Source organism: Actinoplanes sp. M2I2, from assembly GCF_023544445.1.
GTDB lineage: Bacteria > Actinomycetota > Actinomycetes > Mycobacteriales > Micromonosporaceae > Actinoplanes.
This window is the reverse complement of the sequence record NZ_JALPVJ010000005.1, coordinates 112,791-566,466: the sequence shown is the minus strand read 5'-3', so window position 1 is coordinate 566,466 and position 453,676 is coordinate 112,791. Positions and strand designations below refer to the sequence as shown.

The 453,676-nt window shown below is 71.3% G+C and carries 427 protein-coding genes, 4 tRNA genes, 1 other RNA gene, 7 pseudogenes and 1 riboswitch (1 of these 440 running past the window's edge); of the genes and pseudogenes, 256 read left to right on the top strand and 183 right to left on the bottom strand.

Annotation, left to right across the window (positions count from 1 at the left end):
- Positions 1–483: 483 nt before the first annotated feature.
- From HJC40_RS13640 to truA, 42 genes are all read left to right on the top strand, one after another.
- Positions 484–3,924: a DNA-directed RNA polymerase subunit beta gene (locus HJC40_RS13640; RefSeq protein ID WP_250001383.1), complete on the top strand. Its 3,441-nt coding sequence runs from the start codon at positions 484–486 to the stop codon at positions 3,922–3,924.
- A 90-nt stretch (positions 3,925–4,014) separates the two neighbouring features.
- Complete coding sequence (locus tag HJC40_RS13635) at positions 4,015–7,905, top strand: DNA-directed RNA polymerase subunit beta' (RefSeq protein WP_250001381.1); 3,891 nt, start codon at positions 4,015–4,017, stop codon at positions 7,903–7,905.
- Positions 7,906–7,985: 80 nt separating this feature from the next.
- Positions 7,986–8,345 (top strand): hypothetical protein, encoded by a 360-nt coding sequence (locus HJC40_RS13630; protein ID WP_374271725.1) that lies wholly within the window; start codon positions 7,986–7,988, stop codon positions 8,343–8,345.
- Positions 8,346–8,387: 42 nt separating this feature from the next.
- Positions 8,388–8,858 (top strand): hypothetical protein, encoded by a 471-nt coding sequence (locus HJC40_RS13625; protein WP_250001379.1) that lies wholly within the window; start codon positions 8,388–8,390, stop codon positions 8,856–8,858.
- Between the two features lie 396 nt (positions 8,859–9,254).
- Positions 9,255–9,629: a 30S ribosomal protein S12 gene (rpsL, locus tag HJC40_RS13620; RefSeq protein ID WP_014440718.1), complete on the top strand. Its 375-nt coding sequence runs from the start codon at positions 9,255–9,257 to the stop codon at positions 9,627–9,629.
- A gap of 1 nt (position 9,630) precedes the next feature.
- Positions 9,631–10,101, top strand: a complete 471-nt coding sequence (gene rpsG / locus HJC40_RS13615; protein ID WP_125812313.1) for a 30S ribosomal protein S7 — start codon at positions 9,631–9,633, stop codon at positions 10,099–10,101.
- A gap of 90 nt (positions 10,102–10,191) precedes the next feature.
- Positions 10,192–12,288: an elongation factor G gene (gene fusA, locus HJC40_RS13610; RefSeq protein WP_308200895.1), complete on the top strand. Its 2,097-nt coding sequence runs from the start codon at positions 10,192–10,194 to the stop codon at positions 12,286–12,288.
- A 119-nt stretch (positions 12,289–12,407) separates the two neighbouring features.
- The gene (gene tuf, locus HJC40_RS13605; RefSeq protein ID WP_250001377.1) at positions 12,408–13,601 is read left to right on the top strand and encodes an elongation factor Tu; all 1,194 of its coding nucleotides are present in this window, start codon (positions 12,408–12,410) and stop codon (positions 13,599–13,601) included.
- A 411-nt stretch (positions 13,602–14,012) separates the two neighbouring features.
- Entirely contained in the window at positions 14,013–14,321 is a 309-nt protein-coding gene (gene rpsJ / locus HJC40_RS13600; protein ID WP_097322778.1) for a 30S ribosomal protein S10, read from the top strand.
- Between the two features lie 12 nt (positions 14,322–14,333).
- On the top strand, positions 14,334–14,984 hold the full coding sequence (rplC, locus tag HJC40_RS13595; protein ID WP_250001375.1) for a 50S ribosomal protein L3: 651 nt from the start codon (positions 14,334–14,336) through the stop codon (positions 14,982–14,984).
- Positions 14,981–15,628: a 50S ribosomal protein L4 gene (rplD, locus tag HJC40_RS13590; RefSeq protein WP_250001374.1), complete on the top strand. Its 648-nt coding sequence runs from the start codon at positions 14,981–14,983 to the stop codon at positions 15,626–15,628. The genes rplC and rplD overlap by 4 nt, the downstream gene beginning before the upstream one ends.
- A complete protein-coding gene (rplW, locus tag HJC40_RS13585) occupies positions 15,625–15,927 on the top strand; it encodes a 50S ribosomal protein L23 (RefSeq protein WP_250001372.1) in 303 nt (100 codons plus the stop codon). Before rplD ends, rplW begins: the two co-directional genes overlap by 4 nt.
- Before the next feature lie 14 nt (positions 15,928–15,941).
- Positions 15,942–16,781 (top strand): 50S ribosomal protein L2, encoded by an 840-nt coding sequence (rplB, locus tag HJC40_RS13580; RefSeq protein ID WP_250001360.1) that lies wholly within the window; start codon positions 15,942–15,944, stop codon positions 16,779–16,781.
- A gap of 13 nt (positions 16,782–16,794) precedes the next feature.
- Complete coding sequence (gene rpsS / locus HJC40_RS13575) at positions 16,795–17,076, top strand: 30S ribosomal protein S19 (RefSeq protein WP_097322773.1); 282 nt, start codon at positions 16,795–16,797, stop codon at positions 17,074–17,076.
- Between the two features lie 31 nt (positions 17,077–17,107).
- Positions 17,108–17,578: a 50S ribosomal protein L22 gene (gene rplV / locus HJC40_RS13570; RefSeq protein ID WP_250001358.1), complete on the top strand. Its 471-nt coding sequence runs from the start codon at positions 17,108–17,110 to the stop codon at positions 17,576–17,578.
- Entirely contained in the window at positions 17,578–18,438 is an 861-nt protein-coding gene (rpsC, locus tag HJC40_RS13565) for a 30S ribosomal protein S3 (protein WP_250001357.1), read from the top strand. Before rplV ends, rpsC begins: the two co-directional genes overlap by 1 nt.
- A 3-nt stretch (positions 18,439–18,441) precedes the next feature.
- Positions 18,442–18,867, top strand: coding sequence for a 50S ribosomal protein L16 (gene rplP / locus HJC40_RS13560; protein WP_250001355.1), 426 nt, complete (start codon positions 18,442–18,444; stop codon positions 18,865–18,867).
- Positions 18,867–19,100 (top strand): 50S ribosomal protein L29, encoded by a 234-nt coding sequence (rpmC, locus tag HJC40_RS13555; RefSeq protein WP_133873221.1) that lies wholly within the window; start codon positions 18,867–18,869, stop codon positions 19,098–19,100. Before rplP ends, rpmC begins: the two co-directional genes overlap by 1 nt.
- Positions 19,097–19,372 carry a 30S ribosomal protein S17 gene (gene rpsQ, locus HJC40_RS13550; RefSeq protein WP_133873220.1) on the top strand — a complete coding sequence of 92 codons (276 nt, stop codon included), beginning with the start codon at positions 19,097–19,099 and terminating at the stop codon, positions 19,370–19,372. The genes rpmC and rpsQ overlap by 4 nt, the downstream gene beginning before the upstream one ends.
- Positions 19,373–19,462: 90 nt before the next feature.
- A complete protein-coding gene (gene rplN, locus HJC40_RS13545) occupies positions 19,463–19,831 on the top strand; it encodes a 50S ribosomal protein L14 (protein ID WP_023358185.1) in 369 nt (122 codons plus the stop codon).
- Positions 19,832–19,834: 3 nt separating this feature from the next.
- A complete protein-coding gene (rplX, locus tag HJC40_RS13540; protein ID WP_250001353.1) occupies positions 19,835–20,149 on the top strand; it encodes a 50S ribosomal protein L24 in 315 nt (104 codons plus the stop codon).
- A complete protein-coding gene (gene rplE / locus HJC40_RS13535; protein WP_250001351.1) occupies positions 20,149–20,718 on the top strand; it encodes a 50S ribosomal protein L5 in 570 nt (189 codons plus the stop codon). The genes rplX and rplE overlap by 1 nt, the downstream gene beginning before the upstream one ends.
- Before the next feature lie 2 nt (positions 20,719–20,720).
- A complete protein-coding gene (locus HJC40_RS13530; protein ID WP_023358191.1) occupies positions 20,721–20,906 on the top strand; it encodes a type Z 30S ribosomal protein S14 in 186 nt (61 codons plus the stop codon).
- Between the two features lie 117 nt (positions 20,907–21,023).
- Positions 21,024–21,431: a 30S ribosomal protein S8 gene (gene rpsH, locus HJC40_RS13525; RefSeq protein WP_127499781.1), complete on the top strand. Its 408-nt coding sequence runs from the start codon at positions 21,024–21,026 to the stop codon at positions 21,429–21,431.
- A 17-nt stretch (positions 21,432–21,448) separates the two neighbouring features.
- Positions 21,449–21,988 carry a 50S ribosomal protein L6 gene (gene rplF / locus HJC40_RS13520; protein ID WP_250001349.1) on the top strand — a complete coding sequence of 180 codons (540 nt, stop codon included), beginning with the start codon at positions 21,449–21,451 and terminating at the stop codon, positions 21,986–21,988.
- A gap of 8 nt (positions 21,989–21,996) precedes the next feature.
- Entirely contained in the window at positions 21,997–22,380 is a 384-nt protein-coding gene (rplR, locus tag HJC40_RS13515; protein ID WP_250001571.1) for a 50S ribosomal protein L18, read from the top strand.
- 13 nt (positions 22,381–22,393) lie between these two features.
- The gene (gene rpsE / locus HJC40_RS13510; protein WP_221376854.1) at positions 22,394–23,017 is read left to right on the top strand and encodes a 30S ribosomal protein S5; all 624 of its coding nucleotides are present in this window, start codon (positions 22,394–22,396) and stop codon (positions 23,015–23,017) included.
- A complete protein-coding gene (gene rpmD / locus HJC40_RS13505; protein ID WP_250001347.1) occupies positions 23,017–23,199 on the top strand; it encodes a 50S ribosomal protein L30 in 183 nt (60 codons plus the stop codon). Before rpsE ends, rpmD begins: the two co-directional genes overlap by 1 nt.
- Positions 23,199–23,648, top strand: a complete 450-nt coding sequence (rplO, locus tag HJC40_RS13500) for a 50S ribosomal protein L15 (protein ID WP_250001345.1) — start codon at positions 23,199–23,201, stop codon at positions 23,646–23,648. Before rpmD ends, rplO begins: the two co-directional genes overlap by 1 nt.
- Before the next feature lie 241 nt (positions 23,649–23,889).
- Positions 23,890–25,233 (top strand): preprotein translocase subunit SecY, encoded by a 1,344-nt coding sequence (gene secY / locus HJC40_RS13495; protein WP_250001343.1) that lies wholly within the window; start codon positions 23,890–23,892, stop codon positions 25,231–25,233.
- Between the two features lie 74 nt (positions 25,234–25,307).
- Complete coding sequence (locus tag HJC40_RS13490; RefSeq protein WP_020513606.1) at positions 25,308–25,961, top strand: adenylate kinase; 654 nt, start codon at positions 25,308–25,310, stop codon at positions 25,959–25,961.
- A 1-nt stretch (position 25,962) separates the two neighbouring features.
- Positions 25,963–26,796, top strand: a complete 834-nt coding sequence (map, locus tag HJC40_RS13485; RefSeq protein WP_250001341.1) for a type I methionyl aminopeptidase — start codon at positions 25,963–25,965, stop codon at positions 26,794–26,796.
- Positions 26,797–26,869: 73 nt separating this feature from the next.
- Complete coding sequence (locus tag HJC40_RS13480) at positions 26,870–27,286, top strand: DUF1707 domain-containing protein (protein WP_250001339.1); 417 nt, start codon at positions 26,870–26,872, stop codon at positions 27,284–27,286.
- Between the two features lie 29 nt (positions 27,287–27,315).
- Positions 27,316–27,939 (top strand): DUF1707 domain-containing protein, encoded by a 624-nt coding sequence (locus tag HJC40_RS13475; protein ID WP_250001337.1) that lies wholly within the window; start codon positions 27,316–27,318, stop codon positions 27,937–27,939.
- Between the two features lie 229 nt (positions 27,940–28,168).
- The gene (infA, locus tag HJC40_RS13470; protein ID WP_018347787.1) at positions 28,169–28,390 is read left to right on the top strand and encodes a translation initiation factor IF-1; all 222 of its coding nucleotides are present in this window, start codon (positions 28,169–28,171) and stop codon (positions 28,388–28,390) included.
- 55 nt (positions 28,391–28,445) lie between these two features.
- A complete protein-coding gene (gene rpmJ / locus HJC40_RS13465; protein WP_015619018.1) occupies positions 28,446–28,562 on the top strand; it encodes a 50S ribosomal protein L36 in 117 nt (38 codons plus the stop codon).
- A 151-nt stretch (positions 28,563–28,713) separates the two neighbouring features.
- A complete protein-coding gene (gene rpsM / locus HJC40_RS13460; protein ID WP_250001335.1) occupies positions 28,714–29,094 on the top strand; it encodes a 30S ribosomal protein S13 in 381 nt (126 codons plus the stop codon).
- Between the two features lie 17 nt (positions 29,095–29,111).
- Complete coding sequence (gene rpsK, locus HJC40_RS13455) at positions 29,112–29,519, top strand: 30S ribosomal protein S11 (protein WP_014440747.1); 408 nt, start codon at positions 29,112–29,114, stop codon at positions 29,517–29,519.
- Positions 29,520–29,534: 15 nt separating this feature from the next.
- Entirely contained in the window at positions 29,535–30,161 is a 627-nt protein-coding gene (gene rpsD / locus HJC40_RS13450) for a 30S ribosomal protein S4 (protein ID WP_250001333.1), read from the top strand.
- Positions 30,162–30,251: 90 nt separating this feature from the next.
- A complete protein-coding gene (locus HJC40_RS13445; RefSeq protein ID WP_221376847.1) occupies positions 30,252–31,274 on the top strand; it encodes a DNA-directed RNA polymerase subunit alpha in 1,023 nt (340 codons plus the stop codon).
- 39 nt (positions 31,275–31,313) lie between these two features.
- Positions 31,314–31,934, top strand: coding sequence for a 50S ribosomal protein L17 (rplQ, locus tag HJC40_RS13440; protein WP_250001331.1), 621 nt, complete (start codon positions 31,314–31,316; stop codon positions 31,932–31,934).
- Between the two features lie 166 nt (positions 31,935–32,100).
- Positions 32,101–32,913, top strand: coding sequence for a tRNA pseudouridine(38-40) synthase TruA (truA, locus tag HJC40_RS13435; protein WP_250001329.1), 813 nt, complete (start codon positions 32,101–32,103; stop codon positions 32,911–32,913).
- On the opposite strand, the gene HJC40_RS13430 is transcribed toward truA, so the two are convergent.
- Positions 32,910–33,776 carry a hypothetical protein gene (locus HJC40_RS13430; protein ID WP_250001327.1) on the bottom strand — a complete coding sequence of 289 codons (867 nt, stop codon included), beginning with the start codon at positions 33,774–33,776 and terminating at the stop codon, positions 32,910–32,912. The two genes, truA and HJC40_RS13430, sit on opposite strands and share 4 nt — an antisense overlap.
- Before the next feature lie 96 nt (positions 33,777–33,872).
- Here HJC40_RS13430 and HJC40_RS13425 point away from each other — a divergent pair, with 96 nt between their 5' ends.
- The 9 genes and pseudogenes from HJC40_RS13425 (at position 33,873) to thiC (ending at position 41,936) form a co-directional block, all read left to right on the top strand.
- Positions 33,873–34,487 (top strand): methyltransferase, encoded by a 615-nt coding sequence (locus HJC40_RS13425; RefSeq protein WP_250001325.1) that lies wholly within the window; start codon positions 33,873–33,875, stop codon positions 34,485–34,487.
- Between the two features lie 33 nt (positions 34,488–34,520).
- The gene (locus HJC40_RS13420) at positions 34,521–36,167 is read left to right on the top strand and encodes an ABC-F family ATP-binding cassette domain-containing protein (RefSeq protein ID WP_250001323.1); all 1,647 of its coding nucleotides are present in this window, start codon (positions 34,521–34,523) and stop codon (positions 36,165–36,167) included.
- A 33-nt stretch (positions 36,168–36,200) separates the two neighbouring features.
- A riboswitch (TPP riboswitch) is annotated at positions 36,201–36,312 on the top strand.
- Positions 36,306–36,893 carry a thiamine phosphate synthase gene (locus tag HJC40_RS13415; protein WP_374271707.1) on the top strand — a complete coding sequence of 196 codons (588 nt, stop codon included), beginning with the start codon at positions 36,306–36,308 and terminating at the stop codon, positions 36,891–36,893. It overlaps the preceding riboswitch by 7 nt.
- Positions 36,886–37,890, top strand: coding sequence for a glycine oxidase ThiO (thiO, locus tag HJC40_RS13410; RefSeq protein WP_250001321.1), 1,005 nt, complete (start codon positions 36,886–36,888; stop codon positions 37,888–37,890). The genes HJC40_RS13415 and thiO overlap by 8 nt, the downstream gene beginning before the upstream one ends.
- On the top strand, positions 37,890–38,093 hold the full coding sequence (thiS, locus tag HJC40_RS13405) for a sulfur carrier protein ThiS (protein WP_250001317.1): 204 nt from the start codon (positions 37,890–37,892) through the stop codon (positions 38,091–38,093). Before thiO ends, thiS begins: the two co-directional genes overlap by 1 nt.
- Positions 38,094–38,095: 2 nt before the next feature.
- The gene (locus tag HJC40_RS13400) at positions 38,096–38,836 is read left to right on the top strand and encodes a thiazole synthase (protein ID WP_250001315.1); all 741 of its coding nucleotides are present in this window, start codon (positions 38,096–38,098) and stop codon (positions 38,834–38,836) included.
- A pseudogene (locus HJC40_RS13395) lies at positions 38,830–39,405 on the top strand (thiamine phosphate synthase); the annotation flags it as partial. The gene HJC40_RS13400 and the pseudogene HJC40_RS13395, both read left to right, overlap by 7 nt.
- Before the next feature lie 158 nt (positions 39,406–39,563).
- Positions 39,564–40,325: a bifunctional hydroxymethylpyrimidine kinase/phosphomethylpyrimidine kinase gene (thiD, locus tag HJC40_RS13390; RefSeq protein ID WP_250001312.1), complete on the top strand. Its 762-nt coding sequence runs from the start codon at positions 39,564–39,566 to the stop codon at positions 40,323–40,325.
- A gap of 75 nt (positions 40,326–40,400) precedes the next feature.
- Positions 40,401–41,936 (top strand): phosphomethylpyrimidine synthase ThiC, encoded by a 1,536-nt coding sequence (gene thiC, locus HJC40_RS13385; RefSeq protein ID WP_250001310.1) that lies wholly within the window; start codon positions 40,401–40,403, stop codon positions 41,934–41,936.
- Here the strand turns inward: thiC and HJC40_RS13380 are convergent.
- The 3 genes from HJC40_RS13380 to HJC40_RS13370 form a co-directional block, all read right to left on the bottom strand.
- Positions 41,908–43,041 carry a hypothetical protein gene (locus HJC40_RS13380; protein WP_250001309.1) on the bottom strand — a complete coding sequence of 378 codons (1,134 nt, stop codon included), beginning with the start codon at positions 43,039–43,041 and terminating at the stop codon, positions 41,908–41,910. The genes thiC and HJC40_RS13380 overlap by 29 nt on opposite strands.
- 92 nt (positions 43,042–43,133) lie before the next feature.
- Entirely contained in the window at positions 43,134–43,883 is a 750-nt protein-coding gene (locus HJC40_RS13375) for an ABC transporter ATP-binding protein (protein ID WP_250001307.1), read from the bottom strand.
- Entirely contained in the window at positions 43,880–44,995 is a 1,116-nt protein-coding gene (locus tag HJC40_RS13370) for an ABC transporter substrate-binding protein (protein ID WP_284043157.1), read from the bottom strand. The genes HJC40_RS13375 and HJC40_RS13370 overlap by 4 nt, the downstream gene beginning before the upstream one ends.
- A gap of 459 nt (positions 44,996–45,454) precedes the next feature.
- Here HJC40_RS13370 and HJC40_RS13365 point away from each other — a divergent pair, with 459 nt between their 5' ends.
- The 5 genes from HJC40_RS13365 to HJC40_RS13345 all read left to right on the top strand — a co-directional run bounded on the left by HJC40_RS13365 (position 45,455) and on the right by HJC40_RS13345 (position 51,033).
- Complete coding sequence (locus HJC40_RS13365; RefSeq protein WP_250001304.1) at positions 45,455–48,424, top strand: nitrate- and nitrite sensing domain-containing protein; 2,970 nt, start codon at positions 45,455–45,457, stop codon at positions 48,422–48,424.
- Positions 48,421–48,828: a roadblock/LC7 domain-containing protein gene (locus HJC40_RS13360; protein WP_250001302.1), complete on the top strand. Its 408-nt coding sequence runs from the start codon at positions 48,421–48,423 to the stop codon at positions 48,826–48,828. The genes HJC40_RS13365 and HJC40_RS13360 overlap by 4 nt, the downstream gene beginning before the upstream one ends.
- Positions 48,829–48,860: 32 nt before the next feature.
- Entirely contained in the window at positions 48,861–49,223 is a 363-nt protein-coding gene (locus HJC40_RS13355; RefSeq protein WP_250001301.1) for a DUF742 domain-containing protein, read from the top strand.
- A complete protein-coding gene (locus HJC40_RS13350; protein ID WP_250001299.1) occupies positions 49,204–49,824 on the top strand; it encodes an ATP/GTP-binding protein in 621 nt (206 codons plus the stop codon). Before HJC40_RS13355 ends, HJC40_RS13350 begins: the two co-directional genes overlap by 20 nt.
- Positions 49,825–50,121: 297 nt before the next feature.
- A complete protein-coding gene (locus HJC40_RS13345) occupies positions 50,122–51,033 on the top strand; it encodes an aminoglycoside phosphotransferase family protein (RefSeq protein ID WP_250001298.1) in 912 nt (303 codons plus the stop codon).
- Here the strand turns inward: HJC40_RS13345 and HJC40_RS13340 are convergent.
- Positions 51,022–52,167 (bottom strand): uroporphyrinogen-III synthase, encoded by a 1,146-nt coding sequence (locus HJC40_RS13340; protein WP_250001296.1) that lies wholly within the window; start codon positions 52,165–52,167, stop codon positions 51,022–51,024. The two genes, HJC40_RS13345 and HJC40_RS13340, sit on opposite strands and share 12 nt — an antisense overlap.
- Positions 52,168–52,846: 679 nt before the next feature.
- Here HJC40_RS13340 and rplM point away from each other — a divergent pair.
- The 3 genes from rplM (at position 52,847) to glmM (ending at position 55,332) form a co-directional block, all read left to right on the top strand.
- The gene (gene rplM / locus HJC40_RS13335) at positions 52,847–53,290 is read left to right on the top strand and encodes a 50S ribosomal protein L13 (protein ID WP_250001294.1); all 444 of its coding nucleotides are present in this window, start codon (positions 52,847–52,849) and stop codon (positions 53,288–53,290) included.
- 20 nt (positions 53,291–53,310) lie between these two features.
- Positions 53,311–53,838, top strand: a complete 528-nt coding sequence (rpsI, locus tag HJC40_RS13330; protein ID WP_284043051.1) for a 30S ribosomal protein S9 — start codon at positions 53,311–53,313, stop codon at positions 53,836–53,838.
- A gap of 144 nt (positions 53,839–53,982) precedes the next feature.
- Positions 53,983–55,332 carry a phosphoglucosamine mutase gene (gene glmM / locus HJC40_RS13325; RefSeq protein ID WP_250001292.1) on the top strand — a complete coding sequence of 450 codons (1,350 nt, stop codon included), beginning with the start codon at positions 53,983–53,985 and terminating at the stop codon, positions 55,330–55,332.
- A 129-nt stretch (positions 55,333–55,461) separates the two neighbouring features.
- Here glmM and HJC40_RS13320 read toward each other — a convergent pair whose 3' ends face one another.
- Entirely contained in the window at positions 55,462–56,643 is a 1,182-nt protein-coding gene (locus HJC40_RS13320; RefSeq protein WP_284043050.1) for a pyridoxal phosphate-dependent aminotransferase, read from the bottom strand.
- 149 nt (positions 56,644–56,792) lie between these two features.
- Positions 56,793–57,692 carry an MmpS family transport accessory protein gene (locus HJC40_RS13315; RefSeq protein ID WP_250001291.1) on the bottom strand — a complete coding sequence of 300 codons (900 nt, stop codon included), beginning with the start codon at positions 57,690–57,692 and terminating at the stop codon, positions 56,793–56,795.
- A 171-nt stretch (positions 57,693–57,863) separates the two neighbouring features.
- Here HJC40_RS13315 and glmS point away from each other — a divergent pair, with 171 nt between their 5' ends.
- A complete protein-coding gene (glmS, locus tag HJC40_RS13310; protein WP_250001289.1) occupies positions 57,864–59,747 on the top strand; it encodes a glutamine--fructose-6-phosphate transaminase (isomerizing) in 1,884 nt (627 codons plus the stop codon).
- A gap of 62 nt (positions 59,748–59,809) precedes the next feature.
- Here the strand turns inward: glmS and HJC40_RS13305 are convergent, their stop codons facing one another.
- Positions 59,810–61,303, bottom strand: coding sequence for an alpha/beta hydrolase (locus HJC40_RS13305; RefSeq protein ID WP_250001288.1), 1,494 nt, complete (start codon positions 61,301–61,303; stop codon positions 59,810–59,812).
- Positions 61,300–61,587 carry a hypothetical protein gene (locus tag HJC40_RS13300; RefSeq protein WP_250001286.1) on the bottom strand — a complete coding sequence of 96 codons (288 nt, stop codon included), beginning with the start codon at positions 61,585–61,587 and terminating at the stop codon, positions 61,300–61,302. Before HJC40_RS13300 ends, HJC40_RS13305 begins: the two co-directional genes overlap by 4 nt.
- Before the next feature lie 153 nt (positions 61,588–61,740).
- On the opposite strand from HJC40_RS13300, the gene HJC40_RS13295 reads away from it, so the two are divergent.
- The 12 genes and pseudogenes from HJC40_RS13295 (at position 61,741) to HJC40_RS13240 (ending at position 73,667) form a co-directional block, all read left to right on the top strand.
- Positions 61,741–62,109 carry a holo-ACP synthase gene (locus HJC40_RS13295; RefSeq protein ID WP_250001285.1) on the top strand — a complete coding sequence of 123 codons (369 nt, stop codon included), beginning with the start codon at positions 61,741–61,743 and terminating at the stop codon, positions 62,107–62,109.
- A 74-nt stretch (positions 62,110–62,183) separates the two neighbouring features.
- Positions 62,184–63,662 (top strand): NAD(P)H-hydrate dehydratase, encoded by a 1,479-nt coding sequence (locus tag HJC40_RS13290; protein ID WP_250001283.1) that lies wholly within the window; start codon positions 62,184–62,186, stop codon positions 63,660–63,662.
- Between the two features lie 14 nt (positions 63,663–63,676).
- Positions 63,677–64,783: pseudogene (gene alr / locus HJC40_RS13285) on the top strand (alanine racemase); the annotation flags it as partial.
- A gap of 212 nt (positions 64,784–64,995) precedes the next feature.
- On the top strand, positions 64,996–66,075 hold the full coding sequence (locus HJC40_RS13280) for an alpha/beta fold hydrolase (protein ID WP_250001281.1): 1,080 nt from the start codon (positions 64,996–64,998) through the stop codon (positions 66,073–66,075).
- Entirely contained in the window at positions 66,072–66,545 is a 474-nt protein-coding gene (gene tsaE, locus HJC40_RS13275; protein WP_250001279.1) for a tRNA (adenosine(37)-N6)-threonylcarbamoyltransferase complex ATPase subunit type 1 TsaE, read from the top strand. The genes HJC40_RS13280 and tsaE overlap by 4 nt, the downstream gene beginning before the upstream one ends.
- A 164-nt stretch (positions 66,546–66,709) precedes the next feature.
- On the top strand, positions 66,710–67,387 hold the full coding sequence (gene ung / locus HJC40_RS13270; protein WP_250001567.1) for a uracil-DNA glycosylase: 678 nt from the start codon (positions 66,710–66,712) through the stop codon (positions 67,385–67,387).
- Between the two features lie 54 nt (positions 67,388–67,441).
- A complete protein-coding gene (gene tsaB / locus HJC40_RS13265; RefSeq protein ID WP_250001278.1) occupies positions 67,442–68,347 on the top strand; it encodes a tRNA (adenosine(37)-N6)-threonylcarbamoyltransferase complex dimerization subunit type 1 TsaB in 906 nt (301 codons plus the stop codon).
- Positions 68,347–68,781 (top strand): ribosomal protein S18-alanine N-acetyltransferase, encoded by a 435-nt coding sequence (rimI, locus tag HJC40_RS13260; RefSeq protein WP_250001276.1) that lies wholly within the window; start codon positions 68,347–68,349, stop codon positions 68,779–68,781. The genes tsaB and rimI overlap by 1 nt, the downstream gene beginning before the upstream one ends.
- Positions 68,774–69,826 carry a tRNA (adenosine(37)-N6)-threonylcarbamoyltransferase complex transferase subunit TsaD gene (gene tsaD / locus HJC40_RS13255; protein WP_250001273.1) on the top strand — a complete coding sequence of 351 codons (1,053 nt, stop codon included), beginning with the start codon at positions 68,774–68,776 and terminating at the stop codon, positions 69,824–69,826. Before rimI ends, tsaD begins: the two co-directional genes overlap by 8 nt.
- Before the next feature lie 9 nt (positions 69,827–69,835).
- Positions 69,836–70,090, top strand: coding sequence for a hypothetical protein (locus tag HJC40_RS13250; protein ID WP_250001271.1), 255 nt, complete (start codon positions 69,836–69,838; stop codon positions 70,088–70,090).
- 65 nt (positions 70,091–70,155) lie between these two features.
- Positions 70,156–71,847: an ABC transporter ATP-binding protein gene (locus HJC40_RS13245; protein WP_250001269.1), complete on the top strand. Its 1,692-nt coding sequence runs from the start codon at positions 70,156–70,158 to the stop codon at positions 71,845–71,847.
- The gene (locus HJC40_RS13240; RefSeq protein ID WP_250001267.1) at positions 71,844–73,667 is read left to right on the top strand and encodes an ABC transporter ATP-binding protein; all 1,824 of its coding nucleotides are present in this window, start codon (positions 71,844–71,846) and stop codon (positions 73,665–73,667) included. The genes HJC40_RS13245 and HJC40_RS13240 overlap by 4 nt, the downstream gene beginning before the upstream one ends.
- Positions 73,668–73,758: 91 nt before the next feature.
- On the opposite strand, the gene HJC40_RS13235 is transcribed toward HJC40_RS13240, so the two are convergent.
- The 3 genes from HJC40_RS13235 to groES all read right to left on the bottom strand — a co-directional run bounded on the left by HJC40_RS13235 (position 73,759) and on the right by groES (position 76,184).
- The gene (locus HJC40_RS13235; RefSeq protein ID WP_250001265.1) at positions 73,759–74,055 is read right to left on the bottom strand and encodes a DUF1707 domain-containing protein; all 297 of its coding nucleotides are present in this window, start codon (positions 74,053–74,055) and stop codon (positions 73,759–73,761) included.
- A gap of 97 nt (positions 74,056–74,152) precedes the next feature.
- Positions 74,153–75,796: a chaperonin GroEL gene (groL, locus tag HJC40_RS13230; RefSeq protein WP_250001264.1), complete on the bottom strand. Its 1,644-nt coding sequence runs from the start codon at positions 75,794–75,796 to the stop codon at positions 74,153–74,155.
- A gap of 73 nt (positions 75,797–75,869) precedes the next feature.
- Positions 75,870–76,184 (bottom strand): co-chaperone GroES, encoded by a 315-nt coding sequence (gene groES / locus HJC40_RS13225; protein ID WP_106131245.1) that lies wholly within the window; start codon positions 76,182–76,184, stop codon positions 75,870–75,872.
- A 242-nt stretch (positions 76,185–76,426) separates the two neighbouring features.
- On the opposite strand from groES, the gene HJC40_RS13220 reads away from it, so the two are divergent.
- From HJC40_RS13220 to HJC40_RS46600, 8 genes are all read left to right on the top strand, one after another.
- Positions 76,427–77,596: a class I SAM-dependent methyltransferase gene (locus HJC40_RS13220; protein ID WP_250001263.1), complete on the top strand. Its 1,170-nt coding sequence runs from the start codon at positions 76,427–76,429 to the stop codon at positions 77,594–77,596.
- 116 nt (positions 77,597–77,712) lie between these two features.
- A complete protein-coding gene (gene ybaK / locus HJC40_RS13215; protein WP_250001261.1) occupies positions 77,713–78,198 on the top strand; it encodes a Cys-tRNA(Pro) deacylase in 486 nt (161 codons plus the stop codon).
- 391 nt (positions 78,199–78,589) lie between these two features.
- Positions 78,590–79,696 carry a sugar ABC transporter substrate-binding protein gene (locus HJC40_RS13210; protein WP_250001259.1) on the top strand — a complete coding sequence of 369 codons (1,107 nt, stop codon included), beginning with the start codon at positions 78,590–78,592 and terminating at the stop codon, positions 79,694–79,696.
- Between the two features lie 161 nt (positions 79,697–79,857).
- The gene (locus tag HJC40_RS13205; RefSeq protein ID WP_250001257.1) at positions 79,858–80,673 is read left to right on the top strand and encodes an ATP-binding cassette domain-containing protein; all 816 of its coding nucleotides are present in this window, start codon (positions 79,858–79,860) and stop codon (positions 80,671–80,673) included.
- A complete protein-coding gene (locus HJC40_RS13200) occupies positions 80,670–81,929 on the top strand; it encodes an ABC transporter permease (protein ID WP_250001256.1) in 1,260 nt (419 codons plus the stop codon). The genes HJC40_RS13205 and HJC40_RS13200 overlap by 4 nt, the downstream gene beginning before the upstream one ends.
- 34 nt (positions 81,930–81,963) lie before the next feature.
- Positions 81,964–83,142 carry an ROK family transcriptional regulator gene (locus tag HJC40_RS13195; RefSeq protein ID WP_250001255.1) on the top strand — a complete coding sequence of 393 codons (1,179 nt, stop codon included), beginning with the start codon at positions 81,964–81,966 and terminating at the stop codon, positions 83,140–83,142.
- Positions 83,143–83,188: 46 nt separating this feature from the next.
- Positions 83,189–84,133 (top strand): hypothetical protein, encoded by a 945-nt coding sequence (locus HJC40_RS13190; RefSeq protein WP_250001253.1) that lies wholly within the window; start codon positions 83,189–83,191, stop codon positions 84,131–84,133.
- Positions 84,130–87,516, top strand: coding sequence for a molybdopterin-dependent oxidoreductase (locus HJC40_RS46600; protein ID WP_374271692.1), 3,387 nt, complete (start codon positions 84,130–84,132; stop codon positions 87,514–87,516). Before HJC40_RS13190 ends, HJC40_RS46600 begins: the two co-directional genes overlap by 4 nt.
- 197 nt (positions 87,517–87,713) lie before the next feature.
- On the opposite strand, the gene HJC40_RS13180 is transcribed toward HJC40_RS46600, so the two are convergent.
- Positions 87,714–88,100, bottom strand: a complete 387-nt coding sequence (locus HJC40_RS13180) for a WhiB family transcriptional regulator (protein WP_250001252.1) — start codon at positions 88,098–88,100, stop codon at positions 87,714–87,716.
- Between the two features lie 244 nt (positions 88,101–88,344).
- On the opposite strand from HJC40_RS13180, the gene HJC40_RS13175 reads away from it, so the two are divergent.
- Entirely contained in the window at positions 88,345–89,199 is an 855-nt protein-coding gene (locus HJC40_RS13175; RefSeq protein WP_250001251.1) for a response regulator transcription factor, read from the top strand.
- Between the two features lie 36 nt (positions 89,200–89,235).
- Here the strand turns inward: HJC40_RS13175 and HJC40_RS13170 are convergent, their stop codons facing one another.
- A complete protein-coding gene (locus tag HJC40_RS13170; protein ID WP_250001250.1) occupies positions 89,236–89,637 on the bottom strand; it encodes a DUF5319 domain-containing protein in 402 nt (133 codons plus the stop codon).
- Between the two features lie 122 nt (positions 89,638–89,759).
- Here HJC40_RS13170 and guaB point away from each other — a divergent pair, with 122 nt between their 5' ends.
- From guaB to HJC40_RS13155, 3 genes are read left to right on the top strand one after another with little or no spacing between them, the layout of a single operon-like run.
- Positions 89,760–91,247 (top strand): IMP dehydrogenase, encoded by a 1,488-nt coding sequence (gene guaB, locus HJC40_RS13165; protein ID WP_250001248.1) that lies wholly within the window; start codon positions 89,760–89,762, stop codon positions 91,245–91,247.
- Positions 91,248–91,268: 21 nt separating this feature from the next.
- On the top strand, positions 91,269–92,387 hold the full coding sequence (locus HJC40_RS13160; RefSeq protein WP_250001246.1) for a GuaB3 family IMP dehydrogenase-related protein: 1,119 nt from the start codon (positions 91,269–91,271) through the stop codon (positions 92,385–92,387).
- 46 nt (positions 92,388–92,433) lie between these two features.
- On the top strand, positions 92,434–93,858 hold the full coding sequence (locus HJC40_RS13155; RefSeq protein WP_250001244.1) for a M1 family metallopeptidase: 1,425 nt from the start codon (positions 92,434–92,436) through the stop codon (positions 93,856–93,858).
- Positions 93,859–93,880: 22 nt separating this feature from the next.
- Here the strand turns inward: HJC40_RS13155 and HJC40_RS13150 are convergent, their stop codons facing one another.
- Complete coding sequence (locus HJC40_RS13150; protein ID WP_250001242.1) at positions 93,881–94,948, bottom strand: LCP family protein; 1,068 nt, start codon at positions 94,946–94,948, stop codon at positions 93,881–93,883.
- A gap of 131 nt (positions 94,949–95,079) precedes the next feature.
- Between HJC40_RS13150 and HJC40_RS13145 the strand changes: the two genes are divergently transcribed.
- The 3 genes from HJC40_RS13145 (at position 95,080) to guaA (ending at position 99,921) form a co-directional block, all read left to right on the top strand.
- Positions 95,080–96,876 (top strand): S8 family serine peptidase, encoded by a 1,797-nt coding sequence (locus tag HJC40_RS13145; RefSeq protein WP_250001241.1) that lies wholly within the window; start codon positions 95,080–95,082, stop codon positions 96,874–96,876.
- 106 nt (positions 96,877–96,982) lie between these two features.
- On the top strand, positions 96,983–98,377 hold the full coding sequence (locus tag HJC40_RS13140) for a S8 family serine peptidase (protein ID WP_250001239.1): 1,395 nt from the start codon (positions 96,983–96,985) through the stop codon (positions 98,375–98,377).
- Entirely contained in the window at positions 98,374–99,921 is a 1,548-nt protein-coding gene (guaA, locus tag HJC40_RS13135; RefSeq protein ID WP_250001237.1) for a glutamine-hydrolyzing GMP synthase, read from the top strand. The genes HJC40_RS13140 and guaA overlap by 4 nt, the downstream gene beginning before the upstream one ends.
- A 58-nt stretch (positions 99,922–99,979) precedes the next feature.
- Here the strand turns inward: guaA and HJC40_RS13130 are convergent, their stop codons facing one another.
- Complete coding sequence (locus HJC40_RS13130) at positions 99,980–100,258, bottom strand: PspC domain-containing protein (protein ID WP_250001235.1); 279 nt, start codon at positions 100,256–100,258, stop codon at positions 99,980–99,982.
- Positions 100,259–100,463: 205 nt separating this feature from the next.
- Here HJC40_RS13130 and HJC40_RS13125 point away from each other — a divergent pair, with 205 nt between their 5' ends.
- The 5 genes from HJC40_RS13125 to HJC40_RS13100 all read left to right on the top strand — a co-directional run bounded on the left by HJC40_RS13125 (position 100,464) and on the right by HJC40_RS13100 (position 106,226).
- Positions 100,464–101,414, top strand: a complete 951-nt coding sequence (locus tag HJC40_RS13125; protein ID WP_250001233.1) for an NUDIX hydrolase — start codon at positions 100,464–100,466, stop codon at positions 101,412–101,414.
- A gap of 5 nt (positions 101,415–101,419) precedes the next feature.
- Positions 101,420–102,322, top strand: a complete 903-nt coding sequence (locus HJC40_RS45225) for an NUDIX domain-containing protein (RefSeq protein ID WP_308200891.1) — start codon at positions 101,420–101,422, stop codon at positions 102,320–102,322.
- A gap of 237 nt (positions 102,323–102,559) precedes the next feature.
- Complete coding sequence (locus HJC40_RS13110; protein ID WP_374271685.1) at positions 102,560–103,507, top strand: phosphatidylcholine/phosphatidylserine synthase; 948 nt, start codon at positions 102,560–102,562, stop codon at positions 103,505–103,507.
- 281 nt (positions 103,508–103,788) lie between these two features.
- On the top strand, positions 103,789–105,015 hold the full coding sequence (locus HJC40_RS13105; RefSeq protein ID WP_250001229.1) for a HEAT repeat domain-containing protein: 1,227 nt from the start codon (positions 103,789–103,791) through the stop codon (positions 105,013–105,015).
- A gap of 389 nt (positions 105,016–105,404) precedes the next feature.
- A complete protein-coding gene (locus HJC40_RS13100; protein WP_250001227.1) occupies positions 105,405–106,226 on the top strand; it encodes an alpha/beta fold hydrolase in 822 nt (273 codons plus the stop codon).
- 293 nt (positions 106,227–106,519) lie between these two features.
- Here the strand turns inward: HJC40_RS13100 and HJC40_RS13095 are convergent, their stop codons facing one another.
- Genes HJC40_RS13095 through HJC40_RS13085 form a run of 3 tightly spaced genes read right to left on the bottom strand, consistent with a single transcriptional unit; the run spans position 106,520 to position 109,794 of the window.
- A complete protein-coding gene (locus HJC40_RS13095; protein ID WP_250001226.1) occupies positions 106,520–107,764 on the bottom strand; it encodes a phosphatidylserine decarboxylase in 1,245 nt (414 codons plus the stop codon).
- A 27-nt stretch (positions 107,765–107,791) separates the two neighbouring features.
- Complete coding sequence (locus HJC40_RS13090) at positions 107,792–108,148, bottom strand: hypothetical protein (RefSeq protein WP_250001225.1); 357 nt, start codon at positions 108,146–108,148, stop codon at positions 107,792–107,794.
- The gene (locus HJC40_RS13085; RefSeq protein WP_284043047.1) at positions 108,145–109,794 is read right to left on the bottom strand and encodes a PspC domain-containing protein; all 1,650 of its coding nucleotides are present in this window, start codon (positions 109,792–109,794) and stop codon (positions 108,145–108,147) included. The genes HJC40_RS13090 and HJC40_RS13085 overlap by 4 nt, the downstream gene beginning before the upstream one ends.
- Positions 109,795–109,980: 186 nt before the next feature.
- On the opposite strand from HJC40_RS13085, the gene HJC40_RS13080 reads away from it, so the two are divergent.
- The 8 genes from HJC40_RS13080 (at position 109,981) to HJC40_RS13045 (ending at position 120,941) form a co-directional block, all read left to right on the top strand.
- The gene (locus HJC40_RS13080) at positions 109,981–111,249 is read left to right on the top strand and encodes an ATP-binding protein (protein ID WP_284043144.1); all 1,269 of its coding nucleotides are present in this window, start codon (positions 109,981–109,983) and stop codon (positions 111,247–111,249) included.
- Positions 111,246–111,923 carry a response regulator transcription factor gene (locus HJC40_RS13075; RefSeq protein ID WP_250001224.1) on the top strand — a complete coding sequence of 226 codons (678 nt, stop codon included), beginning with the start codon at positions 111,246–111,248 and terminating at the stop codon, positions 111,921–111,923. The genes HJC40_RS13080 and HJC40_RS13075 overlap by 4 nt, the downstream gene beginning before the upstream one ends.
- 204 nt (positions 111,924–112,127) lie before the next feature.
- Positions 112,128–113,762 carry an ABC transporter substrate-binding protein gene (locus tag HJC40_RS13070; RefSeq protein WP_250001223.1) on the top strand — a complete coding sequence of 545 codons (1,635 nt, stop codon included), beginning with the start codon at positions 112,128–112,130 and terminating at the stop codon, positions 113,760–113,762.
- Between the two features lie 89 nt (positions 113,763–113,851).
- Entirely contained in the window at positions 113,852–114,778 is a 927-nt protein-coding gene (locus HJC40_RS13065) for an ABC transporter permease (protein ID WP_250001222.1), read from the top strand.
- Complete coding sequence (locus HJC40_RS13060; RefSeq protein ID WP_250001220.1) at positions 114,771–115,694, top strand: ABC transporter permease; 924 nt, start codon at positions 114,771–114,773, stop codon at positions 115,692–115,694. The genes HJC40_RS13065 and HJC40_RS13060 overlap by 8 nt, the downstream gene beginning before the upstream one ends.
- Positions 115,695–115,701: 7 nt before the next feature.
- Entirely contained in the window at positions 115,702–116,730 is a 1,029-nt protein-coding gene (locus tag HJC40_RS13055) for an ABC transporter ATP-binding protein (protein WP_250001218.1), read from the top strand.
- A complete protein-coding gene (locus tag HJC40_RS13050) occupies positions 116,723–117,706 on the top strand; it encodes a dipeptide ABC transporter ATP-binding protein (protein WP_250001216.1) in 984 nt (327 codons plus the stop codon). Before HJC40_RS13055 ends, HJC40_RS13050 begins: the two co-directional genes overlap by 8 nt.
- A 70-nt stretch (positions 117,707–117,776) precedes the next feature.
- Entirely contained in the window at positions 117,777–120,941 is a 3,165-nt protein-coding gene (locus HJC40_RS13045) for an NACHT domain-containing NTPase (protein ID WP_250001215.1), read from the top strand.
- 88 nt (positions 120,942–121,029) lie between these two features.
- On the opposite strand, the gene HJC40_RS13040 is transcribed toward HJC40_RS13045, so the two are convergent.
- Entirely contained in the window at positions 121,030–121,320 is a 291-nt protein-coding gene (locus HJC40_RS13040; RefSeq protein WP_250001214.1) for a chorismate mutase, read from the bottom strand.
- Between the two features lie 329 nt (positions 121,321–121,649).
- Positions 121,650–123,506, bottom strand: a complete 1,857-nt coding sequence (locus HJC40_RS13035; protein WP_250001212.1) for a bifunctional UDP-sugar hydrolase/5'-nucleotidase — start codon at positions 123,504–123,506, stop codon at positions 121,650–121,652.
- Positions 123,507–123,670: 164 nt separating this feature from the next.
- Here HJC40_RS13035 and pcrA point away from each other — a divergent pair, with 164 nt between their 5' ends.
- Positions 123,671–126,109 carry a DNA helicase PcrA gene (pcrA, locus tag HJC40_RS13030; RefSeq protein ID WP_374271678.1) on the top strand — a complete coding sequence of 813 codons (2,439 nt, stop codon included), beginning with the start codon at positions 123,671–123,673 and terminating at the stop codon, positions 126,107–126,109.
- A gap of 12 nt (positions 126,110–126,121) precedes the next feature.
- On the opposite strand, the gene HJC40_RS13025 is transcribed toward pcrA, so the two are convergent.
- Both HJC40_RS13025 and HJC40_RS13020 read right to left on the bottom strand, forming a co-directional pair.
- Entirely contained in the window at positions 126,122–126,910 is a 789-nt protein-coding gene (locus tag HJC40_RS13025; protein ID WP_250001211.1) for a M23 family metallopeptidase, read from the bottom strand.
- 237 nt (positions 126,911–127,147) lie between these two features.
- Positions 127,148–127,885: a M23 family metallopeptidase gene (locus tag HJC40_RS13020; RefSeq protein WP_250001209.1), complete on the bottom strand. Its 738-nt coding sequence runs from the start codon at positions 127,883–127,885 to the stop codon at positions 127,148–127,150.
- Between the two features lie 389 nt (positions 127,886–128,274).
- Here HJC40_RS13020 and HJC40_RS13015 point away from each other — a divergent pair, with 389 nt between their 5' ends.
- From HJC40_RS13015 to HJC40_RS13000, 4 genes are all read left to right on the top strand, one after another.
- Positions 128,275–128,679, top strand: a complete 405-nt coding sequence (locus HJC40_RS13015) for a cobalamin B12-binding domain-containing protein (protein ID WP_250001207.1) — start codon at positions 128,275–128,277, stop codon at positions 128,677–128,679.
- A 460-nt stretch (positions 128,680–129,139) separates the two neighbouring features.
- On the top strand, positions 129,140–130,318 hold the full coding sequence (sucC, locus tag HJC40_RS13010; protein WP_250001206.1) for an ADP-forming succinate--CoA ligase subunit beta: 1,179 nt from the start codon (positions 129,140–129,142) through the stop codon (positions 130,316–130,318).
- 2 nt (positions 130,319–130,320) lie between these two features.
- Positions 130,321–131,202: a succinate--CoA ligase subunit alpha gene (gene sucD, locus HJC40_RS13005; protein WP_250001205.1), complete on the top strand. Its 882-nt coding sequence runs from the start codon at positions 130,321–130,323 to the stop codon at positions 131,200–131,202.
- A gap of 110 nt (positions 131,203–131,312) precedes the next feature.
- Positions 131,313–132,773 carry a DUF6350 family protein gene (locus HJC40_RS13000; protein ID WP_250001203.1) on the top strand — a complete coding sequence of 487 codons (1,461 nt, stop codon included), beginning with the start codon at positions 131,313–131,315 and terminating at the stop codon, positions 132,771–132,773.
- A 43-nt stretch (positions 132,774–132,816) separates the two neighbouring features.
- On the opposite strand, the gene HJC40_RS12995 is transcribed toward HJC40_RS13000, so the two are convergent.
- Positions 132,817–133,164: a DUF4190 domain-containing protein gene (locus tag HJC40_RS12995; RefSeq protein ID WP_250001202.1), complete on the bottom strand. Its 348-nt coding sequence runs from the start codon at positions 133,162–133,164 to the stop codon at positions 132,817–132,819.
- A gap of 147 nt (positions 133,165–133,311) precedes the next feature.
- Here HJC40_RS12995 and purN point away from each other — a divergent pair, with 147 nt between their 5' ends.
- From purN to mdh, 4 genes are all read left to right on the top strand, one after another.
- Positions 133,312–133,929 carry a phosphoribosylglycinamide formyltransferase gene (gene purN / locus HJC40_RS12990; RefSeq protein WP_250001201.1) on the top strand — a complete coding sequence of 206 codons (618 nt, stop codon included), beginning with the start codon at positions 133,312–133,314 and terminating at the stop codon, positions 133,927–133,929.
- Complete coding sequence (gene purH / locus HJC40_RS12985; protein WP_250001200.1) at positions 133,926–135,491, top strand: bifunctional phosphoribosylaminoimidazolecarboxamide formyltransferase/IMP cyclohydrolase; 1,566 nt, start codon at positions 133,926–133,928, stop codon at positions 135,489–135,491. The genes purN and purH overlap by 4 nt, the downstream gene beginning before the upstream one ends.
- Complete coding sequence (locus HJC40_RS12980; RefSeq protein WP_250001198.1) at positions 135,491–136,084, top strand: pentapeptide repeat-containing protein; 594 nt, start codon at positions 135,491–135,493, stop codon at positions 136,082–136,084. Before purH ends, HJC40_RS12980 begins: the two co-directional genes overlap by 1 nt.
- 139 nt (positions 136,085–136,223) lie before the next feature.
- Positions 136,224–137,174, top strand: a complete 951-nt coding sequence (gene mdh / locus HJC40_RS12975) for a malate dehydrogenase (protein ID WP_250001196.1) — start codon at positions 136,224–136,226, stop codon at positions 137,172–137,174.
- 46 nt (positions 137,175–137,220) lie between these two features.
- Here the strand turns inward: mdh and HJC40_RS12970 are convergent, their stop codons facing one another.
- Both HJC40_RS12970 and HJC40_RS12965 read right to left on the bottom strand, forming a co-directional pair.
- On the bottom strand, positions 137,221–138,894 hold the full coding sequence (locus tag HJC40_RS12970; RefSeq protein ID WP_250001194.1) for a SpoIIE family protein phosphatase: 1,674 nt from the start codon (positions 138,892–138,894) through the stop codon (positions 137,221–137,223).
- Between the two features lie 87 nt (positions 138,895–138,981).
- Complete coding sequence (locus HJC40_RS12965) at positions 138,982–140,622, bottom strand: alkaline phosphatase (RefSeq protein WP_250001192.1); 1,641 nt, start codon at positions 140,620–140,622, stop codon at positions 138,982–138,984.
- Positions 140,623–140,783: 161 nt separating this feature from the next.
- Here HJC40_RS12965 and HJC40_RS12960 point away from each other — a divergent pair, with 161 nt between their 5' ends.
- Positions 140,784–141,998, top strand: a complete 1,215-nt coding sequence (locus tag HJC40_RS12960; RefSeq protein WP_250001190.1) for an NADP-dependent isocitrate dehydrogenase — start codon at positions 140,784–140,786, stop codon at positions 141,996–141,998.
- A 300-nt stretch (positions 141,999–142,298) separates the two neighbouring features.
- Here HJC40_RS12960 and HJC40_RS12955 read toward each other — a convergent pair whose 3' ends face one another.
- The 3 genes from HJC40_RS12955 to HJC40_RS12945 all read right to left on the bottom strand — a co-directional run bounded on the left by HJC40_RS12955 (position 142,299) and on the right by HJC40_RS12945 (position 145,013).
- Positions 142,299–143,072, bottom strand: coding sequence for a DeoR/GlpR family DNA-binding transcription regulator (locus HJC40_RS12955; protein ID WP_250001188.1), 774 nt, complete (start codon positions 143,070–143,072; stop codon positions 142,299–142,301).
- A gap of 82 nt (positions 143,073–143,154) precedes the next feature.
- Positions 143,155–144,069, bottom strand: a complete 915-nt coding sequence (locus HJC40_RS12950) for a glycosyltransferase family A protein (protein ID WP_250001187.1) — start codon at positions 144,067–144,069, stop codon at positions 143,155–143,157.
- Entirely contained in the window at positions 144,066–145,013 is a 948-nt protein-coding gene (locus HJC40_RS12945) for a sulfotransferase (RefSeq protein ID WP_250001185.1), read from the bottom strand. The genes HJC40_RS12950 and HJC40_RS12945 overlap by 4 nt, the downstream gene beginning before the upstream one ends.
- 61 nt (positions 145,014–145,074) lie before the next feature.
- Between HJC40_RS12945 and HJC40_RS12940 the strand changes: the two genes are divergently transcribed.
- Entirely contained in the window at positions 145,075–145,872 is a 798-nt protein-coding gene (locus HJC40_RS12940; protein ID WP_250001183.1) for a WecB/TagA/CpsF family glycosyltransferase, read from the top strand.
- Between the two features lie 9 nt (positions 145,873–145,881).
- Here HJC40_RS12940 and HJC40_RS12935 read toward each other — a convergent pair whose 3' ends face one another.
- Entirely contained in the window at positions 145,882–146,151 is a 270-nt protein-coding gene (locus HJC40_RS12935; RefSeq protein WP_250001181.1) for a type II toxin-antitoxin system Phd/YefM family antitoxin, read from the bottom strand.
- 90 nt (positions 146,152–146,241) lie between these two features.
- On the opposite strand from HJC40_RS12935, the gene HJC40_RS12930 reads away from it, so the two are divergent.
- On the top strand, positions 146,242–146,589 hold the full coding sequence (locus HJC40_RS12930; protein WP_250001179.1) for a TraR/DksA C4-type zinc finger protein: 348 nt from the start codon (positions 146,242–146,244) through the stop codon (positions 146,587–146,589).
- A gap of 29 nt (positions 146,590–146,618) precedes the next feature.
- Entirely contained in the window at positions 146,619–146,984 is a 366-nt protein-coding gene (locus HJC40_RS12925) for a VOC family protein (RefSeq protein WP_250001178.1), read from the top strand.
- Here HJC40_RS12925 and HJC40_RS12920 read toward each other — a convergent pair.
- The 8 genes from HJC40_RS12920 to cysC form a co-directional block, all read right to left on the bottom strand.
- The gene (locus tag HJC40_RS12920) at positions 146,974–147,978 is read right to left on the bottom strand and encodes a glycosyl hydrolase (RefSeq protein WP_250001176.1); all 1,005 of its coding nucleotides are present in this window, start codon (positions 147,976–147,978) and stop codon (positions 146,974–146,976) included. The two genes, HJC40_RS12925 and HJC40_RS12920, sit on opposite strands and share 11 nt — an antisense overlap.
- Positions 147,965–148,699, bottom strand: a complete 735-nt coding sequence (locus HJC40_RS12915; protein ID WP_250001174.1) for a methyltransferase domain-containing protein — start codon at positions 148,697–148,699, stop codon at positions 147,965–147,967. The genes HJC40_RS12920 and HJC40_RS12915 overlap by 14 nt, the downstream gene beginning before the upstream one ends.
- Positions 148,696–150,240 carry an MATE family efflux transporter gene (locus tag HJC40_RS12910; protein ID WP_250001173.1) on the bottom strand — a complete coding sequence of 515 codons (1,545 nt, stop codon included), beginning with the start codon at positions 150,238–150,240 and terminating at the stop codon, positions 148,696–148,698. Before HJC40_RS12910 ends, HJC40_RS12915 begins: the two co-directional genes overlap by 4 nt.
- Positions 150,228–151,103 (bottom strand): sulfotransferase, encoded by an 876-nt coding sequence (locus tag HJC40_RS12905; protein ID WP_250001172.1) that lies wholly within the window; start codon positions 151,101–151,103, stop codon positions 150,228–150,230. Before HJC40_RS12905 ends, HJC40_RS12910 begins: the two co-directional genes overlap by 13 nt.
- 11 nt (positions 151,104–151,114) lie before the next feature.
- A complete protein-coding gene (locus tag HJC40_RS12900) occupies positions 151,115–152,344 on the bottom strand; it encodes a hypothetical protein (protein WP_250001171.1) in 1,230 nt (409 codons plus the stop codon).
- On the bottom strand, positions 152,341–153,699 hold the full coding sequence (locus HJC40_RS12895; protein WP_250001169.1) for a hypothetical protein: 1,359 nt from the start codon (positions 153,697–153,699) through the stop codon (positions 152,341–152,343). The genes HJC40_RS12900 and HJC40_RS12895 overlap by 4 nt, the downstream gene beginning before the upstream one ends.
- A 2-nt stretch (positions 153,700–153,701) precedes the next feature.
- The gene (locus HJC40_RS12890; protein ID WP_250001168.1) at positions 153,702–155,480 is read right to left on the bottom strand and encodes a Wzz/FepE/Etk N-terminal domain-containing protein; all 1,779 of its coding nucleotides are present in this window, start codon (positions 155,478–155,480) and stop codon (positions 153,702–153,704) included.
- A 100-nt stretch (positions 155,481–155,580) separates the two neighbouring features.
- Positions 155,581–157,101, bottom strand: a complete 1,521-nt coding sequence (gene cysC, locus HJC40_RS12885; protein WP_250001167.1) for an adenylyl-sulfate kinase — start codon at positions 157,099–157,101, stop codon at positions 155,581–155,583.
- A 236-nt stretch (positions 157,102–157,337) separates the two neighbouring features.
- Here cysC and HJC40_RS12880 point away from each other — a divergent pair, with 236 nt between their 5' ends.
- The gene (locus tag HJC40_RS12880; RefSeq protein ID WP_250001165.1) at positions 157,338–158,645 is read left to right on the top strand and encodes a glycosyl hydrolase; all 1,308 of its coding nucleotides are present in this window, start codon (positions 157,338–157,340) and stop codon (positions 158,643–158,645) included.
- A gap of 10 nt (positions 158,646–158,655) precedes the next feature.
- On the opposite strand, the gene HJC40_RS12875 is transcribed toward HJC40_RS12880, so the two are convergent.
- The 5 genes from HJC40_RS12875 to HJC40_RS12855 form a co-directional block, all read right to left on the bottom strand.
- A complete protein-coding gene (locus HJC40_RS12875) occupies positions 158,656–159,222 on the bottom strand; it encodes a DUF4352 domain-containing protein (protein WP_250001164.1) in 567 nt (188 codons plus the stop codon).
- Positions 159,223–159,330: 108 nt separating this feature from the next.
- Positions 159,331–160,041 carry an ABC transporter permease gene (locus HJC40_RS12870; RefSeq protein WP_250001163.1) on the bottom strand — a complete coding sequence of 237 codons (711 nt, stop codon included), beginning with the start codon at positions 160,039–160,041 and terminating at the stop codon, positions 159,331–159,333.
- Entirely contained in the window at positions 160,041–160,952 is a 912-nt protein-coding gene (locus tag HJC40_RS12865; RefSeq protein ID WP_250001162.1) for an ABC transporter ATP-binding protein, read from the bottom strand. The genes HJC40_RS12870 and HJC40_RS12865 overlap by 1 nt, the downstream gene beginning before the upstream one ends.
- Positions 160,949–161,812 carry an ABC transporter permease gene (locus HJC40_RS12860; protein ID WP_250001161.1) on the bottom strand — a complete coding sequence of 288 codons (864 nt, stop codon included), beginning with the start codon at positions 161,810–161,812 and terminating at the stop codon, positions 160,949–160,951. The genes HJC40_RS12865 and HJC40_RS12860 overlap by 4 nt, the downstream gene beginning before the upstream one ends.
- On the bottom strand, positions 161,805–162,719 hold the full coding sequence (locus HJC40_RS12855; protein ID WP_250001160.1) for an ABC transporter ATP-binding protein: 915 nt from the start codon (positions 162,717–162,719) through the stop codon (positions 161,805–161,807). The genes HJC40_RS12860 and HJC40_RS12855 overlap by 8 nt, the downstream gene beginning before the upstream one ends.
- Positions 162,720–162,867: 148 nt before the next feature.
- On the opposite strand from HJC40_RS12855, the gene HJC40_RS12850 reads away from it, so the two are divergent.
- The 3 genes from HJC40_RS12850 (at position 162,868) to HJC40_RS12840 (ending at position 164,817) form a co-directional block, all read left to right on the top strand.
- Positions 162,868–163,623, top strand: coding sequence for a hypothetical protein (locus tag HJC40_RS12850; protein ID WP_250001158.1), 756 nt, complete (start codon positions 162,868–162,870; stop codon positions 163,621–163,623).
- A gap of 86 nt (positions 163,624–163,709) precedes the next feature.
- The gene (locus HJC40_RS12845) at positions 163,710–164,285 is read left to right on the top strand and encodes a histidine phosphatase family protein (RefSeq protein ID WP_250001157.1); all 576 of its coding nucleotides are present in this window, start codon (positions 163,710–163,712) and stop codon (positions 164,283–164,285) included.
- On the top strand, positions 164,278–164,817 hold the full coding sequence (locus HJC40_RS12840) for a hypothetical protein (protein WP_250001155.1): 540 nt from the start codon (positions 164,278–164,280) through the stop codon (positions 164,815–164,817). The genes HJC40_RS12845 and HJC40_RS12840 overlap by 8 nt, the downstream gene beginning before the upstream one ends.
- Positions 164,818–164,957: 140 nt before the next feature.
- Here the strand turns inward: HJC40_RS12840 and HJC40_RS12835 are convergent, their stop codons facing one another.
- The 6 genes from HJC40_RS12835 to HJC40_RS12810 form a co-directional block, all read right to left on the bottom strand.
- Complete coding sequence (locus HJC40_RS12835) at positions 164,958–166,373, bottom strand: cellulase family glycosylhydrolase (RefSeq protein ID WP_250001154.1); 1,416 nt, start codon at positions 166,371–166,373, stop codon at positions 164,958–164,960.
- Positions 166,374–166,572: 199 nt separating this feature from the next.
- Positions 166,573–169,368 (bottom strand): phosphoenolpyruvate carboxylase, encoded by a 2,796-nt coding sequence (gene ppc / locus HJC40_RS12830; protein ID WP_250001153.1) that lies wholly within the window; start codon positions 169,366–169,368, stop codon positions 166,573–166,575.
- Between the two features lie 166 nt (positions 169,369–169,534).
- Positions 169,535–170,539 (bottom strand): glycoside hydrolase family 6 protein, encoded by a 1,005-nt coding sequence (locus HJC40_RS12825; protein WP_250001151.1) that lies wholly within the window; start codon positions 170,537–170,539, stop codon positions 169,535–169,537.
- On the bottom strand, positions 170,539–172,452 hold the full coding sequence (locus tag HJC40_RS12820) for a galactose oxidase early set domain-containing protein (protein ID WP_250001149.1): 1,914 nt from the start codon (positions 172,450–172,452) through the stop codon (positions 170,539–170,541). Before HJC40_RS12820 ends, HJC40_RS12825 begins: the two co-directional genes overlap by 1 nt.
- Positions 172,453–172,484: 32 nt before the next feature.
- A complete protein-coding gene (locus HJC40_RS12815; protein ID WP_250001148.1) occupies positions 172,485–174,245 on the bottom strand; it encodes a glycosyltransferase family 2 protein in 1,761 nt (586 codons plus the stop codon).
- Complete coding sequence (locus HJC40_RS12810; RefSeq protein WP_250001147.1) at positions 174,245–175,981, bottom strand: hydrogenase maturation protein; 1,737 nt, start codon at positions 175,979–175,981, stop codon at positions 174,245–174,247. The genes HJC40_RS12815 and HJC40_RS12810 overlap by 1 nt, the downstream gene beginning before the upstream one ends.
- A 225-nt stretch (positions 175,982–176,206) precedes the next feature.
- Between HJC40_RS12810 and mfd the strand changes: the two genes are divergently transcribed.
- The 5 genes from mfd to HJC40_RS12785 all read left to right on the top strand — a co-directional run bounded on the left by mfd (position 176,207) and on the right by HJC40_RS12785 (position 184,548).
- The gene (mfd, locus tag HJC40_RS12805) at positions 176,207–179,818 is read left to right on the top strand and encodes a transcription-repair coupling factor (protein WP_250001146.1); all 3,612 of its coding nucleotides are present in this window, start codon (positions 176,207–176,209) and stop codon (positions 179,816–179,818) included.
- 84 nt (positions 179,819–179,902) lie between these two features.
- Entirely contained in the window at positions 179,903–180,670 is a 768-nt protein-coding gene (locus HJC40_RS12800; RefSeq protein WP_250001145.1) for a hypothetical protein, read from the top strand.
- A gap of 207 nt (positions 180,671–180,877) precedes the next feature.
- A complete protein-coding gene (locus HJC40_RS12795) occupies positions 180,878–181,843 on the top strand; it encodes a nucleoside triphosphate pyrophosphohydrolase (protein ID WP_250001144.1) in 966 nt (321 codons plus the stop codon).
- A gap of 10 nt (positions 181,844–181,853) precedes the next feature.
- A complete protein-coding gene (locus HJC40_RS12790) occupies positions 181,854–183,470 on the top strand; it encodes a DUF885 domain-containing protein (protein ID WP_250001142.1) in 1,617 nt (538 codons plus the stop codon).
- A 151-nt stretch (positions 183,471–183,621) separates the two neighbouring features.
- Positions 183,622–184,548, top strand: coding sequence for a phosphotransferase (locus HJC40_RS12785; protein ID WP_250001140.1), 927 nt, complete (start codon positions 183,622–183,624; stop codon positions 184,546–184,548).
- Between the two features lie 68 nt (positions 184,549–184,616).
- Here HJC40_RS12785 and HJC40_RS12780 read toward each other — a convergent pair whose 3' ends face one another.
- From HJC40_RS12780 to HJC40_RS12765, 4 genes are all read right to left on the bottom strand, one after another.
- The gene (locus HJC40_RS12780) at positions 184,617–185,057 is read right to left on the bottom strand and encodes a hypothetical protein (RefSeq protein WP_250001139.1); all 441 of its coding nucleotides are present in this window, start codon (positions 185,055–185,057) and stop codon (positions 184,617–184,619) included.
- Positions 185,054–185,272: an RNA polymerase sigma factor gene (locus HJC40_RS12775; protein WP_250001138.1), complete on the bottom strand. Its 219-nt coding sequence runs from the start codon at positions 185,270–185,272 to the stop codon at positions 185,054–185,056. The genes HJC40_RS12780 and HJC40_RS12775 overlap by 4 nt, the downstream gene beginning before the upstream one ends.
- Before the next feature lie 139 nt (positions 185,273–185,411).
- A complete protein-coding gene (locus tag HJC40_RS12770; RefSeq protein ID WP_250001137.1) occupies positions 185,412–186,083 on the bottom strand; it encodes a hypothetical protein in 672 nt (223 codons plus the stop codon).
- 42 nt (positions 186,084–186,125) lie between these two features.
- Positions 186,126–186,743 carry a PilZ domain-containing protein gene (locus HJC40_RS12765; protein ID WP_250001135.1) on the bottom strand — a complete coding sequence of 206 codons (618 nt, stop codon included), beginning with the start codon at positions 186,741–186,743 and terminating at the stop codon, positions 186,126–186,128.
- 231 nt (positions 186,744–186,974) lie between these two features.
- On the opposite strand from HJC40_RS12765, the gene eno reads away from it, so the two are divergent.
- The 18 genes from eno (at position 186,975) to HJC40_RS12675 (ending at position 201,038) form a co-directional block, all read left to right on the top strand.
- Positions 186,975–188,258 carry a phosphopyruvate hydratase gene (gene eno / locus HJC40_RS12760; protein WP_250001134.1) on the top strand — a complete coding sequence of 428 codons (1,284 nt, stop codon included), beginning with the start codon at positions 186,975–186,977 and terminating at the stop codon, positions 188,256–188,258.
- A 90-nt stretch (positions 188,259–188,348) separates the two neighbouring features.
- Positions 188,349–188,954 carry a septum formation initiator family protein gene (locus HJC40_RS12755; protein WP_250001133.1) on the top strand — a complete coding sequence of 202 codons (606 nt, stop codon included), beginning with the start codon at positions 188,349–188,351 and terminating at the stop codon, positions 188,952–188,954.
- A gap of 99 nt (positions 188,955–189,053) precedes the next feature.
- Positions 189,054–189,551 carry a DUF501 domain-containing protein gene (locus tag HJC40_RS12750; RefSeq protein ID WP_250001132.1) on the top strand — a complete coding sequence of 166 codons (498 nt, stop codon included), beginning with the start codon at positions 189,054–189,056 and terminating at the stop codon, positions 189,549–189,551.
- Positions 189,551–190,045 (top strand): amino-acid N-acetyltransferase, encoded by a 495-nt coding sequence (locus HJC40_RS12745; RefSeq protein ID WP_250001130.1) that lies wholly within the window; start codon positions 189,551–189,553, stop codon positions 190,043–190,045. The genes HJC40_RS12750 and HJC40_RS12745 overlap by 1 nt, the downstream gene beginning before the upstream one ends.
- 7 nt (positions 190,046–190,052) lie before the next feature.
- Positions 190,053–190,961: a Ppx/GppA phosphatase family protein gene (locus HJC40_RS12740; protein ID WP_250001129.1), complete on the top strand. Its 909-nt coding sequence runs from the start codon at positions 190,053–190,055 to the stop codon at positions 190,959–190,961.
- Positions 190,962–191,047: 86 nt separating this feature from the next.
- Positions 191,048–191,377 carry a PadR family transcriptional regulator gene (locus tag HJC40_RS12735; RefSeq protein WP_221376724.1) on the top strand — a complete coding sequence of 110 codons (330 nt, stop codon included), beginning with the start codon at positions 191,048–191,050 and terminating at the stop codon, positions 191,375–191,377.
- Positions 191,374–192,384 carry a hypothetical protein gene (locus HJC40_RS12730; RefSeq protein ID WP_250001128.1) on the top strand — a complete coding sequence of 337 codons (1,011 nt, stop codon included), beginning with the start codon at positions 191,374–191,376 and terminating at the stop codon, positions 192,382–192,384. The genes HJC40_RS12735 and HJC40_RS12730 overlap by 4 nt, the downstream gene beginning before the upstream one ends.
- Positions 192,385–192,480: 96 nt before the next feature.
- Positions 192,481–192,957: a hypothetical protein gene (locus HJC40_RS12725; protein ID WP_250001127.1), complete on the top strand. Its 477-nt coding sequence runs from the start codon at positions 192,481–192,483 to the stop codon at positions 192,955–192,957.
- Between the two features lie 52 nt (positions 192,958–193,009).
- The gene (locus HJC40_RS12720) at positions 193,010–193,741 is read left to right on the top strand and encodes a uracil-DNA glycosylase (protein ID WP_374271775.1); all 732 of its coding nucleotides are present in this window, start codon (positions 193,010–193,012) and stop codon (positions 193,739–193,741) included.
- 62 nt (positions 193,742–193,803) lie between these two features.
- On the top strand, positions 193,804–194,493 hold the full coding sequence (locus HJC40_RS12715; RefSeq protein ID WP_250001126.1) for a DUF4129 domain-containing protein: 690 nt from the start codon (positions 193,804–193,806) through the stop codon (positions 194,491–194,493).
- A complete protein-coding gene (locus tag HJC40_RS12710; RefSeq protein ID WP_250001125.1) occupies positions 194,490–195,071 on the top strand; it encodes a hypothetical protein in 582 nt (193 codons plus the stop codon). Before HJC40_RS12715 ends, HJC40_RS12710 begins: the two co-directional genes overlap by 4 nt.
- Positions 195,072–195,150: 79 nt before the next feature.
- Positions 195,151–196,164, top strand: coding sequence for a MoxR family ATPase (locus HJC40_RS12705; RefSeq protein WP_250001123.1), 1,014 nt, complete (start codon positions 195,151–195,153; stop codon positions 196,162–196,164).
- A complete protein-coding gene (locus tag HJC40_RS12700) occupies positions 196,161–197,510 on the top strand; it encodes a DUF58 domain-containing protein (RefSeq protein WP_374271654.1) in 1,350 nt (449 codons plus the stop codon). Before HJC40_RS12705 ends, HJC40_RS12700 begins: the two co-directional genes overlap by 4 nt.
- Positions 197,511–197,518: 8 nt before the next feature.
- Entirely contained in the window at positions 197,519–198,070 is a 552-nt protein-coding gene (locus tag HJC40_RS12695; protein WP_250001122.1) for a hypothetical protein, read from the top strand.
- A gap of 99 nt (positions 198,071–198,169) precedes the next feature.
- Positions 198,170–199,528 carry an NAD(P)/FAD-dependent oxidoreductase gene (locus HJC40_RS12690; protein ID WP_250001120.1) on the top strand — a complete coding sequence of 453 codons (1,359 nt, stop codon included), beginning with the start codon at positions 198,170–198,172 and terminating at the stop codon, positions 199,526–199,528.
- A 76-nt stretch (positions 199,529–199,604) separates the two neighbouring features.
- A tRNA-Leu gene (locus tag HJC40_RS12685) sits at positions 199,605–199,691 on the top strand.
- Positions 199,692–199,840: 149 nt separating this feature from the next.
- On the top strand, positions 199,841–200,668 hold the full coding sequence (locus HJC40_RS12680) for a Bax inhibitor-1/YccA family protein (RefSeq protein ID WP_250001119.1): 828 nt from the start codon (positions 199,841–199,843) through the stop codon (positions 200,666–200,668).
- Between the two features lie 67 nt (positions 200,669–200,735).
- Positions 200,736–201,038, top strand: a complete 303-nt coding sequence (locus tag HJC40_RS12675) for a hypothetical protein (protein ID WP_250001118.1) — start codon at positions 200,736–200,738, stop codon at positions 201,036–201,038.
- Positions 201,039–201,472: 434 nt separating this feature from the next.
- On the opposite strand, the gene HJC40_RS12670 is transcribed toward HJC40_RS12675, so the two are convergent.
- From HJC40_RS12670 to HJC40_RS12660, 3 genes are all read right to left on the bottom strand, one after another.
- Complete coding sequence (locus HJC40_RS12670) at positions 201,473–202,717, bottom strand: acetyl-CoA C-acetyltransferase (RefSeq protein ID WP_250001116.1); 1,245 nt, start codon at positions 202,715–202,717, stop codon at positions 201,473–201,475.
- Between the two features lie 255 nt (positions 202,718–202,972).
- Positions 202,973–203,764: an SGNH/GDSL hydrolase family protein gene (locus tag HJC40_RS12665; protein WP_250001115.1), complete on the bottom strand. Its 792-nt coding sequence runs from the start codon at positions 203,762–203,764 to the stop codon at positions 202,973–202,975.
- 18 nt (positions 203,765–203,782) lie between these two features.
- Positions 203,783–204,871, bottom strand: coding sequence for an SGNH/GDSL hydrolase family protein (locus HJC40_RS12660; RefSeq protein ID WP_250001114.1), 1,089 nt, complete (start codon positions 204,869–204,871; stop codon positions 203,783–203,785).
- Between the two features lie 182 nt (positions 204,872–205,053).
- On the opposite strand from HJC40_RS12660, the gene HJC40_RS12655 reads away from it, so the two are divergent.
- Positions 205,054–205,398, top strand: coding sequence for a YkvA family protein (locus HJC40_RS12655; protein WP_250001113.1), 345 nt, complete (start codon positions 205,054–205,056; stop codon positions 205,396–205,398).
- A gap of 3 nt (positions 205,399–205,401) precedes the next feature.
- Positions 205,402–206,760, top strand: a complete 1,359-nt coding sequence (locus tag HJC40_RS12650; RefSeq protein WP_250001112.1) for a cystathionine beta-synthase — start codon at positions 205,402–205,404, stop codon at positions 206,758–206,760.
- Positions 206,761–207,292: 532 nt separating this feature from the next.
- On the opposite strand, the gene HJC40_RS12645 is transcribed toward HJC40_RS12650, so the two are convergent.
- The 3 genes from HJC40_RS12645 to HJC40_RS12635 all read right to left on the bottom strand — a co-directional run bounded on the left by HJC40_RS12645 (position 207,293) and on the right by HJC40_RS12635 (position 210,986).
- Positions 207,293–209,467 carry a TPM domain-containing protein gene (locus HJC40_RS12645; RefSeq protein WP_250001111.1) on the bottom strand — a complete coding sequence of 725 codons (2,175 nt, stop codon included), beginning with the start codon at positions 209,465–209,467 and terminating at the stop codon, positions 207,293–207,295.
- Positions 209,468–209,555: 88 nt separating this feature from the next.
- Positions 209,556–209,849 (bottom strand): hypothetical protein, encoded by a 294-nt coding sequence (locus HJC40_RS12640; protein ID WP_250001110.1) that lies wholly within the window; start codon positions 209,847–209,849, stop codon positions 209,556–209,558.
- A 192-nt stretch (positions 209,850–210,041) separates the two neighbouring features.
- Positions 210,042–210,986: a S1C family serine protease gene (locus HJC40_RS12635; protein WP_250001109.1), complete on the bottom strand. Its 945-nt coding sequence runs from the start codon at positions 210,984–210,986 to the stop codon at positions 210,042–210,044.
- A gap of 193 nt (positions 210,987–211,179) precedes the next feature.
- On the opposite strand from HJC40_RS12635, the gene HJC40_RS12630 reads away from it, so the two are divergent.
- Positions 211,180–211,497 carry a hypothetical protein gene (locus HJC40_RS12630; RefSeq protein ID WP_250001108.1) on the top strand — a complete coding sequence of 106 codons (318 nt, stop codon included), beginning with the start codon at positions 211,180–211,182 and terminating at the stop codon, positions 211,495–211,497.
- 325 nt (positions 211,498–211,822) lie between these two features.
- On the opposite strand, the gene HJC40_RS12625 is transcribed toward HJC40_RS12630, so the two are convergent.
- From HJC40_RS12625 to HJC40_RS12615, 3 genes are all read right to left on the bottom strand, one after another.
- The gene (locus HJC40_RS12625; protein ID WP_250001106.1) at positions 211,823–212,737 is read right to left on the bottom strand and encodes a ribonuclease Z; all 915 of its coding nucleotides are present in this window, start codon (positions 212,735–212,737) and stop codon (positions 211,823–211,825) included.
- Positions 212,738–213,015: 278 nt separating this feature from the next.
- Positions 213,016–214,041, bottom strand: a complete 1,026-nt coding sequence (ppk2, locus tag HJC40_RS12620) for a polyphosphate kinase 2 (protein ID WP_250001105.1) — start codon at positions 214,039–214,041, stop codon at positions 213,016–213,018.
- A gap of 73 nt (positions 214,042–214,114) precedes the next feature.
- Entirely contained in the window at positions 214,115–215,533 is a 1,419-nt protein-coding gene (locus HJC40_RS12615; RefSeq protein ID WP_250001103.1) for a CYTH and CHAD domain-containing protein, read from the bottom strand.
- 127 nt (positions 215,534–215,660) lie between these two features.
- On the opposite strand from HJC40_RS12615, the gene HJC40_RS12610 reads away from it, so the two are divergent.
- Complete coding sequence (locus HJC40_RS12610) at positions 215,661–215,831, top strand: hypothetical protein (RefSeq protein WP_250001101.1); 171 nt, start codon at positions 215,661–215,663, stop codon at positions 215,829–215,831.
- Here HJC40_RS12610 and HJC40_RS12605 read toward each other — a convergent pair.
- The 5 genes from HJC40_RS12605 to HJC40_RS12585 all read right to left on the bottom strand — a co-directional run bounded on the left by HJC40_RS12605 (position 215,828) and on the right by HJC40_RS12585 (position 218,415).
- Complete coding sequence (locus HJC40_RS12605; protein ID WP_250001099.1) at positions 215,828–216,157, bottom strand: hypothetical protein; 330 nt, start codon at positions 216,155–216,157, stop codon at positions 215,828–215,830. The two genes, HJC40_RS12610 and HJC40_RS12605, sit on opposite strands and share 4 nt — an antisense overlap.
- A 119-nt stretch (positions 216,158–216,276) precedes the next feature.
- Positions 216,277–216,927, bottom strand: a complete 651-nt coding sequence (locus HJC40_RS12600; protein WP_308200889.1) for a nucleotidyl transferase AbiEii/AbiGii toxin family protein — start codon at positions 216,925–216,927, stop codon at positions 216,277–216,279.
- A gap of 2 nt (positions 216,928–216,929) precedes the next feature.
- A complete protein-coding gene (locus HJC40_RS12595) occupies positions 216,930–217,268 on the bottom strand; it encodes a hypothetical protein (RefSeq protein ID WP_250001096.1) in 339 nt (112 codons plus the stop codon).
- A 22-nt stretch (positions 217,269–217,290) separates the two neighbouring features.
- Complete coding sequence (gene msrA, locus HJC40_RS12590) at positions 217,291–217,953, bottom strand: peptide-methionine (S)-S-oxide reductase MsrA (protein ID WP_250001559.1); 663 nt, start codon at positions 217,951–217,953, stop codon at positions 217,291–217,293.
- A 48-nt stretch (positions 217,954–218,001) separates the two neighbouring features.
- On the bottom strand, positions 218,002–218,415 hold the full coding sequence (locus HJC40_RS12585) for an HIT family protein (RefSeq protein WP_250001095.1): 414 nt from the start codon (positions 218,413–218,415) through the stop codon (positions 218,002–218,004).
- 24 nt (positions 218,416–218,439) lie between these two features.
- On the opposite strand from HJC40_RS12585, the gene HJC40_RS12580 reads away from it, so the two are divergent.
- From HJC40_RS12580 to ilvA, 3 genes are read left to right on the top strand one after another with little or no spacing between them, the layout of a single operon-like run.
- The gene (locus HJC40_RS12580; protein ID WP_250001094.1) at positions 218,440–219,591 is read left to right on the top strand and encodes a cystathionine gamma-synthase; all 1,152 of its coding nucleotides are present in this window, start codon (positions 218,440–218,442) and stop codon (positions 219,589–219,591) included.
- Between the two features lie 49 nt (positions 219,592–219,640).
- Positions 219,641–220,999: an amidase gene (locus tag HJC40_RS12575; protein ID WP_250001093.1), complete on the top strand. Its 1,359-nt coding sequence runs from the start codon at positions 219,641–219,643 to the stop codon at positions 220,997–220,999.
- A gap of 48 nt (positions 221,000–221,047) precedes the next feature.
- Positions 221,048–222,298 carry a threonine ammonia-lyase gene (gene ilvA / locus HJC40_RS12570; protein ID WP_250001092.1) on the top strand — a complete coding sequence of 417 codons (1,251 nt, stop codon included), beginning with the start codon at positions 221,048–221,050 and terminating at the stop codon, positions 222,296–222,298.
- A gap of 39 nt (positions 222,299–222,337) precedes the next feature.
- On the opposite strand, the gene greA is transcribed toward ilvA, so the two are convergent.
- Entirely contained in the window at positions 222,338–222,832 is a 495-nt protein-coding gene (gene greA, locus HJC40_RS12565) for a transcription elongation factor GreA (protein WP_250001091.1), read from the bottom strand.
- 191 nt (positions 222,833–223,023) lie between these two features.
- The gene (locus tag HJC40_RS12560; protein WP_250001090.1) at positions 223,024–223,443 is read right to left on the bottom strand and encodes a DUF4307 domain-containing protein; all 420 of its coding nucleotides are present in this window, start codon (positions 223,441–223,443) and stop codon (positions 223,024–223,026) included.
- A 129-nt stretch (positions 223,444–223,572) separates the two neighbouring features.
- On the opposite strand from HJC40_RS12560, the gene mca reads away from it, so the two are divergent.
- The 3 genes from mca to HJC40_RS12545 all read left to right on the top strand — a co-directional run bounded on the left by mca (position 223,573) and on the right by HJC40_RS12545 (position 227,650).
- On the top strand, positions 223,573–224,454 hold the full coding sequence (gene mca / locus HJC40_RS12555; RefSeq protein WP_250001089.1) for a mycothiol conjugate amidase Mca: 882 nt from the start codon (positions 223,573–223,575) through the stop codon (positions 224,452–224,454).
- Positions 224,455–224,500: 46 nt separating this feature from the next.
- The gene (locus HJC40_RS12550) at positions 224,501–224,854 is read left to right on the top strand and encodes a hypothetical protein (protein ID WP_250001088.1); all 354 of its coding nucleotides are present in this window, start codon (positions 224,501–224,503) and stop codon (positions 224,852–224,854) included.
- 249 nt (positions 224,855–225,103) lie between these two features.
- Positions 225,104–227,650, top strand: coding sequence for a bifunctional diguanylate cyclase/phosphodiesterase (locus tag HJC40_RS12545; RefSeq protein ID WP_250001086.1), 2,547 nt, complete (start codon positions 225,104–225,106; stop codon positions 227,648–227,650).
- Between the two features lie 94 nt (positions 227,651–227,744).
- On the opposite strand, the gene HJC40_RS12540 is transcribed toward HJC40_RS12545, so the two are convergent.
- Positions 227,745–228,002, bottom strand: a complete 258-nt coding sequence (locus HJC40_RS12540) for a hypothetical protein (RefSeq protein WP_250001084.1) — start codon at positions 228,000–228,002, stop codon at positions 227,745–227,747.
- 232 nt (positions 228,003–228,234) lie between these two features.
- On the bottom strand, positions 228,235–229,242 hold the full coding sequence (locus tag HJC40_RS12535; protein ID WP_250001083.1) for an FAD-dependent oxidoreductase: 1,008 nt from the start codon (positions 229,240–229,242) through the stop codon (positions 228,235–228,237).
- 278 nt (positions 229,243–229,520) lie between these two features.
- On the opposite strand from HJC40_RS12535, the gene HJC40_RS12530 reads away from it, so the two are divergent.
- The 5 genes from HJC40_RS12530 to HJC40_RS12510 all read left to right on the top strand — a co-directional run bounded on the left by HJC40_RS12530 (position 229,521) and on the right by HJC40_RS12510 (position 235,189).
- A complete protein-coding gene (locus tag HJC40_RS12530; RefSeq protein WP_250001082.1) occupies positions 229,521–231,515 on the top strand; it encodes a thioredoxin domain-containing protein in 1,995 nt (664 codons plus the stop codon).
- A 12-nt stretch (positions 231,516–231,527) separates the two neighbouring features.
- A complete protein-coding gene (locus HJC40_RS12525) occupies positions 231,528–232,670 on the top strand; it encodes a 5-(carboxyamino)imidazole ribonucleotide synthase (protein ID WP_250001081.1) in 1,143 nt (380 codons plus the stop codon).
- Complete coding sequence (gene purE, locus HJC40_RS12520) at positions 232,670–233,167, top strand: 5-(carboxyamino)imidazole ribonucleotide mutase (RefSeq protein WP_250001080.1); 498 nt, start codon at positions 232,670–232,672, stop codon at positions 233,165–233,167. Before HJC40_RS12525 ends, purE begins: the two co-directional genes overlap by 1 nt.
- 9 nt (positions 233,168–233,176) lie before the next feature.
- On the top strand, positions 233,177–233,605 hold the full coding sequence (locus HJC40_RS12515; RefSeq protein WP_250001079.1) for a glutaredoxin domain-containing protein: 429 nt from the start codon (positions 233,177–233,179) through the stop codon (positions 233,603–233,605).
- Positions 233,606–233,689: 84 nt separating this feature from the next.
- Entirely contained in the window at positions 233,690–235,189 is a 1,500-nt protein-coding gene (locus tag HJC40_RS12510; protein WP_250001078.1) for a PstS family phosphate ABC transporter substrate-binding protein, read from the top strand.
- Positions 235,190–235,224: 35 nt separating this feature from the next.
- Here the strand turns inward: HJC40_RS12510 and HJC40_RS12505 are convergent, their stop codons facing one another.
- Positions 235,225–235,998 (bottom strand): NADPH-dependent F420 reductase, encoded by a 774-nt coding sequence (locus HJC40_RS12505; protein WP_250001077.1) that lies wholly within the window; start codon positions 235,996–235,998, stop codon positions 235,225–235,227.
- 173 nt (positions 235,999–236,171) lie between these two features.
- Between HJC40_RS12505 and HJC40_RS12500 the strand changes: the two genes are divergently transcribed.
- Positions 236,172–236,840 carry a TetR/AcrR family transcriptional regulator gene (locus HJC40_RS12500; protein ID WP_250001076.1) on the top strand — a complete coding sequence of 223 codons (669 nt, stop codon included), beginning with the start codon at positions 236,172–236,174 and terminating at the stop codon, positions 236,838–236,840.
- 3 nt (positions 236,841–236,843) lie between these two features.
- On the opposite strand, the gene HJC40_RS12495 is transcribed toward HJC40_RS12500, so the two are convergent.
- The 3 genes from HJC40_RS12495 to HJC40_RS12485 are packed head-to-tail and all read right to left on the bottom strand — an operon-like array spanning position 236,844 to position 243,309.
- Entirely contained in the window at positions 236,844–237,491 is a 648-nt protein-coding gene (locus HJC40_RS12495; RefSeq protein WP_250001075.1) for a hypothetical protein, read from the bottom strand.
- A 50-nt stretch (positions 237,492–237,541) separates the two neighbouring features.
- Positions 237,542–238,186 carry a histidine phosphatase family protein gene (locus HJC40_RS12490; RefSeq protein ID WP_250001074.1) on the bottom strand — a complete coding sequence of 215 codons (645 nt, stop codon included), beginning with the start codon at positions 238,184–238,186 and terminating at the stop codon, positions 237,542–237,544.
- Positions 238,186–243,309, bottom strand: a complete 5,124-nt coding sequence (locus tag HJC40_RS12485; RefSeq protein ID WP_250001073.1) for an SCO7613 C-terminal domain-containing membrane protein — start codon at positions 243,307–243,309, stop codon at positions 238,186–238,188. The genes HJC40_RS12490 and HJC40_RS12485 overlap by 1 nt, the downstream gene beginning before the upstream one ends.
- Positions 243,310–243,495: 186 nt before the next feature.
- On the opposite strand from HJC40_RS12485, the gene HJC40_RS12480 reads away from it, so the two are divergent.
- The 7 genes from HJC40_RS12480 to HJC40_RS12450 all read left to right on the top strand — a co-directional run bounded on the left by HJC40_RS12480 (position 243,496) and on the right by HJC40_RS12450 (position 248,802).
- Positions 243,496–244,650, top strand: coding sequence for an acyl-CoA dehydrogenase family protein (locus HJC40_RS12480; protein ID WP_250001070.1), 1,155 nt, complete (start codon positions 243,496–243,498; stop codon positions 244,648–244,650).
- Between the two features lie 111 nt (positions 244,651–244,761).
- The gene (locus HJC40_RS12475; RefSeq protein ID WP_250001069.1) at positions 244,762–245,331 is read left to right on the top strand and encodes a Uma2 family endonuclease; all 570 of its coding nucleotides are present in this window, start codon (positions 244,762–244,764) and stop codon (positions 245,329–245,331) included.
- A gap of 74 nt (positions 245,332–245,405) precedes the next feature.
- Positions 245,406–245,741, top strand: a complete 336-nt coding sequence (locus tag HJC40_RS12470) for a PadR family transcriptional regulator (protein WP_250001061.1) — start codon at positions 245,406–245,408, stop codon at positions 245,739–245,741.
- Positions 245,734–246,546, top strand: a complete 813-nt coding sequence (locus HJC40_RS12465) for an ATP-binding cassette domain-containing protein (protein ID WP_250001060.1) — start codon at positions 245,734–245,736, stop codon at positions 246,544–246,546. The genes HJC40_RS12470 and HJC40_RS12465 overlap by 8 nt, the downstream gene beginning before the upstream one ends.
- Positions 246,543–247,217: a hypothetical protein gene (locus tag HJC40_RS12460; RefSeq protein ID WP_250001059.1), complete on the top strand. Its 675-nt coding sequence runs from the start codon at positions 246,543–246,545 to the stop codon at positions 247,215–247,217. The genes HJC40_RS12465 and HJC40_RS12460 overlap by 4 nt, the downstream gene beginning before the upstream one ends.
- Positions 247,218–247,257: 40 nt before the next feature.
- Positions 247,258–248,160 carry an arginase family protein gene (locus tag HJC40_RS12455; protein ID WP_250001057.1) on the top strand — a complete coding sequence of 301 codons (903 nt, stop codon included), beginning with the start codon at positions 247,258–247,260 and terminating at the stop codon, positions 248,158–248,160.
- 252 nt (positions 248,161–248,412) lie between these two features.
- Positions 248,413–248,802, top strand: coding sequence for a hypothetical protein (locus HJC40_RS12450; RefSeq protein ID WP_250001056.1), 390 nt, complete (start codon positions 248,413–248,415; stop codon positions 248,800–248,802).
- A gap of 377 nt (positions 248,803–249,179) precedes the next feature.
- Here the strand turns inward: HJC40_RS12450 and lexA are convergent, their stop codons facing one another.
- Positions 249,180–249,788 carry a transcriptional repressor LexA gene (gene lexA, locus HJC40_RS12445; protein WP_250001055.1) on the bottom strand — a complete coding sequence of 203 codons (609 nt, stop codon included), beginning with the start codon at positions 249,786–249,788 and terminating at the stop codon, positions 249,180–249,182.
- Positions 249,789–249,887: 99 nt separating this feature from the next.
- Positions 249,888–253,559: a hypothetical protein gene (locus tag HJC40_RS12440; protein ID WP_250001054.1), complete on the bottom strand. Its 3,672-nt coding sequence runs from the start codon at positions 253,557–253,559 to the stop codon at positions 249,888–249,890.
- A gap of 84 nt (positions 253,560–253,643) precedes the next feature.
- Here HJC40_RS12440 and HJC40_RS12435 point away from each other — a divergent pair, with 84 nt between their 5' ends.
- A complete protein-coding gene (locus HJC40_RS12435; protein ID WP_250001052.1) occupies positions 253,644–254,165 on the top strand; it encodes an acyl-CoA thioesterase in 522 nt (173 codons plus the stop codon).
- A gap of 16 nt (positions 254,166–254,181) precedes the next feature.
- Complete coding sequence (locus HJC40_RS12430) at positions 254,182–256,113, top strand: acetoacetate--CoA ligase (RefSeq protein WP_250001051.1); 1,932 nt, start codon at positions 254,182–254,184, stop codon at positions 256,111–256,113.
- A gap of 52 nt (positions 256,114–256,165) precedes the next feature.
- Here HJC40_RS12430 and HJC40_RS12425 read toward each other — a convergent pair whose 3' ends face one another.
- Positions 256,166–256,870 carry a TIGR03089 family protein gene (locus tag HJC40_RS12425; protein WP_250001050.1) on the bottom strand — a complete coding sequence of 235 codons (705 nt, stop codon included), beginning with the start codon at positions 256,868–256,870 and terminating at the stop codon, positions 256,166–256,168.
- Positions 256,871–257,030: 160 nt separating this feature from the next.
- Between HJC40_RS12425 and HJC40_RS12420 the strand changes: the two genes are divergently transcribed.
- Genes HJC40_RS12420 through HJC40_RS12410 form a run of 3 tightly spaced genes read left to right on the top strand, consistent with a single transcriptional unit; the run spans position 257,031 to position 259,907 of the window.
- On the top strand, positions 257,031–258,182 hold the full coding sequence (locus HJC40_RS12420) for a glycosyltransferase family 1 protein (protein ID WP_250001049.1): 1,152 nt from the start codon (positions 257,031–257,033) through the stop codon (positions 258,180–258,182).
- An 18-nt stretch (positions 258,183–258,200) separates the two neighbouring features.
- A complete protein-coding gene (locus tag HJC40_RS12415; protein ID WP_250001048.1) occupies positions 258,201–259,316 on the top strand; it encodes a mannose-1-phosphate guanylyltransferase in 1,116 nt (371 codons plus the stop codon).
- Between the two features lie 18 nt (positions 259,317–259,334).
- Positions 259,335–259,907: an NUDIX hydrolase gene (locus tag HJC40_RS12410; protein WP_250001047.1), complete on the top strand. Its 573-nt coding sequence runs from the start codon at positions 259,335–259,337 to the stop codon at positions 259,905–259,907.
- An 81-nt stretch (positions 259,908–259,988) separates the two neighbouring features.
- Here HJC40_RS12410 and HJC40_RS12405 read toward each other — a convergent pair whose 3' ends face one another.
- Entirely contained in the window at positions 259,989–261,047 is a 1,059-nt protein-coding gene (locus tag HJC40_RS12405) for a coenzyme F420-0:L-glutamate ligase (protein ID WP_250001046.1), read from the bottom strand.
- 98 nt (positions 261,048–261,145) lie between these two features.
- Positions 261,146–262,102: a 2-phospho-L-lactate transferase gene (cofD, locus tag HJC40_RS12400; protein WP_250001044.1), complete on the bottom strand. Its 957-nt coding sequence runs from the start codon at positions 262,100–262,102 to the stop codon at positions 261,146–261,148.
- A 111-nt stretch (positions 262,103–262,213) separates the two neighbouring features.
- Between cofD and HJC40_RS12395 the strand changes: the two genes are divergently transcribed.
- The 3 genes from HJC40_RS12395 (at position 262,214) to HJC40_RS12385 (ending at position 266,355) form a co-directional block, all read left to right on the top strand.
- Positions 262,214–263,209, top strand: coding sequence for a hypothetical protein (locus HJC40_RS12395; protein ID WP_250001043.1), 996 nt, complete (start codon positions 262,214–262,216; stop codon positions 263,207–263,209).
- A gap of 90 nt (positions 263,210–263,299) precedes the next feature.
- Complete coding sequence (locus HJC40_RS12390) at positions 263,300–265,810, top strand: bifunctional FO biosynthesis protein CofGH (RefSeq protein WP_250001041.1); 2,511 nt, start codon at positions 263,300–263,302, stop codon at positions 265,808–265,810.
- A gap of 287 nt (positions 265,811–266,097) precedes the next feature.
- Positions 266,098–266,355, top strand: a complete 258-nt coding sequence (locus HJC40_RS12385; protein ID WP_014688021.1) for a WhiB family transcriptional regulator — start codon at positions 266,098–266,100, stop codon at positions 266,353–266,355.
- Between the two features lie 42 nt (positions 266,356–266,397).
- On the opposite strand, the gene HJC40_RS12380 is transcribed toward HJC40_RS12385, so the two are convergent.
- Positions 266,398–266,877, bottom strand: coding sequence for a metallopeptidase family protein (locus HJC40_RS12380; RefSeq protein WP_374271633.1), 480 nt, complete (start codon positions 266,875–266,877; stop codon positions 266,398–266,400).
- A gap of 207 nt (positions 266,878–267,084) precedes the next feature.
- Between HJC40_RS12380 and HJC40_RS12375 the strand changes: the two genes are divergently transcribed.
- A complete protein-coding gene (locus tag HJC40_RS12375; RefSeq protein WP_250001039.1) occupies positions 267,085–267,453 on the top strand; it encodes a DUF3499 domain-containing protein in 369 nt (122 codons plus the stop codon).
- A gap of 3 nt (positions 267,454–267,456) precedes the next feature.
- Here HJC40_RS12375 and HJC40_RS12370 read toward each other — a convergent pair whose 3' ends face one another.
- The 4 genes from HJC40_RS12370 to HJC40_RS12355 form a co-directional block, all read right to left on the bottom strand.
- The gene (locus HJC40_RS12370) at positions 267,457–268,290 is read right to left on the bottom strand and encodes a polysaccharide deacetylase family protein (RefSeq protein WP_250001038.1); all 834 of its coding nucleotides are present in this window, start codon (positions 268,288–268,290) and stop codon (positions 267,457–267,459) included.
- A gap of 364 nt (positions 268,291–268,654) precedes the next feature.
- Complete coding sequence (locus tag HJC40_RS12365) at positions 268,655–269,026, bottom strand: DUF779 domain-containing protein (protein WP_250001037.1); 372 nt, start codon at positions 269,024–269,026, stop codon at positions 268,655–268,657.
- A 3-nt stretch (positions 269,027–269,029) separates the two neighbouring features.
- The gene (gene adh / locus HJC40_RS12360) at positions 269,030–270,553 is read right to left on the bottom strand and encodes an aldehyde dehydrogenase (RefSeq protein WP_250001035.1); all 1,524 of its coding nucleotides are present in this window, start codon (positions 270,551–270,553) and stop codon (positions 269,030–269,032) included.
- 33 nt (positions 270,554–270,586) lie between these two features.
- A complete protein-coding gene (locus tag HJC40_RS12355; protein ID WP_250001033.1) occupies positions 270,587–271,885 on the bottom strand; it encodes a GAF domain-containing protein in 1,299 nt (432 codons plus the stop codon).
- Between the two features lie 178 nt (positions 271,886–272,063).
- Between HJC40_RS12355 and HJC40_RS12350 the strand changes: the two genes are divergently transcribed.
- The 12 genes from HJC40_RS12350 (at position 272,064) to hpf (ending at position 285,681) form a co-directional block, all read left to right on the top strand.
- Positions 272,064–273,443, top strand: coding sequence for a phosphomannomutase/phosphoglucomutase (locus tag HJC40_RS12350; protein WP_250001031.1), 1,380 nt, complete (start codon positions 272,064–272,066; stop codon positions 273,441–273,443).
- A 43-nt stretch (positions 273,444–273,486) separates the two neighbouring features.
- Entirely contained in the window at positions 273,487–273,675 is a 189-nt protein-coding gene (locus HJC40_RS12345) for a Trm112 family protein (RefSeq protein WP_250001029.1), read from the top strand.
- Positions 273,675–274,898 (top strand): SIS domain-containing protein, encoded by a 1,224-nt coding sequence (locus HJC40_RS12340; protein ID WP_250001027.1) that lies wholly within the window; start codon positions 273,675–273,677, stop codon positions 274,896–274,898. The genes HJC40_RS12345 and HJC40_RS12340 overlap by 1 nt, the downstream gene beginning before the upstream one ends.
- Before the next feature lie 34 nt (positions 274,899–274,932).
- On the top strand, positions 274,933–275,898 hold the full coding sequence (locus tag HJC40_RS12335) for a cation diffusion facilitator family transporter (protein ID WP_250001025.1): 966 nt from the start codon (positions 274,933–274,935) through the stop codon (positions 275,896–275,898).
- A gap of 12 nt (positions 275,899–275,910) precedes the next feature.
- Positions 275,911–277,068 (top strand): mannose-6-phosphate isomerase, class I, encoded by a 1,158-nt coding sequence (manA, locus tag HJC40_RS12330; RefSeq protein ID WP_250001024.1) that lies wholly within the window; start codon positions 275,911–275,913, stop codon positions 277,066–277,068.
- Positions 277,069–278,494: 1,426 nt separating this feature from the next.
- Positions 278,495–279,355, top strand: coding sequence for a helix-turn-helix transcriptional regulator (locus HJC40_RS12325; protein ID WP_250001023.1), 861 nt, complete (start codon positions 278,495–278,497; stop codon positions 279,353–279,355).
- A gap of 41 nt (positions 279,356–279,396) precedes the next feature.
- Complete coding sequence (locus HJC40_RS12320) at positions 279,397–279,600, top strand: DUF397 domain-containing protein (RefSeq protein WP_250001022.1); 204 nt, start codon at positions 279,397–279,399, stop codon at positions 279,598–279,600.
- A gap of 152 nt (positions 279,601–279,752) precedes the next feature.
- Positions 279,753–280,442, top strand: coding sequence for an MtrAB system response regulator MtrA (mtrA, locus tag HJC40_RS12315; protein WP_250001021.1), 690 nt, complete (start codon positions 279,753–279,755; stop codon positions 280,440–280,442).
- Between the two features lie 77 nt (positions 280,443–280,519).
- Complete coding sequence (mtrB, locus tag HJC40_RS12310) at positions 280,520–282,160, top strand: MtrAB system histidine kinase MtrB (protein ID WP_250001558.1); 1,641 nt, start codon at positions 280,520–280,522, stop codon at positions 282,158–282,160.
- Positions 282,160–283,974 carry an LpqB family beta-propeller domain-containing protein gene (locus tag HJC40_RS12305; RefSeq protein WP_250001020.1) on the top strand — a complete coding sequence of 605 codons (1,815 nt, stop codon included), beginning with the start codon at positions 282,160–282,162 and terminating at the stop codon, positions 283,972–283,974. Before mtrB ends, HJC40_RS12305 begins: the two co-directional genes overlap by 1 nt.
- An 8-nt stretch (positions 283,975–283,982) precedes the next feature.
- Positions 283,983–284,816, top strand: a complete 834-nt coding sequence (locus tag HJC40_RS12300; RefSeq protein WP_250001019.1) for a ComF family protein — start codon at positions 283,983–283,985, stop codon at positions 284,814–284,816.
- 244 nt (positions 284,817–285,060) lie between these two features.
- Entirely contained in the window at positions 285,061–285,681 is a 621-nt protein-coding gene (gene hpf / locus HJC40_RS12295) for a ribosome hibernation-promoting factor, HPF/YfiA family (protein WP_250001018.1), read from the top strand.
- 21 nt (positions 285,682–285,702) lie between these two features.
- Here the strand turns inward: hpf and HJC40_RS12290 are convergent, their stop codons facing one another.
- On the bottom strand, positions 285,703–286,815 hold the full coding sequence (locus HJC40_RS12290; protein ID WP_250001016.1) for a GNAT family N-acetyltransferase: 1,113 nt from the start codon (positions 286,813–286,815) through the stop codon (positions 285,703–285,705).
- Between the two features lie 165 nt (positions 286,816–286,980).
- Here HJC40_RS12290 and secA point away from each other — a divergent pair.
- Together secA and HJC40_RS46595 are read left to right on the top strand one after the other, a co-directional pair.
- Positions 286,981–289,501, top strand: a pseudogene (secA, locus tag HJC40_RS12285) (preprotein translocase subunit SecA); the annotation flags it as partial.
- A 92-nt stretch (positions 289,502–289,593) separates the two neighbouring features.
- Positions 289,594–289,914 (top strand): annotated as a pseudogene (locus tag HJC40_RS46595) (SEC-C metal-binding domain-containing protein); the annotation flags it as partial.
- A gap of 294 nt (positions 289,915–290,208) precedes the next feature.
- Here the strand turns inward: HJC40_RS46595 and HJC40_RS46110 are convergent.
- From HJC40_RS46110 to HJC40_RS12270, 3 genes are all read right to left on the bottom strand, one after another.
- Positions 290,209–290,628 (bottom strand): Rv3235 family protein, encoded by a 420-nt coding sequence (locus tag HJC40_RS46110; RefSeq protein ID WP_250001014.1) that lies wholly within the window; start codon positions 290,626–290,628, stop codon positions 290,209–290,211.
- 690 nt (positions 290,629–291,318) lie between these two features.
- Positions 291,319–291,549: an AlpA family transcriptional regulator gene (locus HJC40_RS12275; RefSeq protein ID WP_250001013.1), complete on the bottom strand. Its 231-nt coding sequence runs from the start codon at positions 291,547–291,549 to the stop codon at positions 291,319–291,321.
- A gap of 79 nt (positions 291,550–291,628) precedes the next feature.
- Positions 291,629–292,084, bottom strand: a complete 456-nt coding sequence (locus HJC40_RS12270) for an Lrp/AsnC family transcriptional regulator (protein WP_250001012.1) — start codon at positions 292,082–292,084, stop codon at positions 291,629–291,631.
- 99 nt (positions 292,085–292,183) lie between these two features.
- Between HJC40_RS12270 and HJC40_RS12265 the strand changes: the two genes are divergently transcribed.
- Positions 292,184–292,639, top strand: a complete 456-nt coding sequence (locus HJC40_RS12265) for a rhodanese-like domain-containing protein (RefSeq protein ID WP_374271772.1) — start codon at positions 292,184–292,186, stop codon at positions 292,637–292,639.
- A gap of 260 nt (positions 292,640–292,899) precedes the next feature.
- A complete protein-coding gene (locus HJC40_RS12260; protein WP_250001010.1) occupies positions 292,900–293,430 on the top strand; it encodes a hypothetical protein in 531 nt (176 codons plus the stop codon).
- On the opposite strand, the gene HJC40_RS12255 is transcribed toward HJC40_RS12260, so the two are convergent.
- Positions 293,431–294,363, bottom strand: a complete 933-nt coding sequence (locus HJC40_RS12255; RefSeq protein WP_250001009.1) for a hypothetical protein — start codon at positions 294,361–294,363, stop codon at positions 293,431–293,433.
- Positions 294,364–294,718: 355 nt separating this feature from the next.
- On the opposite strand from HJC40_RS12255, the gene HJC40_RS12250 reads away from it, so the two are divergent.
- The 8 genes from HJC40_RS12250 (at position 294,719) to ssrA (ending at position 301,199) form a co-directional block, all read left to right on the top strand.
- Complete coding sequence (locus HJC40_RS12250) at positions 294,719–295,234, top strand: PadR family transcriptional regulator (protein WP_250001008.1); 516 nt, start codon at positions 294,719–294,721, stop codon at positions 295,232–295,234.
- A gap of 53 nt (positions 295,235–295,287) precedes the next feature.
- The gene (prfB, locus tag HJC40_RS12245) at positions 295,288–296,400 is read left to right on the top strand and encodes a peptide chain release factor 2 (protein ID WP_250001007.1); all 1,113 of its coding nucleotides are present in this window, start codon (positions 295,288–295,290) and stop codon (positions 296,398–296,400) included.
- Positions 296,401–296,554: 154 nt separating this feature from the next.
- Positions 296,555–297,235, top strand: a complete 681-nt coding sequence (gene ftsE, locus HJC40_RS12240) for a cell division ATP-binding protein FtsE (protein ID WP_203378949.1) — start codon at positions 296,555–296,557, stop codon at positions 297,233–297,235.
- 60 nt (positions 297,236–297,295) lie between these two features.
- Positions 297,296–298,171 carry a permease-like cell division protein FtsX gene (gene ftsX / locus HJC40_RS12235; protein WP_250001006.1) on the top strand — a complete coding sequence of 292 codons (876 nt, stop codon included), beginning with the start codon at positions 297,296–297,298 and terminating at the stop codon, positions 298,169–298,171.
- 143 nt (positions 298,172–298,314) lie between these two features.
- Positions 298,315–299,556 (top strand): M23 family metallopeptidase, encoded by a 1,242-nt coding sequence (locus HJC40_RS12230; RefSeq protein ID WP_250001005.1) that lies wholly within the window; start codon positions 298,315–298,317, stop codon positions 299,554–299,556.
- 52 nt (positions 299,557–299,608) lie between these two features.
- Positions 299,609–300,085: an SsrA-binding protein SmpB gene (gene smpB / locus HJC40_RS12225; RefSeq protein ID WP_250001004.1), complete on the top strand. Its 477-nt coding sequence runs from the start codon at positions 299,609–299,611 to the stop codon at positions 300,083–300,085.
- A 66-nt stretch (positions 300,086–300,151) separates the two neighbouring features.
- Positions 300,152–300,790, top strand: a complete 639-nt coding sequence (locus HJC40_RS12220; protein WP_250001003.1) for a cellulose binding domain-containing protein — start codon at positions 300,152–300,154, stop codon at positions 300,788–300,790.
- Positions 300,791–300,822: 32 nt separating this feature from the next.
- Positions 300,823–301,199: a transfer-messenger RNA gene (gene ssrA / locus HJC40_RS12215) on the top strand.
- A 77-nt stretch (positions 301,200–301,276) separates the two neighbouring features.
- Here the strand turns inward: ssrA and HJC40_RS12210 are convergent.
- On the bottom strand, positions 301,277–301,459 hold the full coding sequence (locus tag HJC40_RS12210; RefSeq protein WP_250001002.1) for a hypothetical protein: 183 nt from the start codon (positions 301,457–301,459) through the stop codon (positions 301,277–301,279).
- A 185-nt stretch (positions 301,460–301,644) separates the two neighbouring features.
- Between HJC40_RS12210 and HJC40_RS12205 the strand changes: the two genes are divergently transcribed.
- The gene (locus tag HJC40_RS12205; protein ID WP_308200887.1) at positions 301,645–302,013 is read left to right on the top strand and encodes a type II toxin-antitoxin system prevent-host-death family antitoxin; all 369 of its coding nucleotides are present in this window, start codon (positions 301,645–301,647) and stop codon (positions 302,011–302,013) included.
- Positions 302,010–302,261 (top strand): Txe/YoeB family addiction module toxin, encoded by a 252-nt coding sequence (locus tag HJC40_RS12200; RefSeq protein WP_250001001.1) that lies wholly within the window; start codon positions 302,010–302,012, stop codon positions 302,259–302,261. The genes HJC40_RS12205 and HJC40_RS12200 overlap by 4 nt, the downstream gene beginning before the upstream one ends.
- A gap of 328 nt (positions 302,262–302,589) precedes the next feature.
- Here HJC40_RS12200 and HJC40_RS12195 read toward each other — a convergent pair whose 3' ends face one another.
- Entirely contained in the window at positions 302,590–304,023 is a 1,434-nt protein-coding gene (locus tag HJC40_RS12195; RefSeq protein ID WP_250001000.1) for an amidohydrolase family protein, read from the bottom strand.
- A 226-nt stretch (positions 304,024–304,249) separates the two neighbouring features.
- Here HJC40_RS12195 and HJC40_RS12190 point away from each other — a divergent pair, with 226 nt between their 5' ends.
- Positions 304,250–304,867 (top strand): TetR/AcrR family transcriptional regulator, encoded by a 618-nt coding sequence (locus tag HJC40_RS12190; protein WP_250000999.1) that lies wholly within the window; start codon positions 304,250–304,252, stop codon positions 304,865–304,867.
- A gap of 45 nt (positions 304,868–304,912) precedes the next feature.
- Here HJC40_RS12190 and HJC40_RS12185 read toward each other — a convergent pair whose 3' ends face one another.
- The 5 genes from HJC40_RS12185 to HJC40_RS12165 form a co-directional block, all read right to left on the bottom strand.
- Positions 304,913–306,052 (bottom strand): hypothetical protein, encoded by a 1,140-nt coding sequence (locus HJC40_RS12185; protein ID WP_250001556.1) that lies wholly within the window; start codon positions 306,050–306,052, stop codon positions 304,913–304,915.
- The gene (locus HJC40_RS12180; RefSeq protein WP_250000998.1) at positions 306,049–307,446 is read right to left on the bottom strand and encodes a hypothetical protein; all 1,398 of its coding nucleotides are present in this window, start codon (positions 307,444–307,446) and stop codon (positions 306,049–306,051) included. The genes HJC40_RS12185 and HJC40_RS12180 overlap by 4 nt, the downstream gene beginning before the upstream one ends.
- A gap of 300 nt (positions 307,447–307,746) precedes the next feature.
- Positions 307,747–308,202: a transcriptional regulator gene (locus tag HJC40_RS12175; protein WP_308200886.1), complete on the bottom strand. Its 456-nt coding sequence runs from the start codon at positions 308,200–308,202 to the stop codon at positions 307,747–307,749.
- A complete protein-coding gene (locus HJC40_RS12170; protein WP_250000997.1) occupies positions 308,199–308,942 on the bottom strand; it encodes a hypothetical protein in 744 nt (247 codons plus the stop codon). The genes HJC40_RS12175 and HJC40_RS12170 overlap by 4 nt, the downstream gene beginning before the upstream one ends.
- 88 nt (positions 308,943–309,030) lie before the next feature.
- Positions 309,031–309,717, bottom strand: coding sequence for a lytic transglycosylase domain-containing protein (locus tag HJC40_RS12165; RefSeq protein WP_250000996.1), 687 nt, complete (start codon positions 309,715–309,717; stop codon positions 309,031–309,033).
- 111 nt (positions 309,718–309,828) lie between these two features.
- On the opposite strand from HJC40_RS12165, the gene HJC40_RS12160 reads away from it, so the two are divergent.
- A complete protein-coding gene (locus tag HJC40_RS12160) occupies positions 309,829–310,305 on the top strand; it encodes a glyoxalase/bleomycin resistance/extradiol dioxygenase family protein (protein WP_250000995.1) in 477 nt (158 codons plus the stop codon).
- Here HJC40_RS12160 and HJC40_RS12155 read toward each other — a convergent pair.
- Positions 310,263–310,592, bottom strand: a complete 330-nt coding sequence (locus HJC40_RS12155) for a hypothetical protein (RefSeq protein ID WP_250000994.1) — start codon at positions 310,590–310,592, stop codon at positions 310,263–310,265. The genes HJC40_RS12160 and HJC40_RS12155 overlap by 43 nt on opposite strands.
- A 59-nt stretch (positions 310,593–310,651) precedes the next feature.
- Between HJC40_RS12155 and HJC40_RS46105 the strand changes: the two genes are divergently transcribed.
- On the top strand, positions 310,652–311,218 hold the full coding sequence (locus HJC40_RS46105; protein ID WP_250000993.1) for a TetR/AcrR family transcriptional regulator: 567 nt from the start codon (positions 310,652–310,654) through the stop codon (positions 311,216–311,218).
- Here the strand turns inward: HJC40_RS46105 and HJC40_RS12145 are convergent.
- Positions 311,208–311,945, bottom strand: a complete 738-nt coding sequence (locus HJC40_RS12145; RefSeq protein WP_250000992.1) for a class I SAM-dependent methyltransferase — start codon at positions 311,943–311,945, stop codon at positions 311,208–311,210. The genes HJC40_RS46105 and HJC40_RS12145 overlap by 11 nt on opposite strands.
- A gap of 45 nt (positions 311,946–311,990) precedes the next feature.
- Positions 311,991–312,788, bottom strand: a complete 798-nt coding sequence (locus tag HJC40_RS12140) for an S-methyl-5'-thioadenosine phosphorylase (RefSeq protein ID WP_250000991.1) — start codon at positions 312,786–312,788, stop codon at positions 311,991–311,993.
- A 68-nt stretch (positions 312,789–312,856) separates the two neighbouring features.
- Here HJC40_RS12140 and HJC40_RS12135 point away from each other — a divergent pair, with 68 nt between their 5' ends.
- Together HJC40_RS12135 and HJC40_RS12130 are read left to right on the top strand one after the other, a co-directional pair.
- Entirely contained in the window at positions 312,857–313,450 is a 594-nt protein-coding gene (locus tag HJC40_RS12135) for a YqgE/AlgH family protein (RefSeq protein ID WP_250000990.1), read from the top strand.
- A gap of 71 nt (positions 313,451–313,521) precedes the next feature.
- A tRNA-Ala gene (locus tag HJC40_RS12130) sits at positions 313,522–313,594 on the top strand.
- A 150-nt stretch (positions 313,595–313,744) separates the two neighbouring features.
- Here the strand turns inward: HJC40_RS12130 and HJC40_RS12125 are convergent.
- The 3 genes from HJC40_RS12125 to HJC40_RS12115 form a co-directional block, all read right to left on the bottom strand.
- Entirely contained in the window at positions 313,745–313,951 is a 207-nt protein-coding gene (locus tag HJC40_RS12125) for a hypothetical protein (protein ID WP_250000989.1), read from the bottom strand.
- Complete coding sequence (locus tag HJC40_RS12120) at positions 313,948–314,337, bottom strand: hypothetical protein (protein ID WP_250000988.1); 390 nt, start codon at positions 314,335–314,337, stop codon at positions 313,948–313,950. The genes HJC40_RS12125 and HJC40_RS12120 overlap by 4 nt, the downstream gene beginning before the upstream one ends.
- Positions 314,338–314,472: 135 nt before the next feature.
- A complete protein-coding gene (locus HJC40_RS12115; RefSeq protein WP_250000987.1) occupies positions 314,473–314,697 on the bottom strand; it encodes a hypothetical protein in 225 nt (74 codons plus the stop codon).
- A 58-nt stretch (positions 314,698–314,755) separates the two neighbouring features.
- Here HJC40_RS12115 and HJC40_RS12110 point away from each other — a divergent pair, with 58 nt between their 5' ends.
- On the top strand, positions 314,756–315,640 hold the full coding sequence (locus tag HJC40_RS12110) for a fructose bisphosphate aldolase (protein WP_250000986.1): 885 nt from the start codon (positions 314,756–314,758) through the stop codon (positions 315,638–315,640).
- 20 nt (positions 315,641–315,660) lie between these two features.
- Entirely contained in the window at positions 315,661–316,236 is a 576-nt protein-coding gene (locus HJC40_RS12105; protein WP_250000985.1) for a 3'-5' exonuclease, read from the top strand.
- 52 nt (positions 316,237–316,288) lie between these two features.
- Here the strand turns inward: HJC40_RS12105 and HJC40_RS12100 are convergent, their stop codons facing one another.
- Positions 316,289–316,744 (bottom strand): PleD family two-component system response regulator, encoded by a 456-nt coding sequence (locus tag HJC40_RS12100; protein WP_250000984.1) that lies wholly within the window; start codon positions 316,742–316,744, stop codon positions 316,289–316,291.
- A 48-nt stretch (positions 316,745–316,792) separates the two neighbouring features.
- Positions 316,793–317,182, bottom strand: a complete 390-nt coding sequence (locus HJC40_RS12095; RefSeq protein WP_250000983.1) for a response regulator — start codon at positions 317,180–317,182, stop codon at positions 316,793–316,795.
- Between the two features lie 129 nt (positions 317,183–317,311).
- Between HJC40_RS12095 and HJC40_RS12090 the strand changes: the two genes are divergently transcribed.
- Positions 317,312–318,160, top strand: coding sequence for an LLM class flavin-dependent oxidoreductase (locus tag HJC40_RS12090; RefSeq protein WP_250000982.1), 849 nt, complete (start codon positions 317,312–317,314; stop codon positions 318,158–318,160).
- Here HJC40_RS12090 and HJC40_RS12085 read toward each other — a convergent pair.
- The 10 genes from HJC40_RS12085 to HJC40_RS12040 form a co-directional block, all read right to left on the bottom strand.
- Positions 318,154–318,807: a GntR family transcriptional regulator gene (locus HJC40_RS12085; RefSeq protein WP_250000981.1), complete on the bottom strand. Its 654-nt coding sequence runs from the start codon at positions 318,805–318,807 to the stop codon at positions 318,154–318,156. The genes HJC40_RS12090 and HJC40_RS12085 overlap by 7 nt on opposite strands.
- Positions 318,808–318,858: 51 nt before the next feature.
- Entirely contained in the window at positions 318,859–319,455 is a 597-nt protein-coding gene (gene pilO / locus HJC40_RS12080; protein ID WP_250000980.1) for a type 4a pilus biogenesis protein PilO, read from the bottom strand.
- A complete protein-coding gene (locus HJC40_RS12075) occupies positions 319,455–320,177 on the bottom strand; it encodes a hypothetical protein (RefSeq protein WP_250000979.1) in 723 nt (240 codons plus the stop codon). The genes pilO and HJC40_RS12075 overlap by 1 nt, the downstream gene beginning before the upstream one ends.
- Positions 320,177–321,202, bottom strand: coding sequence for a type IV pilus assembly protein PilM (pilM, locus tag HJC40_RS12070; RefSeq protein WP_250000978.1), 1,026 nt, complete (start codon positions 321,200–321,202; stop codon positions 320,177–320,179). The genes HJC40_RS12075 and pilM overlap by 1 nt, the downstream gene beginning before the upstream one ends.
- Positions 321,203–321,223: 21 nt before the next feature.
- Positions 321,224–322,006, bottom strand: coding sequence for an A24 family peptidase (locus tag HJC40_RS12065; protein WP_250000977.1), 783 nt, complete (start codon positions 322,004–322,006; stop codon positions 321,224–321,226).
- A gap of 68 nt (positions 322,007–322,074) precedes the next feature.
- Complete coding sequence (locus HJC40_RS12060) at positions 322,075–322,599, bottom strand: type II secretion system protein (RefSeq protein ID WP_374271610.1); 525 nt, start codon at positions 322,597–322,599, stop codon at positions 322,075–322,077.
- Positions 322,600–322,679: 80 nt separating this feature from the next.
- Positions 322,680–323,912, bottom strand: coding sequence for a type II secretion system F family protein (locus HJC40_RS12055; protein WP_250000976.1), 1,233 nt, complete (start codon positions 323,910–323,912; stop codon positions 322,680–322,682).
- Positions 323,913–323,916: 4 nt separating this feature from the next.
- Entirely contained in the window at positions 323,917–325,050 is a 1,134-nt protein-coding gene (locus HJC40_RS12050; RefSeq protein WP_250001554.1) for a type IV pilus twitching motility protein PilT, read from the bottom strand.
- A gap of 123 nt (positions 325,051–325,173) precedes the next feature.
- Positions 325,174–326,841, bottom strand: a complete 1,668-nt coding sequence (locus tag HJC40_RS12045; RefSeq protein ID WP_250000975.1) for a GspE/PulE family protein — start codon at positions 326,839–326,841, stop codon at positions 325,174–325,176.
- A gap of 58 nt (positions 326,842–326,899) precedes the next feature.
- A complete protein-coding gene (locus HJC40_RS12040) occupies positions 326,900–327,886 on the bottom strand; it encodes a GlxA family transcriptional regulator (protein ID WP_250000974.1) in 987 nt (328 codons plus the stop codon).
- A gap of 71 nt (positions 327,887–327,957) precedes the next feature.
- Between HJC40_RS12040 and HJC40_RS12035 the strand changes: the two genes are divergently transcribed.
- The gene (locus HJC40_RS12035; protein WP_250000973.1) at positions 327,958–329,247 is read left to right on the top strand and encodes an MFS transporter; all 1,290 of its coding nucleotides are present in this window, start codon (positions 327,958–327,960) and stop codon (positions 329,245–329,247) included.
- Positions 329,248–329,356: 109 nt separating this feature from the next.
- Here HJC40_RS12035 and HJC40_RS12030 read toward each other — a convergent pair whose 3' ends face one another.
- Positions 329,357–330,037: a VanZ family protein gene (locus HJC40_RS12030; protein WP_250000972.1), complete on the bottom strand. Its 681-nt coding sequence runs from the start codon at positions 330,035–330,037 to the stop codon at positions 329,357–329,359.
- A gap of 69 nt (positions 330,038–330,106) precedes the next feature.
- Positions 330,107–331,789, bottom strand: a complete 1,683-nt coding sequence (locus tag HJC40_RS12025; RefSeq protein ID WP_250000971.1) for a bifunctional diguanylate cyclase/phosphodiesterase — start codon at positions 331,787–331,789, stop codon at positions 330,107–330,109.
- Between the two features lie 184 nt (positions 331,790–331,973).
- On the opposite strand from HJC40_RS12025, the gene HJC40_RS12020 reads away from it, so the two are divergent.
- Together HJC40_RS12020 and HJC40_RS12015 are read left to right on the top strand one after the other, a co-directional pair.
- Positions 331,974–332,204 carry a hypothetical protein gene (locus tag HJC40_RS12020; protein WP_250000970.1) on the top strand — a complete coding sequence of 77 codons (231 nt, stop codon included), beginning with the start codon at positions 331,974–331,976 and terminating at the stop codon, positions 332,202–332,204.
- Positions 332,179–332,583: a hypothetical protein gene (locus HJC40_RS12015; RefSeq protein ID WP_250000969.1), complete on the top strand. Its 405-nt coding sequence runs from the start codon at positions 332,179–332,181 to the stop codon at positions 332,581–332,583. The genes HJC40_RS12020 and HJC40_RS12015 overlap by 26 nt, the downstream gene beginning before the upstream one ends.
- Before the next feature lie 23 nt (positions 332,584–332,606).
- On the opposite strand, the gene HJC40_RS12010 is transcribed toward HJC40_RS12015, so the two are convergent.
- On the bottom strand, positions 332,607–332,891 hold the full coding sequence (locus HJC40_RS12010) for a DUF427 domain-containing protein (RefSeq protein ID WP_250000968.1): 285 nt from the start codon (positions 332,889–332,891) through the stop codon (positions 332,607–332,609).
- A 173-nt stretch (positions 332,892–333,064) separates the two neighbouring features.
- Between HJC40_RS12010 and HJC40_RS12005 the strand changes: the two genes are divergently transcribed.
- Genes HJC40_RS12005 through HJC40_RS11995 form a run of 3 tightly spaced genes read left to right on the top strand, consistent with a single transcriptional unit; the run spans position 333,065 to position 336,050 of the window.
- A complete protein-coding gene (locus HJC40_RS12005) occupies positions 333,065–333,613 on the top strand; it encodes a hypothetical protein (RefSeq protein ID WP_250000967.1) in 549 nt (182 codons plus the stop codon).
- On the top strand, positions 333,610–334,635 hold the full coding sequence (locus HJC40_RS12000) for a hypothetical protein (protein ID WP_250000966.1): 1,026 nt from the start codon (positions 333,610–333,612) through the stop codon (positions 334,633–334,635). The genes HJC40_RS12005 and HJC40_RS12000 overlap by 4 nt, the downstream gene beginning before the upstream one ends.
- A complete protein-coding gene (locus HJC40_RS11995; RefSeq protein ID WP_250000965.1) occupies positions 334,632–336,050 on the top strand; it encodes a hypothetical protein in 1,419 nt (472 codons plus the stop codon). Before HJC40_RS12000 ends, HJC40_RS11995 begins: the two co-directional genes overlap by 4 nt.
- 108 nt (positions 336,051–336,158) lie before the next feature.
- On the opposite strand, the gene HJC40_RS11990 is transcribed toward HJC40_RS11995, so the two are convergent.
- The 6 genes from HJC40_RS11990 to HJC40_RS11965 all read right to left on the bottom strand — a co-directional run bounded on the left by HJC40_RS11990 (position 336,159) and on the right by HJC40_RS11965 (position 342,964).
- Complete coding sequence (locus tag HJC40_RS11990; protein WP_250000964.1) at positions 336,159–336,473, bottom strand: MazG nucleotide pyrophosphohydrolase domain-containing protein; 315 nt, start codon at positions 336,471–336,473, stop codon at positions 336,159–336,161.
- Between the two features lie 496 nt (positions 336,474–336,969).
- A complete protein-coding gene (locus HJC40_RS11985; protein WP_250000963.1) occupies positions 336,970–338,763 on the bottom strand; it encodes a SpoIIE family protein phosphatase in 1,794 nt (597 codons plus the stop codon).
- Between the two features lie 116 nt (positions 338,764–338,879).
- The gene (locus HJC40_RS11980) at positions 338,880–339,554 is read right to left on the bottom strand and encodes an activator of HSP90 ATPase (RefSeq protein ID WP_250000962.1); all 675 of its coding nucleotides are present in this window, start codon (positions 339,552–339,554) and stop codon (positions 338,880–338,882) included.
- 145 nt (positions 339,555–339,699) lie between these two features.
- On the bottom strand, positions 339,700–340,548 hold the full coding sequence (locus HJC40_RS11975) for a bifunctional DNA primase/polymerase (protein WP_250000961.1): 849 nt from the start codon (positions 340,546–340,548) through the stop codon (positions 339,700–339,702).
- 23 nt (positions 340,549–340,571) lie between these two features.
- Positions 340,572–341,624, bottom strand: coding sequence for a beta family protein (locus tag HJC40_RS11970; protein WP_250000960.1), 1,053 nt, complete (start codon positions 341,622–341,624; stop codon positions 340,572–340,574).
- A 26-nt stretch (positions 341,625–341,650) separates the two neighbouring features.
- The gene (locus tag HJC40_RS11965) at positions 341,651–342,964 is read right to left on the bottom strand and encodes an AAA family ATPase (RefSeq protein WP_250000959.1); all 1,314 of its coding nucleotides are present in this window, start codon (positions 342,962–342,964) and stop codon (positions 341,651–341,653) included.
- A 629-nt stretch (positions 342,965–343,593) separates the two neighbouring features.
- Between HJC40_RS11965 and HJC40_RS11960 the strand changes: the two genes are divergently transcribed.
- Positions 343,594–344,262: a hypothetical protein gene (locus tag HJC40_RS11960; RefSeq protein ID WP_250000958.1), complete on the top strand. Its 669-nt coding sequence runs from the start codon at positions 343,594–343,596 to the stop codon at positions 344,260–344,262.
- A gap of 209 nt (positions 344,263–344,471) precedes the next feature.
- Here HJC40_RS11960 and HJC40_RS11955 read toward each other — a convergent pair whose 3' ends face one another.
- Positions 344,472–345,581, bottom strand: coding sequence for a hypothetical protein (locus tag HJC40_RS11955; protein ID WP_250000957.1), 1,110 nt, complete (start codon positions 345,579–345,581; stop codon positions 344,472–344,474).
- 52 nt (positions 345,582–345,633) lie between these two features.
- Here HJC40_RS11955 and HJC40_RS11950 point away from each other — a divergent pair, with 52 nt between their 5' ends.
- Positions 345,634–349,890: an AAA domain-containing protein gene (locus tag HJC40_RS11950; protein WP_250000956.1), complete on the top strand. Its 4,257-nt coding sequence runs from the start codon at positions 345,634–345,636 to the stop codon at positions 349,888–349,890.
- Here the strand turns inward: HJC40_RS11950 and HJC40_RS11945 are convergent.
- Together HJC40_RS11945 and HJC40_RS11940 are read right to left on the bottom strand one after the other, a co-directional pair.
- On the bottom strand, positions 349,887–350,543 hold the full coding sequence (locus tag HJC40_RS11945; protein WP_250001553.1) for an alpha/beta fold hydrolase: 657 nt from the start codon (positions 350,541–350,543) through the stop codon (positions 349,887–349,889). The two genes, HJC40_RS11950 and HJC40_RS11945, sit on opposite strands and share 4 nt — an antisense overlap.
- Before the next feature lie 74 nt (positions 350,544–350,617).
- Positions 350,618–350,806 carry a hypothetical protein gene (locus tag HJC40_RS11940; protein WP_250000955.1) on the bottom strand — a complete coding sequence of 63 codons (189 nt, stop codon included), beginning with the start codon at positions 350,804–350,806 and terminating at the stop codon, positions 350,618–350,620.
- Between the two features lie 127 nt (positions 350,807–350,933).
- On the opposite strand from HJC40_RS11940, the gene HJC40_RS11935 reads away from it, so the two are divergent.
- Positions 350,934–351,743: an FkbM family methyltransferase gene (locus tag HJC40_RS11935; protein ID WP_250000954.1), complete on the top strand. Its 810-nt coding sequence runs from the start codon at positions 350,934–350,936 to the stop codon at positions 351,741–351,743.
- Positions 351,744–351,811: 68 nt separating this feature from the next.
- Here HJC40_RS11935 and HJC40_RS11930 read toward each other — a convergent pair whose 3' ends face one another.
- Positions 351,812–353,419, bottom strand: a complete 1,608-nt coding sequence (locus tag HJC40_RS11930; protein ID WP_250000953.1) for a restriction endonuclease — start codon at positions 353,417–353,419, stop codon at positions 351,812–351,814.
- Positions 353,420–353,797: 378 nt separating this feature from the next.
- Between HJC40_RS11930 and HJC40_RS11925 the strand changes: the two genes are divergently transcribed.
- From HJC40_RS11925 to HJC40_RS11910, 4 genes are all read left to right on the top strand, one after another.
- On the top strand, positions 353,798–355,486 hold the full coding sequence (locus HJC40_RS11925; protein ID WP_250000952.1) for an EAL domain-containing protein: 1,689 nt from the start codon (positions 353,798–353,800) through the stop codon (positions 355,484–355,486).
- Positions 355,487–355,504: 18 nt separating this feature from the next.
- Complete coding sequence (locus HJC40_RS11920; protein WP_250000951.1) at positions 355,505–355,894, top strand: cupin domain-containing protein; 390 nt, start codon at positions 355,505–355,507, stop codon at positions 355,892–355,894.
- 225 nt (positions 355,895–356,119) lie between these two features.
- A complete protein-coding gene (locus tag HJC40_RS11915; RefSeq protein WP_250000950.1) occupies positions 356,120–356,611 on the top strand; it encodes a MarR family winged helix-turn-helix transcriptional regulator in 492 nt (163 codons plus the stop codon).
- Positions 356,612–356,615: 4 nt separating this feature from the next.
- Positions 356,616–357,701 carry an S-(hydroxymethyl)mycothiol dehydrogenase gene (locus HJC40_RS11910; protein WP_250000949.1) on the top strand — a complete coding sequence of 362 codons (1,086 nt, stop codon included), beginning with the start codon at positions 356,616–356,618 and terminating at the stop codon, positions 357,699–357,701.
- Here HJC40_RS11910 and HJC40_RS11905 read toward each other — a convergent pair.
- Both HJC40_RS11905 and HJC40_RS11900 read right to left on the bottom strand, forming a co-directional pair.
- The gene (locus tag HJC40_RS11905; protein WP_250000948.1) at positions 357,698–359,050 is read right to left on the bottom strand and encodes a trehalase family glycosidase; all 1,353 of its coding nucleotides are present in this window, start codon (positions 359,048–359,050) and stop codon (positions 357,698–357,700) included. The two genes, HJC40_RS11910 and HJC40_RS11905, sit on opposite strands and share 4 nt — an antisense overlap.
- Before the next feature lie 173 nt (positions 359,051–359,223).
- A complete protein-coding gene (locus HJC40_RS11900; protein WP_250000947.1) occupies positions 359,224–360,300 on the bottom strand; it encodes a DNA polymerase ligase N-terminal domain-containing protein in 1,077 nt (358 codons plus the stop codon).
- Between the two features lie 189 nt (positions 360,301–360,489).
- Here HJC40_RS11900 and HJC40_RS11895 point away from each other — a divergent pair, with 189 nt between their 5' ends.
- Positions 360,490–361,596 (top strand): FAD-dependent monooxygenase, encoded by a 1,107-nt coding sequence (locus HJC40_RS11895; RefSeq protein ID WP_250000946.1) that lies wholly within the window; start codon positions 360,490–360,492, stop codon positions 361,594–361,596.
- 137 nt (positions 361,597–361,733) lie between these two features.
- On the top strand, positions 361,734–363,488 hold the full coding sequence (gene ctaD, locus HJC40_RS11890) for a cytochrome c oxidase subunit I (protein WP_250000945.1): 1,755 nt from the start codon (positions 361,734–361,736) through the stop codon (positions 363,486–363,488).
- A 577-nt stretch (positions 363,489–364,065) separates the two neighbouring features.
- Here the strand turns inward: ctaD and HJC40_RS11885 are convergent.
- The 5 genes and pseudogenes from HJC40_RS11885 to HJC40_RS11865 form a co-directional block, all read right to left on the bottom strand.
- Entirely contained in the window at positions 364,066–364,782 is a 717-nt protein-coding gene (locus HJC40_RS11885) for a TetR family transcriptional regulator (protein WP_250000944.1), read from the bottom strand.
- Between the two features lie 305 nt (positions 364,783–365,087).
- The gene (locus HJC40_RS11880; RefSeq protein WP_250000943.1) at positions 365,088–365,408 is read right to left on the bottom strand and encodes a multidrug efflux SMR transporter; all 321 of its coding nucleotides are present in this window, start codon (positions 365,406–365,408) and stop codon (positions 365,088–365,090) included.
- Positions 365,409–366,762: 1,354 nt separating this feature from the next.
- A pseudogene (locus HJC40_RS11875) lies at positions 366,763–367,956 on the bottom strand (MFS transporter); the annotation flags it as partial.
- 82 nt (positions 367,957–368,038) lie between these two features.
- Entirely contained in the window at positions 368,039–368,617 is a 579-nt protein-coding gene (locus tag HJC40_RS11870; RefSeq protein WP_250000942.1) for an isochorismatase family protein, read from the bottom strand.
- A gap of 10 nt (positions 368,618–368,627) precedes the next feature.
- The gene (locus HJC40_RS11865; protein ID WP_250000941.1) at positions 368,628–369,914 is read right to left on the bottom strand and encodes a nicotinate phosphoribosyltransferase; all 1,287 of its coding nucleotides are present in this window, start codon (positions 369,912–369,914) and stop codon (positions 368,628–368,630) included.
- A gap of 106 nt (positions 369,915–370,020) precedes the next feature.
- On the opposite strand from HJC40_RS11865, the gene clpS reads away from it, so the two are divergent.
- From clpS to HJC40_RS11840, 5 genes and pseudogenes are all read left to right on the top strand, one after another.
- Entirely contained in the window at positions 370,021–370,311 is a 291-nt protein-coding gene (gene clpS, locus HJC40_RS11860; protein WP_250000940.1) for an ATP-dependent Clp protease adapter ClpS, read from the top strand.
- 19 nt (positions 370,312–370,330) lie between these two features.
- The gene (locus tag HJC40_RS11855) at positions 370,331–370,831 is read left to right on the top strand and encodes a DUF2017 domain-containing protein (RefSeq protein ID WP_250000939.1); all 501 of its coding nucleotides are present in this window, start codon (positions 370,331–370,333) and stop codon (positions 370,829–370,831) included.
- Positions 370,832–370,878: 47 nt separating this feature from the next.
- Positions 370,879–371,369 (top strand): annotated as a pseudogene (locus HJC40_RS11850) (Mov34/MPN/PAD-1 family protein).
- Between the two features lie 60 nt (positions 371,370–371,429).
- Entirely contained in the window at positions 371,430–371,783 is a 354-nt protein-coding gene (locus tag HJC40_RS11845; RefSeq protein ID WP_250000938.1) for a MoaD/ThiS family protein, read from the top strand.
- Between the two features lie 7 nt (positions 371,784–371,790).
- Entirely contained in the window at positions 371,791–372,756 is a 966-nt protein-coding gene (locus HJC40_RS11840) for a PLP-dependent cysteine synthase family protein (protein ID WP_250000937.1), read from the top strand.
- An 80-nt stretch (positions 372,757–372,836) separates the two neighbouring features.
- Here the strand turns inward: HJC40_RS11840 and HJC40_RS11835 are convergent, their stop codons facing one another.
- Positions 372,837–373,247, bottom strand: a complete 411-nt coding sequence (locus HJC40_RS11835; protein WP_250000936.1) for a hypothetical protein — start codon at positions 373,245–373,247, stop codon at positions 372,837–372,839.
- 261 nt (positions 373,248–373,508) lie between these two features.
- On the opposite strand from HJC40_RS11835, the gene HJC40_RS11830 reads away from it, so the two are divergent.
- From HJC40_RS11830 to HJC40_RS11810, 5 genes are all read left to right on the top strand, one after another.
- On the top strand, positions 373,509–374,255 hold the full coding sequence (locus tag HJC40_RS11830; RefSeq protein WP_250000935.1) for an MBL fold metallo-hydrolase: 747 nt from the start codon (positions 373,509–373,511) through the stop codon (positions 374,253–374,255).
- 69 nt (positions 374,256–374,324) lie between these two features.
- A complete protein-coding gene (locus HJC40_RS11825) occupies positions 374,325–375,527 on the top strand; it encodes a glycosyltransferase (protein ID WP_250000934.1) in 1,203 nt (400 codons plus the stop codon).
- Between the two features lie 363 nt (positions 375,528–375,890).
- Entirely contained in the window at positions 375,891–376,619 is a 729-nt protein-coding gene (gene rph, locus HJC40_RS11820; protein ID WP_250000933.1) for a ribonuclease PH, read from the top strand.
- Positions 376,616–377,230: an RdgB/HAM1 family non-canonical purine NTP pyrophosphatase gene (gene rdgB, locus HJC40_RS11815; protein ID WP_250000932.1), complete on the top strand. Its 615-nt coding sequence runs from the start codon at positions 376,616–376,618 to the stop codon at positions 377,228–377,230. Before rph ends, rdgB begins: the two co-directional genes overlap by 4 nt.
- A 132-nt stretch (positions 377,231–377,362) precedes the next feature.
- Positions 377,363–377,539, top strand: a complete 177-nt coding sequence (locus HJC40_RS11810; protein WP_250000931.1) for a hypothetical protein — start codon at positions 377,363–377,365, stop codon at positions 377,537–377,539.
- A 111-nt stretch (positions 377,540–377,650) separates the two neighbouring features.
- Here HJC40_RS11810 and HJC40_RS11805 read toward each other — a convergent pair whose 3' ends face one another.
- The 11 genes from HJC40_RS11805 to HJC40_RS11755 all read right to left on the bottom strand — a co-directional run bounded on the left by HJC40_RS11805 (position 377,651) and on the right by HJC40_RS11755 (position 388,775).
- Entirely contained in the window at positions 377,651–378,241 is a 591-nt protein-coding gene (locus tag HJC40_RS11805; protein ID WP_250000930.1) for a DUF6346 domain-containing protein, read from the bottom strand.
- 44 nt (positions 378,242–378,285) lie between these two features.
- Positions 378,286–379,323: a hypothetical protein gene (locus tag HJC40_RS11800; RefSeq protein ID WP_250000929.1), complete on the bottom strand. Its 1,038-nt coding sequence runs from the start codon at positions 379,321–379,323 to the stop codon at positions 378,286–378,288.
- Entirely contained in the window at positions 379,320–379,625 is a 306-nt protein-coding gene (locus tag HJC40_RS11795; protein WP_250000928.1) for a type VII secretion target, read from the bottom strand. The genes HJC40_RS11800 and HJC40_RS11795 overlap by 4 nt, the downstream gene beginning before the upstream one ends.
- A 190-nt stretch (positions 379,626–379,815) precedes the next feature.
- On the bottom strand, positions 379,816–381,360 hold the full coding sequence (gene hutH / locus HJC40_RS11790) for a histidine ammonia-lyase (protein ID WP_250000927.1): 1,545 nt from the start codon (positions 381,358–381,360) through the stop codon (positions 379,816–379,818).
- Positions 381,357–382,508 (bottom strand): imidazolonepropionase, encoded by a 1,152-nt coding sequence (hutI, locus tag HJC40_RS11785; RefSeq protein ID WP_250000926.1) that lies wholly within the window; start codon positions 382,506–382,508, stop codon positions 381,357–381,359. Before hutI ends, hutH begins: the two co-directional genes overlap by 4 nt.
- Positions 382,505–383,866 carry a formimidoylglutamate deiminase gene (locus HJC40_RS11780; RefSeq protein ID WP_250000925.1) on the bottom strand — a complete coding sequence of 454 codons (1,362 nt, stop codon included), beginning with the start codon at positions 383,864–383,866 and terminating at the stop codon, positions 382,505–382,507. The genes hutI and HJC40_RS11780 overlap by 4 nt, the downstream gene beginning before the upstream one ends.
- Entirely contained in the window at positions 383,863–385,038 is a 1,176-nt protein-coding gene (locus HJC40_RS11775; RefSeq protein ID WP_250000924.1) for an allantoate amidohydrolase, read from the bottom strand. Before HJC40_RS11775 ends, HJC40_RS11780 begins: the two co-directional genes overlap by 4 nt.
- Positions 385,035–386,672: a urocanate hydratase gene (gene hutU / locus HJC40_RS11770; RefSeq protein ID WP_250000923.1), complete on the bottom strand. Its 1,638-nt coding sequence runs from the start codon at positions 386,670–386,672 to the stop codon at positions 385,035–385,037. Before hutU ends, HJC40_RS11775 begins: the two co-directional genes overlap by 4 nt.
- Before the next feature lie 35 nt (positions 386,673–386,707).
- Entirely contained in the window at positions 386,708–387,556 is an 849-nt protein-coding gene (locus HJC40_RS11765) for a MurR/RpiR family transcriptional regulator (RefSeq protein ID WP_250000922.1), read from the bottom strand.
- 56 nt (positions 387,557–387,612) lie between these two features.
- Positions 387,613–388,008 (bottom strand): VOC family protein, encoded by a 396-nt coding sequence (locus HJC40_RS11760; protein WP_250000921.1) that lies wholly within the window; start codon positions 388,006–388,008, stop codon positions 387,613–387,615.
- A complete protein-coding gene (locus HJC40_RS11755; RefSeq protein ID WP_250000920.1) occupies positions 388,005–388,775 on the bottom strand; it encodes an ArsR family transcriptional regulator in 771 nt (256 codons plus the stop codon). Before HJC40_RS11755 ends, HJC40_RS11760 begins: the two co-directional genes overlap by 4 nt.
- Before the next feature lie 89 nt (positions 388,776–388,864).
- On the opposite strand from HJC40_RS11755, the gene chrA reads away from it, so the two are divergent.
- Entirely contained in the window at positions 388,865–390,073 is a 1,209-nt protein-coding gene (gene chrA, locus HJC40_RS11750) for a chromate efflux transporter (RefSeq protein WP_250000919.1), read from the top strand.
- Positions 390,074–390,215: 142 nt separating this feature from the next.
- On the opposite strand, the gene HJC40_RS11745 is transcribed toward chrA, so the two are convergent.
- A complete protein-coding gene (locus HJC40_RS11745; RefSeq protein ID WP_250000918.1) occupies positions 390,216–392,399 on the bottom strand; it encodes a heavy metal translocating P-type ATPase in 2,184 nt (727 codons plus the stop codon).
- A 240-nt stretch (positions 392,400–392,639) separates the two neighbouring features.
- On the opposite strand from HJC40_RS11745, the gene HJC40_RS11740 reads away from it, so the two are divergent.
- Both HJC40_RS11740 and HJC40_RS11735 read left to right on the top strand, forming a co-directional pair.
- Complete coding sequence (locus tag HJC40_RS11740; RefSeq protein WP_250000917.1) at positions 392,640–393,437, top strand: MOSC domain-containing protein; 798 nt, start codon at positions 392,640–392,642, stop codon at positions 393,435–393,437.
- Positions 393,438–393,540: 103 nt separating this feature from the next.
- Positions 393,541–394,503: an expansin EXLX1 family cellulose-binding protein gene (locus HJC40_RS11735; protein WP_250000916.1), complete on the top strand. Its 963-nt coding sequence runs from the start codon at positions 393,541–393,543 to the stop codon at positions 394,501–394,503.
- Between the two features lie 159 nt (positions 394,504–394,662).
- Here the strand turns inward: HJC40_RS11735 and HJC40_RS11730 are convergent, their stop codons facing one another.
- The 7 genes from HJC40_RS11730 to HJC40_RS11700 form a co-directional block, all read right to left on the bottom strand.
- Entirely contained in the window at positions 394,663–395,184 is a 522-nt protein-coding gene (locus HJC40_RS11730; protein WP_250000915.1) for a GNAT family N-acetyltransferase, read from the bottom strand.
- A 21-nt stretch (positions 395,185–395,205) separates the two neighbouring features.
- Positions 395,206–395,289 (bottom strand) — tRNA-Leu (locus HJC40_RS11725).
- Positions 395,290–395,460: 171 nt separating this feature from the next.
- On the bottom strand, positions 395,461–395,937 hold the full coding sequence (gene bcp / locus HJC40_RS11720) for a thioredoxin-dependent thiol peroxidase (protein ID WP_250000914.1): 477 nt from the start codon (positions 395,935–395,937) through the stop codon (positions 395,461–395,463).
- A 239-nt stretch (positions 395,938–396,176) separates the two neighbouring features.
- Entirely contained in the window at positions 396,177–397,154 is a 978-nt protein-coding gene (locus HJC40_RS11715; protein WP_250000913.1) for a hypothetical protein, read from the bottom strand.
- Positions 397,151–397,897 carry a thioredoxin domain-containing protein gene (locus HJC40_RS11710; protein WP_250000912.1) on the bottom strand — a complete coding sequence of 249 codons (747 nt, stop codon included), beginning with the start codon at positions 397,895–397,897 and terminating at the stop codon, positions 397,151–397,153. Before HJC40_RS11710 ends, HJC40_RS11715 begins: the two co-directional genes overlap by 4 nt.
- Positions 397,894–398,388: a MauE/DoxX family redox-associated membrane protein gene (locus tag HJC40_RS11705; RefSeq protein ID WP_250001552.1), complete on the bottom strand. Its 495-nt coding sequence runs from the start codon at positions 398,386–398,388 to the stop codon at positions 397,894–397,896. Before HJC40_RS11705 ends, HJC40_RS11710 begins: the two co-directional genes overlap by 4 nt.
- A 77-nt stretch (positions 398,389–398,465) precedes the next feature.
- Positions 398,466–399,002 (bottom strand): sigma-70 family RNA polymerase sigma factor, encoded by a 537-nt coding sequence (locus tag HJC40_RS11700; RefSeq protein ID WP_250000911.1) that lies wholly within the window; start codon positions 399,000–399,002, stop codon positions 398,466–398,468.
- Between the two features lie 166 nt (positions 399,003–399,168).
- On the opposite strand from HJC40_RS11700, the gene HJC40_RS11695 reads away from it, so the two are divergent.
- The 4 genes from HJC40_RS11695 (at position 399,169) to HJC40_RS11680 (ending at position 406,928) form a co-directional block, all read left to right on the top strand.
- Complete coding sequence (locus HJC40_RS11695) at positions 399,169–400,830, top strand: copper resistance CopC/CopD family protein (RefSeq protein WP_250001551.1); 1,662 nt, start codon at positions 399,169–399,171, stop codon at positions 400,828–400,830.
- 123 nt (positions 400,831–400,953) lie between these two features.
- On the top strand, positions 400,954–405,864 hold the full coding sequence (locus tag HJC40_RS11690) for a hypothetical protein (RefSeq protein ID WP_250000910.1): 4,911 nt from the start codon (positions 400,954–400,956) through the stop codon (positions 405,862–405,864).
- A gap of 285 nt (positions 405,865–406,149) precedes the next feature.
- Positions 406,150–406,746 carry an oligoribonuclease gene (gene orn / locus HJC40_RS11685; RefSeq protein WP_250000909.1) on the top strand — a complete coding sequence of 199 codons (597 nt, stop codon included), beginning with the start codon at positions 406,150–406,152 and terminating at the stop codon, positions 406,744–406,746.
- 106 nt (positions 406,747–406,852) lie between these two features.
- Positions 406,853–406,928, top strand: a tRNA-His gene (locus HJC40_RS11680).
- Positions 406,929–406,935: 7 nt separating this feature from the next.
- Here the strand turns inward: HJC40_RS11680 and HJC40_RS11675 are convergent.
- The 12 genes from HJC40_RS11675 to HJC40_RS11620 all read right to left on the bottom strand — a co-directional run bounded on the left by HJC40_RS11675 (position 406,936) and on the right by HJC40_RS11620 (position 419,712).
- Positions 406,936–407,610: a TetR/AcrR family transcriptional regulator gene (locus HJC40_RS11675; RefSeq protein ID WP_250000908.1), complete on the bottom strand. Its 675-nt coding sequence runs from the start codon at positions 407,608–407,610 to the stop codon at positions 406,936–406,938.
- Positions 407,611–407,658: 48 nt separating this feature from the next.
- On the bottom strand, positions 407,659–408,522 hold the full coding sequence (locus HJC40_RS11670) for an SDR family NAD(P)-dependent oxidoreductase (RefSeq protein WP_250000907.1): 864 nt from the start codon (positions 408,520–408,522) through the stop codon (positions 407,659–407,661).
- A gap of 107 nt (positions 408,523–408,629) precedes the next feature.
- Complete coding sequence (locus HJC40_RS11665; protein ID WP_250000906.1) at positions 408,630–409,220, bottom strand: type II CAAX prenyl endopeptidase Rce1 family protein; 591 nt, start codon at positions 409,218–409,220, stop codon at positions 408,630–408,632.
- Between the two features lie 112 nt (positions 409,221–409,332).
- Positions 409,333–410,829: a hybrid sensor histidine kinase/response regulator gene (locus HJC40_RS11660; RefSeq protein ID WP_250000905.1), complete on the bottom strand. Its 1,497-nt coding sequence runs from the start codon at positions 410,827–410,829 to the stop codon at positions 409,333–409,335.
- Positions 410,826–411,629, bottom strand: coding sequence for an ATP-binding protein (locus HJC40_RS11655; RefSeq protein ID WP_250000904.1), 804 nt, complete (start codon positions 411,627–411,629; stop codon positions 410,826–410,828). The genes HJC40_RS11660 and HJC40_RS11655 overlap by 4 nt, the downstream gene beginning before the upstream one ends.
- Positions 411,630–411,738: 109 nt before the next feature.
- Positions 411,739–413,619, bottom strand: coding sequence for a CHAT domain-containing protein (locus HJC40_RS11650; RefSeq protein WP_250000903.1), 1,881 nt, complete (start codon positions 413,617–413,619; stop codon positions 411,739–411,741).
- A gap of 1 nt (position 413,620) precedes the next feature.
- Complete coding sequence (locus HJC40_RS11645) at positions 413,621–414,337, bottom strand: hypothetical protein (protein WP_250000902.1); 717 nt, start codon at positions 414,335–414,337, stop codon at positions 413,621–413,623.
- A 125-nt stretch (positions 414,338–414,462) separates the two neighbouring features.
- Positions 414,463–414,846, bottom strand: coding sequence for a VOC family protein (locus HJC40_RS11640; protein WP_250000901.1), 384 nt, complete (start codon positions 414,844–414,846; stop codon positions 414,463–414,465).
- A gap of 9 nt (positions 414,847–414,855) precedes the next feature.
- Positions 414,856–415,632, bottom strand: a complete 777-nt coding sequence (locus tag HJC40_RS11635) for a hypothetical protein (protein ID WP_250000900.1) — start codon at positions 415,630–415,632, stop codon at positions 414,856–414,858.
- A 232-nt stretch (positions 415,633–415,864) separates the two neighbouring features.
- Positions 415,865–416,167, bottom strand: a complete 303-nt coding sequence (locus HJC40_RS11630) for a hypothetical protein (RefSeq protein WP_250000899.1) — start codon at positions 416,165–416,167, stop codon at positions 415,865–415,867.
- A 172-nt stretch (positions 416,168–416,339) separates the two neighbouring features.
- Positions 416,340–418,310, bottom strand: coding sequence for an endo-1,4-beta-xylanase (locus HJC40_RS11625; RefSeq protein ID WP_308200885.1), 1,971 nt, complete (start codon positions 418,308–418,310; stop codon positions 416,340–416,342).
- 196 nt (positions 418,311–418,506) lie between these two features.
- On the bottom strand, positions 418,507–419,712 hold the full coding sequence (locus HJC40_RS11620; RefSeq protein ID WP_250000898.1) for a hypothetical protein: 1,206 nt from the start codon (positions 419,710–419,712) through the stop codon (positions 418,507–418,509).
- 56 nt (positions 419,713–419,768) lie between these two features.
- On the opposite strand from HJC40_RS11620, the gene HJC40_RS11615 reads away from it, so the two are divergent.
- From HJC40_RS11615 to HJC40_RS11605, 3 genes are all read left to right on the top strand, one after another.
- Positions 419,769–420,377 carry an RNA polymerase sigma factor gene (locus HJC40_RS11615; RefSeq protein WP_250000897.1) on the top strand — a complete coding sequence of 203 codons (609 nt, stop codon included), beginning with the start codon at positions 419,769–419,771 and terminating at the stop codon, positions 420,375–420,377.
- Complete coding sequence (locus tag HJC40_RS11610; protein ID WP_250000896.1) at positions 420,370–421,086, top strand: hypothetical protein; 717 nt, start codon at positions 420,370–420,372, stop codon at positions 421,084–421,086. The genes HJC40_RS11615 and HJC40_RS11610 overlap by 8 nt, the downstream gene beginning before the upstream one ends.
- A gap of 132 nt (positions 421,087–421,218) precedes the next feature.
- Positions 421,219–424,779 (top strand): S8 family serine peptidase, encoded by a 3,561-nt coding sequence (locus HJC40_RS11605; protein WP_250000895.1) that lies wholly within the window; start codon positions 421,219–421,221, stop codon positions 424,777–424,779.
- A 28-nt stretch (positions 424,780–424,807) separates the two neighbouring features.
- Here HJC40_RS11605 and HJC40_RS11600 read toward each other — a convergent pair whose 3' ends face one another.
- Positions 424,808–425,746: a helix-turn-helix domain-containing protein gene (locus HJC40_RS11600; protein ID WP_250000894.1), complete on the bottom strand. Its 939-nt coding sequence runs from the start codon at positions 425,744–425,746 to the stop codon at positions 424,808–424,810.
- Positions 425,747–425,937: 191 nt separating this feature from the next.
- Here HJC40_RS11600 and HJC40_RS11595 point away from each other — a divergent pair, with 191 nt between their 5' ends.
- From HJC40_RS11595 to HJC40_RS11585, 3 genes are all read left to right on the top strand, one after another.
- Entirely contained in the window at positions 425,938–427,011 is a 1,074-nt protein-coding gene (locus HJC40_RS11595) for a type III PLP-dependent enzyme (protein ID WP_250000893.1), read from the top strand.
- Between the two features lie 115 nt (positions 427,012–427,126).
- Positions 427,127–428,536 carry a polyprenol phosphomannose-dependent alpha 1,6 mannosyltransferase MptB gene (gene mptB / locus HJC40_RS11590; protein WP_250000892.1) on the top strand — a complete coding sequence of 470 codons (1,410 nt, stop codon included), beginning with the start codon at positions 427,127–427,129 and terminating at the stop codon, positions 428,534–428,536.
- Entirely contained in the window at positions 428,533–429,720 is a 1,188-nt protein-coding gene (locus HJC40_RS11585) for a glycosyltransferase 87 family protein (RefSeq protein WP_250000891.1), read from the top strand. Before mptB ends, HJC40_RS11585 begins: the two co-directional genes overlap by 4 nt.
- A gap of 155 nt (positions 429,721–429,875) precedes the next feature.
- On the opposite strand, the gene HJC40_RS11580 is transcribed toward HJC40_RS11585, so the two are convergent.
- Positions 429,876–430,640 (bottom strand): SGNH/GDSL hydrolase family protein, encoded by a 765-nt coding sequence (locus HJC40_RS11580; protein ID WP_250000890.1) that lies wholly within the window; start codon positions 430,638–430,640, stop codon positions 429,876–429,878.
- A gap of 303 nt (positions 430,641–430,943) precedes the next feature.
- Between HJC40_RS11580 and HJC40_RS11575 the strand changes: the two genes are divergently transcribed.
- Positions 430,944–431,669, top strand: coding sequence for an ABC transporter ATP-binding protein (locus HJC40_RS11575; RefSeq protein ID WP_250000889.1), 726 nt, complete (start codon positions 430,944–430,946; stop codon positions 431,667–431,669).
- A gap of 1 nt (position 431,670) precedes the next feature.
- Positions 431,671–432,981, top strand: a complete 1,311-nt coding sequence (locus HJC40_RS11570; RefSeq protein ID WP_250000888.1) for an FtsX-like permease family protein — start codon at positions 431,671–431,673, stop codon at positions 432,979–432,981.
- A 73-nt stretch (positions 432,982–433,054) separates the two neighbouring features.
- Here HJC40_RS11570 and HJC40_RS11565 read toward each other — a convergent pair whose 3' ends face one another.
- The 4 genes from HJC40_RS11565 to HJC40_RS11550 form a co-directional block, all read right to left on the bottom strand.
- Positions 433,055–433,660, bottom strand: a complete 606-nt coding sequence (locus tag HJC40_RS11565) for a transposase (RefSeq protein ID WP_250000887.1) — start codon at positions 433,658–433,660, stop codon at positions 433,055–433,057.
- Positions 433,639–434,130, bottom strand: a complete 492-nt coding sequence (locus tag HJC40_RS11560; RefSeq protein WP_250000886.1) for a winged helix-turn-helix domain-containing protein — start codon at positions 434,128–434,130, stop codon at positions 433,639–433,641. Before HJC40_RS11560 ends, HJC40_RS11565 begins: the two co-directional genes overlap by 22 nt.
- Before the next feature lie 60 nt (positions 434,131–434,190).
- Positions 434,191–435,219: an NYN domain-containing protein gene (locus HJC40_RS11555; RefSeq protein ID WP_250000885.1), complete on the bottom strand. Its 1,029-nt coding sequence runs from the start codon at positions 435,217–435,219 to the stop codon at positions 434,191–434,193.
- Positions 435,220–435,310: 91 nt separating this feature from the next.
- On the bottom strand, positions 435,311–435,778 hold the full coding sequence (locus HJC40_RS11550; RefSeq protein WP_250000884.1) for a hypothetical protein: 468 nt from the start codon (positions 435,776–435,778) through the stop codon (positions 435,311–435,313).
- 144 nt (positions 435,779–435,922) lie between these two features.
- On the opposite strand from HJC40_RS11550, the gene HJC40_RS11545 reads away from it, so the two are divergent.
- The 3 genes from HJC40_RS11545 (at position 435,923) to HJC40_RS11535 (ending at position 438,336) form a co-directional block, all read left to right on the top strand.
- A complete protein-coding gene (locus HJC40_RS11545) occupies positions 435,923–436,963 on the top strand; it encodes a sensor histidine kinase (RefSeq protein ID WP_250000883.1) in 1,041 nt (346 codons plus the stop codon).
- The gene (locus HJC40_RS11540; protein ID WP_250000882.1) at positions 436,960–437,604 is read left to right on the top strand and encodes a response regulator transcription factor; all 645 of its coding nucleotides are present in this window, start codon (positions 436,960–436,962) and stop codon (positions 437,602–437,604) included. Before HJC40_RS11545 ends, HJC40_RS11540 begins: the two co-directional genes overlap by 4 nt.
- Before the next feature lie 219 nt (positions 437,605–437,823).
- On the top strand, positions 437,824–438,336 hold the full coding sequence (locus HJC40_RS11535) for an NUDIX hydrolase (protein ID WP_308200882.1): 513 nt from the start codon (positions 437,824–437,826) through the stop codon (positions 438,334–438,336).
- A gap of 43 nt (positions 438,337–438,379) precedes the next feature.
- Here HJC40_RS11535 and HJC40_RS11530 read toward each other — a convergent pair whose 3' ends face one another.
- The 5 genes from HJC40_RS11530 to HJC40_RS11510 are packed head-to-tail and all read right to left on the bottom strand — an operon-like array spanning position 438,380 to position 443,206.
- Positions 438,380–439,438: a VWA domain-containing protein gene (locus HJC40_RS11530; protein ID WP_250000881.1), complete on the bottom strand. Its 1,059-nt coding sequence runs from the start codon at positions 439,436–439,438 to the stop codon at positions 438,380–438,382.
- Positions 439,438–440,406 (bottom strand): VWA domain-containing protein, encoded by a 969-nt coding sequence (locus tag HJC40_RS11525; protein ID WP_250000880.1) that lies wholly within the window; start codon positions 440,404–440,406, stop codon positions 439,438–439,440. Before HJC40_RS11525 ends, HJC40_RS11530 begins: the two co-directional genes overlap by 1 nt.
- On the bottom strand, positions 440,403–441,290 hold the full coding sequence (locus tag HJC40_RS11520; RefSeq protein ID WP_250000879.1) for a DUF58 domain-containing protein: 888 nt from the start codon (positions 441,288–441,290) through the stop codon (positions 440,403–440,405). Before HJC40_RS11520 ends, HJC40_RS11525 begins: the two co-directional genes overlap by 4 nt.
- A 1-nt stretch (position 441,291) precedes the next feature.
- On the bottom strand, positions 441,292–442,308 hold the full coding sequence (locus tag HJC40_RS11515; protein ID WP_250000878.1) for a MoxR family ATPase: 1,017 nt from the start codon (positions 442,306–442,308) through the stop codon (positions 441,292–441,294).
- A 37-nt stretch (positions 442,309–442,345) separates the two neighbouring features.
- Positions 442,346–443,206, bottom strand: a complete 861-nt coding sequence (locus HJC40_RS11510) for a S1C family serine protease (protein WP_250000877.1) — start codon at positions 443,204–443,206, stop codon at positions 442,346–442,348.
- On the opposite strand from HJC40_RS11510, the pseudogene HJC40_RS46590 reads away from it, so the two are divergent.
- The 6 genes and pseudogenes from HJC40_RS46590 to HJC40_RS11480 all read left to right on the top strand — a co-directional run bounded on the left by HJC40_RS46590 (position 443,096) and on the right by HJC40_RS11480 (position 449,520).
- Positions 443,096–443,546 (top strand): annotated as a pseudogene (locus tag HJC40_RS46590) (TspO/MBR family protein). The gene HJC40_RS11510 and the pseudogene HJC40_RS46590 sit on opposite strands and share 111 nt — an antisense overlap.
- Before the next feature lie 69 nt (positions 443,547–443,615).
- Positions 443,616–445,352 (top strand): beta-propeller fold lactonase family protein, encoded by a 1,737-nt coding sequence (locus HJC40_RS11500; RefSeq protein ID WP_250000876.1) that lies wholly within the window; start codon positions 443,616–443,618, stop codon positions 445,350–445,352.
- Entirely contained in the window at positions 445,349–445,795 is a 447-nt protein-coding gene (locus tag HJC40_RS11495) for a sigma factor-like helix-turn-helix DNA-binding protein (protein WP_250000875.1), read from the top strand. Before HJC40_RS11500 ends, HJC40_RS11495 begins: the two co-directional genes overlap by 4 nt.
- Positions 445,792–446,463 (top strand): zf-HC2 domain-containing protein, encoded by a 672-nt coding sequence (locus HJC40_RS11490; RefSeq protein ID WP_250000874.1) that lies wholly within the window; start codon positions 445,792–445,794, stop codon positions 446,461–446,463. The genes HJC40_RS11495 and HJC40_RS11490 overlap by 4 nt, the downstream gene beginning before the upstream one ends.
- 89 nt (positions 446,464–446,552) lie before the next feature.
- Complete coding sequence (locus HJC40_RS11485) at positions 446,553–447,638, top strand: hypothetical protein (protein WP_250000873.1); 1,086 nt, start codon at positions 446,553–446,555, stop codon at positions 447,636–447,638.
- A gap of 451 nt (positions 447,639–448,089) precedes the next feature.
- Entirely contained in the window at positions 448,090–449,520 is a 1,431-nt protein-coding gene (locus HJC40_RS11480; RefSeq protein ID WP_250000872.1) for a hypothetical protein, read from the top strand.
- Between the two features lies 1 nt (position 449,521).
- Here HJC40_RS11480 and HJC40_RS11475 read toward each other — a convergent pair whose 3' ends face one another.
- From HJC40_RS11475 to HJC40_RS11460, 4 genes are all read right to left on the bottom strand, one after another.
- The gene (locus HJC40_RS11475; RefSeq protein WP_250000871.1) at positions 449,522–450,370 is read right to left on the bottom strand and encodes a GDSL-type esterase/lipase family protein; all 849 of its coding nucleotides are present in this window, start codon (positions 450,368–450,370) and stop codon (positions 449,522–449,524) included.
- 82 nt (positions 450,371–450,452) lie between these two features.
- On the bottom strand, positions 450,453–450,767 hold the full coding sequence (locus HJC40_RS11470; protein WP_250000870.1) for a hypothetical protein: 315 nt from the start codon (positions 450,765–450,767) through the stop codon (positions 450,453–450,455).
- The gene (locus HJC40_RS11465; protein ID WP_250000869.1) at positions 450,757–451,515 is read right to left on the bottom strand and encodes a cytochrome c oxidase assembly protein; all 759 of its coding nucleotides are present in this window, start codon (positions 451,513–451,515) and stop codon (positions 450,757–450,759) included. The genes HJC40_RS11470 and HJC40_RS11465 overlap by 11 nt, the downstream gene beginning before the upstream one ends.
- Complete coding sequence (locus HJC40_RS11460) at positions 451,512–451,943, bottom strand: DUF2243 domain-containing protein (protein WP_250000868.1); 432 nt, start codon at positions 451,941–451,943, stop codon at positions 451,512–451,514. Before HJC40_RS11460 ends, HJC40_RS11465 begins: the two co-directional genes overlap by 4 nt.
- A gap of 98 nt (positions 451,944–452,041) precedes the next feature.
- Between HJC40_RS11460 and HJC40_RS11455 the strand changes: the two genes are divergently transcribed.
- Positions 452,042–452,329, top strand: a complete 288-nt coding sequence (locus HJC40_RS11455) for a hypothetical protein (protein ID WP_250000867.1) — start codon at positions 452,042–452,044, stop codon at positions 452,327–452,329.
- An 86-nt stretch (positions 452,330–452,415) separates the two neighbouring features.
- Here HJC40_RS11455 and HJC40_RS11450 read toward each other — a convergent pair whose 3' ends face one another.
- A protein-coding gene (locus tag HJC40_RS11450) for a CARDB domain-containing protein (RefSeq protein ID WP_250000866.1) crosses the window boundary here: on the bottom strand, positions 452,416–453,676 show its end. Its footprint extends 2,078 nt past the window's final position; 1,261 of the gene's 3,339 nt are visible here — the last part of the coding sequence; its start codon lies beyond the right edge, outside the window — the gene reads right to left on this strand; it ends in the stop codon at positions 452,416–452,418.

Here is a 453,676-nt window from a genome sequence, read left to right as displayed (position 1 = left end):
GCCGACGCACAAAGCGGGTCCAACCGGGCAAGCCGTGGAGTATGGTCGCTAGTGCGCGCCGGGTCAGGGGCGGCGCGGGGCCGACCCGCCTCGCAGCCCTTGACTGTGTGTCCGCTGACAGGCACGCTGACAACAGCAAGTTTCCGCGCTTGCGACAGCCGCCCCGTGGGTAACCCGGTTTTGCCGGTCCCCCCGTGGAGGCACCGAGGAGAGTTGCCGCGTTCCGAGCGGCCCCGTGTGACGGCCCTGATCGCTGAGGCGCAGGTCAGAGGCCGCGGGGACACGTTCCGCAGGCACCCTCAGGTGTGGGCTGGACAGCGGTTAGCCGAGCGGCTACACTGCTAGTTTGCGCTGCCTTCTGTCTTGAGCCCTGCCGGGACATCCATCTGGATGACTTCCTGGGGGCTCGTTGGAGTGCACGCAGACAGTTGCATACCGCAGCTGCAGCCGCATCAGCAGCACCGGTCCTCGGAAGGACGCATCTTGGCAGCTTCCCGCCCTGCGAAGACCAGCCGTACGTCGAGCGCTTACGCACCCCGCCGTGTCTCTTTCGGCAGGATCACCGAGCAACTTGAGGTCCCCAATCTTCTTGCCCTCCAGACGGAGTCCTTCGACTGGCTGGTCGGGAACGAAGCTTGGCAGGCCCGGTCGACGGACGACCCGCACGCCCACTCGGGCCTCGCAGAGATCCTCGAAGAGATCAGTCCCATTGAGGACTTCTCCGGCACTATGTCGCTGTCCTTCTCCGCTCCGCGCTTCGACGAGGTCAAAGCCTCGATCGAGGAGTGCAAGGAGAAGGACCTGACTTACTGCGCACCGCTGTTCGTGACCGCGGAGTTCACCAACAACACGACTGGCGAGATCAAGAGCCAGACCGTGTTCATGGGTGACTTCCCGATGATGACCCCCAAGGGGACGTTCGTCATCAACGGCACCGAGCGCGTCGTGGTGAGCCAGCTCGTCCGGTCGCCGGGCGTGTACTTCACCAAGGAGCCGGACAAGACCTCCGACCGCGACCTCTCCAGCGTCAAGGTCATCCCCAGCCGGGGCGCCTGGCTGGAGTTCGACATCGACAAGCGCGACACCGTGGGTGTCCGGATCGACCGTAAGCGCCGGCAGGCCGTCACCGTCCTGCTCAAGGCGATCGGCTGGTCGGCCGACCAGATCCGCGAGCGGTTCGGCTGGTCCGAGCTGCTCATGACCACCCTCGAGAAGGACCACATCGCCGGGCAGGACGAGGCCCTGCTCGACATCTACCGCAAGCTCCGCCCTGGCGAGCCCCCGACCCGGGAGAACGCGCAGACCCTGCTCGACAACCTCTTCTTCAACCCGAAGAGGTACGACGTCGCCAAGGTCGGCCGTTACAAGTTCAACAAGAAGCTCGACATCGACGTCCCGATCGTCCGGGGCACGCTGACCGAGGAAGACATCGTCAAGACCGTGGACTACCTCGCCCGGCTGCACGCCGGTGAGGAGGGCTACGAGGCCGACGACATCGACCACTTCGGCAACCGCCGTCTGCGCACCGTGGGCGAGCTCATCCAGAACCAGGTCCGCGTCGGCCTGTCCCGGATGGAGCGCGTCGTCCGCGAGCGCATGACGACCCAGGACGTCGAGGCGATCACGCCGCAGACCCTGATCAACATCCGTCCCGTCGTGGCGGCGATCAAGGAGTTCTTCGGCACGTCGCAGCTGTCGCAGTTCATGGACCAGACCAACCCGCTGGCGGGCCTGACCCACCGGCGGCGCCTCTCCGCGCTCGGCCCCGGTGGCCTGTCGCGTGAGCGGGCCGGCTTCGAGGTCCGTGACGTGCACCCGTCCCACTACGGCCGGATGTGCCCGATCGAGACGCCGGAAGGCCCGAACATCGGCCTGATCGGCGCGCTCTCCACGTTCGCGCGGGTCAACCCGTTCGGTTTCATCGAGACGCCTTACCGCAAGGTCGAGGCGGGCGTTGTCACCGACGAGGTGCACTACCTGACCGCGGACGAGGAAGACCGGTACATCAAGGCCCAGGCGAACGCCGTGCTGCGAGGCGACGGCACCTTCGCCGAGGATCGGGTCCTGGTCCGCCGTAAGGGCGGTGAGGTCGACTACGTGCCTGGCACCGAGGTCGACTACATGGACGTGTCGCCGCGGCAGATGACCTCGGTCGCGACGGCCATGATCCCGTTCCTCGAGCACGACGACGCGAACCGCGCCCTCATGGGCGCGAACATGCAGCGTCAGGCCGTGCCGCTGGTCAAGGCCGAGGCGCCGCTGGTCGGCACCGGCATGGAGTACCGTGCCGCGGTCGACGCCGGTGACGTCGTCGTCGCCGAGGTCGGCGGCGTGGTCGAGGACCTCTGCGCCGACTACGTGACGGTGCACCAGGACGACGGCCACCGCCGTACGTACCTGCTGCACAAGTTCCGCCGCTCCAACGCCGGCTCCTGCGTCAACCAGAAGCCGGTCGTGTTCGAGGGTGACCGGGTCGAGGCCGGCCAGGTCGTCGCCGACGGCCCGTGCACCGACGAGGGGGAGATGGCCCTCGGCCGCAACCTGCTCGTCGCGTTCATGTGCTGGGAGGGTCACAACTACGAGGACGCGATCATCCTGTCGCAGCGCCTCGTCCAGCAGGACGTCCTCACCTCGATCCACATCGAGGAGCACGAGGTCGACGCCCGGGACACCAAGCTCGGCCCGGAAGAGATCACCCGCGACATCCCGAACGTCAGCGAGGAAATGCTCGCGGACCTCGACGAGCGCGGCATCATCCGGATCGGCGCCGAGGTCGTCCCCGGCGACATCCTGGTCGGCAAGGTCACGCCCAAGGGCGAGACCGAGCTGACCCCGGAGGAGCGCCTGCTCCGCGCGATCTTCGGTGAGAAGGCCCGGGAAGTCCGGGACACCTCGCTGAAGGTGCCGCACGGTGAGACCGGCACGGTCATCGGCGTCCGCACGTTCTCGCGTGAGGACGGCGACGAGCTGCCCCCGGGTGTGAACGAGCTGGTCCGGGTGTACGTGGCCCAGAAGCGCAAGATCCAGGACGGTGACAAGCTCGCCGGCCGCCACGGCAACAAGGGCGTCATCTCCAAGATCCTGCCCATCGAGGACATGCCGTTCCTCGAGGACGGCACCCCCGTCGACATCGTGCTCAACCCGCTCGGTGTGCCCTCGCGTATGAACATCGGCCAGGTTCTGGAGACCCACCTCGGGTGGATCGCCAAGACCGGCTGGTCGGTCGAGGGCGAGGACGAGGAGTGGAAGCGCCAGCTGCGCGCGATCGAGGCGCACGAGTCCATCGCGGACTCGAACGTCGCGACCCCCGTCTTCGACGGTGCGCAGGAGGAGGAGATCAAGGGCCTCCTCGAGTCGACGCTGGTCAACCGTGACGGTAAGCGGCTGGTCAACGGCGACGGCAAGGCGCAGCTGTTCGACGGCCGCTCGGGAGAGCCGCTGCCGGACCCGATCTCGGTCGGCTACGTCTACATCCTGAAGCTGAACCACCTGGTCGACGACAAGATCCACGCTCGCTCGACCGGTCCGTACTCGATGATCACGCAGCAGCCGCTCGGTGGTAAGGCCCAGTTCGGTGGCCAGCGGTTCGGCGAGATGGAGTGCTGGGCGATGCAGGCCTACGGTGCGGCTTACGCGCTGCAGGAGCTGCTCACCATCAAGTCCGACGACGTTCTCGGCCGTGTGAAGGTCTACGAGGCCATCGTCAAGGGCGAGAACATCCCGGAGCCGGGAATCCCGGAGTCGTTCAAGGTGCTGCTCAAGGAGCTGCAGTCGCTGTGCCTCAACGTTGAGGTTCTGTCCAGCGACGGCGTGGCCCTCGAGATGCGCGAGACCGACGACGAGGTCTTCCGGGCCGCGGAGGAACTCGGCATCGACCTGTCCCGACGCCCGAACGAGGGCGTCAGCAGCGTCGAAGAGATCTGACGGAAGCGTCCCCCGGGTGCGTGAGCACCGGGGGACGCCACCGCCGGCCTGGAATATCAACCGAGCAACGAAACACGAGGGATAGACCAAGTGCTCGACGTCAACTTCTTCGACGAGTTGCGCATCGGCCTGGCCACCGCTGACGACATCCGGCAGTGGTCGCACGGCGAGGTCAAGAAGCCCGAGACGATCAACTACCGCACGCTCAAGCCCGAGAAGGACGGACTCTTCTGCGAGAAGATCTTCGGTCCTCAGCGGGACTGGGAGTGCTACTGCGGCAAGTACAAGCGGGTCCGGTTCAAGGGCATCATCTGTGAGCGCTGCGGCGTCGAGGTGACCCGGTCCAAGGTCCGTCGTGAGCGCATGGGCCACATCGAGCTGGCCGCGTCGGTCACGCACATCTGGTACTTCAAGGGTGTGCCGAGCCGGCTGGGCTACCTGCTCGACCTCGCTCCCAAGGACCTCGAGAAGATCATCTACTTCGCCTCGTACGTGATCACGAGCGTGGACGCCGAATCGCGTCACCGTGACCTGTCCACGATCGAGAACGAGATCTTCGCCGAGAAGCGGCAGTCCGAGAACAGCCGTGACTCCGAGATCGAGAAGCGTGCGGCCAAGCTGGAGCAGGATCTCTCGGAGCTCGAGGCCGAGGGCGCCAAGGCCGACGTGCGCCGCAAGGTCAAGGAGGCCGGCGAGCGCGAGATGCGCCAGATCCGGGACAAGGCGCAGCGCGAGATCGACCGCCTCGACGAGGTGCTCGACACCTTCCGCAAGCTCGACTCCAAGCAGCTGGTCACCGACGAGCTGCTCTACCGCGAGCTGCGGGACCGCTTCGGTGAGTACTTCACCGGTGGCATGGGTGCCGAGGCCATCAAGGCGCTGCTCGAGAACATGGACCTGGACGCCGAGGCCGAGAACCTGCGGGAGATCATCCGTACGGGTAAGGGCCAGCGCAAGATCCGTGCGCTCAAGCGGCTCAAGGTCGTCGCCGCGTTCCTGAACACCCGCAACTCGCCGCTGGGCATGGTGCTGGACTGCGTCCCGGTCATCCCGCCGGACCTGCGCCCGATGGTGCAGCTCGACGGTGGCCGCTTCGCGACCAGCGACCTGAACGACCTGTACCGCCGCGTCATCAACCGGAACAACCGTCTCAAGCGGCTCATCGACCTCGGCGCGCCCGAGATCATCGTGAACAACGAGAAGCGGATGCTCCAGGAGGCCGTCGACGCTCTGTTCGACAACGGCCGTCGTGGCCGGCCGGTCACCGGTCCGGGTAACCGCCCGCTCAAGTCGCTGTCCGACATGCTCAAGGGCAAGCAGGGCCGGTTCCGTCAGAACCTGCTCGGCAAGCGCGTCGACTACTCCGGCCGTTCGGTCATCGTCGTCGGCCCGCGCCTCAAGCTGCACCAGTGCGGTCTGCCCAAGCAGATGGCGCTGGAGCTGTTCAAGCCGTTCGTGATGAAGCGCCTGGTCGACCTGAACCACGCGCAGAACATCAAGTCGGCCAAGCGCATGGTCGAGCGTCAGCGGCCGGTCGTGTGGGACGTCCTCGAAGAGGTCATCAGCGAGCACCCGGTGCTGCTGAACCGCGCGCCGACCCTGCACCGCCTGGGCATCCAGGCCTTCGAGCCGCAGCTGGTCGAGGGCAAGGCGATCCAGATCCACCCGCTCGTCTGTACGGCGTTCAACGCCGACTTCGACGGTGACCAGATGGCGGTGCACGTGCCGCTGTCGGCCGAGGCCCAGGCCGAGGCCCGGATCCTGATGCTCTCGTCGAACAACATCCTCAAGCCGGCCGACGGTAAGCCGGTCACCATGCCCACCCAGGACATGGTCATCGGTCTCTACTACCTGACGCACCAGACCGCCGGGGCCAAGGGTGAGGGCCGGGTCTTCAGCTCGGACGCCGAGGCGCGGATGGCGTTCGACAACGGCGAGCTGCACCTGCAGGCGACGGTCAAGATCCGTCTGCGCGAGGTCATCGGGGTCGACAACGGCGCCAAGGGCCCGGCGTGGACCGCTCCCGAGGGGTGGGTCGAGAACGACCCGCTGCTCGTCGAGACCACGCTCGGCCGGGTCCTGTTCAACGAGACGCTGCCCCCGGGCTACCGCTTCGTGAACTACGAGATCCGCAAGGGTCAGCTGTCGGCGATCGTCAACGACCTCGCCGAGCGCTTCCCCAAGGTCGCCCTCGCGGCGACCCTGGACGCGCTCAAGGAGGCCGGCTTCCACTGGGCCACCTGGTCCGGTGTGACGATCGGTATGGGCGACGTCATCGGTCCCCCGCGCAAGCCGGAGATCCTGGCCAAGTACCAGACCGAGGCCGACCGGATCGACAAGCAGTACCAGCGTGGTCTCATGACCGCCGAGGAACGTCGCGGCGAGCTCATCGAGATCTGGACCAAGGCGACGAACGAGATCTCCAAGGAGATGGAGTCCGCGCTGCCGCAGGAGAACCCGCTCTGGGTCATGATCAACTCCGGCGCTCGCGGTAACCTGCTCCAGCTCCGGCAGATCGCCGCGATCCGTGGTCTGGTGGCCAACCCCAAGGGTGAGATCATCCCGCGGCCGATCACCTCGTCGTACCGCGAGGGTCTGACCGTGCTGGAGTACTTCATCTCCACCCACGGTGCCCGTAAGGGTCTGGCCGACACCGCGCTGCGTACCGCCGACTCGGGTTACCTGACCCGTCGTCTGGTGGACGTCTCGCAGGACGTCATCATCCGCGAGGAGGACTGCGGCACCGACCGCGCGATCCCGATGCAGGTGGCGGACCGCGAGGCCGACGGCACGCTGGTCGTGCACGTGCACGCCGAGACCGGCGTCCACGCCCGCACGCTGGCCGACGACATCGACGACGCCCAGGGCAACCGGGTGGTGTCGCGTGGCGACGACCTGAACTCGATCCTGGTCGACAAGCTCGTCGCGGCCGGCGTCGAGAACGTCCGGGTCCGCTCGGTGCTGACCTGTGAGTCGAAGCTCGGCGTGTGCGCGGCCTGCTACGGCCGTTCGCTGCCGACCGGCAAGGCGGTCGACATCGGCGAGGCGGTCGGCATCATCGCCGCCCAGTCCATCGGTGAGCCGGGAACGCAGCTGACGATGCGTACCTTCCACACCGGTGGTGTCGCGGGTGAGGACATCACCCAGGGTCTGCCGCGTGTGCAGGAAATCTTCGAGGCCCGCGTGCCCAAGGGCAAGGCGCCCATCGCCGACACCCCGGGACGCATCCGCATCGAGGACGGCGAGCGCTCGCGCAAGATCATCGTGATCCCGGACGACGGCAGCGAGGAGATCGTGTACGACAAGATCTCCAAGCGCGTCAAGCTGCGGGCCCACGACGGCGACCACGTCGGCGTCGGCGAGAAGCTGACCGAGGGCACCATCGACCCGCACGAGCTCCTGCGCATCATGGGCCCGCGGGCGGTTCAGGTCCACCTGACCGCCGAGGTCCAGCAGGTCTACCGGTCGCAGGGTGTGCTCATCCACGACAAGCACATTGAGATCATCATCCGCCAGATGCTCAAGCGGGTGACGGTCATCGACTCGGGTGCCGCGGAGTTCCTGCCGGGCATCCTGGTCGACCGGGCGCTCTTCGAGTCGGAGAACCGCCGGATCGTGGGCGAGGGTGGCGAGCCCGCCGCCGGTCGCCCGGTGCTGATGGGTATCACCAAGGCCTCGCTGGCCACCGACTCCTGGCTCTCGGCCGCCTCCTTCCAGGAGACGACCCGGGTGCTGACCGACGCGGCGATCAACTCGCGCAGTGACTCGCTGGTCGGCCTCAAGGAGAACGTGATCATCGGTAAGCTCATCCCGGCCGGTACCGGTATCTCCAAGTACCGGAACATCCGGGTCGAGCCGACCGAGGAGGCCAAGGCCAAGGTGTACTCGATGACCGGGTACCCCGAGACCGACTACGGCTTCGGGCCGGCCAGCGGGCAGGCTGTGCCGCTGGACGACTTCGACTTCGGGTCGTACCGCTAAGGGTCTTCTCCCGGTTCGCCGGGGTTGACGTGACCGAAGGGCGACCGCGCACCGCGCGGCCGCCCTTCGGCCTTTCTAGAATGGCTTTCGTGACGTCTCCCGCGGCCGCGCCCGCCCGCCATCCGATGGACCCGGACCCGGCGCCCTCCTCGAAGGCGCGGGCGGTCTTCGCGCTCGGGCTGGTGGGTTTTCTGACCGGCGCGTTCGTCGGGGGTGTGATTCCCGCCACCGTGGCGCTGCTGCTGGCCCGTCAGACGGCGCGGCAGGCGTACGCGTCGCAGGGCTATCTGACCGGCTCGGCCTGGATCCGGCGGGGGCGCCGGCTGGCCTGGGCGGGCATCGTCCTGGCCCTCACCGCGCTGGTGGTCGCGTCGATCGCCGGCCTGCTGCATCTGGCCGGCTCACCCGGGGGCCCCGACTTCGCGCCGGGGACGGACTGAGGTGGGGTGCCGTCCCCCTCGGACGAGTGACATGCTCTTCACATGACCCTCCCACCGCAGCCTTCGGCGCAGTTCCCGGCCGCAGTGCCCCCACCGCCGCCCTCGGGCCGGTGGCGGCCGGAGCGGGTCGACGCCCTGCCCGGCACGGAGTTCGGCCTGGTGCAGCTGCGGGTCGAGCCGATCACGTCGGGCCTGGCCATCGGCTCGCTGATCGCCGGGATCGGGTCGATCCTGGTGTCGCTGCTCGTCCTCTGCTTCGGCCTGGTCGGTTCGTCGGAGGGCTGGGGCGGCTGGGTGTCGGGCGCCTTCACACTGCTCAGCGTTGCGGCCGGCGGGGGAGCGGTCGCGCTCGGCGCCGTGTCGCGCCGGCAGATCCGCCGCTCGGGCCGGACCGGCCAGGTGCGGTTCACCGGGGCCGGCCTCGGCATGGCCGGAATCGTCTGCGGATCGATCGGCGCGGGAATTGCTCTGTTGTCTCTCGCGTTGGCACTGGTGCTGCAATTGTCGGTGTGACGCCGGATCCCGGCACCGCGGCGTTGCCACCGTGAAGCACCCGGTACACTTGTATCGGAGATATCCGTCGCGTGGCCTCAGCGTTCATTTTGACCTGAGTGCTCGGGGTGGGTAGTCTTTCCCCTCGTGCCCGGGCTTGCCCGGGCAACTCGTGCGTGCGCCCGAGTCGCTCGACGCGATGAGGCGGCGATACGCCGAGCCGGCGCCCCGTGATCGGGGCGTCGACAAAGACAAGACCCGGTGCGCGTTGACCAACGCGCGGCGGGACCGTGAGCCGGGCGACACGCCCGACCGCGGGTGCCGGACACATCCCCGAGTGGGGATGTGGCCGACACAGAGAGCCATACAAGACGGTGCGGCCGCCTAGGAAGCGGCCGAAGGGAGCGGAGAAACCCGGTGCCCACGATCCAGCAGCTGGTCCGAAAGGGCCGTCAGGCGAAAACGAGCAAGACCAAGACGCCGGCGCTGAAGGGTAGTCCTCAGCGACGCGGCGTGTGCACGCGCGTGTACACCACCACCCCCAAGAAGCCGAACTCTGCGCTGCGCAAGGTCGCTCGTGTGAAGCTCAGCAGCCAGATCGAGGTGACGGCGTACATCCCCGGTGTCGGCCACAACCTTCAGGAGCACTCGATCGTGCTCGTGCGAGGCGGCCGAGTGAAGGACCTGCCGGGCGTCCGCTACAAGATCGTCCGCGGTTCGCTGGACACCCAGGGTGTCCGCAACCGCAAGCAGGCCCGCAGCCGTTACGGCGCGAAGAAGGAGAAGAGCTGACATGCCCCGTAAAGGCCCAGCGCCGAAACACCCGCTGGTAGCGGACCCGGTCTACAACTCCCCGCTGGTCACCCAGCTGGTGAACAAGATCCTGGTCGGCGGCAAGCGTCAGCTCGCCGAGCGCATCGTCTACGGCGCCCTCGAGGGCTGCCGTGAGAAGAGCGGCACCGACCCCGTGGTGACCCTCAAGCGCGCCATGGACAACGTCAAGCCGACCCTCGAGGTCCGCAGCCGCCGTGTCGGTGGCGCGACCTACCAGGTGCCGGTCGAGGTCCGTACCCCGCGTCAGACCACCCTCGGTCTGCGCTGGCTGGTCCAGTACTCCAAGGCCCGCCGCGAGAAGACCATGATCGAGCGTCTCCAGAACGAGCTGCTCGACGCCAGCAACGGCCTCGGTGCCGCCGTCAAGCGGCGCGAGGACACCCACAAGATGGCGGAGTCCAACAAGGCCTTCGCGCACTACCGCTGGTAAGACCCCGCTGCTGTCGGCCCGGCATCCGCCGGGCCCCGGCACAAGTCGTACCGGTTCACGAGACGACGACGAAGAAAAGTAGGGACTGAAGTGGCTGCCGCAGACGCGCTCGCCAACGTACGCAACATCGGCATCATGGCGCACATCGATGCTGGTAAGACCACGACCACTGAGCGAATCCTGTTCTACACCGGCATCACGTACAAGATCGGTGAGGTCCACGAGGGCGCCGCCGTCATGGACTGGATGGAGCAGGAGCAGGAGCGCGGTATCACGATCACTTCCGCCGCCACCAAGTGCGAGTGGAAGGGCCACACGATCCAGATCATCGACACGCCCGGCCACGTCGACTTCACGGTCGAGGTCGAGCGGTCGTTGCGTGTGCTGGACGGCGCGGTGGCGGTCTACGACGGCGTGGCCGGCGTGGAGCCGCAGACCGAGAACGTCTGGCGTCAGGCGGACAAGTACAACGTCCCCCGGATGTGCTTCGTCAACAAGCTCGACCGGACCGGCGCGGACTTCTTCCGCTGCGTGCAGATGATGATCGACCGGCTCAACGCCACCCCGCTGGTCCTCCAGATCCCGATCGGGCTCGAGGGCGACCACATCGGTGTCGTCGACCTGATCGGCATGCGCGCGCTCACCTGGCGTGGCGAGACCCAGAAGGGCGACGACTACGCCGTCGAGGAGATCCCGGCCGACCTGGTCGACTCCGCGAACGAGTGGCGCGAGAAGCTGATCGAGACGCTGGCCGACGTCGACGACGAGGTCATGCTCAAGTACCTCGAGGGTGAAGAGCTCTCGCAGGACGAGATCAAGGCCGCCATCCGGCGCTCCACGATCGCCAGCAAGGCCAACCCGGTGCTGTGCGGCTCGGCGTTCAAGAACAAGGGCGTTCAGCCCATGCTCGACGCCGTGGTCGACTTCCTGCCGTCGCCGCTGGACATCCCGGCCATCGAGGGCACCGCCCCCGACGGTGAGACCCCGATGCTGCGCAAGCCGTCGAACACCGAGCCGTTCTCCGGCCTGGCGTTCAAGATCCAGACGGACAAGCACCTCGGCAAGCTGACCTACGTCCGGGTCTACTCCGGCACGCTCGACTCCGGTTCCCAGGTGGTCAACTCCACCAAGGACCGCAAGGAGCGGATCGGCAAGATCTACCAGATGCACGCCAACAAGCGTGAAGAGCGGCCCACGGCGCAGGCCGGCGACATCATCGCCGTCCAGGGTCTCAAGCAGACCACCACCGGTGACACGCTCAGCGACCCGGCCAACCCGGTCATCCTCGAGTCGATGACGTTCCCGGAGCCGGTCATCCAGGTCGCCATCGAGCCGAAGACCAAGTCGGACCAGGAGAAGCTGGGCACCGCGATCCAGCGCCTGGCCGAAGAGGACCCGACCTTCCGCGTCTTCAACGACGAGGAGACCGGCCAGACGATCATCGCCGGCATGGGCGAGCTCCACCTGGACATCCTGGTGGACCGCATGCGCCGCGAGTTCAACGTCGAGGCCAACATCGGTAAGCCGCAGGTGGCGTACCGCGAGACGATCCGCGGCACCGTGGAGAAGCTCACGTACGTCCACAAGAAGCAGACCGGTGGTTCCGGCCAGTACGCGAAGGTCGTCATCAGCGTCGAGCCGCTGTCGCTCGAGGCCGACGGCCCCACGTACGAGTTCGTGAACGCCGTCACCGGTGGCCGCATCCCCAAGGAGTTCATCCCCTCGGTGGACGCGGGCGCGCAGGACTCGCTGCAGTACGGCGTCCTCGCCGGCTACCCGCTGGTCGGCGTGAAGTTCACGCTGGTCGACGGTCAGTACCAAGAGGTCGACTCGTCCGAGATGGCGTTCAAGATCGCCGGCTCCATCGCGATGAAGGAGGCGGCCCGCAAGGCCGACCCCGCGCTGCTCGAGCCGATGATGTCCGTCGAGGTCACCACGCCCGAGGACAACATGGGCGACGTGATCGGCGACCTCAACTCCCGCCGTGGCATCATCCAGTCGATGGAGGAGCGCTCCGGCGCCCGGGTCATCAAGGCGCTGGTGCCGCTGTCGGAGATGTTCGGCTACGTCGGCGACCTGCGGTCGAAGACGGCCGGCCGGGCCAGCTACAGCATGCAGTTCGACTCCTACGCCGAGGTTCCGCAGAGCGTCGCGAAGGAGATCATCGCCAAGGCCACCGGCGCCTGACGCGTTGAGGCGCGTGCGGTCCGTCGAGGGCCGCACGCGCACGAGCAGTCGACAGAGTCCCCATCGCCTTATCGGGCGTGCCGGGAAAAAGTAATCCCACAGTCCACAGGAGGACACCAGTGGCGAAGGCTAAGTTCGAGCGGACTAAGCCGCACGTCAACATCGGCACCATTGGTCACATCGACCACGGTAAGACGACGCTGACTGCGGCCATCACCAAGGTCCTGCACGACCAGTACCCGGACCTGAACCCCTACACGCCGTTCGACGAGATCGACAAGGCGCCGGAGGAGAAGGCCCGCGGCATCACGATCTCGATCGCGCACGTCGAGTACCAGACCGCGGCGCGTCACTACGCGCACGTGGACTGCCCCGGCCACGCCGACTACATCAAGAACATGATCACCGGTGCCGCCCAGATGGACGGCGCGATCCTGGTGGTCGCCGCGACCGACGGCCCGATGCCGCAGACCAAGGAGCACGTGCTCCTGGCCCGCCAGGTCGGCGTCCCGTACATCGTCGTCGCCCTGAACAAGAGCGACATGGTGGACGACGAGGAGCTCCTGGAGCTCGTCGAGCTCGAGGTTCGCGAGCTGCTGAGCACCTACGAGTTCCCGGGCGACGACCTGCCGGTCGTGCGCGTCTCGGCGCTGAAGGCGCTCGAGGGCGACGCCGAGTGGACCGAGCGTCTCATGGAGCTCATGAACGCGGTCGACACTGCGATCCCGCAGCCCGAGCGTGACACCGACAAGCCGTTCCTCATGCCCATCGAGGACGTCTTCACGATCACCGGTCGTGGCACCGTGGTCACGGGTCGCGCCGAGCGTGGCATCCTCAAGCCGAACGAGGAGGTCGAGATCGTCGGCATCCGCGAGAAGTCGACGAAGACCGTCTGCACCGGCATCGAGATGTTCCGCAAGCTGCTCGACGAGGCCCGCGCGGGTGAGAACGTCGGTCTGCTGCTCCGCGGTATCAAGCGCGAGGACGTCGAGCGCGGCATGGTGGTTGTGAAGCCGGGCACCTCTACTCCGCACACGGAGTTCGAGGGCCAGGTCTACATCCTCTCAAAGGAAGAGGGCGGCCGGCACACCCCGTTCTTCCAGAACTACCGCCCGCAGTTCTACTTCCGCACCACGGACGTCACCGGCGTCGTCACGCTGCCCGAGGGCACCGAGATGGTCATGCCGGGCGACTCCACCAGCATGTCGGTCAAGCTGATCCAGCCGATCGCCATGGAGCAGGGCCTGAAGTTCGCGATCCGTGAGGGTGGCCGCACCGTCGGCGCCGGAACGGTCACGAAGATCAACGTCTGATTTGGTGATTGTTCACGGCCTCTACCAGGTGCGTTTGCCCACTGTGAGGCCGTGAACAACGCTCATCGGTGACCCCGATTAGCATTGCCGGCCACAATCCGGCATACTAGTCAGGTTGCGTCCGAGCGGGGTGGTTAGCTGCCTTGTGCAGCTGACCACCCTCTCCGGGTGTTTGGGTGTGTTTATCGGCCGCCCACTGGGTGAAGCACTTCCCGAAGTATGGGTGCAGCTCTGCCCAGCGATACCTCAAGATCCCCGCGATCTGGATTGCTGCTGCGCGCAGTTTTCTGAGTGTTATTGCGACACGCCCGACCGCGGGGGTCGGACAACGCAGGATCAACGGTCCTGCGGGCATGCGAGGGCCACCGCTTTCGCACGTAGCGGCATCGAGAAAAGGAAACAGAAGCCACCATGGCGGGACAGAAGATCCGCATCCGGCTCAAGGCCTATGACCACGAGGTCGTCGACTCCTCGGCGCGCAAGATCGTCGAGACGGTCACGCGTACCGGTGCGTCGGTCGCAGGCCCGGTGCCGCTGCCCACGGAGATCAACCGTTTCTGCGTCATCCGTTCGCCGCACAAGTACAAGGACTCGCGCGAGCACTTCGAGATGCGCACGCACAAGCGGCTGATCGACATCATCGACCCGACTCCGAAGACGGTCGACTCGCTCATGCGCCTCGACCTGCCGGCTGGCGTCGACATCGAGATCAAGCTGTAGGGATCCGGACTGATGGACAGGCAAGTTAAGGGGATCCTGGGCGCCAAGCTCGGCATGACCCAGGTCTGGGACAACAACAAGGTCGTCCCGGTGACCGTGGTGCAGGCCGGCCCTTGTGTCGTGACCCAGGTCCGAACTGATGAGAAGGACGGCTACGCAGCCGTCCAGCTGGCGTACGGCGCCATCGACCCGCGCAAGGTGAACAAGCCCGAGGGCGGTCACTTCGCGAAGGCCGGTGTGTCGCCGCGGCGTCACGTCGTCGAGCTGCGCACCACCGACGCCGGTGAGTACGAGCTCGGCCAGGAGGTCACCGTCGAGGCGTTCGCGGTCGGCTCGCCGATCGACGTCACCGGTAAGACCAAGGGCAAGGGCTACGCCGGTGTCATCAAGCGGCACGGCTTCCACGGCCTCAAGGCCAGCCACGGTGTCGAGCGCAAGCACCGTTCGCCCGGTTCCATCGGCGCCTGCGCGACCCCGGGTCGCGTCTTCAGGGGCACGCGGATGGCCGGCCGGATGGGCAACAAGCGCTTCACCGTGCAGAACCTGACCGTGCAGGCGGTGGACACCGACAACAACCTGATCCTGATCAGGGGCGCGGTGCCCGGTCCCAAGGGCGCGCTCATCCTGGTCCGTACGGCGGCGAAGAAGGGCGGTGCCAAGTGAGCTCGGTTGACGTGATCAACATTGAGGGCAACAAGGCCGGCTCGGTCGAGCTGCCCGACTCGGTGTTCGACGTTCAGGCGAACATCCCGCTGATGCACCAGGTCGTCGTGGCCCAGCTTGCGGCTGCCCGTCAGGGCACGCACAAGGCCAAGACGCGCGGTGAGGTCGCCGGCGGCGGCAAGAAGCCGTACAAGCAGAAGGGCACCGGTCGCGCCCGCCAGGGCTCGATCCGCGCGCCTCAGTTCACCGGCGGTGGCGTCGTGCACGGTCCCGTGCCGCGCGACTACAGCCAGCGGACCCCCAAGAAGATGAAGGCCGCCGCTCTGCGTGGCGCCCTCTCCGACCGGGCCCGCGAAGGCCGCGTGCACGTGGTCGAGGCGTTCGTCAGCGGCGACAAGCCGTCGACCAAGGCCGCGATCGCCACGCTGCGCAAGGCCACCGAGTCCACCAAGGTCCTGGTCGTCCTGAGCAGCGCCGACGAGATCAACTGGCTGTCGCTGCGCAACGAGGCGACCGTGCACCTGCTCGAGGCCGGCCAGCTCAACACGTACGACGTGCTGGTCGCCGACGAGGTGGTCTTCACCAAGGAGGCCCTGGACGAGTTCCTGGGCACTCCGGCGACCGCCGAGGGGGAGAACAAGTGAGCACCATCGCCGACCCGCGCGACGTCATTCTCAAGCCGGTCGTGTCCGAGAAGAGCTACAGCGTTCTCGACCAGAACTGGTACACGTTCCTCGTCCACCCGGACGCGAACAAGACCCAGATCAAGATCGCGATCCAGCAGATCTTCAACGTCCGCGTGCTCACGGTCAACACCTCGAACCGCGAGGGCAAGCGCAAGCGCACCCGCACCGGTTTCGGGCAGCGCAAGGCGACCAAGCGCGCGCTGGTGAAGCTGGCTGACGGGGACCGTATCGAGGCCTTCGGCGGCCCGGTCAGCTAAGGGGACTGAAGACAATGGCTATCCGTAAGTACAAGCCGACCACGCCGGGCCGTCGCGGCTCCAGCGTCGCCGACTTCGCCGAGATCACCCGGTCGACGCCGGAGAAGTCTCTGCTGGTTCCGCTGCCCAAGAAGGGTGGTCGCAACGTCCACGGCCGCATCACCACGCGGCACCAGGGCGGCGGCCACAAGCGGCAGTACCGGCTGATCGACTTCAAGCGGGTCGACAAGGACGGCGTGCCGGCCAAGGTCGCGCACATCGAATACGACCCGAACCGCACGTCCCGCATCGCTCTGCTGCACTACGCCGACGGTGAGAAGCGCTACATCCTCGCGCCGAAGGACCTCAAGCAGGGCGACCGGGTCGAGTCCGGCCCGGGCGCGGACATCAAGCCGGGGAACAACCTTCCCCTGCGCAACATCCCGGTCGGTACGACGGTCCACGGTGTGGAGCTTCGTCCCGGCGGTGGCGCCAAGCTGGCCCGTTCGGCCGGTGTCGGTATCCAGCTGCTCGGCCGTGAGGGTGTCTACGCCACGCTGCGTATGCCCTCCGGTGAGATCCGCCGGGTCGACATCCGTTGCCGCGCCACGGTCGGCGAGATCGGTAATGCCGAACAGTCGAACATCAACTGGGGCAAGGCCGGCCGGATGCGCTGGAAGGGCAAGCGCCCGACCGTCCGCGGTGTCGCCATGAACCCGATCGACCACCCGCACGGTGGTGGTGAGGGTAAGACCTCCGGTGGTCGCCACCCGGTCAACCCGGCTGGTAAGCCCGAGGGCCGTACCCGCCGCAAGGGCCAGGAGAGCGACAAGCTGATCGTTCGCCGCCGCTACGCCACCCGCAAGCGCGGGTAACGGGAGTTAAGAGATGCCACGCAGCCTGAAGAAGGGCCCGTTCGTCGACGACCACCTGCTCAAGAAGGTGGAAGTCCAGAACGAGAAGAACTCGAAGAACGTCATCAAGACCTGGTCGCGGCGCTCGATGATCATCCCCGACATGCTCGGGCACACGATCGCGGTGCACGACGGGCGCAAGCATGTCCCGGTGTTCATCACCGAGGCCATGGTCGGTCACAAGCTCGGGGAGTTCGCTCTGACCCGCACGTTCAAGGGTCACGAGAAGGACGACCGCAAGAGCCGTCGTCGCTAGTCAGTCCACGGATAAGAAAGGGGTCACAGCGATGCCAGTAAAGAACGACGCACCGGCGCTTCCGGGCAGTCGTGCGGTTGCGAAGCACGTCCGCATCTCGCCGAACAAGGCACGCCGTGTGGTCAACCTCGTCCGCGGTCTGCCCGCGAAGGAGGCTCTGACCGTCCTGCAGTTCGCGCCGCAGTCGGCCAGCGAGCAGGTCTACAAGGTGCTGGCCAGCGCGATCGCCAACGCCGAGAACAACGAGCGGCTCGACCCGGACGCGCTCCTGGTCAGCGAGGCGTTCGTCGACGAGGGCCCGACGCTGAAGCGGTTCCGGCCGCGGGCGCAGGGCCGGGCGTACCGGATCCGCAAGCGCACCTGTCACATCACCATCGCGGTCGAGGCGGTCCCCACGGCCCGCCCGGCGAAGAAGGCCGCGCCGGCGAAGAAGGCCGCCAAGGCTGCTGAGCCCAAGGCCGAGCCCCAGCGCACCGAAGCCGAGAAGGAAGGCGCCGAGTAATGGGTCAGAAAGTTCACCCCACCGGGTTCCGCCTCGGCATCTCCACCGACTGGAAGAGCCGCTGGTTCGCGGACAAGCTCTACAAGGACTACATCGGCGAGGACGTCAAGATCCGCCGCATGATGTCCAAGGGCCTCGAGCGCGCCGGCATCTCCAAGGTGGACATCGAGCGGACCCGTGACCGGGTACGCGTCGACATCCACACCGCCCGGCCGGGCATCGTCATCGGCCGTAAGGGTGCGGAGGCCGACCGGATCCGCGGTGAGCTCGAGAAGCTCACCGGCAAGCAGGTCCAGCTGAACATCCTCGAGGTGAAGAGCCCGGAGTCGGACGCTCAGCTCGTGGCGCAGGGCGTCGCCGAGCAGCTGTCCTCCCGGGTCAGCTTCCGCCGGGCGATGCGTAAGGCCATGCAGTCGGCCATGAAGAACCCGGTCTGCAAGGGCATCCGGGTGCAGGTCTCCGGCCGCCTGGGCGGCGCGGAGATGAGCCGCACGGAGTTCTACCGTGAGGGTCGCGTTCCGCTGCACACGCTGCGCGCCAACATCGAGTACGGCTTCTTCGAGGCCCGTACGACGTTCGGCCGCATCGGCGTGAAGGTCTGGATCTACAAGGGCGACGCCGTGCCGGGTCGCGAGGTTGCCCCCGAGGCGCCCGCCCGCCCGCGCCGTGACCGTGCCGACCGGGCCGAGCGTCCGCGCCGTGGCCGTTCCGGTTCGTCCGGCACGACCGCCGGCGGCACCGAGGCCGGTCGTGCGGCCGCGCAGGCCCGTGGTGGCGACGCCGCCGGGACCAGCGAGAACGCTAACGACGCCGCGATCGCCGCAGGTCCGGCCGTGGCTGAGACGCAGCAGGAGGGCTGACACATGCTGATGCCGCGTAAGCCCCCGAAGGGCTTCCGCAAGCCGCACCACCCGGACCGCCACGGCGCGTCCAAGGGCGGCAACCGGGTTGTCTTCGGTGAGTTCGGTATCCAGGCGCTGGAGCCCGCGTACGTGACCAACCGGCAGATCGAGTCGGCCCGTATCGCGATGACCCGTCACATCAAGCGTGGCGGCAAGGTTTGGATCTCGGTCTTCCCCGACAACGCTCTGACCAAGAAGCCGGCCGAGACCCGCATGGGTTCCGGTAAGGGTTCTCCCGAGTGGTGGGTGGCCAACGTCAAGCCGGGACGCATTCTCTTCGAGATGTCGTTCCCGAACGAGGCGATCGCGCGTGAGGCAATGCGTCGCGCGATCCACAAGCTCCCGATGAAGTGCCGCATCGTGACACGCGAAGTGGGTGAAAGCTGATGGCAGCGGGCGTTAAGGCATCCGAGCTGCGCGAACTCTCCGGTGAGGAGCTGGTTTCGCGGCTGCGGGAGGCCAAGGCGGAGCTGTTCAACCTTCGCGTGCAGGGCGCGACCGGCCAGCTCGACAATCATCGTCGGCTGCAGGTCGTCCGCAAGGACATCGCGAAGATCTACACGATCATGCGTGAACGTGAGCTCGGGCTCTCGGTTGCGCCGGATGAGGTGACAGCATGAGTGACGAGAGCACGGCCACGGTCCGCGCCAACCGCAAGGTTCGCGAGGGTCTGGTGGTCAGCGACAAGATGGACAAGACCGTCGTCGTCGAGGTCGAGGACCGTGTCAAGCACGCCCTCTACGGCAAAGTTCTGCGTCGCACCCGCAAGCTCAAGGTGCACGACGAGCAGAACGCGTGCGGCGTCGGCGACCGGGTTCTGCTGATGGAGACCCGGCCGCTGTCGGCCACCAAGCGGTGGCGTGTCGTGGAGATCCTCGAAAAGGCCAAGTGAGTGCGCTGGGCCGGCTACGGCCGGCCCGGCACACCATCGTTCCGCCAAGCTTCGGTCTGATCGAAGAACTGGCAGACATAGGAGACAGACGTGATTCAGCAGGAGTCGCGACTGCGCGTCGCTGACAACACGGGTGCCCGGGAGATCCTGTGCATCCGCGTGCTCGGCGGCTCCGGTCGCCGTTACGCGAGCATCGGCGACGTCATCGTGGCCACGGTCAAGGACGCCATCCCCGGCGCCGGTGTGAAGAAGGGTGACGTCGTCAAGGCGGTCATCGTTCGCACCGCCAAGGAGAGGCGCCGTCCCGACGGCTCGTACATCCGCTTCGACGAGAACGCCGCCGTCATCATCAAGGACGGCGGGGACCCCCGCGGTACCCGCATCTTCGGCCCGGTCGGGCGCGAGCTGCGCGACAAGCGGTTCATGAAGATCATCAGCCTTGCGCCGGAGGTGCTGTAAACCGTGAAGATCAAAAAGGGCGACACGGTTATCGTCATCGCCGGCAAGGACAAGGGCGCCAAGGGCAAGGTCATCGCGGCCTTCCCGCGGCGGGACAAGATCCTCGTCGAGGGCGTCAACCGCGTGAAGAAGCACGAACGCATCCGCACCACCCAGCGTGGTTCGAAGACCGGTGGCATCGTCACCCAGGAAGCCGCGATCCACATCTCGAATGTGCAGATCGTCGACGACCAGGGCAAGCCGACCCGCATCGGTTACAAGGTCGACGAGAACGGCAACAAGGTCCGTATCGCGCGTACGACCGGTAAGGAACTCTGATGACTGCCGCTACCGAGACCAAGACGCTGCCCCGCCTGAAGCAGAAGTACCGTAGTGAGGTTCTCTCCGCGCTTCAGGAGCAGTACAAGTACGGCAACCCCATGCAGGTTCCGGGCCTGGTCAAGGTCGTCGTGAACATGGGTGTTGGCGAGGCCGCCCGCGACGCCAAGCTGATCGACGGCGCCGTGCGTGACCTGACCACCATCACCGGTCAGAAGCCGCTCGTGCGGCGGGCGACCAAGTCCATCGCGCAGTTCAAGCTGCGTGAGGGCATGCCGATCGGCGCGAAGGTGACCCTGCGCAACGACCGGATGTGGGAGTTCCTCGACCGGCTGCTGTCGATCGCGCTGCCCCGTATCCGTGACTTCCGCGGGCTCGACGGGCGCAAGCTCGACGGGCACGGGAACTACACCTTCGGTCTGACCGAGCAGTCGGTGTTCCACGAGATCGACCAGGACCGGATCGATCGTCCGCGGGGCATGGACATCACGGTGGTCACGACCGCCAAGACCGACGACGAGGGCCGGGCGCTTCTCAAGCTCCTGGGCTTCCCGTTCAAGGAGAACTGAGCATGGCTAAGAAGGCGCTGATCATCAAGGCAGCCGCGAAGCCGAAGTTCGCCGTGCGTGCGTACACCCGCTGCCAGAAGTGCGGGCGTCCGCACTCGGTCTACCGCAAGTTCGGCCTGTGCCGCGTTTGCCTGCGGGACATGGCCCACCGTGGTGAGCTGCCCGGCGTGTCCAAGGCTTCCTGGTAACCCCATCCAACCGCCCCACTACCGCCTCAGAAGCGGTCCGAAGGCTGGTCTAGAAACACCGCTTCGCCGTAGGCCCGCAGGTGTGGGAACCCCGGCGAGAAAGGTTGACGAACACCCATGACGATGACGGACCCGATCGCAGACATGCTGACGCGTCTGCGTAACGCCAACCAGGCGTACCACGACAAGGTGACCATGCCCTTCTCGAAGATCAAGGCGAACATCGCCGAGGTCCTCAAGGCCGAGGGTTACATCGCCTCCTGGTCGGCCGAGGAGCCCGAGGAAGGCGCTGTCGGCAAGCGTCTGGTCGTTGAGCTCAAGTACGGCCAGAGCCGCGAGCGCAGCCTCGCCGGTATCAAGCGCGTCTCGAAGCCCGGCCTCCGGGTTTACGCCAAGTCCGACGAGCTCCCGCGGGTGCTCGGCGGCCTCGGCGTCGCGATCATTTCGACGTCCCAGGGACTGCTGACCGACCGGCAGGCCCGCAAGCGGAGCGTTGGCGGGGAAGTCCTCGCCTTCGTCTGGTAACTGGAGACTGAGAAACCATGTCGCGAATCGGACGTAAGTCGATCCCGGTCCCGGCCGGCGTCGATGTCACCATCACGGGCCAGACCGTCAAGGTCAAGGGCCCCAAGGGCGAGCTCTCGCACACCGTCTCCGAGCCGATCACGGTCGAGCAGGAGGGTGCCGAGCTGCACGTCAACCGCCCCAACGACGAGCGTCGGGCCAAGGAGCTCCACGGCCTCTCGCGTACCCTGGTCGCCAACATGATCGTCGGCGTCACCGAGGGCTACAAGAAGACGCTGGAGATCAACGGCACCGGTTACCGGGTCACGGCCAAGGGCAAGGACCTCGAGTTCGCCCTCGGCTTCTCGCACCCGGTGAACGTCGTGCCGCCGGCCGGCATCAGCTTCACGGTGGAGCGGCCGACGCAGTTCACGGTCGCGGGCATCGACAAGCAGCTCGTCGGCGAGGTCGCCGCCAACATCCGGAAGATCCGCCCGCCGGAGCCCTACAAGGGCAAGGGCGTCAAGTACCAGGGCGAGGTCATCCGCCGTAAGGCCGGAAAGGCAGGTAAGAAGTGACCGCCACGCTGCTCAAGCGTCGCAACGGCGCGGGTGTCTCCGCCAAGCGGGCTGTCGGAAAGGCGCGTCGGCACTTCCGGGTCCGTCGGAACGTCCGCGGGACCGCCGAACGCCCCCGTCTGGTCGTCACCCGGTCGTCGCGGCACATCACCGCGCAGATCATCGACGACCTCAAGGGCCACACGCTGGCCTCGGCCTCCACGCTCGACGCCTCCCTGCGGGGCGGCGAGGGTGACAAGAGCGCTCTGGCCGGCAAGGTCGGCGCTCTGCTCGCCGAGCGGGCCAAGGCCGCGGGCGTGTCCAAGGTCGTCTTCGACCGCGGTGGCAACAAGTACGCGGGGCGGATCGCCTCGCTGGCGGATGCCGCTCGCGAAGCCGGACTCGAGTTCTAGGAGGAATTGACCAATGCCTGGTCAGCAGCGCCGAGGCGGCGGGTCCGGCGGTAACACCGAGGGTGGCAACCGCCGGGACAACCGCCGTGAGGGCGGCCGCGGGAACGCGCCCGTCGACAAGACCCCGCATCTCGAGCGGGTCGTCGCGATCAACCGTGTCGCCAAGGTTGTCAAGGGTGGTCGTCGCTTCAGCTTCACCGCCCTGGTGATCGTGGGCGACGGCGACGGCACGGTCGGCATCGGCTACGGAAAGGCCAAGGAGGTGCCCGCGGCCATCGCCAAGGGCGTCGAGGAGGCCAAGAAGCACTTCTTCAAGGTTCCGCGGATCGCCGCGACGATCCCGCACCCGATCATCGGCGAAGCTGCCGCGGGTGTCGTGCTCCTCAAGCCGGCCTCCGCCGGTACCGGCGTCATCGCCGGTGGCCCGGTGCGTGCCGTGCTGGAGTGCGCGGGCATCCACGACATCCTGTCGAAGAGCCTGGGTTCGTCGAACCCGATCAACATCGTGCACGCGACTGTGGCCGCTCTGAAGGGCCTCGAGTCGCCGGAGGCGGTCGCGGCTCGCCGTGGCCTGCCGGTCGAGGATGTGGCGCCGGCGGCCATGCTGGCGGCGCGTGCGGAAGCGGCGGTGCGCTGATGGCCCGTTTGAAGGTCACCCAGATCCGGTCCCACATCGGCCGTAAGCAGAACCAGCGGGACTCCCTGCGGTCGCTCGGCCTGAAGCGGATCAACGATGTGGTGGTCAAGGAGGACCGCCCCGAGATTCGGGGCATGATCTTCGCCGTGAACCACCTCGTGACGGTTGAGGAGGTCGAGTAATGGCGATCAAGGTCCACCACCTGCGCCCGGCGCCCGGAGCCAAGACGGCCAAGACCCGCGTGGGTCGTGGTGAGGGCTCCAAGGGCAAGACCGCCGGCCGCGGCACCAAGGGCACCGGCGCCCGCAAGAACACCCCGGCGGCGTTCGAGGGTGGGCAGATGCCCATCCACATGCGTCTGCCGAAGATCAAGGGGCTCAGGAACCGGCCCCGCAACAAGGTCGTCTTCCAGGTCGTGAACCTGGACCGCCTCGCCGAGCTGTTCCCGAACGGCGGCGAGGTCGGCCCGGACGAGCTGTTCGAGGCTGGCGCGGTTCGCAAGAACCAGCCGGTCAAGGTCCTCGGCTCGGGCGAGCTGGGCGGCGTGTCGCTGACGATCAAGGCGCACGCGTTCAGTGAGTCGGCCAAGGAGAAGATCGCTGCTGCCGGTGGTTCCACCACCGAGCTGTGATGCCTGTGGGGGTGTCTGCCCGGGCGCCGCGAACGCGTCGCTCGGGCAGCATCCCCTTTGTGGCGTCTGACCTGGCCTTTTTTCGGCGGGCCGGATGCCTACGCGCGGTGCAGGCTACCGTGACACACCGCGCTGCACTAAGACTGTTAGAGTCCGTTCCCAGCTAGGGATATCGGTCGTCCGGACCGATGCCTTCCCCCACCCGCCGATTGCGGCGGTAACCTCGCGCAGGAGGAAGAAGTTGCTCTCCGCCTTTACCAGTGCGTTCCGGACGCCTGACCTGCGCAAGAAGCTGCTGTTCACGGTCTTCATCATTGCGCTGTACCGGCTCGGTGCCACATTGCCCAGCCCAGGTGTCTCCTACACCAACGTGCGGCGCTGCCTCGACATCGTGAACTCCTCCGACAGCAGCGGCGTCCTCAACCTGTTGAACCTGTTCTCGGGCGGCGCGCTTCTTCAGCTGTCGGTCTTCGCGCTGGGCATCATGCCGTACATCACGGCGTCGATCATCCTCCAGCTGCTGACCGTGGTGATTCCCCGCCTCGAGCAGCTCCGCAAGGAGGGCCAGTCCGGCCAGGCGAAGATCACGCAGTACACGCGCTACCTCACGCTGGGCCTCGCGGTCCTGCAGTCCTCGGCCTTCGTCGCCCTGGCGCGGACCGGGCAGCTGTTCGGCAACGCCTGCGACCAGACCAACCCGCAGTTGCAGATCATCCCCGAGAACACCGGCCTGCCGGTGTGGCTCACGCTCTCGGTCCTGGTGCTCACCATGACCGCCGGCACCGGCATGGTCATGTGGCTCGGCGAGCTGATCACCGACCGCGGCGTCGGCAACGGCATGTCCGTCCTGATCTTCACCTCGATCGCCGCCCGCCTTCCCGGTGAGGGCTGGTCGATCAAGGAGTCCAGCGGCGTCGCCAAGTTCATCCTGGTGATCGTGCTCGTCCTGGTCATCATCGGCCTGGTGGTCTTCATCGAGCAGGCGCAGCGTCGCATCCCCGTGCAGTACGCCAAGCGCATGATCGGCCGCCGGATGTACGGCGGCACGTCGACCTACATCCCGCTGAAGGTCAACCAGGCGGGTGTCGTCCCGGTCATCTTCGCGTCGTCGCTGCTCTACCTTCCGCAGCTCTACTTGCAGTTCTTCGATCCGAACAACCTCAAGGGCTACCAGGTCTGGATCCAGAAGTGGCTGGCCGACCCCACGAGTGAGCTCTACATCGGGGTCTACTTCCTGCTGATCATCTTCTTCACGTACTTCTACGTCTCGATCACGTTCAACCCGACCGAGGTCGCGGACAACATGAAGAAGTACGGTGGTTTCGTTCCGGGTATCCGCCCGGGCAAGCCCACCGCTGATTACCTGGACTTCATCCTCAGCCGGATCACCCTCCCCGGTGCGCTGTACCTTGGTTTGATCTCGGTCCTGCCGAACTTCTTCTTCATCTGGCTGAATGCGCAGCAGTACCAGAACTTCCCGTTCGGTGGTACGGCAGTGCTGATCATGGTGGGTGTGGGTCTGGAGACGGTGAAGCAGATCGAGAGCCAGCTGATGCAGCGTAACTACGAAGGGTTCCTCCGGTAGTGGCAGGCAAGCTCGGCGCTGCTCTTGCGTCGGCGGTCAGCGAGGCTCGTTCTCACCGAAGCGAGGCGATGTAGGTGCGGCTGGTACTGGTGGGCCCTCCGGGGGCCGGCAAGGGGACCCAGGCTGAGTTCATCGCCGCCCATCTCGCCGTACCGAAGATCTCGACCGGAGACATCTTCCGGGCGAACGTCTCGCAAGGGACGCCCCTGGGCGTCGAGGCCAAGCGCTACATGGACGCGGGCCAGCTGGTTCCGGACGAAGTGACCATCAACATGGTCCGGGACCGGCTGGCCGAGCCGGACGCCGGTGACGGCTTCCTGCTCGACGGCTTTCCGCGTACGGTGCCGCAGGCCTCGGCTCTCGACAAGCTGCTCGCCGACCTCGGCACCGCGCTCGACCTCGTGATGGAACTCGTGGTCGACGACGACGAGGTCATCCGCCGGCTGTCGGGCCGGCGCACCTGCCGCGGCTGCGGAAAGATCTGGCACGTCGAGTTCGACCCCACCAGCAAGGAGAACATCTGCGACCGCTGTGGGTCGGAGCTGTTCCAGCGGGACGACGACAAGGCCGAGACGATCGCCAACCGGCTGGTCGAGTACGCCGAGAAGACCGCGCCGCTGGTCGACTTCTTCGGGGCGCAGGGCAAACTGGTCGGGATCGACGCGACCGGACCGGTCGAGGACGTCACGGTGCGCGCCATCGACGCCCTGCGGTCCTACGGGGGCTGACGTGCGCCGCCCCCAGCTGGACATTCAGCTGAAGAGTCCCGAGCAGATCGAGAAGATGCGCGGCGCCGGCCTGGTCGTCGCCGCCGCGCTGCAGGCGATGCGGGAGGCCGTGGCCCCGGGCGTCTCGACGGCCGACCTCGATGCGATCGCCGAGAAGGTCATTCGCGACGCCGGCGCCGTCCCCTCGTTCAAGGGCTACCACGGCTTCCCGGCCTCGATCTGCGCCTCGGTCAACGAGCAGGTCGTCCACGGCATCCCCGGCGCCGAGCAGGTGCTGCGCGAGGGCGACCTGATCTCGCTCGACTGCGGCGCGATCCTCGACGGCTGGCACGGCGACTCGGCAATCACCGTCGGCGTCGGTGAGACCGACCCCGCGCTGCTCAAGCTGGCCGAGGTGGCCGAGGAAGCCATGTGGGCCGGCATCGCGGCCGCGGCCCGAGGCGCGACCAACGGCCGGGGCAGGCTCACCGACATCTCCTTCAACGTGGAGAAGGCGGTTCGTAAGGCGGGCCGCTACGGCATCGTCGACGGCTACGGCGGGCACGGCATCGGCACCGAGATGCATCAGGATCCGCACGTCCTCAACCACGGCAAGCCGGGCAAGGGCCCTCGTCTGGTGCCCGGGCTGTGCCTGGCCATCGAGCCGATGATCACGCTGGGCTCCCCGCGGACGTCCGAGCTGGACGACGGCTGGACCGTGGTGACCCGCGACAACTCGATCGCCGCCCACGTCGAGCACACGATGTGCCTGCTGGAGGACGGCGTGTGGGTGACCACCGCGCCGGACGGCGGCCGGGCCCGGCTCGGCGATCTGGTCACCTCGCGTCAGCCCTGACTACCGGTGGATGGTTCTCTCGGGCATGCTGGGACGCATGGGGCGGGAGTCTGCGGAGCATTCCGATAGAGACATGCGGGCCGGCGACGGCGACCGCAAGGCAGTCGCGGAACAGTTGAAGTCGGCGCTGGACGAGGGCCGCCTCGACCTGCACGAGTACGACGAACGCCTGCAGCGCACCTATGCCGCCAGGACCTATGCCGACCTGGACGGGCTGCTCGACGACCTGCCGGGGACGGTCCCGGTGCAGCACTCGCAGATTCAGCCGGCCGGCTCGCCGCCGGCTCCCACGGCGGTCGGCGGTCCCGGGTCCGCCCCACGCGACTCCGCGCCCTGGCTGGGGCCCTACGCGGGCGTGGTGCTGGTCTGCACGCTGATCTGGCTGGTGACGAGCATCGCCTCCGGGGAGCTGCTCTACTTCTGGCCGGTCTGGACGATGATCCCGCTGATCCTGGGCTTCTTCGGCCGGCGGCACGGCAAGGGCCGCTGAGCGGGTCGCACTGGATCGGGGATGCCACCATGGCTGAGATGAGCCGGGAGCAGATGCGGGCCGCCGACGAGGACCGCCGGCAGGTCGCCGACCAGCTGCGCCTCGCCCTCGAGGAGGGCCGGCTCGACCTCACCGAGTACGACGAGCGCATCCAGGGCGCGTACGCGGCCAAGACGTACGCCGAGCTCGACCGGCTCCTGACCGATCTGCCCAACGCGGCGCCCCTGGTGCCGGCGCAGCCGGTCGCGGTGCCGGTCCCGGCGCCTGAGGGCGTCCGGGCGGCCTGGATGGCCCACGTCTGGGGTTCCTGGGCCAAGGCGGTGGCCTTCTTCACCCTGATCTGGGGAGTCACGTTCCTGGCGAGCACGGACGCTGTCATCTACTGGCCGGTCTGGATCGTCGGCCCCTGGGGTCTGCTGCTCCTGGTGCGCACCGCCGTGGGTCTGGCCAACGGCGAGCCGCGCAAGCACGCCGAGGAGACAGAGCACCGTCGTCGGCTGCGGGAGCACAAGCGCCATCGCAAGGCGTTGCAGGCTCGGGCCGTGGCGGCGGGGGAGCTGCCGGCCAAGCCGACCAAGGAGCAACGGAGGGCGTTCATCGCCGAGGCGGTGGCCCGAGGCGACCTTCCACCGAAGCCTCGACGGCCCGAATAGGCTCTATGTCCGGTTTTCCGGGCTACGACACACCCGACCTCGGGTAGCGGCGACCTCGGTTTGGTGTGCCGGTGGGGCGCGCGTACACTGGCTAGCTGGCGCGCAGCGTCCACTCTCGCATGTCCTCAGCGCTTCGAGGCCGGCGGGAGCCGCGGCTGGTCCGGGTCGGTGACGACCCGGGTAAGACGTTGCAGCTAATCCCGAACCCCAGTGTCAGGTAGCGGAGGACATGCCTAAGAAAGACGGAGCCATCGAGATCGAGGGCCGCGTGATCGAGCCCCTGCCGAACGCTATGTTCCGCGTTGAGCTCGCCAATGGTCACAGAGTTCTTGCACATATCTCAGGCAAGATGCGGCAGCACTACATCCGCATCCTTCCCGAGGACAGAGTCGTCGTCGAGCTTTCGCCGTACGACCTCACCCGTGGGCGAATCGTCTACCGCTACAAGTAACCGGGGGACGGGGCAGGATCACGTGAACCCGTCCGACTGAGAGTTAAGGCAAACCGTGAAGGTCAAGCCGAGCGTCAAGCGGATCTGCAACAACTGCCGGGTCATCCGGCGGCACGGCCGCGTCATGGTCATCTGCAAGACCGACGCGCGCCACAAGCAGCGCCAGGGCTGAGTCCCCGGTAGCTGTCAGATCCGGCATCACGAACAAGCTCGTCCCAGCCACGCAAGTGGCCGTACCCCCGGCGCGGAGGCCGGGGCCCGTCCGGGCAGACGGGACGGGACTGGCACAGACCTCCGAACGATTCTGAGGAGCACGCCCGCTTATGGCACGACTCGTCGGCGTCGATCTGCCCCGCGACAAGCGGATGGAGATCGCGCTCACCTACGTCTACGGGATCGGTCGCACCCGTGCTGTCGAGGCACTGACCGCTACCGCGATTGACCTGAACAAGCGCGCCAAGGACCTCACGGACGAGGAGCTGGTCCAGCTCCGCGACTACATCGAGGGCAATTTCAAGGTTGAAGGTGACCTTCGCCGCGAGGTCGCCGCGGACATTCGCCGCAAGGTTGAGATCGGCTCGTACGCCGGCATCCGCCACCGCCGGGGTCTCCCCGTGCGGGGACAGCGGACCCGTACCAACGCTCGTACCCGCAAGGGCCCGAAGCGCACGGTCGCCGGTAAGAAGAAGCCCGGTCGGAAGTAATAGGAGCGCACTGACTTATGCCACCGAAGGCACGCGCTGGGGCCGCCGTCAAGAAGGTCCGGCGCAAGGAACGCAAGAACGTCGCCCACGGGCAGGCGCACATCAAGAGCACCTTCAACAACACCATCGTGTCGATCACCGACCCGACCGGTGCGGTCATCTCCTGGGCCTCCTCGGGCCAGGTGGGCTTCAAGGGCTCCCGCAAGTCGACTCCGTTCGCCGCTCAGCTGGCCGCCGAGGCCGCCGCGCGCCGGGCCATGGAGCACGGCATGCGCAAGGTCGACGTGTTCGTCAAGGGTCCCGGCTCCGGCCGCGAGACCGCGATCCGTTCCCTCCAGGCCGCCGGCCTCGAGGTCGGGCAGATCAGTGACGTCACGCCGCAGCCGCACAACGGATGCCGTCCGCCGAAGCGCCGCCGGGTCTAAGGGAGAGATCGAAGCATGGCTCGTTACACAGGGGCGGACTGCAAGCGCTGCCGCCGCGAGAAGATGAAGCTGTTCCTCAAGGGCAGCAAGTGCGACGGGCCCAAGTGCCCGTTCGAGTCGCGTCCCTTCCCGCCCGGCCAGCACGGCCGTGGCCGGACCAAGGAGACCGAGTACCTGCTCCAGCACCGCGAGAAGCAGAAGGCCCGCCGCGTCTACGGCGTGCTCGAGAAGCAGTTCCGCGGTTACTACGAGGAGGCTGTCACCAAGCCCGGCAAGACCGGTGAGGTGCTGCTGCAGATCCTCGAGTCGCGTCTCGACAACGTCGTCTACCGGGCCGGCCTGGCCCAGTCCCGGGACATGGCCCGCCAGCTGGTCAAGCACGGCCACTTCCTGGTCAACGGCGTGAAGGTCGACATCCCGTCGTACCGCGTCAAGGAGCACGACATCGTGACCACGCGGGAGAAGTCGAAGGAGATGACCCCCTTCGTCGTCGCCCAGGCCCAGGCCGGTTCCCGGCCCGTGCCGGCGTGGCTCGAGCCCATCCCGAGCGAGATGAAGGTCCTCGTTCACTCGCTCCCGGCCCGGGCTGTCATCGACACCCAGGTCCAGGAGCAGCTGATCGTCGAGCTCTACTCCAAGTAGCGCTTTGCCGGGGGCGTCGATCCGGCGCCCCCGGTGCATCACCACGGACGGCCATCAAATAGTGGGTGGCCCGACAGAAAGAAGAACAGCGTGCTCATCAGCCAGCGACCCTCCCTCTCCGAGGAGTCGATCAGCGAGACCCGCTCCCGGTTCACCATCGAGCCTCTCGAGCCGGGCTTCGGGTACACCCTCGGTAACTCGCTGCGGCGGACCCTGCTGTCGTCCATCCCGGGCGCGGCGGTCACCAGCATCAAGATCGACGGCGTCCTGCACGAGTTCACCACGATCCCCGGTGTCAAGGAGGACGTGGTCGAGCTGGTCATGAACGTCAAGGAGCTGACTGTCAGCTCCGAGCACGACGAGCCGGTCAGCATGTACCTGCGCAAGCAGGGCCCGGGCGACGTCACCGCCGGTGACATCCAGCCTCCGGCCGGCGTGTCCGTGCACAACCCCGACCTCAAGCTGGCCACGCTCAACAGCAAGGGCCGGCTCGACATGGAGCTCACCGTCGAGCGGGGCCGTGGCTACGTCACGGCGGCGCAGAACAAGAGCGCCGGCGCCGAGATCGGCCGCATCCCGGTCGACTCGATCTACTCGCCGGTCATGAAGGTGACCTACCGCGTCGAGGCGACCCGTGTCGAGCAGCGCACCGACTTCGACCGTCTGATCATCGACGTCGAGTCCAAGGCTTCCATCTCGCCGCGCACCGCGCTGGCCTCGGCCGGCTCCACGCTGGTCGAGCTGTTCGGCCTGTGCCGCGAGCTGGACGAGACCGCCGAGGGCATCGACATCGGCCCGTCCCCGCAGGACGCGCAGCTCGCGGCCGACCTGGCCCTGCCGATCGAGGAGCTGGACCTCACCGTCCGGTCGTACAACTGCCTCAAGCGCGAGGGCATCAACGCCGTGGGTGAACTCATCGGGCGGACGGAGGCCGACCTTCTGGATATAAGGAATTTCGGTCAGAAGTCGATCGACGAGGTCAAGATGAAGCTCGCCGGAATGGGGCTGGGCCTCAAGGACAGCGCGCCGTCCTTCGACCCCGCGCACGTCGTGGACTCGTTCGGCGACGTGGATTACGACACCGACGACTACCGCGAGACCGAGCAGCTCTAAGAGTCTTGGCCCGGCCGCTTCAAACAAGGAGCATTTGGAATGCCCACGCCCACCAAGGGAGCCCGCCTCGGCGGCAGCCCGGCGCACGAAAAGCTCATCCTGGCCAACCTGGCCACCGAGCTCTTCCGGCACGGGAAGATCAAGACCACCGAGGCCAAGGCCCGCCGGCTGCGCCCCCTGGCTGAGCAGCTCATCACCAAGGCCAAGCGCGGCGACCTGCACAACCGTCGCCGCGTGCTGGCCACGGTGAAGGACAAGGACGTCGTGTACGCCCTGTTCGAGCAGATCGCTCCGCGTTACGGCAACCGGCCGGGTGGCTACACCCGGATCACCAAGACCGGCCCGCGCAAGGGTGACGCCGCTCCCATGGCCGTCATCGAGCTGGTCGAGGAGCTGCAGATCGCGGCGACCACCGCGCCGGCCAAGAAGGCCGCCCGCAAGGCCACCGCGCAGCAGGACAAGGTCGAGGCGCTCGCCCGCGAGGACGAGACCCCGGCCGCGACCGAGCCCGCCTCGACCGAGCCGGCCGCCGGCACCGCGTCGAAGGCTGACACGGACGCCGACCAGGACGCCGAGCCGCCGGTGAACGCCTCCGGCGACAAGGGCGCCGAGGGCCCCGGCGACCAGGCCGAAGGCGAAGACACCAACGCCAAGGCCTGAGCTGTCCGACAAGGCTTGAGCTGTCTGACAAAGGACCCGGCACCCTCTCGGGGGTGCCGGGTTCTTTCTGTCCGAGGCTCGTTGAGGTACGCGTGACGAGTCCAGTGGTACGCCGGGGTGTTCCCGGCCGCCGTCGTTGGTCAGGACCGAGGAGAGAGCTGCGGTCATGGAATCCATCCGCTTGCGACTGGACGTCTCGTACGACGGCGGCGACTTCTCCGGGTGGGCGGTCCAACCCGGACAGCGCACGGTCGCCGGGGTGCTGGTCGAGGCGCTCGGCCGGCTCGTCGGGGCGGAGACGCCGCTGGGGCTGACGGTCGCCGGGCGTACGGATGCCGGGGTCCATGCCACGGGCCAGGTGTGCCACGTGGATCTTCCCGTCGGCCTCTACGCATCACTCGCCTCGTCGCTCCTGCGCAGACTGGGCGCGCTGATGCCGCCGGACGCGCGGGTTAGGGCGGTCACGCCGGTGCCCCCGACCTTCGACGCGCGCTTCTCGGCCACGTTCCGGCGCTACGAGTACCGGGTGGCCGACACCGTGTGGGGGCCGGAGCCGTTGCGGCGCAACGACACCATCGGATGGCCCCGCCCGCTCGATGTGGGCCGGCTCGACGCCGCCTCGTACGGGCTGACCGGCGAACACGACTACGCGGCGTACTGCAAACGCAAGGAGCACGCCACCACGGTCCGGGCGATCACCCGCCTCGACTGGCGGCGCGACGAGGACGGCGTCGTCGTGGCCACGGTGCAGGCCGACGCCTTCTGCCAGTCGATGGTGCGCAGCCTGGTCGGGGCGTTGCTGGCCGTGGGCGACGGGCGGCGCGACCCGGGCTGGCCGTCCACCCTGCTCACCCTGTCGGAACGCTCCAGCGCGGTCACCGTCGCGCCCGCGCACGGGCTCACCCTGATCGCCGTGGGCTACCCGGACGAGGGAGACTACGCCGCCCGTGCCGAGGCCACCCGGCGCCTGCGAGCCTAGGCAGCCGAGGGCACCGATCCGCTCAGGTGAGTGTCGACGAGGTCGGCCGTGATCCGGGCCGCGTACGGGTCGTCGCTGGGCACCAGCTCGCCGCCCGGCCCGGTGATCACGCAGTAGAGCAGGTGGTTGCCGCGGGCGTGCCAGCCGACCTGCGCGCTGGCCGGGTCGCCGCCGAGGTCCCCCGGGAGCGTGGTGAACCCGCCGTCCCCGGTCTCGACCATCTTGCGCACCACCTCGTCGACCTCCGTGGCCGCCCCCGTGTCGGCCAGGGTGAACACTCCGGCGGTGACCCGGTAGCCGCCCGGGTAGGGGGCGGTCAGGCCGGCCCGCACCACTTCGCTGCAACCGTGGCGCAGCAGCACGGTCCCGAGCGCGCCGGTGGTGGCCGCGCGGCAGTCGGCGCCCCGATCCCGCTGCTCGATCCGGTAGGCCCCCGTGGCGCCGGCCGGTCGTACCTCGTCGCCGGAGAACAGCTCCCCGAGACCGCCGGCCGGCGGCCCGAGTGTGACGGCCGACTGCTGCTGGTGCCGGCTCGAGGCGTGCACGAGGAAACCGATCGTCAGCACCAGGCCGAGCAGGATGACACCGGCGAGGCCCTGCGTGAGCCACAGCACGGCCCGCTGCGGCTCGACCGGCGTCCGGGGCGCGGCCCGGCGCCGGGGAGGGGCATGCCGGGTGGGCCGGCGGGGTGGCGCCGCCGGCGGCCGGTGCTGGCCTCCTGATCCGATGCCGCGGGTCAGGAGGCCGCTTGCTCCGATGCCGCGGGTGAGGAGGCCGCTTGCTCCGATGCCGCGAGCCAGGAGGACCAGGCCGCCGCCGGCGGTCGCGCGGTGGGCTGGACGGGAAGGGGTGCCGAACCGCATGCCGATCAGGCTAGAAGCGCACCGTGATCGATGAACGCACAGGATGTGCGGCACCCCGCCGGACGGTCGCGCGTTATCCGGCGGCAGACTGGTGTGGTGACCGCCGACCATTACTTCAGCGCCGAACCGGCCGCGCCCGAGGTGCGCAACGAGATCGAGTTCAACGTCGCGGGCCGTGACTACCGGCTGACCGCCGCGTCCGGGGTGTTCAGCGCGGGCCGGCTCGACCCCGGCACCGCCGTGCTGCTGCGCAAGGGCGGCCTGCCCACCGCCGACGTCACCGGCACGTTCCTCGACCTCGGCTGCGGCTACGGGCCGATCGCCTGCGTGCTGGCCACCGAGGCGCCGCTGGCCGTGGTGCACGCGGTCGACGTCAACGCCCGGGCCCGCGAGCTCACCGCGCTCAACGCCGGCACGCTGGGCCTGGCCGACCGGGTGCGGGTGGCCGCGCCCGACGACGTGCCGTCCGACGTGACGTTCGACCAGATCTGGAGCAACCCGCCGACCCATGTGGGCAAGGCCGAACTGCGCGCGCTGATGGAGCGGTGGCTCCCGCGGCTGGCCCCGGGCGGCGTGGCCTGGCTGGTGATCAATCGGCATCTCGGCGGTGACTCTCTTCACTCCTGGCTGGCCGAGGGCGGCTGGCCGGTCCAGCGCATGGCCAGCCAGAAGGGCTTCCGCGTGCTGCGGGTGGCCGGAAAAACAGACTGACGCGGGGGCCCTCGCCCGGCGATGATGGCGGCCATGGGTTACGTGGATGTCGCAGGGGCCGGTTTCGTGCTGCCCGACGGGCGCCGGCTCTTCGCCGACGTCGCCTTCCGGGTGGGTGAGGGGGCCAAGGTCGCGCTGGTCGGGCCGAACGGCGCGGGCAAGACCACGTTGCTGCGCCTGGTGGCCGGCGACCTCGCGCTGCCCGAGGGCACGGTCGCGCGCTCCGGCGGCCTCGGCGTGATGCGCCAGTTCATCGGCATGATCGGCGACGACCGTACGCTGGAAGACCTTGCCTTGTCGCTCGTGAAGCCGGAGCTGGCCGCGGCCGGTGACCGGCTGGCCAAGGCGGCGGCCGCGCTGGACGAGACCGAGCGCAGCCAGTTGGCGTACGCCAATGCCCTGGCCCACTGGGGTGAGGCCGGGGGATACGAGGCCGAGGTCCTCTTCGACACCGTGGCCGTGGCCATCCTGGGCAAGCCGTGGGACGAGGTGCGGCACCGTCCGGTGCGGACGCTCTCGGGCGGGCAGCAGAAGCGGTTCGCGCTCGACCTGCTGCTGCGCGGCGACGACGAGGTGCTGCTGCTCGACGAGCCCGACAACTTCCTCGACGTGCCGGGCAAACGCTGGCTCGAGGCGCGGCTGCGCGAGTCGCCGAAATCCGTGCTCTACGTCTCGCACGACCGGGAACTGCTGGCCCAGACGGCCGACCGGGTCGTCACCGTCGAGGGCGGCAGCGCGTGGACCCATCCGGGCGGCTTCACCTCCTGGCACGAGGCCCGTGTGCACCGGCACGAGAAGCTCGAGGAAAATCGCCGTCGCTGGGACGAGGAACACCAGAAGCTGCGCGAGCTGGTGTTCATGTATCGGCAGAAGGCCGCCTACAACTCCGACATGGCCTCGCGCCTGCAGGCGGCGGTGACCCGGCTGCGCAAGTTCGAGGAGGCCGGCCCGCCGCCGCTGCCGCCCAAGGACCAGTCGCTGCGGATGAACTTGCGCGGCGGCCGCACGGCCAAGCGCGCGGTGATCTGTGAGCAGCTCGAGATGGAGAACCTGACGTTCCCGTTCGACCTGGAGATCTGGTACGGCGACCGGGTCGCGGTGCTGGGCGCCAACGGCACCGGCAAGTCGCACTTCCTGCGGCTGCTGGCGGCCGGCGGCACCGACCCCGAAGCCGAGAACAAGCCGGTCGACGGGGCCCCGCTGGCCCACGTGTCGCACAGCGGTGTCGCCCGGCTGGGCGCCCGGGTGCGGCCGGGTCACTTCTCCCAGACCCACGACCGGCCCGAGCTGCTCGAACGCACACCGGTGGAGATCCTCTGGCGCGGCGACGACCACCGGTCCGGAATGGACCGGGCCGGGGCGATGAAGGCGCTCAACCGGTACGAGCTGGCGGCCCAGGGCGACCAGCGGTTCGGCACGCTCTCAGGCGGTCAGCAGGCACGTTTCCTGGTGCTGCTGCTCGAGTTGTCGGGCGCGACCGTGCTGCTGCTCGACGAGCCGACCGACAACCTCGACCTGGCCTCGGCCGAGGCGCTCGAGGAGGGCCTCCGGCTGTTCGAGGGCACGGTGATCGCGGTCACCCACGACCGCTGGTTCACCCGTTCCTTCGACCGCTTCGTGCTGTTCCAAGGCGACGGCGAGGTCGTCGAGACGCCGGAGCCGGTCTGGGACGTGCGCTAGTTTTTCGCCGCGGGCCGGGTTATGGTCCGAGACGAACAACCCCACGGGAGTCCGGTGCACCGGGCTGAGAGGGGGGCTGACGCGGCCCCCGACCGTCGAACCTGATCCGGATCATGCCGGCGCAGGGAGGAGCGTCCGTTGTCGTTTCCGCGTTTGCACATCGTCACCGACTCGCTCGACGTCGTCCGGGGCGTGCTCGGGCACGGCCCGGTCGCCGTCCAGGTGCGGGTCAAGACCAACGACCGCGAGGCGTACGCCCTGACGGTGGCCGCCCTCGAGCTGTGCCGGCCGGCCGGGGCGCTCTGCCTGGTCGACGACCGGGTCGGCGTGGCCCTGGCCGCCGGCGCCGACGGCGTGCACGTGGGCGCCGACGACCTGCCGGTGGCCGCCGCCCGGCGCGTGCTGGGGCCGGACGCGGTGCTCGGCGCGACCTGCCGCGATCCACAGGCGGCCCGGGAGGCCGTCGCCGCCGGCGCGAGTTACCTCGGTGTCGGGCCGGCCTTCGCGACCACGTCGAAGAACGGTCTGCCCAACCCGATCGGACCGGACGGTGTCGCGGCGGTGACCCGGGCCGTGCCGGGCACACCGGTGATCGCGATCGCCGGGATCACGCCCGGGCGGGTGCCGCTGCTCGACTGCTACGGCGTGGCCGCGATCTCGGCCGTCGTGGCCGACCCGGCCGGCGCCACGGCCGCGTTCCTCAAGGAGCTGGCCGCCCATGAGTGACATCGTCGTTGTCGGAGGCGGCATCGTCGGGCTGTCGATCGCCTTCCGGCTGGTCCGCGGCGGCGCCGACGTGACGGTGCTGGACGGTGGCGACGAGGGCGCCTGGCAGGTGGCGGCCGGCATGCTCGCGCCGGGCGGCGAGTCCGCGTACGAACATCCGGCGCTGGCCCGGCTGCTCGAACGCTCGGCCGAGCTGTGGCCGGGCTTCGCCCGGGAGCTGGGCGTGGACGTCGGCTACGACGACACCGGCACGCTGAGCCTCGCGATGACGGCCGACGACATCGCCCAGGCGGCCCGCGTGTGGACCCGGCAGCAGCTGCCCCTGTTGCGGCCCTCGGAGTTGCGCGAGCTGGAGCCGGCGCTGTCCCCGCGCGTACGGGCCGGGGTGCTCGCTCCCCACGAACGTCAGGTCGACCCGCGCAAGGTCGTGGCGGCGCTGCGGGAAAGCCTCGGCTCGCGGATCGTGCCCAAGCGCGTGCAGTCGCTGTCCGACGTGGACGCCCGGACGGTCGTGGTGGCGGCCGGCACCGGCACGGCCGCGCTGACCGGGTTGCCGGTGCGACCGGTCAAGGGCCAGGTGCTGCGGCTGCGCGGGGAACCCGGCCTGCTGCGGCACGTGCTCGACGCCGCCGTCGACGGTCGTGAGGTCTACATCGTGCCGCGGGCCGACGGCGAGATCGTGGTCGGGGCGACCCAGGAGGAACGCACCGACCGGCTGGTCACCGCCGGAGCCGTGCACGATCTGCTGCGCTCGGCCATCGAGCTCGTGCCCGCGCTGGCCGAGCTCGAGCTCACCGAGACCACCGTCGGCCACCGGCCCGGCACGCCCGACAACGCACCGCTGCTGGGCCGGCTCGACGACCGGGTCGTGGTCGCGGCCGGCCACCACCGCAACGGCGTCCTGCTGGCGCCGGTCACCGCCGACCTGATCGCCGGCCTGCTGCTCACCGGCGACACCGATCCGATGCTGGCCGACTTCTCGCCCCGGAGGTTCTGATGCGGCTGACAGTCAACGGGCGCAGTTCCGACGGCTTCGTGCGCGAGCTGTCCGTACGGGAACTGGTCGAGACGATCACCGAGGCCCGGCGTGGCGTGGCGGTCGCGGTCAACGGCGAGGTCGTGCCCCGCTCCACCTGGGACGCCCGGGCGCTGGCCGAGGGCGACTCCGTCGAGGTGCTCACCGCGGCGCAGGGAGGCTGACGATGTTCGAGAAGTCACGGCTGATCCTCGGCACCGGCGGTGCCAACAGCCTGGCCGCGCTGGAGGAGGCGATCGTCGCGTCCGGGACCGACCTGGTCACCGTGGCGCTGCGCCGGGTCGACGCGGCCGGGCCGGGACTGCTGCCGATGCTCGACCGGCTCGGCGTACGGGTGCTGCCCAACACGGCCGGCTGCTACACGGCCGGCGACGCGGTCAAGACCGCCCGGCTGGCCCGCGACGCCTTCGAGACCGACCTGGTCAAGCTCGAGGTGATCGGCGACGAGCGGACCCTGCTGCCCGACGGGATCGAGCTCCTGCGGGCGGCCGAGACGCTGGTCGGCGACGGGTTCACGGTGCTGCCCTACACGAGCGACGACCCGATCCTGGCCCGCCGTCTCGCCGATGTGGGCTGTGCCGCGGTCATGCCGGCCGGGTCGCCCATCGGCTCGGGGCTGGGCATCTCGAACCCGCACCACATCCGGCTGATCCGGCAGAGCGTCGACGTGCCGGTGGTGCTGGACGCGGGCATCGGCACCGCCTCGGACGCGGCGCTCGCGATGGAGCTGGGCTGCGACGCGGTGCTGATCGCGAGCGCGATCACCCGGTCCGACGACCCGGCGGCGATGGCGACGGCGATGCGGCACGCGGTGGTGGCCGGACGGCTCGCGTTCACGGCCGGACGCATCCCGCGGCGCTTCCACGCTCTGGCCTCCACATCGGACGAGGGCCGGGCGCAATGGTGACGCCGGGCGGGCTCGTCGTGCTCACCGATCGGCGGATCGCCGCCGGGCCGCTGCTGCCGGTGGTGCGGGCGGCGGTCGGCGGCGGCGCGTCCTGGGTCGTTCTGCGGGAGAGAGACCTCCCGTACGCCGAGCGGGCCGCGCTCGCGGAGTCACTGCGGGAGGTCGTGCCGCCCGGGCGGTTGATCGTGGCCGGGCCGGACCCGCTCGGCGGCGACGCGGTGCACCTGGCCGCGGCCGACCCGATGCCGGCGGGCGACGTGGGGCTGATCGGGCGGTCCGTTCATGGGGCGCCGGCTCTGTCCGGAGAGGACTATGTGACGTTGTCGCCGATCTGGCCGACCCGAACCAAGCCGGGGTACGGGCCGGCGCTCGGACCGGCGCGGGCGGCCGGGCTGGCCGGTGGGGTGCCGTGGCTCGCGCTCGGCGGGGTCGACTCGGCGGACCGGGCGGCGGAATGTGCGGCGGTGGGGGCGGCCGGGGTTGCTGTGCTCGGCGCGGTCATGCGATCGGCCGACCCGGAACGGACCGCGGCCGAGCTGTCGGAAGCTTTCGCCGCCGCAGTTGCTGCTCCGGATCGGACCGCGGCCGAGTTGTCCGAGGCTTCCGCCGCTGTTGATGTTGTTGCGGTCGCCGCCGCCCCACCCAGGGTGGGGAGCCTATCGGGTCGCGCTGGAAAACAGCCGGAGTTGTCCACAGGCACGGCGGACCGTCGGCCGGGGAGGCCCGGATGACGCCGCCGGTGGTGCTGACGATCGCCGGGTCGGACTCCGGGGGAGGCGCGGGCATTCAGGCCGACCTCAAGACCTTCGCCGCGCTCGGGGCGTACGGCGTCTCGGTCATCACCGCGGTGACGGCGCAGAACACGCTGGGCGTCACCGCGATCCACCCGATCCCGATCGACGTCGTGGCGGCGCAGCTGGACGCCGTGCTCGACGACTTCCCGGTCGCCGCGGTCAAGGTCGGCATGATCGGCGACCCGGCGGTGGCCGAGCTGCTCCGGGACCGGGCCGGCCGGCTGCCCAACCTGGTCGTCGATCCGGTGCTCGTGGCCACTTCGGGGGCCCGGTTGGCCGAGACCGCCTCGGTTGCGCCCCTGGTCGCGTACCCGTGTGTGCTGACCCCGAACCGGGCGGAGGCCGGCGCCCTCGTCGGCCGGCCGGTCGAGACGGCCGAGGAGATGGCCGTCGCGGCGGAGCACCTGACCGGGCAGGGCGCGCGGGCCGTCGTGGTGACCGGCAGCGAGCTGGCGATCGACGTGCTGCGCCATGACGGGGTGACCGAGACGTTGCGGGGCGAGCCGGTGGCGACCGCCAACAATCACGGGTCGGGCTGCACGTTCTCGTCGGCGATCGCGGTGCGGCTGGCCGCCGGTGATCCGGTGCCGCTGGCTGTCCGGAACGCCAAGCGGTATGTGACCGCGGCGCTCGCCGGGGGGCGCGGCTGGCGGCTGGGCGCGGGGCCGGGGCCGTTGAACCACTTCGCTTCTTAGGTAGTCGGCAAGGGTGACATCGGGATTGCGTGCGCCCTTGTGCTGCCTGTTTTGTACCGATAGGGGAGGAAAAGAATGAGGCGCAAGACGTACGTCCAGGGACCGCGGCCCGACATCCGCGTGCCGTTCACTTCGGTCGAGCTCAGCGGCGGCAACGATCCGGTGCGGCTCTACGACACCTCGGGGCCGGGCAGCGACCCGGAGGTCGGGCTGCCCCCGCTGCGCGGGTCGTGGGCGACCGGCCGCACCCAGCTCGCCTCGGCGCGGGCCGGCGTGGTGACGCCCGAGATGGAGTTCGTGGCGGTCCGCGAGAACGTGCCGGTCGAGCTGGTGCGCTCCGAGATCGCGGCCGGACGGGCGGTGCTGCCGGTCAACCGCGCGCATCCGGAGTCCGAGCCGATGATCATCGGCTCGCGGTTCCTGGTGAAGGTCAACGCGAACATCGGCACGTCGGCGGTGACCTCGTCGGTGGCCGAGGAGGTCGAGAAGCTGACCTGGGCCACGCGATGGGGGGCCGACACGGTGATGGACCTGTCGACCGGGCCGCGCATCCACGAGACCCGCGAGGCGATCGTCCGCAACTCACCCGTGCCGATCGGGACCGTACCGATCTATCAGGCGCTGGAGAAGGTCAAGGGCGACCCGGTGAAGCTGACCTGGCCGCTGTTCCGGGAGACGATCCTGGAGCAGGCCGAGCAGGGCGTCGACTACATGACGATCCACGCCGGTGTGCTGCTGCCCCACGTGCCGCTGGCGGCCGACCGGGTCACCGGGATCGTCTCGCGCGGCGGGTCCATCATGGCGGCCTGGTGCCTGGCCCACCACGAGGAGAACTTCCTCTACACGCACTTCGCCGAGCTGTGCGAGATCTTCGCCGAGTACGACATCACCTTCTCGCTCGGGGACGGTCTGCGGCCCGGCTCGATCGCCGATGCCAACGACGAGGCCCAGTTCGCCGAGCTGCGGACGCTGGGGGAGCTGACCCACGTGGCCTGGGAGCACGACGTGCAGGTCATGGTCGAGGGGCCGGGCCACGTGCCCATGCACAAGATCAAGGAGAACGTGGACCTGCAGGTCGAGTTGTGCGGCGGGGCGCCGTTCTACACGCTCGGGCCGCTGACCACCGACATCGCCCCGGCGTACGACCACATCACCTCGGCGATCGGCGCGGCGATGATCGGCATGTTCGGCACCGCGATGCTCTGCTACGTGACCCCGAAGGAGCACCTGGGGCTGCCCGACAAGGACGACGTGAAGGCCGGGATGATCGCCTACAAGATCGCGGCCCACGCGGCCGACCTGGCCAAGGGCCACCCAGGCGCGCAGGCGTGGGACGACGCGCTGTCCAAGGCCCGTTTCGAGTTCCGCTGGGAGGACCAGTTCGAGCTGGCCCTGGACCCGGGGACGGCTCGCGCCTACCACGACCAGACGCTGCCGGCCGAACCCGCGAAGACGGCGCATTTCTGCTCGATGTGCGGGCCGAAGTTCTGCTCCATGAAGATCAGCCACGAGCTCAAGGCGCAGGGCATGGGTCAGAAGTCGGCCGAGTTCCAGGCCGGCGGGGGCAAGGTCTACGTGCCGCTCAGCGCTGGGGGTTCTGCGGCGGACTGAAGCCGTTGAACGGCGGCATCGTGATGACACCGGTGTCCGACGGGCGGAGCTCCTCGTCCGGGCGCTGGGCGGCGACGGCGGCTCGGGCGGCGACGGAGGCCCGGGCCGGCACCGCCGCGCGGCCGGTGATCGCCTGGGCCGCGCCGGCGCCCGGCAGCGGCGCGCCGGAGCGGGTGGCGGCCTGGGCGATCGCCGACTCGGGCTGGGCGTCGCGTTGCGGCAGCGGCGGTCGCTCGGAGGTGGGCCTGGCGGCCGGGCGGGGCCGGTCGGTCGCCGGGCCGCGGCTCAGCACGGCCGCGAGCACCGAGCCGAGCACGCCCGCGCCGACCGCGGTGGTCGCGGCCCAGTACGGCAGCTCCTGCAGGCGACCCGAGCCGGGACCGGCGATCAGGTAGGCGAGCGCCAGCAACGCCGGACCGGGCAGACCGGCCAGCGCGACGGCCACTGTGGACATCTGGTGGCGGCGGGCGGCCAACCCGACCAGCAGGCCGCAGATCAGCGCGAGCGCCGGCATCGTGAACAGCGACCCGCGCTCGACGAGGTCGTCCGGCACGAAACCGGCGTCGAGCACACCCAGCCGTACGGTGGGAAGTTGCTCACCCGACCGCAGCGAAGGCGCCACCGAGACGAGCGCGAGCAGCCAGACCGCGGCGCCCACCGTGACCAGGTTCCACCGGGCGGCGTTGCGGCCGAGGGCGGCCCACGCGGCGAAGATGCCGGCCGACGCGCCCAGCACCGCACACGCCCCGATCACGAACACCGCGTTCACGCCGGCGATCTCGGCGCTGCGGGCGGGGTGCATGGTGAGCGGGACGGTCGTGGCCGCGCCCAGGCCCGCCGCGATCCCGCCGATCAGCCTGCTGCCGGCGCCCGAGCGGGAGGTCAGGTGGGCCCGCCCGGCCAGCCCGCCGGCCGCCGCCGCGGTCATCGCGAACCAGGAGACCCAGGCCAGTTGAGCCGTCCAGACATCACGGTCGGTGACCTCGACGACACGGGAGAAGGTGAGCACGCCCAGCCCGTAGGCCAGGCCCAGCTGACCGGCCCCGACCAGCGCCGCGGCGCCGAATGCGGTCCCCACCAACTTCGCCCAGGTGCGAAATGCCATGCCCGGCACGTTACGGTTTCCTCGCCTACACGCTCAACAGCGGGGGTCCATTCTTAAAAGCCCGCTTAGATAAATATACGAAGAGTAATGGTTCAGGCCATCAAAAGATCGTGCAGCAGCGCGCTGCACCGTGCCACCTCGTCGGAATGCGCCGTACGGCCCAGCGTTCGCGGGCGCGGGATGCGCACGTCGACGATCTCGCGCACCCGGCCCGGCCGCGGGCTGAGCACGACCACCCGGTCGGCCAGCAGGACCGCCTCGTCGATGGAGTGGGTGACGAAGACGGTGGTCGCTTCCTGTTCCATGTGGATGCGCTGCAACTCGCCCGACAGCTCCTCGCGGATCAGCGGGTCGAGCGCCGAGAACGGCTCGTCCATCAGCATCACCTGAGGGCGTCCGATCAGCGCGCGGCACAGGGCCACCCGCTGCTGCATGCCACCGGAGAGCTCGTGCGGCAGCCGCTTCTCGAAGCCGGTCAGGCCGGTCACGGCCAGCAACTCGTGCGCCCGGTCGAGGTACTGCGCCTTGCGCCAGCCGAAGATCTGCACGGGCAGCAGCACGTTGTCGAGCACCGTGCGCCACGGCAGAAGTGCCGGGCGCTGGAACATCATCGACACGTCGCGCCGCGGCTTCACGACCTGTTCGCCGCCCACGTCGACGCGGCCGGCGGTCGGTGGCAGCAGCCCGGCGATCAGCCGCAGCAGCGTCGACTTGCCGCAGCCGGACCGTCCCACCACGGCCACGAACTCGCCGTCGCCGACCTCGAGGCTGACGTCGCGCAGAGCCTCGACCGTGCCCGAGCGCCCGGTGAAGGTCCGGGACAGCTGCTCGACGCGGATCATGACGCGAGCCGCCAGCGGCCGCTGCGCGCGACCAGCAGGGTGAGCGCCTGGGGCATCAGACCCGAGTGGTTGTCGGGGGTGAGCCGGATCGGCCCGGAGAGACCGTCCACCTGGGACGTCTCGATGATCTCGCGGATGGCCGGACGGTCGGCGCCGACCCGGGCCACCGCGTCGGCGATCAGGTCGACGGCGTCGGCGGCGAACGAGGCCACGCCCGAGTAGCTGCCGTAGCGGGACGTGTAGTCACGGAACCACTGCTTGCGCGAGGACTTCGCGGGCGTCGTCGCGATCACGTCGTCGATCGCCAGGATCTGGGTGAACACCATCGTCGCGTTGTCCGTGGCGCGGACGGCGGCGCGCGGGATGAACAGATCGCTCGCGGCGGCCGAGTCGAAGTAGATACTGCCCCGGAAACCCGCCGCCCGGGCGTCGGTGGCGGCCTGCTGGGCCAGGTCGGGCGGGGTCAGGACGACCAGCGCCTGCGGGTCGGTGTCGGTCAGGGCTCCGACCGCCTGGGTGATGTCGCTGGCGGCCGTCTTGACCGCGCGGGTCGCCGTCGCCGTGATGCCGGACCCCCGGGCGTCGGTGAGCGCGGCGTTGGCGCCCCGGCCGTACAGGTCGTTGGTGTGCAGTACCGCGATCTTCTTGATGCCCGTCCGGGTGAACTCGTTGACCAGGGTGGCCGCGCTGTCGGCCGAGTTCGGGCCCAGCTTGAAGATGTACTGCCGTTCGGCCACCGGGTTGACGACCTCGTCCGAGGCGGCCAGCGAGATCGTCGGGAGCCGCTTGTCGTTGATCGTCTTGGCCGCGCCGACCACGCACGAGTCGCAGATGCCGCCGATCACCGCGGCGACAGCCGGGTCGTCGCCGAACGTGCTGATGTTGCGCAGCGACACCGTCGGATCGTTGCGGTTGTCCTGGGTGCGCAGCTCGAGCTTGCGCTCGCCCAGCTGCCCCGAGTTGTTGATCTGCTCGATCCGCAGCTGCAGGGCGCGGGCGTAAGCGAGGTCGACCGCTGAGGCGTTGTTGAGATCGGCCGCGACCACCACGGTGTCGCCGCCGTCGGGAGCGTCGTCGTCCGAACTGCAGCCGGCCGCGCCGGCGAGAAGCATCGATGCCACGGCGGTGGCCGCGGTGATGCGGGGGAGCCGCACTGCGGTGCCTCCTAGAGGGGCGGGGAAGGCGGGGGCGCCGGCAGCATCGTGGTCCGCCGGAGGGCACGACGACACGGACAGCGTGTCCGTTCGATCGCGCCAAACCTTGCCAACGTGAAGGTCCCTGGTCAAGCAGGGCCCTATCGATGGAACGAGACGCTTGTCTCACATACTGGTTGAAATCTTGGAGGTAGGCCGTGACCGGGTCATCACGGAATGTCGCGGTAGGCATATTCGTGCACGTCAAAGCCCGCCGCCTGTCGAAAGTGGAGCTGCCGGAACTGCTTGCAGTCGGACACGAAGTTCGTTTCCGGGTGTTTCCAGACTTCCCAAAGGGATGTCCGCTCTGATGAAATTCCCGGGCCGCGCGACGTTCTGCGGGCGACGAACCATGGGGAAGACCGCGGAGGAGAAGTCGTGAGCACCGGATCCTCGACCCAGGTGACACGCCGTGGTGTCTTTCCCCGCCTGCGCGACGCCCGCATCCGCGCGAAGCTCGCCCTGATCCTGGTCGTCCCGCTCGTCGCCGTCGTCGCGCTGGCCGCCACGCGCCTGGTCGACGTCGGACAGCGCGCCGCCGAGGCCGGCACGGTCGAGGAACTGACCAAGCTGGAGACCGACGTCTCGGGGCTCACCCAGCTGCTGCACATCGAGCGCATGGAAGCCGCCGCCTACCTCGGCAACCCGAAGGTCAAGCCGGCCGCCTACCAGGCCGCCGTGGGCGCCAGCGACGCGCAGATCCAGGTCTACCGGGCCCACCGGGCCGACATCGAGGACCCGCCGGGCGCCGTCCGCGACCGGCTCGTCCGGATCGACGACCACCTGAACACCATGGACGCCACCCGCACCGCGGTCGGCGACCGGAACGGCATCGCCGTCGCCGAGGCCGTGTCCCGCTACAGCGTGGTGATCACCGACCTGGTCGCCTACGGCGAGGCCCTCAGCCAGTACGCGGGCGACAGCGACGTGGCCGACCGGCTCCGCGCGATCGCGGCGTTCGCGCGGGCCAAGGCCGGCACCGCCGAGCAGGAGGCAGTCTCCTACGCCGCCCGGGTCACCGGCGACCTCAGCCCCGAGCAGCGCACCGCCTTCATCGCTACCCAGACCAGCCAGCAGGAGGCGCTGCTCGCCTTCTCCCTGGTCGCCGACCCGGCCCAGCGTTCCCTGGTGGACAACGTGGTCAGCGGCGACGCGGTCAACCTGGCCGACGGCGTGGCCACCCGGCTCGCCCGGGGCGGCGCCGCCGGTGCTGTCCAGCCCACCGAGATCACCGATTCCTTCGGCGCCGTGGTCGACCTGATGCGCTGGGCCGAGGGGGTGCTCGAGTCCGACGTCGTCGAGCAGGCCTCGGCCGACCGCGACGCCGTCGTACGCCAGGCGGCCATCGAGTCGGCGCTGGTCCTGCTCGTGCTGATCGTGGCGATCGTCCTCGCGGTCATCCTGGCCCGCTCGCTCAACCTGTCGCTGCGCCGCCTGCGCGAGGGCGCGCTCGCGGTGGCCAACCGCGACCTGCCCGACGCGGTGGCCCGGCTGCGCGACGCCCGAAACCTGGGCGAGGGCGGCGCCGACGACATCGTCACCCAGCTGCGCGACCCGATCCAGCTGCCCAACCGCGACGAGATCGGCCAGGTCGCCCAGGCGTTCAACGTGGTCCACCGTGAGGCGGTCCGCATCGCGGCCGAACAGGCGGCGCTGCGCACCAGCGTCTCGACGATGTTCCTCAACCTGGCCCGGCGCAGTCAGTCGCTGGTCGACCGGATGATCGGCGAGCTCGACCAGATCGAGCGCACCGAGGAGGACCCCAAGAGGCTCGCCCAGCTCTTCGAGCTCGACCACCTGGCCACCCGGATGCGCCGCAACGACGAGAACCTGCTGGTGCTGGCCGGCGCCGACTCCAGCGCCCCGCGTCGCGAGGACGCGTTGCTGGTCGACGCGCTGCGCGCCGCCCAGTCCGAGGTCGAGCTGTACAACCGCGTCGAGTTCGGCACGGTCGACACCGACATCTCGATCGCCGCGCTCGCCGTCAACGACGTGGTGCGTCTGGTCGCCGAGCTGCTCGACAACGCCACCCGGTTCTCCCCGCCCAACACGATCGTGGTCGCCGACGGCCGGCGCATCCGCGACTACGTGGTGATCCAGGTGGAGGACCGCGGTCTCGGCATGTCCGAGGAGCAGATGGACCAGCTCAACCGCCGCCTGGCCGAGCCGCCGAGCGTCGACGTGGCCGCCTTCCGGCTGATGGGTCTGGCCGTGGTCGGCCGGCTGGCCGCCCGCTACGGCATCCGCGTCGAGCTGCGGGCCAACATCGAGGGCGGCACGGTCGCCCAGGTGACCCTGCCGAGCAGCATCGTCGTGCTGCCCAGCCGCCGCGTGGACCCGCCGGCCCGGCCGCAGGAGCTGGGCACGGCCCCCTACGGCGGAGGCTGGGACGCCCGGGCGGGCCGGTCGGCCACCGCGACGCTGCCGGCCATCGCTCCCGAGCCGTGGCACGAGCCGACCCCGCAGCCGCAGAGCGCGCACCCGCAGCTGCCGGTCTTCCCGTCGCAGCGTCCTCCGTCCGACCCCCAGACGCAGCCGACGCCGAACCGTCCGCCACTGCCGACCCGGGTGTCCAAGACGATCGACGCCACCCAGTCGGCGCCCCCGATGAACGGCTTCAACGCGCCCACGATGAACGGCTTCAACGCGCCGACGATGAACGGCCTGAGTGCCGCGCCCGCGCCGGCGCCGCCCGAGCCCGTGTCGCCGCCGCCGGCCCCGCCGACCGGCAACTCGTGGGGAGCCGCGCTAGCCGCGATGCCACCGGTACCCCCGCCACCGGTCTCCCCGGCGGCCGAGGCGCGCAACGAATCGCCGATCTTCGTGCAGATGCAGCAGGCCTGGTTCCGCGACCATGAGACCGCGGGCCAGGAGGAGTGGGGGATGCCGACGGCCGGCTACGCCCCGCCGCCGAACGGTTCGCCGGGCCAGACCCAGCAGGCGGCGCCGGTCTCGCCGCCGCCCGCTCCGCCCGCGCCGGCCCCGCCGGCCCCGCCGGCCGCGCCCCCGGTGGCCGCGCCCGCTCCGACAGGTCACAATGGACCGTCTCTGCCCAAGCCGCGCACCGCGGCCGAGGACAAGTGGAGGACGACAGCCGACGAGGGGTGGCAGAAGGCAATGGCAGCGGCCGAGCCCGCCGACGCCGGGACCACCCGGTCCGGCCTCCCCAAACGTGTTCCCCAGGCGCAGCTGGTGCCCGGCGGCGTACAGCCCGGGCCGCGCAACCAGAACAGGCGCAGCCCCGACGAGGTCCGCGGCTTGCTTTCCGCGTACCACCGGGGTGTGCAACGTGGACGGACGGACGGCGTTGCCGAGTCCACCACCCAGGCTAAGGAGAACAGACGGTGACCAGGCCCCCCACCATGCAGGACATGGGCTGGCTGCTCAACAACTTCGCCAACAGCGTCGCCGGCATCGCCCACGTCGTGGCCGTGTCCGCCGACGGGCTGCTGCTGGCGTCGTCCCGCGATCTGCCCGCCGACCGGGCCGACCAGTTGGCCGCCATCACGTCCGGCGTGGTCAGCCTGACCGACGGCGCCTCCCGCATGTTCAACGCGGGCGCGGTCAACCAGACGATCATCGAAATGGACAGCGGATACCTATTCCTCATGTCTATCAGCGACGGATCCTCGATGGCCGTGCTGGCCGCCCGCAGCTGCGACGTCGGCCAGGTCGGTTACGAGATGGCGTTGCTGGTCGAGCGGGTCGGCGCCTCGCTGTCGCCGACGGCTCGCGAAGCAGTCAGTCATTAGTCGCCGGCTCGACGGAAGGGGGTGATCGCGCGATGGGCCAGCCACAGGACCCGAGAGGCAACCTGGTACGCCCGTACGCGGTCACCCGCGGACGCACCGAGCCCCGTCGGGACATCCCGATCGAGGCGGTCCTGGTCGCCAGCCAGGCCGGCCTGCAAGAGTCCCGGTTCGCCGGGCACGACAAATACCGCATCGCCGTGCTGTGCGAGGCGAAGGCGCAATCGCTGGCCGAGCTCTCGGCGCTGACCCGGCTTCCGCTGGGTGTGGCCCGGGTGCTGGTCGCGGACATGGTGGCCGATGGGCTGCTGTCGTTGCACAGCGCCGCTCCCAAAACCGGGTTCACGGAGCGGATGGATCTGCTGGAAAGGGTGTTGAGTGGACTTCGCAAGCTCTGAGCGAGCGGGGGCGCAACCCAGAGAGATCACTTCGGCGAAGATTGTCATCGCCGGGGGCTTCGGCGTGGGCAAGACGACGCTGGTCGGAGCGGTCTCCGAGATCGAGCCACTGACCACCGAGGCCGTGATGACCTCGGCCGGGCAGGGGATCGACGACGCCTCCAAGGTGCCCGGCAAGGGCACCACCACGGTGGCGATGGACTTCGGCCGCATCACGATGGCCGACGACCTGATCCTCTACCTCTTCGGCACCCCCGGACAGACCCGCTTCTGGTTCATGTGGGACGAGCTGATCCGCGGCGCGGTCGGTGCGGCCGTGCTGGTCGACACCCGTCGCATCGCGGACGCGTTCGCCCCGCTCGACTACTTCGAGAACCGCCACCTGCCGTACCTGGTCGCCCTGAACTGCTTCGACGGCGCGCCCCGCTACGAGCCGGACGAGGTTCGCGAGGCGCTGGCCATCCCGGCGCACGTCCCGCTGGTCATGTGCGACGCCCGCCACCGAGACTCGGTCAAGCAGGTGCTGGTGGGCGTCGTGGAACACGCGATGGCAACCCTGGTGGCCGAACAAAGCGGCGGCTACCCCACCCCGGTCGGATAGTTTCCGCGGTGGCCGTGCGCAGGGTCATCTTGAAGATCAAGGGCGAGATGTCGTAGCGGGGTGGTGGGTGCGGATCGCTGCTCCCGCCGAGGGCGCGGGCGGGGTGAGCAGGGCGCTGGCGCGCCCAGGGCGCTCACCCCACCCGCGCGACCTGCGTGAGTGGTTGCGCTCGAAAGGCGGCCGGCCCGCGCGGCCCGCGGTCGAACTGCGCGATGTGCGTCGCGGCTGGATTCGGTGTGTGCGTTTCTGGCCGGTGGCCCGTGAGAGCGGGGCGGTGACGTGTGTCAGCGTGGGGCGGTGAGTGCTGTGAGGGCGGGCGTCCGGTGGGTGGAGGACGTCTGGGGGCGGCGGGTCGTCGGTGTGCACAGGCTCGCCGGTGGGTGGACGTCCACTGTGCTGCGGGTGACGGCCGACGATGGTGAGCGGGCCGTGCTTCGGCTGATGACCAAGGAGCCGTGGCGGCGGCACGGTGCCGAACTGGTGAGGCGTGAGGCGACCGTCCAGAAGCGACTGGAGACGACACCGATCCCCGCGCCCCGGAGCATCGCCGTCGATCTGACCGGGGAGGACGCCGGAGCGCCGGCCCACCTGATGTCCTGGCTGCCCGGGCGGTTGTGTCTCACCTCGGCCGCGGACGACGTGCTGGAGCGCCTCGCGCGGCTCCTGGCCGGCATCCACGAGCTGGGGGCGGGGGACGAGCGGCCGCGGGAGTATCAATCGTGGGCGCCGCCGGGCAAGCGCGTGGTTCCGCCGTGGGCGCGGCAGGCCGGCCTGTGGGAGCGGGCGTTCGAGGTGCTCGAGCAGGCGCCGCCGGCGTACGTGGGCACCTTTCTGCACCGGGACTTCCACCTGGGCAATGTGCTCTGGTCCCAGGGGCGGGTCAGTGGTGTGGTCGACTGGGTCGAGACGTCGTGGGGGCCGGCCGACCTGGACGTCGCGCACGCTGCCACCGGCACCGCGATGCTGCACGGGCCGGAAGCGGCGGCCCGGTTCGTCGCCGCCTGTCGCCGACCGGCCGACGAGGGCCGCTACTGGCAGATCATGGACATCGTCGGCTTCCTGCCGGACCCCGCGAAGGTGGTCCAGCCGTGGCGCGATGCCGGGCTGGACATCGGCGACGACCTCGCCCGGCGGCGGCTCGAGGAGCGGCTCGGCCAGGTGCTCGACGGGCGTACGGCGAAGCTGGATCGGCGTACCTCAAACGGGTAGACGATAGCCGCGCTTGACGACGGTCTGAATCACTCCCGGGGCCGAGAGGCCCGCCCGCAGGCGGGCGACGGCCATCTCGACGGCGTGCTCGTCGGCGCCGCGAGGCAGGGCGTGCAGCAGGGCGGCCCGGGAGAGGACGTGGCCGGGGACGGCGGCCAGAGCCCGCAGGACGGCCATCGGCGCGGGGGCCAGAGGCCGCAGCTCGCCGTCGACGATCGCGGCGTGCCCGCGCAGCGTCAGGGAGTGGCCGGCCACCTCGAGCGAGACCGCGCGCTGGGGGAGCTCGTCGACGATCGTGCGGACCAGCGAGCTCAGCCGGGCCCGGGCCGGGGTGACGACCGGAACGTTGTGGCGCCGCAGCGGACCGGCGGTGACCGGGCCCACGCAGGCGGCCAGGACGTCGTGGCGGAGCGCCTCGAGGACCGCCTCGGCGCCCGGGCCGGCGGTGCGCAGCAGGGCCTGCGCGGCCGGGGCGGCGGTGAAGGTCACCGCGTCCACCAGGCGGGCGGTGATCAGATCGACCAGGCGGTGCAGGGGAGCGGGATCGGTGGGCGGGGCCCAGCGGTAGACCGGGACTTCGATCACGCGGGCGCCGGCCTGTTCGAGCGCCTCGGTGTACTCGGGCTGGCTCTCGCCGTGCAGCTGCATCGCCACGGTCAGCCCGGCGACGCCGCGGGCCCGGAGGTGGTCGACGACCTCCTCGTAGCCTTCGCCCTCGGGCGACCACTGGTCGTGCAGCCCGGCCGAGCGGATCGCGGCGCGTGCCTTGGGTCCCCGTCCGATCAGGTATGCCCGGGCCAGCACGGCCCGCAGCGGCTCGGCCAGCCCCCACCCCTCGGCCGCCTCGAGCCAGCCGCGCATGCCGATGCCGGTGTTGACCAGCACGACGTCGGGCGGGGTGTCCAGGCAGGCCCGGGTGGCCGCCCGGAGCTCGGCGTCGTCGGCGATCGGGACGATGCGCAGGGCGGGCGCCAGCACCACCCGCGCGCCGCGGCTCTCGAGCAGGGTGGCCAGCTCATCGCGCCGGCGGTCGGCCGTGACGCCCACCGTGTAGCCGGAGAGGGACGCGGTCGGCTCGGCCAGACCGGCCGCCGTGATGATCGCCCGGCGCGTTCCCCCCGTACGGTCGCTCATCCGGACCGGGTCTCCGTGCTCGGGAGCCGATCGTTTTTCAGAAGTCGTGGCGCGGCCGTCCGGTCCACCGAAGGGCACGCTCGGAGTCCGCCGTCCTCAGCGTCGACCCGCTCCCATGTCACGCCTGCGTACTCCGCCATACCTCCGGCCGGCGCGCGCCACGACTCCTCTTCGCCGTCCCGGGAAGCCGGTCCGGCGGTCACCGTCAGGTCCGTCCTCAACCCTGACGGTGGCCTTTCCATAGTGCGTCGTCCGCGACCGCTCGGACCGCGCCGGGCCCGCGTCGTCGAGGTGTCAGCACCATTGGCCATGTCCGAAGCGTGCCGGTGAGGAATTTCGCCCCTGCGTCCCGTTTGTTTCGAGCCTGCTAAGAGCTATCGACCTGTGACCTTCGTGACGCCGGGTCCCGGTGTCGGGCGCGCCCGCGGCGGCGGGTATGCTTGCAAGCGGTTATTCTTGGAGGTCGCGTCCGCGCGCTGGGCGAGGCCACCGATCGTGTCGCTTTCCGTGTTGGAGTCGCACGTTGGACCAGCACGTTTTGACCACGCGCCGCGCAGCCGGGTATTGTTGCCTGCTGTTGTGCGACAGCTGCGAGCCCACTCCCCGGGGGTAGGCTCGATGTTCGCGTTCGGCGCGACCAGCGCGCGACCCCAGACCGACGACAAGACAAGGTAATTCTGTGCGTACGTACAGCCCGAAGCCGGGTGAGATCGAGCGTCAGTGGCACATTATCGACGCTTCTGACGTCGTTCTGGGTCGGCTGGCCACCCACACCGCGACCCTCCTGCGCGGAAAGCACAAGCCGACCTTCGCCCCGCATGTCGACACCGGCGACTTTGTGGTGATCATCAATGCCGGCAAGGTCGCCCTGACCGGCAACAAGCGGCAGACCAAGGTGGCGTACCGCCACTCGGGTTACCCGGGCGGTCTCAAGCAGGTCGGTTACGAGGAGCTGCTGAGCAAGCGCCCCGAGAAGGCGATCGAGCTGGCCGTCAAGGGCATGCTCCCGCACAACAAGCTCGCGCGGCAGATCATCAAGAAGCTGAAGGTCTACCCGGGCGCTGAGCACCCGCACGCGGCGCAGCAGCCCCAGCCGTTCGTAATCACCCAGATCGCGCAGTGAGCGCGGGAGAAGGCAGCAGCATGTCCGACGTTATCGAGCCCGAGGTCGTCGAGACCGTCGAGGTGCCCGCTGAGACGGCCGTTGTCGTCGAGACGCCCGCTGAGACGGTCGTTGTCGTCGAGACGCCCGCGCCGGCCCCGGTCCGCGCCCCGCGTCCCGGTGACCGTCCCATCCAGACCGTCGGCCGCCGCAAGGAGGCCATCGTCCGGGTGCGTCTCGTCCCCGGCACCGGCAAGATCACCTGCAACGGCCGCGATCTCGAGGCCTACTTCCCGAGCAAGGTGCACCAGCAGCTCATCCGTGAGCCGTTCGTGACCGCCGAGAAGGACGAGCAGTTCGACGTCATCGCCAACCTGCGCGGCGGCGGCATCACCGGTCAGGCCGGCGCGCTGCGCCTCGGCATCGCGCGGGCGCTCATCACCAACGAGCCCGACGACCGTCCCGCCCTCAAGAAGGCCGGCTTCCTCACCCGCGACGCCCGCGTCAAGGAGAGCAAGAAGTACGGTCTCAAGAAGGCCCGCAAGGCTCCGCAGTACTCGAAGCGCTGATTTTGCGCCGAGTCTGACACGGCCGGGTTGCGCCCCCCTGGTTTTCTCGAGGGGGCCGGCCCGGCCGTTTTGCGTTCCCCTCCCTTCTCAACGCACCCGGCTTGGCCTCTCCCTCAGGGGTGATTCCGGGGAAAGGAAGCCTCTATGGGGCGTCTGTTCGGCACCGACGGCGTACGCGGACTCGCGAATGGCGATCTCACCCCGGAACTGGCACTCAGTGTCGCCGTCGCGGCAGCGCGCGTGCTGGTCGAGAGCGACAGCAGCCATCAGCCCCTGGCCATCGTCGGGCGGGACCCGCGGGCCAGCGGCGAAATGCTCGAGGCGGCCGTGGTCGCCGGGCTCACCAGCGCCGGGGCGAACGTGGTGCGGGTCGGCGTGCTGCCCACCCCCGCGGTCGCCTTCCTGGTCGGCCAGACCAACGCCGACCTCGGCGTGATGCTGTCGGCCTCGCACAACCCGATGCCCGACAACGGGATCAAGCTCTTCGCCGCCGGCGGCTCCAAGCTGCCGGACGAGCTCGAGGAACGCATCGAGCAGGCCGTCAAGGACGGGCACGGGCTGGTCGGCCGCCCGACCGGCGCGGCCATCGGGCGGGTGCACGATCTGCTCGACGGGGCTGAGCACTATGTGAAGCACCTGGTCGGGTCCGTCCCGAACCGGCTCGACGGCATCAAGGTCGTGGTCGACTGCGCGAACGGCGCGGCCAGCGAGGTCGCCCCGGTCGCCTACGAGGAGGCCGGAGCCGAGGTCATCGCGATCCACGCCGACCCGGACGGCCTGAACATCAACGAGGAGTGCGGCTCGACCCACCTCGACAAGGTGCGGGACGCCGTGCTGGCCGAGGGGGCCGACCTGGGCCTCGCCCACGACGGCGACGCGGACCGCTGCCTGGCTGTCACGGCCGCGGGCGAGATCGTGGACGGCGACCAGATCATGGCGATCCTGGCCCTGGCGATGCGCGACGCCGGGACGCTGACCGACGACACGCTGGTCGCGACCGTCATGAGCAACCTGGGCCTGCGGATCGCCATGAAGCAGTCCGGCATCAAACTGCTCGAGACCAAGGTCGGCGACCGATACGTGCTGGAGGAGCTGGCCGCGGGTGGGTTCGCGCTGGGCGGCGAGCAGAGCGGGCACATCGTGATGCCGGCGTTCGCCACCACCGGCGACGGCGTGCTGACCGGCCTGCACCTGATGGCTCACCTGGCGTCGACCGGCAAGTCGCTGGCCGACCTGGCGTCCGTGCTGCACACGCTGCCGCAGGTGCTGATCAACGTCCGGGTCGGCGACCGCGCGGCCGGAGCGGCGGCCCCCGCCGTGCAGGCCGCCGTGGCGCTGGCCGAGAACGAGCTGGGCGAGACCGGTCGGGTGCTGCTGCGCCCGTCGGGCACCGAGCCTCTCGTCCGGGTGATGGTCGAGGCGGCCACCGAGGAGCACGCTCGCGAGGTCGCCGAGCGGATCGCCGAAGAGGTCCGGTCGGCCAGCCCGGTCTGACCCTGTTCGCAGCGCGGGCCGGTCCTGTCGGGCCGGCCCGTTCTCCATGCCGGCCGGTCCTGCCGAGCTGGCCCGTTCTCCATGGCGGCCGGTCCCGCGGGGCCGGCCTTTCGCAGCGCGGGCCGTTCGCTAGCCGCGGTCGAGCTTGGCCAGCCGTTGCGCGGCCTCGTCGATCACGGACTCGCGCTTGCAGAAGGCGAAGCGGATGAGGTGGCGCCCCGCGGCCCGGTCGTCGTAGAAGACCTGCGTGGGCACGGCGACCACACCGCAGCGCCCGGGCAGCTCGCGGCAGAACTCGATGCCGTCGGTCCCGCCCAGCGGCGTGATGTCGGCCGTCACGAAGTACGTGCCCTCGGAGGGCTGCACCGCGAACCCGGCCTCGACCAGCCCGGCGGTCAGGTGGTCGCGGCGGGCCTGGAGCTGGTCCCGGAAGCCGGTGAAGTAGTCGTCGCCGAGCCCGAGCGCGACGGCCACGGCCGGCTGCAGCGGGCCGGCGTTCACGAAGGTCAGGAACTGCTTCACCCTCGTCAGCGCGGACACCAGCCGCGCGGGCCCGGTCGCCCAGCCGACCTTCCAGCCCGTGCACGAGAACGTCTTGCCGGCCGACGAGATGCGCAGCGTGCGCTCGCGCATGCCCGGCAGGCTCGCGAGCGGCACGTGCGGCTCGGCGGCGTCGGTGAAGACCAGGTGCTCATAGACCTCGTCGGTCACGGCGTAGGTGTCGTGCTCCCGGCACAGCTCGGCGATCAGGGCCAGCTCGGCCGCCGTGAACACCTTGCCGGTGGGGTTGTGCGGCGAGTTGAGCAGCACCAGACGGGTGCGCGGGCCGAACGCCGCACGCAACCGCTCCTCGTCGAAGCCGTAGCGGCCGTCGGCGCCCGGACGCAGCGTGACCGGCCGGCGGACGGCGCCGGCCAGGGTGATCGAGGCGGCGTACGAGTCGTAGTAGGGCTCGAACGTGACGACCTCGTCGCCGGGCTCGCACAGGGCGAGGATCGCCGCGGCGATCGCCTCGGTCGCCCCGGCGGTGACGACGACCTCGCTGTCCGGGTCGCGCTCGAGCCGCCAGAAGCGCTGTTCGTGCGCGGCGACGGCCGCCCGCAGCGCGGGGATGCCGGGGAGCGGCGGGTACTGGTTGGCGCCCTCCCGCAGGGCCCGCGCGGCGGCGTCCAGCATCTCGGCCGGGCCGTCGGTGTCCGGGAAGCCCTGGCCCAGGTTGATCGAGCCGGTGCGGGTGGCCAGCGCGGACATCTCCGTGAAAATGGTTGTGCCGAACGGGCGCATCCGTTCGACCAGCGGGTCGCTCGTCAAGGTCGGTAGTCCTTCTGCTCGGCCGCTCGTCTGTCGGATCGCCCGCTCGCGCTCATGCCGCTCGCGCTCCCTCGCTGAGGTTCCCTCGCTGGGGTTCCCTCGGTGGGGCTCCCTCGGTGGGGCTCATTCGATGTGCTCATTTGATGCGCTTATTCGATGGCGAAGTGGGTGCAGGTGGCCGTGGCGACGGTGCTCGCGCTCGACGTGCGCTGCTTCACCTCGGCGCCGTCGACCAGAGCCCGGCAACTGATCGTCTCCTCCGACGTGCCGACCCGCATCGCGACGACCGACACCAGCGCCGGCGTCTCCATCTTGGTCGTGAACTTCCACGGCAGATCGACATTCTGCAGGCGCTTGGGCGCGTCGCCGAGCTTCTCCACGTAGAGGATCTGCGAGGCCTGGCCCTCACCGCTCACCTCGTACGTCACCGAGATCGTCCGACCGTCGAGGCCGGGCGCGGCCGGCAGGCTGGGCAGGTCGGTGGGCAGGTCGGGCAGGTCGGTGGGCAGGCCGGGCCCGTCGGTCGGCAGGTCGGGCAGCTGCGGCGCGGCCGACGGCAGGTCGGGGAGCTGGTCGACCGCCCGCTCGGCCCGGTCGGCCACGTTGCGCGCGATGAGCACCCCCGCGGTCGCGACGCCGCCACAGAGCAGGAGCGTGACCGCCACGATCACCGCGATGATCGGCAGTTTGCTCTTGCGCGGCGGCGGGCCCGACGGCCCCGGGTAGGACGGCTGAGGATGCCCGGGAGCACCGAAGGGTGGCGGACCGTATCCCGGCGGGGCGTACTGCGGTGGCGGGGCGTACTGCGCCGGTGGGCCGTACTGCGCCGGTGGGCCGTACTGCGGCGAGGGCGCGTACGTCTCGGGGAATTGATCCGTCGGGGTGGCCGGGAACTCCGCCGTCGGCGGATAGTCCGGGTTCGGCGGCTGGGGCAGCGACGCGTATCCGGGCGCGAAGGTCGGCGGATACGGCGGGCCGGAGGCCGGGTGGCCGGGAACGGTCGGCTCAGAGGTGCCGTCCGGCTGCCGATTGTCGGGCTGTTTGCTCACCATGTCTCCCGGTGCGAGCGCGCTGTCGTCGCGCGGTAGCCGACGGTACGCCAATGACGCCAGTCGTTGGAGGGCGCCGTAGGCCTTTCGGTCCGTTCTGCGCAGACCGAGTGCTCAAAAGGGTGCTTCTCGCGCATGACGGATGAGCGGTCGTGGGCTAGAGTCTCCGCCATGTGTGGCATCGTGGGGTACGTCGGCGGTCGTCCGGCGCTCAGCATCGTTCTTGACGGACTGCGCCGGCTGGAATACCGCGGGTACGACTCCGCCGGTGTCGCTGTCGTCGACGACGGCGTTCTGCTGACCGAGAAGAAGGCCGGCAAGCTCGCCAATCTGGAGAAGGCTCTCGCCGAGGCCGCGGATCCCGCCATCGCCGGTGGGCTCACCGGCATCGGCCACACGCGCTGGGCGACGCACGGCGGTCCGACCGACCGCAATGCGCACCCGCACGTCTCGCGGGACGGCCGGGTCGCGGTCATCCACAACGGCATCATCGAGAACTTCGCCCGCCTGCGGGCCGAGCTCGAGGCGACCGGGGTGGAGTTCGCCAGCGACACCGACACCGAGTGCGCCGCCCACCTGCTCTCCGCCGAGGTGCGGGCGTTGCGCGAGGCGGGCCACGCCGAGGGGCCGGAGCTGCTGGCCGAGGGCATGCGCCGGACGGTGCGCCGGCTCGAGGGCGCCTTCACCCTGCTCGCCATCGACGTCGAGGTGCCCGACGCGGTCGTGGCCGCCCGCCGCAACTCGCCGCTGGTCGTGGGCCGCGGCGACGGTGAGAACTTCCTGGCCAGCGACGTGTCGGCGTTCATCGAGTACACCCGTGAGGCGATCGAGCTGGGCCAGGACCAGGTCGTCCTGATCACGCCGGCCGGCATCGAGATCACCGGTTTCGACGGCTCGGTGCAGAAGGGCACCGAGTTCCACATCGACTGGGACGCCTCGGCCGCCGAGAAGGGCGGCTACGACTACTTCATGCTCAAGGAGATCGCCGAGCAGCCGCAGGCCATCGCCGACACGCTGCTGGGCCGGCTCTCCGACCGGGGCGAGATCATCCTCGACGAGGTGCGGCTCACCGATCAGGACCTGCGCGACGTCGACAAGATCTTCATCATCGCCTGCGGCACGTCCTACAACGCGGGCATGGTCGCCAAGTACGCCATCGAGCACTGGGTGCGCCTCCCGTGCGAGGTCGAGCTGGCCAGCGAGTTCCGTTACCGCGACCCGATCCTCGACCGCTCGACGCTGGTGATCGTGATCAGTCAGTCCGGCGAGACGATGGACACGCTGATGGCGCTGCGCCACGCCAAGGAGCAGAAGGCCCGCGTGCTGGCGATCTGCAACACCAACGGCTCGACGATCCCCCGCGAGTCGGACGCGGTGCTCTACACCCACGGCGGCCCCGAGATCGCGGTGGCGTCGACCAAGGCGTTCCTCACCCAGCTGGTCGCCTGCTATCTCATCGGCCTGCACCTGGCCCAGATCCGCGGCGTCATGTACGCCGACGAGGTCGCGGCCGTGGTCGAGAAGCTGCAGACCACCCCGGACAGCCTGCGCCGGCTGCTCGGCTCGATGGAGGAAGTACGCGCCCTCGGCCGTGACCTGAAGACCGCCTCGACGGTGCTCTTCATCGGCCGGCACGTCGGCTATCCGGTGGCGCTGGAGGGCGCGCTCAAGCTCAAGGAGCTCGCCTACATGCACGCCGAGGGCTTCGCCGCCGGTGAGCTCAAGCACGGTCCGATCGCCCTGATCGACGAGGGCACCCCGGTGGTGTGCGTGGTGCCCTCGCCGGCCGGCCGCGGCGTCATGCGCGACAAGGTCGTCTCGAACATCCAGGAGGTCCGGGCCCGTGGCGCCCGCACCATCGTGATCGCCGAGGAGGGCGATGACAGCGTCGCCGCCTACGCCGACCACCTGATCCCGGTGCCGGCCACGCCGACCCTGCTGGCGCCGCTGATGACCACCGTGCCGCTGCAGATCCTCGCCTGTGAGATCGCCTCGGCCCGGGGCCACGACGTCGACCAGCCCCGCAACCTGGCGAAGTCGGTCACCGTCGAGTAGTTCCCGCCTGTCCGGCCGCCGGCCGTCATCGCACCGGCTCGGTGCGGTGGCGGCCGGTGCCGTCATCGGGCTGCTCCGGTCGTGATGGCGGCCAGGGTGTCGAGGGACGGGCTGCCGTTGTCCCAGTAGCCGACGTGGCCACCACCCGGCGCGCTCGCGAACACCCGGGCCCCGAACGCCGGATCGCTCGGGTTGTGACCGAACCACAGATCGCGCTCGGGCCGCCCGAAGGCGAGCCACGGACCGGCCACCGGCACGCTGCCGGCCGTCACGAGGTCGCGCACGAGCCCGCCCGGCGCGACCGCCGCGTACTGGATGACGTCGCCGCGCGAGGTGCTCGACCACACGTCGCCCGGCGGCACCCGCAACTCCCGCGCCGAGTCGACGCCGACCCCGGGCGAACCCACGAAGACCACGCCGTCGGCCTCGAACCCCGTCGCCGCGGCCTGGCCGACCACCAGCGACCCGTAGCTGTGGCCGAGCACGACCTGCCGTGCGGGCGGACCCTCGTGCCCGGCCCGCAGACCCTCCTGGAACTGGCGCAGCGCGGGCGCCGCGGCCTCGGCCCGGCGGGCGCTCGCCGCCTCGTCGACGAAGTCGGGCGCGTCGTAGTCGAGCCACAGGATCGCGCTGGTGGCCGACCGTGGGGTGAGCTCGGCCGCGCGGACGGCGACCCGCTCGGCCCGGGCCAGCTCACCGCCGAACGAGGCGAGGTCGGCGGTCATCCCGGGCACGTGGGTCAGCACCTTGTCGGACCGGTCGGGGTCGCCCAGGGCCACCACCGCCCGCCCCTCCGCGCCGGTGTCGAGGCTGAGCAGATAGGCGCGCGGGCCGTTCTCGTCGGCCAGCCGGTCGCTCAGCCGGGCGAGCCCGTCGCGGACGTCGCGCAGCCGGTCGCGCTCGCGCCCGGTGGCGCCGGCCACGGCCCGGTCGATCTCGGCGCGCCGATCGTCGAGCAGCAGGCGGTTGGCCACGTCGCGGTCGGCCACCGGCAGCCCGTCGAGCCGGGCCAGCCAGACCGCCTCGGTCGTCAGCAGCCAGGCGCGCTCCTCGGCGGCGAGCCCGTCCCACCACCGGCGCACCCCGGCCGGCGAGGTGGCGCAGTCGGGCCGGCCGGGACCGGGCGGCCGGGCCGGGACCTCGATCGCCCGGGTCAGCCGCTCCAGTCGCACGGTGGCCTCGGCATCGGCCCGGGCCGCCACGAGCAGGGCGGCCGAGAAGTCGCCGTTGTCGTCGCGACCGGGCGCCCCGGCGGCGAGAGCGCGGGTCAGCAGCGCCCGCGCCCGGGTCAGCGTCGCAGCGAACTCACTGGTCACCTGGTCGGCGACCCAGCAGTGCAGCCGGAACAGGGTGAGCCGCCGCCGCGACTCGTCGAGCCGGCGCGCGGCCGCCGTGGCCGCCGCGCCTCGCCAGACCTCGCCCAGGGCGGCGACCCGGAGCCCGACCTCGGCGGCCAGCCGACCGGCCAGCGTGGCCCAGCGGCGCCAGGAGAGGGCGAGCTCGCGCCACCGCGCCGGGTCGGTGACGCGCAGGCGCTCGTGGACGGCGGTGGTCATCGGCTCAGCCGCAGGCGGGTGGCGGCGCGGGCGTCGGCCAGCTCGTAGGCGGCGCCGGCCTCGTCGACGCGGCGGGCCGTCTCGTCGACGTCGGCGCCGATCAGCGCGAGCAGGCCACGGGCGGCGTCACCGGCCAGCTGGGCCGCGTCGGTGGCGGCCCAGCGCGGGGTCCGCGGGACCGGCGGCTCGCCGGCGGCCGCGGCAGTCACCCGGTCACCGGTGGCGGCCATCTCTGAGGCCGCGCGTCGCAGCGCCTCGGCGTCGACTTCGAGCTCGGGGTTCATCGGCAACCTCCTGGGTCCGGCGTGGGATGCGCTGACGTTAGGGCGTGCGGCCCGGCCGTGGCCGGGCCTGTGGACGAGGGGTGAGTGGTCGTCCACAGGCCGGGTCCGCCGCTCGGCCGGATGGTAGGAGGCGTCTACCGATAAAGTTGGGCCGTGATCGTGGCTGTCGGCATCGATGTGGTCCTGGTCGAGCGCTTCGCTCGCGCCCTCGACCGGACACCGTCGCTGGCGGTCCGGCTCTTCACCGAGGGCGAGCGGCTGACCGTCTCCGGAAACCCGCGGTCGGCCGAGTCGCTGGCGGCACGCTTCGCGGCCAAGGAGGCGGTGGCCAAGGCGCTCGGCGCGCCCGCGGGCATGCTCTGGCACGACTGCGAGATCGTCGCCGATCCGGACGGCCGCCCCTGGCTCACGGTCTCCGGTACTGTCGCCGCCGTCGCGACCGAGCGCGGGGTCAACCGATGGCATCTCTCGCTCTCGCACGACGGCGGCATCGCCTCGGCGATGGTGGTCGCGGAGTCCTGACCGGCGCCGCCGCGAAAATGTCGCAGGGGTGCGCTAGAACGGTCGGCATCGTCTCAACAGGAGCTGGAGGACCGATGCGGCAGGCTTGGCGGGTCGCGGACGTGCGCGCGGCCGAACGATCCCTGATGGCCACGCTGCCCGAGGGCACGCTCATGCAGCGGGCGGCCGCCGGGCTGGCCCGGCGATGTGTCCTGCTGCTGGACGACGGCGGCGGCGTCTACGGCGCCCGCGTGCTGCTGCTGGTGGGCAGCGGTGACAACGGGGGCGACACGCTCTATGCCGGCGCGCTCCTGGCCCGGCGCGGCGCTCAGGTGCGGGCGCTGCTGATGAGTCCCGAGCGAGTTCACCTCGCCGGTCTGCGGGCCCTGCGCGCGGCCGGCGGTTTCACCGTGCGCGACCTGCCGGAGCGGGCCGATCTGGTGCTCGACGGCATCGTCGGCATCGGCGCGAGCGGCGGACTGCGCCCGCCCGCCGTGGCCGTGGCCGACCGGCTGAGTGCCCTGCGCGGGCGATCGGGCGCGCGCGCCGTGGTCGTCGCGGTGGACGTGCCCAGCGGCGTGGCCGTCGACACCGGCGATGTGCCGGGCGACGCGGTCGGCGCCGATGTCACCGTCACCTTCGGCTGCCTCAAGCCCGCGCACGTGGTCGGGCCGGCCGCCGTGCGGTGCGGTCACGTCGAGCTGGTCGACATCGGGCTCGGGCCGGTCCTGCGTTCCGGCCCGGCAGCGTCCGTGCCCGACGCCGGCGACGTCGCCGGCTGGTGGCCGCGTCCCGGCCCGGCCTCCGACAAGTACACCCGTGGCGTGGTCGGCATCGCGACCGGCTCGGCCACCTATCCGGGCGCCGCGCTGCTCGGGGTGAGCGGCGCGCTCGCGGGCCCGACGGGCATGGTCCGCTACGCGGGCAGCGCCTACGAGGACGTCGTCCGCGCGCACCCGTCGGTCGTGGCCGTGCCCAGGGTCGCCGACGCCGGCCGGGTGCAGGCCTGGGTGTGCGGCTCGGGGCTCGGCACCGACGACGAGGCCCGCACCACGCTGCGCAGCGTGCTGGCCACGCCGCTGCCGGTGCTCCTCGACGCCGACGCGCTGACCCTGCTGGTCGACGGCAGGCACGCCGACGACCTGCGCCGTGACGCCCCGGTGGTGATCACCCCGCACGACGGCGAGTTCAAGCGCTTGGCCGGCGAGGCGCCCGGCGCCGACCGCGTCGGCGCCGCCCTCAAGCTGGCCTCCTGGACGAACGCGGTGGTGCTGCTCAAGGGCGACCGGACGATCGTGGCCACCCCGGCCGGCGCGGTGTGGGTCAACCCGACCGGCACGTCCGCGCTGGCCACGGCGGGCAGCGGTGATGTGCTGGCCGGTCTGCTCGGGTCGTTGCTGGCCGGCGGGCTGCCGCCCGAGCGGGCCGCCGTCGCCGCGGCGTACGCCCACGGGCTGGCCGGCCGCCGGGCCGCGGAGGACGGCCCGGTCACCGCCCCCGACATCGCCGCCGCGCTCCGAGCGACGGTCCGCGACCTCCACGGAGCTGCCGAAACAGCAGTGTCATACGGGTAAGTAGGCTGGGAATCATGTGGCAGGCCGAGGTCCGGATCGATCTGGACGCCATCCGGGACAACGTCGCGTCGCTGCGCGCGGGCACCACCGCCGAGGTCATGGCCGTGGTCAAGGGCGACGGCTACGGACACGGCATGCTGCCCTCGGCGCGCGCGGCGCTGGCCGGCGGGGCGACCTGGCTCGGGGTGGCGACCCTGGACGAGGGGCTGGCGCTGCGCCGGGCCGGCCTCGACGTGCCGGTGCTGGCCTGGCTGCACTCGCCGGGGCTGCCGCTGCACGACGGCGTCGCCGCCGACCTCGACCTCAACGCGGGCAGCCTCGAGATGCTGGACGAGCTGGTCCGCGCGGGTCGCCGGGCCGAGCGCACGGCCCGGGTCCATCTCAAGATCGATACCGGGCTGTCCCGGGGCGGCGCCACGGCGGCCGAGTGGCCGGCGCTACTCGAGGCCGCGGCCAAGGCCCAGGCCGACGGCGAGATCGACGTGGTCGGCGTCTGGAGTCATTTCGTCTACGCGGACGCGCCGGGCCACGAGACCATCGACCACCAGCTGGCCGCTTTCGCCGACGGGCTGGCGGTCGCCGAGCGCTTCGGCATCGCGCCGCGCTACCGGCACATCGCCAACTCGGCCGCCACGCTGACCCGCCCCGACTCGCACTACGACCTGGTGCGCCCCGGCATCGCGGTCTACGGGCTGTCGCCGGTGCAGGGCGAGACGTTCGGGCTGCGGCCGGCGATGACCGCCCGGGCGCGGGTCGCGCTGACCAAACGCGTGCCCGCCGGCCAGGGCGTGTCCTATGGGCACACCTATGTCACCGAGCGGGAGACGACCCTGGCGCTGGTGCCGCTCGGCTACGCCGACGGGGTGCCCCGCGCCGCGTCCAACGCCGGGCCGGTGCAGCTCGGCGGCAAGCGACGCACGATCGCCGGCCGGGTCTGCATGGATCAGATCGTCCTTGACGTCGGCGACGACCCGGTCGCGGCCGGTGACGTGGCGACGATCTTCGGCCCGGGCGACGACGGCGGCCCCACGGCCGACGACTGGGCCGCCGTGGTCGACACGATCAACTACGAGATCGTGACCCGCTTCGGCAGCACGCGGGTTCCCCGTCTCTACGACGGCGCCGCCGGGACAGAGGGCAGCGCTACGGCCACGGGTGACGGCGGCACCGCGGCCGGCGGGCCGGTCAATGGCGGCGACGGCGGCAGCGCATCGGTGGCTGGGCTCGACCGCGACGCCGGGGACGGCGGCAGCGCATCGGTGGCTGGGCTCGACCGCGACGCCGGGGACGGCCGGGCGGGGCGGACCGGTGAGGTGGACATGGGGGGTGCGTCATGAGTCCGGCCAAGGTGCCGTCCCGGCGGGCCAAGCAGGTCGGCCTGGCCGGAGCCGCCGTGGGGGTGCTCGCGGCCGGCCTGGCGACCGCGTTCGCCGTCGAACGGGTGCTGGTGCGGCGCTCGGTGCAGGCGCCCGGCGATCCGCATGTCGACGAGCCGTTCGGCGATCAGCCGTTCGACCGGGAGCGGACCATCACCGCCGCCGACGGCACCGAGCTGCACGTCGAGATCGTCGAGCCGCGGACCCCGGGCGACAAGCCCACGATCGTCTTCGTACACGGTTTCGCTCTCGACATGGGCACCTTCTACTTCCAGCGCAAGGTGCTGGCCGAGCGCGGTGACCACCGGCTGGTCTTCTACGACCAGCCCGGGCACGGCCGGTCCAGCCGGCTCCAGTCCGGCGAGTACGACATCGCGGCGCTCGGCAAGTCGCTGGCCGCGGTGCTCAACGCGGCGGTGCCCGACGGGCACATCATCCTCGTCGGCCACTCGATGGGTGGCATGACGATCATGGCGTTCGCCGAGCAGTACCCGGAATGGTTCGGCAAGCGGGTCACCGGGGTCGTGCTCATGTCCACGTCGGCCGGTCTGATCGACAAGACCAAGCTGGGCCTGCCCACGCTGGTGGCCCGGGCCAGCGCGCCCTTCTTCCCGCTCTGGGGCCGGGCCGCCCACCTGGGCGGCACCACGATCGACCGGGCCCGGGTGGTGTCGTCCGACCTGGCCTGGCTGCTGACCCGGCGGTACGGCTTCGGTGAGCCCAAGCCCAGTCCGTCGTTGGTCACCTTCGTGGAGACGATGAACTCCAAGACCTCGGTCGAGACGCTGACGAAATACCTGCACACCCTGTACACCCACAATCGCTTCCCGGCGTTGTCGGCGCTGCGCGGGGTGCCGGTGCTGGTGATCGTCGGCACCCGCGACTACCTGACCCCGGTGAACCACTCCGAGGAGATCCTCAAGCACCTGCCCGAGGCCGAGTTGATCAAAGTGGACAACAGCGGCCACGTGGTCATGCTCGAGAAGGCCGACGAGGTCAACGCCGCGCTGCTGCCGTTCCTGGAGAGGATCTCGTGAAGCTGGCCACCGTGGACGACACCCGGGCGTTCGGGCGACGGCTCGCCTCGTTCCTGCGGCCCGGCGACCTGGTGCTGCTGACCGGGCCGCTCGGCGCCGGCAAGACCGCGATGGCGCAGGGCATCGGGGCCGGGCTGGGGGTGACCGACGCGATCACCTCGCCGACGTTCGTGATCGCCCGGGTGCATCGGGGACGCACGCCGCTGGTGCACGCGGACGCGTACCGGCTGGGGGACAGCGCCGACCCGCGCGCCGAGATCGACGACCTCGACCTGGACGCCTCGGCCGACGACGCGGTCACCGTGGTGGAGTGGGGCGCCGGCCTGGTCGAGCAGCTCAACGACGAATACCTGCTGGTGCGGATCGACCGCCTCGACGACGACACCCGCGTGGTCGACCTGGTCCCGCACGGCGGTGACTGGGCCGCGCGGCTCGCGCGCCTGACCGCCGATCAGCAAGGCGACCAGTAAGACGGTCGGCAAGCCGATCAGCAAGGCGATCAGCAGGACGGTCGACAAAGCGACCAGCAAGTCGTTCGACAAGCCGATCAGCAAGTCGGTCGACAAGCCGATCAGCAAGGCGATCGGCAAGGCGATCAGCGAACAGAGAAGGGGAGCACGTGAATCTGGCGGAGATGCTGCCGGCCGACTGGCAGGCCGAGCTTGCCGAGTTTCTCGACGACGACGCGACGGCCGCGCTGAGCGAGTTCGTGACCGCGGAGTACGCGGCGCACACGATCTATCCGCCGGTCGAGGACCTCTTCGCGGCCTACCGGCTCTGCTCACCCCGGCAGATCCGGGTGCTCATCCTGGGGCAGGACCCCTATCACGGGCCGGGGCAGGCGCACGGGCTCAGCTTCAGCGTGCGCGACGGCGTGCGCGTCCCGCCGTCGCTGCGCAACGTCTTCAAGGAGCTGGCCGCGGACGTCGGCGTGGCGCCGCCCCCGGCCGGCGATCTCACCGGGTGGGCCCGGCAGGGCGTGCTGCTGCTCAACGCCGTGCTGACGGTTCGCGCCGGGGCGGCGGCCTCCCACGGCGGCAAGGGCTGGGAAGCGTTCACCGACGCGACGATCCGCGCGCTGAACGCCCGCGACGATCGGGTCGTCTTCCTGCTGTGGGGCGGCTACGCCCGGAAGAAGGCCGTGCTGGTCACCAACCCGGCGCACGTCGTGATCGAGGCGGGCCACCCGAGCCCGCTCAATCCCCGGGGCTTCCTGGGGTCGCGCCCGTTCAGCGCGGCCAACAAGGCCCTCGCCGACGGTGGGCGCGAGCTCATCGACTGGGACCCGCGCGCCGAGCCCATCGGGAGCTGAGTGTCACGGCCCGCCGCGCGGACCGGCCGGTGAGCGCGCAGTAGGGTCGGAGACGTGCTCGTACTGGCTCTGGACACCGCTACGCCCGCGTCGACTGCCGCCCTGGTGGAGGTGACCGCCGACGGGCTGCGGGGGGTGGCCGAGCGGCGCACTGTCGACCCCCGCGCGCACGGCGAGAAACTGGCCCCCGAGATCGCGGCCACGCTGGCCGACGCGGGGGTGCGGCCGGGCGACCTGGGGGCGATCGTCGCCGGGCTGGGGCCGGGGCCGTTCACCGGGCTGCGCGTCGGCCTGGCCACGGCGGCGAGCATGAGCCAGGCTCTGGCCATCCCGGCGTACGGAGTCTGCTCGCTCGATGCCCTGGGCCGTGCCGCCGGACCGGGCCGGGTGCTGGTCGCCACCGACGCCCGGCGTCGTGAGGTCTATTACGCCACCTATCTCGACGGCGTCCGCGTTCTCGGGCCCGATGTGGCCCGCCCGGCCGACGTGGCTGCCCGCCTCCTCCGGGCCGGGGTGGCCACCACCAGCCGCGCCCGCAACCGGGCCGCGACCGAGGCGGCCGCGCTCGCCGAGTCCGAGACTCTGGAAGCGGCCACCGCTCTGGCCGGCGCCGACGCCGCCCGGGTGGCCGCCGCGCTGGCCCGGGCCGAGGCCGACTACCTGATCGGGCAGGCCACCGCCCGCGACGACGGCATCGATCTGACCGGGCGCGAGGTCCCGGGTCGATCGTCGGCGGTGGGCCATCTGGTCGACCGGGCCGTGGGAGAGGGCGCACTCAAGTACGGCGACCTCTTCGGCGTCCCGGTGGAGGAGCACCTGCTCTATCCGCCCGGCGCCGCCCTCGTCGCCCTCGCGGCCGACCGGATCCGTTCGGCCGCGCCGAGCGACCCGCTCACCCCCCTCTACCTGCGCCGGCCCGACGCGGTCGAGCCGTCCGGGCGCAAGCCGGTGCTGACCTGATGCGCATAGAGCGCTTCCGCTGGTGGCACATCGCCGAGGTCCTGCCGCTCGAGGCCGACCTCTTCGGCGACGAGAAGTGGTCGGCCCCGATGTTCTGGAACGAGCTGGCGCAGCGCAACTTCTACGTCGTCGCGCTCGAGGAGGACGACCTTCTCGGGTACGCGGGACTCGCCGCCACACCGGACGAGGCCTGGGTGCAGAACATCGCCGTACGCCGCACCGGGCAGCGTCGCGGCACCGGCCGGGTCCTGCTCGAGGCGCTGCTCGGCGAGGCCGCCCGGCTGGGGATCAAACAGACCCTGCTGGAGGTCGCGGTCGACAACGCCCCGGCCCAGCATCTGTACGCGGCGTACGATTTCGAGCCCGTCGGCATCCGGCGCGGCTACTACCAACCGAGCAACACGGACGCCCTGGTGATGATGCGCAATGGTTGACGAGCCCCTGGTCCTCGGCATCGAAACGTCCTGCGACGAGACCGGCATCGGCATCGTGCGCGGGCACACCCTGCTGGCCGACGCGCTCGCGTCGAGTGTGGAGCAGCACGCGCGGTTCGGCGGTGTCGTGCCCGAGGTGGCCAGCCGGGCGCACCTCGAGGCCCTCGTCCCGACCATGGGGCGCGCCCTCGACGAGGCCGGAGTCACCCTGGCCGACATCGACGCCATCGCGGTGACCAGCGGGCCGGGCCTGGCCGGGGCGCTGCTCGTCGGGGTCGCGGCGGCCAAGGGGTACGCCCTCGCGGCGGAGAAGCCGATCTACGGCGTCAACCACCTCGCGGCCCACGTGGCCGTCGACACCCTGGAACACGGCCCGCTGCCCGAGCCGGCCATCGCGATGCTCGTCTCCGGTGGGCACTCCTCGCTGCTGCTGGTCGACGACCTCACCAACGGGGTGACGCCGCTCGGCGCCACGATCGACGACGCCGCCGGCGAGGCGTTCGACAAGGTCGCCCGGCTGCTGGGGCTCGGCTTCCCGGGTGGACCGATCATCGACCGTACGGCCCGGGAGGGTGACCCGGCGTCGATCGCCTTCCCCCGGGGTCTCACCGCGCCCAAGGATCTGGCCGCGCACCGGTACGACTTCTCCTTCTCGGGGCTCAAGACCGCGGTGGCCCGCTGGGTCGAGGCCCGCGAACGCGCCGGCGAGCCCGTGCCGGTGGCCGACGTCTCGGCCTCGTTCCAGGAGGCGGTGTGCGATGTGCTCACCGCCAAGGCGATCGAGGCCTGCCGGGCCAACGGCGTGCGGACGCTGCTGATCGGCGGGGGCGTCGCGGCGAATTCTCGGCTGCGGGTGCTGGCCGTCGAGCGCGCCGCCCGGCACGGCATCGAGGTACGCGTGCCCCGGCCGCAGCTGTGCACCGACAACGGCGCGATGGTCGCGGCGCTCGGCTCGCGCCTGGTCGCCGCCGGGGTCGCCCCGAGTCGTCTCGATCTGCCGGCCGATTCCGCGCTGCCATTGACCACGGTCAGTGTGGCGGGGTAGGAACCCAGCATGATCGCGCGGATGTGGGAGATAAGGGCCTCGCTCAGTGGCTTCGACGAGCTGCTGTCGTGGGTCTGCGATGTCGCGGTGCCGCACATCGAGGTGCTGCCGCAACACGTGTCGAGCGAGGTCTACTCGTCCACCGACAACCGCATCGTCGTCATCTCGAAGTGGCGTAACACCCCGGAGGACATGCCCGCCCCACCGGCCAAGCTGATCGCTCGCGCGCCGCACATCTGGGACTTCTCGCCGGTCGACCGTTAGACCCGTCACGGTCGGCGAAAAGCCGTCGCAAACTGTCACACCCCGCCCGTAACGTCGGGTCCCTGATGCGAGAACTTCCCGACGCCGACCCCGGCGCCCCCGACAGCCGATCGGCCACCGCCTATCTGCGGTGGCTGGTCCGGCGGGCCTGGCGGCCGGTGTACGCGGCCATCACGTTCGCTGTCCTGTGGATGCTCTGCCAGGCCTTCGTGCCGGCGATCGTGGGCCGGGCGATCGACGCCGCGACCGGCCGCGACCGTCGCGGACTGCTGGTCTGGAGCCTGGTCCTGCTGGCCGCCGGCGCCGGGCAGGCCGTGTTCGGCGTCGTCCGGCATCGGTTCGCGCTGGTCAACTTCATCGGCGGCATGTTCACCACCGTCCAGGTCACGGTTCGTCAGGCCGGGCGGCTCGGTTCGGCGCTCTCCCGCCGTCTCGACACCGGCGAGGTCGTCGCGATCGGCACGTCCGACATCCGCCAGATCGGCTCCGCGATCGACATCACCGCCCGGGGCACCGGCTCGCTCGTCGCGGTGCTCACGGTGTCGATCATCCTGCTCACCACCTCGGTGCCGCTCGGGCTCGTCGTGGTGCTCGGCGTGCCCCTGCTGATGGCCGTCGTCGGCCTGCTCATCCGCCCGCTGCATCGTCGCCAGCAGGCCTCCCGCGAGCAGCAGGGCCTGCTCACCGGCCGGGCCGCCGATCTGGTCGGCGGCCTGCGCGTGCTCCGCGGCGTCGGCGGCGAGGCGGTGATGGGCGAGCGCTACCGCGAGGAGTCGCAGAGGCTGCGCGGCGCCGGGGTGCGCACGGCCCGGGTCGAGTCGCTGCTCGAGGCCGCCCAGGTGCTGCTGCCCGGCATCTTCCTGGTGCTGGTCACCTGGCTCGGCGCCCGGTTCGCGCTGAGCGGCCACATCACGGTCGGTCAGTTGGTGTCCTTCTACGCGTACGCCGCCTTCCTGGTCACGCCCCTGCGGCAGCTCACCGAGGCGATCGACAAGCTGACCCGCGGCCACGTGTCCGCGCGCCGCGTCGTCGGGATGCTGCGGGCGACCACCGACCTGCCCGACCCGGTCGTCCCGGTGCCGGCCGAGCGGTTCGGCGGTGAGCTGTCCGACCCGGCGTCCGGGGTGACGATCCGGCCCGGCGAGATCACCGCGATCGTCGCCTCCGTGCCGGCCGAGGCGGCCGCCATCGCCGACCGGCTGGGCCGCTACGCCGACGGCGGCCTCGTCGACGGCGTGCCGCTGGGCTCGTTCGAGCTGGCCACGGTGCGCGAACGCGTGCTCGTGGCCGACAACGACGCCCGCCTGTTCACCGGTCCGATGCGGGCCGATCTCGACCCGCACGACACCGATCGCTTGCCGGCGGCGCTGCACGCGGCGGCCGCGATCGACATCCTCGAGGCGCTCCCGGACGGCCTCGACAGCGAGGTGGCCGAGCGCGGGCGCACGTTCTCGGGTGGTCAGCAGCAGCGGTTACGGCTGGTGCGGGCTCTGGTGGCCGACCCCGACGTGCTGATCCTGGTCGAGCCGACCAGCGCCGTCGACGCGCACACCGAGGCGCGCATAGCCGACCGCCTGATCGCCGCCCGCACGGGCCGCACGACGGTGCTCTGCACCTCCAGCCCGCTGGTGCTCGACCGGGCCGACCGGGTGCTCTTCGTCGAGCACGGCCGGGCGGTGGCCGACGGCACCCACCACGATCTGCTGGCCGGCGAGCCGGCTTACGCCCGTACGGTGCTGCGCGAGGAGGAGCAGTGAGCAACCTCCTGCCGGTGGCGAGCAGCGCCCAGGTGCGGCGTTATGCCCGCGATCTTTTCCGGCGCTACCCGCGCGCGCTCGGCCTGACCGTCGGCCTGCATGTGCTGGCGGCCGTCGCCGGGCTGGTCGGGCCGCGACTGCTCGGTGACCTTGTCGAGTCCATCCGCGACGGTGGGGGCCTCAGGGTCGTCGACCGGCTGGCCGCGATCATCGCCGGTTTCGTGGTGCTTCAGGCGGTTCTGACGCGTTTCGCCTATCTGTCGTCGGCCCGGCTCGGTGAGCAGGTGCTGGCCCGGCTGCGCGAGGATTTCGTCGATCGGGTGCTCGCCCTGCCGCTCTCCACAGTGGAGCGGGCGGGCTCCGGCGACCTGCTCACCCGCACGACCCGCGACGTCGACGCCTTGTCGCGCTGCGTCCGCCTGGCCGTGCCCGAGACGATGATCGCGCTGATCACGGTGACGCTCGTGGTCGGCGCGCTGGTGCTCACCGGGCCGCTGCTCGCCGTTCCGCTGCTGGTCGCCGTGCCGATCATCACCGTCGGCACGAGGTGGTATCTGCGTCGCGCGCCGGCCGGCTATCTGCGGCAAAATGCGGTCTACTCGACGGTCACGGACGGGCTCGCCGAGACGGTCGAGGGTGCGCGCACGGTCGACGCGCTGCGCCGTCACCGGCAGCGGGTCGAGCGTTCCGACGCCGATTTGCGGCGGTCCTGGGCAGCCGAGAAATACACGCTGTTCCTGCGGACGGTGTGGTTCCCGGTCATCGAGGTGAGCTACGTGCTGCCGGTGGTCGCCACGCTGCTGGTCGGCGGATGGCTCTACCTGCGCGGCTCGGTGTCGCTGGGCCAGCTGACCACCGCGGTGATCTATGTGCAGATGCTGATCGACCCGCTCGACCGGCTGCTCGGCTGGCTCGACGAGGTGCAGGTGGGCGCCGCGTCGCTGGCCCGCCTGCTGGGGGTCGCGGCCGATCCCGACAAGGGGGAGACGCCCGTCGTGGCCGAGCCCGCGGGCGCCCGCATCGAGGTGCGCGACGTCCATTTCTCCTATGTGACCGGTCGCGAGGTGCTGCACGGCCTCGACCTGACTCTCGAGCCCGGCGAGCGGCTGGCCGTCGTCGGTCCGTCCGGCGCGGGCAAATCGACGCTGGGCCGGTTGCTGGCCGGCGTGCACGAACCGACCAGCGGGACGATCACGGTGGGCGGGGTGCCGCTGCACGACCTGCCGCTCGACCGGCTGCGCACCGAGGTGGCGCTGGTGACGCAGGAGCACCACGTCTTCATCGGCACGGTTCGCGACAACCTCGCCATGGTTCGTCCGGGCGCGGGCGACGACGAGGTGCGGGCGGCGCTGGCCGCGGTGCACGCGCTCGAGTGGGCCGAGGCGTTGCCGGGAGCGCTCGAGACCGTCGTCGGCGTGGGCGGTCACCCGTTGTCGGCGGCGCAGGCGCAGCAGCTGGCGCTGGCCCGGCTGGTGCTGGCCGACCCGCACACGCTGGTGCTCGACGAGGCGACGTCGCTGCTCGACCCGCGGGCCGCCCGCGACCTGGAACGCTCGCTGGCCGCCGTGCTGCACGGGCGGACGGTCGTGGCGATCGCCCACCGGTTGTTCTCGGCCCACGACGCCGACCGCGTCGCCGTGGTCGAGGGCGGCCGGATCACCGAGTTGGGCTCCCACGACGAGCTGGTCGCGGCCGGCGGCCCCTACGCGGCCCTGTGGCGCTCCTGGCACGGCGAACGGGTCCCCGACGTGGACGAGCCCGTCTCCGACGTGGACGAGCCGTCACCGGACGATGCCGCGCGTGCCGGAGCCGCCCACTGACCCCGGTGAAGCGGCAAGGCCCGATGGGACCCGGCGGCTCAGCGAACCAGCGGCGCTCGGGCATATGGGCGGCTCAGGCGAGCTGAGCGGCTCAGGCGCGGATCACGGCGAAGAAGACGGCGAGCAGGATCAGCGCTGCGGCGGCCACGGCGAAGAGGACCAGAAGCTCGCGGCTGGGCTCGGCGGCGACCGACGCGGCGGCCGAAGCGCCGGTGTTGTCGGACGGCAGGTCGCCGACGACCGCGGCCAGCTCGGCCAGGGTGCGGGCGCCATGGGCGACCTGGGCCCGCTCGGCGAACTCGTCCAGGGTCAGGCGTCCCGCGCCGGCGTGCTGCTCGAGCGCGGCCACCGTCCGCTCGCGGTCCTCGTCGGATGCCCGGATCTCCACGGGCGCACTCTACCGCCGGAGCGCGAACCGGGGCACGCGCCGGAACGCGAAAGGGCGCGCCCCACTGGGGCGCGCCCTTTCTTGCGGTGCTCGCGGGTCAGAAGCCCGGGCCGTGCTGGTGGCCGTGGCCACCGTGGCTGTGCCCACCGGCCGCGGCCGGCTCCGACTCGGTCGGCTTGTCGACCACGAGGCTTTCCGTGGTCAGCAGCAGACCGGCGATCGACACGGCGTTGGAGACCGCGTTGCGGGTCACCTTCACCGGGTCGATGATGCCGGCGGCGGCCAGGTCGACGTACTCGTCGGTGGCCGCGTTCAGGCCGTGACCCCAGTCGAGGTCGACGACCTTGCCCACCACGACGTAGCCGTCGTGGCCGGCGTTCTGCGCGATCCAGCGCAGCGGCTCCAGCAGCGCCTTGCGGACGATGCTGACGCCGATCGCCTCCTCGCCGGTGAGGCCGAGGCTGCCGTCGAGCTCCTTGGCCACCTGGGCCAGGGCGGCGCCGCCGCCGGGGACGGTGCCCTCCTCGACCGCGGCCTTGGTCGCCGCGATGGCGTCCTCGATGCGGTGCTTGCGCTCCTTCATCTCGACCTCGGTCGCGGCACCGACCTTGATCACCGCGATGCCGCCGCCGAGCTTGGCCAGACGCTCCTGGAGCTTCTCGCGGTCCCAGTCGGAGTCGGAGGCCTCGATCTCCTTGCGGATCTGCGAGACGCGGTCGGTGATGTCGGCGCTCTGGCCGCCACCGTCGACGATCGTGGTGTTCTCCTTGTCGACCACGACGCGCCGGGCGGTGCCCAGCATGTCGAGGGTGACCTGGTCGAGCTTGTAGCCGAGCTCGGGGGCGATCAGCTCGCCACCCGTGGCGATCGCCATGTCCTGCAGCATCGCCTTGCGCCGGTCACCGAAGCCGGGCGCCTTGACGGCGGCCACCTTCAGCGTCTTGCGCAGCGCGTTGACCACCAGGGTGGACAGGGCCTGGCCCTCGACGTCCTCCGCGATGATCAGCAGCGGCTTGCCCGACTGCAGCACCTTCTCCAGCAGCGGGAGCATCTCCTCGATGCTGGAGATCTTCTGGGTCGTGATCAGGATGTGCGCGTCCTCGAGGACGGCCTCCTGCGACTCGGCGTCGGTCACGAAGTTCGGCGAGATGAAGCCCTTGTCGAACTGCAGACCCTCGGTGACCTCGAGCTCGGTCAGCATGGCCGAGCCCTCCTCGACGGTGATGACACCGTCGCGGCCGACCCGGTCCATCGCCTCGGCGATGAGCTCGCCGATCGTGGAGTCCTGGGCCGAGATGGTGGCCACGTTGGCAATCGCCTTGTGGTCGGCGACCTCGACGGCCTTGGCCAGCAGCGACTTGGAGACGGCCTCGGAGGCCTGGTCCATGCCGCGCTTGAGACCGATCGGGTTGGCACCCGCGGTGACGTTGCGCAGGCCCTCGCGCACCAGTGCCTGAGCGAGCACGGTCGCGGTGGTGGTCCCGTCGCCGGCGACGTCGTTGGTCTTGGTCGCCACCTCCTTGACCAGCTGCGCGCCGAGGTTCTCGTACGGGTCGGTGAGCTCGATCTCCTTGGCGATGGTGACGCCGTCGTTGGTGATCGTGGGAGCGCCGAACTTCTTGTCCAGGACGACGTTGCGGCCGCGCGGGCCGAGGGTGACCTTGACCGTGTCGGCGAGCGAGTTGACGCCGTGCTCCAGCAGGTGCCGAGCGTCGTCAGAGAAACTGAGAATCTTCGCCATGTATTGGTCCCTTCACGCACCGACGCCCTGACCCACACGCAGGTGGGTCAGGGCGGTCAGCACTGTCAGTAGGTCACTTCTCGATGACCGCGAGGACGTCGCGGGCGGAGAGCACCAGGTACTCCTCGCCGGCGTACTTGACCTCGGTGCCGCCGTACTTCGAGTACAGGACCGTCTCGCCGACCTGGACGTCAACCGGGATGCGGTTGCCCTTGTCGTCGATGCGGCCGGGGCCGACAGCGAGGACGGTGCCCTCCTGCGGCTTCTCCTTGGCGGTGTCGGGGATCACGATGCCCGACGCCGTGGTCGTCTCAGCCTCGTTCGCCTGGACCACGATGCGGTCCTCGAGCGGCTTGATCGCAACCTTGGTCGCGGTAGTCACGGGCATACCCTCCTGGGTATCGTTTCGCCGGCCAGAGATTGGCCGGCCAGAGCAAACAAGAACTCTGCTGCCTCATGCCACCGGGCGGGGCCGTCGTCGCGGGTGCCGGTCCGCCTGGTGCCCACCGATCGCCCGGGACGGGCGCTCGGCTGGCACCCTCATGTTGAGAGTGCTAATCGGAGATTAGGCCGGAACTAGCACTCCGTCAACCAGAGTGCCAGACATGGCGTGCCGAGGAGAATGCCTGCGTGACCGTCGAGTCGACTGCCCGATTCCGTACGCCCGAAGGGGTGAACGCCCTGGCCCTGGCCGGTGCGGCCACCGGGGACGACCCGTTGGCCGCGGCCTCGGCCCTGCGCGCGGCCGGGGTGCCGCCCGATCTGGCCGCCGCCGCGCTCACGCAGGTCGATCTGCGACGCCGCGCGGCGGCCAAGTTCGGCCCGGACGCGGCGTCGATGTTCTTCACCCGGGCGGGCCTCGAGCAGGCCACCCGGGCCGTGGTGGCTGACCGGCGTGCCGCCCGCCTGGCCGCGGCGGGGGTACGGACCCTGGCCGACCTCGGGTGCGGGCTGGGCTCCGACGCGCTGGCGGCGGCCCGGGCCGGCCTCACCGTCCATGCCGTCGACGCCGATCCGGTCACTGCCGAGATGGCCGCGGCCAACGCCCGGGCCCTCGGTCTGGCCGATCGGATCACGGTCGAGTGCGCCGACGCCACGACCGTGCCGGTGGAGGATTACGACGCCGTGTTCGCCGATCCGGCGCGGCGCCGGGCCGGCCGCGGGCGCGTGTTCGACCCGCGGTCGTACTCCCCGCCCTGGGACTTCATCGCCGGCCTGGCCGAGCGCGTTCCCCGTACGGTGCTGAAACTCGCCCCCGGCATCGACCACGTCCTGCTGCCGCCGGGCGCCGAGGGGGAGTGGGTCAGCGTCGGCGGTGATCTGGTCGAGGCGGCGTTCTGGTGCGGGCCGCTGGCGAGCGCGCCGCGCCGGGCGACGCTGCTGCCGGGTGGTGCCGAGCTGACCGGCAGCGGGATGCGGGCCGCGCCGGTGGGTGGCGTGGGAGCGTACGTCTATGACCCGGACCCGGCCGTGGTCCGATCGCACCTGGTCGCCGAGTTCGCCGAGACGGTGAACGGCCGGCTGGCCGACCCGTCGATCGCGTACGTGCACACCGACGAGCCCGCCGAGACTCCGTTCGCTCGCCGCCTCGAGGTCACCGACGTCCTGCCGTTCTCTTTGAAGCGGCTGCGGACCCTGCTGCGCGAGCGGGGGGTGGGCCGGCTCGAGATCCGCAAGCGTGGCTCGGCCCTGGAGCCGGAGCAGCTGCGCCGGGATCTGCGACTGTCCGGTCCCACGGCGGCCTCGCTGGTGCTGACCCGCGTGGCCGGCGCCCCGACCGTCATCCTCTGCAAGCCCTGACGACACCGACGCGACAGCCCTGGCGACACCGACGCGACAGCCCTGGCGCGGTGTGCGGGGTTAGGGCAGAGGTGATGGGGCATCGGGGCAGACCTGTGCTGCAGTACGGTGCGCGCATGGCTAAGAAGGCCGCGGCCGGCACCCCGGCCACCGCGCTGCTGACCGCTCAGAACGTCGAGCACACCCTGCACCCGTACGAGGTGTCCCCGGACGCGCCGAATTACGGCGCGCTGGTCGCGCAGGCTCTCGGGGTGGCGCCGGAACGCCTGTTCAAGACGTTGATCGCCGAGGTCGACGGCGCGCTCGTCGTCGGCGTGGTGCCGGTGACCGGCGACCTCGATCTCAAGGCGCTCGCGCAGGCCGCGGGCGGTAAGCGGGCCACGCTGGCCGACCGGGGCGCGGCCGAGCGGAGCAGTGGTTATGTGCGGGGCGGGATCAGCCCGCTGGGGCAACGCAAGAAGCTGCCGACCGTGATCGACGACTCGGCCGAGCGGATCGACGTGATGTACGTCTCGGCGGGCCGGCGCGGTCTGCAGGTGAGCCTCTCGCCGGCCGACCTGATCAGGCTCACCGACGCAGTTATCGCCATGATCCGGACATAAGCGGCTATACGACCAGCGGTGCGCGAGCCGTTACGACAACGTTACGCGCCGGGAGGATCTTTCTCCGGAGAACGGTGCGAACCGGTCACGGGCCTGACTTAGCGTCACAAGGTGAGTCACGTCAGCAATCGATCGGGAACGAGGGGCTCAGCTCTGCCGGGACCGTTCGGGCCCTATCACCGCCGTGTTGCCGGATTGTTATGCCCGGTTACGAGATCGACCGCCGACACCGCTTGTGTAACCGGCCGCAACCGGAATACGTTGCCGGACACAACAAACTAGCTCCAGATCACTTGATCTTGATCCTTCGGCGTCTCGCGGAGCGACACTCCCGCAGCGCACACCATCGAATCCGATCGAAGGCCCGGTTTCACCCGAAAGGACATAAGGAATGCGTAAGGGACTGTTCGCCCTTGCCGCCGTCGGCCTGCTGGCGACCAGCAGTGTGGCCGCTTGTGGCGACGACAGTGGCAGCGACTCCGACACCGGCAGTGGCGCCAACGCCTCCGCCGGCAAGGTCGGCGTCATCCTGCCCGACACCAAGAGCTCGCAGCGGTGGGGCACCGACGACCCCAAGTTCCTGAAGGCTGCGTTCGACGCGGCCGGCGTTCCGGTTGAGATCCAGAACGCTCAGGGCGACAAGACGCAGTTCCAGACCATCGCCGACGGCATGATCTCGAGCGGCGTCAAGGTCCTCATGATCGTCAACCTCGACTCCGGCACCGGTAAGGCCGTCCTCGAGAAGGCCAAGAAGGCCGGTATCGCGACGATCGACTACGACCGTCTGACCCTGAGCGGCGGCGCGAACTACTACGTGTCGTTCGACAACGTCAAGGTCGGCGAGCTGCAGGGCCAGGGCCTGGTCGACTGCCTGGCCGAGAAGAAGTACACCAAGCCGGTCGTCGCCGAGCTCAACGGCTCCCCGACCGACAACAACGCGACCCTGTTCGCCCAGGGTTACGACTCGGTTCTGAACCCGAAGTACGCCGACGGCACCTTCGCCAAGGGCCCGAACCAGCCCGTTCCGGACTGGGACAACGCTCAGGCCGGCACGATCTTCGAGCAGATGCTGACGTCGAACAAGAACATCAAGGGTGTTCTCGCGGCGAACGACGGCCTCGGCAACGCGGTCATCTCGGTGCTGAAGAAGAACAAGCTGAACGGCCAGGTCCCGGTGACCGGCCAGGACGCCACCGTTCAGGGCCTGCAGAACATCCTCGCCGGCGACCAGTGCATGACGGTCTACAAGGCGATCAAGAAGGAGGCCGACGCGGCCTCCCAGCTGGCGATCGCGCTGGCCAAGGGTGAGAAGCCGACCACGGCCACCGGCACCACCAAGGACCCGGAGTCGAACGCCGACGTCCCGTCGGTGCTGCTCGACCCCGAGGCCATCACCAAGGACACGGTCAAGAAGGTCATCGAGGACGGCTTCGTGACCAAGGACGCGGTCTGCACCGCCGACTTCGCCAAGGCCTGCACCGACGCGGGAATCAGCTGAGAATCCTCAACTGATGACGGGCTAGACCCGAACTGACGACGGCGCCGCTCACCTCCCGGGAACGGGAGCGTGGGCGGCGCCGGAATTGGGTTTTCCCCCCTCCCGCCGCTCGTGGCCTCGCCGCGGGCGGCAACCCGGTCACTTAGCGAAGGAGAACCACCGTGGCCGCGACACCCCTCTTGGAGCTCAACGGGATCAACAAAGGCTTCGGTCCCGTTCAGGTCCTGCACGACGTCGGCCTGAGTGTTTACCCCGGCGAGGTCACTGCCCTCGTCGGCGACAACGGCGCCGGCAAGTCGACGCTGGTCAAATGCATCAGCGGTATCTACACGATCGACTCGGGCACGGTCACCTACGACGGCAACCAGGTTGCCATCCACAGCCCGCGCGACGCGTCCGCGCTCGGCATCGAGGTCGTCTACCAGGACCTGGCGCTCTGCGACAACCTCGACATCGTCCAGAACATGTTCCTCGGCCGCGAGAAGAAGCGCGGCATCGTGCTCGACGAGCCGACGATGGAACAGATGGCCGGTGACACGCTCGCCAGCCTTTCGGTGCGCACCGTGAAGTCGCTGCGGCAGCTTGTCGCCAGCCTCTCCGGTGGGCAGCGGCAGACCGTGGCGATCGCCAAGGCCGTGCTCTGGAACTCCCGGGTCGTGATCCTGGACGAGCCGACCGCCGCCCTCGGCGTGGCGCAGACCGCCCAGGTGCTCGAGCTCGTGCGCCGCCTGGCCGACAACGGCCTCGGCGTCGTCCTGATCTCGCACAACATGAACGACGTGTTCGCGGTCTCCGACCGCATCGCGGCCCTCTACCTCGGTCGCATGGCGGCCCAGGTCAAGACCACCGACGTGACCCATTCGCAGGTGGTCGAGCTGATCACCGGTGGCCGCAGCGGCAACCTCGGCCTGCCTCCCGAGAAGCCCGCGGACTTCGGCGGAGACGTCGTCGACATCACGCCGGGAGGCGACAAGTGACCACCACCACGACCACCACGGCCGGCGGCGTCAAGGTCGTCAAGCCGACCGTCGGCAGCTACATCAACGACTACTGGGGCCGCGTCCGCGGCGGTGACCTGGGCTCGCTGCCGGCCATTCTCGGCCTCCTGGTGCTCAGCCTGATCTTCGGCATCGCCCGGGACACGTTCTTCAGCTCGCTGAACTTCGCGAACCTGTTCAACCAGGGCGCGCAGGTCGTCTTCATCGCGATGGGCCTGATCTTCGTCCTGTTGCTGGGCGAGATCGACCTCTCCGCCGGTTTCGCCAGCGGCGTGTGCGGCGCGGTCGTGGCCATCCTGCTGACCAACCACGGCTGGGACTGGTACACGGCCATCCCGGTCGCCCTGATCACCGGTCTGGTGATCGGCTTCGTGCTCGGCTTCCTGGTCTCGAAGATCGGCATCCCGTCGTTCGTCGTCACCCTGGCCGCGTTCCTGGGCTTCCAGGGCCTGCTGCTGCTGGTGCTGCTCGGCGGCGGCACCAACATCTCGACCCGCGACGAGTTCTTCAACTCGCTGAACAACGACAACCTGTCGGTGGCCTGGAGCTGGATCCTCGCGATCGCGGCCGTCGTGGGCTACGCCGCGGTGCAGTTCAACCAGGTGCGGAGCCGGGCCAAGCGCAACCTGGTCACCGACCCGCTGGGCATCGTGCTGCTGCGCATCGGCGGCCTGGGCGTGCTGATCCTGGCGGCCACCGCGATCCTGACCCAGGAGCGGGCGATCAACCCGGCGATCAACTCCCTCAAGGGTGTGCCGATCGTCGTCCCGATCATCGCCTTCTTCCTGGTGCTCTGGACGTTCGTGCTGGGCCGGACCAGCTATGGCCGGCACGTCTACGCGGTCGGTGGCAACACCGAGGCGGCCCGTCGCGCCGGTATCCCGGTCGACCGGATCCGTATCTCGGTCTTCGTGATCGCGTCGTTCATGGCCGCGATCGGCGGCATCATGGCCGTCAGCCGGGCCTCGTCGGTCGACCCCAACACCGGTGGCAGCAACATCCTGCTGTACTCGGTGGGCGCGGCCGTCATCGGCGGCACCAGCCTCTTCGGTGGTAAGGGCAAGGTCATCAACGCCGTCATCGGTGGCGCGGTGATCGCCGTCATCGACAACGGCATGGGTCTGCTCGGCTTCAGCGCCGGTCAGAAGTACATCTTCACCGGTGTCATCCTGCTGATCGCCGCGAGCGTCGACGCCCTGGCCCGGCGCAGAGCGGCCGCAACCGGCAACCGATGAACAAGATCCACCTGGTACCGGGGACGGCACGCTGATGCGGGCCGGCCCCAGCCAGGAGGAGGTTCGCCGGCACAATCTCGGGACGTTGCTTCGGTACGTACACGTGCACGGCGCCACCTCCCGGGCGGAGCTCACCAGCCGGCTCGGCCTGAACCGCAGCACCATCGGGGCCCTGACCGCCGATCTGACCACCGCCGGGCTGGTCACCGAGGCGGCACCACGAGAGACCGGCCGGGCCGGGCGACCGTCGCTGGTCGTCCGGCCCGAGTCGTCCCGGGTCTACGCGTACGCGCTCAGCATCGAGGTGGACCGCCTGCGGGCGGCCCGGGTCGGTCTGGGCGGCCGCATCCTGGACCGCCGGGAGACCGACCGGCCCCGCGGCATGCAGGTGATCGACGCGGTCAAGCCGCTGGCCGAGTTCGTCCGGGAGATGCGCGCCGACGTGCCCGGTGACGGCCGGTTCGTCGGCACCGGCGTGGCGGTGGCCGGGATGGTCCGCCGGGCCGACGGTATGGTCCGGCTGGCGCCCACGATCGGCTGGGTCGAGGAGCCGGTCGGCGCCGCGCTCCGCGCCGAGCTCGGTGACGCGGGCAAGCTGACGATGGGCAACCACGCCGACGTCTCCGCGCTGGTCGAGCACAGCCGCGGCGCCGCGGCCGGCTGCGACAACGTGATCTACCTGTACGGCGACGTCGGGGTGGGCGCCGGCATCATCGCCGACGGCCGCCGGGTGGCCGGTCACGGCGGCTACGGCGGCGAGGTCGGTCACATGGTGGTCAACCCCTACGGCCGCGAGTGCAGTTGTGGCTCGCGCGGCTGCTGGGAGACCGAGATCGGCGAGTACGCGCTGCTCAAGCACGCCGGCCGGCCCGAGCTCACCGGGCGCGAGGCCGTGCTGGGCGTGGTCGAGGCGGCGATGCGGGGTGACAGCCAGGCCCAGTTCGCCGTGCGCCAGGTCGGCGAGTGGATCGGTTTCGGCGTCGGCAACCTGGTCAACATCTTCAACCCCGAGGCCGTCATCTTCGGCGGCACCCTCCGCGACGTCTACCTGGTCGCCGCGGCCCAGATCCGCAGCCGGCTGACCGCGATCGCGCTGCCCGCCTGCCGCGAGCACATCCGCCTGCGTACGCCCGAGCTCGGTACCGACGCGGCCCTGATCGGCGCGGGCGAGCTCGCCTTCGAACACCTCCTCGAAGACCCCCTCCTCACCTGAAGATCCCGGCCACGGCGGGCACTCAAGATCGTCTATGCTGCCCGCCGTGACCGGTTCAGATCAGGTACTTCTCGACCCCGCGGACGCGTACCCGGAGGTCCGCGTGGTCCGCGAACGGCTGGCCGCGCGCGACTGGCCCGCGGTGCGTCAGGTGGTCGACGGGCTTCCCCCGGCCGGGCGCACGATGGTGCTCCGGCAGGGCGGCTTCGTGGACGGCGCCGAGCAGCTGCTGCGCGAGGTGCTCGATCGCGATCCGGCCGACGGCGCGGCCGCGGCCATGCTGGGTTTCCGCCTCGTCGACGTCGGGTGGAAGATCCGCACGGGGGCTCGGGCCGAGTACGTGAGCTCGCAGCAGTTCGGCGAGTTCCACGACTGGCTGCGCCGGGCCGAGGCGGTGCTGATCGACGGGGCCGCCCGGAATCCGCGCGACCCGGCGATCTGGTCGGCCCGCCTGGTGTCCGGTCGCGGGCTCGAAGTGGGTCTGGCCGAGATCCGGCGCCGGTACGACAAGGTCAAGGCGCTCGACCCGCACAACCTGACCGCGCAATTCCATCTGTTGCAGTCGCTGTGCCCCAAGTGGAGCGGCAGCTGGGACCAACTGCACCCGTGGTGCCGTGAGGAGATGCTGGCCGCGCCGCCCGGGGCCGTCCAGGGGGTGCTGGTCGCGGAGGCGCACATCGAGCACTGGCTCGAGTTGCCGCCGGGCACCGACACCGCCTACCTGAACGGAGGCCCGGTGCGCGCAGAGCTCCGGGAGGCGGCCGAGCGGTCGGTGCTGCACTCCGACTTCGGCCGCGACCACGGCTGGGTGGAAGCGGCCAGCACGTTCGCCTTCGTCTTCAGCCTGACCGGCGACCGCCGCTCCGCGGCCGCGCTGTTCGCCCTGCTCGGCGACCTGGCCACCAAGCACCCCTGGACCTACCTCGGCGACGACCCGGCCGGGCACATCCGCAACCACCGCCGGCGCGCCCTGGCCGGAGTGGCCCGATGATCAAGCAGATCGAGGTCGACGGGGTTCCCGCTCTGCTCGCGCCGGCCACCGGACCCGCGCAGGCCGGGCTGGCGTTCCGGGTCGGATTCGCCGACGAGCCGCTCGCCCGGCGCGGCATCACCCACCTGGTCGAGCACCTGGCGCTGTTCTCCACGGGCGTCGCCGACTACCACTACAACGGCGCCACCGGTGTCGAGCACACCTACTTCCACATGCACGGTTCCGCCGAGGAGTTGAACGACTTCCTCGCCGCGGTCTGCGCCTCGCTGCGGGATCTGCCGATGCGGCGCCTCGCCACCGAGAAGGAGTTGCTGCGGACCGAGGCGAACGGGCGCAGTCAGGGACCGGCCGATCAGATGGCGCTGTGGCGGCACGGCGCTCGCGGCTACGGCATGGCCGGCTACCCGGAATGGGGGCTCCCCGCGATCACCGAGGACGATCTGCGCGAGTGGGTGGCCCGCTACTTCACCCGGGACAACGCGGTGCTCTGGGTGACCGGTGACGAGGTGCCGCCGGGGCTGCGGCTCGACCTGCCCGGCGGCGTACGGCAGCCGTCACCTCCGCTGACGTCGGCCCTGCCGGTCACCCCGGCCTGGTTCCCCGGCTCGTCGGGAATGCTCGGCTGGGACGCGATCGTGCCCCGGCAGGCCGGTTCGGCGGTCTTCGCCGGGGTGCTCGAACGGGTCCTGTTCCGCGAGTTGCGGCAGGAGGGCGGGCTCTCGTACACGGCTCAGGCCGGCTATCAGCCCCTCGGCAGCGACCACGCGCTGGTCACCGCGGTGGCCGACGCGCTGCCCGAGAAGCAGGCGGCGGTGGTCGGAGCCTTCACCGACGTGCTGGCGGCGCTGCGGGTCGGACGGGTCGACGAGGCCGACGTGGCCGCCGTCGTCAAGAAGCACACCGAGGCGCTGCGGCACGCCGAGGACCAGGGGGCGAGGCTGCCCGGACAGGCACTCAACGTGCTCGCCGGGCTCGAGGTGCGCGACATCGACGACGCAGTCGCCGACGTACGGGTCGTCCGCGCCGCCGACGTCGCCGCGGTGGCCGCCGCGGCCTGCGCCGACGGCCTGCTCATGACGCCCCGGGTGCGGGGCGACTGGACCGGCGCCACCGCCGCCCCCGACCGCTCCGACAGCGTGGTGACCGGCGACGAGCACGCTTCGCTGGAGGACGCCACGGAACGGCTCGTCGTCGGGGCCGAGGGGGTCAGCGTGGTCTCCGAGCGCAACCAGGCCACCGTACGGTTCGACGCGTGCGCGATCGTGCGGGCCTGGCCCGACGGCGGCCGCCAAGTGGTCGGCCACGACGGCATCACGGTGGTGCTCGAGCCGACCCTGTACGCCCGGGGGCACGCGGCCGTCGAGCGCCTGGACTCGCACGTCCCGGCGGCCCTGCGGGTCGCCCAGCCCGACCGGCCGGCCGACCGGATCCCGCAGCCCGAGCCCGAGGCGGCGTCCGCGCCGCAAGCACCCGCGGCTCCGGCGACCACGCCGGGCGGGCGGCGCAGGGTCGTCCTGCTCGTGCTGGCCGTCCTGGTCGGGCTGCCCCTGGTCGGCCGCATCGTCTACGAGCTCGTGACCGGCATCGAGGACCTCGGAACCGGGTCCGTGGGCCTCACGGTGGCGGTCGTTGTGACCTCGGCCTGCGCCGCCGGGGCCGTCAACGCCGTCCGGCGCGGCCCGCGGACGCTGATTCGCGGTGTCATTGCCCACCCGGCTGTCTCAGGCGTCGCCGCACCGGTGACGGGGGAGCAGGATGAACGGGTGAAGCTTTCGGTAGGGGCCGGGCTGGCCGGTGTGGCGGCGGCCGCGGTCGCCCTGGGTGCGGCCGAGGTCGTGGCTGTGGTGACCGGGCCGTTGACCGCGCCGCTGCCCGCGGTGGGCGGCGTGGTCGTCGACAACGTGCCCGGGCCGGTCAAGGACTTCGGCATCAGCGTCTTCGGGGTGCACGACAAGACGGCGCTGATCGTGGGCACGGCCGTGCTGCTGGCGATCTACGCGTACGGCGTGGGCGTGGCCGCCGTACGGTCCTGGCGTCTGGGTCTCGCCGGCATCGGGCTGTTCGCGGTCGTCGGTGTGGTGGCGGCCCAGACGCGGCATGACGCGGGCGTCTTCGCGTGGCTGCCCACGGTGGCCGGGGCGGCTCTCGCGGTCTGGGTGTTGCGACTGCTGCTCGACCGGGCCGGGGCGTACCGGGCCGAACCGGCGGCGGAACCGGTGGCGGTGGGCGCCGCGATCGGCGGGCCCGGGGCACGACCGGCGGACGGGCTCGGCGCGGGCGGCGTGGCCACCGGGTCACCCCCGGTGGTCCGGGGCGCGTCCGTCGAGGACCGTCGCTATTTCCTCAAGATCCTCGGTACCGCCTTCGGCTCGGCCGCCGTCGCCGGGTTCGGCGGGCGGTGGCTCACGTCGCGCCGGGCGGTGACCGCGGCCCGCAAGGACGTCGTGCTGCCCGCGCCCCGGCAGACCGCGCCGCCGGTGCCCGCCGGCGTGCAGGTGCCCGGCGTGACGCCGTACATCTCGCCCAACAAGGACTTCTATCGCATCGACACCGCGCTGATCCCGCCGCAGGTCGACCCGGCGACGTGGCAGCTGCGCATCCACGGCATGGTGCGCAACCCGATCACCCTCACCTGGGAGCAGTTGCTGCAGCGGCCGATGATCGAGCGTTACGTGACGCTGGCCTGCGTGTCCAACGAGGTCGGCGGCGACCTCATCGGCAACGCGCTCTGGCTCGGGACGCCGATCCGCGAGCTGCTCGAGGAGGCCGGCCCACTGCCCGGCGCCGACCAGGTCGTACAGCGGTCGGTGGACGGGTGGACGTGCGGGAGCCCGACGGCGACGCTGATGGATGGGCGGGACGCGCTGCTTGCGGTCGGCATGAACGGCGAGGCGCTGCCGGTCGACCACGGTTTTCCGGCACGGATGGTCGTGCCCGGGCTGTACGGCTACGTGAGCGCCTGCAAGTGGATCACCGAGATCGAACTGACCCGGTTCGCGGACTTCGACGCCTACTGGGTTCCCCGGGGATGGTCGGCGCAAGGCCCGATCAAGACGGAGTCGCGGATCGACACGCCCCGCGACGGCGCTTCCCGCGATCCCGGGACCGTGACCGTCGGTGGTGTGGCGTGGGCCCAGCATCGCGGTGTCACCAAGGTCGAGGTGCAGGTCGACGACGGGGCGTGGGCCGAGGCGACGCTCGCGGCCACCGTTTCCAGCGACACCTGGCGGGAGTGGAGCTTCGCGTGGCCGGCCACCGCGGGGGAGCATCGGCTGCGGGTGCGGGCCACCGACGGAACCGGGGCGACGCAGACGAGCACGCCGGCACCGCCGGCGCCGGACGGCGCGTCGGGATGGCACGCGATCAAGGTGCAGATCGGGTGAGCCGGATCGACGCGACCCCGGTCAACCGACGCAATGCCGATTAGTTGAAGGCCGCACTAGCGGTCCGTTGTGATTACGCAAGTCGCTCATACGGTGGCTTGCATGTCCACCGATGCGGTTGATGAAGAGCCGTCCAGCAACGCGAACCGGCCCCCGGCAGGGGACCGGATCGTCATGGTCGTGCCGGGTCGCCGGCGTCAGGCGGCCGGTGCCTGCCGCTGTGCCGGAACGGCCGACTTGTGGGGGCGGCCCAGCCGCGCCTCGAGCCGGACAAGGTCGACACGTCCGTGACGGTCGGCGAGGTCCTCCCAGCCGACGGCGAGCAGCCGCAGCCGCTCCGCCTCGCTGAAGCCTCCCCAGACCCCGTACGGCTCTCGTACCGCGAGGGCGTGCGCGGCGCACTCGGCTCGCACCGGGCAGGCTCCGCACATGCTCTTGGCCTTGGCCTCCCGGCGGTTGCGGGACGAACCGCGCTCGCCGTCCGGGTGGAAGAACTGCCCGCTGTCCCGGCCCCGGCACAAACCGAGGCGCTGCCAGTCCCAGAGATCGGCGATGGGCCCGGGCAGTCTGCGAACGTTCGACATGGAACACCCTCCTCCCGCGCGGCACCGCGGAGTGTCGTCATGAGGGGCCTTGCTCAGGCCTGTCGCGGTGTTACCCCGGTGATCCCCGGCTCACACGCAACTCGTCGATGTCTTCTGAAGCCGTCTTCCGAAGGCTCCTGGCATCGGTCAGGCAAGTCATACCGATCTTTCCCATTTTTTCCATCTAAAGCGCGTAATGCTGCGGCCCTCGCGTGATCTCCTCTGAGAGAGAAGGAGGATCACTGTGCGTACCGTCCTCGTGTGCGTCCGTACCCCGCTGGCGGCCCAGACCGTCGCGTCCACCGCGGCCCGGCTCGGCATGACCGGCGTCGTCCGGACCGCGGTCAGCGAGACCGAGGCCATGATCCGCCTGGCTGAACGGCCGGCTGAAGTGGTCCTGGCTGACACCGCCGTGACTCGTCCCGACAGCGTCGGCTTCACCCGTCGCGTCCTGGCCCGTGCGCCGCAGGCCCAGCTGGTGCTCTTCGGCGCCGAAGATCCCCGGGTGGCCGCGGCGGCCGTCGCCGCCGGCGCCCGCGGCGTCATCCGTGGCGTCGAACACGACCTGGTCAGTGTCGTCGCCAAGGCGCTGTTGCTCCTGCTGCTCCCGGTGCGCCCCCAGGGCATGCCGATCAACGGCGCCAACGCCCAGCCCGCCACCGTCGCCGGCGGGGCCCGCAACAACAACTCGACCGCGGCCCGGGCCGCCTACCAGAACGGCGGCCTCGGCATGGGCTCGCCCAACGCCGCCGCCGTGCCGGCCATGCTCGGGCCCAACGCCCCGATGGTCCCGGCCCAGCGTGGCGACGCCCCGATCGACCCGGCGACCGGCCGTCCGATGGTGGCCTGGCCGGGCAACGAGACCCAGGTCGGGGTGGCCGACCCGGCGCCCGCCGGACGGCGGCTGACGCTCACCGAGCGCGAGCTGCAGGTGCTGCGGGGGATGGCCGACGGCAAGAGCAACGCCGAGATCGGGCGTGAGCTCTTCGTCTCGGAGGACACCGTCAAGACACATGCCCGGCGGCTCTTCCGGAAGCTGGGGGCCAGAGACCGCGCACACGCGGTGGCCGCGGGCTTCCGAGCCGGGCTGGTCGCTTGATCTGAAGGGGGTCCGAGCCGGCGGCTCGGGCCCCCTTCAGTCTTTCTCGTCCTCGTTGCCCTCGGTCAGCGTGTCGTGGACGCCGTCGGCGTAGCCGCGCGCGTACTCCCACGTGACGTAGTGATCGGGGTCCGGGTCGAAGGCCGGCTCGTGCACCCTCGGGCGCCCGCTGCTGAGCAGATGCCGCAGGTTGCCCCGCAGCAGATCCCAGTCGAAGTAATGTGGCTCGTGGCAGTCCTCGCACTCGATCACGAGGCCACGGATGCCGGTCGGGCTCAGGAGCGCCTGATAGATCTCCAGGTCGGAAAGATCCTCCAGGACGTCCTGCCGTTCGGCGTCGGTCAGCGGTTCAGCCTCGGCGTCCTCGTCGAGGTCGTCGAGTCCCGCGGCCGGGTCGGTGGGATCGCCGTTGAACGGGTCGATCGGCTCATCTTGCACCCCCTTACCGTACTCACCCGTGACGGATGTGTGCTGGCCCGCACGTGCTGTCCGTCGTGCGAGGCGACGGAGAGCGGATGGGTACGATGAACCATTCGTCTTCCAGTTTTGAGGGATGATCCGTGGAATCTGACTCGGCCCGCACGGTACCGCTCGGTCTGACCTTCGACGACGTGCTCCTCCAGCCCGGCGAATCGGACATCGTGCCGAGCCGGGTCAACACCAACACGCGGCTGACCCGAAACATCGACCTGACCATCCCGCTGCTGTCCGCGGCGATGGACACCGTCACCGAGGCGCGCATGGCCATCGCCATGGCCCGCGAGGGCGGCATCGGCGTCCTGCACCGCAACCTCTCGCCCGAGGACCAGGCGGCCCAGGTCGACCTGGTCAAGCGCTCCGAGTCCGGCATGATCACCAACCCGGTGACCTGCAGCCCCGACGACACGCTGCGCCAGGTCGACCAGCTCTGCGGGCGCTACCGCATCTCCGGCGTGCCGGTCACCGACGCCGACGGCACCCTGGTCGGCATCGTGACCAACCGCGACATGCGCTTCGTCACCGACTCCGAGGCCAAGGTCCGCGACGTCATGACCAAGATGCCGCTGGTCACCGCCCCGGTCGGGGTGAGCAAGGAGGACGCCCTCGGCCTCCTCCAGCAGCACAAGATCGAGAAGCTCCCGCTGATCGACGACAGCGGCCGCCTGCGCGGCCTGATCACGGTCAAGGACTTCACCAAGAGCGAGCAGTTCCCCAGCGCCACCAAGGACCCGCAGGGCCGCCTGCGGGTCGCGGCCGCGGTCGGCGTGGGCGACGACTCCTACAAGCGGGCCCGCGGCCTCATCGACGCCGGCGTCGACGTGATCATCGTGGACACCTCGCACGGGCATCAGCGCCAGGTGCTCGACATGATCGCCCGGCTCAAGCGCGACACCACCACCGACATCGTCGGCGGCAACGTGGCGACCTACGCCGGCGCCAAGGCGATGGCCGAGGCCGGAGCCGACGCGGTCAAGGTCGGCGTGGGTCCGGGCGCCATCTGCACGACCCGCATCGTCGCCGGGGTCGGCGTCCCGCAGATCACCGCGGTCATGGAGGCGCAGCGCGCGTGCGCCCCGTTCGGCGTGCCGGTGATCGCCGACGGCGGCATCCAGTACAGCGGCGACATCGCCAAGGCGATCGTGGCCGGCGCCGAGACCGTGATGCTCGGTGGGCTGCTGGCCGGCTCCGAGGAGAGCCCCGGCGACCTGATCTTCGTCAACGGTAAGCAGTACAAGTCGTACCGGGGAATGGGTTCGCTCGGCGCCATGCAGTCGCGCGGTCAGGCCAAGTCGTACTCCAAGGACCGCTACTTCCAGCACGATGTGCCGGAGGAGAAGCTGGTGCCCGAGGGCGTCGAGGGTCAGGTGCCCTACCGCGGCCCGCTGTCGCGGGTGGTGGCCCAGCTGGTCGGCGGCGTCCGGCTCGCGATGGGTTACGCCGGCGCCGAGACGATCCCCGACTTGCAGCAGCGGGGCCAGCTCATCAGGATTACCGCTGCGGGTCTGAAGGAGAGCCACCCGCACGACATCCAGATGACCGTCGAGGCTCCCAACTACCACTCCCGCTAGCCCGGACCGAGAGGCTCAAACATGCGTGACGTCGTGGAGATCGGTCTGGGCAAGACCGCTCAGCGCGGGTACCACCTGGACGACATCGCGATCGTCCCGAGCCGGCGCACCCGCGACGTGGACGACGTGTCCACCGAGTGGCGCGTCGACGCCTACCCCTTCAAGATTCCCTGCGTCGCGCATCCGTCCGACGCGACCATGAGCCCGGACTCGGCGATCGCCCTGGGCCGCCTCGGCGGCCTGGGCGTGCTCAACGCCGAGGGCCTGTGGACGCGGTACGAGGATCCGAGCAAGATCCTGGAGGAGCTGGCCTCGCTCGACGAGGACGCCGACGCGACCCGGCGGCTGCAGGAGGTCTACTCCGAGCCGATCAAGCCCGAGCTGATCGCCGAGCGGGTGCGCGCGATCCGTGAGGGTGGCGTCACCGTCGCCGTCCGAGTCTCGCCGCAGCACACCCTCGCGCTCGCGCCGGTGGTGCTCGACGCGGGCGTCGACCTGCTGGTCATCCAGGGCACGCTGGTCAGCGCCGAGCACGTGTCCACGACGGACGAGCCGCTGAACCTCAAGGAGTTCATCGCCGACCTCGATCTGCCGGTGATCGTCGGTGGCTGCACCGACTACAAGACGGCGCTGCACCTGATGCGCACCGGCGCGGCCGGCGTGATCGTCGGCGTCGGCGCCGACGAGTGGTCGACCACCGACACGGTCCTGGGCATCCGGGTGCCGATGGCCACCGCGATCGCCGACGCCGCGGCCGCGCGTCGCGACTACCTCGACGAGACCGGCGGCCGTTACGTGCACCTGATCGCCGACGGCGGCATCTCCACGTCGGGTGACATCGCCAAGGCGATCGGCTGCGGCGCCGACGCGGTGATGCTGGGTGAGCCGCTGTCGCTGGCCGAGGGCTCCCCGGCCGGTGGCGCCTGGTGGCACTCGGCGGCCAGCCACCCGCAGCTGCCGCGCGGCGGCTTCTGCATTGCCGGCGAGCCCGACGGCACGCTCGAGGAACTGCTCTTCGGGCCGGCCGACCGCCCCGACGGTCAGCTCAACCTGTTCGGCGGCCTGCGGCGCGCGATGGCCAAGTGCGGCTACCGCGACGTCAAGGAGTTCCAGAAGGTCGCCCTCGTTCTCGACCGGTGACCTCATGCCCAGCAGGTCTGCAGCCTCCGGCGCTAATCTCGCGGCTATGAGGCGTGTGGGGATTGCCGGGGTGCTCGGCCTGGCGTTGGTGGCGGCCGGCTGCACCAGTGACGCGCAGCCGGCCCCGGCCCGGAGCTCGTCGGCGCCGCCCCCGTCCTTCGCGGCGGGCGCCGACGGCATCGGCGATCCGTACTTTCCCAAGTACGGCAACGGCGGTTACGACGTGGCCGGCTACGACCTGAAGGTGCGCTACGACCCGCGCAACGATCAGCTCACCGGCACCGCGACGATCACCGCGACGGCCGGGCAGGACCTGTCACGGTTCAACTTCGACCTGTCCAAGCTGGCCGCCCGGAACGTGACGGTCGACGGCGTCCGCGCATCGTCGCGGGCCGAGGGTAACGAGCTGGTCATCACCCCCACCGAGGGCATCGTGGCCGGCCGCCCGTTCACCGTCGTGATCGAGTACGGCGGCGAGCCCAGCCAGTTCGCCAACTCCGTCCTCGGCGACGGCGGCTGGCTGGAGAACCCGGACGGCGCGGTGGCGCTCGGTCAGCCCGAGTCGGCCAGCACCTGGTTCCCGGTCAACGACCACCCGGCCGACAAGGCCACCTTCAAGCTCGAGATGACCGTGCCCGAGGGTGTCGAGGCGATCAGCAACGGCGTGCCCGGCCCGCGCCGCACGACCGGCGGCTGGACGACCTGGAGCTGGTCGGAGAGCTCGCCGCTGGCCAGCTATCTGGCCATGGTCGTGATCGGGCAGTACCGGATCACCACGACCACCCACGGCGGCAAGCCGATGGTGCTGGCGGTGGCCGAGTCGCTGCCCGCCGACGGCCCGGCCGCCCGGTCGCTGGCCCGGACCGGCGAGATCACCGACTTCCTGGCCACCAGGTTCGGGCCGTACCCGTTCGACGCGAACGGCGGCGTCGCGGTCGACGACCGGAACATCGGCTACGCGCTCGAGACGCAGAGCCGGCCGGTCTACGGTCCCGCGTTCTTCAGCGGCGGCCCGAACGAGTCGGTGGTCGCCCACGAGCTCGCCCACCAGTGGTTCGGCGACAGCGTGGCCCTGGAGAAGTGGCAGGACATCTGGCTCAACGAGGGCTTCGCGACCTACGCCGAGTGGCTGTGGGACGAGCACAAGGGCACTCAGACCGTGGAGCAGAGCTTCGACGCCGCCTACAACTCGTACGCGTGGGACCAGCCCGGTGAGGCCGGCAACCCGGGCGCGGGCCGCATCTTCGGCCAGGCCGTCTATCAGCGCGGCGGCATGACGGTCTACGCGTTGCGCAAGACCATCGGCGACGCGGCCTTCGACCAGTTGCTCAAGCGGTGGACCAGCGAGAACAAGGACGGCAACGCGAGCACCGACGACCTCATCGCGATGGCCGAGGAGGTCTCCGGCAAGCAGCTGGACGACCTCTTCCGGACCTGGCTGTTCACCACCGGAAAGCCGGCGAAGCCCTAGGTGTATGTAGTGCCCGCGCCGGTTACTTGTCGACCAGCTTGGGGTGGCTCTTCAGATAGGCGGCCGCCTTGCCCTGCGCGACGGCCTGGACGAAGCCCTTGGCCTCGGGGGTGAGCTGCTCGCCGCGGTAGCCGCTCCCGGTCCCGACCCCGCGTCCGGGCAGGCTGACCCGCGTGATCTTGTCGGGGGCCAGGTTGCGCAGGGCATAGGCATACTCCACCGGTTTGCGGCCGCCGACGTGGACCAGGGTCTCCCCGAGCGCCTTGACCAGCGGGTCCACCCGGGCCGGGTCGGTGGTCAGGCCCTCGTCGAGCGCCTTGGTGAGCAGGGCGGTGACGAGTTGCCGCTGGTGACGCTGCCGGTCGTAGTCGCCGTCGGGCAACCCGTAGCGCTGCCGGGCGTAGTCGATGGCCTGCCAGCCGACCAGGTGCCGCCGGCCGGGCTGGTAGACGGCCTGCGGACCGATGTAGTCGCCACCGCGCAGCGGGCGCAGCGAGCCGTCCGGCTTGCGGTGCCGCGACTCCACCTTCTGGTCGATCACCAGGTCGACGCCGCCGAGCTCGTCGGTCAGCTTGGCCAGCCCGCCGAAGTTGAGGATCGCGCCCGCCTGGAACTGCTTGATCCCGGTGTAGGCGCTGATCGACCTGGCCAGCAGCTGGTAGCCCTTCTCGACGCTCGGCTCCTTGCTGCCCGCGACCCGCGAGCCGCGGCTCATGGCTTCGGTGACCTTGTACGTACCGGAACCCGGCACCTCGACCCGCAGATCACGCGGAAGGGAGTAGAGGTAGGCCGAGTCGAGCCCCGGCTCCACGTGCAGCAGCATGATGGCGTCGGCGTGCGGCTCCCAGCCCGGGATGGACACGCGGGTGTCGACGCCGATCAGGAGCAGGTCGAGCGGCCCGGAGATGTCGGCGCCGGGTGACGGCGGCGGGGTGGGCGGCACGGCCGAGGACGTCGGTGCAGCCGCCGCGGTGGGCGTGACGGTAGGTTTGTCCGAGCCCGAGCGCACAGCCCACGCGATGCCGCCGCCCGCGAGAAGCGCCACGACCACCGCGCCGGCGATCGCCCATCCCGCCCTGTTGTTCCGCATGCCGGAACAGTAAGCGAGCATGATCGGCAGCTCAATGGCGCAAGATCTCGATATGTGAAACCGGTGGTGGCCCCACCGGCGTTCACCCGTACGCTGACCGCCGCGAATCAACGGGGGAGGCGCACGCTTCGATGAAGCTCACCAAACGACGGGTCACCGTCGGTCTCATCTCCACTGCCGTCGTCGTGTCGATGACGAGCGTGACCACCTGGGCTCTGGCCGCCGACGACGCCAAGTCGATGTCCGCCGCCGCCAATACGCCGGTCAGCCTCGTCGTCGGTTACAAGACCGGCATCGACCGCGTCGCCTCGACCCGCAGTCTGTCGTCCGCCGGTCTGCGGACCGCGGACGCCGCCACGGCACAGTCCGCGCTCGCCGAGATCAACGCCTCGCGCGTGACGGTGTCGAGCGGTCGCATCGCGTCGGTGATCGCCTCCCTGCGCAACGACCCCAACGTGGCCTACGTCGAGAAGGACGTCCAGCTCGCCGAGTTCGACACGGTCCCCAACGACCCGTCCTTCAGCAAGCAGAACGAGATGTACGCGGTGAAGGCGCCGAAGGCCTGGGACACCACCAAGGGTTCCGCCGTCACCGTCGCCGTGGTCGACACCGGCGTCAACGCCATCAAGGATCTGGCCGGCGCGACCGTGGCCGGCTACGACTTTGTGAACGACGACTCCTCGCCGGCCGACGACCGTGGTCACGGCACCTCGGTCGCCGCCCTCATCGCCGCTCGGGGCAACAACAAGCAGGGCATGGCCGGGGTCTGCTGGTCCTGCAAGATCATGCCGGTCAAGGTGCTCGACAACAAGGGCAACGGGTCGGGCAGCGACGTCGCCCAGGGCATCATCTGGGCCGTCAAGCACGGCGCCCGCATCATCAACCTCTCCCTCGGCGGTCCCGGCAGCAAGGTCCTGCAGGACGCGGTGGCCTACGCCAACGTCAACAACGCGCTGGTGGTGGCCGCGGCCGGCAATGCCGGCAACACGACGCCGCAGTATCCGGCGGCCTACACCGACGTGCTGACCGTCGCCGCCACCAAGCGCTGCGCGAGCTACGCGACCACGCCGGGCTGCACCGCGGGGCACCAGACGCTGACGTCCTACTCGTCGCGGAACAAGTCCGGTGCGAGCTGGGTCGACGTGGCCGCCGTGGGCGACGTCATGACCATGGACAGGTACGGCAACTACAACACCGGCACGAGCGGCACGTCGTTCTCGGCGCCGATCGTCTCCGGCGTGGCCGCCCTGGTGAAGACCAGGAACCCGAGCTACACCGGCTGGTCGATCGCGAGTTCGATCTACAAGAGCGCCTCGGTCCGCAAGGTCGCCGGGGTCAACTACGGCCTGGTCGACGCCTCGATCGCGCTGAACGTCCCGACCGACCGTACGGCCCCCACCGCCACCGGCATCACGCCGAACGGCGGTTTCGCCAAGGGGAGCATCCCGGTGCGTCCGGTGAACTTTAAGGACGACAAGTCCGGCATCCAGAAGTCGCTGCTGTACGTGAACGGCGTCTACAAGAACTACAGCAAGAACGCCCCGTACGGGATCATCTTCAACACCGCCGGCTACAAGGGCAGGACGACCGTCGAGCTGCGGATCTCCGACAAGGCCGGCAACCAGAAGATCGTCAAGGGCGTGGTGACGGTGGACAACACCGCGCCGGTCACCAAGATCACCTCGGCGCCGAAGAGCGGCACGAAGGTCAAGGGCACCGTGACGATCAAGTTCAGCGGTACGGACGCCACCGCCGGCATGGGCAAGTGGGTGCTGCTCATCAACGGCAAGGCGTCGCAGAGCCGCACCGTGCTGAAGCCGTTCACCTTCGCCGCCTCCTCGGTGCCGAAGAGCTTCACGGTGCAGGTGCGCGGCTACGACAAGGCCGGCAACTCCAGCAACTCGGTCAAGCTGACCTACACCCGCTGAACACCCTGACCGCTCCGGAGAACAACCCGGACGGTCCAGCACCGAACCGAACGTGAGGGAGCCGGCCATCGTGGCCGGCTCCTTTCACGTCTGTGAGGTCGTCCGTATGCGGAAACTGGTCGCCGGTCTGCTCGCGGGCGCGTCGATGCTGATCGCCGCGCCGGCCCAGGGTGCCCCGATCCGTCCCACCGACCCGGCGTTCGCCGGCCAGTGGGGGGTCACCCGCACCGGCGTCGACCAGGCGTGGTCGTCCACCCGCGGCTCCTCCCGGGTGATCGTCGCGGTGGTCGACACCGGGGTGAGCCGGTTGCCCGACCTGGCCGGCCGTCTGCTGCCCGGCCGCGACTTCGCCAACCACGACGACGACCCGTCCGACGACAACGGGCACGGCACGATGGCCGCCACCGTGATCGCCGCGTCCGGCAACAACCGCACCGGGATCGCCGGCATCTGCTGGTACTGCCGGATCCTGCCGGTCAAGGTGCTGAACGCGAAGGGCGGCGGCAGCTACACCGACATCGCCCTGGGCATCCGCTACGCCGCCGACCGCGGCGCGTCGGTCATCAGCCTGTCGCTGGGCGGCTCGGACGACAGCCCGCTGCTGAGCGACGCCGTCGCCTACGCGGAGGGGAAGGGCGCCCTGGTCGTCGCCGCGGCCGGCAACCGCGGAGCCGCGACCCCGCACTACCCGGCCGCGATCCCGTCGGTCCTGGCGGTCGGCGGGGTCACCCCGTCCGGGAGCCGTTACGACTGGTCCAACCACGGCCCCTGGGTCGACGTCACCGCGCCCGGCTGCAACCCGGCCCAGGGCCCGACCGGCCTGGTCGCGCCGTACTGCGGCACCTCGTCGGCCACGCCGTTCGTGGCCGGGGTGGCCGGCCTGCTCGCCGCGACCGACCCCGCGCCCTCGGCCGCGCGGATCCGCGCCGCGCTGGTCGGAACCCGGTCACTTCCCTCCGGCCGCATCGACGTGCCCGCCGCGCTGCGGGCCCTGCCCGTCGACGGCGACGTCACCCGGCCGGCTGTCGCCTTCGGCGCCGTGGGCGCGCTCGTCCGGGGCCGGGTGACGATCACGGCCGCGGCGTCCGACCAGCACGGCGTCTCGCGGGTCCAGCTGTACGCGGGTGGCCGGTTGGTGGCCACGGACACCACCGCGCCGTACTCGTTCGCCTGGCAGTCCGCGCCGGACACGGCCACCGTCCAGCTGGAGCTGCGCGCCTACGACCGCCGCGGCAACCTGACCGTGGTGCGCCGCAGCGTGCGCGCCGACAATGCCGCGCCGGCGGTGCGGCTCGCGAAGTCCGGTCGTACGGTCACCGCCCGGGCCACCGACGCGTCCGGGGTGACCCGGCTGGAACTGGTGGTCGACGGCCGGGTCACGGTGCGCCGGGCCGGGTCGGTGAGCCGGTTCGCTGTGCCGGCGAGGGCGCGGAGCGTACAGGTCCGGGCGTACGACCGGGCCGGGAACCTGCGGGTCGCCAACGGTAAACTCGCCGGGTGAGTACTCCCCGCCCGGTCCTCGTCGTCGATTTCGGCGCCCAATACGCCCAGCTGATCGCCCGCCGTGTGCGGGAGGCGCGGGTCTATTCCGAGATCGTCCCGCACTCGATGCCGGTCGCCGAGATGCTGGCCAAGAACCCGGCCGCGATCATCCTCTCCGGCGGGCCGTCCAGCGTCTACGAGCCGGGCGCGCCCGTGCTCGACGCCGGGCTGTTCGACAACGAGGTCCCGGTCTTCGGCATCTGCTACGGCTTCCAGGCCATGGCCCAGGCGCTCGGCGGCACGGTGGCCCACACCGGCTCGCGGGAGTACGGCCGCACGATGCTGACCGCCCAGGGCGGCACGTTGCTGCGCGAGCTTCCCGACGACCTGCCGGTCTGGATGAGCCACGGCGACAGTGTCGCGGTCGCCCCGCAGGGTTTCGCGGTCACCGCGTCGACCCCGGGCGCCCCCGTGGCCGCCTTCGAAGACCTGACCGCCCGGCGGGCCGGTGTGCAGTTCCACCCCGAGGTGGCGCACACCCAGCAGGGGCAGCAGATGCTCGAGCGCTTCCTCTACGACATCGCGGGCCTCGAGCCCACCTGGACGCCCGACAACATCATCGACGACCAGGTGGCCGCGATCCGCGCCCAGGTCGGCGACAAGCAGGTGATCTGCGGCCTGTCCGGCGGCGTCGACTCGGCCGTCGCCGCGGCGCTCGTGCACAAGGCCATCGGCGACCAGCTGACCTGTGTCTTCGTCGACCACGGCCTGCTCCGGGCCGGCGAGGCCGAGCAGGTGGAGAAGGACTACGTCGCCGCCACCGGCATCCGGCTCAAGGTGGTCGAGGCGTCCGAGGTCTTCCTGGGTCACCTGGCCGGGGTCACCGACCCCGAGCAGAAGCGCAAGATCATCGGACGGGAGTTCATCCGCGCGTTCGAGGGCGCGGCCCGCGAGCTCGACGCCGAGCGGCACATCGAGTTCCTGGTGCAGGGCACGCTCTACCCCGACGTGGTCGAGTCCGGCGGCGGCACCGGCACGGCCAACATCAAGTCGCACCACAACGTGGGCGGCCTCCCCGACGACCTGCAGTTCGCGCTGATCGAGCCGCTGCGCACCCTCTTCAAGGACGAGGTGCGGGCGCTCGGCGCCGAACTGGGCCTGCCCGACGAGATGGTGCACCGCCACCCGTTCCCCGGTCCCGGCCTGGCGATCCGCATCATCGGCGCGGTCGACCGTGAGCGGCTCGACCTGCTGCGCGCGGCCGACCTGATCGCCCGCGAGGAGCTCACCGCGGCCGGTCTCGACCGCGACGTCTGGCAGTTCCCGGTGGTGCTGCTGGCCGACGTGCGCAGCGTCGGCGTCCAGGGTGACGGGCGCACCTACGGTCACCCGGTCGTGCTGCGGCCGGTCTCGAGCGAGGACGCGATGACCGCCGACTGGTCGCGCCTGCCCTACGAGACCATCGCCAAGATCTCGACCCGGATCACCAACGAGGTGCGCGACATCAACCGCGTCGTCCTCGACGTCACCAGCAAGCCGCCGGGCACCATCGAGTGGGAGTGAGCGGGGCGCCCCGTCTCGTCCCTCGTCCGGCCGCCTGAGCCCGTCGGGCGGCCGGTCGTCACGCTGCCGGGCGGCCCCAGGTCGGGTCGCTCGGGTCGCGCCAGACCGGGGCGACCGGCGTCTCCTCGGGCATCAGGAACCACATGAGCGGGTAGGCGATCAGCGCCGTGCCCACGGTGATCACCGCGAGCAGGGCGAAGGCCACCCGGACGAGCACCGGGTCGATGTCGAAGTAGCGGCCTACACCGCTGCACACCCCCGCGGCGAGGCGATCGTCGAGAGGCCGGCGGAGCTGCTTGTACGGCGCCTCTGAGCTGCCGTCGGAGAGCTGATTCATGTCTCCATGGTGGCCACGCAAGGCCCCCGGCGACCTCGGTGAGCCCCCGGATACCAACCCTGAGATAACCATTACCGCGTGTAGTGGATCACGAGCGCTTTGTGCAGGGAAGTGCTCTGATCAGCAATTACACTGCGCTAACCACCTGTCAGGAATCCGACAGACGTTTTCTGGAGTTCACATATTCCGGGCAGAATGCCGCCCTGTGACCCCCGCACTTGAACCGCTCCGCCGGATCGCCGCCTATGCCGTTGCCACCGACGACGACGGCCGCGTGCTGCTCGTCCGCGCCTCCAGCCGGTCCGGCACGCCGGGCGTCTGGTCGCTGCCCGGCGGCGCCGTCGACCACGGCGAAGACCCCAACCACACCGTCGTCCGCGAGACGGCCGCCGAAACCGGCCTCTCCGTCGCCGTCACCGGGCTCCGGGACGTGCTGGCCGACATGCGCTCGCTGCCGCACCGTGGCGTCACCATCCACACCGACCGCCTCATCTACACGGTGTCGCTGCGTGGCGGCACCCTGGTCGACCGGGTCGGGCACCCCACCGACCTGGCCCGCTGGCACACCCTCGAGGAGGCCGAGGGGCTCAAGCTGCGGCAGTTCACGGCGAACGCGCTCGGTCTGGGCAGCGCCTCGGCCGACCTGCGCCCCGAGCCGGCGCCCGAGTTCCCGTCCTTCTACGCCTACCCCGGGCCGGACGGGCTGCACCGCGCGCAGCGCTTCGCCGCGTACGCGATCGCAACCGACCCGCAGGACGCCTCGTTGTTGCTCACCCGCATCGCCCCGGGTTACCCCGGCGAGGGCCGCTGGCACCTGCCCGGCGGCGGCACCGACTACGGCGAGCAGCCCGGCACCGCGCTGATCCGCGAGCTCGTCGAGGAGACCGGTCAGGCCGGCCGGCTCATCGAGCTCCTCGGGGTGGCCAGCCACCGGGACGCGGCGTCGCTGGGCCCCGAGGGATACCCGATCGACTGGCACGGCGTACGGGCCTTCTATCGGGTGGTCGTCGACGACCCGACCGAGGTGGCCGTCAAGGATGTGGGCGGCTCCACCTCCGAGGCCCGGTGGGTCCCGGTCAAGCAGGTCGCCGACCTGTCCGAGGACGAGCTCACCGAGGTCACGGCCGAGGCCCTGCGAAAGGCGAGGCTAATCTAGGCCCGGTGAAGATCAGACGGGTCGGGGCGTACGGGATCTGCCGTGACGAGGCCGGGCGGGTGCTGCTCGCCCGGAACTCCGCGCTGAGCTCCTTCCCGGGCCTGTGGACGCTCCCCGGCGGCGGTGTCGAGCAGGGCGAGCACCCGGACGACGCCGTGGTGCGCGAGTTCGGCGAGGAGACCGGCCTTTCGGTACGCGTCGACGCGCTGCGCACCGTCACCGCCGATGTGTTCCGGCTGCCCACCGGCGAGCTCGAGCACACCGACCGGGCCATCTACGACGTGTCCGTGACCGGGGGAGCCCTCGTCTTCGAGACCGACGGCACCACTGAGCTGGTCGAATGGGTCCCGGACGACCGGCTGAACGAGCTGCCGTTGATGCCGTTCACCGCTGCTGTGCTGGGCCTTCCGGCCACAGAATCGGACAAACCGCATGCGGATGAGGAATTGCTGCGGCCGCGGCGGGTGCAGCGCTTCGGGGCGTACGCGGCGGCGACCGGCCCGGACGGCCGGTTGCTGCTCACCCGCATCGCCCCGGGCTATCCCGGCGCCGGCCGGTGGCACCTGCCCGGCGGCGGCACCGACCACGGCGAGACCCCCGAGGCGGCCCTGGCCCGCGAGCTGGTCGAGGAGACCTCGCAACACGGTCGGGTGACCGGGCTGCTCGGCATGTCCCACCGCCACGACCCGGCCGCGTTCGGCCCGGAGGGCGTGCCGATCGACTGGCATGTGATTCGTGTGCTGTTCAGGGTTTCGATCGACCTGCCGACGGAACCTGTAGTGACGGAGGAAGCGGGCGGATCCACCGCCGAGGCCGGCTGGTTCACGCTCGCCGAGGCCGGGCGGCTGGACCTGACCGAGTTGGCTGCCACCGCCGTAGCACGGGTCGAAGCGGAACAGGCGAGGTAAAATCGCCCGAGGGAGAGGTGAGACAACTGGCCTGTCCCGTCCGCCGTCTCAGACCCAACCAGCTGAGCGACACCGGCGGAGCGAACGGGCCACCGACGGCTGATTCGGCTTCTCGCCAAGGTCGACTCGCTGTGCGATGGTGTAACCCGCACATTTCCCCGGGCCCCGCGTGCGACGGGCTACCGGGCCGCCGCTCACCGTGATCACGGTGAGCCACCTGATCCCTGGAGGAAACACGTGCCGAGAACCCCTTGGCGCCGGCGTCGCTCGACGGATAGTCCCCGTCCCGCCGGTCGTCGTTGGGCAGGCCGGTTGCGCCGCGGCGGAACGATCGCGCGGCAAGCCCTGTTGGTGCGCGTGGGGCGCCGGGCCGATTCCGGCCGCGCCGCCACCGCGACCCGGGCCGAAGTCATCTACACCGGGGCCGAGCACAGCCGGGTCCACGGCCCGGCCGCGCCGCACCTCGCGATCCCCGCGCCGGTCGAGCAGCCCACCGAGGTGTCGCTGCTCCCCGGCGAGCACACCACCGCCCGGCGGCTGAGCTTCGCGCTCGTCCAGGGCTGCACGCTGGCCAGCCTGGCCCTCGGCCTGACCGCGATCTTCCTGGCCATGCACGGCGACGTGCAGCTCGCCGCCGCCTTCCTGGTCGCCTGCGTGGCCTTCGACGGCCTCGACGGCGCGCTCGCCCGCAAGCTGGGCGTGTCGAGCCCGTTCGGCGCCCAGATGGACTCGCTGGCCGACATGTGCTCGTTCGGCCTGGCCGCGCCGGTCGTGGTCTACGCCTCCCTGGCCCACTCGGTTCCCACGCCGGCCGCCGCGGTGGCCTGCATGCTGGTCGCCGCGTGCGCGGCGATCCGCCTGGCCCGCTTCAACGTCTCGCCCAAGGACGGCAAGTTCTTCAGCGGCGTCCCGACCACCCTGGTCGCCGCCGTACTGGCCGTCACCGTGCTGATCGACCTGCCGCTTCCCGGCCCGGTCCTGCTCGGCGGCGTGGCCCTGCTCGCCTTCGCCATGGTCTCGAGCTTCCCGTACGTCAAGATCGCCCGCCTCGTCCGGCTGCCCGCCTGGCTGTGGCTGGTCCCGATCGTCGGCGCCCTGGTCGACGCCCGGCTGACCTTCGTGCTGCTCGTCGCGGCCTACCTGTTCAGCGGCCCAGTCCTGTGGGTCCGCGCCCGGCGCGTCTGAGCCCGACAGCTCCGGCATCATCCGAGAGGCCGTCCCCACCGGGGACGGCCTCTCGCTTTGTCTCCGGCCGGCTGTGGTCCCGGCCGGATACAGGTCTCGGCCGGCTCTGGTCTCGGCCGGGTCTGGTCTCGGCCGGGTCTGGTCCCGGCCGGGTCTGGTCCCGGCCGAGCGTCGCTCCCGGCCGAGTGCTGTTCCTGGCCGAGTGCTGTTCCTGGCCGAGCGCTGTTCCTGGCCGAGCGCTGGTCCCCGCCGGCCTCTGGGTGCCGCTAAGCTTCGTCGCCGTGCGGGATCTGATGCTGCGGTTGTCCACCGACCGGGCGGCGGCGTCGGCCGAGCTGGTCGCCCTCGGCGCCGAGGCGGTGGCGCCGCTGATCGCGGAGCTGCTCGACGAGGCGTCGCCCGTCGACTGGGGCGACGCCGGCTCGGTGCTGCGAACCATCGGCCGGCCCGCCTTCGCGCCCCTGGCCGAGGCCATCGCCACCGCTCCCACCGACGAGACCCGGCGCCGCTGCGGCTGGGCCTTCGTCGGCTTCTCCGAGGAGCTGCTCGACGACTACATCGCCGCGCTGAGTCACCCGAGCGCGTACGTCCGTGAGGACGCCGCCCTGGGCATCCAGTACCGCGGCGAGAAGGGGATGCCGGCCGCGCCCGCGCTCCTCACCCTGCTCGACGATCCCGATGAGGACGTGCGGCAACGGGCCGTGTGGGCCTTCGCCGAGCTGGGCGAAGCCGCGCTCCCGCACCTGCGCCGGGTGCGCGCGCAGGGCCCGGGCCGTCGGCGGGCCGCCGCGCTGCGGGCCCTGGCCGAGGCCGGCGGCTTCGAGGCGCTGTCACCGGCCGACCAGGCGGCGATCGAGCGACTCATCCGGGTGAAGCTCACCGACGAGCCGATCGAGGGCGAGACGCCCTGCGGCCCCTGGCTCGCGCTGCCGACCGGCGATCAGACGGCCGTGCTGGAAGCGCTCGACCTGTCCTCGCCCCGTCCGGCGACCATGCGGCTGGGCCAGGCCGCCGCCGAATCGGCCACCCACCGCTCGGGCTCGCGGAGGCGGACGGTGGCGTTCGTGTCCCCGCGCCTGGACGGCTGGACGCTGGTCTTCGGGCCGTGGTCGCAGAGGTGGGAGAAGGAGCCGGACGCGGTACGCGAGCTCAGCGCCCGGTTCGGCCAGGCCCAGGCCTACTGGTACGACGCGCAGACCGGCGACTCGGGCTGGACCGTCGCCGAGCGTGGAGAGATCATCCGGCACTACAGCGAGTACGAGCCGGTGGTGGGGGAGCGGTTGCCCGTCGAGCAGACGATGCTGCTGCCCAACGAGATCTACGACGTGCCGGCCGAGGAGTGGGAGCGTGACCAGCCGGAGGTCTGCGACGCCCTCGTGGTGGCCGCCGCGCTGTCGGTCTCACCGGCGGCTCTCGGCCCCAGCACGGACGTGCGCGGGCACGGCGTGCTCGCCCTGACCCGGGCCGGCCGGGAATTCGGCCTCCCGACCGGTGCACTGCCCATCTGAGCTGACCTTTCGTGCCGGGCCGGCCAATCGTGCCGGGCCGCCAATCGTGCCGGGCTGAGAACCCGGGTCCAAGGCGAGCCTCGCAGGGCCGGCGAGCGGGAACCATCGCGTGCACCGGATTCCTGTCGCGGGACAGCCCGCCATTTCTTTCGGTGAACCCACCTCTGGTTCGGGTCAGCCCGCCTGTCCCGCGACCGTGATGTCTGCGAGCTTCGAAACAGACCCGGTCACCGAGGAGCCCAGATCCACCCGCTGCTCACGGCGGGCTACCGGGTGATCGCCTACGACCGTCGCGGTTCCGGGCGATCCGCCCGGCCGGCCGGCGCCTTCCTCGACCGATAGCCGTTCCCTCGTACGCGAACGACCGCATCCACCAGAAAGGCAAGCGCATGCCGACAGTCACGACACCGGACGGAACCGAAATCTTCTTCAAGGACTGGGGCAGCGGGCAGCCCGTCGTCTTCAGCCACGGCTGGCCCCTGACCGCGGACGCCTGGGACGGCTCCGCGAACTTCGTCGCCGGCCACGGGTTCCGGGCCGTCGCCCACGACCGGCGCGGTGGGGGACGCTCGAGCCAGCCGTGGGAGGGAAATGACCTCGACCACTACGCCGACGACCTGGCCGCCGTCATCGAGCACCTCGACCTGCACGACATCATCCTGGTCGGGCACTCCACCGGCGGGGGTGAAGTCACCCGCTACGTCGGACGTCACGGAACCTCCCGGGTCGCCAAGATGGTCCTGCTCGGCGCCATCCCGCCGCTGATGCTCAAGACCCCCGCCAACCCGGAAGGGCTACCGATCCAGCCGTTCAACGAGATCCGCGAGGCCGTGCTCGCCGATCGGTCGCAGTACTACCGTGATCTGGCCTTTCCGTTCTATGGAGCCAATCGGCCGGGGTCGACCGTGAGTCAAGGGGCCCATGACGCGTTCTGGCTGATGTCCATGTCGGTCGGTATCAAGAGCGCCTACGACTGCGTCAAGGCATTCTCCGAGACGGACCTCACGGAAGACCTCAAGAAGATCGACGTGCCGACTCTGATCCTGCACGGTGACGACGACCAGATCGTGCCGATCCAGGCGTCGGCGCTGAAGTCCTCGAAGATTGTCGCCAACTCGACACTCAAGATCTACCCGGGTGCTCCGCACGGCCTCACCGGCGCCCACGAGCAGGAGTTCAACAAGGACCTGCTCGGCTTCATCACCAGCTGACACGTCGGCGGCGGGCGACCCACCGATGCTCGCCGGGCTCACGTCCGAGGAAACGAGTCACCGCCGGACCGAAGGCATCCGGCGGTGACGATGCCTTCGACTCGAGGCCACCGGCGTGCATGCGGCGGATCTGTCGTCCTCGTGGTCATGGCCGGCCGAAGAACGCCGACCTGATCCGCATCGACAGATCAAGGGATGGTGGAACATGTCCCGCCCGCGCCCGGCCGTCACCGCGTGTGGCGGCGACGGCCGGACCCGGCGGGCGTCGAGGTCGGGGTCAGCCGCAGCCGGGGTCAGAGCCAGCGGGCGATGACCGACGAGCCGCCGATGACCTTGTCGTTGACGCTGACCAGCGGCTCGGCGCGGTCGGCGGGCAGGTAGACGTCGGTGCGTGAGCCGAAGCGGATCAGGCCCATCCGTTCGCCGCGGGCCACCAGCGTGCCCACCGGGACGCGCTGCACGATGCGGCGGGCGATCAGGCCCGTCCGCTGGGCCACCGCGACGGTGCCGTGCTCGGTGTCGAGCACCGTGTAGGCCGCCACGTTGTGCTCGGCCGCGGCCGTCATCGCGTTCGCGTAGCCGCCGTCCTCGACGAAGTAGTCGGACACGCGGCCGGCCACCGGCACCCGGTTGACGTGCACGTCGAGCACCGACAGGAACACCGCGATGCGCAGGAACTCGCCCGGCCCGAAGCGATCGTCGGTCATCCGCTCGATCGACAGCACCCGCCCGTCGGCCGCGGCCACGACCGCGGCCGGGTCGTCCGGCAGCTCGCGCTCCGGGTCGCGGAAGAACGCCGCGACCGGCGCCGCGGCCAGCGCGGGCAGCAGCCACAGCTTGGATTTCGGCCGGGCCAGGCGGGCCGCGGCGGCCAGGCCGAGGGCGATGCCCGCGGCGGCCACGCCGTTCGAGTCGATGTGCATGCCGCGGGTGACCGGGACGCTGGACGGGCGGTGGACCGGGGCCAGCGTGGCGGCGACGCGGGGGTCGGCCGGCGTGAAGCGCAGTTTGTGCACGCGCAGCGGCGGCTGGTTGCGCACCACCAGGTCGGAGCCGACGCCGAAGAGCGCGCCCTGCCGGAACAGCTCGGCCGCGGCCCCGCCCGTACGGCCCGGCGTGGCCGGAACCGCGACGGTGACGACGGCGCCGTCGGCGAGGTGCTTGCCGAGCCGGTCGAGCAGGTCGCGCACATCGCCGGCGGTGCCGGTCACGGGCTCACCGACGATCACCACGTCGGCCGGCTCGGCCTCGTCGAGCGACTCGACCACGTGCACCCGGTCGGCGATCCAGCTGCCGAGCCCGTCGATGTGGTCGCGCAGCAGGTCGGCTGTGCTGCGCTCGCCGGCCACCAGGGTGAGGCGGTCGCCGGGCAGCAGGGCCTCGACCGCGCTGGCGACCACGGGGGAGGCGTGGTCGGCGCCGAACACGATCGCGGACGTGGCCGCGTTGTGCCGGGCGAACTCGGCGGTCAGGGCGCGGGCAGCCGTGACGCCGACTCCCACGATCGGCGCACGGGACACGACGGGAAAGGCAGTCATGCCGACGAGCATATTGCGCGGCCCGTCCTATTCGCTGCGCGGCCGCTCGGAGTGAGGCACGCCGGGGTGATCCTGGGCGAAGCGGTCGGCCGGGTCGTCCAGCAGTTCGCGGACGATCGAGGCGTGCACCTCGGGCGTGAGGTCACCGGGCAGTTCCGGCTCGGCCGGTTGCTCGGCCGCCGGGGCCGGGGCGGGCGTCCCGCGGGCCGACCGCAGCGCGCCCAGCAGGCCGAGCACGCCGAAGACGATCAGTCCGCCGGCCACCAGCCAGCCCACCGCGGGCAGGTGGACGGTCACCACGCGGGTCACCGCCCACCAGGCGACGACCAGCAGGAACAGCACGCCGAAGCTGAGCGAGACGCCATCGGTGCGATGCGGCCTCATCGGTGTACCTCCAGGTTGCCCTTGTCCAGCTGCAGGTCGAGCTTGAGCGTGCCACCACCGGCGCCGTCCGGCCCGAGGTCGGTCAGGTTCTGCCCGGCGATGTCGCGGCCGTTGAACTCCTGGTCGAAGATCACCGCCCGGCCGTCCTGGAGCTGGACGACCGTGGTCGTGTCCACCCTCTCGGGCAGCAGCACCCGCACCTGTCCGTATTTCATCGTCACGGTGACGTTCTGCTCCTGGTTGGCGAAGTCGACCTGACGCAGGTCGAGCGTGGCGTTGCCGGCCGTGAAGTCGTACCGGTCGGCGACCGCGGCCAGCGTGGCGGGCCGGTAGACGCTGTTGCCGACCTCGCTGCCCCACCGCTCGGCGCCGGTCGAGATCAGCAGGCCGATCGTGGCCAGCAGACCCAGCGCGATCAGGCCGCGGGACCGGCCGAGCCAGGCGCCGACGATCAGACCGAGCCCGATGGTGACCAGCGCGCCGGCGAAGTAGACCGAGACGGCGAGGCCGGCCCCCGCCATGTCGATCGCGGCCAGCACGCCGACCACCATGATCAGGGCGAAGAACGTCAGGCGGCCCAGCTTGGAGCGCTCACGGGGCGGCTTCGGCGGTTTCGGCAGCCGGGGCGCCGGCGGCGCGGGCGGCTGGGCGACCGACGTGGGCCGGGCGTACGGGCCGTGCGGCGCGAACGGCGGGCGGTAGCCGCCGGCCGGTGGCGCGTACGGCGGTGGAGTGGGCGGCATCGGCGAGGCCGGCGGGACGATCGGTTCGGTCAGCGGCTCGGCGGGCGATGCGGTCGCGGCCGCCGGCGCCGTGGTGGCCGGGACGGCGCCGAACGGGGCCGTCGGGTCGAACGCGCCGGGCTCGAACGGCCCGGGCGGCGGCTTGGCCGGCTGGGCCGGAAAAGCCTGGGTGGAAGGCTCAGCCGAGAAGGGCTGGGCCGGCGAAGCCTGGGCCGCGGAGAACGAGGTGGACTGCTCCTGATGCCCCCCGCCGCGCTTGATGAGCAGGACGGCGCCCAGGATGACCGCGCAGGCCAGCAGGCTGGCGCGCATGCCGTCCTGCACGACGAAGGCGAAGGACAGGACGGCTGCGCCGCCGAGCAGCACCACCGAGACCGGCGCCATGCCCGATCGGCCCTTGCCGAGCAGCGACTCGATCGGCGACGCGGTGTCGCCCTCGGCCGGGATGACCAGCCAGGCGATCAGGTAGAGGAGCACGCCGACGCCGCTGATCACGCCGAGCACGGCGAAGAGGACCCGCCAGAGCACGGGGTCGGTGTTCGTCGCGCGGGCCAGGGCGCCGCACACGCCGGCCAGGTAGCGGCCCTGGCGGGAGCGGACGAGCTTGTCGCGCGAGAACGTCGGCCCGGATCCCGGCCCGCCGGCGGCCGGCGCCTGGAACCAGGGCGGCGGGTTGAACCCCGCGCTCGGACCGGGGCCGGGCTCAGTGGCGGGGCCGGGTTCAGTGGCGGGGCCGGGTTCAGTGGCGGGGCCGGGTTCAGTGGCGGGGCCGGGCTCAGTAGCGGGACCGGGTTCGCTCGTCGGCGCGGAAGTCGCCGGCGAGGCGGTGGTGTCGGCGGCGGACGCCGGCACGTCCCCCGACGGACCGGACGGACCCCGCGCTGCGGCAGCTTCGTCGTTCATGACACCGATCCTCGCCCGCTGGGCACCCGAACCGCCTCGGGCGGCGACCCTGAGGCCACCCTGAGATCCGGGGGCCCGATACCTGGGGGAGTTCCCCGTGGCCCGGGCCGCCCGAACGTGTGACGATCGGAGGACACAAGTCGAGGAGGAGCCATCACCGCCGCCGCCACCCCACCCCCGCGCCGCCTGTACCGGCCGCGCGACCACCGCATCATCGCGGGAGTCGCGTCCGGGCTGGCGCAGCACCTGGGTGTGCCCGTGCTGGTCGTGCGCATCGCGCTGGTGGTCCTGCTGGGCTTCAACGGTCTCGGCCTCCTTCTCTACGCCGCGTTCTGGGCCGTGCTGCCCCAGCAGATCGTCACCGCCGATCCGCCCCAGCGCCGTGACCGGGCCATGCTGCTGCCGTTCGCGGCCATCGGCCTCGGCGTGGTGCTGTTGCAGGCCCTGGTCTTCAAGGACAACGTCGCCGGCACGGTCGGCTGGCTCATCGCGGTGGTCGCGGTCGGCGCCGGCATCATCTGGCACCAGTCCGATCCGACCCGCCGCACCCTGGGCGGCGTGGTGCCGCAGCAGCCGTGGCTCGCGGCCGTGGTCGCCGAGAGCGACCGGCGCTTCTTCCTGTTCCGCTTCATCGGCGGCGGGGTCCTGGTCGCCACCGGCATCATCGGTGTCGTCGCCGTCTACGCCCCCGCCGGCAGCCTCAGCGCCGTGGTCAACGGCGTCATCTTCGCGCTGGTCGGCCTGCTCGGGGTCGGGGTGGTGGCCGCGCCGCTGCTGTGGCGCATGTTCAACCAGTTGCGGGCCGAGCGCGAGGGCCGCATCCGCGAGCAGGAGCGGGCCGAGCTGGCCGCCATGATCCACGACCAGGTGCTGCACACGCTGGCCCTCATCCAGCGCAACTCGGCCGACATCAAAGAGGTGCAGCGGCTGGCCCGTGGTCAGGAGCGCAGCCTGCGCAACTGGCTCTACAAGCCGAGCGCCTCGCCGACCGAACGGTTCGCCGCCGCTCTCGAGCAGGCCGCCGCCGAGGTCGAGGACACGTACGCGATCACCGTCGAGACCGTGGTGGTCGGCGACACCGAGTGCGACGACCGGGTCGCCGCCCTGGTCGCGGCCGCCCGGGAGGCGCTGGTCAACGCGGCCCGTCATGCCGGCGTCCAGACGGTGTCGCTCTACGCCGAGGTCGAGCAGGGAGAGTCTTCAGTCGGGTCAGGGGCGGTGGCGGGGCGGTCGGACGGGGAGTTGAGCGTGTTCGTGCGCGACCGCGGCGCCGGTTTCGAGCTGTCCGGCGTGCAGGAGTCGCGGCACGGCGTGCGAGGCTCCATCATCGGGCGCATGCAGCGCCACGGAGGCAAGGCAGAGATCCGCAGCGCTCCCGGCGACGGGACCGAGGTCCGGCTGACGCTCCCCGCGTCGCGGGACAGCGTGGCGGCCCAGAAGGAGGCAGCACGATGACCGAGCCCCAGGAGCAACCGGGCGACGAGGCCGCTCGGCGGCTCACCGTCTTCCTGGTCGACGACCACGCGATGTTCCGGGCCGGCGTCCGCGCCGAGCTCGGCGCCCACGTGGAGGTGGTCGGCGAGGCCAGCTCGGTGGCCGAGGCGGTCAGCCGGATCGCCGCCATCGAGCCCGACGTGGTGCTGCTCGACGTGCACATGCCCGACGGCGGCGGCCGCGCGGTGCTGGACGCGATGCGCCGCACCCACCCGCACGTACGTTTCCTGGCGCTCTCCGTGTCCGACGCCGCCGAGGACGTGATCGGCCTGATCCGGGCCGGCGCCCGCGGCTACGTCACCAAGACGATCTCGCCCGACGAGCTGGCCGCGGCGATCCGGCGGGTGGCCGACGGCGACGCGGTGTTCAGCCCGCGGCTGGCCGGCTTCGTGCTCGACGCCTTCGCCTCGCGGCCCGACGTGCCGGTCGCCGACCCCGAGCTCGACCAGCTCACCAACCGCGAGCGTGAGGTCCTGCGCCTGCTCGCGCGCGGTTATGCGTACAAAGAGATCGCCAAGGAACTTTTCATCTCTATCAAGACTGTGGAGACACACGTCTCGAACGTCTTACGGAAGCTGCAAATGAGCAACCGTTACGAATTGTCACGATGGGCGGCCGATAGACGCCTCGTCTGAACGTTCATAAAGGCGTCGCTGCGGTGGGTCGCCAACCGCGCACCGACCGCCATTGTTCCAGCTCAGGGGTTTGTGCCAGGGCAAAAAAAAGGGGCTTGGCAAATATCGGCTTGATAACGGGGGCTTGGCAGTCGTTGGCTCTGTGTCACAGTTGCTGCGTCTCACACGACCCCCGTGAGCGCCCCTGAAGGAGGCACCCCCCACATGCCTGGGAAAAGCCCGTGGAAGATGGCGGCCTCCCTGGCCGCCATCGCCTTGGTGGCGGCCGGTTGCAGCGGTAGTACCTCGGAAGACACCGAAACTCTGCCGAACAGCATCAGCATCGGCATCATCGAGCCGTCGAGCCTGATCCCGTCGAACTCGACGGAGGCGAACGCCTCGCAGGTGCTCGCGTCGCTCTTCTACCCGCTCGTACGGTTCGACGCCCGGAACACCCCGTACCCGGTCGCCGCGCAGTCGATCACGCACGACAAGGCCAACCGGGTGTGGACCGTCCGGCTCAAGCCGGGCTTCACCTTCAGCAACGGCGAGCCGGTCACGGCCGACAACTACCTGAACGCCTGGAACTACGGCGCCTACGGGCCGAACGCCCAGCTCGCGTCGTACTTCTACGGCCGGATCGACGGCTTCGCCGACCTGCAGTCGGAGGATCCCGACGGCACCGGGCCCGAGAAGGCGCCCGAGCCCAAGGCCAAGAAGCTGCGCGGGCTCAAGAAGGTCAACGACCTGACGTTCACGGTCACCCTCTCCGAGAGCTTCGCCGGGTGGCAGTCCGTCATGGGCTACGACGCCTTCTATCCGCTGCCCAAGGCGGCCTTCTCCGGCGACGGGGTGCTCAACAAGGATTTCGGTGAGGCGCCGATCGGCAACGGCCCCTTCAAGGTCAAGGGCAAGTGGAGCCACGACGAGAAGATCGTCGTCGAGCAGGTCCCCGACTTCAAGGGCACGGTCCCCAAGATCGCGGGCATCACCTGGAAGATCTATCAGGATCTGGGCGCGCAGTACGCCGACCTGATCGCCGGCAACCTCGACGTCGAGACCAAGCTCCCGATCGAGAGCCTGGGCTCGGCCTCCGGTGACCTCGGCGCCCGCCTCGGCAAGACGCCCAGCTCGTCCTTCTCGTTCATGGGCTTCCCGCTGTACGAGGACAAGTGGAAGAACCCGGACGTGCGTCGCGCGCTCTCCATGGCGATCAACCGCGAGGAGATGACCGACCAGGTCTTCCTCGGCTCCGAGACGCCGGCCAAGTCGTTCGTCTCGCCGGTCGTGCAGGGCGCGCGGCCGAACAGCTGCGGCCAGTGGTGCGAATACAACCCGACCAGGGCCCGGCAGCTGTACACCGCCGCGAAGGGTCCCCGGGACATCAAGATCGGGTACAACTCGGACGGCGGCCACAAGGCCTGGATCGACGCCATGTGCAACCAGATCAAGGGGTCCCTGGGCGTCAACTGCACCGGTGCGCCGCAGCCGAAGCTCAAGGTGCTGCTCGACAAGGTGCGCGCGGGGGAGGACGTCGGCCTGATCCGCCTCGGCTGGACGATGGACTACCCGCTCATGGAGAGCTACCTGGGCCCGCTCTACACCACCGACGGCTCGTCGAACTACTACGGCTACAAGAACAGCACGTACGACAGCCTGGTCCGCCAGGGCTCGGCCGCGCCGACCACCGCGCAGTCCGAGAAGCTGTGGCGGGAGGCGGAGGACCTGCTCGTGCGGGACATGCCCGTGCTGCCGCTGCGGTTCGGGCAGAACGTCTTCGGCTACTCCGACCGGGTCACCGACGTGACCATGGACCTGTACCAGAAGGTCGACATCTACTCGATCGACATCGCCAGCTGATCGTCCGCTCGAACGGTGGTGGCGCCCCGGTTTCGATGAAACCGTGGCGCCACCGCTGTCTGCCCGTCCCCTCGCCCAAAAGGCTCTGAATGTTCCGCTACATCGTGCGGCGCCTGCTCCAGATGGTCCTGACCTTCTTCGGGGCCACCTTCGTCGTCTACGCGTTGATGTTCGCCAACGTCGACGACCCGTTCCAGGCCCTCGTCGGCGACCGTCCTCTCACCGACAGCCAGCGGGCCGCGCTCAATGCCCGATACCACCTCGACGACGGCTTCTTCACGCAGTACTGGCACTACGTCAAGGGCCTGCTCACCGGCGACTTCGGGATGTCGCTGACCGGCCGCCCGATCGCCGAGATGCTGGCCCAGGCCTGGCCGGTCACCGTCCGGCTGGCCCTGCTGTCGATCGTCATCGCGGCCGTGCTCGCGGTCGGTGCGGGAGTGCTCTCCGGTCTGCGGCGCGGCGGCGTGTTCGACACCGTCACGCTGGTGCTGACGCTGATCGTGCTGGCCATGCCGATCGTGGTGCTGGCCCCGCTGGCCCAGCTGATCTTCGGCATCCAGCTCGGCTGGTTCCCGCCCACCGCCACCCGCGACGCCAACCTCTACGAACTGCTGTTGCCGGCTCTCGTGCTGGGCAGCCTGGTCGTCGCGACGCAGCTGCGGGTGACCCGGTCGTCGGTCGCCGAGAATCTGCGGGCCGACTACGTCCGTACGGCTCGGGCCAAGGGTCTCGCGCCCCGCCGGGTGATCGGCGTGCACGTGCTGCGCAACTCCCTGATCCCCGTGATCACGCTGATCGGCGTCGACATCGGCGCGCTGATGTCGGGCGCGGTCGTGACCGAGGGCGTCTTCAACATCCCGGGCGTGGGCTTCAACCTGTTCCGCGGCGTCCGGACCGAGGACGGCCCGCTGGTGGTCGGCTTCGTCAGCGTCCTCGTGATCGTCTTCCTGGTGATCAACCTGATCGTCGACCTGCTCTACGCCGCCCTCGACCCCCGGATCCGCTATGAGTGACTTCACCGCCGTGTCCACCGCCGAGGCACCCGGCCCGCGCGCCGGCCGGCCGGACTCCGGCCCGCGCAGCCTGGCCGGGGACGCCTGGCGCGACCTGCGGACGAGCAAGGTCTTCTGGATCGCGGCCGTACTCGTCGTCGTGGTGCTGCTGATGGCCGCCTGGCCGTCGCTGTTCACCTCGGCCGACCCGCGCGACTGCGTGCTGGCCCGTAAGAACGCGGGGGGAAGCGGCGGCGCGCTCTTCGGGTACGACTTCCAGGGCTGCGACGTCTATGCCAAGACCGTGTACGGCGCCCGCGACTCGATCCTCGTCGGCGTCAGCGCCACCCTGATCGCCGGACTCCTCGGACTGGTCGTCGGTCTGCTGGCCGGCTACCTCGGCGGCTGGATCGACGCCCTGCTCTCCCGCCTCGTCGACGTCGTGCTGGCCATCCCGTTCATCCTCGGCGCCATCGTGCTGGCCAAGCGGCTCTCGTCGGACCCGGAGAGCAACGGCGTCCTGGCCGTGATCGTCACGCTCGGGGTGCTCGGCTGGACCACCGCGGCCCGCGTCATGCGCTCGGCCGTGATCTCGGCCAAGAACCAGGACTACGTGACCGCGGCCCGGATGCTCGGGGCCGGACCGGCCCGGCTGATGGTCCGGCACATCCTGCCCAACGCGATCAGCCCGTTCGTCGTGGTGCTGACCGTCCTGCTCGGCATCAACATCGCCGGCGAGGCCACGCTGTCCTACCTCGGCGTGGGCCTCAAGGGCGACGCGGTCAGCTGGGGCCTGGCGATCGCCGAGGCCGGACCGTACGCCCGTACCGTCGCCGCGCCGCTGGTGTGGCCGTCGGTCTTCCTGGCAGCCACCGTGCTCGCCTTCATCATGCTCGGCGACGCCATCCGCGACGCCTTCGACCCGAAACTGCGGTGAGGCGACGATGACCGACATCACGGCCCGGCTCGACGCGCTGCCCGGTCTGGACCCGCGGGCGCCGCTGCTCCAGGTGAACGATCTGCACGTCGAGTTCCGCACCCGCGACGGTGTCGCCCGCGCGGTGAACGGCGTCGACCTGTGGCTCAACCCCGGTGAGACGCTCGCCGTGGTGGGCGAGTCGGGCTGCGGCAAGTCGGTGACCGCCCAGGCGATCATGGGCATCCTCGACACCCCGCCGGCCCACGTGACCGGCGGCGAGGTGCTCTATCGGGGTGTCGACCTGCTGCGCCTGCCCGAGACCGACCGCCGCGGGGTGCGCGCCAACCGCATCGCGATGATCTTCCAGGACGCGCTCAGCGCACTGAACCCCGTCTACACCGTCGGATTCCAGCTCGCCGAGTTGTTCCGGGTCCACCGCGGCACCTCCCGCCGCGAGGCCAAGCGCCGGGCTGTGGAGCTTCTCGACCAGGTACGCATCCCGGACGCGCGCCGCCGCGTCGACGACTACCCGCACCAGTTCTCCGGTGGCATGCGGCAGCGCGTGATGATCGCGATGGCGCTCGCCCTCGACCCCGAGGTGCTGATCGCCGACGAGCCCACGACGGCTCTCGACGTGACCGTGCAGGCCCAGATCATGAGCCTGCTGGCCGAGCTTCAGCGCCAGCGCGACATGGGCCTGATCCTGATCACCCACGACATGGGCGTGGTGGCCGACGTCGCCGATCGCATCGCGGTCATGTACGCCGGCAAGGTCGTCGAGGAGGCGCCGGTCCACGACCTCTACGCCCATCCGGGACACGCGTACACCAAGGCGCTGCTCGAGTCGATTCCGCGGCTCGACTTCAAGGGGCAGCCGCTCAGCGTGATCCGCGGGCTGCCGCCGGCCCTCACCGACCTCCCGAGCGGGTGCGCCTTCCACCCGCGGTGCGCGTACGCCCGGGAGATCTGCCGGCTGGAACCGCCGCCGGCCTACCGGATCGCGCCGCAGCGGATCACCAGCTGTCACTTCGTCCGGGAGGTCCTCGGTGTCTGACGTCGTGCTCGAGACCCGGGGCCTGGTCAAGCACTTCCCGGCCCGCAGGGGCGCCGTCCGGGCGGTCGACGGTGTCGACCTGCACCTGCGCCGGGGCGAGACGCTGGGCGTGGTGGGCGAGTCCGGCTGCGGCAAGTCGACCCTGGCCAGGCTGCTGGTCGCGCTCGAGAAGCCGACCCGCGGCGAGATCCGGGTGCGGGGCGAGGACCTGACGCGGTTGAAGGGCGCGGCCCTGCGGCGCGCGCGCCGCAACATCCAGATGGTGCTGCAGGACCCGTACACGTCGCTCAACCCGCGGATGACGGTGGGCGCCATCATCGGCGAGCCGTACGACATCCATCCCGACGCCGTGCCGCGGACCGGCAAGGCCCGCGCGGTCCAGGAGTTGCTGGACATCGTCGGGCTCAACCCCGACCACCTCAACCGCTATCCCCACCAGTTCTCCGGCGGCCAGCGGCAGCGCATCGGCATCGCCCGCGCGCTGGCCCTGCGCCCCGAGATCATCGTCTGCGACGAGCCGGTGTCCGCTCTGGACGTCTCCATCCAGGCTCAGGTGATCAACTTGCTGGAAGGCCTGCAGCGCGAGCTCGGGCTCTCGTACGTCTTCATCGCGCACGACCTGTCGGTGGTCCGCCACATCTCCGACCGGGTGGCCGTCATGTACCTGGGCAAGATCGTCGAGACCGGCGACCACGCGGCGATCTACGAGCAGCCCACGCACCCGTACACGCAGGCGCTGCTCTCGGCGGTCCCGGTGCCCGACCCCCGCCTGCGGGGCCGGCGCGACCACATCATGCTCGAGGGCGAGGTGCCTTCGCCGGCCGATCCGCCGTCGGGTTGCCGCTTTCGTACGCGGTGCTGGAAGGCCCAGCCGGCCTGTGCCGACCACGAGCCGCTGCTCGAGATCCGGCAGCGCTCGCCACACCCCAGCGCCTGCCACTTCGCCGAGATCCGCGACGTCATGCGCCGCTTCTGACCCTCCACACCTGACTCTCCACACTCGACGGGAAGCGACACGACCCGGCCCGGGTGGGAGACTCGCGGCCATGCTGCGACCGTCGTCCCGCCTCAGTTACGCCGACGCCGTGCACCTGCTGGGCGCGGGGGAGAGCACGTTCCTCGCGTTCCTGGGACGGCTCGCCGGCGCGCCGGCGGCCGTGGCGGCGACGGCCACGCTGAGTTCGGTCGACCTCCTAGCTGTCCGCAACGAGATTGTCGAGTGGGGACAGTCGGTCACCCGGTCCCTGCGGGAACGCCGAGCGGGCCTGAGCCGGTTCGATCGCACCGAGCGGCTCACCGCGGCCCACGCCGTCCTGGTGGTCAGCTCGTTCTTCGAGGCCCTGGGTGACGCGGCCCGCGAGGTCACGCTGGCCGAGCAGGTCGCGATCGCCGCCCGTTCGTGGTCCGAGTCCGATCGATCCGGGGTGATCTCGCTGCTGGCGGGAGCCGCCCTGCCGATGCCGTCGGCGGCCGCGCCGACGGAAGCCCTTCATCAGGACCTGCGGGCCTATTACGTGACGCTCGCGGGTCACACGTCGAGCTTCCTCGCCGGTCTGATCGCGGCCGCGCCGGATCCTCCCGCTCCGCCGGAGGTCGCGGACCTGGCTCTCCGCCGCTATCTCATCGGCTATCGGTCCCTCGCGGCCGAGGTGCCCGAGTTCGCGATCTGGGCGGCCATGACCGAGGCCGCGGCCGGCCGGGCCGAGACCCGCCGGGTCGGCGACGACCTGGCCACCGGCCTGGCCGAGATCCGGTCGATGCTCGGCGGGCTGACCGGCGCCGCGCGGACGTGCCGCACCGACCTGGCCGACCAGTACCGCAAGGAGCTGAGCCGGCCCATCGTGGACGTCGGGGACCTGCCGGACGACCTCCGGCTGCCGCCGACCGCCGACCTCTACATCAATCCGCGGGCCCGGGTACGGCGCGCGGAGCCCGCGGCCGTCATCGCCGCCGAGTCCTGGTGGGACGAAGCGGTCGCGGTCACCGACATCCAGTCGTTGCTGGCCGGCCACCTCACGTCCCCGGACGCGACCCGGGCGCCGTTGATCGTGCTCGGCCAACCGGGCTCCGGCAAGTCGCTGCTGACCCGTGTGCTGGCCGCCGTCCTGCCGCCCGAGGAGTTCCTGGCCGTCCGGGTCGAGTTGCGGACGGTGGCGGCCGACGCCCCGATCCAGGATCAGATCGAGTCGGCCGTCCACGACACGATCGGCGAGCGTCCGGGGTGGCCCGAGCTGGTTCGCTCGGCCGGTGACGCGCTTCCCGTCGTCCTGCTGGACGGCCTCGACGAACTGCTCCAGGCCTCCGGGGCCGACCGGGCCGACTACCTGGAACAGGTCCGCGACTTCCAGCGACGCGAGGCGGACCGGAACCGCCCGGTCGCTGTCCTGGTCACGTCGCGGGTCGTGGTGGCCGATCGGGTCCGGGTGCCGCACGGCAGCGTCGTGCTGCGCCTCGATCCGTTCGACGACGAGCAGATCGGTGCCTGGCTGGGCGTCTGGCGCGCGACCAACACCGCGGGACTCGCCGCCCGGTCGCTGCGGCCGCTCACGGCCGAGGTGGCTCTGCGCTTTCGCGAACTGGCCGAGCAGCCTCTCCTGCTCCTGATGTTGGCCGTCCACGACTCCTGGGACAACGCCCTGCTCGACGCCACCGGTCACCTCGAGCGCACCGACCTGTACGAGCGGCTCTTCACCGACTTCGCCCGGCGCGAACTGTCCCGGCGGGAGCCCGCGGCGCCGATCGACGAGCCCGCCGTCGCCCGCGAGTTGCGCCGTCTGGAGTTCGTGGCGATCGCCCTGTTCGTCCGCGGCGCTCAGGTCGTGACCGAGCACGAGCTGGATGCCGACCTGCGAGACCTGCTCAGCGACGACCGGGTCGACCGGCCCGGCCACGACCGCCCGCTGAGCGCCGCGCAGCTGCTCGTCGGCCGCTTCTTCTTCCTGCACGAGTCCCGGGCCCGGGAAGGCGTCGATCAGCCCCGGCGCAGTTTCGAGTTCCTCCACGCCACGTTCGGCGAGTTCCTGGTGGCCCGGTTGGTGGTGACGACCCTGATCGACCTGGCCGGGGAGCGGGCGCATCAGGCCCGGCGGCCCCGCCCGAGCCCGGTCGACGCGGGCCCGCTCGCCGCCTGGCTGTCGTCCGCCGTTCTCGCCGGGCGTGGTCCGATCATCGAGTTCGGGCGGCGGATGCTCGGACGGCTCCCGGCCGACACCCGGAAACACTGCGACGCGCTGCTCCGCGATCTGGTGCGGGTCGCCGATTCCCCGCCACCGACCTGGTCGCTGGCTTCCTACCAGCCGGTTCCCCGTACGGCGGCCGAGCGCGAAGCGGCCTTCAGCGCCAACCTGGTCACGCTGATCGTGATGCTGGCCGACGGTGGCGTCGACGTCGATTCACTGGGCCTGCGATGGCGTGCGCAGGCCCTCCTGTGGGAGAGCCGCCTGCCTTCGCACGCCTGGAGAAGCCTGTGGGCCGTCCTGCGCATCTCGGTGGATCCCGGGGACGAGCGGGCGACGCTGACGCTGGAGGACCAGCCGACCGTCAGCCTGAGGCACTCGATGCCGTGGGGACTGCCGGCTCCGGACGACGCCCCCTGGGGTTCCCATCGTCTGTTCCGGGACGTCGTCGTGCCCTCGGCCAGTCTCGACGGCGAGTGGCTGCGGGAAGCCGCGTTCCGCCGCGACTCCGGCCTGACGCTGGTGCTGGCCCACAGCGCGGCGCCCTTCTGGCGGGCGATCGGCCCGCCGTACGGGTCGATCGTCGACGCCTCGTCGCTCGGCTCCGACCTCGAGGTGCTGCTCGAGCTGGTGCTCGCGTCGCGCGGCGCCGGCGGCGCCCGGCATCTTTCGATGGTCTACCTCGCCGCTCTGCACACGTTCCGGTTCGCCGATCCGGGGACGGAGGTCGTCCTGCGCATGCTGGAGGACGACGCCCGGCGCATCGATACCCGCACGGTGCTCAACGTGCTGCTCGACGCCGTGCACCAGAGCCAGGCGGAGACTCGTCGCTACCTGACCGAGCACGCCGACAAGCCGGCGCGGATCCTGGCCGTCTGTCACAGCCGCAACGGCGACCCGGAGCTGATCCGTGCCGTCTACGACCGCATCGGCGGGCATCTCCGGGTGCGTCCGGGCGAGCAGGCCTTCCGCGAGTTGCTACGCCAGGAGTTCGAAATCGTGGGCGTGGCCTTCCCCGAGGACCTCTTCACCTGAGACAGCGCCGCGCAGTCCACTCGAGGCGGCGCGGGTCCGCCCGGGCCTGCGCCGCGGGGTCAGGCGCGGGTGCTCGGCGGGGCAGGCCTCAGAGGGGGCCGCGGCCCGCCCGCAGGATCATCAGGGCCACCTGGGCGCCGTCGGGGCCCAGCGCCTCGCGGAAACGCTCGACGATCTCGCGCTCGCGGGAGAGCACCAGGCGCGTACCGCCGCTGGCCATCCGGGTCCGGCCGACCGTCTGGGAGAGGCGGGCCCGCTCCAGCCACAGGTCGATGATCTGCTGGTCGATCTCGTCGATGCGCTCGCGCATCGCCCGGATCTCGTCGGCGGCCAGGGGCTCGCCCGCGCCGGTGTTCTGGTCCATCACGTCGGCGGTCATGTCGTGCTCCTCGGGTGCTTGCGCCCCGGTCGACCCGGCCCGGGCAGCATCAAGCCCCGGGCTGGGAAGCCCGGGGCTTGATGTAGGTCTGTCGTTCAGACGCGGCCTACGGTCGCCGGACTACCGGTGCCGTAGTAAAAAATCGCGCCTGCTGGATCACGTTGCCGAGTATGCCCCCGCTCCGAACGGCTACGCAAGGAAACCGCCCGAAGCGTGGGACACGTTCACCGGCCGGAGCGCTGAGCCAATGTTCCGCACGGAAGGGACCGGGCGCGCCCGGCCCGGCACGCCGGGGTACGGCGGCCCCGGGCCTGGACGCGCGGGGACGGTCAGGCCACGGTGGCGATGCGGTCGGCCGGGCCGGGAGCGACCGGCGCGCCGGCGCCGAGGTAGGCCACCAGGGCGTCGATGTCGAACCCGGGCGCGGTGACGCGACCGGTGCCGGCGGTCAGCGCCGAGAAGCCGTCGCCGCCGTTGGCCAGGAAGTCGTTGGTCGTGACCTGGTATGACGCGGCCGGGTCGATCGGGGCGCCGTTCAGCGCCAGGTTCGAGATCTTGGAGCCGAGCGGGGCCGAGGCGCTCCACGTGTAGGTGAAGCCGGCCGACACCTGCAGGATCTTGGTCGTCGTCTGGCCGTTGTAGCCCCGGAACTGCTGCTCCAGTGCCTCCTTGAGCTGCGCGCCGGTGAACGTCTGCGTGACCACGAGGTTGTTGAACGGCTGCACGGTGAACGCCTCGCCATAGGTGATCTCGCCGCTCGTCTCCCCGCCGCCCGAGGCCTCGGCGTCGAAGTCGGCCCGGATGCCGCCCGGGTTCATCAGCGCGATCTGCGCGCCCGCGCCGGTGGTGCGGGCCAGCTGAGCATCCGCGATCACGTCGCCGAGCGGGCTCTCCCCGGCCGGCGTCGCGGTGCGGGTGATGTCCGCCGTGATGCGGCCGACGACCCGGTTGGCGATGGGGGCGACCGCCGTCCGGTACTTGTCGGCGATCTTCTTGGCGTCGGCGTCGACCGTGGCCGGGTTCTTGAGGTAGACGCCGTTGCCGTCGCGCTGCCAGCCGCCGGCGCCGTCGGGCACGCCGTTCTCGACGATCACGTTCCTGGCCGTGATGTCGGCGAAGCGGCCGGTGCGCCGGTCGACCGACCAGTCGATGTCGGTCACCAGCTGGCCGTTCGTGCCGGCACTGGTGACCACGGACGTGCCCTTCCGGTTGGGCAGCTCGCAGGAGTAGAACCGGTGCGTGTGCCCGGAGACGACCAGCCCGAACTCGGGGTTGAGCCCCGCGACGATCGGCACGATCGGACCGGTGAATCCGTCGCAGTCGCTCACCCCGGGCGTCGGCGTGGCCGTGGCCTGGGAGCCGCCCTCGTGCACGAGCAGCACCTGGGCCTTGACGCCGAGCAGCTTGAGCACGTTGCCCCACTTGTTGGCCGTCTCGACCTCGTCGGCGAAGCGCACGGTCCCGATGCCGGCCGGGTTGACGATGCCGGCCGTGCCCTCGAGCGTCAGGCCGACGAAGCCGACCGGGACGCCGTTGACGAGCTTGATGTCGATCGGCGGCAGGATCGGCAGACCGGTCTTCTTGGTGACCGTGTTGGCCGCGAGGTAGGTGAATTTGGCCCCGCCGAAGCCGTCGCCGTCCTGGCAGCCGTCGGTCGGGTGGCAGCCACCGCGCTGCATGCGGATCAGCTCGTCGACGCCCTCGTCGAACTCGTGGTTGCCGACCGAGCTCACCTGCAGGCCGATCCGGTTCATCAGCTCGATCGTCGGCTCGTCGTGGAACGCGGCGCTGACCAGCGGGGTCGCCCCGATGAGGTCGCCGGCGCCGACGGTGACGGTCGGGCGGCCGTCGGCCCGGCCCTCGGCGCGCAGCCTCTTCAGGTAGGTCGCCAGGTATTCCACACCGCCGGCGGGGGTGGCGGCGCCGGCCGCGTTGACCACCGCGCCGCTGCCGCTGGGCGGGTCGATCGCGCCGTGGAAGTCGTTGTAGCTCAGGAACTGGCCCTTGACGGTCGCGTCCTCGGGCAGCCCGGAGCTGACGCCGGCCGGTCGGAACTCGGGTGGTGCGGCCGCCGCGGGCCGGCTGGAGCCGGTGGCCGGCGACAACGCCGCGATCATGGCCAGGGCCGCGACCGGTGCGGCGAGATGACGCAGCACGGCTCGGCCGCGAGAACGGGGACTGTCCATGGTCGATCTCCCGATCGGGTGATGGTGGGTCGACGACAGACTGCGGCATCGACGTCGATGATCGCCACCGCCTGTGGACAAGATGTGGATATCGACGGGCCGGCTGACGGGCGCTGTGCGGCCGGGGATTCTTGTCGGGGGGTCGGCATAGACTTGCGCCCGCGATGCGACCTACTTCTGAAACCCCCGACGGCGCCCTGTTCGCCATGCCGGCCACGCGGCCGGCCACGATGCCGGCGACGCGCGAGCCCGCCGAGCCGCCGAGGAAGCGGAGACCCGATCCGGAGTCCCTGCTGACCGGCCTCAACGGCCCCCAGCGCGACGCCGTCACCCACGCCGGTTCGCCGCTGCTCATCGTGGCCGGCGCCGGCTCGGGCAAGACGCGGGTCCTCACCCATCGCATCGCCTACCTGCTCGCCGAGCGCGACGTGCACCCCGGTCAGATCATCGCGATCACGTTCACCAACAAGGCCGCCGGCGAGATGAAGGAGCGGGTCGCCCACCTCGTCGGCCCCCGCGCCCGGCTGATGTGGGTGTCGACCTTCCACTCGGCCTGCGTGCGCATCCTGCGGGCCGAGCACGAGCACGCCGGCCTCAAGAGCACCTTCTCGATCTACGACGCCGACGACTCGCGCCGTCTGATGACGCTGGTGATCCGCGAGCTCGACCTCGACCCGAAGCGTTACTCGGCGCGCAGCCTGGCCGCCCAGGTGTCCAACCTGAAGAACGAGCTGGTCGAGCCCGAGGAGTTCAAGGACAAGGCCAAGGGGCCCAACGAGCGGGCCGTCGCCGAGGCGTACGAGCTTTATCAGCGCCGCCTCCGCGAGGCGCACGCGCTCGACTTCGACGACATCATCATGAGCACGGTCCACCTCTTCCAGTCGCATCCGCACGTCGCCGAGGCCTATCGTCGCCGGTTCCGGCACGTCATGGTCGACGAATACCAGGACACCAACCACGCGCAGTACATGCTGGTCAAGGAGCTGGTGGGCACCCGCGGCGGAGAGGTCGAGCCGGCCGAGCTGTGCGTGGTGGGGGACGCCGACCAGTCGATCTACGCCTTCCGCGGCGCCACGATCCGCAACATCCTCGAGTTCGAGCGCGACTACCCCGACGCCCGCACCATCCTGCTCGAGCAGAACTACCGCTCGACCCAGACGATCCTCTCCGCGGCCAACGCGGTGATCGACCGCAACACCTCGCGCAAGCCCAAGCGGCTCTGGAGCGACCAGGGCGCCGGCGAGCAGATCGTCGGCTACGTGGCCGACACCGAGCACGCCGAGGCCGACTGGGTGGCCCGCGAGATCGACCGGCTGGGCGACCGGGAGGGCGTGCGCCCCGGTGACGTGGCTGTCTTCTACCGCACCAACGCGCAGTCCCGCGTATTCGAAGAGGTGTTCATCCGGGTCGGCCTGCCCTACAAGGTGGTCGGCGGCGTCCGGTTCTACGAGCGCAAAGAGGTCCGGGACGCGCTGGCCTACCTGCGCGCCGTGGTCAACGACGACGACACGGTGAGCATCCGCCGCGTGCTCAACACCCCCAAGCGCGGCATCGGCGACCGGGCCGAGGCCTGCGTCGAGGCCCTGTCGAACCGTGACCGCATCTCGTTCGGCCAGGCCCTGCGTCGCGTTCGGGAGGCGCCCGGCATCTCCACCCGGGCGGCCAACAGCATCACCGACTTCGTCCAGCTCCTCGACGACCTGCGCGAGCTGTCCACCACCGCGCCTCCCGAGGAGGTGCTCGAGGTGGCGCTGCAGCGTTCCGGTCTGCTGTCCGAGCTGGAGGAGAGCCTCGACCCGCAGGATCAGGGCCGGGTGGAAAACCTGCAGGAGCTCGTCAGCGTCGCCCGCGAGTACACCGAGCGCGTCGAGGCGCAGGCCGACGAGGACGACGAGGCTCCGGCCGCGACCCTGGCCGGCTTCCTCGAGCAGGTCGCTCTGGTGGCCGACGCCGACCAGCTGCCCAACGACGACCCCGACCATCAGGGCGTGGTCACGTTGATGACCCTGCACACGGCCAAGGGCCTCGAGTTCCCGGTCGTCTTCCTGACCGGTCTGGAGGACGGCGTCTTCCCGCACACCCGCGCGCTCGGCGACAACAACGAGCTCGAGGAGGAACGCCGGCTCGCCTACGTGGGCATCACCCGGGCCCGCCAACGGCTCTATCTCTCCCGCGCGGTGACCCGGGGCGCGTGGGGCCAGCCGCAGTACAACCCACCGTCCCGCTTCACCGACGAGCTCCCGCCCGAGCTGGTCCGCTGGGAGCGGACCGCCGGCTCCTACACCTCCTGGTCGGGCACCGGCGGCGGCGTGGGTGGTCGCGGTGGGGGAGACCGCTCCCGCGGCGGCGGCTTCTCCGGCGGTACGCCCAAGGCGCAGCAGCTGGCCGGCCGGCTCGGCATCGACGCGAGCAAGCTGTCGACCGCCAGCGAGTTGCGTCAGGCACCCAAGGTGTCGGCCGGCGACCGCGTCAACCACCAGCGTTACGGTCTCGGCCGGGTCGTCACCGTCGAGGGCCACGGCCCCGGCGCCCGCGCTCAGATCGACTTCGGCGACCAGGTGATGTGGCTGGTCCTGCGGCACGCCCCGATCGAGAAGATCTGAGCGAGCCGCGGGTCAGCCCGCGACCGCCTCGCAGCCGGCCAGCGCGACGCCGTGCTCGTGCAGCCAGCGCACCGGCTCGATGGGATTCTTGTAGTGACCCTGATGCACCTCGAAGTGCAGGTGCGGGCCGGTCGAGTGCCCGGTCGAGCCCTCGTCGCCGATCTGCTCCCCGGCCTCGACCCGCTGACCGACCTGGACGGCGATCGCAGACATGTGCCCGTAGTGGGTGAGGTAGCCGTTGCCGTGGTCGATCAGCACCGCGTTGCCGTAACCCTGGGCCGCTCCGGCCCGGACGACGACGCCGTCGCCCGCCGACAGGATCGGTGAGCCGTCCGGCCCCGCGATGTCGACGCCCGCGTGCAGCCGCCCCCAGCGCTGGCCGTAACACGAGGTCACGCGTCCGCTCGGGTTCGGGTTGACCCACGCCGTCCCGGTCTTCTTCTCGACCTTGGCCTCGGCCGCCAGCACGACCCGGGTCTTGAGCTTGAGCGGGGCGGCGGAGACTGCTCCGGCGGCGGGAGGCTTCCAGGGGCCGGTCGGCACTGGCACGGCGGCGTCGGGCTCGGGCGCTGGTGCAGCCGTGACGACGGCGACCGGCGCGGCCTGCTTGTCGGCTGCGGCGGCCGCCGTTCCCCCGGCCACGCCGGTCACCAGGGCGGTGCCCAGGGTCGCCGTCAGCAGCACCGTGCGGCCCCGGTCGGACGCGAGGGGCGCCAGCGGGGACGTGCGCGGCGCTCGGTGCCGGCCGGCCTGCTCCCGGCGGTGACGCCCGGCGGAACGGGTCTCGGTTCGAGATGCCAACGCGGTACGACCTCCCCAGCAGAACGAATCACCGACATCTGCCTGTCGGCCCGTCTGTGGAGGTCGTGAAGGAGGTGTGCCGGGATTCACCCGACTTGCAACCGAGCACCGATGTCCGGAACCACTCGATCGGGGGCGATTCGACCGTTTACCCAGGGGTATCCCGCTGCCAGGTCACCGGAAAGCCGCCGCTGAGCGGCCGCGGAGCTGGAGGGAAGTCGTGAACCGGAAGCGGGATCAGGAAGCGGCGGCCATGCCGGCGTAGACCGACTCGACCTGGAGCTTGATGTCGACGCCACGCTGGCGCAGGAACGGGATCGGGTCGGTGGGCGCGCCGTCGACGTGGATCTCGAGGTGCAGGTGGGTGCCGTAGGAGGCGCCCGTGTTGCCGACCTGACCGATGACCTGGCCGGCCTTGACGACGTCGCCCTTCTTGACGAGGACGCGGCGCGAGTGGGCGTAGATGACCTCGTTGCCCTCGTCGTCCTGCACCGTGATCGCGTAGCCGTAGGCGCCGAAGTAGCCCGCCTGGGTGACCTTGCCCGCGTGGATCGACTTGAACGGCAGGCCCTCGGGGGCGGCCAGGTCGATGCCGGCGTGCAGCTTGCCCCAGCGCATGCCGTAGGGCGACGTGTACGTGTATTCCTCGAGGGGGAGCAGCCAGACGTCGGCCTCGGCCTCTTCGGCGCTCACCTTGGTCTTGGCGGCCGACTCGCGGCTCTCGCCACGGGAGGCGGCGCCGGTGTCGGCGTCACGCTCGGCCAGCGCCTGGGCTGCCACCTGGTTGCCGCCCAGGCCTTCGAGGGCCTGGGGGTCGACCTGCTTGGCGTCGGGCATGTTGGAGGCGCCCAGCGCGACGATGCCCGCTCCGACGAAGGCGGACGTGACGGCGACGGCGTAGCGGCTGCGCGGAGGGGTGGGTACGCGGCGGCGACCGCGATAACGATCGGGCTCAGACGACAAGCGCTGGCGCACGAACAACCCTCCGTCGGTGACAAATGTGCGGGGAACCCGAGGCCGAACTATCGGTGAATCGGGAACGGTCCGCGCTGTCAGATCAGTGCTAACCGGTTGACAGCCGGGAGCCACGGTAGCCAAACGGCTGCCGGGTCACAAGTCGCAGCGCCAAATCGCTGACAGTTCCCGGTCCGCATTGCGGAGTTAATGTCCGAATTGGCGGCCTTTAGGGAAGAAGTGTTCGCGCACGCGGAGTAATGGCTCTTAAAACAGATAGTGAGGTGACGCAGAATACATTTTCGGTGACGGCAGGTGATCAGGCGATCGGGGCGGCGGCTACCTCGCGGAGGCTCGGCAGGTTACCGTTCGTTCAGGTGACAACGCGGTCAGTGGCTCGGAGGGTCAGGATGCAAGCACGGATCAGGGTGGTCGTCGCGAAGCCGGGGCTGGACGGGCACGACCGCGGGGCCAAGGTGGTGGCCCGGGCGCTGCGCGATGCCGGTATGGAGGTCGTCTACACCGGCCTGCACCAGACGCCGGAGCAGATCGTGGAGACCGCCGTCCAGGAGGACGCGAACGCCATCGGATTGTCCGTTCTGTCCGGAGCGCACATGACATTGTTCCGCCGGGTGATCGAGCTGCTCGCGGCCCGTGACGCGGCTGACATCGTCGTATTCGGCGGCGGCATCATCCCGGCCGACGACATCGCCGAATTGGAGAAACTCGGCGTCGCCCGCATATTCACACCCGGCGCCACTACCGCATCCATCATCGAATGGGTGCGCGCCAATGTCGCATCGCCGGTGGCCTGACCCGGTTGCCGGCGTGAACGCCGGTCAGCATACCGGCGAGTGACCCTCGGCAATTGACCGGGGACCATGAGTAAGGCGACGCGGGCAAGGGGAGAGGCCGGACGCACCCCTCACACGTCCGGCCCCTCCATGCACGATGCCCCGCCGCCACCCCTCGACCGACAGGGCATCGGCCGCCTGCGTGCCGGTCCGCCTCGGCGGTCCGACATCACTCTCAACGACGTCCCTGTTCCGGGGTTACGGCCCTTTTCCCCGGGAACTCGAGTGCCCCCGGTGTGCGGTCTTGCACACCGTGCACCCGCGCCTCCGGAGCAGTGGTCCCGGTCGCTAGTCTGCGAATGACGGCCCGCAGGGCCGGACATTCTTCACGCCGGCGACGCCAGCAAGGCCGCCGCGCACACAGGTCGGGACGCATCGGTGCGGCTTGCCGGCGGTTGGCGTCGCGAGCGAAAGGAGACACGTGGACCTGTTCGAATATCAGGGGCGCGACCTCTTCGAACGGCACGGGCTGCCCGTGCTGGGCGGTGGCGTTGCCGAGACCCCGCAGGAGGCCCGGGCCATCGCCGAGCGGCTCGGCGGCAAGGTCGTCGTCAAGGCTCAGGTCAAGGTCGGCGGCCGGGGCAAGGCGGGCGGCGTCAAGCTGGCCGACGGCGCGGACGAGGCCGAGGCCCGCGCCACCGACATCCTGGGCATGGACATCAAGGGCCACACGGTCCACAAGGTGATGCTGGCCGAGACGGCCGACATCAAGGAGGAGTACTACTTCTCCTACCTGCTCGACCGGGCCAACCGTACGTTCCTGTGCATCGCCAGCGTCGCCGGCGGCATGGAGATCGAGACGGTCGCCGAGGAGCAGCCGGACCGGGTCGCCAAGATCGCCATCGACGCGAGCAAGGGCGTGGACGAGGCGAAGGCCCGCGAGATCGTCGCCGCGGCGCAGTACCCGGCCGAGGTCGCCGACCAGATCGTCGACATCGCGGTGAAGCTGTGGCAGGCCTTCGTGGCCGAGGACGCCACGCTCGTCGAGGTCAACCCGCTGGCCAAGGTCGGTGACGGCCGGGTGCTCCTGCTCGACGCCAAGATCACTCTGGACGAGAACGCGGGGTTCCGGCACCCCGATCACGAGGCGCTGGTCGACCAGTCCGCGGTGGACCCGCTGGAGCAGGCGGCCAAGGCCAAGAACCTCAACTACGTCAAGCTGGACGGCGAGGTCGGCATCATCGGCAACGGCGCCGGCCTGGTCATGTCCACTCTCGACGTGGTCGCCTACGCCGGTGAGCAGCACGGCGACGTCAAGCCGGCCAACTTCCTGGACATCGGCGGCGGCGCCAGCGCCCAGGTGATGGCCAACGGCCTCGAGATCGTGCTCGGCGACCCGGCCGTGAAGTCGGTCTTCGTCAACGTCTTCGGCGGCATCACCGCCTGCGACGAGGTCGCCAACGGCATCATCCAGGCCCTGGCCCTGCTGACCGAGCGCGGCGAGACGGTGACCAAGCCGCTCGTGGTGCGTCTGGACGGCAACAACGCCGAGGCCGGCCGGGCCATTCTCGACGGCGCGAACAACCCGCTGGTCGAGCGGGTGGACACGATGGATGGAGCGGCCGCGCGGGCCGCCGAGCTTGCGGCTGCGGGGAAGTAATCATGGCTATCTGGCTCACCAAGGACTCCAAGGTCATCGTCCAGGGCATGACCGGCTCGGAAGGCTCCAAGCACACCCGGCGCATGCTCGCCGCGGGCACGAACGTGGTCGGCGGCGTCAACCCGCGCAAGGCCGGCACGACCGTCGACTTCGACGGCACGGCGCTTCCGGTCTTCGCGAGCGTCAGCGAGGCGATCAAGGAGACCGGCGCCGACGTGTCGGTCATCTTCGTACCGCCGGCGTTCACCAAGGCCGCCGTCCTCGAGGCGATCGACGCCGAGATCCCGCTGGCCGTCGTCATCACCGAGGGCGTACCCGTGCAGGACTCGGCCAGCTTCTGGGCCTACAACGTGGACCGCGGTCAGAAGACCCGGATCATCGGCCCGAACTGCCCGGGCATCGCGTCGCCGGGGGCGAGCAACGCCGGCATCATCCCGGCCGACATCACCCCGGGCGGCCGCATCGGCCTGGTCAGCAAGAGCGGCACGCTGACCTACCAGCTGATGTACGAGCTGCGCGACTTCGGGTTCTCGACCGCGGTCGGCATCGGCGGCGACCCGATCATCGGCACCACCCACATCGACGCGCTCAAGGCGTTCCAGGACGACCCGGACACCGACGCCATCGTCATGATCGGTGAGATCGGCGGCGACGCCGAGGAGCGGGCCGCCGAGTTCATCAAGGCGAACGTGACCAAGCCGGTGGTCGGCTACATCGCCGGCTTCACCGCCCCGCCCGGCAAGACCATGGGGCACGCCGGCGCGATCATCTCCGGCTCCGCGGGCACCGCGGACGCCAAGAAGAGCGCGCTCGAGGCCGCGGGCGTCAAGGTCGGCAAGACGCCGAGCGAGACCGCCCGGCTCATGCGTGAGGTCATGAGCTGACCATGCACCACCGATCGGCGCGCCGTCGTCCGGGCCCTCCCGACCCGAACGGCGGCGCGCCGTCGTATCTGCATCGCTCACCCGGCTCCGGCGTGGAAAAGTAGTCGGCGATGCCGACCACACCCGACCGTCCCGATGACTCGGACGACCCCTTCGCGGTCGCCGAGGCGGCCGACGTCACCCACGAGACGGTGCCGGTCGGAGCCGCGCGCCCGACCGAGGGCATCGAGACGGTGCCGGGCGAGGCCGGTCGCCCGACCGAGGGCATCGACCGGCCGCCGGGCCGGGAGCAGCGCACGGTCCTGGTCGACGACAAGGTGCTGGCCGATCGCGAGACCGTTCGCCTGCCCCGTCAGCGCCGCTCGCCCGGAGGCCCCCGCAGCCGCGCCCCGCTGCCGGTGGCGGCCGCCTTCGCCACGCTCTGGGCGGCCCTGCTGTCCTATCTCCCGGTCGCCGTCGTCGTCGGGCTGGCCCGCACCCTGGAGGGCAGCGGTGGCCTGGCCGGCGCCGCGCACGCCGGGCTGGCCGGCTGGATGCTCGGCCACGGGGTTCCCATCGGCACCTCGATCGGTTCCCTCGGGCTCACCCCGCTGCTGCTGAGCATGCTGATCGTCTGGCGGCTCAACCGGGCCGGGCTGCACGTCACCCGGGCGGTCGGGGCCCGTCGGTCCTCCTCGACGGCCCGCGCGCTGTCGGTGGCGTTCGCGATAGCGCTGACCTATTCGCTGCTCGGCTCGGTCCTCGCGCTCGTGGTCGACGGCAAGGGCACCGAGGTCACCGCCGGCCGGGCCGCGCTCAACTTCTTCCTGCTCGGCCTGGCCGGGGCGCTGGCCGGCTCGCTGCGCGGCACCGACGCTCTCCGCGCCTGGGCCGGCCGCCTGCCCGGCCCGCTGCGGCACGGCCTGCGCACCGGCGTCGTGGCGGCGTTGCTGGTGCTCGCGGCCGGCGCCGCGGTCACCGGCCTGTCGGTGGCGCTCGGCGGGGGCCAGGCCGCCGACATGATCTCGGCCTACCGCACCGGCGTGGTCGGCCAGGCCGGCGTCACGCTGGTCAGTCTCGCGTACGGGGCGAACGGCTCGGTCTGGGCGGCGGCCTATCTGCTCGGTCCCGGGTTCGCGCTGGGCACCGGATCGGTCGTCCGGCTCGGCGAGGTGACCGCCGGCCCGCTGCCCAGCCTGCCGCTGCTGGCCGGCCTGCCGGACGGGCCGATGGGCGTGGCCGGCGCCCTGCTGCTGGCCCTGCCCGTGTTCGCCGGCCTGGCCGCGGGCTGGCTGCTGACCCTGCGCCTGGCCCGCGAGGCCCGCGAGGCCACCCGCGAGAAGGCCACCTCGGGGCCGCCCGAGCCGGCCTGGTCGCTCGTGCTCGGCGGTGGCCTGATCGCCGGCCCGGTGGCCGGCGTCGCGCTGGGCCTGATGGCCGGGTTCTCCGGCGGCCCGCTCGGCGACGGCCGGATGGCCACCATCGGTCCCGACCCGTGGCCGGTCGCCCTCGTAGCGACCGCGGTGCTCGGCGTCTCCGCGGCCGTCGGCGCCGCGGCGGCCCGGCGCTTCCGCTCCGCTTCCCGGGCATGAGAAAGGGACGCCCGCCGGGCGTCCCTTTCCCCGTTCCGGTCGGTCAGTTACCGGAGTTGTTCGTGATGTCTTCCCAGTTGATGTTCTGCCCGGCGGTGACGGCCCAGATCAGCAGACCGATGCCCAGCACCACCGCGACCGCGCCGCAGATGACGCCGGTCAGCGCCTGGCTGCGGTTGGTGGCCCGGCCGGTCTTGGCCTTCTGCAGGCCGAGGTAGCCGAGGACCGCGCCCGCGATGCCCAGCGGGATGCCGAGATAGAAGCAGCAGACCAGCGGGATCGCGACGATCCCGAGGATCATGCCGACCAGGCCCTGGGTGTTGTTGGGCGCGGCCGGCATTCCGGCCGGGTCGCCGCCCGGGGGGCCGTAGTAGGGGGGTGGGGTAGTCACGTGCTGTCCTCCCGTTGCATATGGCTGTTGACCAGTGAGAAATCCGAATATGTGAGGACCGGCAGCGTATCGGATGATCACTGTTTTCGCCGCCCTCGCGACCGACCCGTTGTCGGCCGCTCCGGCTTGCGGAGATAGGGTGCTCAGGTGACCGACCCCGCGCCCGCCCGCCTGGTCGTCCTCGTCTCCGGTTCGGGCAGCAACCTGCAGGCCCTCCTCGATGCCTCGGCCGATCCGGCCTATGGCGCCCAGGTCGTGGCCGTGGGCGCCGACCGCGAGGGCATCGCCGGTCTCGACCGGGCCGCCGCCGCCGGCGTGCCGACGTTCGTCGACCCGGTGAAGGCCTACGAGACCCGTGACGACTGGGATGCCGCCCTCGCCGCCCACGTGGCCGGGTTCAAGCCCGACCTGGTGGTCTCGGCCGGCTTCCTCAAGCTGGTCGGCCCGCATTTCCTGGCCGCGTTCGGCGACCGCTACATCAACACGCACAACGCGCTGCTGCCGGCCTTCCCCGGCATCCACGGCCCGCGTGACGCGCTCGCCTACGGCGTCAAGATCGCCGGGGCGACCCTCTTCTTCGTCGACGCCGGCGTCGACACCGGACCGATCATCGCTCAGGTCGCGGTCCCCGTGCTCGACGACGACACGGAGGAGACGCTGACCGAGCGGATCAAGGTGGCCGAGCGGGCCCAGCTGGTCGAGTGGGTCGGCCGCCTGGTGCGCGAGGGCTGGACCATCGAGAACAGGAAGGTACGTATTCCATGACGTCCCCGGACGAGGGCCGCCGCCCCATCAAGCGGGCGCTGCTGAGCGTGTACGACAAGACCGGCCTCGTCGAGCTCGCCCAGGCGCTCGCCGCCGCCGGGGTCGAGATCGTGTCGACCGGCTCCACCGCCTCCACGGTCGAGGCCGCCGGGGTGCCGGTCACCCGGGTCGAGCAGCTCACCGGCTTTTCCGAGACCCTCGACGGCCGGGTCAAGACCCTGCACCCGCGGGTTCACGCGGGACTGCTGGCCGACCTGCGGCTCGACAGCCACGCCGCCCAGCTCGCCGAGCTCGACATCCCGCCGTTCGACCTGCTGGTCAGCAACCTCTACCCGTTCACGCGGACGGTGGCCTCGGGCGCGAGCGTCGACGAGTGCGTCGAGCAGATCGACATCGGCGGCCCGGCGATGGTGCGCGCGGCCGCCAAGAACCACCCGTCCGTCGCCGTCGTGACCGTCACCGAGGCGTACCCGCTGGTGGTGCAGGCCCTGGCCGACGGGGGTTTCACGCTGACCCAGCGCAAGGCGCTGGCCGCCCGGGCCTTCGCCGACATCGCGGAGTACGACGTGGCGGTGGCCAACTGGACCGCCACGACGCTGTCGCCCAGCGAGTGGCCCGAGTTCACCGGGCTCGCCCTCAAAAAGGCCGACACCCTGCGGTACGGGGAAAACCCGCACCAGCAGGCCGCGCTCTACCTCGATCCCAACGCGCCCGCCGGGCTGGCCCAGGCCGAGCTGGTGCACGGCGGCGAGCTGTCGTTCAACAACTACGTCGACGCCGACGCGGCCTGGCGCAGCGCCAACGACTTCGACCAGCCCTGCGTGGCCATCATCAAGCACGCCAACCCGTGCGGCATCGCGGTCGGCGCCGATGTGGCCGAGGCCCACCGCAAGGCCAACGACTGTGACCCGGTCTCGGCCTTCGGCGGCGTCATCGCGGTCAACCGCGAGGTCACCGAGGCGATGGCCAAGCAGCTCGACGGCATCTTCACCGAGGTCATCGTCGCGCCGTCCTACGAGCTGGGCGCCCTCGACATCTTCCGGCTCAAGAAGAAGCTGCGCGTGCTGGTCGCCCCGGCCTGGGCCCCGGCGCCGGCCGAGATCAAGCAGATCGGCGGTGGCGTGCTGGTGCAGCTGGCCGACCGCATCGACGCGCCCGGCGACGACCCATCCACCTGGACCCTGGCGACCGGCGAGCCCGCCACCGCCGAGGAGCTGGCCGACCTGACGTTCGCCTGGCGCGCGATCCGCAGCGTCAAGAGCAACGCGATCCTGCTGGCCCGGGGCGGCGCGACCGTCGGCGTCGGCATGGGTCAGGTCAACCGGGTCGACTCGGCCCACCTCGCGGTCGACCGGGCCGGCGCCGAGCGGGCCAAGGGCAGCGTGGCCGCGTCCGACGCGTTCTTCCCGTTCCCCGACGGGCTCGAGGTGCTGATCGCGGCCGGCGTCAAGGCGGTCGTGCAGCCGGGCGGTTCGATCCGCGACGAAAAGGTGATCGAGGCAGCCGCGAAGGCGGGCATGACCGTCTATCTGACCGGCACCCGCCACTTCTACCACGGCTGATGTCGGACCTCGTCCAGGACACGACCTTTCGCGGCGAGGACTGGGCGCTGGAGGAGGTCACCGGTGTCCGGTACGAGGATTGCGCGTTCCACGACGTCGACTGGTCGGAGGCGCGGCTGACCGGCTGCGTCTTCACCAACTGCACCTTCGGCAACGTCCGGTTCAACGCGGCCGAGCTCGAGCGGGTGGCCGTGCTGCAGTCCACGCTGCAGCGCTGCTCGTTCTTCGACGCCCGGCTGACCGACTGCAAGCTGACCGGCAGCCAGTTCGTCGACTGTGGGCTGCGCCCGATCACCATCCAGGGCGGCGACTGGGGTTTCGTGTCGCTGCGCGGGCAGAACCTGACCGGCGCCGGGCTGGGTGGCCTGCGGCTGCGCGAGGCCGACCTGATGGGGGCCGACCTCACCCGGGCCGACCTGCGGGGCGCCGACCTGTCGAACGCCCGGCTGACCGACGTGAAGCTGAAGGGCGCCGACCTGCGCGGCGCCGACCTCGACGGGGTCGAGCTGCGCGGCGTCGATCTCAGTGGCGCCACGATCGACATCGGCCAGGCCGTACGGTTCGCCGCCGCGTACGGCGCAACCGTGCGCTAGGGAGCATCCTGGGGGAGGAGCGCCCGGCCGCCGCGCGTGGAGTGGCTTACTTCGCGTTGACCCGACCGGCCGGTAATACGCCGTTAACCGACTGATAGCGTCCGGAAAAACGTCCCGGAGACTGGGAGTGGATAGAGCTATGGGCAAGAAGGTAACCGTCGTAGGTGCCGGTTTCTACGGCTCGACGACCGCGCAGCGCCTGGCCGAGTACGACATCTTCGACACCGTCGTGCTCACCGACATCCTCGAGGGCAAGCCGGCCGGTCTGGCGCTCGACATGAACCAGTCCCGGCCGATCGAGGGCTTCGAGACCAAGGTCGTCGGTGCCACCACCGGCCCCAACGGCGAGGGCTACGAGGCCATCGAGGGCTCCGACGTGGTCGTCGTGACGGCCGGCCTGCCGCGCAAGCCGGGCATGAGCCGGATGGACCTGCTCGAGGTCAACGCCAAGATCGTGCGCCAGGTCGCCGAGAACATCGCCAAGTACGCCCCCAACGCCGTCGTCATCGTGGTCTCGAACCCGGTCGACGAGATGACCGCGCTGGCCCAGCTGGCCACCCAGTTCCCCAAGAACCGGGTGTTCGGTCAGGCCGGCGTGCTCGACACGGCCCGCTTCACCAACTCGATCGCCGAGACGCTGGCCGTGCCGGTCAAGAGCGTCAAGGCGCTGACCCTCGGCTCGCACGGCGACACGATGGTGCCGGTCCCGTCGCGCTGCACCGTCGACGGCAAGCCGCTGTCCGACCTGCTGCCGGCCGACAAGATCGAGGAGCTCGTCGTCCGTACCCGGAACGGCGGAGCCGAGGTGGTCGCGCTGCTCAAGACCGGTTCGGCGTACTACGCGCCGTCGGCCGCCGCGGCCCGCATGGCCAAGGCCGTGGTCGAGGACTCCGGCGAGGTCCTGCCGGTCTGCGCCTGGGTCGACGGCGAGTACGGCATCTCCGGCGTCTACCTGGGTGTCGAGGCCCAGATCGGCGCCGAGGGCATCAAGAAGGTCGTCGAGGACAAGCTCACCGACTCCGAGGTGGCCGGTCTCAAGGAGGCCGCCGAGGCCGTCCGGGCCAAGCAGGCGGACGTCGCCACCCTCTGATCCACGGTGTTCGTTGACAGAGGCCGGGACGGTGTCCCGGCCTCTTTCAGTTGTCCGGGGTCGTGATGACCAGCAGCGCGACGTCGTCCTCGCCGATGGTGGCCGCGGCGCTGCGGGCGAGGAGCGCGTCGGCCAGCTCACCGGGGTCCGTCCCGGCGTGCGTGGCCAGCGTCTCGTGCAGCCGGGCGACCCCCTCGTCGATGGTGGCCGAACGGGTCTCGATCAGCCCGTCCGTGTGCAGCACGAGCGTGCTGCCGGCCGGGAGGTGCCAGGTGTGGTTGCGGCGGGAGATGCGCCGTCCGGCCCCGAGCAGGGGATCGCGGCCGGTGAGCAACGTGACCTCGCCCCCGGTGACCAGCGACGGCGGTGGGTGGCCCGCGTTCGACCAGGTCAGGGTGTGTCCGCCGGTCGGCGCCGGATCGAGGTAGGCCAGCAGGACGGTGGCGATCCGGTCCAGGCCGAGGGTGCGCCCGGTGTGCTCGAGCCGGCGGAGCAGCGCCGAGGGCGGCTCGTGCCGGTCGATCAGCAGCGTGCGCAGCATCCCGCGGTACTCGCTCATCCCGGCCGCGGCGTCGATGCTGTGCCCCGCGACATCGCCGATCACGATGGCGAGCCGGCCGCCGTCGAGGCTGACCGCGTCGTACCAGTCGCCGCCCACGTGATCCTCGTGGTGCGCGGGCAGATAGCGCGCCGCCATCCGCAGATGCTCGTGCTGGGGCAGCGCGGTGAGCAGGGCCTTCTGCATGGTCGCGGCGGCGGTGCGGCGGTCCTCGAGCAGCTGGATCCGGGTCAGCGTCTGGGCCACGTAACCGGCGAGCGTGTCCAGTGTCGCCTGCTCGTCCTCGTCGACCGGGCGCGGCTGCTTCCAGACGAACGTGAGCGTGCCGACCGGGCCGTCGGGGCCGGGCAGCGGCAACGTCGTCGTGTACTGCCCGTCCTCGCCGACGTCCTCGCCGGCCGGAGACGGGCCGACCTCGCCGGCCGGAGACGGGCTGACCTCGCCGGCCGGAGACGGGCTGACCTCGCCGGCCGGAGACGGGCTGATCTCGCCGGTCAGGGACAGGCTGACGGAGGCCGGATCGAGCGTTTCGGTGACGAGAGCGCGGACGGTGTCGGTCACGTCGGCCGGCGTGATGGCGGCGCCCAGCGCCGTGCTGGCGGCCAGCAGCAGCCGGCTGCGGTCGAAGGCAGCCTCGGTACGGTCGTTCGAGATGCGCAGCCGCAGGCTGTCCGAGCAACTGGCGGCCAGCTCGGCCAGCAGGCGCAGCTCGGCGTCGGTCCAGTCCCGCGGCTCGTGGTCGATCGCGCACAGCGACCCGAGCACCTCACCGTTCGCGTCGGTCAGCGGCATCCCGGCATAACCCACCACGCCCAGGTCGTCGATGGCGAGGTTGTCGAGCACCCGCGGGTCGTTCCGGGCGTCGGTGACGATCAGCGGCTCGGCCGTGGCCACCACGTGCTGGCAGAACGAGTGCGACAGCGGTGTCTGGCGCCGGCCCAGCCAGGGCTCGCCCAGCCCGCAGGCGCCGGGGAAGTACTGCCGGTCGGAGCCGACCAGCGTCACGAGCGCCACCGGCACCCGCAGAACGGTGCGGACCATCTCGGCGAACCGGTCGAGGGCCGGGTCGGCGAGCGCGCCGAGCCTCGTCCGGAAGACGGCGTCGAGCCGGGCGGGACGAATCAGGGCACGGTGGGGCTGAGCACCCGTCGTTCCGTCCACAGCCCTCCTCGTCGCTTCCATCGCGGCACAAATGATGCCATCGCCGCGGCGGAGGTGACAGGGGCCGATCGCCCCTGTCCCTCGCGACTATCGGGTCGGCGGGACGACTCCCTGGTCATCCCGTACGTCGAAGGCGGGCTCGGCCGTCCGGCCGGTGGACCGGGGAGCCGGCGACACCGACACCTCGGCGATCCCCGGCCGGCCGGCCTCGACCGTGAACCGGGCCTCGGTGCGTACCGAGGCCGTCGGCGCCCACACCGTGTCGACCAGCCGCAGGCTGCTCACCATCTCCGTACGGGAGACGTCGCAGACCACGTATCCGCGCTGGTTGTCGATGTAGCGCCAATGCGGGCTCTCGGCCATGATCGGGTCGTAGGTGGCGTGGAACGACGCGGGGTTCGCGTTGCCGCCCGAGGTGATCGACGTGCCGGTGATCTCGGCCCCGACGATCGGGGTCGTCACGTCGTCGAAGTCCGGCCGCAGGTCGCTCACCCACGTGCAGTGCCGGTCACCGGTCAGCACCACCGGGTTGTCCACCCGGCCGCTGCCGAAGAACTCGAGCAGCCGCCGCCGCTGCGCCCGGTAGCCGTCCCAGTTGTCGAAGTCGAAGGTCTGCCCCGGTCCGGCCAGCCGGTCGTTCTGGGCCCACATCACCTGGTTGGCCAGCACGTTCCACTCGCTGCCGGAGCGCCGCAGCCCGTCGACCAGCCACTTCTCCTGCTCGGGGCCGGTCATCGTGAGCGCCGGGTTCTGCGCGTCGGCGAGCGTGGCCGGCTGGTCGCTGCGGTACTGCCGGGTGTCGAGCACGTGCACGCTGGCCAGCGAGCCGTACCGGAACCGCCGGTAGAGCTGCATGTCGAGCCGCCGGGGCAGCGACGACCGGCGCAGCGGCATGTGCTCGTAGTACGCCTGGAAGGCTGCGATCCGCCGGGCCCGGAACGCCTCGGGGGTCTGCGACTGCGGGTCCTGCGGGATCTCGTCGGCCCAGTTGTTGTCGACCTCGTGGTCGTCGAACGTGACGATCCACGGGAAGGCGGCGTGGGCGGCCTGCAGATCCGGGTCGGTCTTGTACTGCGCGTGCCGGTTGCGATACTGCGCGAGGGTGAACGGCTCGTCCGTACCCTCGTGCTGTCTCGCCGCGGCGGCATTGCGCGGGCCCTCGTAGATGTAGTCGCCCAGGAACGCCACGAAGGCGACGTCCTCGGCGGCCAGGTGCTGATAGGCGGTGTAGAAGCCGGCCTGATAGTCCTGACAGCTCGCGAACGCGAACCGCAGCGTGCGCGGGCGGGCGCTCACGGCCGGGGCGGTGCGGGTGCGGCCGGCCGGGGACACCTGGCCACCGGTGCGGAAGCGGTAGAAGTACACCCGGTCGGGTCGCAGCCCGCGCACGTCCACGTGCACCGAGTGGCCGAGCTCGGGCCGGGCCAGAGCGATTCCCGTACGCCGGCGGCGGGTGAAGCGGTCGTCCTCGGCGATCTCCCACTCGACGGGCACGTTGCGCGCGGGCATGCCCCCGCCGGTCAGCGGATCGGGGGCGAGGCGGGTCCAGAGCACCACCGCGTCGGGCAGCGGATCGCCGGATGCGACGCCCAGCCGGAACACGTCCGCGGGGACGGGCCGCGCGGACTGGGCATATCCCTGGTCGGGATGCAGGAGCATGGGGGAGGCCGCCACGGTGGCGCCACCGGCGAGAAGCGCGCGCCGGCTGATCTTCGTAGGCAGTGACATTGCTCGATGCCATCGGGTTTCGGTCACGCGGCGCCGACGAGGGGCCAAACTGGTGTTGGCGATCCGGCCAACACCGCGCCGGGGTCGCCCGGCGAACGTGGGCAGTCCTGCAGTACGCTCGTACTGCTAAGAATGGTTTTCGGGAGAGGAGCGCCGGCCGCATGGCGAAAATCAAGGTCACAAACCCGGTCGTGGAGCTCGACGGCGACGAGATGACCCGGATCATCTGGAAGCAGATCCGGGAGCAGCTGATCCTGCCCTATCTCGACGTGCCGCTCGAGTACTACGACCTGTCGATCCAGCACCGCGACGAGACCGACGACCAGGTGACGATCGACGCGGCCAACGCCATCAAGCAGCACGGCGTGGGCGTCAAGTGCGCGACCATCACCCCCGACGAGGCCCGCGTCGAGGAGTTCGGCCTGAAGAAGATGTGGCGGTCGCCCAACGGCACCATCCGCAACATCCTCGGCGGCGTCGTCTTCCGCGAGCCGATCATCATGCAGAACGTGCCCCGGCTCGTTCCCGGCTGGACCAAGCCGATCATCATCGGCCGGCACGCCCACGGCGACCAGTACAAGGCCACCGACTTCGTCGCGCCCAGCGCCGGCAAGTTCACGATGACCTTCACACCCGAGGACGGTTCGGAGCCGATCGAGTTCCACGTCGCCGACTTCCCGGCCGGCGGCGTCGGCATGGGCATGTACAACTACGACGACTCGATCCGCGACTTCGCGCGCGCCTCGTTCCGGTACGGCCTGGCCCGCAACTACCCGGTCTACCTGTCGACCAAGAACACGATCCTCAAGGCCTACGACGGCCGCTTCAAGGACCTGTTCGCCGAGGTCTTCGAGTCGGAGTTCGCCGAGAAGTTCAAGGAAGCCGGCATCACCTACGAGCACCGGCTGATCGACGACATGGTCGCGGCCGCGCTCAAGTGGGAGGGCGGCTACGTCTGGGCCTGCAAGAACTACGACGGTGACGTGCAGTCCGACACCGTGGCCCAGGGCTTCGGCTCGCTCGGCCTGATGACCTCGGTGCTGCTGACCCCGGACGGCAGGACCGTCGAGGCCGAGGCCGCGCACGGCACGGTCACCCGGCACTACCGGCAGTGGCAGAAGGGCGAGAAGACGTCGACCAACCCGATCGCGTCGATCTTCGCCTGGACCGGTGGCCTCAAGCACCGCGGTGTCCTCGACGGCACCCCCGCGGTGACCGAGTTCGCCGAGACGCTCGAGAAGGTCTGCGTCGAGACCGTCGAGGGCGGCCAGATGACCAAGGACCTCGCGCTGCTGATCTCGCGGGACGCGCCGTGGCTCTCCACCGACGAGTTCATGAGCGCGCTCGACGAGAACCTGGCCCGCAAGCTCGCCTGAGTTCAGCTGAGTCCGAAAAGGCCGCCGGTCCCTTGACCGGCGGCCTTTTTCACGCTCACAAGCATGCATGTAATCGCATGTTTAAGTCCGTAACCTCTGGAGATGGAGGTCGTTTCTCACGGCAGAACGGACGACGGTCACGGCTTCGACAGGTCGCTCACCGGTCCGGCTGCCTTGTCCCGGGCGCCGACCGGTTCTCTCGATCGCTGTGGCCGGCGCAGGCCCTCCGCCTGCTGTCCCTTCCCCTTACGGGGGGCCCTGTCCCGGGTCCCCCGTTCTCCTTTGTGCGGCGCGGCGGTCTCAGGCGGTGACCACGACGAGGTCGCGGACCGTCTCGGCCAGCAGGGTGCGGGCCGGCTCGTCCAGCCCGTCGTCGGTGATCAGCACGTCCGCGCGGTCGAGGGGAACGATCGAGGAGATGCCCACGGTGCCCCACTTGGTGTGGTCGGCCAGCACGACGAGTCGTTCGGCCGCCTCGACGAGAGCCCGGTTGACGTCGGCCTCCATCAGGTTGGGCGTCGTGTAGCCGGCCCGCTCACTCATGCCGTGCACTCCCAGGAACAGCATGTCGAGGTGCAGCGTGCCGATGGCGGCGACGGCCACCGGGCCGACGAGCGCGTCCGAGGGGGTCCGGGTGCCGCCGGTCAGCACCACGGTCTGATCGGGGCGCCCGGCACGGTAGAAGATGTCGGCGACCGGGATCGAGTTGGTCACCACGGTCAGTGAGGGCACGTCGACCAGCCGCTGAGCCAGGCCGGCGGTGGTCGTGCCGGCGGACAGCGCGATCGCGTCGCCGGGCGAGACGAGGGCCGCGGCGTGCATGGCCATGGCCGCCTTCTCGTCGCGCTGGCGCACGCTCTTGGCGGCGAAGCCGGGCTCGTGCGCCGAACCCGGGCTCACCGTGGTCGCGCCGCCGTGTACCTTCGCCAGCAGGCCCCGGTCGGCCAGGGACTCGAGGTCACGCCGGATGGTCATGTCGGACACGCCGTACTCCGACGCGAGCTCACTGACCCGGACGCCCCCGGCGGCTCGGACACGGTCGAGGATCGCGGCCTGTCGCTGCTGGGCCAGCATCAGCGGACCGCCGCCGGGAACCGCACTAATTCGAACACGCCCGAACAGTACCTTGTGATTGGGTGTGACCGAAAGAGCGAAGTCAGATACCTCTCCCGCGCTTGTGGAGTGCTGAGAGAACGTTCTCAACCTTCACTGCTCCGGTCATCGCCGCAAGGGCGATCGCGGTGCGCGGTTCCTTCCAATTGGCCCGGACCGCCTCCTTGCTGAACTGCCACGCCTGACTGCGGTTGCCGGTGGCGGCCGACCAGCAGGCCAGCTGCCCGTAGACGCGGGCCGCGCCCGGCCGGCAGCCGCTGATCTCGGGGTGCCGTTGCATCATCCAGCGCAGCGAACTGATCTTCGTGGCGTACTCGTAGGCGTAGTGCGAGGTGCGCCCCCAGAGCACCCGGACCAGCGGCTCGTCCAGGTGCACGATCGGCGCCCGGCGGGCGGCCCGCAGCAGCAGGTCCCAGTCCTCGTTCTGGCTGCCCGGCGCGTCCTCGGCGACCAGGCCGATCGCGTCGTCGGCGAACGCCGCCCGGCGGATCAGGAACGACGACGAGTGCAGCATCGCCATCCGCGAGCGGGCCAGGTCGTCGACGGTGACCCGGGGCAGCCCGGCCAGCCGCGGGGTGCATCTTCCGTCGTACTCGACCTCGATCGCACACGTCGCGAACTCGGCGTCCGGCTCGGCCATCAGCGCCGCGACCTGCCGGCGGAGCTTGTCGGGCTGCCACTGGTCGTCGTCGTCGCAGAACGCCACGAACTCCGTGTCCAGGGCCAGGATGCCGGTGTTGCGCGCGCCGGCCAGGCCCGACGTGCGCCAGTTGGTGAGGACGAGCACCTGGACGCCGTCGGTGGAGGCCAGCAGGTAGTCGGGCTCGGTCTGGTCGTACACGACAAGGACCTTGACCTCGCCCGGATAGCGCTGGTCGCGGACGGCGCCGATCGCCTTGCGGACGAGCTCGGGACGGTTGCGGGTGGGGATCACGACGCCGACGGACGGCCAGTTCATCGACTCTCCTCTGATGGCGATGACGAGACGGACAGCGGATATCCGTAGGCCCGCAACATGGGGGCGCACACGGTGCCGACCAGGCGCCTCTGGCTGCCGGGCAGCGAGCGCTTCCAGGCGTCGTCGCGGCGCAGCGGCAGCCGCCCGACCGTGAAGCGCATCGGGTTGCCGGCGGCGCTGTGCCCGACCCGCAGGTCGGCGTAGCCGTCGCCCAGAAAGGACAGATCCTCGGGCCGGAGCCGCAGCCCGGCGAAGTCGCCGATCGACAGCAACTGGGTCCGCGGGTCGGCCAGGAACTCCTCGTAGCGCAGCCGGTGGACGGCCACGCCGCGCTTGGCCAGCAGCCCGAAAGCGGCGTTGTGAGCGTTCCACAGGAGCGCCGAGCGGCCGGGGGAGTAGCGGGTCATCTCCTCGGCGCCGTCGGTCTCGGGCCGGGCGACCTTCTTGGTCCACGAATACGCCACCCCGCGGGCGTCGCGCACCACGTGCACCACGCGGAGGTCGATGTCGGGCGCCCAGCGCAGCACGTGCGCGAGCGCGGAGTGCTTGGACGAGTCGACGACCACCCGCGCGCCGGCGATCTCGGCCGCGGCGGTGTAGACGCGGGCGTAGAAGTGCGCGTATTCGTACACCTCGTCGGGCGCCTCGACCGCGGTCGCGAGGCGGGGGATGTGCCGGGTGCGCTCGACGGCGTCGCGCAGCTCGTGCACGCGGTCGACGTCGACGTTGTCCCAGCCGCCGAAGGCGTACTGGCCGACCCGGTGCCAGAACGTGCAGGCCGAGAAGCGGGCGCCGCAGCCGCAACGCTCGTCGTCGAGGATGTCGCGCTGCCACAGGTGGACGATCTCGCCGAGCGTGCACACCCCGGGCAGTTCGCCTAGCAGGCGTTCGACGAGCGTTGTCCCGCTTCGTCCTAATCCACCCAGAAATAGCACTCGTGCCACTTTGGCCCACCTTCGCTCGTTTCGCTCGTATAACGAGCCAACAACCGTGAAGGAGGCGTGCGTGTCAGTCGAGGCTTTCGATCGAGTCCAGCTCGACGGGACGGGGATCGACCGGATCACCGAAGCCGAGGTCGTGGCCGTCGTACGGGACGCGCTGGCCCACGGCCGCGGCGGCCGGATCCTGACCCCGAACATCGACATCCTGCGCCGCGCCCAGCGCGACGACGAGTGCCGCCGGCACCTGGCCGACGCCGACCTGATCGTCGCCGACGGCATGCCCCTGGTGTGGGCGAGCAGGCTGAGCGGATCGCCGCTGCCCGAGCGGGTGGCCGGCAGCAGCCTGATCCGAACGCTGTCGGCCGGCCTGGGCCTGGACCGCCGCTCGATCTTCGTGCTCGGCGGCACCCCCGCCACCGACGACTCCACACCGGACGGCGCCGCCCGCGCGGCCGCCCGGCTTCTCGAATCCAGCCCCGGCCTGCGCCTGGCCGGAACCTCGTGCCCGCCGTTCGGCTTCGACCAGGACCCGCCGACGTACGCCGACGTCTGCGCGAAGGTGATCGACGCCCGCCCCGACCTGGTCTTCGTGGGCCTGGGCTACCCCAAGCAGGAGCGCGTGATCACGCGGCTACGGGCCGGGCTCCCGCAGTCCTGGTTCCTGGGCTGCGGCGCCGCGGTCAACTTCGTCGCCGGCGACATCGAGCGGGCCCCACGCTGGATGCAGCGCACCGGCCTCGAGTGGGCGCACCGCCTCGGCACCGAGCCGCGCCGCCTGGCCGGCCGCTACCTGCGCCACGACGCCCCGTACGCCCTGCGCCTGCTGGCCCAGGCCCCCACCCAGCGCGCCCGAGCCCGCTGAGCCCCGGCGTCACTTGGCGAACGCCTCCGGCGTGGCCGGCGGACGCTCCTGGAGGAGCCCGGCGTCGGCCTGGGCGATGCTCTCGAGGAGGCGGCGCGCGTCGGCTGGGGAGCCCATGACGTGCAAGGTTTCCTTCATCGCGTTCCACTCGTCGAGGGAGACCATGACGACGGCCTTTCCGCCGCCGCGCGGAATGACGCATTCCTCGGCGTCGTCGATGACCGCGTCGACTACTGCCGCGAAGTTCTTGCGAACATCGGAAATGGTGTAGACCTTCATGGTTCGCTCCGCGGAGGTTGTACGTCTGAAAGTACGTGCGATTGTACATCTGAGCGGGGATGGTAGCCGTGGTGGTTACCGTGGAGGGCTATGGACACTCATCGCGCGGCTCTGGAACGGCTGCGGGACGAGGCGGAGCTGGAGATCGCCACGCTCGACGCCGACCTGCTTGGCCTGTTCGAGGCGTCGCGGGCCGACAACGCCGACGACGAGCACGACCCCGAGGGTGCGACGATCGCGTACGAGCGGGCCCAGCTGACTGCCGTGCTCACCGCCGCGCGCGCTCAGCTGGCGGCTGTTCACGAGGCCCTGTCGCGCCTGGACGCCGGCTCCTACGGCCGCTGTGAGGCCTGCGGCGAGGCCATCGCCCCCGGACGCCTCGAGATCCGTCCTTTCGCCACCCGGTGTGTGGCCTGTGCCCGGGCAGCCGGTGGCTAGCAAGACGTACGTACGGTTTAATAGGGCCCATGTTCGAACGCCTGCATCACGTCCAGGTTCTCTGTCCGCGCGGCGGTGAGGAGGCGGCCCGGGCCTTCTACGGCGGGGTCCTCGGGATGACCGAGCTGGCCAAACCGCCGGTCCTGGCCGGCCGCGGGGGCTGCTGGTTCCGCTCCGGCGGCTGGGAGGTGCACGTCAGCCCGGTCGCGGAGTTCGCGCCGCAGAGCCGGGCCCACCCGGGCGTGCTCGTCGACGACCTCGACGCCCTGGCCCGGCGGCTGGAGACCGTCGGCCGCCCGGTGCAGTGGGATCCCCACTTCCCGGGCCACCGGCGGTTCTACTCGCAGGACGACCACGGCAACCGGCTCGAGTTCCTGGAGCCGGTCAGGGATTGAAGTACGGGTCCTTGACCATCGACTCGAACTCGCGGAAGGCCGGTGGGTCGCCGGTCAGCTGGAACTGCTTCTTCGGGCCGTTCCCCTCCGGGTTCGACTCGAAGTAGGCGATCGCCTTGATTTGCGGGTTCACCTTGAACGTGCGCCGGGCGTCCTTGAGCCACGCGGCCCGCCCGGCCGAGCCCCACGCCTTCGCCACCCCGAACTCGCCGATCACGATCGGTTTGGGTCGCTGCGCCGCCCACGTCAGGAACGGGCCCATCAGGGTGCCGATGGGCTCGAAGCGCTCGCCCGCGTAGACGTCCACGCACGTCCAGTCGACCTGGTCGTCGCCCGGGTAGAAGCCCGGCGCGTCGCCGCGGATGAACCCCTCGGCGGTCGGGCACCACACCCACGAGACGTTCTTCGCGCGTTCCTCACGGAAGATCTCGCGTACGTACTTCCAGGCCGCGATGTAGTCGGCGCCCGACCACATCGTCGCGCGCAGGTTGGGGCGGTCCATCTCCCAGCGCATCCGCAGCAGCACCGGCGTCCGGAGCTTGCGGACGGCCCGGGCCTGCTTGCGGATCAGATCGTCGTGCTCGCCGTCCAGGATGGACCGGTTGTCGCCGGTCGCCCAGCTCACCATCAGCGTCGCGCCGCGGGCCAGGAACTCCTTGTCCGACGGGGTGCCGACCATCTGCTCGAAGCGCCGGTACGTGTTCACGATGGTCAGCCGCCGGCCCAGATCGGCCTGCAGGCTGTCGACCGCGGCGAGCCGGCCCACGTGGGTCAGCTGGTCCGGCTTGATCCACGCGCCGAACAACGCACCGTTCTTGGGCGCCTTGATCGGGCCGGACCGGAACGGCCCCTTGTTCACGGCCACCGCTCCCGGCGCCCGGTTCAGGTCGGGTGCGGGCGGGGGCGCCGGTTTCTCGTCCTTTCCGAACGAGCAGCCGGCCAGCAGCAGGAGGGCGGCGACGATCAACGCCGCTGGCCGCTTACGCGTGGACACGACGTGCGGTGTAGAGAACGTTGACGGCGTACGCGTCGCTGCCCGGCAGCCGGCGCATGGCGGCGTCGGCGGCCCGGGCCACCGGGTTGCCGTGCAGCGACGGGGTGATCATCGAGAAGCCGCGCCGCTCGACGATCACGAAGCCGTGCCGGTCGAGCAGCGAGGCGACCTCGGCGTGGGAGAGCTCGGCGAACCAGCGTTCGCCCTTGTGACGGCGGGCCCGCAGGTGCCGCACCGAGCCGGCGTTGCCGTGGTTCTCGACGACCAGGATGCCCGAGTCGGCGGTGGGCAGCGCGCGGGCCGCGAACGCCAGCGCCCGGTCGCGGACGGTCTCGTCCACGTTGAGCAGCAGCCGGAACATCGTCACGATGGCCGGGAAGCCGGCCGGCTCCGGGTGCGGCACCGGTCCGTCGGCCGCCACCTGGTGCCAGTTCGCGCGCGAGCCGACCTCGGCCGCCTTGGCCATCATCTCGGCCGACGTGTCGTAGCCGTGCGCCTCGCGCACCAGCCCGTGCAGCGTGCGGATGGCCCGCCCGGTGCCGCACGCGAAGTCGTGCTGCACCGGCGCCAGCGGCCCGAACTCGCGCCGCACCAGCGTGCGCAGGTAGTCCTGCTGGCGTTCGTTGATCTGCGAGGCGTAGCTGTCCGGCGCGTACGTGATGTTCTCGTACTTCTCGACGGCATTGCTGTCCTGGAACACCTTGGTGTAGTCGGTGGTCAACTCGTCCTCCTCTTCGGTTTGAACGCGCCCAGAGCGAGCGGAACGCGCAACAGCCAGGCGCCGGCCAGGAACGCGGGCACGGCGGCGAGCATGGCGAGGGTCCGGCCGGTGGGGCCGTCCCCGACCGTCGCGGTGACGGTCCAGGGCAGGACGCCGAAACAGGCGACCGACAGTCCGGCGGCGGCCCGCGTGCCCCGGCCGAACGGGTGCAGGCCGACCGACCGGCCGACCTGGATCAGCGGCAGCAGGTTGTTGGCGACCATCGCGCAGGCCAGACCGATCGCGGCGCCCAGGGCGCCGTACCGGGGGATGAGCAGCACGTCGAGGGTCACCGTGACGGCCAGCGCGACCAGCACGTTGGCGAGGTTCCAGGAGGTACGCCCGGCCATCGCCAGCACCATGTCGACCATGCCGCAGCCGGTGGCGACCAGCATCGCGACGGCCAGCACGGTCACCACCAGCGAGCCCTCGGCCGCGTAGCGGGGGCCGAACAGCCGCAGCCACACCGGCGCGAAGAAGATCACCAGCAGGTTGACCGGCCAGGTCACCAGCACGAGCCAGCCGGTGGCCGTGCGGTAGAGGTGGTTCGCGGTGGCCCGGTCGCCGACCGCGAGCGCCTCGGCCAGCCGCGGCTGCACCGACTGCGAGATCCCCTGGTTGGCGAACTGGATGAGCACGACGAACCGGCCCGCGACGGCGTAGACGGCGGCCGGGGCCAGACCGCCCAGCGCGGCCACCAGCAGCACGTCGATGCGCTGCAGGGCGAGCTGGGCCACGCTGGCCAGCGCGCGGGGCCCGGTGAACCGCCAGAACTCGCGCCGCAGCCCGCGGCGCTCGGCCCGTGAGGTGGTCACCCCCGGCGGCCGGCCGGCGCGGTGGACCTTGCGCAGCGCGTACGCCGCGAGCACCGTCACCGGCAGGTAGGGCGCGGCCCAGGCCAGCGCGAACGCCGGCAGCGACCCGGCGGTCCACAGTGTCGCGACGCCGGCCGCCCCGACCAGCACCAGTTGCAGCACGCTGCGCAGGATCCGGTCGAGCAGCACGGTCGGACGCATCGCCCGGTATCCGCGGGTGGCCGTGAGCAGCGCGTCGGTCAGCGCCTGCAACGGCAGGAACGCCGCCAGCACCCGCAGCCCCGCGGTGTGCGCGTCGATCACGTGGGCCGTCTCGCGCGCGGTGACGTGGGCGATGGCCGGTGCGGCGAGCCACATCGCGACGGCCAGCACGATCGACAGCACGACGACCGGGACGAGCCCGGCGCGCAGGCAGGCGCCCAGCAGGTGCTCCCGCCCGGTGGCGCGCAGCCGGGCCGGCCAGTAGACGAGCCCGGTCTGGGTGCCCAGCTTGGCCAGCCCGCCGACGAGCACGAAGGCGGCGGTGGCGGCGAAGAAGGCGCCGGCCTGCTCGGCGCCCAGCGAGCGGGCCACCACCCAGGTGACGACCACGCCGGTGCCGCCGGCCAGGGCCGAGCCGGCCATGTTGGCCAGCCCGCCCCGGGCGACTCCCCGGGTGACCGGTGCCGGCTTGTCTAGGACCGCCATACCGGCATGCGCCCCAGCCAGGGCGCGAGGGCCTCGTCGTGCGGCAGGTAGTGGTCGGTGAGCTCGCGGCGCAGGGCCGGGTCCATGTCGCTCTGGCGCGGGCGGGCGTTGTGCCGCTCGAAGGCCGGCCGTTCCAGATAGCTGGGAAGGCCGAGGAACTCGCACACCTCGTCGTAGACCGGCTCGGGCTCGGCGAAGAAGCGCTCGCTCTCGACCACGTGGATGCGCTCGCGGCCGACGTGCTGGGCCATCACGCTGAGGTAGCGGGCGTACTCGCCGCGCGCGCGGTAGGCGTGGTGCTGGTGGCTGAAGCTGTAGTACTCCGGGTCCTCGGCCAGCCGCTCCTCCTGCTTGTGCAGGCGGGCCGGCTCCAAAGCCAGCGCGGCCCCGAAATCACGCTCGGTCTCGAAGCCGCGGGCGATCTCGTGGTGGTGCTGCGAGTAGGCCCGTTCGACCGGGTCGCGCACGAGCACGACGAGCCGGGCGTGCGGCAGGTCCCGGGCGATCCGGGCGGCCGCCTGCGGGTGGTACATGTAGTACGGGCTCGACTCGAACGTCTGGGGCGTCACCCCGTACCGCTCGCCGATCTTCTCGGCGCTGCGCAGCATCGGGAAGTGGCCCTTGTACCAGGACATGCCCCGCCCGTAGGACGTGTCGAAGTAGTGCACACCCTTGTGCAGCACGGCCTTGAGCACGACCGGGTGCCCGGCCAGCGCGCGGTACAGCGACGTGGTGCCGCAGCGCTGCCCGCCGCAGATCAGGAAGGTCGGCGTCATCCGGCCCGGCGCGGTGAGCCGGCCCAGGGAGCGCGAACCCAGGTGCACGACGCGTTTCATCGGCGCCGGCAGATTGCGTACGTCCATGGTTGGTCTCCTCAGAGCTCCTCGACCCGCCGGATCAGCACCGGCAGCAGCCAGGTGCCGAGCACACCCAGGCGGGCGCCGGCCTCGGCCTGGCGGTCGGTCAGGTATCGGGTGGCCAGGTCGACCAGGTAGAGCAGGGCGGTCGCCTCGCGGCCGGCCACCGGTACGCCGAACGGCGCCAGCAACTCGGCCGCCTCCCGCACGGTCGCCTCGACCGCGTCCTTGGCATCCGGGGTCGCCTGGATGCGCTTCTGCAGTTCGTGGTGGACGGCGTCGAAGCCGAGCGGCACGCCGGTCGCGAAGCGCTCCCAGTCCCACACGAGCAGGGCGTCGGCCAGGTTCGCCATGTTCCAGGGAGCCCAGTCGCCGTGCCACGCGCCGTACCGGAAGACGGTGTCGCCGGCCCGCCGCACGAGAAGCTCGGCCGCGGCGGCGAGGCTCACGCCTTCCGGCCGGTCGCTCACCGCGGCGAGCCGTTCGCGCAGCTCGGCCCAGTACGAGCTGGCGGCCAGCGCCCCGGTGCGGAAGCCACAACAGCCGGCGACGTCGAGCATCGCCGCGACCAGCCGGCGCCGGCTCAGCGGCGCCCGGGGCAGCCACACCGGCAGCGACGACTGCACCAGCACCTCGAGCCCGCGCCACCGGCCCGAGTGCAGCACGCGGGGGACGGTCAGCTTGGTCAGGCCGCTGCCGGCCAGCGAGGCCAGCGCGGCCGTCTCGGCCCGCACGAGCTGCTGGGTGAGCGGCCCGGTGCCGAGCTTGCCGAAGCCGAACGTGTCGCCGTCCGGCCCGATCAGCTGCAGCACCGGCTTGCGGTTGGCCCGCGCCGGACCGATGTGGACGCTCACCGACAACTCGCGGCCGAGCGCCTCGCTCAGATACCCGTCGATGCTGTGCGCGAACGGCCCGGTGACCCGGACCCGGTCGCGCAGCAGCACGCCGGAGGCGCCGGTCCGCACCGCGGCGACGACGGCCTCGCGCTTGAGCCGGGCCACGCGCGACTGCGGCTCGGCATACCGCCGGACGGCGGCGGCGGCCACCCGGCGCGAGGTCGAGGGCACCAGCAGCCGGGGCCGGCGGGCGTCCGGCACCACCAGATATTCGGCGATCGGCGTGCCGGGCGAGCCGTCGGTGCGGCACGGCGGCGGGTAGAGGAGGTCCAGCACCTCGGTCAGGTACCGCGTGCGCAGCTCGGCGTCCTTCGCGGTCAGCTCGGCGGGCGCGGTCTTCACCGGGCTCATGTCGTTTCCCCCTCGGATGAGTTGCGCCAGAGCAGCGCAAACGCCAGAACCATGAAGGCCAGCGGGGTGACCAGCGAGTTGTACCAGAGCATGGCGGAGAACGACGTGACGATCGCGCCGCCGCCCGCCACCCCGATGGCGCTGCGATCGCGCCGGAACCGCCACAGCCCGTACGCGAAGAAGCCCAGATAGCCGGCCGTGCCCACCGCGCCGTGCGCGAACAGCAGCTGCCACAGCTGGCCGTTGCCGCCCACGGTGAAGTTGCCGCAGCGCTCGCAGCCGGCGCTCTCGCCGACCGTGATCGAGTTCCGGCCACCGAGGGTGTTGCGCGTGCCGCCGTAGCCGATCACCGGCGATCCCTGGAAGCCGTCCAGGGCCCGCTCGATGAGGAAGGAACGCACGCCGTTGGACTTGCCGTTGTCGAGCCGGGCGCCGACCACGTCGCCGAGCGGCGTGGCGACCAGCGAGATCGCCAGCAGCCCGCCGGCCACCGCGACGGCGCCGAGGATCCACAGCCGGCCGGCGAGGACGTAGCGGACGGCGACGTAGACGACGAGCACACCGACGCCGATCCACAGTCCGCGGTTGAGTGACACGACCGCGGGCACGACCGAGACGATCAGGCAGACGGTGGCCCAGAACCGGGCCTTGCCCCCGCCGTACTGCCAGGCGGCGACCACCAGCCAGCCGGCCAGCAGGCAGAAGTTGTTGCCCCAGGTGTTCGTGTAGCCCCAGGGCGCGGCCGGCCGAGGCTGGTTGTCGCCGACGATGTCCATGATCTGAGCCGCGTACGGGTGTACCAGCGACTGCACGAAGCCCTTGTTGCGCACGCTGCCCGGCAACAGCCACTCGACCGGCGAGATGAACTCGAAGGTCCCGGCCACCAGGCCCAGCAGGCCGCCGAGCACGGTGACCACGAACAGCCAGCCGAGCAGCTTGACCAGGCGGCGCTTGGGCAGCTCGGCCTCGGTCAGGTTGCCGGCATAGACCAGCAGCACGGTCAGGGCGACATACATCAGCGCCTTGTAACCGGCCGGGAGCAGCCGGCCGGTGGCGTGCCCGGCCACCGTTCCGGCCGGGTCGGCGCCGAGCGCGCCGATGCTGACCACGACGGCGACCAGGAAGAGCACCCACCACCCGAAGCCGGGCGGGAGCCGCACCGGCCGGCCGGCGGCCCGCTTGCGGATCAGCAGGAACAGCATCGGCACGGCCATCAGCGCGAAGATCAGCACGCCGAGCCCGAGGGCCCACCAGATCGGATAGAACGCCAGGATGCTCGCCACCGGCCATGCCGGCAACGCCGTGTTGCGCGCGACGTGGGCCCGGCCGCCGGCGGCGGCCGGGACCTGGAGCACGGTCACTGCTTGTCGCCGTCCTGAGTCTGGGAGCTGTCGCTGAGGTCCAGGCCGGACATGTCGATCACCGCGGTGATCTCCTCGGTGCTGTCCGCGGCCCGCTGACGCAGCTGCTGCTGGGTGGCGGTCCGCTCGGCGCTGGAGACGGTGTTGGTCGGGAAGCGCTTGGGCTGCATCAGTTCCCGGTCGAGCACCGCGGTCTCGTCCGGCCGGGGCCCGGGCGACGGCTTCGACGGCGGGCTGAGCGTGACGGCCGGGCCCATCGGCTCGGCCGAGCGCAGGTTCGACAAGCGGGGCAGCACGACCGCGCCCAGCAGCGGGGTGCCCACGCGGCGCAGCTGCTCGGCCGCGTCGAGCAGGGCCGGGCGGCGGGCCCGGCGCAGCTCGACCGCGAGGATCGCGGCGTCGGCCAGGCTGGCCAGGCTCTGCGCGTCGGCGCTGCTGGCCGTGGACGGCGCCTCGATCACGACGTACCCACCCTGCCGGCGCAGCGCCTCGAGGGTGTCCCGCAGGCGCTGCGACTGCATCAGCCCGGCGGCGGTGGCGGCACCGCCGGTGGTGATGACCCGCAGCGACGGGATGCGCGGGGTGCGCTGCAGGGCCCGGGCCAGGCCGACGCGACCCGCGAGCAGGTCGGACAGGCCGGGCACGGCCGACACCCCGAGCATGCGGGCGAGCGGGGCGGCGTCCACCACGCTGTCCGGCAGGTGCGCGCCGATCAGCACGACCTCGCTCCCGGTACGGGCCAGCGCGGCGGCCAGGTTGGCGGCGACCAGCGTGCTGGCCGAGCCGCGGCTGGCCCCGGTGACCACGATGACCTGATCACCCTGGGGCAGCGTGGCGAGCACCTCGTTGCGCAGCCGGTTGAAGACCCGGCCGCCGGCGCCGTAGGGCTGCAGCACGTCGTCGAAGTGCGGTGTGGTGCGCTCGTCGAGGGCGGCCAGCACGTGCATGCGCCCCCGGTCGCGCACGTCGGCGGCGGAGCGCAGGCGGCGGTCGTACCGCTCCCGCAGGAACGCCAGGCCGAGCCCGAGCAGCAGGCCGATCATGCCGCCGGTGGCCAGGTTGATCATGGGGTTGGGGCTGACCGGCGTGTCGGGCAGGCGGGCGTCGCTGATGATGCTGCCCGCGCCGATCGTGGTCGTGGTCAGCTCGTTCAGCTTGCCGGTCATGCCGTTGAGCTGGTTCTGCGAGTTCTGCCGCAGGCTGAGCAGGTTGCTCTCGTCGGAGCTGCCCCGGGCGGCCCGGGAGAGCCGGGCGTTGATCCCGCCGAGCGTGGTGGTGAGCTGCCGGATCTTCGCCGACAGCGTCTTGATCTGCTGGTTCAGGCCGTTCTGGGCGGTCTCCTCGCGGTTGCGCAGGTACGCCTCGGCGAACGCGTGCGAGCCGGCCTGGGCCTCCTCGGGCTTACCGGCCTGGAAGGTCACCATCAGCACGGTGGTGTTGGCCGGCACCTCGACCGACACGTCGCGGGCCAGCTCGACCGGCGAACGGGGGCTGCGCAGCAGCGCGGCGGCCTTGGCGGCGACCGCACCCGAGCCGACCAGCTGGGCCTCGGTGTCGAGGTTGACCATGCCCTTGGTCCGGCCGCCCTGGGCGTTGGTGTCCTGGTCGACGGCCTGCACGAGCACGGCGGTCGAGGATTGGTAGACCTTGGGCATCGCCGAGGTCAGCCCGGCGCCCGCGCCCAGCCCGGCACCCGTCGCGAGCAGCGCGATCCACCAGTGCCGGCGGAACACGCCGAGATAGTGCGAGACGTCGGCAGGGCGAGACGCTTCCATCGGTAGGCGGCCCTTTCGGGGATGGAGTGAGAAGGTGCTGGCAATCGGGCGTTTCGCCCCCGGAGGGGTAAACGGCTCACTCCCGCCTACGTGATGGGCACTACGGCATATTCGGCTCCACCCAGCCGTGCTCGATCAGATAGGACACGACCATTTCGATCGCCGCGGGCACGGTGATGGTCGTCGTATCGATCGACAGTTCGGCGTCGGCCGGTTCCTCGTACGGATCGTCGATGCCGGTCATGCCGCGCAGCTGGCCGGCCCGGGCGCGGGCGTAGAGGCCCTTGCGGTCGCGCTGCTCGCAGACCTCGAGCGGGGTGTTCACGTGCACCAGCACGAAGCCCGCACCGGCCTCCACGGCCATGGCCCGGACGGCCGCCCGGGCACTCTCGTAGGGCGCGATGGGGCAGGCGACGGCCATGCCCCGGTGCCGGCCCACCTCGGCCGCCACCCACCCGATCCGGCGGACGTTGCGGTCGCGGTCGGCCTTGCTGAAGCCCAGCCCGGCGGAGAGCTCGCGGCGCACCACGTCACCGTCGAGCAGGGTGATCGTGCGCTCGCCGGTCTCGCGCAGGGAGTCGGCCAGCCCGCGGGCGATCGTCGACTTGCCCGAGCCCGAGAAGCCGGTGAAGAAGACCACCAGACCGCGGTGGCGGCGCGGCGGGCGGGCCCGGACCAGCTCCTTGGCCACGGCCGGCGGAGTGTGCCACTCGGGCAGCGGGAAGCCGCGGTCGAGCAGGTCGTCGACCTCGGCCGGGGTCATCGCCAGGCGCCGGTTGCGCGGCGGGATGTCGTCGCGCCAGCGCCACTGGCCGTCCCGGTTGTCGTAGGCCAGATCGCGCGGGACGAGCACGCGTACGTTGCCGCCGGCCAGCATGTCGCCGGTGGACAGCACGTGGGTCACGCCGTACGACCCGGCGACGCGGGCCCGCAGCAGGGCGTCGCGCATCTCGTCGCCCCGGGTGAGCAGGGGGACGGCGACGATCGTGGCCGGCGGCATCCGGTCGCGGGCCGCGAAGACCGCCCGGACCAGCGCCTCGGGCGGCAGGCCGTCGGGCCCGGGGCCGCTCACCGGGATCATGATCAGCAGATGGGCGCCCAGGGTGCGGGCCGCATGGGCGACCTGGGCGAGCTGCGGCCGGTGCAGCGGCCGGTCGGCGATCACGCCGAGCACGCGGCCGGGCGGCAGCAGGGCCCGCACCTCCTCGGGCGTACGCCGCAGGCGCTGGAAGGGACCGTGCCCGCCGTCGCCCATCCGCCGCACCGTGCCGCCGACCCCGTAGCGGCGCTCGGCGGTCGGCCAGGCGTCGGTCACCTCGAGCGCGGCCACCGGCGCGCCCTCGGGGTCGGTGAGGATGATCGTCCGGTGCGCCGGGTCCTCGAGCACCAGGTGCGCCGCGATCTCCTCGGGAATCTCCAAAGTGACCGCGACCGGCCACGATGTCCCGTCGGCGAGCCGGCCCCGGCGGCGCAACGCGTTCAGGTCGGCGCGGCCCAGAAAGCCGGTCAGGGGCGCGTAGGCGCCACTGAGCAGCAGTTCCAGATCCGCGAGCTCATGCGGGTGCGGGGTGTACGACGGAGCGTCGCGCAGCACGTCCTCGGGCAGCACCGAACCATTCACTTCCGTATCCCCTTGCGGCCGATTAGGGGACAGTTTCGCAGCCCCGCTGATCGTGGTCGAGACGGGTCTCCCTTCATCGATTCCCGGCCGGTAATAGACAAAACGGACCTTTGTCACAATACTGTCTGATCGTGAGTCCACGCCCTCGCCGTTTGCGGCTTCTCCAGATAGCAGCCGTACCCACGGCCTTCGCCCTTTCCGTCGCCACCACGCTCGCTTGGGCGTGGACCGGTGGAGTGGATCAGATCGGACTTCCGGCCGGCACGTTCAACGACCCGACCGTCTCCGTACCCACCCAGACCCCGGCGGCCGGACAGCCCGGCATCCCGGACTTCGTCGCCCCGGCGGGGCGGCCGTCGTCGGCGCCCGGCTCCGCCGCGGCGCCCGGCGCGTCCTCGGCCGCCGCGTCGGCGTCATCGGCGACGTCGTCGGCGGCATCGGCATCGGCGTCGGCGGCCGCCGCGAGAGCCGGGGCGGTGGCCCTGCCGCCCGCGGCGGTCCCGGCCCGGCCGGGCGACCCGGTGCTGGCCCGTCAGGCCCCGGCCGCCCAGCTGGACGGACTGGGCGTCGCGCCGCCGCACCGCGGGGGGCGTTGCCGCACCGGTCACAACCTGGTGCCCACCTGCGGCGTCCTCTGGGGCGTGGCCCCCGGCGCGCACACCGAGAGCCGCGGCGCCTCCGCCCTGGCCCGCTTCGAGCGCAAGACCGGCCGGCACCAGGCGATCTACCACGCCTACCACGGCGGGATCCGCCAGCTCTTCCCGACCGAGCAGGAGATCCGGATCGCCCACCAGCCCGGCAAGCGGCGCATCCTGTTCCTCAACTGGAAGCCCGAGTCCGCCTCCTGGGCCCAGATCGCCAAGGGCGACAAGCGGACCGACGCCTACCTCGACCGGCTCGCCCAGCACATCAAGAAGAACTTCCCCGAGCAGTTCTTCTTCGCCGTGCACCACGAGGGCGAGAACGACGTCCGCGAGAAGGCCGGCTCCGGCTACACCGCGCGCGACTACGCCGCGATGTACCGCCACGTGATCAAGCGGCTGCGGGCCAAGGGCGCCGACAACATCGTCAGCGTGCTGGTGCACATGACCTACGTGCCGCACGCGCAGAAGAGCTGGTTCGCCCAGATGTACCCGGGGGACGACGTGGTCGACTGGATCGGCCTCGACACCTACGCCTACAGCGACCCCGGCTACGGCCACGGCCAGTTCTCCGAGGTCTTCAACCGCCGGCTCGAGGGCAAGCGCGCCTGGCCCGGCTTCTACAACTGGATGGCCGCCCGGCACCCCCGCAAGCCGCTGATGCTGGCCGAGTGGGGGGTCTGGTCGTCGAAGCGGAACCCGCGGTACAAGGCCGACTTCTACCGCCGGATGGGCAGCGAGATCCGGGAGTTCCCGCGGATCAAGGCGATGGTGCAGTTCGAGACGCCGAGCAACCAGAAGGGCCAGGACTCGTCGGTGGACAGCACGCCGGCCGCCCTGGACGCGTACCGCAGGCTCGGCCGGTTGCCGATCTTCCAGGTCGCGGTCACGCCGAGGCGCTGACCGCGGCCGCTCATCCGACGGCGATCCGGGCGCCGGCCGAGGAGGACGTCTCGTGCAGCACCAGCGAGGCGAGTGCTGTCCTCTCCGGTACGTCGAAGACCAGCGTTCCCCTGACCTGGGCGCCCGGATTGATCTGGTCGAGGAAGTTCTGGGCGTCGGTGTTCACGAAGGTCTCGGCCTGCGCGTCGGTGGTGAACTCGGCGCCCGCTGCGTCGTACGCCTTCTGCGAGCTGCTGTCGAGGGACCCGACGGCTGTCCCGCCGTTCTTCACCAGCACGTCGACCAGGCAGTAGGAACCGCGCGGCTCGAGGTCGACGGCCTCGTCGCCGAGCTTGGACACCCCGCAGCGGACGGCGGTGACCGTGAAGGCGAACGTGCCGTCCTCGACCGCCCGGCCGAGCTGGCCGCCCGTGGTCGTCACGGTCTCCGGCCCGCTGTCGTCCTGCCGCAGGTAGTAGAAGACGCCCGCGGCGGCGAGCAGAACGACGAGGACGCCGGCCACCCACGGCCATCGGCTGGGCCGTGGGTGATCCGGGAAGTCACGATCCTCGGTCGGTGCGGGCGCGGGACGAGTCATGCGGCGCTCCAGGGCGGCGGTGGGCGAGGTGCAACCCATCCAAACGACACCCGTCACTGTCCGCAGCGGGCCGATCGGTCAGAAGCCACCGCTGGTCGGCGGTTGCCGTCAGCTCGTCTCACCGGCCACGCTGAACGATCCCAGTCGATTGATCGCGTAGATAGTGCCGCCCACCGCGAAGACCACGCTCATCACGATGGCCACCGGCACCGAGACCAGGCCCTCGAGCATGCCGGTCGGCGCGATCTTGTCGGCGATCGAGATGACGTACTGCTCGATCGAGAGCACCCGGGTGCCGCTGACGAACCGCCCGAGCAACCCCTCCCAGACCAGGATGTACGCGAGCCCGAGCAGCACCGGCCGCCGGGTGAGCAGGCTCAGGAGCAGGAACAGGGCCGAGTACGCGATGGCGCCGGCCACCGCCCCGACGACGAGCGCGAGACCGAACCGGACCGAATCGGCCAGCACCCCGACCACGAAGAGCGGGACCGCCGCGGTCACGGCGCTGACGCCCGCCGCCACCAGGAGCTTGGCCAGGATGATGTCGCGGCGGGGCAGCGGCTTGGTGAGGATGTGCACGATCGTGCCGTCGTCGACCTCCGAGCCGAGCACCCCCGTGCCGACGATCAGCGAGATGACCGGCAGCACGACGGCCAGGCCGAGACCCACGACGACCGGCTGTCCCCACTGGTCGGGGCTCACGTCGTACGCCCGGCAGATCAGCGCCAGGCCGACCAGCAGCAACGGCAGGGGCAGCAGCAGAAGCACCCGGCGGCGGCCGAACAGCCCGCGCGCGGTGATGTAGGCGACCGTGGACATCATGCCTCCAGCAGGTAGGAGAAGACGCTCTCCAGGGACTCGTCGGACGGCAGCAGCTTGCGCAGCCGGATGCCCTCACCGAGGGCGATGCGCGGCAGCGCACGGGTGAAGCTGCCGTAGTCGGACGCGCGCACGGTCAGCCCGGTCGCCTCGACCTCGATGCCGCTCACCGACTTCTCGCCGATCAGCGCGACCGCGAGCCGGCGGTCGTCGGAGCTCTGCACGGCGAAGACGTGCGGCCGGTTGGTCATCAGCCGCCGGATGCGCCGGTAGTCGCCCGAGGCGGCCAGCCGGCCCGCGACGATCACCTGGACCAGCCCGGACAGCTGCTCGACCTCCTCGAGGATGTGCGAGCTGAACAGGATGGTGTGGCCCTCGTCGCCCAGCTTGTGCAGCAACTCCATCATGTGCATGCGCTGTCGCGGGTCCATGCCGTTGAACGGCTCGTCCAGCAGCAGCACCTGCGGCTCGTGCACCAGCGCGGCCGCCACCCGGGTGCGCTGGCGCATGCCCTTGGAGAAGGTGTCGATCCGCCGGTCCTGCGCGCTGGTCATCTCGACGAGGTCCAGCGCCCGCTTGGCCGCCGCGGCCGGATCGGGCAGCTTCTGCATCTTGGCGCAGGCCAGCACGAACTCGTACGCGGTGAGGAAGCCGTGCACCGCCTCGCGCTCGGCGACCAGGCCCAGGCTGCGATAGATGCCCGGGTTGCGCCAGGTCGGCGAGTTGTCGATGGTGACCGCGCCCCGCGACGGGGCGAGGAAGCCGGCCATCATGTGCAGCACCGTCGTCTTGCCGGCGCCGTTCGGGCCGAGCAGCCCGGTCACGCCCGGTTGCAGGGTCATGCTGATGTCGTTGACCGCGACGACGTTGCCGTACCAGCGGGAGACGTTCTCGAGTTCGACGACGCTCACAGCGAGGCCACCTTCCGGTAGCGGGCCAGCAACAGCAGCAGGCAGGCGGACACCAGGCAGACCCATTCGATGCCGTAGATCACGCCGAAGTCGCCGACGTCGAGATCGAGGTCGGACCGGCCGCGCAACCACGACTGCACGCCGGTGAGCAGCGACATCGGGCTGGCCAGACCGGCCAGGTGCTGCGCGGTGGTGGAGGGCAGGATGCTCAGCACGCCGACCACCGGGGTGGTCATCAGGAAGACGGCGACGATACCGCCGGCCGCGAACGCCCGCTTACCGGTGACCGAGGCGACCAGCAGGCTGATCGAGGCGAACAGCACCGCCCAGAGCACGCTGTAACCCCAGCCCGGCAGCAGGTCGAGGAACTCGTTCCAGACACCCTTGGCACCGTCGTCGGTGGTGAACGCCCCGCCCAGGAACATGATCAGCTGAGGAACGCCGAGCAGCAGGAACACCGCCGTGGCCAGCGCGGCGAACTTGGCGCCGATGTAGTCGAAGGCGCGCAGCGGCCGGCTGAAGTAGAGCGGCAGGACCCCCGAGCGCATGTCCCGCGAGACCAGCTCGGGCGCCACGATGGCGACGAAGAAGATGACCAGCCAGCTCATCGTGTCGTCGAAGGAGTAGTAGTCGAACAGCACGATGTTGGCCTGGGCCTTCACCGCCGCGTTGATCACCGCGACGAGCAGGACGATGCCCGCCACCAGCCACGGGAAGATCTTGGCCTTGGCCGAGCGGCCCAGCCCGAACGAGGCCCGCAGCCCGTGCTGGTAGATCGCGCCGAATACCGCGGAGCGGCCCAGACGAGGGCCCTCGTAGCGCTGATATCCGATGTCATGGATGACGCCGGCGTCAGACATCGGCCGTCTCCTTCGTGGTGAAGAGCTCGGCCACCCGGTGGCGTCGCTGGTCGATGCGGTGCAGGGGCAGGTCGAGCTCGGCCACGGCCCGCAGGATCGCGTCGTAGTCGGATTCCGAGGTGAGCGGCACGAGCAGCAGGCGGCCCTCGCGGGTCACCGTCAGCTGGAGCTGTGTCAGGGCTTCGGCCAGCTCGTCCGTACCCTCGCTGACCTCGACGGCCAGCACGTCCGAGGCGGTCGTCATCGCCGAGATCCGGTCGGCCCGCAGCAGCCGGCCGCCCTCGATCGCGATCAGCGAGTCGCAGATGCGCTCGACCTCGCCGAGCAGGTGCGAGCAGACGACCACGGAGATGCCGAACTCGTGGCCGATGCGATGCACCAGGGCGAGCATGGCGTCGCGGCCGGCCGGGTCGAGCCCGTTGGTGGGCTCGTCGAGCAGCAGCAGGTCGGGGTCGTGCACCAGGGCCTGGGCCAGCTTGACGCGCTGTTTCATGCCGGTCGAGTAGCCGCCGATCTGGCGGTACCGCTCCTCGTAGAGCCCGACATGCCGCAGCGCCTCGGAGGCCCGCTCGCGCGCGGCGGTCTTGGGCAGCCCGCTGAGCCGGCCGAGGTGGGTCACGAACTCGGAGGCCGACACGTCCGGCGGCAGGCAGTCGTTCTCCGGCATGTAGCCGACCCGCGCCCGCACCTGGTCGGTCTCGGTCACCGGGTCGAGCCCGAACACCCGCACGTCCCCACTGGTGGGCGCCAACAGGCCGAGCATGATCTTGATGAACGTGCTCTTGCCGGCGCCGTTGGCGCCGACCAGCCCGATCACGCCCGCCTCGACGTCGACGGTGAGCTCGCTGAGGGCGGTCACCCCGCCCCCGTACGTCTTCGTGAGCGACTGTGTCGCGATGATGGTCACGGCTCTCAGCCTAGGAACCTCACGCACCCGGCCGGATCCGGTTAAACCCTGAGAGACTCTCGGGCTCTCTCAGCCTGCTCTCAGCTTCAGGTGGCTTATCCCGGCCGGCGGCCGCACCTTCGACGGGGGTCGGCGCGTTCATCAATGTATGAGGCAATCGTCCATGTGGCCGGGAGGGGTCTTCCTGTCGTTCGGCCTCTGGCTGGACCGGGTGGGAGACGACACGGCGCCGGCCGCGGTCGGTGACGTGCTGGAGAAATTCGGCGGCACCTACAGCGGCGCCATGTTCTACGGGCCGCCGGGGATCGCGTTCTCCCGGGTGCCCGACGCGCCGGGTCTCTCGTACGCCGGAGCCCGCTCGGCCCGGGATGTGCGCCGGACCCTGCGGGACGGGGCCGCGTACCGGGTGTCCATGACCATGCCGGGGGTGGGCCCGGTCGCCGTGTCGTTCGAGGCGACCCCGGGCGAGGAGGTGCCGGCCGAGCGCCACCCGGTGGAGGTGACCATGGAGGCGGGCGCCTTCGCCGTGCCCCGCGCGCTCTGGAACGAGCAGGAACGGGCGGCCGCCGAGGAGCGCGAAGCGCTCGTGCTGCGCTATTTCGAGGCGTGCTGCACGGCGCTCGACCCGGCCTACGCCGTCCTGCACTCCGAGGGCTCGACCCCCACGCCGGCCGCCCTGTCCGTCGGACGGCAGCTGGGCACCGACGTCTACGTCGCCCGGCGTCTGGGGCTCGGCCCGCGGCTGACCCAGGTGAACCGGCTCTCCGAGACCCGGGAGTGGCCCAACGGCACGTTCTATTCGGGCTGGTTCCTCACCGAGACGACCGACCTCGACGCGTTGCTCGCCGCCTGGACCAGGCCCGGCCTCCTCCTCGCCGAAAAGCTCACCGCGGCCGTCGCCTAGGTGCACCGCAGCCTCGGGGCCGTCGCGGTCACCATCGTCGATGGCTGCGACGATGGCCGTCCGAGGACGGCGAGGAGGATTTCCTGATGGCAGTTGAGATCATCTACGAGACCCACTCGATCACCACGGACAACGAAAATGGCTTCGCCACCGGCTGGCTGCCCGGACAGCTGTCGGACGTGGGGAGAAAGCTCGCGCAGGAGCTCGGACAACGCCGCCGGGCGGACGGCATCGCCACCGTGTTCACTTCCGACCTCGCTCGCGCCGTCGAGACAGCCGAGATCGCCTTCGCCGGAACCGGGATCCCGATCCGCCAGGACCCGCGGCTGCGCGAGTGCAACTACGGAACGTTCAACGGCATGCCGGTCAGCGAACTCGCACGCATCCGGTCCCAGCACATCCACCAGCCGTTCCCCGAAGGGCAGAGCTACCAGGACGTCGTCGACCAGACACGCGACTTCCTCACCGAAGTCGCACGGGACTGGGATGGCAAGAAGGTCCTTCTCATCGCCCATTCCGCCAACCGGTGGGCTCTGGCCCATCTCCTCACCGGAGTCCCTCTGGAAGATCAGGTCGATGCGCCGTTCGCCTGGCGGGAAGGCTGGCACTACACCCTCCCCACAAGCTGGACGGGTATGGACTCATGTTCCCGAAATGACTGACTCGTCGCGAAACGCCGACCGGTTCGATCCGGACCGGCTGGCGGACTGGCTGCTGACCGGCACTGGCGCTTCGCCGGTGCGCGTGCCCATGGACTGGCTGGCCGTCACCGACGTGCTGACCACCACCATCCATCTGGCCCTGAGGGACCACTCCGACTGGCGGCGTTACGTCGACGCCTACAGTCGTGCCCTGGTCGGCATGGAACAGGCGGCGGCGCGCCCAGCTCATGAGGTGAGCCTGGCTCGCTCCGCGATGATCGGGATGCTCGCGGAGCGGGTGGCGGTGGACGCGCTGCCGGACGAGTGGCGTCCGGAACGGGTGGCCGAGACGTTCTTCGAGCGGCTGTCGATGTCCCTGACCGAGGCCACCGCCATGATCGAAACGCGCGAGCGGCCGCCGCTGCCCGACATGATCCGGCTGCGGCACCTCAAACAGATGCTCAATCGGGTGCAGACGGTGACGGCGTTTCTGCCGGCCGAAACGGTGGATCGCCTGCGGCCCTGGCTGGTACTGCGCGATCGACTGCCCTGACCGGCCTCTTCCTGAACGGCGTACGACGAAGGGCCGGGATCCCGGCCCTTCGTGCCGACCAGCCGGGTCGGTCCGCCCGGCCGACACGGGTGCCCCGGGCCTGGTGGGAAGCCCGGGGCACACGTGGGTCGGCCGGCCGATCAGAAGTTGTCGGCGGTCCTGATCCGGCTGCGCAGGTAGGTGCCGGACTCGGTCAGCACACCGGTGCCGGCGTACGTCGAGCCGCCGCAGGTGCCCGGCTTGAAGGCCGCGCTGCTCTCGGAGGCGTCGGAGTACGTCCAGTTGGCGTAGCCGATCTGCAGGCGGTCGAGCAGGTCGAGCCACGTGGCCGTGCTGGCCAGATCGACCTGGCCGCCGCCGGTGTAGGTGACGGTGCCGAACTCGGTGACGAACAGCGGCAGCGTGGCCGCGGCCCGCTGCACCTCGGCGCGGTAGTTGTCGAGGTGCGACGCGGCGTAGAAGTGGAACGCGTACATGATGTTGGACGCGTTGACCGGGTTCGCGGTGATCTCGCTGGAGTTGGAGCTCTCCGAGACGCCCAGCGACGACCAGCCGCGGGTGCCGACGATGATCACGGCGTCCGGGTCGTTGGCCCGGATCACGGGGATGACCTGCTCGGCGTAGCTCTTGATGCCGGCCCAGCTGACGCCGTTGGGCTCGTTGGCGATCTCGTAGATGACGTTGTTCTTCGAGGCGTGGCGGGCCGACACCTCGGCGAAGAACGTCTTGGCCCGGGCCAGGTTGTAGTTCGGGTCGCCCGGCGTCAGCGTGTGGAAGTCGATGATGGAGTACAGCCCGCGCTGGGTGGCCTCTTCGACCAGGTTGTTGACCTGTGCGGTGAAGCCGGCCGGGTTGGTCTCGTAGCCGCCCTCCTGGACGTACATCGAGACGCGCAGCAGGTCGGCCCGCCAGTCGGTGGCCAGCGCGTCCAGCGAGGCGTCGTTGTAGCAGTCGGCGAACCACTGCAGGCCGTGGGTGCTCATGCCGCGCAGCTGGATCGCCTTGCCGTTCTGGTTGCACAGCTTCACGCCGCAGACCCGCAGCTGCCCGTTGGCGGCGACCGGGGTGGCCCCGGCCGGCGGGGTGGTCGCGGGCGGGGTGGTCGCCGGCGGCGTCGTCGCCGGGGGAGTGGTGACCGGCGGGGAGGTGGGGGGCGACGTCGGTGACGTGCCGCCGCACGAGGCGCCGTTGACCAGGCACGACGTCGGGCGGCCGGTGCCGTTGGCGACGAATCCGAACGAAGTGGACGCTCCGGCGGCCAGCGTGCCGTTCCAGCCCGCGGGCGTGAACGTGTAGGTCGAGCCGGAGGCGGACTGCGTGGCGCTCCAGGAGTTGACGATCGTGGTACCGGCCGGGAGAGTGAGCTGCACCCGCCAGGTCGTGATCGTCGCGGACGTGTTGTTCTTGACTTCGACCTGGCCCTGATAGCCGTTGTTCCACGAGCTGACCACCGTGAAGGCGGCCGTCTCGGCGCTGGCCGGCAGGGCGATGACTGTGGCCACCGTGGCGGCGGACGCCGCGACGGCGATGCCGGCGAACAGTCTCCATCTGCGCATGGGGATCGGACTCCATCGCTGCGAGGGGATCGGGGGGAGGGAGGACGCTCCCCGGTGAAGAGGGTGTGGGAGCGCTCCCATGCCGGACCATAGTCGCAACCTTGCTGCGCCGCAAATATTCAGCGGCCGAAATGCCTGCCGTCCGCAGAAAAGCCGAAGGGCCGGGACGAAGCGTCCCGGCCCTGGCGAAAACGACATCTCACCCCGTGTTGCGCATCCCCGCCGCGATGCCGTTGACCGAGGTCAGCAGGGCCCGCTCCAGGGCCGTCGAGTCGGACGGCACCCGCCGCGCCCCCGGGGCGACCACGGTCTGCCGGTCGGCCTCGCCCGCGTCCCGGTACTGCCGCAGCAGCGCGACCTGCAGGTGGTGCAGCGGCTCGAGGTAGGTGTCGCGCACGCCCAGCGTGCGCTTGAGCTCGGGCTGATTTTCCAGCAGCGAGGACGTGCCGGTGATGGACAGCACCTCGCGCACGGTCAGCTCGTACTCCTCCTGGATCTTGGCGAAGATCGGGTGGAGGTGTTCGGGCACCAGGGTGTCGACGTAGCGGCGGGCGATCGTCAGGTCGGTCTTGTTCAGCATCATCTCGACGTTGGACACGAACGTCTGGAAGAACTGCCAGTTGCCGTACATCTCCTGCAGCACCTCGGTGTGGCCGGCCTCGCGGGCCGCCTTGAGGCCGGTGCCGACGCCGAACCAGCCGGGCACGATCTGCCGCGTCTGGGTCCAGCCGAACACCCACGGGATCGCCCGCAGGCCGCCCAGGCCGGCGTCGGTGTTGGGCCGCTTGGCCGGGCGGGAGCCGATGTTGAGCGCGCCCAGCAACTCGGTCGGGGTGGCCGCCCAGAAGTAGGCCGGCAGGTCCGGGTTCTCGACCAGCGAGCGGTACTCGGCGAAGGCCGCCGCCGACGCGGCGTCCATCGTGGCGTCCCAGCGGGCCAGCCGCTCGAGGTCGACCGACGGCGAGGTGTGCAGCAGCGTCGCCTGCAGCACCGCGGCCACCGTGAGCTCGAGGTTCTCGCGGGCCAGAGCGGGCAGCGTGTACTTGTCGGAGATGACCTCGCCCTGCTCGGTCACCTTGATCGCGCCGTCCAGCGTGCCGTAGGGCTGGGCCAGGATCGCCTCGTGCGTCGGACCGCCACCGCGGCCGACGGTGCCGCCGCGGCCGTGGAAGAGTCGCAGCCGTACGCCGTGCCGGGCCGCCACGTCACGCAGCGAGCGCTGCGCCTTGTGGATGCCCCACTGGCTGGTGGTGATGCCGCCCTCCTTGTTGGAGTCGGAGTAGCCGAGCATGACCTCCTGCACGTCGCCGCGGGCCCGCACGATCTCGCGGTACGCCGGCAGCGACAGCATCTCGTCGAGCAGATCGCCGCCCGCGTCCAGCTCGGCCGGCGTCTCCAGCAGCGGCACGATGTTGACCCGGGCCCGGCCGGTGTGGATGTCGACCAGGCCGGCCTCGCGGGCCAGCACGGCCGCGGCCAGCACGTCGTCCACCCCCAGGGTCATCGAGATGATGTACGTCTCGATGACGTCCGCACCGAAGCGGTCCTGCACGTCGCGGATCGTGTTGAACACGTCGAAGGTCTTGCGCGCCGAGTCCGTGAGCGGCGTGTCCGCGCTGCTCAGCGGCCGCCGGCCGGTCAGCTCGGTGGCGAGCAGCTTGGTGCGGTCGGCCCGGTCGAGCGCGGCGTAGTCGTCCACCTCGCCGACCTGCGTGTACATCTGCTGCAGCACCTCGTGGTGCTTCTCGGCGTGCTCGCGGACGTCCAGCGTCGCCAGCTGCAGCCCGAAGGCCGAGACCGTCCGGATGGCCGTGGCGACCACGCCGACCGCGGTCAGCTGACCCGAGTTGCGGGCCAGCGAGGCGCGGATCAGCTCGAGGTCGCTGATCAGCTCGTCGCTGCCCAGGTAGTCGCGGCCGGGCACGTGCGCGGTGCCGTGGCGCAGCCGGGCCCGGGTGTTGGCCAGCTTCGCCTTGATCGCCCGCACCTTGAGGCGGTAGGGCTCCTCGGCGTTGGTCCGGCGGAACCGCTCGGCCACCTCGGGCAGGTTGTCGAGATCCTTGGCCAGCGACGCGGACAGGTCGAGCGAGACCCCGCGCAGCCGCCGGGACACCGACAGCATGTCGATCAGCTGGTCCATCGCGGCCTCGGTGGCCTGGATGCCGTGCTCGTGCTGGATCATCAGCACGTCGCGGGTGACGGCCGGCGTGACGAACGGGTTGCCGTCGCGGTCGCCGCCGATCCACGAGCCGAAGGTCAGCGGCCGGGCCGTCGGCGCGGTCTCGACCCCGAGCTGGCGCAGCGTCTCGGCCAGGTCGGCCAGCACCTGCGGGGCGGCCTCGGCATAGAGGTCCTTGAGGTAGTAGACGGCGTTGCGGGCCTCGTCGGTCGGGTCGGGCCGGTCTAGGCGCAGCTCGTCGGTCTGCCACAGCAGGTCGATCAGCTCGGCGAACTTGCGGGTCGAGGCCGAGTTGTCGGTCTGGCCGTAGAGCACCGCGGCGGCGGCCTCGGCGTCGAGCGCGTCGGCCAGCTGGCGCAGCTTGGACAGGATCGAGCGGCGCGCGGCCTCGGTCGGGTGGGCGGTGAAGACCGGGCGGACGGCGAGACGGCGCGCGGCGGCGGCGATCTCGTCGGCCGGCACACCCTTCTCCGCGATCAGCTTGGCCGCCTGGTCGAGCCAGCCGCCGTCGTGGGCCCGGCGCCGGCGCAGGTCGCGCGAGCGGTGCACCTGCTCGGTGATGTTGGCCAGGTGGAAGTAGGTGGAGAACGCGCGGGCCAGCTTGGTGCCGGTCGTGACGTCCATGGCGGCGAGGCGGTCGGCCGCGGCCTGCGGATCCTGCCGGACCAGCGCGCGGATCTCCTCGACCAGGTCGAGCAGCGGGCGGCCCTCCTGCCGGGCCAGGGTCTGCCCGAGCAGGGTGCCGATGCGCCGGATGTCCGCGCGCAGCGCGGCGTCGGGGCCGTCGGGGTCGAGGTGGCCGTGCTGGTCGGTCATCGGGGGCGCTCCTTGCCTCAAAGGTGCTCCAGGACAGCGCTGTCCCGACTTCGCCGATCGTATCGGCGCGACCCCCACCGGGGGCAATTTGAGGTAAGTCTCATACCTGTCCGACCCTCGCGGATCGCCGGGCCGGCCCTGGCCGGTCGGAGCACGGGCCGGTCGCTCACCGGGCCAGGGCGAGCGCGTACGCCGGGAACCAGTGGCCCGCCGGAGGCTGTCCCGGCGCGCAGGAGCCATCCGACTCACCGGGGCGTTTCACCCACAGGTACGCGTCGACCAGGGCGAACCCGGTCGTCAGGGTGGGCACCGGGCCGAGCCGGCGGCCCGGCGGGTTGCACCAGTGCCGGTCGCCGCCCCCGCGCTGGGCCGGTCCGTTGCCATTGCGGCTGGTGTCGACCACGAAGTGCTTGCCCCCCACGGTCCGGGACACGGCCAGCCCGTACCGCACGTTGTCGGCCGTGGTCTCGAAGTTGGCCACGTTGAGCGCGAACCCGCTGGCCGCGCCCACCCCCGACGAGCGCAGCGCCGGTCCGAGCTCGGGCGCCGGGATCCACGTCGGGTTGCCCGCGTCCAGATAGACACGCACCCCGGGCGCGGTGCGCAGGACCGCGACGGCGTGCCGCAGCAGGCCGTACCGCTCGTCCCGGCGCGCCGGCGTGAGGCAACCCTTGACGGCCTGGGCGACCGCGTCGGGCTCCAGCACCACGATGGCGCGGTGACCGCGCAGGGCCCCGGCCAGCGCGGTCACCCACCTCCGGTAGGCGGCGGCGTCGGCCGCCCCGCCGGACGAATGCCCCGAGCAGTCCCGGTTCGGGATGAAATACAGGGTGAGCACCGGCATCCGCCGCGCGGCGGTCGCGGCGACGGCCAGCCGGCGGGCCCGCTCGGCGTATCCGGGAGCGTCGTCGGTGAACCAGACCGAGGTCGGCTGATCGGCGATGCGGCGTACGACCGTCGCCTCGGCCTTCCGCCCGGTCTGTTCGAGGGCCCGCACCGCGGTCACCGCCGCGCCGGCCGGGTCGACGTAGAGGTGCGGGCTCACCGCGCGGGGCGGCGGCGGGGTCAGCACTTCCGGATCGCGCTCGCGGGCCCCGGCGGCGACCGCGAGGGCACCCAGGCCGATGAGCGAGGCCGAGACGATCAGGGGCAGGCGGCTGCGCCGGACCATCACCGGACCCGGACCCAGCGGGCCACCGACGGCCGTCCCCGGTCGTCGACGAGGAAGAGCATGTACCACCCGGAGGGCGCCACGCCGGCCTGCCGGGGGACGCGCAACTCGAGGTGACCGGCCGCGCGGCTCAGGCCGAGCGCGATCGAGCGCTGGTCGGTGTCGGTGCCGTGGGTGACCGAGCTGGGCCGCACCAGCCGCGCCGAGGCGATCCGGGCCGCGTCCGGGGTGTCGACCGCGAAGGCGCCGCCGCGGGCGATCTCGGCGGGCGCCCGGGCGATCACCGGCCGCTCGCCGCGGAACAGATACGGCGGGCTGTAGACCTCGATGCGCTGCTCGAACGTGCCCGGCGCCCGGCCCGTCCGGTCGTAGAGCGGGTCGCTGCCCAGGGTGATGACCCGGCCGTCGGGCAGCAGGATCGCCTCGGAGTGGTAGTTGCGCCCGACCGTCGACTCGGCCGCCGTACGGAAGGAATTGGTCGCGGGAACGTAGAACTGCGCGTTGAACAGGTCGCTGCGCTCGGCTCCCCGGTACGGGCCGCCGCGGTAACCGGACGAGCCGCCGCTGGTGAAGACGGTGTCGTCGGGCAGCACCACGGTCGACAGGTAGCGCGCGGGCTTGGGCAGGTCGGGTCCGGGGCGGTAGACCGGGTGCCGCTCACTGAGGTCGACGAGGCCGGTGCGGGCGGTCGAGACCGGCGAGTCACCCACGCCACCCCCGCCGAAGATCATCACCTGCTGGTTCTGCGCCGGCGGCAGCAGGACCGAGGTGGCGGTCTCGTTGAGCTCAGGCTGTCGCAGCCCCGGCACGGGCTGGAAGCGGTTGGTGGCCAGGTCCCAGACCCCGGGCGTCCGGCCCTCCTTGTCCGAGCCGTAGCCGCTGTTCGCGCCGGAGTAGAAGACCCGTCCGTCGGCCATCAGGTGCAGGCTCGGATAGGTCGGAAAGTAGCGTTCGAGCCTCGGCGCGGCCGACCAGGTGCGCTTGCGGGCGTCGTAGACCTCGTTGCGGCCCGGGATGATCCGGCCGAACTCGTCCAGCCCCGAGACCGCGAGGACATCGCCGTCGGTCTTCGTGATCAGCGTCGGATACCAGCGGTGCTCGGTCAGGTCGCCGGTCTTGTGGTAGCGCTCGGTGCGGGGATCGAACTCGTACGACGTCTTGTCGCCGCCGTACTCCTGCTTCTCCCTCGTGATCTTGTCGGCCACGCCGTAGAGGTTGTTGCCGTCGGGTCCGGTTAGGCCGGCGATCCGGTACTGGGCGCCGGCCCGGACGATCGGGGCGTCGCCGGGACGGACGGCGTCGACCCAGACCTCGGTCTCGCCGGCGGTGACGGCGACGTGCGGGCCGTGCACGACCTTGCGCGCGGGCGGGACGGTGAACGCAGTCCGGCTGACGTACTCGTGCCCGGCCGCCGACCGGAACGTCGTGCCCTTCGCGAAGACCCGCGGCCCGGTGTCCGGCGACTCGTTCTTGACCTTCATGACGCCGCCGGCCCGCTTCACGTCCTTCTCGAGCACCTCGTACGACTTGGTGCCGCCGGCGACGAGCAGGTTTCCGCTGGCCAGGAAGCTGTGGCCCGCGCAGAAGACGTCGGTGGGGGTCGGCACCTCGCTGAACTTCTCGGTACGCGGGTCGTAGAGCACCGTGCGGAACGTGCCCGCCTCGAACTGCTCGCGGTTGTTGCCGCTGCCGGCCACGATCAGCACCTTGCCGGTGCTCAGCAGGGCCGCGTGGATGGCGTTCACCTTGAAGCCCGGCGGCACCGGCAGGGCCGCCCAGTGCCCGTTCCGTTCCTTGTACGACTGACGGCTGATCGTGTAGTTGTGCAGCGCCTCGGATCCGGCCGCGAGGACCGGACGGTTCGCGAACGCGACCACGGCGAGCACCACCACCGCGACTGTTCCGCTGGCCATCCGGCGCGCGAGACTGGGGCGGGGGCGGGGCTTCATGCTTCGGACTCCTCGGGTCGGCGACGGCGGCGCAGGACGAACCAGAGCGCCGGCGGGGTCAGACAGATGAGCAGGTTGAGCGCCGGCCACATGAACATCGCGTTGTCGACGTGGCCGGTGAGCTCGGCGACGACGAGCATCGCGACGAAGAACACGGCCCAGCGCAGCCCGGGCGCGAAGGTCGCGAGCCGGTCGGGACTGGTCGAGTCGCCCTTGGGGGTGACGACGAATCCGGCCTTGCGGCGCAGCAGCGCGCCGACGAAGGACGAGACGTAGATCGGCGTGGAGAGTGTCGAGGCCACCATGCCGGTCAGGCCGGACGAGCCGGCCTCCTCGTGCGGGCTGGTGTTGTGCCGCCGGTTGAAGACGTAGAGCCCGATCTGGAAGAACGCGGCGTCGATGTAGAGCATCAGCCACACCTCCTGCGGCACGTGCACGCCCTGGGCGCCGAGCACGAGGTAGCAGAACGCGTTCACGGCGCCGAGGAGCCAGGCCAGCGCGGTCAGCGGGTAGTACGACATCAACAGGCCATAGTGGAGCGCCCGGCCCGGTCCGAGCCGGCGTGCCGTCCGCGCGAACGTGCGCAGCACGACCTCGTCGGTGCCCCGCGACCAGCGGTGCTGCTGGGTGAAGTAGTCGGTCCAGGACGACGGTCCTTCGCCCACGGCCAGCACGTCGGGGGTGTAGACCGAGCGCCAGTTCCGGCCCGTGGCCGGGTTCCGGGCCGCGTGCAGCGCGAGGCTGGTCGCCATGTCCTCGGTGATCGAGTCCTGGAGGCCGCCGATCGACTGCAGGGCCTTGATGCGTACGGCGTTGTTGGTCCCCACCAGCATGGCGATCCCGCGCCGGTTGCCGGCCCGCTGCAGCAGCGAGTGGAACAGGTACTGCTGCGACTCGGCCCAGCGGGTGACCAGGTTGTCGTAGTTGCCGTAGATCTGCGGTCCGACCACGAAGCCGACGTCCGGGTCGCGGAAGTAACCCAGCAACCGCTCGCAGAAGTTGGGCAGCGGCACGTGGTCGGGATCGACCGAGACGAAGACGTCGTAGTCGTCGCCGTGCACGTCGACCCACGAGTTGTAGTTGCCGTGCTTGGTCTTCGCCTTGAAAGCGCCGGCCGGGGTGTTGAACTTCTCGATGCCACGCCGGCTGAAGTGGCGTACCCCGAGCCGTTCGCACATGGCTTTGACGTCGGCGTCGTCGCCCTCGTCGAGCAGCCACACCTCGTACGTCCCGCCGTAGCGCACGTTGCGGGCGGCCCGCAGGGTCTGCTCCACCATCGCCACCGGCTCCTTGCCCGGCACGATCGTGGTCAGGAAGGCCACCCGCAGCGTGGTGTCCGGCACCACCGGCACCGGGTCGCGCGCCCACAGCGTGGCCAGGCACAGCGTGACGACGTTGACCAGCCGGAACAGCTCGATGGTGGCGGTCGCGACGATCATCCCGATGGCGCCGCCGTAGAGCAGCGGGTCGAGCCGCCGGTCGGGAATCTCGATCGACGCGATCAGCCAGCCGAAGAACGTGCTCTCGAAGGCGAACGCGAACAGCGTGATCAGGACGGTGAGCACCGGCCGGCGGCGGGCCAGGCGGCGCATCCGGACCGTGTAGGGACGGTCCTCTGTGGGCGGTGCGTCGGCCGGTCCGGCCAGCACGCTGTAGGCGCTGTAGTTGTACCGCGCCGGCAGCAGCATCGTGGCCGCCTGGAGCGCGGCGCTGACCCGTACGCGGCCGGTCGGGACCTTTTCGCGGACCGGGCTCATCAGGCGGACAGCGGCACTGCGGGGCGCACCACGGGCCGGCGCCGTTCCGGGGCGATCCGGCTGACGTTGGCCGGGGTCAGCCGCAGTCGCTCGGGTGTCCCGGTGGGGGCGGCCTTGGTGACGAAGGCGTGCCGGGCGGCGGCGAAACCGGACCGGTCGCCGAACATGTCGCGGCTCATCTCGGCCAGCTCACGGGCCTCGTAGACCTCGAGCGGAAGGCGCTCGGCGGCCAGCCGGCGGGCCTTCGCCTGCCGCCGCCGCCGGGCGGTGCGCGGGTCGCTCTCGCGCTCGGCCAGGGCATTGAGCCATTCCGCGTACGCCCCGGGGTGGCGCGGCCCCACCTCGTCGACCAGCCCGAGCAGGGCCGCCTCCTCGGCGCTGACCGGCAGCTTGTCGTCCACCAGCCGCTGGGCCTCGTCCGCGCCGACCCGCCGGGGCAGCGTGAACGTGTGCAGCTCCGAGCCGTACAGGCCCATCTCGTAGTAGGGGTTGAGCACGATGCCGGCGCGGGCCGCCACGATGTCGGCGCCGAGGCCGAGCATCACGCCGCCGGCGCCCGCGCTTCCCGCGTACGCCGCCACGACGACCTGCTTCGTGCAGGTGACGATCTCGCGGCACACGTCGTTGATGGCCCGGATGTTGGCCCACGCGCTGCCGGCCGGGTCGGACGAGGCCTCGATCACATTGAGGTGGATGCCGTTGCTGAACGCGTCGGTGCCGCCCCGCAGCACCAGCACCTCGGTGTCCTGGGCGGCCGCGTGCCGCAGCCCGGCCAGCAGGCGGCGGCAGTGCCCGGGCGCCATCGCGCCGTTGTAGAAGTCGAACGCCAGCCAGCCGATCCGGCCCGTGCGGCGATAGCGCACCTGCCGGTACGTGACCGGCGATTCCGGCTCGGTGCCGACCGGCAGCGGCGAGTTCGGGACACCGCGCAGCCGCGAGCCGAGCAGGGTGGTGGCGGGCAGCTTGGGACCGGCTTCGACGGCTCTCAGGTGGCCCAGCCACAGGCTGCCGTCGCCGGTGCCGACCAGCACGGCACCCTGCCGGCGACCGAGCAGCGTGCCCGGGCGCCCGGGCCGGGCCACCCCGGGCATGGCGTCGTAGGCGTGGACGGCCAGCCCGGCGACCTCGGTGCGCACCCCCGGCGCGCCGTCCGCGGCCCGGATCTTGCGCAGGATCCGCTCGGTCGGGTCCGACCAGTCGAAGGCGCGGTCGTCCTGGGTCATCAACGGCCGCGGGCGGGCGCCGGACGCCTCGGCCGGCGCCGGTTCGAAGTCGGGGTCGGCGGCCTTCGACACCGTCTCGAAGACGCACTCCATCGCGGCGTCGGCGACCGGCCCGTTGTAGAGCGACGACTTGCGCGGGGCCACGGCCGGCAGCGGGAACGTCCGGGTGGCCCAGACCGGTCCGGCGTCCATCTCCTCGATCGCCTGCAGGGCCGTCACGCCCCAGGTGCGCGCGCCCTCGGCGATGGCCCAGTCCAGTGAGGACGGACCGCGGTCGCCCACCGGGCCGGGATGGATGATCACGGTGCGCCACTTCTGCCAGATCTCCGCCGGCACCCGGTGCTTGAGGAACGGGCAGAGGATCAGGTCGGGGTCCACGGCCCGGACAGCCTCGTCCAGATCGGCAGCGCCGGTGGCCAGCTGCACCCCGACGTCGTGCCCGGCCTCGCGCAGCGCGCACCAGGCGCGCTGACTGAGACCGTTGAACGCCGTAACGAGCAGCAGGATTCGCACGTTGCCTCCCCAGGGAATGCTTTCCGCCGCTGCCCACTATTGCCCCGTTATCAATACTTATGTCGGACATAGTGTGCGTTGTCGATCGCGGCCGGTACCGACCGCTCGCCGCCGCCGAATCACGCCGGCAGCCGGAGAATGTCGGTGGGCCGGACTAAACTTGTGGACGTACCCCCGCCCCCTTCGGGCGTTTGGGGTTTTTCGACGTGTTCGAGGTGTTCGCACATGCAGTTGTCCGGTCTGATCCCCGCCGCGCTCCGCGACCGCGGTCTCGCGCGTGCCCGCGACCTCGCACGCCAAGGCTTCGTGGATTCCGACGCGCTCGACCTCACCGCGCCCGCCTCGCTGCGGCCGTTCATCGTGGCCGCCGTCGCTGGTTCGCCCGACCTCGGCGGGGCCGGCCGCGCGGTGCTCGCGGTCACCGCCACCAGCCGGGAGGCCGACGACCTGGCCGACGCGCTGGGCTGCCTGATCAGCTCCGATCGGGTCGCGGTCTTCCCGTCGTGGGAGACGCTGCCGCACGAGCGCCTCTCGCCCCGTTCCGACACGGTCGGCCGCCGGCTGGCCGTGCTGCGCCGGCTGGCCCACCCCGGCGGCACGCCGCTGCAGGTCGTCGTGGCGCCGGTCCGGTCGCTCCTGCAGCCGCAGCTCAAGGGCCTCGGCGACCTCGAGCCGGTCGAGCTGACGACCGGGGGCGAGGCCGAGCTCGAGGCGGTCGCCCACCGCCTGGCCGACATGGCCTACGCCCGGGTCGACCTGGTCACCAAGCGCGGCGAGTTCGCCGTGCGCGGCGGCATCCTCGACGTCTTCCCGCCCACCGACGAGCACCCGTCGCGGGTCGAGTTCTGGGGTGACGAGGTCGAGGAGATCCGCACCTTCGCCGTGGCCGACCAGCGCACCATCGACCCGGTCGAGCGGCTCTGGGCGCCGCCCTGCCGTGAGCTGTTGCTGACCCCGGAGGTCCGGGCCCGGGCGGCCGAGCTGGCGGCCGAGCACCCCGAGATCGGCGAGATCCTCGACAAGCTGGCCGAGGGCATCCCGGTCGAGGGCATGGAGTCGCTGGCTCCCGCGCTGCTCGACGGCACCCAGAGCATGGAGTTGCTGATCGACACCATGCCTGCCGGCACGCACGTGCTGCTTTGCGACCCCGAGCGCATCCGCACCCGCGCCCACGACCTCACCCGCACCTCCGAGGAATTCCTCGAGGCGTCCTGGGCCGCCGCCGCGGTCGGTGGCCAGGCCCCGATCGACACCGGCGCCGCCGCCTTCAAGACCCTGGCCGACGTCCGCTCGCACGCCGCCACCCTCAAGCAGCCGTGGTGGACGGTGTCGCCGTTCGGCCTGGCCGAGGCCGAGCCCGCGGCCGACGATCAGCCCTGGCTGGCCCAGCCCGAGGTCCAGGTCGCGCCCGACCTGGGCGACGCCGTGGCGCTGGCCGCCCAGCCCGTGCCGCTCTATCACGGCGACACCGCCAAGCTCGCCACCGACCTGCACGACTGGGCCGCCGCCGGCTGGGCGATCGCGCTGGTCTTCGAGGGGCACGGCACAGCCCAGCGGGCCACCGAGCTGCTGCGCGACGCCGGCCTCGGCGTGACGCCGGCCGACTCGATCGAGACCCCGGTCGAGCCGGGCCAGCTGGTGGTCACCTGCGGCGGGCTCAACCACGGCTTCATCGACGCGGGCTCGCAGCTCGCGGTGATCACCGGCAACGACATCACCGGCGGGCGGGGCGCCTCCACCAAGGACATGCGCAAGATGCCGTCCCGGCGGCGCAACACGATCGACCCGCTCGAGCTGCGGCCGGGCGACTTCGTGGTGCACGAGCAGCACGGCATCGGCCGCTACGTCGAGCTGGTGCAGCGCACGGTCAACGGGGCCGACCGCGAGTACATCGTCCTCGAGTACGCGGCGTCCAAGCGCGGCCAGCCCGGTGACCGCCTCTACGTGCCGACCGACCAGCTCGACCAGCTCTCCCGCTACGTCGGCGGCGAGTCGCCGGCGCTGCACAAGATGGGCGGCGCCGACTGGCAGAAGAGCAAGGCGCGGGCCAAGAAGGCGGTCAAGGAGATCGCCGCCCAGCTGATCCAGCTGTACGCCGCCCGCCAGGCCTCCCAGGGCCACTCGTTCGGGCCCGACACCCCGTGGCAGCGCGAGCTCGAGGACGCCTTCCCGTACACCGAGACGCCGGACCAGATGGCCGCGATCATCGAGGTCAAGCACGACATGGAGCTGCGGGTCCCGATGGACAGGCTGATCTGTGGCGACGTCGGCTACGGCAAGACCGAGATCGCGGTGCGCGCGGCCTTCAAGGCGGTGCAGGACGGCAAGCAGGTCGCCGTGCTGGTGCCCACGACCCTGCTGGCCCAGCAGCACTTCAACACGTTCACCGAGCGGATGAGCCAGTTCCCGGTGCGGATCCGCCAACTGTCCCGGTTCCAGACGCCGAAGGAGACGGCGATCACCCTGGAGGAGGCGGCCAACGGCACCACCGACATCGTGATCGGCACCCACCGCCTGCTCGCGAGCTCGACCCGGTTCAAGAACCTCGGCCTGATCATCGTGGACGAGGAGCAGCGTTTCGGCGTCGAGCACAAGGAGCAGCTCAAGGCCCTGCGCGCCTCGGTCGACGTGCTCACCATGTCGGCCACCCCGATCCCGCGCACCCTCGAGATGGCGATCACCGGCATCCGCGAGATGTCGACCATCGCCACGCCGCCCGAGGAACGCCACCCGGTGCTCACCTTCGTCGGCGCGCAGGACGACAAGCAGGTCGCCGCGTCGATCCACCGCGAGCTGCTGCGCGACGGCCAGGTGTTCTATCTGCACAACCGGGTCGAGTCGATCGACCGGGCGGCCCGCAAGCTGCGCGAGCTGGTGCCCGAGGCGCGGGTCGCCGTCGCGCACGGCCAGATGAGCGAGGAGCAGCTGGAAAAGGTGATGGTCGGCTTCTGGGAGAAGGAGTACGACGTCCTGGTCTGCACCACGATCGTCGAGTCCGGCATCGACATCCCGAACGCCAACACGCTCATCGTCGAGCGGGCCGACCTGCTGGGCCTGTCCCAGCTCCACCAGATCCGCGGCCGGGTCGGCCGGGGGCGCGAGCGGGCATACGCGTACTTCCTCTACCCGCGGGAGAAGCCGCTCACCGAGACCGCGCACGAGCGCCTGGCCACCATCGCCCAGCACACCGAGCTGGGCGCGGGCATGTACGTGGCGATGAAGGACCTCGAGATCCGCGGCGCCGGCAACCTGCTCGGCGGCGAGCAGTCCGGCCACATCGAGGGCGTCGGCTTCGACCTGTACGTCCGGATGGTCGGCGAGGCCGTGCAGGCGTTCAAGGGCGAGCGCCCCGAGGAGGAGCCCGAGGTCAAGATCGATCTCCCGATTGACGCGCACCTGCCGGTCGACTACATCGCGGTCGAGCGGCTGCGGCTCGAGATGTACCGCAAACTCGCCGAGGCGCGCGACGGCGCCAAGCTCGACGAGGTGGTCGCCGAGATGACCGACCGCTACGGCGAGCCGCCGGCCCAGGTGGCCAACCTCATCGCGGTGGCCCGCTTCCGGCTGCTGGCCCGGGCCTACGGCCTGACCGACGTGTCGATGCAGGGCAAGCACCTGCGCTTCTCGCCGCTGCCCCTGCCCGACTCCAAGCAGATGCGGCTCAAGCGCTACCACCCCGATTCGGTCTACAAGCACGCGAACGACCAGGTGAGCGTGCCCCGCCCGAGCACCCGCCGGGTGGGTGGCGAGCCGCTGCGCGACCAGGCATTGCTGGAGTGGTGCGCGCAGCTGCTCAAGGACGTGCTCGGCGACGTTCCCGTGCCGGTCAAGGCCTGAGCGCCGCCCGGCCCCGCGTGAGGTGATCCTCTTCTCGCGGGGCCGGGTGACGTGGGTCATAGCGGACATGAGAGAGTCGACGCCATGCAGCATGCTCGCCGACTCGCATCCATCGCCGTCGTTGCGTCCCTGACCGTGGGCGGACTCTCCGCCTGCCGGTCCGAGCCGTCCGTGGCCGCCTACATCGGCGACAAGACCCGGGTGACCGAGACGCGGGTGCAGGAGGTCTGGGACGACGCCGCCGCGGCCGTGCGGTCCACCGCGGCCGAGCAGCCCCCGGCGAGCGCGGCGCCCGGAGCGCCCGCCGCCCCCACCGGCATGCCGATCACCCGCACCGACATCGTCCGCACCCTGGTCAGCAACGACGTGCTGACCCAGGTGGCCCGGCGCGAGTCCGTCACGCTGCCCGCCGACCTGCCGCTGGGCGACTACGCGACCCAGCTGCGGCTGCCGCAGCAGGCGGAGTACGTGCGGCTCTACGCCGAGTCCGACGCGCTGCTCCGCGCGCTGCGCACCAAGGCCCAGGCCGGCGCGGGCGAGCCCACCGAGGCCGACCTGCGCGAGGTGTTCGACGTGCTCGTGTCGGCCCAGGAGGTGCCGGCCGGCACCACGTTCGAGCAGTTCCAGACCCAGCTGCCGGCCGAGAACCTGGCCCTGGTCAAGACGGCCGCCGCGGTGCGCAAAGAGGTCGTCGAGACCACCCAGGCCATGAAGATCACGGTCAACCCGCGCTACCAGCCGCTCGGCATCCCGGTGCTGGAGTTCCAGACCCAGAACGGCGCTCTGCAGCCCCTGGTCACCGTGCCGCTGGGCGAGACCACCGGCAACAACCCGGTGCTCGACGTCTCGTAGCGCCCGCCCGACGCTCGCCCGTCTCGGACGGGCGTCGGCTCGTGCCGGCGACCGGTGACCGAGCTCTCCAGCCCGAACCGGCCGCGGCCTGTGGACAACCCGCATCACCGGCTTGACAAGCGGTAACGTCCCCTTCCTCTGTCCCTTGGGCGGGCGGGGGAGGCGGTGGCTCACGCGCGACCGGAACGAGCTGGCAAAGTTGCGGGCATGACCGCTCGGATCGTTCTGCTCGTCACCTCGCCGCGCCTGCCCGCGGGTCTGCTCACCGCGGCCGCGTGGGACGTCCTGCGGGCGTACCCGGTCTATGCCGCCGCCGAGACCGAGCAGGCCCAAGCGCTGCGCAGCAGTGGGGTGCCGGTCACGGTGATCGACAGCGACCCGGAACGGCTGCTGGCCGAGCTGGACGGCGGCGAGGCGGTCGTGTGGCTGGCCGGCCCGGCCGGTGACGAGAGCTTCGCCCGCAGTCTCGGCCTCCGCCTGGCCCGCGAGCCCGCACTGGCCGAACTCGAGCTGATGTACGGGTCGTGGGACCCGCCGGGCGCGCGGCTGCTCGACGCCGTCGCGGTGATGGACCGGCTGGTCTCCCCCGGGGGCGACCCGTGGAAGCGGGCCCAGAGCCACCGCACCCTCGCGCCCTACCTGCTCGAGGAGAGCTACGAGGCCTATGACGCGATCGAGGCCGGCGACACCGACGCCCTGCGCGAGGAGCTCGGCGATGTGCTGTTGCAGGTCGTGCTGCACGCGCGGCTGGCCGAAGAGCTCCCCGAGGACGACACGTGGACGATCGACGACGTGGCCGGCGGGCTGGTCGACAAGATGGTGCGCCGCAACCCGCACGTCTTCGCCGGGGCCGAGGTGGCCGACATCGAGGAGATCACCGAGAACTGGGACCGCATCAAGAAGGCCGAGAAGTCCCGGGACTCGGTGCTCGACGGCATCGCGCTGAGCCAGCCCGCCCTCGCCCTGGCCGCCAAGATCCTTCAGCGTACGCATCGAGCCGGTCTCGACGTACGCCTGCCCGAAGGACCCGGTCTCGGGGCGCGGCTGCTCCGGATCGTGTCGGAAGCGCGCGCCGACGGCGCGGACGCCGAGCAGGAACTGCGTCGCACGGCACTGGAGTACGCGGAGGACGTGCGGGCCCGGGAGCGGAAAAATGTCAGTGGGGACGAGTAACTTTCACGGCATGCCCGAGTTCGTGCCGCTCGCCGAGAGCATCGTCGACGCCATCCTGGAGAGTGATCCCGGGCTGGCCACCTACGCCGGTGACCACCGCTTCGACGACCGTCTGCCCGACTTGTCGCCCGGCGCCGCCCAGGCCCGCGTGGCCATGCTGCGCGACGCGACCGACGCCCTCGCCGGGGTCGACGCCGACGCGCTGGCCCCGGAGGACCAGGTCGACCACGCCATGCTCAGCGCCATCGCCGAGCGGGGGTTGTTCGAGCTGAGCGACGTCCGCGAGCACGAGTGGAACCCGTTTGCGCACAACCCCGGCCCGCTGGTGCACGCGCTGGTGTCCCGTGACTTCGCGCCGGCCGAGGAACGGCTGACCAGTCTCGCGGGCCGGCTCGCCGCCGTCCCCGACGCGCTGGCCACCGCGCGCGCGATGTTGCGCGACGTGCCCCGCATCCACGCCGAGACGGCGATCGGCCAGTTCGCCGGCACCGCCGCGCTGATCCGCGACGAGCTACCCGCGCTCGTCGAGCAGGCCCCCGGTCTGCGCGCCGCCGTCGAGTCCTCGTCCGCCGCCGCCCTCGACGCGCTGTCCGAGTTCGACGGCTGGCTACGCGCCCTGGTCGACAGCGGCGAGCCCGGCCGCGATCCGCGCCTCGGCCGCCGGCTGTGGGAGGCCCGCCTGTGGCACACGCTCGACACCGAGCTGCCCGCCGCCGAGGTCCTGTCCCGCGCCCGGGCCAATGTCGAGAGCGTCGGTGAGCGCCTGCGCGCGGCCGCGGCCGAGCTGACCGGCGGTCCGGCCACCGACGAGACGGTGCGCCGGGCCCTCGACGAGCTGGGCGCGCGGCACCCGTCCGACGACACCGTGGTCGATCTGGCCCGGGCCACGATGGACGAGGCCACCGCGTTCGTCCGCAAGCACGACGTCGTCACCCTCCTCGACGACCCGTACGTGATCGAGGAGATGCCCGAGTTCGCCCGGGGCGTGGCCGTCGCCTACTGCGATCCGCCCGGTCCGCTCGAGACGGCCGACGTGCCCACCTTCTACTGCATCGCCCCGACCCCGGCCGACTGGTCCGCCGAGCGGGTCGAGTCGTTCTACCGCGAATACAACGACTACATGCTGCGCAACCTCACGGTCCACGAGGCGATGCCCGGCCACTTCCTCCAGCTGGCCCACAGCCGCCGCTTCCGGGCCGCGACGCGCGTGCGGGCCCTGGGCTGGTCCGGTCCGTTCGTCGAGGGCTGGGCCGTCTACGCCGAGGAGGCCCTGGCCGATCTGGGTTTCGGCGGCCTTCCCGTACGCCTCCAGCAGCTCAAGATGCAGCTGCGGATGAGCCTCAACGCCATCATCGACCAGCTCGTCCACTGCGAGGATCTGCCCGAGCAGGAGGCCATGGCCCTGATGACCGGCCCCGGCTTCCAGGAGGAGGGCGAGGCCGCCGGCAAGTGGCGCCGGGCCCTGCTGACGTCCACCCAGCTCTCCACCTACTTCGTCGGCTACACCGAGGTGGCCGCCATCGCCGCCGCCCGCCCCTTCGGCGCCACCCCCAAGGCCTGGCACGACGCCATGCTGGCCCACGGCTCCCCGCCTCCCCGCCACCTCCGCACCCTCCTCGGCGTCTGAGGCCGGTCCGGGCGCCCGTCCCGACGTCCGAGCCGGGGTCGGCGCCTCGCTGAGCGACGCCGCCTGGGTCGCCGCGTCGCTGGATGCGCTCGCGGGCTCGGTCGCCGCGTCGCTGGATGCGCTCGCGGGCTCGCGGTCGGAGACTGCGGGAGTGACGGGACTGTTCGCGGCGCGGCCGTCGTGGCGCGACGCTCCTGAAGCGCTGCGCTCGGCCGTGGCGCAAGCGTGCGGCTCACCGGTGCTGGGCAGCCGGGACCTGCACGGCGGGATGTCGCCCGGCCCGGCGGGGGTGCTGCGGCTCGCCGACGGGCGGCAGGTCTTCGTCAAGGCTGTGTCACGCGAGGCGAGCATCGCGTCGCATCGGTTCTATCGGCAGGAGGCGACCGCTCTGAGCGTGATGCCCTCCGAGGCGCCCGCCCCGAAACTGCTCGCCCGGATCGAGGTCGACGGCTGGTGCGCTCTGGTGATGTCGCTCGCCGAGGGCGGACCGGCCGGGCCTCCGTGGACGTCCGACGGCGTCGCCCTGGTGGCCGCGGCCTGCGAGCACATCGGCCGGCTACCGGCCCCCGCCGGGGTGCCGCCCATCGGCGACCTGCTCACCGACCTCGACGGATGGCAACGGCTGGCCGACGGCGACCCGGGCCGGCTCGATCGCTGGGAGCGGCGGCACGCCGAGGCCCTCGCCGGTCTGGCCGCGGGCTGGCCGGCCTGGACGACCGGGACGGCGCTCGTCCATCAGGACATCCGGGCCGACAACGCCGTCGTGGACCCGCGAGCCGGCCGCGCGGTCCTGGTCGACTGGAGCTTCGCCTGCTCGGGCGCGGGCTGGCTGGACCGGGCCCGCCTGGCCGCCGACGTCGTCGGCACCGGCCACCGCGACGGCCCGGCGGCCGCCCTGCGAACGGCCACCGGCCTCCTCGGCGCCCTGCCCGCCGACGCTCCCGGCTTCGTGGCCGCCCTGGCCGGCATGTGGCGCTACCGCTCGACGCTGCCCGCCCCACCCGGCCACCCCACCCTGCGCCCGTGGCAACGCGAACGGTCCCGCCTCCTCCGCCCGCTCCTCACCACGCTGATCTGAAGCGTCTGACCACAGCGGGGTGCACCCACAGCCCGGCCGTTCCCCCGGCGCCACGCTGTTTTCGGTGCTCAGCCGCCGAGTTCGGTCTTGCGGCGTAGCAGGGCGGCCCGGATGCGTAGCGCGTGCGTGAGGTTGGCTGCCGCGCCCACGCCGAGTGCGCCGACGACCACGACCAGCCACGCCGGCACGGTCGGGGCCACCACGAAGGACCCGGCCGCGACCACCGCCCACGCCACCAGCCCGAACCAGCCCGCGACCACCCGGTCCCGGGCGAACAGCGGCGTCCGCCGGGTGACCGCCCACCCGCCGACCGCTGCCCAGCCCACCCCGATGGCCATCAGCACTCCGAACGACACCCGGGTCCGCGCGGGCAGTCCCGGCTCGGTGGCCCACAGCACCCCGATCAGCGCGCTCCCGGCCGATCCGAGCAGGGCCACCCCGACGTACGCGAGACGCCGGCGCGAGGAGAGCCGGGCGCCGAGCCGGTCGAGCACCTCCTCCGGCGTCATGTTTCGTACCCCTTTCGCAGCAACCGGTCCGGCTGCCGCAGCCGGGGCAGTCCTCGGAAGACCCCGAGCCACACCTCCTGCACCACGTCGTCGTCGGCCCGGCCGAGCATCCGCCCGACGTAGCGCTCCACCCGGCCGTGCCAGGCCCGCACCAGCTCGGCGAAGGCTTCCCGCTCACCGAGCTGCCACCGGACCACCAGCAATTCGTCGCTCATCCGCCCTCCTCGCCCTCTTCAGTCGCGCCGGACCGGCTGAAGGTTCGCGGCGGGTGAAAGGGGAGGAGCGGGTGACGGAGAACGTGGCCGAACTCAACTCACGCGCGAACGCGGCGGAGGCCGGGCGCGAGGCAGGCTGCTACTTCGCCGTCCGGTCGACCAGTTCGGTGCCGGTGGGCAGCACGAACGCGTCCGGCGGGAGGTCGTCGGCGTAGGCGGTCAGGGCCTGCTCGATGCGCTCGCCGTCGACCGTGGCCGTGAAGCTGGCCAGGACGCCTTCGTTGGTGACGCACAGGTCGAACGACGGAGCCGGTGTGCCGTTGACCTGGCTCAGCGTGAGACAGGTGGCGTGGCGGCCGGCGATCGTGGTGTCGTGCTGCTCGGTCTCGACCACCGGGTCGAGGGCCGCCGTCGCCAGCATCTCTTGGACGGCCTCCGGGGAGACCAGCGGCGCCTGGGCCAGCGACGCGGCGGCCGCGGGGTCGGTGCGGTCGGAGGTGCACGTGGAGCCGGCGCAACGGATCGTCACGGTGTTCGTGGTGATCAGGCGGCCGCCCGGATAGACGTACGCCGCCCGGGCCGGACGCTGGGCCCGGCTCACGGTCGCCGTCTCGCCGCCGGTCACCTGATATTTCGCCGTGTACGTGAGCGTCGACCCGGCGGCCAGCTGATCGGCCGTCTCGGTGATCAGGTTGTCGCCGGCCAGGGGAGCGGCGCTGGCCTCTTCCAGATCGCCGCAGCCGGCCGTGCCGAGCAGCGCCGCGCTCGCGACCGCGAGGGCAGCGAGCGTCAGGCGCGTAACAGGAGGCACGCCTGACACCTAAGCCCATGCCCGCAACCGGAGGCAAACCAGTTATGGCCGGGTCGCCCGGGAGCGTTCCCTCAACTGCTGCGTGAAGATGTAGCGACGGATGATCCGGGCCTGGTGCTCGTCGGTCGTGGTGAAGATGGCGACCAGCTCGACGATCAGCGGTCCCCGGCGCGGGATCTGCTGCCGCACCGAGCTCACCTTGACTGCTCGCGCCGGGAACTCCACCACCTCGTCACCGACTTGAATACGCAGCGTGACCTCGTCGCCGGATTGCACCTCCACGTCGGTGAAGTGGGCCCGCACCGCCCCTTCGCTCAGGTCGTGGATCTTTCCCTCGGCGGCCGCCTGCCCGGGCAGCAGCAGCACGATCGGTTCGCCGCCGCCCCCGCGGACGTAGTCGCGGCTCTGCTCGATCGCGGGCTCGCCGGCGTATCGCACCTCCACGCGGTTCCCGTCGATCGCGGCCACGTTGCCCGCGACGGCGTACCGGCCGCGCGGCGCGGCGGCCCAGCGCAGCGTCACTTCCGCGTTCGCCGGCGGGAGGTCGTCCAGGGCCAGCGACAGCGTGATCATCGCGTCCGTGGCCTGGACGACGCGTACATCGGGCAGCGTTTCGCCGTACGAGGTCATCTCGATGTACGACCCGTCAGCGGGAAGCATGGGTGTGCTCATAGTGACGGAGTCATCGGCAAACTCTGCCCGTACCTGAGATGAAACCCCAGGGCAGCCGTACGGGCGCCAGCGCGGGTCGATACGCTCATTGCCGTGGTCGGCCGCAGGGTCGCGGTCGGTGAACTGCAGCCTCGAGAGGTGAACGCAGCTTCCTCAAGAGGCGAACTGCAGCCTCGAAAACGTGAACTGCAGCTTTAACGTAAGGGAGCGACACGACACATGGCCACCATCGAAGCGATCGTCGCCCGCGAGATTCTCGACTCCCGGGGCAACCCGACCGTCGAGGTCGAGGTCGGGCTGGACGACGGCACGGTCGGCCGCGCGGCGGTGCCTTCGGGCGCCTCCACCGGCGCGTTCGAGGCGATCGAACTGCGCGACGGCGACAAGAGCCGCTACCTGGGCAAGGGCGTCGAGAACGCGGTCTCGAACGTCGAAGACAAGATCGCCGACGAGCTCGTCGGCTACGAGGCCAGCGAGCAGCGCCTGATCGACCAGAAGATGCTCGACCTGGACGGCACCGCCGACAAGTCGGAGCTGGGCGCCAACGCGATCCTGGGGGTTTCCCTCGCGGTGGCCAAGGCGGCCGCGCTGAGCGCGGAGCTGCCGCTGTTCCGCTACGTCGGTGGCCCCAACGCCGCCCTCCTGCCGGTGCCGATGATGAACATCCTCAACGGTGGCGCCCACGCCGACTCGAACGTCGACGTGCAGGAGTTCATGATCGCGCCGATCGGCGCCCCGAGCTTCCGTGAGGCTCTGCGCACCGGCGCCGAGGTCTACCACGCGCTCAAGTCGGTGCTGAAGAAGAAGGGCCTCTCGACGGGCCTGGGCGACGAGGGCGGCTTCGCCCCCAGCCTGCCGTCCAACGCGAGCGCCCTCGACCTGATCGCCGAGGCCGTGCAGGCGGCCGGCTTCACCCTGGGCACCGACATCGTGCTGGCCATGGACGTCGCCGCGACCGAGTTCCACAAGGACGGCTCGTACGTCTTCGAGGGCAGCCCGAAGTCGACCGACGAGATGATCGCCTACTACGCCAAGCTCGCCGCCGAGTACCCGATCGTCTCGATCGAGGACCCGCTGGACGAGGAGGACTGGGCCGGCTGGAGCGCGATGACCGCCGAGCTCGGCAACAAGATCCAGATCGTCGGCGACGACCTGTTCGTCACCAACCCGACCCGCATCGGCCGGGGCATCGCCGAGAGCGCGGCCAACGCCGTGCTCGTCAAGGTCAACCAGATCGGCTCGCTGACCGAGACGCTCGACGCCGTCGACCTGGCCCACCGGGCCGGCTTCAAGACGATGATGAGCCACCGCTCCGGCGAGACCGAGGACACCACGATCGCCGACCTGGCCGTCGCGGTGGGCAGCGGCCAGATCAAGACCGGCGCCCCGGCGCGGTCCGACCGGGTCGCCAAGTACAACCAGCTTCTGCGCATCGAGGAGCAGCTGGAGGGCGCGGCCCGGTACGCCGGGGCGGGCGCTTTCCCGCGTTACCGCACGGCGTGACGAGCGCTCGCTAGATCATGGAGTTGTGGCGCCCGCCGGAACGGGCATAGGTTTCGAGCGGGCGCCACAGCACGTGACGGAGGGGTTGGGGTGACACAGCGACGAGCACCGAGCGGTCAGGGCCCGGCCCGCCGCCCCGCGTCGTCGCGTGCCCGCGCCACCGGAGCAGTCCGCAACACGGGAGCGGTCCGCAACACCGGGGCGGTCCGCGGCAGCCGGACCGTACGGAACACGGGCTCGGTCCCCAAGACCACGCGGACCCGCCGGACGGTCAGCGGTGGCCGGGTGGCCACCAAGCGCACCGTCGCCCCGCGTCCGCGGGCGCTGACCGGCCGGGCGATGGTCGTGATCGTCGTCCTCGTCGCGCTCGCCCTGGCGTACACGTATCCTCTCCGGCTCTATCTCGCCCAGGAATCGCAGATCACCCAGCTCGAGGCCGACCAGGCCCGCGAGCGGGAGCTCATCGCGCAGAAATCGCAGGAGCTGCAGAAGTGGCGGGACCCGGAGTATCTGCGGGCCCAGGCCCGCGAGAAGCTCTTCTACGTCCGGGACGGCGAGGTCGTCCTCGTCGTGCTGAACGACCCGGCCGGCGCGGCCACCGAGGCCGGTCGCCGGCCACCGGCGGCCGCACCCGACCGCTGGTACGACACGCTGTGGGGCAGTGTCCGGGCCGCCGACGCCGAGCCCGCCAACTAGCGCAGAGCCCACCGAACAGACGTAGAGCCGACCAACCAGCTGTGTCCACAACCCTCGGTATGGATCAGCCCCCCCAGCGGCGGAGAACCGAAGTCACCTATGAATGAGCCGGACCAGGCCGACCTCGAGATCGTGGAGGCCCAGCTCGGGCGTCGCCCCCGGGGCACCCGCGCGGTCGCGCACCGCTGCCCCTGCGGCAACCCGGACGTCGTGGAGACGTCGCCCCGCCTCGACGACGGCACACCGTTCCCGACGCTTTTCTATCTGACCTGCCCGCACGCGACCGCCGCGTGCAGCCGGCTCGAGTCGGCCGGCGTCATGCGCGACATGCAGGAGCGGCTGAGCACCGACCCCGAGCTGGCCGCGCGGTACGCCGGCGCCACCGAGGACTACCTCACCCGTCGCAAGGCGATCGAGGACGTGCCGGAGATCGCGCACGTCGCCGCCGGCGGCATGCCCGATCGAGTGAAATGCCTGCATGTCCACCTCGGGCACGCGCTCGCTGTGGGCCGGGGCGTGAATCCTTTCGGGGACGAGGTCCGGGACGCCGTGGAACCATGGTGGGCCGAGGGCCCATGCGTGAAAAAGGCTGACTAGTGGAGATTCGCCGCGCCCGGACCAGGGACGTCCGGGCGATCCGGGACCTGGTCGACGCGTACACGTCCGACGGCCGGCTGCTGAGCAAGGCGACCGTCACCCTGTACGAGTCGGTGCAGGAGTTCTGGGTGGCGGTGGACGACCGCGACCGGGTCTACGGCTGTGGCGCCCTGCACGTGATGTGGGAGGACCTGGCCGAGATCCGGACGGTCGCGGTCGATCCCGCCTGCCGCGGCCAGAAGATCGGTCACCGCATCGTCGAGCGTCTCCTCGACGTGGCCCGCGAGCTCGGGGTGGCCCGGGTCTTCTGCCTGACGTTCGAGACCCGCTTCTTCGGCTCGTTCGGGTTCACCGAGATCGACGGCGCTCCCGTCCCGCACCTCGTCTACGAGCAACTTCTCCGGTCGTACGACGAGGGTGTCGCGGAATTCCTCGGACTGGAACGGGTCAAGCCCAACACGCTGGGGAACACGAGAATGCTGCTGCACCTGTGAGGACGCGATGACCAGGGTCGCCGGGATCGACTGCGGGACGAACTCGATCCGTCTGCTGATCGCCGACATCGTCGACGGCCGGCTGACCGACGTCGCCCGCCGGATGGAGATCGTGCGCCTGGGGGAGGGCGTCGACCGCACGGGCCGCCTCTCCGAGGGCGCGCTGGCCCGTACGCGGAAGGCTCTGCTCGGCTATGCGGCCGAGATCGCCGAGCTCGGCGTGACCCGGGTGCGCATGTGCGCCACCTCGGCCTCGCGCGATGCCGAGAACGCGCAGGAGTTCCGCGACATGGTGCGCGGCGTGCTCGGCATCGACCCTGAGGTGATCACCGGCACCGAGGAGGCGCGGCTGTCCTTCGCCGGCGCCGTCGCCGGTCTCACCGCCGAACGTCCCTACCTGGTCGTCGACATCGGCGGTGGCTCGACCGAGTTCGTCACCGGGTCGGCCGGCGTCGACCACGCCATCTCGATGGACATCGGCTGCGTCCGGATGACCGAGCGTCACCTGCACAGCGATCCGCCCACCGCGGCCGAGATCCACAATGCGGAGCGCGACATCACGGCGGCCGTCGACATCGCTCTCACCGCCGTCCCCGGGCGGGAGGCCAGGACCCTCGTGGGTCTGGCCGGCACGGTCACCACGGTCACCGCCCTGGGGCTCGATCTGCCCGGGTACGACTCCGCGCGCATCCACCACAGCGAAGTGAGCCTCGAGGCCGTGTCCCGGGTGACCGGCGAACTGCTGGCCATGACGGTCGAGCAGCGGCTGGCCCTGCCGGTGATGCACCCGGGCCGGGCCGACGTCATCGGCGCCGGCGCGCTGATCCTGCGCACCGTCCTCGAGCGCTCCGGCCACCCGTCGGTGGTCGCCTCCGAACACGACATCCTCGACGGCATCGCTTACAGCCTCGCCTGATCGCCCCGTTCGCGGGCTTCGTCCATCGAGACCTGGCAGTACTTCGCTCTTGACGGTATTTCGCATTGCGCACTACTGTCCATCGCGTGGATACCACCCAGCTGCTCAAGGGTGTCCTGGACCTGGCCGTGCTCGCCGCCCTGCGCGACGGGGACGGCTACGGCTACGACATCCTTCGCCGCCTGCGCGCGGCCGGGCTCGACGAGGTCGGCGACGCCTCGGTCTACGGCACCCTGCGGCGCCTGTTCGCCGGCGGCTTCCTGAACACCTATGTGGTACCCAGCGACGAGGGCCCCCACCGCAAGTACTACGGCCTCAACGCCGCCGGCCACGCCGAGTTGCAGCGGTCGGGCAAAGTGTGGCAGGGCTTCGCATCCACCATGGACGATCTGCTTCGCGAGCGGGAGACGGCGTGAACTCCACGGCACAGGACGAGATCACCGAGTACGTCGAGCGTGTCCGCGCGGCGCTGGCCGACCTTCCCGAGGCCACCCGCGCCGAGCTGCTCGAGGACCTGCCCGAGCACCTGGCCGAGATCCGGGCCGAGGACACGGTCACCCTCACCGACCGGCTCGGCAGCCCCGAGGCGTACGCGGCCGAGTTGCGCACCACCGCGGCCGGCTTCGTCGGCGGCTTCCCCGACCCGCCCAAGCGCCGCTTCGATCCCCTGCTGGCGGCCCGCGCCGACGTGCTCCGCGTGCTCGGCCGGGCCGACGTCCGGGTCGGGCCGGTGATCGGCTATGCCAAGGCCAGCGACTTCCTCGTGCTGCTGCGCCCGGCGTGGTGGCTGCTGCGCGGTTACCTGGCCGCGATGGCCCTGGCCTGGTTCCTCGGCGCCCAGTCCCAGGAGATCGGCCTGCTGCCGCGCATCGGCAACAGCACGCTCGTCGCGCTGGTGCTGCTGGCCGGCTGCGTCATCGGCTCGATCGTGCTGGGCCGGCGCAACCTCCGGCTGGGCCGGGGGCCCCGGTACGCGTTCTACGGCGGCACGGCGGTGCTGGTCATCTTCGCGCTGGGCGCCTTCTTCAACGCCGACGACGACGTGCGCAACCCGGGCTACAACGATGTCGGCTACTCCGGCACCAGCAGCGGCGGCGGCAACCCGTACGACTACGTCAACGACGTCTTCGTCTACGACAGCCAGGGCCGCCTGGTGCCCGGCGCGCGCCTGTTCGACCAGGACGGGCAGCCGATCACCATGGGCAACGCCTACTGCGAAGATCCGGACACCGGCGAGACGCAGCACACGCGCAGCATGGGTTATCCGTACTGCCCCGAGGCCGTGCCGTTCGCCTCGCCCGCGCCGACCGCTAAGCCGTCGTTCGCCGACGACGGTGCCCTTCCGACGCCCGGCGAGTCTTCCCCCGCGCCGGCCGCGACCCTCAAGGAGCCCACTCCGGGCAGCGTGTCACCCTCGCGATAGCCCGATCGGGGCAGGGTCGCGCCGCGCCGCGGCGGATCGCTACTGTTCCCCGGGCGACCGGACGAACCCCTCGGCCGGCACTCGAGAGGAACACGCGTGAGCAACCCCGTTCCGCCCCCGGCCGACGCCCAGCCGGGGTATGCCGAGCCGGCCGGCCCACCTCGCTTCCCGCGGGCCGACGACGCCCGGCCGGGCCCGTTCGCCGAGCCGGGAAAGAAGGGTGGCGGCGCCGGCAAGCTGATCACGGGGATCGTCGTCGCGGTCGTCCTGGTGGTCGCCGCGTTCGCGCTCCGGGCGGTGTTCTCCGGTGACGACAACGCCCAGGACGCCAAGGCCGGCGACTGCATCGCCTCCGACAAGGACGTCAAGAACGAGGGCACCACCGAGACCGGCGCGAACGTCGTCGACTGCGGTTCGGCCGAGGCGAAGTTCACCGTCGTGGCCCGCGTCGACGGCGAGTCCTCCCCGCAGAGCAAGGCCTGCGACAAGTTCTTCACGGCCGAAGAGGTCTTCTACGTCTTCGCCAGCGGCGCCGGTGACGGCTACGTCCTGTGCCTGCGGCCCAAGGCCTGACCACCCCCGCCGGACGCGATCCGGGCTGAAGTGGTCTGCTGGCGGGGTGGGAATCACGCGTACGCCCGAAGAGGTCTCCGCCACGGCAGCGCGGGCCGCCTCACTGCCTGTGCTGGAAGCCGACATCGCGGACTGCTTCGCCTGCCCGCGCCTGGTCGCGTGGCGTGAGGAAGTCGCGATCACCAAGCGTGCCGCCTTCCGCGACCAGCACTACTGGGGCCGCCCGATCCCCGGCTTCGGGCCGGCCGACGCCGAGATCGCCGTCCTCGGCCTCGCCCCGGCCGCGCACGGCGGCAACCGCACCGGCCGCATCTTCACCGGCGACCGGTCGGGCGACGTCCTGTTCGCCGCCCTGCACCGCGCGGGACTGGCCAACCAGCCCACCAGCGTCTCGGCCGGCGACGGCCTCGCGGTGACCAACCTGCGCATCTTCGCCGCCGTGCGGTGCGCCCCGCCCGACAACAAACCGTTGCCCGAGGAACGCGACACGTGCGCGCCCTGGCTCCACCGCGAGCTGGAACTCATCCGGCCGACCCTGCGCGTCGTGGTCGCGCTCGGCGCTTTCGCCTGGCAGGCGTGGTGGCCGGCGATGAGAGCGGTGTACGGGATCAAGCCGCCGGTGCCCCGGCCGAAGTTCGGTCACGGGCGGCTCATCAGCCAACCGGGGGCGCCCGATCTGCTGGGGTGCTTCCACGTCAGTCAGCAGAACACCTTCACCGGTAAGCTCACCCCGGCCATGCTCGACGACGTGTTCGCCGAGGCGAAACGGCTGGCTGGTTTGTAGCCTCAGTTCCACCGCCCCCTGTCGTTGTCCGGGGGCGCGGCGGCCGGACAAGAGAGATGGCGATGGACTTCGGGGTGATGCGGCGGTGGTGGCCCCTGGCCGCCGTTCTCGTGCTGCTCTTCGTCACCGCGCTGGCCGCCACCCGGTCCGAGCCGCGGCTCGACCAGATCGCCCGGGACGAGCCGGCCGCGCGGGCGCCGCTGCTCCCGCCCACCGTGACCCCGTCGTTCCAGTCGCCCCCGCCCCCGCCCGAGGCGGCCCGCGGCCTGCCGGACTGGGTCGACAAACTGGCGCTGGTCGTCCTCGCGGTGATCGTCCTGGTCATCGTCGGCCTGCTGATCTACTCCCTCGTGCGCGACCGCCGCCGGCGCTCGGGCAAGAACAAGCGCTCGCGGGGCCGCGCCGACCAGCCGCGCACGGCCGAGGAACTGGTCGCCGCGCTCGACGCCGGCCTCGAGGAGCTCTCCGACACCGACCGCGACCCGCGCCGGGCGGTGATCGCCTGCTGGGTCCGCCTGGAACAGGCCGCCGCCGCGGCCGGCACGCCGCGCCACCCCGGCGACAGCCCGACCGACCTGGTCGGCCGCCTGCTGCGCGAGCAGCGGGTCGACGCCCAGGTCCTCGCCGCGCTGCTCGAGGTCTACCGCCAGGCCCGCTACGCCACGCACACCGTCGACGACCAGATGCGCCGCCAGGCCCGGTCCGCCCTCGAACGGCTGCGGGCCGACCTGGGCGCGGGGGTCGGCGCGTGAGCACCGGCGGGCTCGACGACCTCTTCGGCGGGGGCGACGAGCGGCCTGTCGTCGACGAGCCGCCCGCGGCGCCGGCCCGGCGCTCCTGGGTCGGCTGGGCGCTGCGCAACCTGCTGCTCATCGGGCTGAGCACGGCGGTCGTCGTGGCGGTTCTGCGGGCCGCCGACACCGAGATCTCGATCCTGTTCGTGGTGGCCGCGCTCGCCGGTCTGCGGCTGGTGCTGCTGGCCGTCGCCGAGGTCCGGGCCCCGTCGACGCCCAAGCGCTCCGACCGCCGCGGCAGCTCCGACAACACCGCCGCCACCGACGCGATGCGCGCGGCCGTGCGCCGCTGGGAGCGCAGCCTGGAGCGGGCCCAGGCCGACGAAGATCTGTATGCGCGTAACGTTCTGCCGGTGCTGGCCGAGCTGACCGACGAACGGCTGCGGCTGCGCCACGGGATCACCCGGGCGACCGACCCGCGGCGCGCGCGCGAGCTGCTGGGCGACCCGCTCTGGGCAGCCCTGCACGACCGCGGCCGGCGCAAGCCCAAGCCGCGTGATCTCGAGTCCTACGTGGACGTCCTGGAACGTCTGTGAGCTGGTAAGAACTGTGAGCTGGTAAGAACTGTGAGCTGGTAGGAACTGTGAGCTGGGTACGAACTATGAGAAGGGTGCCATGGTGACGGAGTCAGGCGTGCAGGCCCTCCCCCCGTACGAGGTGGGCCGGCTGGCCGGTGCTGTCCTGGATTCGGTGGGCAGCGTGGTGGTCGGCAAGCGCGACTCGCTCGAGCTGGTGCTGGCCGGCATCCTCGCGGGCGGCCACGTGCTGCTCGAGGACCTGCCCGGTCTGGGCAAGACGCTGACCGCCCGCTGTTTCGCGCAGTCGCTCGGGCTCGACTTCCGCCGGCTGCAGTTCACGCCGGACCTGCTGCCGGCCGACGTGACCGGCTCGTTCCTCTACGACCAGCGCAAGGGCGACTTCGCGTTCCGGGCCGGCCCGGTCTTCACCAACATGCTGCTGGCCGACGAGATCAACCGTACGCCGCCGAAGACCCAGGCCGCGCTGCTCGAGGCGATGCAGGAGAAGCAGGTCTCGGTCGAGGGTGTGACCTACCGCCTCGACCCGCCCTTCCACGTTCTCGCCACGGCCAACCCGATCGAGTACGAGGGCACGTACCCCCTGCCGGAGGCCCAGCTCGACCGTTTCATGCTCCGGGTGTCGTTCGGCTACCCGACCGCCGAGGAGGAGTGGGACGTCCTGCAGCGCCGCATGAGCCGCCGCCAGGAGGAGTCCTTCCTCCAGCCGGTGGTCGACGCGCGCACGCTGCAGGCGATGCAGGCGGCGCTCGAGGAGGTGACGGTGGAGGACTCGATCGGCCGCTACATCGTGTCGCTGACCTCGGCCACCCGCGAGCACGCCTCGGTGCTGGTCGGCTCCTCCCCGCGCGGATCGCTGGCCCTGCTGCTGCTGGCCCGGGCCCGGGCCGTGATGGCCGGCCGGGACTTCGTGGTGCCCGAGGACGTCAAGGACGTGGCCGGGCCGGCGCTGGCCCACCGCATCACGCTGCGCCCCGAGATGTGGCTGCGCCGCGTCGACCCGTCCTTCGTGGTCGACGAGGTCCTGCAGGCCACCCCGGCGCCGGCCAGTGGCGCCCTGCCCACGTACGCCACCGGGCACAGCACGACGTGACCGGGCCCGAGCCGCTGCTGCGCCGTGCCGTGCCGCCGGTCGCGTCGGCCGAGGCGGGCGCGGGCCCGGCCTGGGCGCCGACCCGCGCGCTGGGCCGGGCCGTGCTGCTCACCGGCCTGCTGCTGGTGCTCGGCGTCGCGCTCGGCCGGGTCGACCTGGTGCTGCTCGCGGCGCCCTTCGCGATCGGCACGGCGATCCACCTGCGCCGGATGCCCCGGTCCGCGCCCGAGCTGACGATCGGGGCCGACGAGGAGCTCGTCGTCGAGGGCGGCCAGGTGCAGGCGTCGCTGACCGTCACCAACCCCGACGTCATCCCGTACGACCTGGTGGTCGTTCGCACCCGCACGTCGCGCTGGCTCGAGCTGGAGCACGCCGACCGGCCGTTCGCCCTGCGGGTGGCGTCCGACGGGTGGGCCGCGGTCGACCTCGCGGGCGACGCCCGGCGCTGGGGCCGGCAGGACGTCGGCCCGGCCGCCGCCCGCGTCGCCGCCTGCGGTGGTCTGCTCGCGTGCCGTCCGGTGCTGACCCCCGCGCACGGCGTGCGGGTCTATCCGGTCACCGACCCGTTCAACGCGATCGAGGCCATGCCGGCCGCCGCGGGCCTGGTCGGCGCGCACCGGTCGCGCCGCATGGGGGAGGGCGGCGAGCTCGCGGGGGTGCGCCCCTTCGCGCCGGGCGACCGGCTGCGGCGCATCGACTGGCGGGTCTCGCTGCGCACCCGCGACCTGCACGTCGCCTCGACCCTGTCGGACCGGGACGCCGAGGTGGTGCTGCTGCTCGACGTGCTCGGCGAGGTGGGGCTGTCCGGCGGGGTCGGCGGCAGCGCCTCGGTGCTCGACACGACGGTCCGGGCCGCGGCCGCCATCGCCGAGCACTACCTGCAGCGCGGCGACCGGGTCTCGCTGCTCGAGTTCGGCGCCTCGGCCCGCCGGCTGCGCCCGGCCACCGGCCGCCGGCAATATCTGATCGCCCTGGAATGGCTGCTCGACGTGCGGGCCGACCCGATGGAGCACGAGCACGACTTCGGCGCCCACCACGTGTCGTCCGACGCGCTGGTCATGGTGTTCACGCCGCTGATCGACCCCCGGTCGGCCGACATGCTGGCGCTGCTGGCCCAGGCCGGCCGCTACGTGGTGGCCGTCGACACGCTGCCGGCCGACGCGGCGCCCGAGGTGCGGGGCCCGTGGACGCCGCTGGCCACCCGGCTGTGGCAGCTCGAGCGGGGCAACGTGCTGGGCCGCCTGCGCGAGCACGGCGTGCCGGTCGTCGACTGGGCCGGCGCGGGCAGTCTCGACCTGGTCCTGCGGGACGTCGCCCGGCTCGCCTCGGCGCCCCGGGGGCGATGATGCTGCAGATGATCACCCGGCGGGCCCGGGACGCGCGCCGGACGCTGACCCGGGCGACCGCGCTGCCGTTCCTGGTGCGCTGCGGCATCGCCGTCTGCGGCCTGGTCGCGATGGCCGTGGCCTGGCCGTTCGCGCTGTTCGGCACGCAATACTTCGTCCCCCTGGCGGCGGTCGCCCTCTACCCGGCCTTCGCGCCGCGCGGGCGGGGAGCGACCTTCGCCGCCCTGACCGTGATCGCGGGGTGGCTGGTCGACACCACCCAGGATTCGCCGGTCGTGCTGTGGCGGGTGCTGGCCATCGCGGCGGCGCTCTACCTCGGACACTCGCTGACGGCTCTCGCGGCGGTTCTCCCGTACGACTCGGTGGTCAACATCGACGTCGTGGGTCTGTGGGTGGCCCGCGCGCTGGTCGTGGTCCTGGTCTCGGCGGTACTCACCGTGTTCGCGCTGGGACTCAGCGCCGAACTGGCGGGCGGTCCGTTCCTGGTGGCCACTGTGGTCGGTCTGGCCGGCGCGGCCGGCGCCACGCTGCTCATAGCACGGCTTGTTCATAGACCGTGAAATATCCCGGTAATTTGTGTGTCACAGCACTTGACAAATCGCTTTGGCGTACATCACACCAGGAGGCGCGCGGACCCCGTCACGCGCGACAATGCGAAAGTGAATCCGCAGCGCATCGTCGTCGTAGGTGCAGGGCACGTCGGTCTTTACGCCGCCCTGCGCCTGTCGAAGAAGCTCAACCGGCGCCGGGCCGAGGTCGTTGTCATCGACCCGCAGCCGCACATGACGTACCAGCCGTTCCTCCCCGAGGCAGCGGCCGGCAACATCTCCCCGCGGCACAGCGTCGTGCCGCTCCGCCGCGAGCTCAAGAAGTGTCGCGTGGTGGCCGGTGAGGTCACCAAGGTGGAGCACGCGCGCAAGACGGTGACCATCCAGCCCATCGAGGGCCCGTCCACCGAGATGAGCTACGACCACATCATCGTGGCCCCGGGCTCCGTCTCGCGTACGCTGCCGATCCCCGGACTGAGCGAGCGCGGCATCGGCCTCAAGACCATCGGCGAGGCCATCTACCTGCGTAACCACATTCTCGACCAGCTCGACGTCGCGGCCGTCACGCCCGACCCCGAGGTCCGCGCGGCCGCGCTGACCTTCGTCTTCGTCGGTGGCGGCTTCGCCGGCATCGAGGCCCTGGCCGAGATGGAGGACGTCGTCCGCGACGCCCTGCAGTACTACCCGGAGCTCGACAAGAGCGAGCTCAAGTTCGTCCTGGTCGAGGCGACCAACCGCATCCTCCCCGAGGTCGGCCCCAAGATGGGCGCGTACGCCGCCCGCGAGCTGGCCAAACGCGGCGTCTCGCTGCGCCTGGACACCCGGCTCGAGTCGTGCGTCGACGGCGAGATCGTGCTCTCCGACGGTGACCGGTTCCGCGCCGAGACCCTGGTCTGGACGGCCGGCGTCAAGCCGTCGCCGATGCTCGACCGCACCGATCTGCCCCGCGGCCCCAAGGGCCACGTCAACTGCCTGGCGACCCTCCAGGTGGCCGACAGCGACGGCCAGGTGCTCGACGGCGCGTGGAGTGCCGGCGACTGCGCCCAGGTGCCCGACCTGACCAACCCCGGCGGCTGGTGCTCGCCGAGCGCCCAGCACGCCGTGCGCCAGGCCCGTGTGCTGGCCGACAACATCCGGCAGGTCGTCCTCGGCGGCGAGCCCAAGGAGTACAAGCACAAGTACATCGGCAGTGTCGCCGGTCTGGGCCTGGGCAAGGGTGTCGCGCACGTCTACGGCATCAAGGTCAAGGGCTGGCCCGCCTGGTTCATGCACCGCTCGTACCACGTCAGCCACATTCCGTCGTTCCACCGCAAGGCCCGGGTGGTCGCCGACTGGACCCTCGCGATGCTGTTCAAGCGGGAGACGGTGGCCCTCAACCAGCTGCACGCCCCGCGTGAGGAGTTCACCGAGGTGACCCCGCCGGTGCCCGCCCAGCCGGCCCGCGACACGGTGGCCGCCGGGTCGCGCTGAGGCGGTCTCGGCTCCGGCCTTCCGGGCTTATAAGGTGTCCTGGGAGCGTTACCGCGCACGGTAGCGCCCCGGGCCCGCCCGGGTGGTGGAACGGCAGACACGGCCGCCTTAAAAGCGGCTGCCTCATGCAGGCGTGCGGGTTCGAGACCCGCCCCGGGCACCAGGGACTGCCCCGTTCCGCGTCCCCGTTTCATGTCGACGGCCTTACATTCAGCCTGTTCACAGCTATCCGAGGCTTCGCCGATCAGCCACACGCCGTACGCTGGTAGAGCACGCCAAACGTGCCTCAACCTCAAAGGGAGGCTGGACACAGTGAAGACTTCCAACCCGGTGCTTTCGCGCCTCGGCCAGGCGGCCGAGCGGGAGCGTACGGCCGGGTACGGGGCCTACGGTCCCGCCGGTGCCGCCCCGGGTTACGGTCAGCCGTATCCCGGCGCGTCGGATTACCCCGCCGCTCCGCCCGCCGTCCGGCCCATGACGGTCGACGACGTCGTCGTCAAGACCGTCACCCTGCTCGGCATCACCGGCGTCTCCGCCGTCGTCGCGTGGAATGTGATCCCCGCGTCGTCGACCACCGTCGCCTGGATCGGCGCCGCTGTCATCGGCCTGGTCCTCGGCCTCGTGATCTCGTTCATGCGGATCGCCAACCCCGCGCTGATCGTGGCCTACGCGGTCGTCGAGGGCGTTTTCGTCGGCATGGCCTCCAAGGTCTTCGCGTCGATCGCCGGCTATCAGGGCGTCGTGCTGCAGGCGGTGGTCGCCACCTTCGGCGTCTTCTTCCTGACGGCCTTCCTCTACAAGGCCAAGGTCATCAGGGCCACGCCGAAGTTCCAGCGCGGCATGATCATCGTGATGGGTGGCCTGTTCGCGGTCATCCTGATCAACCTGGTGCTGTCGCTGTTCGGCTTCAACACCGGCCTGCGCGACAACGGCCCGCTGGGCTACCTCTTCAGCGTCATCTGCATCGTGGTGGCCGCCCTGAGCTTCATCCTCAGCTTCAACGAGGTCGAAGAGGGCGTCCGCATGGGCCTGCCGCAGCGCTACTCCTGGGTCGCCGCCTTCGGCATCCTGGTCAGCCTGGTGTGGCTCTACATCGAGATCCTGCGCCTGCTGAGCTTCCTGCAAGGCGGGGACGACTAGTTCTCCTCACGAAAAGCGCCCGGCCCGTCCTCCGACGGGCCGGGCGCTCTTCTTTACGCTGGGCGCCATGACCGATTTCGCCACGTCGATGGACCGCCTGCTCAACCAGGTACGGGTCTGGGAACAGCCGCGCTGGCAGACCGACGGTCGCAACGACCGGGCGTACGCCCTGGTCCAGCTCCTGGCCGACCTCGGAGCCGACGCCGAGGGCCACCCTCGCCGCCCGGTCCCCCGCGAACACGACCTGATCCTCCCCGATCAGCTGCGCGTGGTCGCCGACGACCTCCTCGCGGCCAAGCCGCCCGCCCCGGTCCTCGAAGAGGCGGCCGCAGCCGTCGACGACCTCCGCCAGACGATCAACCGCAGCTGAGCCTCCCGCGGTCCTCCCTCTCCACGCCTCGCGATCGCGCAGAAGCCCGACCAGCGACCCCGGCACTGCCCTGGCCAGCCTGCGCGGCCCAAGGCTCGAAACTGACTCTGCCAAGCGTGGCCGCATGGTTCGAAACTGCCGCCGAACGTGGCCGACCGCCTGCAAGTGATTCCGCCGGGAGCGGCCGATGGCCGGAAAGTGGCTTTGCTCTACGTGGCCGGCGTCCGGAAGTGGCTTTGCTCAGCGTGGCCGGTGGCCTGTAAGTCGCCTCGCTTGGCCGTGGCCGATGGCCGGAAGCGGCTCTGCTCCGCGTGGCCTATGCCCCGGAGGTGACTTGGACGAGCGTGGCCGCCGGTCTGGAAACGACTCCGCCGAGCCCGGCCGCTCGTGGCAGACCGGACCCGGCGGGAACCCGTGGGGCGTCGAGCCGTGTCTCAGCTCAGCCGTTCGATGATCAACGCCATGCCCTGACCGCCGCCGACGCACATCGTCTCCAGGCCGATGCTCTTGTCGTGCCAGTCGAGCGAGTTGAGCAGCGTGCCGGTCATGCGGGCGCCGGTCGAGCCGAACGGGTGGCCGATGGCGATCGCGCCGCCGTTCACGTTCAGCTTCTCGATCGGGATGCCCAGGTCCTGGTACGAGGGGATGACCTGCGCCGCGAACGCCTCGTTGATCTCGACCAGGTCGACGTCGCCGATGCTCATGCCGGCCCGCTTGAGCGCCTGCTTCGACGCCTCGACCGGGCCGAGGCCCATGATCTCGGGGCTGAGCGCGGTCACCCCGGTCGAGATGATCCGGGCCAGCGGGGTGATGCCCAGCTCGCGGGCCTTGGTGTCACTCATGATCACCACGGCCGCGGCGCCGTCGTTCAGCGGGCAGCAGTTGCCGGCGGTGACCCGTCCGTCCGGGCGAAACACGGGCTTGAGCTGCGAGACGGCCTCGAGCGTGACACCGGGGCGGGGGCCGTCGTCCTGCGACACGACCGTGCCGTCCGGCAGCGTCACGGGGGTGATCTCGCGCCCCCAGAAGCCGTTGGCGATCGCCTTCTCGGCCAGGTTCTGGCTGCGTACGCCGAACTCGTCCATCTCCTCGCGGCTGACACCCTTGATCTGCGCGAGGTTCTCGGCGGTCTGCCCCATGGCGATGTAGATGTCGGGCAGACCGTCGTCGTCGCGGGGGTCGTGCCAGGTCTGGCCGCCCTCGGCGTACTTGGCGGTGCGGGCCCGGGCCTCGTCGTACTTCGGGTTCTCCCAGCCGCCGCCGACCAGCGCCTGCGCCTCGGTGGGCAGGCCGTCGGAGCTGCCCCGGGCATACCGGGAGACGGTCTCGACACCGGCCGAGACGAAGATGTCACCCTCGCCGGCCTTGATCGCGTGGAACGCCATCCGGGTGGTCTGCAGCGAGGATGAGCAGTAGCGGGTCACGGTCGCGCCCGGCAGACCGTCCAGCCCGAGCTGGGTGGCGACCACGCGGGCCATGTTGAAGCCCTGCTCACCGCCGGGAAGCCCGCAACCGAGGTACAGATCCTCGATCAGGGTGCGGTCGAGCTGCGGCACCTTGGACAGCGCGGCGTCGATGATGGTGGTGGCGAGGTCGTCGGGACGCAGGTCCCGCAGGGATCCCTTGGCTGCACGGCCGATGGGGGATCGGGCGGTGGCGACGATGACAGCTTCCGGCATGGCCCCAATTTAACCGGCGGGTAACTTAGCCGGAAGTACAACTTCGTCACACACACGTCATGTTCGACTACGAATCCGTCATGGCCTTCCGGCCGACCGCCAGCCTCACCTGCCGATCGGCGACTCCCGGACCCTGTTCAGCCGGCGGCGGGAATCGCTTCATGGCCGCCGGGCGATCGCCTTCCAGCTGGCGGGCGGATATCGCCTCTTGGGCGCCGGGCGAATCACTTCTCGGCCGGCAGGCGAGCTCGGGTCTCAGCCGGCGGGTGTCATCGCCGCTTTGACCACGGCCGGATACAGGGCGTGCGCCCAGACGCGGTAGCCGTCGGCGGACGGGTGGAAGCCGTCGTAGCAGAGCGTGCCCGCGTCGGCCCGGAAGACGGCGCCCGTCTCGTCGGCCAGTGAGACGACCGCGCCGCCCGCGGCGGTCACGGCCTTGGCCTGCGCCTTGGCCATCCGGCGGCCCAGCACGGCGGCGACCTGGCGCAGCGGCGGCGCGATCGCCCGCAGCGCGCCCAGGTCGGGGCAGGTGCCCACGACGACCCGGACGCCCGCCTCGCGCAACCGCCGCACGGCCGTGCCCAGCAGGGCCGCCGACTCCTCGGGGCTGCGCAGGCTGGTGGCGTCGTGCGCGCCGATCAGCACAACCGCGACGTCCGGCCGGTCACCCAGCAACGCGCGGGCCACCTGGGTGGCCAGATCGGAGGAGCGGGAACCGGCCACGCCCACGCTCGACAGCAGCACGTGCCGCTCGCCGACCCCGGGGCCGCCCTCGGCCAGCAACCGGGCCAGGTGGCCGCCGACCGTCTCGCTCAGCCACTCCACACCCACGCCGATCGCCGCCGAATCGCCCAGCAGCACGAGCCGCAGCGGCGGCGCCGAGACCCGGCCCATCGACGTCCGCAGGGCCAGGCCCATGGTCGGCTTCGCGTAGCGCCGGGCCTTGGCCGCGAGCACCTCGCCGACCAGCAGCGCAGCGCCACCCACCGTGCCGGCGAGCAGACCGGTGGCCGCCGCCTTGCCGATCCGTGCGTTCAGACCCGCCACTCCACTCGCCTCCCTGCGTCACGAAGCATGCTGATGATCCTCCGGTGTCCACCCTACGGGGCTCGATGCCGAGCGGTCGCCGGGAACAGGGCCCGCCGACGGCGCCGGCGGCGTCCGGTGACCGAACCACGAGCGTGGCTCGCCGAACCACGAGCGTGGCTCGCCGAACCACGGATGCCGGCGCAGAACGGCCCAGCGTCCGGCCGCCCGGACCTCGGTGCCCGGCGCCTGAACCGCCTCCTGCGCGGCCTCCTCGAGACTGCGTACCCCCTCGTCGCCGGTCAGAACCGTGCGGTCGTCCTCGCCGAGCACCGCCATCAGCGTCGGCATCACCACGGCCGCCGCCCGGGCATAGCCCTCGGCCGACGGGTGGAAGCGGTCCGAGCTGTACATCCGCACCGGGTCGGCCTCGAACATCGGCCCGAGCAGGCCGCCGATCGACACCGTACGACCGCCCGCCTCCACGACCGCGACGGTCTGCGCGGCGGCCAGATCGCGGCTCCACTTGCGGGCCAGCCAGCGCAGCGGCGGCTTGATCGGCTGGATCGCGCCGAGGTCGGGGCAGGTGCCGACGACCACCTTGCAGCCCGCCTCGCGCAACCGGCGCACCGCGTCGCCCAGGTGGCGTACGGCCGAAGCGCGGTCGGAGACGTGGGTGACGTCGTTGCCGCCGATCAGGATGATCGCGACGTCGGGGGCGTGCTCCAAGGCGGCGTCGACCTGATAGGGCAGACCGGACGACATGGAACCGACCACGGCCAGGCGGTGCAGGTTGACGGGACGGCGCAGGCGGCGGGACACCCCGGTGGCCAGCAGCGCGCCCGGCGTCTCCCGCGGGCGGTGCACTCCGTAGCCGGCGGCCGTCGAATCGCCCAGGACCACCATGCTGATCACCTTGCCGCCGAACTTCCCGCCGTACAGGCCGTCGCCGCGCGGGGGCGGGGCCTCGGCCATCGGGATGATCCGGCGCGCGGCGGCGGCCTGCCTCATCAGCACGCCGGCCGACACGGCGGTCATGGTGGCCAGGGCGCCTGTCACGCCGCCGAGGATCTGACCAGCCAGTTTGATCCGGCGCCGATCGTCCGCGGAGATCTGAATCGTGCTCACAGGCTCCCTCGCTGTCGCTCGCTGGGGGCAACTACCCGGTCGTCGAAGCTGCTGTGCCCCGAAGATCGAGAGCAAGTGGGTCTTTTGAGGCTATCGCGCCCGGGCGACAGGCAATCATGGCGCGCTCAAGTCATGCTGGAGTGGACCCCGGTTCGTGCCGGGATGGCGAAAAGGAGAACAGCATGGCGAAGACGCTGAAACGTACGGCGGCGTTCACCTCGCTCGCCAGGGCGCTGATGGCCGGTGCCCGGGGTGGCCCGTCGCTGTCCACCCGCATAGCCGCCGTTCCCCGCATGATGAAGGCGACCACCCGCGGTCAGTACGACGGCGGTCTGCGCCTGGCGATGATGGCGGCGGCCACGGCGTACGTGCTCTCGCCGATCGACGTGATCCCGGAAGCCTTCCTCCTGGTCGTCGGGCTGGCCGACGACGCCGTGATGGTCGCCTGGCTGGCCGGCTCGGTGCTCGCCGAAACCGAGCGCTTCCTGGAGTGGGAGAGGCAGCAGGACCGGGTCGTCGTAGGCTGAAGTGTGCGCTATTACGACAACGTCGTCGACATCATCGGGGACACCCCCCTCGTCAAGCTGAACAAGGTCACCGAGGGCATCGCCGCCACGGTGCTGGCCAAGGTCGAGTACTTCAATCCCGGCGGCTCGGTGAAAGACCGGATCGCCATGCGGATGGTGCTCGACGCCGAACAGGCCGGCCTGCTGCGCCCCGGTGGCACCATCGTCGAGCCGACCAGCGGCAACACCGGCGTCGGGCTGGCCCTGGTCGCCCAGCAGCGCGGCTACAAGTGCATCTTCGTCTGCCCCGACAAGGTCAGCGAGGACAAGCGGAACGTGCTGAAGGCGTACGGGGCCGATGTGGTCGTCTGCCCCACCGCGGTCGCGCCCGAGGACCCGCGCTCCTACTACAACGTCTCCGACCGCCTGGCCCGCGAGGTGCCCGGCGCGTGGAAACCCGACCAGTACAGCAACGCCGCCAACCCGCGCTCCCACTACGAGGACACCGGGCCCGAGCTGTGGAAGCAGACCGACGGCCGGATCACCCACTTCGTGGCGGGCGTGGGCACCGGGGGGACGGTCACCGGGGTCGGCCGCTATCTGAAGGAGCAGGGTTCCGTACGGGTGATCGGGGCGGACCCGGAAGGCTCGGTCTATTCCGGCGGCACCGGGCGGCCCTACCTGGTCGAGGGCGTGGGCGAGGACTTCTGGCCGACCACGTACGACAAGGGGATCTGCGACGAGATCATCGAGGTCTCCGACTCCGACTCGTTCCAGATGACGCGCCGCCTGGCCCGCGAGGAAGGCCTGCTGGTCGGCGGCTCGTGCGGCATGGCGGTCGTGGCGGCGCTCGAGGTCGCCCGCCGGGCCGACCCGGGCGACGTCATCGTGGTCCTGCTGCCCGACGGCGGCCGCGGTTACCTGTCCAAGATCTTCAACGACGACTGGATGGCCCGCTACGGCTTCCTCCGTACGGTCGAGGGCGCGCCGACGGTGGCCGACGCCCTCGAGAGCAAGGGCGGCACGATGCCCCCGCTGATCCACCTGCACCCGACCGAGACGGTGCGCGACGCGATCGACTACATGCGCGAGTACGGGGTCTCCCAGCTGCCGGTGCTCAAGGCCGAGCCGCCGGTGGTCACGGGTGAGGTGGCGGGGTCGATCGCGGAGAAGGCGCTGCTCGATGCGCTCTTCACGGGGCAGGCCCACCTGCACGACACGATAGAGCGCCACATGGGCGAACCGCTCCCGATGATCGGTGGGGGGCAGCCGGTGAGCGAGGCCGTGTCCCTGCTGGAGAGGTCCGACGCCGCCATGGTCCTGATCGACGGGAAGCCTGCTGGGGTCCTGACCCGGCAGGATCTGCTGGCTCACCTGTCCTGACCTCGATGTGTTGAGGCCGGCGTAGCTTTTGCTGCGCCGGCCTTTTTGTCGCTTGGTGGGTTCGGCTTTCTTGCGGTGGGACGGTCGGGGGCCGGGGGTGCCCACGAACGGCCCGTTCGGCGGGCTGGGGTCCGTTCGTGGTCACCCCCGGCCCGCGACCTTGCAGGGGGAGCGGTGGCGGCCGGGTGGTGGGTCGCCGGCTGCTGATTGCTGGGTGAAGCGGGCGGTCACCTGGCGGGTGGGTGGTCTGGCTTCCGCGTTGTGGTCGCCGGACCGCGGTCGTCTCGAGCGGGCGGGCCTGAGTGGTGGGGTGCGCGAGCACACCGTGCCGCTGACGGTCAGCACGTCGCGCTTGGGTGGGTCGGTTTCGGCGGCCGGCTGCGTCGCTGGGCTGGGCGGTCGACCGCCGGGGGCCATGCGTGGCGGGCTCAACGGTCCGCGTCCTCTGCGGGCCGCGTCCGATTGCCGCATGGCTCAGCGGTCAGCGACTGTGCGGCCTACGCCTTGGCGGCTGCTCCCAGCGTGGGGGGTGTCAGAAGCGGCCGCCTCCTCCTCTGCGGCCGCCGCCACCGCCGCCGCCGGTTCGGCGGCCTCGGGAGGCGCTGCCTCCGAAGCCGCCGCCGTGCCAACCGGCGCTCGAGCGGCCGCCGCCGCCGGACAGGATGCCGCCCAGCACGGCTCCGGCGAAGGCACCGGTGTCGAAGCCGCCCGAGCGGCCGCCGCCGGCCCAGCCGGCACCGGCGGGCCAGCCGGGGCCGCCTCCGCTTCCGCCCCAGCGCTGCACGTCGAGGTAGGCGGACTGGTTGGCGTGTGCGGCCAGTTGCCGGGCCTGGCGGGCTTCGGCCAGGGCGGTGGCCGGGTCCGTTCCGGCCAGGCTCTCGGCCACGGAGAGGTGGCGGACCGCCTCGGAGAGCGTGGCCCGCGCCTCGGAGCGCACGGCTCCGCGGCGGGTGGTGATGAAGTCGTTCGCCGCTGAGACTTCGGCCCTGGCTACCGGGAGTTCCTGGGTCAGGAGGGTGCGGTCGTGGGCGAGCCGTTCGGCGACGTCGCGGGCCTCGGCCAGGGCCGCGTCGAGCGCGGCGTCGGCTGCCTGGAGCTTGGCCACGATCTCGACCGGATCGGACCGGTCGCCGGTCAGGGCCGTGCGCACCTCGGCCAGCACCTGTTCGCCGCCGGCGATGGCCGCGGTCAGGCCGGTCGGCGCCACGGCGTTGCCGGCGAGGGTGGCTCGCCCGGCGGCGATCTCACCGGTGATCTCGTTGATCAGCGCGTCGGCGGCCGCCCGGGCGGCGGGCAGGTCGGCGGCGGCCCGCCCGACTGCCGTGATCAGCTGATCGGCCTGGTCGACGGCCTGCTCCGCGGCCCGCACCGCCAGCGCCGCCTCCGCGCGATCACCGCCTGGCACGTCCGGCCCTGATCCGCGAGGAGCGCCGGCCGCGACACCCGTGCCCGGACTGCCACCAGTGCCGACGCCCGAGCCGTTACCAGCGCCCGCGCCGGCGGCTGGAGCGCCGGTGGCGCCCGTGGCCGGGGCGGCCGCGATGCTCGTAGCTGAGGGAGGACCGGCGCTGCCGATGGCCTCGCGGGCCCGGGCCAGCGCGGTTGCCGCGAACGCCAGCCGCTCGCGTGCCTGGTCGACGTTGGCGGCGATCGCGGTGACCGTACCGCCGGAGTAGCGGGCCGACAGCTGCTGGATCGTCGCCTCGGCGGCCGGCAGGGCGGCCTCGATCGCGGTCCGGCGCCGGTCGACCTCGGTGACCGCCTCGGCGGCACGTCCCTCCAGGTCGCGCAGCTCGTCGAACGCCTCCGACTCGGCGTCCAGCCGGGCGTCCGCGGCTTCGCAGAGCGAGATGATGCGGAGCATGGTCTCGCGGCGGGTGGTCGTGTCCGGTGGGGGCTCCTCGTCGAGGGTCATGCGCAGCCGGAACGCCTCGGCCACGTCCTGCCGGGAGGCCTCGAGCGCGGCCCGGAACGGCGCCGTGGGCTCGGCGCCGTACTGCGCGGCGGCGAGCTCCAGCTCCCGCTCGCCGGCCCGCAGGTCGTCGTCGAGCTCGATGAGCAGGGCGTTGGCCCGGGCGGTCAGTTCCTCGAGCGTCGGGCCGGCCGGCGCGGGCGGCGCCGCACCGGAGCCGGCGGGTGCGGTGTGCGCGGCCGACCGGCGCTTGCGCAACCACAGCCAGGCGAACGCGATCAGGGCCACCATGCCCAGGACCAGGAACACCCAGCCGAAGCTGCTCGCCCGGCCGGCGTCGGCGTAGCCCCGTGCGCCCGCGATCACCGCGCCCGACCAGTCGCTTCTGCTCAGGGCCGGTTCGATGTCGTTCTGGGCGACGCCGGCCAGCTCGCTGTCGCTGATCCGCGAGTCGTCGGGGAACGAGTAGGCGTACGCCCGGTCGGTCACGGCCACGGCCAGCAGCGCGTCCCGGTTGCCGAGGTCGCTGAGCCGTGCCGTCTCGTCGGTCCACTGCTGGGCCGGAGTGCCGTCGAACGAGTCGACCATGACGACGAACAGCTGGATGCCCGTGGCGCTCTGCAGCTCGGCCAGCGCCGAGTCGACCCCGGCGCGGTCGTCGAGGACACCCGCCTGGTCGGTGACCTGGGTGGCCAGCCGTTCAGGGGCCTGCGCGGCCACCGGCCCGGCCGTCAGCGCGACGGCGCCGAGCACGGCCAGCAGCGAAACAACGACTCGGGTCAGCTTCGGCTTCACCAGCCCAACCTAGGCCCCCCGGGCCTTCCCGTCCGCCTCGGTCCCAGCCCTGTGGACAACGCGCCTCGCGCAGGCTGACCTGGTGCGCTCAGCCCGCGTCGTCGACGACCTCGATGACGCGGGTGGTGGGGGCGGCGTCGCCGGCCTGTTCGCGCAGGGCCAGGCGTTCCGGGTCGGCCAGGAAGGCCTCATAGCCCGTACGGGATCGGAACCGGATCAGGTGGACCTCTGCGGTGCCGTCCGTGCTGGGCCGGCGTGACTCCAGCGTGGCGCCGTGGCGGGGAAGCAGCGCCAATACGGCGTCTTCGTAGCGTCTGCCCTCGGCGGTGTGGGCCGGTGCCATGTCCACGATGGCGACCAGGAGGACCTCGGGCTCGATCACACCGGGAAGTATCGCACCGCCGGATACGGCGCCGGCAGAGCTCAAGCGCGCGGGGAAGGCGAAGCGCCCGGGTGCTCGGAGACCGGCGGGGGGAGGAGCCGGTCGGGAGCGCCCGGGCGCTGGTGGGCCGGCGGGGCGAGCCGGCCCGGCGCCGCACGGCCGGGGGGAGGTGGCCGGGCGGCTGGAGGAAGGTCAGTCGAGTTCGGCGGGGACGGTGACGACGTCCACGAGAGCGTTCTTGCGGAGCAGCGTCATCGGCAGTTCGGCGCCGATGGCCGGGCCCAGCATCAGGCGCTGCAACGCCTGCACCGTCGTGGTGGGCCGTCCGCCGGCCGAGACGAGGATGTCGCCCAGGTAGATGCCGGCATTGCCGGCCGGGCTTCCGGGCACCACCTCGACCACGCGCAGGCCCAGCTTCTGGCCCAGGCGCTGGGCCAGCGCGGGCGGCAGCGGGGCGGGCACGCCGGCCACGCCGAGCCAGGCCCGGCGGACGCGGCCGTTCGCGACCAGGTCGCCGATGATCGAGCGGGTGGTGGCGTTGATCGGCACGGCCAGGCCGAGGCCGTAGCCGGCCACCGCCGTGTTGATGCCGACCACGGTGCCGGTGGAGTCGGCCAGCGCGCCGCCGGAGTTGCCGGGGTTCAGGGCGGCGTCGGTCTGGATGACGTTGTCGATGATGCGGACGCGGCGACCGTCGCGGGCCGGGAGCGAGCGGCCCAGGCCGGACACGACGCCGGCCGTCACGGAGCCGGCCAGGCCCATGGGGTTGCCCACGGCCACGACCAGCTGGCCGATCTTCAGGCTGTCGGCGTTGCCGAGCGGGGCCGCCGGTGCGCCCACGTTGTGCACGCGGACCACGGCGAGATCGGAAAGGGCGTCCGCGCCGACCACGTCGAAGCGGGTTTCGGTGCCGTCGGCGAAGTCGGCCGTTCCGCCGGTCGCGCCGGCGACCACGTGAGCGTTCGTCAGCAGGAATCCGTCGTCGGTGAAGGTGACCGCCGAGCCGGCGCCCTGGCCGCGCGCCGTGCGCACGGAGAGGGCCGCGACCGACGGCAGCAGGCTGGTGGCGACGCCGGTCACCACACGGCTGTAGGCATCGAGCGCCTGTGATTCGACACCCGTGTGTTCGGTATCCATGGACACTTCAACATCGTGCGACCGGTGTCGATGCCCGAGCGGCGTCCGCCCAGGGCGAACACCTGTCCGTCACGCTGGGTCGCGACAATCGCACAGACAGTCCGACCGGGGTGGGGCCCCCGGCTGTTGTATAGGTCGTGACGGACGTTTGACGACCCGACCGCCACCCGGATCGCCGACGAAAGGGTAGGGAATGGTCATCGCCGACGAGACGATGCCGGCCGACATGCCGGTCGACATGATGCCGGCCGACGTTGTGGACCGCCTGCTCTGGCAGGACGCCCAGCAGATGCTCGGGCGGCACGCCGAACCGGCCGACGACGGCAACTGCGTCTGGTGCGGATGGCGGTGGCCGTGCGCGCCCAGGCGGCTGGCCGAGCGGGCCGACATCGCGTCCCGGCGTCCGTGGCGGGAGGCGTGGACCGTACGGCATGACCTGAACAGCATCCGGGCCATGCGCGGTCCCGACGACCGCCGCCACCCCACACCGAACCGCGGCTACTTCGACTAGCCGGCACCTGACCGACTGGCATCACCGAACGAACAACGAATAACGAGCCACCGACGTCGACCGTCAGCTTGACCTCCCCCGGCAGGCCATGGCCATCCGGCCCGGACGACGTCGCCCGGCGAGGAGTCCGCTGCGCCCCGCCAGCGTCGCGATCTCCCGCCTGCAGGACCCGCCCTCGAACCGAACCAGGACCGGCACGCCTCCGCTGGTCCAGCGTCTCCGGCCAGACGCGCCCCCCGGTTCGGGCGGGACGGTTGGCGGGAGTGCGGGACCACAGGTTCCCCCGTTCCATCACGGTCTCGCACTCCCGCCCAGCAAACGCTCGTCAGGCGACGCCGGCCGTACGCCTCGGCGGCACCGGCACGCGTCCCAGATCCTCCGCGATCACGATCTCGCCCTCGAAGCCGCTCTGCCGTGCCTCGTCGAGAAACCGGGACGCGTCGGAATAGCGCTGCGAGAAATGGGTCAGCACCAGCTTGCGTACGCCCGCCTGGCGCGCCACCGCCCCGGCCTGCGCGGCCGTCAGATGCCCCACCATGGCCGCCAGGGTCGCGTCCTCGGTCAGGAAGGTCGACTCGATGACCAGCAGGTCGACGCCCGCGGCCAGCTCCAGCACGCTGTCGCAGAGCCCGGTGTCCATGATGAAGGCGAAGCTCTGCCCCGGCCGGTCGACGCTGACCTGATCGAGCGTCACGTCGCCGACCCGGCCGGTGCGCTGCAATGCGCCGACGGCGGCCCCGGCGATGCCGTGGGCGGCCAGCAACGAGGGAAGCATGCGGCGCCCGGCCGGTTCGTCCAGGCGATACCCGTACGTGGGAAGGGAATGGCTGAGGGGCAGCGCCGTGAGGCGCCCCGCGGAGGTCGGGACCGAGAAGCTCGCGCCCTCGATCGGCGAAGCCACGATGTCGGCGTTGTCCCAGTAGCTCGTGGCGTGCCGCAGCCGGTCGTAGAACTCCTGACCGGCGGCCGGGTAGTGGATCGTGACCGGGTGCGGCACCTTGTCGAGCGAGATGCGCTGCAGGATGCCGGGCAGGCCGAGGCTGTGGTCGCCGTGGAAGTGGGTGATGCAGACCCGCCGGATCGGGGTGACCGCGAGGCCGGCCATCAGCATCTGGCGCTGGGTGCCCTCGCCCGGGTCGAAGAGGATCACCTCGTCGTCCCAGCGCAGCAGGTAGCCGTTGTGGTTGCGGTGGCGCGTCGGCACCTGACTCGCCGTGCCGAGAACGACCAGCTCGCGCACCCGAACTCCCTGGGAAATAAAACGACCCCTGGGGACTTCCGTACACGTATGCACGGTCCGGTCGGACAAGGCCGGATCCCCAGGGGTCGGGTGGCTATCTGGTATTCGCCGCACCGCTGCCACACGGTCTCGACGTATTGCTACGAAGCTGTCGAGGACAGCGGCTAGCGGACAGCCACCTCACGAGTCCCGTTGCTATACAACTTCGGACCACCTCCCTTCACGTGTACGGCCACGTTAACCACTGGAGGCGGTGCTCGCCAACACTTTTTAGATCACTACAGACGCGGGAATACGCGCGGGGACATCTCGGTGCCTTCGACCGCCAGCGAGGCCGGGCCGACGATCAGTGAATCGGGCGTACCGACGACGTCGGTGTCTTTGTTGTCGTAGTCGAAGCGGTTGAGGACGTGCCGCATCGCCTCGAGCCGGGCGCGCTTCTTGTCGTTGCTCTTCACCACGGTCCAGGGCGCGTCGGCGGTGTCGGTGTAGAAGAACATCGCCTCCTTGGCCTCGGTGTAGTCGCCCCATTTGTCGAGCGATGCGATGTCGTTGGGGGAGAGCTTCCACTGCCGTACGGGATCGACCTGGCGAATGGCGAAACGGGTGCGCTGCTCGCCCTGCGTCACCGAGAACCAGAACTTGACCAGGTGGATGCCGGAGCGCACGAGCATCCGCTCCAGCTCAGGGGTCTGCCGCATGAACTCGAGATACTCGGCGCGGGTGCAGAAGCCCATGACCCGCTCGACGCCGGCCCGGTTGTACCAGGACCGGTCGAACATGACGATCTCGCCGGCCGACGGCAGGTGCTTGATGTAGCGCTGGTAGTACCACTGGGTGCTCTCGCGCTCGTTCGGCTTCTCGAGGGCGATCACCGCCGCGCCCCGCGGGTTCAGATGCTCCATGAACCGCTTGATGGTGCCGCCCTTGCCCGCGGCGTCGCGCCCCTCGAAGAGGATCACCAGCCGCTCACCGGTGTCCTTGAACCAGTTCTGCAGCTTCAGCAACTCGATCTGCAGCAGCCGCTTGTGGTGGTCGTACTCGGCGCGGGGCATCCGCTCGTCGTACGGGTAGTCCTCGCGCCAGGTGTCGACCGGGGTGCCGTCGGCGTTGAGGAGCACCGGGTCATCGTCGTCATCGTCGGCGACCCGATAGCCGCCCAGCTCCTCGACCGGCCCGTCGTACGGGCTCGTGGTGAGATCCTCGCGGCCGTTGTGCTCGGCCTGCTCGGTGTGCTCGACCTGGTCGGCTTGCTCAACGTGCTCGGCTTGCTCAGTCTGCTCGGCCTGCTCAGCCTGGTCCATCTGTTCCGCCTCCGACTGCATGCCCTACTACATACCCACGCCCGGGCGTGTCTCAACGAGCGTCAGATGAACATCAGCTGAGCCATTGCCGGAAACTCTTGCGCCTCGAGGTCTCCACCACCACGGGCAACTGCGCGTACGTGTCCTTGCCCACCTGCTCCTGCCGGGCCCACAGCACGCCGAACCAGAAGCTGTCCTGGCCGAGCTCGTGCAGCAGCTCGCGGGCGACCACCGAGTCCTGGTGGGCGCCGAGCACGTCCTGCAGCTCGGTCAGCGCGTCGACCAGCTTCTTCGCCGGTTTGCCGCCTGCGGGCTGGAAGACCTCGACGGCGTACCGGGCTCGCTTGTAGGCCTTGCGGGCGTCGTGCAGCTCATGATCCTCACCGTGGGCCAGCGCCTCGTCGAGCAGGGCGTCGGCCTTGGCCAGGCTCTTGGCCGCCCGCCGGATCGGGTCGGGCTCCACCGTCTGCTGCGTGGCGAGCTGGTCGATGCGGTCGAGCAGGGTCAGATAACGCTCACTCTCGAGCGCCTCGTCGAGCGCGGCGCGGCCCTGGGCCACCTGGTTGTCGAGGTGCTCGCGAATGCGGGTGGCGACCGGCGCGAACTGCTCGCCCGCCTCGTCCAGCCCGGCCAGCAGCTTGCCCTCCTGCACCTGACCGTCGCGCACCTGGCCGAGCAGATCGGCCAGCCACTTCAGCTCGTCGTTGAGGTCGGCCGCGCCGGGGAAGGTGCGCTTGAACGTCTTGAGGGTGCTCCGCAGGCGCCGTGTGCCCACGCGCATCTTGTGGATGGCCTCGGGGTCACCCCGGCGAACGCCCGGGTCGTAGCCCGTGATGGCGTCGCGCTGCTCCCGTACGTACTGCAGAACGGGGCTCTTCGCTTTCCCGGGCGCAGCGGGCTCGGGCCGGTCGCCGAGGGCGCGCGCCACCTTGGACGGGCCCTGCGCGACCGTGGCACCCGCGCTGAGCAGCGCCTTCTCCACCACGGCGAGCAGCTTGGGGCTGCCGTCGACCAACTCGACCTCGACCTCCTGCCAGCGCTGCTCGCGGCCGTCGGTCTCGGCGGTCACCTGATCCTGTGCGACCAGCGCGAGCGTGTTGCCCTGGGCGTCGCGCAGCGGCGTCTCGACCCGGTGCGTCCGCAGCCGGGCGATCGGCTTGAGACCCTGGCGGCGGACGATCGCGCGCACCTGGGCGACCAGCTCGGCCGGGACGGTTTCGGGTGTGCCGTTGAGGGGGAGGCGGTGTTCGGTGCGGTCCGTGCCCTCGCCGGGGGTCTTCAGATGCCAGCCGGCGTCGGCGCCCCCGGAGCGCCGCCGAAGTGTCCGGCGGTTCCGCATCAGGGCGAGGTCGTCGGTGTCGAAGTAGGTGGCGTCGAGGTCATGGGTCTCGGCGCCGGCGGTGCTGCTGATCCCGGCCTTACCGTCGAGGTCGGGCAGCCGAAACTCGGCGGGCACGTCGTATTTACGCTCGGTTTCGGTGGCGATCTCCATGTGTTCATATTGCCCGAACGAGTGACGCTCACACAGGCCAAGTGATTGGCAGGTGGTGCACAGCCGGGTCGCAGGAACGGGTGTCACCGTGGAAAGTCGGCTCGAGTGCTCATCTCGGAGGAAACGCATGGAGAAGTCCGATCGCCGGCCCGTCTCACTGGCCGGCCTCGGCCTGATCGGCGCCGGCGCGGTGCTCGGTCTCACGCTGGCCACACCAGCCTCGGCGGCCCCGTCGTCGCCGGCGCCACCCGCGTCTCAGACGCAGACCGCGCCGGCTCCCGAGGACGAGGTCGGCTAGGCGGCCATCGGCCGGCCGCCAAGGCTGCGCAGATACAGCGCGCGGGAGTAGTGCGCCGAGGCGGCGCCGTAATACATGGTCGCCAGGCCGACGTAGAAGCCATTGTTGGTGAGCGCGTTCTTGGCATTGGCGGAAGCCGACCAGCGGATCTCCGCGTCCGACTCGCTGATCCCCTTGCGGAGGCAGCGCAGCCGATTCATCTCCTTGCCGGTCTTCCAGGTCTCGAGCGCCGCCTGAGCCTCGCGCATCGACTCCTCAGCCTGCTCGGCGAGGGCCTCTGCGAGGATCCAGGCCTGCCGCTCCTCGTCGTTGTAAAAAATCGGCATGGGGGTTCACCTCCCACTGGACCGCTGTCTTCCCCAGTGTGCGAACCATTTAGGGACATGTCGATCTTTTACACCCTGAGGCATGAAATCCCCCCACGGCGCTTGCCGCGGTCCTGTCCTCACTCTGCGAGCAAGTCATCCCGCCACCGCGCGAAGCTCACCCGCAGGGTGACCAGGTGACTCGATGGCAGGTCATACAGGGCGAAGTCGGCGTCGGTGATGCTGTTGAGCACACCCAGCGCCTGGGCGAATCGGCCGCGCTCAAAGCCGGAGTCCGATGCGATCGCCAATTCGATGAGACGTTCCCGGGTGTACCGCCCCGAAGTGATCGCGGCGTCGACATCCAGAAAGTCACGGGCGGCAGCGCGGCCGTACAACGCGATCATCTTGTTGGCCACGGCATCGTCCGGGTGAAGGACCGGTCCGATCCGGAGAAGCACGGGCGCGTGAGCCCGCCAATCCGCCGAAAGTTCCAGCTTGTCGGGTTCCGCATCGGCGTGATCCTGGTCGGTCAACAGGAGTCGTGCGAAGGTGTCGGTGCGGACGACCTCGGCCACGTCGAATCCGTGGGCGGCGAGCGCTGCGACCACCTCATCGACAGCAAGCGGAAAATCAGCACGCCGTTGCCAATCGGTGAAGAGGTCGACATCGCCGCTGGGGCGGTTGCCCATTCCGTGAGCGCTGACGGCGTAGCCACCCGCCAATGCAAATCCGTAGCGACCGCCGGCGGTAAGCGCTATTTCGGTGATGCGCTCATGCCGAGGTTCCACCCTCAGGCCGCCGTGGCGCGGTGTTGCGTCAGCTCCGGAAAGCGGGACTCCCACGATTGACGCACCACATCCGGGAGCCACATCTCTACCCAGAGGCGGACGAGCGTGTCTCGATCAAGATAAGTGTGCAGATCGGTGGGGGTGGCCGCCTCATTGATCACGGCGCGATAGAGGTCCAGCATCCGACCGGGTTGATCGAGGTCGTACTGGGGGCTGCCCGACCACTTGAGGTGGCGTGGAAGATGAATCACGCCGGTGGTCGGGCCGCCGAGCAGATCAAGCCGGACGGGCACGACGACGGGCTTCGCGTACCGCCGATGCGGTGCTTCGCCACTGGTCATCGTGCCCCCTTTGCCCCGGACTTTACCCGGCGGTGCGGGCCACGCCCACGGGGCAGGTCATGCCGTTGGGGCCGTGGTTGCAGTAGCCGTACGGGTTCTTGGCGTCCGACAGATACTGCTGGTGATAATCCTCAGCGTAAAAATATGCGCCCAGGGGACGGACCTCGGTGGTGATCTGGCCGTGGCGGGCCGCGGTGACCACCGGCTGGAAGGCCTCCAGCGACTGCTGCGCGATCCGGGCCTGCTCGTCCGTCGTCGTGTAGATCGCCGAACGGTACTGGGTGCCCACGTCGTTGCCCTGGCGGTTGCCCTGGGTCGGGTTGTGGTTCTCCCAGAAGGCCTTCAGCAGGTCCTCGTACTGGATCTTGCTGGGGTCGTAGACCACCTGGACCACCTCGGTGTGGCCGGTCGAACCGGAGCAGGTCTCCTCGTAGGTCGGGTTCCTGGTGAACCCGCCCGCGTAGCCGACCGAGGTCGAGTAGACGCCCGGCAGCTCCCAGAAGATCCGCTCGGCGCCCCAGAAACATCCCATCCCGAAGACCGCCACCTCGAAGCCGGCCGGCCACGGTCCCTTGAGCGGGGTGCCGAGCACGGTGTGCTTGTCGGCGACCGGCATCTCCAGGGGGCGTCCGGGCAGGGCCTGGTCGGAGGTGATCAGCTCGAGCTTCTTGTGCCGCAGGAACACGGTCACTCCCTTCATCCGGCTGGTGCAACGCCGGGAGGCCTCCCGGCCTTACCCGAGTTTCGCGGCGATCGTGGCCGCGTAGGACGCCGCCTCCTCGTCGCTCTCGTACTTGTGCCGCGGCCAGAAGAAGCCGCGAAGTCCGTCACCTTTCGTCCGGGGGACCACGTGGAAATGCAGGTGGGCCACGGACTGCGAGACGATGTTGTTGTTGGCGACGAAGGTGCCCTGCGCGCCCAGGGCCGCCGGCACCGCGGCGGCCACGCGTTGCACAAGTCCGAAGAATCCGGGCAGATCGGCCGCCGGTAGCTCGGGCAACGTCACCACGTGATCGCGGGGGACGACGAGCACGTGACCCTTGAAGACCGGCCGCGTGTCGAGGAACCCCACCCCGTCGGGCGAGTCGACCACCTTGAAGGCGGGCACCGACCCCGCCACGATGTCGCAGAAGACGCACGATGCCACCAGGTGAGACTAGCCTTGCCGAGCATGACGGCTAACGACTACGGGTTCGACACCCTCGCCATCCACGCCGGCCAGGATCCGGACCCCCGGACCGGGGCGGTCGTGCCTCCGATCTATCAGACGAGCACGTACGCCCAGGACGCCGTCGGCGCGCCCCGGCTCGGCTACGAGTACAGCCGCTCCGGCAACCCCACCCGGGACGCCCTGCAGGAGTGCCTGGCCGCGATCGAGGGCGGTCGTCGCGGTCTCGCCTTCGCCAGCGGTCTCGCGGCCGAGGACACGCTGCTGCGCGCGGTGTGCCGGCCCGGCGACCACGTGGTGATCCCCGACGACGCGTACGGCGGCACCTATCGCCTCTTCGCCAAGGTGGCCGAGAACTGGGGGCTGGACTGGACGGCCGTCTCCCTCGACGACCTCGACCAGGTGCGGGCCGCGTTCCGGCCCGGCGTCACCAAGCTGATCTGGGCCGAGACCCCGACCAACCCGCTGCTCAACGTGGCCGACATCGCGGCCCTGGCCGGGCTGGCCCACGAGTACGACGCGCTGCTCGTGGTCGACAACACGTTCGCGTCGCCGTACCTGCAGCAGCCGCTCACCTTCGGCGCCGACGTGATCGTGCACTCGACCACGAAGTATCTCGGCGGGCACTCCGATGTGGTCGGCGGCGCCCTGGTCACGGCCAACGACGACCTCGGCGACCAGCTGGCCTTCCACCAGAACGCGATGGGCGCGGTCAACGGCCCGTTCGACGCGTGGCTCACCCTGCGGGGCATCAAGACCCTGGGCGTACGGATGGAAAGGCACTGTGACAACGCGGAGCGTGTCGTCGGGTTCCTCAGCGAGCACCCGGCGGTGACCGAGGTGCTCTACCCGGGCCTCGAGACGCACCCGGGGCACGACATCGCGGCCAAGCAGATGCAGCGCTTCGGCGGCATGGTGTCGTTCCGCGCGGCCGGGGGCATGGAGAAGGCCATCGACATCTGCAACCGGACCAAGCTCTTCGTGCTCGCCGAGTCCCTGGGCGGCATCGAGTCGCTCATCGAGCACCCGGGGCAGATGACACACCTGTCGGCTGCGGGCTCGGCGCTTGAAGTCCCCGCCGATCTCGTGCGACTGTCTGTCGGCATCGAAACCGTTGACGATCTGCTCGCCGACCTGGAGCAGGCACTCGGCTGAGCGTCGCCACGGTGGGAACCGGCGTAAGACTGGACAAGACGGAGAGGCAATGAGCGACGGTACGACCTGGGTAGGCGCCACCGCGAGGCAGATCTCCCGCGCGGTGCGGCGTGGTGACGCGACCGCCACTCAGGTCGTGGCCGACCACCTGGAGCAGATCGCGATCACCGATCCGACGCTGGACGCCTTCCGGGTGATCCGCGGCGGCGAGGCGATCACCGAGGCCGAGAAGGTCGACGACCAGGAGGATCTGGCCAACCTGCCGCTGGCCGGCGTGCCGGTCGCGGTCAAGGAGAACACCGCGGTGGCCGGGCTGCCGATCTGGAACGGCTCGGCCGCCGCCCGCAAGGCCGACGTCGCCGAGGACGACCACGAGGTGGTCCGCCGACTGCGCGGCGCCGGGGCGGTCGTGATCGGCACGACGCGCATGCCCGAGATGGGCCTGTGGGCGGTCACCGACGACGGCGACGGCGCCACCCGCAACCCGTGGGACCGTGACCGTACGCCGGGTGGCTCCTCCGGGGGTGCGGCCGCCGCGGTCGCCGCCGGGCTGGTGCCGATCGCGCAGTGCAACGACGGGCTCGGCTCGATCCGCATCCCGGCGGCCTGTTGCGGGCTGGTCGGGCTCAAGCCCGGCCGCGGCGTGGTGCCGTCCGACCTGGGCATCACCAACTGGTACGGCCTGGTCGAGAACGGCGTGCTCACCACCACCGTCACCGACGCCGCGCTGGGTTTCTCGGTGCTGGCCGGCCGCGACCCGATCAAGCTCGTCGAGCCGAGCCGGCTGCGGGTCGGGGTGTCGGTCAGGTCACCCCTGGCCGGCGTACGCCTCGACGAGCCCAACGCCTCGGCCGTGAGCACCGCGTCCAAGCTGCTGGTGCGGGCCGGGCACGACACGATCACGGCCAACCCGCCGTACCCGCAGACCCTGGGCATCGGGACGCTGGCCACCTGGTTCGCGTCGGCCTATCGCGAGTCCGCCGACTACCAGCTGGCCCAGCTGCAGCCGCGGACCCGCCGGCACATCCGCCTCGGCAAGTGGGCGCTGCGCGCCGGCCTGGTGCGGCAGTCGCAGCGCGACGCCTACCGCGAGACGGCGATCCGGTTCTTCGCCGACAACTCCCTCGACCTGTTGCTCACTCCGGCGCTGGCCGCCGCGCCGCCGCTCGCCGACGGCCACGCCGGCGGTTCCTGGCGGCAGAACATGTCCGACAGCATGAGGTACGCCCCGTACGCCGCCCCCTGGAACGTCGCGGGCCTGCCGGCCATCGTCGTGCCGGTCGGCACCCGCCCCGACGGCCTGCCGCTGGGCGTTCAGCTGGTCGGCCCGCCCGACTCGGAGGCGCTGCTGCTCGCCGTGGCCGGGCAGTTCGAGGTGCTCAACCCCTGGCAGCGTCACGCCTACTGAAACCGGGCGGCGGACGATCCCGGGGGAGCGGGTGGCAGCATTCACGGCATGAATGGTGTACCCCACCCGCTCGACCTGCTCGCGCCGGCCGACATCGAGGCCGCCCGCGAGCTTCTGACCGGCGTGGTCAAGACCACCCCGCTGATCCCGTCCCGCCCGCTCACCGAGATCACCGGCACCCCGGTCTGGCTCAAGTGCGAGAACCAGCAGCGCGCCGGCTCGTACAAGGTGCGCGGCGCGTACACCCGCATCGCCCGCCTCTCCGACGCCGAGCGGGCTCGCGGGGTCGTCGCGGCCAGCGCCGGCAACCACGCGCAGGGCGTCGCGCTGGCGGCCGAGATGCTGGGTGCGCGGGCCACCGTGTTCATGCCCGAGGGCGCCCCGCTGCCCAAGGTGACCGCGACCAAGGGGTACGGCGCCGCGATCGAGTACGCCGGCACGAGCGTCGACGACTCCCTCGAGGCGGCCCGGGACTTCGCCGAACGGACCGGCGCGGTGCTGATCCACCCGTTCGACCACCCCGACGTGATCGCCGGGCAGGGCACCGTGGGCCTGGAGATCCTCGAGCAGTGTCCCGACGTGACCACGATCATCACCGCGGTGGGCGGCGGCGGGCTGATCTCGGGGGTGGCCGTCGCGGCCAAGGCGCTGCGACCGGGCATCCGGGTGGTGGGGGTGCAGGCGAGCGGCGCCGCGGCGTACCCGCCCTCGCTGGCCGCCGGGTCGCCGCAGAAGCTCGACCGGGGCGTCACGATCGCCGACGGCATCTGCGTGCTGCGCCCCGGCGACCTCACGTTCGCGCATGTCAGCAAGCTCGTCGACGAGATCGTGACGGTCAGCGACGAGGACTTGTCGGCCGCGCTGCTGGTGCTGCTCGAGCGGCACAAGTCGGTGGTCGAACCGGCCGGTGCGGCCGGGGTGGCGGCCCTGCTCACCGGCGCGTACGCCCCGCCGGACGACGGTCCGGCGGTGGCCGTCCTCTCTGGCGGCAACATCGACCCGATGCTGCTGCTGCGGGTGATCGAGCACGGGCTCGCGTCGGCCGGCCGCTTCCTGCGGCTGGCCGTGCGCTGCACCGACCGGCCCGGTGAGCTGGCCCGGCTGCTCGGTCAGATCGCCGGTCAGCGGGCCAACGTGGTCGACGTGGCGCACTCGCGGCAGAGCCCGCGGCTGAGCTTCGGCGAGGCCGAGGTCGCTCTCTCGGTCGAGACCCGCGGGCCCGACCACTCAGCCGCGTTGATCAGTGCGCTGCGCGACTCGGGATACCGGGTGTCGCAGCTGGCCGACACGACTCCGTGAGGGGAGCCCGCGGCCGAGCCGCGGGCCCCTTCGTCCTGGTCAGCCCTCGAACGGGCCGAACTTCACCACGGTCACCTTGATGTCGGAGCCGCTGGGCGCCGTGTAGGTGACGGTCTGACCCTCGGCCGCGCCGAGGATGGCCGTGCCCAGCGCCGACTCGGGGCTGTAGACGGTGAGGTCGGTGGTGGAGGAGATCTCGCGCGAGCCGAGCAGGAAGGTCTCGGTGTCGCTCTGGTCGTCGTCGAAGTAGATCGTCACGACCGAGCCGGGGGCGACCTTGTCGGCGGTGGGAGCCTCGCCGACCTCGGCGTTGCGGAGGAACTCCTTCAAGTAGAGGATCCGGCCTTCCTGGCGGCTCTGCTCCTCGCGGGCGGCGTGATAGCCGCCGTTCTCACGGAGGTCGCCCTCCTCGCGACGCGCGTTGATCTCGGCGGCCACCTCGGGGCGCGCGGCGATCAACTCGTCGAGCTCGGCCTGCAGCCGGTCGTGAGCGTCCTGAGAAAGCCAGGTCTTGGGCGCCTCTGAACTGGACACGGGCGATCTCCTTGCTGGAACGGGGCCGTTGTCGGGGTACCTACGGGGTCGGTATCTACCAGGGAGGTCGGTATATACCAGAAAAAGGGAAAACGCTCAGCATCACTGGAGGCGATACTGAACGGAGCGAATCACCAAGCTTACCAGCGGTATGCACACCGCCCTTTTTGCGTGATCTGGTGCCGTTCCGGTCAGGCGGGGGGCCGGCAGCTCGGCACGTCCCCGACGCTGGCCCGGGCCGTCGTGGGCACCGTCTCCTTCGCGTCGATTGTCGTTTCGTTCCCGCTGGCGCGGACGACCACCGTCCGCCGCCCGACCTCGAAGCCGTCGTAGTCCCGGGCGCGCAGCACGCACTCGGCGGCTCCACCGGCCGGGACGCGCACCTTGAACTCGATGCTCAGCACGGCGTCCGAGGGCTCCGACCAGCCGACGATCTGGGGCTCGTAATCGGTCTGGCCGAACTGCTGGAAGAGCCGGAACGAGAGCAGGAGGGAACCGATCACGACGAGGGCCAGCACGACGATGGGCACCACCGGCCGGCGGCGGCCGGAACGGCGCCGTCCGTACCGGCCCGGCGGGAAGACCGGCTCTGTGGTGCGCGTCTCGCTCACCTCGGGCACCTCTCGTGCGTTTCTTGTCGGGGGCATCCGACAGAATGGCAATGTCCATCTTCGCAGCCGATACCGGCTCGCCCGCCGCGGGGCAGGTTCAGACCGCGGGTCAGGTCCAAGGAGTTTTCTGTGGCTGAGCAGTTGCGCCTCATGGCAGTGCACGCGCACCCCGACGACGAGTCCAGCAAGGGCGCCGCCACCATGGCGCGTTACGTCGCCGAGGGTGTCCGGGTGATGGTCGCGACGTGTACCGGCGGCGAGCGCGGCAGCGTTCTCAACGACAAGATGGATCGCCCCGAGGTCTGGGAGAACATCTCCGAGATCCGCCGCGCCGAGATGGACCGGGCGCGCGAGATCCTGGGCGTCGAGCAGTCGTGGCTCGGCTTCGTCGACTCGGGCCTGCCCGAGGGCGACCCGCTGCCGCCGCTGCCCGAGGGCTGCTTCGGCCTGCAGGATCCGGAAACCGCCGCGGTCCCGCTGATCAAGCTGATCCGCGAGTTCCGCCCGCACGTCATGACCACCTACGACGAGAACGGCGGCTACCCGCACCCCGACCACATCATGTGCCACAAGGTGGCGGTCGTGGCCTTCGACAAGGCCGGCGACCCGGAGGCCTACCCCGAGTTGGGCGAGCCGTGGCAGCCGAGCAAGCTCTACTACAACTCGGGCTGGACCCGGGCCCGCATGCTCGCCCTGCACGAGGGCATGCTCGCCGCCGGCCTCGAGTCGCCGTACACCGAATGGCTCGAGAAGTGGTCCGACCGCGACGACCGCGGTGACAAGATCACCACGCGGGTCGAGTGCGGCGAGTACTTCGAGGTCCGTGACGAGGCGCTGCGGGCCCACGCCACCCAGGTCGACCCCGACGGCTTCTGGTTCAAGATCCCGCTCGAGCTCCAGCAGAAGGTGTGGCCCACCGAGGATTTCGAGCTGGCCCGTTCGCTGGTCGACAGCCCGGTGCCCGAGTCCGACCTCTTCGCCGGCATCCGCGAGTCGGTCGACGCCCGCTGAGCACCGCCCGGCCCGCACCGGCGGATCGAAGGCCTAAACTCGAACCATGGACATCCTCGCGGTCAACAATTTCGGCGACACCCGCTCGGGCGGCCTAGCCGGCCCGATGGGGCTGTTCGTCATCGTGCTCATGTCCATAGCGACTGTGCTGCTGATCCGCAACATGAACAAGCGCTTGCGTCGGCTTCCCGACAGTTTTCCTGACGTAAGGCAGACGCAGCGTGAAGCTGAGATCGCCCGGCTCAACGCCGATCTCGAGCGTTCCGGCGCCGGTGCGGGCGCGGCGGATGTCGAAGCGGATCGATCGGCTGCGGTCGGCGCCGCCACGGACGACGAGGTCACGGGCACTACTACGCACCGTGACGGTGGGTCCGCCGACGGCGACAACCGTCGCGTTTGACCTCGTCGCAGGCCGCTGGCGTCCGTCGATGGATGACACGCACGGTATTGGTCTGACGTATGGCGGATACGCGTCGTGCGTCAAGCCCTGTTCTGTTCATCGGTATTGATTTAGCCTTCCGCCGGGGGCCTAACCGCCCCTGATCCCTGCGCGGAAGGGGGCGCCGAAAATGACCATTCCCCGCCCGCCGTTTTCTCCCCTGCAGATGCACGTGCATCCGCCAGTGCCGCTGTTCAGGCGGTGTTTTCGATGACCGCGCCGTCGGGTGCGCGGGCTTCCGTCCGCCGCTCCTGGATCGACGCGGCGGGCCTCGCCGGCCGGTCCCGCGCGGTCCGTGCGCTCACCGGGGTGGTGCTCGGTTCGGCCCTCCTGGTGGCCGTCCTCGGCGTCCTGCTGCCTCTCGACCGCCCGGCCGACCGTCCCCTCACACCGGTGGCCGGCGTCGCGCTGGCCGTCGCCCTCGTCATCGCCGGTCAACTGGCCCGGCTGCGCTTCCGCCTCGGTCGTGGAGTGGTCTCGGTGAGCTGGGGTGAGGCCGCCTTCATCATCGCCTTCGTCGTGGCGCCGCCCGGCTGGCTGCCCGCGGCCACGCTGGCCGGCGCGCTGGTCGCCTGGGGCCTGCTGTCCTGGTGGGACTCGCACCGCAACGTCGCCGAGCTGGCCCACCTGGCCGCCTCGCTGTGCCTCGGCTCGGCCGGCGCCACCGCGGTCGCCGTCCTGGTGGCCGGCGAGGCGGCGGTGCTGAGCACGCGCACGATGACCGGCCTCATCGCCGGCGCGCTGACCTATCTGCTGATCACCTTCGGGCTGGCCACGCTCACTCTCGCCCTGCACCGGGACGCCCCAGCCCGGCAGATCCTGCTCCGCGCCTCGTACGCGAAGATCCCGATGTTCGTCGGCAACGTGGTGGTCGGCCTGGCCGCCGTCCACGCCATCGTCGACGGCCCGCTGTGGCTCCTCGCGTTCGCGCCCGGCCTCTGGCTGCTGCAGCGCACCTATCGCTTCCACCTGCGCGCCGAAGAGGAGCGCCGCATGTGGGAGACGTTCTCGGCGGCCACGGCGAAGCTGCCCGGCGGCACCGAGGCCGAGGTCGCGCGGGCCGGGCTGGCTGCCGCGCTCGAAGTGTTCGGCGCCCGCCGCGTCGAGATCGAGGTGCGCGCCCACGACGGCGAGCGCCGCTACGCCGAGGACGGCCCCGGTCAGGACAACGCCGTCGCCGGCCTGCCCGGGCCCGCGATCACCCGGTCGATGGCGGTCGCCGGCGACACGGTCGGCGAGCTGACCGTGTGGCTGTCCGGCCCGACCCTGCCCGCCCCGCGCGACGAGGCCGCCATCTCGGCCTTCGGCGACGCGCTGGCCGGGGCGCTGCACGACGCGGCGACCCGCGGCCGGCTGGCCGACCTGGAGGCGCGCATCGCTCGCGACGTCGCTCATGACCGGCTCACCGGCCTGCTCAACCGCACCACGCTGCTGGCCGACGGCGACCAGCTGCTGCGCTCCTTCGACCGGCGCCGCCCGATCGCCCTGCTGCTGCTCGACATCAACGACTTCCGCGAGGTCAACGGCACCCTGGGCCACCGGCACGGCGACGAGGTGCTGCGCGTGGTGGCCGAGCGCCTCACCGACCTGGCCCGCGAGGGCGACCTCGTGGCGCGCACCGGCGACGACGAGTTCGCCGTGCTGCTGACGACCGTCGCCACACTCACCGACTCCACCGCCCTGCGGCGCGAGGAGCCCAGCCCCCTGCCGGTGGCTCTGCGCCGGGCCCGGGAGCTGGTCGAGAACCTCATCCGCCCGATGGAGGTCTCCGGCGTGCGGCTCGCCGTCGAGGTGGCGATCGGTGTCGCGGCCGGTCCGGCCGGTCGCGCCGATCTCGCCGAGCTGGTCCGCCGCGCGTCTCTCGCGCTGCGCCAGGCCAAGCGCCAGCAGGTGGCGGTCAGCGCCTTCGACCCGAGCCAGGACGCGGTCACCACCGACGGGCTGGCCCTGCTGGCCGAGCTCCAGGACGCGCTGGCCGCCGACGACCAGATCCTGCTGCACCTGCAGCCCGCGGTCGACCTGGTCACCGCCGCGCCGACCGGGGTCGAGGCACTCGTACGCTGGCGGCACCCTCGCCGTGGGCAGCTCTCACCCGGCGACTTCGTCCCGGCCGTCGAGCACTCGGCCGAGCTGCACACCGCGTTCACCGCCCGGGTGCTCGACCTGGCGCTGGCCGCGGCCGGCAGCTGGCATCACGCCGGCGTCGACGTGCCCGTCTCGGTCAACGTCTCGGCCCGCAGCCTGCTCGACCCCGGCTTCCCGGCCCAGGTCGGCGAGGCGCTGCGCCGGCACCGCGCGCCCGCCGCCCACCTGGTCCTCGAGATCACCGAGTCGGTCGCGGTCAGCCAGGAGCGCATCGTCGACGAGGTGCTGGCCGAGCTGCGCGACATGGGCGTCCAGCTCTCCCTGGACGACTTCGGCACCGGCTATTCGTCGCTGGCCATAGTGACGCGCGCCCCGGTCGACGAACTCAAGATCGACCGCTCGTTCGTCGACGACATGATCGAGTCCCCGGCCGCCGAGGCAGTGGTCCGCGGCGCGGTCGAGCTGGGCGCCCGCCTGGGCGTACGGGTGGTGGCCGAAGGGGTCGAGACGACCGAGCAACGGGCCGCTCTGCTCGCCCTCGACTGTCCCACCGCCCAGGGCTACCACTTCTGCAAGCCCATGCCGGCCGACAAGATCGTCCAGGCCCTGACGGCCCTGGCCGAGGCCGCGCCGGCCAACATCCGCCCGCTCCGCGCCGACGACGCCTCCTAGCGCTTATCCACAGCCCGCGCCGGCGCTCGTCCACAGCCCTGCGCCGGCGCTCGTCCACAGCCCTGCGCCGGCGGTTGTCATAGCCGCCGGGGGTCTACCGCAGGCCCGGCTCAGCGTCTGCCCGGCTGTCCAGGACCCGGGCCTGCGCGACAGAGCGGTCGATCCGCCAATTGCGCTCAGCCTGCGCGAGGGAGGAGAAAGCTCCGCCGACGACACAGACGCCCGCGGCCCACAGCCAGGATTCCCATCCCCAGTCGCGGGCCACGGCGAACACGCTGACGCCAGCGATGGAGCCGGCCGCGACCAACGCGCCCATCCACGGCGATTTCGCTCCACCGATGTTCACGGCCATGCTCTCGGCTCCCTGCTGAAGCGGCGGAAATGCCCCGGTCGACCGGCCTGACCAGCAGATCTGCCAAGATCATGGCTACCGCCGGCGCCCCGGGTCAAGTCCGGTCGTCAGCGCCCGCTCGCGGTTCCCGGCCCGCGGCGCGCTGCTCGGTAGCTTGTCCATGACTGGCCGGCGGTGTCGTTCGTCAGGCGGCCGGCAGATCCAAGAATCAGTCCTTCCCGGGCGGGGATCGTCAGGGCCGAGCGCCCCTTCTCCGTGGAGGCCGCTGCGCTCTTTGGCTCCGGGGCACCAGGGCTAGTTCGGCGACATCTGCAGCGCATCCCCATGACAGCGTCACACCGGCACCGCCGTGACCGTAGTTGTGGATGATCCTGGCACCGGTCGTGGACTCTTCTTCGACGCGAACGGGGTCGCGCGTGGGACGGAGCCCGACTCGATGAGCAAGTACTTCGGCGTCGTCGAAGCGTGGCTCGATCTCTGCGCACCTGCGAATGATGGCCATGGCAACGGCGGGATCCGGACCTCGGTTCCAGACGTCGGGTTGGGCGGTGCCGCCCAGGACGACGGTGTCGCCGTAGGGGTACCAGTGAGTGAGGTCGGGCGACGCCCCGGTGTCCTCGGAGAAGAACTCGTGCAGGCCGGGATTTTTCATCACGACAAGTTGTCCGCGGACGGGAACGATCTTCCTGTCATCGACAAGGTCCCGAGCGCCCATGCCGGCGCAGTTCACCACGATGCCGACCTCGCGCGTGGCCTCGGCGAGGGCCGAAACGCGCCGTCTTTGGATGACACCACCGGAGCCGGTGAGGCGGCGCCGTAGGTATTCGAGGTAAATCGGCATCTCGACCAATGGGGCGGTATACCGCCATTCCGTCGAAAAGTTCGCAGGCAGTTCGTGTGGTTCGCACATGCGGAATCCGTCGAGCTGGCCGCCCCAGGCCGGTGCCTCGACGGCTCCGCGGGAGGCTTCGATCCCCGAGACAAGCCGCACCCCGGTGCGCACGTCGTTGGCCAGGTCCCTCAGGACGGCCAGAGTATGTGTGCTCCAGGCGTCGACCCGGTCGAGCGGTTGGACGAGGTAGGGCCCCCACATTGCGCCGGCGGCCATGGACGTTGTCTCGGTGGTGGGTTCGGCCGTCCAGACAGTGACGCCGGCGCCTGCCTCGGCAAGGCAAATTGCCGTCGTCAGACCGGAGACGCCTGCGCCGATGACGATGATGTCGGCTTCCGGCTGTTTCACGATGTCGACGCTAGTCGCGGTTGCTCTGGTCCAGAGCGGCCTCGAAGCCTGACAGAAGATCTGGCTGGACCGAAGGTTGCAGGGGCGGACGCAGGCCGGAGCGGGTCTGTCGGGGCGCCGAGAAGGGCACGTTCGCCTTCTCCGAGGGTGGGTAATCAGGCTGGGCGAGCCGGGTGCTCGATCAACCGCTTCTCGCAATCTCGTGTGATTGACTCGTGGATCGAACGGATCTACGGGCCACGTGCAACCCATGAGCGTCAAGATCAGGAGCAGCAGGGATGTCCAACCGGCTCGCCACCGCAACGTCGCCCTATCTGTTGCAGCACCAGGACAACCCGGTCGACTGGTGGCCCTGGTGCGAGGAGGCTTTCGCCGAGGCTCGGCGCCGGGACGTGCCGGTGCTGATCTCGGTCGGGTATGCGGCCTGTCACTGGTGTCATGTGATGGCCCACGAGTCCTTCGAGGACGAGCAGATTGCCCGGCTCATGAACGACGGCTTCGTCCCGATCAAGGTCGACCGTGAGGAGCGGCCCGACGTCGACGCCGTGTACATGACCGCCACCCAGGCCATGACCGGGCAGGGCGGCTGGCCGATGACGGTCTTCGCCACGCCCGACGGCGACCCGTTCTTCTGCGGGACCTACTTCCCCCGGGCCAACTTCGCGCGCCTGCTCGACTCGGTCACCACGGCCTGGCGCGACCAGCGGGAGCAGGTCGTCCAGCAGGGCGCCAGCGTGGTCGAGGCGATCGGCGGGGCCCAGCTGGTCGGTGGGCCCACGGCGCCGGTCTCGGCCGAGCTGCTCACCGCCGCGGCCAACGGCCTGCTCAAGGATCAGGACACGACCAACGGCGGCTTCGGCGGCGCGCCCAAGTTCCCGCCGCACATGAGCCTGCTCTTCCTGCTGCGCCACCATCAGCGCACCGGTTCCGGCGAGGCGCTCGAGGCGGTCCGGTTCGCCGCCGAGCGGATGGGCCGCGGTGGCATCTACGACCAGCTCGCCGGCGGTTTCGCGCGGTACGCGGTCGACGCGACCTGGACGGTGCCCCACTTCGAGAAGATGCTCTACGACAACGCCCTGCTCCTCCGGGCGTACACGCAGCTCTGGCGCCTGACCGACGACCCGTTCGTCCGGCGGATCGCCGACGAGACGGCCGCGTTCCTGCTGCGTGACCTCGGGACCCCGGCCGGTGGGCTGGCCTCGGCCCTGGACGCCGACGCCGCGGGGGTCGAGGGGCTGACCTACGCCTGGACGCCCGAGCAGCTCACCGAGGTGCTCGGGGCCGACGACGGCGGGTGGGCGGCCGACCTGTTCGGGGTGACCGCCGAGGGCACGTTCGAGCACGGCAGCAGCGTGCTCGTGCTGGCCCGCGACATCGACTCGGCCGACCCGGCGCTGACCGAGCGCTGGCGGGACGTACGGGAGAGGTTGCTGGCCGCCCGGGCCACCCGCCCGCAGCCCGCGCGGGACGACAAGGTCGTCGCCTCGTGGAACGGCCTGGCCGTGACCGCGCTGGCCGAGCACGGCCTCCTGACCGGCGCCGAGTCGTCCCGGGTGGCCGCCCTCGAGATCGCCACCGTGCTGGCCGAGCGCCACGTCGTCGACGGCCGCCTGCGCCGGGTCTCGCGCGACGGCGTGGTGGGGGAGCCGGCCGGGGTGCTCGAGGACTACGGCTGCGTCGCCGAGGGGTTCCTGGCCGTGCACCAGCTCACCGCCGACGGCGTCTGGCTCGACCGGGCGCGTGACCTGCTCGACGTGGCCCTGGGCCACTTCGGCACCGGTGGGGGTGGCTTCTACGACACCGCCGACGACGCCGAGCGCCTGGTCACCCGTCCGGCCGACCCGACCGACAACGCCACGCCGTCCGGCCTGTCCTCGATCTGCGCGGCCCTGGTGGCGTACGCCGCTCTGAGCGGTGAGCCCAGCTACCGCGAGGCGGCCGACGCGGCCCTGGCCACCGCGGGCCCGGTGATCGGCGGTCACCCCCGTTTCGCGGGCTACTCGGCGACGGTGGCCGAGGCTGCGCTCTCCGGGCCGTACGAGATCGCCATCGTGGCGCCGGCGGGCCAGGAGGGACCGCTGCTGACCGCCGCCCATCGCCACGCCCCGCCCGGCACCGTCATCGTCGCCGGCGAGCCCGACCGCGCGGGGGTCCCCCTGCTGGCCGACCGGCCGCTGCAGTCTGGCGTCCCGACGGCGTACGTGTGCCGGGGTTTTGTCTGCGACCGTCCGGTGACCAGCCCGGACGATCTGGCGGCGCGCCTGGGTCGCTAGGCTGGTGAGGCGATGGATACCCGAACCGGTCTGCCTGTGGTCGGCATGGTGGGCGGGGGCCAACTGGCCCGGATGACCCACCAGGCCGCTATTTCTCTCGGTCAGTCACTGCGCGTGCTGAGCGTGTCTCCCGATGACAGTGCCGCGCTGGTCGCGGCCGATGTGCGGATCGGTACGCATACCGATCTGGCCGCGCTGCGGGAGTTCGCGAAGGGCTGCGAGGCCGTCACCTTCGATCATGAGCACGTGCCGACCGAGCACATCGAGACGCTCGAGTCCGAGGGCGTCAAGATCTACCCGGGCTCCCGGGCGCTGGTGTTCGCCCAGGACAAGGGTCTGATGCGCGAGCGGCTCGGCGCGCTGGGCGCCCCGGTGCCGCGGTGGGGCCGCGTCGAGACCGCCGCCGACGTCGAGACCTTCGCGGGTGGTGTCTGGCCGGTCGTGGCCAAGGCCACCCGAGGCGGGTACGACGGCAAGGGCGTCTGGATGCTGGCCGGCCCCGAGCAGGCGGCGGAGCTGGTGGCCACCGGCACCCCGCTGATCGTCGAGGAGCGGGTGCCGCTGCGCCGCGAACTCGCCGTCCTGGTCGCCCGCTCGCCGTTCGGGCAGGTCGCGGCCTACCCGGTCGTCGAGACGGTGCAGCGCGACGGCATCTGTGTCGAGGTGCTCGCGCCCGCGCCCGGTCTGCCCGAGGAACTCGCGCTCAAGGCGCAGCAGCTCGCGATCGACCTGGCCAACGATCTCGGCGTGGTCGGCCTGCTGGCCGTCGAGTTGTTCGAGACCGTCGGCGGCATCGTGGTCAACGAGCTCGCGATGCGCCCGCACAACTCCGGCCACTGGACGATCGAGGGCGCCCGGACGTCGCAGTTCGAACAGCATCTGCGGGCGGTGCTCGACTACCCGATGGGTGAGACGTCGCTGACCGCCCCGGCCGTCGTGCTGGCGAACGTGCTCGGCGGCGAGGAGGGCGGCATCTCGATCGACGAGCGGCTGCACCACCTGTTCGCGACCGACCCCGGCGCCCGCGTGCACCTCTACGGCAAGCAGGTCCGCCCGGGCCGCAAGATCGGGCACGTCACCGTGCTGGGCGACGACATGACCTCGGTGCGGGCCCGCGCGGCCCGGGCCGCCCTATGGCTTCAGGAAGGCCGGTAATGGCACCGCTCGTCGGGATCATCATGGGCAGCGACTCCGACTGGCCCACGATGGAGGCGGCGGCGCTCGCGCTCGCCGAGTTCGAGGTGCCCTTCGAGGTCGGCGTCGTCTCGGCCCACCGTACGGTCCGCAAGATGGTCGACTACGCCGAGAACGCGGCCGACCGGGGCCTGCAGGTGATCGTCGCCGGGGCCGGCGGCGCCGCCCACCTGCCGGGCATGGTGGCCGCGCTGACGCCGCTGCCGGTGATCGGCGTGCCGGTGCCGCTCAAGCACCTCGACGGCATGGATTCGCTGCTGTCGATCGTTCAGATGCCCGCCGGGGTGCCCGTGGCGACCGTGTCGATCGGCGGCGCGCGCAACGCCGGCCTGCTCGCCGTCCGCATCCTCGGCGCCGCGAACCCCGCGCTGCGCAACCGCATGTCCGCCTTCCAGGCCGGTCTCGAGAAGCTCGTCGCCGAAAAGGACGCCGCCCTGCGCGACCGTCTGCTCGGGTAATCTCACGGCATGACGCGCCGCTGGCGACCGACGGTTGTCCTCGTCGCTGTCGGCGTGCTCGGCGCGGTGCTGTTCGCGACCGACGGCTCGACGCTCGCCGGTGTGGTGTTCCTCGCGGTCGTCGCCGGCTTGGCCGTGCTCGTCTCGCCCCGCGCGTTCCCCCGGTCGATCACCGACGCCGAGGCCCGCGCCGCCCAGGCTGCCGACGGCCGCCCGATCATCTACTGGCGTCCGGGGTGCCCGTTCTGCGTGCGGCTCCGCGGGTCGCTGGCCCGTCAGGCCGACCGCTACCACTGGGTCGACATCTGGGGCGACCCCGACGGCGCGGCCACGGTCCGCTCGGTCGCCGACGGCAACGAAACCGTCCCGACGGTCGTCACGACGACCCGGTCCTATGTGAACCCAGCCCCTCAGCTCGTCCGCAGCCTCAGTTCCTGAAGGCTTCACGCGGCGTTCAAGAGCCCCTCCTACGATCGATGAAGCCGGTACAACACGGAGGCGGTCATCGACTTCTGGTGGAGCGTGGCACTGGCGACGCTCGGCATCGTCGTGCCGAGTATCGCGGCGATCTACGAGTTCCTCGTCAAGGGACGCAAGCGGCTCGGATACCGCGTGCAGATGGACACCACGGCCAACGACGTGGGGGAGACGGCCGCACCCGGCGCGCTGGGTGAGCTGAGCAAGGACGGGATGCCGCTCGTCGACCCCAGCATCGTGCTGCTGCGCATCGAGAACACCGGACGCACCAACATCGACGAGCACGACTACGCCGTCCGCGACGACGACAAGGCCGGCATCCGGGTGAGCTTCCCCGGCCGGCGCGTCGTCGGGCTCGTCGTCACCGAGCTGAGCGACGAGAACCTGCGCTCCAGCCTGACCGGCCTCACCGTGCGCGACGACCTCATCGAGCTGCCCAAGGTGCCGATGAACCGGCACGACCACTACAAGGTCCTGGCCGCGCTGGAGAGCTCCGACGGCACCACGAAGAGCGACGGGCCGTACCCCGATCCGCTCGTGGTCGGCACGATCAAGGGCGGCGTGGGCGACGGCCGCATCATCGAGACGCGCAGCCGTACCGGCACCCCGAAAAGGGCCATGGTGCTGGTCGGTTTCCTGGCCCTGCTGGTGGTCGCGCAGTCGATCGTCTTCTTCCGCAGCGACACCGGCACCCCGCTCGACTGCGCCGCCGGCCGGCTGACGGTGACCGGTTCGACAGCCTTCGAGCCGGTGATCCGGGAAGCGGCCCGGTCCTATCAGGACGTCTGTACGGAGGCTTCCTTCTCGTACGAGATGCGCGGCAGCGGCGAGGGTCTGCTGGCTCTCGACCGGGCCACCGAGAAGGCCGACGTGCTCGCCTTCTCGGACGGCGAAAAGCCCGAGGGGATGCCCGCTCTGGTGGCCCGGCCGATCGCCTTCGTGCTGTTCACGCTGGTGATCAACGCCGAGACCGGGGTGCGCGACCTGACCACCGACCAGATCCGCCGCCTGTACCGCGGCGACATCACCAACTGGAAGCAGATCGGCGGCGCCGACGTGCCCGTCCGGCTGATCAGCCGCAACCCCGGTTCCGGGACGCGGGCGGCCTTCCAGCGCCGGGTCCTCGGCGGCGTCCGCGAACCGGGCAGCAACTCCGACACCTGCCGCGACCGCGACCCCGGCTCCCCGGACGGCGTGGTCCGCTGCGCCCGCAACTCCACCGACGACGTGCTGAGCGCTGTGGTCGACTTCCCGGGCGCGCTCGGTTACAGCGAACTCGGCGCGGCGACCGACCGTGCGGGCCTGGCCCTCGTACGCATCGACGGCCGGCCCGCCACCGTGCCGGACGCCGACCACGGCACGTACCCCTTCTGGGAGACCGAACTCGGCTACACCCACGGCGACCCGGACGCGCACTCGCTGGCCGCCAGCTTCCTGCGCTACCTCACCAACCAGGTAGGAGCCGACATCATCCGCGCCCACGGCGACCGCCCGTGCGCCGAGCTGGCCAACCCCCAGCTCTGCCACCCCGTCTCCGGCGCCTGACCCGACCATTCAGGCGGACCGGCCGGAGCCGTTCGTCAGGCGATCAAGCGATCGGCGGTGAGCTTGCGGGACGTGCCGGCGAGCAGGGTGCGCAGCCGGGCCGCGGGTAGCGGGGCGGCGCCCGGGTCGGCTGCGGGCGGCTGCGGGGGAGTGCCGGAGCGTAGAGCTTCCACGAGCTGCGCCCAAGCGGCCCACATCGCGTCGGGGTCTGCGCAGTACGGCACGACATAGGGGTCGGTCTCGGGTTCGAAGCGCCAGCTCTCGGCCAGCGGGCCCACGTCGACAGTGTCGAATCCAAGCTGGCTGATCAGCTCAGCAGCGCCGGCCCTGGCCTGCGGGTCGTCGCCGGCGATGGGTAGCGCGGTGCGGTCGGCCGCGCCGGCCGGGCGCGCCAGCGCGGAGATGTGGTGCTCGCTGATGTTGTTGAAGGCCTTGACGAGGTGGGCGCCGGCCAGCTGCTGCTGGACGAATTCGCTGGTGGTGACCTCACCCGCGTCGAGGGCGGGGAGGCGACCGTCGCGCGTGGCGTAGTAGTTGCCCGTGTCGAGCACCACCTTGCCCGCCAGTTCGGCGGCGGGCAGCTGGTTGTAGGCGGCGAGCGGAAGGATGCTCACCACCACCCGGTCGCCGGCTCGGGCGGCTTCCGCGGGGGTCCCGGCCCGGGCCCGGGCACCGAGGTGCGCGACTTTCGCGGTGAGAGTTTCCGGGCCGCGGGAGTTGGCCAGGACGACGTCGATGCCGGCTGCGATCGCCCGCTGAGCGATCCTGGTGCCGATGGCACCGGCGCCGATGATGCCGAGTGTTGCCATGGGGTCTCCTCAGTGCGCGGACGGGTCAGGCGAGGCGATGGCCCCGTCGACCCGATCAAACGGAGCAGATGCTCCGCACCAAGCTAGCATCAAGCGGAGCACCTGCTCCTGTTGTTCAGGCCACAAACGGAGCAAGTGCTCCGCGGCCTGGTTGCTGTCGTACGCTGGACACCATGACGCTCGCCGATCACGCCACCGCCGCGACCAGGTCCGGCCGTCGAGCCGACGCCGAGCGCAACCGGGCCGCGATCATCGCGGCGGCCGGTGAGGTGTTCGCCGAGTGCGGCGGTGGCGTGGACGTCCGGGAGATCGCCCGGCGCAGCGGCGTCGGCATGGGCACGCTCTACCGCCATTTCCCGACCAAGGACGAGTTGCTCGCCACCGTCCTGGAACTGCAGTTCAACGCGTGGCTCACCGACGCGCACCAGCAGGCCGTGGCCACCGAGGACCCGTGGCAGGCACTTGTCGGCTTCTTCGAACAGCTGCTCGACAATCAGGCCGACAATCGCGCCGTCGTCGAGAGCTACGCCACCACCGGTGGCCCCAGTGAGTCCTGCGTCCAGCGCTGCTACTCCCTGATCGACCAGGTACGCACCCGCTGCGTGGACGCCGGCGTTCTGCGCACCGGCGTCACCACCGAGGACCTGTTCCTGCTCAGCGGCTCCCTGAGCCAGGCCGTCCTGACCACCGCCGACAGCCACCCCGGCACGTGGCGCCGCCTGCTGCGCATCTCCCTCGACGGCCTCAGCAGCCGCAACACCGAACCCCTGCCCGAGCCCGACAGCGCGGCAACAGACCGCGCCTTGCCCCGGCCGGCGCCGTCCGAGATGATCGCGGGCTGACAGTCACTTCTGGACGGCGGCCTCGGCCCGGACGAGCAGGTCGGTGAACCAGGTCGCCTCGGTGACCGGGACGAAGGGGGCCGTTGCCCAGAATCGCTTGGCTGCTTCGGCTTCCGCCGACGTGAGGGCGGCGGCGCTGTCGGCCGTCAAGTAAGCCGTCGTGTGGCGGAGGGCTACATCATCGGGCTCGGGAGTGATCGGCTTGTCGTCGCGGACGCACGTCGCCGCGGTGAGACCGGCGACGTCGGCGCAGGTCGACGTGGGCCCGGCGGAGAACTCGACCGCGACCATGACCCGCCTCCCGTCGACCTCGAGGTGGTAGGCGTCGAGCAGGGCGCCGTTGCCGCTGCCCCGGTGTGAGCCGCCGGTCAGGTCGGGCGGGTTGCCGGGGGTCAGGTCGGTGAGGCCGGGTGGGCGGGACTTCGGCACGTACGCGAAGCCGACCGGGTTGCCGAAGTCGCGCCAGCCCTCGACGGAGAGCACGCTGTCGAGCAGCTTCGCTTCGGGTACGGAGGGATCGACGACCCGGGAGGGCGGCGCGATCACGGTCGCCCCGGCCTCGCTCGCCGGCCAGAACCGCACGGCCGCACCCAGAATGCCCGCCGCGACGACCACGCCGAGCGCCGCGTTCACCCACCCACGCTGTCGCATTGCGCCCCCCTGATTCTGTGTCGCCGCAGGCTAGCGTGTCGTCTTCGCGGTCAGAATCCGGTCAGGTGGGCCACGTCATTGAGCCGGACGACGGCGTGGTTGTGGTAGCGATCGTCCTCGTGCAGCGTCTTGATGCCACCCGGCGAGAACCGGAAGGCCACCCGCCCGGCCGACTCCGGCGGCATCTCGATCCAGGCCGCGACGACGAACGTGGCGGCCATCCCGTGGGTCACGATCACCTGGTGGGGCGCGTCCGACTTCAGGATCCGCTCCACCGCGGCGTAGACCCGGACGACCAGGTCCCCCTTGGTCTCGGCGCCCGGCACGCCCTCGTCGTGGCGCAGACGCTCGCCGGATCGCGGTGGCGGGATGAAGCGATCGTCCAACCACGACTGTGGTCTGCCGCCGGCCTCGCCGAACGACTTCTCCCGCAGGTCGCTGTCGAGGATCGCCTCGGTGCCCAGCCGGCCGGCGATGATGTCGGCCGCCCGGCGGGTGCGCAGCAGGTCGGAGGAGTGGACCTCGGCCCGCGGGGCTCCATCGGTACGGGCGGGCAGCGACGCGGCGAGGGCGTCGGCCGTCCTCACGGCCTGTTCCCGGCCGCGGGCCGTGAGGTCGGAGTCGTACCAGCCGCCGACCAGCCCGTCGACGTGGTGCGTGGCCTCGGGATGGGTGACCACGTACAGGGTTCTCATCAGCGCATCTTGACCAGGGCGCCGCGCAGCCCCTCGCGCGTACGGCGGCGGTTCTCGTTGGTGGCGCCGACCCAGAGCAGAATCACGCCGAGCGGCACCAGGACCAGCCAGGGACCGACGAGCGTGCTGGCGAAGTGGATGGCCGAGAAGATGGTGGCCACCGCGCCCACGACCACCGGGGCCTGCTGGCGGTTGCGGGAGCCGACGATCAGCGTGGCCACCGCGGCCAGCAGGAGCAGCACCTCGCGCAGCTCGCCGCCGTTGCCGGCCAGCACGATGCCGATCGTGGGCACGAACGCGGCCAGCAGCGCCGGACCGTACGCGGCCCAGCTGCTCAGGTCGGGGCGGTCGCGCGACTCGAGGACACCGACCAGCAGGGCCAGCGTCGCGAAGGGCAGCGTGTACGCCTCGGGGAGCGCCACATCGGCCAGCGCGACGAACAGCCAGATGCCGACGACCTCGAAGCCGACCGCCGTCCAGAAGAGCGCCCGCCGCTGGCTGGGCGGCCGGCCGACGCGCGCGGCGGCCAGCCCGAGGACGGCGCCCCACGCGGCGAGCATCGCGGCCAGGTGGGCGGGGGAGTCGAACGCCATGACGCCGGCGATCAACGCGGACGCGTAGCCGGCCCACTCGATCGTCGAGGCCTCGGCCCGGTATTGCGGAAGACCCAGGCGCGGCACGGTGGCCTCGAGGACCAGCAGGGCGGTGCCGACGGCCAGGACGCCGAACGCGGCCCACGGCCGTTCCACCCCGGCCGCCATCGCGGCGGTGAGCACGAAGAACTGGCCCATCACGGCGGCGAACAGCCAGCCGAGGATGCGGGCGAAGCGGCTGCGGCCACCCAGCGCGGCGGCCAGGCCGACCAGGACGGCGCTGCCCAGCGTGAACAGCGTGAGGCGCTGCTGGGCGAGGCTGCCGGCCAGGCCCGCGTTGCCGGCGAGCAGACCGATCACGAAGACGATCGTGCGGGTCGTCCCGAGCAGCGACGAGCGGCGGCCGGCCGGCGGCGGGGTGAGCGCCAGCCCGAGCATCGAGATCGTGAAGACGACCAGGGCCGCGGTGGTCGCGGTGGGGTAGCGCGCGTCGAGGGCGATCGGGGCGATCAGGATGGTGATGGCCAGACCCGGAAGGATCACCGGCACGGCCTCGGACGCCTTGCCGCCGAAGCCGATCGCGGCCAGCGCGGCCGCCCCGGTGAGCAGCACGATGGCCAGGACGCTGGTGCCGTCGACGTAGCCGGACGAGGGCTGCGACAGCGCCGGGATCGGGCCGTCCCAGATGTGCGAGAGCTGGCCCAGCGGGTCGACCAGCGCGGCGCGCAGTGCGGGGGCGATCGAGAAGAGCGCCAGGATGGTCGGCAGCAGAGCGAGCACGATAGCGCTGGTGGCCGGGTCGACCAGCCAGCGCCCGCTGAGCCCGAGCGGGCGGGCCGTGGTCCACCGGCGGGCCGGGTAGCGGCTGCCCGAGAAGACTCCCTCGCGGGCCAGGGTGAGCCCGGGCGCCGGGATCGAGCCGCGCAGCAGCTCGGCCAGCACACCGAGCAGGGCCGCCGCGGCGGCGTAGAGGGCCGTCGGGTGCGGTGTCGGGATCGACGCGAAGGCGGTGATCGTCGCGCCCAGCACGAGGCCCACCGTGGCCCACGGCAGGAACTGCGCGATGTAGCGGCCGGCCAGCGCGAGCAGGGCCAGGCTCAGGCTCGAGGCGGCCAAGGCGGCCGTGAGCACCACCATGGCGCCGCGGTCCTGGTCGCCGCCGATCGAGGCCAGGACGCCGGGCAGCGCCAGCATGATCGCGCCGGTGGCCGCGCCGCCGATCTGGGCCCGGTGGCGGGGCATGCCGGTGTCGTCGCGGGCCAGATCGGCCTCGGTGACCGTGGACGGCGACCCGAACCGGCTCGGCGGGGGCAGGGGCGTGCCGGGCGGCGGGCTCTCGATCGGGGCGACCCGGGTGCGGGCCAGCACCGCGGTGAGCGCGCCGATCAGCACGACGAGCAGCAGGGACAGCGCCGTCGACCAGGGCCGGGCGAGCGAGGCGATCACCGCGTGCAGCAGCACGGCGGCGGCCGCCCCGGCGCGGCAGAGGGCGGCGGCCGGTTCCAGGGCCGAGATCGAGGCCATCGCGTACGCCACCGCGACGGCCGCACCGATGAGGAGCGGCGACCACCAGGGCAGCCCGAGCGCGAACGGCGCGCCGATCGCGGCCGCCGCGCCGGCGATCGCCGAGAACAGGTGCGACCACGGCCGGGGAGCCGCGATGGCGGCAGCGATCGACACAGCGACCAGGGCGAACGGCGCCTGCCAGGCGCCCGGGCCGGGACCCGGGAACGCCGTCAGGTCGGCGTCCCACAGGTCGGCCGAGACGGTCAGCATGCGGGCCGCGCCGGCCAGGGCCTGGTAGCCCGCGATCGCCCCGACCACGACGCCGGCCACGGCCAGGCCCCGGTTGGGGCCGCGGTTCCACTCCGCGGGCAGCACGGCGACGCCGAGCGCGACGATCAGCACCACCACGCCCGCGACGGCGAGCGGCGCCTCGGGGAAGGCCAGCGCGAAGACTCGGGCCAGCGCGCCGCAGATGGCGACGGTGGCGGCCGCGGCGGCGATGTCGGGGCCGTCGAGCATCCGGTCGCTGCGCCGGCCGTTGTCGATCGACTTGGAGAAGAACAGCAGGCCGGCCGCGACCAGCAGGAGCGCGCCGACCCAGACGTCGGGCGCGGTGGCGCCGGGCGAGAGCAGCGCGGCCAGGGCCAGGGCGATCGCGCCGAGCCCGGTGCCCGCGGTCAGCGGCAGGCTGATGTCGCGGCGGGCCACCTGGAACACGGCGGAATAGCTGAGCGTGGCCGCCACGGCCAGGAAGCCGACGGCCAGCGCCGGGACGGTGACCGCCTCGGTGGGCGGCGGGCCGTCGCCCTGGTCGGCGACGGCGAGCGCCGCGGTGACCACGGCGCCGGGCAGGGCCAGCGCGGCGGCGCCGGCGGCCCAGTCGCCGACCAGCCAGGCGTACAGGCGGATCGGGATCTGCCGGGCCGCCACCGCGATCATCACGCCGGCGCCGGCGATCGCGGTCAGGACGGCCGCGGTGAGCCAGGCCGCGCCCAGGGCGGCGCCGGCGCCGAAGAGCCCGACCACGCCGGCCGCGGCCACATGGGTGATCGCGATGCGGCGGGTGGTCGCGGCCAGCCCGGCGGCGCCGAGGCCGACCGAGGCGAGGACCAGCGGCCACGGGGCCCCGGACCAGTCCAGGCCGAGCGAGGCGGGAACGGCGAGGGCGGTCAGCGCGATGCCGGCGACCGCGCCCTCGTGCCGCACGCTGGGCGGCAGGGCGAGCGCGGCGGCGATGGTGACCAGCAGCGCGCTGAAGGCCAGCAACCAGCCCAGGTCGCCGGCGGCCTCGGCCATCCGCTGGGCGTAGCCGGCCGTGTCGGCCTGCCAGACCGGGCGGGCGGCCTGCAGCGGGGCGAACGCGGCCCGCAGGCAGTCCACGATCAGCACCACGCCGATCAGGATCAGCGCCACCGCCGAGGCGATCTGCGGACCGCGGCGTACCTCGGGCGGGACCAGGGCCACGACCGCGCCGGTGACCGCGATCGCGGCGGCCGCCACCGCCAGCGTCCAGTGCGGCGACACGACGTGGGCGATGCGGGCCGTCGCGCCGATCACGGCCAGGGCGAGCACGCCGCCGGCGATGTTGCGGGCGGTCAGGTTGTCGAGCAACCAGGCGGCGGCGAACGCGGTGAGCGCGGCCAGCACCAGCACCAGCCCGGAGCGCAGCGCGTCGGGCAGCACCCGGGCCTGCAGCAGGGCGACCGACGAGTACAGCAGGGCGCCCGCGCTGGCCACGATCAGCAGCGCGAACGTGAGCTCGCGCAGCCAGTCGGCCGACGGCGGCGTGGCCGGCAACGTGACCGGCACCGAACCCGCCGCCGGGGCGCCCTCGGGACGGGGACCGGGGAAGATGCGCGTCCGCAGCCATCCCTTCCGCCGCCGGGTCGTGGACCCGTGGATGATGAGGTCGGGCTCCTCGGGCGCCGACTCGGGGCGTTCGGGCGCGTCCTCGGCGAGCAGCACCGGATCCTGATGCTGCCGGTCGGCCGCCACCGGGCGTCCCCACGGCCATTCCGGGAGCAGCCGGCCCTTGCGGATCACGGTGGTGAGCAGCAGCAGGTCGAGCACGGCGACCACGGTCAGCGCCATGCCCCAGCCGGCCGGGCTCTCGATCATCGGCTCGGCCAGCAGCAGCGGAACCGGCTGCACGGCCACGACGGTCGCGTAGCGAGGCGCGGCGAGCCGGGTGAAGCCGGCGTAGACGAAGCTGGCGATCGCCGTGATCGCGAAGGTGATGCCCAGGTAGAGCGGGACGGGCACGCGCGCGCCGCCGGTCAGGTCGCTGCCGTGCAGCGCGAACAGCGTCAGCGGCAACAGGATCAGGCCGACCCAGGAGACCGTCTCGCCGGTCGAGCTGAGACCGCGGCGGGCGATGCCGGGCGCGGCGACCAGGGCGGTCGCCGTGGCCAGGGCGAGGACGAAAGCCCGGGCGAACGGGTTGGTGACGGCGACACCGGCGAAGACCACCGCGGCGACGCCGATGAGCAGCGCGCCCAGCGCGAGCAGGATGTTCTGCACCGACTGGGAGGACGCCTCGGGCGGGTGGTGCTCGGCGCCCGAGAAGCCGGCGGAACGACGCGGGGCCGGGGCGACCCGCTCGGTCGGCGGCGGGTCGTCGAGCAGGGCGGTCACGCCGTCGGTGGCGACGCCGGGCGGGCCGGTGTGCGCCGAACCGGGCGCTGCCCAGTCCGGGCGCGGCGCGGTGGGCCGGGGACGACCGGACGACGGCGGTGACGGCGGGGGAGGCGGCTCGTCCGCCGGGCCACCGGTCGGCGGCGGTGGTGGCGGGAACTCCTCGGTCGCGCGCCGGCGTACACGTCGGGTCTTGGGGCCCTTGGCGGTCTTCTTCTTGGTGTTGGCGTGGGCGAGGATGTCACGCTGGAACTGCGCCGCCTGGATCTTGGCGGCGATCTGCGTGCGCTCCTTCGCCGCGGCCATGTCGCGGATCTTGAGATCCGCGATCGAAGCCTCGATGCGGGCCAGCTCATCGTCGTAGCTGTCGGGCTGGTCAGCCTGCGCCACGGAACCTCCTCGACCCTGCCGGCCACACCTTCTTCAAGCATGCCGGTCCGACACCTCATTAGAACAGGCTCATGGGGGCCGACATCTATAGAAAACGCCCGGCGACGTCATACTCCGCCTCTGGTCGGCGTACGCTACGCGCCAGTAACATAGCGGCGGGACTGCTTTGAGCGAAGGGGCCAGGCCATGAGTGAGTTCGACGTCTACCGGCTGCCGGAGGATCACGAGACCATCCGCGCGGCGGTGCGCGAGGTCTGTGACGCGCGGGTGGCGCCGAACGCGGCCGAGGCCGACGAGACCGGCGAGTTCCCCAAGGCCTCGTACGACGCCCTGCGCTCGAGCGACTTCCACGCCCCGCACATCCCGGCCGAGTACGGCGGCGCCGGCGCGGACGCCCTGGCCACCGCGATCGTGATCGAAGAGGTCGCCCGCGCCTGCGGCTCGTCCTCGCTGATCCCGGCGGTCAACAAGCTCGGCACGATGCCGCTGCTCATCGCCGGCTCGGAGGAGCTCAAGCAGAAGTACCTGACCAGGGTCGCGTCGGGCGAGGCGATGTTCTCGTACTGCCTGTCCGAGCCCGAGGCCGGCTCCGACGCGGCGTCGATGACCACCAAGGCCGTCCGCGACGGCGACCACTGGGTGCTCAACGGCGTGAAGCGCTGGATCACCAACGCGGGCGTGTCGGAGTACTACACGGTCTTCGCGGTCACCGACCCGGCGAAGCGCTCGAAGGGCATCTCCGCGTTCGTGGTGGAGAAGTCGGACGCGGGGGTCAGCTTCGGCGCGCCCGAGAAGAAGCTCGGCATCAAGGGCTCGCCCACCCGCGAGGTCTACTTCGACAACGTCCGCATCCCGGCCGACCGCCTGATCGGCGACGAGGGCACGGGCTTCGCGACCGCGATGAAGACGCTCGACCACACCCGCGTGACGATCGCGGCGCAGGCGCTGGGCATCGCCCAGGGCGCGCTCGACTTCGCGAAGGGCTACGTGAAGGAGCGCAAGCAGTTCGGCAAGCCGGTGGCCGACTTCCAGGGCGTGCAGTTCATGCTGGCCGACATGGGCATGAAGCTCGAGGCGGCGCGGCAGCTGACCTACGTCGCCGCGGGCAAGAGCGAGCGCGGCGACGCCGACCTGACCTACTTCGGCGCCGCCGCCAAGTGCTTCGCCTCCGACGCCGCGATGGAGATCACCACCGACGCGGTCCAGCTGCTGGGCGGCTACGGCTACACCCGCGACTACCCGGTCGAGCGCATGATGCGCGACGCCAAAATCACCCAGATCTACGAGGGTACGAACCAAGTCCAGCGCGTCGTGATGGCCCGCCAGCTCCTCAAGGACTGACCCGGCCCACTGATCGACGAAGAACGCTCCGGTGCACTTTCGGCCCGGAGCGTTCTTGCTGTGGTGGCCGGTTGTCCACAGGCCCGGGCCGGACCCCTCCGACGCCATACGATGAACGGCATGAGTGCTGAGGCCATCGGCAGGAACTTCCCGGCCGTCGTCACGCTGGACGACTTGGCGGCGATGAACGAGGCCGACCAGTACGGCCATCGTTATGAGCTGAGCCCGGAAGGGGTCCTGTCCGTCATGCCGCCGCCAGGTACCGATCATGCGGTCGTGGCCAGCCGGCTGCTTCTGTGGCTGGGCATGGCGGGGTGGCCGGCGGAGCAGGTGTTGCAGGCGGTCGGCATCCGGATCCCGGGGCGCGACGGTGACGGCGGCCGGATTCCGGATCTCACGGTGTGGGCGCGGCCGCTGCCACCGACCGTCTGGCCCGGCCTGGCCGAGCTGCTGCTCGTCGTCGAGATCGTCTCGCCCGGTTCCACGACGATGGATCAGATCATCAAGCTGCGGGAGTACGCGGCCGCGGGCATTCCGCGCTACTGGGTCGTCGACCGCGATCCCGCGCAGACCGTCACGCAGTACGTCCTCACTGCGCACGGTGCTTACGAGACAGTCGCCAAGACGCCACTCGCCTCGCTGCTCCAGAGCGAACCCGCCGAGCATCAACTGGGCGCCTGATCCGGTTCCCTCCCCAACCCTGACCGAGGAACCCGGTAGTCAGGCTGCCTGCTAACCAGGTAGCCTGCCTAGCCATGACACCACGGCCGTGGCTGCACGGCTTTCTGGACCTGTGCCTGTTGGCGATGTTGCGGGAGCGGGCCGACTACGGGTACGGGCTGTCGCAGCGGCTCGCGGCGGCCGGGGTGGCCGACGTGCCGGGCGGCACGCTCTATCCGGCGTTGCTCAGGCTCGAGGAGCAGGGTCTCGCCACGCCGGCCTGGGCGCCGTCCGAGGCTGGACCGCGGCGCAAGTACTACGCGATCACCGAGGCGGGCCTCGACGTGCTCGGCGGGCAGGCCGACGACTGGCGCCGATTCCGGGACGGGGTCGACTCGCTGCTGAGCCCGAGCGAGGTGCCCCATGACTGACTGGCCCACCGCCTTCGAGGCCGAGTTGCTGCGCCTCGGCGTGCAACCCGCCCGGGCACGGCGGCTCGCCGACGAGACGGCCCAGCAAGCCGCCGAGAACGCGGGCGCGCCGGGCGACGTCTTCGGGCCCGCGCACCTCTACGCCCGCCATCTGGTGGCTGAGCTCAGCGCTCCGGCGCCGGAGGCCGGGCGTACGCGATTCGGGGCCGGGCCGGTGATGCTGAGCCTCAGCGGCGTGAGCAAGCGGTATCGGCGCCAGACGGTCTTCGCCGATGTCGACCTGACCGTGCGCGGTGGCGAGGTCGCCGCGATCGTCGGGGCCAACGGCTGCGGCAAGTCCACGCTGCTGCGCATCTGCGCCGGGCTGACCAGGCCGAGCGCCGGAACGGTCAAGCGCACCCGCCGCGTCGGGCTCGTGCCGCAGGACGGTGGCACGGCCGGCTGGCTGACCGCGGAGGAGCACTTCACGCTGTTCGGTGCGGCGGCCGGGATGGTCCCGGGGCGGGCCCGGTCCACCGGCGCCCACCTCGCCACCCGGCTGGCCTGGCGTCCCCGCCGGCAGCAGCGCGTCCAGCAGATGTCCGGCGGTACGAGACAGAAGCTCAACCTCGTGCTGGGTGAGCTGCACGCCCCCGACCTGCTGCTGCTCGACGAGCCCTACCAGGGTTTCGACCAGGGCACCTATGTGGACTTCTGGCAGCAGGTCTTCGCCTGGCGCGACGCCGGCCGGGCCATCGTGGTCGTCACCCACCTGCTCCACGACCTGCAGAACGTCGATCACGTGCTCGACCTGGGGGAACGATGACGACGCTGGTGGTCGCCTCGCTCTCCGCCCGCGAGGTCGGCCGGCGCTGGGCCGCGCTGGCCCTGGTGGTCGCCCTGCCGTTCTGGTTCTATCTGGTGCGGCGGGACGCCACGGGCCAGTCCCTGCGCATGCTGACCCTCGGCATCGGGTGGGCCATCTCGACGCTCACTCTGTTCGTCGTCAACGCCTCCCGCAGCGTCGATCCGCGGCTGCGCCTCACCGGCGCGTCGGTGATCAGCATCATCGGCGGTCGCCTGCTCGCCATGACCGGCGTGGGCGTGGCGCTGGCCCTGGGCTACTTTGCCCTCACCTGGGTCGACCAGGACGTGCGGCACCTGTGGGCAATCGGTCTGATGATGCTGTTGTCGGCGATCGTCGCGGCGCCGTTCGGCAGCCTGATCGGCGCTCTGCTGCCGCGGGAGCTCGAGGGCGCCCTGGCCCTGCTCAGCGTCGTGGCCGTTCAGATGCTCGCCGACCCGGCCGGTCTCACCGCCAAACTGATGCCCTTCTGGTCGGCGCGCGAGGTGGGCACGTATGCGGTCGACGGCGGCAGCCTCGACATGGTGGGGCACGGCCTGGCTCACGCGGGACTCACCTGGCTGATCTGCGCCGGCGGCACGCTGGCCGTCTTCCAGTGGCGACTGCGCCTGGCCCGCTATCCGGAGCCGTGACGGCCCTGCGAAACCAGGCCGTCGTTGCCAGTATGGGGACATGAGCCGTCAGTGGTCTGTGCTGGGAGTGCCGTCGAGTGCCGGGGCGCACACGCCCGGCCTGGAGCAGGGCCCGGCCGCCGTGCGCGCCGCCGGGCTGCTGACCGATCTGCGGGCCGGCGGGCTCGACGTCGACGATCGCGGTGACGTGCCCGGCTTTCGCTGGCGCCCCGACCCGAACCGGCCCAACGGCCAGAACGCCCCGGCCGTCGCCGCGGTCGCCGAGGACGTGGCCGCCGGGGTGGTGGCCATCCTGGCCGACGGCCGTACGCCGCTGGTGGTCGGCGGCGACTGCAGCATCACGGTGGGCGTGATGGCGGGATTCGCCCGCGCCGGCCGCGAGCCCGCACTGCTCTATATGGACGGTGGCCCGGATCTCTTCACGCCCGACAGCCGGGCGAACGGCAACCTGGACGCGATGGGCGTCGCCCACCTGCTGCGCCTGCCCGGCCACCTGCCCGAGGTCGCCGCGGTCGGCCCGCCGATCACCGCCGACCGTCTGGTGTCCTATGGGGACGCTCTGCCCGAGGAGGGGCTGGACCACGAGCGCGAGGTGCTTGAGGATTTGTCGATCGTCCGCGTCACGGCCCTCGACGTGCACCGCGACGTCCGAGCGGCCGCCCGGAAGGCGTTGGCTGCGGCCGAGTCCGCCGCCGGCGCGTTCGTCCTGCACTTCGATGTGGACGTCTTGCGCTTCGCCGACATGCCGATCGCCGACGTGCCCGACTCCGGCGGTGAGCCCATCGGCCTGTCTCTGCACGAGGCGATGGTCAGCGTGTCGGTCTTCTCCCGGAGTCCGCGGTTCGCCGGCCTGGTTCTCACCGAGGTCAACCCTGACCATGCCCCCGACGCCGACGTTCTGAGCGACTTCACCACCGCGCTGGCGACCGCTCTCGTCGCCTGAGGGCGATCGCTCAGCCGCCCACTCGCTCGCCCGCTCAGTCGGCTGGTCGCTCTGGGCGCTGGGCGCTGGTCGCTGGGCGCTGGTCGCTGGTCGCTCAATGCGAGCGGCTGCGCCTTCGGGTTTCGGGAAGTGTGACCGGCAGCACAAACGGTCAGCCAAGATCAGCCGAAAGTACGTATTGGCCTGCGATGGTGGCTTGTGCCCGATATGCCACGATCTGTGGCACAAGGCAGCAACCACTTGGAGGTAGAGATGAGCAAGGTAGCTCGGATGTTCACCATGGTGGGCCTCGGCCTGATGGCGGGCGCCACGATCAGTGCCGGCCCGGCGCTCGCCGCCGGTAGCGCGGACGCGCCGGCCGCCAAGCCCGCGACCACCACGAAGGTCCAGAAGCACGGGGACCGGGACCGGGTCGTCGGCTACTTCCGCACGCGGGGCGCCTGCGAGCGGACCGGTCGCATCGGCGAGTTCCGCGACCGCTGGGACGACTACGACTGCGAGCGCGTCCGCATCGGCTTCAAGCGCGGCCTGTGGGCCCTGGAGGTCGAGCAGAACTGGCGTGGCGGCGGCTTCGGTCACGGTCACCACGGCGGCTTCGGCCACGGCCACCACGGCGGCTTCGGTCACGGCCACCGTCGCTGACCTTCGTCCCGGTAAGGCGAAGCAAGGCAACGCCGCAGTAAGGCGAAGCAAGGCAGCGTCCCGGTAGGGCGAAGCAAGGCAACGCCGCAGTAAGTCAGCGTCCCGGAAGGGCGAAGCAGGGCAGCGTCGCAGTAAGGCGAAGCAAGGCGACGTCCCGGTGGCGCGAAGCAAGGCAACAAAGAATGCTCGGCAGCCGTGACGCCCCGAACCGTCCCGGCCAAGACATTCGGCGTTGACGTGTAGCGGGTTCGAGGGTTCCGTCCATGCTCTTGAACCCGCTTCACGAACCACCCCGGTGCTCGGGCCGCATCCTCAGGATGCGGCCCGAGTGCTTTGCGGCACGCTCCGGTCTACCTCGCCGCCGGGCGGCGTGCTGATCACACCCGGCGGAGGACCGTCACGACCTTGCCGAGAATGGTGGCGTCGTCGCCGGGGATGACGTCATACGCCGCGTTGCGCGGAACCAGCTCGATGTGACCGCCGGCGCGCCGGAAGACCTTGACCGTGGCCTCGCCGTCGATCATCGCCGCCACGATGTCGCCGTTGTCGGCCACCTGCTGCTGACGGACCACGACGGTGTCGCCGTCGCAGATCGCCGCCTCGATCATCGAATCACCCTTGACCACCAGTGCGAACAGCGTGCCGTGACCGACCAGGCTCACCGGCAGGGTGAGCTCCTCGTTGATGTGCTCGTCGGCGAGGATCGGGGTGCCGGCGGCGATCGTGCCCAGCACCGGAACGGGCACGTTGGCCTGCTCGCCCGGAGTGCGCACGTCGATCGCCCGGGAGCCGCGAGCCCCGCGCCGGATGTAGCCCCGGTCCTCGAGGGCCTTGAGCTGATGGGCGACGGACGACGGTGAGTCGAGCCCGACGGCGGCGCCGATCTCACGAATGGTCGGTGGATAGCCATGCTGGTCGATCCACTCGCGGATCATCGAGAAGATCTGCCGTTGCCGCTTGCTCAGGGGCACGTCGTCCGGGGACATGCGAGGATGATACTACATTCTTCGATCATTTGTACGATTCGAAAGAATGACCGTCCGTAACCCTCGCCGGCTTCATCCCGCCGGCCGTGACCTCGAGACTCAGTCCGGCCGGCGTTGAGCCGGGATCTCCGGTTCGTCGGGCGGGCGTTCCATGCTCATCACCGTCATCCCTCGCCGCTCCGGGTCGCTGTCGCGCCCCTCGCCCGTGGGCCCGTACCCGTCCGGCGGGGTGATCCGGCTTGTCGGGTCCTCGGTGATGTCCGGGCGCTCGGCGGCGGCGATGGACGCCGGTACGGCTTCGGGCCGGGCCTCGACCGGGCTCGGCACGGCGGCCTTGCCCCGCACCGGGATCCGGATGATTTCCGTACGCTCACCGGGCGGCTCGACCGTGCCGAGCCGGATGGGTTGCGTACGGTCCGGGTCGAGCTCGATCACCTGGGTCTCGTCGCCGCCGATGTCACCGGTGTGGCTCAGCGCCGCGGTGTTATGCCCCGGCGCCCGGCCCGGGTGATGGGCGAGATCCTCGGCCGGCTCGGGCGGCAGCAGTCGCATGGGCGCAGCCAGCTCGGCGATCCTGATCAGATGCGTACGCTCGGGATCCGCTTCGTCGAGGCCGCGAGCCGGCGCGCCGCCCGCCGCCGGCACGATCGCGATCGCCTGCGTCCGATCGGGGTCGGGCGCACTGAGCAACCGCGTGACCTCCCCGTCGTCCACGGCGGACACGCCGAAGGAGTGCGTGACCCCGGCGTCGTCCGACGACACGACCGTGATGGTGTGTGTGCGGTCCGGGTCGGGGGCGCTCAGCGGCCGGGTGACTTCGGCGTCGTCGAATGAGGCGTCGGTCGACGCGAGGCGGTCGTCCGACGACACGATGGTGATGGCGTGCGTCCGGTCCGGATCGGGGGCGTTCAGGGGCTGAGTGACTTCGGCGTCGTCCGTGGGAGGCGCGCCCGGGTCCGAGCGGTCGTCTGCGGTGAATACCTTGATGGTCCGAGTTCTGTCCGGATCGGGCGCGCTGAGCGAACGGGTCACCTCGGCCCCGGAGAGATCCGGCACGGAGATGTCGGGCACGGCCACCGACGCGCGGGCGCGAACCGGCTCGTTGACCGCCGCCGGCTCTTCACCGGCGGCTGGTGAGATCTGCAGCTTGGTGGTCAGCTCGCCGATCTTGATAGCCCTGGTGCGGTCCGGGTCCGGCGCTTCGAGCGACCGGGTCTCCTCCAGCTCCGGCGGCACCGCGCGCGTGTTCGGCGCCGGTTTGGCCCGCCCGACCACATAGAACTCGACGGAGTCGTCGATCTCGAAAGCGTCATCGTCATCCGCAACGGCACCGACCTGTGCTGCCGCTTGAGCCGTCGCCGGTTCGTCAGTTGTGGGTTCGCTCGTCGCCGGCTCGTCGGCTGCCGGTTCGGTCGCCGCCGCTTCGACCACTGCGGGTTCGGCCGTCGCCCGGTCAGCGGTCACATGCCCGGCGACCGTTCGTTCGGCTTGGCCGCCGGAGGTCGCATCCGACACGGGGGTGATGTCGTCTTCAGTGTCGGTGGGAGGCGAGGTTGCCTCTTCCGCGCCTGCCGGGTCGGCGGAGACGTCAGCGATCAGAGCGCCGGCAGACTCCGCGGTTTCCGATTCGGCTCGTGTTCCATCGACCCGCTCAGCGCTCGGAGCCGAGAAGTCGGCTGCTGCGGCTACCTCTTCGCTTTCAGGGCGCTTCGCCGTTCCGGTGTTCCGGGTCGCCGTCGCTTCTGCGGTTCCGGCTGCTACTTGCTCGGTTTCGCCCGCGGGGCGTTGTGCTGTGTCGGTGCTGTCGGCCGCTGCTGCCTTGGTGGTTCCAGCTGCTAGCTCGGTCTCGCCTGCGGTGGGTTCTGTTGTGTCGGTGGTGGTGGCCGTGTTGGTGTTGTCGGCTGCTGCCTTGGTGATTTCGGCTGCTTGCTCGGCTTCACCTGCGGTGGGTTCTGTTGTGTCGGTGCTGGTGGCCGTGTCGGTGTCGTCGGCCGCTTCCGCATCTGTTGTTCCGATTACTGCGTGCTCTGCTGCGCTTGCGGTGTGCTGCGGGGCATCGGGTTTGTCGGCCGCTGCTACCGGCGCCGCGTCGACCGGCCCGCTCCCGCTGCCACTTTCTGGGCGCGAGAGGTGAGGTTCGGCGGAGATTTTGGATTCTGAGACCAAGGCGTTGTTGAGAGTCGCCGCGACCGCCGCCGCCGAAGGGGCCTGGTCGACGCCGACCACGGTTCCGTTTTCCGCGGCCGTCGACCGAGGTTGTTCGTCCTCCGACTCGACGGGCGATGTGGCGATGGCGACGTATTTGGTCGACGCCTGGCCGTTGAAGAGCGCCGCCACCGTCGCGGCTTCGTCCCACGAGACCACGACCGTGGTCTGCCGCTCGTCCCGGACGGTCGCCACCGCGTAGGTGACCTCGTCCTCCGGCGCCACCTCGACGACTTCACCGATTTTGAATGGCTCCTCGGCCGCCAGGACCGCAATCACATCGACCGACTTAGCTTCGTCACCCGCCACTGCGTCTGCGGCGATTGCTGCGTTGGGCGCGGGCTCGGCAACTTCTTCCGCGCCGTGAGCGCTGGTCGCGGCGTCTTCCGCATGGTCACGGGCCACATCGTCGCCGGCGGCGCCCGTGGCGATTGCTGTGCTGGATGTGGGCTCGGCGCCAGGCTCCGCGACGGAGGTGCCGGATTCTGAAGCTGATGTGGTGGTCGCGAGGTTAGCTGCCTCAGTGCCCGGCGTCGTCGCAGTGGCCGTCTCCGCGTGGGTGGTAGACCCGGTGGAGTTGGCTGCGCCGAGCGTGGGCGCGCTGGTGGTTGAGGTGTGCGACGGGTTTTCGGCGGCCAAGTCTGAGCCGACTACCGGCATGGGGGCAGTGTCGTCCTGCTCGGACGAGGTGGTCGCCGCCCCAGCGGAAGCAACCCTTTCCGCGGGTGCAACCTCCGCCCCTGACACGGGAGGCTTCGACGACGGCAGGACTGTGGTCGCGTCCGGGTCAGCGGTCGCGCCACCGCTGCTGACGACCGTCGGCTCGTCCAAGGCAGAAGGTGCCGCGGTAGAAGGAGCCGGAGCAGAAGAGTCCGCGGCAGAAGAAGCCGGGGCAGAAGAAGCCGCGGGAGGAGAAGCCGGGGCAGAAGAAGCCGCGGTAGAAGTAGCCGGAGCGGGAGGAGCCGAGGATGGCGACGTAGGGGAGAGGGGAGACGGCGAAGGGCTGCCGCCGGCCACGACCGTTGTCGTGTCGTCGGAACCCGGCGTCGTCCCGGGAATCGGCATCGGGGCCGTCGAGTCGGGATCGGTGAACGGCGTGAGCCCTCCGGCCACGGCCGCCCGCCCCCGTGCCCGCCCCAGCTGACCGATCAGCGGCAACACCGGCGGCTCGTACCGGGCCCACCGTCGCGCGCTCAGAGCCGTACAGATCAAAGGCAGGGCCAGAAGCGCGGCCAGCCCATATCCGGGCCGGCTGAGGTCGAACCCGTCCTTGGCCACCGAATCCGGCCAGACCCCCGCGTATCCCCCGGGAGACACCAACGCCCACGTCGATGCCCCGAGATAGACCAGCCCGCCGAAAAGGGGACCGGACGGCGAGATCGGGGCGAACAGCAGGATGGCGTACGCCGCCCCGGCGAGCACGAGCAGAAGCAGCCCGGTGACCGATTCGACGGCGAAGTCGTCGCGCCCGCGAGCGGTCAGATCGTGCGTGAAACCCACGCCCGCGAGGATCCACACCGCCGGCGCCAGAACGAGGGCATACAAGATCGACCTGAAGTGACGCACGCTTACTCTCCCCCGACACCGATTGCCCGACGCACCGTACCGTCGCCGGGCAACCGGGCGGAAGGACGACGTAACGTACGCCGCATGAATGAGCAGGTCCCCGGCCGTCCGACGAGTCATAGCCGGGTCACGCTGAGCCGCATCATGACGGCGGTCGACGTCAATCTCTACGGCACCGTCCACGGCGGGGTGCTGATGAAGTTCGTCGATGACGTGGCCGGTGCCTCGGCGGCCCGGCACAGCGGTGGCACGGCCGTCACCGCCGCGATCGACGAGATTCTCTTCGTGGAGCCGGTGCGGGTTGGCGATCTCGTGCACGCCTACGCGCAGGTGAACTGGACCGGGTCGAGCTCGATGGAGGTCGGGGTCAAGGTCGTGGCCGAGCGCTGGGACGTGGTGCCCAGCGAGCCGCTGACCGTGGCGACCGCCTATCTGGTGTTCGTGGCCGTGGACGTGGCCGGCCACCCAAGAAGCGTCCCACCTGTGTTGCCCGAGAACGTTGAGGACGAGCGCCGCTTCCGCGAGGCTTTGATCCGGCGGGAGCACCGCCTGGCCCGCCGTGCGGCCATCCAGCGGGCCCGGGCCGAGGAGGAGAAGGCTGAGTGAACGTTAAGGTGAGCGCATGACGGGCGCAGTGTTGTGGGAGCCGCCGGCCGACGTTCGCGAGACGTCCCGGATCGGGCACTATCTGTCCTGGCTCGAGAGCGAGCGTGGGCTGACCTTCGACGACTACGCCGCGCTGTGGCAGTGGTCCGTCGACGACCTGCCCGCGTTCTGGCAGTCGATCTGGGACTACTTCGAGGTCATCGCCCACGACCCGCCGTCGGCCGTGCTGCCCGACGCGTCGATGCCCGGCGCGACCTGGTTCCCCGGCGCGACCCTCAACTACGCCGAGCACGTGCTGCGCATGCCCGGCCTGGCCGACGACGACCCGGTCGTCCTGGCCCACAGCCAGACGCGGGAGCCGGTGGTCCTGACGGCCGCGCAGCTGCGCGAGGAGGTCCGCCGGGTCCGGGCGGGGTTGCGGGCCCGCGGCATCGGCCGGGGTGACCGGGTCGCCGCCTACGCCCCCAACATCCCCGAGACGTACGTCCTGATGCTCGCGACAGCCAGCCTCGGCGCCACCTTCTCGTCGTGCGCGCCCGAATTCGGCGTCCGCAGCGTGATCGACCGCTGGCAGCAGATCGAGCCCACCCTGCTGGTCGCCGTCGACGGTTACCGCTACGGCGCCAAGGCGGTCGACCGGCGCGAGGAGGTCGCGGCCATCACCGCCGCGCTGCCCTCGCTCGAGCACGTCGTCACCATCGGCTATCTCGATCCGGCGGCCGGCACGTTCGCCGACCTCCGAGGCGACGAGCCGATGGCGTACGAGTCCGTGCCGTTCGACCACCCGCTCTATGTGCTCTACAGCTCGGGGACGACCGGCTTGCCCAAGCCGATCGTGCACGGCCACGGCGGCATCCTGCTCGAACACCTCAAGATGCTGGCGCTGCACCACGACCTCGGCCCCGGCGACCGGTTCCTGTGGTTCACCACGACCGGCTGGATGATGTGGAACTTCCTGGTCAGTGGCCCGGCCGTGGGCGCCGGCATCGTGCTGTTCGACGGCAACCCGGCCCATCCCGGCCTGGAGACCCTGTGGGATCTGGTCGACGAGGCCGGCATCACCTACTTCGGCACCTCGGCGCCGTTCCTCATGGCCTGCCGCAAGGCCGGTCTGACCCCGCGCAAGGACGGTCTCAAGGGCATCGGCTCGACCGGCGCGCCGCTGCCGCCCGAGGGGTTCGACTGGGTCTACGAGGCGGTCGGCACGCGCCTGCAACTGCAATCGCTTTCCGGCGGTACGGACGTGTGCACCGGCTTCGTCGGGTCGGTGCCCCTGCTGCCCGTGGTCGAGGGCAAGATCGCGTGCCGGGCCCTGGGCGCGCGCGTCGAGGCGTACGACCCGGACGGCCGCCCGGTGATCGACGAGCTCGGCGAGCTGGTCATCACCGCGCCCATGCCGAGCATGCCGGTCGGCTTCTGGAACGACCCGGACGGCAAGCGCTACCGGGAGGCCTACTTCGACTACTTCCCCGGCGTGTGGCGGCACGGCGACTGGATCACGATCGGCGCCGACGGCTCGTGCGTCATCACCGGCCGCTCCGACGCGACGCTCAACCGGGGCGGGGTCCGGCTGGGCACGGCCGAGTTCTATTCGGTGGTCGAGAGCCTGCCCGAGGTCGCCGACTCCATGGTCGTGCACCTCGAGAAGGACGACAACCCGAACGGCGAGCTGCTGTTGTTCGTGGTGCTCGCCGAGGGCCTCGAGCTCGACGACGCGCTGCGCGGGCGGATAGCGGGCGAGCTGCGGGCGGCGCTGTCCCCGCGGCACATCCCCGACGAGATCCATGCCGTACGAGCGGTGCCGCGCACGCTGTCGGCCAAGAAGCTCGAGGTGCCGGTCAAGCGCATCCTGACCGGCACGCCGGTGGAGTCGGCCGCGGCCAAGGGGGCGCTGGCCAATCCCGAGTCCCTGCTCGCCTTCGAGAAGCTCGCCCGCGACCGCGGCTAGGGGTCATCTGGTCAGCCCACGCCGCAGCCCCGCGTGACCCACCAGATACCCCTTAGGCCACGACCAGGGTGACCTTCTCCGACTCGGCGCGGGCGTCGAGCTTCGCGCGGTCGAGGTGGGCGCAGAGGACGGTCGAGGCGCCGGCGATCAGCGGGGCCAGCAGCCAGTCGATCGGATCGGGACGGGCGGTCGCGTCGATCAGCACGCGGCTGCCCGGCGTGATCTTGAGCTCGGCGGCGCGGTGGGTCGCCGCGGCCAGCGCGTCGGCGTGGGTCCGGCCGTCGAGCGCCACGTCGCCGGCGGCCACGGGCTGCCCGGGGAAATAGTCGCCGAACTGGCGGACCTCGAGCACGAAGTCGGCGAAGCCGGACGGCACCTCGCGGAGCGGCATCGCGAACGGGAGCAGCCCGGTCGCGTACCGGTCCGAGGCATTTGTCGTTGTGTCCTGACCGGGCGCGGTGAACAGGACGTCGGCCGCGCCGGGGTCGCGGGTGTCGGCCCCGACCCCCGCGGAGAAGACACCCAGCAGGATGGCCGCGGTCTGCCAGTGCGGCGGCAGGGTCACCGCGGCGGTGTCGCCGGAGCCCAGGCCGAGGCCGTCGACCAGCAGATTCGCGGTCTTCGAAACCCAATTGTCCAGGGTCGCACCGGACAATTCGGTCCGATCGCCGCTGGCGTCGTCGTAGAACGTCAGCAGCGGGCTCGCCGGGTCGCGGCGGACCGCCGCGGCCAGCACCTGCGGGATCGTCGTCTGCACAACGAAGACGATAGCTTCGTGACGGCGGGTGACCGATCGTGGACGGGCGATGAGAACCGCGAAACGCTGGGCCCAAGGCGGCGTCGCGGTCACCTGCCGCATGCGATCCCGGCGTACCCTTGCCAGTGGTCTGAATTACAACCTCTTTGGGAGTTGCCTCGTGACCGCCGGTCGCCCCCCGCGAGTGCTCGTCGACGCCACCAGCGTCCCCGCAGACCGAGGAGGAGTCGGCAGATACGTCGACGGCCTGCTCGGCGCCCTCGGGCAGGTCGACCCCGACAGGGTCGACCTGGCTGTCGTGGCCCAGCGTTCGGATGCGGAGCGTTACAGCCGCCTGCTCGACAACCGGGCCGAGGTGATCGCCGGCCCGGCCGCCGTCGCGCACCGGCCCGCCCGGCTGGCCTGGGAGCAGACGGGTCTGCCGCTGCTGGCCCAGCAGGTCGGCGCCCAGGTGCTGCACTCGCCTTTCTACACGTGCCCGTTGCGCGCCGGTTGCCCCGTGACGGTGACCGTGCACGACGCCACGTTCTTCACCGAGCCCGAGCACTACGACAACACCAAGCGCACCTTCTTCCGCAGCGCGATCAAGACGTCGCTGCGCCGCGCGGCCCGGGTCATCGTGCCCAGCAAGGCCACCCGCGACGAGCTCATCCGGCTGCTCGACGCCGACCCGACCCGCATCGACGTGGCCTACCACGGGGTCGACCAGTCGGCGTTCCACGCGCCCACCGAGGAGGAGAAGGCCCGCGTCCGCGCGCGGCTGGGTCTGACCGATTCGGGCTACGTGGCCTTCCTCGGCGCCAAGGAGCCCCGCAAGAACGTGCCCAACCTCATCCGGGGCTGGGCCCGCGCGGTGGCCGACTGGCCGCACCCGCCCGCGCTGGTCCTCGCCGGCGGCCAGGGCCACGACGACGAGATCGACCGGGCCGTCGCCGAGGTGCCGCCACACCTGCGGCTGCTCCGTCCGGGCTATCTGCGGTACGCCGACCTGCCCGGCTTCCTCGGCGGCGCCCTGGTGGCCTGCTACCCGTCCTTCGGCGAGGGCTTCGGCCTGCCGATCCTCGAGGCGATGGCCTGCGCGACGCCGGTGCTCACCACGCCGCGCCTGTCGCTGCCCGAGGTGGGCGGCGACGCGGTGGCCTACACGACCGAAGATCCCGACCGCATCGCGACCGACCTCGCCGACCTGCTGCACGACGAGCCGCGCCGCCTGACGTTGGCCAAGGCGGGATTCGACCGTGCCAAAGAGTTCACCTGGGCGTCGAGCGCGGAGGTCCACGTCACAACCTGGACACGGGTTGCGGTCCTCTGACCTTTACACTCTGTGCGCATGAGCGATCATCTCGACGGGCTGTACGGCGTTGTTCTCGCGGGCGGGACCGGAACCCGTCTCTGGCCGTTGTCCCGGGCCGGTCACCCGAAATTCCTGCACCCGCTGACCGGCACCGAGGCGTCGCTGCTGCAGGCCACGGTGACCCGTCTCGACCTGCTGGCGCCGATGGATCGTGTCTTCGTGGTCACCGGGGTGGCACACGCCGCGGCGGTCTCGCGGCAGCTCGACACCATCCCTGACGCCAACGTCCTGGTGGAGCCGTCCCCGCGCGACTCGTGCGCGGCGATCGCGCTGGCGGCGGCCGTCATCGCCCGGCGCGACCCCGAGGCGATCATGGGTGCGTTCGCCTCCGACCACCTGATCGCCGACAAGGAACGCTTCACCGAGGTCATCAAGAAGGCGATGGTCGGCGCCCAGCAGGGTCTGCTGATGACCCTCGGCATCACGCCCACCCGCCCCGAGACCGGCTACGGCTATCTCCAATGTGGCGCCGAGGTCGCCGAGGGGCCGGTGCTCGCGGTCGAGGAGTTCAAGGAGAAGCCGACGTACGACGTGGCCGAGGGCTACGTGAAGTCGGGCAACTACCTGTGGAACGCCGGCATGTTCGTCTGGCGGGCCGACGCGTTCCTGGCCGAGCTGGCGCGTCAGCAGCCGCAGCTCGCGGCCGGCGTCTCCCGCATCGCGGCGGCGTGGGAGTCGCCGGAGCGCGAAGAGGTGCTGGGCGAGGTCTGGCCGACGCTGCCCCGCATCTCGGTGGACTACGCGGTCATGGAGGGCGCGGCCGCGGCCGGCCGGGTCGGAACGGTGCCCGGCGACTTCGGCTGGAACGACGTCGGCGACTTCCACACGCTGGGCGCGGTGCTGGCCGCCGACCCGTCGGGCAACGTGGTGGTGGGCCGCGACGTCTCGCAGAAGTCCGGCGTGCTGCTGCGCGAGACCGAAGGACTGGTCGTGGTGCCGACCGAGGGACGTCTGGTCGCGGCCATGGGCGTACGGAATCTGGTGATCGTCGACACTCCGGACGCGGTGCTGGTCATCCCCCGCGAGCGCGCCCAGGAGGTCAAGCATCTGGTCGACGAGCTCAAGGAGCTCGGCCAGCACGGGTACATCTGAGCCGGGGGCATCGACGTCATGAGCATCGAAGAGCTGCACGCGGACGCCGTCCGGGTGCTCGAGGGCTGGCGGGCGACCTCCGACGAGGCCGAGCAAGGGCGCGTGCGCACGCTCGAGCTGCTGGCCGACGGCCCGGTCGCGATGACCCGGGCCCACCGTCGCGGTCACGTGACCGCCAGCGCCCTGATCGTGGATGACGCCGGCCGGGTGCTGCTCTGCCTGCATGGCCGCCTGGGCCTGTGGATGCAGCTGGGCGGCCACTGCGAGGCCGGCGATGCCGGTCTGGCCGAGGCCGCGCGGCGCGAGGCGATCGAGGAGTCCGGTCTCCCGGGCCTGGTGCTCGACCCGGAGCCGATCGACATCGACATCCACGAGGTGCGGTGCGGCCCGGCCGACGGGCAGCCGGCCGAGCCGTCCGTCCACTACGACGTCCGCTTCCTGCTGCGGGCCCCGGCCGGCGCGCGCGAGCAGATCAGCGACGAGTCCGCCGATCTCGGCTGGTTCACCCCGGACGCCCTGCCCACCCCGCTGGCCTCCGGCACCGTCCGCCAGATCGCGCCCGCGCTGTCCCGCCTGCCCGCCGGCATCTGAAAGCCGGCCGCGGGGCCCGCTGGGTGGCGGAGAGCCGGCCGCGGGGTCCGCTGGGTGGCGGAGAGCCGGCCGCGGGGTCCGCTAGGTGGCCGAGAGCTCCAGGCGGATGCCGTCCTCGTGGGGGAGCGACAGCGTGGCGATGGACTCGGCGGCCAGGGCGGCGCGCAGCCGGTGGGCGTCGGCGCCCAGGCGCATCAGGCCCTCCGGCGAGGTGTCCAGCGTGTGCAGATGCAGGGCGGCCGTGGCGCCGCTGCCGGGGATGGCCTCGGCGGGCGCGACGGCCGTGGCGCGGGACAGGTGGCCGGCGACCGCCAGGGCGGCCCGGTCGACCGCGGCCGGGTCGACCGGAAGGCCGGGCAGGGCCGCCTCGAGGCCGTCGGGCAGCAGCGCGGCCTGGCGCAGACCGTCGGCCCGGGCCTCGGCCGTGCCCAGGCTGAACATGTCGGAGGCGGCGTCGCGCAGCAGGACCGAGGCGCCGGCGGTGTCGCGCGGGCCGGATCGCGGATAGCCCCGGACGACGGCCACGGGAGTCCGGTCGACCTTGCCCTTGACCAGCTCGCCGGCCGCGGCCAGCTCGTCGATCACCGCCATCTGGGTGATCTCGAGCTCGTTGCCGTACGGGTCGGTCTCGCCCCGGTGGTCGCGGATCGGCTCGATGCCGGCGGCGCCCAGCGCCACGTCGGTGAGCCCGTTGCGCCAGGCCCGGCCCATCGTGTCGGAGACGATGACGCCGACGTCGAGGCCGCGCTGCAGCAGATCGTCGCGCAGCCGCCGCGCGGAGGCGTCCGGGTCGGCGGGCAGCAGCACCAGGTGGGTCTTGTCGACGTTGGAGGCGTCGATGCCGGCGGCGGCCATCACGAAACCGTGGTGGGTCTGCACGATCGTGGTGGGGCCGCGCCGGGCGACCACGCGGGCCGTCTCGGACTCGAGGGCCACCGCACGGGCCCGATCGCGCTCGGGGCCGCCGGCGGGCACCTCGACCAGCCGGCCCTCCGCCTTCGACACGATCTTGCTGGTCACGACCAGCACGTCACCGTCGGCCAGCCACGGCGCGGCCGCGGTGATGACCGCGGCCAGGTCGTCGCCGGCCACGATGTCGCCGATCCCGCGCACCGGCAGGATCTCCAGCCCGTCCGTCACCCCGTCGCCCCCTCAGCGGTGGATTTCCTGCTCAGCTTGCCGGTCAGTCGCGCGAACCGCGACACCGGGTCCTCGTCGAGACGCCGGCGGGCCGTTGGTCAGGCGACGCCGGCCAGCGACAGGGCGTCCTTGACCATCTGGGCGGTCGCCTCCTCGGAGGACATCCACAGCGGGACGGCCCGGGTGGTGACCCCGGGGACGGCGGTGCCGGCGTCCGACGAGTCGACCAGCCAGCCGTCGAGGATGCCGCCGTCGGTGCGCGGGCCGTAGAGCGCGCCCACCCCGGCCGCGGTGACCGCGACGTCGATGGTGGCCAGGCATTTGTCGGCCATGCCGCGGATGGGGGAGTCGCCGATGATCGGCGAGACGCCGACCACCGGGGCCGGGCCGTTGGCCACCGCGTCGCGCAGGCCGGTCACGGCCAGGATCGGGGCGATGCTCACGACCGGGTTGCTGGGCGCGACCAGCACGACGTCGGCCGCCGCGATCGCCTCGAGCACGCCGGGGGCCGGTTTGGCCGCGTCGGCGCCGACGAAGACGAAACGATGGGTGGGCAGGTCGCCGCGGTAGCGCACCCACCACTCCTGGAAGTGGATGGCCTTGCGCTCGCCCTCGACGTCGACCACCACGTGGGTCTCGAGCCGGTCGTCGGTGGCCGGGAGCATCGTGATGCCCGGCTGCCACCGCGCGCAGAGAGCCGCCGTGACCGCCGAGAGCGGATAGCCCGCGGCGAGCATCCGGGTGCGTACGAGATGGGTGGCCGTGTCCTTGTCGCCCAGGCCGAACCAGGACGGCTCGGCGCCGTAGGCGGCGAGCTCCTCCTTGACCACCCAGGTCTCGCCCACCCGGCCCCACCCGCGGGCCGGGTCGTGAGCGCCGCCCAGCGTGTACATCACGCTGTCGAGGTCGGGGCAGATCTGCAGGCCGTGCATGCGCACGTCGTCACCGACATTGACCACGGCGGTCACGTCGGCGCCGAGCGCACGGGCCTGAGCGCGCACGCCGACGAGGAATTTCGCGCCGCCGATGCCGCCGGAGAGGACCACGATCCGCATGCCCACATCCTTCCGCACGGGTATGACGGAACTCGCCGCCGGGTATCAGTGCCGGATGCGAAGCCGGACTACCCTAAGCCGACCTCACCTAACTTCGTCAGGGAGAATCCCGTGACCAGCCAACCGCAGCCCGCGCCGGGCGAGGGCAGATCGGCCGGCCAGTTCCTCCGCCCGCTGCGCGACCTCGCGGCCTACGCTCTCGTCGGCGCCCCCGCGCTGTTGCTCTTCGTGGCCGTCATCCGGCTGATCCCGGACGGTGACGACCAGTTCGGTTACCGCACCCAGGACAGCTTCTACGGCTTCATCAACACGTCGACGGTGTTCATGCCGCTGGCCGCCGTGCTGCTGGCGCTGCTCGTGCAGCCGCGGCACCCCAAGGCCCGGCTCATCACGCTGGTCGCCCTGGTCGAGTACGCCGTCATGGCGTTCTTCGGCGTGCTCTTCGGCCTGCTGATCGGCCTGATCAACCACGCGAGCAACAACGGCGCGCGGCTCGCGTTCGAGGAGCTCCTCGTGCGGGTGGCCTGGCTCGCCGTCTTCGCCGTGGCCGCGTACGCGGTGTTCCGGCTCTGGCAGGGCCTGTTCCACGTGGCCAAGCCCAAGCCGCAGCCGGGTGTCTACGGCCAGTCGGCGTACGGCCAGCCGGGCGCCTACCCGGGTCAGCCGGGCTACGGCCAGCCGGCGCAGGGGCAGCCGGGCTATGGCCAGCCGGGCCCGGGCCAGCCGGGTTACGGCCCGGGCGCCTACCCGCCGCCGGGACCGCAGCAGTTCGGCCCGCCGCAGGGCCAGCCGCAGGGCCAGCCCCCGCACGGTCAGCCGCAGGGCCAGCCTCCGCAGGGCCAGCCCTACGGCCAGCCCTATGGCCAGCCGCCTCAGGGAAACCCGCAGCAGCAGCCGGCCTGGGGCCAGCCCGCCATGCCGGTCCCCGCGTCCGCCCCGCCGGCGCACCCGGCCTCGGCCCCGCCGGCCCCGCCCGCGCCGCCCACCTTCGCGGAGCCGACCCAGGTCGTGCCCAGGGCCGAGCCGGCCGGCGACGAGCGCACCGAGCGGATCCCCGACGACCGTCCGGGCTTCGGCCCGGCCGGGGACGACTCACCACGCCGATGACCTGGCCCGGGCGCGCGCAGTGGGATAGACCACGGAGCGCGCCCGGTCTCGGCCGAGGCAAGGCTCGACAATCCGGCCTAGGCTGCTGGGGTGACAGAGGTCAACACGGTCGACCCCCAGCCCACCGAAGCGAGCATCCGGCGCGCCCTGCGCCGAGCAGCCGACGGCAAGGCGGTGGACGCCGACGAGGCGACCGCCCTGCTGGCCGCGACCGGTGAGCAGTTCGACGAGCTGCTCTCGATCGCCGGCGCCGTCCGCGACGCGGGCCTGCGTGAGGCCGGGCGCCCGGGTGTGGTCACCTACTCCCGCAAGGTCTTCATCCCGCTGACCCGGCTGTGCCGCGACCGGTGCCACTACTGCACGTTCGCCACGGTGCCGCACCGGCTGCCGGCCGCGTTCCTCGAGCGCGACGAGGTTCTCGAGATCGCCCGCCAGGGTGCCGCCCAGGGCTGCAAGGAGGCCCTGTTCACGCTGGGCGACCGGCCCGAGGATCGTTGGCCCGCGGCCCGGCAGTGGCTCGACGAGCGCGGCTACGACTCGACCCTCGACTATGTGCGCGCCTGCGCCATCGCCGTGCTCGAGGAGACCGGCCTGCTGCCCCACCTCAACCCGGGCGTGCTGAGCTGGGCCGAGCTGCAGCGTCTCAAGCCGGTCGCGCCCAGCATGGGCATGATGCTCGAGACCACGGCGACCCGGCTGTGGTCCGAGCCCGGCGGCCCGCACTACGGTTCCCCCGACAAGGACCCGGCCGTACGCCTCCGCGTGCTCGACGACGCCGGCCGGGTGGGCGTCCCGTTCACCACCGGCATCCTGATCGGCATCGGCGAGACCCCGGCCGAGCGGGTCGACGCGCTGTTCGCGATGCGCCGCGCCGCCCGCGAGTACGGCCACATCCAAGAGATCATCATTCAGAACTTCCGGGCCAAGCCGGACACGGCGATGCGCGGCATGCCCGACGCCGAGCTGCGCGAGCTGGCCGCCACCGTGGCCGTGGGCCGCATCATCATGGGCCCGCGCGGCCGCCTGCAGGCCCCGCCCAACCTCATCGACGCCGAGTTCTCGCTGCTGCTGCGGGCCGGCATCGACGACTGGGGCGGCGTGTCGCCGGTGACCCCCGACCACGTCAACCCCGAGCGCCCGTGGCCGCAGATCGACCAGCTGCGGGCCAGGTCGGCCGAGGCGGGCTTCGAGCTGCGCGAGCGGCTGACCATCTATCCGGAGTACGTGCGCCGCGGCGGCGAGGGCTGGCTCGACCCGCGCGTGACGGCGCACGTGGCCGCGTTGTCCGGCGAGGACGGTCTGGCCCGCGAGGACGCCGAGGTCGTGGGCCGGCCCTGGCAGGAGCCCGACGACGCGTACGCCTCGGGTCGCACCGATCTCTTCGCGACGATCGACAGCGAGGGCCGCACGGCCGACCGGCGGTCCGACTTCGACGACGTCTACGGCGACTGGGACGAGGTGGCCGCCCACATCACCACCGAGGCGCCGCGGCGGATCGAGTCCGAGGTGCTCGCCGGCCTCAAGCTCGCGTCGACCGAGCCAGCCAAGCTGCTGCTGCCCGAGCACGAGGACGCCGCGATGGCGCTGTTCAACGCGGACGGCCAGGCCCTCGACGAGCTGGCCGGGATCGCCGACGACCTGCGCCGGCAGGTCAACGGCGACGACATCACGTACGTGGTCAACCGGAACATCAACTTCACCAACGTCTGCTATGTGGGCTGCCGGTTCTGCGCGTTCGCCCAGCGGGAGAAGGACGCGGACGCCTATCGGCTCTCGGTCGAGCAGGTGGCCGACCGGGCCGAGCAGGCCTGGCAGGACGGCGCCTCCGAGGTGTGCATGCAGGGCGGCATCGATCCCAAGATGCCCGTGACCGCGTACGCCGACCTGGTCCGCGCGGTCAAGCAGCGCGTCCCCGGCATGCACGTCCACGCGTACTCCCCGATGGAGATCGTCACCGCGGCGGCGAAGGCCGGCGTCCCCGTGCGCGAGTGGCTGGCCGAGCTCAAGGAGGCCGGCCTGGGCACGATCCCGGGTACCGCGGCCGAGATCCTCGACGACGAGGTGCGGTGGGTTCTCACCAAGGGCAAGCTGCCCACCAGCGCCTGGGTCGACGTGGTGACCAACGCGCACCAGCTCGGCATCCGGTCGAGTTCGACCATGATGTACGGGCATGTCGACCACCCGAGGCAGTGGCTCGGCCACTTCCGGGTGCTGGCCGGCATCCAGGATCAGACCGGCGGTTTCACCGAGTTCGTGGGCTTGCCGTTCATTCACACCAATGCGCCGATCTATCTGGCCGGCCTGGCCAAGGCCGGTCCCAGTTGGCGGGAGAACAGGGTCGTCCACGCGATGGCGCGGGTTCTGTTGCACGGCCGCATCGACAACATCCAGTGCTCCTGGGTGAAATTGGGCGATGAGGGTACCCGGGTGATGCTCGACGGGGGCTGCAACGATCTTGGGGGCACTCTGATGGAGGAAACGATCTCCCGGATGGCGGGTTCCGAGCACGGATCGGCTCGTACGGTGGCTGAGCTCAAGGAACTCGCGGCGGCGGCAGGTCGCCCGGCAGTGGAGCGGACCACGACCTACGGTCGACGGTAGGTCACAAAACGGGTTAAATTGGACGCGAGTGAACGGGACCGCGTTACCTACCGGGGCTTCGGAGAGATAGGGCAGGAACGGGACCCTGTCGTGGCTGAGGCGCGCCGGGGAAACGGGCCTATTTATCAGGTTCGGCTTGACGACGCACGTCTTACACGCGTGTAATTTCGAGTGGGGTTGTGAGTTGGAGCGCGCACAAATGTGACTCCTGCTCGCAAAAAACACGCTGCGTGCGTGGGGGGTCAGTGCCGGCAGTGATGCCGGCGCGGAAATTGGGAGGCACGCCGATGGAAGCGCAGGTTGAAGGGGTCGACCTGCTCGGGGACGCGCCCGAGTGGCAGGAACGGGCGCTGTGTTCGCAGACCGATCCGGAAGCCTTCTTTCCGGAAAAGGGTGGGTCCACCCGGGAGGCGAAGAGGATCTGCGGTCGGTGCGAGGTCAAGGCCGAGTGCCTGGAATACGCACTGGGTCACGACGAGCGTTTCGGTATCTGGGGTGGACTGTCCGAGCGCGAGCGTCGCAAGCTGAAGCGACGCGTTGCTTGATCATTGCTTGGTCAGGCTGAGCGCTTGATCAGGCCCGGGTAGTCAGGACAGTTCGTCAGGATCCACCCCGAGCAGGTTGGCTACCTGCTCGATGATCACATCGTGGACGAGGTCGGCGAGGTCTTCGCGGTCCATCGCCCGGAATTCCAGCGGCCGGCGGTAGAGCACGATCCGCGGGGGGAGCTCCTGCCGGCCGGGGCGGCCCGGGAGAAGACGGGCCAGCGGCACCTCGCCGTCCTCGAGCACGTCGGAGTCGTAGACGTTGAGGTCGGGCGGCACATCCTCGACGGCGAACTCGACGCCGGCCAGTTCCTTCGCGTAGCGACGCTCCAGGCCCTCGACCGTGTCGAGCACGAGGTCGTCGAAGATCTCGGCCTTGGTGCGGGCCAGGGGCACGGTGGCCGGGACGAGCCGGCCGCGCAGGCCGCGGCCGTGCCGGTCGCGACGGGCCGGATGCCCCGGGCCGGCCTTGCGCGCCGCCCGGGACGGCTCGCTGCGGCGGCGTTCAGGACTGGTGGTCACTGAAGCAACTCTAGTCCTCCGACGGTGTGACACGGAGTCTGACCTGTTTCCGCCGTGTTGATTCGCCCCTTCGGGTCGATACGACGGTAATTCGTCCCATCGGGTGCCGCGTGTCGGTCGGTCATGACCGAATCGTGATGCATCGTGGGTCGGCGTGTCGCGGGGTTTCGGCGCCCACGCGGGCCGCCGGGGCGATAACGTGCCGCCGTGAGGTCACCACGGCGTTGCTCCCGGAACGGCTGTCCCCGACAGGCTGTCGCCACGCTGACCTACGTCTACAGCGACTCCACAGCGGTCGTCGGCCCCTTGGCTGCCTTCGCCGAACCCCACACGTACGACCTGTGTGAGCCGCACGCCCGCAGCCTCACCGCCCCGCGAGGCTGGGAGCTCGTCCGGCACGACGGCGACTTCGCCCCGCCGCCGCCGACCACCGACGACCTGGTCGCTCTGGCCGACGCCGTCCGCGAGGCCGCCCGCCCGCCGGCGCCGCCCCCGCGCGCCGACGACGAGGAGCGCCTCCCGGGCCACCAGACGGGCCGCCGGGGTCACCTGCGGGTCATCCCGCCGTCGCACTGACCGTCAGGGCAGCGCGACCAGGGTGTAGTGCTTCTTGAGCCACGGCAGCAGCGTGCGGTACGCCGCGATGGTGTCGGGCTGGCCATAGTCGTGCGACAGCACGATCGCTCCCGGCCGGCAGTGTTTCTCGATCCGGTCGACCACCTTGGCCTGGTGCGCCGCGCTGGTCTCACCCTGGTGGTGGCTCCAGTCGCGCGGGTCGACCTTCCAGTAGATCGAGGTCATCCCCAGCTGCTTGGCCTGGGCCACCAGCCGGGGCGTGAAGTTCCCGCCGGGCGCCCGGAAATACTTGATCTTTGCGCCGGGGGCGGCCCGGCGGATGGCCGCGTTGGTGCGGGACAGGTCGGCGCGGATCCCGGCGGCCGGGTCCTGGCCCAGCTTCAGGCTGTGGTTCCAGGTGTGGTTGCAGAGCGTGTGCCCCTGCGCGACGATCTGGCGCACGATGGCGGGGTGCCGCTTCACCTGCGAACCGACCAGGCAGAAGGTCGCCTTCACGTGGTGCTTGGCCAGCAGGCGCAGGAGCTTCGGGGTCTCGTACGGGTCGGGCCCGTCGTCGAAGGTCAGCGCGACACCCTTGGTGCCGGTCAGCACGTGGCTGCCCGCCGGGCCGCCGTACCGAGAGTTGCCGACCGCGCGGGCGGAGGGCTGGCGTTTGTGCCCGGCGGCCGGCCGGGATGTCGCGGGCTTGGGCTTGGCCCCGCTCGACGAGGACGCGGTCGCCGCGGTCAGGGTGCCGGTGCTGTCCGCCGCCGACTGCGCGGACGCACGCCCGGTCAGGCCGATGGCCAGCAGCACCACGCCCAGCAGAACCGCCTTCTTGGCCCTCGACAACCGCACAAGTTCCCCCCTCGACCGTCCGGCCACCGACCTTGCCGTCCGGACAGCGCGCAGCGCCGGTTCCGCACGGGAGGCGGCACGGTCGGGGGAGAAGCCGGCCCGTCGAGCGGCCATCCGGGCCAGGGCCAGTGCTCTCCGGTCGAGTGCTGCCGCGGCGCGGAGGATGCGCCGGCAGAGATCGGTCAGCAAGCGTAGGAACTGGTCTCGCACTCTGGTCCTCGTGGTCGGCACGGTCGCGTCGGCACTGTTCGCGCTCGGCGCGTCGGTCTGACGGCGAACCGCCGCCACCCCGTTGGTGATACGGGACGACGGCGGTGCACGGATCAGTTTGTGGCCGGGTCCAAACGCCCGGCAATCCTGGCGATCAGGAGAGTTCGGCCAGCTCCTGTTCGGTGAGCAGGCGCGAACGGATGAGGAATCGTACGCCTTCCGGCGCCTCCAGCGAGAAGCCGGAACCACGTCCGGGGACCACGTCCACCGTCAGGTGGGTGTGCCGCCACAGCTCGAACTGCGAGGCCGACATCCAGAACGTGATCGGCTCGTCCACCCCGTCGACCTTCAGGGACTCGAGCAGGACGTCGGACTGGCCGGTGCGGAACTCGCCCTCCGGGAAGCACATCGGCGAACTGCCGTCGCAGCAGCCGCCGGACTGGTGGAACATCAGCGGGCCGTGCTGGCCCCGCAGCTGCCGCATCATGGCGGCAGCGGCGGGGGTCACGTCGACTCTGGTGGCCATGGCCTAGAAGAAGCCCATCGCCTTGGGGCTGTAGGACACCAGGAGGTTCTTGGTCTGCTGGTAGTGGTCGAGCATCATCTTGTGGTTCTCGCGGCCGATGCCGGACTGCTTGTAGCCACCGAAGGCGGCGTGCGCCGGGTAGAGGTGGTACGAGTTGGTCCAGACCCGGCCCGCCTTGATCGCGCGGCCGGCCCGGTACGCGGTGTTGATGTCCCGGGTCCACACGCCGGCGCCGAGGCCGTAGAGGGTGTCGTTCGCGATCTTGATGGCGTCCGCGTAGTCGGCGAACGAGGTCACCGACACGACCGGTCCGAAGATCTCCTCCTGGAAGATCCGCATGGCGTTGTTGCCCTCGAAGATCGTCGGCTGCACGTAGTACCCGCCGGACAGGTTGCCGCCCAGATCGGCCCGCGCGCCGCCGGTGAGCACCTTGGCACCCTCCTGCCGGCCGATGTCCAGGTAAGACAAGATCTTCTCGAGCTGGTCGTTGGAGGCCTGCGCGCCCACCTGGGTGTCGGTGTCGAGCGGGTTGCCCTGCTTGAGGCCCTCGACCCGCTTGACGCCGGCGGCGAGGAAGTCGGTGTAGATGCCCTGCTGGATGAGCGCGCGCGACGGGCAGGTGCAGACCTCGCCCTGGTTGAGCGCGAACATCGAGAAGCCCTCGAGCGACTTGTCGTAGAAGTCGTCGTCGGCCCGGGCCACGTCGTCGAAGAAGATGTTCGGGCTCTTGCCGCCCAGCTCCAGCGTGACCGGGATCAGGTTCTCCGAGGCGTACTGCATGATCAGCCGGCCGGTCGTGGTCTCACCGGTGAACGCGACCTTGGCCACCCGGTTGGACGAGGCGAGCGGCTTGCCGGCCTCGACGCCGAACCCGTTGACGATGTTGACGACGCCCGGCGGGATCAGGTCCGCGATCAGCGACATCAGGTAGTGGATGGACGCCGGCGTCTGCTCGGCCGGCTTGAGCACGACCGCGTTGCCGGCGGCCAGCGCGGGAGCGAGCTTCCAGACCGCCATCAGGATCGGGAAGTTCCACGGGATGATCTGGGCGACGACGCCGAGCGGCTCGTGGAAGTGGTAGGCGACCGTGTCGTCGTCGATCTCGCCCGCGGTGCCCTCCTGAGCGCGGATGGCGCCGGCGAAGTAGCGGAAGTGGTCGATCGCCAGCGGGATGTCGGCGGCCAGCGTCTCGCGCACCGGCTTGCCGTTCTCCCAGCATTCGGCGACGGCCAGCTTCTCGAGGTTCTGCTCCATCCGGTCGGCGATCTTGTTGAGGATGTTCGCCCGCTCGGCCGTGGAGGTGCGGCCCCACGCGTCCGCGGCGCCGTGCGCGGCGTCCAGGGCCTTCTCGACGTCGTCGGCGGTGCCCCGGGCCACCTCGCAGAAGTCCTGACCGGTCACCGGGCTGGGGTTGGCGAAGTACTGGCCCTTCGCGGGCGGCACGTATTCGCCGCCGATGAAGTGGTCGTACCGGGATTCGTAGTTGACGATCGCGCCGTCGGATCCGGGCGCGGAATATACGGTCATGCCAGCCTCCGTACCTCTGGGGTGCGGCCGACCTTAGTTACGGGCACGTTGCAACGACGTTGCAAGACCGTACTCGGCCCGCAGGTCGCGGATCCGGGCCAGCGTCATCGGGCGGGCCGGCGCCGTGGCGGGCAGCAGCCGGGCGTACGCCTCCCAGGTCTCCAGGTCGTCGGCGCCCCAGGGCGAATGCACCCACGTCTGCAGCACCGTACGGTCGCGGGCGGCCAGCAGCGCCGAACGCAACCGGTCGTCGACGAGCCGCCGCAGCCGCACCACGCCCGGCGCGTCCGAGCCGGGCAACAGCGGGCCCGCGTACGCCTGCAGGGCCTCGGCCACCCGGCCGTGCTCGAGCAGCCGGACGACCGTACGGAAATCGGCCTCGACCTCGGCCCGCAACCGGTAGGGCCGCGACTCCATCAGCTCGGGACCCAGCGTCCGGCGCAGCCGGGACAGCTCGGCCCGGACGGTCACCGGGCTGGGGTCGTCGCCGTAGAGGCCGAAGCCCAGCTCGTCGCCCGTGCTGCCCTCGGGGTGGGCCAGCAGCAGCACCAGCAGCTCGGAGTGCCGGCGACCCAGGCGCCACTGCCGGCCCGCGAAGGTCAGCAGCGCCTCGTTGCGGCCCAGCGCGGCCACCGAGTCCGCGGTCGCAGCCGAGCCGAGCTGGCCGCGCAGGTAGGCCTCGGCGGCGAGCGCGGTCGCCCGGACCAGCGCGAGGCTGTGCGGGTTGGCCAGGTGATCGCCGCCGGTCACGTCGATCGCGCCGAGCAGCCGGCCGGTGCCCGGGTCGTGGATCGGCGCCGCGGCGCACGTCCAGCGCTGGGCGTTGCGGCTGAAGTGCTCGGTCGCGAAGATCTGCAGGGGGTGGTCGACGGCCAGGGCCGTGCCCGGGGCGTTGGTGCCGGCGTGCGCCTCGTCCCAGCGGGCGCCGGGCACGAAGTTCATCTGCTCGGCCCCGCGCAGCACCTTGGACGTTCCCTCGACCCAGAGCAGACGCCCGTACGCGTCGCAGACGGCCATCAGGTGCTCGCCGTCCTCGGCCAGGCCGCCGAGCAGGTCGCGGAAGATCGGCAGGACCCGGGACAGGGGATGGGCCGCGCGGTAGGACTCCAGGTCGTCGTCGCTCAGCTCGATCGGCGCGGTGGCGTCGGGCCCGGGCAGTGCGACGGCCGAGCGCCGCCAGGACTCGGCGACCACCGGCCGCATCGCCGGGCCGTCGGCCCCGGCGTCGGCGGGCCGGGCGCCCGCCACGAATCGTTCGTGGGCGCGGCCCACCTGCCGCATTCGCTCGACGGGATCGGCGCCGGCGTCGAGGGCGAGCCACGGGTTGGGCACGGAGACACCTCCAGACCCCCATCGTGACCCGCATCACGGTCCTCGACAAGCTCTGATCGTCGGGCGATGCCGATCGCGATCGGACCACGTAACAGTGACGCTGCTTCGTTGCCACCTTCCCGTCCACCGGCCTCCGCTACTCTCGGCGGGTCATCGGGAGTGGGGTCAAGGGGGAGCAGTGTCTGATCTGTCCAAGATCGTCAAGGCGTACGACGTCCGGGGCATCGTGCCGGACCAGTTCGACGAGGCGGTCGCGAGGGCGCTCGGCACCGCGTTCGTGGAAATGCTGCGGGAGTCGGGCGACAACGCCGACGAGATCGTCATCGCGCACGACATGCGCGAGTCGGGCCCGGGGCTGGCCGCCGCGTTCGCGCGGGGCGCCAACGCGGCCGGCGCCGCCGTCACGAACATCGGCCTGGCCTCCACCGACGGGCTGTACTACGCCTCGGGCTCGCTGGGCCTGCCCGGCGCCATGTTCACCGCCAGCCACAACCCCGCGCAGTACAACGGCATCAAGCTGTGCCGCGCCGGCGCGCGGCCGGTCGGTCAGGACAGCGGCCTGGCGATCGTGCGGCAACGCGCCCAGGCCCTGCTCGACGACCTGAACGCCGAGGCTGACGGCCCGTCGCGGGTGCAGACGCGCGACCTGCTGGAGGCGTACGCGGCCCACCTGCGCTCGCTGGTCGACCTCTCCGGCATCCGGCCGCTCAAGGTCATCGTGGACGCCGGCAACGGCATGGGTGGTTTCACCGTCCCGGCCGTGCTCGGCGACCAGGTGCTCCCGGCCCTGCCGCTCGAGATCGTGCCGCTCTACTTCGAACTGGACGGCTCGTTCCCCAACCACGAGGCCAACCCGCTCGACCCGGCCAACCTGGTCGACCTGCAGAACGCGATCCGCGAGCAGGGCGCCGACATCGGCGTCGCGTTCGACGGCGACGCCGACCGCTGCTTCATCATCGACGAGAAGGGCGACCCGGTCTCGCCCTCGGCCGTCACCGCCCTGGTGGCCAGGCGCGAGCTGGCCAAGTTCCCCGGCAGCACCGTGATCCACAACCTGATCACCTCGCTCGCCGTGCCCGAGATCATCACCGAGGCGGGCGGCACGCCGGTGCGCAGCCGGGTCGGCCACTCGTTCATCAAGGCCGAGATGGCCCGGACGAACGCGGTCTTCGGCGGCGAGCACTCGGCCCACTACTACTTCCGCGACTTCTGGTTCGCCGACACCGGCATGCTGGCCGCGATGCACGTCCTCGCCGCGCTGGGCGGCCAGGAGCGGCCGCTGTCCGAGTTCGCCGCCGAGTACGAGCGCTACAGCGCCTCCGGCGAGATCAACTCGACGGTCGCCGACGCCGCGGCCCGGACGGCCGAGGTGCGGGCGCACTTCGCGGGCGCGACCTTCGACGAGCTCGACGGCCTGACCGTGACCCTGTCCGACGGCGCCTGGTTCAACCTGCGGGCGTCCAACACCGAGCCCTTGCTGCGGCTCAACGTCGAAGCGGCCAAGCCCGACCGCATGGCGTCCCTGCGCGACGAGGTGCTCGCCATCGTCCGCAGCTAGGATCAGGAAACTCACCTGTCGCTGTAGCAGAAGGAGCCGTTCGGTGGCCCTCGATCCGCAGTTGTTGGACATCCTGGCCTGTCCGGACACGCATCACGCGCCGCTGACCCACGACGCCGAGGCCCAGACGCTGACCTGCACCGAGTGCGGGCGCATCTTCGAGGTCCGCGACGACATCCCGGTGCTGCTGCTCGACGAGGCCCGCCTCCCCGGCCAGGGCGGGGTGGCCTGATGGCGGGCCCGCTCGAGGGTCGCGCCGGCGTCCACGGTCACCGGCACGTCGACGAGTCGCTTCTCGACGACGAGAAATCGATGCTGGCCAACGACCCGGGCGGCATGCTGCGGGCCACGGCGTCGGCCGGGGCCCAGGTCCGCGAGGCCGCCGCGCTGGCCGCCGAGACCGACCTGAGCGTGCTGGCCGACGAGGGCCGCCCGCGCGCGGTCGTCGTCGCCGGCATCGGCACGGCCGGCCTCACCGGCAGCATCCTGTCGACCGTGGCCGGCCCGCGCTGCCCGGTGCCGATCATCGGTCACCGCAGCGCCGGGGTGCCCGGCTGGGTCGGCGCGGCCGACGTGGTCATCGCCGTCTCGGCCTCCGGTCGCAGCCCCGAGGCCCTGGCCGCGGCCGAGGCGGCCGCCCGCCGGGGCGCCCGCCTGGTCGCCGTGGGCAACCCCGACTCCGAGCTCGAGGCGCTGGCCGCCCGCGCCCGCGCGCCGTTCTTCGCGGTGCCGCGTCGCGCCCCGGCCCGGGCCAGCCTCTGGGGCCTGGCCGTGCCGGTGCTGCTCGCCGCCCGGGCGATCGGCCTGGTCAAGGTCAACGAGGCCGACCTGGCCGAGACCGCGACCCGGCTCGACGCCGACGCCGAGCGCTGCCGTCCCGGAGCCGACTCCTTCGTCAACCCGGCCAAGGCGCTGGCGCTCGGGCTGGCCGGTTCGATCCCGATCGTCTGGGGCTCGTCGCCGCTGGCCACCGTGGCCGCCCGCCGCTTCGCCGAGACGCTGGCCGCCAACGCGCGCTACCCGGTGATGGCCGGCGCGCTCGGGGAGGCCGGTCGCGGTCGCGTCGGCCTGCTCGACGGCGTGTTCGGCGGGCTCGCCGAGACGTCCCGCGACATCTTCGCCGACCCCGACGAGGAGCAGTCCGACTCGACCCGGCTGCGCCTCGTGCTGTTCCGCGACGGCGGGCTCAACCCCGAGGAGGACGCGGACGAGCCGGTCGCCGTCGAGGAGCGCCGGGCCGACGCCGTGCAGACGCTGGCCGAGCGTCGGGGAGTGCGCTGCGACGTGCTCACCGCCGAGGGCGGCTCCGCCCTGGAACGGCTGGCCTCGCTCACCTCGGTGCCCGACTTCGCCTCGCTCTACCTGGCTCTAGCCCACGGGCTCGACCCGATGGCGGTGCCCGCGATCAGCGAGATGAAGGAGCTTTCAAACCCGCTGCCCGAGGGAATGCAGTAGCCGACCTGGTCGGACATCCCTGTGGAGCGGTTACATGAGTGCTGAAGGCGGTACCAAGGCGATCATCGCGGCGCTGGCCGCGAACCTGGGCATCGCTGCCACCAAGTTCGTGGCGTGGCTGCTCACCCAGTCGTCCTCGATGCTGGCCGAGGCCATCCACTCGGTGGCCGACTCCGGCAATCAGCTGTTGCTGCTGGTCGGCGGCAAGAGAGCGAAGAGGCAGGCCACCCCCGAGCACCCGTTCGGCTACGGGCGCGAGCGCTACATCTACGCGTTCATCGTCTCGATCGTGCTGTTCAGCCTCGGTGGCCTCTTCGCGCTCTACGAGGCCTGGCACAAGATCCGCGAGCCGCACCCGATCGAGAGCTGGCAGTGGGTCCCGGTGCTCGTCCTCGTGGTCGCCATCGGCCTCGAGAGCTACTCGTTCCGTACGGCGATCAAGGAGTCCAACCGCACCCGGGGCAACACGTCCTGGGTCGACTTCGTCCGGCGGGCCAAGGCGCCCGAGCTGCCGGTGGTGCTGCTCGAGGACAGCGGCGCGCTGCTCGGCCTGATCTTCGCGTTCTTCGGCGTGGTGCTGACCCTGATCACCGGGAACGGCGTCTGGGACGGCATCGGCACGGCGGCCATCGGCCTGCTGCTGGTGTGCATCGCGGCGATCCTGGCCATCGAGACCAAGAGCCTGCTGCTGGGCGAGGGCGCGAACCCCGAGGCGGCCCGCCGGATCGAGCAGGCCGTGCTGGCCGGCGAGGGCGTCGAGCGGATCATCCACATGAAGACGCTGCACCTGGGCCCGGACGAGCTGCTGGTGGCGGTCAAGATCGCCGTACCGGGCGCGGAGCGGGCCGACGAGCTGGCCCGGCACATCGACGAGGCCGAGTCGCGCATCCGCGAGGCGGTGCCGATCGCCCGGGTCATCTACATCGAGCCGGACATCTACCGCCCGGCCGACGCCGCGGCGGTGGCGGCTACGCCGTCGTCGACGGCCGAACACGGGTAAATTCTGCAGATCATGAGCGTCTTCTCGCTGACCGGCACCGTCCGTCCGTACGCCTGGGGTTCCCGCACCATCCTGGCCGAGCTCCAGGGGCGGCCGGCGCCCACCGACCAGCCCGAGGCCGAGTTGTGGCTGGGCGCCCACCCGGGCGACCCGGCCACGGTCGCCGGGCCGGACGGGCCGGTCAGCCTCGAGGCGCTCATCGCCGACGACCCCAAGGGCCAGCTGGGCGAGGCGGTCGCCGGCGAGTTCGGGCCGAGGCTGCCGTTCCTGCTCAAGCTGCTGGCCGCCGAAAGCCCGTTGTCGTTGCAGGCCCACCCCGACCTCGAGTACGCGAAGCAGGCGTACGCCCGTCAGGAGGCCGATCCGGGCCTGCCGAAGAACTACACCGACGCCAACCACAAGCCCGAGATGCTGGTGGCCGTCACGCCGTTCGAGGCGCTGTGCGGCTTTCGCGCGCCCGCCGCCGCGGCCGACGAGATCGAGGCCTTCGGGGTGGCGGCGCTGGCGCCGGTCGTCGAGGCCCTGCGCGGGGGAGACCTGCGCACCGCCGTGCACACCCTGCTGACCTGGCCCACCGCCGACCGCGACGCGCTGGTCTCCGCGGTCGTCGCCGCGGCCCCGGCCAAGGGGTTGGTGGCCGACCTGGCCGCCCACTACCCCGGCGACCCCGGCGTGCTGGTGGCCCTGCTGCTCAACCACGTGCGCCTGGCCCCCGGCGAGGCGATCTGGATGCCGGCCGGCAACCTGCACGCCTACCTGCGCGGCGCCGGCGTCGAACTGATGGCCGCGAGCGACAACGTCCTGCGCGGCGGTCTGACCCCCAAGCGCGTCGACGTCGACGAGCTGCTCCGCGTGCTGCGCTTCGAGGTGCTGGACGACCCGATCCTGCCCAGCGCGGAGGTGGCCCCCGGCGTCTCGACGTGGTCGGTGCCGGTCCCCGATTTCGAGCTCTTCCGCGTCGAACTGGACGGCACCCGCCCCCCGGCGGAGGTGCCCGCCACCGGCCCCCGCATCATCCTGGCCACAGCCGGCGACGTCTTCGTCGGCGAAAGCGTCGACGGCACGCCGGTGGAGCTCACCCCGGGCGCGGCCGCCTACGCACCCGCGGACGCCGGCGCCATCAAGGTCGCCGGCACCGGCCAGGTCTTCGTGGCCGCCGTCCCGGCCTGACCCAGCTCCCACCGATTAGCGGCGCCGCAGGATCACCCGCGTCTTGCCACAGTCGCCGTCCTCGACCACCGCGCCGCCGCCTGGCCGCAGCGGCACTGCCACACCGCCCCCGGCGCCCCTGCAGGGCTGCACTCCTGCAGGGCCACTCCTACCAGAGCCGCACTCCTGCAGAGCCGCACTCCTGCAGGGCCGCGCTCGTGTGCGACCGCACCGGCACGCCGCCGTCTGGACGCACCCGCTCGGGCCGCTCACCTGCCTGGCGGTATCGCTGTGTGGCCGCACCGGCACATGGCCACCTGGCCGCAGTTGCCTGGCTCCTCCCACTAGCCCTTGCACCTGCCTGACGGCGCCGTCGCACGGCCCAGGCGCCACACCGCACCGCCTCCCGCCGCCTCCCACCGCACCCCACTGCGCCGGCCCCGCTGCACCCGCCGCACCGCCGCTCCTGCACCGCCACATCTCGCCGCGCCGAGCACCGCCACATCCCGTTGCACTGCGCTCCGCTTCATCCCGCCGCACCTGCTGCACAGCCTCCCGCCGAGCAGCACCGTCCGCGCAGCACCGCGCCGTCCCGTCTCGCGCCGCACCGCGCTGCGCCGTCCCGCACCGCGCTGCGCTGTCCCGCGCCGCTCCCGCCGCGCCGCGCCGCACCGCGCCGCTCCCGCCGCGCCCCGGTCGTAGCTGCTGCTGCTTGGTAGCGCTGTGGCACAACCTTCTTGCACGCAGAGTTGCCCTACAGGGTCAGGAAAATAGGAAATTTCCGGATCAGCTTGACACGGACTGTGCGGAGTGTGAATCTATAAACACGCAGCGTCATTGGTGATCGGGGGGTCCCACGGACGCGCGCGGTACCAAACCGGGGGGATGAACGGGGCGGCGGGTCCAGGCCTGCCGTCCCGTTCGCTATGTGCACATGGGCACAGGCCGGCGCGGGCCGAGAAGTCGCCATCGCCGTGCTGCGGCGGCGCCGCGAACCGCGCCGAGCATCCGCCGGTGCCGCGAACCGCGCCGAGCTCCCGCCGGTTCCGAGATCCTCCGACTCGGTCCACGCCCCACGCGGGACGAGAAGCCACCGCGATGGGTCCGGCGCAGCGAGCCGCGCCGAGCGTCCCGCCCCGGTTGCAAGATTCTTCGAATTGGTCCACATCCCACGCGGGACGAGAAGCCACGGTGATGAGCCCGGTGCAGCCAACCGACCCGAGCGTCCCGCCGGCGTCGAGAGCGCTCGACCCACACCGCCGGCACAGGTTTTGACCGGGTCCCGTCCGCGTCGGCGGACGGGACCCGTTTTCCGGGCCGGTGGTGTTTGCCGCCACCCCGATCCCGTGGTCCTCCTCCATTACGGCATGACCTCTGACCTGCGTGCAAGTGCACAGAGTGGGTTGCAAGTTGCAGTGAGCGACCGGTGAAACGTTATGGTGTTCCCGTGGCAAGGGCGACGTCGACGGCACGGCGCGAGCTCGGGAACGAGCTGCGCCGTCTTCGTGGCGACCGCCGGGCGGCCGACGTGGCGTCCGCCCTGGGCTGGTCGGAGTCCAAGCTGAGCCGCATCGAGACCGCTCACACCGGCATCACCGAGGCCGACCTCGACCGCCTTCTGACGACCTACGGCGTACGGGTGGAGGACCGCGACCGCCTGCGCGACCTGGCCCGCCACGGCCGCGCCCGGGCCTGGTGGGCGCCCTACCGCTCCTCGGTCCCCGACCCGTACGACGAGTACGTCGCCCTCGAGGCCGAGGCGGTGCTCATCAGCGAGTGGGAGCCGCAGGTCGTCCCCGGTCTGCTGCAGACCGACGAGTACGCCCGGGCCGTGATCGAGGTGGGCGCCGACGTCGGCGCGGCCGAGACGATCCAGCGCCGGCTCGCCCTGCGGATGGCCCGGCAGGCCGTTCTCACCCGCGACCCGCCCCCGGTGCTGCGCATCGTGCTCGACGAGGCGGTGCTGCACCGTGAGGTCGGTGGGCCCGAGGTGCTGCGCCGGCAGCTGGCGCGGCTGGTCGAGGCCAGCGAGCGCCCGGGCGTCGAGCTTCTGGTGCTCCCGTTCAGCGCCGGCGCGCACGCCGGCATGACCGAGCCGTTCATGGTTCTCGAGTTCGGGCCGGGCACGCGGGCCCCGGTCGTGCACAGCGAGGGCCTGACCGGAGGTCTCTTCCGGGTGAAGCCCGCCGATGTCGACGTCTATCGAGATGCCCTGTCTGACCTGCGAGAACGCTCGATGTCGGCAGAGATGAGCCGAACGGCTATCGCTCAGAGGGAGGAAGCGCTCCGCGCGTTGGCGGCATCGTGAGTTCCAATGGAGGCGCAACACTCCTTGGAAGGGGACCCACGATGCAGGACGCCACTCTCTCCTGGCGTAAGAGCACTCGAAGCGGAGCCGCAGGCCACTGCGTCGAGGTCGCGAACGTTCCGTCGGCCGTGCTGGTGCGCGACTCGAAGGACGTCTCGGGTCCGGTGCTCGCCTTCGGCGACACGGACTGGACCGGCTTCATCGCCGGTGTGCGGGCCGGAGAGTTCGACCGCCCCGGCGCCTGACCAGCGGAGGGCGGCCCCATCCGGGGTCGCCCTTTTTGTCCGGCCTGTTCTGTCGTCGCCTGCCCGCGGTCCCCTAAGCTGACGCTTGGTTTTTACGCAAGATCGCCCCCGGGGTGGGTGGGGTTCGGGAGGACAGTGCAATATTGGACCGCATGAGAGCCCGGGTACTCGTCGTCGATGACGATCCAGCGCTGGCCGAGATGCTCGGCATCGTTCTGCGCAGTGAGGGATTCCTGCCCTCCTTCGTCGCCGACGGTGAACGCGCTCTGGCCGCCTTCCGGGAGAACCGGCCCGACATCGTGCTGCTCGACCTGATGCTGCCGGGCATGAGCGGCATCGACGTGGCGCGGGCGATCCGGGCCGAGTCCGGCATCCCGATCGTCATGCTGACCGCCAAGAGCGACACCGTCGATGTGGTGCTCGGCCTCGAGTCGGGCGCCGACGACTATGTGGTCAAGCCGTTCAAGCCCAAGGAGCTGGTGGCCCGCATGCGGGCGCGGCTGCGCCGGGGCGAGGACGCGGCTCCCGAGATGCTGACCATCGGCCCGCCCGGCAACCAGATCACCATCGACGTGCCGGCCCACACGGTCGCCCGGGACGGCGAGGAGGTCAAGCTCACGCCGCTCGAGTTCGACCTGCTGGTCGCGCTGGCCCGCAAGCCGCGTCAGGTCTTCACCCGCGAGGTTCTGCTCGAGCAGGTGTGGGGTTACCGGCACGCGGCCGACACCCGGTTGGTCAACGTCCACGTGCAGCGGCTGCGCGCCAAGATCGAGCCCGATCCCGAGCGGCCGGAGATCATCCTGACCGTGCGGGGGGTCGGTTACAAGGCCGGCACCGGATAGGAGCCTCAAGCGGCTAACCTTGCCGCGTGCGTGCTCCGGCCTGGCTTCCGCTTCCGGTCCGCCGCGTCCTGCGGGTGGTGCGGCGATACTGGCGTGTTCTCGTCCGCCGGTTCGAGGTGTGGTCGTCGCCGGCGCGCCGGGCCTGGCGGCGTTCCCTGCAGCTCCGCGTCGTCACGCTGACCCTCGTCGCGTCCAGCCTGCTGGTCGGCGCGTTCGGCTGGTTCATCGCCGACCGCAGCGCCAAGATCCTGCTCAGCCGCGCGCAGGACGAGGTCCAGGTCTCCATGCGCAACAAGGTCTCGTACGCGGAACAGCAGCTCACCGTCCACCCGCAGGCCCGCGACCCGCGGCTGCCGACCACGTTCACCACGATCGTCGGTCAGCTCGCCGACGGCGACCCGGCCGAGTCGGGCGGCTCGGTGGTCTCGATGCGCGCCGGGCAATATCCGGAGCTGCCGTCGATCACCTCGCCGAACGTCGACACCGCCGACCTGATCTCGGCCGACCTCGTACGCCGGGTCTCCGACGGCCGCAAGGTCGCCAACCAGATCGTGACCGCCCACCTCGACGGGCGCACGACGAAATATCTGGTCACCGGCTCACCCGTGCCGACGAGCTTCGGCCACGTCGAGCTCTACTACCTGGTCCCGCTGACCACCGAGGACAGCGCGGCCAACCAGATCCGTACGACGGTGCTGGCCACCGGCCTGGCCCTGGTCATCATGCTGGGCGTCATCGCCGGCCTGGTGACCCGGCTCGTCGTGACCCCGGTGCGGGTGGCCGCGCGCACGGCTCAGCGGCTCAGCGCCGGCCTGCTCGACCAGCGGATGAAGGTCGACGGCGAGGACGACCTGGCCCTGCTGGCCGCCTCGTTCAACCAGATGGCGGCCAACCTGCAGCGCCAGATCGTCCGGCTGGAGGAACTGTCCCGGTTGCAGCGCCGGTTCACCTCGGACGTCTCGCACGAGCTGCGGACACCGCTGACCACCGTCCGCATGGCGGCCGATCTGATCTTCGCCGAGCGGGACGAGTTCGACCCGGCCGTGGCCCGCAGCGCCGAGCTCCTGCAGGCCGAGCTGGACAGGTTCGAGAGCCTGCTCACCGACCTGCTCGAGATCAGCCGCTTCGACGCCGGCTTCGCCGCTCTCGACGCCGAGCACTCCGACCTCGTGCCGATCGTGGAGCGGGTCGCCGACCGGCTGGCCGGGCTGGCCGAGCGGGTCGGCGTGGCGATCGAGCTGCACCTGCCCGACACGCCGGTGATCGCCGAGGTCGACCCGCGCCGGGTCGAGCGGGTGCTGCGCAACCTGGTCGGCAACGCCGTCGAGCACGGTGAGGCCAGGCCGGTGCAGGTCACGCTGGCCAGCGACGAGGCCGCCGTGGCGATCACCGTCCGCGACCACGGCGTCGGTCTCAAGCCGGGCGAGGAACGGCTGGTCTTCAACCGGTTCTGGCGGGCCGACCCGTCCCGCGCGCGGCAGACCGGCGGGACAGGCCTGGGCCTGTCGATCAGCGCCGAGGACGCGCGTCTGCACGGCGGCTGGCTCGAGGCCTGGGGCGCGCCCGGCGAGGGGGCCCAGTTCCGGCTCACGCTGCCGGTGCGGTCGGGCGACCGGTTGCTCGCCGCGCCCCTGCCGTTGATTCCGAGGGACCGCGTCCCCGCGCTGCCCGCCCCCAGTGGGACGGCAGCCGAGGAGATGAAGGCGGAGGTGGTCTGATGAAGCGTGCCCTCTGTGCCGTGACGGTGCTGGTCACGTTGCTGGCCGGTGGCTGCGGCATCCCGGCCGAGAGCGACGTGACGATCCTGGGCGAGGGTCCGTCGAGCGGCGTGTCGGTCGACGACGACGGCGCCCCACCGCCGCAGGCCGCCCGCCAGGCCACCGACGACCTGGAGGCCTTCGCCGACAACTACCTCGAGGCGGCGGCCGGCGACCCCGAGACGGCTCTCGACCGGGTCAAGGCGTTCCAGGCTCCGGGGCTGGCCGGGCGCTTCCCGACCGGCAACGACATCAAGGTCATCCGCGAGACGGAACGTCCGCTCTACTCACCCGGCGACGCCGAGATCACGTTCATCGTGCAGGTGGTCGGCACCCTGCGGGCCAACGGCGTGCTCCAACCGGCCGACACGACCTCGTCCGCGACGCGGTACAAGCTGCGCATCGGCTCGGTCGCGGGCCAGGACGGCCTGTTCGTCCTGGACGCCCCGCAGGCGATGCTGATGACCGACGAGGCGCTCGCCTCGTTCTACCTGCGCCGCACGATCTACTGGTGGAACAACGAGAACACGTCTCTGGTGCCCGATCTGCGGTACATGCCGCGCAGCGTGCCCACCGTGCAGCAGCCGACCACGATCCTGGGCTGGCTCACCGGCTCGCCGGCCCCCTGGCTCGCCGACGCGGTCAACAGCCTGCCGACCGGCACCCAGGCCACCGACAACGTGCCGGCCATCACCAACGACACGCTCGAGATCAGGCTCAACGACAAGGCCGTCCCGCAGGGCGCCGACCCGAACGCTCTCGACCGGTTGCGCCGGCAGCTGCAGTGGTCGATGCAACCGGTGCCCCGCACGATGGCGATCTCGATCGGCCACAACGAGCCGGAGCGCGTCACCGACGGTGAGTTCTTCGACAGCAACCCGGCGTATCACCTCGCCGACGAACCGGAACGGTTCGCCATCCTCGGCGGCGGCATCCGGCGGCTGAAGAACTCGCCGCACGCCGACGACGCGGTGCCGGTGCTCAAGCCGGCGGCGAACAGGAACATCGCCTCGGCCGCCATGAGCGCCTCCCCGACCCGGGCCTACGCCGCGGTGGTGACCGGTCCGGCCGATCAGCGCCGGCTGCGGGTGGCCGAGGCCCCGGTCGGCGAGCAGGCCGACCTCAAGGAGGTGGGCGGCCTGTCCGGCGCGCTCGGTACGCCGGTGTGGGCCCAGGTGCCCATCGGCGGCGAGCCCGCCCGGGCGATCGGCCTGATCACCATGAACGGCGTCGTCCACACCTTCGGCGCCACCGGGGCGCGGGCCCAGCGGGTCGAGTGGCAGGGCGATCCCGGCCCGGTCAGCGCGCTGTCGGTGGCGCCGGACGGGCACCGGGTGGCCGTGGTCAGCGGCGGCCGGCTGTACCGGGCCGCGCTCAACACGAGCGGCGACGGCATCACGCTGGGCCTGCCCGAGGAGGTGCTGCCGCCCACCCTCAAGGCGGTGACCGCGGTGGCCTGGAGCAGTGAGGACTACCTGGTGGTGGCCGGCGCCCGCCGCGACGGCCGGTACGCGGTCCTCGACGTGACGGTCGACGGCGCGCTGTCCACGGTCCGTCTGGAGGACATCGGCGCCGAGCAGGTGACCTACCTGGCGGCCTATCCGTCGAACCCGGTGAACGGCACCGAGAGGTCCTCGTCGGAGTCGTACGTGGCCGGTGACGCGGCGTGGGACGTGCTCAGCGCGCCCGACGAGATCACCCCGGGACACCTGGCCGGCCCGCCCGTGCCCCCGCAGTCCGATGCCGTTCCGACGGCGCCGTTCTTCCTCGACTGAGCCCGTCGATGACGATGCCGGGGCCGGCGCGCGGGGGCGGTCTGCTGGGTGATCTGGCCGACCTCGTGCTGCCGGCCCCGTGCGCCGGTTGCGAGGCCGAACGGGTGCCGCTGCGGTACGGCGTCTGCGCGCTCTGTGCGGCCCGGCTGGAAGCTTTGCGATGCTTCCGTACGGCGCCCGACCCGATGCCGCCCGGCCTGCCCTCGTGTGTGGCCGTGGGAGCGTACGAGGGAGCTCTGCGCGGCGCCCTGCTGGCGTACAAGGAGAGGGGCCGGCACCGGCTCGCCGAACCGCTCGGCCGGCTGCTGGCCACGGCGGTGGCCGCCCTCGCCCCGCGCGGCCTGCCCGTGACCCTCGTGCCGGTGCCGTCGACAGCGGCGGCAGCCCGCGAGAGGCACGGTGATCACATGCTGCGCCTGGCCACGCACGCCGCCCGGCGGCTGCGCGAGGCCGGTTGGGAAGCGGGGATCAGCCGCCGGCTCGAAGCGTTACCTCGACCCGACTCTACGTCACTGAGCGTGGCCGATCGGCGGGCCGCAGCTGAGGATTCGCTGCGAATCCGGCGTGCCCGAATCGGCATTCCGCGGCGCGTCGCGGCCCGGAAAGGCACGCTGGTGGTGGTCGACGACATCGTCACCACCGGGGCCACGCTGGCGGCGGTGACGCGCCGGCTCGAGGAGGCAAAGATGCAGGTCGATGGGGCTGCGGTGCTGGCCGCCACCCGATTGCGCAGACCGTCCGCGGCCGGTTTCGCCGGTTTCCCGCCTGACGGCACACAAAAGGTGAACCTCGGGCATCCGGTATCCCCAACGAGGGGTGACGCGGAAGCATCCGCACGTTAGCGTCTTTGTGACGAGGGTATGAGTTTTGCCTCAACCCGCTCCACGTTCAGGCGCAGCGCGTCCGCGAACCGCCGCACCGGAAAGGAGTCGTCTCCTTCGCTACCGGTTACGCACGGTGAGTTGACCAGACACGTCATCCACGGCGTCGCCGCTTCAGAGAGCAACCAACCGCGTCGCAGTTCGGCGCCCCCGGCACCCCGTCGTTCGGGCGCCCGCAGGACAGAAACGTTGGGGGAGGTCACGAGTGGACATTGTCGTCAAGGGCCGCAACGTAGAGGTTCCCGACCACTATCGGGAACACGTCGCCGACAAGCTGAGCAAGGTCGAACGCTACGACCAGAAGCTGATCCGGGCCGACGTCGAGCTGTTTCACGAACGCAATCCGCGCCAGTCCGACACGTGTCAGCGAGTCGAGATCACGGTCGTGACGAGAGGCCCGGTCATCCGCGCCGAGGCTTGCGCCAAAGATTTCTACGCAGCCCTGGACTGCGCCATCAACAAGCTCGACGGCCGGCTGCGGCGATCCGCCGACCGGCGCCGGGTCCACCGCGGGCGGCACGCGCCCGTCTCGGTCGCAGCGGCCACCGCCGGTCTGCCGACCGATCTCAGCCTGGCCCAGGCGGCCGAGGAGAGCTCATCGGTCGCCACCGCCCTCGCGGAACACGACGAGGACCTGCCGTGGCGCATCGTGCGGGAGAAAGAGCATCCCGCTGACCCCATGACCGTCGACGACGCCCTCTTCCAGATGGAGCTCGTCGGCCACGACTTCTACCTGTTCCTCGACAAGGACAGCGGGCGTCCCAGCGTCGTGTACCGCCGGCGCGGCTACGACTACGGCATCCTGTCGCTCGGAACCACGGGCTAGTCACCCCATCGCCGAGGGCCTTCAGTTCAGAAGGTCCTCGGCCAGGAGGACGTACTGCACGTCGTCGGTGCGGGCCCCGTCCGGGCCGGGCAACCGCGCGCGCAGGTACGCCTCCCGGTGGAATCCGGCCTTCTCGAGCACCCGCTGCGAGCCGAGGTTGGTCGGCGCGGCGCCGGCGATCAGCCGCACCACGTCGGTCTCGGCGAACACCCACAACGACAGCAGCTGCGCGGCCCGCGTGGGAAATCCCCGACCGCGGTACGCCGGGAGCATGCTGTAGCCGATCATGGCCTGCTGCATCATCGGCTCGTCGTAGAACAGGCCGATGTCGCCGGCCGGCCGGCCCGTGGCCGCGTCCTCGATCACCAGATCGGCCCGGGTGCCGCCCAGCCACTGGGTATCGGCCCAGGCGCACCGCTGGCGGATCCGCTCGGCCGTCGGCGCGACCGGCGGCACGCTCGTCGCCACCACCTCGGGCAGGCCGAGCAGCTCGGTGAGGAAGGCTTCGTCGTCCGGGCCCAGCGGCCGCAGGCGCACCACCCCGTCGGAGAGCTCGCCGCCGGGCAGGTCGGGCAGCAACCTCGGCGGGAGCTCGTCCGGGTCGCCGGCCAGACGGGTGAAGATCACCATGTCGTCGCGGGCGCCGTCCCGGCCGGGCTGGACGCCACGGCGCCGGCCCTCGCGCTGGAAGCCGGCGGCCATGGCGACCCGCTGGCTGACCGGGTTGTCCAGGTGGGTGAGCAGCTCGAGGCGTTCCAGCCCGTGGTCGAGGGCATGAGCGCTCAGGGCTCGCAGCGCGGCGGTCGCCACCCCGCGCCGGCGGGCCCACGGGCCGACCCAGTAGCCGATCTCGGCCTGCCGGCGGGCCGGGACGACCTTGTCGAAGCCGATGCCGCCGAGCAGCTCGTCGGTCTCCGGACCGGCGATCGCGTAGAGCGCACCCCCGTCGGCCGAGGTGGCCACCACCTGCTCGGCGATGTACCGCTCGGCGTGCCTTACGGTGAACGGCGACGGCAGCGGAGGCAGGAAGCGTTGCGAGAGCGGATCGTCGAGCCCGGCCGCGAGAGCCTCGGCGTCGTCGGCGCGAAACGCCCGGAGGCGTACCCCGGTGCCGTTGATCTTCGCGATGGTCACGCCCTCTCTCCTCGGTCCCGCCTATCCTGCCGGAACGGCTCCGCTGTGAGCGAACTTGTTGCGAAGTTTCACACTGTTTGTGCGGTTAACCGGAGGCTCGGGTAACTGCTCCGCCCGAAGGATGCCTACGATGGTTCGGCAGACTGTCTAGGGGAGCGCTGACCCGTGTCGATTTTGGAAAAGGTCCTACGTGCCGGCGAAGGCCGCATGGTGCGCCGGCTCAAGGCGATCGCGCAGGCGGTCAATTCGATCGAGGACGACTATGTCGACCTGACCGATGACGAATTGCGGGAGTGCACCCAGCAGTTCCAAGAGCGTTATCAGGACGGCGAGTCGCTCGACTCGTTGCTGCCCGAGGCGTTCGCGGTCGCCCGTGAGGGCGCCAAGCGGGTGCTCGGCCAGCGGGCGTACGACGTCCAGCTGATGGGTGGCGCGGCGCTGCACTTCGGCAACATCCCGGAGATGAAGACCGGTGAGGGCAAGACCCTGACCGGTGTGTTCCCGGCCTACCTCAACGCGTTGAGCGGCAAGGGCGTGCACATCATCACCGTCAACGACTACCTCGCCCAGCGCGACGCCGAGTGGGTGGGCCGGGTGCATGTGTTCCTCGGCCTGAGTGTGGGCGTGATCCTGCCCAACCGGCCCGCCGCCGACCACCGCGCCGCCTACGAGTGCGACATCACGTACGGCACCAACAACGAGTTCGGCTTCGACTACCTGCGCGACAACATGGCGTGGTCGAAGGACGAGCTGGTGCAGCGCGGTCACCACTTCGCGATCGTCGACGAGGTCGACTCGATCCTGATCGACGAGGCCCGTACCCCGTTGATCATCTCGGGTCCGGCCGAGCACTCGGCCCGGTGGTACGGCGAGTTCGCCGCCCTGGTCGGCCGCCTCCAGCGCGGCAAGGACGGCGAGGGCGACTACGAGGTCGACGAGGCCAAGCGCACCGTCGCGATCACCGAGCGCGGCGTCGGCCGGGTCGAGGACCGCCTCGGCATCGACAACCTCTACGAGTCGGTGAACACGCCGCTGGTGGGCTACCTGAACAACGCCATCAAGGCCAAGGAGCTCTACAAGCGCGACAAGGACTACATCGTCGACGAGGGCGGCGAGGTCCTCATCGTCGACGAGTTCACCGGTCGCATCCTGCACGGCCGCCGCTACAACGAGGGCATGCACCAGGCCATCGAGGCCAAGGAGGGCGTCGAGGTCAAGCAGGAGAACCAGACCCTGGCGACCATCACCCTGCAGAACTACTTCCGGCTGTACGACAAGCTCGGCGGCATGACCGGTACGGCGCAGACCGAGGCCGGCGAGTTCAACAAGGTCTACAAGGTCGGCGTCGTGAGCATCCCGACCCACCGGCCGATGATCCGGATCGACCACCCCGACGTCATCTACAAGACCGAGAAGGCGAAGTTCGAGGCGGTCATCGAGGACATCGCCGAGCGGCACGCCTCCGGCCAGCCGATCCTCGTCGGCACGGTCTCGGTGGAGAACTCCGAGATCCTCTCGCAGCTGCTGCGCCGCCGCGGCATCCCGCACAGCGTGCTGAACGCGAAGTTCCACGCGCAGGAAGCCACGATCATCGCGCAGGCCGGCCGCAAGGGCGGCGTCACGGTCGCCACCAACATGGCCGGCCGTGGCACCGACATCCTGCTCGGCGGCAACCCCGAGTTCCTCGCGGCCAACGAGCTGGCCCAGCGCGGCCTCGACCCGGTGGAGAACCCCGAGGAGTACGCGAAGGCGCTCGAAGAGGTCCTGCCGGTCTGGAAGGAGGCGTGCGAGGAGGAGGCCGCCGAGGTGACGGCGGCCGGTGGTCTCTACGTGCTCGGCACCGAGCGGCACGACTCCCGCCGCATCGACAACCAGCTGCGCGGCCGCTCCGGCCGGCAGGGCGACCCGGGCGAGTCCCGGTTCTACCTGTCGCTGCAGGACGACCTGATGAAGCGGTTCCGCGCGGGCGCGGTCGAGGCCGTCATGGAGCGGTTCAACATCCCCGACGACGTGCCGATCGAGTCCAAGATGGTGACCCGGCAGATCCGCAGCGCCCAGACCCAGATCGAGGGTCAGAACGCCGAGATCCGCAGGAACGTCCTCAAGTACGACGAGGTGCTCAACAAGCAGCGCCAGGTCATCTACGCCGAGCGCAAGCGCGTGCTCGACGGCGAGGACATGCACGACCAGGTCGGCAACATGATCGGCGACGTGGTCAGCGACTACGTGGTGGCGGCGACCAGCGACGGCTACGCCGAGGACTGGGATCTCGACCAGCTCTGGACGAACCTCAAGCGGCTCTACCCGGTCTCGGTGACCATCGACGACCTGCTCGAGGAGTCCGGCGGCGAGCGTCAGGCGCTCGACCAGGAGTTCCTCACCGCGCGGCTCCGGCAGGACGCGGAGGCGGCCTATGCGACGCGCGAGGAGGAGCTCGGGGCCGAGGCCCTGCGCGAGCTCGAGCGCCAGGTGCTGCTCAGCGTCATCGACCGCAAGTGGCGCGAGCACCTCTACGAGATGGACTACCTGCAGGAAGGCATCAACCTGCGGGCGTACGCCCAGCGCGACCCGGTGGTCGAGTACCAGCGCGAGGGCTTCGACATGTTCAACCAGATGATGGAGGGCATCAAGGAGGAGGCGGTCGGGTTCCTGTTCAACCTGGAGGTCCAGGTCGAGGAGCAGCCCACGGTGACCGTCGACCCGAGCAAGGCGGTGCCCCTGCCCGCCGGCGGCGTGATGACCGACGAGGCCCCCGACAACGCGACGGACTCCGACCGCGTCGAGGTGCGGGCCAAGGGCCTGGGCGGCAGCCGCCGCCCGCAGAACCTGCAGTACACCGCGCCGGCGATCGACGGCGAGGCCGGCGAGGGCTCTCCGGTGATCCAGCACCCGCAACAGCAGCAGCAGGCTCCGGCGCTGGGCATCGGCCCCGGCGGCTCCCCGGTGCCGGCCAGCCCGGCCCACTCGGCGGGACGGACAGCGGCGCAGCCCGCGGGCCGGCAGACCGCCGAGTCCAACGGCCCGTCGCGCAACGCGCCCTGCTACTGCGGCTCGGGCAAGAAGTACAAGCGCTGCCACGGTGCCCCCGGAGCAGTCTGAGCACTGAGGCACTGAGGCACTGAGGCACTGAGGCACTGAGGCACTGAGGCACTGAGCAAGCAAGGCCGAACGACGGCCCGCCCGCGGAGAACCTCCGCCGGCGGGCCGTCGCCGTTCCCGGGGTGTGCTGCGGCCCGAGATGCCTGCCGCCGCGTCCTGGTTGTGGTGCGGCCCGAGATGCCTGCTGCCGCGCCTGGTTGTGGTGTGAACCCATGCTTGCTGCCGTTCACTCTGTGGTGCGGCCCGGGACGCCCGCTGCCGGGCGTGGTCGGTGGGCGCCCCGGGGGTCGGTGGTCAGATCAGCCGGAGCGCGGTGGCTCGCCAGGCTTCCTGATGCAGTTCCAGCCGCAGGGCCAGGGCCCAGGTGCGGTCGGCGGTCATCAGGGCCACCGCGGCCTCCACAGCGCCGGGACGGGGCTCGCAGAGGCGGAGGTGGAGGACGGCCACCGGGGACGGACGGCTCGGCCGCCGGCGACCCGGCCGGGCGGCGGCCCGCCGGAGATCGGACACCCGGTGGGCCGCGGCCGTGCCCTGGGCCACCACGTCCGAAGCCTCCATGGGCCGGGCCAGGCGGCGCAGGTGGGCCGGAGGCCGATGGCCGTTGAGGACCTCGACGCACGTCCGGACGAACTGCCGCACCGCGAGCCTCGCGTCGGCCGAGGCACCGGCGGCGGGGGAGTGCCGCGGCAGCCCGGAACCCGTCCGGGCCGACACAAGCCCGGCGCCTCCGGCCGGCACAAACCCAGCGCCGCCGGCCGACACAAACCCGGGGCCTCCGGCCGACGAAAGCCCGGCGCCTCCGCCCGACGCAGCGTCCGCCGGCCGAGGCGTCCCGTCTGGTGGTGGAGTCGCAGCGCCTGCTGACGGCGGCGCGGCATCCGGCGGTGGGAGCCGGGGCAGGTCGAGGGACAACTGATGGGCCGTGGCCCAGGCCGACGGCTCGAGCTCGTCGTCGAAGGGCGGCTCGCAGCGTGGGGCGGGACGCAGGCTGATCGCGGCCTCAAGCCCGGGTCGGATGGCCTCCAGCGTCCTGGGCATCGCCACACCACCTATTCTTCGTAATCTTGCGTTTGCCTTCGTTTGCCTGTGATAGCGAGTCTGAAGGCGCCGCAATCGGACGGTCAACGAGAGGCGAGATCGAACTGGATCAGACGGGAACACCGACAAACCAGGCGATCCTTGTCGTGACCCAAGAAGAAGAGGTCAGACGCGTGGCCGGCGCCGAGACGCGCGGTGATGGCGCACCATCTGAAGAACCGCCATGAGGCTTGCCGCCGGCGCAGGGCAGGGCATCGCCGGGTAGCGGTCAGTCCACCGGCGAGGCGAGCGGGTTCAGGGCGATTAGGTCATCGTCCGGTCGCGACCGGCGCAGGATCCACACCGACCGGATCGCCTCACCGGCCATCAGTCCGCTTCGGGCGAGGTCAGCGGATTCCGGGTGACCCAGGCTGCGGTTTCGGCGTACTTCTGCTCGATGTACTGCTCGAGGCGAGCGCGTTCGACCCGCCACTGACCCCGGCCGCCGATCTTGATTGCGGGCAGCTCGCCGCTGCGGACCATGTGGTAGACCTGCGACTCCGAGACGTTCAACTCGATGGCCACGTCGGAGAGCAGGAGGAAGCGCGTCTCCGTCATGTCACCCCTCGGTCCCTCGGTTTGCTTCAGTTTGCCACCGATGAGGCGCGCCGGAGTCCCCCGGGATCCGAAACGGCGGTCACCCGGGCTCGGAAATGGCGCGTCCGGTCAGCGGGCTCGAATAGACGACGCTGGTCGTGACCGCGCCCAGCCCGGCGATGCGACCGGTGATCTCCTCCAGGTGCCGCATCGACCGGGCCAGCACCTTGAGCACGAAGCAGTCGTCGCCCGTCACATGATGGGCCTCGACGATCTCGGGCGTGCTGTCCACCAGGGCGTGGAACGGACGATAGTTGCCCGTCGGATACCGCAGCCGCACGAACGCCATCACGTGCAGACCGAGGCGCTCGGGATCGAGACTGGCGCGATAGCCGGCGATCACGCCCGCCTCTTCGAGCCGGCGGATGCGCTCCGCGACCGCGCTGGGAGACATGGCGACGACGCGGGCCAATTCGGCGTACGAGGAGCGGCCGTCCTTCTGCAATTCGGTCAGCAACTGCCAGTCCGTACGGTCGAGCGCGAGATCCGTGGTCATGGCGGCCAAGTAAACGCGTTTCCCCGGTCGGGCGCCAGATGTGCCGGGGAACGACCATGTAAAGGCCAGGTGTCCGCACCTAGCGTGATGACCATGACGATGACTTCCGCAGGTCCGGCCACCCGCAACGACGCCCGGGCGGCCGCCGCCTTCTTCGCGGCCCGGCTCGCCTTTCAGACCGACGTCGCCGACGTCCGGGCGGCCCTGGCCGGCGGGCAGCCCGGCTTCGTGCTGATCGACTCCCGCTCCGCGGCGGCCTGGGACCAGGGGCACATCCCCGGCGCGATCCACCTGCCCACCGCCGACATCCCGGCCCGCGCCGCCGAACTGCTCGTCCCCGGCGTGCCCGTGGTGACGTACTGCTGGGGCCCGGGCTGCAACGGCGCCACCCGGGCGGCTCTGGCGCTGGCCGAAGCCGGCTTCTCCGTCAAGGAGATGATCGGCGGCCTCGAGTACTGGATCCGCGAGGGCTTCCCCCTGCGGGCCACCGCCGGCGACGTCACGGCGCCGGCCGACCCCCGCACCGCCCCGGTCCCCGAAGCCTGCGGCTGCTGACCCACACGGCCCGGCCCGCCACACGGCCCGGCCCGGCCGGCTCGCCACACGGCCCGGCCCGGCCGGCTCGGCACACGGCCCGGCCCGGCCGGCTCGGCACACGGCCCGGCCCGGCCGGCTCGGCACACGGCCCGGCCCGGCTCGCGCAGTGCCCTTCGGCGGAGCGCTGCGCGGGCCGGGCGCGCCCCGGCACGCCACGATCCGGGCACGACTGGTGGAATGGACCTTTTCCCCGCCGCGGCGGCGGTGTACTACGGGGAATGTCTACCGCTGGAGGAGACGTGCCGATCACCGAGCTGGTCCGGGTCTACGTGCCGGCCACCGTGCCGATGCTCGCGGCCCTGCGCGCCGAGGGCCGGCTGGGCTCCGGGCCGCTGGAGGCGCACGCCGTGACGCCCGCGCTCCGGGAGTGGTATGCCGAAGGCGACGAGGAGGAGCTCGAATACGTCGCCTTCACCCGGGCCGCCCAGGGCGCTCTGCACCTGCTGCGCCTCGACCCGGAGGCGCCCCGCCGCCGCGTGGTGATCTCGGCCGACGTGCCGTCGACGGCGCTGGTGCGCGAGGACATCGAGCTCGGCTCGAGCACGGTGCGGCTGCCGCAACCGGTGTCGATCAAAGAGGTGGCCGCGATCCACGTCGACAGCGAGGACGCGACCGAGGCTGTCGGTGCGGCCGCCGAGGTGGTCGACGAGGCCGCCGCGGGCGACCCGGACGCCCAGTTCACCGTCGACAGCGCCGAGGATCACGAGCTCGAGTGGTTCGCCGTGTCCGAGCTCGACGAGCTGCTCTAGTCAGGTCGCTGCGGGCGCCTCTTCGGAAGCCTCGGCCGGGGCGATCGTGCGGCCCACGGCGATCGTGGCGGAGACCGCGCCGACGAAGAGGACGATCAGGGCGCTGTTGAGGCGGGCGCCGCCGAGCATCTGCTGCACCACGAGTTCCAGCTCGCTCACCTTGCCGGCCAGGTCGAGCACCCGGTTGCCGGCCGTACGGGTCAGGATCTCGGCGATGACCAGCAGCAGGCCCGCGCCGGCGCCGGCCAGGCTGTAGAGCGGCCACGGCACGTCCAGGCCGGCCGTCCGGCGCCGGGCCCGGCGCAGGACGAAGTAGGTCACCAGCCCGGCCGCGAGACCACTGAGGAATCCCTGGCCGTAGGTGAGCCACTGGGACGCGTCGGCCCGCGAGCGCGCCTCGTCCGAGCTGATCGCGTCGAGCAGCGGGCCCTGGAAGAGGTTGAGCACCAGGCCGACCAGGAAGACGGCCACCGAGGCCCAGCCGATGGCGTGCACGACGCGGGGGATGCGGAAGCCGGCCAGTGCCCCGCCGATGGTCGCGGCCGCGGCCACGGTGCCGCCCATCACCGCGTACAGCCAGCCTTCGGTGTTGATCGTCACGATGACCAGGGCGCCCAGCACGCCGATGACCAGGCCGCTGCCGGTGGCGATCGCGAAGCGGGTGCTCACCCCGAAGTCGCGCCGCCGGCCGAGGAGGGCCAGCACGGCAAGGGCCACGGTGGACCCGGCGACCAGGGCGGCCGAGATCGCGCCGGGCAACGCGTACGCCGTGGAGGTGACCTCCATCTCGACGTCGGCCCGTCCGGTGATGGTGGCGCGCGCCGACCACAGCATCGCGCCCATCCAGACGACCGTGACGCCGGCCAGGACCAGACCGCTCGACGAGGTGGCAGCCGCCGGTTGCGGGGCCGGTGCGACCTCCTGCTCTGTCATGGACGCCAGGGTACGCGGCGGATTCGCCCGGCCGGAAAGCCGTCCGCCGGCCCCGGACAGCGGCCCCGGAAGCCCTCCGGACGGCGAAACGGAGTCCATTGTCGCAATAAAGCGGAACGGAGCCGTTTCCGAGCGGCGGTCTGTCCGACTTTCGGGGGTTTGATGCCCGGCATCGCCGTCTGACCGTTTGGTTAGCGCCATTTTAGCTGCTCAGCGCGCGTTTTTTCGGCAAAACGCGCCGTCTCGACCCTCGTGGTCGGACTGTCTGTGCGGGACAGTTCATTGTGGAGACGCAAACTGGACGGATCGGGCGAAATCCTGGACGTCGGCGCGACAAAGTGGCAGCTTAGAAGGCATGCCCGACTCTCAAATCAATCCCACGGCTGCCGCGCTGCTCGGCCTGCTTCACGAGGGGCCGATGACCGGCGGACAGCTCATGGCGGCTGCCGAACGCCGTCTCGGGCCATACTGGTCGATGACGCGGAGCCAGGTCTACCGCGAATTGCCGGTTCTCGCCGAAATGGGCTACGTCCGTCTCGGCAAGCCCGGCCCGAGATCCAGCCAGCCCTACGCCATCACCGCCGCCGGCAAACGAGCCTTCAGCCGGTGGCTGGCCGAGCCCGCCGGCCGGGACGCCTTGCGCAACCCGGTCGCCCTGCGGGTCGCTTTCGGCGATCAGCACAGCGGCAATCAGCTGCAAACCCTCTACACCGGCGCCAGCGAGTACCACTCCGAGGCCATGGCCATGGCCAAGGAGCAGGCGAAGGAAGCGAAGAAGGCGGGCGACCAGTACGGCGCCGCGGCCCTCGAGTTCGCCGTCGCCTATCACAAGGCGGCCCTGAGCTGGCTCAAGGTCGCTCCGACGACCTGACATCATGCCGCCCCGGCCAGCTTTCTGGCCGGGGCGGCGTAGTCTTGACTGTCGTGACTGCTGCCGACTATCCCGAGCAACTCAAGACCCTCGACGCCACCCTGCGCAACATCGAGAACGTCCTGGACGTCGACAAGCTGCGCCGGGACAAGGCAGACCTCGAGGAGCAAGCCTCCGCTCCGGACCTGTGGGACGACCAGGCCCGGGCGCAGGAGGTCAACAGCCGCCTGGCCTATGTCTCCGGCGAGATCCACCGGATCGAGCGCCTGCGCTCGCGGATCGACGACGCCACCCTTCTTCTCGAGATGGCCGAGGCCGAAGGCGACCAGGGCTCGATCGGCGAGGTCGGCGACGAACTGGTCTCGCTGCACAAGGCCGTCGAGGAGATGGAAGTACGCACCCTGCTGTCGGGGGAGTACGACGCCCGCGAGGCGGTGGTGGCGATCCGGGCCGGCGCCGGTGGCGTCGACGCGGCCGACTTCGCCGAGATGCTCATGCGGATGTATCTGCGCTGGGCCGAGCGGCACGGCTACCCCACCGAGGTCTACGAGACGTCGTACGCGGAAGAGGCGGGACTCAAGTCGGCCACCTTCGCGGTCAAGGTCCCGTACGCCTACGGCACGCTCAGCGTCGAGTCGGGCACCCACCGCCTGGTGCGGATCAGCCCGTTCGACAACCAGGGCCGCCGGCAGACCAGCTTCGCCGGCGTCGAGGTGATGCCCGTGGTCGAGCAGACCGACCACATCGACATCCCGGAGAACGAGCTCCGCACCGACGTCTACCGTTCGTCGGGTCCCGGTGGACAGAGCGTTAACACCACCGACTCCGCCGTGCGCCTCACGCACATTCCGACCGGCATCGTCGTGACCTGTCAGAACGAGAAGTCGCAGCTGCAGAACAAGGCTTCGGCGATGCGCGTGCTCCAGGCGCGGCTGCTCGAGCGCAAGCGCCAGGAGGAGCAGGCCAAGATGGCCGGCCTCAAGCAGGACACGACCGGATCGTGGGGCGACCAGATGCGGTCGTACGTTCTGCACCCCTACCAGATGGTCAAGGATCTGCGCACTGAGCAGGAGACGGGCAACCCGTCGTCGGTCTTCGACGGTGAGCTCGACGAGTTCATCGAGGCCGGCATCCGGTGGCGCAAGCAGACCGAGAAGGCGAGCTGATCCTCTGCTCCGCCGGGTCTTCGGTACGGACGGCCACGGCGCCTGAACGCTCGGTCAGGCGCCGCCGTCCGGCCGCGGGTTTCTTTACCGGTGATGCACATTGGCCGACCCGGCGGGCTTGGCGTTTCCGTTACACCGCGTAGACTGCCTTCCCGTGATTCAGCTCGAGAACGTGACGAAGACGTACCCCAAGGCGTCTCGGCCGTCGCTGGACGATGTCAGCGTCGGAATCGAGAAGGGTGAGTTCGTCTTCTTCATCGGCCCCTCCGGTTCCGGCAAGTCGACGATCATCAAGCTACTGCTGCACGAGGTCTCCCCGACTCAGGGCAAGGTCATGGTGAACGCCAAGGACGTGACCTCGATCCGGTCGTGGAAGATCCCCCACTTCCGCCGTTCCATCGGTTGCGTGTTCCAGGACTTCCGCCTGCTGCCCAACCGCACCGCGTACGAGAACGTGGCCTTCGCTCTGGAGGTCATCGGCAAGACGAAGGCCGTGTCCCGGCGCGTCGTGCCCGAGGTTCTCGAACTGGTCGGTCTCGGCGGCAAGGAGCACCGTTACCCGCACGAGCTCTCCGGTGGCGAGCAGCAGCGTGTGGCGGTCGCCCGGGCGTTCGTCAACCGCCCGCTCATCCTGCTGGCCGACGAGCCCACCGGAAACCTGGACCCCGACACCTCTATCGAGATCATGCGACTGCTCGACCGGATCAACCGGACCGGCACGACGGTCGTGATGGTCACCCACGACTCCAACATCGTCAACCAGATGCGCCGCCGCGTCATCGAGATCGAAAGCGGTCGGATCGTTCGCGACCAGGCTCGCGGCGTCTACGGCTGAGCTCCGCCTGTTTCCCCCGACTGAAGAAGTAATGCGCGGAGTCCCGGAAGGAACCCCCCGATGCGCTTGAAGTACGTCCTCAACGAGGTCCTGGTGGGCCTGTGGCGCAACGTCACGATGACGGTCGCCATGATCATCACCATGGCTGTCTCGCTGACCATGCTGGGCGCGAGTGTGCTGCTCTACATGCAGGTCGACCAGATGAAGAACTTCTACTACGGCGAGATCGAGGTCTCGATCTTCCTGCGCACGGACGTCACCGACGCCCAGCGCCAGGCGATCGACTCCGCGATCTCGGCGAACCCGCTGGTCGCCAACAAGACCTACGAGACCCGCGAAGAGGCGCTCAAGCGATTCCAGCAGCTCTGGAAGGACTCGCCCGAGTTCGTCAACTCGGTCGGCCCGAACAGCCTGCCCGAGTCCTTCCGGGTCAAGCTGAAGAACCCGGAGACCTACAAGACGTTCACCGACCAGATGACCGGGATGCAGGGCATTCAGGACATCATCGACCAGCGTGCGCTGCTCGACAAGGTGTTCAACATCTTCAACGCCATCCAGGTGGGGGCGCTTGTGGTCGCGGGGGTGATGGCGTTGGCCGCGCTGCTCCTCGTCGGAAACACCATCCAGGTCGCCGCGTACAGCAAGCGCCGCGAGGTCGCGGTGATGAAGCTGGTGGGTGCGTCGAACTGGTTCATCCAGGCGCCGTTCGTGCTCGAGGCGGTGGTGGCCGGCGTCATCGGCGCGTTGCTCGGCTTCATCTTCCTGTTCTTCAGCAAGGTCGTGCTGCTGGACAACAAGCTCCAGGCGCTCACGAACATCCTGACGCCGATCGACAACGGCAACGTGTGGCTCATGCTGCCGCTGCTCGCCGGGGTCGGCGCGGTCGTCAGCGCGGTCACCGCCTGGATCACGCTCCGCTTCTACCTCAAGGTCTAGTCCCGATACCTCAAAGTCGGGTACCGACGCCGACTGTCCACCCATCGAGCTGACATCACCTCAATGGCCGCGATCCTCACGGGGACGCGGCCGTTGGGCGTTTTGGGGGCTAAGTCGCCGAAGATCGAGTTACGGTGCTCGTCGTGTGGTCTAAATGTCGACATAGCCGGAAACATGCTCTTGCGGGGCTTTTCGCAAGTCTGCTCCTGATCGCACCCCAGCCCGCGAAGGCCGCCCCGGGCGACGACGCCGACCGGGCCGGACGAGCCGTCCAGCGGGCCGAAGCCGTTCTGGAACACGCTACCGACCTGGCCCGGGCGGCCGCCCGCAAGCTCGAGGCGGCCACCGCCGCGATGCCGGCTGCCCGCACCAGGGTCGCCACGTCCCGTGGCACGGTGGCGGCGGCCCTCGCTGCGGCCAAGTCCGCGAGCCGCCGCGCCACTGCCGCCCGGGAGGCGTACGCGAAGGTCGCCGACCGCTTCCAGCTGGCCCAGGACCGGGTGACCGGGGCTCGCGAGCGGGTCGACGAGATCGCCACGGCCAGCTACATGGGCAGCAACTTCGCCCAGCTCAACGTGCTCGTCGACGCCGCCGGGCCGTCCGACATGATGGACCGGATGAGCATCGTCGAGCAGATCATGCGCAGCCAGCAGGAGGATGTCGACGCTCTGGTCTCGGCGCGCCGCGAGGCCCGTACGGAACAGGACCGGGCCGGACTGGCCAAGCGCGCCGCCGAAGAGGCCGAGACCGCCGCGCGGGACCGCCTGGCCGACGCGCGAGCGGCGCAGGCGGCCGCCGAACGAGCCCGGGTGGCCCTGGAGAAACTCACCCAGACCCGGTACGCCGCGCTCAAGGTGGCGACCGCCCAGCGGTCCGCCGTCCTGGCCCGATACCAGGCCGCCAAGGCCGAGGAGGCGCGGATCCAGACGGCCCTGCGCGGCTACTCGCGCAAGTCGGGAGACGTCAGGTACGGCGGTGGCCGGCTGCTCATGCCGGTCACCGGCTGGAAGTCGAGCGACTACGGGCAGCGCTACGACCCGTACTACCGGGTGTGGCAACTGCACGCCGGCATGGACATCGCCGCCGGCGGGGGCACACCGATCCGCGCGGCGGCGTTCGGCCGGGTGATCAGGGCCGGGTGGGCCGGCGGGTACGGCAACTTCACGTGCATCAGCCACGGCAAGATTTCCGGCGTCGGCTTCCAGACCTGTTACGGCCACCAGTCGGCGATGCTGGTCAACGTCGGCGAGTACGTACGCCGCGGCGAGGTGATCGGCCGGGTCGGCACCACGGGTGCGTCGACGGGCTACCACCTTCACTTCGAGACCCGCTTCGACGGCGCGCCCCGCGACCCGGCGAACTATCTGCCGCCGTGTCTGTGTTGAGTCTTCAGTAACATGTGAAGCTCAGACACTCATCCACAGGGGGTTCGGCGGCATGCCACGCGAACAAGGTCGCAAGGTCGTCGCCTCCAACCGCAAGGCCTACCACGACTACGCCATCCTCGACACGTACGAGGCCGGCCTGGTGCTCACCGGCACCGAGGTCAAGTCGTTGCGGGCCGGGCGGGCCTCGCTGGTCGACGCGTTCGGCCACGAGAACAACGGCGAGATCTTCCTGCACGGGATGCACATCCCGGAATACACGCAGGGCACCTGGACCAACCACGAGCCGCGGCGGGTCCGCAAGATGCTCCTGCACCGCGACGAGATCCTCAAGATGCGCACCAAGATGCGCGACGACGGCATCACCCTGGTCCCGCTCCAGGTCTACTTCGAGAACGGGTACGCCAAGGTCGAGATCGGCCTGGCCCGGGGCAAGAAGAGCTACGACAAGCGGCAGGACCTGGCCAGCCGGGACGCCCAGAAGGAGATCAACCGCTCCCTGGGCAGGCGTGCCAAAGGCATGTCCTAGCAGGTACTCTTCCCCGCCGGCGCCTTCGATGATCGTCGGCGCCGGTTGTGGGGAGGGGAGCGGAGGGTGGCTGCCAAGCACTCCGTGAGCATGTTCGGAACGGCCCGGTTCGTCCTGAGCTTCGCCGTGGCGATCCTGGTGCTGCTGGTCGTCTGGGTCGCCGTACGTGCCGTCGGCCCCGCCGAGGCCGCCAAGCAGCCCGGTGTCGTGCTCCCCTCGATCCCCCGGGTGACGATCGCCGCGCCGCCACCGACCACCTCGGCTGCACCCAAGCCCAGCCCGTCGAGGTCGCGGACGGCCGCCGCACGTACCTCCAAGCCCATACCGGAAGCCCAGCCGACCACCGAGCGGCCCCCGACGACCCGGCCCACCCCGTCACCGACGGAGAAGACCAGCGTCGAGGCGACCCTCTCGGTCGGCGCGACCTGGGACGAGGGCTACGTCGCGGCGGTCCGCGTCACCAACGAGGGTGACCGGGCGGTCGAGTGGAAGGTGACCGTCAGCCACGAGGATCTGGAAGACCTGGAGCTGCGCGGAGTGTGGAACGCCAAGGGGAATGTGGCCGGCAGCAGCCTTGTTTTCACCGGTGGCAGGCTCGAGCCCGGCCGCACCGCGTCCTTCGGCTACCAGACATCGAAGGACGGACGCGGCAAGGCGAGGCCGTCCGGCTGTAATGCGCTGGGCGGCTCCTGCCGCGTCAGGTAAGATGGCACAGTTCCATGCAGTGGCACGTCCCAGGGGGTGACTGGTTTCGACTTCGAATGTGGAGACAGGGGAAGCGAGCCGAGGAAGCCGACGTCGTCTCGAGAATCGGTCGTCGGAAAATTATAAGCGCCAATAACCAGCGCGCTGACTTCGCTCTCGCCGCCTGAGGCGAGTAGCTAAGTCTGTCGGACCGGGAGTACCTCCGTCCCGGAATTCCGGCATCAGCTAGGAGGTTGGCCAATCGGTCCCGGTCGCGGGGACCGTGCGGCGAGATTAATCAGCGACTGGGCCCGTCACAGGAACTTGCTCACGTGATTCCCGGGGCCGAGTAGAGGCATAGTGAGCTGCGCTCGGAGAAGCCCTGACAAAGCGACGAAGGACCCGGGTTCGATTCCCGGCACCTCCACTGCAAGATCAAAGTAAAGCCCCGGCCAGCAGGCCGGGGCTTTACTTTGTCGAGGGTCTTGGTGCGAGTGGCCGCGATCCCTAAGCGATCAGCGCTTTGGCGGGATGTGCTTGCCGAGCATCGATGCCTGGACCGAGACCATGTTCCGCGGCGAGTCGCTCGATCAGCTTTCGCCGTTCGCGCTCGCTGCCGAAGCGGATGAGCGCTTGTGCGATGCTGGTGAGGGCAGGTCTGAGAGTGACGGCGTGCATGAGCAATGCCATGTCGATCGATATGTCAGTCTCGTGGGCGTAGGGACTCGAGCCATTCCCTGCCGCTGGCGCCGTTGTCGATCTGCCAGAAGGACCAACCGTTGCGGTTGCCGTTGACGCTGGGCTTGTACTGCCTGACGACGGCCCGTGCCGCGCCGGTCGGGGTTCTTGAACGATCTGCCGGCAAGGGGCCGTCTGTGATCTCGACCCTCAGCAGGACCTGCGCCATGCTCTGGGTGCCGTCCTGCGGAACTGGTACCGTGTTGTGGTACAAGACTGGGGGGTGTGCGGTGGCGCTGTCTGCGAGTGAGGCACGGAAGCGACTTTTCCCGTTGATTGAGCAGGTCAACGACGACGAAGAGGCGGTGGAGATCGTCTCGAAGTCTGGCACTGCCTTCCTTGTGCCCGAGCATTTGTGGCGCTCGTTGGTGGAGACGCGGTACCTACTCAGGTCGCCGGCGAACGCGCGGAGGCTGCTGGACAGCGTGGCCAGGGTCGAGGCCGGAGAGTTCGAGAGGCGCGATCTGATCTCTGATGCGGAGGAGATGGGGCGTCAAGCCTCGTGAACGTCGCATTCGACAAGACCGGCTGGGAGGACTACACCTCGTGGGCGGGTGAGCCCAAAATGATTCGCCGGATCAATCGGATGATCGCGGAGGCGTTGCCCGATCCCGGGCAGGGGATCGGGAAACCGGAGCGACTGACCGAGAATCTCAGCGGCTATTGGTCGCGACGGATCACCGACGAGCATCGGCTCGTCTACACCGTGCGCGGCGAGAACCTGATCATCGTTCAAGCTCGCTATCACTACTGAGCACGGGTTCTGCGGAGTGGGCTGGCCTGGTCCGGGTGGTTCAAGTAAGCCGATAGCACTTCCACGAGAGGGTTCTCACCTGAACCCACAGCGGCACCGTCCAGCTGGGCGGTGCCGCTTTCGTTTTCGGGCGTAGTTGATCCAAGGGCGATACGAGGTCGGCCGGCTCGTCAGCCGCGACGGACGGGCCGTCCCCGTCGTTGTCGATGTTGCTGTGGTCAGGGGCCGCGGTCAGATCGTGGCTGGGCCGGGAAGGGCCGCTGAGGCTCCGAGGTGCTGATCGCTCATGGCGGCTCCAATCCGGCTCGGATGATCGCCCGGACACGGCTCAGGCGGTGAACCAGGACGGTAGGTTGCCGACCACGGCTGCGGCGGCCTGTTCGAGCATGCCGTCGGGCCTAGGTGGCTGGGGGCCACCCCGCTCCGCCATGCGCGCGGACAGCGCGGACCACGTCGATTCGGCTAGCCGAATGGCCTTGTCGGCCTGTCCTTCGATGAGTGTGCCGTGTCGCTTCAGAACCTTGCCGCCGACGAGGACGGTGTCGACGTCGCCGGGGCCGCTCGCCTCGACGATCGTGGCGAACGGGTCGATGATGGGACGCTGCCGGGGTGAATCGTTGCGGACCAGAATGATGTCGGCCTGCTTACCAGGTTCCAGCGATCCGATCCGGTCGGCGAGGCCCAGAGCTTCGGCACCGCCGTGGGTGGCGAGGTGCAGCGCCTCGCGGGTGGTCACGGCGACGCCACGCAGACCGGCCAGGCCGGCTCGGTCCAGCAGGGGCTGGTTGGCGCGTGCGTTCTCGATCTGGCGGGCCAGGCGCATCTGGGCGAACGCGTCGGGGCTGTTGTTGGCTTGGAGGTCCGATCCCAGCCCGACGCGTATGCCGGCGGTGCGGGCACGGGCGAACACCGGGTAGCCGATGCCCATTTGCGCCTCGGACTCCGGGGTCGAGGCGAGAGCGCTACCGGCGCCGGCGAGCAGGGTCATTTCCCGGTCGTCGCTGGCGTTGCCGTGTGCGTACACCTGGTGGGGTCCGAGAAGTCCATCGTGGTCGAGCAGCAGCACTTCGGGCACCCGCTGAGGGCCGGAGGACGCGTTGAGGTGGGTGGTGAGCAGCAGGCCGAGGTCCCGGGCCAGCCGGTACTCCTGCACTGTCATTTCCCACGGCACGTTGAGCAAGTCGTTGGCTGCGAGGCCGAGTGTGATCGTGCCGTCGGAGTGCGCGGCGCGGAGGCGACGCAGGTCCGCCCAGCGTTGCTCCGGCGAGGTGAATGCGGGTGTCCGGGTAGGGACGTCGGTGAGGCCGTAGGCCCAGATCGCCCGGAGGCCGGAGTCGGCGAGACCCTGCAGTGCGGCGTCGGCGTGCGCGGGCGTCACGATGCAGTGAGCATGGTCGAGCACGGTGGTGGTGCCGCCGTCGAGCGCGGCCTGGGCGCCGCCGAACACACCGGCGTAGATGTCGTCGGGAGTGTGCAGCGCGGTGTGGTTGAAGCGGATGCCCCAGGCGAAGTCCAGCAGGTCCCAGTCGGACGTGAGACCGCGCATCGTCGCCTCCCACAGGTGGGCGTGGACGTCGACGAAACCTGGCAGCACGAAGGTGCCGGTGGCGTCGACTGTCTTCGCGCGGGACGAGTCGAGATCGTGCCCGATCGCCGTGATGGCGCCGTCCTGCACGAGGACGTCGGCGCGCTCGAAGGTGCCGGTCAGAGCCGGCCCGACCAGTACCGTGCCGCCGGTGATGAGCAGATGCGGTGATGTCATGGCTGTTCCCTTGAGGTCAGTTGCGAAGGACGTCGGCCACTGCACTCCACCGGGGGGCCGCAAGCGTAGCGGTGGGTAAGGGGACGGTCTTTCCGAAGCCGCTTGTACGACACGGAGATCTCCTCGGGGCGCTTTGGTTAACACCCGTTCACTAGCGTGGTGAGCACATGTTAACCTCAAGCGGTGAACACCTGTCAACCAGAGCGGGCGAAAGGGGGCGACAGAGGTGACACACGCACCTGAAGCGTCGGCCGCCAAGCGCACCCGGCGTGAAGGCGACCAGCTGCGGGGGGAGTTGTTGCAGGCCGCTGCGGCGTTGGCTGCCGGGCCGCGGCCAGTGGCGATCCCGTCGCTGCGGGCGGTGGCCAGGGCCTGCGACGTGTCAGCCGCTGCCGTCTATCGCCACTTCGCGTCCCAGGGCGCGCTGACCAAGGCGTTGCTCACCGCCCAGTACGAGGTCTTCGAGTCGGCTGTGCTGCACGATGACGACCCCGGCGAGGACGCCGGTAACCGGCTACGCCGCCTTGCCCGCGCATATGTGCGCTGGGGCCTTGCCAACCCCGGTATGTACCAACTGCTGTTCGAGAGTGCCGATCAGCTTGGCGACGACGCCGGCCTGGGCGACATGTCTCACGCAGTCACGGAGCTGGTCGAAAATCTGCTGTACGCGTGGCACGCGTCCAGGGAGATGACAATTACTCGGGCTGAAGCCGCATGCCACACCGAGCGCCTCTGGTTCGGCTTGCACGGCATCGCATCGCTGCACATCCACAAACCGGGCCAGCACTGGCAGACAGAGCCGGAAGAAGAAGCCGAACGCTTGGTGGACATCTTCCGGGGTTGATGCCGCAACGGCAGGTGACGTTTCGGGTCTGGGAGGAGTGTCGGGCTACGGCTCGGGGCGCTGGTGTTCTGGGCGCACGAGGTGGCCGAAGCCTGCACGGTTCAGGCGCTGGATGAGGCCGTCTCGGTCGGTCTTCAGGGTTGCGGCGGTGGCGCCCAGGTTCCAGTCGTGTTTGCCCAGCTGGGACAGCAGGTGGCCGCGTCGGGTCTGAGCGGCGGACAGGCGGAAGGTCTTGAGGTACGCCAGCCGGCCGGTGTCGTCGGTGATGGCCTCGCCTATGTGGTTCTCGACCGTGGGGTCGAACGGCGGCAGGAACCGGGTCAGGGCGAAACGGCCCATGCGCTGTACCGGGGTGAAGGTCAGATGTTCCTCGGCGAGCAGTCCTGCGGCACGGAAGGCGTGCTCGTGTGCCCAGTCGGCGCGGGCCTGGCTGATCTGGGCGCGCAGGCCGGACAGGGTGGTGACGCGGGTGTCGTCGAGGCGGACGCTGTGATCGCCGCGGTCGGGGGGCAGGGCGGCGGCGTACTGGAAGATCTGCTCGCCGTAGAGATCCTTCAGCAGGGTGGGGTGCAGGGATCGGTAGTCGTCGGGGTGGGGGACGACGAAAGCGGCAGCGAGGGCGCCGGCGACGTAGAGCAGCACACCGCACTGGCTGGGGTGGATCTCGAAGAGGCGTAGCGCGTCGTCGAGGCCCGCAACCGCGGCGCCGGCGTAGCTGGCCTCCACCCGTGGGGACAGGCCGCGGGTGACCGCGTGCCGCGTCCACTCCTGCCAGGCGATCGGCGGGCCACCGAACTGCAGGGTCAGGTAACCCTCCAGCGCCAGGTGCAGCGGCAGGAATCGCAGGCGCTGCCGGTCCTCGCGGCGCGCCATCCGCCGGCGGAACGGCAGCCGCATGCCCTCGGGGTCCGCACCGGCCGGTTCGCGAAGCTGGGTGCCGTACGCGGCGACCGGCGTGGCGTCGGTCGTCCAAGTTGCCACGAAGGCATGCGGAATGAGCGACACATAGGCCTTCTGCGCCCCGATCGCCACCACCGACTCGTCCTCGGTGTCGTAGAGGCGGGCGTGCAGGCGCAGATCGGTGATCGGATCCGGGCGCAGCAGCGGAACGAGCTGGATCGCTCCCCACGTCTGCGCCGGTGCGGCCGTCAGCCCGGTCAGGTCGATCCCACCGGTGGCGGTCACGGCGTGGCCTCCCGCTGCGGAACGGCTTCCAGGAACTGCTCGACCCGGGCCGCGAGGTGGCCGCGCAGCTCGTCGAATCCGGCGCCGCCGACGGCGAAGCGGGCCAGCTCGACGAGGGCGATGGCGTCCTCGGCGTCGCGGAGGCCGACCGTGGCGACGCCCGGGCCGAGCCGGCGTACGTCGAAGGTGCCGGCGTCGTAGACCGGGTTCAGGTGCACGACGCTCGTCGCGCGGTCCGGGTCGAGGCGGGCGTGCCACACCCGTAGCACCTCGCCGGCCAGGCCCGGCGGATCGTTGTCCCAGCCGTCGGAGACGACGACCAGCCGGTCGGGACGGAGCTCGAGGGCGTCGACGATCCGCTCGCCGAGGCCGGTCGCGCCGGTCGGGTGCACCAGCAGCGGATCGCCGCGGTGGTGCAGCCACAGGCCGGTGTAGTCGGCGGCGAGGGCCTCCAGCAGGAAGTGGGTGGCCAGCGCAACGGCCAGTGGCCGGCGCCGCTTCACGCCGGAGCCGGCGGCGGAGTAGCTGTCGTCGAGAACCGCCACTACCCGGCCCCAGGTGCCCGCCTGGCGGCGCGCCGTTCGCCGGGCGGCCGCCCGCAGCGCCACGGTCAGCTCGTCGCGGCGCGTGGCCCGTGCCGCGCGGGGCAGCGAGAGCGCGTAGACGGCGAGCCGGGTCAGCGGCGTGGTGGCCAGGTCCATGCCGATCGCTTCCACCCCGTGCCGCGTGGCGGTGTCCTGCAGCCGCAGCCGCTCCCCGCCGGTCAGCTTGGGCGCGATGCCCGCCAGAAAACGGGCCCGGTCGATGCCGCGGCGGGCGGCCAGCCCTTCGGCGACGGTGTAGGGCAGGTCGTACAGCGCTCGCTGCTCGAAGTGGGCGCGCCGCCACGTCTCGAGGATCGGCGTTGTGTAGCGCTTCGCGCGGCGCCAGTCGAACAGTGCCGTGCCGACCTCGACCGGCAGGTCCAGATGCGCGTGGCGGGCCGCCGCCGACAGGCCCCGGCGATACTTGATCGCGTCGAACGCCGGGTCGGGCCGCGCCGCCACCCAGTCCCGCACCACTGCCCGGGTGCGCCGGTTGTTGATCCCCAGCCGGCGCAGCCGGTCGAAGACCGCGTACACCCGCTGCGGCGGCAACGCCCGCAGCCGTGCCGCGATCAGCCGGCCCTCCACCGCCCGCTGCCCGGCGGTCGCGTCCCGCGCCGTACGGAGCAGGTTGATCACGATGGTGGCCGCGTTCAGATCGTTGATGTTCAGGGCGAGCGTCGCGGCGTACAGATCGCGGTAGTTGCCGAGCACGTACTCGTGCAGGAAGCCCAGCGAGAAGCGCTGCTCGGCGGCGCCGGAGTGGAACTCGCGCTGAGCGGTCGAGGCGACGGCGGCGTTGACGAACATGATGACGTCCTCGCAGGCCACTCGATCCGCCTGGGACACGACCGCCGACCAACTCTCTGCCGATAGATGGGGCCGGCCGGGGAATGGGGGCACGAACGGCGAAGAATCGCTGCAGATGCGGGTTTCGGAAGTCGTACCGGAGTCCCGCGGCCGGGCCTCGTCACGATATCCAGGCGAAGAGCCGCCCCGCCACCCGATATCGGCCGCGGTTCAGCACGCCAAAAGGAAGCGGCATCGCCCACCCCGGCCGTGCCCTTTCGGCGTGGTGACGAGCGAAGAAAAAATCGAGGAACGGGCGCATCAAGTGAGTCCGAAATCCTCAGCGATGCCGTCGTTCACGTCCGGCGAGTCCCAGTTCTCGGTCGTCTCGACCTGGCCGGCGAGGCTTCCCCGGCCGGCCCCCTGCGAGCTTCGGCGGTGGCGGAGGACCAGTGCTTCCAGCGCTCCCAATTCGGCGGCCAGGGCCGTGCGGCCGGCCGGCGTGATGGCGATCCAGGTGCGCGGCCGGCGGCCCTCGTATCCCTTGGTCACGTCGATCAGGCCGGCGCCCTCGAGGACCGCGAGATGGCGGGAGAGGTTGCCTCCGGTCAGGCTCAGCATGTCGCGCAGATAGGTGAACTCGACCCGCTCGGCTTCCGCCGTGATGGTCAGGACGCCGAGACGATGTCGCTGGTGGACGGTGTCGTCGAGGGCCTGCGTCGGGTGCGGCGGCGGGTCCGCGCCCTTCACGTCGGACGAGTCGGGTGGCGTGGTCATGCGCGGGTTCGGCGGGCCCGTACTGTGGCGACGACGCCGCCGACGAGCAGGACAAGGGCGGGCAGGAGCACAGTCGGAACATATCCGAAGCTCGTGTCGTCGCCGAACGGCACGGTGTTGACATACACCGGAGCCACCGCCAGGAGCGCGATCAGCAGCCCTCCGGTCACGGCGAGCAGGCGGCTGCGTTCCAGCCGGGCCAGGACCAGCAGGCCGACGGCGATCACCAGGATCGGGACGAGCCCGAGGAAGAGCAGCGCGTAGACCGGGCGAAGGGCCGGCCGGACGATGTCCGAGACCGTCGCCGAGGTGCCGATGGCCAGCCAGTTGAGGACCGGGCCGAGCGCCAGCCCGCCGAGCACTCCGAGAACCCCGGCGGTCAGGTAGTTCCGGGTACGGGTCTGCACCCCCACCTTGAGCGCGTGCCGGCGATACCACACCAGCGTGCCGAGGTAGCCGGCCAGCAGGGCGGCGAGCCAGTACCAGCCGATGGCCCCGGAGTGCTGAAGCAGGTCGCCGCCGAGTCCGGCGAGCGCCGGGTCCCCGTGCGAGGCCCTCAGCTCGTCCGGGCCGACGGGGTCGAGGTAGAGCGGCGTCGAGGCGAGCGTCAGCACCCCGAAGACCAGCAAGGGGAACGCGCTCGCCTGCCGGTCACGACGAACGGCTCCCCGTATGCGCGTGAGGTCGGCCAGCAGCTGCTCGGGGTGCCCGGTCTCGCGGTCGCGTGCGAACTCAGCCATCTCACGCCTCCTGTGTGCAGTTGCAATCAGTTTGGATCGCAAACAAGAAAAACACAAGAAGACGCAAACAGGAGGAGCGCAAGAAGACTTAGTAGTGCCCGTTGTTCTGGAAGTAGCTCCAGGCGCCGCAGGGTGTGTCGTAGCGGCCCTTGACGTAGCCCAGGCCCCACTTGATCTGCGTCGCCGGGCTGGTCTTCCAGTCGGAGCCGGCCGACGCCATCTTGCGGCCCGGCAGCGCCTGCGGGATGCCGTAGGCGCCGGAGCTCTTGTTCTCCGCCCGGTAGTTCCAGCCGCTCTCGTGCTTCCACAGCTGGTCGAGGCAGGGGAACTCGGCGATCGGGAAGCCCTTGGCGAGCATCAGGGCGCAGCCGATCTCGCGGCTCCCGGAGTATTCGTTGCAGGAGGACGGGATCGGGCCCTCGTAGGCCTTCGGACCGGACTCCTCTTCCTTCTTGCGCTCCTCGGCCGCCTTCTTGTCGGCGACGACGGCCTTCTCCAGCTTGTGAGCCCGGCCGGCGGCGGTCTTCGCGGCGGCGGCGGCCTTGGCGGCGGCGTTGCCCTCGGCCTCACGCTTCCAGGCGCGGGCCACGGCGTGCTGGGCCTCGTGCTGTTTCAGCAACTGCATGTCGAGGTCGGCCTGGGCGGCGCTCGCCAGGGCCACGCCGACCGGCTCGTCGCCGTGATCCTGACCCATCTGGACACCGGCGAACAGGCCTGCGGCCAGTACGCCGACGGACAGGGCGCGCACACCTACGCGGCTCAAGAGCCCATTCACGAGCATCCCTTTCGTCAGTTGCTCGGAACACCCTGGCGTACCGGAACCGGGAAGGCAACCACTCATGGTGAGCGGTCAGAAAGTGGCCGCAATGGCGGGGACGATGGACGCATGACGATCCCTGACGGTAAGCACACGGTCACTCCCTACGTGGCCGCCAAGGGTGCGGAACGGTTCCTCGCTTTCGTGGAGGCGACCTTCCGGACCGAGCCGCCGCAAAAGGTGGTGAACCCCGACGGCACGATCGGTCACGCCGAGGTGCGGATCGGCGACTCGATCGTGATGGCCTTCGACGCCGACCCGGGCTGGCCGGATCTGCCGGCTCTGCTGAGCGTCTATGTCGACGATGTCGACGGCGTGTTCGCCCGGGCGACCGCGGCCGGGGCGACCGTCGTCACCCCGATCTTCACGTCCCGCATCGTGGGTGACCGGGGCGGCCGCCTGCGTGACCCGGTGGGCAACATCTGGTGGGTGCAGACGCATCTCGCCGAGCCCGATCTCGGCGCTTTCGACGACGCGGAGGAGCGGGAGATCATGCGGAACGCTCAGCGGTCGTTCGCCGACGAGATGGGCCGCCGGGTGGTGTAGCTGAGCGCCACCACGCCGTCGATGACGATCACGAGGCTCCACAGACGGAAGACGTTCCACAGCTGAGCCGTGCGGTCGGCGTCGCCGATCAGCGCCGAGAACAGAAGCAGGATCAGACCCGCGATCCCGTACGCCAGGAGGTGCCGCAGCCACATGCGGCGCTCGTGGACCATGCGCTCGCGGGTGCTTTTCGGGGGCGCCTTGGCCGGTGGTGGCCCGTCGGCGAAGTGGTGCGCGAACCGCCGGTCGGCCCAGCTCAGCATGCGATGGCCGAAGGCGACCGACACGCCGAGGTAGACCGCGGCGAGCGCGTGGCCCAGGTCGGCCTCGCCGCCGCGCCGCAGGTGTGCCGAAGATCGTCGACCATGAGGTCCGTCGCCAGGAGATCGCCACCGCGGTCGGCCGGGTCATCGCCCGCGACGGCGTGGCCGAGCTCTCGATCCGGTCCGTGGCCGCCGAGTCGGGCTGGTCGTCGGGCGCGCTCCGGCACTACTTCGCCACCCGCGGCGAACTGCTCGCCTTCGCCTGTGAGCAGGTCATCGAGCAGGTCACCGCGCGCATCACGACCATGGCGGTGCCCTCCGGCGTACGGGAGGGGGTGCGGGCCGTCCTGCTGGAGACCATGCCGGTCGACGAGCGCCGGCACGCCGAGGCGACGATCGCGTTCTCGTTCCTCGCGCTCGGGCTCGGCGACCCCGCCCTGGCCCGCGTGCACCGGCTTCAATTCACCCAGATGTACGAGTTGTGCCGGCGCCTCGCCGAGCACCTGACGCCCGGCGGCGACGCCGAGACCACCGCGCGCCGGCTGCACGCCCTGGTCGACGGGCTGAGCGTCCACGTGCTCGCCGGGCACCTCACCCCGGACGAGATGGTCGGGCAGCTCGACGACTACCTCGGCGAGCTCACCGCTTGACCCAGGTGGCGATGACCTTGCTGCTCTCGGACGTGAACGGCGTACGCGCCCACGAGTCCCACCGGTGCTCCGGCTCGAGACCGGCGAGGCGCGCCATCAGATCCATCTCGGCCGGCCACAGATAGCGGAACGGCACCGACCAGAACTCACCCCGGCCGTCGTCGTGCAGGGTCACATAGTTCGACGCCATCGCCTGGGTGGCCACGTCGTAGCTGTCGAAACCCCAGCGGCTGGGCGTCACCGTGAACGGCACCAGCGTCTGCCCGGCCGGCAGCTTCCGGAGCTCGGGCACCATCACCTCGATGAGGAAGCGACCACCCGGGCGCAGCTGCGCGGCGGCGTTCGCGAAACACGCCACCTGCGCGTCCTGCGTGGTCAGGTTCATGATCGTGTTGAAGACCAGATAGACCAGGTCGAAATCCCGGGCGCCGACCCGTACGGACGAGAAGTCCCCGATCTCGACGGCGATCGCCGGGTTCTTGTCCCGCAGACGAGTGACCATGGCCCGCGACAGGTCGATGCCGTGCACCGCGACGCCACGCCCGGCCAGCGGCACCGCTATCCGGCCGGTGCCGATCGCGAACTCGAGCGCCCGCCTGCCCGGAGCGGCCAGCTCGGTCAGCACCTCGACTGTCCGGGCGATGACCGCCGGGTCGAACTCGTCGCCGGTCGCGTCGTCATACGTCCGGGCGACGTCCTCGCCGAAATAGCCGTCCGGATCACCCATGGCCGGGACGGTACCGGGACCGGCCCGTCCCCTCGACCGGTTTTCCTACGGCAACTCGATCGGCAGCTTCAGGCCCTCGAGCGCCGACGCGCACGGGCAGGTGCGATCGGCCGGGAGCCGGGTCACGGCGTCCAGCAGGACGTCCCGCAGCCGCGCCGTGTTGTCGGCGAACACCCGGAACACCTCCTCCTGGGTCACGCCGTGATCGCCCTCGACCCCGGCGTCCAGGTCGGTGACCAGGGCGATCGACGTGTAGCAGAGGCCCAGCTCACGGGCCAGCACCGCCTCGGGATGACCGGTCATGTTGATGACGGCGCCACCGATCGCGGTGAACCAGCGGGACTCGGCGCGCGTCGAGAAGCGGGGCCCCTCCACGACGACCATCGTGCCCCCGTCCACGGCGGCGACCGGCTCGGCCGCGGCCAGCACCGCCCGGCGGCCGTCCGGGCAGTACGGGTCGGCGAAGTTCACGTGGATGGCGCCGGTGTCGTAGAACGTCTGCGCCCGCCCGCTCGTCCGGTCGATGAGCTGGTCAGGCACCACGAACGTGCCCGGACCGAGCTCGGGCCGCAGCCCACCGACGGCACAGGGCGCCACGATCTGGCGTACGCCCAGAGCGCGCAGCGCCCACAGATTGGCCCGGTAGGGGATCTTGTGAGGGGGGAAACGGTGGTCGCGCCCGTGCCGGGGCAGGAAGGCCACGCGCCGGTCACCCACCCGGGCGACCGTGATCGGGTCGGAGGGCGCACCGTAGGGCGTGGACACCTCATGCTCGACCGCGCCGTCCAGGAGCTTGTAGAGCCCCGATCCACCGATGACGCCGATCTCCGCCGCTGGGTTCATGGGCAGACCTTATCCGCGGCCGGAATCTCGGGCTAATGTGCGATGCATGGCGTTGGTGGGGACTGCTTATGTATAGCGAGGGGCAGCGGATCGGAGGCCGGTCGATGGAGTCGATGACCGGCCGGCTGCTGGTGGCGACACCGACCCTCAAGGACCCGAACTTCGACCGTACGGTCGTGCTGCTCGTCGCCCACGAAACCGGCGGTGCCCTCGGCGTGGTGCTCAACCGGGCCACCGAGGTGCCCGTCGCCGACGTGCTGGGCGGCTGGGGCGAGCTGGCGGGCGATCCCGCGGTGCTGTTCGAGGGCGGCCCCGTGCAGCCCGAGTCGGCGATCTGCCTGGCCCGCACCCGGCCCGACGTGAAAAAGCGGCTCTCCGGCTTTCACCAGGTGTCCGGGGCGCTGGGCACGGTCGACCTCTCGGCCGATCCCGAGCGCCTGCGCGAGAGCCTCAACGGCATCCGCGTCTTCGCCGGCTACTCGGGCTGGTCGGCCGGCCAACTCGAGGAGGAGATCGCCTCCGGCTCCTGGTTCCTGCTGGACGCCCTGCCCGGCGACCCGTTCATGACCCGCCCCGACGACCTGTGGGCGATGGTCCTGCGCCGCCAGGGCGACATCCTGGCCGCGGTGGCCCACTTCCCGCCCGACCCCACCCTGAACTGAGGGGGTCCCGGCAGACCCCGCTCGCGGGTGTGTAGTATTTCCTCCGTGCCCGGGCGAAACCGGGACGGCAAGGGGCTGTGGCGCAGCTGGTAGCGCACCACACTGGCAGTGTGGGGGTCAGGGGTTCGAGTCCCCTCAGCTCCACCCTTGCGAAAAGGCCCGGACCTCGGTCCGGGCCTTCGCTTTGTGCCAGATCCATGCCGGATCATTCGTAGGCCTTGGCGCGCGCTTCCACGATCAGCGGGTGGATCGCGGTGGTGGCTATCAAGGGGTTTGTCGACCGAGTGGCCGGGGTCAACGGGTCTGGATTCCAGATCCTGGCACGCTTTCGACTAGTAGCGCGTCGTCGGTGATGCGCTCGAGAAAACCTGCTTCTTCGATGCGCCACCGCGACCCGGCACAGTCTGTGAAGAAGACGGTCCACGAACAGCCCTCGTCTGGATGAGGTTGATCGAGGTCGTAGTCCTCCAAATGGCCTTCGAATTCGAAGCGCATCGTCATCGCTTGCTCAGCGCCGACGCGCGGCGAAACATGGCGGGCCCCACAGTCATGCCGTTCTCGAGTTTTTTCGTCCCGGCCGGGCTGACAACTTCGCCGTCAGGACCTTGAACCAGAATGCGAACGTTCCGGATGGCTCTGTCCGACTCGTTGTGAACGGTGAATATCCAGTCGACAATCTTGACGCCTGCCCCGCCCTCCGAGTGGTGCTCAACTGAAATCGACCGCGCGTGCGCACTCTCAGCGTGAAGTCGGAGCCGTTCGGCCTCATGTCTGGATCTACGTTCGACCTTCCGCTCGCGCTTGTACTGAAAGCCGATGAAGAGCAAGGCCCCGGTTGCGCCAAGCGCTTGAACCCAGTCCGGCGCATTGCCCCAGTCAACATCCACCTGACCATCATCAGGCCTTTGCTCGGGTCTGGCGGGTAAGACGAACTTCGTGCCAGATCCGTGGGGTCGATCCCTCCAGCTCCAGCCCGAAAACACCCGGACAGACGTCCGGGTGTTTTCTATCCGGCCGCCTCCTCAGCGGGCTGCGACCTTGGTGAGCGCTCGACCGGCCGAGCCGATCACGAGCACCCCGATCAGGACCGCCACGACGACGAGGCCGGCGATCAGGTACGAACCGGTGGCCGCGACCGCGCCGAAGACGCCGATGGACAGCAGCGACCCGAAGGCGCCGATCGACAGCACGGAGCCGAACGAGCCGATCGACAAGATCGACAGGACCGAGCCCCACCGCGGTTGCAAGCGGTTACGTGACCCAGCAGACGGCGTCGATGGGCCCGGAGCGGGGAAGGCTGAACTCATGAGGAATGAGCAGCAAGCCAGGATCGCTGACGGGAACGGGTTCTTCGCCGCCTTGGATCAGAGCGGCGGCAGCACACCGAAGGCTCTGGCGCTGTACGGGGTGCCCGAGTCGGCGTACTCGGGCGAACGCGAGATGTTCGACCTCATGCACGCCTTCCGTGCGCGGATCATCGCGTCGCCGGCCTTCACCGGGGAGCGGGTGCTCGGGGCGATCCTGTTCGAGCAGACGATGGACCGGGACGTCGACGGGGTGAGCACCCCCGACTATCTCTGGCAGCGCAAAGGCATCGTGCCGTTCGTCAAGGTGGACGAGGGCCTGGCCGACGAGGGCGACGGCGTACGGCTGATGAAGCCGTTCACGCGGCTCGACGGGCTGCTCGAACGGGCCGTCGAGCGGCGGGTCTTCGGCACCAAGATGCGGTCGTTCGTCAGCCGGGCCGACACCTCGGGGATCGGGGCCGTGCTCGATCAGCAGTTCGGCTACGCGCGGCAGATCCTCGGCGCCGGGCTGGTGCCCATCCTCGAGCCCGAGGTCGACATCCACAGCGACGGCAAGCAGCAGGCCGAGGAGCTGCTCAAGCGCGGCATCCTGGAACGCCTGGCCGACCTGGACGAGCCGGTCATGCTCAAGCTCTCCCTGCCCAGCGTCGACGACTTCTACAGCGACCTCATCGCCCATCCCAAGGTGCTGCGCGTCGTCGCCCTCTCCGGCGGTTACAACCAGCAGGAGGCCGACGAACGGCTCGACCGCAACCACGGGCTGATCGCCAGCTTCTCCCGGGCGCTGATGCAGGACCTGCGGTACCAGCAGAGTGACGAAGAATTCAACCGGACGCTGGACGTTGCCGTTCAGGCCATCTTTCGAGCCTCGGTCGGACCGTGAAGATCCAGTAGGTTCGGTTGGTGATCATCATTCTGGACCTGGAGTTCACGGCGTGGGAGGGCTCGCAGGAGCACGGCTGGTCACGGCCCGGCGAGTTCCGTGAGGTCGTGCAGATCGGCGCCCTGCGGGTCGACACCGACACCCTCGGGGCCACCGGCGAGTTCAACGAGCTGGTGCGGCCGGAACGCAACCCGTCGCTCTCCGGCTACTTCCAGGATCTGACCGGCATCACCCAGGCGGCGGTCGACGAGCGGGGGTTGCCGTTCCCGGACGCGCTCGACGCTTTCCTCGACTTCTGCGACGACCACTACGTTCTCTCGTACGGCAATGACATGGTCATCCTCGGCGAGAACCTCGTGCTCCAGGTGCCCCAGGGCCGCACACCGAAGCGCGGGCTGCCACCGTTCGTCAACATCCGGACCTACTTCAACCGGGTGCTGCCGGCGACCATCGGCCTCTCGTCCGGCCGCCTCGCCTTCGAGCTGGGCCTGGCCGCCCGCCTCGACCGGGAGCACGACGCCCTGGCCGACTGCTACTCGATCCTCGAGACGCTGCGGCACCTGCGGGAGTCCGGGCACTCGCTGATCGAGCTCTGACCGTCTCGAGATCGGTGACCCGGCGGCCGGGCCGGTCCTGAACGGACGGTCGTCAGCGGCCGGCCGAGAGCAGGAGCCAGTTGACCCGCCGCATCATCTCGTGGGACGTGAAGGGCTTGGGCAGGTAGTCGTCGGCGCCGGCGGCCAGGCCCAGCTCGCGGTCGTGGTCGTCGCCGTTGCCGCTGATCATCAGGACGGGGATCTCGGCCGTGCACGCGGTCGCGTGCAGGCGGTTGCAGACGGTCAGGCCGTCGATCTGCGGCATCGTGACGTCGAGGATGATGACCCGGGGGCGGCGCTCGATGGCCAGGCTCAGGGCCGACCGGCCGTTGTCGGCGGTCAGCGTGCGATAGCCGGCGACCTGCAGACGGAACTCGATCACGTCGCGCACGTCGTCATCGTCGTCGGCGATCAGGATGCTGGGGGACAGCGGCGCCGCGATCGGGGCTGAGGACATGGCGCGGAGAAAGGCGTCGGTTTCCAGCGGCGGTGCGGTGAGCACGGTCATTTCTCTCTACCTCCTGTTACGACAAACGGCTGGGGAGTGCCGGGCGGTTCAGCGGGAGGCCGCGCGGCGTTCGGCGAGGATTTCGCGCAGCTCGGTGACGACGCGACGGGGTGACAGCGGTTTCGCCAGGTAGCGGTCGGCTCCCGCCGCCAGGCCGGCTTCGACGTCGTGGGCCCGGGTGTCGCCCGACATCACCACGATCGCCAGGTCGCGGCCGGCCGGGTCGAGACGGGCCCGGCGGCACAGTTCGAGCCCGTTGACCGCCGGCATCCGCACGTCGGTGATCAGGCCGGCGGGCCGGGCGACCTGCAGGATGCGCGCCGCGGTGTGCCCGTCCTTGGCGGTGACGGCGCGGAAGCCGGCGGACTCCAGCGTCACGGTGAGCAGGTCACGGATGTCGCTGTCGTCCTCGGCGACGAGGATGAGGTCGGTCGTCATAAGTGTCCTTTCCGGTGGGACACCTCGCTCATCGGCGCGGCCGGCGCGGGCGAGAGGAAAACGGGCCGGGGATTCGCCGGTGGTGAAATTTCCTGTCGCCCGGCCCCGGGCAGCAGCCAGGATCGCGGGATGGTGACCTTTGCGCTGCAGGCCCTGCCCGAAACCGCCGCCGGCTGGCTCGATCTCGCCCGGAACGCCGAGGAGATCGGCTTCGAGGCGCTCAACGTCCCCGACCACCCCGGGTCGTGCGCCTCGCCGTTCGTGGCGCTGGCCGCCGCGGCCGCGGTGACGTCCCGGATCCGCCTGCGGTCGTACGTGTCGAACGCCGGGGTCCGGGAGCCGCTGTTGCTGGCCTCGGATGTGGCCACGCTGGACGTCGTCTCGGGTGGGCGCGCCGGGCTGGGGCTGGGGGCGGGGCACACGCCGGCCGAGTGGGCGGCGGTCGGCCGGGTGCGGCCGGACGTGAACGGCCGGATCGATCACTGCATCGCGGTCGCCGAGGCGACCACCCGCATGCTGGCCGGCGACGGACTGGAGAAGCCGCGTCCGGTGCAGGACAGGGTGCCGCTGCTGATCGGCGGGGGCAACACCCGGCTGTTGCGCTGGGCTTCGGAGCACGCCGACCTGATCGGCCTCTCCGGTCTGGGGCGCACGCTCTCCGACGGGCACCGGCACACGACGCGCTGGCGGCGCGACCAGGTCGACGCCCAGGTCGAGCTGTGCGGTGACAAGCCGGTCGAGGCCCTGGTCCAGCGGTTCGAGGTCACCGACGACGGTGGTGCGGCCTACTCCGCGTACGCGAAGGAGGCGGACACCGACGAGGCCGACCTGGTGGCCTGCCCGTACGTCCTGATCGGCACCCAGGGCGAGATCGCCGCCAAGCTGCGGCAGGTGGAGAACCGGTGGGGGATCAGCCGTTTCGCGGTGCGGCCGCCGGCGATCGAGGGGGTCGCCGGGATCCTACGAGCGGGTCACTGATCCTCGAAGAGCTCGGCTTCCACCCGGGCGCGGTAGTCGACGTAAATCTGCCGGTAGCGCTCGAGGGCGCCCCGGCGGTCGCCCTCGGTGAGCAGCCGCACGATCGCGTCGTGTCCCTCGATCCAGATGCTCCACAGGCCGCTCTCGGCGGTCATCGCGAGGATGCGCATGGTGCGGGCGACCACCAGGTCCACCATGGACTGCAGTTCCCGGTTGCCGCTGGCCAGAATGACGATCGAGCTGAAGTCGGCGCCGGCCGCCCCGGCCGCCAGCACGTTGCCGGCCGCGAGGGCCTCGACGAACTCGGCCTGGCGCTGACGCAACAGCTCGATGTGCGTGTCGGTGAGGTTGTCGACGCCCCACTCGAAGCCGGCGCAGGCCAGCACGCTCATCACGTCGATCAGCTCGAGCGCGTTCTTCTGGGTGACCCGGGTGACGTGCCGGGTGCGGTTGGGCGCGATGTCGATCAGGCCCTCGACGCTGAGCTGAGCTATCGCTTCGCGTACGGGCGTGATGCTGACACCGAGGCGGGCGGCGAGCTCGGCATCCTTGATGAGCGTGCCGGGGGGCAGCTCTCCGGTGACGATCTCGTTACGCAACTGGCGGACGACCGCTGCGGTACGGGTCGGTGGGACCGCGTAAGACATACGGGCAGGGTACTCAGGGTGACAATGGAGTCCACCGACCGCCCACCCGGTTCACCCCACCGCGCAGAGATCGGTGCGGTCCCGCTTGGCGCTGTCCGAGAGGTCGGCAGTGGTGCAGAAGGCGGTGACCGTGAGGTTCGCCGTGGCTTCTTCGTCGTCTGACATCGTGACCGCTTCCACCAGGACGGCCCGGCTCTGCGTCTCCTGGAGCTGCACGAGGAACCGGCTGAGGTTGGCGAGTTTCCCGGAGGAGATGGTGAGCGAGATGGGCACTTCGACCGCCGCCGGCACCTGGGTCGAGGCGGTGGTGCCGCCGATACTGACCTGGCTGACCTTGACGTCGGTCGCGGCTCCGGCGTCCTGCAGCGCCCGCAGGAAGACCGGCATGCCGTAGGTCTCGGGCAGGTGGGTCACCAGGGAGTCGAGCTGCGCCTGGTAGGTGGCCTTCTTCGCGTTCTGGTCCTTGAGCGCGGCCACCTCCTTGCGCAACTGGGTCAGCTGGATGGACGCGTCCTCGGCGGACGCCTGCACCTCGTCGGCCTCCGCGAACTTGGGCGAGATGGCGAGGAGCCAGGCGGCGGCCACGAGAATGACGATCGCGACCATCCCGCCGATGAGCCAGATCCGGTTCGCACGCCGGGCATCCATCAGTTGCCGCCGGTCGGGGCGCAGGCGGTGGTGAACCGGCCACAGAGGGCAGCCGCCGTGAACTTGGCCGTGAGGGCGTACGTGACCTCGGGGCTGCCTTGCGCCTCGAAGGCCGTCGTCAGATAGGGGTCGGTCACACCCTTGTGCTTGGCGAGCAGGTCGAGGAACGCGGCGGCGTGCTTCTTGTCCGGCGCCTTGCCGGTGATCGCGAGCGTCGCGACGGCCCGGGTCGCGTCGGGGGCGGCGCCGGCCGGGGTGCCCGGCGCGGCGCCGGCGTCTTCGATAAGGTTCCCGGAGATCGAGTCGATGGTGACATCGGCCTCCGTGGCGTCGGCGCGCAGCCGGTCGGTGTCGGTGGCCCACGGCAGGTCCAGGGCCATCAGCGCCTTGAGATTCTGCTGCACGGTCTTCACGTCGGTGATGGTCCCGGTGACCGCGGAGTTCCTCTTCTTCTCGTTCTGGGCGCGGGCCACCTGATCGGTGGCCATCGTCAGGTTCTCGTTCGCGGTGTCGAGCTGGTGGACCGCGACCATGTACCAGCCGCCGAGCCCGGCCACGACGGCGAGCACCGCGCCGATCAGCACGAACCGGGTGCGGCGGGCGCTGCGACCGGCCCGGATCTCCTCGGGCAGCAGGTTGGCCCGGATCGTCAGGACCCGGGAGGCCTGGGCCGGGGAGATCGCCGGGTCGACCGGCATCAGGGCGGTTTGGGTGGTGGTCATCAGGCTGCCGCTCCCAGGGTCAGGCCGATCGACACCGCGGCCGAGGGCACGAAACTGTCGAAGCCGCGTTCACGGCCCTTGCGGGTGTCGCGCAGGCGGCTGGCGGCGTCGGCGTACATGACGGTGATCCGCAACTGGTTCTGCAGGTGCTCGGCCAGGCCGGGCATCAACGCGCTGCCGCCGCACAGGGCGAGCCGGGTGACCTGCAGGTGGCGCTCACTCGAGGCCAGATAGGTGAACGAGCTGCGCAGCTCGCTGACCAGCGGGCGGACCGCCTCCTCGGCGGCTTCCACCCCGTCCGGCCGGCCGTCACCGTGCAGGCCGTACCGGCGCTTGAGCTCCTCGGCCTCGGGCTGGGGGACGCCGAGGCGGGTGGCGATGCTGTCGGTGATCTCCTGGCCGCCACGCGGCACGGTCCGCACGATCAGCGGCTGGCCGTCGGCGTGCACGACCAGGCTCGTGACGTCGAGGCCGATGTCGACGATCGCCTCGATCTGGGTGTCCAGCCGCGAGGCGGCGCGCAGCAGCGCGAACGAGGCCAGGTCGACCGACTTCACGTGCAGGCCGGCCTTCTCGACGGCCTCGATCGCGTTCATCACCGCCTCCTTGGGCACGGCGATGAGCAGACCCCGCACGGTCGGGTTGTCGCCCGGCTCCTCGAGCGGATAGAAGTCGAGCAGCGAGCGCTCGACGGCCAGCGGGAGCGCGTCCTTCACCTGGAACGGCAGGGCCTGGCGCATCTCCTTGGCCGGCAGGTTGGACACCGACATCTCGCGGACCACCAGCTGCGGGTTGGTCACGCCGAGGTTGACGTTCTTGGTGCCGAACTTGCAGGCCGCCCAGAGCTGCTTGAGGGCCGAGGCGACCATGACGGTGTCCTGGACAGCGCCGCCGGTGACCGCGCCGGGCGGCAGCGGGACCTGGCCGAAGTTGGACAACGTGTAGTCGTCCTTGGCCCGCCGGACCTCGACGGCCCGGATGGAGGACGTGCCGATGTCCAGCCCGATCGGGATGACGCCAGCCATCGGTCTCCTTCCTTGCGATGTTCAGACGGTGGGGACGAGCAGGGACGAGTACCACTGCGCGATGGGCGCTCCGGCGAAGACCGCGAGGAACGCGCCGGCGAGCATGTACGGGCCGAAGGGAATGCGGCTCTTGCGGTTGGCCCGGCGCAGCAGCATGAGCACCGCGGCGACGAGGCCGCCGAGCAGGAAGGCCGCGAACGCGCCGATGGCCACCGAGCTCCAGCCGAGCCAGCCGAGATAGAAGCCGAGCAGCGGGGCCAGCTTGAGGTCGCCGCCGCCCATCCCGCGCGGCATGGCCGCGAGGACGAAGTACCCGGCGTAGAGGACGGCCGCCGCGAGCAGCGCCCGCCCGGCCGTCGACCAGCTGCGCTCGGCGATCACCGCGGGGGCGAGCAGGACCAGGGCCACCGCGTACGAGGGCAGGACGATCTTGTCGGGCAGGCGCATCACGTCGAGGTCGATCGCGGCCAGCGCCACCGAGATCGCCGCCAGGTAGAGATAGGCGGGCAGTTCCCAGGAGAACCCGAACCGGGCCGCCACCGCGACGAACAGGACGGCGGTGCCGGCCTCGACGAGCGGGTAGCGGGGGCTGATCGGCGCCTCGCACGAGGCGCACCGGCCGCGCAGCATCAGCCAGCCCAGCACCGGCACGTTGTGCCGGTTGCGGACCTCGGCCCCGCAGGCCGGGCAGTGCGACCGTGGGTGCACCAGCGACTCGTCGCGGGGCACCCGGTAGATCACGACGTTGAGGAACGAGCCCACGGCGAGACCGAACAGGGCGACGGCGATGAGCATCAGCGGCATCGCGTTCCTCCTCGGCCTCTACGGGGTGCGCCGGGTGGCGCCGCTCGGCGCCACCCGGTCACGGGATGTCACTGACAGGTGGCGACGTCCGGGGAAGCTCCGGTGAGGGCCTTGACCGAGCCGCCGACCGCGCTGTTGTACACGTAGACCTTGCCGCTGCCGCCCTCGTTCTTGGCGCAGACGGTATAGCTTGCTGCCGTCTGGGCCGTGCCGGTGCCGGTCACCGCCGGCTTGTAGGTCATCGTGGTCTTGTCCGACAGGGTGATCCAGCCGGGCGAGCCGGGGGTGTTCGTCGCGCCGGTCGCGGTGTTCAGGCTGAAGCTCTCGACCTTGCTCGTCAGCGTGGTGGCCGTCGGGTACGAGTTGCCGTTGTCGGTGTACCACTGCTCGATCGTGCTGACCGCGCCGCGCACGTCGGACTGCGCGGACTTGTCCGCCGCTCCCTTGCGGTAGTTCAGATAGACCGGCACGGCGATGGCAACCAGCACGCCGATGATGACCACGACAACAAGGAGCTCGATGAGCGTGAAGCCTTCGTCGTCCTTCTTGTTGCGGAGCCGGGTGATGATGTCGTGCATTGGGGGTGCCTCCATGGCGTCAGGGTGGGGCGGGCGGGTGCTGCCGGGCGGGGGGCCCGTTCGGCCGGCGGGAGTCCGGCCTGGGTGGTGCGCAGTCAGTTGCTCTGAATGTTCTGATAAATGGTGAACATCGGTAGGTAGAGACAGATCACCATCCCGCCTACCACGGCGCCCATGACGAGCACCATGATCGGTTCGATCGAGGCGGTCAGGGATTCGGCGGCACTGTCGACTTCCCTGTCATAGAAATCGGCAACCTTGTCCAGCATCTGACTGATTTGGCCGCTTTCTTCGCCGACTTCGATCATCTGCGTGACCATGGTCGGGAAGATGGGGTGGTTGCGCAGGGCCGACGACATCGTGTGGCCGTCGCGGACGGCGGCCTGCACGTCCTTCATCGCCACGTTGATGACCTCGTTGCCCGTGGTCTCGCCGACCACGGTGAGCGCCTGCATCACCGGCACACCCACGTTGAGCAGCAGCCCCAGATTGCGGGCGAAGCGGCTCATCGCGAGCTTGCGGAACAGCGGGCCGAAGACCGGCGCCTTGACCTTGATGCGGTCGACCTTGAGACGGAACTCTTCGCTGGCGCGCATCTGCCGCTTGTAGAAGACCGATCCGCTGATGCCCACGGTCAGGATCAGCGGCCCGATCCACCACATGTTGTGGCTCGCGTCGACCAGGAACTGGGTGATCGCCGGCAGCTGGCCGCCGAGGTTGGCGAACATGGCCTCGAAGATCGGCACGATGAAGATCAGCACCGCGGCGATCAGCAGGAAGGTGAACGACAGCACGATCGCCGGATAGGTCATCGCGCTCTTGATCTTGCCCCGGAGCGCGGTGTCCTTCTCCAGGCTGTCCGCGATCTGCTCGAGAGCGCGGTCGATCATACCGCCGGTCTCCCCGGCCCGGACCATGGCGATCATGAGGCGCGGGAAGACCCGGTCGTGCTTGGCCATCGAGGACGACAGCGAGGTGCCCGCGGCCACGTCCGTACGGAGCTCGCCCAGCGCCTTCTTCAACGGCGGCGAGGTGCTCTGCTCCTCGAGGATGGACAGCGACCGCAGCAGCGACATGCCGGACGCGGTCATCGTGGCGAACTGACGAGCGAAGACAGCGAGATCCTTGAGCTTGATCCGGTTGCCGAAGCCCGGGATCTTGATCTCCATGTCGAGACCCTTGCCGGACTCCGTGAGCTCCAGCGGTGTCTCGCCGCGCTGCTTCAGCAGGTTGGTGGCCGCGGCCTCGTTCGGCGCCTCGACGGTGCCCTTGGCCCGGTGGCCGGCGCCGTCGATGCTGCTGTACCGGTAGACCTTGGTGGCCGGCATGACGTCAGCTCCGTCCCACGAGTCGCATGAGTTCCTCCTTCGAGTGGCAGAGCTCGAGGGCAGCCGGCAGCGTCACGACCTGCTCCCGCACCTTCTCGGCCAGGTGCTGGTCGAACGCGAGCATGCCGTCGCCCGCGCCGGCCTGCATGAACGAGGGGATCTGGTGCGACTTGCCCTCGCGGATCAGGCTGCGGATGGCCGGGGTCGCGGTCAGGATCTCGGCGATCACGACCCGGCCCTTGTTGTCCGCGCGTGGCGCCAGGGCCTGAGTGATCACACCCTGGAGCGAGGCGGCCAGCTGGGCGCGGATCTGCAGCTGCTGGTGCGGCGGAAAGATGTCGATGACGCGGTCGATGGTCTGGGTGGCGCTCTGCGTGTGCAGGGTGGCCAGCACGAGGTGACCGGTCTCGGCCGCGGTCAGGGCCGTGGCCGTGGTCTCCAGGTCGCGCAGCTCGCCGACGAGGATGATGTCGGGGTCCTGCCGCAGCGCGTGCTTGAGCGCCGAGGCGAAGGTCTCGGTGTCCGCGCCGACCTCGCGCTGGTTGACCACGCTGCGCTTGTGCGGGTGGAGGAACTCGATCGGGTCCTCGATCGTGACGATGTGGTCGGCCCGGCTGCGGTTGGCCAGGTCGAGGATCGAGGCCAGGGTCGTGGTCTTGCCCGACCCGGTCGGGCCGGTCACCAGCACCAGGCCGCGGGGCAGGTGGGCGAAGCGGGACACCGAGTCGGGCATGCCCAGCTCGTCCAGCGGCTTGATCTCGTGCGGGATGGCCCGGAAGACCGCGCCGCACGAGTTGCGCTGGACATAGAGGTTGCCGCGGAAGCGGGAGACGCCCACGATGCTGTGCGCGAAGTCGAGCTCCTGCACGCGCTGGAAGGTCCCCCACTGGTCGGCCGAGATGGCGGCCCGGCACAGCAGGGCGGTGTCGGCCGAGTTCAGGTTGCCGTAGCCCTCGATCGGGCGCAGCGAGCCGTTCACCCGGATCATCGGCGGGGTGCCGACCGTGAGGTGGAGGTCGGAGCCGCGCGACTCGACGAGCGTGACGAGCATCTGGTTGAGCACGGCCAGGCCGTCCGGCGCGGGCGCCGCTTCCTGGGGCGCCGCCTGCTGCGGCACCATCGTGTCGGTCTGGTACATCTCCACCGGCTCTCTTCGTCGGTTCGGGACGCCTCTTGTATTCGGCAACTTCCGGAGCCGGTTTAGGGGCTGTTCTGACGTTTTCGGGCGTTGCCCGGGCGTACGGGATAGGGTTTCGGGCCCTCAGATGGCGACCCGGGACACCTCGCGGACCGACGTGAGCCCGCCCGACGCCTTGGCCAGGCCGTCCGCGCGCAACTCGTACATCCCCTGGTAGAGGGCCACCTCGCGGATCTCGTTGGCCGAGGCCCGGCGAATGGTCAGCGCCTCGATCTCGGGGCTGATCGGCATGACCTCGTGCAGTGCGATCCGGCCGCGGTAGCCCGTGTTGGCGCAGTTGCGACAGCCCACGGGCCGGTAGAGCGCCTCGGGCACGGCCAGGTCCTCGAACGGCCAGCGCGCGCCGACGAGCTCCTCCTCGCTCGGCACGTACGCCTCCTTGCACCAGTCGCAGAGCCGGCGGGCCAGCCGCTGGGCCAGCACGCAGTCGAGCGACGACCCGACCAGGAACGGCTCGATGCCCATCTCGGTGAGACGGGTGACCGCGCCCGGCGCGTCGTTGGTGTGCAGCGTGGAGAGCACGAGGTGACCGGTGAGGGAGGCCTCGACCGCGATCTGGGCCGTGTTGCCGTCCCGGATCTCGCCGATCAGCACGACGTCCGGGTCGGAACGCAGGATGGCCGGCAGCACGGCGGCAAACGTCAGGCCGGCCTTGGCGTTGACCTGCACCTGGTTGACCCCGCGGAGGCGGTACTCGACCGGGTCCTCGACGGTGATCACGTTGACCTCGGGCTTGCTGATCTTGCCGAGCGTGGCATAGAGCGTCGTCGACTTGCCGGAGCCGGTCGGGCCGGTCACCAGCAGCATGCCGTGCGGCTTGGTGAACGACGCGGCGAACCGGTCCAGGTTGTGCTGGGTGAAGCCCAGCTTGTTCATGTCGAGGTCGATGCCGCCGGTGTCGAGCACGCGGAGCACGAGCTTCTCGCCCCACACCGTGGGCAGCGTGGCGGTTCGCAGGTCGACCGAGCGGTCGCGGATGAGCGCGGTGATGCGGCCGTTCTGCGGGACTCGCTTCTCGGTGATGTCGACGCCCGACATGATCTTGATGCGCGAGGTCAGCGCGGCCATCACGCCACGCGGCACGATGTCCACCTCGTGCAGCACGCCGTCGATGCGGTAACGCACCCGCATGTCGTCCTCGGTGGGCTCGAGGTGCAGGTCGGAGGCGCGGTTCATGACGGCCTGCTCGATCAGGCTGTTGACGTAGCGCACGATCGGGGCGTCGTCCGAGCTGGTCGCCTGCGCGGACATGCCGGTCTGCGACTCGGTGTCGGTCTCGGCCAGGTCGCCCAGGTCGCTCGACTCACGCTGCAGACGCTCGATGATCCGGCGGACCTCGCTGCGGGCCACCACGACCGGGCGGATGACCATGCCCGTGGCCGCGCGGACGTCGTCCAGCGCGAACACGTCGCCCGGGTCGGTGACCCCGACGACCAGCTCGCCGTCGGACATCGAGAGGCCGAGCACGCGGTGGCGCAGCACGACGGGCAGCGGGATCTTCTTGAGCGCGGCCGGGTCGGGCGTGAAGCTGACCAGGTCGACCGTGTTGATGCCGAAGGCCCGGGCGGCCGCGTCGGTCAGCTGCTCCTCGGTGACGACCTGGTCGTTGATGAGGACCGCGCGCACGGACCGGCCGCTGCGCTGTGCTTCCTCCGCGGCCGAGTCCACGGCCAGCGGATCGATCCCGATCTGCTTGAGCGCGTCGAGCAGCGGGCGGAAGGTCTGGTCCATGACATCCTCAGGTCGGCGACGGGTGTTCGCCTTACTGATCGGACATCACGGGTCAAAGCTAAGATGCGGAAAGTGAGGATACGGGTCGCATCGGTTGCCGGAAGGTTCTCCGGTACGCCGTCGGCGCCACCCCGATCGCGGCCTGCAGATGCTGCCGCAACGCGGTCGCGCTGCCCAGCCCCGAGCGGCGGGCGACGGTCTCGACTCCCAGATCGGTCGACTCGAGCAGCACTTGAGCATGCGCGATGCGTTGCCGCAGCAACCACTGCCGCGGGCTGGTGCCGGTCTCCTCGCGGAACCGCCGGGTGAAGGTCCGCACGCTCATCCGCGCGTGCTCGGCCATCTCCTCCAGGCTCACCGGGTCGGCCAGCCGGTCGAGCGTCCAGGCCCGGGTCGGCGCGGTGCCTGTGCCGTCGGAGTGCGGCACCGGCCGCTCGATGAACTGAGCCTGACCGCCGTCCCGCCAGGGCGGCAGGACGCAGCGCCGGGCCGCCCGGTTGGCGACCTCGGCGCCGTGGTCGTTGCGCACGATGTGCAGGCAGAGGTCGGCCCCCGCGCCCACGCCGGCCGAGGTGAGGATGTCGCCGTCGTCGACGAAGAGCACGTCGAGGTTCCACCGCACCTTGGGATACAGCCCGCCGATCCGCTTGCCCCAGAGCCAGTGCGTGGCCGCCGGCCGGCCGTCGAGCAGCCCGGCCGCGGCGAGCACCGAGGCGCCGGTGCAGATGGACACGATCCGGGCCCCGCGTGCGGCCGCGGCTCGCAACGCTTCCCGTACGTCCTCCCGCAGTGTCCCGTCGGTGACGGTGCTCCCGGCGTCGACGCCGGGGACGACCACCGTGTCGGCCGTCTCGAGCGCGCCGAGGTCGTGGTCGGGAACGATCGTGAAGCCGGACGTCGCGCGGACCGCGCCGGTGCCGCAGACCACCACGTCGTAGAGCCTTCGCTGGTCGGCATCGCGGGCCGCGCCGAAGACCTGCGTGGCCGCGCCTAGGTCGAAGGGAACCACGCCGTCGAGGGCGAGGACGGCAATCCGATGCGGCATGGCTTGATTCTTGCGCATGATGGCCTTCCGGCCACTCGTCCGTGCGGTCGGGAGTTCGCAGACTCTGTGGCGTGACCAAACTCCGCATCCATCCGGCCTGGCTGGTGGCCGTCGTCGCGTTCGTCGCGCTCGTCGGCGCGGCCGGCTTCCGGGCCACGCCGTCCGTCATGATCCGGCCGCTGCACGACGAGTTCGGCTGGTCGCTCGGCACGATCTCGGCCGCCGTCTCGGTCAACCTGCTGCTGTACGGCCTCACCGCGCCGTTCGCGGCGGCCCTGATGGAGCGGTTCGGCATCCGCCGCGTGATCACGGTGGCTCTGCTGCTCGTCGCGGCCGGATCGGGCCTGACCGTCTTCATGCGGACGAGCTGGCAGCTGATCCTGCTCTGGGGCGTGCTGGTCGGCCTGGGCACGGGCTCGATGGCGCTCGGCTTCGTGGCCACGATCACCGGCCGCTGGTTCGTCAAGCACCGCGGCCTGGTCACCGGGGTCCTCACGGCCGGCGGCGCGGCCGGCAACCTGGTCTTCCTGCCGGTGCTGGCCACCCTGACCCAGCACTCCGGCTGGCGGGCCGCCGCGCTCACCGTCACCGGGGCGGCGCTGCTGGTCGTGCCGCTGGTCTGGTGGCGGCTGCGCGACCACCCGGCCGAGCTGGGGCTGGGCGCCTACGGAGGCGTCTACGAGGAGCCCCAGCCGATCGCCCCGGCCGGCGCCGTCCGGACCGCCCTGCGAGCGCTCGGCCAGGCCGCCCGCACCCGGCCGTTCTGGCTCCTGGCCGGCGGCTTCGCGATCTGCGGGGCGACGACCAACGGGCTGGTCGGCACCCACTTCATCCCGGCCGCGCACGACCACGGCATGACCGAGACCACCGCGGCGAGCCTGCTCGCGCTGGTCGGCCTGTTCGACATCGCCGGCACCATCGCCTCGGGCTGGCTGACCGACCGGGTCGACAGCCGGATCCTGCTCGGCGCGTACTACTTCCTGCGCGGGCTGTCGCTGCTGGTGCTGCCGTCGCTCTTCGCGGCCACGGCCCACCCCAGCATGCTGGTGTTCATCCTGTTCTACGGCCTCGACTGGGTCGCCACCGTGCCCCCCACGGTCACGCTGTGCCGCGAGTACTTCGGCTCGAGCGGCGCTGTGGTGTTCGGCTGGGTCTTCGCCTCGCACCAGTTCGGCGCCGCGGCCGCGGCCACCGCGGCCGGCCTCGTCCGTGATCAGCTCGGCGCGTACACCTGGGCCTGGTACGGCGCGGGGGCGCTGGCGATCTTCGCCAGCGTGCTGAGCCTGATGCTCTTCGCCGGCAAGCGCCTCAAGCCGATCGCGCCCGGCATCGGCCTGGTCGGGCAGCCCATCCAGGCGTGAGCTGAGGCCGTCCCGCAAGGGGCTTTTGGAGCTCGGCCCAGGCGGAGTTCGGCCCAGCCGGCGGTCCGGGCCGAACTCCGGTGAGGTCCGAGGTGCGCGTGCCCGGAACCTATGACCGGCCCCCGTCGGCCGGGGCCGTTCCGGTGCGCCACCAGCGGCGCGAGGCCAGCCCGGCCAGCACCGCGCCGGTCGCGTTGACCAGGACGTCGTCCACCGAGGAGACCCGGTCCAGCCGCAGGACGTACTGGGCCGTCTCGATCAGGATCGAGCAGCCCGCCCCGAGGGCCAGGAGTCGCGGCAGCGAGGCCATGGCCGCGAACCGGATCGGGGCGAAGAACCCCAAGGCGGCCAGCACCAGCAGGTTGCCGCCGATCCCGATCGGCCCCATCGTGGCCAGGTCGCGCAGCGGCACCAGGCTCACCCGGCCCGGGACGATGCCGGCTCCCGACCCCGGCATCATGGTCATCCAGATGAACGGCGCCGTCCCGTAGACCATGGCCACCTCGGCCAGCGACTTCCGCACGGGCGTGAGGTCGCCCGGCGGGCGCCGCCGAGCCAGCGTCCGCGCCACCAGGGCGGCCACCGGCAGCCCGACCAGCGTCATCAGCACCACGCCGTTCTGGGTGTCGTAGCAGCCGCTCCAGTGCCCGGTCAGGCAGCGCGGGGCCGACATCAGCAGGGACCGCCGTACGGCGAACGCCCCGATCGCCACGACCAGCAGGATCAGGGCCACGAGCACGATCCGGCGCGTGCGGCGGGGCGGTGCGGACAGGGAGGTGCTCGGAGTCATGCGCCCCATTAGAGGCGGCCGGTTGTTGCCGCGGCGTAAGGAAAACTCGATATGCCCGCGATGTCCGGATCAGCGGTCCGCCAGGGTCGCCGTCTGGCGCTGGAGCAGACCGGTCAGCTCGGCGGCCGGCATGGGCCGGGCGAAGTGATAGCCCTGGGCCTCGGCGCAGGCCAGCTCGCGCAGGAGGCCGGCCTGCACCTCGTCCTCGACGCCCTCGGCGACGGGCGCCAGGTTGAAGGTACGGGCGATCTGCAGCACCGCCTCGGCGACCGAGCCGTTGGCCGTGGTCTCGCGCATCGCCTTGACGAACGACTTGTCGATCTTGACCACGTCGACCGGCAGGGTGCCGAGGTGGCTCAGCGACGAGAAGCCCGTGCCGAAGTCGTCGAGGGCGATGCGGACGCCGAGGGTCTTGAGCGATCCCAGGATGCGGGCCGACTCGGTCAGGTCGGTCAGCGCCGTCGACTCGGTCAGCTCGAGCACCAGCGAGTTCGGGGGCAGCCCGGTGTCGGCCAGCACCGCGCCGACCTCGTCGGTGAGCTCGGGGCTGGACAGCTGGGTGGCCGACAGGTTGACGTTGACCTTGAAGCCGGGGTTGTCGCGCTGCCACACGACGGCCTGGGCGCACGCCTCGCGCAGCACCCACAGGCCCAGACCGGGCATGAGCCCGAGCGTCTCGGCCAGCTCGATGAAGTCGGCCGGCGCGAGCAGGCCGCGCACCGGGTGCCGCCAGCGCACCAGGGCCTCGACCCCGACCGTGAGCTCGCCGTTCAGGGCGACGATGGGCTGATAGTGCACCTCGAACTGCATCTCGGCCAGGGCGCGGCGCAGGTCGGACTCGTCGCGGCGGCGCTGGGCGGCCTCGGCGAAGCGCACCGGGTCGAACCGGCGCACGACCCCCTTGCCGTCGTCCTTGGCGTGGTAGAGCGCCTCGTCGGCCTCGCGCAGCAGCGTGTCCACGTCGAGGGTGCCGCCCTGGGTGATCGAGATGCCGGCGCTGGCCCGTACGGAAAGGACCAGGTCGTCGACGGTGAGCGGCTTCTGCAGGTCGTGCAGGATGCGGTCGGCCACGGTGTCGGCGGTCTGCTCGTCGGCCAGCCGGGGCAGCAGCACCACGAACTCGTCGCCGCCGAGCCGCGACACCGTGTCGTTGGCGCGCACGTTCGCGTTCAGCCGGTCGGCGGTGGCCTTGAGCAGTTCGTCGCCGGCCGCGTGGCCGTACGTGTCGTTGACGGTCTTGAAGCCGTCGAGGTCGAACACGATGACGGCGGTCTTGGTGTCGTCCGCGTCCTCCAGGGCGTCCTTCGCGTGGTCCATGAACATCTGGCGGTTGCCGAGGCCGGTCAGCGGATCGCGGAACGCCTGGCGGGCCAGGATCGCGCGCTGCCGGGTCAGATCGCGCATCAGTCCCTCGTTGGTGTGCGAGCCGAGGAACTGCCGGATGAGGATGACGGCGGTGACGATCAGGATGAGCCAGATCGTCGCGGGTGAGCTGTTGCCCAGGGCGGTCTGCACGCCGGCCGCGATCACGGCCGCCGACACCGGGGCGTACTGGGCCAGCGGCCGGCGCCGGCTCAGTCTGGTCACGAGGGCGGCGGCAAGCACGACCGCGCCGAGCGTGAGACCCCGGCTCAGCGGGCCGGCCTGCGGGCCGAGCAGCGGTGACCAGGTCAGCGCCACAAGCGACGCGAAGATCATGACGATGTCCACACCACGTCGTACGCGGTTCAGGACCTTGCCGAAACGCCCCATGAAGCACCTCCGACGCGCCTCATCGGTCGCGCCTCGGGACACTTGAGCAGATTAAGAGGACGTTACGGTGGTCGTCAGGTCGGGTGACCGGTGGACCGAGCGACGGGGTGTGCGGCGGGCAGAGCGGGGACCGTGATCTCATAGGACGCCAACAGCACAAAAGTCGGCAACGGAGGACAAAGCTGTGGCGGGTGGAAATCTCGAGGACCGGCTCGCGGCGCTCAGCGCGACCGACGAGGACGGCCAGGACGTGCTCGACAGCGACACCGAGGGCTCCGGGGAGGCTCCCGGGGAACCGCCGGCGCCGGTCATGCCGTCCGCGCCGCCGTTCCCCACGTTCCAGAACACGCCGACGCTGCCGCACCAGCCGCCCGGCAACGGTTACGAGAGTGGGCGGGACAGCCGTGCCCGGTGACAAGCCCTCGCTGCCCCGGCGCGGTCCGGCGCCGGCGGTCGATCAGATGTCGAACGCCGAGCTGGCGCGCATGGTCGAGGCGGAACACCCGTACCGGGGCAAGGCGCTCTTCGAGCTGTCCGACCGGATTCCGCAAGACGACGACGCGGCGACCAAGGTGGCGATGCTCAGCCGGCTGAGCTCGCTGCGGCGGGCGCGCCTGTTCGACCGGGTCTCGCTGGCCTGGTCGGGGATCATCGCGTTGCTCGCGGCCGAGACCGAGCACTCACGCGCGGCCGCCTACGAGGCGTTCGGCGCTCTCGAGGCCGAGGAGCAGCGCGACATGCTCGACTATCTCGAGGTCTCCGCCATCGAACAGGCCCACCCACGCATAGCGTGAGCGGGCCCGGGGGTTCGTCGGGGTCACGCTTCGACGCGGACGTCCTTCCAGAAGGCGACGCGGTCGCGCACCGCCTTGGCGTCCGGCTTGGGTTCGGGGTAGAACCAGACGGCGTCGGGCGTCGTGTGCCCGTTCGCGGTCAGCGTGTAATACGAGGCCTTGCCCTTCCACGGGCAGATGGTGTGGGTGTCGGAAGGAACCAGCACGTCCTCACGCAGCGACTCACGAGGGAAGTAGTGCATTCCCTCGACGATCACGGTGTCGTCGCTCTCGGCGATCACTTCGTCGTTCCAGATGGCCTTCGGCATAGTCCGAACGTAGCGCGCCGAAAGCGAGGCGTCCGATATGCGAGGGTTAATCGCTATGGGGGGTGAAAGTTGCGACTCGCCCCAACATTGCCGCGCCGGTGTAAGAAGATCTAGAGTCGATCGCGACCCCCCTACCCCCTGACGGAGCGCGGCCGGTGAACGGTCTGAGCACGATGCCCACTACCGCTGAGCAGGCACGCCATGCGCTGCTGCTGCTCGGCGCGCCCGCCTCGGCCCGGCTGCTGGCCGACGTCCACGGCGCCCTTTTCGACAGCGACCTGACGGTGCCGGCCCTCGTCGGCCTGGTCCGCGACCCCGCCTCCGGCCTGTGCGCGGCGCTCAACCCCGATCTCACGCCCGCTCGCGGGCTGGTCGCGCTGGCCGAGTGGCCGCTCGAACGCCGCGTCGTCACGCCGGCCGGGCAACGGGCCGACGCGCTGGCCGCGGTGATCCGGGTGGCCGAGTTCGTGACCATCCGGCCCGGCGCCGGGCGGTCCGCGCACCTGCTGCTGCGGGCGCTGGCCGAGGGCGTACCGCATGGGCCCGAAGCCTCCGATCTCGCCGGCGCCGCTCGGCTGGCCCTGGCCGCGCCCGACCTCGTCGCGGCGGTCGCGGCCGAGGAGCCGGTGCGCGCGGCGGCGGTCGAGCGGGCGCGGGCGCTGTCCCCGGCTCAGCAGCTGCACGGGTTGCCGGCCGTGCCCCACCAGCGAGGCGGCGCGTGAGCCAGGTCGACCGGCTGCGCGGCTCCGCCCCGGGAAAGAGGCACAACGCCCGTACGGTGGCCGCGCTCACCGGCAACCCGGGCTGCACCCGCCGGGCCGTGCTGGACGCGGCCGGCATCGACAAGGTGCGGCTGGCCGAGCGGATCGGGTTCCCCGGCGCGTTCGGGCAGTCCCGATTCGCGCTGGCCCGGGGCAACGCGTTCGAGGCGATGCTCAAGGCGGACGACTGCGCGCTGCTGCGATCCACGCTCGGGGCGTACGTGGGGGGCTACGAGGATCTCGGCGCGGACGAGGACGACACGCTGTCGGCCCGGCACGCGCGGACGCGCTCGATGCTGAACGACGGCGCCGAAGGGCTGCTCGACCATCCCCTGCTGACCCTCGAGGTCGCGGGGCAGACGGTGTTCCTGGAGCCCGATCTGATCGCCTACCAGAACGGCTCGCAGCTCCAGGTCGTCGAGATCAAGTCGTTCGCGATCCTGGACGGGCAGGCCGACGGGACCGCCGTGTCGGCGGCGGCGGTGCAGGCGGCGGTCTACGTGCTGGCGTTGCGGCGGATGCTGGGCGACGACCGGGTCAGCCACGAGGTCGTGCTGGTCTGCCCTGAGAACTTCTCGCTGCAGCCGGTCGCGGTGGTGCTCGACGTCCGCAAGCAGCTGTCCACGCTGCGCCGGCAGTTGTCCCGGCTGGCCTCCGTGTCGTCGCTGATCTCGTCGCTGCCCGACGACGTGTCGTTCGACCTCGCCCAGCCGGTGCCGGCCCTGCTGTCGTCGCTCGACACGCTGACCGCCCGCTACGCGCCGGAGTGCCTGTCGACCTGTGAGATGTCGGTCTACTGCCGCCACGAGGCCGGCGGCCGGACGGCTGCGCTGGGGCGTCCCGTACGGGATGCTCTGGGCGGCCTCGAGACGGTGGACGAAGTGCTGGCCCTGGCCTCCGGCGCCCGTGAGCCCGACCCCGCGCAGGCCGAGGCGGCGGCGCTGTTGCGCGCGGCCCAGCGCCTGCGTGACGAGGCGCTGTGAGCACGCTCGTCGCCCTCGCCCGCGCGCACGCCCTGGCCGCCGGCCGGGCCCAGCCCATCGCGACCGTGCGCCACCTGCACGTGCACGACCGCCCGCTGGTGCTGATCCCGCTGGCCATGGCCGGCGAGGCCAACGCGCCGCTGGCCGCCCTGCTCGGCGACGACGTGAGCCGGCCGCGGCTGCTCGTGGTGGGTCAGCCCCGCAACCGGGACGAGCGGTTCGCGTTCACCGCCGACCTCGCCGACGCGGTCGTGCCGTACCTCGAGTCGTTCGCCGGCGCCACCGAGGCCGTCCCGGTCGACCGGGGCCGCGACGTGCGCCACCGGTTCGTCGACGCGCCGCAGGTGTGGGTGCCCAACCCCGGCGGCGCCGACTTCCTGCGGCTGCTCGGGCGGTCGACCCGCTTCCGCCGCGTCGACGGCGACCATCCCGTACCCCCGTCGGTGCCCAGGCTCGGGCAGTGGCTCACCTTCCTCGCCTCGTCGGCCGAGGTGCCCGGCTCGTCGCTCCTGGTCAACGCGGTGCAGGCGCTCGGATCGCACTGGGCCACCGGGCAGAGCGCCGCCGAGGACGCGCACTTCGGGTCGCTCTTCGCGTGGATCACCGACGGCGCCCGGGCGGCCCAGGAGGCCGAGAACGGCCCGGTGGCCGGCCCCGCCACCGACCCGGCCTTCGACAACGAGGTGCTGGCGCCGCTCATCGCGTCGCCGTCCCCGGCGATGGCCGGAGTGCTGCGCGACCTGCTGACACCGACCTGGGAACGGATGTGGAAGTCGATCGCGCTGCTCCGCGAGCTGCCGGTCGGCGCCCGGGTGGGCCTGCGCTGGGACAGCGACCGGGACGCCTACTCGGCCTTCGTCGAGCACCTGACCGAGGACGGCACGCCGCAACCTCGCCGCGACGGCGCGGTGGCCGCGGCCGCCCGGCTCCAGCGGCTCGAGAACGCGGCGGCGCGCTACGCCGTCCAGCGAGCCTTCGACGACCCGCTGGTGATGGCCGACCATCGACTGACCGGGGCGGCCTTCGGCGCCGAGGTGACGCTGGCCAAGGCCGACCGGATCGACGACAGCGGCAAGCGGCCGGTGCTCCGCCCCCGGATCATGGTCACGACGACCGAGACCGTCCGGGTCGAGCCGGGCGCGTCGCTCACCTCACCGGCCCGCCCGTCCCAGAAAGCCAAGGTCATCTCCGTGACGCCCGGCCCGGCCGGCACCGATGTGCTGCTGGAACTCTCCGGCGGGATGGGCCGCAAGCTGGTGGCCGAGCCCGGCAGCGTCCCGGCCGTGGGCGAGCGTCTCCTGCTGACGACGCTGAGCGAGGCCTACCGGCCGGGTGCGGCGTTCCCCGACCCGGCCGAGACACCGTGGACGCACGGCGGCCCGCCACCCCACCGCGAGGACCTGCCCGTCGCCTGACGCCGGGGAGTCACCTGTCCCTTGGGGTGCCGGGTTAGCTGTGGCTCGGGTGCTGGGCCGGTCATCCCTTGGGCGCTGGGTGAGCTGTCGCTCGGGCGCGGCGCGAAGCTACGTCTGCAGATACTGCTCGATGCCGTCGGTCATGCGGGCGAACTCGGCCTCCAGGTCGACGCCGTAGCGCTGCGCGAGCACGAGCACCGACCACAGACAGTCGGCGAGCTCGTGCCCGAGCTGCTCCCGGCCGCCGGGGATCTCGCGCACGCCCTCGGCCGCCATCACCAGCTTGGCCAGGTCTCCGACGTCGCCGACGAAGCCCATCATGAACTGGTCCGGCGTCCACGGCCGCCGGCCCGCCGCGACGTTGTGGCGGTCGTAGAGGGCGGCGGTTTCGAGAGCTCGTCCCTGTAGGTCCGCGAGATCCATGCGATTCTCCGATCTTCTGGCGCCTGATTTCCGGCTCCCGACTTTCCGGCGCGCGACTTTGGCTTCGGTTTCCTGGCGCTGCTTCTGGCGTCGGGTCTTACGGCGCGCGACTTCTGCTGTCCGCTCGTCCGGCGTCCGGCGTCCGGCGTCCGGCGTCCGGCGTCCGGCGTCCGGCGTCCGGCTTGCGGCGCGACTTCTGCTGTCCGGCGTCTGGCTCTCGGCACATGAGATTGCCGTCCGGCCTTCGGGGTGTCCGACTCCGGCGCGTGACTTTTGGCGTCCGGCCCCGGAGCGACTTCTACTTTCCGGCGTCTGGCTTTCTGGCGCGCGACTTCTAAGTCCGCCGTTCGGTCCGTGACTTTCACGTCCGGCCGTTCAGGAACGTTGCCACTCGCGTCCGATTTCTGGCGTCTGGTTTCGGCGCGCGACTTCTGGCGCCCGGCTTCTGCGGACGATTCTGGTGGACGACGTCGTCGAATGGATGGTGGCGATCTTGTCAGCGCACGCCGACGACGAGGAAGGCGATGTCGTCGGCGCGGCGTGGGGCCGCGTCGATCAGACGGGTGCACAGCTCGTCGGCCGGGAGGTCCGCGTTGCCGGTCAGGACGGAGCGGATGCGGGAGATGCCGTCGTCGATCAGATGGGCGGGGTGTTCGACCAGGCCGTCGGTGTAGAGCAGCAGCGTGCTGCCGGGGGCTATGCGGCGGTGGTGGGTGGCGCGCCGGTCGCGGGGGAGCAGGCCGAGCAGCGGTTCCGGGTCCTCCCACCAGATCTCCACCTCGCCGTCGGGGCGCAGCAGCACCGGCGGGGGATGGCCGGCGTTGGCGAAGGAGACCAGGTAGTCGTCGTGGTCGCGGCGCAGACGGGCCAGGACGGCGGTGGCCGCGGCCGGCACGCGCAGGCCGTGCAGGGCCCGGTCGAGCTGGGCGAGCAGCGGGCCGGGGGCGTCGTCGCGGCCGTAGGCGTCGCCGCGCACCAGGTTGCGCACCTGGCCCATGGTCGCGGCCGCCTCGATGTCGTGACCGGAGACGTCGCCGACGGCCAGCATCAGACTGCCGTCGGGCTGGGCGAAGGCGTCGTACCAGTCGCCGCCGACCGAGGCGCCGTCCTGGGCCGGCAGATAGCGGCCGTGCAGGTCGATCCCGTCCACCTGGGGCAGCTCGGGCAACATGCTGTGCTGCAGGACCTCGGCGACGTGGCGCTGACGCCCGAAGACCCGGGTGTTGTCGACGGCCAGCCCGGCGCGGCGGCCCACCTCGGCCGCGGTGCTCTGCTCGGCGTCGGTGAACGCGGGCCGGTCGGGCCCGTTGACCAGCAGCACGGCGCCGAGCACCCGCTGGTTGACGGGCGACACGATCGGCACGGTCAGGAACGACCCGAGGCCCAGCTGGTCGGCCAGATCGGCCAGCTGGGCGGCGTCGAGGCGGTCGCGCAACCGGTCGACGTCGGTCTCGTCCTGGGTGACCAGGCGACCCGTGTGCCGTACCGACCGGATCAGCGAGCGCACGTCGAGTTTCGCCGCGTGCGCGAGCTCGGCCAGGCGGCCGGCGGTCTCGGCGCGCGCCGGGTCGTGGTGCGCCGCGGACACGTGCCGGATCGCGCCGGACGGATCGGCGACCGTGATGAAGCACCAGTCGGACAGGCGGCCCGCGACCATGCCACCGAGCCGGTGCAGGGCCTCGTCGATGTCCATGGTCGCCGTCAGCGCCTCGGTCAGCTCGCCGAGCAGGGCGAGCTGGCTGTGGGCCGACTCGGCGGCCCGGCGGGCCTCGTCGGCGATCTCGCGCGAGATGCGCAGGCGCAGCTCCGAGCTGCACACCTCGCCGAGCTCGTCGAGCAGGACGAGCTCGCTCTTCGTCCACTTCCGGGGCTCGCGGTCCATGACGGCCAGCGTGCCCAGCACCAGCCCGTCGGAGTCGGTCAGCGGCACCCCGGCGAACGCGATCACGCCGAGATCGCGGATGGCCAGGTTGTCGCGCAGGCGCGGATCGAGCCGGACGTCGGGCACGACCACGGGCCGGCCGGACTCGACGACGTACCGGCTGAACGAATGGGTGAGGGGCATCTCCCGCCGGGTGGCGGCCGGCTCGGGCAGGCCGACCTGACCGGGCAGGTGCTGAAGGTCGGCCGAGAGCACGGTGACGAGGGCGACGGGGACGTCCACGAGCCGCTCGACGATCCCCGCGATGCGGTCGAACGCCGGGTCGCCGCCCGACCCCAGCCGGGCCCGCGCCACCGACCGCAGGCGGGCGGCGTCGGCCAGGACACCCTCGGGCGCCTCCGAAGCCAAGTCACCCCGCAGCAAAGTCGCCCCCCGGCTGGTCAGACCAGCCAGGTTACCGGGCCGCGACCACCAGCATCGAATGCGTGCGTCCCGTCACGCATCCGCCGTCAATCCCCGCCGGCTCAGGAACCGGGGGCGGGATCGGCGGCCGTGGTGAGGTCGGCGTCGGCGGCCATGGGGGCCCAGCGCTTGGCCCACGACTCGCGGGCCGCCTCGAAGGTCGCGTCGTCGACGCCGAACATCGACACGATCACCTCGAAACGCGCGGCCGACGGGTCGTCGAGCGGGATCCGGCCCGCGGCCACGACCAGGTGACCGTCACCGTCGACGGTCCAGGCCACGCGCAACCCGGACCGGTCCCACTCACCCGGCACCAGCGTCAGCGCCTGCCGTCCGGTGGTCTCCCCGGTCAGGTAGAGCGTCCGCCGACGTCCCTGTGGTCGCCGGTCGAGCAGAAACCGCAGCTGGATCAGGAAGGACCGCCAGCCCTCCTCGATCGCGTCGTAAATCTCCGGGCCGCCGCGTCCCGTACCCTCCCGGGCGACCCGCACCCGGGCGGAGTCGTCGTCGCCGGTGACCTCCAGGTACGACCCGTCGGCCCAGCCCATCCGCTCCGGCGCCGACAGGGTCGCCTCGTCCACGAAGATCTGCTTGATCTCGGCCGCGAGCCCGTCGTAGTCCCAGCCGAACCACTGGTGCAGGACTCCGGGCTGCGTGACGGACTCCCACGTCTCGTCCCGGCCCGCCGTCACGGAGATCTCCACCTCGTACGGCTTGAGTTGCCGCGCCTGGGTCATGCCGGTCCTCCGTTCCCGGCCGCCGCTCCGCGCCGCTCGGCCTGTCCGGTCATGACGGGGTCTCCTCGAGGAGACCGTTCGGGGATGCGGCCGGGCGCCGCTCGGTGCAGTGGGTCATGCCCCCATTTTTGGGGCAAGAGTGGTTTCACGCCACGTGGCGGTTCAGTTCCGGATCGAACGGGACACGACGGCCGGCCGTGAGACCGGAGCGGAGCGTGGCCCGGATCTCGGCCCGGCCCAGGCCGGCGAAGCGCGCGGCGTCCTCGAGCTCGCGTGTCGTCTCGCCGAGATCGAGCAGCCCGGCGCCGATGAAACGGCCGAGCGCGTACGCGGCGCGGTTGAGGGTGTCGTTGCGGGTGCCCACCGGAGCCCGGGCCACCCGGTCGGCCTCGGCGGCCAGGGCGGCCCGCGCGTATCGCGGCGGATGCGCGACCGGACGGTTGCCCGGCGCCGGTGCGGGTCCCTCGATCAGGGCGCGCAGGGTCGCGGGGCTGTCGGGCAGCGCCCTGTCCGGCGGCAGGATCCAGCGATAGTCGCTCCCGGAGGCGTGCCGCGACGGCGGGGCGACCACGTAGCCCCCGGCGCCACGCCAGTCGAGGCCGGGCAGCAGGCCCACCCGGTTGCCGGAGCCCAGGGGAGCGAACCAGAAATGCCAGCCGCCACCGCCCGTGCGGACCCGCGGACCGTCCGGCGGCTCGCCGCCGAGCAGGTGACAGAGCCCGTGCCAGCCCTCGACGGAGTCGACATCGGCGACGTCCATCGTGACGCCCGTGCGCAGGCCGATGTTGGCTCCCGGCCAGCGGGCCCACCACATGTCGATCAGCCGCGGGTCGGTGCTCGCCTCGGTGAGGCCGTGCCGCAGGTGGGGATGCTTGCCGGGGCGTGGGCAGGTGGCCCCCCGGGCGCAGGTGCAACCGCCGCGCGGGTCAGGGGCGTGCACCGGCAGGACCGGGATCCCGTGCCGGGCGTAGGCCAGGGCTGCGGTGAGTGACATTAGAACAAGCGTACGACAAATTCCTACACTCCCGTGCGGTCTCCGGACTCGAGGGCCCGCAGGACGTGCGCGATGTGGTGCGAGGTGCTCCACGACATCCAGCTGGCCGAGCTGCCCGCGCCGGGCGCGCTGCGGGCCCGGCGGGCGATCTCGGCGTCGCCCCACGAGAACCGGGCGCCCGCGGCCGGCCAGTGCGGTGAGCTGACCAGCGTGCGGCAGAGGTCGTGGCAGCGATCGTCGCCCCGCCCGCCGCGCCGGGCCCAGCGGTAGATCCACCAGTTGTGCTCGGCCGTGTAGCGCAGCGTGGGCAGCTGGCGATGCCGTTGCACGCCGCGGCGTCGTACGGGGGAGGTCACGCCGTAGTCGGCGTAGCCGATGCCGGGGACGTCTATCCGCGCCCAGACCCGGGCGTCGTGCCGGTCGATCGTCACCGGCTGGTCGGTGGGCAGCTCGTCGAGGTTGGGGGGCATCGCGCCGGACGCCACGCTGATCGAGCGCCACGGCCGCCCGCCGGCCCATCGCAGGATCCGCCGCAGCTGCTCCTCGAACCGGTCGGCGTGGGCCACGCAGGCCGTCTCGGCCAGGTCGATCAGCAGGTCGATCTCCTCGGCGTCGAGGCCCGCGCCGCGCAGCACCCGCTCGACGAGGACGTCGGCCTGCGCCGGGTTGGCCGCGTCGACGTGTGGTTGCAGCCGCAGAACCGCTCGGCGCAGATGCAGGCGGGCGGCGAGCCCGTGGGCGGCCAGGCGGCGCCGGCTCTCGTGCGCCCGGAGGACCGGGAGCATGGCCACCCCGAGGTCGGCCAGCTCCTCGGCCAGATCGAGCGACGGGGCCACGAGCGGATCGGTGGGCTCGGGCAGCTCGCCGAAGTCGACCGCGAGCACGCCGGTGCGCGGTGGCAACTCGCGGATCAACGGAAGAACGTCAGTGCCCTCGTCGAGCTCGAGGATCGGCAGGACCCGCCGGGCATCCCCGGCCGCCAGATGGGTCAGCGCCGCCAGCTCGCCGCGGCGGGGACGGAGGATCGGTCGATAGACACCGTCCTGCGTGGACCCCGCCGTCGTGAAGACCGCCATTGACTCAAAGTAGCGGTTCGTGTCGTCTAAGCGACACTCCTCTTGTGCAAATGGGCGAGAACGGCCTGATTCGCCTCCCAGCCGTCGGGAAACTTCACGGGCACGTTGAGGTGCACCGGCTCGGTCGACGGATGTGCGTCGAGCAGCTCGGCGATGCCCTCCCGGGCCACCACCACGCAGGCGTGCCGGTGCCGGGAGGTGAGCACGCAGAGGCGGCCGGACTCGAGATGGAAGGCCGTCGCGTCCTGCCGGCCGGACAGCGGGTGAAGCACGATCGTGAGGTCGTACTCCCGGCCCTGCAGCCGGTTGGCCGTGTCGACCGTGACGCCCCGGGCCTCGGGCGGCAGGAACGACCGGATGACCGCGGCCTGATCGCGGTGGGCCGCGCCGATGGCGATGCGGTCGGCGGTCAACGGGCCGGCGCCCGTCTCGGAACTGGCCACGGCCTCGCGGGCCAGCGCGCGGACGGCGAGCGCGGCACAGGCCGACGCGGCCTCGGCGTCGGTGCGGATCGTGAAGCGGCCCGGCAGCTCGTGCAGGCCCCAGCCGGTCGCGGCGGCCACGTCGAGCACGTCGTCGAGCGCCTCGCCGGATCGCCGCCCGAACCGCAGGGAGCGGTCGCCGGGGCCGGTGCCCGATCGGAAGCCGGTGAACGGGTAGAACGCCTCGGCCACGACCGGGGCCGCCGTGGAGGGCAGTCGCCACGAGACGGGGAGCCGATGGACGGGCAGGTCGGGGTTGTGGCGCAGCAGCACGGCGACGGCGCTCTGCATCGGATCCCAGGACAGGCCCGTCCACCGTTCGACCTCGACGGTCGAGAACGGGTCGAGCTGACCGGGGTCGCCCACGAACAGCGCCCGGACGAAGCGGGGCGCCACGCGGAGCAGCGCGTCGGACCGCATCTGGTAGGCCTCGTCGACGATCGCCCAGGGCCAGGCGCCCTCGGTCACGGTGGCCCATTTCGCGGCCGTGCCGATGGTGACCGCCGGATCGCCCAGGTCGGCCACCTTGGCGCCGACCCGGCACCGCGGATGGTCGCGCACCCGGTCGCTCGGCTCGTAGTCGACCGCGGACAGCCGGCCCACCGGCACCTCGGGCGACTTGGCGCCGAGCCGCGCGATGAGGTCGTCGACCTGCTCGTTGGTCTGCGCCACGATCATCAACGGCTCGCCCGCCGCGGCGAGCTCACCGGCCGCCCGCACGACCAGCGTCGACTTGCCCGCACCGGGCGGTGAGTCGACCACGACGCCGCGATGATCGCCCGTGCGCAGGTCACGCAGGACGGCATCGACGACGAGTCCCGCCTCGGCGGCCGGGCTGAGTTGCTGTTCCAAGTCCACCGGGGCACCGTAGCGCCCGCCACCGACAGTTCGGCGGCTGCTGTGGACGGCCACCCGCCGGCGGGTGAGTGAATGCATTCAGCCGGTCCGGCCGACGAGGACCGCCGGCGAGCCGACAGGGGGGTCGGTGCCCCGCGGTCGTGGGACTGACAGGAATCCGACAGCGTTGTGTCGGCCATGCGTTCGCGCTTTCTGGGCGGGGTGGTCGACGGGGGTCGTGGTTCGCCGCCGGCGGGAAGCGCCTGATCTTGGCCGTGAGAGGGATCACCTACGGTCGGCCGGGTTCCCGTGGTTGCCTTGGTGCAGGTGGAACACTATGGATCGTCACTGTGAGTGGATGTTTCCGTCGTGGTCACCACTACGAAATATCCGAGTGATTTACTGAACTCGCAGGGTGAGAAAGCGAAGCCGACATGCAACTTGCACGCGCGGTTCGCCGTGCAAGTTGCATGTTTTCGCAGCCCTGCTAGCTGCTGCTCCATCGTCGTAGCAACCCTTTGATCGCTTCGTTGGATTTCATTCACGGGCGTTTTTGGGATCTAGGAAAGTGGACTCTTCCAGTCGATCACCGGAAGTGGAACTCTTCTAGCCAGCAGTAACGCCAGCGACACGGACGGTGGTGGTAACGAATGCGCCCAGACGTTCTGGTCGGTCCGAGCGAGTGGGTGGTCGAACAGTTCGGTGACAAGGTTGCCGGCGAACTGTGGACCCGAGTGCCCGAAGCGCTGAGTACGGCTATCGAGCGCGAGATTCACGCCCACCCCGCGATGACGCAGACGATGGAACGAGTGATCGCGAACCCGCGGTGGCCGCTCGCCTATGAGGAACTGGTTCTCTTCCTCGGCTCACTTCCCGGTGCGGAGATCATCTCTGTGCCCAAATCGGTCTACCAGCTGGTCGTGATCAACGGGCACGTGGTCGTGCCCTGGTGCTACGGGCAGTCCGCACACGACTCGATGCTGGACGCGCCGGTCGGGCGCTCGTTCGGCCGGCTCGCCCGGGAACTGCTGCGCCGGTTCGGCCCCTCCTGGCGTCGGTCGCAGGCCGAGGCCCCCCTGCCGCTCGACGCCGTCGACGAGCGCGAGGTCGCCAAGATCTGCGCGGCCATCGCCCGGATCGACCCCAAGCCCGAGGTGATCATCGCCGGCTTCGCCGGGGCGCCCAACATGGGTCTGCTCCGCGCCTGCCTCGGCGAGATCAAGTCCACCGACAACGGCTCTCTCAACTGGAGCCATGTCGATGACCTGCCGCTCCCTCCGCCGGTCATCCCACGCCCGCGCCGCATGCAGTTCCCCTGACCGCACTGATCATTCGACGCGCACCCGGCAGCAGCGGGGTGCGCGTCCTGGTGACTGGCGCGCCCTCGGCCACTGATCGCGCCGCGCCGCGCGCGCCGCACGCCGGACGCCGCACGCCGGACGCCGCGCGCCGGACGCCGCGCGCCGGACGCCGCACGCCGCACGCGGCGATCGGCCGGTTCGCAGTTCGCTCTCCCCCGGCCCGGGGATCAGTTGGTGCCGGGGTGGGGGACCAGGTAGGCGGTCGAGAAGGGCTCGTGCCGGGCGCGCATGTCGGCGTAGGCGGTCAGGATCAGGGGACTGACGACCACGCCGGTGGCCACCGAGAACATGGCGGACAGGACGGCCCCGGCCACGCTGAGCGCGGTCACGGCTCCGGTGGTCGGGCTGAGGATCGCGGTGAAGATGGCCTCGATCACGATGAACCCGAGGTAGACGCCTACGACGGTGGCGATGCGGGCTACCGAGGCGCCGAAGTCGGCGTGGAACAGCCGGAAGGCCCGGCCGACTCCGGCGCCGCGCTCGAGCAGGATGATCGGCGGCAGGATCAGGAAGACGATCGCCGCGTAGAAGCCGGGCAGGAAGCAGAGGACGAAGCCCAGCAGGACGACCAGGCCGGCCACGATCTGCCAGCCCAGCATGGCGGGGAAGCGGCGCAGTCCGGCGAGCAGTGCCTGACCGGCGGAGACGGGCCGGCCGGTGGCCCGCTGGACCAGCACGTCCAGCGTGGCCAGCTGGGCGATCACGGTGAGCAGCACGGCGATCAGCGTGAAGGGCAGCACCAGGAGCAACGGTTCGAAGGTCTCGCTGAAGTCCGGTGGCGTGGTGGAGTTGAAGGTGACCGTCTGATCCGGTGTGTAGAGAGTCGCGAAGACGCCGGCGACGACCAGCGGGATCGCCCAGAGAAGCTGTACCTGCACCATGGGCTGCCAGGCGACCGACAGCAGACCGAAGCTGCGCCGCCACCAGCCGGCGAAGTCGGCGCTGACCAGGGGGTCGTCGGGGCCGGCGTAGTAACCGGCCGGCAGCTGGTAGCCGGGGCCTCCGTATCCGGCCGGCGGATAGCCGGGCGCACCGTAGGGGTCGTGACCGGGCATCCCCTGCTGCGGGTCGCGGTACGCCGACCAGGGGTCGTGACCGGGCGGCACCTGGTAGTACCCCGGCGGCTGCTGCTGCGGCGTGAGAGGGTCCCGGGCGTCCGGGCGGTCCTCGTCCGGCGTCTCGGGTGCCTTGTCGCTCACGTCTTCCCCGCTCTTCTTGATGATCAGCGGCGACACCATAGCCGTCGCCGGGATGCCGTCGCCTCCCCCGATCGGCACACCGGGGCCGACCGCAACGAGGCACGGGACCGGGCGCCCTAGACTCCGGAGGATGGCCGAGCAGCTGGAGTCGCCCACGACGATCCGGGATCGGGCCGTCGCGGTCGCCGATTACCTGCTGGCCGTACGCGCTCAGATGGAACGGCCCGCGCGGACCGTGCCCGCCGATGCCTTCCGGCTGGACGCCCTGCCCCGGCATCCGGCCTGTGACCTCGGCCCCACAGCGAGCGGCGTGGAGCCGCGGCCGGGGGAGGTCGACGGGACGTCCTGGTTGCGGGTCGGGCTGCCCGAGCTGCCGCCGCCGGTGAGCGTGCCTCCGGAGTTGCGCCGGCGGCTGCGCGGCGACATCACCGCCTCGACCGAGCCGGCCGCCGAGGCCGCCACCGGTGAGGCCGCCACCGGTGAGGAGCCGGCCGAGTTCGCGGCCTGGCGCGACGAGGTGTGGCGGCCGTGGGCCGAGGCCACCGGTGAGGCCGAGAAGACCCGGGCGTTGCACCGCAGGCTCTTCGATCTCATGCATCAGCTCGACATGACCGCCGCCACCACCGAGCTCGTCTGGGGTCACGGCCTCCTCGAGACCACGGTCAACGGCGAGCGCGTGCGTTATCCGCTGGTCGCGACCCCGGTGCTGATCGAGTACGAGCCCGATCGCTCGCTCATCACCGTGTCCCCGGCCGGCCCGTCCCGGCTGCAGACCGACGCCCTGTCGGGGCTCGACGACCGGTACCTGACCCAGCTCGTCGCCCTGGCCGGGCCGGCCGGCACCCTCGAGGTCGACCTCTGGAACGACCTGGAGCGCCGGGAGCTGTTCGAGCGGGCGCTCGGCCGTCTGGGCTACGACCGGCTGATCACCAGCGAGGACACGACCCGGCCGCACGTCAAGGACGTGGGCGTCCTGTTCGCCCGGCCCCGGCAACGGCTGCTCCGCGGCTTTCTGGAGAACCTGCGCGACCGCCTGCTGACCGGGGACACCGCCGCGGTCGGCGCGCTGGCCGCGATCGTCGCCCATGAGCCGAGCAAACTGCGGATGCCCGGCGACGACGACGGTCGCTGGCAGCGGGTCGGCGAGCGCCTGCTGATGCCGCTGCCCACGAACGAGGCGCAGGAGTCGATCGCCCGCCGCCTCGCCCAGCACCGGAACGTGGCCGTGCAGGGGCCGCCGGGCACCGGCAAGACCCACACGATCCGCAACCTGATCTGCCACCTCATGGCCAACGGCAAGCGGGTGCTGGTCGTGGCCCAGAAGGAGGACCCGCTGCGGGTGCTCCGGGACGGGCTGCCCGAGGAGATCCGGTCGCTGTGCCTGGCCGTGCTGGGCCGCACCACCGATCAGCTCGTGCAGTTGCAGCTGGCCGCCCGCGAGCTGTCCGACCGAGCCGCCACGCTGGACAAGGCGGCCGAGGCGCGCCGGGTCGAACGGCTGACCACGCTGCTGGAGGAGGCCGAGCGCGAGCTGGCCGTGGCCCTCGGCGGGCTGCGCGCGATCGCCGAGAACGAGGCGGTCACGTACGTCATCGACGGCGCTCCGATGACGCCGGTCGAGGTGGGCGCCTGGCTGCGGGAGCGGGCCGCCCAGGACGCCGGCATCCCCGACCCGGTGAACGGTCCTCCGCCGCTCGAGGCGGCCGAGTTCGCCACGGTGCTCGACCTGTCCACCCGCATCTCGCCGTGGGACCGCGCGCAGGCCCTCGAGCCGCTGCCGGTCGTCGACGACCTGCCGGTGGCGGCCGAGGAGCGACAGCGGCGAGCCGAACGCGACGCGCTCCTCGAGGAGACGAGTGAACTCGCGGCCGCGGGTCTCGACCTGGCCGCCGTACGGAATGCGAACGTCGCCGCCGCCCGCGACGACCTGCACGACGCGGTGGCCTGGCTCCGCCGCCGCGAGGGCACGTGGACCGATCGCCTGGGCCGGCTGCTCACCGACGCGCACTGGCGCGCGGTCTGGACCGACCACGTCGCCGCCACCGAGGCGCTGCTGGCCGAGCTGGCCTCGTTGACCCGGGTGCTGGCCGGTCACCAGGTGAGCGTCCCGGAGGCGTACGCCGCGGAGCCGAAACGTCTGCTGGCCCAGCTGGCCGAGATCCGGCAGCGGTTCGCGAGCGGCCGCGGCCTGAGCCGCCTGCTCCAGGCCGCCCTGTTCCGGGTGGCCGATGACGTACGCGTGGACGGCGAGCCGTTGCGCAGCACCGAGGACGTCGACGTGGCCGCCGCGTGGGTGCGCCGCGGCCAGGCCCGCCAGCGCCTGGGCGCGCACTGGTCGGAGTGGCGGCAGCGGCTCGACATCGCCGCGCCCGCGGGCGGCTGGGGCGACCCGGAGTTCTGGGCCGGCGCGCTGCTGGCCGACGCCGGGCAGTCGCTCGACTGGGACGTCCGGCACTGGCCCGCGCTGGCCGACCGGCTGGCCCACCTCGTACCGCAGCACGACCTGGACCTCGACCCCGATCGGCTGGCGCGGGTGGCGACGCTGCTCGACGCCGCCCCGGCGGTGTACCGGCTGGACAATCTGGTCGAGAGTCAGCGGTCCACGGCGGCGATGCTGGAACCGTGGCCGCGCCTCGCCAAGGCCTGGGCGACCCTGGACGGCTGGGACGACGAGGTGGCCGAGGTTCGCCGGCTGAGCGGTCTGCGTCCGCAGGCCGAGGAGCTCCGCGACAAGCTGGGCCGGCTCGCGGCGGTGGCGCCCGAGTGGGCCGCGCAGATCGAGGCCGGCCGGGTTCCGCCGGTCAGCGGCAAGGCGTGCCTGGCGGCGTGGCAGTGGCGGCGGGCGCAGACCTGGTTCGACGACGTGATCGGCAGCGTCGACCCGGCGGTGCTGGCCAAGCGGGTCGAGAGCGCCCGCGACAAGATCCGGCGGCGCACGTCGGAGCTGGTGGTGGCCTCGGCCTGGCTCGAGGTGTCGCGCAGCCTGGACGACCGGCGCCGGGCCGCGCTGGCCGACTGGACCACCGCGCTCCGCAAGATCGGTAAGGGCACGGGACGGACGGCGGCGGCCTGGCAGGCTCACGCGCAGCGGGCGATGGAGTCGGCCGTCGAGGCGGTGCCGGTCTGGGTCATGTCGGTCGACCGGGCGGTCGAGCAGTTCGCCGGCGGCGCCCACTTCGACGTGGTGATCGTGGACGAGGCGTCGCAGGCCGACCTGTTCGCCCTGCCGGTGCTGTCGCTGGCCGAACGGGCCGTGGTGGTCGGCGACGACCAGCAGATCGGGCCGCAGCTGGGGTTCGTCGGGCCGGTCACCGGCCTGATCCACAGCCATCTCGACGACGTGCCGTCGGCCGAGCACTTCGACCCGGAGTCGTCGCTCTACGACCACGCGGTGCGTCGCTCGCCCGAGCGGATCCTGCTCACCGAGCACTTCCGCTGCGTGCCGCAGATTATCGAGTTCTCGTCGCGGCACTACTACGACGGCAAGATCATGCCGCTGCGCGCGGACCGGCCGGCGTTCGCTCCCCTCCGGACGGTGTTCCTGCCCGAGGGAGTGCGGCAGCCGCTCTCCGGCTTCGGCGACGTCAACGTGGCCGAGGCCGACGCCCTGGTGCGGCAGGTCGCCGAGATCGTGCGCGACCCGCTGTACGACGGGCGGACGCTCGGCGTGATCTCGCTGCTGAGCACGAGCGGTCAGGCCGGCTACCTGCTGCATCAGCTGCGGGAGGAGATCGGCGAGGACGAGATCCAGGCGCGCCGCCTGCGGGTCGGCGACGCGTACACGTTCCAGGGCGACGAGCGCGACATCGTGCTGGTGTCCATGGTGGTCTCCGACAACGACCCGCGGGTGGCCGCGTTCACCAAGCGCGAGTATCACCGGCGGGTCAACGTCGCCGCGTCACGGGCGCGGGACCAGCTGTGGATCTTCCACTCGGTGCGGCCGGGCTCGCTGCTCGCCGACGACGCCCGGGGCCTGCTCCTGACGTACGCGCTGAATCTGACCCCGGCCGAGGAGGCGGCCGACCTGGCCGCGCGCTGCGAGAGCGGCTTCGAACGCGACGTGCTCAAGCGCCTGCTGGCCCGCGGGTTCCGGCCCATCCCGCAGTTCCGGATCGGCGCCTACCGCATCGACTTCGTGCTCAACGCCCCGGACGGCCGCCGGCTGGCCATCGAGTGTGACGGCGACGCCTATCACGGCCCGGAGCAGTGGGAGAGCGACATGCGCCGCCAGGCCGTGCTGGAGCGGGTCGGCAACTGCGTCTTCGTCCGCATCCGGGGCAGCATCTACGCCCGCGAGCCTGAAGCAGCGATGGGCCCGGTGTGGCAGCGCCTGGCCGAGCTCGACATCACCCCGTCACCGCGCGGCCTCGCTTCCGAGCTCGCCTAACCTGCCGTCCGCAGGTGAGCGGCGATCGCGTCGGCCGACCGGCGCGGCGACGTGGTCAGCACGTTGTGCGCGGCCCGGGGGACGGTGACGGTCGTGCCGCCGGTGATGGCCGCCACCTCGGCCCGCCACCGCCACGGGGCGACCGGGTCGAGGGCGCCGGCCAGCACGAGCGGACGCACGCCCAGCTTCACCAGATCGTCCTCGACGACGTTGCGGACGGAGTGCCCGACGGTCGCCAGCACCCGCCACGGTTTGGCGTCGGCGATGTCGCGCGCGAGGATCGGCACCTGCCACGGCGCCTCCACCTGGGTGTCCAGCAGCCACCGGCCGATCAGCCCGCGGCGGCTGCGGGCGCGCGGGTCGGTGGTCGGGCTGGACAGCACCACGGCCGCGACCGCCTCGGGCACGAGCACGGCCAGACGGGCGGCCACCTCGGCGCCGAACGAGTGCCCGACCAGGGCGACCCGGTCGAGACCCCGCGCGGCCAGCCAGATGGCCATCACTTCGGCGTGCTCGCGGACGTCGTACGCCCGCCGGGGTTTGTCGCTGAGGCCGAAACCCGGCAGGTCGGGCAGGACGACCGGGTGCCGGTCGGCCAGCGCGTCGGCCGTGGGCAGGAGATAGCGGTGTGACACGGCCAGCCCGTGGAGCATCACCACCGGCAGACCGGGGACGTCCTCGCGAGCCCGGTCGTGGATGCCGAGCGTCCACCGGCTGGGGAAGTGCCTCAGGAGTTGTCGCTCGCCGTCTTCCCGCTGGGACCGTAGGGCGACTCCTGCCCCTCCGGCACCGGGGTGTTCCCGGTCTTGTCGTGGCTGCCGCCGGGCGCCTGGGTCGGGTCGGCGTCCTGGGTGCGCTGCTTGGTGGTCGGCGACTCCTCGCTGCGGCGCATCTCCGGCTGCTGAATGTTGGTCATGGCTTCCCTCCTGGTCGGTCGGACGGCGTCAACTCTCGCTCCGACTACCCGATCGGCGGCCGGGTATGCCCGATTCCCGAGCCGGGGACGTCGCATCAAACGGTGACGGTGGGGAACGCGCACGGTCATGACCGAACCGGGCCGGCCCCTTCCGGCGGTGATCGCCGACCTGCTTTCCGACCACTCCCTGGCGCCGCTGCGCCGCTCGCTGCGCTTCTATTACGGCGACGCCGACCGGGCCGCCGCCCTGGACGAGCTCTACAGCCGGTTCGTCGGCCCCGGCGACCTGGTCTTCGACATCGGCGCGCACGTGGGTGACCGGGTGGCGAGCTTCCAGCGGCTCGGCGCCCGGGTGGTGGCGGTCGAGCCGCAGCCGATGTGCGCCTCCGCTCTGGGCCGCATCTACGGCAGCGACCTGCGAGTCAAGATCATTCAAGCCGCGTGCGGCGGGCGGTCGGGCATCCTCCCGCTCCGCGTGAACACCAGGAACCCGACGGTCTCCACCCTGTCGGAGGGTTTCGTCGACGCGGCCAACGGCGCGCGCGGGTGGCGCCAGGAGGTCTGGGACGAGGTGATCGCCGTGCGGATCGTCACGCTCGACTCGCTCGTGCGCCGCTTCGGCCGGCCGGCGTTCATCAAGATCGACGTCGAGGGGTACGAGGACCAGGTGCTGGCCGGTCTGAGCGCGCCCGTGCCGGCGTTGTCGTTCGAGTACACGACGATCAGCCGCGAGGTGGGGCGGCGCTGCCTCGACCGGCTCGACGACCTCGGGTACACGGGCTTCGACGTCTCGCCGGGGGAGACCCTGGAGCTGACCGGTCGCTGGGCGCCGAAGCCCGAGGTGCTGCGCCACCTCCTCGCGCTCCCGCACGAGGCGAACGCGGGAGACGTCTACGCCGTCCGGCCGGCCCGGGGCTCGCACCGGGCCGGGCCGTGACTCGCGCCGGGCCGTGAGAGGGCCCGGCGCGAGTCTTCAGGCCACCGTGGTCCGCTCGATCCGGGCTTTCACCCGGCAGTAGTGGTGGTCCGCTCGATGCGGGCTTTCACGCGGCAGTAGTGGGAGAGCAGCGTGACCAGGGCCTGTCCGTCGATCAGCTCGAGCGGCCGGCCGGCCACCGCGTCGTACGCCTCCGGGTCGATGCCGCCCAGCGAGACCAGGATGCCCTTGGTCGCCCCGGCCGCCGTGACCGCGCCGGCCAGCGCGTGCACCGCGGCCGAACCGGCCGCTCCGCCCCGCATCGCGAAGATCACCACCGGCCCGCCGAAGATCGGTCGCGGGTCGGTGGCGTGCCAGCGGGTGCCCAGGTCGGTGCGGGTGGGCGGGGCCATCTCCAGGCCCATCACGCCGAACAGGTCGGCGAGCTGCTGCTCCCAGGCCGCGTCGGTCAGCGCGACCAGGTTGGGGCGCTCGTCGATCTCGGCGAGCACGTTGAACTCCTCGGTGAAGTCGCGGTCGGCGTCCCGTTCGAAGTCGATCTTCGCCGGGACGGCCGCGAGCTCGTCGGGTGTCGCCGACAGCGCGCCCTCGAGGTGCTTCACGCAGGCGACCGGGTCGACCCGGCGCAGCTTGATCGCGGCGAACGTCTCGCGGCTGGTCTGGATCGACACCAGGCAGGGGCGGACGAACCGGCCGGTGCGCCGGTCGATGGTGTCGACGATGCCGTTGAACGACACCTGCCGCACCAGGCCGCCGCGGTCGGCCTCGATGACCTCGTGGATGGTCCGCAGGGTCACCCGGGCGATCACCTCGACGTACCGGCTGCGGATCTCGCCCTCGTCGCGCGGGATCGCGGTCACGTCGTCGCGGAACCGGTCGTAGCGGTACTCCTTGACGTGCGGGATCACCTCGATCGGCGGCAGGTGGTACTCGATCAGCAGGTGGCGCTGCTTGGGCAGATAGGCCAGCCGGAAGTGCTGCGGGAAGTCGTCGGGGTAGACGGAGTTGCCCAGCACCATCGCGAAGTACTCGACCACCGAGGCGGGATCGGCGTCGGCCACCGCGGCGGCGAACCGGTCCACCTCGGCGTTGTAGGCGGCGATCCTCGCCTCGTACTTGCGCAGGCTCTCCTCGTACGCGCGCCGGCGTGACGCCAGTTGCTGCTTGCGCCGCTGCTCGGCCTGGAGCCACCGGGCCCGCGCGTCGTCGTAGGCCCGCTGCGCGCCGGCCGTCTGCTGCTGGCGCAGCCGGTCGCCACCGAGGATCTTGCCGACTCCCCGGGGCTGCGGCGGCACGTAGCTCTCCCACCGCGGCTCCGGGTGCGGGCGGGCCAGCGGCCCGGGATCGAACGGCGGCACCTCCGTCGGCTTCTTGAACAACTGGAGGTCGATGTGGTCGTCGACGTCGAGTGTGGAGAGCAGCAGCGCGTCGAGGTCGCTCAACCGGGCCCGGATCTCGGCGTTGGCCGCGGCGGTGTCGGCCGTCTTGGCCTCGACGTAGAGCCGCTGGTGCTCCCGTTTGCGGTCGGTGTCACCCGCGGCCTGCTGAGCCGCGGCTATCGCGTGATCGGCGTTGCGCCGGATCAAATCGCGCTGGTGGGCGGCCGCGGTGTTGGCCCGCTGATCGGCGAACGCCTGAGTGGCGTGCACCCGCTGCATGTCCCGAATGATGCCCATGCCTCGTCCTCGGTCGGCGTGTGTCCAATCGCCACCATATCCAGCCTTATTCGGATCTCGTGACGCGGTGCGTCGGCGAAGCAGCGCTGCGTGCATGACCTCGGGCTCCGGCGGGTAGAAATCGCACATGGTTCCACGCTCGGTACTGGTAGTGACTTTCCGTCATGGAACGCGCGCTTTTTCATCGTGGGAACTACGCAGTGCAGTGGTCAGCCGATCAGATATTTCCCTCCTCTGATCGGTCGAGAAACTGCTGCTCGGCGACGTACTGGCAGGACCGGTGGAACATTGGGGCGGTCGTCCACTGTTATCCCGGTCCCGTGACCGGTCGTAATAGTCCAGGGGCGTGGGGACACTCTGGGAGGAGGTGGCAGGCGCATGGCTGCACCCGACGGATGGCAGCGCGTGCCGTTGCCGCGCCAGCCTCTCGACGAACGGTCCGCCTGGTTCTCCTACACGGCCACCGGCGACCGCATCGCCTGGTCGGCCCCGCTGCGCGAGATGCTCGGTGACCCGCCCGACCGCGACGAGATGAGCCGCAAGGTCCTCGTCCGCTACGTGCATCGCGACGACCACGCCGAGGCGCTCTCGGCCATCACCAAGGCGTGGACCACCCGGGCCCAGGTCCGCACGACGATCCGCCTGATGCGGGCCGACGGCGGGTGGTTCGACGTGGACTGCCGGCTCGATCCGGTGAAGAGCCCGGACGGCACCGTTCGCGGCATCCGGGGCACGGTGACCGACGTGTCGGCCCGCGAACGCGCCCGCCGGGAGAGTGACCGGCTGGCCCGGCGGGGCGAGACGGTGCAGGCGTCGCTCATCGAGCGCGACCCGGCGACCGGACTGCTCACCCGGGCCCGCTTCGCCGACGAGATCGACCGGGCGCTGCGCCGGGGCGGCGGCGCCGTGCTGGTCGTCCGGGTGCAGCCCGACCAGTCCGGCGTGGACGGCGACCCGGTGCGACCCGACCGGAACGCCGACCTTTTGCACCGGGCCGCACGCGTGCTCGAAGGCGTGATGCAGCAGAGCGCGCTGCTCGGCCGGGCCGGGCCCAACGAGCTCGCCGTTCTGCTGCCCGGCACCAGCTGGCCGATGGCCCGGCGCGAGGCCGAGCTGCTCGTCGAGGCGTTGCGGGCACAGACGTTCGTGCTGCCCGACATCTGGCTGCGGGCGCAGGCCTGGGGCGGGCTGGTGCGGTTCACCCCCGACGGCGACGCCGGCAGCCACGAGCTGCTGATCGACGCGGAACACGCGTGGCGGCAGTCGCGCGACAGCGGCGTGCCGATCACCCCGGTCCCGCACCCGGTGCCGGCCCGCGACCGGCAGGGCTCGTACCGCAGCCGGGTCGCCGACGCGCTCGGCACCGACCGTTTCACCCTCTACGCCCAGCCGATCCTCGAGCTCCAGACCAACGAGATCACCCGGCACGAGCTGCTGCTGCGGGTGCTCGACGAGGCCGACGGCCCGCAGTCGCCGATCCAGGTGCTCGACATCGCCGAGCGGCTCGACGCGGTCTTCGACATCGACCTGTGGGTGGTCGAGCGGGCCATGCAGCTCGCCGCCGACCAGCCCGGCACCTGCCTGCAGATCAACCTCTCCGGCCGCTCGGTGGGCGACCCGCGGCTCACCGACGAGGTCATCCGGCTCATCGAGCGGTACGAGGTGAAGCCCGAACAGCTCACCTTCGAGATCACCGAGACCGCGCTGATCGGCAACCTCAGCGAGGCGCGGCGGTTCGCCGACCGCGTGCGCGAGCTCGGCTGCGAACTGGCGCTCGACGATTTCGGCTCCGGCTACGCGTCCTTCCGGTATCTGCGGATCTTCCCGATCGACCTGGTCAAGATCGATGGCGAGTACGTGGTCGATCTGGTCGACAACGTGCAGGACCAGGTGCTGGTGCGCGCGCTCGTGCAGGTCTGCCAGGCCTACGGCATCCACACTGTGGCCGAGTTCGTGCAGGACGAGCCCACCCTGCGGCTGCTGCGGGAGCTGGGCGTCGACTACGTCCAGGGCTACCTGATCGGCCGCCCGGCCCCGGTCGTCGAAGGCCGGTTGCGAACGTCCTGAGCGGGGTAAGTGCTGAGCATGGAGCACTTCACGATCGCCACTGTCGCCGAAAAGAGCCCCGACTTCCGCCGTGTGCTCTGGACCGGTAAGCACACCCAGCTCGTGATCATGACGATTCCGCCGGACGGCGAGATCGGCGAGGAGGTCCACGAGGTGGACCAGATCCTCACCTTCGTCAGCGGCACGGGCAAGGCCATCGTGTCGGGGCAGGAGCGCAACGTCGCCCAGGGCGACCTCGTCGTCGTCCCCGCGGGCCGCAAGCACAACTTCCTCAACACCGGCCCCAACCCGCTGGTCCTCTACACCGTCTACGGCCCGGCGGAGCACGCCGACGGCGCGGTGCACAAGACGAAGGAGGAGGCCGACCGGCTCGAGGAAGAGGGCAAGGACGAGCCGCCCGCTTCCTGAGCACAGGTCAGACCTCTGACCCGAGACGAGCAAGCACGACGCCGGCGCCGGCCGTGGCCCCCCAGCCGAACCGGCGCCGGCGTCGTGCCGTTTCTGGATCGCCCCGGTGGAAGTTCCAGCGCAGCGTACTAGGGACAACGTCGGGCGTCGATCGACCGGGCGCCCGTCCGGGGCAACCTGGACCCGGATCGTGACCTGGGGGCCCTGCGCCACTAACCTCTCTGCATGACAGAGCCTCCTGGTGTGGCCGAGCCACGGTGGTTGACCGACGAGCAGCAACAGACGTGGCGGCGCTTCGTGGAAGTGCTGATCAAGGTCCCCGCGGCGCTCGAGGCGCAACTCCAGCGCGACGCGGGCCTGACCCACATGGGCTACATCGTGCTCGTGAGCCTGAGCGAACAGCCCGACCGGCGGCTGGCCATGAGCAAGCTGGCCAAGGCGGTGAGCGCCTCGCTCTCCCGCCTGTCCCATGTCGTCGCCCGGCTCGAGGGCCAGGGCTGGGTGCGCCGCGAGCGCGACCCGCAGGACGGCCGGGTGCAGATCGCCGTGCTCACCGAGGACGGCTTCGGCAAGATCGAGAGCTCGGCGCCGGGCCACGTCGAGGCGGTGCAACAGCTGGTCTTCGACCGGCTCTCGCCGGCCCAGACCCGCCAGCTGGCCAAGCTCGCCGAAACTCTCCTCGACCATCCTGTCGAGGTCCGCCTCCCTCTAGGCTGAGCCGATGAGTCAGCGAGTGCAGGGCGTCATCGCCCGCGGCAAGGGTGCCCCCGTCGAGCTCACCACCATCGTGGTGCCCGACCCGGGGCCCGGTGAGGCAGTGGTCGCGATCCAGGCGTGCGGGGTGTGCCACACCGACCTGCACTATCGCGAGGGCGGCATCAACGACGACTTCCCGTTCCTGCTCGGCCACGAGGCCGCGGGCGTGGTCGAGTCGGTCGGCGCGGGCGTCACCGACGTCGAGCCCGGCGACTTCGTGGTGCTGAACTGGCGGGCCGTCTGCGGCACCTGCCGGGCCTGCCGCAAGGGCAAGCCGTGGTACTGCTTCGCCACGCACAACGCGACGCAGAAGATGACCCTCGAGGACGGCACCGAGCTGTCCCCGGCCCTGGGTATCGGCGCCTTCGTGGAAAAGACGCTCGTACACGCGGGACAGTGCACGAAGGTCGACCCGCGGGCCCGGGCGGCCGCCGTGGGCCTGCTCGGCTGTGGCGTGATGGCCGGCATCGGCGCGGCGATCAACACCGGCGGCGTGACCCGCGGCGACTCGGTCGCGGTGATCGGCTGCGGCGGGGTCGGCGACGGCGCGGTGGCCGGTGCGGCGCTGGCCGGGGCGACCACGATCATCGCGATCGACACCGACGACCAGAAGCTCGAGTGGGCGCGCGGCTTCGGCGCGACCCACACGATCAACGCGCGGGGCGCCGACGTGGTCGAGGCGGTCAAGGAGCTCACCGGGGGCTTCGGCGCCGACGTCGTGATCGAGGCGGTGGGCCGGCCCGAGACGTACGAGCAGGCCTTCTATGCCCGCGACCTGGCCGGCACGGTCGTGCTGGTCGGCGTGCCCACCCCGGACATGAAGATCGAGCTGCCGCTGCTCGAGATCTTCGGGCGCGGTGGCGCGCTCAAGTCCAGCTGGTACGGCGACTGCCTGCCCACCCGGGACTTCCCGATGCTCACCGATCTCTACCTGCAGGGCCGCCTCGACCTGGACGCGTTCGTGACCGAGGAGATCGCGCTGGGCCAGGTCGAGGAGGCCTTCGGCAAGATGCACACCGGCGGCGTGCTCAGGTCGGTCGTGGTCTTCTAAGCCGCTTTCGCGTACGCCGGCACGGACCGGTCGGCCAGCAGATCGAGGGCCAGGGCGGCGGTCCAGCTGAAAGTGGGCGCGCCCAGGCCCTCGCCGGTGGTCGGGTGGAAGTACTCGAAATGGCCGTTGCGGTGCACCAGCCGCACCATCGCCGCCCGCAGCTCCTCGGCCTCGTCACGGAGGCCGTGCATGAGCAGGCCGCGGCGCAGCAGCCAGTTCATGTTGATCCAGACCGGGCCGCGCCAGTAGCGCTCGGTGTCGAAGTCGGCCGCCGTCCGGTCGTAGCTCGGCACCGGCAGCGTGGTGCTCAGCGGCAGGCCGAACCGTTCCGACCGCGCCTCGGCCAGGATGCCGTCGACCTGATCGGCGGGCAGGTCGGGCAGCAGCAGCGGCAGCAGCCCGCTCACGCAGCGCGCCGGGCTCAGCGTGCCGGTGCGCACGTCGCGCGCGTGGAAGATGCGGGTCCGGGGATCCCACAGGTTGTCGACGATCGCCCGGGTGATCCGGTGCGCGCGCTCGCGGTGGGCCACGGCTTCGGCCGTATGCCCGAGCACCCCCGCGATCTGGGCCAGGGCGAGCTCGGCGGCGCCCAGGATCGCGTTGAACGACGGGCACTCCACGGCGAAGGCGTGCCGGCTCAGCAGGCCGGTGTCCGAGTAGTCGCCGGCCCGATAGTCGAGGACCAGGCCGACGTACCGGGCGTAGTCGAGATCGGTCGGGCGGTGCGCGGCGTCGGCGACGTCGAGGTCGCGCCGGTGGTAGGTGGTGAGCAGCGACAGGTCGGCGGGCACGGCGGCCATCGCGGCGTCCCAGGCCGGGCTGTTGTCCAGGCCGGACTCCCAGGGGTGCACGATGCTCGCCAGCCCGCTGCCGCCCAGGTTGCGGTGGGTGGTCAGGTACTCCTGCTGGGCGACCAGCCGGGGGTAGAGCCACTGCAGCTCGGCGTGGGCCTGCTGCACACAGGCCGCGCCGTGGGCCGCCGCGCGGCGGTAGACCTTCCAGGCCGCGACGGCGTGCAGCGGGGGCTGGACGAGGCCGGTGCTTCCGTGGGCCGGGCGGCTGCCGTACGCGGGAACGCCCCAGAAGGCCGGCCCGGGGAAATAGTCGGCCTCGGCCGTCGCGGGGTCGAAGACGATGTGCGGCACGCGGCCGTCGGGCCACTGCGCCTCGAAGAGGCTGCGCAGGTCACGCCAGGCCCGCGTCGGGTTGACGTAGGCGAGCCCGATCGCGATGAACGCGGTGTCCCAGCTCCACTGGTGAGGGTAGAGGCGGCGGGACGGGACCATGTGGTCACCCGACCAGTTCGTCTCGAGGACGCCGGCGGCGGAGTTCCAGAGTTCGGCCGACATCTCGCTCCTCGGTACGGAGGGCTGGGGGGTTTCGGGGTGCATCTTGTTCGGAGGACCTTTCCGGTGAGGTCGCCGGTGAAACGTCGTCCCGGCCGGGGCGCAGCCCAGGCAACCGGCCGACCGGTCCGGAGGCACGGACTGAGAGTGCGGCGGCGCCCCGCCCGGCGCGTGATCTACCCCGCCGGGACCGCCAGCCACAGCCGGCTCCGGCGTCCCGGCAGGTACGGGGAGTCGAGGCGTTTGGCGATCACCCCGGCCAGTCCCTGGGCGCCGGCCGCCTCGAGCGCGAAGCGGCCGCCGCCGGGGAAGTAGGGCGGGGTCTGCCAGTGCTCGCCGGCCACGGCCAGCCCCTCGAGCAGCTCGCGGCGCTCGGCATAGCGGAGAGCCTCGACCGTGCTGTGCCCCTCCAACCACAACAGGTCGTACGCGAGGAAGTGCACCGGCGTGCGCTCGGCCGCCCGCTTGGCCGCCGCCGAGTCCTTCGGCGCCTTGCGCCGCTCCAGCCGGGTGACCGAGGGCGCCGGCCCGTCGAACGCGACGATCTCGCCGTCGAGCACGGCCTCGGTCGGCGCGAGGGCCGGGCCGAGCGGCCGGACCTCCGGATACCACGAGGTCACGTCCTCGCCATCGGCGTTCAGCACGCGGACCCGGCCGCCCGAGACGTACACGACGACACGCCGGCCGCCCCAGGCCATCTCGTAGCCCCACTCGGCGTCGTCGCTCTCGGGCGGCAGGTCGGCGGCCTTGGCCGCAAGCATCGGCGACACCGCCTCGGGCATCGGCTCCCAGCCGGGTTCGGGCGGGTCCATCCGCCGGACCATCCAGTCGTTGCCGCCGGTCTGGAAGAACACATACCGTCCCGTCGTGCGGTCACCGTGGAACGTCACGCCGATCTCGTCGTCGCGCCACTTGCCGGTCTCGTAGGTGCCGCTGTCGAAGATGGTCATGCGGCCGCCGCCGTACTCGCCGGCCGGGATCTCGCCGGAGAACTCGAGGTATTCCAGCGGGTGGTCCTCGGTGTGTTTGGCCAGGTTGTTGCGGCCCTGATCGCGCGGTAGACCACGGGGCACGGCGAACGAGACGAGGACGCCGTCGCGTTCCAGCCGGACGTCCCAGTGCAGGCTGCGGGCGTGGTGCTGCTGGATGACGAAGCGCTGACGAGGCTCGTCGGGGGAGGCGCCGGCCGGGATCGGCTCCGGTGTGCGGGTCGCGTCCCGCTTGCGCCGGTACTCCGCCAGACGGTCCGTCATGCCGCCTTGTCTTCCCGGCCGGAGCCGAAAATACACGGGCGTAATTCGTCATACGTGTGTGCGAGAGTAGGGGCATGGTAGCCAAGGGAACAATTCGGAACTCTCGATGATCGCGGGTTTCCCCCAAACGTGGCTGGGGGTAGTGTCTTGGCTCCGACGCGTGTCCGACGGGTGGGAGGCAAGGCTGCGATGACGTTGCGCATCCTGGTGGTGGGCGCCGGAATCGCGGGGCTGGCCGCCGCGCGGGCCCTCCGTCTCGCCGGCTTCCGGCCCGACGTGGTCGAGGAGTTGCCGGCCACCATGCTTCCCGGCGCGGGCATCTATCTGCCCGGCAACGCGTTGCGCGCCCTCCGCCAGCTCGGCCTGGACGCGCCGCTGCGCCCGCTCGGCGACCTCATCTTCCGGCAGGTCTTCCTCGACTCGCGGGGCCGCGAGCTCTTCGAGATGGACGTGGCCGGGCTCTGGGCCGGCGTCGGCGAGTCGCGCGCGCTGTCCCGGGCCGACCTCCAGCAGGTGCTGCTCACCAGCGTCGGCGGCGAGGTGCGGTACGACACCGCCGTCCGCGGTCTCGAGGTCTTCGACCGGACGGCCAAGGTCGAGTTCGGTGACGGCGCGGTGGCGGAGTACGACCTGGTCGTCGGGGCCGACGGGCGTCGCTCGACGATCCGGGCCAAGGCCGGGCTGGGCGGTGCGGCCGCGCCGACCGGTCAGATCGTCTACCGCTCGGTGGTCACCGGCGGGCCCGCGCTCAGCGACTGGACGGCCCTGCTCGGTCGCCGGTCCTCCTTCGTGGCCATGCCCATGGGCGGCCGCAAGCTCTACTTCCACGCCGACGAGACCGCCCCCGACGCGCCCAACCCCGACGACCCGATCGCCCGGGTGCGCGAGCTGTTCGGCGGGTTTGGCGGCCCCGCCCCGGCGATCCTCACCGCGCTGGAAAAAGTGCAGGTCGCGCGTACCGACGAGGTCGTTCTGGAGCGCTGGTCGCAGGGGCCGGTCGTGCTGGTGGGTGACGCGGCCCACGCCACCGCCCCCACGCTGGCCCAGGGCGCCGCCATGTCGTTCGAGGACGCCGTCGTGCTCGGCGAGGAGCTGCGGAAACTTCCCGATGACATCCCGGCGGTGCTCCGGGCGTACGAGGACCGCCGCCGCCCCCGCTGCATCGAGGTGCGGGATCGCACGCGCGAGCGGGATCGCACCCGCGACGTACCGCCGGCGCTGCGCGACCCCATGCTCCGCAGGCGTGGCCTGCGGATCTTCGCCGACCACTACCGGGGGCTGGTGCAACCCGCCTAGGCGGTGGCGCAAACCCCGGTTGACCTCTTTGGTCACCCCCCGCCCGCGGGAGGTCGGTGGGGGACTATTCTGCCTGCGAGGTACGCCTTTCACTTCTGGTGTACTGAGTGGGACGAACGAGACAACGGAGGCTATTCGTGACGACCGTTGCGCCTAAGCCGATCGTGACCCGGCCCTATCCGGTCCGGCGGCAGGTCAAGGGTTCGGCAATCGCCCGAATCCTGCGCACGACGGACGCGAAGCAGATCGGGATCATGTACATGATCACGGCCTTCGTGTTCTACATGCTCGGTGGCCTCATGGCGCTGCTGATGCGCACCGAGCTGGCACGTCCGGGCATGCAGCTCCTTTCGCCCGAGCAGTACAACCAGCTGTTCACGATGCACGGCACGATCATGCTGCTGTTCTTCGCGACGCCGATCGTCTTCGCCTTCGCGAACTTCGTGGTGCCGATCCAGATCGGCGCGCCCGATGTGGCCTTCCCGCGGCTGAACTCGTTCGCCTACTGGCTCTACCTGTTCGGCGGCACGATCACCATCAGCGGGTTCTTCACCCCGGGCGGCGCGGCTGACTTCGGCTGGTTCGCCTACACGCCGCTGAGCGACGGACTGCACTCGCCGGGCGTCGGCGGCAACATGTGGGTCGTCGGCCTGGCCCTGTCGGGTCTGGGCACGATCCTCGGTGGCGTCAACCTGATCACCACGGTGCTCACCCTGCGCGCCCCCGGCATGACCATGTTCCGCATGCCGATCATGACGTGGAACATCCTGGTCACCAGCCTCTTGGTGATCATGGTCTTCCCGTTCCTGGCCGCGGCGCTGTTCGCGCTGGCCGCCGACCGCGTGCTCGGCGCTCACGTCTTCGACGTGAACACCGGCGGGCCGATGCTGTGGCAGCACCTCTTCTGGTTCTTCGGCCACCCCGAGGTGTACATCGTGGCGCTGCCGTTCTTCGGCATCATCACCGAGGTCATCCCGGTGTTCAGCCGCAAGCCGGTGTTCGGCTACAAGGGCCTGGTCGCCGCGACCCTGCTGATCGCCGCGCTGTCGATGTCGGTGTGGGCGCACCACATGTTCGTCACCGGCCAGGTGCTGCTGCCGTTCTTCAGCTTCCTGAGCTTCCTCATCGCGGTCCCGACGGGCATGAAGTTCTTCGTCTGGATCGGCACGATGTGGCGCGGCCAGATCAGCTTCGAGACACCGATGCTGTTCGCGATCGGCTTCCTCGTGACGTTCCTCTTCGGTGGTCTGTCCGGTGTGCTGCTCGCCTCGCCGCCGATCGACTTCCACGTGTCCGACTCGTACTTCGTGATCGCGCACTTCCACTACGTGCTGTTCGGCACGATCGTGTTCGCGGTGTTCGCCGGCATCTACTTCTGGTTCCCCAAGATGTTCGGCCGGATGCTCGACGAGCGCCTGGGCAAGATCCACTTCTGGCTGACGTTCCTCGGCTTCCACGCCACGTTCCTGGTGCAGCACTGGCTGGGCACGAAGGGCATGCCCCGGCGGTACGTCGACTACCTGGCCAGCGACGGCTTCACGTTCCTCAACACGTTCTCGACGATCGGCTCGTTCGTGCTGGGCTTGTCGACGCTGCCGTTCATCTACAACGTGTGGAAGTCGTACAAGGTCGGCCAGCTGGTGACGGTCGACGACCCGTGGGGCCACGGCAACTCGCTCGAGTGGGCCACCTCGTCCCCGCCGCCGCTGCGCAACTTCGACAAGATGCCCCGCATCCGCTCGGAGCGCCCGGCCTTCGACGCGAAGTTCCCGGAGCTGGCCGCCGGCGAGCAGTCCATCGCCGGTCCCCCCGAGGGCGGCGCCCGCCCCCTCACCAGGGAGTCCGACGGCGGCGCGACCTACCCGGAAGACACCGGCGCCAACCGCGATTGAAAGCCTTGAGACACGGCCCGCTCTCCTCGGAGAGCGGGCCGTTTCGCTGTAGCGGCCCCGGCCTCACCGTCCACACCCGCGTCGACCTGCGAGGGCGTCCCTACATCGCTTTCGCCGGCTGGTGAGCTGCTTGCCCGGCCGGTGTGAAGTCCAGAGGCCGGCGAGCTGCCTCATCTCCTCCGCCCGGCGATGTCGGAGGCCCCGGCTGCTTCTCTTCGTTGGCGGCCCGGCGCTGTGAGCAGGCGGACCGGTGAGCAGGTGAGTGCGTAGGTCATCCGGGCCGGGTCGCGGGAGAGCGTAGCCGCCGGGAGGCAGGTCGCAAGCTGTGAGCCGGTGAGCGGCCTGGGGCGGTGAGCAGTTCGATCGGTGAGCAGCCCGGTGCCGGCGGCGTTGGTCATCCGGGCCGGGTCGCGGGAGCGCAGCCGCCGGGAGGCGGATGGCAAGCTGTGACCCGGTGAGCGGTAGTTGGGCTGGAGCATTGGGGCCAATGGCAGCCCGGGCTGGGAGCTTGCGGTCTGGCCAGCTTCCCGTCAGTGGCGTCTTGTCGGTCGTCGGCTCAGCCGGCCGGTTCGTTCCGTCAGGAGGCGGTGAGGCGGCGGATCGTGGCGGTCAGGGCCTCGGGGTCGACGTCCCGGCCCGTGGTCAGGGCCTGAAGAATCACGCCGTCGAAGAGAGCGACCAGGTCGTGCGCCGCGTCGGCCCCCACATGAGGTTCGAGCAGGTCCCGCATGCCGGTCAGCCAGGCCATGGCCAGCGGGCGCAGAGCGGCGTCGCGGCCCGCCGCCACGTATAGCTCGCACTCCATCTGGGCGCGCTGACGGTCGTTGAGATACTCGGTGATGAACCCCGCCACCGCGCCCGGGATGTCGTCGGCGATCCGAAGCCGCTCACCCCAGGCCTCGAAGTCGGACTGCAGATCGGCCGCGGCCAGCCGCAACCCGGCGGCGATCAGGTCATCGAGCGTAGGGAAGTAGTAGGTCGTCGCCCCGAGCGGCAGCCCGGCCCGAGCCGCGACGGCCCGGTGGGTGGTGCGACCGATGCCGACCTCGGAGATCACCGCGAGCGCGGCGGCAGCCAGGGCGCGGCGCCGGGCCTCCGGGTCGCGGGCGCGCTGCGGGCGGCGTCCGGCCGAAGGATCGGGATCAGTTCGCCGGCGCGCCGGGCGGTCGGGCGCGGGGCTGTCGTCATGCCCCGGCTCGCGATCGCTGCGGCGTCGGCCGGTGCGGCCCCGCGCGGGAGTGGCTGAATCCCCCGGCGCCAGGTCGGCGCGGCGCCGGCCGGACTTGACCGGCACCCGATCAGGCGGGGGCAGGTGGTTGGCCTGTGCCGCATCTGGCGGCAGGTCATCGGCCGGTGCCGCGTCTGGCCGGGGCAGGTCATCGGCCTGCGCCGGGCCGGGCCGGGAAAGGTGATTCGCCTGCGCCGTGTCGGTTGGCCGAGCGCGGTCGGCCTGTGTCGGGTTGGAGGGTAGGACGCGGTTGGCCTGCGCCGTGTGGGGCGGCAGGACATGACCGGCCTGCGCCGGGTGAAGTGGCGGGAGGCTGGTGGCCGCATCCGGGTCGGCCCGCTGGAAGTCGTCGGGTCGGGGAGCGGGTTCGATCAATGGGCACCGCCCAGGTTCACGGTCACTACACCGGCGATGATGAGGCTGACGCCGATGACCTTAACGGTCGTGAGCGGTTCCCCCAGGAAGACCGCGCCGATGGCGACGATCGCGGCGGTGCCGAGAGCCGACCATACGGCGTAGACAACGCCCACCGGCAGGTCCTTCACGCACACGGAGAGAGCGGCGAAGGAGACCACGTAGCCCGCGATGCACCCGACCGAGGGCCAGAGCCGCGAGAAGCCTTCCGTCGACTTCAGCAGACTCGTCGCCAAGACCTCCGCACCGATGGCTACCAGCAGAAACACGTAGGGCACGGCGGTCCTTCTCTCGACTTGTACGTCTGTACAAGTACGAACGTACAAGAACACCGCCGTGGCGACGAAGTGACGTTGGCCACGGCCGCTCAGGAGCGCTCCCGGCTTGCCACTCACGTTTCCGACACGGTCCAGGAGGCGCCGGCCATCCGGGGGTCGACCACTTGAAAGCGGAGCAACTGCTTCTGCCATGGCCCACGGGGGATCGGTGTCGGGCAGTGCGAACTACCGAACTAAGGCGATCGCAGACGCGGCGAGGTCGATGCGATGACGATCCCCGCGCTGCTACCCGCGCCAGCAGCCGAGCGGTCGCGCGGCCCCGCGGGAACAGGGGGGTGAGCGCCCGAGCGGCCCAGCAGGGGCGGGGGAGCGGCCGAGAGGCTCAGCGGTTGTGTGGCCAGCGGCCGTGGAGCGGCCGAGCGGTTCAGCGGCAGAGTGGCCCGGCGGCGCAAAGCGAATGAGCGCCCAAGCGGCCGAGCGAGCCCAGCGGGTGAGGAGCAGCCGAGCGGCTCAGCGGTTGTGTGGCCAGCGGGCGTGAAGCGGCCGAGCGGCTCAGCGGTTGTGTGGCCAGCGGGCGTGAAGCGGCCGAGCGGTTCAGCAGCTGAGCGGCCCGGCGGTGGAAAGCGGGTGAGCGCCCATGCGTCCGAGCGGCCCAGCAGGGGTGGAGCGGCCGAGCGGTTCAGCAGTTGAGCGGCCCGGCGGCGCAAAGGGGGTGAGCGCCCATGCGTCCGAGCGGTCCATCAGGCGGGAAGCGGTCGAGCGGCCTCAGCGGCGGAAACGGGTGAGGCTCAGCCGCCGAGCGGCCCAGCAGGCGGGCAACGGCCGAGCGGCTCTGCGGTTGAGCGGCTCGGCGGCGGGCGAGCGGATGAGCGCTGAGCCGCCGCTGCCGAGCGGCCCAGCGAAGAGCGACTCGGCGGCCCGGCGGTTGAGCGGCGGGCTAACGGACGAACCTCATCAGGATCTGGGGCGCTGCCTCGGACGGCATCCCCGCGCACTCACGCTGATCGGCGGTGCGGGCCGCGTGGCCCGGTCGTCGCGGCGATCGTCGCGCCGCTGAAGCGGTTGAGGGTCAGGGGCGGCCTGCGTGGAGGGTGTCGCCCTGTGCGGTGGGATCTGGCCTGGGCTCGTCGGGGTGGTCGCCAGGCCGGAACTGGCGCACGGGTGGCCTCTTGCGGTCGGTTTCGGACTCTGCCGCGGTGAGCTCGCCGGCGGCGGATGCCGCGACCGCTGAGGCCGGGACGGCTGGTTCGCCGACGGCGGGCTCGGCCGGGGGAGGGGCGACGTCGGAGGCAACACCCGATGTAGCGGGCGCCGCGGCCACCCCGTGCTCGGCCGTAGCGGTGGCGGCAGTCGCTGTCGGGTCGACCGGCCGGGCCTCGGTGCGGCGACGTCGGAGCTCGGTGGGGAGGACCAGGAGGGCGATCAGGGCGCCGGCTCCGCCCACGGCGACGAAACCCCACGGCGGGGACAGGGTGTCGGCGGCGAAACCGGCCAGCGGACCACCCAGGGCCACGCCGACGGTCAGGGCCGAGTTGTGCAGGCCCAACGCCTCGCCCCGGGCGGCGGCCGGGATCATGCGGCTGATCGCGTCGGCCGTCGAGGTGATCAGGGGGGCGCACAGGGCGCCCGCGGGGATCAGCAGCAGGGCGATCAGCCACCAGTGGGCGCCGCCCAGGCTGACCAGCATCGTGGTGACGGCCAGCGGGGCGAGGAGGAGCACCGGGGGCAGGGCGCGCTGCATGGTCCCGTACGCGAAGCCGCCCAGCAGCGAGTAGAACGCCCAGAGGGTCATCACCAGGCCCGTCCAGCCGAGCTCACCGTTGTCGCGCAGGACTGCGATCACGGAGACGTCGGTGCCCGAGAGCACCAGGGTGGCGGCCATGGTCACGAGCAGGACGGCGACGAAGCGTGGCTTGAGCCAGCTGCGCCGGGGAACGCGCTCGCCGGCCGTGATGGGCGCCTCGTGGGCGGCGCGGACGGGCGGGTTCAGCAGCCACAGGCCGAGGCCGGAGAGCAGGATGCCGCCGCCGATGCCGAGCATCGCCCAGCGCGGGCCCGCGGTCGTGGCGACCAGCACGCCCAGCGCCGGACCGCTCATGAACGCGATCTCGGTCGAGATGGAGTCGAGCGCGAACGCGGGGAGCCGTTGCGCCTCGGGGGTCAGCGCGCTGATCGACTGGCGGGCCACGGAGAACGCGGGCAGCGACAGCAGGCCGCCGAACAGGGCCATGACGAGCAACGCCCAGTAGGGCGCGGCGGGGGCCGACGACCAGAACAGCACCTCGGCCACGGTGGTCAGCACGAGCACCAGCCGCAGCCCGCGCCGGTCGATCAGGCGGCCCATCAGCGGGGCGCCGACGGAACCGCCGATGGTGAACGCCGCCCCGATCAGGCCGGCCGCGCCGTAGCCCCGATCGAGGTCGGTGACCACGTGCAGGGTGAGAACGACCGCGCCGGCCGCGATCGGGATGCGCGCGAGGGTCGCGACCGCCAGCAGCGATCTGATGCCGGGCAGGGCGAGGGTGTCGCGGTAAGGCTTGAGACGCATGTGGATCCTGACCTCCGGGGCTCATCCTGCCCCGGAGGTACGACAAAAAACCAACCGCTCAACCGAGCAGGAAGCGAGCGGATCAGGACGAGACGACCGGCGCGCCCGTCGTCTCGATCGCCGCCGCCTGGAAATCGTCGAGCGCGGTCGCGGTCGATCCGGCGGCGACCCCGGCAGTGAGCTCCAGCAACACCGTCGTGTCGAAGCCCTCCGCCTTCGCGTCGAGCGCGGTGGCGCGTACGCAGAAGTCGGTCGCGATGCCGGCCAGTTCGACTTCCGTCACACCTCGCTCGCGCAGCCACGCGGCGAGGGTCTCGCCGGTCTCGGTGTGTCCCTCGAAGCCCGAGTAGGCGGCCTTGTGCTCACCCTTGTGGAAGACCGCCTCGATCCGGTCGGTCGCCAGCTCGGGGTGGAAATCCGCGCCGCCCGAGCCGACCACGCAGTGCGCCGGCCAGGTGTCCCGGTAGTCGGGGTGGTCGCTGAAGTGGGTGCCCGGGTCGATGTGCCAGTCCTTGGTGGCGACCACGTGGTCCCACCGGTCGGCCGCCTTGCTCAGCACCAGCGAGATGCCCGCGGCCACCGCGGCGCCCCCGGTGACGGCCAGGGAGCCGCCCTCGCAGAAGTCGTTCTGGACGTCGACGATGATCAGCGCTCGTGTCACGGGAGACCCCCTAGCTGGTCGGGACGATGGTGACGGGGACGGCCGGGTCGCCCGCCGAGAGCTTGAGACCCTCCCACGGTATCGAGATCAGGCACTGCCGCAGGTGCTCCCGCGACTCGGTCAACGCCGGTGTGTCGAGCACCTCGCCGCCGACCACGAACGAGCGCTGCAGCAGCCGGTCGTTGGCCGCGTGATCGGGCACGCCCTGCGAGACCACGATCTCCTCGATCGCCGTGCCGGTGGGCTTGTGCCGGCGTACGGCGGTCTTGCGTCCGCCGATGGTCGCCTTGTTCTCCGAGCGCTTGACGACCGGGCGGCCCTCGACCTCGACGAGCTTGTAGACCATGCCGGCGGTGGGCGCGCCCGAGCCGGTGACCACCGCGGTGCCGGCCCCGTACATGTCGACCGGCTCGGCGGCGAGCGCGGCGATCGCGTACTCGTCCATGTCGCCCGAGACGACGATCTTGGTCTCGGTGGCGCCGAGCGAGTCGAGCAGCTCACGCGAGTGCTGGGCCAGCACCGACAGGTCGCCCGAGTCGATCCGTACGGCCCGCAGATCGGGCCCGGCCACCGCGATCGCGTTGCGGATGCCCTGGGCGATGTCGTACGTGTCGACGAGCAGGGTCGTGTTCTTGCCGAGCGCGGCCACCTGGGACGCGAAGGCGGCCGGCTCGTCGTCGTGCAGCAGCGTGAACGCGTGCGCCGAGGTGCCGGTCGTCGGGATGCCGTAGCGGGCCCCCGCCGCCAGGTTGGACGTGGAGGCGAAGCCGGCGAGATAGGCGGCCCGGGCGGCGGCGATGGCCGAGTCCTCATGGGTGCGCCGCGAGCCCATCTCGATGATCGGCCGGCCCCGCGCCGCGGTGACCATGCGCGCCGCCGCCGAGGCCACCGCGGAGTCGTGGTTGAGCACCGAGAGGATGAGCGTCTCGAGCACCACGCACTCGGCGAACGTGCCGCTGAGCGTCATGACCGGGGAGCCCGGGAAGAACAGCTCACCCTCGGCGTACCCGTCGATGTCACCGGTGAAGCGGTAGTCGGCCAGCCACCGGGCGGTCGTCTCGTCGACGATGCCGGCCCCGCGCAGAAAGTCGATCTCGGCCGGGCCGAAGCGGAAGTCGCGGATCAGCTCGACCAGCCGGCCCGTCCCGGCCACCACGCCGTAGCGCCGGCCGCCGGGCAGGCGCCGGGCGAAGACCTCGAAGACGCAGCGCCGGTCGGCTGTGCCGTCCTGGAGGGCGGCGCTGACCATGGTCAGCTCGTACTGATCGGTCATCAGCGCGGGGGCGTAGGAGTTCACGGAACCCACCCTATTGCGCCCGGCGGCCCCTTACGAACCGCGTTCTGACCTGCGGTTCGGTGTTCCGGTTCCCCGATGCGGCAAATCCGGTGGCACCATGGGGGGCATGGCGCTGCCACAGGTCGCTCCCGTCGAGAGCCCCGAGATCGAGGAGGCACCCGCCGATGATCGGCCATGGGTGACGATCGTCTGGGATGATCCGGTCAACCTCATGTCCTACGTGACCTGGGTTTTTCAGAAGCTCTTCGGCTACTCCAAGGAGAAGGCCGAGGCGCTGATGCTCGACGTGCACACGAAGGGCCGGGCGGTGGTCAGCTCGGGTGCGCGGGAGCGGATGGAGATGGACGCCAATCAGCTGCACGGATACGGTCTCTGGGCGACGGTGGACCGGGACTGAACACCGCGGGAGAGGGCAGATGTTCCGACGCAACGGCAGCCAGTGCGTGGCCACGTTCGCGATTGACGAGGTACGCGTCCTGCGCAAGGTCGCCGGTGAGGTGGTCGGCCTGCTGACCGACGGCATGGATCACACCGATCCGGTCGTCAGCCGGCTCTTCCCGGACATCTATCCGGATCGTCCCGACGACTCGGAGGAGTTCCGCCTCTACACCGAGGGCGATCTGAAGACCGGCAAGATCGATCAGGCCGGGGCGATCCTCGCGGCCCTGCCCGACGAGGGCGAGGGTGAGGTACGCCTCGACGGCGAGGCCGCCGAGGCCTGGCTGCGCGCGATCAACGACGCGCGGCTGGCCATGGGCACCCGGCTCGACATCCAGGCCGACACCGATCTGAGCGCCGAGCTCGACGACGCCGTGCTGCACGATCCGGGCTCGAGCCGCGTCTTCCAGCTGAGCGTGTACGCCTACCTGGGCTACCTGCAGGAGTCGTTGCTGAACGCTCTGCCCGAAATCGAGTGAGCGGCGCCACCCGAGGTCCGCTCGGATCTCACGGTAATGTGAAGAACGTGCTGACCATCGACAGTGCGATCGTCGACGCGATCGTCGCCCACGCCCGCCGGGACCACCCCGACGAGGCCTGTGGCGTGGTCGCCGGTCCGATCGGCAGCGACCTGCCGACCCGGCTCATCCCGATGGACAACGCCGCCCGGTCGATGACCTTCTACGAGTTCGACTCCATGGAGCAGCTGCGGGTGTGGCGCGAGATGGACGACAACGACGAGGAGCCGGTGGTCATCTACCACTCGCACACGGCGACCGAGGCGTACCCGTCGCGGACGGACATCTCCTTCGCCGGCGAGCCCGGCGCCCACTATCTGCTCGTTTCCACGCGCGAGAGCGACTCGGAGGAGATCCGATCGTTCCGCATAGTGGACGGCGTGGTGACCGAGGAAGAGATCAACATCGTGGATGCGACGGTAGACGCGTGATGGCTAGCGCTGTGCAGTCGTACATGTTCGGGCAGAGCCCGGTATCGGTCGTTTACGAGTGTCGTTGACGACAACTCCGTAAGCGATCCTGCCCTCAGTTCGATCTTCCTTTTGGAGCATTCACAGCCATGGCTATCGAAGTTCGCGTTCCCACCATCCTGCGCAGCTACACCGGCGGCGCCAAGACCGTCGAGGGCGCCGGCGACAGCCTGAGCGCGCTGATCGACGACCTGGACGCCAAGCACAACGGCCTCAAGGGGCGGCTCATCACCCCCGAGGGCGGCCTGCACCGGTTCGTCAACATCTACGTCAACGACGAGGACGTCCGCTTCCTCGGCGCGCTCGACGCCAAGCTCAGCGACGGTGACTCGATCACCATCCTGCCCGCCGTGGCCGGCGGCGCTCTGGGGTTCGCGGCAGCCGCCGCCCTGCTCGGGCGCCCGTCCCGCCGCCCCGCCGCCGCTGTCCCGGCTCAAGGCTGAGCTGACGATGGCTCGCTACGAGAGCCTGCTTGACGCCCTGGGGGGCACGCCGCTGGTCGGCCTGCCCCGTCTGTCGCCGTCGGTGCCCGAGGGGGCGCCGGCGGTGCGGCTGTGGGCCAAGCTGGAAGACCGCAACCCGACCGGCAGCATCAAGGACCGGGCGGCGTTCTACATGGTGCGCGAGGCGGAGGAGTCGGGCCACCTGCACCCGGGTGACACCATCCTCGAACCGACGAGCGGCAACACCGGCATCGCCCTGGCCATGGTGGCCAAGCTGCGCGGCTACCGCCTCGTCTGCGTGATGCCCGAGAACGTCTCGGCCGAGCGGATCCAACTGCTTCGCATGTACGGTGCCGAGATCCTGTTCTCGCCGGCCGCGGGCGGCTCCAACCAGGCCGTCGCCACGGCCAAGCAGGTCGCCGCCGAGCATCCGGACTGGAAGATGCTGTACCAGTACGGCAACCCGGCCAACGCCCGCGCGCACTACGAGACCACCGGCCCCGAGCTGCTGCAGGATCTGCCCACGATCACCCACTTCGTGGCCGGTCTGGGCACCACGGGCACGCTGATGGGCACCGGCCGCTTCCTCAAGGAGAAGGTCGACGGCATCCAGATCATCGCCGCCGAGCCCCGCTACGGCGAGCTGGTCTACGGGCTGCGCAACATCGACGAGGGCTATGTGCCCGAGCTGTACGACGCCAGCGTGCTCGACCGCCGTTTCTCGGTCGGCACCCGCGACGCCGTGCTGCGCACCCGCCAGCTGGTCGAGGTCGAGGGCATCTTCGCCGGTTTCTCCAGCGGCGCCATTCTGCACGCCGCGCTGGCCGTGGCCCACGATGCGGTCAAGGCCGGCCGCGGCGCCGACGTCGCGTTCGTGATCTGCGACGGCGGCTGGAAATACCTCTCGACCGGCGCCTACGGCGGCACTCTCAACGACGCCGAAGAAGCCCTCGAAGGGCAACTCTGGGCTTAGCGCCTGTTCGTGGTGGCTTAGCGCCTGTTCGTGGTGGGAGCCGCAACTCGACCCCCACCACGAAACAGGCGCTAAGCGCGCTAATAGGTCGCCGCAATCAGAATGCCGACGGCGAGCGGCCCGGTCGCGCACACCAGTAGCACCCATGGCAGAAAGGCGCGGTGGATCGACAGGAACGCGCCGACCGTCAGGGCGAGACTCAGCAAGGCGAACAGGGCGAGCGTCGGCACGTACCAGAACGGTGCTCCGCCGAGCACGGTGGCGAATGCGCGCGCTCCCACGCCGAGGGTCACAAAGCCCAGCAGGGCCGCCCCGCCGGCCATGGTGAGCAGGCGCGCGGTGCTCGGCGCCGGGTCGTCGGGAGCCGGGAACCGGAAAAGAACCTCGTCACCGTCCAGCCCCGCTCCAGCCGGTGTAATCTCCCACCCACCGAACGGCATGATCGCCGCCGCCTCGGTGTGCGTGGTGCGGTCTTTCTGGACCGTGATCACGCTGCCTCCGTCTGTTCCGTCCTGCGAAGTCCTCACTTTGTGCAACGCAAACGACTCACCGGACGTAACGGGAATTGCGATAACAGCCGAGGTCACGGGCGGTGTGATGTACGTTGTCGATTTAGCGACAAATCGATCAGACGTTTACATCGCGCGCAGGTCCCGGCGTACGCTTCGCTGCGTGATTGACTGGTCTGAAGACTGCAGCACGGACCGGTCGGGCGGGGCGTGTTCGACCCAGCGTGAGCCAGAGGGACCCGCATGCGACTGACCGTTCTCGGCTGTGCCGGCAGTTTTCCCGGCCCCGAGTCGGCTTGTTCCGCCTATCTCGTCGAGGCCGAGGGCTTCCGGCTGCTGATCGACTTCGGCTCGGGTTCGCTGTCCGCGCTGCAGCGCTATTCGGACATGAACAAAATCGACGCGATCATCCTGACCCACCTGCACTGTGACCACATGCTGGACGCCTGCACCTACATCGTGGTCCGCCGGTACGACCCGTCCGGCCCGCTGCCGCCGGTGCCGGTCTATGCCCCGCTGGGGGCGGCCGAGCGCATCTCCGCCGCGTACAGCCAGGAGAACGAGTCGGTCGACGACGTCTACACCTTCTACGGTCTGCAGCCGGGCACGTTCCCGATCGGTCCCTTCTCGATCACGGTCGACCGGGTCAACCATCCCATCGAGACCTACGGTGTCCGGATCGAACACGGTGGGCGAGCGATCGCGTACTCCTCGGACACGGCGCCGTGCGAACCGCTGTTGCGACTCGCCGCGGGCGCAGACTTGTTCCTTTGTGAGGCGAGCTACCTGGACGGCGCCCCCAACCCGCCTGGCCTGCACCTCACCGGCGGTGAGGCCGGCGAGGCGGCCACCAAGGCGGACGTCGGCAAGCTGCTGCTGACCCACCTCGTACCCGCGTGGGTCTCGGAGGCATCTATTGTGGATGCCGCCGTGGCCGCGTTTGCGGGACCGGTTGAGGTCGTGCGTCCAGGTGCCCGTTACGATCTCTAAGCCCTGGGCCGGGGCGGGGGCACGGTCCGGTTCATGAGCACCGGCATAACGTGATCTTGGAGTTGTTGCATGCGCATCGTTCGCTTGGCCAACTTCGTGACAACCCACTCCGGTGGCTTGCGGACGGCGCTCCGCAATCTCGGCGAGGGTTATCAGCGGGCCGGGCACGAAGCCGTGCTGATCGTCCCCGGGCGGGAGCGCTCCGACAAGATGACCTCGCAGGGCCGGGTGATCACCATGCCCAGCGCCCCGCTCCCGCGCACCGGTGGCTACCGCGTCATGACCGGTCGGCGCGAGCTCACCCAGCTGCTCGACGAGCTGGAACCCGACCGCCTCGAGGTCTCCGACCGCACCAGCCTGCGCTGGACGGGCGGCTGGGCCCGCCAGCGCGGCGTCGGCTCGATGATGGTCTCGCACGAGAGCCTGGCCGGCCTGCTCGGCGTCTGGGGCGTGCCCAAGCGGGACGCGGTGGCCGACAAGTTCAACCTGCGCACCGCCGAGTTCTTCGACCAGATCATCTGCACCACCTCCTTCGCGGCAGCGGAGTTCCGCCGGCTGGGCGTGCCAAACCTCATCGAGGTGCCACTCGGCGTCGACCTCGACGAGTTCCACCCCGGCCGCGCCGACGAGGCCGTCCGCGCCCGCTACGCCCGCCCCGGCGAGCTGCTCGTGGTGTTCTGCGGGCGGCTCTCCGGTCAGAAACGGCCTGAGCTCGCCGTGGACACGATCGGGGCGCTGCGCAACGACAAGGTGCCCGCGGTGCTCGCCGTGGCCGGAGACGGCGTACGGCGGGCCGCGCTGGCGTACCGGGCGGCGCGGCTGCCCGTGCGCTTCGCCGGGCACATCGCCGACCGTTCCACCGTGGCCGCCCTGCTCGCCAGCGCCGACGTGGTGCTCGCGCCCGGCCCGGTCGAGACGTTCGGACTGGCCGCCCTCGAGGCGCTGGCCTGCGGCACCCCGGTCGTGGTCAACGAGACCAGCGCCCTGCCCGAGGTGGTGGGCGAGGCCGGCGTCGCGGTGCCGGGCACCGCGGAGGCCTTCGCCGACGGCGTACGCCGCCTGATGGAGCGCCCCGAGCCGGAGCGCCGGGCCGCCGCGCGGGCCCGGGCCGAGCACTTCGGCTGGCCCCAGGCGGTCGACGGCTTCCTGCGGGCGCACGGGGCGCTGCCCGCGGTGGCGCTGGCCGGACGCCCGCGGCCACCCGCCGTGCTGCGCCCCGCCGTACCGCGGCCGGCCGGCCCGACCGAGGCCGCCACCGGCTGGTTCGGCTGAGTCGTCCCCGGCCCTGCCGTCCTCAGCCCGGGTTGTCCCTGGCCATGCTGCCCTCAGCCCGGTTGATCCTGGGCCTGCTGCCCTCAGCCCGGGTTGATCCTGGGCCTGCTGCCCTCAGCCGGGTTTATCCTGGGCCTGCTGCCCTCAGCCCGGGCTGATCCTGGGCCTGCTGCCACTCAGCCCGGGTCTGTCGTGGCCCGTTTCCCAGCCCTCGCGTTGTTCCCGGCACCGTATGTCTCCGGCCTCTTGTCCACAGCCGTCGCCCCGGCCGGGTCATCCACAGGCCCGTTGCCCACAGCTCGGTTGTCCACAGGTGTCGGGGTGGAGTCGGCGGTCCGGCCGTCGGCCTAATAAGGTTTGGTCATGGCACGCCCCGACGGCCGCGCGGCCGACCAATTGCGCCCGGTGACTCTGAGCCGGAGCTGGAGCATCCACCCCGAGGGGTCGGTGCTCGTCGAGTTCGGCAACACACGAGTGCTGTGCACCGCGAGCGTCACCGAGGGTGTGCCACGCTGGCGCAAGGGCTCGGGCCTCGGCTGGGTCACCGCCGAGTACGCGATGTTGCCGCGCGCCACCAACACCCGCGGCGACCGCGAGAGCGTCAAGGGCAAGGTCGGCGGCCGCACCCAGGAGATCTCCCGGCTGATCGGCCGTAGCCTGCGCGCCTGCATCGACCTCAAGGCTCTCGGGGAGAACTCGATCGTGCTCGACTGCGACGTCCTGCAGGCCGACGGGGGCACCCGCACGGCCGCGATCACCGGGGCCTACGTGGCGCTGCACGACGCGGTGGGCTGGCTGGCCGAGCGCAAGTCCCTGGCCGGCAAGATCGACAAGGTCATGCACCGCTCGATCCAGGCCGTCAGCGTCGGCATCGTCGAGGGCGAGCCCCGCCTCGACCTGATGTATCTGGAAGATGTCGCGGCCGAGGTCGACATGAACGTCGTCTGCACCGGCGACGGCGATTTCGTCGAGGTCCAGGGCACCGGTGAGGACGGCGTGTTCCGCCGCGACCAGCTCGACGCGCTGCTCGACCTGGCCGTCGCCGGCTGTGTCGATCTGGCCGCCGCCCAGCAGAAGGCTCTGGCCTCGTGAGCGCCAAGCTGCTGCTGGCCACGGCCAACCGTAAGAAGCTGGTCGAGCTCCAGCGCATCCTCGACACGTCGCTGGGCGCCAACCGCATCGCGCTGGTCGGCCTGGCCGATTTCGAGGGCTACCCCGACGTACCCGAGACGGGCCTGACCTTCGGGGAAAATGCGCTGATCAAAGCCCGGGAGGGTGCCCGGCGCACCGGCCTGCCCACGGTGGCCGACGACTCGGGCATCGCGGTCGACGCGCTCAACGGCATGCCCGGCGTGTTCAGCGCCCGGTGGTCCGGCCGGCACGGCGACGATCAGGCCAACCTCGACCTCCTGCTGGGCCAGATCGCCGACGTGCCCGACGAGCACCGGGGCGGCGCCTTCGTCTGCGCCGCGGCGCTGGTGCTGCCCAACGGGCGCGAGCACCTGGTCGAGGGCCGCCAGGTCGGTCGCATCCTGCGCGCGCGCCGCGGCGAGGGTGGCTTCGGCTACGACCCGATCTTCCTGGGCGACGGTCAGAACCGGACGAACGCTGAGCTCTCCCCGGCCGAGAAGGATGCGATCAGCCACCGGGGAAAGGCGTTCCGCGAGCTGTCCAAGGTCATCGCCCGCGAGGTGACGAGTTAGGCCGTTCGATCGGTGTGATCGACCAGACACTATCTTTGGCCCGCACGTTCAGGAAGCTGTCAACTTGCTGGGCAATGCTTGAGCGGGCGGTTCCGGGGGTATCGCCTGCCGAAATCGTCTGGGGGAATTCTCATGCAGCTCCGGTTCGCCGCACTCTTCGCGGCCTCAGCGCTGGTCGGCCTGTCGGTGCTCTTCGCGAGCGAGCCGGTGACCTCCGGTAACGACACCGCGACCGTCGCCAAGACGTTCGTCGTCGTCGAGCCCAAGGTCGTCGACTGCCCGTGGCAGACGACCGACCCGGCCGCCTGATCCACCGTCCCCGTGCTCGATCCGTGGGGCGCTCGATCCGTGGGGCAGCTCGATCCGTGGGGCGGCTCGATCCGTGGGGCGCTCGATCCGCTGAGCGCTTGAGCCGCTGACTCAGCGGCGGCGCATGTCCTTGATCGTCTGGCGCAGGAAGAGATAGACGCCGGCGACGAAGAGGAACGCGATCGCCGCGAGGACGATGGTGAGCGCCGTGGCCCAGCCGTGGGGGGAGACCTCCGGGCGGGAGTAGGCGATGCTGCCGCGGCTGCCGGAGTTCTGCCCGATCTCGAACGTCTCGCCGGGCTTCTCGCCCTTCATGAACCCGGGCTTGTCGATCAGGACGGTGGGGCCTTCGCCGTCGCTCCAGACGATGTCGACCGTGCACTCATCGACGTAACCGAAGCCTTTGAGTGTGATCGGCCCGTGTCGCTCGCAGCTCTCGACGGTGGCTGTGCCCCGACGGTCGGCGTCGTCGAAGTCGGCGCCGGTGAAGCGGTTGACCGTCCGCGCGCCCAGGAAGAACACGACGGCCGACACGAGCAGGATCACGACGCCGAGCACGCTGCCCCAGGTGGTGCCGCGCCGCTGCTCGACCACCGGCCGATCCGGAGCCGCCCGCGTGCGGGTGACGTCGGCCTCCGCCTGGCTCAGTAACTCGTCCATCCGCCGCCGCCGCTCGGCCCGGCGCTTCTCGTCGTCGGTCATCGTCCATCCTCGCGCTCGCCGCAGGTCGGTCCTGACCCTAGCCCTCAGAGAGGTAGGTCGATCTGGGGTTTGTCGGGCTCGTCGTTGTGCAGGGAGCCGGCGGTCGTGCTGCCGTTCTGGATGCTGTTCAGCTTGACGCCCTCGCGCAACGCGTCGGCCGCCATCTGGGCCTTGGTGCCGTGCACGACCGCCTCGCCCTGGGCCAGGGTCTTGTACGCGTGCTTGAAGCCGCCCGCGGCGCCCTCGCTGTCGGAGACGTAGCTGTCGGCGGCGTGCAGCTTGGACGAGTTGAGGAAGACCGAACCGTACGCCAGATCGGAGATCGAGCTGTCCATCGACCGGCCGATCCGGGCGCACACCTCGGCCAGCGCCGGGAACTTGCCGCCCAGCGCGGTGATCGCGTCGCTGAGCCGGCGCATCACCTGCACGATCCGGCCGGTCCACTCGGCGACCATGATCGCGACCTCGGCCAGGATCTTGGGGATCGTGACCACGAGCAGGGCCTGCACGGCCTTGGAGATGGCCGCGCCGACCAGCTCGGCGATGAGGTCGCGGACCATGTTGCGGAACACGCCGACGATCGCCCCGGCGATGAGGGTGGCCTCGGCCATCGCGTCGGCCACCTCGCCGAGCGCGAGGCTGCTGTCGGCCATCGCGGACGCCTTCGCGCGATAGGCGGTGACCGCGTCGGAGACCCAGCTCGACGTCGCGGTCGTCACCTGGCCGGCGAAGTACTCCGCGGCGTCGTACGTCCGTTCCTGCAGATTGCGCCAGGTCGCGGCGTGGCCCTCGATCTCCTTGGGGTCGCCCAGCAGGGCGTCGAGGGGCTCGCGCAGGCAGTCCAGGTGCTCCATGAGCCAGCCGACCCCGGCGGCGAAGACCGCCTGGAACGGATCCATGATCGCGCCGAGCGCGCTCAGCCCGACCACCGCCATGTTGCCGAACCCGGCCGTGAAGTTGCCCTCCTGGAAGCCGTCCTTCATGCCCATGGCCGCTTCGAGGATCCCGGCGCCCTCGTACCCCTTGGTCGCGGCCTCGGGGGCGATCAGGTTGGGCCGGGACAGCGCCGCCGCGTCGCTCATCGCGTCCCCCGCACCCGGTCGGCGGCCCGCTCATCGCTGTGGTCGTAGTCGTCGGCCATCGCGCGGACCTGGTCGGCCAGCCCGTTCATGCCGTCCACAGTCTTCTGATAGGCGGCGATCGCCTCGTCGGCGTGCGGATTCATGTAGAAGTTGGCGATCAGCGCGCCGACGAAGTATCCGTACGCGTTGCTGGACACCCGCACGTGCGCTGCCGCCGCCCGCGCCTCGTCGAGCATCCGGCCGGCCTCGTCGACGTCACGCGCGTGCCGCCGAACCTCCTCGGGCGGAACCTCAATGCCCATCGTGTCCCCCCGGATCCACGCGTGTACACAGCGCTTTGCAGGCTAGCCCACTTCCACCACCCAGCCTGCCCCGTGCCGAAGGAGACGGAGGCCGGGCCGAGCCGGCGGAGGCCGAGCCGGCAGACGCTGAGCCGGCAAAGGTTGAGCCGGCAGAGGTTGAGCCGGCGGCGGCTGACCTGAGCCGTCGAGCTCAGCGCAGCGGGCCGACGGCCTTCTCGATCTCGGCTCGCAGGTCGCGGCCGGCCACGACGGCTCGGGCGGCCTCGAGGGCCGGGGCCAGGAACAGGTCGGGGCCGGGGCGGCCGGCCGCGGGTTCGAGGGCGGCGATCGCGGCGCGGCCCGCCGGGGACGGCACGAGGGGCTCGCGCAGTTGCAGGCCGCGGACCGCCGAGATGAGCTCGACGGCGAGCAGGCTGGTCAGGTTGTCGAGCACCGTGCGCAGCTTCTTCGTGGCGGCCCAGCCCATCGAGACGTGGTCTTCCTGCATGCCGCTCGTGGGCAGCGAGTCGACCGACGCGGGCGCGGCCAGGCGACGGTTCTCGGCGACGATCCCGGCCGCCGTGTACTGGGCGATCATCAGGCCCGAGTTGACGCCCGCGTCGGGGGAGAGGAAGGGCGGGAGCTGGCGGTTGCGGGTCACGTCGAGCAGGCGGTCGACCCGGCGTTCGGCGATCGCGCCGACCTCGGCGGCCGCGATGGCCAGGAAGTCGGCGGCGAAGCCCAGCGGCGCGCCGTGGAAGTTGCCGGTCGACTCGACGCGGCCGTCGGGCAGCACGACCGGGTTGTCGACCACGGAGACGAGCTCGCGCCCGGCCACCGTACGGACGAAGTCCAGCGTGTCGCGGGCGGCGCCGGCCACCTGCGGGGCGCAGCGCATCGAGTACGCGTCCTGCACCGCGTGGGCCAGGTCGTCCCGGTGCGAGTCCATGATCGAGGAGTGCTGGAGGAGGTCGAGGATGTTCGCGGCCGAGGCCGACTGGCCCGGGTGCGGCCGGATCTCGTGCAGTTCGGGCAGGAACGGCCGCTCGGAGCCCAGCATCGCCTCGATCGCCAGCGCCGCGGTCACGTCGGCCATCGCGAACAGGTGGGCGGCGTCGTCGATCGCGAGCAGCAGCATGCCCAGCATGCCGTCGGTGCCGTTGATCAGCGCCAGCCCCTCCTTGGCGGCCAGTTCCAGCGGCTGCAGGCCGGCCGTGTGCAACGCCTCGGCGGCGGCGGTCCGGGCGCCGTCCTTGCCCAGCACCCAGCCCTCGCCGAGCAGCACGATCGCGCAGTGGGCGAGCGGCGCCAGATCGCCCGAGGCGCCCAGCGAGCCGTGCTCGGGCACCCACGGGGTGATGTCGTGGTTGAGCAGGTCGGCCAGGCCCTGCGCGAGGAGCGGGCGCACGCCCGAGCGGCCCAGCGCGAGCGAGCGCAGCCGCAGCAGCATCATGGCCCGGACGACCTCGCGGTCCATGGGCGCGCCGATCCCCGCGGCGTGCGAGCGGATCAGCGCCTGCTGCAGCTCGGCGCGGCGTTGCGGGGCGATGGACGTGTTGGCCAGCGCGCCGAATCCGGTCGACACCCCGTACACGGGACGGCCGGAGGCCTCGATGCCGTCGACGATCGCCCGGCTCGTGGCCATGGCGGTGACGGTCTCGGGGGCGATCTCGACGCGGGCGCCGCCGCGGGCGACCGCGAGCACGTCGGCCGGGGTGACTCCGGTGGGCTGGACGGTGACGATGGGGGCACTCATTGGGGCACTCCGTTGTGCAGAACTGTGCTGATCAGGGGAACGCCCGGCCGGTAGGCCAGGTGCAGGTGGGACGGGGCGTCGAGCACCGTCAGGTCGGCGCGGGCGCCGGGCCGCAGCCGTCCGAGGTCGTCGCGGCGCAACGCCCGCGCGCCGCCGGCGGTGGCCGCGTGCACGGCCTCGGCCGGGGTCATCCGCATGTCGCGGACGGCCAGCGCGATGCAGAACGGCATCGACGACGTGTACGAGGAGCCGGGATTGCAGTCGGTGGCCAGGGCCACGGTGACACCGGCGTCGATCAGCCGGCGCGCGTCGGGGTACGGCGAGCGGGTCGAGAACTCGGCCCCCGGCAGCAGCGTCGCGACGGTCGGCGACCCGGCCAGCGCGTCGACGTCCGCGCTGCTCAGATGGGTGCAGTGGTCGGCGCTGGCCGCCCCGAGCTCCACCGCCAGCCGCACGCCGGGGCCCTCGGCGAGCTGGTTGGCGTGCACGCGCAGGCCCAGGCCCTTCTGCCGGCCGGCCGTGAGAATGGCGCGGGTCTGCTCCTCGTCGAAGGCGCCGCGTTCGCAGAAGACGTCGACCCATTTCGCGTACGGGGCACAGGCGTCCAGCATCGCGCCGCGCACGAGATCGACGTACTCGTCGGGGTCGCTCCCGGCCGGCACGACGTGCGCGCCGAGGAACGTCGTCTCGTCGCTCAGCTGCCGGGCGATGCGCAGCGACCGCGCCTCCTCGGCGACGCTCAGCCCGTACCCGCTCTTGATCTCGATCGTCGTGGTGCCCTGCCGCCGGGCCTCGGCGACCAGCCGTCCGGCGTTGCCCAGCAGGTCGTCGTCGGTGGCCGCCCGGGTCGCCGCGACCGTGGTGCGGATGCCCCCGCCGGTGTACGGCTCGCCGGCCATCCGCGCGCCGAACTCGGCCGCCCGGTCGCCGGCGAAGACCAGGTGGGCATGACTGTCCACGAAGCCCGGCAGCACGGCCCGGCCCTGGGCGTCGATCCGCCGGTCGGCCGCCGGGGCCTGCGCGGACGGGCCGACCCAGGCGATCCGGTCGCCCTCGACCGCCACGGCCGCGTTCTTCCGTACGCCGAGCAGGCCCTCGCCCTCGTCGTTGGTGACGAGCTCGCCGATGTTGTCGATGAGCGTGCTCACGGGCGCCGCCCCTCCTCGAGAACGCGCCCGGCGCCGAGCGCCGAGATGGTGTCGGCCAGAGCGCGGGGCGCGTCGATCGCGGTGTGCCGTCCGTCCGACACGATGGCGCGACCGTCGGCGATGACGTGGGTGATGTCGGCCGCGGTCGCCGCGAGGACGGCCTGGGCCGGGTCGGCTCCGGCCGTCCGCACGCTGTCGAGCCGCACACAGACGAGATCGGCCCGCTTGCCCACCGCGATGTCCCCGGCGTCGGACCAGCCGATCGACTCGTGGTTGGCCGCGGCGGCGATCAGGTCGGCCGGGGTGAAACGGCCGCGCTGCTCGCTGGCCAGCCGGTCGTTCATCTCCAGCCCGCGCAGTTCCTCGTACGGGTCGATCACGGCGTGGCTGTCGCTGCCCAGGCTCAGCCGCGCGCCCGCGTCGGCCAGCCGCCGGGCCGGCCCGATGCCGTCGGCGAGATCGCGCTCGGTGGTCGGGCAGAAGCACACCTGGTGACCGCCAAGGATGTCGATGTCGCGATCGGTGAGGTGGGTTGCGTGGACGGCCACGGTCCGGGGCTGCCAGACGCCATGTGCCTCGAGCAACTCGGTGGGCGTGCAGCCGTGCACGGCCCGGCACTGCTCGTTCTCGGCGCGCTGCTCGGAGAGGTGCACGTGGACGGGCCGGCCGTCGGTACGGCGGGCGAAGGCCGGCATGACGTCGGCCGGGACGGCCCGCACCGAATGCAGGGCCGCGCCGATCCGGGCGTGCGGCCGGTCCCGCAGCAGATCGGTGCGCGACGACCAGCCGTCGAGACTGCCGTCGCCATAGCGGCGCTGGACGCCCTCGAGCGGCTTACCGTCCACACTGGAAGTCAGGTACAGCGTGTCCAGCAAGGTGATCCGGATGCCGGCGTCGGCCGCGGCGGCGATCAGCGCGTGACCCATCGCGTTCGGGTCGTCGTAGGGCACGCCGTCCGGGCCGTGATGCAGGTAGTGGAACTCGCCGACCGCCGTGATCCCGGCCAGCGCCATCTCGGCGTAGACGCCGCGGGCCAGCGCGTAGTAGCTGTCCGGGTCGAGCCGGCCGGCCACCTCGTACATCAGCTCCCGCCACGTCCAGAAGCTGCCACCGCCGGCGTGGGTGCGCCCCCGCAGCGCCCGGTGGAACGCATGGGAGTGCGCGTTGGCCAGGCCGGGCAGAACCAGGCCGGGCAGCCTGACCTCGGCGCCGTCCGATGTGGACATGCCCGGGTCGGGCGCCGGCGTGGGATCGGAGACGGACCCCACGCCGGTGATCACGCCGTCGTGCACCTCGATGCGGACGTCTCGGGCGAGGCGGCCGCCCGTCCAGGCGTACGAGGCGGAATAGACGGTCATGTGAGGTCGCCCAGCACCCTCGCGAGCGCCCCGATGCCGGCCACACAGTCCTGCTCGTCGGCGTGCTCGGCCGGCGAATGCGACACCCCCGTCGGGTTGCGCACGAACAGCATCGCCGTCGGCACGTGCGCCGACAGCACGCCGGCGTCGTGCCCCGCGCCGGTGGGCAGGACCGGCGCCCCGCCCAGCAGCCCGGCGATCCGCCCGGCCAGCGACTCCTCGAAGGTCACCTCGGCGCTGAACGACTCGGGCGTCACGTCGACCTCGGTGCCGTCGCGCCCGGCCCGGTCGTGGGCCCGCTTCATCACGGCGTCGACCAGCCCGTCCAGCGTGCCGGTCTCGGCCGCCCGCGCGTCCAGCCAGGCGCGCACCAGCGACGGAATCGCGTTGGTGGCGTTGGGCTCGACCTCGACGCGGGCCATCGTGGCGAGCGCCCCGGCCAGCCGGGCCTCCTTGTTGGCCGCCAGCACCGTGTACGCGAAGGTCAGCATCGGGTCACGCCGGTCGGCCATGCTCGTGGTGCCCGCGTGGTCGCCGATGCCGGTGAACTCGAACCGCCAGCGCCCGTGCGGCCAGATCGCGCTGGCCACCCCGACCGGCACGTCGAGCGCGCGGCCCTGCTCGATGTGCAGCTCGACCAGCGCGTTGATCCGGCCGGTCAGCCCGGGCAGCCGTCCGGCCGGCGTACCGCCGAGGGCCTCGCCGAACGTGACGCCGTCGCGATCGGTGAGCGCCGCCGCCTTCTCCGGCTCGATCGCCCCGCTCAGGAGGCGGGAGCCCAGGCACGGTACGCCGAACCGGCCGCCCTCCTCCTCGACGAACGCGACCACCGCGATCGGCCGGCTCGGCACGTGGCCCTGCCGGCGCAGCTCGTCCACGGCGAGGAACGCGCTGACGATGCCGAGCGGGCCGTCGAAGCCGCCGCCGTGCGGCACCGAGTCGAAGTGCGAGCCGGTGAGCACCGCGTCGTGGCCCCACTGGTCGCCCCACCAGGCGAACAGGTTGCCGTTGCCGTCGTCGGTGACCGCCATGTCGCGGCGTGCGGCCTGGTTGCGGAACCAGTCGCGCAGCACCAGTTCCGGCTCCTCGAGCGCGTACCGCAGATAGCCGCCGTTGCGGACCCGGCCGATCGGCGCGATCCCGTTCCAGAGCTCGGCGAACGTCGCGCTCACCGGGCGTCCCGCATCGGGAGGTGCACGCCCGCGGCGGCCTGCGACTCGTAGCCGGCGTCGACGTGGCGCATCACGCCCGTGCCCGGGTCGTTGGTCAGCACCCGCTCGATCTTCTGCCCGGCCAGCGCCGTGCCGTCGGCCACGCAGACCTGGCCGGCGTGGATCGAACGGCCGATGCCCACCCCGCCGCCGTGGTGGATCGACACCCAGCTCGCCCCGCTGGCCGTGTTGAGCAGCGCGTTCAGCAGCGGCCAGTCGGCGATCGCGTCGGAGCCGTCGAGCATCGACTCGGTCTCGCGGTACGGCGACGCGACCGAGCCGGAGTCGAGGTGGTCACGGCCGATCACGAGGGGCGCCTTGAGCTCGCCCGACGCGACCATGTCGTTGAAGCGCACCCCGGCCTTGTCGCGCTCGCCGTAGCCGAGCCAGCAGATGCGGGCGGGCAGGCCCTGGAACGCGACGCGCTCCTCGGCCATCTTCATCCAGCGGGCCAGCGACTCGTTCTCGGGGAAGAGGTCGAGGATTGCCTTGTCGGTGGCGGCGATGTCGGCCGGGTCGCCCGACAGCGCGGCCCACCGGAACGGTCCCTTGCCCTCGGCGAAGAGCGGCCGGATGTACGCCGGGACGAAGCCGGGGAAGTCGAAGGCGCGCTCGTATCCGGCCAGCTTGGCCTCGCCGCGGATCGAGTTGCCGTAGTCGAACACCTCGGCCCCGGCGTCGAGGAAGCCGACCATCGCGGCGACCTGCTTGGCCATGCTGGCCCGGGACCGGTCGGTGAACTCCTCGGGCTTGACCCGGGCGTACTCGGCGGCGTCGGCCAGGTCGACGCCGACCGGCACGTACGAGAGCGGGTCGTGGGCGCTGGTCTGGTCGGTGACGATGTCGACCTCGACGCCGCGGGTCAGGATCTCGCCGAACACCAGGGCGGCGTTGCCGACGACGCCGATCGAGACGGCCCGCTTCTCGCGCTTGGCCTGTTCGGCCCGGCGCAGGGCGTCGTCGAGGTCGTCGGCGATCTCGTCGAGGTAGCGGGTCTCGACCCGGCGGCGCAGCCGGCTCGCGTCGATGTCGACGACCAGGCAGACGCCGCCGTTCATGGTGACGGCGAGCGGCTGGGCGCCGCCCATGCCACCGCAGCCGCCGGTCAGGGTCAGCGTGCCGGCCAGGGTGCCGTTGAACCGCTTGGCGGCGACGGCGGCGAACGTCTCGTACGTGCCCTGGAGGATCCCCTGCGTGCCGATGTAGATCCAGGACCCGGCGGTCATCTGGCCGTACATGGTCAGGCCCAGGTTCTCCAGCCGGCGGAACTCGGGCCAGGTCGCCCAGTCCCCGACGAGGTTGGAGTTGGCGATCAGCACCCGCGGCGCCCACTCGTGCGTGCGGAACACCCCGACCGGCCGGCCCGACTGCACCAGCAGCGTCTCGTCGTCGGCCAGCACGTCGAGCTCGCGCACGATCGCGTGGAACGACGGCCAGTCCCGCGCGGCCCGCCCGGTGCCGCCGTAGACCACCAGATCTTCCGGGCGCTCGGCCACGTCGGGGTCGAGGTTGTTCATCAGCATCCGCTTGGCGGCCTCCTGCGGCCAGCCCTTGGCGGTGTACGCCGAACCGCGCGCCGCCCTGATCTCCGACATCGTCGCCCTTCCTGTTCTCGTCAAGCCTGTTCTCGTCAAGCCTGGAAAATCTGCCGGCGCGCGGCCGTGGCCTCGAACTGCTCCAGCCGCCGCTGCACCGGCTCGGGGTCGGCGTCGCACATCGCCTGCAGCAGCACCATGGCCATCGCCATCGGCCCCGTGTGCAGGTCGAACACCAGCCGCGTGCCGACCGCGGCGGGCAGCACGACATCGGCGTGCTCGGCGACCGGCGACACCGCCGAGTCGGTGATCGCGACCACCGCGTACCCCATGTCCCTGGCCTCCCGGACCGCCTCGAGCGACTCCCGCGGATAGCGCGGCAGCACCAGCGCCAGCATGGCACCGGCGCCCGCGGCCCGGGCGTGATCGAGCCGGTCCACCAGCGAGGTCCCACCGGCGTCGAGCACCCGCACATCCGGGTGGACCTTGCTCGCGAAGTATCCGAAATACCCGGCCAGCGGCGCCGCCGACCGCAACCCGAGCACCGGCAGCGGCCGGCTCGCCACCAGCAGGTCGGCCCCCCGGCGTACGTCGTCGAGCCGCTCGAGCTGCTGGCAGAGCCGCCCGAGGTGCTCCGTCTCGGCCGCCACCGCCGCCTGCATGGCGTTGTGCTCGCGGCCGCCGTCCCCGCCGGGACCGTCGGTCAGCTCCCGCAGCACCCGCCGCAGGGCCGGGTAACCCTCGTGCCCGAGCGCGATGGCGAAGCGGGTCACCGAGGGCTGACTGACCCCGGCGAGGTCGGCCACCTCGGCCGCGGAGAGGTAGGCGACCTTGCCCGCGTGCTCCACGAGGCAGTGCGCGATCCGCCGCTGGGTCGGCGTCAGCCGCGCCCCCGCGAACAGGTCGAGCACCCGCTCACCCGCCCTGACCCCTCCGTCATTCACCCGCGCAGCTTATGCATGAAATCTTTCAGAGCGCTAGGGGCGTGGTCCGTCCGGGGTCAGGCCGAGGCGGCCGGGCGGGCCGGCTGGAACAGCTCGATCAGGTTGCCGGCCGGGTCGGCCAGCAGGATCTGCCGCCCGCCGGGCCCGGCGACCACCTCGCTGCGGAACGGCAGGCCGGCGCCCCGGAGCCGGTCGATCTCGGCGTCCAGGTCGTCGACGACGAGGTGGATGCGGTTGCGGCCCGGGACGGTGGCGTCGTCCGGGGTGGCCCGGGCGCCGGAGCTGGCCGGCCCGGACAGGAGCAGCCGCAGAGAGCCGCGGACCACGTCGGCGAAGGCCGCCCCGGCGTCGGCGTTGAGGCGGAAGCCCAGATGGGCGGTGTAGAAGTCGACGGCGGCCGGGACATCGTCGACGAGGTAGCGGACGCTGACGTACTGGTCGGTCGTGCTCATGACGGAGCCTCCTCGGGCTCGGTGGACGCAAGGACGGGCAGCAGGTGCCGGACGCGGGTGTCGATGTCGGCCGCGATCCGGACGAAGGCCGGGTAGGAGTCCTGGTCGCCGGTCGTGGCCGGGTCGGGGACGCTCCAGTGCAGCCGGCCGGCCCGGTCGCCGAAGTCGGGGCAGACCTCCCGGGCCTTGTCGCACAGGGTGATCACGTAGTCGAACCGGTGCCCGGCCAAGGTGTCGAGATGCCGGGGTTGCTGCCCCTCGATGTCGACGCCGAAACGGTCCCGCAATGCGCGTACGGCCTGGGGATGGATCTGCGGTTTGGGACGGCTGCCGGCGCTGACGACCCGCACGTGGCCGTCGGTGTGCCGGCGGAGTTGAGCCTCGGCGATCGGCGAACGGGCGCTGTTGCCGGTGCACACGAAAAGCACCGTGCGCCGCGCCCGGGCCGGCGGAACTGGAGTGGTGTTGTCCAGGCGCAGGGCCGGGTGCAGGGCGCTCCCGGTGTCGGCCAGCGCGTGGGCGCACCGGTCGAGATCCAGGTGGTAATAGCTGTCCCGGCCGTCGAAGCTGCTGCGGCGGGCGGTGACCAGGCCGCCGTCGCGGAGCAGGCGCAAGTGGTACGAGATCAGGTTCTGGGGCTGGTCCAGCCGCGTGACCAGCTCGCGGACCCGCAGGTCGCTGTGGGCCAGCTCGGCCATCAGCAGCCAGCGCAGCGGGTGTCCCGCCAGCCGGACGAACGGCGGCGCGGTTTGACTCGGCGTCCCCATGCCCTGAAGATACATCAAAACAGCTTGATCGATCGTGGTGAGGCACCGCATCGGTCTTCTCCGGACCGGCAGGCAGGGGGCACGCCGCAGTGGCAGGCGACGATCACGGAGACAGCGCAGCGGCCGGGGACGACCGGCCGCCGGTCGGCCGGGTGGGCTTGACGACGATCGCCCGCGAGTGGGGCCGGATCGGTTGCATCGGCTTCGGCGGCCCACCGACGCACATCGCGTTGCTGCGCCAGCTGTGTGTGGAGCGCCGCCGGTGGATCTCCGCCGGTGAGTTCGAGGACGGCATCGCGGTCACCAACCTGCTGCCCGGCCCGGCGTCGACCCAGCTGGCGATCTTCACGGCGTGGCGGCTGCGCGGCACCCCCGGCGCCCTGGTCGGCGGCTTCTTCTTCATCGTGCCCGGGCTGGTGCTGATCCTCGCCCTGGCCGCGCTGTTCCTCTCCGGGAACCCGCCGCGCTGGGTGCAGGGCATCGCCGCCGGAGCCGGAGCGGCTGTCGCAGCCGTCGCGGTGCAGGCCGCATGGGCTCTGGTCCCGGCGAGCTGGAAACGGGCCGGGCCGGAGCGCGCGGCGCGGGCCCGATGGCTGGGCTACGGACTCGCCGGTGCGGTGGCGGCCGCGGTGACCGGCCCGTGGCTGGTGCTGGTGCTGGTCGCCGCCGGCATCGTGGAGGCCCTCGTACGCGGCCACCTCCGCGCCCGGCCGGGCCGCCCGGTGCTGTCCTGGCCGGTGCTGGCGCTGGCGCCGCCCGCGGTCGGGGGTCTGTCGGCGCTGGCCTGGGTCGCGTTGAAGGTCGGCGCCCTGTCCTACGGCGGCGGCTTCGTGATCATCCCGTTGATGCAGGCCGACGCGGTGGACAACTACCACTGGATGACCGCCGGGCAATTCCTCAACGCGGTCGCGCTCGGCCAGATCACCCCCGGCCCGGTCGTGCAGACCGTCGCAGTGGTCGGCTACGCCGCCGCGGGGCTGGGCGGCGGCCTGCTCGCGGCCGTGGTCGCCTTCGCCCCGTCGTTCGTGTTCGTGATTCTCGGCGGCCCCCGGTTCGACCGGCTGCGAGCCAACCGGACGGTGCAGGCCTTCTTCAACGGCGCCGGCCCCGCCGTGATCGGCGCCATCGCCGGCTCGGCCATCCCGCTCGCCCTCTCCCTGCAGCACCTGTGGCAATGGGGTGTGCTCGCCGCGGCGGGGTTGTGGCTCCTGGCCGCCCACCGCGGGGTCGTCAGCGCGTTGCTCGGCGCGGGCGCGATCGGCGTGATCGCCGCCCTGGTGGGCTGGCCGGTCGCCTGACCCGCCGGGCGATGGCCGAGGCGCTGCCCGCGTCGCTTCGACCGCGCCGTGTTGGGGGATGGCCGTGCCGGGCGGCCCGCGTCAGTCGGGCATCGAAGCTCGGCGGGTCGGCTGTTGCTGCCCGGGCCGCTTCACCGATCAGTCATAACTGATCGTCGGGGGAGAGGCGCACCCGCCGCAGGAGCTGGGCGTTCAGGGCGACCACGATCGTGGACGCGCTCATCATGATGGCGCCGACGGCCGGGCTCAGCGTGAAGCCGGTCCAGGCCAGCACGCCGGCGGCCAGCGGGATGGCGATGACGTTGTAGCCGGCCGCCCAGGCCAGGTTCTGGATCATCTTGCGGTAGGACGCCCGGGACAGCTTGATCACGCTGATCACGGCCCTCGGGTCGGACGAGGCGAGCACCACGCCGGCCGACTCGATCGCCACGTCGGTGCCGGCGCCGATGGCCAGGCCCACGTCGGCGCGGGCCAGGGCGGGCGCGTCGTTGACGCCGTCGCCGACCATCGCCACGGTCAGGCCGCGCCGTTGCAGGTCGGCCACCGCCTTGTCCTTGTCGGCCGGCAGCACCTCGGCGAAGACCTCGTCGAGGCCCAGATCGGCGGCCACGGCCTCGGCCACCGGACGGGCGTCGCCGGTGATCATCACCAGCTTCCCGATGCCCTGCGCGCGCAGCTGCCGGATCGCCTCGCGTGCCTCGGGACGGATCTCGTCCTCGAGCGCGAACGCCCCGATCACCTGCGGCTCGTCGTCGAGCCGCACGAGATGCAGCACAGCGGCGCCCCGGCGGGACCATTCCTCGGCCGGAGCGACCAGATCGGCCGGGATGTCCACGGCCGACCCGCGATCGTCCAGCCCGGCCGAAGCCCGCGCGGTCGTGGTGGTCTCGGTCGAAGCCAGCGTGGTAGCGGGTGCGCCGGCGGAGGCGTGCAGCTCACGGAGCAGGGCCGGGCCGCCGACGGCGTACGTCTGCCCGCCGATCACGGCCTGGACCCCTCGGCCGGTCAGGGAACGGAAGTCGGTCGCGGTGGCCGTCAGCCGTCGCTCCCGGGCCACCGTCACGAGCGCCTTGGCCAGCGGGTGCTCGCTGTCGCTCTCGACGGCGGCCGCGATCCGCAACACCTCGTCGTCGGTGTGACCCGCAGTGGCGGCGACGCCGGTCACCGTGTGTGCGCCCTTGGTCAGCGTGCCGGTCTTGTCGAAGAGAATCGCGTTCACCGTACGCATCCGCTCGAGCGCCAACCGGTCCTTGACCAGGATGCCGGCCCGGGCCGACAGCGCCGTGGACAGCGCGATCACCAGCGGGATGGCCAGCCCGAGCGCGTGCGGGCAGGCGATCACCAGCACGGTCACGGTGCGGACGACGGACTGGTCGACGTCGCCGATCGCCCACCACGTCACGAACGTGATCACGCCCGCCGCCGCGGCCACGTAGAACAGCCAGGCGGCGAACCGGTCGGCCAGGACCTGCGCGCGTCCGCCGGCGGCCTGCGCCTGCGCGACCAGGCGGCCGATGCCGGCCAGGGCGGTGTTCTCGCCCACGGCGTCGACGTCGATTCGTACGGCCGAATCCGTGGCCACCGTGCCCGCCACCACGCGGTCTCCCGGCGTACGGGAAACCGGTCGGGACTCTCCGGTGATCATCGACTCGTCCATCTCGGCCGCGCCCTCGACGATGCGGCCGTCGGCCGGCACCCGGCCGCCGGAGCGCACGAGCACGCGATCGCCGATTTTCAGATCCGAGACCGGTACGTCGGTGGTCGTGCCGTCGGCCTTCAGGAGCGTGGCCCGGTCGGGCAGCAGGGCGGCCAGCGCGGACAGCGCGCCCTGGGCCTGGCCGATCGCCTTCATCTCCTGCCAGTGACCCAGCAGCATGATCGTGACCAGCGCGGCCAGCTCCCACCAGAAGTCCAGCTCGAAGAGGCCGAGGCTGGTGGCCAGCGAGGCGGCGTACGCGACGGTGATGGCCATCGCGATCAGCAGCATCATGCCCGGCGCGCGGGTGCGGATCTCGCCGACCGCGCCGCTGAGGAACGGCCGGCCGCCGTAGAGGAAGACGAAGGTGCCCAGGACCGGGCCGACCCAGCCGATGCCGGGGAAGTCCAGCGAGTAGCCGAACCACTCCATCACCATCTCGCTCGTCGCCACGATCGGGACGGTCAGGGCGAGGCTCAGCCAGAACTTGCGCCGGAACACCTCGGGGTCGTGACCGGCGTGGTCGCCGTGTGCGTGGCCGGCATGGTCGCCATGTGCGTGGTCGGCATGCGCAGGATCGCCGTGCGCGTGGTGCTGGTCGACCGGTGCGTGCTGATGGGTCTCGGTCATCACTTCCACCTCCACTCCGGAACTCTATACCCCCTGGGGGTATCAGTCACGGGCGTGACGACGGAGATGGGATGGCGTAGACCACTTTTTGCGCGAGTGGACGACCCGCTGCATCGACACCGCCGTGGCAGTGGCCGAGACGGCGACCCGACCGGCGCGGCCGCCTTCGCATCGCGGCCGGTACGCCAGTGCCGACGGGGTTCGGATGCCTGCTCGGCCGGGGCGTGCAAGGCTTCGGGGATGCGGATCACGGCCCTCTACTCGTACCCGGTCAAGGGTTGTCATCGCCTTGAGCACGACGCCGCCGAGGTCGAGCCGTGGGGCCTGGCCGGCGACCGCCGGTGGCTGATGGTCGATCCGGACGGCGTCGGGATCACTCAGCGGGAAACACCGCTTCTGACTCAGCTCACCGTCGCCCCGCGCCCAGGCGGTCTCGAGCTCGGCGCCCCGGGGCTCCCGCCGCTGTCGGTCGACGAGCCGGTCGACGGTCCCGAGACGTACGTCGAGGTGTTCCGGGGTCAGGAGCCGGTGCCCGCCCGCGTGGCCGAGCAGGAGTGGAGCAGTCGCTTCCTCGGTCAGGAGGCCCGGCTCGTGTGGCAGGCCGACCCCACCGGCCGCCGGGTGGAGACCGACGCGCTCCCCGGCGATCGGGTGAGCTTCGCCGACGGTTATCCCGTTCTGCTGGCCAACGAGGCGTCGCTCGGGGCGCTCAACGACTGGCTCGTCGAGGCGGGGGACGATCCGGTGCCGATGACCCGGTTCCGGCCCAACCTGGTGACCGGCGGGGCCGAGCCGTGGATCGAGGACGTCTGGCTCGGGCAGCGGCTGCGCATCGGCGAGGTGACCTTCCGGGCGGCCAAGGAGTGCTCCCGGTGCCTGGTCACCACGATCGACCAGGAGACCGGTGAGAAGGGGCGGCAGCCCCTCCGCATGCTCGGCCTGCGGCGGCGCTTTGATACCGGATTACTCTTCGCCATTAATCTTATTCCAGATATGTCAGGAATCGTCCGGGTCGGTGACCCGGTCGGGGTCGGGTGAACGGCCGAGGCGCCGACGCGAGCGGGTGAAGACCACCACCCGAGTCTTAGGAGCGTCTTAGGAAAGTTGCCGCACCGTCACGACCAGCGCAGGATCCCACACCGTGACCGCATCTCGCCTGTTCTCGCCCCGCTGGCTCGCCCTCGGCGGCGCCGGTGTCCTCGCCGCCGTCCTCGGAGTGGCGCTCGTGCTGCAGAACAGCGGCTCCGCCTGCGCCGCGCCACCGTCCACGACGGCCGCGAAGGGCAAGGCGACCTACTTCTCCCTCGACGGCACGCTCGGCAACTGCTCGTTCCCGAACGCGCCCGCCGACGACCTCTTCGTGGCGCTCGGTCAGAAGAACCAGTACTCCGAGGGCGCGGCCTGCGGCACCTACATCGATGTCACCGGGCCCAAGGGCAAGGTGCGCGTCAAGGTCATCGACTCCTGTCCGGAGTGCCCGGCCGGTCACCTCGATCTGAGCCTCACGGCGTTCAAGAAGATCGGCAAGCAGTCCGACGGCATCATCCCGATCACCTATCGGACGGTTCCCGGCGCGGCGGTTCCCGGGCCTCTCTCCGTACGGGTGAAGGAAGGCTCGTCGCAGTACTGGCTCAGCGTGCTGATCGACAACCACTCCAACCGGCTCACCTCGGTGCAGGTCGCCGGCAAGAGTGGCAGCTTCCGCAGCGCGTCTCGCGAGGACTTCAACTACTGGACCATCCCGAGCGGCGTGGGCAGCGGCCCCTTCAAGATCAAAGTCACTGATGTGTACGGGAACGCGGTGACGGTCGGCAACATCAAGCTCGCCGTCGGGAAGACCCAGAAGACCACCGCCAGGCTGGCCGGCAGCGTCAAGGCCCAGCCCGAGAAGGCCAAGGCGACCAAGAAGGCCACCACCAAGGCCAAGGCCACGCCGAAGTCCGCCAAGACTTCCGCGACGCCCAGGCCCACCACTTCCACGTCGCCGGTCGCGGCCGTGCCGTCGCCCGAGTCGACCGCTTTGGCGGCGCCGACCGCCACCCAGCCCACCCAGCCCGCTCAGTTGGACGCAAACCTGGCCGCCGACGCGCCTCGCTGTTCCTGACAGTCGCCCTTCCGCGGGGTCAGGGTTGGAGGAGCCGCCGTTGCCGGCTGGGTGGTAAGCCGCGCCGCCGCGGTTGGGGTCGGTAGGCAGCGCCGCCGCCGGTCGGGGTCGGAGGCTGCAGCGCCGCCGGTCGGGGGTCGCAGGCTGCAGCGCCGCCGGTCAGGGCCGGAGGCTCAGCCAGAGGTGGATCTCGTCGCGGTCGTCGCCCGGGGTGACCCGAAGCGCGCCGGGCAGCCGTCCGACCTCGCGGTAGCCCAGCCCCTCGTAGAACTTCTCGACACCGGCCCCGGCCCGCACGGTGACCTGAACGGCCTCCAGGCCCAGCCCGCGGACGACCCGTTCGGCCTCCCGCATCAGCTCCGCGCCGTATCCGCGGCCCTGGCGCCCGGGGGCCACCATGACACGCTTCAGCACCCGCCAATGCTCCTTGAGCGCGAAACGGTTGCTGACCACGAAGAGCAATGCCACGAGTTCGCCGTCGTCGACCCCGATCAACAGGTGGTCGAAGCCGGCCCCGACCGACGCGAACGCGGCCTCGGCCACCGGCACGACATCGGCGGCGGTCACCGGCGCGACAAAGCCGACCGCCCCGCCGGCGTTGGTCACCTCGACCCACAGCGCGACGATGTCGGTCCGGAGGTCGTCGGTGAGCGGCGGATCCACCACAAAATGCAATGCCATGCCGCCATCATCGACGTCGAGTGCGGAAGGGGGGACTTGAACCCCCACGCCCTTTCGGGCACGGGCACCTAAAACCCGCGCGGCTGCCGATTACGCCACTCCCGCCCGTTTTCGCCCCGGAGGGCGAGCACGTTGCAGAGATTCTAGACGCTTCCCGCCGAACACACGGCACGGCGGCCGCCTCGCGGATCATGCCGCGTGACAGCCGCCGTGGTCTGAGGAGACCGTTTCGGGGTCTTGCCGTAGAGATCGGCCGGTACGGAGCCGACTGTAGTGTCAGTCGATGCCGAGATCACGCCGCAGCTTGGCGACGTGGCCGGTGGCCTTGACGTTGTAGAGGGCCCGCTCGATCATGCCGTTCTCGTCGATCACGAACGTCGACCGGATGACACCCATGACCTTCTTGCCGTAGTTGTTCTTCTCGCCGAAGGCCCCGTACGCCTGGAGCACGCTCTTGTCCTCGTCGCTGACCAGCGGGAACGTGATGGCGTCGCGCTCGCGGAACTTGGCCAGCTTGGCCGGGGCGTCGGGCGAGATGCCGACGACCTCGTAACCCGCGGCCTGCAGCGACCCCAGCGAGTCGCGGAAGTCGCAGGTCTCCGTGGTGCAGCCGGGGGTCATCGCCGCCGGGTACGCGTACAGGACGACCTTGCGCCCGCGCAGATCCTTGAGAGTGAGCCGGTCGCCGTTGTCGGTCGGCAGGCTGAATTCGGGCGCGGTGTCGCCGGCGGAAAGTCGAACGGACTCAGTCATGCCGACGACGATAGACCGCCCGGCCGCAAGACCGGCGAAAGGCATGTCGGGTAGCACGTCGGCCGCTCAGTCAGGCGTTTTCCACACTCGTGTCTCGTCCACAGGGCCGCGGCCGGGCCGACCTCAGCGTCCCGCAATCTCCGGAAGAATGGCGAACGGGGGCATCCCCCTGGGAGGGCGGGCTCGGTTCGGTTCCGCGCGGCTGGGTGAGCGGTCTCGGGCCGTGAGCGGGAACGTGTTCAGACGGGTGCGGCGGCGGGCTGGGGAGCCGGCCGGGCCGCGCGCATGCGGAGCACGCCGGTCAGCGCCAGCCCCGCGCCCAGCCCGGCGGCCAGCGCGACCGCCAGCCGCGGCCCCCACCCCGGCCCGGCCGCGCCCACCACGGCCGCGCCGAAGACCGAGGCCTCGTTGAAGCCGGCGAACAGCGCCACCACTGCGCCGGCGAGGGCCAGGAAGAACGGTGGGTGCCGGTAGGCCGCCGCGACACCCAGCAGCCCGGCCAGGACGAGCACCGGCGGTGGGGTGCCGCCGTCGAGCACCCGGCTCACCGCGTACGCCAGAGGAGCCAGACCGGCGACCAGCGCGACCGGCCGCACGGCGCGCGGCCACCGCTGAGCCGCAGCCGCCGTGGCCAGGCCCGCGAGGACGACGCCGGCCCACCAGAGCCAGGCCCGCGGCGGGGGAACCCAGTCGAGCGTGCCGCGGACCTCGAAGACGGTCGTCCGGGCCCGCAGCGGCACCACCCAGTCGCGCAGGCGGTGGCTGCGGGACGGGTCGGCGACCGCCTGCGGCGGCAGGTCGGCGCTCAGCCAATGCGTGCGCTGGTCGTGCCAGCGCACGCGGGCCGCGTCCGAGATCTTGCGCCACGCGGGGGGTGCGGTGGGGTCGGCGCTCGCCGGCACCGGTGTGTCTCCGGCGAGTGTCTGGTTGAGGTACGCCGCCGGGGAGTTCACGTTCTGCCAGGTGCCGTCGGGGCGCACGTCGAGATACGGCTCGCCGGAGTAGCCGAGGACCTCGATGGGGCGGCCGGAGTCGTTGGTCAGCTCGAGCTCCGCCCCGGCCTGCACGGGACGGACCGAGACGCCCGGCGCGCTGGTCGTGGTCACCGAGGTCCGGTACGCCGTGGAGTCCGGCGCGTCCCCGGTGTGCGCGAACGCGGGCGTCGCCGGTGCGAGCACAGCACCGGCGAACGCCACGGTCAGCGCGAACCGTCTCACCCCGCGGCCGCCGTGACCGCCTGGGTCAGGATCTCGGTGGTCGGCAGCGACTCGTTCGGCCCGGTCACCTGCTTGCCGTTGACGACGATCGTCGGCGTGCCGTTGTAGCCGCGCGACGCGAACGTCTCGGTCGCCTTCGTGGCCCACGAGTCGTACGTCTTGTCGTTGACCGCCTGGGCGAACGTGTCGCCGAGCCCGACCGACTTGCCCAGCTCGATCAGCTTGGCGTTGTCGAGGCCGCTGCTGCCCTCCTCGGGCTGGTTGTCGAAGAGCACCTTGTGGTACTCGACGAACTTGCCGTCGACGGCGGCGGCGGCCGCGGCCCCGGCCGACCGGGTCGAGTACTCGGTGCCGTTCGAGGCTCGGTCCAGGATGGAGACGGGGTGGTAGCGGACCGTCACCTTCTTGTCGGTGACCATCTGCGCGATCGCCGGCCCGGTCTGCTGCTCGAACTCGTGGCAGATCGGGCACATGAAGTCTTCGTAGATGTCGACCGTGACCGGCCCGGACCCGACCGCGAACGCCGTGCCGTCGTCCACCGCCACGCTCGGCGTGCTGGCCTGAGCTGTGCCCGAGTCCTGGTTGGCCAGCACGCGCCAGCCGACCAGACCGGCGATCAGCAGCACCGCGACGACACCCACGGACGTCCAGATCGTCACCCGGCGGCGGCGCTCGGCCGCCTTCTGCTGTTCGACGATCCGCTTGGCCGCCGTGCGGTCGCGCCCCCGATTGCCCTTGCTCATCTCTCTCCCAACAACAGTCCGTCGAGCGAGAACTTCGTCCGCGGCTTCCACAGCAGAATTCCGGCCAGTGCGAGGAATCCCACGTCACGCAGGATGTCCAGGCCGTACTGCGCGGTCCGCCCGCCGGTCAGTTCCCCGCCCTTGCTGAAACAGCCGCAGTCGATCTGCAGCCCGCGCGCCCACGCCGAGACGATGCCGGCGATGAAGATCACCAGCACCACCGCGGCGATGGCCGCGCTGAGCCGAGTCGCTATGCCGATCAGCAACAGCAGGCCCAGCGCGATCTCCAGGAACGGCTGTACGGCCCCGATCACCTTGGCGGTGTCGTAGGACATCAGGTCGTACGCGTTCACCGCGCGCGCCGAGGCGGCCAGGTCGGTCACCTTGAGCCCGCCGGCGATCAGGAAGACCGCCGCCAGGCCGAGACGCGCGAGGGTGGAGATCCACGGCCAGGCCGCTGTCAGCCGCGAAGGCCGCTGCTTCAAGTCCATGGTCACGCCCGATTAGTCGCTGCAACTGTCCCGCCGGTTCCCCTTATTGTGCTGGGGTTCCGCTGGGAAAAAGCTGATTAGACCGCTCTGGCCTGGGAGACGGCGGTCACGAGCTCGTCGCGGGCGCGGGCGACCCGGGAGCGGATCGTGCCGACCGGGACGTCCTCGATCTCGGCGGCCTCGGCGTACGACAGGCCCAGCACCTGGGTGAGCACGAACGCCGTACGCCTCTCCTCGCCGAGCCGGCCGAGCAGATCGGCCGTGGCCAGCCGGTGGATCGGGTCGGGCGAGGGCGACGCCGTCCAGGTCTCGGCGGCGAGGCGGGCGTCCAGGCGCCGGCGGCGGATCACCGTGCGCAGGTGATCGGCGCAGGTGCGGCGGGCGATGCCGAGCAGCCAGGTGCGCGCGGACGAGCGGGCCTCGAAGGCGGCCAGAGCCTTGAACGCGCGGAGGAACGTGTCCTGCGTGAGGTCATCGGCCGCGCCGGGGTCGACGAGCGCCGCCGTGAACCGCCAGACCTCGGCCTGAGTGGCGCGCACGAACGCCGCCAGAGCGGCCTCGTCACCGTCGCGGGCGGCGAGGGCGAGCGAGGTGGTTTCGTCCACGCCATCCATGGCCCAGCATCGTACGCCCCCGGGCCGCCGGACCTCCGAGCCCGGGCCGGGCCACCCGTAGTGGGCAGTGACCGGGGTGATCGGGCAGCATGTCGGCATGACTGACTGCACCGGGATGGGCGGAGCGAGCGGGACGCCGGGACGACAGGACCGGGCCGGTACAGTCATGGGTGTGGATGGACGCCGGATTTGTCGTGGTCTGGCGAGCTTGGCGGGCTTGTTGATCGGGCTGTTGGCCGTGCTGCTGGGCCCGGCCGCGCCCGCGAGCGCGCACGCCGTGCTGGTCAACAGCGACCCGGCGAGCGGCACGATCGTGCCCGACGCGCCCAACAAGATCACGCTCAACTTCAGCGAGTCCGTGCAACTGCTCTCGGGCAAGATCCAGGTGCTCGCCCCGGACGGCTCCCGCGCCGACCAGGGCGAGCCCACCGTCGACGGCGGCGCGGTCACGATCCCGTTGCGCTCGGGCGGCGGCCGGGGCACCTACCTGGTCAGCTTCCGGGTCATCTCGGCCGACAGCCACCCGGTCGGCGGCAGCCTCACCTACTCGGTCGGCGCCGCGTCGGCCACTCCCGCGGCGACGATCGACGACGAGTCGGTCGACCCGGTCGTCCGGGTGCTCATCCCGGTCGGCAAATATCTCGGGTACGCCGGCCTGGTGCTGCTGGTCGGCCCGGTGCTGGTGCTCGCGCTGCTCTGGCCGCACCGGCTCAGCCGCCGCGGGCCGGGCCGTCTCGTCTGGACGGGCATCGGCCTGGTCGCCGGCAGCACGCTGCTGGCCCTCTGGCTCCAGGCGCCCTATTCGACCGGGTCCAGCCTCTTCGACGTACGGGTGGGCGACCTGCGCGACGTGCTCGGCAGCACGTTCGGGGCGATCATGCTGGTGCGCCTCGGCGTGATCTGCGCCGCGGCCCTGCTGCTGCGGCCGCTGCTGCGCGGCACCGGCTCCGACTCCAAGACCGACCTGGCGCTGCTCGGCGTGCTCGGCGTGGCCGCGCTGGCGACCTGGCCGCTGACCGGGCACCCGACCGCCTCGCCGGTGGCCGGGGTTTCCGTCGTGGTCGACGCGATCCACCTGGCCGCGATGGCGGTGTGGCTGGGCGGCCTGGTCATGCTGGTCGCTTTCCTGCTGCGCAAGGCCGACGAGCGGGAGCTCGGGGCGATCCTGCCCATCTGGTCGCGCTGGGCCGCCACGGCGGTCGCCGCGCTGATCGTGGCCGGGGTCGTCCAGGCGCTCATCGAGGTCTCCTCGCTCGACGGTCTCTTCTTCACCACGTACGGCCGCCTGATCCTGGTCAAGGTCGGGCTGGTCGCGATCGTGCTCGGCGCGGCCTGGTACTCACGCCGGCTGGTGCGTTCCAAGGTGGCCGAGGGCAAGCCGTCCGGCCTGCGACGGGTGGTGTGGGCCGAGCTGGCGGTCACCGCCGTCGTGCTCGGCGTCACCTCGGCGCTGGTGCAGATCGCACCCCCGCGCTCGGCCGAGGCGACCCAGGCGGCCGGCACCTCGACCACGGTGACCAAGACCCTGACCAGCCCGAAGATGGCTCTGCAGATCGACATCTTCCCGGCCACGGTGGGCAACAACAGCATCCACCTGTACGCCTACACGCCCGACAACAAGCCGTTGACCGTCGTGGAGTGGAGCGCCACGGTCGCGCTGCCGTCGAAGGGCATCGAGCCGATCGAGATCCCGCTGCTGCGGATCACCGACTTCCACGCCGTCGGCGACATCGCGCTGCCCGCGGCCGGGGAGTGGACGTTCAAGGTCACCGCGCGTACGAGCGACATCGACCAGACGACGCTGTCCACCACCGCCACGGTCAACTGACCGTTCGCTCCTGACGCACCCGCATCACTTCTGTCAGCGATTTAGCCACTGTTTGACCACTTTGGGGTTATTTGGACTTGTATGGTCGGGCCACTACCGCCGAGCTTTGAGGGGGAGAAGCTGATGCGGGTGTTCCGGACCATTCTCGGAATGCTGGCGCTGACCATCGGTCTGCCGTCGCTGCTGGCCGGCGCCGGGCTCTGGGCCGCCATGCAGCACCGCGACCAGGGTGGCGCGTTCAGCGCCGACCTCCAGCAGCTGGCCACGCCGGGCTACGCCGTCGTGATCCAGGACGTGGACAGCGTGCTGCGCTCCGACGCCCCCTTCACGCGCATCGGGGACACCCAGCTCCGCCTGCTCGCCCGTACCCAGCAGGGCCCGGCCTTCCTCGGGCTCGCGCCGGCGGGCGCCGTGCGCGAATACCTGGCCGACGTGCAGCACAGCAGGGTCCGCACGATCGACATCGGCACCGGCGCGCTGCCCGTGGCCACGACGGTCGTCCCCGGCCGGCAGGCGCCCCGCCAGCAGCCCGGGCAGGCGCCGTTCTGGACTCGCGCGGACAGCACCGGTCAGATCTCGTGGACCCCGTCGGACGTACGCGGTGGTCCGTACAGCCTCGTCGTGATGAGTCCCGTCGCCGCCCCCGGCCTGCAGCTGCGCGCCACGGCCGAGCTGCGCCCCGGCTGGCTCAACTCGAGCGCATGGGGCCTGCTGACCCTGGGCACGCTGCTCGTGATGGTCGGCATGGTCGTGCTGGCCTGGCCGGCCCGCCGTCGCGAGATCGTGTACGTGGTCGAGCCCAGCCAGGTGCCCGAGCTGATGCGCGCGATCGGCGCCCCCCTGCCCGCGCTGCCCTCGACCGGTCGGCCAGTGGGCGCGCACCGCCCGCGGACGCTGGCCGACGCCCGTCCGGGTCCCGTCCCGGCCGTGATGGCCTGGCCGCCCGCTCCGGCGCTGGCCGCTGCGTCCTCATCGGCCCCGGCGAGCGCCGGCGCCCCGTCGGCCGCCGCCGGGTCGCCCGTCGCCGGGCCCGGAGTGCCGCCGAACCCGGCCGAATACGCCGCCGCGACGGCCATCCCCGGTCGTCCGGCCGGCCCGGCGCCCGGCGAACCGCTCCAGCTCATCGGTGCCGGCTCGGTCTCGCTGCCGGTCGGGGAGCCTTCCTCTGGCAGTGCCGCCACCGCCGGCGACGCGGTTTCCGGCGGTGTCGCTTCTTCCGCTGGTGTCGCTTCGCCCAGCGGTGCGGCTTCCGCTGGTGTGGCCTCGTCCGGCGGTGTGGCTTCCGCTGGTGTGGCTTCGTCCGGCGGTGTGGCTTCGCCGGGCCGCCGGACCGATCGCGCCGCGAAGCGCCCGGCGACCACGCCCGGCGACATCCCGATGTTCCAGCCCTCTGCCGTGGAAGCCTGGGTGGCGGAGACCGCCCCCGCGCGGGCCCGCGAGACCGAGGCCCAGGCTGCGGCCCGACTGGCCGAGGCGGCCCGCCGCCGCGCGGCCGCCGGCGCCGACAAACCCGGTTCGGCGTCGCCGGCCTCCCCGCGAACGCACGTTCCGGCAGCCACCGCTTCCACGATCGCCGCCCCGGTCGCGGCGCCGAGTGGTTCCGCCGACCTCGCGACCGCTGCCGCCGGTGCGACTGACGTCTCCACCGCCGATGCCCCGGCCGGTCGCCCGGCCTCCGCGGCATCGACTTCTCCCGTGGGGACGGCACGCGCGGATGTGGCTGCCGATGACCGCACTCCCGCCGGCTCGGCGTCCTCGACGGCGCCGGCTGCCGCGGAGACGGCTTCCGCCGACTCCGTCTCCGCAGGGTCGGCCCGGGCTTCCGCCGACTCGGTCTCCGCAGGGTCGGCTCGGGCTTCCGCCGGCTCGGTCTCCGCAGGGTCGGCTCGGGCTTCCGCCGGCTCGGTCTCCGCAGGGTCGGCTCGGGCTTCCGCCGGCTCGGTCTCCGCGGGATCGGCTCAGGCTTCCGCCGACGAATCGGTTCCCCTGAGCTCGGGCATGTCGGTCGGTTCGGCTGCGGGCTCTCGCAGCGACTCAGCCGCGGCCGACGACGAGTCCCCGGCCGAAGCGGTGCCCGCCCACTCGATCGACACCGTGGCTGCCGCCTACGCGGCCGGCGCCGCCGACGCGCGCGCCGCCCGGGGCGAGCCCATGGACGACGGTCGCGACCCCCGGATGGCCAACCAGAAGGTGTCGATGGTCACCGGCCCCGGAGCCACCGACTGGGCCGCGATGGGCATGCCGCGCACGGAGTCGCCGCGGCCCGCCCGCCGGCCCCAGCCCGCCGGGCGCCCGACGCCCTCGCGCCGCCCTTCTCCGGCCGGCCGGCCGGGCCAACCTGCACCCACCGGCCGGGGCCCGTCCCCGGAGCACACACCGTCGGACCCGGCACGCGCCGCCGCGCCGGCGTCCACCCCGACACCGACCGTCGGCGTCCCGGACGCGGGTTCCCCCCGGACGCCGTCCACGAACGGCGGCCGTCCGGCCGCCCCCTCCGGCCACACCCGCCAGGCCGCCGCAGCCGAAGCCGGCAGCACGAACTCGACCGGCAGCGGCCGCCCGACCGGCACCCCTGGCCCGGCTACCGCCGATCGCCTGGCCGGCTCGGCCGGTGGCGGTGTCTCGGCCGGCGCCGGTCGTCCGGCCGCCGTTGACGGCTCGGCTGGTGCCGACCGTCCGGTCGGCACCGACCGTCCGGCCGTCGCTCGCCCCGGTCCGGGGAGCGGGTCAGGCTTGAGGGCCGACGAGTTGTCGCAGGCCTCCGTCCCGACCGGCACCGGGCCGGGCACCTCATCCGCCAGTGAGGTCCGCCCGGTCGCGGGAGCCGACATCGAAGAAGGCACCGGGAGCAACCGTCCGGGCTCGGCTCCTGAGCCGGCATCTGTGGAGAAGCCGGTTACCTCCGGCACGCGGGGAAGCCGGCCGGGTTCGTCCGGGACGCCGGCGCCCGACGTGGCCGAGACCGACGCTCTGACCGGGGATGCTGCCAAGCGTTCCCAGGATGAGCCGGCTGAGGCGGACGCGAACGACGGTGACGAGCCGGGGGCCGGCGCAGCCAAGGCCACCACGGCCCCCGCCCCGCCCCGGCCGACGGTTCCACGGCCGCCCGCGCCGAGCCGGCCGATTCCGTCGCCGGCGCGTCCCGGCACCTCGGAGCGGCCCGCGTCCGCCCAGGTCCGGCCCGCGCATCAGATGGCCAACGGCGAGGCACAGCCGAGCGGTCCGGTCCCGGCCACCGCTTCCGCGTCCCCGCAGGCCGGCCCGGCCGGATCGCAGCCGGCCCGGATCTCCGGCTCGGCTCCCGCGGCCACCGACGCGCCGGCGGTCACGGCCGGTGCCGGCTCCGCGGATGCGTCGTCCCACTCCGCCGGCGCGGCGTCGAACGTTCCCGCCGTCATGCATGCCATGGCGCGCGGAGAACGCGTCACCGCGGACCGGCCGCTTCCGGGCTCCGCAGCCCCTGGTGAGGCGGCCGGTGCGAACGGCGCCGACCCGGCGGGTCACCCGTCCCCGGCGAGCTCCGTGGGTGGCGTCCCGCCGATGGCGGCTCCGACCGGCGGGTCTTCGCCGGCGGTCCGCCCGGCGACCTCGTCGCCACAGCAGCGTCCCAAGCCGACCCCGTCCGCCGGCCGTCCGGCATCCGAGGCGGCGGAGGCACGTCCCGCAGCCGACCTCGAACGCGAGGGAACCGCCAAGTCCCCGGCCGGCGCTCAGCCCGACACAGCCGCCGGCCGCACGACCGACGCGTCCCCCGCCGCGGACCACGAGCTCGCGGGGGGCACCAAGCCCGCCGCGGATACCGAGCTCGCGGAGGACAGCAAGCCCGCCGCGGATACCGAATTCGCGGGCAGCAAGCTCGGCGCGGATGCTGGCCTCGCGGGGGACAGCAAGCTCGCGGATGCCAAGCTTCCCGCCGACACCAGGCTCGGCGCGGCCACCAGGACCGCGGGGCACCGCCGGCCTTCGGAGGAAACCGACCTCGCTGCGGACACCAAGCTCGGCGCGGACGCCAGGTCCGCGGGGGACAGCAAGCCCTCGGAGGACACCGGCCTGGCGGGAGGCACCGACCCCGCCGGGTACGTCAGCCTCGCGAAGGACACCAGGCCCGTCACCGACAGCACGACCGTGTCCAACACCACGACCCCGGCCGACGACGCTGAGGGCGGCCCTGCTGCCACTACCGAGTCGGTTGTCGATGGCGCGCGTGCAGCCGACGCAGAGTCCGCGACGAACGCGACCGACGCGACCAACTCAGAGCCCGCAGCCGATGCCGAGCCTGCGGGTGACGGTGAGCCAGCGGCCGACACGTCCGGGCCGGATTCGGCCGGCCGCCGGGGCGGGGCCCGCTCCGAGGCCGAGCGTGACCTCATGGCTCAGGCGCAGAGCCGGGTCGAGGGTGGCGTGTCGTCCACGTTCTCGAGCCGGCTGGCCGCCGGCCGTCCGGCTCCGGCCGCCTGGCGCAAGGCCGCCCAGACGGTGGCCGCGCGGGCTGCCGCGGCCGCCGCCGTCGGTTCGGAGCCGGCCGCGGACACGCTCGCCGACGACGAGACGGGCGAGGCTGCCGTACCGGAAGTGAAGGCGGCCAAGCCCAAGGCCAAGACGACCCGTACGCGGGCCGCCCGGACCAAGACCGAGCCCGAGCCGGCCGAGGACGACGACAAGCCGGCCAAGCCGGCGAAGGCGGCGGCCAAACCCGCGTCGGCGAGGTCGTCCACCGCCAAGACCCCGGCGACCAAGTCGACGCCGGCCAAGAGCTCGACCCGGACGACCAAGGCGGCCACCCCGGCCAAGCCGGCTGCGCGGGGCACCGCCACGCCGCCCGCGGGGGTCGCTCGTCCGGCCCGCCCGTCGGCCGACGTCCCGGTGCGCACCAGCACGGGAGCCATCCCGGCCGCGAGCGGGACGCCCGCGGGCTGGCTGGCCGCGTATCAGCAGGAGGCGGCCGACCTGCTGGCCGGCAACAATCAGCGCCGCCGTCGCCGCATCACCGCGACGGCCCCGATCGACCAGCACGAGGACGGGCCGGGGCAGTAGACCGATCGTCCGTACCGAGGAGGCCGCCCGAGGGCGGCCTTTCTCTTTGCCCGCGACGGGCCGCACAACCGAAAGGGCCCTCCGCGCTGCCGACGCGGAGGGCCCTTTACCCGGGGGAACGGAGTAACCGAAGGGGGGCTTCGTCCGTTAAGACCAGTTTAGCCCGTCGTCGGCATTGTTGCGAAGTCATCGCCCGAAAGCGGACAAAGCACGTGGTTGCCTGGTCCGGCCCGGAAGGGTGGTGGGCATAGACGAGACACCGGTCCCGGGCGGGCGGCGTACGCTGTGCGGGTGGCTGATCATTTGGTGTGGATCGACTGTGAGATGACGGGCCTCGACCTGGGCAAGGACAAGCTCATCGAGGTCGCCGCGCTCGTCACCGACGCCGATCTCAACGTTCTGGGTGAGGGCATCGACCTGGTCATCCACGCCGACGACGCGGCGCTCGACGCGATGCCGCCGGTGGTTCGTGACATGCACGCCAAGTCGGGGCTGACCGACGAGGTGCGCCGCTCGGCTGTGACCATGGCCGAGGCCGAGGAGGCCGTGCTGGCGTATGTCCAGCAGTTCGTCCCCAACCCGCGCACCGCCCCGCTCTGCGGGAACTCGATCGCCACCGACCGTGGTTTCCTCGCCCGCGACATGCCGGCGCTCGACTCGTTCCTGCACTACCGCATGATCGACGTCTCCTCGATCAAGGAGCTGTGCCGCCGCTGGTATCCGCGGGTGTATTTCGGCCAGCCGGCCAAGGGGCTCGCCCACCGGGCGCTCGCCGACATCCGCGAGAGCATCCGGGAGCTCGAGTACTACCGCCGTGCGATCTTCGTCCCCCTGCCCGGCCCGGACATCGAGTCGGCCAAGGCGATCGCCGCGGAGCTGTAAGGCGACAGGCTCGTCACCCGACCGTGCCCGGTAACCCGCTCGACGGGCACCCTCGGCATTCGGCTATGCTTGTCCGGCACCACGGGGATGCGTCCTCGTGAGCTTGGTGGTCGTAGCTCAGTTGGTAGAGCACCTGGTTGTGGTCCAGGGGGTCGCGGGTTCAAGTCCCGTCGGTCACCCCAAGCAGTGTCACGAGGGCTCGGTCGTGCTGACCGGGCCCTCGTCGTTTCCGGCGGCCTTCCCGCCGGCCGCGAGGGTGCCGGCGGGAAGCAGGGACGCCAGCACGAGATCCCGCGCCGCGCGCACCGTCGGTTCGAAGGCGGCCGGGTCGCGCCCGATGCGTTCGGCGCCCGCGCGCATGGCGCCCGACAGCAGCTCCACGGCGAGGCCCACGTCGCCGACGTCGCGGAACTCGCCCCGGGCGATGCCGTCACGGACGACGTTCTCCACCTCGACCACGATCGCGTGGAACGGGCTGTCCGGCCCCTTCGGCACCTCGTCGACCAGGGGCCCGGAGCCGGGCCGGAACATCGGCTGCAGGGCCGGGTCGGTGGAGGCCTCGAGGACCGCCCCGATGATCTGTCGCAGCCGGTCGGCCGCCGGGTCGGCGGACCGTTCGGCGATCGCGGCCACCCGCTCGACCGCGGGCCGGCTCGCCCGCTGGGTCAGCGCCCGGACCAGCGCGCTCTTGTCGCGGGCGTAGTTGTACAGCGTGTTGCGGGCCAGCCCGGTCCGGGCCGCGATGTGGCCCATGGTGATGGTGTCGTAGTCCCGTTCGAGCAGCAGTTCCCGCATGGCTTCGGCCAGGCCGTCCCACACCAGCTCGTGGTGTTCCTCGATGCTGGCTCCCCGGATCCGCGGCATCCGGTCATCCTCTCCCACCACGAACGGGCACCAGGGGCGGGTCCGCCGTCAGGCGGTGGCGGCCGGGTAGTGACGGCGCAGGGTGGTGGCGAAGACCCGGTCGAGCGTACGGTCCGGCAGCACCCGGGCCAGGCCGATGATCAGGGCGGCGTCGCGGCCGGCGGTGTAGCGGGTGCGCGGCCGCCGGGTCGTCACGGCCCGGGCGACGACCCGGGCGGCGGCGTCGGCGGTCAGCCCCGAGGCGGTGCCCGAGGTCATCAGCGAGTTGATCGCCTGAACCAGTCCGCCGTAGCGCTCGTCCTGTTCCGGGGTCATCCCGGCGGCCAGGTGGTTGGCCGTCGCCACTCCACGGGTGGCCATCTCGGTGCGGACACCACCGGGCTCGACCACGACCACCCGGACGCCCAGCGGCTCCACCTCGCGACGGAGCGAGTCGCTGACGGCTTCCAGCGCGAACTTGGCGCCGGCGTACGCGCCGTAGGTCGGCATGGCGGTCCGGCCGCCGATGGAGCTGATGTTGACCACGCGACCCCGGCCGCGCAGCAGCGCGGGGAGGAGTGCCTGGGTGACGGCGACGTGGCCGAACAGGTTGACTTCGAACACCCGCCGCCACTGCTCCAGGGGCAATGCTTCGACCGGACCGTTCACCTGGATGCCGGCGTTGTTGACGACCGCGTGCAGCGCCCTCGGATCGTCGGCGACCCGCGAGGCCAGGGCGGCCACGTGCTCCGCCTGGGTGATGTCGAGGATGACCGGCTCGATGCCGGTCGAGCGCAGCGCGTCGGCGTCGCGGGCGCGGCGTACCCCGGCCAGGACGTGAAATCCCCGGCGGGCCAGTTCCCGGGCGGTCGAGGCGCCCAGACCCGTCGAGGCCCCGGTGACGACGACGAGCTTTGCGGTTGGTTCCGGCACGACCCACGCTCCTTTTTTTGCGACGACCTGTCACTAAGATTACGACACAGTGTCGCTAAAGAAGAGGGATGTGACGGCGTTCACCTGAAGCCGGCCGGTGGAGCCTTTCAGGCGCCGTGATAGAAGTACTGGCCCAGGCCCACGGTGAAGATGGTGATGCCGTAGAGCGCGTGCTCGATCGACACGACGAGCAGGGAGCCGGTCTTCTGATAGCGGCGCGCGAAGAGCCAGCCGCCCGCGACGGTGGCGACGACCGCGATCACGTTGCCGAAGAGCAGGTGCGCGAAGCCGAAGGCCACGGCGCTGGCGGCGGCCGCCCGCTTCCCGGTGCCGAACACCGGCTCGTACCGGTGCAGCAGGAAGGCCCGATAGATCAGCTCCTGCGGATAGACCGAGACCAACGGGTAGAACACGATGATCAGCAGCCAGAGCCCGGGGTTCTCGCGCGGCAGCACGAAAAGGTTGTCGCGGTCGAAGACGGCCATCGCGGCGACCGTCAGCACGGAGACGAGTGCCCACAGCCCGACCACGCCCCTGAGGTCGAGGCTCCCGGTGAGGCTGACGCGCTGCCGTCGCAGGTAGACGACGATCAACGCGCCCGCGACCAGCAGCACCGGGATCGGTCCGCCCGGCACGTCGATCGCGATGAGGACCCCGACGAGTCCGAAGAAGAGCAGCAGATACTCGGCCGGCCTCACGCCGGTCACGCTAGGTGCGCCAGATGGCCGGCATGCGACCGGCGCATGACCGGTTCCGGCACAGGAGCAACCGCCCAGCCGTCGGGACGGACCGGGACAGGTCGGCGTGCGGTCAGGCCAGGACGGCGTGCAGGGCGTTGAGCAGGTTCTCGGCCTGGAACGGCTTGTGCAGCAGGGGAGCGTCGGCCGGCAGTTCCTCGCCGCCGGGAGCCGAGCCGCTCGTGTAGCCGGACATGAACAGCACCGGCAGGGCCGGCCGGGCCCGGCGCAGCTCGGCGGCCAGCTGGGTGCCGGACATGCCGGGCATGATGACGTCGGTGACCAGCACGTCCATGTGCAGGTGGTCCTCGCGGACCAGGCGCAGCGCCTCGGCCGGATCGGCCGCGGCGTGCACCTCGTAGCCGGCCCGGCGCAGGATGCGGCAGACGATGTCGCGGACCCCGTCCTCGTCCTCCACGACCAGGACCCGGCCCGAGGGGGCCGCCGGCCGCTTCACCAGCGTCGAGGCGGGCGCGGCGATCTCGGCCGGCGGCAGGCAGATGCGCAGCGTCGTGCCCTCGTCCGGACGGGAGTCGAGCGTGATGGAGCCGCCGGCGTCACTCACCACTCCGTACGCCGTCGCCAGGCCCAGCCCCGTGCCCCGGCCGCGGCCCTTGGTGGTGAAGAACGGCTCGAAGGCCCGCGCGGCCACCTCGGGCGGCATGCCGCAACCGTTATCCACGATGGACAGGCACACCTGGCCGGTCTCGCGGATCAGCTCGGTCGACAGGGTCAGACGGCCCCCGGACGGCATCGCGGCGCGGGCGTTCAGCGCCGCGTTCATGATGACCTGTTCCAGCTTGCTCCGGTCGATCGTGATGCGTGGCAGGTTGAGCGACAGCATGGTGGTGAGCTCGATGTCCTCGCCGAGCGTGCGGTTCAGCACCCGTTGCATGTCGGTGGCCACCACGTTCAGGTCGAGCAGTTCGGGGCGGGACGGCTCGAGGCCGCTGAAGATGAGCAGCTGCCGGGTCAGGCCGCTGCCCCGGGCCGCCGCCTGCTCGATGGCCAGCGCGTCGGCGTGCGAGGCGTGGCCGGGACCGAGCTCCTCGGTGAGCATCGTGGCGTAACCGGCGATCACCGCCAGGATGTTGTTGAAGTCGTGAGCGATGCCGCCGGCGAGTTGTCCCAGCGAGTCGAGCCGTTCGGCCTGGCGCAGCTGCTCTTCGATGCGGCGGTGGCGGCGGCGTTCGGCCGACTCGTGCAGCTCTCTCTGCACCGCGGGGGCGAGCCGGGTCAGCCGGTCCTTGAGGACGAAGTCGCGAGCGCCCGCCCGCATCAGGTCGGCCGCCGTCTCCTCGCCGACCTGCCCGGAGACGAGCACGAACGGCAGATCGGCGTCGTGCTCGCGGACCTGGGCCAGCACGTCGACAGCCCGTACGCCGGGAAGGTTGTAATCGCAGATCACCACGTCGACCCGGTGCTGGGCGAGCGAGGCCGTCACCTGCTCGGTGGTCTCGGCCCGCGTCAACCGCACCGGCAGACCGGCGCGGGCCAGCGAATGACCGATCAGCACGGCGTCGTCGTCGTTGTCGTCGACGACCAGCACCCGGACCTCGTCGGACGTCATCGTACGACGCTGCCGCGCTCGCCGGAGGAGCCGGAGGCCGCCCAGCCGGCGCCGCCCGGGGCCAGGCTGAACCGGACCACGGCGCCCGCCTCCGGTCGGCCGGTGGCGCTGATCTGGCCGCCGTGCCGGGCGACGATGCGCCGGACGATGGCCAGGCCCACACCGGTGCCCTCGAACTCGCCGGCCGAGTGCAACCGCTGGAACGGATCGAACATGCGGTTCGCGTGCCGCGCCTCGAAGCCGGCGCCGTTGTCGCGCACTTCGAACACGTCCACGCCGTCCTGTCGCTCGCCGCGTATCCCGATCACCGCGTCGGACTGCTTGGCCGTGAACTTGAACGCGTTGCCCAGCAGGTTCTGCAGCACCAGCCTGATCAGATGGGGGTCACCCGGCGCGGTCAGGCCGTCGGCGATGTCGAACCGGACCGAGCGGCCGGGTTCCGCGGCGGCGAGCTCGTCGGCGACCTCGCGGGCGAGAGCGCTCAGATCCGTGTGCTCGCGGCGCAGCGGGGACCGGGCCGCCCGGGACAGATCGAGCAGGGCGTCCATCATCTCGGTCATCCGTTCGACGTTGGCCCGGATACGTTCGAGATAGCGCTTGGCCTCGTCGTCGAGGCCCGCGGCGTGTTCCTCGAGCAGGATCTGGCTGAACCCCTCGAGGCTGCGCAGGGGTGCGCGCAGATCGTGCGAGACCGAGTACGCGAACGCGTCGAGATCGCGGACCCGCTCCTCCAGCTCCTCGTGGAGGCTGCGGACCTCGGCTTCGGCGGGCCAGTTGGTGGAGCCCTGTCCCGTGCTCATCGTCGTCTCACCGCCTGCCTCGCCCGCCGGCCCGGTTTCTCCGACCGTACCCCGCGGTCTGCCCGAAAAGTGAGCTCTTTCCGCATTCGTGGGGGGTGGCAGGGACGCGCTAGTGATCGGCGGCGAGCTCGCGGAGCCGGCGGAGCAGCTGTCCGGCGTCCTCGGCCAGATCCCCGGCGGCGCCCGGGAAGTAGCCGTGCCCGGTGGTCCACCACCCGGCGTAGCGTTCCAGCTGCCGGATCGTCGAGTCGATCGGGAACGGGGCCTCCGGCGTCTGCGCCCGCACCCGCCGGACCAGCTCGGCGAGCTGTTCCTCGGCCCCGGCCACCGTGCGCTGCTGCCCGGCCATGGGGCTGAGCAGCAGCACCTCGGCCAGCGAGGCGGCGCGCCACAGGTCGTCGTCGAGCTCGGCGGCCTCGCGGGCGGCGTACCACTGGCCGACGCGGGCGATCCGGCCGGTGAGCGCGGCCTCGAGGGAGAGCGCCTGCACGCCGTGCCAGTGGTGCGACAGGTTCTCGGTGAAGCCCTGCTGGTACCAGTGGCGAGCCCTTTCCAGCTCCTCCCTCGCGGTGGCCAGCCAGGCGTCACGATCGCTGCCGGCCAGCCGCGCCCGGCGGAACGCCAGCTCGGCCAGCCGCTTCTGGGCGCTCCCGAGCAGGCCGAGATTCTCGAGCCGGGCGGCGACAGCGGGCTCCGCCACCTCGCCCTCGACGTAGCCGGTCAGCGACTCGATGCGCTGCCCGAGCAGGTCGGCCACCGTGTCGTACGCCTTCGGGTCGGTGATGCCCTCGTGGACCAGCCGGTCGGACCAGCGCTGAGCGGTGTGCAGCGAGGCCCACTCGGCCTTCATCGCCACCTCGTACAGCCGGTCCTGGTAATCCTCGGGAAGCTGGACGTAGCCCACCATGCTGGCCCAGTCGTGGGCGGTCTCGGCGCCCTCCTGATGCAGCCGGCTGCGGGCGTCGTGCAGGGCGAGCCGCACGTCCCGGCCGGCCAGCAGCCGGCGATAGAACGACTCCGTGAAGATCCGGGATCCCGCGAAGGTGAGCGGGAACTGGGAGGCGACCACCACCGGGACGCCGGCGCCGTGCAGCTCGTGCGCGATGCTGCCGCCGCCGGAGACGCTGTTCTGCTCGTTGCCGCCGTCGCAGACCGCGAGGGTCACGACGACGAAGCCGGGCTCGATCGGCCGGAGCGCCTCCCGCAACTGCCCGGGAGTGACCCGGGCGACGGACTTGCCGTCGTCGTCGAAGAGCGCGACCCCGAAGGCGGGCTTGTGCCGGGTGCCGACCTCGCAGCCGTGCGCCAGGACGTGCAGGTGGGTGTAGGGCCGGCCCTCCCGGACCGCGGCCAGCGCCGCCTCCCGGATCGTGGAGAGCCCGGCCCGCTCGATCACGGTGAGCATGCGGTCGACGTCGCGCGGAGGGTCGGCCATGCCCGGTACCGGCAACGGCTCGCTCCACGGGTTGAGCGCTTCGCGCAACGCCTTCCGGTGGGCGACCAGCGGCACGGGGTCGCCGGCGCCGGCGGGCGAGGCCGCCGCGAACAGCACCCGGGGATGCGACCACCACAGCCGGCGCGGGCCGGACGCCCCGAGGCGTACCCGGCGGGTGAGCACGACCGGCGGTTCGGACACCGCGAAGATCGGCCGGCGGCCGGGCCCCTCGGCCAGCTCGAACGGCAGGGCGCTGAGCTCGGCCGCGTTGGTGACCAGATCGATCTGGACCGGCTCGCCCCGCTCGGCGCACGGGCCGAGCACCTCGCTCACCAGGGCGGCGAGCTCGTCCAGCGACTCCTGGCGACGGTCGCTGTCGTGTTCCACGGCGTACCGGAGGTTGTCGATCTTGGCAAGGAAGTCGCCATGGTCGATGGGGATGTGGACTTCGCGCACCGGCTCGTTGCCGCGCGCCTGCAGGTATCGGTCGTCGGTGCGCAGCATGCCGGTGTCGTTGCGTCCGAAGCGGAAGAACTCGATCAGCTCGGAACGCATCTCAGACGTCGTCCTCCGGCTCCTCGGCGGTTTCGTACTCGACGAGATCGGGGTCGTCCGGAGCCCGGAGGACCTGTGTCGAACCGGTCAGCAGCCGCAGCTTGAAGAGCCGCAGACCGATCACGCCGGACGCCGCGACGACCTCGAGCCCGGCGGCCCGGTCGCCCGAGAGCGTGATGCCGGCCTGGGCCTGACCCAGCTCGAGCAGGTGCAGGACATCGGCCTTGGCGTGGATCTCGAAGGTCGAGTCGGCCGTGCGCGAGGAGATGATCGTGCTGCCCTGACCCGAGTACGTGGACCAGACGACCCGGTAGCGGCGGCGCCAGCCCTCGGTCTCGCGCAGCGCCCGGCCGACCTTGGCGACGTCCTCGATGGTGTCGACGGTGAGGACGGGCGCGTCGATGTAGAACGAGTCGGCGCGGGAGAACTCGATCCGGATCGAGGCCTCGGCGTTGATCTGCGGGATGCTCGGCACCTCGGCGTCCACGAGGAACTTGGTGACCCGGGTGCCGTCGGAGCGGAAGCGCAGCTTGGCCGGCGGTCCGGAGGCGGCGGTGAAGTCGATCCCGTACTCGGCGATGTTGCCCATCTTGACGAAGACGCCGTCGCTGATCACGCCGTAGTCGCCCAGCGCGAACGTGTTCGTCACCGGCATCCACGCCGCGTTCACATCGAGCTCGGCATGCAGGATCTTGTTGAACTTCCGGGCCGTGCCCATGATCACGCTCCCCGTCGTCTCCGGTCACCGCTGGTGATGTCGGCCCATCCTGACCCGCGCGCTGTCTGTGCACAACAGACCGTTCGGGCGTTATGACCCGGGTGCCGAAGAAGAAAGGCGGGATCTCAGGCCACGCAGAACTCGTTGCCCTCGGGGTCGAGCATCACGACGTGGCCGAACTCGTCGCCGTAGTGGTGCTCGCGGACCGTCGTCGCGCCGGCCGCGGTCAGCTCGGCGACCTTGGACCGGATCAGGCGCTCGCGGTCGGCCGGGTCCCACGGGGGCTCGCCGGCCACCCGGATGTCGATGTGGAAGCGGTTCTTGCTCAGCTTGGGCTCGGGCACGCGCAGGAAGCTGATTGCCGGGCCGCGGCCCTCAGGGTCGATGAGGGAGGCGCCGTCCGGATCGTCGTAGCCGGGCTCGGCCAGGTAGCCCAGAGCCGCGCCCCAGAAGGCCGCCAGCCGGTGCGGATCGGCGGCGTCGCCGCCCAGGGTCCAGTGCGTCGCCATGGCCGCAGGTTAGCGCCAAGCGGGGGTGACTGCGGGGGTTGCCTTGGTCACCGGGGCGGTCAGGGCGGCGGGCAGGTGGGGGCGCAGTTCGGTGGCGCGGGCCGTCGCCAGCCAGGACTCCTGGCGGAGGCTGTCGCTGGTGCGGCGGGCCAGTTCGGCGTCGTGGGCGGCGGCCTGCTCGGCGGCCACGGCCCGCTCGTAGCGGTCGCGCAGGTGGCCGACGGCGGCGCGGCCGACGACCAGCTCCTGCTCCAGCGGGTGCAGACGGGGGTCCCAGCCGGCCCGGCCGGCCAGCGCGTCGGCGACCGCGGCGGCCGGGAGCCAGCCGTTGGCGACGGCGGTCCGCACCGACTTGTGCAGGAAGCGCTCGCGGGCCGCGTACTCGGTGGGGGTCTGGGCGCTCCACGGCGTGCCGAAGGCCGCACCGGTCAGGCGCCCGCGCAGCCGGGCGTCGGCGTCGAGCCACGCCTGCCAGGCCTCGGTGACCTCGTCGGAGGCCGTCTCCCAGCGCTCCTGCCAGCGCTCGGCGGCGAGGGCGGCCCGGTCGGCGGCGACCCGCACCTCGTCGGCGAACTGCGTGGCCGCCATGGCCTCGAGGGCGGTCGCGCGACGCTTCTCGCCACGCTCGCGCAGCACCTTGAAGGTCTCGCTGAACGTCTGCCACGGGTTGCGCATCGCCTGCGGGCTGGCCAGCAGCAGCATGGCGGGCAGGGTGAGGATCCAGAGGGTCGCCCAGATGGCCGCCGGGGCCGGGGTGGTCAGCAGCATTTCCGCAACTACGTTCATCGCCAGGTCGTCCTGTCCGCTCGAAGAGTCCGCGATTGTCGGCTGTGCGCCCAGGGAGAGGCGCGTGGTTGCGTCGGCCCGGGACGCGGGTTCGCGTCTGCCAGGGACGCGGGGCCGGGAGGGTCATCACCTGCGCGAAGTCGCAGGGGTACGCCGTGGAGGCGAGGGGCCGCGCCGGTCAGGGGCGCGAGGCGGCGATCACGGCGCGGCCCCGAGGGCCGTCAGCGGGTGATCAGGCTGTGCGGAAAGGCGGCGCGCGCGAGCCGGTGACCCCGGCGGGGCGCTGCGCGGTGAGAGCCCGGGTGCGGTCGGCGACAGCGTCGGCCGTACGGGTCTCGGCCGTGGCCGGCTCGGTGGCCGGGGTGTCGGCAGTGGAGTCCGGCGTGGCCGGCGTCGCGGCGGAGGCGCTGTGGCCGACGCCCGCGGAGGTGAGCACCTGTGTTGCCGTCTGCGGCGCGGTCAGGCCCAGCGTCAGCAGCAGGAGCAGAACAGGCAACGACCGCAGCAGAGCGCCGCGGAGTGAGTTCGTTGCCATGGGCCCAATGTACCGATCCGGACAGGAAAGGACAGACGCCACTCCGATGATCAAAACGCCGGGCCGGCGAAGGTCCAGCTCGGGCGGCCGACGCCTGCCTGCCGGGTGACGAACCTGACAGGCAGGCGTCGAAGCGTGGGGGTGCGGGCGACGGCACCCCCACGCGTGTTGATCAGCTGGTGCGGCAGCTCAGCGACGGCCAGTTCCAGTTGCCGCCGTGCTGGACGGTGAAGCCGAACGTGTTGCCGCTGCCGTTGGGCCGGGCGGTCATCACGTTGCCCGCGCTGTTCCAGGTCACAGCCGCGTTCCAGGTGGCGATGACCTTCTGCGGCGAGCTGAGCGTCACGGTGACGACCCAGTTGCTCGCGCCGTTCACCGTCACCGAGCCGTTGAAGCGGTCCGACCACTTCTGGCCCTCGGCGTACGTGGTGGTGCAGGCGCCACCCGTCGGCGGCGGGGTGGTGGTCGGCGGCGTCGTCGGGTTGGAGCCGCCGTCGGGCGCGACGGCCCGGCCGGTGGTCGCCGAGATCATGCCGGCGCACAGACCACGCTGGGCCAGCCCGGCCGCGATCTGCGGGATCGCCGCGATGGTGGTCGCGTAGTTGTCGTGCATCAGGATCAGCTGGCCGTTGGTCAGCGTCGAGGCGGCCTGCACGATCTGCGCGGTGCTCGCCCCGTTCCAGTCCTGCGAGTCGACGTCCCAGGTCACCGTGCGCAGGCCGAGCGCGGAGGCGGCCGACTGCAGCGTCGCGTTGGTCTCGCCGTACGGGGGCCGGAAGATCGTCGGGGTGCCGCCGCCCGCGTTGCGGATGGCCGTCTGGGTGCGCGACAGCTCGGAGGACATGTCGGCCTGGCTCAGCGTGAGCATGTGCGGGTGGGTGTAGCTGTGGTTGGCCACCCACATGCCGGCCGACACCTGGGCCGCCACGAGGCCGGGGTTGGCCGCCGCGTTCTGCCCGGTGTTGAACATGGTGGCCCGCAAACCGTTGCTGCGCAAAGCGTTCAGCAGTTGCGTGGTGGTGCTCGGGTTAGGACCGTCGTCATAGGTCAGACCGACGTAGCCGTTGGCGCAGGCGTTGCTCGGCGGCGGGGTGGTGGTCGGCGGCGGTGTCGTCGGGTTGCCGGGACCGGCCGCGTTGAGTGCATCCAGAGTGGACGTGTAAGCCGCCTTCTTGTTGCCGGAGTTGTCGAACAGCAGCGGGGTGTCACCGGACCGCCACGAGTCGCTGTCCCGCACGCCCCAGACCGTGATGCCGGTGCAGCGGGCCACGGCCAGGCACGCGTTGACGACAGTGCGGTACTTGTTGGCCTGATCCGACCCGGAGCCCTGGATGTCCAGCTCGGTGATCTGCACGTCCACGCCGAGCGCGGCGAAGTTCGAGATGGTGGTCTGGAAGTTCGACGGCACCGGGTTGCCGCTGTTGAAGTGCGCCTGCAGGCCGACACAGTCGATCGGCACGCCGCGCGACTTGAAGTCCCGCACCATCGCCAGCACGGCCTGCGTCTTGGCGTGGCTGGGGTTGTCGATGTTGTAGTCGTTGTAGCAGAGCTTCGCGCCGGAGTCGGCCGTGCGCGCGGCCCGGAAGGCCGCCTCGATCCAGTCGTTGCCGGTGCGCTGCAGGTTGGAGTCGCGCCGCGCCCCGTCGCCGTTGTCCGAGAACGCCTCGTTGACCACGTCCCAGGCGTAGATCTTGCCGCGGTAGTGGGTGGCGACCTGGGTGACGTGGTTGAGCATGGCGTTGCGCAGCGCGATGCCGCTCATGTTCTGCATCCAGCCGGGCTGCTGCGAGTGCCAGGCCAGGGTGTGACCGCGCAGCCGCTTGCCGTTCGTGGTCGCCCACTGCGCGATGCGGTCGCCGCTGGAGTAGTTGAACTGGTTCTGGTTCGGCTCGGTGGCGTCGAGCTTCATCTCGTTCTCGGCGGTGACCATGTCGAACTCGCGGTTCGCGATCGTGGTGTACGTCGCGTCGTTCAGCTTGCCGGCGCTGAGCGCGACACCGAAGTAGCGGCCGCTCTGCTGCGCGGAGGCGGCGAGCGTCGAGGCGGCGTCCGCGGCGGGGGCGAGCGCGACCGCGCCCGCACCGGCCAGCAGCGCCGCCGCGGTCGTCAGAAGCAGGGATCGAGGACGGATCCGTCTGGTCACGGGGATTCACCTTCGTCGTTGTCGGGGGTACGCGACGGCGGGCTGCCGGTGGAAGCGGCCCGCCGTCACGCGATCGACGATCGTCGTTGTGCTCCATCTTGGGAGCGCGACCACAGATGAGTCAACCGTTAACTTCCGGTTCTTTATTGCCAGGTCAAACCCCTTGCACGACGGGAAGGAAAACCGAAACTTTCGGTTAACGCACGGAAAGTACGGTGGTCAGTCCGTCGACCCGCGCCCGTCCTCGCAGGTCGCCCGCCGTGGTGTCCAGCCAGATCACCTCGTTCTCACCACCGGCGTAGAGCCGCGTCCGGTCCGCGCTGAGCCGCAGCCCTCGTGCGGCGCCGGGCAGGTTCCACGTGGCGACCGTCCGATCCGAGCCGCGGTCCAGCACGTGCACCGTGGCGCCGTCCGCGGCGAACAGCCGCCCGCCCGGGCTGAACTCGAGGCTCGCCCCGCCGCCGCCGGCCGGGATCCGGGCGGTCCGCCCGATCGTCAGCGACCCGGTGTCCGCCCGGGCGATCGTGCCGGACGCCGTGTCCAGCACCGCGAGGTCCGTGCCGTCGACCGCGAGCGCGTGCCCCTCGGCCGGGCCGTGCCCGAACGGATCCGGCAGGTCCAGGCAGTACGCCCACCGCTCGGTCAGATGCAGCACGTGGACGAAGGCATGCACGTGGCTGCGCGTGCCGCCGACCAGATCGCGGGTGTGCTGGTGCTCGGGCTGATGGGTGTAGAGCGTGTACAGAGTCTGCCGATCGGCGGAGTAGACGGCCTGCCGCCCGCGGCCCCGCATCTGCTCCTCGGCGCCCGGGGGCACCGGCGTCTTGTCCCGCGTGAGCAACGGGTGCAGGCGACCGTCGGTGAGGTCGAGAAGCCGTACGCGGTAGTGGTCGGGCCGGTCGGCCGGCAGCCAGTCCAGCACGAACAGCCCCGTGCCGTCCGACGTGAACGCGTCCGGCTCGACGCAACCGGGCAGGGTGAAGGTCTGCTGCCGATCGGGCCCGGCCACCATCAGCGCCGACGTCGCCCGGCCGGCGGGCGGCTCGGCCGGCCCGGAGGTGGTCAGGACACACAGATCCGACGACTCGGCGACCACCCGGGGCGCCCATCCACCCCCGATGTCCTGCCTGTGGATGGGCGCCCCGGTCACCGCGTCCAGCCGCACCAGGCCGTCGTCGCCGGCCACGTACGCGGTGTTGCCGGCACGGCTCAGCGCCGACCGCGCGCCGATCGGGCGCACCTCGGATCCGCTGAGCCGTACGATCCCGGCACGGCTGCCGGCCAGCAGCACGTCGGGCACGGAGGCCGGGACGGTGGCGGCTGCGCGCTCACGGCAGCCGGCCAGGGCGGAGGCGGCGAGCACGCCACCGGAGAGCCTGAGGAACGAGCGGCGTGTGGTCATGGTCTGGTGACACCACGAATCGGCCACAGGTTCCGGGAACCGTTTCGCCGCGCGCGGTGTCAGTGCAGTGTCGGTGCGAAGGTGAGGAGCCCGAACTGAGCGCGGACACCGGAATCGACGACGCCACGGCGGTGAGCCGGGCGCGGGCCGGCGACCTGGGGGCGTACGAGATCCTGGTCGCCCGGTACACCGTGCCCGCGCACCGGGCCGCCGTGCTGCTCGGCGCGGGGGACGACGCCGACGACGTGGTGCAGGAGGCGCTGGTGAAGGCGTACCGGCAGTTGTCCCGCTACCGCGGCGAGTCCGGCTTCCGCCCGTGGCTGCTCGCGATCGTGGCCAACGAGACGCGCAACCTGCACCGCTCGCGCCGCCGTCGTGACGGTCTGGCCCTGCGCGCCGCGTCCGCGTCCGAGCCGTTGCCCGACGCGCCCGACCCGGCCGACACCGTGCTGGCCCGGGAGCGGCGCGAACGGCTGGTGGCCCGGCTGCGCCTGCTCGATCGCCGCGATCAGGACGTGCTCGTCTGCCGCTTCCTGCTCGACCTCAGCGAACAGGAGACGGCGTCGGCGCTGGGGTTGCCCAAGGGCACGGTGAAGTCGCGGACGTCGCGGGCCCTGGCCCGGCTGCGCGAGCACCTGCGGGCCGAGGAGGTGCCCGGTGCCTGACCACGACGACGACCTCATCGCCGAACTGCGCGAGCTGGACAGCTGGCTGGACGTGCCCGAGGCGGCCGACCAGCGCGGGGCCGTCCGCGAGCGCCTCACCCCGGGCCGGAGCCGGCTGCGGATCTTCCTCGCGGCCGCGGTCGCGGCGGTCGCGGTCACCGTGGTCGCGGTCGAACCGGCCCGGGCGGCCGTCATCGACGTGGTCGGCCACGTGCTCCGGATAGCCGGCATCGAGGTCCGGGCGGACGCTCCGCGGCCGCCGGCCGGGTCCCCGAGCCCGCTGCCCTCGACCGGCCCGGTCAGCCTGGAGGTGGCCGAGCAGAGGGCGCCCTTCGTCGTCCGGATGCCGGCCGCGCTGGGCCCGCCCGAACGCGTCGAGATCGCCGACCCGGACGGCAACGGCGTGCCCCGGGTGGTCAGCGCGCTCTACCGCGGCGGGAGCGTGCGTTACGACCAGTTCGCCGGTTCGGCCGGCACGTTCTTCAAGCAGGCCCGGGACGCCGAGTGGGTCGACCTGGGCGGCGGCATGGCGATCTGGCTGCCCGGCCCGCACACGCTGACCTACATCGACCGTACGGGGGTCGAGCGCAGCGCGACGGCGCGCCTGGCGACCCCCACCCTGATCTGGGAACAGGGCCAGGTGACCTACCGGCTCGAGGGCTTCAGCAGCCTCGACGACGCCCGTGCGGCCGCGCTGTCGCTGTCTTGATCAACTCTGTTCACCCGGGGAGCCCCGGCTGTCCACATCGCGCCATGTCGTCTCTGCGGCAGCGCGCGGGTCTCCCGGTGGGGCACCGGCCGACTTCAAAATGCGTGTCATCACCACGCGAAGGAGTCGGCCTTGTCGCCACGCAAGAGCCTCATAGTCGGTCTGGCCGGCGTCCTGATCGGGGCCGGTGTCGTCGGGCTCCCGCCAGAGCCCGCCGGCGCCACCCCGGCCGCACCCGTGCCCGCCCGCGCCGCCACCCCTGCGGCGGCCCGGGCGATCACGCTCGTCACCGGCGACGTCGTCCAGCTCGCCCCGGCGGGCGACGGCCGGGTCGCGGCGACGGTGCGGCCGGGGCCCGGCCGCGAGCACGTCACGTTCTCCACGACCGAGACCGGGGGCGGCGTCCGCGTCGTCCCCAGCGACGCCGTGCCGCTGCTCGCCGACGGCCGCGTCGACGCCGAGCTGTTCGACGTTCAGCACCTTGTCGACTCGGGATACGGCGACGCCGCCACCCCGGTCCTCCCGCTGATCGTCACGTCGGCTCAGAGCGCCGCGACCGCCCGCGCCCTGGGCGCCCCGGGCGGCACCGAGCTGCCCAGCATCGGGGCCGTCGCCGTGCGGGCCGACAAGGATTCCCTGGCGGCCTTCTGGCGTACCCGGACCGGCGCCGCACCCGGCGCCCGGAGCGCGGCCACCGACCGGATCTGGCTCGACGGCACGGTCGAGGCGGTGCTCGACCGCAGCACCGCGCAGATCGGCGCGCCCGACGCCTGGAAGGCCGGCCTCGACGGCGCCGGCGTCAAGGTCGCGGTGCTGGACACGGGAGCCGACCAGGCCCATCCCGATCTGGCCGGCCGGGTCCTGGAGGCCCGCGACTTCAGCGACAGCGCCGACACGGGTGACCACTTCGGACACGGCACGCACGTGGCGGCCACGGTCGCCGGCTCGGGCGCCGGGTCGAACGGCACCCGCAAGGGCGTGGCCCCCGGCGCCCGGCTGCTGATCGGCAAGGTGCTCGGCGACGGTGGCTCGGGCTCCGAGTCGGGCATCATCGCCGGCATGGAGTGGGCCGTCGGGTCCGGCGCCAAGGTCGTGAACATGAGCCTCGGCGGCGACCCGACCGACGGCACCGACCCGATGAGCGTCGCGGTCGACGAGCTGAGCTCCTCGACCGGCGCGTTGTTCGTGGTGGCGGCCGGCAATGCGGGCGCCAGTTACACCGTCGGCTCGCCCGGCGCCGCCCGCGCCGCGCTGACCGTCGGCGCGGTCGACCGCGCCGACCGGATCGCCGACTTCTCGAGCCGGGGCCCGCGCTCCGGCGACGAGGGGCTCAAGCCGGAGATCACCGCGCCCGGCGTCGGCATCGTCGCCGCCCGGGCCGCCGGCACCTCGATGGGTGAGCCGGTCGACGAGTTGTACACGGGGGCCAACGGCACGTCGATGGCCACCCCGCATGTGGCCGGCGCGGCCGCGATCCTGGCCCAGCAGCACCCGGACTGGACCGGCGCCCAGATCAAGGACGAACTGATCAGCACCGCGAAGACCACGGCCGGCACCTCGGTCTACGCGCAGGGCTCGGGCCGGGTCGACCTGACCCGCGCGACCACGCAGAAGGTCTTCGGCACGGGTGTCGCCGACTTCGGGCTGCGCGCGATCGACGAGACGCCGGCCCGGGCCACGCGGACCGTCACGTACACCAACACCGGCGCCGCGGCGGTGACGCTGAGCCTTGGCGACACCGTGGCCGAGGTCGGTCTGTCGGCCTCCACGGTCACCGTGCCGGCCGGCGGCACCGCCGGTGTGACCCTGACCCACGACGCCGCCACGGCGGATCCGGGCCCGTTCAGCGGCTGGCTCACCGCGACCGGGCCGGCCGGGGTGAAGATCACCACCGCGATCGGCGGCACCCTCGACCAGCCGCGTCACCTGGTGACGTTCAAGGCCGTCGACCGGGCCGGACAGCCCACCGCCGTGCCCGTGCTGCAGGCCTTCGGCGACGAGCAGCGTTACGACGTCCTCAACTTCCTGGAGCCCGGCCAGGAGAAGACGTTCTCGCTCAGCGAGGGCGACTACCTGGTGGACGCCTTGATCCAGGACGGCGTGCCGCTCGACGAGCAGGCCACCCTGATCACCATCCCCGAGCTCGAGGTCAACCGTGACCTGACGGTGGTGCTCGACGCCCGTACGGCCAGGCCGATCCGCATCGAGACGCCCAAGCCGGCCGAGCAGCAGACGGTGGAGAGCTACTACGTGCACCGGGTCACCGGCCGCGGCCGCAGTGTCATCAACGGCTTCATGCACTTCAGCGCCGTGCAGAAGATCAACGTGACGCCCACGGCGAAGCTCCGCAAGGGCAGCTACGAGTTCTCGTCCCGCTGGCAGTTGGTCGCCCCGATGGTGCGGGCGAACATCCCGGGCGTGACCGGAGACCTCGACATCAACCTGTGCGTGTTCTCCCCGGCGTACGCCGGCACCCGCCGTTTCGCCCTGGTCAAGGGACTGGGCGGCAACGTCCGGGGCAAGGCGGTCGTGATCGAGTCGGACGACCCGGACGGGTCCTCGCGGGCGGCGGCCGAGGCCGGTGCGGCGGTCGCCCTGGTCGTGGTCCCGGCCGACCAGAGCGCCTGGCAGCCGTGGGACCCGAGCGGCGAGTCGCGGATGCCGATCCCGACCGCGCTCGTGGCCAACGACGACGGTCGCCGGATCCTGGCCCGCGCGGCCCGGCCGGGCGCGAGCATCGCGCTCACCCTGACCACCAGCAGCCCCTACCTGTACGACGTTTTCCAGGTCTCCAAGGGTCAGGTGCCCAACGGCATCGTGCACAAGGTGACCGCGGCCAACTCCTACCGGATCACCACGCGGTACGCGGACAACGGCGGCTTCGACTGGATCCGTGAACAGCGGTTCGGCTGGCGTCCGGTCCAGGAGTACGCATGGAACGACACCAGCCGCCAGGTGCGGACGCCGTCGGTGCGCGAGGAGTGGGTGTCGACCGGCGACACCGTGTGGCAGCACCAGGTCCACCACGAGTTCCCGTGGAACGACCTGGGCAGCCTGCAGGGCGGGATCCAGGACGACGCGGTCTCGTACCCGCGGGCCGGGACCTCCTCGGAGACCTGGTACGCGCCGGTCGTCCGGCCGGCCACGCCGGCGGGTCACCGGAGCACCCGCGACGGCGACACGCTGAAATTGCGGGTCGCGTCCTACGTGGACAGCACCGACCGGCACTACCTGGTCGACTCGGCGCCGGCCACGCTGTACCGCGACGGCGCCGAGATCGCCTCGCTGCCCAACGGCTGGCAGGACGTGCCGGTGCCGGCCGGGAACGCGACCTACAAGCTGGCCATGACGACCAGTCGCACCGGCGACGAGTGGCTCTACGGAACATCGACGGCCACCGAGTGGACCTTCCGCTCGGGGGCGGCGGGCCCGGTGCCGCTGCTCCAGGTCGGCTACACCGTTCCGGCCCGGGTGACCGGACCGCACCTGCTCGGCGTCAAGGTGCCGAACGCGCAGCGGGTGAAGGTCGAGACCTCGGCCGACGAGGGCCGGACCTGGAGGACCGCTCTCGCCGTCGGTCCGGCGGTGCTCGTGCCGGCCGGTCAGGGAACCGTGTCGCTGCGGGTGACCGCCTCGGACAGGGCCGGCAACGCGGTCACCCAGACCGTGATCCGCGCCTACGGCCGATCATGAGGCCGCTCGCCGAGGACCGGTGGCCGGCCTACAGCCAGCCCCGCCGGGCGGCCTGGAAGGCCAGGCCCGCCCGGGTGTCCACGCCGGCCAACTCCATCAGCCGGTCGAGCCGGCGCTGGACCGTCCGGCGGCTGACCCCGAGCTGGGTCGCGATGGACTTGTCCGGCAATCCCGCGACAAACAGCGACAGCAGCAACTTGTCGGGCTCCTCCTCGCTGCCGTCGGGCCGCAACGGGGTCGCGCGTTCCCAGTAGCTCTCGAAGAGGGCGACCAGGGCGTCGAGGAGCTCACTGGGGCGGATCAGCGCCGCGGTGGGCTCCCCGACTCCCCGGGAGGCGTCCGGCACCAACGGGCAGATCGCCAGATTCCGGTCGGCGATCGCCAGCCGTACGGGAAGAACCGGCAGCGTCCGGGAATGCTCGCCGAGCCGCATCGCCTCGACGATGCTGTCCAGTTCGCCGGGCTTCTCCAGCAGCTCACGCTCGTAGATGGCCCGATATCGGACGCCCCGCTCGAGCGCCCCGGACTCCTCGTCGTTCTCCGGGCCCTGCATGGCGATCGGGTTGGCCCGGCAGAACCACAGGATCTCGGTGCGGGCGCAGTCCTGCATCTCGCGCAGCCGGTGGCGCAGAGCCCGGGCCCCGACCACGATCTCGACCAGGTGATCGGAGTCACGGCGCCGGGTGCTGGAGCGATACTCCTCGCTGAGCGAGGCGACCATCTGCCGCGCCGACTCGAGGGACTGTTGCTCGCGCAGCAGCGTCTCGCCGAGGGCGACGTCGGCCGGCAGGGCGTGGAAGAGCGGCCCGGGGGTGGCCAGCCCCTTACGGTGCAGGGCCTCGAGCAGCGCGGAGGCCTCGTCGGTACCGAGGCCGGCCTGCGCGGCGAGATCCGTCGGCGCAGCCCCGGCCATCCGCACCAGCAGGCGGTAGGCGTGCTGCTCCGGTGTGGAGAGCAGGTCGGACACGGGGCAACTGTAATGAGCGTTCTGAATCTTTCACGATGTCGATGTCCGGCAAACACGTAGAGCATCGATGGAAGTACGCTGAGTGTCGTCGTTGCCCCGTCATCGATGAGGACACCGCAGCCATGACAGTGACCGCAGATGAGACAAGGCAGCCGGCGACTTCGGCCGGCGCACCCCCCACACCGTGCCTGGTGATCGACGTCGACGTGGCTCGCAAGCAGTACGAGCAGATCGCCGAGGCGTTCGCCGGGGCCCACATCCACTACGCCGTCAAGGCCAACCCCGAATTGCCCCTACTCCGAGCGCTGGTCGACGCCGGATGCCGGTTCGACGTCGCCGGCCGGGCCGAGATCGACCTCTGCCTGGCCGCCGGCGCGTCCCCGGCCGACCTGAGCTACGGCCACCCGATCAAGAAGAACGAGGACATCGCGTACGCGTACGCCCGTGGAGTGCGTCTCTTCGCGTTCGACAGCGAAGGCGAACTCGACAAGATCGTCACCCACGCCCCCGGGTCCTCGGTGCTCTGCCGGGTGCTGGCCTCCAGCCAGGGGGCCCGATGGCCGTTGAGCCGCAAGTTCGGGTGCGTGCCCGAGATGGCGGTCGACCTGATGAAAGTGGCGGCGCTGCGCGGGCTCGATCCGGCCGGGATCGCGTTCCACGTGGGGTCGCAGCAGCTCTACCCGGAACGGTGGGAGCCGAGCATCGCCACCGCCGCGTCGATCTTCTCGGCGCTCGCCTCGTCCGGGATCGACCTGCGCATCCTCAACGCCGGGGGCGGCTTCCCGGTCCCCTATCGGACGCCGGTCGCGCCGATCGCCTCGTACGCGGCGGCGATCCGCGCGGCCGTGGTCCGCAATTTCGGCCGGTCGATGCCGTCGCTCATGATCGAGCCGGGCCGGTACGTCGCGGCGCCCGCCGGGGTGCTGCACACGCAGGTGGTGCTGGTCGCGCGTAAGTCGTACGACGACGAGCCGCGGTGGGTCTACCTCGACGTGGGCCGGTTCGGCGGCTTGGCCGAGACCGAGGACGAGGCCATCCAGTACGAGCTGTCGACCGCCCGCGACGGCCCGGCCGGCCCGGTGATCCTGGCCGGTCCGACCTGCGACAGCGTCGACATCCTGTACCAGCACGCCCCCTACGATCTCCCGCTGGACCTGGCGGCCGGCGAGGTGATCCGCATTCTGGGGACAGGCGCGTACACGGCGACGTACTCCTCGGTCGGATTCAACGGGCTCCCGCCCCTGCGCACGGTGATCACCCCCTGACCGACGGCCCGGGCCGTGCTCCGGCCGGCCCGGGCCGTCAGGTGGTGAGCGGGACGTCACTTGGGGGACGGCAACTCGTCCCCGCAGCGACACCCTTCACTGACAGGGTGCTGCGGTGTCGAGAGATCACGGCCGCACGCCGGCGCGTGCCACCGGGTTCGTGGGGTCCTGTCTGATCGCGGTGGGCGGGCTCGGGGCCGGGGCGCTGCCGGTCGGCATCCCGTTCTTCGCCGGCCTCAAGCACGTCGGGATCGGGCTGGTCGCCGTCTACGGCGGGCTCGCGCTGCTGCTGTCGGCCTGGTGGTGGCTCGGCCGGCTGAGCCGGGCCGGGGACCTCCGGGCGATCTGGTGGACGCTGGCGCTGTGGGCCGCGCCGCTGCTGATCGCGCCGCCGATGTTCAGCCGGGACGTCTACAGCTATCTGGCCCAGGGGCTCATGCTGGGCCAGGGGCTCGACGTCTACCGGGCCGGTCCGTCGGCTCTGGGCGGCTTCTTCGCCGAGCAGGTGCCCGCCATCTGGCAGCACACGCCGAGCCCGTACGGTCCCGTTTTCCTGCTGCTCTCGCACCTGGTCACCGCTCCGATCGGCGGCCATCTGCTCACCGGCGTCATCGTCATGCGGCTGCTCGCCGTCGCCGGGCTCGCCCTCCTGGCGTACGTCCTGCCGACGCTCGCCGGCGAGGCCGGGGTCCGGCCCGACAAGGCGCTCTGGCTGGCCGTCCTCAACCCGCTCGTGCTGATCCACTTCGTGGGCGGCGCGCACAACGACGCCCTCATGGTCGGCCTGCTGGCCGCCGGTCTGGCCGCGGCGATCCGGCGCCACCCGATCGTCGCCACCCTGCTGGTCGTGGCGGCCGCGCTGATCAAGGCGCCGGCGGCCCTCGGCCTGCTGGCGGTCGCCGTCATCTGGGCCGCCCGGCTCGACGGCCGCTTCTCCCGGCTGCGCGCGACGGCGGCGGTGGGCGCCACCGCCGCGGCGGCGACCGCGCTGGTCACCCAGATCGCCGGCACCGGCTACGGCTGGGTGGCCGCCCTGGACACGCCGATCTCGCCCCAGAACCTGTCCGTGACCAGCGTGCTCGGCCGCTGGACGGCCCGCCTCCTGCGCGAGGACGGGGTCGGCGAGCTCTTCGTCCTCAGCCTGTGGCGCTGGCTGGGCGTGCTGGCCATCCTGATCGTCGCCGGTCTCGTGTGGACCCACCTCGACCGCCTGGGCCCGCTCTACGGGCTGGGAGTCGTGCTGATCGCGGTCGTCGCGTTCGGCCCGGCGTTGCGCCCGTGGTATCTCATCTGGGGCCTGGTGCCGCTGGCCGCCGCGGCCGGTCACCGCTGGGTCCGCCGCGCGCTGGCGGCCACCTGCGCGGTGCTGGCGCTGGTGGTGCTGCCCGACGGCTTCGCCGTCGACGCCGGGGAGTTCCTGCTGGCCACCCTGGGGGCGCTCGCCGGTGGCGCGGCGTTCCTGGGCGTACGCCTGGCCGCCGCGCCCGCCGCCGCCCGGCTCGTCACCGTGCGGGCCGCCCGATGAGCCGCCTGCGGAGCCCGTACGCCCAGGTCCTGATCGTGGCCCTGACGGCCCTCGCCGTGGGCGTGTTCCTGGTGACCGTGCCGACCTTCCGGGAGTTCTTCGACCTCGGGGTCTACCGGGGAGCCGTGCGGTCGTGGCTGCTCGACGGCGGCGAACTCTACGACTTCCTCTATCAGGACACCGAGTACGGCTTCACCTACCCGCCGTTCGCCGCGGTGGTCCTCAGCCCGCTCGCGCTGACCAGCTGGCCGGTCGCCGTCGCGCTGAGCATCGTGGTCAACGCCGCCGCCGTGGTGCTGTTGCTGCGCTGGTTCCTGGTGCCGGTGGTGCGCCGGCACGGCGGTCCGGTGTGGCTGGCCGGCTCGCTGGTCTTCCTCGCGGTGCTGGTCTTCGAGCCGGCCCGCGACACCTTCAGCTTCGGCCAGGTCAACCTGGCCCTGCTGGCGCTGGTCTTCGTCGACCTGCGCGCGCTGACGACCGGCCGTCGCTGGGCCGGCGTCGGCATCGGCCTGGCCGCCGCGATCAAGCTGACCCCGGCCGTGTTCATCGGCTATCTGATCGTCACCCGCCAATACCGCGCCGCCGCCACCGCGATCGCCACCGCCGCCGGCGCGACGCTGCTGGCGGCGCTCGTCGCCCCCTCGACCTCGGCCCAGTTCTGGTCGGCGACCCTCTGGGACACCGACCGCGTCGGCCGCCTCGAATACGTCTCCAACCAGTCCCTGCGCGGCGTGGTGGCCCGCCTCGACCTGCCCCCGGCATGGTGGCCGGCGGCGGTCGCCCTGGTCCTGGCGTGCTGGTTCCTGCGGGTACGCCTGCTGCGCGACGACCGCCGGGCGGCCCCCGACCACGCGGCCGGCTTCGCCGCCACCGGCATCGTCGCCTGCCTGATCAGCCCGGTCACCTGGGTGCACCACCTGGTCTGGCTGCTCCCGGCCCTGTTCCTGCTGGCCGACGCCGCCGTGCGCGACCGCTCCGGCCGCCGCCTGGGCGTGCTGGCCGCCGTCTATGTGGTGCTGAGCAGCAGCGTGGTGTGGCTGTGGTGGTCGGGTGGCTCCGGCCTCCTGGCCGCGATCGGCAGCAACACGTACGTCTGGATCAGCATCGGCCTCCTGCTGGCCGTCCCGTTCCGGGAGCCCACCGCAGCTGTGTCACCGCCCAAGCTGCTCACGGAACGTCACTGATCCTCGCCGACGCCCGGACCACTTCACGTCAGCTTCGTACCTCAGGGGGGTCGGATCGGCCTCCGGACTCGCTCCCCTGTGACGGCCCTGACTTTCGTGCCGGCCCGGGCAACTGATCATCGATCCTTGCCGCCGCACCGGCCGGGCCGGAGGAATCAGTCCGTGACGCGCATCGCGGTGGGGCGGGCGGCCAGCCACTCGTGTGCGGCCAGCCGGGCCAGGGTGGGGAGCAGGTCGGTGGAGCGGCGCAGAAGCCAGCGGTTGCCCTGCGTGGCCATCCACCAGACCTTCTCCCGCACCGTGGGCTCCGGGTTGGTGGTTTCCAGGTCCGGCAGGCGTACGGGATGGCCGGCCGCGCGGAGGGCGCAGGCGAAGGTGTGTGCCAGCAGCCGGTGGCCTCGCTCGGAGGGGTGCAGGCGGTCGACGCTCCAGTGGGTGCGGGCGTAGGCCGCCTCGGCCAGATCGATGTGAACCGTCTCGTGAATCAGAGCGATCTCGTCGAGGACCTCGTTGAGGGCGGCCATCCGCCGGCCCAAGGGGCGGGCGATCACGCCGGGCAGGCCGAACATGCGGCCGGGGTCGGGCAGACGGGCGGTCAGCACCGTCGCGCCGCCCGCCGTGAGGGTCGCCACCATGCCGGTGAGCGAACGGCCGAGGGAGACGGGGTCGAAATCGCCGCGGAGAGTGTCGTTCATCCCGATCAGCACACTGGCCAGATGTGGGCGGAGGTCGAGGGCAGCCGGCAGCTGACGCTCAGCCACATCGCCGATGCGAGCGCCGCTGACGGCGAGGTTGTGAAAGTCGGCGCCGTCGGGCAGGGACGCGGCGAGCAGCGCCGCCCACCCTCGCCGGCCGCCGCCGGGCATCGGATCGCCGTACCCGCTGGTGACCGAATCACCCAGGGCCGCAAAGCGGATCATGTGCTCACTGTGGACGGGCTGTGCGTGCGCGGGGTCACATAGCCGTGACCGTCCGGCGAAGACGCGGCGAAGTCATTCCTAGTCGTCGTACTGATGCGTCGCGCACCTCCGGCGGCCAGGGTGGGCGGCATGACCATGGAGATCGGGGACGGTACGCCGTCGGGCGGGGTGCCGCGCCGGCATGACGCTTCCCACACGGCCGGGGTATTGCCGCCGTTTCCTCCGCATACGGACGCGCGGACAGCGGATGCCGGCATGGCCGTTGCCCCGGAGCAGCGGTTTAGATCAACTGGTGAGAGCCACGTGAGCCCCCTCGTCGAGGTCGACAACCTCACCAAGTCGTTCCCGGCCGCCGGCGGCGCCACGCCGGTGCTGCGCGGGATCAGCCTGGAGGTGCCGCCCGGGCAGTTCCTGGCCGTGGTCGGGCCGAGCGGCTCGGGCAAGTCGACGCTGCTCTACTGCATGTCCGCGCTGGAGGCGGCGACCACCGGCCGGGTCCGCATCCTCGGCCGCGACACGGGCTCGCTGGGCCGCGGCGCGATCGCCAAGCTGCGCCGTGACCACCTCGGGTTCGTCTTCCAGTCGTACAACCTGATCCCGTCGCTCACCGCGCGCGAGAACGTCGCCCTGCCGGCCCGGCTGGCCCGGCGGGAGATCTCCGCCGCCGACGTCGACCGGGCCCTGGCCGAGGTGGGCCTGGCCGAGCGGGCCGGCTACCGGCCGTCCGCGCTGTCCGGAGGGCAGCAGCAACGGGTCGCCATCGCCCGCGTTCTCGCCGTACGCCCCGATCTCGTCTTCGCCGACGAGCCGACCGGCGCGCTCGACACCGAGTCGGGCGCGCAGGTGCTCGACCTGCTGGCCGGCGTCGCGCGGGCGGGGGAGGGCCGCTCGGTCGTCATGGTCACGCACGACCTGGAGGCGGCCGCGCGGGCCGACCGGGTGCTCGTGCTGCGCGACGGGGTCATCCACCGCGAGCTGATCCACCCGAAGGCCGACGACGTCTTCGCCGCGGTGGCCGGGGCGTCCTGACATGTTGCGCCTGATCGTCAGCGACCTGGTCGCCAACCGCCGCATCTGGCTCGGCGCGCTGCTCATCGCCACGGCCACGGCCCTGGTCGGCGCGGTCGTGGCGAGCGACATCCAGACCGCCGTCGCCGCGGGCGGCACCGAAGCCCTGGCCCTCTACGGCCTCAGCGGCACCGTCGCGGCCTTCACCCTGGTCACCGCGCTCATCGTCGTCGGCGCGGTCACCAACCTCACGGTGACCCTGCAACAGCGCGGGTACGCTCTGTGGCAGCTCGTCGGTCTGAGCCCGGGCCGGGTCCGCCTGGTCGTCACGACCCAGCTGTTCACGGTGTCCCTGCTCGGTGGCGTCGCCGGCTGCCTGCTGGCCCTGCCGATCCTCCGGCCCCTCTCCCGGTACGCCTTCGCCGGTTCACCCGAGCTGGCGGCCCTCGACCCCAGGTTCACGCCGGCCGGAGCCGTGCCGGTGGTGCTGTTCGTCGCCGTGGTGATCACCCTGGGCGGCTTCCGCGGCGCCGGCCGGGCCGCGCACACCCCGCCCATCCAGTCGTTGCGCGAGGTCGAGCCGCCCGACCGCCGGATGACCGTGGCCCGCTGGATCGGCGGCCTGGCCACCGCGGCGGTCGTCGCCGTCATCGTGGCCACCCTTCCCGGCACCGGCCTCGACACGATCGCCGTCCCGCTGATGGTGATCAGCCCGCTGATCGCCGGGGTGCTGGCCGCGTTCGGGCCGCTGTTCCTGGCCCGCCTGGTACGCGCCTGGACCTCGCTGCTGCCCGCCACCGCGTCGGCGGCGTGGTTCCTGGCCCGCAACAGCACGGCGGCCAATGTGGGTCGCAGCACCGCCACGATCAGCCCCCTGATGGTCGCGGTGGCCCTGGCCGGGGGCCTCTACACGGCCAACGGGGCGGTGGGGGCGCCGTCGGGTTCCCTGTCCACCGGCACGGTGGTCCTGCTGATCGGGGGACCGTTGCTGCTGGCTGTGCTGGGCGCGGTGGCCACGGTGTTCATGTCCAGCCGGCGCCGGGACCGTGAGCTGGCGCTGATCGTCGCCGCCGGTGGCACGCCGGTCGTCGTGCTGGCCGCGGCCGCGGCCGAGGCGGTCATCTATGTGGGCACGGCTGTGCTGCTGGGCGGCTTCGCGGTGGGGGTCACGAGCGTGATCGGCGCCTGGGCGGCCGGTACGTGGACCGCCGCCGGAGTGGTGCCGTCCCTGGCGATCGCGGGGCTGGGCCTTCTCCTCGTATTGGTGGCGACGATGGTGCCGACGGCGCTGGCCCTGCGCAACGAGGTCCCGCGGGTTCTGGCGCCCGAATGAGCCGGCCCGCGCAGGAGGCTCGCTCGGACCATGACGGTGAGCGGCTCGGCGACCGGCTACAGAGCTTTAATAGTCAGGTTGTGTCGGGTTCGAGGGTCAGGCCTGTGTGGGCGAGGAAGCTGTCGATCAGGTCGTCGCGGTATTGGATGCTTTTGAGCCGGTTCTTGAGGATGGCGAGTAGGTGATCGACGCCGTGAAGGGCGACGTTGCCGATGCTGCGTTCAAGGTGCGACCACACGGCCTCGGTCGGGTTGAGGTCCGGGGCGTAGGCGGGCAGCCGGATCACGTGCAGCCAGTCCCGGGCGTCGATCATCGCGCGCATGGCGGCGCTGATGTGGGTGTTCAGGTTGTCCCAGACCAGCACAATCGGCCCGTCGAGCTGTTGGTGGGCGGCGTCGAGCAGGTTGATGTAGTCGCGTTCGCTGAAGCTGCGCCGCTCGCCTTTGCGGCCGTGGTGCACGATTGTGCGGTAGATGAACCGGGACCGATCCCCGGGCCGGTAGCAGGTGAGCCGGGCGATCGAGACCCGGCCGGAGCCCTTGCCGGAGACCGGGATGACCGGGGTGTGCCCGCGCCGTCCCCAGGTCCGGGCCTTCGGGGGGCGCAGCGTCTGACCGGCCTCGTCCTCGAAGACCAGCCACGCCTGCCGCTGCGCCGCTACCGTTTTCCCGCCGGCCACGTCTCCTTGCGCCAGGTGGCGATCGAGGCCTCGTCGCGCTCAACGGCCCGGTGCTTCGGCACCTGTACCGACCAGCACAGCCGGTACATAATGTTGGCGGTGCCGCGCGGGGTGTACCGGATCCCGAACTGGCGGGCGATCAGGTCCGCCACCCGCGCCAAGGTCCAGCGCTGATTCTCGGTAAAGCCGTGCACGGCTGGTCCTTCGTCCAACGCCAGTCCCAGCTTCTGCAACCGCTCCTCGTTCAGGCGGCACCGGCTTCCCGGTGCACCCCTCGATGCCAGAGCTGCCACGCCACCTTGCCGCCAGCGCTGTTGCCATCCGTACGCCGCAGTCGCCGATACCCGCAACCGCCGGGCCACCTCCGCCGCCGGCACACCGTGCTCGAACCAGTCCGCGGCCTGCCGCCGCACCTGCTCCCGCTTCGCCCGGGCTGGCGCGGTCAGACCGCCACTGTCGGGATATCTCATCCCTCCGGCCTACAAGAAGTGATCGACACCAGTCACGACGCCACGCCGAGCTTCAATAGATCACCCCGCGTCTTGAGGCTCCGCATCTGCGGCCACGGTGCTCGCACCGTGGCCGCAGTGCTGGCATGCGCCGCGTCGGCGCAGGTGATAAGTGATCGTGGCCACGCCGAGTGCGGCGCCCCAGAGCACCCAGGGCACGCTGACAAGACGCAAGCCCCACCCGTCACCGATCGCCAGGTTCCGTAACATCATCAGCCCGGCTGGGATGAGAACCACGGCGACGAGAGATGCCGGAACGATCGCGAGTGCCGGTGGTACCGGTTTCCCGGCCTTGAACCAGATCCACCGCGGATAGACCTCGCCCCACCGGCTGACCAGGCCGTGGGTGAGCACGCCACCCAGCACCGAAGCGATGGCGAGGCCCAAGCCGATGGTGAGCATGCCGTCGGTTTCCTGCATCATGGTGAGGAAATCCCGGCTGATGCCCAGAGGATGACCGAAGTACCAGGCTATTCGGGTGATCTCGTACGGCAGGGGCGCCAGGCAGGCGACCAGGACCGCCCAGCGCCCCCACCTCAGCAGCGTCTGCTGGGACGGACCGTTGCTGGCCGATCCGTGACGACGGCCGCAGTGCTGACAGGCCGCACGCCTGCGCCGCTGGTAGGCCAACGTGGCCGCGGCCCACAGCAGACCGCCAACGAACAGGATGATCAGATTGGTCCGGTGCCAGTACAAGATGTCGCCGATACCGTCCTGGGGGCCGGGCACGCCGGTGAAGGCGAACACCAGCAGCAGCGGGGCGAACGCCAGCACAGTGATCAAGGTGTAGTCGGGGATGATCAAGGTCAGGCCGGCCGACACGATCCAACCGAACGCGATCATCGCCGCCGACTGGTGGCGGGAGCCGGCGCCTCGGGCCATCGCCAGCGCGACAACCGTACCGATCAGACCGAGCACGGCCATGAGCGATGCGCCGAGAGCGACCGGGATCCCCTCCAGAATCGAACCCGATCTGCGGTCGTCGTCGATCGGCGCGAACGGGAACCCGTCGCCGCCGGCCGTCCAGTACATCCCGAGCATGGCGTACATCAGTGACCAGCCGGCCGCGACATAGCCCGACCAGACCGGCCAGCGCCGCCACCACCTGATCCGGTCCGTGACCGGCGCCGATGAGATCCGCTCAGCCACCATGGACGGCGTACCCCCCGGCGCGAACCTGGTGATAGGGCTGACCCGGATGCTCCACGTCGAAGTCGATACACCTCGCCGGCGGCCGGTCCGGTCCGCCACCGGCCTGGATGAACGCCACCTGATCCGGCCGCGCGCCGCCGTCGATGACTTTCATGGCGAATGCGTGGTTCTTCACTACCCCGACACCCTCGGGAACGACCGCAGTGAACAGTGCGACATCGCCCGTCACCTGTAGACACGTCACTTCGGCCCAGCCCTGCGCCAGCACCGAGCCGTCCGGAAGCAGGTGCCGGAACCAGAAACGGCCGCGCGATGAACCTGCCGCGTCCGCCGACGCCAGGACTCCGAACCAAACCCGATGCCCGACAGCATCGGGCTGGGTGAGTACCACCTGCCCCACCCCGAACACACCGGCGTTGCCGGGCGGCGCGGCTTGTGCGGCAGAGGGTGTCGTCATAACGCCTAGGGCGGCGACGGCCGCCACCTTAATCCATGGGGACATGTCACTCCTGGTGAAGGCGCGGCGTCCGATCGCCGCTGCCTCACCAGCCTCGGCTGTGCTGGTTGTGCGCCACCATCTGCCGATGTGGCGAGGTGCGGCATGCCGGCCGCAACGGTCTATGCCGATCGGCATACGGCGATGCCCGCCTACGATCAAGTGATGACGCGTCGGCACCTCGGCTGGATCAGCATGGCGGCCAGCACGTCCACACTGGGTGTGACGTTCGTCGGCGACCTCGGCGGACCGCCGTACCCTTTCCTCTTGGTGATGGCCACCCTCGGGGTGCTGCTGGCCGTCGCGGTGCGGTGGGGGGCACATCGGCACATCGCCCCGGCTGCCGGGCTGGCCGCGGCCGCGATGGCGCTCGTGCTCTGGTCGTTCACCGACGGCATGGCCGCGGCACAACGGATCGCCGCGGCAGCGGTCTGGACGACGCCCGCCGTGGTCGCGGTGGTCGTCGGCGGCTACCCGCGGCTGATGGCCCACCGGCGGACGGTGGCCGTCGAGCAGGCCCGGCATGCTCAGCGCCTGCAGGTGGCACGTGACCTGCACGATTTCGTCGCCCACGACATCAGCGGGATCGTGGCGCAGGCCCAGGCGGCCCGCTTCGTCGCCGATAGCAGCCCGGAGGCGGCCGGTCCGGCACTAGCGCGTATCGAAGCCGCGGGTCTGGCCGCGTTGGCCACGATGGATCGGATGGTCGGCATGCTGCACGAACCGGACACCGGCACGGTGCGGCCGCTGCCCGCGCTGGATGACTTGCCGAGCCTGGTTGACCGATTCCGCGCCGCAGGTCACCTCGATGCGCGACTCGTCCAGAATCTCCGGATGGATGAGGTACCGCGCGACAGCGCCGCGGTGGCGTACCGGATCGTGGTCGAAGCCCTGACCAACGTCCGGCGGCACGCGCCCGCAGCGACCCGGGTCGACGTGTCCGTCACCGGCGACGCCTGCAGTGTGGAGGTGCGGGTCCGCAACGACACGGCTGGGCCACCGCCCCAGCAGCGGCGTGCCAGGCGCGGCGGGCGAGGCCTTGCCGGCCTGCGGGAGCAGGTCGCCGCGAGTGGCGGCACCCTGTCGGCCGGGCCGTGTGAGCGTGGTTGGGAAGTCGTCGCCGTCATTCCGGTGGTGACGGCATGAACAGCACCCGGGTCCTGCTCGCCGACGACCAGCCGGACGTGCGCAGCGGTTTCCGCCTCGTCCTGGACTCCCAGCCCGACATCACGGTGGTCGGCGAGGCCATCGACGGCATCACGGCCCTGGCCCTGGCCCGCAGGCTACGGCCGGACGTCGTGCTCACCGACATCCGGATGCCCGGCATCAACGGACTGGAACTGACCCGGCTGCTCACCCAAGAGGGCCTACGGGTGGTTGTGGTCACCACCTTCGATCTCGATGAGTACGTGGAAGCCGCACTGCGCAACGGCGCCTGTGGTTTCCTGCTCAAGCGGTCCGGACCGACACTTCTGATTGAGGGGGTCCGTGCGGCGATGGCCGGTGATGCACTGATCAGCCCTCAGGTCACCATCCGGCTCCTGCGCGCGGTGACCAAGCCCGACCGGCCCCCGGCGGACAATCCCTTGACACATCGCGAGACCGAGATCGTACGGCTGGTCGCTCAGGGTTTGACCAACGCGCAGATCGGCGCCGAGCTGTTCATCGCCGCCGGTACAGCCAAGACCCACGTCGCGAATATCCAGGCGAAACTGGGCCTCAACAACCGGGTAGGCATGGCCGCCTGGGCATGGCGGGCCGGCCTGGCCGACCCGCAAGCCGGATAAGTCGTTACCGACCAGCCTCTTGGCCTCACCTCGCGCTGCCGACGGACCAAGCCTACTTCGCGTTCAGCTCTGAGTGCGTTGCGCTACGAGAGGTGAGTCGGGTACACCGGAAAGGGCACCGACCATACGTCTTCCGCTAGAGACAGACGCGTCCGTAGCGCACCGAGCTGCCCCCGAACCCGGCCCAACCTAACTGTTCAACCTCTGTAGCGTGCCAGGATGACCCCCGAGGCGACCTCCCAGCCCGAACCGGCCGTTCCGGTAGCAGCGTTCGATCTGGCGTTGCCGCGTAAACGGATGGCTTCCACGGTCCTTCTCTTCGACGAGTCGGATCGGGTGCTCGTGGTGGAACCGACGTATGTCGACTTCCTGGAGCTGCCCGGTGGCTCCGTCGAGCTCGACGAGTCGCCTCGGCAGGCCGCCGTCCGGGAGGTCAAGGAGGAACTCGGACTTGATCGGGATTCCGGCCGCTTGCTGGCCATCGACTGGGTTCCGCCGCGACCCGGGCGCAGTGAAGGCCTCATCGTGGTGTTCGACGGTGGCCGGCTGACCGCGCCGGAGATCGCCGGTATCCGGCTGCCGGCCGACGAGCTCCGCTCGTATGCGTTTCTCCCGGCGGCCCAGGCCGCACGCGCCTTGCCCGACTTGCTGGCCCGGCGACTGCTGTCCTGCCTGGACGCCAGGGCCGCGGCGACCACCGTCTACCTGGAGAACGGCTCGTCGACCGGTTGACCGCACGCCCGGACCCGCCGCGGCTCCTCGGTGCTGGTCGTGATCACTTCCTTGGCCGGGGTGCGGGGGCTCGGTTCCACCAGAGGGAGAGTCCTACGCCGGTCAGGACCAGGACCGAGGCGGCCAGGACGAACCAGAAGGTGATCTCGACTTCCTGTTTGCGCAGGGTGAACTCGCGGGGGAGGTCGGTCAGGACGTCGGCCAGCTGGTCGGCGTCCTCGGCTCGGAAGTAGCGGCCGCCGGTGGTGTCGGCCACCTGGGTCAGGGCCTCCTCGTCGATCTCCATGTTGCGGCCGCCCCGGCCGCCGCCCCAGCCCCGGCCGCCGCCGAACGGGGAGTCGCCGCCGATCTGGTCGGCGGTGCAGACCATGGGGGCCGGCTCGGTGGTGCCGAAGCCGATCGTGAAGACGCGCAGGCGCCGCGCCGCCGCCTGCTGGGCCGCGGTGACCGGGTCGACGCCGGTGGTGTTCGAGCCGTCGGTCAGGACCACGATCGTGTCCGGTTCGTAGTCGCCCAGCTGGCCGGGCGCGTCCAGCTCGACCCCGGTCTTGGCGACTCGCGGGTTGCTTTCGGCGATGGCGTCGATGGAGGTCAGGATGGCCTGCCCGATGGCCGTGCCGCGGGCCGTGCGCAGCGTGCCGATCGCGTCGAGCAGCGCGTCCTTGTCGGTGGTGGGGGCGACCAGCAGGCCGGCGATGCCCGAGAACGCGACCAGGCCGATCCGGGTGCCGTCCTCCTGCCGCTGGACGAACTGCTTGGCCGCCTCGGTCGCCACCGTGAAACGGTTCGGTTCGATGTCGGTCGCGCACATCGAGCCCGACACGTCGATCGCCAGCAGCACCGATGTGCTGTTCGACGGCACCGACACCGAGGCTTGCGGGCGGGCCAGCGCGCCGCCCAGGGCCAGCAGGCCGGCCAGGAAGAGGAAGACCGGTATGCGCCGGCGCCACGACGTCCGGCCGGGGAGCGCGGCCCGGATCAGCGCGACGCTCGACACCGTCACCGCCGCCCGCTTGCGCCGGCGGTTGAACCACCAGCGGATCGCCAGCAGCAGCGGCACCGCCAGCAGGGCGGTCAGGGCCCACGGCCAGCTGAACGACATCAGATGATCCTTCCGTGCCAGCGGGAGCCCAGGACGGCGCCGAGCATGAGCAGCAGCAGGGCGGCGCCGGCGAACGGCGCGGTCAGCTCGAGGGGCTCCTTCTGCGCGGTCAGCCGCAGGTCGATGCCCTTGGTGGTGTCGGTCAGCGTCTCGGCGTCGCCGGCCGGCAGGTAGGCGCCGCCGGTGGTCTGCGCGACGGTGGTGAGCAGCCCGGGGTCGAGCGCCGTGCCGAGCTGGAAGCCGTCGACCTCGACGGTCGCGCCGCGTTCGGTGCCCACGCCGACGGTCTGGATGCGGACGCCCGCGGCCGCCGCCAGCTCGGCCGCGGCCACCACGTCCGGGCCGCCGGTCTCCTGGCCGTCCGAGAAGATCACGACCGTGGCCGACGGCCAGTAGCCGAGGTCGGGCGGCGCGGCGCCGTCCTCGGGCAGGGTGGCCGGCTTGCCGGTGATCGTGCCCAGCGCGACCAGGATGGCCTGGCCCAGCGAGGTGCCACCACTGGCCGCCAGGCGGTCGATCGCGGCCCGCGCGGCCTGGTGGTCGTCCGAGGGCGCCTGGGTGAGCAGCGCCTGGTCGCCGAAGACGAGCACCCCGACGTCGACCGTCTCGGGCTGGTCGTCGACGAATTCCTTGGCGGCGGCCTGGGCGGCGGCGAGCCGGGTCGGCTGCACGTCGCCGGCCCGCATGCTGTTGGACACGTCGAAGGCCAGCAGCACGGTCCCCGACACGCGCGGCACGGTGACTTCGGCCTGCGGCCGGGCCAGCCCCACGAGCAGGATCGGCAGGGCGATCAGGATCAGCGCGTACGGAAGGTGCCGGCGCACCGCCGCGCCGCGGGTCAGCACTCCGGCGAAGCCCGACCGGGCCAGCGCGGCGGTGCGACGCCGCTGGAGCCGGACGTACGCCACGACGGCCGCGGCGGTGACGAGCAGGGCCACGCCGAGCACGGCCGGATAGAGGAAGCTCACCGGCGCCCCCGCCCCGAGCGCCGGACCATGTCGATCAGCACCGCGAGCAGGTCCTGATCGGTCGTGATGCGCTGGGCGCTGACCCCGGCCCGGCGCATGCCCTCGGCCAGTTCGGTCTCGCGGGCGCCCGCCTGGTCGGCCAGCCGGGCCCGCAGCAGCGGATCGCTGGTGTCGACCAGCAGCTGCTCCCCGGTCTCGGCGTCCTCGACCAGGATCACGCCGAGGTCGGGCAGCTCCACCTCGGCCGGGTCGACGACCCGCACCACCACGACCTCGTGCCGGTGGGTGAGCTGGGCCAGCGGCCTGTCCCAGCCCTGCTCGCCGATGAAGTCGCTCATCACGAAGACCAGGCTGCGCCGGCGCGACGTGGTGGTCGCGGCCAGCCGCAGCATGGCCGCCAGGTCGGTGGTCGTGCCGGGCCGGCCCTTCGGCGCCGGCCGCAACAGCTCCCGGGTGATCCGCAGGACCTGGTCGCGGCCGCCGCGGGGCGGGATGACCTGGTGGCCGGCGTTGTCGTAGAGGATCGCGCCGACCCGGTTGCCGCCCCGCGAGATCAGCCGCGCGATGCTCACGGCCAGCTCGGTGGCCGTCGACTCCTTGCCGGCGCCCTGGCCGAACCGCATCGACGCCGACCGGTCGATCACCAGCCAGGCGGTCATCTCCCGGTCCTCGGTGTACTGCCGGACGTACGGCTCGTCCAGGCGGGCCGTCACGTTCCAGTCGATGTGCCGGACGTCGTCCTCGGCCGCGTAGAGCCGCAGGTCGGTGAAGTCGATGCCGGCGCCGTGCCACACCGTGCGGTAGCTGCCCTGCAGACGCCCGTCGAGACGCCGCCCGAGCCGCCACTCGAGGCGTCTGAGCAACCTGTCCGGTGCGGAGCTCATCTCAGCGGCCTCGGCCGGCCGGCTCCGGGATCGCGACGTTGGCCAGCACCTTCTGCAGGATCACGTCGGCGGTCACCTCGTCCGAGAGCGCCTCGTAGGACAGCACGAGCCGGTGCCGCAGCACGTCCAGGGCCAGATCGGTCAGATCCTCCGGTACGACGTACTCGCGCCCGCGGATGAAGGCGAGCGCCCGGGCGGCCAGCACGAGGCTGATCGACGACCGGGGGCTGGCCCCGAAGGTGACGTACCGGGCCAGGTCGGTCAGGCCGATGCGGGCCGGATCGCGGGTGGCGTGGGCCAGCTGCACCGCGAACTCGATCAGCGACGGGTCCACGTACACCCGGTCGGCCTGCTGCTGCAGCGAGACCAGCGTCCCGGGGTCGATGATCTTCTGGATCACCGCGGCTGGGGCGAGGGCCCGCTCGACGACGACGAACTCCTCGGTGGGGCTGGGATAGCCGACGATCACCTTCATCATGAACCGGTCGATCTGGGCCTCCGGGAGCGGATAGGTGCCCTCGGTCTCGATCGGGTTCTGGGTGGCCATGACCAGGAACGGGTTGGGCACCTTGTGGGTCTCGCGGCCGATCGTCACCTGGCGTTCCTGCATCACCTCGAGCAGCGCGCTCTGCACCTTGGCCGGCGCGCGGTTGATCTCGTCGGCGAGCAGCAGGTTGGTGAAGACCGGGCCCAGCTGCACCTGGAACTCGCCGGTCGGCTGGTGGTACACGCGGGTGCCGACGATGTCGGCCGGCACCAGGTCGGGGGTGAACTGCACCCGGTGGAAGTCGCCGCCGATCGCGTCGGCCAGCGACTTCACGGCGAGCGTCTTGGCCAGCCCGGGCACGCCCTCGACCAGGATGTGCCCGCGGGCGAGCAGGGCCACGAGCAGCCGCTCGAGCAGATTGTCCTGACCCACGATGGTCTTCTTGACCTCGTAGAGGACCTTCTCGATCGGTCCGGCCGAGGCCGGCGGGGCGTCGGTGAAGGGGTGGGCGCCGCGTGCCGGCAGGTTCATGCGTCCGTCCTCAGAGTCTCGTGGCGACAACGTCGGGTCACAGCGGGGGGTTCTGGCCGTCGCCCTCCCCGGCGCCGAGGGCGGCCCCGATGGGTACGGCGAAACCGATGCCGATGAACGTGCCGGCGTCGGTCGGGTTGGCCAGGGCCACGACGATGCCGATCACCTGACCCCGGTCGTTGAGGAGCGGACCGCCCGAGCTGCCCGGGTTGACCGCCGCGTCGAACTGGATCAGTCCGGCGATGTCACCGCCCCGGTCGCGGCTGAGCGTGCGCTCGAGGCCCGAGACGACCCCGCTGGTGGTGGTCGCGGTCAGCCCGAGCGGGTTGCCGATCGCCACCACGTCGTCGCCGATCGCCGCCCCGCCGCCGAGCACCGCGGGCACCAGCGTCTCGGGGAGCTTGCCGGGCTTGAGGGTGGCGATGTCCTGGGCGGCGCTCGACGTCACGATCTCGGCCGGCGACTCGGTGCCGTCGGCGTACGCGACGGTGATGGCCTTGGCCCCCTCGACGACGTGGAACGCGGTGAGGATGGTGCCGTCGGCGTTGGCGACGACGCCCGTGCCGGTGTCGGCGCCGGCTCCGCTGCCCGTCGCCTTGATGAGCACGACCGAGGGGCGCAGCGCCTGGTAGAGCTGGGGGACGGTGAGCGGCGCGTCCGAGGCGGAGGGGGAGGCCGCCGGGAGCGCGGCCGGGGCCCCCGGGTCGTCGCCGTCCCGCAGCAGCACCACGGCCGTGATCGCGACCGCCCAGGCCGCCACGGCGCCGATCGCCAGCTTTCGCCGCAGATCGGCCTTTTTCCACCAAGGCGCCGGTTTCGGCTCCCCGGCCCCGGATGGTTCTCCGGCCTCGGGTGGTGCCTGCTCCGAGCCCGCGGGCCGGAGCACCTCCATCTCCATTCATCGACTGTAGGAGGGTTTTCTCAAAGCTGCCCCAGAGCCGGAGCGGGCTTTCTTCAAGTGTGGGTCCGCGGATGGTGGGCATTGCCACGGTATGACCCAGACCGCCCTGCACCTGCTCAGCTGGTGCTCAATGCGATCTGGACGCCGCTGTTCTTCGGTGCCGGGCAGTACGGGCTGGCCTTCGCCGACCTCGTCGTGCTCTGGCTGCTGATCGGCGCGACGGTCGTGACGTTCTGGCCGGTGCACCGGCCGGCCGCCGTGCTGCTGCTGCCGTACTGGGCCTGGGTGACCTACGCCGGTGCGCTGAACCCTGGCGATCTGGCTGCTCAACCGCTGAGCGTGCCAAAAGTCGCGCCACACCTTCCGAAGGGGCCCGTCGTCACTGCAAGATGATCGCGGTGACACTATGAGTGAAACTGGGCTACCGCAGAGCGTGCTGACCGAGATCGGCAGTCCGATCCGGGAGTCCCGGCTGACCGGGGTCGAAGAGCTGACCCGGCTGGCCTGGGGCGCCGACCTCGCGTTGGCGGCGGCTGCCCGCCACGCCCTGCAGCGGATGATGGAGGACGACAGCCGCAGCGTCTCGGCCGCGGCGGCCGCGGCCCTGGAGCGCACCGCCGTCCGCCTCGACCCCGAGCGCATCGATTTCGGCACAGTCGCCGCCGAGACCCAGCGCCTGGTCGCCGACGTCCGCGTCGAGGGCCCGCCGCTGGCGGTCGCCGGCGCCACGGTCACCGTCTCCGGTCCCGGTCTGCGGGCCATGCTGAGCGACCGGACACTGCGGATCATGTGGTTGCCCCGCTCCGACTGGCTCGACGGCTCGGTCACCGTGCGCGGCCCGGCCGGGTGGGCCGATGTGCGGGTCACCGGTCAGGTCGCCGACGCCGCGCCGATGCCCACCTCGCGCGGGGCCGAGCCCGAGGGCCTGCGGACGTACGACGGCGGTCTGGTCGCCGGCGGCTACGGCCCCGCCCGGGTCACCGTGCTGCCCGCGCCGCCCTCGCCCGGCCGCCGCCAGATCGGCACCACCGTCCTGGTCGCCATCCTCACCACGCTGGTCGTCCTCGGTGGCGCCGGGGTGGCGATGGCCGTGCTCGACGACGGCCGGTCCGAGGCGCCGCCGGCCGTCGCCCTGCCGACCGCGGCGCAACCGCAGCCGGCCGAGGCCTTCACGTCGGACGAGCCCGCGCCGCCCGGGCCCGAGGTCACCCGCGTGCCGCTCGCCCAGCGGGTGCGCGCCGTCGCCAAGCCCACGGTGACCGGCACGATCCGCGTCGGCGCCGAGCCCGAGGGCGTCGTGGTCTCACCCGACGGCCGCACCGTCTACGTCGCCAACCAGAACAGCCGGATCCTCTCGATCGTCGACGCCGCCACCCGCAAGGTCACGCCGGTGACCTTGCGCAACACGCCGCGTTTCGTCGCCGTCTCGCGCGACGGCAACACCGTCTTCGCCTCGATGTACGAGGACGACAAGCACACCGGCAGCGGCGTCGCGGTGGTCGACACCCGCAGCCGCAAGGTCGTCCGCTACCTCGACACCGGCCACATGCCTTACACGCTGGCCGTCGCGCCCGACAACAAGCTCTGGGTGCCGATCCACAGCGACGGCCGGCTCGAGATCTTCAGCTCCGGCACGCTCCGGATGGTCGGCGAGCTCCCGGTCTCGCCCAACCCGCACGCCGTGGGCTTCTCGGGCGACCAGATGCGCGCCTTCACGGCCAACCACGAGTCCAACGCGGTGTCGGTGGTCGACATGCGGACCAACAAGGTGATCCAGAGCATCCCGGTGGCCCGGGCGCCGCACAGCATCGCCGTCTCGCCGGACGGGCGCATGGCGCTGGTCGCCGGCTACGAGGCCGACCGGGCCAACCTCATCGACACGGTCACGTTGAAGCGGACGGGACCGTTCACGGTCGGCCGCGACCCGCAGAGCGTGGCGTTCTCGGCCGACAGCCGCTACGGCTACACGGTCAACGAGGGCGACGGCACGGTGTCGGTGCTCGACGGGCGTACCGGTGCCATCACGGCGACGGTCAAGGTCGGCAAGAGCCCCCGCACGATCGGGGTGTCGCCCGACGGCCGGGTCGCCTACGTGTCCAACGGCGGCGACAACACCATCTCGGTCCTGCGGGTGGGGGAGTGAGCCGACGCGACCAGGCCGCCGGCGAGGTGCTGGTGCGGCGGCTGTTCGCCGAGCACGGCGCCGCCCTGCTCGCGTACGCGACCAGGGTGAGCGGCGACCGCGTGGCGGCCGAGGGCTTCGTGCGCGGGACGCTGCTGCGGGCCCGGGCCGACCCGGCCGCTCTCAGCGAGGACCGCGGAGCCGTCCGCGCTCATCTGTTCGGGGTGCTGCGGGCCGTGGCCGGATTGCCGTCCGGGTCGCTGGAGATGCTCGACGCGGTCGGCACTCTGCCACCCGAGGAACGCGAGGTGCTGAACCATTTGTACTTCCAGGGGCGTGACGTCAAAGAGGCGGCAGCGTCGCTCGGTCTTCCGGCCGAGACGGTGAAGTCCCGCAGCTATCAGGCGATGCGCCGGCTGCGGGAGGCGGTGGCCGCCGGCGTCTCGATGGGAGCGGGCGGATGAGCGGGCATCAGAGCGAGCAACTCGGGGCGTACGCCCTGGGTGTTCTCGACGACGACGAGTGGGCCGCCGTGCACGCCCACGTCGAGGACTGCCCCGAGTGCCGGCGCGAGGTCGGCGACCTGCGCGGGATCGAGGAACGGCTCGGCGAGATCCCGCCCGAGGCCTTCCTGGAGGGCCCGCCGCCCGACGGCGACCTGCTCCTGCAGAAGACCCTTCACCAGGTACGCGACGAGGGCCGCGGCCACACGAGGCGGCGCCGGGCACTGTGGACGCTCGCGGCGGTGGCGGCCGCCCTGATCGCGGTCGCCGGCGGCATCTCCGTCGGCCGCTCGTTCGTCGACCCGCCGGGCCCGGTGGCGCCCGCGGTCGTCGCCGGCCCCCGCACCCTCACCACGACCGACGCCGCCACCGGCACGTCGATGGACGTCACGATCACCCCCGCGGCCGGCTGGGTGCGGCTGCGGGCCACGGTGGCCGGGGTGCCGGCCGGCTCGCAGTGCCGCCTCTTCGTCGTCGCCCGCGACGGCTCCCGCGAGTACGCCGGCAGCTGGCTCGTCGGCCCGGACGCCACCACCGTGGACGGCAGCGCCCTGGTCGCCCCGGCCGAGGTGACCGCGGTCCAGCTCGAGACGTACGCCGGGCAGCTCCTGGCCACCGCTCCTATCTAGAACTGCCCCTATCGAGAACGCAGCCCCGCCGCCTATCATCAGATCGTGATTGCTCGATCGACACAGCGTCACGGCGACGGGGTCACCCGATGACCAGCGCCGGTTGGTTCGCGCTGACGGTCGTCAGTATCGGGTCGCTCTGCTACGCCACCGCCTCGATCCTGCAGGGGGTGGGCGCCCGCCGCAGCGTCGGCACCGCGCAGACCATGGCCCACCCGCTCTACCTGGCCGGCATCTTCTTCGACATCCTGGCCTGGGTCGGCGCGATGATCGCGCTGCAGACCCTGGCCGTCTACGTCGTCGAGTCGATCCTGGCCGGCTCGCTGGCCTTCACCGTGCTCGGCGCCCGCGTGGTGCTCGGCTCCCGCCTGCGCCGCCGCGACGCGTTCGCCGTGGTCGTCACGATCATCTCGCTGACGTTCCTGGCCTTCTCGGCCGGCCCCCAGCACGCCGTCGACACCTCCGACGAGCTCCGTTTCGCCCTGTGCGGCGCGGCCGCCGCGATGGTCCTGGTCGGCTATGGCGCGGCCAAGGTGAACGCCCCCGGTGGCGTCATCGCCGCCTGCGCGGGCCTGTCGCTCGGCGGCGCCGCCCTGGTCGGCCGTTCCCTCCCGGTCCCCGAGGGCGTGGGAGCCGGCGAGGTGGCGCTGGCCCTGCTCACCGAGCCGCTCTGCGCGGCCCTGCTGGTCTTCGCCGGCACCGGCATGACCCTCTACGCCCACGCCCTCCAGCACGGCGACGTCGGCCCGGTCACCGCGATCCACTGGACGGCCGAGGTGATGGCCCCGTCCATCGTGGCCGTGGTCTTCCTGGGCGACACGGTCCGCGAGGGCTGGCTGCTGCCCGCCGGCATAGCCTGCGCCCTCACCGTGGCCGCGGCCGTGGTCCTGGCCACCGCCCCGGCCACCCACGCCACCCACGTGGACGCCCCGGCCGACGCCGTCCCCGCCGGCCCGTCCGCCCTGCCCGCACAGGCCCCACGCCACGCCCTGGGCCCGCCACCGCTGCCGGTGCTGCCCCAGCCGACCGGCGAGCGTGTCATCTGGTGGGGGCCGCCCCCGATCTGGCGCCCACCGGACAGGGGCCGCCCGGTCGAGCCGACGTACCGCGCGCTGGCCCTGCCGGCTGCGGCGGCTCCCCGCTTCGTCTGGGCCGCCCCGCCGCGTCGGCGCTGACTCATCGCGAGAGGCGGAAAGGCTTGCAGGGGCGGTGTAAAATCAGGTCCGCAGGGGATCGTCGCCACGACGAAAGTCTTCGGACCCGAGGTCGGGCGCGCTGTCGTGCATGAAGATCGAAACCGGCTCCGGCAACACAGTTCCTCCTCGCGGGGAGGAACGATTCTCTAGTGGGCGGGCGGTATGGACCGCTCGTCTGTGGAGGGGTGGAGTCCAGAAGAGGTCGCACCGCCCATAGGCCGGTGCGGGTCGGACGATTCGTCCACCCCCGACTGTTTCGACCGGTTCCATCGACGGCATCCGTCCATCGGAGCGGCGAGGGCAGTGCGCGGGGGGATGAGGTCCGACCCCTTCGGAGCTGGTTCGACCGGATCCCACCGGCGCTTGACGTCGGTGGAGTCTGCCCGGGAAAGGGTGGCTCGAGCTTGGCCGGCTGCATCAGGATGACGTCGTGTTCGTGACAGTCCAGTTCCCGATGGCCGATCTTCGGCCCTTCCTCGAGGAGACCGGGCGCCTGAGTTCGCCGCCCTGGCCGCTGGCCGAGCCGGCTCGCCACTTCGTTCGTTCACTCGGCGGTGTCCGCAAGCGCCGGCGGGGCGGGCTGATCGAGTGGATCGGCGAGGACGTCTACTGCGACGTCCGGAGCGGGATCGCTCTGAATCTGACACCCGACGATTTCCGGCAAGCGGGGCTGCGGCCCCTGTGGAGGCGTTACTTCGCCACCGGTGGCTTCCGCTGGCCCGGCGTCGTCACCCGGATGGAAGTCGGTTTCGCGGCCCGGATCCCGCGCTCTCTGCCGATCGGCATGCTGTCGGTAGCGGCTCGCAACATGGCGGAGTTGAGCATCAACGTACCCACGTCGGTCGCCCCGGAGCCCCGGCCCGCCCCGCTCGGAGCATGCGGGCCCCGGATGGCCCGGCTGCTCCTCGCCGCTACCACGTCGCACTCCGCGCCCCCGTCGCAGAACTGGTGGTTGCGGGCCGGCCGGCCGATCGCCCTGGCCGAGATCCCGGCCGGCCGCGGGAAGGGCACCGCGACGCTTGCCGTCCAGGAGCTCCACACCCTCGGTGTGAACGGTGTCGACCTTCCTCTCTGGGTGCTCCGCTACGCGCCCGGTACCGACCGTGGCGAGCTGCGCCGGCTGAGGATCCACCTGTGGCGCATCCATCAGGAGCGGGAGGTGCTGCGGATCGTTCTCGCCTCGTGCATCCAGGGGCTGCTGGACCCGGCCACCAACCCGAGGCTGCGGGACTATCTGGCCGAGCAGTCCAAAAGGCTGGGGAAGGCGAGTACCGAGGGCTTCCCCCAGCGCGAACTGCTGAACAACGCCTATCAGTTGGATGCCCTGGTCGAGCCGGACGAACTGGTCAAGCTCAGGAGCATCCTGGCCGAGCTCGGCCCGGGCCTGATGCACTCCGTCGTGTCCGTGGCCGGGCCGAACGCCGTCCGGAAAGCGCACACCACCAATGTGATCGTCTATCAGTCGGGAGGAAGAATGGTCGTGCACGAGGGCAGTGGGCAGCATGTGGACGTCGGCGGGGGCACCGTCGGCAACATCATCGGTGGCGATGTGGACAATTCGACGCTGCACGGCGTTCAGAGCGTCACCGATGCGTGGAAGACGTTCACGGCGGGCACGGACCTGAAACAGCTCGCCGAGGAGCTCGCGGTGCTGCGGGTGAGTCTCAAGCAGCAGGCCGTGACGCCCGAGCACGACATCGTTGTGGCCGAGGTGGCCAGGGCCGAGGTCGCGGCGGCGGCCGACAAACCCGAAGAGGCCCGCTCCGCCCTGGGAAAGGCCGGCACCTGGGCGTTCGGGGTCGCCACCTCCATCGGTGCCGCCGTCGCGGCCGGTGCGATCAAGGCGGCGACCGGGCTCTGACTCAGAAGCGTTCGTAGGTGGCGTCGGCCAGTTGGGCCTGGCCCTCGACGTTCGGGTGGAAGTAGTCGACCCGGTTGACCCGGTCGAGGTTGAAGCTGGTCTCGTGCGAGTCGTCGTCCCAGCGGCACCGGGCGCCGTACTTGTCGCAGGCCTGGCGCAGCTCGTCGTTGTAGTCGTTGATGCGGGTGCGGACCTGGCGGCGCCGGGCGTCGTCGGACTCGTCGGTCGAGGTGGGGTCGGCCAGCATGGACCGGCAGGTGTCGAAGCGCTGCCACGCGCGTACGGCCTGGGCGTCCTTGCGGCCCAGCTGCCAGAGGCGGTAGAGGTCGGGGATGCCGGCGACCAGCACCTCGGCCTTGGGCAGGCCCTTCTTGAGGCGGGTCAGCGCCCGGTCGACGTCGCGGCGGAAGGCGGCCACCGACGTCATGCCCGACGGCGCCGCGGCGCAGGCGTCGTTGGCTCCGATGAGGATCGTGACGTACTGCGCCTTCATGTCGATGGCCTGGGCGACCTGGGCCGGGAGCGCGTCGGCCTCGGCGCCGGGGCGGGCGAAGTTGCGGGCCTTGCCCCTGATCTTCGGGTTCTTGGCCAGGATCCGCCGGTAGTGGCTGTCGACCGCCTCGGCGCTGCCGGTGGACCACGAGTTGCGGCTGCAGGCGAGGAACGTCCCGCAGCTGCCGAAGCCGGCCGTGATCGAGTCGCCGAGGGCGGCCATCGAGGACGGGTAGCCCTTCGCGGGAGCGCCGGTGGGTCCGGGGTCGGAGCCGCCCGCGCCCCCGGCCCCCGCCTCGCAGGCCAGCGCGAAGACGGCGAGGACGGCGAGGGCGGCGAGATGCCAACGGCGAACCATCGAGCCTCCTGAGTGACGGAATGCAACCACTCAGGCACGATATGTCATCGACCCTGGCACGGGGGTGCCAGGTTCGCAGCTGTCAGCTTTCCGTGCGGAAGAGCTCCGACCGGGGCACGTTCAGCGTCACGGTGGCGGGCTCGCCCTCGACCGACTCGGCGATCTGGTCGCCACCGGCGTAGACGTCGTTGGACAGGAAGCCGGTCCCGTCGATCCGCAGGTAGCCGGCGGCCATCAGGCGCTCGGCCACCCCGACGGCCACGTCGGGGCGGACGTCGGTGTCCGGCATCTGCACGGCGGTCACCTTGCCGACTTCCTCGCCGGCCGAGTCGGCGACGGTCATGCCCACGTTGACGCGGGCGATGGGCAAGGGCTGCGTCGGGGTCTCAGGCTGCATCTCCCCGGGATTCCCCGGCCGGGGCGACGGAAACCAGCCGCCAGGGGCGGCGTTGGCGGGTGGGGGCGAAGCACTGCCGGAAGAACAGCACGATCACCACCAGGTGCAGCAGGTCGCCGCCGTAATACATGATCTGCGCGCCGGCCGCGGCTTCACCGGCCGGCACGCCCGGCGGCGGATACCCGTACAGATGCTTGGCCAGGATGCCGTGGGCGGCGACGAAGGCCAGGAACACCGCGCCCCGGACGATCGGTCCCGGCCGGTGCGGCGCCGGGTCGCGGCCGATGACGGCCGCGGTGAGCAGACCGCCGGCCAGGAGCATGTGCGCCTGGACCAGGGTGTGCAGCCACGGCCGGGCCAGCGCCTGCGCGTAGAGGTCGGTCGTGTAGAGCAACCACAGCCCGCCGGCGTCGAGGACGGCCGCGGTCACCGGGTGGGTCACCATCCGCAGAGCGGGCGTACGCAGGACCCGCGACACGCGGCGGGCCGGGCCCACCGGCAGGGCCCGCAGCGTGAGCGTCACCGGGCGGCCGAGGACCAGCAGCAGCGGCGCGGCCATGCCGAGCAGCAGATGCGCGGACATGTGGGCGCGGAAGTCGTGGTGGTGGCCGAACGTGGCCGCCGCGGCCGTCGCCAGTCCGGCGTACCAGGCGAGCGACCGGCCCGCGGGCCAGTCGGCGTCGCGCCGGCTCAGCCGGGCCACCGCCACCGCGTACGCCCCGGCCAGAACGGCCAGTCCCCAGATCAAGCGGCCACCGCGGTCCGGGAACGCGCGAGCAGGACGACCCCGGCGGCGACGAGCAGCACGGCGACGATGTTCCAGCTCCAGTCGTACGCGGTCAGGTCCACCTCGTACCGGATCTGGTGCAGCCGCAGGAGTTTGTGCTGCACCGTCCCGTCGTACAGCTGGAAGGCGCCCGCCGCGGTGAGCAGGCCGCCCCACCACGGCCGGGCCCGGAAGGCGCCCTGGCGCCGCAGCGAGGAGAGCAGGAAGAGCGAGGCCACGGTGGCGAAGAAGCTCGCGGCGTGGAACACCCCGTCGGAGACGAGCCCGACAGCCGGCGTCGACTTGTCGTAGAAGTGGTGCCAGTGCAGCAGTTGGTGGAAGACGGTCTCGTCGACGAACGCCGCGATCCCGACCCCCAGCAACGCCCCGGACAGCACGTTGTTCCGCACGGTCGGTCCCCTCGGGTCACGGTGGACGGTCGGGATACCCGGGGAGATCCCCCGCAAACGAGCCGAATGATCGGGCCGAACACGGGTATGCGGCGCCCATGAGCGAGCAACCGTGGGGTGTCGGCGCCGACAGTCCGATGAACGAGGGCAGTGAGCCTACGGCCGTCGGGGACGGCAGCATCGGAGAGCGCCGCGCGGCCGAGGGTGCCGGCAGCAGCAAGACCGACAAGCCATTGGCGTACGACCCGGACGAGGAACACCAGCCGCAGGCGGGGGAGCAGGGCGGGCAGCCCAACCTGTCGCCCGATCCGGCGGTGGCGGGGCGGCCCAGCCGCTTCGGGCAGGGTTCCACCGACGACAGCCCGGGCACGCCGTCCGGCCTCTGACCGGCTGGTCCGAAGACCGGTGCGGCGCCGCCCCCACTTCCCGGCCCGGGGACGGCGCCGCACCTCAAAACGTCAGCCGCACAACCTCAGCCGCCGTTGACGACGAACTGTGAGCCCGGCTGGACGACGATGTTCCCGTCGGCCGAGTTCGTGATGGAGACGTTCGTCAGGTTGGCGTTGCCGCGGGCGCCGCTCATCGCGAGGATGCCGGCGCCGTTGTTCGACTTGTCGATCTTGACGTTGGTGACGGCGACGTTCGGCATGTTTCCGCCGCCGGTCTTGAACTGGATGCCGTCGTACGTCGAATCGATGATCTCGGTGTCCCGGATGGTGACGCCGGTGATGTCCTTGCCCGACGGGAACAGCGTGATCGCGCCGAACTCCTGGTCCTCGTTCCAGAACACCCCACCGGCCCGGTAGAGGCCGTTGTTGGCGAGCAGCGTCGTCCCGCCGAACGGCAGCGGGTCGTGGTCGGTCGCCAGCATGATGCCGGGGTAGTTCATCGTGTCGAAGATCAGGTTGTTCTCGGCCGAGTTGTTCGACCCGCCGTAGATGGCGATGCCGTTCGCCCGCCACGGCAGCTGCACCGTGTTGTTGACGAAGTGGTTGTTGGAAGCGGCGTCCGTGGACGCGTCCTTGACGCGGGGGTTCGCCCACACGGCCAGTGAGTCGTCACCGGTCGTCCGGAAGGTCGAGTTGAACACCCGCGAGTTGCGCGTGCCGTTGGAGAAGTTGATGCCGTCGGCGTACGTGTCCCGGATGCGCATGCCGCTGAACTCGAGCCCGTCGCCCGGGTTCCAGTAGGCCGGCGTGTCCGAGTAGTCGCGGCCGACCCAGGCGCCGACGTTGACGTGCTCGATCCACACGTTGCTGATCTTCGTGTTCTTGCCCAGCCGGCCGTTGATGCCGTGGCCGCGGTTGGCCCGGTTCGTCGTCATGCCGAAGATCGCCAGGTCGGAGATCTGCGTGTTGTCGTCGATGTCGAAGCCGACGTTGCCCTCGTGCGGGTGGTTGATGTTGCCGACCACGTTCTGCGGCTCGGTGTTCGTGTAGAGCTGCGTGTGCCACAGGCCGGCGCCGCGGATCACCACGTTCCGGATGCCCTTCTGGTTCCACTGCCCGCGGGCCGGGTCGGGCGAGAGGATCTTCTGCTCCTGGCGCCACTGGCCGGCCGGGATCCAGACGCAGCCGATCACGCCGTTCTGGTCGTCGGTAACGGCCCGCTGGATCGCGGCCGTGTCGTCGATGCCGTCGTTCGGCACCGCGCCGTACGTGGTGATGGACGTGCACCCGGCCGGCTGCGACGCGGCCGGCGCCACCTGCTCGAGGTCGACCAGGTCGATGATG

Excerpts from the sequence above, each read along its gene's own strand:
- HJC40_RS11490 (WP_250000874.1), top strand. The coding sequence starts at position 445,792 with ATGAGCGGGCATCAGAGCGAGCAACTCGGGGCGTACGCCCTGGGTGTT.
- rpsH (WP_127499781.1), top strand. The coding sequence starts at position 21,024 with ATGACGATGACGGACCCGATCGCAGACATGCTGACGCGTCTGCGTAAC.
- eno (WP_250001134.1), top strand. The coding sequence starts at position 186,975 with ATGGCCACCATCGAAGCGATCGTCGCCCGCGAGATTCTCGACTCCCGG.
- HJC40_RS12180 (WP_250000998.1), bottom strand. The coding sequence starts at position 307,446 with ATGTTCGTCAACGCCGCCGTCGCCTCGACCGCTCAGCGCGAGTTCCAC.
- rplE (WP_250001351.1), top strand. The coding sequence starts at position 20,149 with ATGACTGCCGCTACCGAGACCAAGACGCTGCCCCGCCTGAAGCAGAAG.
- HJC40_RS11690 (WP_250000910.1), top strand. The coding sequence starts at position 400,954 with ATGCGGGTGTTCCGGACCATTCTCGGAATGCTGGCGCTGACCATCGGT.
- rpsE (WP_221376854.1), top strand. The coding sequence starts at position 22,394 with ATGCCTGGTCAGCAGCGCCGAGGCGGCGGGTCCGGCGGTAACACCGAG.
- HJC40_RS11470 (WP_250000870.1), bottom strand. The coding sequence starts at position 450,767 with ATGCAGCCTGAGACCCCGACGCAGCCCTTGCCCATCGCCCGCGTCAAC.
- HJC40_RS11675 (WP_250000908.1), bottom strand. The coding sequence starts at position 407,610 with ATGCCGCGGATCCGGGGAGCCAGCATCGAGGAACACCACGAGCTGGTG.
- HJC40_RS12860 (WP_250001161.1), bottom strand. The coding sequence starts at position 161,812 with ATGTCTGACGCCGGCGTCATCCATGACATCGGATATCAGCGCTACGAG.
- ilvA (WP_250001092.1), top strand. The coding sequence starts at position 221,048 with ATGAATGGTGTACCCCACCCGCTCGACCTGCTCGCGCCGGCCGACATC.
- glmS (WP_250001289.1), top strand. The coding sequence starts at position 57,864 with ATGTGTGGCATCGTGGGGTACGTCGGCGGTCGTCCGGCGCTCAGCATC.
- HJC40_RS12265 (WP_374271772.1), top strand. The coding sequence starts at position 292,184 with ATGACTTCCGCAGGTCCGGCCACCCGCAACGACGCCCGGGCGGCCGCC.
- HJC40_RS13305 (WP_250001288.1), bottom strand. The coding sequence starts at position 61,303 with ATGACCACCGCCGTCCACGAGCGCCTGCGCGTCACCGACCCGGCGCGG.
- HJC40_RS11530 (WP_250000881.1), bottom strand. The coding sequence starts at position 439,438 with ATGTCGTTCAGCTGGCCGTGGGCCCTGACCGCCCTGCTGGCGGTGCCG.
- adh (WP_250001035.1), bottom strand. The coding sequence starts at position 270,553 with ATGACCGTATATTCCGCGCCCGGATCCGACGGCGCGATCGTCAACTAC.
- HJC40_RS12490 (WP_250001074.1), bottom strand. The coding sequence starts at position 238,186 with ATGAGAACCCTGTACGTGGTCACCCATCCCGAGGCCACGCACCACGTC.
- pcrA (WP_374271678.1), top strand. The coding sequence starts at position 123,671 with ATGCGACCTACTTCTGAAACCCCCGACGGCGCCCTGTTCGCCATGCCG.
- rph (WP_250000933.1), top strand. The coding sequence starts at position 375,891 with ATGGCACGCCCCGACGGCCGCGCGGCCGACCAATTGCGCCCGGTGACT.
- HJC40_RS12250 (WP_250001008.1), top strand. The coding sequence starts at position 294,719 with ATGCCCGACTCTCAAATCAATCCCACGGCTGCCGCGCTGCTCGGCCTG.
- HJC40_RS12605 (WP_250001099.1), bottom strand. The coding sequence starts at position 216,157 with ATGCCGATTTTTTACAACGACGAGGAGCGGCAGGCCTGGATCCTCGCA.
- mtrA (WP_250001021.1), top strand. The coding sequence starts at position 279,753 with ATGAGAGCCCGGGTACTCGTCGTCGATGACGATCCAGCGCTGGCCGAG.
- truA (WP_250001329.1), top strand. The coding sequence starts at position 32,101 with ATGGAATCCATCCGCTTGCGACTGGACGTCTCGTACGACGGCGGCGAC.
- pilM (WP_250000978.1), bottom strand. The coding sequence starts at position 321,202 with ATGGCTGGCGTCATCCCGATCGGGCTGGACATCGGCACGTCCTCCATC.
- bcp (WP_250000914.1), bottom strand. The coding sequence starts at position 395,937 with ATGACTGAGTCCGTTCGACTTTCCGCCGGCGACACCGCGCCCGAATTC.
- HJC40_RS13090 (WP_250001225.1), bottom strand. The coding sequence starts at position 108,148 with ATGAGGCCGCATCGCACCGATGGCGTCTCGCTCAGCTTCGGCGTGCTG.
- HJC40_RS12010 (WP_250000968.1), bottom strand. The coding sequence starts at position 332,891 with ATGCCGAAGGCCATCTGGAACGACGAAGTGATCGCCGAGAGCGACGAC.
- HJC40_RS12135 (WP_250000990.1), top strand. The coding sequence starts at position 312,857 with ATGTATAGCGAGGGGCAGCGGATCGGAGGCCGGTCGATGGAGTCGATG.
- HJC40_RS11745 (WP_250000918.1), bottom strand. The coding sequence starts at position 392,399 with ATGACCGAGACCCATCAGCACGCACCGGTCGACCAGCACCACGCGCAC.
- hutH (WP_250000927.1), bottom strand. The coding sequence starts at position 381,360 with ATGAGTGCCCCCATCGTCACCGTCCAGCCCACCGGAGTCACCCCGGCC.
- HJC40_RS13245 (WP_250001269.1), top strand. The coding sequence starts at position 70,156 with ATGCGAGAACTTCCCGACGCCGACCCCGGCGCCCCCGACAGCCGATCG.
- HJC40_RS12740 (WP_250001129.1), top strand. The coding sequence starts at position 190,053 with ATGACCAGGGTCGCCGGGATCGACTGCGGGACGAACTCGATCCGTCTG.
- HJC40_RS12320 (WP_250001022.1), top strand. The coding sequence starts at position 279,397 with ATGCAGGACGCCACTCTCTCCTGGCGTAAGAGCACTCGAAGCGGAGCC.
- HJC40_RS12950 (WP_250001187.1), bottom strand. The coding sequence starts at position 144,069 with ATGAACTGGCCGTCCGTCGGCGTCGTGATCCCCACCCGCAACCGTCCC.
- HJC40_RS12870 (WP_250001163.1), bottom strand. The coding sequence starts at position 160,041 with ATGTCCACGGTCGCCTACATCACCGCGCGCGGGCTGTTCGGCCGCCGC.
- HJC40_RS13085 (WP_284043047.1), bottom strand. The coding sequence starts at position 109,794 with ATGAACGACGAAGCTGCCGCAGCGCGGGGTCCGTCCGGTCCGTCGGGG.
- thiO (WP_250001321.1), top strand. The coding sequence starts at position 36,886 with ATGAGTGACATCGTCGTTGTCGGAGGCGGCATCGTCGGGCTGTCGATC.
- HJC40_RS11910 (WP_250000949.1), top strand. The coding sequence starts at position 356,616 with ATGAGTCAGCGAGTGCAGGGCGTCATCGCCCGCGGCAAGGGTGCCCCC.
- HJC40_RS12170 (WP_250000997.1), bottom strand. The coding sequence starts at position 308,942 with ATGGCTGAGTTCGCACGCGACCGCGAGACCGGGCACCCCGAGCAGCTG.
- HJC40_RS12110 (WP_250000986.1), top strand. The coding sequence starts at position 314,756 with ATGAGGAATGAGCAGCAAGCCAGGATCGCTGACGGGAACGGGTTCTTC.
- HJC40_RS13380 (WP_250001309.1), bottom strand. The coding sequence starts at position 43,041 with ATGGCATTTCGCACCTGGGCGAAGTTGGTGGGGACCGCATTCGGCGCC.
- HJC40_RS11970 (WP_250000960.1), bottom strand. The coding sequence starts at position 341,624 with ATGGCGGTCTTCACGACGGCGGGGTCCACGCAGGACGGTGTCTATCGA.
- HJC40_RS11710 (WP_250000912.1), bottom strand. The coding sequence starts at position 397,897 with ATGAGCAAGGGCAATCGGGGGCGCGACCGCACGGCGGCCAAGCGGATC.
- HJC40_RS12800 (WP_250001145.1), top strand. The coding sequence starts at position 179,903 with ATGCAGCATGCTCGCCGACTCGCATCCATCGCCGTCGTTGCGTCCCTG.
- rpsQ (WP_133873220.1), top strand. The coding sequence starts at position 19,097 with ATGAGTGACGAGAGCACGGCCACGGTCCGCGCCAACCGCAAGGTTCGC.
- HJC40_RS11980 (WP_250000962.1), bottom strand. The coding sequence starts at position 339,554 with ATGACCCAGGCGCGGCAACTCAAGCCGTACGAGGTGGAGATCTCCGTG.
- rpsG (WP_125812313.1), top strand. The coding sequence starts at position 9,631 with ATGCCCCGTAAAGGCCCAGCGCCGAAACACCCGCTGGTAGCGGACCCG.
- manA (WP_250001024.1), top strand. The coding sequence starts at position 275,911 with ATGAGCGTCTTCTCGCTGACCGGCACCGTCCGTCCGTACGCCTGGGGT.
- HJC40_RS12545 (WP_250001086.1), top strand. The coding sequence starts at position 225,104 with ATGACCGCGCCGTCGGGTGCGCGGGCTTCCGTCCGCCGCTCCTGGATC.
- HJC40_RS12790 (WP_250001142.1), top strand. The coding sequence starts at position 181,854 with ATGCCCGAGTTCGTGCCGCTCGCCGAGAGCATCGTCGACGCCATCCTG.
- HJC40_RS11990 (WP_250000964.1), bottom strand. The coding sequence starts at position 336,473 with ATGGATCTCGCGGACCTACAGGGACGAGCTCTCGAAACCGCCGCCCTC.
- HJC40_RS13160 (WP_250001246.1), top strand. The coding sequence starts at position 91,269 with ATGCGTGACGTCGTGGAGATCGGTCTGGGCAAGACCGCTCAGCGCGGG.
- HJC40_RS11760 (WP_250000921.1), bottom strand. The coding sequence starts at position 388,008 with ATGAGCACGACCGACCAGTACGTCAGCGTCCGCTACCTCGTCGACGAT.
- HJC40_RS12075 (WP_250000979.1), bottom strand. The coding sequence starts at position 320,177 with ATGACCACCACCCAAACCGCCCTGATGCCGGTCGACCCGGCGATCTCC.
- infA (WP_018347787.1), top strand. The coding sequence starts at position 28,169 with ATGCCTAAGAAAGACGGAGCCATCGAGATCGAGGGCCGCGTGATCGAG.
- ung (WP_250001567.1), top strand. The coding sequence starts at position 66,710 with ATGCTGCCGGCCGACTGGCAGGCCGAGCTTGCCGAGTTTCTCGACGAC.
- HJC40_RS12275 (WP_250001013.1), bottom strand. The coding sequence starts at position 291,549 with ATGACGGAGACGCGCTTCCTCCTGCTCTCCGACGTGGCCATCGAGTTG.
- rplC (WP_250001375.1), top strand. The coding sequence starts at position 14,334 with ATGGACAGGCAAGTTAAGGGGATCCTGGGCGCCAAGCTCGGCATGACC.
- HJC40_RS12435 (WP_250001052.1), top strand. The coding sequence starts at position 253,644 with ATGAATGAGCAGGTCCCCGGCCGTCCGACGAGTCATAGCCGGGTCACG.
- HJC40_RS11630 (WP_250000899.1), bottom strand. The coding sequence starts at position 416,167 with ATGGCAACGAACTCACTCCGCGGCGCTCTGCTGCGGTCGTTGCCTGTT.
- HJC40_RS12875 (WP_250001164.1), bottom strand. The coding sequence starts at position 159,222 with ATGACTCGTCCCGCGCCCGCACCGACCGAGGATCGTGACTTCCCGGAT.
- HJC40_RS11640 (WP_250000901.1), bottom strand. The coding sequence starts at position 414,846 with ATGGCGACGCACTGGACCCTGGGCGGCGACGCCGCCGATCCGCACCGG.
- HJC40_RS12925 (WP_250001178.1), top strand. The coding sequence starts at position 146,619 with ATGTTCGAACGCCTGCATCACGTCCAGGTTCTCTGTCCGCGCGGCGGT.
- thiS (WP_250001317.1), top strand. The coding sequence starts at position 37,890 with ATGCGGCTGACAGTCAACGGGCGCAGTTCCGACGGCTTCGTGCGCGAG.
- HJC40_RS13060 (WP_250001220.1), top strand. The coding sequence starts at position 114,771 with ATGAGTGACTTCACCGCCGTGTCCACCGCCGAGGCACCCGGCCCGCGC.
- HJC40_RS11515 (WP_250000878.1), bottom strand. The coding sequence starts at position 442,308 with ATGAACCTGCCGGCACGCGGCGCCCACCCCTTCACCGACGCCCCGCCG.
- HJC40_RS12415 (WP_250001048.1), top strand. The coding sequence starts at position 258,201 with ATGAGCGATCATCTCGACGGGCTGTACGGCGTTGTTCTCGCGGGCGGG.
- HJC40_RS12475 (WP_250001069.1), top strand. The coding sequence starts at position 244,762 with ATGAACGGCATGAGTGCTGAGGCCATCGGCAGGAACTTCCCGGCCGTC.
- groL (WP_250001264.1), bottom strand. The coding sequence starts at position 75,796 with ATGGCGAAGATTCTCAGTTTCTCTGACGACGCTCGGCACCTGCTGGAG.
- rpsK (WP_014440747.1), top strand. The coding sequence starts at position 29,112 with ATGCCACCGAAGGCACGCGCTGGGGCCGCCGTCAAGAAGGTCCGGCGC.
- HJC40_RS13140 (WP_250001239.1), top strand. The coding sequence starts at position 96,983 with ATGCGGAAACTGGTCGCCGGTCTGCTCGCGGGCGCGTCGATGCTGATC.
- HJC40_RS12960 (WP_250001190.1), top strand. The coding sequence starts at position 140,784 with ATGGCGAAAATCAAGGTCACAAACCCGGTCGTGGAGCTCGACGGCGAC.
- HJC40_RS12430 (WP_250001051.1), top strand. The coding sequence starts at position 254,182 with ATGACGGGCGCAGTGTTGTGGGAGCCGCCGGCCGACGTTCGCGAGACG.
- HJC40_RS11650 (WP_250000903.1), bottom strand. The coding sequence starts at position 413,619 with ATGCGTTCCGAGCTGATCGAGTTCTTCCGCTTCGGACGCAACGACACC.
- HJC40_RS12270 (WP_250001012.1), bottom strand. The coding sequence starts at position 292,084 with ATGACCACGGATCTCGCGCTCGACCGTACGGACTGGCAGTTGCTGACC.
- HJC40_RS11740 (WP_250000917.1), top strand. The coding sequence starts at position 392,640 with ATGCGGATCACGGCCCTCTACTCGTACCCGGTCAAGGGTTGTCATCGC.
- rpmD (WP_250001347.1), top strand. The coding sequence starts at position 23,017 with ATGGCCCGTTTGAAGGTCACCCAGATCCGGTCCCACATCGGCCGTAAG.
- HJC40_RS12965 (WP_250001192.1), bottom strand. The coding sequence starts at position 140,622 with ATGTCACTGCCTACGAAGATCAGCCGGCGCGCGCTTCTCGCCGGTGGC.
- HJC40_RS12100 (WP_250000984.1), bottom strand. The coding sequence starts at position 316,744 with ATGACCGTGCTCACCGCACCGCCGCTGGAAACCGACGCCTTTCTCCGC.
- HJC40_RS12470 (WP_250001061.1), top strand. The coding sequence starts at position 245,406 with ATGACACCACGGCCGTGGCTGCACGGCTTTCTGGACCTGTGCCTGTTG.
- HJC40_RS12930 (WP_250001179.1), top strand. The coding sequence starts at position 146,242 with ATGGACACTCATCGCGCGGCTCTGGAACGGCTGCGGGACGAGGCGGAG.
- groES (WP_106131245.1), bottom strand. The coding sequence starts at position 76,184 with ATGCCCGTGACTACCGCGACCAAGGTTGCGATCAAGCCGCTCGAGGAC.
- HJC40_RS11825 (WP_250000934.1), top strand. The coding sequence starts at position 374,325 with ATGCGCATCGTTCGCTTGGCCAACTTCGTGACAACCCACTCCGGTGGC.
- HJC40_RS11695 (WP_250001551.1), top strand. The coding sequence starts at position 399,169 with ATGGGTGTGGATGGACGCCGGATTTGTCGTGGTCTGGCGAGCTTGGCG.
- HJC40_RS12140 (WP_250000991.1), bottom strand. The coding sequence starts at position 312,788 with ATGAACCCAGCGGCGGAGATCGGCGTCATCGGTGGATCGGGGCTCTAC.
- HJC40_RS12575 (WP_250001093.1), top strand. The coding sequence starts at position 219,641 with ATGAGCGACGGTACGACCTGGGTAGGCGCCACCGCGAGGCAGATCTCC.
- rplF (WP_250001349.1), top strand. The coding sequence starts at position 21,449 with ATGTCGCGAATCGGACGTAAGTCGATCCCGGTCCCGGCCGGCGTCGAT.
- HJC40_RS12550 (WP_250001088.1), top strand. The coding sequence starts at position 224,501 with ATGGACATCCTCGCGGTCAACAATTTCGGCGACACCCGCTCGGGCGGC.
- HJC40_RS12125 (WP_250000989.1), bottom strand. The coding sequence starts at position 313,951 with ATGACGATGCGCTTCGAATTCGAAGGCCATTTGGAGGACTACGACCTC.
- HJC40_RS13015 (WP_250001207.1), top strand. The coding sequence starts at position 128,275 with ATGCAAGCACGGATCAGGGTGGTCGTCGCGAAGCCGGGGCTGGACGGG.
- HJC40_RS12060 (WP_374271610.1), bottom strand. The coding sequence starts at position 322,599 with ATGGAGGCACCCCCAATGCACGACATCATCACCCGGCTCCGCAACAAG.
- HJC40_RS12495 (WP_250001075.1), bottom strand. The coding sequence starts at position 237,491 with ATGCGACAGCGTGGGTGGGTGAACGCGGCGCTCGGCGTGGTCGTCGCG.
- HJC40_RS12630 (WP_250001108.1), top strand. The coding sequence starts at position 211,180 with ATGGTCATCGCCGACGAGACGATGCCGGCCGACATGCCGGTCGACATG.
- tsaD (WP_250001273.1), top strand. The coding sequence starts at position 68,774 with ATGGTTGACGAGCCCCTGGTCCTCGGCATCGAAACGTCCTGCGACGAG.
- HJC40_RS11915 (WP_250000950.1), top strand. The coding sequence starts at position 356,120 with ATGACAGAGCCTCCTGGTGTGGCCGAGCCACGGTGGTTGACCGACGAG.
- HJC40_RS12480 (WP_250001070.1), top strand. The coding sequence starts at position 243,496 with ATGAGTGAGTTCGACGTCTACCGGCTGCCGGAGGATCACGAGACCATC.
- HJC40_RS11925 (WP_250000952.1), top strand. The coding sequence starts at position 353,798 with ATGGCTGCACCCGACGGATGGCAGCGCGTGCCGTTGCCGCGCCAGCCT.
- purE (WP_250001080.1), top strand. The coding sequence starts at position 232,670 with ATGGCACCGCTCGTCGGGATCATCATGGGCAGCGACTCCGACTGGCCC.
- HJC40_RS12300 (WP_250001019.1), top strand. The coding sequence starts at position 283,983 with ATGACGATGCCGGGGCCGGCGCGCGGGGGCGGTCTGCTGGGTGATCTG.
- HJC40_RS11635 (WP_250000900.1), bottom strand. The coding sequence starts at position 415,632 with ATGAACGTAGTTGCGGAAATGCTGCTGACCACCCCGGCCCCGGCGGCC.
- HJC40_RS12385 (WP_014688021.1), top strand. The coding sequence starts at position 266,098 with ATGGAAGCGCAGGTTGAAGGGGTCGACCTGCTCGGGGACGCGCCCGAG.
- HJC40_RS11935 (WP_250000954.1), top strand. The coding sequence starts at position 350,934 with ATGACCGAACCGGGCCGGCCCCTTCCGGCGGTGATCGCCGACCTGCTT.
- smpB (WP_250001004.1), top strand. The coding sequence starts at position 299,609 with ATGCCACGCGAACAAGGTCGCAAGGTCGTCGCCTCCAACCGCAAGGCC.
- HJC40_RS13180 (WP_250001252.1), bottom strand. The coding sequence starts at position 88,100 with ATGTCGAACGTTCGCAGACTGCCCGGGCCCATCGCCGATCTCTGGGAC.
- HJC40_RS12705 (WP_250001123.1), top strand. The coding sequence starts at position 195,151 with ATGGTGACGGAGTCAGGCGTGCAGGCCCTCCCCCCGTACGAGGTGGGC.
- HJC40_RS11535 (WP_308200882.1), top strand. The coding sequence starts at position 437,824 with ATGACCCCCGAGGCGACCTCCCAGCCCGAACCGGCCGTTCCGGTAGCA.
- HJC40_RS11585 (WP_250000891.1), top strand. The coding sequence starts at position 428,533 with ATGAGCCGCCTGCGGAGCCCGTACGCCCAGGTCCTGATCGTGGCCCTG.
- HJC40_RS11855 (WP_250000939.1), top strand. The coding sequence starts at position 370,331 with ATGTTCCGACGCAACGGCAGCCAGTGCGTGGCCACGTTCGCGATTGAC.
- HJC40_RS12260 (WP_250001010.1), top strand. The coding sequence starts at position 292,900 with ATGTCTACCGCTGGAGGAGACGTGCCGATCACCGAGCTGGTCCGGGTC.
- HJC40_RS12050 (WP_250001554.1), bottom strand. The coding sequence starts at position 325,050 with ATGTACCAGACCGACACGATGGTGCCGCAGCAGGCGGCGCCCCAGGAA.
- HJC40_RS12255 (WP_250001009.1), bottom strand. The coding sequence starts at position 294,363 with ATGACAGAGCAGGAGGTCGCACCGGCCCCGCAACCGGCGGCTGCCACC.
- HJC40_RS11945 (WP_250001553.1), bottom strand. The coding sequence starts at position 350,543 with ATGCTCCACGGGCTGGCCGTGTCACACCGCTATCTCCTGCCCACGGCC.
- HJC40_RS11655 (WP_250000904.1), bottom strand. The coding sequence starts at position 411,629 with ATGAGCACGGGACAGGGCTCCACCAACTGGCCCGCCGAAGCCGAGGTC.
- HJC40_RS12175 (WP_308200886.1), bottom strand. The coding sequence starts at position 308,202 with ATGACCACGCCACCCGACTCGTCCGACGTGAAGGGCGCGGACCCGCCG.
- HJC40_RS13000 (WP_250001203.1), top strand. The coding sequence starts at position 131,313 with ATGCCGACCACACCCGACCGTCCCGATGACTCGGACGACCCCTTCGCG.
- HJC40_RS11800 (WP_250000929.1), bottom strand. The coding sequence starts at position 379,323 with ATGAGCGACGCGGCGGCGCTGTCCCGGCCCAACCTGATCGCCCCCGAG.
- HJC40_RS13400 (WP_250001315.1), top strand. The coding sequence starts at position 38,096 with ATGTTCGAGAAGTCACGGCTGATCCTCGGCACCGGCGGTGCCAACAGC.
- HJC40_RS12085 (WP_250000981.1), bottom strand. The coding sequence starts at position 318,807 with ATGTCTTACGCGGTCCCACCGACCCGTACCGCAGCGGTCGTCCGCCAG.
- HJC40_RS13530 (WP_023358191.1), top strand. The coding sequence starts at position 20,721 with ATGGCTAAGAAGGCGCTGATCATCAAGGCAGCCGCGAAGCCGAAGTTC.
- HJC40_RS12500 (WP_250001076.1), top strand. The coding sequence starts at position 236,172 with ATGACGCTCGCCGATCACGCCACCGCCGCGACCAGGTCCGGCCGTCGA.
- HJC40_RS11900 (WP_250000947.1), bottom strand. The coding sequence starts at position 360,300 with ATGACGGACCGTCTGGCGGAGTACCGGCGCAAGCGGGACGCGACCCGC.
- rplQ (WP_250001331.1), top strand. The coding sequence starts at position 31,314 with ATGCCCACGCCCACCAAGGGAGCCCGCCTCGGCGGCAGCCCGGCGCAC.
- HJC40_RS12905 (WP_250001172.1), bottom strand. The coding sequence starts at position 151,103 with ATGGACGTACGCAATCTGCCGGCGCCGATGAAACGCGTCGTGCACCTG.
- rpmC (WP_133873221.1), top strand. The coding sequence starts at position 18,867 with ATGGCAGCGGGCGTTAAGGCATCCGAGCTGCGCGAACTCTCCGGTGAG.
- HJC40_RS12695 (WP_250001122.1), top strand. The coding sequence starts at position 197,519 with ATGATCACCCGGCGGGCCCGGGACGCGCGCCGGACGCTGACCCGGGCG.
- HJC40_RS11550 (WP_250000884.1), bottom strand. The coding sequence starts at position 435,778 with ATGACGACACCCTCTGCCGCACAAGCCGCGCCGCCCGGCAACGCCGGT.
- HJC40_RS12095 (WP_250000983.1), bottom strand. The coding sequence starts at position 317,182 with ATGACGACCGACCTCATCCTCGTCGCCGAGGACGACAGCGACATCCGT.
- HJC40_RS12765 (WP_250001135.1), bottom strand. The coding sequence starts at position 186,743 with ATGCTTCCCGCTGACGGGTCGTACATCGAGATGACCTCGTACGGCGAA.
- HJC40_RS12610 (WP_250001101.1), top strand. The coding sequence starts at position 215,661 with ATGGAGAAGTCCGATCGCCGGCCCGTCTCACTGGCCGGCCTCGGCCTG.
- HJC40_RS12780 (WP_250001139.1), bottom strand. The coding sequence starts at position 185,057 with ATGACGCCGGAGGAGGTGCTCGACCGGCTCGGCGCCCGGCTCTCCTCG.
- HJC40_RS12675 (WP_250001118.1), top strand. The coding sequence starts at position 200,736 with ATGACCGATTTCGCCACGTCGATGGACCGCCTGCTCAACCAGGTACGG.
- HJC40_RS11560 (WP_250000886.1), bottom strand. The coding sequence starts at position 434,130 with ATGAGATATCCCGACAGTGGCGGTCTGACCGCGCCAGCCCGGGCGAAG.
- HJC40_RS12955 (WP_250001188.1), bottom strand. The coding sequence starts at position 143,072 with ATGCTGGCCCAGCAGCGACAGGCCGCGATCCTCGACCGTGTCCGAGCC.
- HJC40_RS12540 (WP_250001084.1), bottom strand. The coding sequence starts at position 228,002 with ATGGCCGTGAACATCGGTGGAGCGAAATCGCCGTGGATGGGCGCGTTG.
- HJC40_RS12065 (WP_250000977.1), bottom strand. The coding sequence starts at position 322,006 with ATGCCGCTGATGCTCATCGCCGTCGCCCTGTTCGGTCTCGCCGTGGGC.
- glmM (WP_250001292.1), top strand. The coding sequence starts at position 53,983 with ATGGGGCGTCTGTTCGGCACCGACGGCGTACGCGGACTCGCGAATGGC.
- HJC40_RS11940 (WP_250000955.1), bottom strand. The coding sequence starts at position 350,806 with ATGACCAACATTCAGCAGCCGGAGATGCGCCGCAGCGAGGAGTCGCCG.
- HJC40_RS12615 (WP_250001103.1), bottom strand. The coding sequence starts at position 215,533 with ATGGAGATCGCCACCGAAACCGAGCGTAAATACGACGTGCCCGCCGAG.
- HJC40_RS12460 (WP_250001059.1), top strand. The coding sequence starts at position 246,543 with ATGACGACGCTGGTGGTCGCCTCGCTCTCCGCCCGCGAGGTCGGCCGG.
- HJC40_RS11645 (WP_250000902.1), bottom strand. The coding sequence starts at position 414,337 with ATGGGCACGGCCCGGAAGTTCAACAAGATCCTGCATGCCGAGCTCGAT.
- sucD (WP_250001205.1), top strand. The coding sequence starts at position 130,321 with ATGGCTATCTGGCTCACCAAGGACTCCAAGGTCATCGTCCAGGGCATG.
- HJC40_RS12935 (WP_250001181.1), bottom strand. The coding sequence starts at position 146,151 with ATGAAGGTCTACACCATTTCCGATGTTCGCAAGAACTTCGCGGCAGTA.
- HJC40_RS12850 (WP_250001158.1), top strand. The coding sequence starts at position 162,868 with ATGAGGCAATCGTCCATGTGGCCGGGAGGGGTCTTCCTGTCGTTCGGC.
- HJC40_RS11755 (WP_250000920.1), bottom strand. The coding sequence starts at position 388,775 with ATGGGGACGCCGAGTCAAACCGCGCCGCCGTTCGTCCGGCTGGCGGGA.
- HJC40_RS11905 (WP_250000948.1), bottom strand. The coding sequence starts at position 359,050 with ATGTCGGCCGAACTCTGGAACTCCGCCGCCGGCGTCCTCGAGACGAAC.
- HJC40_RS12670 (WP_250001116.1), bottom strand. The coding sequence starts at position 202,717 with ATGCCGGAAGCTGTCATCGTCGCCACCGCCCGATCCCCCATCGGCCGT.
- HJC40_RS12160 (WP_250000995.1), top strand. The coding sequence starts at position 309,829 with ATGACGATCCCTGACGGTAAGCACACGGTCACTCCCTACGTGGCCGCC.
- HJC40_RS11840 (WP_250000937.1), top strand. The coding sequence starts at position 371,791 with ATGGCTCGCTACGAGAGCCTGCTTGACGCCCTGGGGGGCACGCCGCTG.
- ybaK (WP_250001261.1), top strand. The coding sequence starts at position 77,713 with ATGGCTAAGAAGGCCGCGGCCGGCACCCCGGCCACCGCGCTGCTGACC.
- rpsS (WP_097322773.1), top strand. The coding sequence starts at position 16,795 with ATGCCACGCAGCCTGAAGAAGGGCCCGTTCGTCGACGACCACCTGCTC.
- HJC40_RS13370 (WP_284043157.1), bottom strand. The coding sequence starts at position 44,995 with ATGCTTCTCGCCGGCGCGGCCGGCTGCAGTTCGGACGACGACGCTCCC.
- HJC40_RS11780 (WP_250000925.1), bottom strand. The coding sequence starts at position 383,866 with ATGACCGTCTATTCCGCCTCGTACGCCTGGACGGGCGGCCGCCTCGCC.
- HJC40_RS12145 (WP_250000992.1), bottom strand. The coding sequence starts at position 311,945 with ATGGGTGATCCGGACGGCTATTTCGGCGAGGACGTCGCCCGGACGTAT.
- HJC40_RS12580 (WP_250001094.1), top strand. The coding sequence starts at position 218,440 with ATGACGGCTAACGACTACGGGTTCGACACCCTCGCCATCCACGCCGGC.
- HJC40_RS13145 (WP_250001241.1), top strand. The coding sequence starts at position 95,080 with ATGAAGCTCACCAAACGACGGGTCACCGTCGGTCTCATCTCCACTGCC.
- HJC40_RS13100 (WP_250001227.1), top strand. The coding sequence starts at position 105,405 with ATGCCGACAGTCACGACACCGGACGGAACCGAAATCTTCTTCAAGGAC.
- HJC40_RS12910 (WP_250001173.1), bottom strand. The coding sequence starts at position 150,240 with ATGGCGGTCCTAGACAAGCCGGCACCGGTCACCCGGGGAGTCGCCCGG.
- HJC40_RS13375 (WP_250001307.1), bottom strand. The coding sequence starts at position 43,883 with ATGATCCGCGTCGAGCAGCTGTCCCGGACCTTCACCGGGCGCTCGGGC.
- HJC40_RS11570 (WP_250000888.1), top strand. The coding sequence starts at position 431,671 with ATGTTGCGCCTGATCGTCAGCGACCTGGTCGCCAACCGCCGCATCTGG.
- HJC40_RS11730 (WP_250000915.1), bottom strand. The coding sequence starts at position 395,184 with ATGGCATTGCATTTTGTGGTGGATCCGCCGCTCACCGACGACCTCCGG.
- HJC40_RS12845 (WP_250001157.1), top strand. The coding sequence starts at position 163,710 with ATGGCAGTTGAGATCATCTACGAGACCCACTCGATCACCACGGACAAC.
- rimI (WP_250001276.1), top strand. The coding sequence starts at position 68,347 with ATGCGCATAGAGCGCTTCCGCTGGTGGCACATCGCCGAGGTCCTGCCG.
- HJC40_RS11455 (WP_250000867.1), top strand. The coding sequence starts at position 452,042 with ATGAGCGAGCAACCGTGGGGTGTCGGCGCCGACAGTCCGATGAACGAG.
- HJC40_RS11960 (WP_250000958.1), top strand. The coding sequence starts at position 343,594 with ATGCGCCCAGACGTTCTGGTCGGTCCGAGCGAGTGGGTGGTCGAACAG.
- HJC40_RS11705 (WP_250001552.1), bottom strand. The coding sequence starts at position 398,388 with ATGGACTTGAAGCAGCGGCCTTCGCGGCTGACAGCGGCCTGGCCGTGG.
- rplB (WP_250001360.1), top strand. The coding sequence starts at position 15,942 with ATGGCTATCCGTAAGTACAAGCCGACCACGCCGGGCCGTCGCGGCTCC.
- HJC40_RS11845 (WP_250000938.1), top strand. The coding sequence starts at position 371,430 with ATGGCTATCGAAGTTCGCGTTCCCACCATCCTGCGCAGCTACACCGGC.
- HJC40_RS12825 (WP_250001151.1), bottom strand. The coding sequence starts at position 170,539 with ATGGTCCGGCGCAGCCGCCTGCCCCTGATCGTCTCGGCCTCGCTCATC.
- pilO (WP_250000980.1), bottom strand. The coding sequence starts at position 319,455 with ATGGATGCCCGGCGTGCGAACCGGATCTGGCTCATCGGCGGGATGGTC.
- HJC40_RS12365 (WP_250001037.1), bottom strand. The coding sequence starts at position 269,026 with ATGGCCACCAGAGTCGACGTGACCCCCGCCGCTGCCGCCATGATGCGG.
- HJC40_RS13475 (WP_250001337.1), top strand. The coding sequence starts at position 27,316 with ATGGCTGAGATGAGCCGGGAGCAGATGCGGGCCGCCGACGAGGACCGC.
- HJC40_RS12090 (WP_250000982.1), top strand. The coding sequence starts at position 317,312 with ATGGTGACCTTTGCGCTGCAGGCCCTGCCCGAAACCGCCGCCGGCTGG.
- HJC40_RS13420 (WP_250001323.1), top strand. The coding sequence starts at position 34,521 with ATGGGTTACGTGGATGTCGCAGGGGCCGGTTTCGTGCTGCCCGACGGG.
- HJC40_RS11830 (WP_250000935.1), top strand. The coding sequence starts at position 373,509 with ATGCGACTGACCGTTCTCGGCTGTGCCGGCAGTTTTCCCGGCCCCGAG.
- HJC40_RS12045 (WP_250000975.1), bottom strand. The coding sequence starts at position 326,841 with ATGGACCAGACCTTCCGCCCGCTGCTCGACGCGCTCAAGCAGATCGGG.
- HJC40_RS11950 (WP_250000956.1), top strand. The coding sequence starts at position 345,634 with ATGGCCGAGCAGCTGGAGTCGCCCACGACGATCCGGGATCGGGCCGTC.
- HJC40_RS12815 (WP_250001148.1), bottom strand. The coding sequence starts at position 174,245 with ATGAGCCCGGTCCGCGAAAAGGTCCCGACCGGCCGCGTACGGGTCAGC.
- hutU (WP_250000923.1), bottom strand. The coding sequence starts at position 386,672 with ATGTCGGAGATCAGGGCGGCGCGCGGTTCGGCGTACACCGCCAAGGGC.
- rpsC (WP_250001357.1), top strand. The coding sequence starts at position 17,578 with ATGGGTCAGAAAGTTCACCCCACCGGGTTCCGCCTCGGCATCTCCACC.
- HJC40_RS13625 (WP_250001379.1), top strand. The coding sequence starts at position 8,388 with ATGACCCTCCCACCGCAGCCTTCGGCGCAGTTCCCGGCCGCAGTGCCC.
- HJC40_RS13250 (WP_250001271.1), top strand. The coding sequence starts at position 69,836 with ATGATCGCGCGGATGTGGGAGATAAGGGCCTCGCTCAGTGGCTTCGAC.
- HJC40_RS12525 (WP_250001081.1), top strand. The coding sequence starts at position 231,528 with ATGGATACCCGAACCGGTCTGCCTGTGGTCGGCATGGTGGGCGGGGGC.
- HJC40_RS12505 (WP_250001077.1), bottom strand. The coding sequence starts at position 235,998 with ATGGCAACACTCGGCATCATCGGCGCCGGTGCCATCGGCACCAGGATC.
- HJC40_RS13035 (WP_250001212.1), bottom strand. The coding sequence starts at position 123,506 with ATGGACAGTCCCCGTTCTCGCGGCCGAGCCGTGCTGCGTCATCTCGCC.
- HJC40_RS12005 (WP_250000967.1), top strand. The coding sequence starts at position 333,065 with ATGCCCACTACCGCTGAGCAGGCACGCCATGCGCTGCTGCTGCTCGGC.
- HJC40_RS13210 (WP_250001259.1), top strand. The coding sequence starts at position 78,590 with ATGCGTAAGGGACTGTTCGCCCTTGCCGCCGTCGGCCTGCTGGCGACC.
- HJC40_RS13075 (WP_250001224.1), top strand. The coding sequence starts at position 111,246 with ATGACCGAGCCCCAGGAGCAACCGGGCGACGAGGCCGCTCGGCGGCTC.
- HJC40_RS12980 (WP_250001198.1), top strand. The coding sequence starts at position 135,491 with ATGTCGGACCTCGTCCAGGACACGACCTTTCGCGGCGAGGACTGGGCG.
- HJC40_RS11540 (WP_250000882.1), top strand. The coding sequence starts at position 436,960 with ATGAACAGCACCCGGGTCCTGCTCGCCGACGACCAGCCGGACGTGCGC.
- HJC40_RS12305 (WP_250001020.1), top strand. The coding sequence starts at position 282,160 with ATGAAGCGTGCCCTCTGTGCCGTGACGGTGCTGGTCACGTTGCTGGCC.
- HJC40_RS13055 (WP_250001218.1), top strand. The coding sequence starts at position 115,702 with ATGACCGACATCACGGCCCGGCTCGACGCGCTGCCCGGTCTGGACCCG.
- HJC40_RS12025 (WP_250000971.1), bottom strand. The coding sequence starts at position 331,789 with ATGGGGCGTTTCGGCAAGGTCCTGAACCGCGTACGACGTGGTGTGGAC.
- HJC40_RS11895 (WP_250000946.1), top strand. The coding sequence starts at position 360,490 with ATGACGTTGCGCATCCTGGTGGTGGGCGCCGGAATCGCGGGGCTGGCC.
- HJC40_RS12515 (WP_250001079.1), top strand. The coding sequence starts at position 233,177 with ATGACGCGCCGCTGGCGACCGACGGTTGTCCTCGTCGCTGTCGGCGTG.
- HJC40_RS12340 (WP_250001027.1), top strand. The coding sequence starts at position 273,675 with ATGGCGGGCCCGCTCGAGGGTCGCGCCGGCGTCCACGGTCACCGGCAC.
- HJC40_RS13340 (WP_250001296.1), bottom strand. The coding sequence starts at position 52,167 with ATGAGCGACCGTACGGGGGGAACGCGCCGGGCGATCATCACGGCGGCC.
- HJC40_RS12890 (WP_250001168.1), bottom strand. The coding sequence starts at position 155,480 with ATGGAAGCGTCTCGCCCTGCCGACGTCTCGCACTATCTCGGCGTGTTC.
- HJC40_RS11795 (WP_250000928.1), bottom strand. The coding sequence starts at position 379,625 with ATGGGCATTGAGGTTCCGCCCGAGGAGGTTCGGCGGCACGCGCGTGAC.
- HJC40_RS12335 (WP_250001025.1), top strand. The coding sequence starts at position 274,933 with ATGAGTGCTGAAGGCGGTACCAAGGCGATCATCGCGGCGCTGGCCGCG.
- HJC40_RS13630 (WP_374271725.1), top strand. The coding sequence starts at position 7,986 with ATGGCTTTCGTGACGTCTCCCGCGGCCGCGCCCGCCCGCCATCCGATG.
- HJC40_RS11555 (WP_250000885.1), bottom strand. The coding sequence starts at position 435,219 with ATGTACGCCATGCTCGGGATGTACTGGACGGCCGGCGGCGACGGGTTC.
- HJC40_RS12900 (WP_250001171.1), bottom strand. The coding sequence starts at position 152,344 with ATGAGCCCGGTGAAGACCGCGCCCGCCGAGCTGACCGCGAAGGACGCC.
- HJC40_RS12450 (WP_250001056.1), top strand. The coding sequence starts at position 248,413 with ATGAGCAAGGTAGCTCGGATGTTCACCATGGTGGGCCTCGGCCTGATG.
- HJC40_RS12465 (WP_250001060.1), top strand. The coding sequence starts at position 245,734 with ATGACTGACTGGCCCACCGCCTTCGAGGCCGAGTTGCTGCGCCTCGGC.
- HJC40_RS11660 (WP_250000905.1), bottom strand. The coding sequence starts at position 410,829 with ATGACGTCCGACGAGGTCCGGGTGCTGGTCGTCGACGACAACGACGAC.
- HJC40_RS13130 (WP_250001235.1), bottom strand. The coding sequence starts at position 100,258 with ATGAATCAGCTCTCCGACGGCAGCTCAGAGGCGCCGTACAAGCAGCTC.
- HJC40_RS13300 (WP_250001286.1), bottom strand. The coding sequence starts at position 61,587 with ATGAACCCCGAGCTCGAAGTCGACGCCGAGGCGCTGCGACGCGCGGCC.
- ftsX (WP_250001006.1), top strand. The coding sequence starts at position 297,296 with ATGCGCTTGAAGTACGTCCTCAACGAGGTCCTGGTGGGCCTGTGGCGC.
- rpsI (WP_284043051.1), top strand. The coding sequence starts at position 53,311 with ATGTCCGACGTTATCGAGCCCGAGGTCGTCGAGACCGTCGAGGTGCCC.
- mfd (WP_250001146.1), top strand. The coding sequence starts at position 176,207 with ATGCAGTTGTCCGGTCTGATCCCCGCCGCGCTCCGCGACCGCGGTCTC.
- mdh (WP_250001196.1), top strand. The coding sequence starts at position 136,224 with ATGGGCAAGAAGGTAACCGTCGTAGGTGCCGGTTTCTACGGCTCGACG.
- HJC40_RS11810 (WP_250000931.1), top strand. The coding sequence starts at position 377,363 with ATGCAGCTCCGGTTCGCCGCACTCTTCGCGGCCTCAGCGCTGGTCGGC.
- rpsJ (WP_097322778.1), top strand. The coding sequence starts at position 14,013 with ATGGCGGGACAGAAGATCCGCATCCGGCTCAAGGCCTATGACCACGAG.
- cofD (WP_250001044.1), bottom strand. The coding sequence starts at position 262,102 with ATGCGGATCGTGGTCCTCTCCGGCGGCATCGGCGGCGCGAAATTCCTC.
- lexA (WP_250001055.1), bottom strand. The coding sequence starts at position 249,788 with ATGTCCCCGGACGACGTGCCCCTGAGCAAGCGGCAACGGCAGATCTTC.
- HJC40_RS12040 (WP_250000974.1), bottom strand. The coding sequence starts at position 327,886 with ATGCCGCATCGGATTGCCGTCCTCGCCCTCGACGGCGTGGTTCCCTTC.
- ppk2 (WP_250001105.1), bottom strand. The coding sequence starts at position 214,041 with ATGGACCAGGCTGAGCAGGCCGAGCAGACTGAGCAAGCCGAGCACGTT.
- purH (WP_250001200.1), top strand. The coding sequence starts at position 133,926 with ATGACGTCCCCGGACGAGGGCCGCCGCCCCATCAAGCGGGCGCTGCTG.
- HJC40_RS12750 (WP_250001132.1), top strand. The coding sequence starts at position 189,054 with ATGAATGAGCCGGACCAGGCCGACCTCGAGATCGTGGAGGCCCAGCTC.
- HJC40_RS13045 (WP_250001215.1), top strand. The coding sequence starts at position 117,777 with ATGCTGCGACCGTCGTCCCGCCTCAGTTACGCCGACGCCGTGCACCTG.
- HJC40_RS13290 (WP_250001283.1), top strand. The coding sequence starts at position 62,184 with ATGCGGCAGGCTTGGCGGGTCGCGGACGTGCGCGCGGCCGAACGATCC.
- HJC40_RS11930 (WP_250000953.1), bottom strand. The coding sequence starts at position 353,419 with ATGGGCATCATTCGGGACATGCAGCGGGTGCACGCCACTCAGGCGTTC.
- HJC40_RS46600 (WP_374271692.1), top strand. The coding sequence starts at position 84,130 with ATGATCAAGCAGATCGAGGTCGACGGGGTTCCCGCTCTGCTCGCGCCG.
- HJC40_RS11485 (WP_250000873.1), top strand. The coding sequence starts at position 446,553 with ATGACCAGCGCCGGTTGGTTCGCGCTGACGGTCGTCAGTATCGGGTCG.
- HJC40_RS12820 (WP_250001149.1), bottom strand. The coding sequence starts at position 172,452 with ATGGCCAGCGGAACAGTCGCGGTGGTGGTGCTCGCCGTGGTCGCGTTC.
- HJC40_RS13150 (WP_250001242.1), bottom strand. The coding sequence starts at position 94,948 with ATGCGGAACAACAGGGCGGGATGGGCGATCGCCGGCGCGGTGGTCGTG.
- HJC40_RS12795 (WP_250001144.1), top strand. The coding sequence starts at position 180,878 with ATGACCGCTCGGATCGTTCTGCTCGTCACCTCGCCGCGCCTGCCCGCG.
- HJC40_RS11475 (WP_250000871.1), bottom strand. The coding sequence starts at position 450,370 with ATGGTTCGCCGTTGGCATCTCGCCGCCCTCGCCGTCCTCGCCGTCTTC.
- HJC40_RS12030 (WP_250000972.1), bottom strand. The coding sequence starts at position 330,037 with ATGACTCCGAGCACCTCCCTGTCCGCACCGCCCCGCCGCACGCGCCGG.
- HJC40_RS12840 (WP_250001155.1), top strand. The coding sequence starts at position 164,278 with ATGACTGACTCGTCGCGAAACGCCGACCGGTTCGATCCGGACCGGCTG.
- HJC40_RS12715 (WP_250001126.1), top strand. The coding sequence starts at position 193,804 with ATGGACTTCGGGGTGATGCGGCGGTGGTGGCCCCTGGCCGCCGTTCTC.
- HJC40_RS11580 (WP_250000890.1), bottom strand. The coding sequence starts at position 430,640 with ATGATCCGCTTTGCGGCCCTGGGTGATTCGGTCACCAGCGGGTACGGC.
- HJC40_RS11700 (WP_250000911.1), bottom strand. The coding sequence starts at position 399,002 with ATGGATGGCGTGGACGAAACCACCTCGCTCGCCCTCGCCGCCCGCGAC.
- HJC40_RS12530 (WP_250001082.1), top strand. The coding sequence starts at position 229,521 with ATGTCCAACCGGCTCGCCACCGCAACGTCGCCCTATCTGTTGCAGCAC.
- HJC40_RS13280 (WP_250001281.1), top strand. The coding sequence starts at position 64,996 with ATGAGTCCGGCCAAGGTGCCGTCCCGGCGGGCCAAGCAGGTCGGCCTG.
- HJC40_RS11975 (WP_250000961.1), bottom strand. The coding sequence starts at position 340,548 with ATGTCACTCACCGCAGCCCTGGCCTACGCCCGGCACGGGATCCCGGTC.
- thiD (WP_250001312.1), top strand. The coding sequence starts at position 39,564 with ATGACGCCGCCGGTGGTGCTGACGATCGCCGGGTCGGACTCCGGGGGA.
- rplO (WP_250001345.1), top strand. The coding sequence starts at position 23,199 with ATGGCGATCAAGGTCCACCACCTGCGCCCGGCGCCCGGAGCCAAGACG.
- clpS (WP_250000940.1), top strand. The coding sequence starts at position 370,021 with ATGGCGCTGCCACAGGTCGCTCCCGTCGAGAGCCCCGAGATCGAGGAG.
- HJC40_RS13430 (WP_250001327.1), bottom strand. The coding sequence starts at position 33,776 with ATGCGGTTCGGCACCCCTTCCCGTCCAGCCCACCGCGCGACCGCCGGC.
- HJC40_RS13155 (WP_250001244.1), top strand. The coding sequence starts at position 92,434 with ATGAGGCGTGTGGGGATTGCCGGGGTGCTCGGCCTGGCGTTGGTGGCG.
- HJC40_RS13355 (WP_250001301.1), top strand. The coding sequence starts at position 48,861 with ATGGGCCAGCCACAGGACCCGAGAGGCAACCTGGTACGCCCGTACGCG.
- HJC40_RS12775 (WP_250001138.1), bottom strand. The coding sequence starts at position 185,272 with ATGAGCGACGAATTGCTGGTGGTCCGGTGGCAGCTCGGTGAGCGGGAA.
- HJC40_RS11520 (WP_250000879.1), bottom strand. The coding sequence starts at position 441,290 with ATGAGCTCCGCACCGGACAGGTTGCTCAGACGCCTCGAGTGGCGGCTC.
- HJC40_RS12835 (WP_250001154.1), bottom strand. The coding sequence starts at position 166,373 with ATGCGCAGATGGAGACTGTTCGCCGGCATCGCCGTCGCGGCGTCCGCC.
- rplP (WP_250001355.1), top strand. The coding sequence starts at position 18,442 with ATGCTGATGCCGCGTAAGCCCCCGAAGGGCTTCCGCAAGCCGCACCAC.
- ppc (WP_250001153.1), bottom strand. The coding sequence starts at position 169,368 with ATGACCGACCAGCACGGCCACCTCGACCCCGACGGCCCCGACGCCGCG.
- HJC40_RS13065 (WP_250001222.1), top strand. The coding sequence starts at position 113,852 with ATGTTCCGCTACATCGTGCGGCGCCTGCTCCAGATGGTCCTGACCTTC.
- HJC40_RS12410 (WP_250001047.1), top strand. The coding sequence starts at position 259,335 with ATGAGCATCGAAGAGCTGCACGCGGACGCCGTCCGGGTGCTCGAGGGC.
- HJC40_RS12455 (WP_250001057.1), top strand. The coding sequence starts at position 247,258 with ATGAGCCGTCAGTGGTCTGTGCTGGGAGTGCCGTCGAGTGCCGGGGCG.
- HJC40_RS13195 (WP_250001255.1), top strand. The coding sequence starts at position 81,964 with ATGCGGGCCGGCCCCAGCCAGGAGGAGGTTCGCCGGCACAATCTCGGG.
- HJC40_RS13480 (WP_250001339.1), top strand. The coding sequence starts at position 26,870 with ATGCGGGCCGGCGACGGCGACCGCAAGGCAGTCGCGGAACAGTTGAAG.
- HJC40_RS12195 (WP_250001000.1), bottom strand. The coding sequence starts at position 304,023 with ATGACATCACCGCATCTGCTCATCACCGGCGGCACGGTACTGGTCGGG.
- HJC40_RS11805 (WP_250000930.1), bottom strand. The coding sequence starts at position 378,241 with ATGACCGACGACGAGAAGCGCCGGGCCGAGCGGCGGCGGCGGATGGAC.
- HJC40_RS13040 (WP_250001214.1), bottom strand. The coding sequence starts at position 121,320 with ATGACCGCCGACGTGATGGACCAGAACACCGGCGCGGGCGAGCCCCTG.
- HJC40_RS11545 (WP_250000883.1), top strand. The coding sequence starts at position 435,923 with ATGCCGGCCGCAACGGTCTATGCCGATCGGCATACGGCGATGCCCGCC.
- HJC40_RS11620 (WP_250000898.1), bottom strand. The coding sequence starts at position 419,712 with ATGACCACACGCCGCTCGTTCCTCAGGCTCTCCGGTGGCGTGCTCGCC.
- HJC40_RS11510 (WP_250000877.1), bottom strand. The coding sequence starts at position 443,206 with ATGGAGATGGAGGTGCTCCGGCCCGCGGGCTCGGAGCAGGCACCACCC.
- rpsD (WP_250001333.1), top strand. The coding sequence starts at position 29,535 with ATGGCTCGTTACACAGGGGCGGACTGCAAGCGCTGCCGCCGCGAGAAG.
- HJC40_RS12055 (WP_250000976.1), bottom strand. The coding sequence starts at position 323,912 with ATGCCGGCCACCAAGGTCTACCGGTACAGCAGCATCGACGGCGCCGGC.
- thiC (WP_250001310.1), top strand. The coding sequence starts at position 40,401 with ATGAGGCGCAAGACGTACGTCCAGGGACCGCGGCCCGACATCCGCGTG.
- HJC40_RS12635 (WP_250001109.1), bottom strand. The coding sequence starts at position 210,986 with ATGGATACCGAACACACGGGTGTCGAATCACAGGCGCTCGATGCCTAC.
- HJC40_RS12210 (WP_250001002.1), bottom strand. The coding sequence starts at position 301,459 with ATGGCATTGCTCATGCACGCCGTCACTCTCAGACCTGCCCTCACCAGC.
- rpsM (WP_250001335.1), top strand. The coding sequence starts at position 28,714 with ATGGCACGACTCGTCGGCGTCGATCTGCCCCGCGACAAGCGGATGGAG.
- HJC40_RS13095 (WP_250001226.1), bottom strand. The coding sequence starts at position 107,764 with ATGACTGCCTTTCCCGTCGTGTCCCGTGCGCCGATCGTGGGAGTCGGC.
- HJC40_RS12595 (WP_250001096.1), bottom strand. The coding sequence starts at position 217,268 with ATGACCAGTGGCGAAGCACCGCATCGGCGGTACGCGAAGCCCGTCGTC.
- HJC40_RS13070 (WP_250001223.1), top strand. The coding sequence starts at position 112,128 with ATGCCTGGGAAAAGCCCGTGGAAGATGGCGGCCTCCCTGGCCGCCATC.
- HJC40_RS11920 (WP_250000951.1), top strand. The coding sequence starts at position 355,505 with ATGGAGCACTTCACGATCGCCACTGTCGCCGAAAAGAGCCCCGACTTC.
- HJC40_RS11500 (WP_250000876.1), top strand. The coding sequence starts at position 443,616 with ATGAGTGAAACTGGGCTACCGCAGAGCGTGCTGACCGAGATCGGCAGT.
- rplV (WP_250001358.1), top strand. The coding sequence starts at position 17,108 with ATGCCAGTAAAGAACGACGCACCGGCGCTTCCGGGCAGTCGTGCGGTT.
- HJC40_RS12655 (WP_250001113.1), top strand. The coding sequence starts at position 205,054 with ATGGCGAAGACGCTGAAACGTACGGCGGCGTTCACCTCGCTCGCCAGG.